The organism is Shewanella intestini (assembly GCF_018221465.1).
In the GTDB taxonomy this organism is placed as follows: Bacteria; Pseudomonadota; Gammaproteobacteria; order Enterobacterales; family Shewanellaceae; genus Shewanella; species Shewanella intestini.
This window is the reverse complement of sequence record NZ_JAAIKR010000001.1, coordinates 115,343-576,715: the sequence shown is the minus strand read 5'-3', so window position 1 is coordinate 576,715 and position 461,373 is coordinate 115,343. Positions and strand designations below refer to the sequence as shown.

General features: G+C 41.2%; 383 protein-coding genes, 8 tRNA genes, 2 pseudogenes and 1 other annotated feature (2 of these 394 only partly in view). Of the genes and pseudogenes, 151 read left to right on the top strand and 242 right to left on the bottom strand.

Annotation, left to right across the window (positions count from 1 at the left end; genetic code table 11):
* The 6 genes from mmsB to metA all read right to left on the bottom strand — a co-directional run.
* Positions 1-409, bottom strand: partial view of a 3-hydroxyisobutyrate dehydrogenase gene (mmsB, locus tag G3R48_RS02480; RefSeq protein ID WP_153660643.1) — the 5' end (the start) only. 491 nt of this gene lie to the left of the window's left edge; only the first 409 of its 900 coding nucleotides appear in the window; the start codon lies at positions 407-409; its stop codon lies beyond the left edge, outside the window.
* A gap of 12 nt (positions 410-421) precedes the next feature.
* On the bottom strand, positions 422-1,537 hold the full coding sequence (locus G3R48_RS02475) for an enoyl-CoA hydratase/isomerase family protein (RefSeq protein WP_153660645.1): 1,116 nt from the start codon (positions 1,535-1,537) through the stop codon (positions 422-424).
* A gap of 101 nt (positions 1,538-1,638) precedes the next feature.
* Complete coding sequence (locus tag G3R48_RS02470; RefSeq protein WP_153660647.1) at positions 1,639-2,796, bottom strand: acyl-CoA dehydrogenase family protein; 1,158 nt, start codon at positions 2,794-2,796, stop codon at positions 1,639-1,641.
* A gap of 172 nt (positions 2,797-2,968) precedes the next feature.
* Positions 2,969-4,462 carry a CoA-acylating methylmalonate-semialdehyde dehydrogenase gene (locus G3R48_RS02465; protein ID WP_153660649.1) on the bottom strand — a complete coding sequence of 498 codons (1,494 nt, stop codon included), beginning with the start codon at positions 4,460-4,462 and terminating at the stop codon, positions 2,969-2,971.
* 208 nt (positions 4,463-4,670) lie between these two features.
* The gene (locus G3R48_RS02460; protein ID WP_153660651.1) at positions 4,671-5,864 is read right to left on the bottom strand and encodes an acetyl-CoA C-acyltransferase; all 1,194 of its coding nucleotides are present in this window, start codon (positions 5,862-5,864) and stop codon (positions 4,671-4,673) included.
* Between the two features lie 646 nt (positions 5,865-6,510).
* The gene (metA, locus tag G3R48_RS02455; protein WP_153660653.1) at positions 6,511-7,455 is read right to left on the bottom strand and encodes a homoserine O-acetyltransferase MetA; all 945 of its coding nucleotides are present in this window, start codon (positions 7,453-7,455) and stop codon (positions 6,511-6,513) included.
* 379 nt (positions 7,456-7,834) lie between these two features.
* Here metA and G3R48_RS02450 point away from each other — a divergent pair, with 379 nt between their 5' ends.
* Positions 7,835-8,581 (top strand): SDR family NAD(P)-dependent oxidoreductase, encoded by a 747-nt coding sequence (locus G3R48_RS02450; RefSeq protein WP_153660655.1) that lies wholly within the window; start codon positions 7,835-7,837, stop codon positions 8,579-8,581.
* A gap of 184 nt (positions 8,582-8,765) precedes the next feature.
* Here the strand turns inward: G3R48_RS02450 and G3R48_RS02445 are convergent, their stop codons facing one another.
* The 6 genes from G3R48_RS02445 to phhA form a co-directional block, all read right to left on the bottom strand.
* Entirely contained in the window at positions 8,766-9,338 is a 573-nt protein-coding gene (locus tag G3R48_RS02445; protein ID WP_323741181.1) for a nucleotidyltransferase family protein, read from the bottom strand.
* 19 nt (positions 9,339-9,357) lie between these two features.
* A complete protein-coding gene (maiA, locus tag G3R48_RS02440; protein WP_153660657.1) occupies positions 9,358-10,008 on the bottom strand; it encodes a maleylacetoacetate isomerase in 651 nt (216 codons plus the stop codon).
* Positions 10,009-10,094: 86 nt separating this feature from the next.
* A complete protein-coding gene (locus tag G3R48_RS02435) occupies positions 10,095-11,081 on the bottom strand; it encodes a fumarylacetoacetate hydrolase family protein (RefSeq protein WP_153660660.1) in 987 nt (328 codons plus the stop codon).
* Between the two features lie 221 nt (positions 11,082-11,302).
* Positions 11,303-12,847 (bottom strand): transcriptional regulator TyrR, encoded by a 1,545-nt coding sequence (gene tyrR, locus G3R48_RS02430; protein WP_153660662.1) that lies wholly within the window; start codon positions 12,845-12,847, stop codon positions 11,303-11,305.
* 156 nt (positions 12,848-13,003) lie between these two features.
* Positions 13,004-13,345 (bottom strand): 4a-hydroxytetrahydrobiopterin dehydratase, encoded by a 342-nt coding sequence (locus tag G3R48_RS02425; protein ID WP_153660664.1) that lies wholly within the window; start codon positions 13,343-13,345, stop codon positions 13,004-13,006.
* A 44-nt stretch (positions 13,346-13,389) separates the two neighbouring features.
* A complete protein-coding gene (gene phhA / locus G3R48_RS02420; protein WP_153660666.1) occupies positions 13,390-14,211 on the bottom strand; it encodes a phenylalanine 4-monooxygenase in 822 nt (273 codons plus the stop codon).
* 311 nt (positions 14,212-14,522) lie between these two features.
* Here phhA and napF point away from each other — a divergent pair, with 311 nt between their 5' ends.
* Together napF and G3R48_RS02410 are read left to right on the top strand one after the other, a co-directional pair.
* The gene (gene napF, locus G3R48_RS02415) at positions 14,523-15,008 is read left to right on the top strand and encodes a ferredoxin-type protein NapF (protein ID WP_153660668.1); all 486 of its coding nucleotides are present in this window, start codon (positions 14,523-14,525) and stop codon (positions 15,006-15,008) included.
* Positions 15,009-15,210: 202 nt separating this feature from the next.
* On the top strand, positions 15,211-15,582 hold the full coding sequence (locus G3R48_RS02410; RefSeq protein ID WP_153660671.1) for a bactofilin family protein: 372 nt from the start codon (positions 15,211-15,213) through the stop codon (positions 15,580-15,582).
* A 95-nt stretch (positions 15,583-15,677) separates the two neighbouring features.
* Here G3R48_RS02410 and G3R48_RS02405 read toward each other — a convergent pair whose 3' ends face one another.
* The 6 genes and pseudogenes from G3R48_RS02405 to G3R48_RS02380 form a co-directional block, all read right to left on the bottom strand.
* The gene (locus tag G3R48_RS02405) at positions 15,678-16,370 is read right to left on the bottom strand and encodes a DUF2982 domain-containing protein (protein ID WP_153660673.1); all 693 of its coding nucleotides are present in this window, start codon (positions 16,368-16,370) and stop codon (positions 15,678-15,680) included.
* Positions 16,371-17,270, bottom strand: coding sequence for a YdcF family protein (locus tag G3R48_RS02400; protein WP_153660675.1), 900 nt, complete (start codon positions 17,268-17,270; stop codon positions 16,371-16,373).
* Positions 17,271-17,492: 222 nt separating this feature from the next.
* Positions 17,493-18,389 (bottom strand): fructokinase, encoded by an 897-nt coding sequence (mak, locus tag G3R48_RS02395; protein WP_153660677.1) that lies wholly within the window; start codon positions 18,387-18,389, stop codon positions 17,493-17,495.
* A 53-nt stretch (positions 18,390-18,442) separates the two neighbouring features.
* Positions 18,443-19,294 (bottom strand): 3'(2'),5'-bisphosphate nucleotidase CysQ, encoded by an 852-nt coding sequence (cysQ, locus tag G3R48_RS02390; protein WP_228497281.1) that lies wholly within the window; start codon positions 19,292-19,294, stop codon positions 18,443-18,445.
* Between the two features lie 430 nt (positions 19,295-19,724).
* Positions 19,725-22,262: a glycoside hydrolase family 3 protein gene (locus G3R48_RS02385; protein WP_153662029.1), complete on the bottom strand. Its 2,538-nt coding sequence runs from the start codon at positions 22,260-22,262 to the stop codon at positions 19,725-19,727.
* A 251-nt stretch (positions 22,263-22,513) separates the two neighbouring features.
* Positions 22,514-22,723 (bottom strand): annotated as a pseudogene (locus G3R48_RS02380) (glucose/galactose MFS transporter); the annotation flags it as partial.
* A 274-nt stretch (positions 22,724-22,997) separates the two neighbouring features.
* Here G3R48_RS02380 and G3R48_RS02375 point away from each other — a divergent pair.
* From G3R48_RS02375 to G3R48_RS02335, 9 genes are all read left to right on the top strand, one after another.
* The gene (locus G3R48_RS02375) at positions 22,998-24,329 is read left to right on the top strand and encodes a GH1 family beta-glucosidase (protein WP_153660679.1); all 1,332 of its coding nucleotides are present in this window, start codon (positions 22,998-23,000) and stop codon (positions 24,327-24,329) included.
* 64 nt (positions 24,330-24,393) lie between these two features.
* Positions 24,394-25,722, top strand: a complete 1,329-nt coding sequence (locus tag G3R48_RS02370; RefSeq protein ID WP_153660681.1) for a glycoside-pentoside-hexuronide (GPH):cation symporter — start codon at positions 24,394-24,396, stop codon at positions 25,720-25,722.
* 49 nt (positions 25,723-25,771) lie between these two features.
* Positions 25,772-26,773: a LacI family DNA-binding transcriptional regulator gene (locus G3R48_RS02365; RefSeq protein WP_153662031.1), complete on the top strand. Its 1,002-nt coding sequence runs from the start codon at positions 25,772-25,774 to the stop codon at positions 26,771-26,773.
* A gap of 645 nt (positions 26,774-27,418) precedes the next feature.
* Positions 27,419-30,439: a TonB-dependent receptor gene (locus G3R48_RS02360; RefSeq protein ID WP_153660683.1), complete on the top strand. Its 3,021-nt coding sequence runs from the start codon at positions 27,419-27,421 to the stop codon at positions 30,437-30,439.
* Between the two features lie 251 nt (positions 30,440-30,690).
* Positions 30,691-32,301: a tryptophan halogenase family protein gene (locus G3R48_RS02355; protein WP_153660685.1), complete on the top strand. Its 1,611-nt coding sequence runs from the start codon at positions 30,691-30,693 to the stop codon at positions 32,299-32,301.
* Between the two features lie 64 nt (positions 32,302-32,365).
* Complete coding sequence (locus G3R48_RS02350) at positions 32,366-33,097, top strand: SapC family protein (protein WP_153660687.1); 732 nt, start codon at positions 32,366-32,368, stop codon at positions 33,095-33,097.
* A 28-nt stretch (positions 33,098-33,125) separates the two neighbouring features.
* Positions 33,126-34,139 carry a cupin-like domain-containing protein gene (locus G3R48_RS02345; RefSeq protein WP_153660689.1) on the top strand — a complete coding sequence of 338 codons (1,014 nt, stop codon included), beginning with the start codon at positions 33,126-33,128 and terminating at the stop codon, positions 34,137-34,139.
* Positions 34,140-34,188: 49 nt separating this feature from the next.
* Positions 34,189-35,688, top strand: coding sequence for a tryptophan halogenase family protein (locus G3R48_RS02340; RefSeq protein WP_153660691.1), 1,500 nt, complete (start codon positions 34,189-34,191; stop codon positions 35,686-35,688).
* Between the two features lie 8 nt (positions 35,689-35,696).
* Positions 35,697-36,416 (top strand): DUF6445 family protein, encoded by a 720-nt coding sequence (locus G3R48_RS02335; RefSeq protein WP_153660693.1) that lies wholly within the window; start codon positions 35,697-35,699, stop codon positions 36,414-36,416.
* Between the two features lie 338 nt (positions 36,417-36,754).
* Here G3R48_RS02335 and G3R48_RS02330 read toward each other — a convergent pair whose 3' ends face one another.
* On the bottom strand, positions 36,755-37,570 hold the full coding sequence (locus G3R48_RS02330) for a tRNA-uridine aminocarboxypropyltransferase (RefSeq protein ID WP_212593183.1): 816 nt from the start codon (positions 37,568-37,570) through the stop codon (positions 36,755-36,757).
* Positions 37,571-38,013: 443 nt separating this feature from the next.
* Between G3R48_RS02330 and G3R48_RS02325 the strand changes: the two genes are divergently transcribed.
* The gene (locus G3R48_RS02325) at positions 38,014-38,658 is read left to right on the top strand and encodes a hypothetical protein (RefSeq protein ID WP_153660697.1); all 645 of its coding nucleotides are present in this window, start codon (positions 38,014-38,016) and stop codon (positions 38,656-38,658) included.
* 133 nt (positions 38,659-38,791) lie between these two features.
* Here G3R48_RS02325 and G3R48_RS02320 read toward each other — a convergent pair whose 3' ends face one another.
* Both G3R48_RS02320 and G3R48_RS02315 read right to left on the bottom strand, forming a co-directional pair.
* Positions 38,792-40,276: a sigma-54-dependent transcriptional regulator gene (locus tag G3R48_RS02320; RefSeq protein WP_153660699.1), complete on the bottom strand. Its 1,485-nt coding sequence runs from the start codon at positions 40,274-40,276 to the stop codon at positions 38,792-38,794.
* Positions 40,277-40,345: 69 nt separating this feature from the next.
* Positions 40,346-44,245: a PAS domain S-box protein gene (locus G3R48_RS02315; protein WP_153660701.1), complete on the bottom strand. Its 3,900-nt coding sequence runs from the start codon at positions 44,243-44,245 to the stop codon at positions 40,346-40,348.
* Positions 44,246-44,564: 319 nt separating this feature from the next.
* Here G3R48_RS02315 and G3R48_RS02310 point away from each other — a divergent pair, with 319 nt between their 5' ends.
* From G3R48_RS02310 to G3R48_RS02285, 6 genes are all read left to right on the top strand, one after another.
* Complete coding sequence (locus tag G3R48_RS02310; protein WP_153660703.1) at positions 44,565-45,767, top strand: fused response regulator/phosphatase; 1,203 nt, start codon at positions 44,565-44,567, stop codon at positions 45,765-45,767.
* Between the two features lie 57 nt (positions 45,768-45,824).
* On the top strand, positions 45,825-46,214 hold the full coding sequence (locus G3R48_RS02305; RefSeq protein ID WP_153660704.1) for an ATP-binding protein: 390 nt from the start codon (positions 45,825-45,827) through the stop codon (positions 46,212-46,214).
* A gap of 548 nt (positions 46,215-46,762) precedes the next feature.
* Positions 46,763-47,128: an STAS domain-containing protein gene (locus G3R48_RS02300; protein ID WP_228497285.1), complete on the top strand. Its 366-nt coding sequence runs from the start codon at positions 46,763-46,765 to the stop codon at positions 47,126-47,128.
* Positions 47,129-47,178: 50 nt separating this feature from the next.
* The gene (locus G3R48_RS02295; RefSeq protein ID WP_153660706.1) at positions 47,179-48,426 is read left to right on the top strand and encodes a polysaccharide biosynthesis/export family protein; all 1,248 of its coding nucleotides are present in this window, start codon (positions 47,179-47,181) and stop codon (positions 48,424-48,426) included.
* 9 nt (positions 48,427-48,435) lie between these two features.
* On the top strand, positions 48,436-50,010 hold the full coding sequence (locus G3R48_RS02290; RefSeq protein ID WP_246504582.1) for a GumC domain-containing protein: 1,575 nt from the start codon (positions 48,436-48,438) through the stop codon (positions 50,008-50,010).
* The gene (locus G3R48_RS02285; protein ID WP_153660708.1) at positions 49,950-51,224 is read left to right on the top strand and encodes an O-antigen ligase domain-containing protein; all 1,275 of its coding nucleotides are present in this window, start codon (positions 49,950-49,952) and stop codon (positions 51,222-51,224) included. The genes G3R48_RS02290 and G3R48_RS02285 overlap by 61 nt, the downstream gene beginning before the upstream one ends.
* A 68-nt stretch (positions 51,225-51,292) precedes the next feature.
* Here G3R48_RS02285 and G3R48_RS02280 read toward each other — a convergent pair whose 3' ends face one another.
* The gene (locus tag G3R48_RS02280; RefSeq protein ID WP_153660710.1) at positions 51,293-51,649 is read right to left on the bottom strand and encodes a hypothetical protein; all 357 of its coding nucleotides are present in this window, start codon (positions 51,647-51,649) and stop codon (positions 51,293-51,295) included.
* A 267-nt stretch (positions 51,650-51,916) separates the two neighbouring features.
* Here G3R48_RS02280 and G3R48_RS02275 point away from each other — a divergent pair, with 267 nt between their 5' ends.
* The 6 genes from G3R48_RS02275 (at position 51,917) to G3R48_RS02250 (ending at position 59,988) form a co-directional block, all read left to right on the top strand.
* Entirely contained in the window at positions 51,917-53,218 is a 1,302-nt protein-coding gene (locus G3R48_RS02275; protein ID WP_153660712.1) for an oligosaccharide flippase family protein, read from the top strand.
* Positions 53,215-54,258, top strand: coding sequence for a glycosyltransferase family 2 protein (locus tag G3R48_RS02270; protein WP_153660714.1), 1,044 nt, complete (start codon positions 53,215-53,217; stop codon positions 54,256-54,258). The genes G3R48_RS02275 and G3R48_RS02270 overlap by 4 nt, the downstream gene beginning before the upstream one ends.
* Positions 54,259-54,795: 537 nt before the next feature.
* Positions 54,796-56,733 carry a WecB/TagA/CpsF family glycosyltransferase gene (locus G3R48_RS02265; protein ID WP_153660716.1) on the top strand — a complete coding sequence of 646 codons (1,938 nt, stop codon included), beginning with the start codon at positions 54,796-54,798 and terminating at the stop codon, positions 56,731-56,733.
* 11 nt (positions 56,734-56,744) lie between these two features.
* A complete protein-coding gene (locus tag G3R48_RS02260; protein ID WP_153660718.1) occupies positions 56,745-58,157 on the top strand; it encodes a sugar phosphate nucleotidyltransferase in 1,413 nt (470 codons plus the stop codon).
* Positions 58,158-58,201: 44 nt separating this feature from the next.
* Entirely contained in the window at positions 58,202-58,615 is a 414-nt protein-coding gene (gene tagD, locus G3R48_RS02255; protein ID WP_153660720.1) for a glycerol-3-phosphate cytidylyltransferase, read from the top strand.
* Positions 58,616-58,713: 98 nt separating this feature from the next.
* Positions 58,714-59,988, top strand: a complete 1,275-nt coding sequence (locus tag G3R48_RS02250; RefSeq protein WP_153660722.1) for a CDP-glycerol glycerophosphotransferase family protein — start codon at positions 58,714-58,716, stop codon at positions 59,986-59,988.
* Between the two features lie 16 nt (positions 59,989-60,004).
* Here the strand turns inward: G3R48_RS02250 and G3R48_RS02245 are convergent, their stop codons facing one another.
* On the bottom strand, positions 60,005-60,952 hold the full coding sequence (locus G3R48_RS02245) for a LysR family transcriptional regulator (RefSeq protein ID WP_153660723.1): 948 nt from the start codon (positions 60,950-60,952) through the stop codon (positions 60,005-60,007).
* Between the two features lie 123 nt (positions 60,953-61,075).
* Between G3R48_RS02245 and G3R48_RS02240 the strand changes: the two genes are divergently transcribed.
* From G3R48_RS02240 to G3R48_RS02225, 4 genes are all read left to right on the top strand, one after another.
* Positions 61,076-62,248 (top strand): efflux RND transporter periplasmic adaptor subunit, encoded by a 1,173-nt coding sequence (locus G3R48_RS02240; protein ID WP_153660725.1) that lies wholly within the window; start codon positions 61,076-61,078, stop codon positions 62,246-62,248.
* A gap of 9 nt (positions 62,249-62,257) precedes the next feature.
* A complete protein-coding gene (locus G3R48_RS02235; RefSeq protein WP_153660727.1) occupies positions 62,258-65,383 on the top strand; it encodes an efflux RND transporter permease subunit in 3,126 nt (1,041 codons plus the stop codon).
* Positions 65,384-65,388: 5 nt separating this feature from the next.
* Entirely contained in the window at positions 65,389-66,801 is a 1,413-nt protein-coding gene (locus G3R48_RS02230; protein WP_153660729.1) for a TolC family protein, read from the top strand.
* Positions 66,802-66,874: 73 nt separating this feature from the next.
* Positions 66,875-67,876, top strand: coding sequence for a zinc-binding dehydrogenase (locus tag G3R48_RS02225; RefSeq protein WP_153660731.1), 1,002 nt, complete (start codon positions 66,875-66,877; stop codon positions 67,874-67,876).
* 661 nt (positions 67,877-68,537) lie between these two features.
* On the opposite strand, the gene G3R48_RS02220 is transcribed toward G3R48_RS02225, so the two are convergent.
* Complete coding sequence (locus G3R48_RS02220; protein ID WP_153660733.1) at positions 68,538-71,738, bottom strand: DEAD/DEAH box helicase; 3,201 nt, start codon at positions 71,736-71,738, stop codon at positions 68,538-68,540.
* 366 nt (positions 71,739-72,104) lie between these two features.
* Positions 72,105-74,060 (bottom strand): monovalent cation:proton antiporter family protein, encoded by a 1,956-nt coding sequence (locus tag G3R48_RS02215; RefSeq protein WP_153660740.1) that lies wholly within the window; start codon positions 74,058-74,060, stop codon positions 72,105-72,107.
* 159 nt (positions 74,061-74,219) lie between these two features.
* Here G3R48_RS02215 and dgcS point away from each other — a divergent pair, with 159 nt between their 5' ends.
* On the top strand, positions 74,220-75,101 hold the full coding sequence (gene dgcS / locus G3R48_RS02210) for a diguanylate cyclase DgcS (RefSeq protein WP_153660742.1): 882 nt from the start codon (positions 74,220-74,222) through the stop codon (positions 75,099-75,101).
* A gap of 115 nt (positions 75,102-75,216) precedes the next feature.
* Here the strand turns inward: dgcS and tilS are convergent, their stop codons facing one another.
* The 17 genes from tilS to rpsB form a co-directional block, all read right to left on the bottom strand.
* Positions 75,217-76,716: a tRNA lysidine(34) synthetase TilS gene (gene tilS, locus G3R48_RS02205; RefSeq protein WP_153660743.1), complete on the bottom strand. Its 1,500-nt coding sequence runs from the start codon at positions 76,714-76,716 to the stop codon at positions 75,217-75,219.
* 9 nt (positions 76,717-76,725) lie between these two features.
* Positions 76,726-80,202, bottom strand: a complete 3,477-nt coding sequence (gene dnaE, locus G3R48_RS02200) for a DNA polymerase III subunit alpha (protein ID WP_153660745.1) — start codon at positions 80,200-80,202, stop codon at positions 76,726-76,728.
* A 409-nt stretch (positions 80,203-80,611) separates the two neighbouring features.
* Positions 80,612-81,235 (bottom strand): ribonuclease HII, encoded by a 624-nt coding sequence (rnhB, locus tag G3R48_RS02195; RefSeq protein WP_153660747.1) that lies wholly within the window; start codon positions 81,233-81,235, stop codon positions 80,612-80,614.
* Positions 81,236-81,296: 61 nt separating this feature from the next.
* Complete coding sequence (gene lpxB, locus G3R48_RS02190) at positions 81,297-82,442, bottom strand: lipid-A-disaccharide synthase (RefSeq protein WP_153660749.1); 1,146 nt, start codon at positions 82,440-82,442, stop codon at positions 81,297-81,299.
* Between the two features lie 10 nt (positions 82,443-82,452).
* On the bottom strand, positions 82,453-83,223 hold the full coding sequence (gene lpxA / locus G3R48_RS02185; RefSeq protein ID WP_212593182.1) for an acyl-ACP--UDP-N-acetylglucosamine O-acyltransferase: 771 nt from the start codon (positions 83,221-83,223) through the stop codon (positions 82,453-82,455).
* Positions 83,220-83,681, bottom strand: a complete 462-nt coding sequence (fabZ, locus tag G3R48_RS02180; protein WP_212593181.1) for a 3-hydroxyacyl-ACP dehydratase FabZ — start codon at positions 83,679-83,681, stop codon at positions 83,220-83,222. The genes lpxA and fabZ overlap by 4 nt, the downstream gene beginning before the upstream one ends.
* 33 nt (positions 83,682-83,714) lie before the next feature.
* Positions 83,715-84,734, bottom strand: a complete 1,020-nt coding sequence (lpxD, locus tag G3R48_RS02175; protein ID WP_153660751.1) for a UDP-3-O-(3-hydroxymyristoyl)glucosamine N-acyltransferase — start codon at positions 84,732-84,734, stop codon at positions 83,715-83,717.
* Positions 84,735-84,737: 3 nt separating this feature from the next.
* Complete coding sequence (locus tag G3R48_RS02170; RefSeq protein ID WP_153662037.1) at positions 84,738-85,235, bottom strand: OmpH/Skp family outer membrane protein; 498 nt, start codon at positions 85,233-85,235, stop codon at positions 84,738-84,740.
* 63 nt (positions 85,236-85,298) lie between these two features.
* Entirely contained in the window at positions 85,299-87,782 is a 2,484-nt protein-coding gene (bamA, locus tag G3R48_RS02165; protein ID WP_153660753.1) for an outer membrane protein assembly factor BamA, read from the bottom strand.
* A 31-nt stretch (positions 87,783-87,813) separates the two neighbouring features.
* Complete coding sequence (gene rseP / locus G3R48_RS02160; protein ID WP_153660755.1) at positions 87,814-89,178, bottom strand: sigma E protease regulator RseP; 1,365 nt, start codon at positions 89,176-89,178, stop codon at positions 87,814-87,816.
* 7 nt (positions 89,179-89,185) lie between these two features.
* Positions 89,186-90,382, bottom strand: coding sequence for a 1-deoxy-D-xylulose-5-phosphate reductoisomerase (gene ispC / locus G3R48_RS02155; RefSeq protein WP_153660757.1), 1,197 nt, complete (start codon positions 90,380-90,382; stop codon positions 89,186-89,188).
* Between the two features lie 2 nt (positions 90,383-90,384).
* A complete protein-coding gene (locus tag G3R48_RS02150; RefSeq protein WP_153660759.1) occupies positions 90,385-91,245 on the bottom strand; it encodes a phosphatidate cytidylyltransferase in 861 nt (286 codons plus the stop codon).
* Positions 91,246-91,266: 21 nt separating this feature from the next.
* Positions 91,267-92,085, bottom strand: coding sequence for a polyprenyl diphosphate synthase (uppS, locus tag G3R48_RS02145; protein ID WP_153660761.1), 819 nt, complete (start codon positions 92,083-92,085; stop codon positions 91,267-91,269).
* Positions 92,086-92,167: 82 nt separating this feature from the next.
* The gene (frr, locus tag G3R48_RS02140) at positions 92,168-92,725 is read right to left on the bottom strand and encodes a ribosome recycling factor (RefSeq protein WP_212593180.1); all 558 of its coding nucleotides are present in this window, start codon (positions 92,723-92,725) and stop codon (positions 92,168-92,170) included.
* 118 nt (positions 92,726-92,843) lie between these two features.
* On the bottom strand, positions 92,844-93,581 hold the full coding sequence (gene pyrH / locus G3R48_RS02135; protein ID WP_153660763.1) for a UMP kinase: 738 nt from the start codon (positions 93,579-93,581) through the stop codon (positions 92,844-92,846).
* 67 nt (positions 93,582-93,648) lie between these two features.
* Positions 93,649-94,500, bottom strand: a complete 852-nt coding sequence (gene tsf, locus G3R48_RS02130) for a translation elongation factor Ts (protein WP_153660765.1) — start codon at positions 94,498-94,500, stop codon at positions 93,649-93,651.
* A 122-nt stretch (positions 94,501-94,622) separates the two neighbouring features.
* Positions 94,623-95,351, bottom strand: a complete 729-nt coding sequence (rpsB, locus tag G3R48_RS02125; protein WP_153660767.1) for a 30S ribosomal protein S2 — start codon at positions 95,349-95,351, stop codon at positions 94,623-94,625.
* Positions 95,352-95,692: 341 nt separating this feature from the next.
* Between rpsB and map the strand changes: the two genes are divergently transcribed.
* The 3 genes from map (at position 95,693) to dapD (ending at position 99,989) form a co-directional block, all read left to right on the top strand.
* Positions 95,693-96,505 (top strand): type I methionyl aminopeptidase, encoded by an 813-nt coding sequence (map, locus tag G3R48_RS02120; protein ID WP_153660769.1) that lies wholly within the window; start codon positions 95,693-95,695, stop codon positions 96,503-96,505.
* Positions 96,506-96,572: 67 nt separating this feature from the next.
* Positions 96,573-99,146 carry a bifunctional uridylyltransferase/uridylyl-removing protein GlnD gene (glnD, locus tag G3R48_RS02115; protein WP_153660771.1) on the top strand — a complete coding sequence of 858 codons (2,574 nt, stop codon included), beginning with the start codon at positions 96,573-96,575 and terminating at the stop codon, positions 99,144-99,146.
* A gap of 18 nt (positions 99,147-99,164) precedes the next feature.
* Positions 99,165-99,989, top strand: a complete 825-nt coding sequence (gene dapD / locus G3R48_RS02110) for a 2,3,4,5-tetrahydropyridine-2,6-dicarboxylate N-succinyltransferase (protein ID WP_153660773.1) — start codon at positions 99,165-99,167, stop codon at positions 99,987-99,989.
* 231 nt (positions 99,990-100,220) lie between these two features.
* Here the strand turns inward: dapD and purU are convergent, their stop codons facing one another.
* The 5 genes from purU to G3R48_RS02085 form a co-directional block, all read right to left on the bottom strand.
* Positions 100,221-101,066 (bottom strand): formyltetrahydrofolate deformylase, encoded by an 846-nt coding sequence (gene purU, locus G3R48_RS02105; RefSeq protein ID WP_153660775.1) that lies wholly within the window; start codon positions 101,064-101,066, stop codon positions 100,221-100,223.
* A 350-nt stretch (positions 101,067-101,416) separates the two neighbouring features.
* Entirely contained in the window at positions 101,417-102,895 is a 1,479-nt protein-coding gene (locus G3R48_RS02100) for a PTS transporter subunit EIIC (protein ID WP_153660777.1), read from the bottom strand.
* The gene (locus G3R48_RS02095; RefSeq protein WP_153660779.1) at positions 102,847-103,311 is read right to left on the bottom strand and encodes a flavodoxin; all 465 of its coding nucleotides are present in this window, start codon (positions 103,309-103,311) and stop codon (positions 102,847-102,849) included. Before G3R48_RS02095 ends, G3R48_RS02100 begins: the two co-directional genes overlap by 49 nt.
* Before the next feature lie 116 nt (positions 103,312-103,427).
* Positions 103,428-104,255, bottom strand: a complete 828-nt coding sequence (truC, locus tag G3R48_RS02090; protein WP_153662041.1) for a tRNA pseudouridine(65) synthase TruC — start codon at positions 104,253-104,255, stop codon at positions 103,428-103,430.
* Positions 104,256-104,359: 104 nt separating this feature from the next.
* A complete protein-coding gene (locus tag G3R48_RS02085; protein WP_153660781.1) occupies positions 104,360-104,674 on the bottom strand; it encodes a YqcC family protein in 315 nt (104 codons plus the stop codon).
* A 113-nt stretch (positions 104,675-104,787) separates the two neighbouring features.
* Here G3R48_RS02085 and G3R48_RS02080 point away from each other — a divergent pair, with 113 nt between their 5' ends.
* Together G3R48_RS02080 and G3R48_RS02075 are read left to right on the top strand one after the other, a co-directional pair.
* On the top strand, positions 104,788-105,801 hold the full coding sequence (locus G3R48_RS02080) for a DUF3549 family protein (protein ID WP_153660783.1): 1,014 nt from the start codon (positions 104,788-104,790) through the stop codon (positions 105,799-105,801).
* A complete protein-coding gene (locus tag G3R48_RS02075) occupies positions 105,798-106,184 on the top strand; it encodes a DUF3301 domain-containing protein (protein ID WP_153660785.1) in 387 nt (128 codons plus the stop codon). Before G3R48_RS02080 ends, G3R48_RS02075 begins: the two co-directional genes overlap by 4 nt.
* 228 nt (positions 106,185-106,412) lie before the next feature.
* On the opposite strand, the gene G3R48_RS02070 is transcribed toward G3R48_RS02075, so the two are convergent.
* Positions 106,413-108,197, bottom strand: coding sequence for a M61 family metallopeptidase (locus G3R48_RS02070; protein WP_153662043.1), 1,785 nt, complete (start codon positions 108,195-108,197; stop codon positions 106,413-106,415).
* Positions 108,198-108,371: 174 nt separating this feature from the next.
* Between G3R48_RS02070 and G3R48_RS02065 the strand changes: the two genes are divergently transcribed.
* The 4 genes from G3R48_RS02065 (at position 108,372) to G3R48_RS02050 (ending at position 114,059) form a co-directional block, all read left to right on the top strand.
* The gene (locus tag G3R48_RS02065; RefSeq protein ID WP_153660787.1) at positions 108,372-110,540 is read left to right on the top strand and encodes a tetratricopeptide repeat protein; all 2,169 of its coding nucleotides are present in this window, start codon (positions 108,372-108,374) and stop codon (positions 110,538-110,540) included.
* Between the two features lie 170 nt (positions 110,541-110,710).
* Entirely contained in the window at positions 110,711-112,267 is a 1,557-nt protein-coding gene (locus G3R48_RS02060; RefSeq protein ID WP_153660789.1) for a GGDEF domain-containing protein, read from the top strand.
* Positions 112,268-112,824: 557 nt separating this feature from the next.
* A complete protein-coding gene (xni, locus tag G3R48_RS02055; protein ID WP_153660791.1) occupies positions 112,825-113,589 on the top strand; it encodes a flap endonuclease Xni in 765 nt (254 codons plus the stop codon).
* A gap of 77 nt (positions 113,590-113,666) precedes the next feature.
* A complete protein-coding gene (locus tag G3R48_RS02050; RefSeq protein ID WP_212593179.1) occupies positions 113,667-114,059 on the top strand; it encodes a DUF3192 domain-containing protein in 393 nt (130 codons plus the stop codon).
* Between the two features lie 32 nt (positions 114,060-114,091).
* Here the strand turns inward: G3R48_RS02050 and fliJ are convergent, their stop codons facing one another.
* From fliJ to G3R48_RS01910, 28 genes are all read right to left on the bottom strand, one after another.
* The gene (fliJ, locus tag G3R48_RS02045) at positions 114,092-114,547 is read right to left on the bottom strand and encodes a flagellar export protein FliJ (protein WP_153660795.1); all 456 of its coding nucleotides are present in this window, start codon (positions 114,545-114,547) and stop codon (positions 114,092-114,094) included.
* Between the two features lie 18 nt (positions 114,548-114,565).
* The gene (fliI, locus tag G3R48_RS02040) at positions 114,566-115,909 is read right to left on the bottom strand and encodes a flagellar protein export ATPase FliI (protein ID WP_153660797.1); all 1,344 of its coding nucleotides are present in this window, start codon (positions 115,907-115,909) and stop codon (positions 114,566-114,568) included.
* A gap of 1 nt (position 115,910) precedes the next feature.
* Positions 115,911-117,101 carry a flagellar assembly protein FliH gene (fliH, locus tag G3R48_RS02035; protein WP_153660799.1) on the bottom strand — a complete coding sequence of 397 codons (1,191 nt, stop codon included), beginning with the start codon at positions 117,099-117,101 and terminating at the stop codon, positions 115,911-115,913.
* 52 nt (positions 117,102-117,153) lie between these two features.
* Positions 117,154-118,200 carry a flagellar motor switch protein FliG gene (gene fliG, locus G3R48_RS02030; protein ID WP_153660801.1) on the bottom strand — a complete coding sequence of 349 codons (1,047 nt, stop codon included), beginning with the start codon at positions 118,198-118,200 and terminating at the stop codon, positions 117,154-117,156.
* Positions 118,190-119,875 carry a flagellar basal-body MS-ring/collar protein FliF gene (gene fliF, locus G3R48_RS02025; RefSeq protein WP_153662045.1) on the bottom strand — a complete coding sequence of 562 codons (1,686 nt, stop codon included), beginning with the start codon at positions 119,873-119,875 and terminating at the stop codon, positions 118,190-118,192. Before fliF ends, fliG begins: the two co-directional genes overlap by 11 nt.
* Before the next feature lie 65 nt (positions 119,876-119,940).
* Positions 119,941-120,282 carry a flagellar hook-basal body complex protein FliE gene (gene fliE, locus G3R48_RS02020; protein WP_153660803.1) on the bottom strand — a complete coding sequence of 114 codons (342 nt, stop codon included), beginning with the start codon at positions 120,280-120,282 and terminating at the stop codon, positions 119,941-119,943.
* Between the two features lie 185 nt (positions 120,283-120,467).
* Positions 120,468-121,823 carry a sigma-54-dependent transcriptional regulator gene (locus G3R48_RS02015; protein WP_153660805.1) on the bottom strand — a complete coding sequence of 452 codons (1,356 nt, stop codon included), beginning with the start codon at positions 121,821-121,823 and terminating at the stop codon, positions 120,468-120,470.
* Positions 121,816-122,952: a sensor histidine kinase gene (locus G3R48_RS02010; RefSeq protein WP_153660807.1), complete on the bottom strand. Its 1,137-nt coding sequence runs from the start codon at positions 122,950-122,952 to the stop codon at positions 121,816-121,818. Before G3R48_RS02010 ends, G3R48_RS02015 begins: the two co-directional genes overlap by 8 nt.
* A 197-nt stretch (positions 122,953-123,149) precedes the next feature.
* Positions 123,150-124,577, bottom strand: coding sequence for a sigma-54 dependent transcriptional regulator (locus tag G3R48_RS02005; RefSeq protein WP_153660809.1), 1,428 nt, complete (start codon positions 124,575-124,577; stop codon positions 123,150-123,152).
* A gap of 414 nt (positions 124,578-124,991) precedes the next feature.
* Positions 124,992-125,402, bottom strand: a complete 411-nt coding sequence (gene fliS / locus G3R48_RS02000) for a flagellar export chaperone FliS (protein ID WP_153660811.1) — start codon at positions 125,400-125,402, stop codon at positions 124,992-124,994.
* A 7-nt stretch (positions 125,403-125,409) separates the two neighbouring features.
* The gene (locus G3R48_RS01995; protein ID WP_153660813.1) at positions 125,410-125,736 is read right to left on the bottom strand and encodes a hypothetical protein; all 327 of its coding nucleotides are present in this window, start codon (positions 125,734-125,736) and stop codon (positions 125,410-125,412) included.
* Positions 125,737-125,748: 12 nt separating this feature from the next.
* Positions 125,749-127,116: a flagellar filament capping protein FliD gene (fliD, locus tag G3R48_RS01990; RefSeq protein ID WP_153660815.1), complete on the bottom strand. Its 1,368-nt coding sequence runs from the start codon at positions 127,114-127,116 to the stop codon at positions 125,749-125,751.
* Positions 127,117-127,174: 58 nt separating this feature from the next.
* Positions 127,175-127,579 (bottom strand): flagellar protein FlaG, encoded by a 405-nt coding sequence (locus G3R48_RS01985; protein WP_228497286.1) that lies wholly within the window; start codon positions 127,577-127,579, stop codon positions 127,175-127,177.
* A gap of 119 nt (positions 127,580-127,698) precedes the next feature.
* Positions 127,699-128,517 (bottom strand): flagellin N-terminal helical domain-containing protein, encoded by an 819-nt coding sequence (locus G3R48_RS01980; RefSeq protein ID WP_153660817.1) that lies wholly within the window; start codon positions 128,515-128,517, stop codon positions 127,699-127,701.
* Positions 128,518-128,861: 344 nt separating this feature from the next.
* Complete coding sequence (locus G3R48_RS01975; protein WP_153660819.1) at positions 128,862-129,686, bottom strand: flagellin N-terminal helical domain-containing protein; 825 nt, start codon at positions 129,684-129,686, stop codon at positions 128,862-128,864.
* A 78-nt stretch (positions 129,687-129,764) separates the two neighbouring features.
* The gene (gene flgL, locus G3R48_RS01970) at positions 129,765-130,964 is read right to left on the bottom strand and encodes a flagellar hook-associated protein FlgL (RefSeq protein ID WP_153662050.1); all 1,200 of its coding nucleotides are present in this window, start codon (positions 130,962-130,964) and stop codon (positions 129,765-129,767) included.
* Between the two features lie 17 nt (positions 130,965-130,981).
* Positions 130,982-132,898 (bottom strand): flagellar hook-associated protein FlgK, encoded by a 1,917-nt coding sequence (gene flgK / locus G3R48_RS01965; RefSeq protein ID WP_153660821.1) that lies wholly within the window; start codon positions 132,896-132,898, stop codon positions 130,982-130,984.
* Entirely contained in the window at positions 132,898-134,010 is a 1,113-nt protein-coding gene (gene flgJ, locus G3R48_RS01960) for a flagellar assembly peptidoglycan hydrolase FlgJ (RefSeq protein WP_153660823.1), read from the bottom strand. The genes flgK and flgJ overlap by 1 nt, the downstream gene beginning before the upstream one ends.
* 29 nt (positions 134,011-134,039) lie before the next feature.
* Positions 134,040-135,137, bottom strand: coding sequence for a flagellar basal body P-ring protein FlgI (locus tag G3R48_RS01955; protein ID WP_153660825.1), 1,098 nt, complete (start codon positions 135,135-135,137; stop codon positions 134,040-134,042).
* A gap of 9 nt (positions 135,138-135,146) precedes the next feature.
* Positions 135,147-135,821, bottom strand: a complete 675-nt coding sequence (gene flgH / locus G3R48_RS01950; protein WP_153660827.1) for a flagellar basal body L-ring protein FlgH — start codon at positions 135,819-135,821, stop codon at positions 135,147-135,149.
* 9 nt (positions 135,822-135,830) lie between these two features.
* Positions 135,831-136,619, bottom strand: coding sequence for a flagellar basal-body rod protein FlgG (gene flgG / locus G3R48_RS01945; RefSeq protein ID WP_153660829.1), 789 nt, complete (start codon positions 136,617-136,619; stop codon positions 135,831-135,833).
* A gap of 12 nt (positions 136,620-136,631) precedes the next feature.
* Positions 136,632-137,375: a flagellar basal-body rod protein FlgF gene (flgF, locus tag G3R48_RS01940; RefSeq protein ID WP_153660831.1), complete on the bottom strand. Its 744-nt coding sequence runs from the start codon at positions 137,373-137,375 to the stop codon at positions 136,632-136,634.
* A gap of 239 nt (positions 137,376-137,614) precedes the next feature.
* Complete coding sequence (flgE, locus tag G3R48_RS01935) at positions 137,615-138,973, bottom strand: flagellar hook protein FlgE (RefSeq protein ID WP_153660833.1); 1,359 nt, start codon at positions 138,971-138,973, stop codon at positions 137,615-137,617.
* A gap of 80 nt (positions 138,974-139,053) precedes the next feature.
* Positions 139,054-139,815 carry a flagellar hook assembly protein FlgD gene (gene flgD / locus G3R48_RS01930; protein WP_153662052.1) on the bottom strand — a complete coding sequence of 254 codons (762 nt, stop codon included), beginning with the start codon at positions 139,813-139,815 and terminating at the stop codon, positions 139,054-139,056.
* A 24-nt stretch (positions 139,816-139,839) separates the two neighbouring features.
* Positions 139,840-140,274, bottom strand: coding sequence for a flagellar basal body rod protein FlgC (flgC, locus tag G3R48_RS01925; protein WP_153660835.1), 435 nt, complete (start codon positions 140,272-140,274; stop codon positions 139,840-139,842).
* A 2-nt stretch (positions 140,275-140,276) separates the two neighbouring features.
* A complete protein-coding gene (gene flgB / locus G3R48_RS01920; RefSeq protein ID WP_153660837.1) occupies positions 140,277-140,675 on the bottom strand; it encodes a flagellar basal body rod protein FlgB in 399 nt (132 codons plus the stop codon).
* A gap of 192 nt (positions 140,676-140,867) precedes the next feature.
* Complete coding sequence (locus tag G3R48_RS01915) at positions 140,868-141,701, bottom strand: CheR family methyltransferase (protein ID WP_212593178.1); 834 nt, start codon at positions 141,699-141,701, stop codon at positions 140,868-140,870.
* Positions 141,702-141,759: 58 nt separating this feature from the next.
* A complete protein-coding gene (locus tag G3R48_RS01910) occupies positions 141,760-142,680 on the bottom strand; it encodes a chemotaxis protein CheV (protein ID WP_153660839.1) in 921 nt (306 codons plus the stop codon).
* 359 nt (positions 142,681-143,039) lie between these two features.
* On the opposite strand from G3R48_RS01910, the gene flgA reads away from it, so the two are divergent.
* From flgA to G3R48_RS01895, 3 genes are all read left to right on the top strand, one after another.
* Positions 143,040-143,747, top strand: coding sequence for a flagellar basal body P-ring formation chaperone FlgA (flgA, locus tag G3R48_RS01905; protein ID WP_153660841.1), 708 nt, complete (start codon positions 143,040-143,042; stop codon positions 143,745-143,747).
* Between the two features lie 74 nt (positions 143,748-143,821).
* On the top strand, positions 143,822-144,154 hold the full coding sequence (gene flgM, locus G3R48_RS01900; protein ID WP_153660843.1) for a flagellar biosynthesis anti-sigma factor FlgM: 333 nt from the start codon (positions 143,822-143,824) through the stop codon (positions 144,152-144,154).
* A 90-nt stretch (positions 144,155-144,244) separates the two neighbouring features.
* On the top strand, positions 144,245-144,670 hold the full coding sequence (locus G3R48_RS01895; protein ID WP_153660845.1) for a flagella synthesis protein FlgN: 426 nt from the start codon (positions 144,245-144,247) through the stop codon (positions 144,668-144,670).
* A 75-nt stretch (positions 144,671-144,745) separates the two neighbouring features.
* On the opposite strand, the gene G3R48_RS01890 is transcribed toward G3R48_RS01895, so the two are convergent.
* From G3R48_RS01890 to G3R48_RS01875, 4 genes are all read right to left on the bottom strand, one after another.
* Positions 144,746-145,303 carry a chalcone isomerase family protein gene (locus tag G3R48_RS01890; RefSeq protein WP_153660847.1) on the bottom strand — a complete coding sequence of 186 codons (558 nt, stop codon included), beginning with the start codon at positions 145,301-145,303 and terminating at the stop codon, positions 144,746-144,748.
* Positions 145,304-145,356: 53 nt separating this feature from the next.
* Complete coding sequence (locus G3R48_RS01885) at positions 145,357-145,836, bottom strand: DUF2947 domain-containing protein (RefSeq protein WP_153660849.1); 480 nt, start codon at positions 145,834-145,836, stop codon at positions 145,357-145,359.
* A gap of 100 nt (positions 145,837-145,936) precedes the next feature.
* Positions 145,937-148,315 carry a motility associated factor glycosyltransferase family protein gene (locus tag G3R48_RS01880; RefSeq protein WP_212593177.1) on the bottom strand — a complete coding sequence of 793 codons (2,379 nt, stop codon included), beginning with the start codon at positions 148,313-148,315 and terminating at the stop codon, positions 145,937-145,939.
* A gap of 458 nt (positions 148,316-148,773) precedes the next feature.
* On the bottom strand, positions 148,774-149,772 hold the full coding sequence (locus G3R48_RS01875; RefSeq protein WP_153660852.1) for an NAD-dependent epimerase: 999 nt from the start codon (positions 149,770-149,772) through the stop codon (positions 148,774-148,776).
* A gap of 479 nt (positions 149,773-150,251) precedes the next feature.
* Between G3R48_RS01875 and G3R48_RS01870 the strand changes: the two genes are divergently transcribed.
* From G3R48_RS01870 to G3R48_RS01825, 10 genes are all read left to right on the top strand, one after another.
* Positions 150,252-150,674 (top strand): hypothetical protein, encoded by a 423-nt coding sequence (locus G3R48_RS01870; protein ID WP_153660854.1) that lies wholly within the window; start codon positions 150,252-150,254, stop codon positions 150,672-150,674.
* 240 nt (positions 150,675-150,914) lie between these two features.
* The gene (locus G3R48_RS01865; protein WP_153660856.1) at positions 150,915-151,778 is read left to right on the top strand and encodes an N-acetylneuraminate synthase family protein; all 864 of its coding nucleotides are present in this window, start codon (positions 150,915-150,917) and stop codon (positions 151,776-151,778) included.
* Positions 151,775-152,623: a transketolase gene (locus tag G3R48_RS01860; RefSeq protein WP_153660858.1), complete on the top strand. Its 849-nt coding sequence runs from the start codon at positions 151,775-151,777 to the stop codon at positions 152,621-152,623. The genes G3R48_RS01865 and G3R48_RS01860 overlap by 4 nt, the downstream gene beginning before the upstream one ends.
* Positions 152,616-153,593 (top strand): transketolase family protein, encoded by a 978-nt coding sequence (locus G3R48_RS01855; RefSeq protein WP_153660860.1) that lies wholly within the window; start codon positions 152,616-152,618, stop codon positions 153,591-153,593. Before G3R48_RS01860 ends, G3R48_RS01855 begins: the two co-directional genes overlap by 8 nt.
* On the top strand, positions 153,583-154,335 hold the full coding sequence (locus tag G3R48_RS01850; protein ID WP_153660862.1) for an SDR family oxidoreductase: 753 nt from the start codon (positions 153,583-153,585) through the stop codon (positions 154,333-154,335). The genes G3R48_RS01855 and G3R48_RS01850 overlap by 11 nt, the downstream gene beginning before the upstream one ends.
* Before the next feature lie 18 nt (positions 154,336-154,353).
* Entirely contained in the window at positions 154,354-155,454 is a 1,101-nt protein-coding gene (locus G3R48_RS01845; protein WP_153660865.1) for an FkbM family methyltransferase, read from the top strand.
* 1 nt (position 155,455) lies between these two features.
* Entirely contained in the window at positions 155,456-156,643 is a 1,188-nt protein-coding gene (locus tag G3R48_RS01840) for a class I SAM-dependent methyltransferase (protein ID WP_153660867.1), read from the top strand.
* A complete protein-coding gene (locus tag G3R48_RS01835; protein WP_153660869.1) occupies positions 156,643-157,869 on the top strand; it encodes an ATP-grasp domain-containing protein in 1,227 nt (408 codons plus the stop codon). Before G3R48_RS01840 ends, G3R48_RS01835 begins: the two co-directional genes overlap by 1 nt.
* A 2-nt stretch (positions 157,870-157,871) precedes the next feature.
* On the top strand, positions 157,872-159,794 hold the full coding sequence (locus G3R48_RS01830) for a glycoside hydrolase (RefSeq protein WP_153660871.1): 1,923 nt from the start codon (positions 157,872-157,874) through the stop codon (positions 159,792-159,794).
* Complete coding sequence (locus G3R48_RS01825; RefSeq protein ID WP_153660873.1) at positions 159,787-161,505, top strand: cytidylyltransferase domain-containing protein; 1,719 nt, start codon at positions 159,787-159,789, stop codon at positions 161,503-161,505. Before G3R48_RS01830 ends, G3R48_RS01825 begins: the two co-directional genes overlap by 8 nt.
* 690 nt (positions 161,506-162,195) lie before the next feature.
* Here the strand turns inward: G3R48_RS01825 and G3R48_RS01820 are convergent.
* Both G3R48_RS01820 and G3R48_RS01815 read right to left on the bottom strand, forming a co-directional pair.
* Positions 162,196-162,271 (bottom strand) — tRNA-Arg (locus tag G3R48_RS01820).
* 55 nt (positions 162,272-162,326) lie between these two features.
* A complete protein-coding gene (locus G3R48_RS01815; RefSeq protein WP_228497288.1) occupies positions 162,327-163,451 on the bottom strand; it encodes a flagellar assembly protein FlgT in 1,125 nt (374 codons plus the stop codon).
* Positions 163,452-163,810: 359 nt separating this feature from the next.
* Here G3R48_RS01815 and G3R48_RS01810 point away from each other — a divergent pair, with 359 nt between their 5' ends.
* Together G3R48_RS01810 and G3R48_RS01805 are read left to right on the top strand one after the other, a co-directional pair.
* Positions 163,811-164,530: a FlgO family outer membrane protein gene (locus G3R48_RS01810; protein ID WP_228497289.1), complete on the top strand. Its 720-nt coding sequence runs from the start codon at positions 163,811-163,813 to the stop codon at positions 164,528-164,530.
* Positions 164,531-164,535: 5 nt separating this feature from the next.
* Positions 164,536-164,979, top strand: coding sequence for an LPP20 family lipoprotein (locus tag G3R48_RS01805; protein WP_380714140.1), 444 nt, complete (start codon positions 164,536-164,538; stop codon positions 164,977-164,979).
* 238 nt (positions 164,980-165,217) lie between these two features.
* Here the strand turns inward: G3R48_RS01805 and G3R48_RS01800 are convergent, their stop codons facing one another.
* Both G3R48_RS01800 and G3R48_RS01795 read right to left on the bottom strand, forming a co-directional pair.
* Positions 165,218-166,159, bottom strand: a complete 942-nt coding sequence (locus G3R48_RS01800) for a DUF6268 family outer membrane beta-barrel protein (RefSeq protein WP_228497291.1) — start codon at positions 166,157-166,159, stop codon at positions 165,218-165,220.
* Between the two features lie 153 nt (positions 166,160-166,312).
* Positions 166,313-166,954, bottom strand: coding sequence for a TetR/AcrR family transcriptional regulator (locus tag G3R48_RS01795; protein ID WP_153660878.1), 642 nt, complete (start codon positions 166,952-166,954; stop codon positions 166,313-166,315).
* Between the two features lie 267 nt (positions 166,955-167,221).
* Between G3R48_RS01795 and G3R48_RS01790 the strand changes: the two genes are divergently transcribed.
* From G3R48_RS01790 to G3R48_RS01765, 6 genes are all read left to right on the top strand, one after another.
* Positions 167,222-168,358, top strand: coding sequence for an efflux RND transporter periplasmic adaptor subunit (locus G3R48_RS01790; protein WP_153660880.1), 1,137 nt, complete (start codon positions 167,222-167,224; stop codon positions 168,356-168,358).
* A 130-nt stretch (positions 168,359-168,488) separates the two neighbouring features.
* Positions 168,489-171,533 (top strand): efflux RND transporter permease subunit, encoded by a 3,045-nt coding sequence (locus G3R48_RS01785; RefSeq protein WP_153660882.1) that lies wholly within the window; start codon positions 168,489-168,491, stop codon positions 171,531-171,533.
* 190 nt (positions 171,534-171,723) lie between these two features.
* A complete protein-coding gene (locus tag G3R48_RS01780; RefSeq protein WP_153660884.1) occupies positions 171,724-173,727 on the top strand; it encodes a methyl-accepting chemotaxis protein in 2,004 nt (667 codons plus the stop codon).
* A 757-nt stretch (positions 173,728-174,484) separates the two neighbouring features.
* Positions 174,485-175,228: a (Fe-S)-binding protein gene (locus tag G3R48_RS01775; RefSeq protein ID WP_153660886.1), complete on the top strand. Its 744-nt coding sequence runs from the start codon at positions 174,485-174,487 to the stop codon at positions 175,226-175,228.
* Between the two features lie 9 nt (positions 175,229-175,237).
* On the top strand, positions 175,238-176,623 hold the full coding sequence (locus tag G3R48_RS01770; RefSeq protein ID WP_153660888.1) for a lactate utilization protein B: 1,386 nt from the start codon (positions 175,238-175,240) through the stop codon (positions 176,621-176,623).
* A 10-nt stretch (positions 176,624-176,633) separates the two neighbouring features.
* Positions 176,634-177,203: a LutC/YkgG family protein gene (locus G3R48_RS01765; RefSeq protein WP_153660890.1), complete on the top strand. Its 570-nt coding sequence runs from the start codon at positions 176,634-176,636 to the stop codon at positions 177,201-177,203.
* Positions 177,204-177,304: 101 nt separating this feature from the next.
* Here the strand turns inward: G3R48_RS01765 and G3R48_RS01760 are convergent, their stop codons facing one another.
* The 10 genes from G3R48_RS01760 to G3R48_RS01715 all read right to left on the bottom strand — a co-directional run bounded on the left by G3R48_RS01760 (position 177,305) and on the right by G3R48_RS01715 (position 191,548).
* Positions 177,305-178,201, bottom strand: coding sequence for a LysR family transcriptional regulator (locus G3R48_RS01760; protein ID WP_153660891.1), 897 nt, complete (start codon positions 178,199-178,201; stop codon positions 177,305-177,307).
* Between the two features lie 104 nt (positions 178,202-178,305).
* Complete coding sequence (gene cydX, locus G3R48_RS01755) at positions 178,306-178,419, bottom strand: cytochrome bd-I oxidase subunit CydX (protein WP_153660892.1); 114 nt, start codon at positions 178,417-178,419, stop codon at positions 178,306-178,308.
* Between the two features lie 14 nt (positions 178,420-178,433).
* Positions 178,434-179,573 carry a cytochrome d ubiquinol oxidase subunit II gene (cydB, locus tag G3R48_RS01750; RefSeq protein ID WP_212593176.1) on the bottom strand — a complete coding sequence of 380 codons (1,140 nt, stop codon included), beginning with the start codon at positions 179,571-179,573 and terminating at the stop codon, positions 178,434-178,436.
* 15 nt (positions 179,574-179,588) lie between these two features.
* Positions 179,589-181,145 (bottom strand): cytochrome ubiquinol oxidase subunit I, encoded by a 1,557-nt coding sequence (locus G3R48_RS01745; protein WP_153660894.1) that lies wholly within the window; start codon positions 181,143-181,145, stop codon positions 179,589-179,591.
* Positions 181,146-182,199: 1,054 nt separating this feature from the next.
* On the bottom strand, positions 182,200-183,510 hold the full coding sequence (gene nagP, locus G3R48_RS01740; protein WP_194823821.1) for an N-acetylglucosamine MFS transporter NagP: 1,311 nt from the start codon (positions 183,508-183,510) through the stop codon (positions 182,200-182,202).
* Positions 183,511-183,680: 170 nt separating this feature from the next.
* Positions 183,681-184,862 (bottom strand): transmembrane glucosamine N-acetyltransferase NagX, encoded by a 1,182-nt coding sequence (nagX, locus tag G3R48_RS01735; protein ID WP_153660896.1) that lies wholly within the window; start codon positions 184,860-184,862, stop codon positions 183,681-183,683.
* A 216-nt stretch (positions 184,863-185,078) separates the two neighbouring features.
* Entirely contained in the window at positions 185,079-186,236 is a 1,158-nt protein-coding gene (nagA, locus tag G3R48_RS01730; RefSeq protein WP_153660897.1) for an N-acetylglucosamine-6-phosphate deacetylase, read from the bottom strand.
* 151 nt (positions 186,237-186,387) lie between these two features.
* Positions 186,388-187,389, bottom strand: a complete 1,002-nt coding sequence (gene nagB-II / locus G3R48_RS01725) for a glucosamine-6-phosphate deaminase NagB-II (RefSeq protein ID WP_153660898.1) — start codon at positions 187,387-187,389, stop codon at positions 186,388-186,390.
* A 45-nt stretch (positions 187,390-187,434) separates the two neighbouring features.
* A complete protein-coding gene (nagK, locus tag G3R48_RS01720; protein ID WP_153660899.1) occupies positions 187,435-188,328 on the bottom strand; it encodes an N-acetylglucosamine kinase in 894 nt (297 codons plus the stop codon).
* A gap of 352 nt (positions 188,329-188,680) precedes the next feature.
* On the bottom strand, positions 188,681-191,548 hold the full coding sequence (locus G3R48_RS01715; RefSeq protein ID WP_153660900.1) for a family 20 glycosylhydrolase: 2,868 nt from the start codon (positions 191,546-191,548) through the stop codon (positions 188,681-188,683).
* Positions 191,549-192,057: 509 nt separating this feature from the next.
* Between G3R48_RS01715 and G3R48_RS01710 the strand changes: the two genes are divergently transcribed.
* Together G3R48_RS01710 and G3R48_RS01705 are read left to right on the top strand one after the other, a co-directional pair.
* Positions 192,058-192,918 (top strand): sulfite exporter TauE/SafE family protein, encoded by an 861-nt coding sequence (locus G3R48_RS01710; protein ID WP_153660901.1) that lies wholly within the window; start codon positions 192,058-192,060, stop codon positions 192,916-192,918.
* A gap of 288 nt (positions 192,919-193,206) precedes the next feature.
* Positions 193,207-194,271: a putative sugar O-methyltransferase gene (locus G3R48_RS01705; protein ID WP_153660902.1), complete on the top strand. Its 1,065-nt coding sequence runs from the start codon at positions 193,207-193,209 to the stop codon at positions 194,269-194,271.
* A gap of 140 nt (positions 194,272-194,411) precedes the next feature.
* Here the strand turns inward: G3R48_RS01705 and G3R48_RS01700 are convergent, their stop codons facing one another.
* The 3 genes from G3R48_RS01700 to G3R48_RS01690 all read right to left on the bottom strand — a co-directional run bounded on the left by G3R48_RS01700 (position 194,412) and on the right by G3R48_RS01690 (position 199,572).
* The gene (locus tag G3R48_RS01700; RefSeq protein ID WP_153660904.1) at positions 194,412-195,110 is read right to left on the bottom strand and encodes a SapC family protein; all 699 of its coding nucleotides are present in this window, start codon (positions 195,108-195,110) and stop codon (positions 194,412-194,414) included.
* A gap of 162 nt (positions 195,111-195,272) precedes the next feature.
* Entirely contained in the window at positions 195,273-196,862 is a 1,590-nt protein-coding gene (locus tag G3R48_RS01695; protein WP_153660905.1) for a tryptophan halogenase family protein, read from the bottom strand.
* A gap of 106 nt (positions 196,863-196,968) precedes the next feature.
* A complete protein-coding gene (locus tag G3R48_RS01690) occupies positions 196,969-199,572 on the bottom strand; it encodes a TonB-dependent receptor (RefSeq protein ID WP_153660907.1) in 2,604 nt (867 codons plus the stop codon).
* Between the two features lie 424 nt (positions 199,573-199,996).
* Between G3R48_RS01690 and G3R48_RS01685 the strand changes: the two genes are divergently transcribed.
* Positions 199,997-201,010: a LacI family DNA-binding transcriptional regulator gene (locus tag G3R48_RS01685; protein ID WP_153660909.1), complete on the top strand. Its 1,014-nt coding sequence runs from the start codon at positions 199,997-199,999 to the stop codon at positions 201,008-201,010.
* Between the two features lie 173 nt (positions 201,011-201,183).
* Here G3R48_RS01685 and G3R48_RS01680 read toward each other — a convergent pair whose 3' ends face one another.
* Positions 201,184-201,522: a P-II family nitrogen regulator gene (locus G3R48_RS01680; protein WP_153660911.1), complete on the bottom strand. Its 339-nt coding sequence runs from the start codon at positions 201,520-201,522 to the stop codon at positions 201,184-201,186.
* Between the two features lie 404 nt (positions 201,523-201,926).
* Between G3R48_RS01680 and G3R48_RS01675 the strand changes: the two genes are divergently transcribed.
* A complete protein-coding gene (locus G3R48_RS01675) occupies positions 201,927-202,445 on the top strand; it encodes a GspH/FimT family pseudopilin (RefSeq protein WP_246504581.1) in 519 nt (172 codons plus the stop codon).
* 89 nt (positions 202,446-202,534) lie between these two features.
* A complete protein-coding gene (locus G3R48_RS01670) occupies positions 202,535-203,047 on the top strand; it encodes a GspH/FimT family pseudopilin (protein WP_153662057.1) in 513 nt (170 codons plus the stop codon).
* A 50-nt stretch (positions 203,048-203,097) separates the two neighbouring features.
* On the opposite strand, the gene G3R48_RS01665 is transcribed toward G3R48_RS01670, so the two are convergent.
* The 11 genes from G3R48_RS01665 to murJ form a co-directional block, all read right to left on the bottom strand.
* On the bottom strand, positions 203,098-203,520 hold the full coding sequence (locus G3R48_RS01665) for a type IV pilin protein (RefSeq protein ID WP_153660915.1): 423 nt from the start codon (positions 203,518-203,520) through the stop codon (positions 203,098-203,100).
* 1 nt (position 203,521) lies between these two features.
* Positions 203,522-207,049 carry a pilus assembly protein gene (locus G3R48_RS01660; protein ID WP_153660917.1) on the bottom strand — a complete coding sequence of 1,176 codons (3,528 nt, stop codon included), beginning with the start codon at positions 207,047-207,049 and terminating at the stop codon, positions 203,522-203,524.
* A 2-nt stretch (positions 207,050-207,051) separates the two neighbouring features.
* Positions 207,052-207,492, bottom strand: coding sequence for a pilus assembly PilX family protein (locus tag G3R48_RS01655; RefSeq protein ID WP_212593194.1), 441 nt, complete (start codon positions 207,490-207,492; stop codon positions 207,052-207,054).
* 46 nt (positions 207,493-207,538) lie between these two features.
* Positions 207,539-208,540, bottom strand: coding sequence for a PilW family protein (locus G3R48_RS01650; protein ID WP_153660921.1), 1,002 nt, complete (start codon positions 208,538-208,540; stop codon positions 207,539-207,541).
* A 9-nt stretch (positions 208,541-208,549) separates the two neighbouring features.
* Positions 208,550-209,128 carry a type IV pilus modification protein PilV gene (pilV, locus tag G3R48_RS01645; protein WP_153660923.1) on the bottom strand — a complete coding sequence of 193 codons (579 nt, stop codon included), beginning with the start codon at positions 209,126-209,128 and terminating at the stop codon, positions 208,550-208,552.
* A 233-nt stretch (positions 209,129-209,361) separates the two neighbouring features.
* Entirely contained in the window at positions 209,362-210,321 is a 960-nt protein-coding gene (gene ispH, locus G3R48_RS01640) for a 4-hydroxy-3-methylbut-2-enyl diphosphate reductase (RefSeq protein ID WP_153660925.1), read from the bottom strand.
* 10 nt (positions 210,322-210,331) lie between these two features.
* Positions 210,332-210,760 carry an FKBP-type peptidyl-prolyl cis-trans isomerase gene (fkpB, locus tag G3R48_RS01635; protein WP_153660927.1) on the bottom strand — a complete coding sequence of 143 codons (429 nt, stop codon included), beginning with the start codon at positions 210,758-210,760 and terminating at the stop codon, positions 210,332-210,334.
* A 15-nt stretch (positions 210,761-210,775) separates the two neighbouring features.
* Positions 210,776-211,270: a signal peptidase II gene (lspA, locus tag G3R48_RS01630; protein WP_153660929.1), complete on the bottom strand. Its 495-nt coding sequence runs from the start codon at positions 211,268-211,270 to the stop codon at positions 210,776-210,778.
* A 9-nt stretch (positions 211,271-211,279) separates the two neighbouring features.
* Positions 211,280-214,099 carry an isoleucine--tRNA ligase gene (gene ileS, locus G3R48_RS01625; RefSeq protein WP_153660931.1) on the bottom strand — a complete coding sequence of 940 codons (2,820 nt, stop codon included), beginning with the start codon at positions 214,097-214,099 and terminating at the stop codon, positions 211,280-211,282.
* Between the two features lie 49 nt (positions 214,100-214,148).
* Positions 214,149-215,084: a bifunctional riboflavin kinase/FAD synthetase gene (gene ribF / locus G3R48_RS01620; RefSeq protein ID WP_153660933.1), complete on the bottom strand. Its 936-nt coding sequence runs from the start codon at positions 215,082-215,084 to the stop codon at positions 214,149-214,151.
* A gap of 75 nt (positions 215,085-215,159) precedes the next feature.
* A complete protein-coding gene (murJ, locus tag G3R48_RS01615; protein ID WP_153660935.1) occupies positions 215,160-216,719 on the bottom strand; it encodes a murein biosynthesis integral membrane protein MurJ in 1,560 nt (519 codons plus the stop codon).
* A gap of 258 nt (positions 216,720-216,977) precedes the next feature.
* On the opposite strand from murJ, the gene rpsT reads away from it, so the two are divergent.
* A complete protein-coding gene (rpsT, locus tag G3R48_RS01610; protein ID WP_153660937.1) occupies positions 216,978-217,244 on the top strand; it encodes a 30S ribosomal protein S20 in 267 nt (88 codons plus the stop codon).
* 258 nt (positions 217,245-217,502) lie between these two features.
* Here the strand turns inward: rpsT and G3R48_RS01605 are convergent, their stop codons facing one another.
* Entirely contained in the window at positions 217,503-217,799 is a 297-nt protein-coding gene (locus G3R48_RS01605) for an ArsR/SmtB family transcription factor (protein ID WP_153660938.1), read from the bottom strand.
* A gap of 134 nt (positions 217,800-217,933) precedes the next feature.
* Here G3R48_RS01605 and G3R48_RS01600 point away from each other — a divergent pair, with 134 nt between their 5' ends.
* Positions 217,934-219,376, top strand: a complete 1,443-nt coding sequence (locus G3R48_RS01600) for a M20/M25/M40 family metallo-hydrolase (RefSeq protein ID WP_153660940.1) — start codon at positions 217,934-217,936, stop codon at positions 219,374-219,376.
* Positions 219,377-219,518: 142 nt separating this feature from the next.
* Here the strand turns inward: G3R48_RS01600 and yaaA are convergent, their stop codons facing one another.
* Both yaaA and G3R48_RS01590 read right to left on the bottom strand, forming a co-directional pair.
* Positions 219,519-220,292, bottom strand: coding sequence for a peroxide stress protein YaaA (yaaA, locus tag G3R48_RS01595; protein ID WP_153660942.1), 774 nt, complete (start codon positions 220,290-220,292; stop codon positions 219,519-219,521).
* A 132-nt stretch (positions 220,293-220,424) separates the two neighbouring features.
* On the bottom strand, positions 220,425-221,861 hold the full coding sequence (locus G3R48_RS01590; RefSeq protein WP_153662059.1) for an alanine/glycine:cation symporter family protein: 1,437 nt from the start codon (positions 221,859-221,861) through the stop codon (positions 220,425-220,427).
* A 511-nt stretch (positions 221,862-222,372) separates the two neighbouring features.
* Between G3R48_RS01590 and G3R48_RS01585 the strand changes: the two genes are divergently transcribed.
* The 6 genes from G3R48_RS01585 (at position 222,373) to G3R48_RS01560 (ending at position 230,690) form a co-directional block, all read left to right on the top strand.
* Positions 222,373-224,739, top strand: a complete 2,367-nt coding sequence (locus G3R48_RS01585) for a phosphoketolase family protein (protein ID WP_153660944.1) — start codon at positions 222,373-222,375, stop codon at positions 224,737-224,739.
* Between the two features lie 312 nt (positions 224,740-225,051).
* The gene (locus G3R48_RS01580) at positions 225,052-226,164 is read left to right on the top strand and encodes an OmpA family protein (protein ID WP_194823842.1); all 1,113 of its coding nucleotides are present in this window, start codon (positions 225,052-225,054) and stop codon (positions 226,162-226,164) included.
* Positions 226,165-226,458: 294 nt separating this feature from the next.
* Positions 226,459-227,412, top strand: coding sequence for a transaldolase (gene tal / locus G3R48_RS01575; protein WP_153660948.1), 954 nt, complete (start codon positions 226,459-226,461; stop codon positions 227,410-227,412).
* Between the two features lie 15 nt (positions 227,413-227,427).
* Positions 227,428-229,065, top strand: coding sequence for a glucose-6-phosphate isomerase (gene pgi, locus G3R48_RS01570; RefSeq protein WP_153660950.1), 1,638 nt, complete (start codon positions 227,428-227,430; stop codon positions 229,063-229,065).
* A gap of 128 nt (positions 229,066-229,193) precedes the next feature.
* Positions 229,194-229,442 (top strand): transposase domain-containing protein, encoded by a 249-nt coding sequence (locus G3R48_RS17210; RefSeq protein WP_228497293.1) that lies wholly within the window; start codon positions 229,194-229,196, stop codon positions 229,440-229,442.
* Positions 229,443-230,507: 1,065 nt separating this feature from the next.
* A complete protein-coding gene (locus tag G3R48_RS01560) occupies positions 230,508-230,690 on the top strand; it encodes a DUF3545 family protein (RefSeq protein ID WP_153660952.1) in 183 nt (60 codons plus the stop codon).
* A gap of 103 nt (positions 230,691-230,793) precedes the next feature.
* Here G3R48_RS01560 and G3R48_RS01555 read toward each other — a convergent pair whose 3' ends face one another.
* From G3R48_RS01555 to thrA, 4 genes are all read right to left on the bottom strand, one after another.
* Positions 230,794-231,330, bottom strand: a complete 537-nt coding sequence (locus G3R48_RS01555; protein ID WP_153662061.1) for a hemerythrin domain-containing protein — start codon at positions 231,328-231,330, stop codon at positions 230,794-230,796.
* 249 nt (positions 231,331-231,579) lie between these two features.
* Positions 231,580-232,863, bottom strand: a complete 1,284-nt coding sequence (thrC, locus tag G3R48_RS01550; protein WP_153660953.1) for a threonine synthase — start codon at positions 232,861-232,863, stop codon at positions 231,580-231,582.
* Positions 232,864-232,908: 45 nt separating this feature from the next.
* A complete protein-coding gene (gene thrB / locus G3R48_RS01545; RefSeq protein ID WP_153662063.1) occupies positions 232,909-233,841 on the bottom strand; it encodes a homoserine kinase in 933 nt (310 codons plus the stop codon).
* 14 nt (positions 233,842-233,855) lie between these two features.
* Entirely contained in the window at positions 233,856-236,318 is a 2,463-nt protein-coding gene (thrA, locus tag G3R48_RS01540; protein ID WP_153662065.1) for a bifunctional aspartate kinase/homoserine dehydrogenase I, read from the bottom strand.
* 647 nt (positions 236,319-236,965) lie between these two features.
* Between thrA and G3R48_RS01535 the strand changes: the two genes are divergently transcribed.
* Together G3R48_RS01535 and G3R48_RS01530 are read left to right on the top strand one after the other, a co-directional pair.
* Positions 236,966-237,517, top strand: a complete 552-nt coding sequence (locus G3R48_RS01535; RefSeq protein WP_153660955.1) for an FKBP-type peptidyl-prolyl cis-trans isomerase — start codon at positions 236,966-236,968, stop codon at positions 237,515-237,517.
* A gap of 226 nt (positions 237,518-237,743) precedes the next feature.
* Positions 237,744-238,118: a hypothetical protein gene (locus G3R48_RS01530; protein WP_153660957.1), complete on the top strand. Its 375-nt coding sequence runs from the start codon at positions 237,744-237,746 to the stop codon at positions 238,116-238,118.
* A gap of 85 nt (positions 238,119-238,203) precedes the next feature.
* On the opposite strand, the gene trpR is transcribed toward G3R48_RS01530, so the two are convergent.
* Positions 238,204-238,482: a trp operon repressor gene (gene trpR / locus G3R48_RS01525; RefSeq protein ID WP_153660959.1), complete on the bottom strand. Its 279-nt coding sequence runs from the start codon at positions 238,480-238,482 to the stop codon at positions 238,204-238,206.
* Between the two features lie 255 nt (positions 238,483-238,737).
* Here trpR and G3R48_RS01520 point away from each other — a divergent pair, with 255 nt between their 5' ends.
* Positions 238,738-239,184 (top strand): c-type cytochrome, encoded by a 447-nt coding sequence (locus G3R48_RS01520; RefSeq protein ID WP_153660960.1) that lies wholly within the window; start codon positions 238,738-238,740, stop codon positions 239,182-239,184.
* An 87-nt stretch (positions 239,185-239,271) separates the two neighbouring features.
* Here the strand turns inward: G3R48_RS01520 and G3R48_RS01515 are convergent, their stop codons facing one another.
* The gene (locus G3R48_RS01515) at positions 239,272-239,934 is read right to left on the bottom strand and encodes a cytochrome b/b6 domain-containing protein (RefSeq protein WP_153660962.1); all 663 of its coding nucleotides are present in this window, start codon (positions 239,932-239,934) and stop codon (positions 239,272-239,274) included.
* 609 nt (positions 239,935-240,543) lie between these two features.
* Here G3R48_RS01515 and hpf point away from each other — a divergent pair.
* Both hpf and pheA read left to right on the top strand, forming a co-directional pair.
* Positions 240,544-240,897, top strand: a complete 354-nt coding sequence (gene hpf / locus G3R48_RS01510) for a ribosome hibernation-promoting factor, HPF/YfiA family (RefSeq protein ID WP_153660964.1) — start codon at positions 240,544-240,546, stop codon at positions 240,895-240,897.
* Positions 240,898-241,025: 128 nt separating this feature from the next.
* Positions 241,026-241,147: a sequence feature (Phe leader region), on the top strand.
* Positions 241,148-241,208: 61 nt separating this feature from the next.
* Positions 241,209-243,170 (top strand): prephenate dehydratase, encoded by a 1,962-nt coding sequence (pheA, locus tag G3R48_RS01505; protein WP_153660966.1) that lies wholly within the window; start codon positions 241,209-241,211, stop codon positions 243,168-243,170.
* Positions 243,171-243,346: 176 nt separating this feature from the next.
* On the opposite strand, the gene G3R48_RS01500 is transcribed toward pheA, so the two are convergent.
* From G3R48_RS01500 to ffh, 8 genes are all read right to left on the bottom strand, one after another.
* The gene (locus G3R48_RS01500) at positions 243,347-243,691 is read right to left on the bottom strand and encodes a hypothetical protein (protein ID WP_153660968.1); all 345 of its coding nucleotides are present in this window, start codon (positions 243,689-243,691) and stop codon (positions 243,347-243,349) included.
* A gap of 192 nt (positions 243,692-243,883) precedes the next feature.
* Positions 243,884-245,023, bottom strand: a complete 1,140-nt coding sequence (tyrA, locus tag G3R48_RS01495; protein ID WP_153660970.1) for a bifunctional chorismate mutase/prephenate dehydrogenase — start codon at positions 245,021-245,023, stop codon at positions 243,884-243,886.
* A 19-nt stretch (positions 245,024-245,042) separates the two neighbouring features.
* Positions 245,043-246,122 carry a 3-deoxy-7-phosphoheptulonate synthase gene (locus tag G3R48_RS01490; RefSeq protein WP_153660972.1) on the bottom strand — a complete coding sequence of 360 codons (1,080 nt, stop codon included), beginning with the start codon at positions 246,120-246,122 and terminating at the stop codon, positions 245,043-245,045.
* 266 nt (positions 246,123-246,388) lie between these two features.
* Positions 246,389-246,742, bottom strand: coding sequence for a 50S ribosomal protein L19 (rplS, locus tag G3R48_RS01485; RefSeq protein ID WP_153660974.1), 354 nt, complete (start codon positions 246,740-246,742; stop codon positions 246,389-246,391).
* 35 nt (positions 246,743-246,777) lie between these two features.
* The gene (gene trmD, locus G3R48_RS01480; protein WP_153660976.1) at positions 246,778-247,524 is read right to left on the bottom strand and encodes a tRNA (guanosine(37)-N1)-methyltransferase TrmD; all 747 of its coding nucleotides are present in this window, start codon (positions 247,522-247,524) and stop codon (positions 246,778-246,780) included.
* Positions 247,525-247,539: 15 nt separating this feature from the next.
* Complete coding sequence (gene rimM / locus G3R48_RS01475; RefSeq protein WP_153660978.1) at positions 247,540-248,070, bottom strand: ribosome maturation factor RimM; 531 nt, start codon at positions 248,068-248,070, stop codon at positions 247,540-247,542.
* Positions 248,071-248,092: 22 nt separating this feature from the next.
* Entirely contained in the window at positions 248,093-248,344 is a 252-nt protein-coding gene (rpsP, locus tag G3R48_RS01470) for a 30S ribosomal protein S16 (RefSeq protein ID WP_153660980.1), read from the bottom strand.
* 220 nt (positions 248,345-248,564) lie between these two features.
* The gene (ffh, locus tag G3R48_RS01465) at positions 248,565-249,938 is read right to left on the bottom strand and encodes a signal recognition particle protein (protein WP_153660982.1); all 1,374 of its coding nucleotides are present in this window, start codon (positions 249,936-249,938) and stop codon (positions 248,565-248,567) included.
* A gap of 291 nt (positions 249,939-250,229) precedes the next feature.
* On the opposite strand from ffh, the gene G3R48_RS01460 reads away from it, so the two are divergent.
* Entirely contained in the window at positions 250,230-251,018 is a 789-nt protein-coding gene (locus tag G3R48_RS01460; protein ID WP_153662067.1) for a cytochrome C assembly family protein, read from the top strand.
* A 137-nt stretch (positions 251,019-251,155) separates the two neighbouring features.
* The gene (locus G3R48_RS01455) at positions 251,156-252,436 is read left to right on the top strand and encodes an HlyC/CorC family transporter (RefSeq protein WP_153660984.1); all 1,281 of its coding nucleotides are present in this window, start codon (positions 251,156-251,158) and stop codon (positions 252,434-252,436) included.
* Positions 252,437-252,667: 231 nt separating this feature from the next.
* Here G3R48_RS01455 and G3R48_RS01450 read toward each other — a convergent pair whose 3' ends face one another.
* From G3R48_RS01450 to rpoE, 12 genes are all read right to left on the bottom strand, one after another.
* Positions 252,668-253,189: an Mpo1 family 2-hydroxy fatty acid dioxygenase gene (locus G3R48_RS01450; RefSeq protein WP_153660986.1), complete on the bottom strand. Its 522-nt coding sequence runs from the start codon at positions 253,187-253,189 to the stop codon at positions 252,668-252,670.
* Positions 253,190-253,451: 262 nt separating this feature from the next.
* A complete protein-coding gene (gene acpS / locus G3R48_RS01445; protein WP_153660988.1) occupies positions 253,452-253,832 on the bottom strand; it encodes a holo-ACP synthase in 381 nt (126 codons plus the stop codon).
* A complete protein-coding gene (gene pdxJ / locus G3R48_RS01440) occupies positions 253,832-254,569 on the bottom strand; it encodes a pyridoxine 5'-phosphate synthase (protein WP_212593175.1) in 738 nt (245 codons plus the stop codon). The genes acpS and pdxJ overlap by 1 nt, the downstream gene beginning before the upstream one ends.
* A 169-nt stretch (positions 254,570-254,738) precedes the next feature.
* Complete coding sequence (gene recO / locus G3R48_RS01435; protein WP_153662069.1) at positions 254,739-255,449, bottom strand: DNA repair protein RecO; 711 nt, start codon at positions 255,447-255,449, stop codon at positions 254,739-254,741.
* 30 nt (positions 255,450-255,479) lie between these two features.
* Positions 255,480-256,508, bottom strand: coding sequence for a GTPase Era (era, locus tag G3R48_RS01430; RefSeq protein ID WP_153660990.1), 1,029 nt, complete (start codon positions 256,506-256,508; stop codon positions 255,480-255,482).
* Positions 256,505-257,185, bottom strand: coding sequence for a ribonuclease III (gene rnc / locus G3R48_RS01425; protein ID WP_153660992.1), 681 nt, complete (start codon positions 257,183-257,185; stop codon positions 256,505-256,507). The genes era and rnc overlap by 4 nt, the downstream gene beginning before the upstream one ends.
* Positions 257,185-258,099, bottom strand: a complete 915-nt coding sequence (gene lepB, locus G3R48_RS01420; RefSeq protein WP_153660994.1) for a signal peptidase I — start codon at positions 258,097-258,099, stop codon at positions 257,185-257,187. The genes rnc and lepB overlap by 1 nt, the downstream gene beginning before the upstream one ends.
* A gap of 179 nt (positions 258,100-258,278) precedes the next feature.
* Positions 258,279-260,069, bottom strand: coding sequence for a translation elongation factor 4 (lepA, locus tag G3R48_RS01415; protein ID WP_153660996.1), 1,791 nt, complete (start codon positions 260,067-260,069; stop codon positions 258,279-258,281).
* 133 nt (positions 260,070-260,202) lie between these two features.
* Positions 260,203-260,709 (bottom strand): SoxR reducing system RseC family protein, encoded by a 507-nt coding sequence (locus G3R48_RS01410; RefSeq protein WP_380713992.1) that lies wholly within the window; start codon positions 260,707-260,709, stop codon positions 260,203-260,205.
* 31 nt (positions 260,710-260,740) lie between these two features.
* Positions 260,741-261,673 carry a MucB/RseB C-terminal domain-containing protein gene (locus G3R48_RS01405; RefSeq protein ID WP_153660998.1) on the bottom strand — a complete coding sequence of 311 codons (933 nt, stop codon included), beginning with the start codon at positions 261,671-261,673 and terminating at the stop codon, positions 260,741-260,743.
* 35 nt (positions 261,674-261,708) lie between these two features.
* Positions 261,709-262,269, bottom strand: coding sequence for a sigma-E factor negative regulatory protein (locus tag G3R48_RS01400; RefSeq protein ID WP_153661000.1), 561 nt, complete (start codon positions 262,267-262,269; stop codon positions 261,709-261,711).
* A 39-nt stretch (positions 262,270-262,308) separates the two neighbouring features.
* Positions 262,309-262,887 (bottom strand): RNA polymerase sigma factor RpoE, encoded by a 579-nt coding sequence (gene rpoE / locus G3R48_RS01395; protein ID WP_153661002.1) that lies wholly within the window; start codon positions 262,885-262,887, stop codon positions 262,309-262,311.
* A 660-nt stretch (positions 262,888-263,547) separates the two neighbouring features.
* On the opposite strand from rpoE, the gene nadB reads away from it, so the two are divergent.
* The gene (gene nadB / locus G3R48_RS01390) at positions 263,548-265,161 is read left to right on the top strand and encodes an L-aspartate oxidase (RefSeq protein ID WP_153661004.1); all 1,614 of its coding nucleotides are present in this window, start codon (positions 263,548-263,550) and stop codon (positions 265,159-265,161) included.
* Between the two features lie 105 nt (positions 265,162-265,266).
* Here nadB and G3R48_RS01385 read toward each other — a convergent pair whose 3' ends face one another.
* From G3R48_RS01385 to nhaA, 4 genes are all read right to left on the bottom strand, one after another.
* Positions 265,267-265,515, bottom strand: a complete 249-nt coding sequence (locus G3R48_RS01385; RefSeq protein WP_153661006.1) for an FAD assembly factor SdhE — start codon at positions 265,513-265,515, stop codon at positions 265,267-265,269.
* Positions 265,516-265,533: 18 nt separating this feature from the next.
* Positions 265,534-266,466, bottom strand: a complete 933-nt coding sequence (gene nhaR / locus G3R48_RS01380; RefSeq protein ID WP_153661008.1) for a transcriptional activator NhaR — start codon at positions 266,464-266,466, stop codon at positions 265,534-265,536.
* A gap of 195 nt (positions 266,467-266,661) precedes the next feature.
* Positions 266,662-267,054 carry a hypothetical protein gene (locus G3R48_RS01375; protein ID WP_153661010.1) on the bottom strand — a complete coding sequence of 131 codons (393 nt, stop codon included), beginning with the start codon at positions 267,052-267,054 and terminating at the stop codon, positions 266,662-266,664.
* A 1-nt stretch (position 267,055) separates the two neighbouring features.
* On the bottom strand, positions 267,056-268,225 hold the full coding sequence (nhaA, locus tag G3R48_RS01370; protein ID WP_153661012.1) for a Na+/H+ antiporter NhaA: 1,170 nt from the start codon (positions 268,223-268,225) through the stop codon (positions 267,056-267,058).
* A gap of 446 nt (positions 268,226-268,671) precedes the next feature.
* Here nhaA and G3R48_RS01365 point away from each other — a divergent pair, with 446 nt between their 5' ends.
* Positions 268,672-269,523 carry a thymidylate synthase gene (locus G3R48_RS01365; RefSeq protein WP_153661014.1) on the top strand — a complete coding sequence of 284 codons (852 nt, stop codon included), beginning with the start codon at positions 268,672-268,674 and terminating at the stop codon, positions 269,521-269,523.
* A 123-nt stretch (positions 269,524-269,646) separates the two neighbouring features.
* Here G3R48_RS01365 and G3R48_RS01360 read toward each other — a convergent pair whose 3' ends face one another.
* From G3R48_RS01360 to rppH, 3 genes are all read right to left on the bottom strand, one after another.
* A complete protein-coding gene (locus tag G3R48_RS01360; protein WP_212593174.1) occupies positions 269,647-270,447 on the bottom strand; it encodes a sulfite exporter TauE/SafE family protein in 801 nt (266 codons plus the stop codon).
* 69 nt (positions 270,448-270,516) lie between these two features.
* Positions 270,517-272,757, bottom strand: a complete 2,241-nt coding sequence (gene ptsP / locus G3R48_RS01355; RefSeq protein ID WP_212593173.1) for a phosphoenolpyruvate--protein phosphotransferase — start codon at positions 272,755-272,757, stop codon at positions 270,517-270,519.
* Between the two features lie 24 nt (positions 272,758-272,781).
* On the bottom strand, positions 272,782-273,300 hold the full coding sequence (gene rppH, locus G3R48_RS01350; protein WP_212593172.1) for an RNA pyrophosphohydrolase: 519 nt from the start codon (positions 273,298-273,300) through the stop codon (positions 272,782-272,784).
* Between the two features lie 730 nt (positions 273,301-274,030).
* Between rppH and mutH the strand changes: the two genes are divergently transcribed.
* Positions 274,031-274,702: a DNA mismatch repair endonuclease MutH gene (gene mutH, locus G3R48_RS01345; protein ID WP_153661016.1), complete on the top strand. Its 672-nt coding sequence runs from the start codon at positions 274,031-274,033 to the stop codon at positions 274,700-274,702.
* Between the two features lie 268 nt (positions 274,703-274,970).
* Entirely contained in the window at positions 274,971-275,978 is a 1,008-nt protein-coding gene (locus G3R48_RS01340) for an adenylate/guanylate cyclase domain-containing protein (protein ID WP_153661018.1), read from the top strand.
* Between the two features lie 242 nt (positions 275,979-276,220).
* On the opposite strand, the gene oxyR is transcribed toward G3R48_RS01340, so the two are convergent.
* The 3 genes from oxyR to mnmL all read right to left on the bottom strand — a co-directional run bounded on the left by oxyR (position 276,221) and on the right by mnmL (position 278,843).
* Positions 276,221-277,132 (bottom strand): hydrogen peroxide-inducible genes transcriptional activator OxyR, encoded by a 912-nt coding sequence (gene oxyR, locus G3R48_RS01335; RefSeq protein WP_153661020.1) that lies wholly within the window; start codon positions 277,130-277,132, stop codon positions 276,221-276,223.
* 146 nt (positions 277,133-277,278) lie between these two features.
* On the bottom strand, positions 277,279-277,644 hold the full coding sequence (locus G3R48_RS01330) for an Hpt domain-containing protein (protein ID WP_153661022.1): 366 nt from the start codon (positions 277,642-277,644) through the stop codon (positions 277,279-277,281).
* A 278-nt stretch (positions 277,645-277,922) separates the two neighbouring features.
* On the bottom strand, positions 277,923-278,843 hold the full coding sequence (gene mnmL / locus G3R48_RS01325; RefSeq protein WP_153661024.1) for a tRNA modification radical SAM protein MnmL/YtqA: 921 nt from the start codon (positions 278,841-278,843) through the stop codon (positions 277,923-277,925).
* Between the two features lie 518 nt (positions 278,844-279,361).
* Between mnmL and gltB the strand changes: the two genes are divergently transcribed.
* The 7 genes from gltB (at position 279,362) to G3R48_RS01290 (ending at position 288,852) form a co-directional block, all read left to right on the top strand.
* Positions 279,362-283,810, top strand: a complete 4,449-nt coding sequence (gene gltB, locus G3R48_RS01320) for a glutamate synthase large subunit (RefSeq protein WP_153661026.1) — start codon at positions 279,362-279,364, stop codon at positions 283,808-283,810.
* Between the two features lie 6 nt (positions 283,811-283,816).
* Entirely contained in the window at positions 283,817-285,223 is a 1,407-nt protein-coding gene (locus tag G3R48_RS01315; protein WP_153661028.1) for an FAD-dependent oxidoreductase, read from the top strand.
* 338 nt (positions 285,224-285,561) lie between these two features.
* On the top strand, positions 285,562-286,254 hold the full coding sequence (locus G3R48_RS01310; RefSeq protein ID WP_153661030.1) for a 5'-methylthioadenosine/adenosylhomocysteine nucleosidase: 693 nt from the start codon (positions 285,562-285,564) through the stop codon (positions 286,252-286,254).
* A gap of 36 nt (positions 286,255-286,290) precedes the next feature.
* Complete coding sequence (locus G3R48_RS01305; protein ID WP_153661032.1) at positions 286,291-287,283, top strand: cobalamin biosynthesis protein; 993 nt, start codon at positions 286,291-286,293, stop codon at positions 287,281-287,283.
* 90 nt (positions 287,284-287,373) lie between these two features.
* Complete coding sequence (locus G3R48_RS01300; protein ID WP_212593193.1) at positions 287,374-287,751, top strand: DUF2721 domain-containing protein; 378 nt, start codon at positions 287,374-287,376, stop codon at positions 287,749-287,751.
* On the top strand, positions 287,748-288,371 hold the full coding sequence (locus G3R48_RS01295) for a trimeric intracellular cation channel family protein (RefSeq protein ID WP_212593192.1): 624 nt from the start codon (positions 287,748-287,750) through the stop codon (positions 288,369-288,371). The genes G3R48_RS01300 and G3R48_RS01295 overlap by 4 nt, the downstream gene beginning before the upstream one ends.
* 4 nt (positions 288,372-288,375) lie before the next feature.
* Positions 288,376-288,852 (top strand): nuclear transport factor 2 family protein, encoded by a 477-nt coding sequence (locus tag G3R48_RS01290; protein WP_212593171.1) that lies wholly within the window; start codon positions 288,376-288,378, stop codon positions 288,850-288,852.
* Between the two features lie 159 nt (positions 288,853-289,011).
* Here G3R48_RS01290 and tyrS read toward each other — a convergent pair whose 3' ends face one another.
* The gene (gene tyrS, locus G3R48_RS01285) at positions 289,012-290,211 is read right to left on the bottom strand and encodes a tyrosine--tRNA ligase (RefSeq protein ID WP_153661039.1); all 1,200 of its coding nucleotides are present in this window, start codon (positions 290,209-290,211) and stop codon (positions 289,012-289,014) included.
* 126 nt (positions 290,212-290,337) lie between these two features.
* Between tyrS and G3R48_RS01280 the strand changes: the two genes are divergently transcribed.
* From G3R48_RS01280 to G3R48_RS01265, 4 genes are all read left to right on the top strand, one after another.
* Complete coding sequence (locus G3R48_RS01280; protein WP_153661041.1) at positions 290,338-291,801, top strand: peptidoglycan DD-metalloendopeptidase family protein; 1,464 nt, start codon at positions 290,338-290,340, stop codon at positions 291,799-291,801.
* A 30-nt stretch (positions 291,802-291,831) separates the two neighbouring features.
* The gene (locus G3R48_RS01275) at positions 291,832-292,941 is read left to right on the top strand and encodes an anhydro-N-acetylmuramic acid kinase (RefSeq protein WP_153662079.1); all 1,110 of its coding nucleotides are present in this window, start codon (positions 291,832-291,834) and stop codon (positions 292,939-292,941) included.
* A 105-nt stretch (positions 292,942-293,046) separates the two neighbouring features.
* Positions 293,047-293,433 carry a DUF2750 domain-containing protein gene (locus G3R48_RS01270; RefSeq protein ID WP_153661043.1) on the top strand — a complete coding sequence of 129 codons (387 nt, stop codon included), beginning with the start codon at positions 293,047-293,049 and terminating at the stop codon, positions 293,431-293,433.
* Between the two features lie 20 nt (positions 293,434-293,453).
* Positions 293,454-293,954 carry a hypothetical protein gene (locus G3R48_RS01265; RefSeq protein ID WP_194823822.1) on the top strand — a complete coding sequence of 167 codons (501 nt, stop codon included), beginning with the start codon at positions 293,454-293,456 and terminating at the stop codon, positions 293,952-293,954.
* A 98-nt stretch (positions 293,955-294,052) separates the two neighbouring features.
* Here the strand turns inward: G3R48_RS01265 and erpA are convergent, their stop codons facing one another.
* Together erpA and G3R48_RS01255 are read right to left on the bottom strand one after the other, a co-directional pair.
* Positions 294,053-294,403, bottom strand: coding sequence for an iron-sulfur cluster insertion protein ErpA (erpA, locus tag G3R48_RS01260; RefSeq protein ID WP_153661045.1), 351 nt, complete (start codon positions 294,401-294,403; stop codon positions 294,053-294,055).
* Between the two features lie 19 nt (positions 294,404-294,422).
* Positions 294,423-295,199, bottom strand: coding sequence for a DUF6776 family protein (locus tag G3R48_RS01255; RefSeq protein WP_153661047.1), 777 nt, complete (start codon positions 295,197-295,199; stop codon positions 294,423-294,425).
* Positions 295,200-295,272: 73 nt separating this feature from the next.
* Here G3R48_RS01255 and G3R48_RS01250 point away from each other — a divergent pair, with 73 nt between their 5' ends.
* From G3R48_RS01250 to hemL, 3 genes are all read left to right on the top strand, one after another.
* Positions 295,273-296,997 carry a chloride channel protein gene (locus G3R48_RS01250; RefSeq protein WP_212593170.1) on the top strand — a complete coding sequence of 575 codons (1,725 nt, stop codon included), beginning with the start codon at positions 295,273-295,275 and terminating at the stop codon, positions 296,995-296,997.
* A 211-nt stretch (positions 296,998-297,208) separates the two neighbouring features.
* Positions 297,209-298,228 carry an aspartate carbamoyltransferase gene (locus G3R48_RS01245; RefSeq protein ID WP_153661049.1) on the top strand — a complete coding sequence of 340 codons (1,020 nt, stop codon included), beginning with the start codon at positions 297,209-297,211 and terminating at the stop codon, positions 298,226-298,228.
* A gap of 27 nt (positions 298,229-298,255) precedes the next feature.
* Entirely contained in the window at positions 298,256-299,542 is a 1,287-nt protein-coding gene (hemL, locus tag G3R48_RS01240) for a glutamate-1-semialdehyde 2,1-aminomutase (protein WP_153661051.1), read from the top strand.
* 257 nt (positions 299,543-299,799) lie between these two features.
* Here hemL and G3R48_RS01235 read toward each other — a convergent pair whose 3' ends face one another.
* Together G3R48_RS01235 and G3R48_RS01230 are read right to left on the bottom strand one after the other, a co-directional pair.
* A complete protein-coding gene (locus G3R48_RS01235; RefSeq protein WP_153661053.1) occupies positions 299,800-300,945 on the bottom strand; it encodes a general secretion pathway protein GspB in 1,146 nt (381 codons plus the stop codon).
* Positions 300,945-302,567, bottom strand: coding sequence for an ExeA family protein (locus G3R48_RS01230; protein WP_153661055.1), 1,623 nt, complete (start codon positions 302,565-302,567; stop codon positions 300,945-300,947). The genes G3R48_RS01235 and G3R48_RS01230 overlap by 1 nt, the downstream gene beginning before the upstream one ends.
* A 127-nt stretch (positions 302,568-302,694) precedes the next feature.
* On the opposite strand from G3R48_RS01230, the gene G3R48_RS01225 reads away from it, so the two are divergent.
* Both G3R48_RS01225 and G3R48_RS01220 read left to right on the top strand, forming a co-directional pair.
* Complete coding sequence (locus tag G3R48_RS01225; protein WP_153661057.1) at positions 302,695-303,933, top strand: multifunctional CCA addition/repair protein; 1,239 nt, start codon at positions 302,695-302,697, stop codon at positions 303,931-303,933.
* 293 nt (positions 303,934-304,226) lie between these two features.
* Positions 304,227-304,490: an Lpp/OprI family alanine-zipper lipoprotein gene (locus tag G3R48_RS01220; protein ID WP_153661059.1), complete on the top strand. Its 264-nt coding sequence runs from the start codon at positions 304,227-304,229 to the stop codon at positions 304,488-304,490.
* Positions 304,491-304,668: 178 nt separating this feature from the next.
* Here the strand turns inward: G3R48_RS01220 and G3R48_RS01215 are convergent, their stop codons facing one another.
* The 4 genes from G3R48_RS01215 to folB all read right to left on the bottom strand — a co-directional run bounded on the left by G3R48_RS01215 (position 304,669) and on the right by folB (position 307,324).
* A complete protein-coding gene (locus G3R48_RS01215; protein ID WP_153661061.1) occupies positions 304,669-305,505 on the bottom strand; it encodes a methyltransferase domain-containing protein in 837 nt (278 codons plus the stop codon).
* A 153-nt stretch (positions 305,506-305,658) separates the two neighbouring features.
* On the bottom strand, positions 305,659-306,459 hold the full coding sequence (locus G3R48_RS01210) for an undecaprenyl-diphosphate phosphatase (protein WP_153661063.1): 801 nt from the start codon (positions 306,457-306,459) through the stop codon (positions 305,659-305,661).
* A 19-nt stretch (positions 306,460-306,478) separates the two neighbouring features.
* On the bottom strand, positions 306,479-306,970 hold the full coding sequence (gene folK / locus G3R48_RS01205; RefSeq protein WP_153661065.1) for a 2-amino-4-hydroxy-6-hydroxymethyldihydropteridine diphosphokinase: 492 nt from the start codon (positions 306,968-306,970) through the stop codon (positions 306,479-306,481).
* A complete protein-coding gene (gene folB / locus G3R48_RS01200; RefSeq protein ID WP_153661067.1) occupies positions 306,971-307,324 on the bottom strand; it encodes a dihydroneopterin aldolase in 354 nt (117 codons plus the stop codon).
* A gap of 225 nt (positions 307,325-307,549) precedes the next feature.
* Between folB and plsY the strand changes: the two genes are divergently transcribed.
* On the top strand, positions 307,550-308,140 hold the full coding sequence (gene plsY / locus G3R48_RS01195) for a glycerol-3-phosphate 1-O-acyltransferase PlsY (RefSeq protein ID WP_380714134.1): 591 nt from the start codon (positions 307,550-307,552) through the stop codon (positions 308,138-308,140).
* Positions 308,141-308,276: 136 nt separating this feature from the next.
* Here the strand turns inward: plsY and tsaD are convergent, their stop codons facing one another.
* A complete protein-coding gene (gene tsaD / locus G3R48_RS01190) occupies positions 308,277-309,290 on the bottom strand; it encodes a tRNA (adenosine(37)-N6)-threonylcarbamoyltransferase complex transferase subunit TsaD (RefSeq protein WP_153662083.1) in 1,014 nt (337 codons plus the stop codon).
* 276 nt (positions 309,291-309,566) lie between these two features.
* Between tsaD and rpsU the strand changes: the two genes are divergently transcribed.
* From rpsU to G3R48_RS01165, 5 genes are all read left to right on the top strand, one after another.
* Positions 309,567-309,782: a 30S ribosomal protein S21 gene (rpsU, locus tag G3R48_RS01185; protein ID WP_013050163.1), complete on the top strand. Its 216-nt coding sequence runs from the start codon at positions 309,567-309,569 to the stop codon at positions 309,780-309,782.
* A 9-nt stretch (positions 309,783-309,791) separates the two neighbouring features.
* Positions 309,792-310,235: a GatB/YqeY domain-containing protein gene (locus G3R48_RS01180; protein WP_153661072.1), complete on the top strand. Its 444-nt coding sequence runs from the start codon at positions 309,792-309,794 to the stop codon at positions 310,233-310,235.
* A gap of 89 nt (positions 310,236-310,324) precedes the next feature.
* Positions 310,325-312,052, top strand: coding sequence for a DNA primase (gene dnaG / locus G3R48_RS01175; RefSeq protein ID WP_153661074.1), 1,728 nt, complete (start codon positions 310,325-310,327; stop codon positions 312,050-312,052).
* A gap of 148 nt (positions 312,053-312,200) precedes the next feature.
* Positions 312,201-314,033, top strand: coding sequence for an RNA polymerase sigma factor RpoD (rpoD, locus tag G3R48_RS01170; RefSeq protein ID WP_153661076.1), 1,833 nt, complete (start codon positions 312,201-312,203; stop codon positions 314,031-314,033).
* 237 nt (positions 314,034-314,270) lie between these two features.
* Positions 314,271-314,347 (top strand) — tRNA-Ile (locus G3R48_RS01165).
* A gap of 338 nt (positions 314,348-314,685) precedes the next feature.
* On the opposite strand, the gene G3R48_RS01160 is transcribed toward G3R48_RS01165, so the two are convergent.
* Complete coding sequence (locus tag G3R48_RS01160; protein WP_153661078.1) at positions 314,686-315,021, bottom strand: PBPRA1643 family SWIM/SEC-C metal-binding motif protein; 336 nt, start codon at positions 315,019-315,021, stop codon at positions 314,686-314,688.
* An 821-nt stretch (positions 315,022-315,842) separates the two neighbouring features.
* Between G3R48_RS01160 and G3R48_RS01155 the strand changes: the two genes are divergently transcribed.
* Positions 315,843-316,898 (top strand): cysteine synthase A, encoded by a 1,056-nt coding sequence (locus G3R48_RS01155; protein ID WP_153661080.1) that lies wholly within the window; start codon positions 315,843-315,845, stop codon positions 316,896-316,898.
* A 178-nt stretch (positions 316,899-317,076) separates the two neighbouring features.
* Here G3R48_RS01155 and G3R48_RS01150 read toward each other — a convergent pair whose 3' ends face one another.
* The 6 genes from G3R48_RS01150 to G3R48_RS01125 all read right to left on the bottom strand — a co-directional run bounded on the left by G3R48_RS01150 (position 317,077) and on the right by G3R48_RS01125 (position 326,541).
* Positions 317,077-319,665 carry a glycosyl hydrolase family 18 protein gene (locus G3R48_RS01150; protein WP_153661082.1) on the bottom strand — a complete coding sequence of 863 codons (2,589 nt, stop codon included), beginning with the start codon at positions 319,663-319,665 and terminating at the stop codon, positions 317,077-317,079.
* A 578-nt stretch (positions 319,666-320,243) separates the two neighbouring features.
* On the bottom strand, positions 320,244-321,143 hold the full coding sequence (locus G3R48_RS01145; RefSeq protein ID WP_194823824.1) for a mechanosensitive ion channel family protein: 900 nt from the start codon (positions 321,141-321,143) through the stop codon (positions 320,244-320,246).
* The gene (locus G3R48_RS01140; RefSeq protein ID WP_153661084.1) at positions 321,143-323,500 is read right to left on the bottom strand and encodes an ATP-binding protein; all 2,358 of its coding nucleotides are present in this window, start codon (positions 323,498-323,500) and stop codon (positions 321,143-321,145) included. Before G3R48_RS01140 ends, G3R48_RS01145 begins: the two co-directional genes overlap by 1 nt.
* Before the next feature lie 504 nt (positions 323,501-324,004).
* Positions 324,005-324,469, bottom strand: coding sequence for a MarR family winged helix-turn-helix transcriptional regulator (locus tag G3R48_RS01135; protein WP_153661086.1), 465 nt, complete (start codon positions 324,467-324,469; stop codon positions 324,005-324,007).
* On the bottom strand, positions 324,429-325,445 hold the full coding sequence (locus G3R48_RS01130; RefSeq protein ID WP_153661088.1) for a DUF2955 domain-containing protein: 1,017 nt from the start codon (positions 325,443-325,445) through the stop codon (positions 324,429-324,431). Before G3R48_RS01130 ends, G3R48_RS01135 begins: the two co-directional genes overlap by 41 nt.
* 46 nt (positions 325,446-325,491) lie before the next feature.
* Positions 325,492-326,541 (bottom strand): HlyD family secretion protein, encoded by a 1,050-nt coding sequence (locus G3R48_RS01125; protein WP_153661090.1) that lies wholly within the window; start codon positions 326,539-326,541, stop codon positions 325,492-325,494.
* A gap of 296 nt (positions 326,542-326,837) precedes the next feature.
* Here G3R48_RS01125 and G3R48_RS01120 point away from each other — a divergent pair, with 296 nt between their 5' ends.
* Positions 326,838-326,993, top strand: coding sequence for a hypothetical protein (locus G3R48_RS01120; RefSeq protein ID WP_212593169.1), 156 nt, complete (start codon positions 326,838-326,840; stop codon positions 326,991-326,993).
* Between the two features lie 223 nt (positions 326,994-327,216).
* On the opposite strand, the gene G3R48_RS01115 is transcribed toward G3R48_RS01120, so the two are convergent.
* Positions 327,217-327,948 carry a DUF599 domain-containing protein gene (locus G3R48_RS01115; protein ID WP_153661094.1) on the bottom strand — a complete coding sequence of 244 codons (732 nt, stop codon included), beginning with the start codon at positions 327,946-327,948 and terminating at the stop codon, positions 327,217-327,219.
* A gap of 700 nt (positions 327,949-328,648) precedes the next feature.
* Here G3R48_RS01115 and G3R48_RS01110 point away from each other — a divergent pair.
* Positions 328,649-328,990 carry a DUF3634 family protein gene (locus G3R48_RS01110; protein WP_153661096.1) on the top strand — a complete coding sequence of 114 codons (342 nt, stop codon included), beginning with the start codon at positions 328,649-328,651 and terminating at the stop codon, positions 328,988-328,990.
* 137 nt (positions 328,991-329,127) lie between these two features.
* Here G3R48_RS01110 and G3R48_RS01105 read toward each other — a convergent pair whose 3' ends face one another.
* From G3R48_RS01105 to G3R48_RS01070, 8 genes are all read right to left on the bottom strand, one after another.
* Positions 329,128-329,679, bottom strand: a complete 552-nt coding sequence (locus tag G3R48_RS01105) for a DUF3833 domain-containing protein (protein ID WP_153661099.1) — start codon at positions 329,677-329,679, stop codon at positions 329,128-329,130.
* A gap of 65 nt (positions 329,680-329,744) precedes the next feature.
* Positions 329,745-330,533, bottom strand: coding sequence for a chalcone isomerase family protein (locus G3R48_RS01100; RefSeq protein WP_212593168.1), 789 nt, complete (start codon positions 330,531-330,533; stop codon positions 329,745-329,747).
* 13 nt (positions 330,534-330,546) lie between these two features.
* Complete coding sequence (locus G3R48_RS01095; protein WP_153661103.1) at positions 330,547-331,083, bottom strand: DUF2878 domain-containing protein; 537 nt, start codon at positions 331,081-331,083, stop codon at positions 330,547-330,549.
* A gap of 28 nt (positions 331,084-331,111) precedes the next feature.
* Positions 331,112-332,350 carry an SAM-dependent methyltransferase gene (locus tag G3R48_RS01090; protein WP_153661105.1) on the bottom strand — a complete coding sequence of 413 codons (1,239 nt, stop codon included), beginning with the start codon at positions 332,348-332,350 and terminating at the stop codon, positions 331,112-331,114.
* A gap of 108 nt (positions 332,351-332,458) precedes the next feature.
* Positions 332,459-333,250 carry a DUF1365 domain-containing protein gene (locus G3R48_RS01085; RefSeq protein ID WP_228497297.1) on the bottom strand — a complete coding sequence of 264 codons (792 nt, stop codon included), beginning with the start codon at positions 333,248-333,250 and terminating at the stop codon, positions 332,459-332,461.
* A 23-nt stretch (positions 333,251-333,273) separates the two neighbouring features.
* Positions 333,274-334,542 carry an NAD(P)/FAD-dependent oxidoreductase gene (locus tag G3R48_RS01080; protein WP_153661107.1) on the bottom strand — a complete coding sequence of 423 codons (1,269 nt, stop codon included), beginning with the start codon at positions 334,540-334,542 and terminating at the stop codon, positions 333,274-333,276.
* A gap of 23 nt (positions 334,543-334,565) precedes the next feature.
* Complete coding sequence (locus G3R48_RS01075) at positions 334,566-335,306, bottom strand: SDR family NAD(P)-dependent oxidoreductase (RefSeq protein WP_153661108.1); 741 nt, start codon at positions 335,304-335,306, stop codon at positions 334,566-334,568.
* The gene (locus G3R48_RS01070; RefSeq protein WP_228497298.1) at positions 335,303-335,857 is read right to left on the bottom strand and encodes a nuclear transport factor 2 family protein; all 555 of its coding nucleotides are present in this window, start codon (positions 335,855-335,857) and stop codon (positions 335,303-335,305) included. The genes G3R48_RS01075 and G3R48_RS01070 overlap by 4 nt, the downstream gene beginning before the upstream one ends.
* Positions 335,858-336,447: 590 nt before the next feature.
* On the opposite strand from G3R48_RS01070, the gene G3R48_RS01065 reads away from it, so the two are divergent.
* Positions 336,448-336,990: a YgjV family protein gene (locus G3R48_RS01065; RefSeq protein WP_153661109.1), complete on the top strand. Its 543-nt coding sequence runs from the start codon at positions 336,448-336,450 to the stop codon at positions 336,988-336,990.
* Positions 336,991-337,109: 119 nt separating this feature from the next.
* Here G3R48_RS01065 and G3R48_RS01060 read toward each other — a convergent pair whose 3' ends face one another.
* The 5 genes from G3R48_RS01060 to G3R48_RS01040 all read right to left on the bottom strand — a co-directional run bounded on the left by G3R48_RS01060 (position 337,110) and on the right by G3R48_RS01040 (position 344,092).
* A complete protein-coding gene (locus G3R48_RS01060; protein WP_153661110.1) occupies positions 337,110-338,468 on the bottom strand; it encodes an ammonia-forming cytochrome c nitrite reductase subunit c552 in 1,359 nt (452 codons plus the stop codon).
* Positions 338,469-338,484: 16 nt separating this feature from the next.
* A complete protein-coding gene (locus G3R48_RS01055) occupies positions 338,485-339,696 on the bottom strand; it encodes an NnrS family protein (protein ID WP_153661111.1) in 1,212 nt (403 codons plus the stop codon).
* 296 nt (positions 339,697-339,992) lie between these two features.
* Positions 339,993-341,597 (bottom strand): cryptochrome/photolyase family protein, encoded by a 1,605-nt coding sequence (locus G3R48_RS01050; RefSeq protein ID WP_228497300.1) that lies wholly within the window; start codon positions 341,595-341,597, stop codon positions 339,993-339,995.
* A gap of 119 nt (positions 341,598-341,716) precedes the next feature.
* Positions 341,717-342,682, bottom strand: coding sequence for a YbgA family protein (locus G3R48_RS01045; RefSeq protein WP_153661112.1), 966 nt, complete (start codon positions 342,680-342,682; stop codon positions 341,717-341,719).
* Between the two features lie 480 nt (positions 342,683-343,162).
* On the bottom strand, positions 343,163-344,092 hold the full coding sequence (locus tag G3R48_RS01040) for a polyprenyl-phosphate transporter (protein WP_153661113.1): 930 nt from the start codon (positions 344,090-344,092) through the stop codon (positions 343,163-343,165).
* A gap of 135 nt (positions 344,093-344,227) precedes the next feature.
* On the opposite strand from G3R48_RS01040, the gene G3R48_RS01035 reads away from it, so the two are divergent.
* From G3R48_RS01035 to G3R48_RS00985, 11 genes are all read left to right on the top strand, one after another.
* Positions 344,228-344,701, top strand: a complete 474-nt coding sequence (locus G3R48_RS01035; protein ID WP_153661114.1) for a hotdog fold domain-containing protein — start codon at positions 344,228-344,230, stop codon at positions 344,699-344,701.
* 48 nt (positions 344,702-344,749) lie between these two features.
* Entirely contained in the window at positions 344,750-345,397 is a 648-nt protein-coding gene (locus tag G3R48_RS01030; RefSeq protein WP_153661115.1) for a YceI family protein, read from the top strand.
* A gap of 113 nt (positions 345,398-345,510) precedes the next feature.
* Positions 345,511-345,981 carry a BamJ family beta-barrel-assembly machinery protein gene (gene bamJ, locus G3R48_RS01025; RefSeq protein WP_153661116.1) on the top strand — a complete coding sequence of 157 codons (471 nt, stop codon included), beginning with the start codon at positions 345,511-345,513 and terminating at the stop codon, positions 345,979-345,981.
* Positions 345,982-346,265: 284 nt separating this feature from the next.
* Positions 346,266-348,053, top strand: coding sequence for an aminopeptidase P family protein (locus tag G3R48_RS01020; protein ID WP_153661117.1), 1,788 nt, complete (start codon positions 346,266-346,268; stop codon positions 348,051-348,053).
* 281 nt (positions 348,054-348,334) lie between these two features.
* Positions 348,335-349,636 carry a DEAD/DEAH box helicase gene (locus G3R48_RS01015; protein ID WP_153661118.1) on the top strand — a complete coding sequence of 434 codons (1,302 nt, stop codon included), beginning with the start codon at positions 348,335-348,337 and terminating at the stop codon, positions 349,634-349,636.
* 136 nt (positions 349,637-349,772) lie between these two features.
* On the top strand, positions 349,773-350,408 hold the full coding sequence (locus G3R48_RS01010) for a peroxiredoxin-like family protein (protein ID WP_153661119.1): 636 nt from the start codon (positions 349,773-349,775) through the stop codon (positions 350,406-350,408).
* A 214-nt stretch (positions 350,409-350,622) separates the two neighbouring features.
* Positions 350,623-351,267 carry a DUF2913 family protein gene (locus G3R48_RS01005; protein WP_153661120.1) on the top strand — a complete coding sequence of 215 codons (645 nt, stop codon included), beginning with the start codon at positions 350,623-350,625 and terminating at the stop codon, positions 351,265-351,267.
* A gap of 22 nt (positions 351,268-351,289) precedes the next feature.
* Positions 351,290-351,874 carry a GNAT family N-acetyltransferase gene (locus G3R48_RS01000; protein WP_153661122.1) on the top strand — a complete coding sequence of 195 codons (585 nt, stop codon included), beginning with the start codon at positions 351,290-351,292 and terminating at the stop codon, positions 351,872-351,874.
* A 307-nt stretch (positions 351,875-352,181) separates the two neighbouring features.
* A complete protein-coding gene (locus tag G3R48_RS00995) occupies positions 352,182-353,687 on the top strand; it encodes a Na+/H+ antiporter NhaC family protein (RefSeq protein ID WP_153661123.1) in 1,506 nt (501 codons plus the stop codon).
* 142 nt (positions 353,688-353,829) lie between these two features.
* Entirely contained in the window at positions 353,830-354,087 is a 258-nt protein-coding gene (locus G3R48_RS00990; protein WP_153661125.1) for a DUF2960 domain-containing protein, read from the top strand.
* A 34-nt stretch (positions 354,088-354,121) separates the two neighbouring features.
* Positions 354,122-354,631, top strand: a complete 510-nt coding sequence (locus G3R48_RS00985) for an RDD family protein (RefSeq protein WP_153661127.1) — start codon at positions 354,122-354,124, stop codon at positions 354,629-354,631.
* Positions 354,632-355,058: 427 nt separating this feature from the next.
* Here G3R48_RS00985 and lptG read toward each other — a convergent pair whose 3' ends face one another.
* Together lptG and lptF are read right to left on the bottom strand one after the other, a co-directional pair.
* A complete protein-coding gene (lptG, locus tag G3R48_RS00980) occupies positions 355,059-356,114 on the bottom strand; it encodes an LPS export ABC transporter permease LptG (protein WP_153661129.1) in 1,056 nt (351 codons plus the stop codon).
* The gene (gene lptF, locus G3R48_RS00975; protein ID WP_212593167.1) at positions 356,114-357,229 is read right to left on the bottom strand and encodes an LPS export ABC transporter permease LptF; all 1,116 of its coding nucleotides are present in this window, start codon (positions 357,227-357,229) and stop codon (positions 356,114-356,116) included. Before lptF ends, lptG begins: the two co-directional genes overlap by 1 nt.
* A gap of 276 nt (positions 357,230-357,505) precedes the next feature.
* Between lptF and pepA the strand changes: the two genes are divergently transcribed.
* The 4 genes from pepA (at position 357,506) to G3R48_RS00955 (ending at position 364,755) form a co-directional block, all read left to right on the top strand.
* Entirely contained in the window at positions 357,506-359,014 is a 1,509-nt protein-coding gene (pepA, locus tag G3R48_RS00970; RefSeq protein WP_153661131.1) for a leucyl aminopeptidase, read from the top strand.
* 281 nt (positions 359,015-359,295) lie between these two features.
* A complete protein-coding gene (locus G3R48_RS00965) occupies positions 359,296-359,742 on the top strand; it encodes a DNA polymerase III subunit chi (RefSeq protein WP_153661133.1) in 447 nt (148 codons plus the stop codon).
* A gap of 30 nt (positions 359,743-359,772) precedes the next feature.
* Positions 359,773-362,673 carry a valine--tRNA ligase gene (locus G3R48_RS00960; protein WP_153661135.1) on the top strand — a complete coding sequence of 967 codons (2,901 nt, stop codon included), beginning with the start codon at positions 359,773-359,775 and terminating at the stop codon, positions 362,671-362,673.
* Between the two features lie 489 nt (positions 362,674-363,162).
* Positions 363,163-364,755, top strand: a complete 1,593-nt coding sequence (locus G3R48_RS00955; RefSeq protein WP_153661137.1) for a CAP domain-containing protein — start codon at positions 363,163-363,165, stop codon at positions 364,753-364,755.
* Between the two features lie 262 nt (positions 364,756-365,017).
* Here the strand turns inward: G3R48_RS00955 and G3R48_RS00950 are convergent, their stop codons facing one another.
* The gene (locus tag G3R48_RS00950; RefSeq protein ID WP_153661139.1) at positions 365,018-365,923 is read right to left on the bottom strand and encodes a LysR family transcriptional regulator; all 906 of its coding nucleotides are present in this window, start codon (positions 365,921-365,923) and stop codon (positions 365,018-365,020) included.
* Positions 365,924-366,097: 174 nt separating this feature from the next.
* On the opposite strand from G3R48_RS00950, the gene G3R48_RS00945 reads away from it, so the two are divergent.
* The 3 genes from G3R48_RS00945 (at position 366,098) to G3R48_RS00935 (ending at position 369,147) form a co-directional block, all read left to right on the top strand.
* Positions 366,098-366,532 (top strand): CidA/LrgA family protein, encoded by a 435-nt coding sequence (locus G3R48_RS00945; RefSeq protein WP_153661141.1) that lies wholly within the window; start codon positions 366,098-366,100, stop codon positions 366,530-366,532.
* Complete coding sequence (locus G3R48_RS00940; RefSeq protein WP_153661143.1) at positions 366,532-367,221, top strand: LrgB family protein; 690 nt, start codon at positions 366,532-366,534, stop codon at positions 367,219-367,221. Before G3R48_RS00945 ends, G3R48_RS00940 begins: the two co-directional genes overlap by 1 nt.
* Before the next feature lie 384 nt (positions 367,222-367,605).
* The gene (locus G3R48_RS00935) at positions 367,606-369,147 is read left to right on the top strand and encodes an MFS transporter (protein ID WP_153661145.1); all 1,542 of its coding nucleotides are present in this window, start codon (positions 367,606-367,608) and stop codon (positions 369,145-369,147) included.
* A gap of 160 nt (positions 369,148-369,307) precedes the next feature.
* Here G3R48_RS00935 and G3R48_RS00930 read toward each other — a convergent pair whose 3' ends face one another.
* The 4 genes from G3R48_RS00930 to G3R48_RS00915 form a co-directional block, all read right to left on the bottom strand.
* The gene (locus G3R48_RS00930) at positions 369,308-370,120 is read right to left on the bottom strand and encodes a hypothetical protein (RefSeq protein WP_153661147.1); all 813 of its coding nucleotides are present in this window, start codon (positions 370,118-370,120) and stop codon (positions 369,308-369,310) included.
* Positions 370,117-370,665, bottom strand: a complete 549-nt coding sequence (locus G3R48_RS00925) for a sigma-70 family RNA polymerase sigma factor (protein WP_153662091.1) — start codon at positions 370,663-370,665, stop codon at positions 370,117-370,119. Before G3R48_RS00925 ends, G3R48_RS00930 begins: the two co-directional genes overlap by 4 nt.
* A 181-nt stretch (positions 370,666-370,846) precedes the next feature.
* A complete protein-coding gene (locus tag G3R48_RS00920; protein WP_153661149.1) occupies positions 370,847-371,617 on the bottom strand; it encodes a hypothetical protein in 771 nt (256 codons plus the stop codon).
* 295 nt (positions 371,618-371,912) lie between these two features.
* Positions 371,913-372,794: a hypothetical protein gene (locus tag G3R48_RS00915; protein ID WP_153661151.1), complete on the bottom strand. Its 882-nt coding sequence runs from the start codon at positions 372,792-372,794 to the stop codon at positions 371,913-371,915.
* A gap of 320 nt (positions 372,795-373,114) precedes the next feature.
* Between G3R48_RS00915 and purE the strand changes: the two genes are divergently transcribed.
* Together purE and purK are read left to right on the top strand one after the other, a co-directional pair.
* On the top strand, positions 373,115-373,606 hold the full coding sequence (gene purE / locus G3R48_RS00910; protein ID WP_153661153.1) for a 5-(carboxyamino)imidazole ribonucleotide mutase: 492 nt from the start codon (positions 373,115-373,117) through the stop codon (positions 373,604-373,606).
* Positions 373,606-374,685, top strand: coding sequence for a 5-(carboxyamino)imidazole ribonucleotide synthase (gene purK, locus G3R48_RS00905; protein ID WP_153661155.1), 1,080 nt, complete (start codon positions 373,606-373,608; stop codon positions 374,683-374,685). Before purE ends, purK begins: the two co-directional genes overlap by 1 nt.
* Positions 374,686-374,881: 196 nt before the next feature.
* On the opposite strand, the gene G3R48_RS00900 is transcribed toward purK, so the two are convergent.
* The 5 genes from G3R48_RS00900 to G3R48_RS00880 form a co-directional block, all read right to left on the bottom strand.
* Positions 374,882-375,499 (bottom strand): transglycosylase SLT domain-containing protein, encoded by a 618-nt coding sequence (locus G3R48_RS00900; RefSeq protein ID WP_153661157.1) that lies wholly within the window; start codon positions 375,497-375,499, stop codon positions 374,882-374,884.
* Between the two features lie 103 nt (positions 375,500-375,602).
* Complete coding sequence (locus G3R48_RS00895) at positions 375,603-376,001, bottom strand: hypothetical protein (protein ID WP_323741195.1); 399 nt, start codon at positions 375,999-376,001, stop codon at positions 375,603-375,605.
* A 28-nt stretch (positions 376,002-376,029) separates the two neighbouring features.
* Entirely contained in the window at positions 376,030-377,655 is a 1,626-nt protein-coding gene (gshA, locus tag G3R48_RS00890) for a glutamate--cysteine ligase (protein WP_194823827.1), read from the bottom strand.
* 228 nt (positions 377,656-377,883) lie between these two features.
* Positions 377,884-380,715, bottom strand: a complete 2,832-nt coding sequence (locus G3R48_RS00885; RefSeq protein ID WP_212593166.1) for a M16 family metallopeptidase — start codon at positions 380,713-380,715, stop codon at positions 377,884-377,886.
* A 200-nt stretch (positions 380,716-380,915) separates the two neighbouring features.
* Positions 380,916-381,329, bottom strand: coding sequence for a YqaA family protein (locus G3R48_RS00880; protein ID WP_153661159.1), 414 nt, complete (start codon positions 381,327-381,329; stop codon positions 380,916-380,918).
* A gap of 358 nt (positions 381,330-381,687) precedes the next feature.
* Between G3R48_RS00880 and G3R48_RS00875 the strand changes: the two genes are divergently transcribed.
* The gene (locus G3R48_RS00875) at positions 381,688-382,935 is read left to right on the top strand and encodes a dicarboxylate/amino acid:cation symporter (RefSeq protein WP_153661161.1); all 1,248 of its coding nucleotides are present in this window, start codon (positions 381,688-381,690) and stop codon (positions 382,933-382,935) included.
* 386 nt (positions 382,936-383,321) lie between these two features.
* Positions 383,322-384,062 (top strand): putative quinol monooxygenase, encoded by a 741-nt coding sequence (locus tag G3R48_RS00870; protein ID WP_153661163.1) that lies wholly within the window; start codon positions 383,322-383,324, stop codon positions 384,060-384,062.
* Between the two features lie 164 nt (positions 384,063-384,226).
* On the opposite strand, the gene G3R48_RS00865 is transcribed toward G3R48_RS00870, so the two are convergent.
* The 14 genes from G3R48_RS00865 to recA all read right to left on the bottom strand — a co-directional run bounded on the left by G3R48_RS00865 (position 384,227) and on the right by recA (position 396,770).
* Positions 384,227-385,444 (bottom strand): alginate export family protein, encoded by a 1,218-nt coding sequence (locus G3R48_RS00865; RefSeq protein ID WP_380713953.1) that lies wholly within the window; start codon positions 385,442-385,444, stop codon positions 384,227-384,229.
* Positions 385,445-386,844: 1,400 nt separating this feature from the next.
* Positions 386,845-387,975 carry a sodium ion-translocating decarboxylase subunit beta gene (locus tag G3R48_RS00860; RefSeq protein WP_153661164.1) on the bottom strand — a complete coding sequence of 377 codons (1,131 nt, stop codon included), beginning with the start codon at positions 387,973-387,975 and terminating at the stop codon, positions 386,845-386,847.
* A 9-nt stretch (positions 387,976-387,984) separates the two neighbouring features.
* A complete protein-coding gene (oadA, locus tag G3R48_RS00855) occupies positions 387,985-389,790 on the bottom strand; it encodes a sodium-extruding oxaloacetate decarboxylase subunit alpha (protein ID WP_153661166.1) in 1,806 nt (601 codons plus the stop codon).
* 14 nt (positions 389,791-389,804) lie between these two features.
* On the bottom strand, positions 389,805-390,044 hold the full coding sequence (locus tag G3R48_RS00850; protein ID WP_153661168.1) for an OadG family protein: 240 nt from the start codon (positions 390,042-390,044) through the stop codon (positions 389,805-389,807).
* A gap of 547 nt (positions 390,045-390,591) precedes the next feature.
* Positions 390,592-390,668, bottom strand: a tRNA-Arg gene (locus G3R48_RS00845).
* Positions 390,669-390,732: 64 nt separating this feature from the next.
* Positions 390,733-390,824: transfer RNA gene (locus G3R48_RS00840), tRNA-Ser, on the bottom strand.
* An 8-nt stretch (positions 390,825-390,832) separates the two neighbouring features.
* A tRNA-Arg gene (locus G3R48_RS00835) sits at positions 390,833-390,909 on the bottom strand.
* A 34-nt stretch (positions 390,910-390,943) separates the two neighbouring features.
* Positions 390,944-391,020: transfer RNA gene (locus G3R48_RS00830), tRNA-Arg, on the bottom strand.
* Between the two features lie 29 nt (positions 391,021-391,049).
* A tRNA-Arg gene (locus G3R48_RS00825) sits at positions 391,050-391,126 on the bottom strand.
* Positions 391,127-391,144: 18 nt separating this feature from the next.
* Positions 391,145-391,236, bottom strand: a tRNA-Ser gene (locus G3R48_RS00820).
* A 285-nt stretch (positions 391,237-391,521) separates the two neighbouring features.
* Complete coding sequence (csrA, locus tag G3R48_RS00815) at positions 391,522-391,719, bottom strand: carbon storage regulator CsrA (RefSeq protein WP_153661170.1); 198 nt, start codon at positions 391,717-391,719, stop codon at positions 391,522-391,524.
* 423 nt (positions 391,720-392,142) lie between these two features.
* On the bottom strand, positions 392,143-394,764 hold the full coding sequence (alaS, locus tag G3R48_RS00810; protein WP_153661172.1) for an alanine--tRNA ligase: 2,622 nt from the start codon (positions 394,762-394,764) through the stop codon (positions 392,143-392,145).
* A gap of 265 nt (positions 394,765-395,029) precedes the next feature.
* Positions 395,030-395,485: a regulatory protein RecX gene (locus G3R48_RS00805; protein WP_153661174.1), complete on the bottom strand. Its 456-nt coding sequence runs from the start codon at positions 395,483-395,485 to the stop codon at positions 395,030-395,032.
* 232 nt (positions 395,486-395,717) lie between these two features.
* Positions 395,718-396,770 carry a recombinase RecA gene (gene recA, locus G3R48_RS00800; RefSeq protein WP_153661176.1) on the bottom strand — a complete coding sequence of 351 codons (1,053 nt, stop codon included), beginning with the start codon at positions 396,768-396,770 and terminating at the stop codon, positions 395,718-395,720.
* A 275-nt stretch (positions 396,771-397,045) separates the two neighbouring features.
* Between recA and mutS the strand changes: the two genes are divergently transcribed.
* Positions 397,046-399,622 (top strand): DNA mismatch repair protein MutS, encoded by a 2,577-nt coding sequence (mutS, locus tag G3R48_RS00795; protein WP_153661178.1) that lies wholly within the window; start codon positions 397,046-397,048, stop codon positions 399,620-399,622.
* A 143-nt stretch (positions 399,623-399,765) separates the two neighbouring features.
* Here mutS and rpoS read toward each other — a convergent pair whose 3' ends face one another.
* The 13 genes from rpoS to rlmD form a co-directional block, all read right to left on the bottom strand.
* A complete protein-coding gene (rpoS, locus tag G3R48_RS00790) occupies positions 399,766-400,743 on the bottom strand; it encodes an RNA polymerase sigma factor RpoS (protein WP_153661180.1) in 978 nt (325 codons plus the stop codon).
* Positions 400,744-400,820: 77 nt separating this feature from the next.
* Positions 400,821-401,744: a peptidoglycan DD-metalloendopeptidase family protein gene (locus tag G3R48_RS00785; RefSeq protein WP_153661182.1), complete on the bottom strand. Its 924-nt coding sequence runs from the start codon at positions 401,742-401,744 to the stop codon at positions 400,821-400,823.
* Positions 401,745-401,770: 26 nt separating this feature from the next.
* Positions 401,771-402,406: a protein-L-isoaspartate(D-aspartate) O-methyltransferase gene (locus G3R48_RS00780; RefSeq protein ID WP_153661184.1), complete on the bottom strand. Its 636-nt coding sequence runs from the start codon at positions 402,404-402,406 to the stop codon at positions 401,771-401,773.
* A complete protein-coding gene (gene surE / locus G3R48_RS00775) occupies positions 402,403-403,152 on the bottom strand; it encodes a 5'/3'-nucleotidase SurE (protein WP_153661186.1) in 750 nt (249 codons plus the stop codon). Before surE ends, G3R48_RS00780 begins: the two co-directional genes overlap by 4 nt.
* Positions 403,145-404,212 carry a tRNA pseudouridine(13) synthase TruD gene (truD, locus tag G3R48_RS00770; RefSeq protein WP_153661188.1) on the bottom strand — a complete coding sequence of 356 codons (1,068 nt, stop codon included), beginning with the start codon at positions 404,210-404,212 and terminating at the stop codon, positions 403,145-403,147. The genes surE and truD overlap by 8 nt, the downstream gene beginning before the upstream one ends.
* A 1-nt stretch (position 404,213) precedes the next feature.
* On the bottom strand, positions 404,214-404,702 hold the full coding sequence (gene ispF, locus G3R48_RS00765; protein WP_153661190.1) for a 2-C-methyl-D-erythritol 2,4-cyclodiphosphate synthase: 489 nt from the start codon (positions 404,700-404,702) through the stop codon (positions 404,214-404,216).
* Between the two features lie 9 nt (positions 404,703-404,711).
* Positions 404,712-405,401, bottom strand: a complete 690-nt coding sequence (ispD, locus tag G3R48_RS00760; protein WP_153661192.1) for a 2-C-methyl-D-erythritol 4-phosphate cytidylyltransferase — start codon at positions 405,399-405,401, stop codon at positions 404,712-404,714.
* Between the two features lie 5 nt (positions 405,402-405,406).
* On the bottom strand, positions 405,407-405,709 hold the full coding sequence (gene ftsB, locus G3R48_RS00755) for a cell division protein FtsB (protein WP_153661194.1): 303 nt from the start codon (positions 405,707-405,709) through the stop codon (positions 405,407-405,409).
* 92 nt (positions 405,710-405,801) lie between these two features.
* A complete protein-coding gene (eno, locus tag G3R48_RS00750; RefSeq protein WP_153661196.1) occupies positions 405,802-407,103 on the bottom strand; it encodes a phosphopyruvate hydratase in 1,302 nt (433 codons plus the stop codon).
* A 252-nt stretch (positions 407,104-407,355) separates the two neighbouring features.
* Positions 407,356-408,996, bottom strand: coding sequence for a CTP synthase (gene pyrG / locus G3R48_RS00745; protein ID WP_153661198.1), 1,641 nt, complete (start codon positions 408,994-408,996; stop codon positions 407,356-407,358).
* Between the two features lie 182 nt (positions 408,997-409,178).
* A complete protein-coding gene (mazG, locus tag G3R48_RS00740; protein WP_153661200.1) occupies positions 409,179-410,012 on the bottom strand; it encodes a nucleoside triphosphate pyrophosphohydrolase in 834 nt (277 codons plus the stop codon).
* A gap of 138 nt (positions 410,013-410,150) precedes the next feature.
* Positions 410,151-412,361: a GTP diphosphokinase gene (gene relA, locus G3R48_RS00735; RefSeq protein WP_153661202.1), complete on the bottom strand. Its 2,211-nt coding sequence runs from the start codon at positions 412,359-412,361 to the stop codon at positions 410,151-410,153.
* A gap of 169 nt (positions 412,362-412,530) precedes the next feature.
* Positions 412,531-413,895 (bottom strand): 23S rRNA (uracil(1939)-C(5))-methyltransferase RlmD, encoded by a 1,365-nt coding sequence (gene rlmD / locus G3R48_RS00730; protein WP_153661204.1) that lies wholly within the window; start codon positions 413,893-413,895, stop codon positions 412,531-412,533.
* A gap of 118 nt (positions 413,896-414,013) precedes the next feature.
* Between rlmD and barA the strand changes: the two genes are divergently transcribed.
* The 4 genes from barA to G3R48_RS00710 all read left to right on the top strand — a co-directional run bounded on the left by barA (position 414,014) and on the right by G3R48_RS00710 (position 420,493).
* Positions 414,014-416,815 (top strand): two-component sensor histidine kinase BarA, encoded by a 2,802-nt coding sequence (barA, locus tag G3R48_RS00725; RefSeq protein WP_425516747.1) that lies wholly within the window; start codon positions 414,014-414,016, stop codon positions 416,813-416,815.
* Positions 416,808-417,419 (top strand): YjaG family protein, encoded by a 612-nt coding sequence (locus G3R48_RS00720; protein WP_153661208.1) that lies wholly within the window; start codon positions 416,808-416,810, stop codon positions 417,417-417,419. Before barA ends, G3R48_RS00720 begins: the two co-directional genes overlap by 8 nt.
* A 193-nt stretch (positions 417,420-417,612) precedes the next feature.
* Entirely contained in the window at positions 417,613-419,271 is a 1,659-nt protein-coding gene (gene recN / locus G3R48_RS00715) for a DNA repair protein RecN (protein WP_153661210.1), read from the top strand.
* A 124-nt stretch (positions 419,272-419,395) separates the two neighbouring features.
* Complete coding sequence (locus G3R48_RS00710) at positions 419,396-420,493, top strand: hypothetical protein (RefSeq protein ID WP_153661212.1); 1,098 nt, start codon at positions 419,396-419,398, stop codon at positions 420,491-420,493.
* Between the two features lie 276 nt (positions 420,494-420,769).
* Here the strand turns inward: G3R48_RS00710 and G3R48_RS00705 are convergent, their stop codons facing one another.
* The 9 genes from G3R48_RS00705 to glyA form a co-directional block, all read right to left on the bottom strand.
* Entirely contained in the window at positions 420,770-421,267 is a 498-nt protein-coding gene (locus G3R48_RS00705; protein WP_153661214.1) for a phosphatidylglycerophosphatase A, read from the bottom strand.
* Positions 421,268-422,224: a thiamine-phosphate kinase gene (gene thiL, locus G3R48_RS00700; RefSeq protein WP_212593164.1), complete on the bottom strand. Its 957-nt coding sequence runs from the start codon at positions 422,222-422,224 to the stop codon at positions 421,268-421,270.
* Positions 422,225-422,338: 114 nt separating this feature from the next.
* Complete coding sequence (gene nusB / locus G3R48_RS00695) at positions 422,339-422,743, bottom strand: transcription antitermination factor NusB (protein WP_153661216.1); 405 nt, start codon at positions 422,741-422,743, stop codon at positions 422,339-422,341.
* Between the two features lie 11 nt (positions 422,744-422,754).
* A complete protein-coding gene (ribH, locus tag G3R48_RS00690) occupies positions 422,755-423,234 on the bottom strand; it encodes a 6,7-dimethyl-8-ribityllumazine synthase (RefSeq protein WP_153661218.1) in 480 nt (159 codons plus the stop codon).
* A 122-nt stretch (positions 423,235-423,356) separates the two neighbouring features.
* Complete coding sequence (gene ribBA / locus G3R48_RS00685; RefSeq protein ID WP_153661220.1) at positions 423,357-424,460, bottom strand: bifunctional 3,4-dihydroxy-2-butanone-4-phosphate synthase/GTP cyclohydrolase II; 1,104 nt, start codon at positions 424,458-424,460, stop codon at positions 423,357-423,359.
* Between the two features lie 142 nt (positions 424,461-424,602).
* Entirely contained in the window at positions 424,603-425,259 is a 657-nt protein-coding gene (locus G3R48_RS00680) for a riboflavin synthase (RefSeq protein WP_153661222.1), read from the bottom strand.
* Between the two features lie 42 nt (positions 425,260-425,301).
* Positions 425,302-426,453, bottom strand: a complete 1,152-nt coding sequence (gene ribD, locus G3R48_RS00675; protein ID WP_380714131.1) for a bifunctional diaminohydroxyphosphoribosylaminopyrimidine deaminase/5-amino-6-(5-phosphoribosylamino)uracil reductase RibD — start codon at positions 426,451-426,453, stop codon at positions 425,302-425,304.
* A 64-nt stretch (positions 426,454-426,517) separates the two neighbouring features.
* Entirely contained in the window at positions 426,518-426,967 is a 450-nt protein-coding gene (nrdR, locus tag G3R48_RS00670; protein WP_153661226.1) for a transcriptional regulator NrdR, read from the bottom strand.
* Between the two features lie 108 nt (positions 426,968-427,075).
* Complete coding sequence (gene glyA / locus G3R48_RS00665; RefSeq protein WP_153661228.1) at positions 427,076-428,329, bottom strand: serine hydroxymethyltransferase; 1,254 nt, start codon at positions 428,327-428,329, stop codon at positions 427,076-427,078.
* Positions 428,330-428,584: 255 nt separating this feature from the next.
* Between glyA and ettA the strand changes: the two genes are divergently transcribed.
* The 4 genes from ettA to G3R48_RS00645 all read left to right on the top strand — a co-directional run bounded on the left by ettA (position 428,585) and on the right by G3R48_RS00645 (position 432,955).
* Positions 428,585-430,252 carry an energy-dependent translational throttle protein EttA gene (ettA, locus tag G3R48_RS00660; RefSeq protein ID WP_153661230.1) on the top strand — a complete coding sequence of 556 codons (1,668 nt, stop codon included), beginning with the start codon at positions 428,585-428,587 and terminating at the stop codon, positions 430,250-430,252.
* Positions 430,253-430,612: 360 nt separating this feature from the next.
* Positions 430,613-431,833, top strand: coding sequence for a hypothetical protein (locus tag G3R48_RS00655; protein WP_153661232.1), 1,221 nt, complete (start codon positions 430,613-430,615; stop codon positions 431,831-431,833).
* 87 nt (positions 431,834-431,920) lie between these two features.
* Positions 431,921-432,394, top strand: a complete 474-nt coding sequence (locus G3R48_RS00650; RefSeq protein WP_153661235.1) for a LabA-like NYN domain-containing protein — start codon at positions 431,921-431,923, stop codon at positions 432,392-432,394.
* A 144-nt stretch (positions 432,395-432,538) separates the two neighbouring features.
* A complete protein-coding gene (locus tag G3R48_RS00645) occupies positions 432,539-432,955 on the top strand; it encodes a thioesterase family protein (protein WP_153661237.1) in 417 nt (138 codons plus the stop codon).
* A 144-nt stretch (positions 432,956-433,099) separates the two neighbouring features.
* On the opposite strand, the gene G3R48_RS00640 is transcribed toward G3R48_RS00645, so the two are convergent.
* Both G3R48_RS00640 and G3R48_RS00635 read right to left on the bottom strand, forming a co-directional pair.
* Positions 433,100-434,644 carry a putative bifunctional diguanylate cyclase/phosphodiesterase gene (locus G3R48_RS00640; RefSeq protein WP_153661239.1) on the bottom strand — a complete coding sequence of 515 codons (1,545 nt, stop codon included), beginning with the start codon at positions 434,642-434,644 and terminating at the stop codon, positions 433,100-433,102.
* A 50-nt stretch (positions 434,645-434,694) separates the two neighbouring features.
* Complete coding sequence (locus G3R48_RS00635) at positions 434,695-435,537, bottom strand: HDOD domain-containing protein (protein WP_153661241.1); 843 nt, start codon at positions 435,535-435,537, stop codon at positions 434,695-434,697.
* A gap of 263 nt (positions 435,538-435,800) precedes the next feature.
* On the opposite strand from G3R48_RS00635, the gene trhP reads away from it, so the two are divergent.
* Together trhP and G3R48_RS00625 are read left to right on the top strand one after the other, a co-directional pair.
* The gene (gene trhP / locus G3R48_RS00630; RefSeq protein WP_153661243.1) at positions 435,801-437,195 is read left to right on the top strand and encodes a prephenate-dependent tRNA uridine(34) hydroxylase TrhP; all 1,395 of its coding nucleotides are present in this window, start codon (positions 435,801-435,803) and stop codon (positions 437,193-437,195) included.
* Positions 437,196-437,204: 9 nt separating this feature from the next.
* A complete protein-coding gene (locus G3R48_RS00625; protein ID WP_153661245.1) occupies positions 437,205-437,456 on the top strand; it encodes a YfhL family 4Fe-4S dicluster ferredoxin in 252 nt (83 codons plus the stop codon).
* A 176-nt stretch (positions 437,457-437,632) separates the two neighbouring features.
* On the opposite strand, the gene ubiT is transcribed toward G3R48_RS00625, so the two are convergent.
* A complete protein-coding gene (ubiT, locus tag G3R48_RS00620; protein WP_153661247.1) occupies positions 437,633-438,136 on the bottom strand; it encodes a ubiquinone anaerobic biosynthesis accessory factor UbiT in 504 nt (167 codons plus the stop codon).
* 137 nt (positions 438,137-438,273) lie between these two features.
* Between ubiT and ubiU the strand changes: the two genes are divergently transcribed.
* On the top strand, positions 438,274-439,275 hold the full coding sequence (ubiU, locus tag G3R48_RS00615) for a ubiquinone anaerobic biosynthesis protein UbiU (protein WP_153661249.1): 1,002 nt from the start codon (positions 438,274-438,276) through the stop codon (positions 439,273-439,275).
* Positions 439,276-439,294: 19 nt separating this feature from the next.
* Positions 439,295-440,185, top strand: a complete 891-nt coding sequence (locus G3R48_RS00610; RefSeq protein ID WP_153661251.1) for a U32 family peptidase — start codon at positions 439,295-439,297, stop codon at positions 440,183-440,185.
* Between the two features lie 279 nt (positions 440,186-440,464).
* Here the strand turns inward: G3R48_RS00610 and G3R48_RS00605 are convergent, their stop codons facing one another.
* Positions 440,465-441,175: a hypothetical protein gene (locus G3R48_RS00605; protein WP_153661253.1), complete on the bottom strand. Its 711-nt coding sequence runs from the start codon at positions 441,173-441,175 to the stop codon at positions 440,465-440,467.
* A 410-nt stretch (positions 441,176-441,585) separates the two neighbouring features.
* Here G3R48_RS00605 and G3R48_RS00600 point away from each other — a divergent pair, with 410 nt between their 5' ends.
* From G3R48_RS00600 to G3R48_RS00580, 4 genes and pseudogenes are all read left to right on the top strand, one after another.
* Positions 441,586-442,944, top strand: a complete 1,359-nt coding sequence (locus tag G3R48_RS00600; protein ID WP_323741199.1) for a YjiH family protein — start codon at positions 441,586-441,588, stop codon at positions 442,942-442,944.
* A 287-nt stretch (positions 442,945-443,231) separates the two neighbouring features.
* Positions 443,232-443,636, top strand: coding sequence for a sensor histidine kinase (locus G3R48_RS00595; protein WP_153661260.1), 405 nt, complete (start codon positions 443,232-443,234; stop codon positions 443,634-443,636).
* Positions 443,626-443,981: pseudogene (locus G3R48_RS17400) on the top strand (ATP-binding protein). The gene G3R48_RS00595 and the pseudogene G3R48_RS17400 overlap by 11 nt, the downstream one beginning before the upstream one ends.
* Positions 443,982-444,024: 43 nt before the next feature.
* Positions 444,025-444,393 carry a PilZ domain-containing protein gene (locus tag G3R48_RS00580; RefSeq protein WP_153661262.1) on the top strand — a complete coding sequence of 123 codons (369 nt, stop codon included), beginning with the start codon at positions 444,025-444,027 and terminating at the stop codon, positions 444,391-444,393.
* 136 nt (positions 444,394-444,529) lie between these two features.
* Here G3R48_RS00580 and radA read toward each other — a convergent pair whose 3' ends face one another.
* Positions 444,530-445,894, bottom strand: coding sequence for a DNA repair protein RadA (gene radA / locus G3R48_RS00575; protein WP_153661264.1), 1,365 nt, complete (start codon positions 445,892-445,894; stop codon positions 444,530-444,532).
* A gap of 155 nt (positions 445,895-446,049) precedes the next feature.
* On the opposite strand from radA, the gene G3R48_RS00570 reads away from it, so the two are divergent.
* A complete protein-coding gene (locus G3R48_RS00570) occupies positions 446,050-448,446 on the top strand; it encodes a PilZ domain-containing protein (protein WP_153661266.1) in 2,397 nt (798 codons plus the stop codon).
* A gap of 37 nt (positions 448,447-448,483) precedes the next feature.
* Here the strand turns inward: G3R48_RS00570 and G3R48_RS00565 are convergent, their stop codons facing one another.
* The gene (locus G3R48_RS00565; RefSeq protein WP_212593163.1) at positions 448,484-449,398 is read right to left on the bottom strand and encodes an alpha/beta fold hydrolase; all 915 of its coding nucleotides are present in this window, start codon (positions 449,396-449,398) and stop codon (positions 448,484-448,486) included.
* A gap of 86 nt (positions 449,399-449,484) precedes the next feature.
* Positions 449,485-450,465 (bottom strand): phosphoserine phosphatase SerB, encoded by a 981-nt coding sequence (gene serB, locus G3R48_RS00560; RefSeq protein ID WP_153661268.1) that lies wholly within the window; start codon positions 450,463-450,465, stop codon positions 449,485-449,487.
* A gap of 175 nt (positions 450,466-450,640) precedes the next feature.
* Between serB and G3R48_RS00555 the strand changes: the two genes are divergently transcribed.
* On the top strand, positions 450,641-451,273 hold the full coding sequence (locus G3R48_RS00555) for an AhpA/YtjB family protein (protein ID WP_212593162.1): 633 nt from the start codon (positions 450,641-450,643) through the stop codon (positions 451,271-451,273).
* 100 nt (positions 451,274-451,373) lie between these two features.
* Here G3R48_RS00555 and deoD read toward each other — a convergent pair whose 3' ends face one another.
* From deoD to prfC, 8 genes are all read right to left on the bottom strand, one after another.
* Positions 451,374-452,084 carry a purine-nucleoside phosphorylase gene (deoD, locus tag G3R48_RS00550; protein WP_153661272.1) on the bottom strand — a complete coding sequence of 237 codons (711 nt, stop codon included), beginning with the start codon at positions 452,082-452,084 and terminating at the stop codon, positions 451,374-451,376.
* Between the two features lie 82 nt (positions 452,085-452,166).
* Positions 452,167-453,381, bottom strand: coding sequence for a phosphopentomutase (locus tag G3R48_RS00545; protein WP_153661274.1), 1,215 nt, complete (start codon positions 453,379-453,381; stop codon positions 452,167-452,169).
* 11 nt (positions 453,382-453,392) lie between these two features.
* Entirely contained in the window at positions 453,393-454,724 is a 1,332-nt protein-coding gene (gene deoA, locus G3R48_RS00540; RefSeq protein ID WP_153661276.1) for a thymidine phosphorylase, read from the bottom strand.
* Between the two features lie 113 nt (positions 454,725-454,837).
* A complete protein-coding gene (gene deoC / locus G3R48_RS00535) occupies positions 454,838-455,611 on the bottom strand; it encodes a deoxyribose-phosphate aldolase (protein ID WP_153661278.1) in 774 nt (257 codons plus the stop codon).
* A gap of 406 nt (positions 455,612-456,017) precedes the next feature.
* Positions 456,018-456,857 carry a nucleoside-specific channel-forming Tsx family protein gene (locus G3R48_RS00530; RefSeq protein WP_153661280.1) on the bottom strand — a complete coding sequence of 280 codons (840 nt, stop codon included), beginning with the start codon at positions 456,855-456,857 and terminating at the stop codon, positions 456,018-456,020.
* Between the two features lie 302 nt (positions 456,858-457,159).
* Positions 457,160-458,434 (bottom strand): NupC/NupG family nucleoside CNT transporter, encoded by a 1,275-nt coding sequence (locus G3R48_RS00525; RefSeq protein WP_153661282.1) that lies wholly within the window; start codon positions 458,432-458,434, stop codon positions 457,160-457,162.
* 176 nt (positions 458,435-458,610) lie between these two features.
* Positions 458,611-459,360 carry a TatD family hydrolase gene (locus tag G3R48_RS00520; protein ID WP_194823829.1) on the bottom strand — a complete coding sequence of 250 codons (750 nt, stop codon included), beginning with the start codon at positions 459,358-459,360 and terminating at the stop codon, positions 458,611-458,613.
* Positions 459,361-459,877: 517 nt separating this feature from the next.
* Positions 459,878-461,373, bottom strand: the 3' portion of a protein-coding gene (prfC, locus tag G3R48_RS00515; protein WP_153661286.1) for a peptide chain release factor 3. 88 nt of this gene lie beyond the right edge of the window; the window shows 1,496 of its 1,584 coding nt (coding positions 89-1,584); its start codon lies off the right edge, out of view — the gene reads right to left on this strand; it ends in the stop codon at positions 459,878-459,880.

The window sequence follows — 461,373 nt, the reverse complement described above, 5'->3', positions numbered from 1 at the left end:
TTAATGTGCCAGCAGCTGCGCCTGCGGTGCCGCCCGACACAGGTGCGTCCATAAACTCAATGCCCATTTGCGCCGCTTTTACACCCACTAACTGCGCGGTATCGGCGTCAATGGTTGAGCAGTCAATTAACACGCTGTTTTTAGGGACGATATCAAGCAAACCTTTACTGTTACCATGACCAAGATACAAGGCTTGAACATGCTTGCCTGCAGGCAACATAGAAATCACATAATCGGCCGATGCCGCCGCGCCGCAAGCAGTTTTTGCACTTAACGCACCTTGGGCGGTTAAGGCTTCAACCGCTGCAGGCACCAAATCAAATACCGTCACGGTCATGCCAGCTTTAATTAAGTTAGCCGCCATTGGGCCGCCCATATTACCTAAACCAATAAATGCCACTGTTGCCATAATAAATTCCTTTTACATGTCTTTTAATGGATGTTGCTGCGCAGACCAAGGTGACGTTAATAACGCCGTGACAGCTTCAGGGGTGACTTCACTTGCATGACTAAATGTCCATTGTGGTTGACGGTCTTTATCAATTAACAATGCGCGTACACCTTCACAAAAATCCCCGTGGGAACAGCAATTTACACTTATGCCTAATTCCCAACGAAAACAATCAGCTAAGGTTTTATGGTCACTTAAACTTGCTTGCGCAAAAATGATAAACCAGCTTAATGGACTGCCCGATAACGCCGTTTTTTGAGCGCGGCTTAACCACGAAAGCTCGGTTTCTAAACTTGAAAGCTGATGATGCACATCTTCAATCTCACCAGCCATGAGCAAATCAATTTGTCCTTGGTATTGCTCAAGTACACTGTCGCCAATATCAACGCTAACGTGATCTTGTTGACGATTAAGCAGTTGCGTAAGTAACGCATGGTTTTCAGGCGCGCTTTGGCTCCAATTAACCTCGGCAATGGCATCAAACAGGGGTTCTTTGTCATCATGGCCTAAAAAGTGATTACCTAAGCCGACATAAAAGCCGTCAGCTGCGTTCATGTTGTAAGCGGTTAACCCTAAAAATAACCCCATTTTACCGGGCATACGATTAAGAAAATAACTGCCACCCACATCTGGATACAAACCGATGCTCACTTCCGGCATGGCAATCCGACTGCGCTCAGTTAATACTCGATGACTGCCGCCAGCAAGTAAGCCAACGCCGCCGCCCATGACAATTCCATCGCCCCACACCATGACGGGTTTAGCAAATTGATGCAGCAGATAATCTAATTGGTATTCTTGGGTAAAAAACTCACTGGCTTCTTGGGTAATTTCATTAGGGTTTGCTATCGACGCATGATAAATCGCGCGCACATCGCCACCGGCACAAAACGCTTTGTCACCGCTTGCATCTATCACGACAAAGGCAATATTGTCATCTTGCTGCCATTGCTGTAACTGTTTGGTCATGGCCTTAACCATGTCGAGGTTTAACGCGTTCAGCGCTTTTTCAATATTTAAGGTGACAATGCCAACCGATTGCCCTGATAACGTCCCTAAGGTTTGAAAGATTACATCTTGTGTCATTGGTCATTCTCCCCGCAAAAAATATTGCTTGATAACATGATGGCGCGATTTACATCTTGGTGTAATAAACGCGTTTATGTAACAGCCTTGAAAGTGGACCACTATAAAATAGGGTGAGCGTTATCGTCCAATAAGCGCCGCGCAATGATTAAGCGCATAATTTCATTGGTGCCTTCTAAAATTTGATGAACTCTAACATCTCTAAAATGGCGCTCTAATGGGTATTCACGAATATATCCGTAGCCACCATGGAGCTGTAATGCGCTATCACACACTTGGAAACCAATGTCGGTAGCAAAGCGTTTGGCCATGGCGCAATATGCTGTGGCTTCAGGGGCTTTGGTGTCTAATTTAAATGCCGCTAAGCGCACCATTTGTCTGGCAGCGACTAACTCGGTTGCCATGTCAGCCAATTTAAATTGCAGCGCTTGAAACGCAGCAATGGGCTTACCAAATTGTTTTCTTTCATTCATGTATTGGGTTGCACGTTCTAATGCCGCTTGTGCGGTGCCTATTGAACAAGTGGCAATATTTATGCGCCCGCCATCTAATCCTTTCATCGCAAAAGTAAAGCCTTGGCCTTCTTCACCCAGTAAGTTTGCTACCGGTATGCGGACATTTTCAAAGGTGATTAATCGAGTCGGCTGCGCATTCCAACCCATTTTATGTTCTGCTTTACCGTAAATAATCCCTTGGGTGTCTGCAGGTATTGCAATGGCTGAAATGCCTTTTGCTCCTGCCTCGCCTGTACGGCACATTACCACCAATAGCTCAGTGTCACCCGCACCAGAGATAAACATTTTTGAGCCATTAATAATGTAGTCATCACCATCACGAACCGCTTTAGTTTGTAATGAAGCAGCGTCACTGCCCGCGCCAGGTTCGGTTAAACAATACGATGCCAATTGCTGACCGGTTGTTAACCCTTGTGACCATTGCTGGCGTAACGACTCACTGCCCCAGGTGGTGACCATCCATGTCGCCATATTGTGAATGGTTAACATGGCCGTAGTGGCGGTGCAGCCATGAGAAAGCTGCTCAAAAATAATCGATGAGTCTAAACGAGACAGCCCCATTCCGCCTTCTGATTCAGGTGAATACAATGAACAAAACCCAAGTTCACCGGCTTTTTGAATCACGTCTTTTGGAAAATGATGCTGTTCATCCCACTGCGCGGCAAAAGGCGCTAACTCATCTTGGGCGAATTGACGTGCCAACTCAGCAAACTGACGTTGATCTTCATTTAAATTGAAATCCATCGGATACTCCATTGTTATTTTTTATGACTCTGAGGTCATTTTTAGGCTGATTATCACAACGCTTAAACAAGCCTTTGGTGAATATCAAAGCCGTTTTGGCTTGTTATTCAAATGTGCTGATAAAAATCTTTAGCCCTAAAAAGCCATGCCCTGTAAACAGGGCAGGTTAAGTTTATTTAAGGTTAATGCTCATGTTAGGGCCGCTAACCACACTGTCGTCAAACCAACGTGAGGTGATGGTTTTGGTTTCAGTGTAAAAGCGCACCGCTTGCTTGCCATAAGCATGTTGATCACCGTAAAAACTGCCTTTCCAACCCGTGAACGAGAAAAATGGCAATGGCACTGGAATAGGTACATTAATGCCCACTTGACCCACTTCAATATGGTGTTGGTATTTACGCGCCGCCCCGCCAGATGCAGTAAAAATAGAAGTGCCATTGCCGTAAGGGCTGTTATTCACCAGTTCAATGGCCTCATCTAAATCATCGGCTTGCATACAACAAAGTACTGGACCAAAGATTTCTTCTTTATAAATGCTCATTTCTGGGGTGACATTAGCAAACATGGTCGGCCCAACCCAGTTACCTGACTCATACCCTGTAACGGTAAAGTCGCTGCCATTGAGTAAGCAATCAGCGCCCTCTTCTATCCCTTGCTCAATTAGGCTTAATACTCGAGCTTTCGCCGCAGGGCTAATAACGGGGCCGTAAGCGGCATCTTTATCATCCCAAAGCCCTGGCCGTACATTGGCTAGCGCGGCTTTAAGTTCAGGTATCCACTCTTTCGCTTTGCCGACAAACACCGCCACCGATATCGCCATGCAGCGCTGCCCTGCTGCGCCAACAGATGCACCAACGAGGTTATTAATCACTTGTTGTTTGTTGGCATCGGGCATAATCACACAATGGTTTTTTGCGCCAGCAAATGCTTGCACACGTTTAAGATTGTCAGTACCCGTTTTGTAAATGTATTGACCGACATTCACCGAACCAACAAACGAAATCGCTTTAATAGCAGGGTCTGTTAATAGCGTATCAACAGCGGTTTTATCACCATGAATTAACTGCAACACGCCTTTTGGCGCACCCGCTTCAACAAATAGTTCAACTAAACGTTGCGGCGTCATTGGGTCTTGTTCTGACGGCTTTAAAATAAACGTATTACCGCAAGCAATGGCCAGTGGGAACATCCATAACGGGATCATCGCGGGGAAATTAAAGGGGGTAATGCCCGCACAAACACCTAATGGTTGAGTGTATGAATAAGTGTCAATATTACGCGCAACATTTTCAACGGTTTCACCCATTAATAACGAGGCAACATTACAAGCATGTTCCGCGACTTCAATGCCGCGCCACACATCACCTTTAGCATCTTCAAACGTTTTGCCGGTTTCTTTGGCTAAAATAGTGGCAATTTCATCGTGATGTTCTTTTAAAAGGTGCTGATAACGCAGCATCACCCGCGCACGCTCTGAGACAGGGACTTCTTTCCAAGTGGTAAACGCCGCTTTTGCGCTGCTGATGGCTTGAGCAACTTCATCTGCAGTTGCACAATTAATTTGAGCAATCACGTCATTATTAGCTGGGTTAGTCACTTCGATAACTTGCTGGCCATTACCGGTGGTAAATTCACCGTCAATGTAATGTTTAACTTGGGTTGTCATGATATTGATATCCTTAATCTTGGTATTACAAAACCTCTTTGCAATACTGTCATATTGAGCGCCGCACTCGCGCTTTGTCGTTGGCCGATAATTATTGTTATTATTGCCACTATGACAAAACGCATGAGTGAACGTATGAAGTCTTGTTGTTATTGTTATTGTTATTGAGTATTCAGCGGTAAGTGTTAAACCGCTATGCCCTCAATCATTAAGCTAATTCAATTGCCATCGCAGTTGCTTCGCCGCCGCCAATACACAATGATGCAACGCCGCGCTTTAGCCCACGTGCTTGCAACGCATATATTAATGTCACTAACACTCGCGCCCCCGAACAACCAATAGGATGACCAAGCGCACACGCCCCGCCATTAACATTCACTTTGCTCATGTCTAATCCAAGTTCGGACACACCTAACATTGTGACCATGGCAAAGGCTTCGTTAATTTCAAATAAATCAACATCTTCTTTGCGCCAATCCACCAAGCCAAACAGTTTATTGATTGCGCCAACTGGCGCGGTGGTAAACATTGCAGGTTGTTGCGAATGCGTCGTGTGACCTTTAATAGTGGCTAACACGTCCATGCCTAAATTGGTGGCTGTTTCACGATTGGTTATCATTAACGCCGCTGCGCCATCTGAAATCGAACTTGAATTAGCCGCAGTAATAGTGCCGTCTTTGGCAAATGCTGGGCGTAAATTTGGAATTTTATCTGGGCGCGCATTACCCGGCTGTTCATCGGTATCAACAACGACATCACCGCGACGGGTTTGATAAGTGACAGGCGTAATTTCAGCATTAAATGCGCCAGACTCAATCGCTGCATTGGCTTTTTCAAGCGAATTTAGGGCAAATTCATCCATCGCTTGACGAGTTAAACCAAACTCATCTGCAGTTTTTTGGGCAAAACTGCCCATTGCGCCGCCAGTGTAAGCATCTTCTAAGCCATCAAGAAACATGTGGTCAAGCACTTTACCGTGTCCCATGCGCATGCCTGAACGGGCTTTATCGAGTAAATAAGGCGCTTGGCTCATGCTTTCCATGCCACCAGCAATCACCACTTCATTACTGCCAGCTTTAATTAAATCATGCGCTAACATGACTGTTTTCATGCCAGAACCACAGACTTTATTGACTGTCGTGGCACCTGCACTAAGCGGTAAGTCAGCAGCTAATGCAGCTTGGCGAGCAGGCGCTTGCCCAAGACCTGCTGGTAAGACACAACCCATTAGCACTTCATCAACCGCACTTGCTGACACGCCAGCTTGGGTCAATAAGCCTTTAATGGCTGTTGCTGCAAGGTTTGGTGAAGACACTTGTGCAAGCTCACCTTGAAAGCCGCCCATTGGCGTACGTTTGGCTGCAACAATAACAATATCTTGTTTAGATAGGTTGGTACTCATGACTTCTCCAAAATCCGTTTCACTAAGTAAATTAACTAACTATTGCCATCACTTTGACGTTTACGCGAACGTAAAGCAATAGTGTGACCTAGGATTACTTTGGTGAAATTTACTGCGCTTTGTCAGTCATTATTTACAGTTAGATTTAGGGCGGTTTTTTGACGTTATTTCGGCGTGTTTGAGTGGAGAAAAGCAGAAGTTAGCAAGGTTATCAATATATGATGACAGCAAACTCACTTCGAGGGGATAACAACACAAAAGCCAACCAAAAACGAACCCAGTGGTTAACTAATAAGCACTTTTAGTGCCCCCTTTAAGAGCACTTAACTAACCTTTATGTCTTGATTATGATAACTAAAGTCATGACCGTCATACTCTGAGTCATTCATCACTAGGTTCTATCAAATTGGAATGGGCTAATCATACAAGACATGCTGTTGGGGATGGTAGCCAAAATCAATAAGGTAATAATGGAGCAGTTTACAGCTGAATTAAAGTGAGAATGTGTCACGTTATTTACGTTAAAAAAACCTCCCCCCACGGTATTTATTATTAGTACAAATAGCAGAACCCGGTATAAGAAAAATAGCGATTTAAACACCTAAATGCCTAGGGCTGATGTTGTTAACATCAGCCCTAAATCACATTACATATCACTTTCCCAAGGCGTCATTGCGCTCATGTCAGATAAGTCATACGGCGTTAACTGATAAACGTAGTAGTTCAACCAATTACTTACCAATAAACTGCCATGGCTGTGCCAGCGCGCGATAGGGTCTTGTTCAGGATCGTTATTACGAAAATAATTTACTGGTATGTCTGGGGCTAAACCTTGGTCAATATCGCGCAGGTATTCGGCTTTTAAAGTGTTTTTCTGATACTCTGGATGTCCAATCACAAACAAGTTATGACTGTTTTTACTGATCACTAAGTAAGCGCCTGCTACGTCTGATTCCGCGAGTATTTCAAGGTCGGGATGGGCGCGTAATTGTTCGATATCCATTTCAGCAAAGCGTGAATGCGGCGCAAAGAACTCATCGTCAAAGCCTCGTAATAAAGGATGTGGGGTTTGAGTACGCTGGTGATTAAATACCCCTGAGCGCTTGGTGTCCATTAACTTGCGTTGTAAATCATATAAGTGGAATAACCCTGCATGAGCAGCCCAGCATAAAAACAACACCGAGGTAACGTGTTGCTGTGACCAATCGATTATCTCTTTGATATGGTCCCAGTAACTGACATCTTCAAAATCAATTTGCCCAAGCGGCGCACCCGTAATAATTAAACCATCGTAATTATTCGCTTTTACGTCATCAAAGTTTCGGTAAAACGTGTTCATGTGGTCAATAGAGGTGTGCTTTGACACTTTATCGTGAATACGTAATAAGTCGACATCGACTTGCAGTGGCGTATTGCCGAGCAAACGCAGTAGTTGGGTTTCGGTTTCAATTTTATTGGGCATCAGATTTAAAATCAGTACTCGCATAGGACGAATATCTTGATTAGCTGCGCGGCTTTCTGACATCACAAAAATATTTTCAGACTCAAGAACCCCTGCTGCAGGCAAGTTATCTGGAATTCTTACTGGCATAATTAAACCACCCTTTGAAGATAAAATAGTGCTGACGACAACTTGCTTACTCAAAAGCGCATTGAATTGATCTAACCGACATGTTGGCAATTCGTGTTGGATCACAGAATTGGCAGGTAATCAGTTGGTACGCGAGCGGTTATGGCAATGAAAATTGCTCAATATCCGCCGAAAATGCCATTTAAGTTAGCGAGTACAACTGATTGAAAGCCCCGTTGTTATTGGACTTCCCCCATTTGATGTCATCGTCATTGTTGATTTACACTTATCATACACCAAGACATCTAGAAGTCTATACATCCGTAATTGAAAAATTTTGACCTTGTTATCAATATCAGTAATTTCTATTATAAGTCACCATTTAAATATCAAACTATCTATGTCTCAGACTACTGCAATGCTTATTGGTGCCAGTTCACAACTAAGCCAAGCTCTTGCTCAAAAATTCAGTGAACAAAACGTTGAACTCATTTTGTTTGCCCAAGATCCGCAATCGATTAAACCTTTTACCGATGCCTTAACGACAACCGTTACGGTTTACCCTTTAGCGATTGAACAACCTGAAAAAATTATTGAGCAAATTAATCATGCATGGAAAGAGCATAATGGCGCACATTTAGTCCTAGTAAATACCGGACTCAATGGTTACGACCCACAATTGCCTTGGCAACTTGATCAAGACATTATTGATGTTAACGTCAAAGGCTATGCCGCCATTTGTAATGCCTCATTCAGATTGTTGTGCGAACAAGGCTATGGCCAATTAGCGTCAATTAATTCTATTGCCGGTTTACGTGGTGGGCCAAATGTGGCGTATCACGCCTCAAAAGCATTTGCACAAAGCTATCTTGAAGGGCTAAGCATGCATGCGCAGCGCTTAAAACTGCCGGTGACCATTTCTGACATTCAATTAGGCTTGTTAGATAAAGCAGCAATGCAAGGACAAAAGTTTTGGTTACCACCAATTGACAAAGTGGCGAACCAAATCATTAAAGGCTTAAAAAAAGGCAAGCGTAAATTTTATGTCACTAAGCGCTGGCGTTTAGTGGCGTGGTTGACCAAGGGCTTACCTGAGTTTATTTACAATACCCGCCATTGGAATAAAAAAGCCAAAAAGAAAAAGTAGTTTTCTGGATTTGATACTAAAGATCCCGTCGTTAAATCGAGCACGGTTCACCATCGTATTGTATGAGTTCAGGGATGAACGTTATAAGGTATTTTTTATGTTGTGTTGATGGCATGGTTTAAGCATTTTTGATGGTATTTGCTATCATTTCGCGACATTTTTATGCGGTAGTTGCCAAATGATATTAAGTGACTATCGCCAACTTAGGATAACGTTCAAGCCAGCCTTTACTGCTAATACGTTGGTCAAACAACGCCTGCGAACGTAATGGATTGGGCGTAATGGTATAGTTAAATAAGCCATTAAGGCTAAAAGCTGACTGTAAGTTAAGTTGTTTCGGGGCGATAAGCATCATTTTCACCCCAATAGCGGTTTGTTTTTCTGGCCAGTAGCGCATGGCATCTAAGCAAGAGTGATACGGAGCATCGTGATTCCGAATATGCATTCTGGCTTGATTTTTCACCGAAAACGGCAATGCGGCTTGTTGTTGTAATTGCCGTTCAATGTGTATGTCTTTAGCCACTGAGGTGTCATGAGGACAATAATAAATCACATCAATATCATTAAGGTTGTGCGCCTTAAAGCCGTGCAATTTATCCCACACAAGATTACGAACAAAGCCTGCTGCAATAAGCCAATCATCAATGCCTAATTGGGCAAAAGTGCGCATGCATAGGGTTAAGGCATCCATGCGCATTGGGTCTTGGGTTAACCATGTGATAATTTGCTGTTGTAACTGGGTTTCAGCATTTTCCACGGTTAACGTCCTTTAGTGATTAGTTGGCATCTGGTTGCATTTCAGGGCTGGCCTGTTGAAATGCTGGTAGTTGCATACACGCGTTATCAACGCGCACAATATTGGGATACGCACTTAAATCAACATTAAAACGTTTGGCATTATAAACTTGCGGCACTAAACAAAGGTCAGCTAAGCTCACATTGTCGCCAAAGCAATATTGACCAGAATGCTGTTGTAATAATGCTTCTAGCGCGGCAAAACCTTGGTGGATCCAATGATGATACCAGCGCATTTTATTGTCTTGAGTGACGTCCATCTCCCCAACTAGGTATTGTAATACCCGAAGGTTATCTAGCGGATGCACTTCACAAGCCAGTATTTGTGCCATGCTACGGACAATCGCGCGTGAATAAGCATCTTGTGGTAGCAATGGTGTGCGTGGGTATTGCTCATTTAAATACTCGATGATTGCCATAGACTGAGTAATACAGTGATGATGTTGATCATTAGCATCAATTAACGCGGGGACTAATGCTTGCGGGTTAAGTTGTTTAAAGGCCTGACGGTGTTGCTCGCCGCCATTATTGACTAAGTGGACCGAAATATGCTCAACCGCTAAATCCTTTAAATTTAGCGCAATACGCACCCGATAAGCGGCACTTGAGCGCCAATATCCATATAATTTCATTGTGTTTCCTTATGGCAGCTGCCAATAGCAAAAAAGCAATAACGTGGGCGTTATTGCTTTTGTCAGTGCTTAACGCAAATGGACAATTAACCTTGGTATTGCACCACTTTTTGATCGATAGAGCCAAAAATACTGTTGTCTTGCTCATCAAACATTTCAATACGTACAGTGTCACCAAAGTGCATGAAAGCGGTTGTTGCTTCACCATGTTCAATGGTTTCAAGCATGCGTTTTTCCGCTAAACAGCTAGAGCCTGCACTGCGATCATAATTTGAAATCGTGCCAGACCCCACAATCGCTCCTGCGGCCATGGGACGGGTTTTAGCTACGTGTGCCACTAACTGACTAAAATCAAATGTCATATCCACACCCGCATTAGGACGACCAAATAACTCACCATTAAAATGAGTCACTAATGGCAGATGCACTTTGCTGTCTAGCCATTTGTCACCGAGTTCATCTGGCGTGACAGCAACTGGCGAAAATGCACTTGAGGGTTTAGATTGAAAAAAGCCAAACCCTTTGGCGAGCTCACCTGGAATTAAATTACGTAATGACACGTCATTAACTAACATGAGTAATTTAATGTGTTGCTCGGCATCTTCAGCAGAAACGCCCATGGCGACATCATCAGTGATCACGGCAATTTCTGATTCAAAATCAATTCCAAATGCTTCACTGGCCATTTCAATATCGGCTTTAGGGCCAATGAAACAGTCTGATCCACCTTGATACACTAATGGGTCAGTCCAAAACGTGTCAGGCATTTGTGCGCCGCGTGCTTTTCGCACTAATTCAACGTGATTAACATATGCACTGCCGTCTGCCCATTGATACGCTCGTGGCAGTGGCGACAAACAACGCATTTCATCAAACGCTTGGGCATTATCGATTAAGCCAGTGTTGAGTGCTTCGTATAATTCTTGCAATTGCGGCTGTAATAACTCCCAAGTGTCTAGCAACTGTTGCATGGTATTGGCTATTGCCGGGACGGCCATCGCTTTAGTTAAGTCTTTGCTTACCAGCATTAATTGGCCGTCTCTGCGACCATTGTCATATGTTGCAAGTTTCATTATCACTCCTAATGGGTTTTTTCTTTGAAAAAACCATCTTAAATTCTGCCTTAGAAATACCTTAAAAAGCAGGCGATTAACACTGCAATAATTAAATTGTTGCAGTGGGCAGTGCTGCCATATCTGTCAATATTTTGATACAAAAAAGCACATTGCTGAACTTGAGCCCTACGCGGTATAAACAGGCTTTATTCACACTCAGTGCCACTGGCAGCTTTTCGTTACACTACCTTTTTCTTGGCAATTTTATAATCGCGTAATTTATTGGCAATAGCGGTATGTGATACCCCTAATTTTTTAGCCAATTGACGTGTGCTTGGATAGGCAGGATATAAGCGGCGCAGTAAATTGGCCTCATACTCTTTCATCGCCTTATCTAAACTGCCTTCAAATTCTTCGTCAAAGTAGCCAAAGCCTTCGGCATAAGATGGCAATTTAAGTTGCTCAATGGTGAGCTCAGTTGAACCGTCCCACATCGACACCGCTCTAAAGATGGCGTTTTTCAATTGCCTAACGTTACCCGGCCAGGCATAACTGAATAAATAGTCTCTGCAATTGGCCGAAATACGGCGCAGCGGGCTAGATAACTGTTGGCTGTAGTGTTCTAGGAACATTTCTGTTAATGGAATAATATCGACCTTACGTTCACGCAGCGACGGCATGTGGTAACTCAATACATGAATGCGATAATATAAATCCTCTCTAAACTCGCCCGCTTGGCATAGCTCGGCTAAATGTTTTTGGGTTGAGCAAATAATACGTACATCTGCACGCACTTCCTCGTCGCCGCCAATACGCCTAAAAGTGCCATCTTGAAGCAGTCGTAATAACTTAACTTGCGCGGCTTTAGACATTTCGGCTATTTCATCTAAAAATACCGTGCCACCTTTGGCTTCATCAAAAAGCCCACGCTTAATGACATCGCCATGATTAACAAAACCAAATAGTTCTTCTTCTGCCACGCTATCGGGTAACGCTGCGCAGTTAATGGTAATAAACGGTTTTTCACGGCGCATACTGGCGTCGTGACTGGCGCGTGCCATGAGTTCTTTACCTGTGCCAGTTTCACCGGTGATCAGTAGCGGTGCATCTAGCTGTGCCATGCGTTTAGCTTGATTAAGCACATCTTTCATTTTATCGCTGTTGGCTAACACATTATCAAAACCTGTGGTTTGGTTTTGCAGTGCATTAAATTGCTTGCCCACTCGCGCAGGCGATTTTAAAGACACCACCGCCCCCGCTAAAATAGTGGTGTTGTCATCATCAGGTAAATAAATAGGCAACATTTCAGCTAAGTATTCGTTGCCATTAATTTGCAAACGACTGGCTTGGGCAAGCACTGGGATTTCACTCATCCAACGGGCAAAGTTAAAGCCTTGTACCCAATGATTTAATGGTTCGTCAATCACTTCATGCTCACCCATTGCCAGTGTGAGTAACGCCGACTCATTAGCAATTCGGATACGCCCTTTTGAGTCCAATGAAAACACTGAATCAGGTAAGGTTTTAAGTAGGGTTTTTAACGCATAATGTTCTTGTTCAGAAGGCATAAATGACACGGTTCTGACATCGTGTACGCTGTCTACTTTGCGAATTTGGGGGAGTAAGGTTCTGAGGGTTTCAAATTCAATTTCGGCAAATTGTAAGTATAAAAAACCTTGGTTGCTGGCATCGATGGCAATCAAATTAATGCCATGTTGCTCTAGCACGGTAAGAATATCTTTTGCGAGGCCGACGCGATCGTTACAACTGACTTCTAAACGCATAAATACACCATTCCCTGTTATTGTATTTTGTTTTGGAAATTGAGCATACGTTAGAGGGATATTGCGCTGCTGGCAAGTGTAGTTTACAGCATTTTTGTAACACTTAAACCTATCAATGCGCCACACCATCGTAACACATTGATATCAAATGCTATCTTAGTTTTCTAGCAACTGGTCGGTCTTGGCAGCCATAATGAAGTCATTCTTATGCAGCCCTTTAATTGAGTGCGACCACCATGTCACTGTGACCTTGCCCCACTCGGTTAATATGCCCGGATGATGAAACTCAGCTTCAGCAAGTTCGGCCAATTGATTGGTAAAGGCGATGGCTAATTTAAAGTTTTTAAACTTATATACCCGCTCTAATTGCATAATGCCATCACGCACTTCTACGCCCCAATCAGGGATCATTCTAATTAGCTCAGCCAGTTCCGCTTCGGTTACTTTTGGGGCATCAGCTTGGCAAGCTTCACACTTCATTTCGTTTAATGCTGTCATTATTACTACTCCTTGTTCAATCTATTTAGGCCACTTTGCCGGCTTTATCCTGCTTGTTTGGGGCTGTCAAATAATGGTTTGAATAACCCTAATGACTGCGCTTTTGTTACCTCGCCCATGATATCCATTTTGGCAATCTCATCAAGGTAATCAATATTTTCAATGACATAATAAATGGGCTGCATAATATCAATTCTATACGGGGTTCTGAGCACCTCTTGCAGGTTAAATGGCTTATGTATCGGCCTGTTACTCAATGCATATTGGGTTTCACCGGGCGAACTCATGATGCCGCCGCCATAAATATTAAAACCATTATTTTCTGTACTGTTAGTGGTGTTATTGCTTGCTTGCATTAAACCAAACTCAACAGTAAACCAATATAATCGGGCTAAAAATACCCGCTGCTCTTTTGAGGCCGCAAGCCCTAGTTTGCCATACAGATGTGAAAAATTAGCAAAGGCAGGATTAGTCAGCAATGGACAATGGCCAAAAATTTCATGGAAAATATCTGGTTCTTGTAAGTAATCAAACTCTTCTTTAGTACGAATAAACGTGGCTACAGGAAAACGCTTATTGGCTAATAGTTCAAAAAACTTAGCAAATGAAATTAACGCTGGTACTGCAGCGGTTTCCCAGCCGGTGGTCGCTTTGAGCACTTTGTCGATGTCAGGTAATTGCGGAATACGATCAACAGACATATTCAAACTACCAATGCCATCAAGGTATTGCTGACATGCTTTGCCAGGTAAATTATTAATTTGCCTGGCGTAGAGTTGTTGCCAAATTTGATGCTCTTGTTCTGAATAGTTTATATAGCCATTGGCATCAACTTGGTGAGATGTATATTGACTTGGGTTACTCATATTTATTTCACTTTACGTAAACGTTACTGACTCCATAGTGTGTTACTGTCAGCATTTTGTTAACTATTTGTGTGTGGTTAACCTTCGCTAAATAAGCTTAAAAACGTAAACCTTGTTGTACAGTGGCAACATTGCTCATTAAAGCTCTTTTTATTTCAGTGAGATAGTCATGGCTATTTTATTTGCCATCCACGCTTAATAACAAAATTTACTTGCTCAAAAGGGAGATTTTAATAGCAATTAAATGGCAACGATTTACAATACCCACTAGTGAAACAGCACTTGGTTGTTAGCGTTTTATTTGAGGTTTTATGAGTCAAAGTATTAATCAGAATCGACGTAATCTGTTTCGTCGTAAAAAAAACAACGCATTACGCCCGCCGTGGGTGAAAGATAACATTGAATTTACTGATTTATGCACTCGATGCGATAAGTGCATCAGCGCTTGTGAAACACAAATATTGTTCAGAGGCGACGGCGGGTTTGTCGAGGTCGATTTTACCAAAGACGAATGCACCTTTTGCCAGCAATGTGTCAATGCATGTGAAGAACCAATCTTTGACACCCAGCAGGCTCAACCGTGGACACTTAAAGCGCAGGCCAATGATAACTGCTTAACCTTTGCAGGTGTCTGGTGCCAAAGCTGCAAAGATGCCTGTGACCCTCGCGCTATTCATTTTAAAATGGCCGTAGGTCAAATTCCCAAACCGATATTCGATACCGATGCCTGTACTGGTTGCGGTGCGTGTGTCGCCCCTTGCCCAAATGGGGCAATTACCTTAGCAACGGCGCAGTAAGCTCGGTTGTAACCGTAATTGGTAACGTAATTGCTTGGTGTGTAAGCCGTTATGCGCCGTGCTATCGTTGTTGATTGTTATGTTTAATGATTATTTTTGTTAACCAACAACTTTAAAACTCACGTCAATGGCTTTATATTGGCATGCTGAGTAGGCGAATCCATATTCGCATTAACTAAAACAACAATAACGAGCAAACAATATGTTTTCAGCCAAACAATCAAACCGTAATTTGAGTTTTATTGCCCAATCATGTCAGGTAACAGGAAAACTGAGCTTTTCTGGCGACATGTTAATTGCTGGTACTGTTGAAGGTGACTTAATTACCGACGGTAATATCGTGATTGAAGTTGGCGGCAGTGTAACGGGTAATATTTACGCTAAAGATGTCACGGTATCAGGCAAGGTATGTGGTGAGGCGCATTGCCATAAAATCATCATTACCCACACAGGATATTTTGAAGGTGATATACGTAGCGATAAAATGGAAGTTGCTCAAGATGGGCAGTTTTTAGGTCAGCGACATTTACCCCAAGAGAAACCTATCGAAAATGACAAAGTGGTATCACTGTAATCGCGCTTTTTATCACGGTGTCTACTCTCACTCTCACTCGGTTTCGTTTCGTTTCGTTGCACACTAAAGCAATGAGTCAAATAGGCTAATGAATTTTAGTTACAACGATTGGCGTTATTAAGCCACTGCCTTAATAACGCCACAAAATCATTGGGTTCTCTGTCTAACATATCCAGTGGAATATACAGATGATAACCTAAGTTTTCCGCTAATGTTTGGCAGCGATGACCAAACATCGCCTGCACTCCTTCATAGCGCTTATCTTGTAACACTAAGCTTGAAAACTCTGCGCCAACATAATGCTCTAGACCTTGAAGGTCTTCATCTTGGGTCGCTGCGGTCATTAATAATGGACGCTGCTCGGTAAGTAAACCGGTGGCTAAACGTGGCGACATCGTTTCAAGAATTGGCGCTAACTGCTTTATTTTAATCCCAATAAAAGGCAACTCTACCATTTGTTGATTTTGGTTAACCCGCACTAAATCGACACGTTGAATATTATCCCGCGCCACGATAATGTGACCGCGTTGATGAAATAAACTCAGCTCTGTTGTCGTTATAAGCAAACTTACCGCTGGTTGCTTGAGTTTCGCGCAGCCCAAAAGCACCCCAACAACCCCACCTGAAAACAAACATAGCGCTATGGCGAACGCACTTTGTAGTGTGATAAATAACACCAAACCAATAATGGTAGCCACAGCCCCCACTACCGTAAAGGTAATAGCATTACGCTTTGAGTAAGGCGTAATCGATAACGAAGCTGATTCGTTTTCTGGTGTTATTTGCATTTATGAATCCATAAAAGTGGCAGTGTTGAGTTTGGTGATCATATGGCTGACTTTAGCATGATGCTTTTTGTTACTTATTGCCGATAAGCCTTTAATCTTTAACCAAAGTTGTCCTACATATTCATGAATCGACTTTTGGCTATTAAGTAGATTACTGGCGCCAAGTTGCCACCAACGCCCTACATTACTGGTGTAATTACCTGGTGCAGCTTGTGGCGATAACCCTACCCCTTTAAAAATCATCATCGCACGTGGCATGTGCGAGGCTGATGTCACTAATCTAAACGGTTTTTCACCCACTAATTGATACGCATAATGCGCCTCTTCTATGGTGTCTTTGGGCAAGTCAAAACTGCTAATGTTTTGCGCTGCAACGCCAAGTTCTATTGCCGCTTGTTTCATCATTTGCGCATGTGAATGCACTAACGAGCCGCTATTCCAACCGCTGACAATCAAGTGACAATGTTGCCCAAGCTGCATCTGCTTAAGCCCCTCGGTCAATCTTGCTAAAGCTGTTGCAGATAAATTTTGAGTCGCGCTTTGATTGGGTTGCTCACGGCTCCCTGAACCTAACACCATCACCCAGCATTGACCGTTAATTGGCGCTGTATTGGGGGGATATTGTTGTTCAAGCGGGGTTAATAAGGCATTACTGACTTGAGTTTGGCTGAGCAGTACAATAACTAACAATCCGCAAAACACACTTAATTTACCGATATGTCCAAGCCCGAGTGTGCGATGCTGTGATGCTTTGGGTTGATGTGAATCGTGAGATGTTGTGGTACGAATATTACGTTGATAATAGGCCACGATGATAAACAGTAACCCGATAAGGATAAGCAGCGATGCGAAAGGGATCGGCATCATTAATTGGCTCAGTACTTTTTTAACCCAAAACATGAACAACTCACAGTTAATCTAAAATCTAAAATCTAATGCTTAAAGCTTAAATAATGCCGCAGTGCATTTGTGTTCAGCTAGTTTACGCAGTTATAAATCAAAAAACTATTTGTTTGATACTGTCACTGAGATTCAGTGCAGCAGAATAGTTGCCGCCATAAAAAACAGCGCTTAACAGCACTGTTTTTTATCGCTTGCTTCCACATTAATACATTGTGATGCTTACTTGGTCCATAACCAAGCTGCGCCGCGTACACCTGATGATGCACCAAATTTATTTTTAACCACAACCGTGTCGCATTCACGCCCGAGTACATATTTTGGCAATAACTTAGGCAGTTCTTGATAAATCGCATCAATATTAGACACTCCGCCGCCAAGAACAATGACATCAGGATCGAGCATATTGATCAGGTGAGCCAACGCTCGAGCAAGACGGTCAACGTAACGCACAAATGCTTGAGTCGCTAATGGATGGCCTTCAGACATCATTTGTGAAATTTGAATACCGCTATCGGCTTCACCACCTGCACGACGAAAATCTCTCACCCAGCCAGTACCAGAAATAAAGGTTTCAATGCAATCATGATTACCACAAAAACAAGAGGTTGAATTAAACTCATCAGGTGTCATCCATGGTAATGGGTTATGTCCCCATTCGCCACCAATGCCATTGCCGCCCCCATGTACTTTGCCGTTAACGGCCAAACCGCCACCACAACCTGTACCGATAATCACCCCAAACACCACAGATTTACCTTCTGCAGCGCCATCGGTTGCTTCTGACACTGCAAAACAGTTAGCGTCATTAGCCACTTTGACTTCTCGGTTAAGCAATTCGCTTAAGTCTTTATCTAATGGATGACCGTTTATCCATGTTGAGTTTGAGTTTTTTACTAACCCTGTTAATGGCGACACTACGCCGGGGATACCCACCCCCACAGAGCCACGCTGCTGCGTTTGCGCTTCTGCTTGGGCAACTAAACCAACAATGGCATTTAATGTATCTGGGTAATTTTTAGGTGTAGGTACCCGTTTTCGAAACAGCTCTGAGCCGTCATCAGCTAACGCAACTAATTCAATTTTGGTACCACCTAGGTCGACGCCCATGCGCATCATAGTTTGTCTCTCCATTTTGTCATTGGGTATGACAAGCAAAGCTTGCTTTTAATTCAATGATTGATTGCTGTATCTGTGTGTTGAAACCACGCCGGTGACGCTGCAATAAAGTAGGGATTTAACACGCTGTCTTGCTGATTATAGATAAGTGGTTCAAGTTGTGGGTAGATCAGTACTTGCCCACCGGCACTTTCTAACACAGCTTGCGCGGCGCCAGTATCCCATTCACTGGTTGGCCCCAGGCGCGGATATACATCAGCAAGCCCTTCAGCCACCATGCAAAACTTAAGCGAGCTGCCCACACTCTGCATACTGTGCTCCCCAATACTGGCCACATAGTTAGCCACATCAGGGCTCATATGCGAGCGACTACCAACCACAATAGGCTGGGCATTAATCTGGCGATGTTTAAGCGATAACGCTGTGCGTTTTTCGCCGATATCAGTGACTTGGCTAAGCCATGCACCTTGACCAACAATGCCGCTGTAGCATTTGTTTAATACCGGCGCAAATACCACCCCAACAACAGGTTTACCCTGATGAATTAAGGCAATATTGACAGTAAACTCACCATTGCGCTTAATAAATTCTTTGGTGCCATCAAGTGGATCAATTAGCCAATATGTTTGCCATTGACGACGTTGCTGCCAACTAATTTTAGCCGATTCCTCACTTAAAATAGGATACTGGGCAAAATGCTGTTCTAAGCCTTGAATAATGACATTATGGCTGGCAATGTCGGCTTCTGTCACCGGGCTATCGTCAAGCTTTTGGGTCACTGATAATGCCGGTTTGCCATACACGCGTAAAATCGCTGCTCCTGCTTGTTTAGCTAGCTGTTCAAGCTTGACTAACATATCTTCAGGTATATTCAGTTGCGTTGCACTCGATTCAAAAACATTCATTGTTATTGCTTACTCCTTTGGGCGGCAGTCGCTTGTCAAACACGCATGAAGCGCATTATGCCATTGTCGCTGACAATGATTTATAACTAATTCACTGACCTTAGAAATAAATCCCCTATGTGACTCTTTTAAGTAAGCTAATCGTTTTAAAATCATGTCAATTAACGTTAAATGTTATCGCCATGTAATAATGGTGACCAAATAGTAATCGATGCAGACCATGCATGAAAGTGCCTTAAACATAGCTGCATTCGTATTCACCATTTTGTCACCTAGGACATTCATGCTTAGTCGCTGCAATCATTGCGTTTACTCTCGCCCTTAATAAACGCTGTACAGGCTAAATAAATTGCAACAACATCACGATTGAAGGAGAAAGCAGCTCCTAGGCATTAACCAAGGAAGGCAGCATTAAAATATATGACTAACGTTAAGGGACTGCCGGGCAGCGAATATCTGCTTGAGCAGCGCTATTAGGTACTAATGTTACATCGCTAAAGCTAACCGTTGCCACCGCCAAAGTGCTTAAATAAAATGGCGTATTAATATTGGCGAAATTAAGCTGCTTTTGCGTAAAGCATTGTAAGTCGATACTCACAGGTTGCCAGCTATTAAGCGGCTTATCATTGAGCCAAGCACTAATGTCAATGTCGGCGCGGCAATCTCGATTGCATGCCATACCGACAGACAATGGCTTGGTTAATTTATTCGCGGTTTTAAGTGTCAGCATTAAACTGGCATCGGCATTTGAATAAGCACGTAAGTCACGCGGGAAATTACTCACCAGACCAACAAAACCCATTGCCTGGCCATTAAAGCTAACCACTCGAGCATCTTCTTGTACTTGTTTATCGAAGGTTTTAATGGTGACAACACGGTTAGATTGCACGCTACTGACAACGGCATCAACACTGTTGTCATCGCCAATCATCATTCGCCAAGGCGCTTTTACTGCCCGTTCAAATAATGGCAAAGGCAGCAACTGTGTTGTTGAAGCTAAATTATCTTCTGACAAGGCATTAGAAACTTGACTTGCCTGACCGTATTGCAGGCCATAACCATAGGCAAATAATGGTTGGTAGTTTTCATCGTTTACATTCAACTCAGACTGCAACGGTGTGTTAGGCCATGAGAAAGATAACTTACCGCTAAAGTCATGGTTAATAGTGCCATTGGCTTGGGTAAATAACACCTCAGCAACGCCCTGCCCTTCTGAGCCGGGAAGCCATGCAGCCACAAACGCATCACTGGCATTTAATTCCGGGTTAACCCACATCGGTCTGCCACTAATTAACACTGCGACAACCGGAATACCTTGCGATTGCAGTTTTTTAAGTAATGCTAAGTCGCGTTTTTCACCACGTTGATATTCTAAGTTATCAATATCGCCATTACCTTCGGCGTACGGTTCTTCGCCAAATACCACAATGGCAACATCGGGTTTATCTTTATATTCACCAGCTACATTTAACTGAGCTTGGCCACCAGCCTGAGTAACCAACTGCTCAATCCCTTGATATATAGATGTCGCGCCAGGAAAGTCACTATTTTGATTATCCGTACCTTGCCAAGTGATCGTCCAGCCGCCGGATTGTTTACCGATATTGTCAGCGCCATCACCTGCCACTAAAACAGATAATTTAGGCGATAACGGCAGTAAGTTATGATTATTTTTAAGCAGCACGAGTGACTCTCTTACTGCTTGTTTAGCCACTTCACGATGACTGCTATGCCCTATAAGCTCGGTTTTACCTGATAATGGACGCTGAGCTGGGCTTGGTTTATCAAATAAACCCGCACGCATTTTCACTCGTAAAATCCGCCTCACAGCATCATCGACTCGCGCCTGACTAATCTCACCGCTTTGCACTTGTTTGATGGTATTTTCTAACAACGGTTTCCACGCCGACGTTGGCACCATATAGATATCAAGCCCCGCATTTGCTGCCTGCGGGCAAGACTCATTAGTACAACCCGGAATTTGACCGTGACCATTCCAGTCCCCGACCACTAAACCATCAAAATCAAAACGCGCTTTTAATACATCGGTAAGAAGGTACTTATTACCGTGGTTTTTTACCCCATGCCAGCTATTAAAAGACGCCATCACAGTTTGTGCACCAGCCGCTAAACCGCCAACATAACCTTGAGCGTGAATATCAAATAACTGTTGCTCAGTAGCAATATTGTCGCCTTGGTCAATCCCTTTAATTGTGCCGCCATCACCTAAAAAGTGCTTCACGGTTGAAATAACATGTTGATCTGATAAAAAATCGCCCTTAATTGAACCTTGTAACCCTTCGACAATGGCAAAAGCGTAATCTTTTACAATACGCGGATCTTCTGAATACCCCTCATAAGCCCGTCCCCAACGATCATCGCGCACTACAGCAACCGTAGGTGCAAACACCCAATCGATACCTGTTACCATGACTTCTTTAGCCGTAATCGCCGCTATTTTTTCGATTAGTGCAGGATTATTGGCAGCGCCCAAACCAATGTTATGTGGAAATAACGTCGCACCAATAACATTGTTATGACCGTGGACGGCATCGGTTCCCCACATGGTGGGAATACTTGAGCCATCAAGGCTGTCATCCACCGAGGCTTGATACATGTCTTCTGCGAGTTTGATCCAGTCTTGTGGAGTGGCGTGTTTGTTGGCTTGCGGGTATGAACCTCCGCCATTTAAATAGGACCCAAAACCATAGCGGCGCATATCTTCAACGGTAATATCACGTATTTCCGGTTGCATCATTTGAGCAACTTTTTGCTCAAGGGTCATCGTCGCTAACAACGCGGTAATTTTTTGCTCTAAGGCGACATCTTTGGCAATTGGATTGATCAGTTGCGGCCAAATATCAATATCATGCACCGTTTGATGCTGCGCTTGCTGGGTAGGTAAATTATCAATGCCTTCACTTGATAAATTAGATGTCGATAATGGCGGCTCAGCTTGCTCGTTCATTGGACTACACGCTGCTGTACTTAGCGCGAATACTGCCACACTAATAAGTGCAGCTATCGGTCGCCGCCTTTTATTGATATGCCAATGAGTGTCATCGGCAGCAATGCTGTGTATCAGTGACTGATTTGGAGTTGTAGCCGTCATGGTGACATCCTTATTCATAATTAACTCATTGTTTCAGTTATCGTTACTTATTATTGCGCGCAGGTTTATTTGCCATCTTTCACTTGCTGTGGTGTTGAGCCAACCAGACCAAAAAAACAAAACTGCACCAACATGGCTTGGGCATAGTTAAGTTCAAATAAGTTTTTCAAGTATGGAATGAGGATATCGTTTAAACACGTTAAAAAGCCCCACATGAAAAACAGCGACGTTAATGCAATAAGCGCAAATTGATATTGCTGTTTTGAACCAGCACTAACCCCAGATACATTTGACGCAGCAATCGTGACACCAGCCATCATTTATCCTTTCTTTCAACCCATTTCCCTTGAAGGTATTGATTCACACCTTCGCCAGCAAAACATTTGTTGACCTTTTACAAATTAATCACTAACCTCAATGTAAGCGCTTTCATTTTTAACAAATCAATAACCAATGTCAACGCTTTTTAATCAGGAAATTTCAATACGGCCACTTTAGTAAATAGATAAGCACCGCCTGAAAACCTATTAGATAAGACTTTTGCTTAAATGGATTTTTAAAGCAACATTCAACAGTAAGTGAAATATTTATATGAAAATTATGTTACCAACCCAGTCACCGATGATGAGTAAGGCATTTACTTTTGGGGTCGCAACGGCATCATTTCAAATTGAGGGTGCTGCAGATACTCGACTAGCCAATATTTGGGATACATTTTGTGCCACACCTGGCAATATTCGTGATGGTTCTGATGGAAAACAAGCTTGCGAACATGTCAATTTATGGAAACAAGACATTGATTTAATTGAAAGTCTTGGCGTTGACGCTTATCGATTATCGATTTCGTGGCCACGAGTAATGAACCAAGACGGTAGTTTAAATGCCATTGGGGTAAATTTTTATATTCAGCTATTAGATGAACTAAAGCAGCGCAATATTAAAGCTTTTGTCACCCTTTATCATTGGGATTTACCCCAACACATTGAGGACAATGGCGGTTGGTTAAATCGTGAAACCGCTTATTTATTCAACGATTACGCCAATAAAATCAGCCAAGTTTTTGCTGATAGAGTGTATTCTTACGCCACGTTTAACGAACCTTTTTGTAGCGCTTATTTAGGTTACGAGCTTGGGATCCACGCGCCTGGTAAAGCCAAAGTGAAATATGGTCGCCAAGCGGCTCACCACATTTTATTAGCCCATGGCTTAGCCATGAAAACCTTGCAACAAAACAGCCCCAACTCGCTAAACGGTATTGTGCTTAACTTTACCCCTTGCTACCCCGAAACCGATAGCGAGCAAGACCACCAAGCAGCCACACTCGCCGATGAATATATGAATCAATGGTATATCAAACCATTATTTGACGGCTGCTACCCAGACAGTTTTGCGCTGTTGTCAGCCCAGGACGCACCAAAAATTGAAGCCGGCGACTTTGACATTATCCGTCAACCGTTGGATTTTCTTGGGATTAACTTTTACACCCGCGCGGTGTACCGTCATTGCCACCAAAAACACTATCAACAAGTTGATATGTCAATGAATCCCAAAACCGATATTGGTTGGGAGATTTACCCGCAAGCGTTCACCGACTTGTTAATGACATTGCATCAACAATATACATTGCCTCCTGTCTTTATCACTGAAAATGGCGCAGCCATTGCGGACAAATTAGACAATGGCCAGGTGAACGATCTAGACCGAATTAGCTACTATCAACAGCACTTAAGCGCAGTGAATAACGCCATGCTTCAAGGGGTCAATGTCGCGGGCTATTTTGCTTGGAGCTTAATGGACAATTTTGAATGGGCAGAAGGCTACTTAAAGCGTTTTGGCATTGTGTATGTTGACTACCCAAGTCAAAAACGGACGATAAAAAACAGTGGATTAGCCTATCGCGATTTGCTTAACTCGCGGTTATAGTGCCATTAACTACCCAATAAATGATTATTTAACAGACTAAAAAATAACAATAATGAGGCCAAGGATGATTACCACAAAAGAGAAAATTGCTTACGGCTTAGGAGACACTGCCAGCAATATTGTTTTCCAAACGGTGATGTTATTTTTAACGTTTTTTTATACTGACATTTTCGGTATATCGCCTGCTTTTGTCGGCACCATGTTTTTATCGGTACGGTTAATTGATGCCATTACCGACCCGTTAATGGGCGCATTAACCGATCGCACCAACACCAAATGGGGTAAGTTTCGCCCCTATTTATTATGGTTTGCCCTGCCCTTTGGCATAATTAGCGTATTGGCGTTTACCACCCCCGACTTATCTGAAAACGGTAAAATGGTTTATGCCTTTGTGACCTATACGGCGCTGATGATGGTCTATACCGCCATTAATATTCCTTATTGTGCTTTAGGCGGAGTGTTAACCGAAGACCCAAAAGAACGCGTATCGGTGCAATCATATCGGTTTGTGTTTGCTATGTTAGGCGGGTTAATGGTTTCAAGCATGACGTTGCCATTAGTGGAGTATCTTGGCCAAGGCGACCAAGCAAAGGGGTATCAGTTAACGATTACCGCGATGAGTATTTTAGGTGTAGCGATGTTTCTCGCGTGTTTTTGGGGGACAAAAGAGCGCTTACATCCTCCAGTTAATCAATCGTCAAGCTTTAGACAAGACTTTAGCTACTTACTCAAAAATGACCAATGGCGAGTGTTATCAATAGCCGCAGTGTGTTTATTGTCAGGTATGGTACTCCGTACTAGTTTGGCCATTTATTATGTAAAATATTACTTAAATCTACCTGATTCTATTACCTTATTTATTACCCTTGGCATGCTGGGTAACATTGCTGGCTGTATGCTAGCCGAACCATTAGCGAAAAGAGTGTGCAAAGTAAAAGCCTATATCGGGTTGCAGCTTATTTCAGCAGCGCTGTGTATCGCAAGTTACTTTGTCCCAAGCCACCATGTTGAACTGGCCTTTGGATTATTTATTGTTTGGGGCTTCGCCTTTAATATGGCCACACCATTGTTGTGGGCCAAAATGGCGGATGCCGTTGATTATGGCCAATATAAAACCGGCGTGAGGATCACCGGGATGATATATTCATCGATCATCTTCTTTATCAAATTGGGGGTGGCAATTGGCGGCGCGGCAGCCGGTTGGCTACTTGCCGGTTATGGATATCATGCCGATGCTCCTCAGACGACGCACACGCTTGACGGAATTTTGATATCCTTTACGATATACCCCGCTATTGGCTCATTATTGGTCGCTTTTGTTATGCGTTGGTATGTGTTAGACAACCAAAAAGTCGATGAAATACATGGACAATTAAACAGAGCCGCGCACTAGATTGTCTGGCTTGCTCAGGTAAATGACAGGGAAAGATACACATAAGAATATGGCCACTATTTACGATGTTTCAGTGCTTGCAGGGGTTTCATTGGCGACCGTTTCTCGGGTGATGAACAACAACACCAAAGTCAGCGATAAAACCAAGCAAAAAGTGTTAGATGCCATGGCCTCATTAGGTTATAAGCCCAACACCATTGCCCAGTCATTAGCATCTAATTGCTCTAACAGTGTCGGCGTATTGGTGTCGCAACTTGACGGCCCATTTTATGGCCCAATGATGACCCAAATTGAAACCTCGCTTAGGGTTGAGAACAAGCATGTCATTATTGCCGCTGGTCACAGCGATGAAGTGCAAGAAAAAGAAGGAGTCGACTTTTTAATTAGCCGAGGCTGCGACGCATTAATTTTAGATGTTGAAGCCGTGTCAGATGAATACCTGATTACATTAAGCAATGGCGACACCCCTATTGTATTAATCAACCGCTACATTGAAGCCATTAAAGAGCGCTGCGTTTATCTTGAAAACGAACAAGGCGGCTATATGGCAACCGATTATATGTTGTCTTTAGGCCATAAAAATATCGCTTACATTTCTGGGCCAATGTATAAGCTAGATGCCCGCGATAGGCTTCGCGGCCATCAACGAGCACTGGCGGAGCACAATGTACTATTTGACCCTGAATTATGGTTTGAAGGTAATTTTAGAGAGTTTGGCGGTATCGATGCCATGCAACACTTATTGACCTTAAACAAACCCATATCTGCCGTTGTGTGTGCCAGTGACCAAATGGCATCAGGAGCCATATCTGTGTGCCTTGAACATGGCATTCGCGTACCAGAAGATATCTCCTTTATTGGTTACGACAACATCCCCTTTCCTACTTATATTTCGCCCAAACTTAACACCATAAGTAACCCAATCCATGAAATGGGTAAAATGGCTGCGTTGTGGGTGTTAAAAGAAGTCTACAAAGATAAAAAAGTCTCGGTTGAAAGCTGTTTTTCACCGCAGTTGTTTATACGTGGTTCTGCTTGCCCGCCTAAATAAGCTTAATTGAGTTGGTACAATAACTCAGTATCCGCTGCGGCTCATATTCCCCTAAGGCAGCCTGCTTTAGGGTTAATCATATCGTTCATGTGTTGCTTTGTGCTTTGTGCTTTGTACTTTGTGCTTTGTGCTTTGTGCTTTGTGCTTTGTGCTTTGTGCTTTGTGCTTTGTGCTTTGTGCTTTGTGCTTTGTGCTTTGTGCTTTGTGCTTTGTGCTTTGCAGAATGTTCGCAAGGTTACTTAGCAACACAAGTCTTTCCTTAACGTAACCTCAAGTACCGCTTGTCTTCATTTAATTACCGCAACACTTATTCATGGTGATGTTGAGTCAACATCAATAACCTTATAAAACTAAAAAGAAAGCGCTTACATTTTTATTCAATTTTCCGCGTATATTTGCAATTACTTATAAAACAATAACTAACAAATACATTTGTTGCACATTACACTCTTTAAGTTAAAATTATGTAATAAAATATGGTTAACCTTGTTGACTGTGGTTAACTTTTAATCTAGTTTTTATGTAAGCGCTTACATAAAACCTCAAACCTGTTTTAAAACGCGCTGATGGAGAATTACAAATTATTTGCGTGTTAACGCAAATTAAACTTAGAAAAGTAGAATCTAGTCAATGGGGATTTCCTAGATGAAAACAAGAACATTCACCAAAACCAAATTAGCGACCAGTTTGTCGTTATTAATTGGTCTCGGTTCAGCGGCGCCAGTAATAGCAGCAGATGACGCTTCAGAAGAAAATATCGAAGTAATAAAAGTAAGCGGTATCCGTGGCAGCTTAATGAAGTCAATGGATTTAAAAAGGGGCTCTAGTGGCATTGTTGATGCGATTAACGCTGAGGACATTGGTAAGTTTCCAGACACTAACTTAGCAGAGTCATTACAACGTATCACAGGCGTCTCAATCGACCGTCAAAATGGTGAAGGTAGTCGTGTGACAGTGCGTGGCTTAGGTGCTGATCAAAACTTAGTGATGCTTAACAACCGTCAAATGCCGGTAACAACAGGCTCACGCTCGTTTGACTTCGCCAACATTGCTTCTGATGCCATTAGTGCTGTTGAGGTTGAAAAAACCAGCCAAGCTAAAAATTCCACCGGTGGCATGGGCGCAACCATTAATGTATTAACTCATCGTCCACTAAGTCATCCGGGGTTAAAAGCCACTTTTGGTGTTAAAGCCGTTGATGATAAATCTACTGATGAAGGTTCTATCACACCTGAACTTTCAGGTTTATATTCAAACACGTTTGCTGACGGTAAATTTGGTGTGGCTATTTCAGGTAGTTATCAAGAACGTGAAAGCGGTAATCAGCAAGCACAAGTGGGCACAGGCTGGAGAAGCTTCCCGGGCAGCGTTGACCAAGACTGGAGTGGCGCACCCGGTGCTAACCCTGAATGGGGCGGCGTGCCAAAAGACAGTAATCAAATTAATCGCCCTGGCGATGACGATGTCTACTCTGTTCCACAAACCACTATTTACCGTTTTGAAGAAGTGCAGCGTAAGCGTACGAATGGTCAATTAGTGTTGCAGTATGAGCCGATTGACTCAATCCGCACCACTCTTGATTACACTTACATGCGTAACGATATTGACACTCAACATCAAGATGTTTCAGCTTGGTTCAACTTTGTACCAACTCAAGAAAGCACATGGTCTGACGGCCCAGTATCTTCACCATTAGTGTATTCAGAAACCTACCCTGGTGGCGGCGCTGATTTATCAATGGCTGCGGGTATGTCAGGTACACGTGACGAAAGTGGTTCAATTGGTTTTAACATTGAATGGGATGCCAGCGACAGATTATCACTAGAGCTTGACTACCATAGCTCTTATGCTGAGCGTACCCCCAACAGCCCACATGGTAGCTCAGCAAACTTAAGTACCGCCGCGTTTATCCGCACCAGCGCAGCCACTGACTTTACTGGCGATATTCCTGTATTGGCCGTTGGCGGAGGCAATGCCGTTCAACCTGAAGACATGCGCGTTACAGGCTCTGTATTTGGTAATGCAGAAAATCGCTCTGAAATTGAACAGTTACAAATTAACGGTCAATTTGACCTTGATCATGCAGGTAGCATTGATTTTGGTATCGCGATGACCAATGTTGATAACCATTCAAAATCGGTCAATGTGCAACGTAACGATTGGGGCGGCGTTGGCCAAGCTGGCGATTTAGATGCAGCCTGGTTCCCAGCCGATACCATTCAAGATAAATTAGATGGTTCTAAAGGTGACTTTTCTGATTACCAAGGCTCTGCCAGTACCGATCCATTAGACACTATTTTCTTCTGGGATTTTGAAGCCGTAAGAGCAAGAGCGGCTGAACTGTATATTTCTAGTGAAGTCGGTGATTGTGGAAATGCATTCTGTCCTTCTACCGATTACGGCCGTGATACCGACCGTTATACCCAAGAAGAGTCAAAATCTGCTTACATTCAATATAATTATGTCGGCGAAATTAGCCATATGCCATTTGATGTGCACTTTGGCATAAGATACGAAAAAACCGATGTCGAATCGACGTCGATTGTCTCTGCTTATGACACTGCAACGTGGATAGCAGAAACCGAAGTCGCATTATCAAGTTCTGCCGCTGACAACCGTGTATTTCAAACGCAAACAGGTGATTACGATTACTTTTTGCCCAGCTTTAACTTCAATATAGAAGTGCTACACAATGTCTATGTGCGCGCCGCATACAGCAAGACAATTGGTCGTCCAGATTACACCTCTATTCAAGGTGGAACAACAGTCGGTACTTTGGCTAACCGTGGTGGCGGAAGTGGTGACACCGGTAACCCAAGTTTGTTGCCATTAGAGTCAACTAACTATGACTTGTCATCTGAGTGGTATTACGACGAAGCCAGTTATGTTTCTGTCGGTTACTTCCGTAAAAATGTTGAAAACTTTATTTACAACAACCCTATTAATTCAAATATCTATGGTATTGCAGACCCATCAAATGGGGTCTATGCCCAAGAAGCAATCGCCGCTGGTATTGTGGGTGACCAAGAACAACGGGAATGGATTTTCGCTAATTATGGCGCAACTGACCCGAACGTCTTTCTTGATGCTAACAACAATATTCAAATTGTTGGTGGTGCCAACGACCCAGACTTAAACTTTATTATTAATACGCCCTCTAATAGCGAAGAAAGCTCAGTTATTGATGGTTGGGAATTTGCAATTCAGCATTTCTTTGGTGAGACAGGTTTTGGTGTACAAGCTAACTACACCTTGGTCAATGCCGGTGATAGTTACGACAACACTAACTTAGGCCGACCTGAAGTTAGCTGGCGTCCAGCCGACCCAGGGCAAGATGTGCTAAGTAATATTAGTGATACTGCAAACATTGTCGGTATCTACGAAAACTACGGAGTATCAGCGCGTTTAGCATGGAACTGGCGTGATGAATTCTTAGATTCATTTGGTGATGGTACCGGGAGCAACCCAAGTTATACCGAAGCCTATTCACAACTTGATTTTAATATTGGTTATGATATTGCCGCCGTAGAAGGATTAACAATCTTCTTCGAAGGACTCAATATTACTGATGAAAACACCCGTAAACATGGCCGGAGTGACACTCAAGTGCTTAATTATACCCAAACAGGGGCACGTTATAGCTTAGGTGCACGTTACACATTCTAACCAATTGGCGCAGCGGCTAATAGTTAACTGGCCGCTATCACCTACTTGTTAGGTCGTTTGGGGTAAAGACAGCTTTACCCCTTTTTTTTCATTTTAGCCTTGCATTGATAAGCATTAATTAATTGAACAAATTCTAATCTAATGCTTGCAAGCGCTTACAAATTAATGAATTCTAGATAACAATAAAAACGTAATCTGTCACCGTAGCCTTTTGTCATTAAAATAATAAACTCAACGACGCAGGTTTAAATATGCAGCACTCACTCAATCACATTGTTATTGTTGGCGGCGGCTCTGCAGGGTGGATAACCGCGGGGTTATTAGCCGCCAAACATAATGTTGATCAAGGTAAAATTTCCCCAACGCCCAAGCTAAAAATTACCTTAATAGAATCACCTGACGTTGCCACCATTGGGGTTGGTGAAGGTACATGGCCATCAATGCGCTCGACGCTAGAAAAAATAGGTATCGACGAAACTACATTTTTACTCAGATGTGATGCCAGCTTTAAACAAGGTTCACAATTTTTTCACTGGGCAATAGAGCCCAATATCCGCGCTAATTTACCCTTTGATCAACGTCATTATTTTCATCCATTTAGCCTACCCGTTGGTCAACCACAGTTTAATGCCGCCCCTTTTTGGTTGCCCTTTAATGAACAAATAAATTTTGCTGATGCCGTGTGTAATCAAGCTACCATAGCCAAGCACTATTTAGCCCCTAAGCAATTAGCAACCCCACAATATAGCTTTGTCAATAATTATGGCTATCACCTTGATGCGGGTAAATTTAGCCAATTACTGACTGAGCACTGCACTGAAAATTTAGGAGTGCTGCACCTTCGAAGCCATGTTGATAAAGTGCATATTGCATCGCAAGACTCCGCCAATACTAAAGCAGGCGACATCAGCGCAATTTCTACGCGTGAGCACGGATTAATAGAGGCCGACTTATTTATCGATTGCAGCGGGGTAAAGTCCATGCTGCTGGGTGAAAGCTTAAACGTGCCATTTATTAGCCAACAACATATTTTATTCAATGACCGCGCATTAGCCGTGCAAGTGCCCTACCTTGATTCAAATGCACCCATTGAATCCAACACACTGTCAACCGCGCAAGATAATGGCTGGATTTGGGACATCGGCCTCCCAACGCGTCGTGGTATTGGCCACGTTTACTCAAGTAGCCATATTGATGACGAGCAAGCATTAACGGACTTAATAAATTATTTAACCCCAACGCTAGGTAAGCAGGCTGCGGATATCAACCCGCGTAAATTGACGATTAACCCAGGGCACCGGCAAGTATGTTGGCAACAAAATTGTATTGCGATTGGCATGTCATCAGGCTTTATTGAACCGCTTGAAGCATCAGCTTTAGCATTAGTGGAATGGCTTGCTAACGAACTTTCCAATCAACTGCCCACTAACCGTTTAGTCATGGACACCATTGCCAAACGAGTTAACCAACAGTTTACTCAGCACTGGCAACAAATTATTGAATTTTTAAAGCTGCATTATGTTGTCAGCCAGCGAAGCTCTGACTACTGGCAAGATCACCGCAGCCAAGCAAGTGCACTGCCAAGCCTGACGGAAAAGTGCCAGTTGTGGCAACACCATGTTCCTAGCCAAGATGAAATATTACACCGCAATGCTTTATTCCCCGCGGCAAGCTTTCAATATGTGTTGTACGGCATGGGCGCACTCACCCAAGCACAAATGCAGCTTAAACCATCTGACAAACAACAAGCACAGCAATTGTTCTCTCAAAATGCCCAGCGCTCAAAACAGCTTATCAATGCGCTACCAAGTAATCGGGCACTGTTAAAACAATTACGACAGCAAAGCTTTGCACCAATGTAAACTCAATATATCCAGTAAAAAACAACACGGAATTGCCTAAATAAAATCATAAAAAGGATGCCAAATGAGCCAACATGTTTTACTAAATAGCGTCGACCATAAAAACCTTAAAATTAATCTCTCTCGCAGCGCACTGCTTGGCGATAACCTGTGGTTTAGTGCGACCTTCCCGCTTGAGTTTCGCAGCGTACAAGCCCACTACCCAATATTTTTCCAAAAAGATCCCAGTTCAGGGCAATTTTTTTCCGTTGCAATGTTTGGCTTCAAGCAAAATGAAAACCTTTTTTTAACCGCTGATGGTTGGGATGCCGCTTATATTCCCCTATCGGTAAGAAGACAGCCATTTTTAATTGGTCAGCAGACGATTCGTGAAGATGGCGTTGAACAACAACAGCGGGTGATCCACATTGATATGGCAAACCCACGAATAGGACAAGAAGGCGAAGCGTTATTTTATGAGTTCGGTGGTAATACGCCCTATCTCGATGAGGTGGGTGACATGCTAGAAACCATACATCAAGGCTTACAAGATAACGCCGATTTTGTAGATAGTTTAATTAGCAATGAGTTGCTGGAGTCATTTACCTTAGATATCACCTTAGATGACGGTTCACAAAACCAAATGTTGGGCTTTTACACCATTAATGAAGACAAACTTGCCACCTTGTCAGCAGAGATTTTAGCGCAGTTACATCACAAAGGACATTTACAAGCGATTTATATGGCGCTGGCATCACATTCGAACATGCGCGATTTAATGCAGCGAAAAAATGCATTATTGCCAACAAAAGGATAAGGAAAAGGAAAAGGAAAAGGAAAAGCCTATGCCAAGCCCTGTTGCAGTCAAGCAGCTTAATGTCGACACGATTGAGCAAGCCGTTAGTGTCATCGATGATGCCACAACGCCGGTGATTTTTCGCGATTTATGTCATCAATTCCCGATTGTACAAGCGGGAAAGAATAGCACTCATGCGGCAATGGATTACTTGTTATCGAGCCAGCCTCAACATGATGTTATTGCCTATCGTATTGCACCAGAGCATCAGGGCAGAGTGTTTTACAATCAACAAATGAATGGCTTTAACTACCAAGGAGCACAGCTACCATTAGCCACGTTATTTGCACATTTAAACCATGAAGCACAGCAAACGACACCGGCCGGTTTATACATGGGTTCAACAAATGTAGAACGGCTTTTTCCAGCTTTTTTCGAACACAACAGCTTGAGTTTGGGCGATATTAAGCCACTAACGAATATTTGGTTAGGTAATAAAACCAATGTTGCCGCCCATTTTGACGTGCCACATAATTTAGCATGTAATTTAGTGGGCCAGCGCACTTTTACCCTTTTCCCTCCAGAGCAAATCCGCAATTTATATATAGGCCCAATGGAGCTTACCCCCGGCGGTCAACCCATTAGCTTGGTTGATGTGACGTCACCCGATTTTGCAACATTCCCACGTTATGCCAACGCTCTTGCCACAGCGCAAGTGGCAGAGCTTCACGCTGGTGATGTGTTATATGTCCCCAGTATGTGGTGGCATCAGGTGAGCGGTAAACAAGATTTTAATGTGTTACTCACGCACTGGTGGCGCGATACCCCCGCATTTTTAGGTAGCCCGCAAAATGCCCTTAATCACGCGCTTTTAAGCATCCATTCTTTACCCAAAGCACAGCGCCAAGCTTGGAAGGCAATATTCGATTACTACATTTTTGATAATGACGACACAAAGTTAGCTCATATACCCAAGCAAATGTTGGGCATGCTAACCACGCCATTAGATGAGTTATCCGCCAGAAAGTTGCGTGCTGACTTAACCAATAAATTAAAGCGTTAACCATCATGATGACATGGCGGCTAACACTCATCAGAACAAGGACGACAACATGACATCACCGATAAAACGCATTGTTATCGCCGGCGGCGGCACCGCGGGTTGGATGACCGCTGCGGCGATAACCAAACTCATGGGCAAAAACCTTGAAGTGGTATTAGTTGAATCAGACCAAATTGGCAGCGTAGGCGTAGGCGAAGCCACCATTCCAACTTTGCATATATTCCACCGCCTATTAGGGCTAAAAGAACAAGATGTGATGGCCGCAACGAATGCCACATTTAAGTTAGGCATTAACTTTGAAAATTGGCATGACAAAGGTAAAGATTACCTGCATTCATTTGGCTTTTTAGGTAAAGATTGTTGGGCATGTGGTTTTGGCCATTTTTGGCTTAAAGGCAAGCAACTAGGCATGGCCAAAGACATTGGCGATTACTGCACCGAGCATTTAGCCGCTCGCCAAGGTCGCTTTGCGGTATTACCCAATCAAGACGCTAACCACGCTTACCATATGGACGCCACCTTATATGCTCAGTTCTTACGTCAAATGGCGCAAAAACTTGGTTTAAAGCGCATTGAAGGCAAAATAAGTGATGTCATTCAACATGATCATAATGGCCATATTAAAGCGCTGACACTTGATAACGGTGAACATATTGAAGGTGACTTGTTTATCGATTGCACCGGTTTTAGAGCACTACTGATTGAACAAACCCTGAATACGGGTTTTGAAGATTGGAGTCATTATTTACCTTGTGACAGTGCGATTGCCGTGCAAACTAAGTCTGTTGGTGAGCAACCCGCTTATACTCGCTCGATAGCCCATGAATCGGGCTGGCAATGGCGCATTCCGTTGCAAACACGCACCGGTAATGGTTTAGTCTTTTGCAGTAAATTTCTCTCTGATGAAGATGCCAGCGCTTTATTGCTCAAAAACATTAAAGGCGAAGTGCTCAATCAACCTCGGGTGATTAAGTTTAAAACGGGTACTCGGCGACAACATTGGAATAAAAACTGTGTTGCCATTGGCCTATCAAGTGGCTTTTTAGAGCCATTAGAGTCCACCAGCATTCATTTAATTCAACGCAGTATTATTAGGCTGTTGCAACTGTTTCCTAGCAATGGCATTAAGGCCAGCGATGTTAATGAGTTTAACCAGCAAACGTTACTTGAAATGGACAATATTCGCGACTTCATTATTTTGCATTATAAAGTGACCGAACGTGAAGACAGCCGTTTTTGGCGCTATTGCAAAAATATGGAGATTCCTGCCTCACTTAAACATCGCATCGATATGTTTGGCGATTCTGGCAAGGTGTATAAATACGGCAGCGAGCTATTTGGCGAAAGCTCTTGGGTGCAAGTGATGATGGGGCAAGGAATCACCCCGAAAAGTTACCACCCTATTGTTGATATGATGCCAGAGCCTGAACTAGAAGCGTTTCTTGGCAATATTAAAACAAATGTAAAACGCAAAGTGGACTCACTACCACTCCATCTTGATTTTATTAAACATTATTGCCCATCTTCTGTTGCCATGAATAAAGAGTAATTTAACTTATGACCCAACAAGCAAGCCCAAGCATCATTGAGGTCAACACTTTTAGGCCGCAAGTAATACGCATTGGTAATCAGCAAACGCCGGTTATTATTATTGATGATTTTGCCAAAGACTTGTCGACATTACGCCAAGTCGCGGCTAACTCAACCTTTGAGCAACAAGACAGTAGTTATTATCCCGGGGTAAGAGCCCCGCTGCCGCAAAGCTACCCTATTGAAGTTATTAACCAAGTATTTCAATTAATTTATGATGTTTATGCCATCCCTAAACATTTACGCATTAAACCGCAAAACTGGGTATTTTCGTTAATTTCACAAGCACCAGCAACGTTAATGCCACTGCAGCGGTTACCGCATTTTGATACGCCAGATCCATTTCACTTTGCAATCTTGCACTACCTTAATGATGCCCCTTACGGCGCAACCGGCTTTTTTAGGCATAAATCGACCGGTTATGAGCGCATTAACCAACAAAATATTGACCATTATTTTGACTCAGCAAATGCCTTTTTAACCCAACACAAGCAAGCGACACCAAGCTACTTTACTGACAGTGATGAGCATTATGAGCTATATGAGCAAATTGCCTACAAAGCTAACCGCCTCGTCATTTATCCCGGTAGTTTATTACACTCAACCTTGGTTAATCCTGCAACGGATATTGACTCATCAGTGCACACCGGGCGCCTGACCGCCAACATCTTTTTGCAATTTAGCTAGCTTTTTCGCTGTAATGCCCATATTGGCTTGGCTTGGCTTGACTTGACTTGGCTTGGCTTGGCTTGGCTTGGCTTGGCTTGGCTTGGCTTGGCTTGGCTTGGCTTGGCAAGAGAATAAGTGCTTAATTTAGTTGCAAAGATTATTTTTAGCTTTTTTTAGTTTTAGTTTTAGTTTTAGTTTTAGTTTTAGTTTTAGTTTTAGTTTCGTCACAGGCTAATGCGCCTAAAGCATGTTTTAAATAATGGCTTTAAACATTATTTAAATTTGCATGTAAGACTTATTAGGCAACTTAAAATAATTACAACATCATATATTTATCTGTTATAGCTTGTTGTTAGTTACTGTTGTTGATTGCTTTGATTGCTTTGATTGCTTTGATTGCTTTGATTGCTTTGATTGCTTTGATTGCTTTGATTGCTTTGATTGCTTTGATTGCTTTGATTGCTTTGATTGCTTTGCATTTGTTCTAGCGCGTGCATAATTTTCTGGGCAAACTTTGGCTGCTGATAATCACTGAGTAACTGCGCCGCACATTCTGCCGTGCATAACCCATCAGCCACTTGATTACGCCTTAGTTGATAAATGGATCCCTGTGGAGCGACTAAACTTATCTGTTCAAGATGATGTAAATATTTACTTTTATTAAACATTTTACGCGCTTCTTGCCATGTACTATCCAAAATAACCACTGCTTGATAATGTGGTTTGATTGGCATGACTTGATCACCGCTAGCGTTAACCAACTCAGCTTGAGTACCTAAAAGTTTTGCGTTATTACCTTCAAGCGATAGTGCTGGTGATGAAGTTGAAGTTGAAGTTGAAGTTGAAGTTGAAGTTGGAGTTAATAATGATGCTGACAACGGCGCAGCAGATTGAATACGACTTTGTTCTTGAGCAATGTTTGGCGACATCATTTGTCGATCATTTTTATCTAAAGATGATTGTATTTTATCTTGAGTTAAAGCAATGTCGCGGTCATCTCGATACACTAACGCCACCTTTTGACAGGCAAGCTGAGCCAACAATTGCGGGTCAGGCTTCACCCTATCCCACACAACGACGCGACTATAAGGGTATGCTTGTATGACTAACTTCCCCGTGTTACTCAAACGATTCAGTTCTTTTTGATGCGTTAATAAAATAATTTCTAGCATAAACAATCAACGACCTTAACGGATTTTAATTGCACCGACCTCAGGCTAAATAAGCGAAGGCTTGTCAGTAAAAATAAACCCTATGTGCCAAATATGGTTGCAACTTACGGCGTCAGATAATAATGCAAATAACCGCATAAATCATTAACACGGTGAAAAACAAGAATCCATTAACCGCTGCTCATCCTACTTAATACTGATTAATGGAATAAAAACAACCAGTCAGTTTGCGCAATAAGTACACAATAACAACCAAGGTTTTAAGTAATATTAATAATAGTTAATCCTAATATGTGTAAATGTTAATCATATTAACATTGCCGATCATTGACGAGGTTGAGATGTTAATGATGAGTAATGTTTAAACAATATATTGGTTTAAAATTAACCTGATGGATGGCTTTCGTTAAAGTGAGAACTCACTTTAATGGAGAGACAACATAATGACTTCAACACTTAATAGTTACACTCAACACACTGTTGCTCAGTCTTATTTATCACTTCATAAAACCAATAGACGTAATGAAAACGTTCAGTCTATTAATGAAATCAAGCAATTAGACTCAACCTCAAACCATAAGCAAGCTTATAATTCTGCGCCGCACAAAGACCAAGTACAACAGCACAATAATAATGCTCAGTCCGACTTAGTGAAGATAAGTGAACAGGGACGCCAACGCTTAGCTGTTGAGTTAAATTTGACACCTGAGCAACAATTCCCCTCTGTCGCACAATCAATAACCAAACAAGTCATTGAGAAAACGCCGCTGCAACGCATAGACAATGAACAAGTAGCCCCAAGCTCAGCTAATAGGGCGCTAACATCAATACAGCCCCATCCGATATACCATGACAAACTCAATGATTTTATTGCTTTTAAAAAGGGGCTATTAAAATTTCAAGCCTATACAGGTTTAGCAAACATGGCCTTAGGTGCTCGGCCAACATTAACTGTGCCTAGCGCGTTATATTTATCCCAAAATGACGACGCAAGACATACTGCAGTGAATACGATGCATAAAAATATGCAATTATCGACCATGCAAACTTACTATGAAACGAGCCAAGCTATTAACACTCGTGCTTAAACTCATGTTGACTAACTTATGCGCTTGACACCTTTGGCTTTATTGCACAAGTTGCTTTAGTTACTCAACTATCTTAATGGCGCTACTTATATTGATTATTTTGCTTAGCTCAACAGGCTTAACACCGCACAAATTACGTTTGTGGCTCCATGTCATCCCACGACTGTTTTTTACGATAAATAGTTGAAGGACTAATATCTAACATCGCCGCAGCTTTAGGGATATTGCCTTCGCACATATCAATGGCATGTTCTATAGTGCGCTTCTCTGTTTTCCATAACGCTTCAATAGGCCCGTCATCGACAGCAACAGGCGATGCGTCCTCAAATTGCGCTTGTTGAGGCACATTGTCAGCTTGGGATGGTAAATGCGTCATTATATCAGCAGTATTAAGTTGATTGATTTCTGCCCCCGTTTTACTGCTTTGGGTATTAACTGATGGCAATGCTTTTAACACTTGCACTGGCAACATGTCATATTCCACTAATTGGGCATCATTTAGCACAACAATTTGGCGAATTACGTTTTGTAACTGCCTCACATTACCTGGCCAATTATATTGCTGCAGTGCATTTTCTGCTTGTTTAGAGAAGCCTTTAAATGACTTGCTCTCTTCTTTGGTATATTGAATAAGTAATTTTTTTGCAATCAATTGCACGTCTTTACCGCGTTCACGAAGCGGAGGCAGTTCAACAGGGATAACATGCAAGCGATAATATAAGTCTTCACGAAACTCACCTTTAACGACTTGCTCCCATGGATCTTTATTGGTTGCACTAACAAAGCGCACATCAACCTTTTCGTCTCGCGAACCACCCACTCGGCGAAAGACACCGGTTTGAATAAAACGCAGTAATTTACTTTGCAACTCGAGTTCCATTTCGCAAAGCTCATCAAGAAACAAGGTGCCACCATCAGCTTGTGTGGCCGCACCATCACGTTGATTTACCGCGCCAGTAAATGCGCCTTTGGTATGGCCGAAAATTTGGCTTTCAATTAAGTCTTTTGGAATAGAGGCGCAGTTTAAGGCTATAAACGGTTTTTGATTTCGTGGCCCTGCTTGGTGAATGGCTTGAGCACATACCTCTTTACCAGTACCGCTTTCACCACTAATAAACACTGAAGCTTTACTATTGGCGACACAATCAATGGTCTTATAAACCGTTTGCATTGCTAATGATTCACCAATAAAACCTTGATAATTAGTTTTTGGGAGACTTTTTTCATAGCTATCAACTAATTTAACTAATTGACGTTGTTTAAGCGCATTTCTTACGGTAATGGCAAGCCGTTTACTATCAAAGGGCTTCATTAAAAAATCAAATGCCCCTGAGCGCATAGCATCAACGGCAATATCAACGGTGCCATGTGCCGTCACCATAATAACGGTAATATCGGGATGCGTTTTTTGAACTTGGGCGAGAATATCCATCCCCGACATGTCAGGGAGTTTAATATCTAACACTAATAAGTCTGGTGGTTGACGGTTTATTTCATTTAGCGCGTCTTCTCCTAAATGGACTAAAGTCACGTCGCCGCCTTCACTGCACAAATATTCGCTATACAGTGCGCCTAAAGACAAGCTGTCTTCAACCAAAATAACACTAAATTCTGCCATGAAATTACATTCCCTTATGGTTCATCATTACAACGTCCCGTTGCCATCAATAACATCTTGACTCAAGCATCAACTAAACAAGGCTTTCATACTGTTAATACTCTCTTTTGCACTTGCTACACACAATTTAAACGTTTGTGGATTGACTTGTTTTTGTCTGGCCTCAAACTCCAACAGTTTTGCCTGTTCAAATAAGGTTTTAGCCCCAAAACTACCGGCACTGGATTTAATGGTATGCGCTTCTGCTTCAATTTTTTCAACATCACCTTTAGCGCCGAGGTACTCTAACACACCCACTCGCATTAAAGTTTCATCACAAAATACCGTCAACATATGACACAAACTATCGCGTCCAAGGGCATCCTCAAGCTGCTTAATAATTTCAAAATCAAGTAACTGATGATTAATATTTAATCCCCGGTTGTCTATCTGCTCGGTTTGCTGCAGATTATCTTGCTGAGGTTGCATCGCCTCATCGCCAGCCTCACTTAGTAGCGCTCCATCACTGTGTTCTTCGTTTTCATCAATGATATTTGATGAGGTTGTTTGGCTTGTCGCTTGCAAACTTGTCTCATCTTGCGGCTTTTTATCTGAGTGATAAATAAAATTATCATCTTTAAACACAATGCCTTTGGAAAAACGACCGTGCTCAGCTGACGAGACCAGCACTTGCTGGTCAGTTGATTGTGCCTGCCCCGACTCGCTATCGACAAGAGAGTGATAATCGGTTTGAGCCACTTGATGATCGGTTGACGCAGCAGATGAATTCATCGCACCTAGCTCATCAATGGATTTTTTATCACTAATATGAGGTTGTTTATCCATTGACGAGGTTGTAGGCGCTTGTTCGTGCTGCGCATCTATCTTTATTGCTTTAGCATCAAGCGTTGTGTGCGGCCTTGTGGGTTCAATGGGCGTAAGTTTGGCTTTGGCTTCAGGGGTTAATAAGGCCATTGCGGCAGACATATTAATGTCAGTAACAGGTTTAGGACTAGCCCAACGTGCCACACTCGAAATTAAGTCATCACGCGTGACTGGTTTACCAATAAAATCTTTCATTCCCGCGGCGGTGCAGGCTTCAAACTCTTCTTTAAATACGTTGGCTGTCATGGCCAAAATTAACTGTTGTGGTTTTTGAGCTAAGATACGACGGCACGCTTCAAGGCCGTCCATTTCAGGCATTCTGATATCCATTAGGATAATGTCGTAATCTTTGGTTAATGCCATATCAACAGCTTCTACGCCATTATTCGCGTATTCCATCTTCGCTCCATATTTACTGAGCATTGTTCCGGCAACTAACTGGTTTGCAGGACTGTCTTCTGCCAATAAAATGCTCAAGCCTTCTGGCAAAGACAGTGTTTTATTGTTGGTGTCATTAATTTGATTAGGTTGAGTTGCACCACTGACTAAACTCAATAGCATCGAGCGGCTCAATGGCTTATTGACCACTTGTTCTATGCCCATTTGAGCCAACATGGAAGACATTTCTGTATTCACCCCTGCGCTAAGAACCGTTAATAAGCCCTTATCAAATAAGAAGTCATGGCGCAGTGCGTTAACGGTCTTTTCATCAATACTCATTAAGCTCGAATCATCGACAAAAATGACATCAAAGCGACCCTTAACTTTCGACAATTTGAAAATATCTTGTACATCACGAATATAAACCGTTTGCACCCCATACTGAATGTATTGTTTTTTAACCAATTTGCACAAGGTATTGTCGGGGTGAATCAACAGTACCCGGCTATGTTCAGGTAGGCGCATATAATGAGTTTGGCTATCAGAGCTCTCATCTAGGGTGACATGTAATTTAAACCGACTACCGCCGCCTAAAGAACTTTCAACATCGATATCACCGCCCATCATCCGCACCAATTCAGCACAAATGGCTAATCCTAAACCAGTACCTTTATAACTGGTGGTATGGGTATCATGTACTTGGGAGAATTCATTAAATAATTTGTTTTGAGCATCAGTGGAAATACCTATTCCTTGGTCTGTAATAGCACAACATAACTCGACACGGTCTTGGTGGTTATTAGGGATCCACATTTCAACAGAAATACACCCAGAGGTAGAAAATTTAATCGCATTATCAACCAAGTTATGGATGACCTGTCTTAAACGCTGGGGATCACCTACCAGTGAATGAGGCACATTACGATTAATAAAGCTGGCTAAATGCACCCCTTTTTCGGCCGCTTTATTGGCCAAAATTTGCAGTACTTGAGCCACCAACTTATCCGGTTCAAATTCATGTGATTCGAGCACCATCTGCCCGGCTTCAATTTTTGAGAAATCTAAAATATCATTGATGGTATTTAATAACGCGTCACCAGCTTCTTTGGCGGTATGAGCATAAATACGTTGTTCTTGTTTCAGCTCTGAATCTAACAGTAAATCAACACTACCGAGAACGGCATTAAGTGGCGAGCGGATCTCATGGCTCATGGTCGCAAGAAAACGTGACTTCGCTTTACTGCCTGCTTCAGCTTGCTCTTTAGCTTGTTTGAGTTCTTGCTCACGCGATTTTTGCTCTGAAATGTTACGCAAAAAGGCGGTAAATAATAATTCATCCCCGAGTTGAATAGGGATAACACGTAATTCGACCGGAAACTCTTTGCCATCTTTGGTCAACGCCGGAACTTCAATGCGCTTATTTAACACCGCACCTTCACCGGTTTTACGGTGATGGTCCATGCCTTTACGATGGGGATCTCTAAATCCTGCAGGAATAATTAAATCTTCTAATGGTTTGCCAAGCGCCTCTTCGCGCTCATAACCAAATAACTCAACGGCGGCAAGGTTAAACTCTTGTACAAGGCCTGCAATATCAATCGTAATCAGTGCATCTTGGCTGGCCTCAAGTGTTGCCAGTAAAATAGACTCAGAGCGCGCGGCTTCCGCTTCATTGATTTTAATTTCAGATAAGTCTTTAACAAAGCCTAAAAAGAAGGTTTCGCCATCAATTTTCATCCGCGAAACAGACAGTTCTATTGGAAACTCATCACCGTCTTTATCTTCAGCAACAACTTCTCTGCGCGTACTAATCACTCGCTCTTGACCACTTTCTAAAAAGCGATTGATATAGCCATCATGAAGATGACGCTCAGCTTTTGGTGTCAACAATGACACATTAGCACCAATTAATTCTTCTTTTTCATAACCAAAAATCAATGAGACAGCGCGGTTAGACTCAGTAATAATGCCATCGATATTAATAATAATAAAACCATCAATGGCCGACTCTAAAATAGTATTTAGACGCACATTTGCTGCACCTAATGCTTGATTTCTGGCATCAATATTTTTAACCATCTGGTTAAATGCTTGCGATGTTTGTGCAATTTCATCCTTACCAATAATGGGAATTTGCACGCCCGTTTCCCCCTCTAAAATCCGCTTAGAGGCACCTTTTAATAATGATAAATTTTTGGTGAGATAAATTCCGAGCAACCAAGAAAATAATGCCACTAACACCATTTCTAAGGCGGCAATAGATAAAAACCGCGTTGAAGCTTGTTGTAAAAAAGAGTCAAATTGAGAGCGATCAAAGCCGATTTCTATTTTGCCAATAACTTCACCATCAATGGTGACCGGTTTAGAAATATCTACCACATCATCGCCTTCAATCGCGATACCAATTGTTTGAGTATCCCAAACGGGTTGCTGTAATTCTTTATGCATGCCAACCAATAAATTGCCATGGTGATAGACATTAATGTAATTAATTTCGGATTGATGGCTGAGGGTTTCAGATAAGATGGTTAATCGCGTTTGATCATCATTTCGAACCGCATCTTTTACGGCATGAGAAAAAATATCAGCAACATGCTGAGCACGCTTTTGGAGCTCGTCTTGGTTAGCCTGCTTTAAGTAATGAATACTGGTGTATACCAATACTAAAAGTAGAATCCCTTCAATTATTGCAATACCAATAATGGTTTTAAATCTAAAGGACAAATCCCTTCTCCTTTATTTGAAAACTTGAAATTAATTCAAATAATCAACTGCGTTTTTAGCACGATGTTTATCAAACTTTCGTTTATTCGTTCTGACTAACTTCACTATGAATCAGGTCTTTGCAATTTGCAATTAAACTTGAATAGAAGATGCAATATGTAAATAAGCAACTACAAAACAAAAAATCAACACATTGATTTTATTACAAATAAAATATTAGGCACGTCCTTTGCTATTTATTGTAAGTGCAGAAAAAATGTTGCATATCGCAAAAAATTATCATGAACATTTAATTTAGTACAAATAAAAGGTGAAAAGCATGCCCGAACCAAGAATGTTTCGTATTTTGGTCGTTGAAGACAGTCATAGTGAACGGTTATTTATCTCTTCGGTCATTAAAGCGATTCAGTTTGAAGGCGCGACAATGGACGTGATGGACTGCAATGACGGCCAAAAAGCATTAGATTTATGTCAGCATCAAACCTTTGATCTGATTTTAAGTGATTGGCGAATGCCTAATCTTTCAGGGATTGAGTTATGTATTGCCGTCAAAAAGCACGCTAGCCCTCCTTATATTTTATTGTTAACAGGTAACAGCCAAGATGAAGATTTAATTTTCGCTATGTCATCAGGCGCAGACGATTACCTTGCAAAACCATTTGCTCCTAAAGTATTGCAAATACGCGTTGTGGCGGCCTTACGCCTTGTCAGTGCGCAACATGTTATGCACGCCCAGCAACAAGAATTAACTCAAGCATTAGCGCTTAATCAAGCACAATTAAATGACAAGCAAACAGAATTACAACAAGCTGCGTTATTGCAACAAGCCTTATTACCCGATGCAGAATTTAGCCAAAATCATTGGCAAGCCAACCATTGTTTTATTGCTGCAAGTGAACTCGCTGGAGACATGATGCAATGCTTCGCCATTGATAATGACACCATTGGGTTCTTTTTAGTTGATATCACCGGTCACGGCGCAGGCCCAGCGATGCTGAGCTTCACCTTGACGCAATTATTAAACCCTAACCAAGTGGACTGGCAATTAACCCCTGCTGAATTAATGTGTCATTTAAATCAACACTTTATTGACCCTTGTGACCAAGGCACATTCGCCACTGTACTCATTGGTAAATTCAATACGCTCAGTGGTGAGCTCATACTCAGTAATGCAGGTCATCCACGACCTGTGATTATGGGTCCCCAAAATGCCAGTGAAATAAACATGCCCTCTCATTTGCCAGTTGGGATAAGTAAGGACACCCAATACACTAATTGGCAGTCAATTTTGCAACCCAACGATAGATTGATGATTTACTCAGATGGCGCTTATGAAGGGCATCACGATACTCACGGCATGTTTGGCATGCAAAGGTTGCTCAATATTTGTAAAAACACTGTTTCACTTGGCCCAAGTGCACTATTGGCGCATTTACAACATTGCTTATCTTTGTGGCAACAAGGTCAGCAACAAGATGATATTTCAGTACTTTTACTCAGTCATGACGCTATTGAGAAATAACCTAAACATGCCCTAATAACCATTTATCAGCAACAGATTAACCGTTAAGGAATGACCATGAACACCCTGCAAATTAACTTAAGCCAAAACATCATTGAAGATAACCATTTATGCGAAGAGCTTGAACAATTTATGCTGTTAAATAATGTCACTGAAGCACAGCGCTTTAAATTGATTACCTGCACGATGGAAGGGGTAAATAATGCATTACAACACGGCGGCAGCCATGCTAATGAAATCATCATTATGCTACATTGCAATGATCAAAAAATCATGGTTGATGTGCTTGATAAAGCCAATTTTAGTCCGTTACCCGATGTGAATGAATGCCCTAATATTGAACAAGAAAATGGTCGTGGCTTGTGGATCATGGATAATTGGATGGATCAAGTGGTATTAAAGCCGTCGGTATTAGGCACCCACTTGCGTTTAAGTTTGTTGCGTTAACTTTTTTATAAATAAGATAAAACATGCTTAAGTTGTGATTTCATCATCAAATATCCATGCTGCGACTGTACTCGCGTCAGCTTACTTGTGCCTGTAAGCCTGTAAGCCTGTAAGCCTGTAAGCCTGTAAGCCTGTAAGCCTGTAAGCCTGTAAGCCTGTAAGCCTGTAAGCCTGTAAGCCTGTAAGCCTGTAAGCCACAATAGCGAAATAAACAAATATCCAACAAAACAATGCCCATTTGATAAATCCCTCTGCTCATTGAAATTCGCGCTAGATAACCGCCTTTCTTTTTCGCGCTATCGCTTCACTTCCAAGCATGCCCTGTTGACGCCTGAATATTCACCTTGTTTGCATAAAGACCTAAGCGACTGTTTTACAAAAATAAAAATTGATTCTCATTTTGCATTCTCATCTTGCAAAAAATCCCTTTTAACTAAATACAATCGTACCAGACCTACTGTAAAAACTTGATTAATAACAACTTTAACTATTGGCACGACATGTGCTTTATAAGGTTATCCCCAGATGAATTAATAAGAGAGTCATTTATGATGAAATTTGAAGCGAAACCCGACATGCATGCCAGTATCGTCCATTTGCCAGAAAAAATGGTCATGGCGCAAACCCCTACTTTTAGGGCCGCCATTATTGATTATATTGACCGTGGTAACACCCGCTTAGTATTTGACCTGCAAGCACTACAATATATTGACTCAAGCGGGTTATCTGTACTTATCTCTGCTCGCAATCAAGTCAAAAAATACTCGGGTGAAGTGGTATTGCTTAACCCTACGCCAAGTGTACTGGCACTCATTGAATTGACTCGATTACATCTGATTATGGAAATCTACGAAACAGAAGAACAAGCCTTAATTGCTTTACGTTTTGACCAAAACGAAAAGCAAGCGGTGTAGCCCTTAAAAAACATCTTTCATTTATCTGTTTGTGTGACAAGGAGCCTGTTATGCATATTTTCAAATCTGCAATGCTATTGTTGCTATCACTCAGTCTAACGGGCTGCGTCACCCCAATGAAACCTAAAAGTGAAGATGTTTGTCATGAAGACAGCAACCAAGTTGACATTAATGGTTGTCATTATTTTAGCCAAACTACCCCTTATCTACGCACCATTAGTGCGATAAATGGCCACCCATTTCCGCCATACCATGCACAAGGCTTTGACCCTAGACACGCCAAATTGCCAATTATCATTACCAAAGACAATATTCACCACTTTAATCGCCCGCTCGCGCTTTCTGTCGGTGACAAAATAGATATTCATATTCTCAATGGCGACGACTTTAGCCGCGCGGTAGAAGTGGATGCGGATGGTAATATTTACCTGCCTTACTTACCAGCAATTAAAGCCAGTAACTTAACCCTTGAGCAGTTAAACCAACGCATTAAACACACGCTGATTGAATTAAATATGATGCATGAACATGCCATTAGAATAAGCATTGTCCCTATTAGTTGGGCTGCCATTAATATCATTAGTTCTGGGGCTATTTTTGAGCCAGGCCAGCATATGATTAATAAAAAGAAACCAGTGGAAAACATCGATGATGGTAGCAATTACAGTGGCGATCAAGCCAGTGATCGTTCGATAACAACTGCGATTAAATCTTCAGGAGGCATCCGCCCAGATGCTGATATCACCCGTGTAACAGTTACTCGCAACGATTATGTCTACCAACTGGATCTAACAAGTATTTTTACTGGTCGTGAACTGCAACAATTTACCCTAATGAGTGGTGATAGAGTCCATGTTCCCACGACCCACACGTTTAATGACGACTTAGTTAGGCCATCTCAAATTACCCCGCCAGGAATTAGGGTGTTTATGTCAAACCTTACCCAACCTGCGAGCTCCAATAGCCAGTCGGCAGTAGACCGCGAAGCCACTCGCTTTCCTTATGGAACAAGATTACTCAATGGTGCAATTGCAGCTAACTGTGTTGGCGGCGCGCAATCAACCAATGCCTCGCGGTACGTGATTTTAGTCACCAAGAACCCACTTTCTAGCAAAATTGATGTAGTTGAACGTGCGATTGACGATCTCATTCGCCAAGCATGGAAACCCAATATGAATCCGGTGTTATTACCCGGTGACGGCATTGCGTGTTATGACTCCCGGGTCACTAACGCCCGTGAGATTGTTCGTAGTATCACAGAAGTCGTTATTCCATCGAGTCTAATGGGTTATTTCTAGGAGGCATTAATGACAAAAAAATCAGACTCTAATGCGAATAGAAAACGTAGTTCTTCAACTGAGGCAACTGAGGCAACTGAGGCAACTGAGGCAACTGAGGCAACTGAGGCAACTGAGGCAACTGAGCAGCATTACCATATTAATAACAATGAGCAAGAGCAAAGTATTTCTGAACTTGCCTACTTATTTTGGCTTAAACGTGCAGCCGTTGAAGGTAGTCAACTTACTCATGCGTCACGCAAACGTTTATATTTAAAAACGGGTTTCGCAGCCATACTGACCATTTGGATAATTGCAGGCATTTTAATGCTACTTGCGCCAACCCGTTATGAGTCTAAATGGTCAGTTATTTTGCCCGGTAACGGCGCTGGAGCATTAGTAAACTTAGAAAGTTTAGGCCAAGCAACCTCTTCTTCTAGTTCGCCTTATTCAAGCTCAGCTATTGACCCAAGAGAGAATTATAAAGCAATTGCTAACAGCGAGTTATTGCTCATCAGAGCGGCACAAATGGCTAAAATGCCTGCTGGCACCATAGGAAAGCCGAAGCTTAAATTACCCAATCAAACTGGATTAATGCTATTTAGCATTAATGCTAACGACCCTAAAATTGCTCAAGCCAAAGCATGGGCGTTATATCGCACTCTACAAGTGATGCTTGATGAACTGCGTAGTGATGAAGTGAAAATGCGTGAAAATGGCATTAGACGAGGATTAAGCGGCTTTTCAAACAAAGTGAATTCAACCCAAAAAGCGATTTTAGGATTTCAATCTGAACGCGGCTTGGTCTCTTTGGATCAATTCAAAGAATTGGCGATTACGATAGAAAGGTTGCGTCACAACCGAGTGACGTTAGTGTCAAAAGTTAACGGTTTAAGTGCAAAAGAAACCGCATTAATACGTCACTTAGATACCAGCCCTAAACTGGCAGCAGACCTACTAAAACTACATAACGACAAGTTAATCCAAGAAATGGTCGCATCCTTGAATACCACCAAAGCACAACTACATGAAATGTCAGCGCATTATGGAACAAATCATCCACAAATAACGACAATGAAAGCGCAAAAAAACAAACTTTATCAAGCATTAAATCATCATATTTCGTCATTACTTGGAAGAAATAGTCAAAAAATCTTAGCCTTACTCACTATCGATGATATTGATGGCCGTTCACAATTATTTGAACAACTGATTGCCGTACGTGCTGAACGCGAAGGATTAGAACATGAATTATTTCGCTTAGATCATGAAATACTTGCTTGGGAAGACCGTCTAGAGTCCAGTAATGATGATGCCGCGCTATTGGAAGACCTACACCGCGAACATCAACTGGCTACAGCGATTTTAACCTCAGCGATTGCCAAAATGGATGTCAGCAAAGCCGATATTTATACCGCTTATCCATTGCTCCAATTATTGTCGCCACCAACACTGCCAACAACATCAAATAAATTAACCATCATTTTATTAATGGTGGCTGCACTGAGCGCCTCGTTTATGTCAATCACAGGACTTTGCATTTTATGGATACGAAAACCATTACTGCGCAAAATTTTGACGAAAAACTCATCTACGGAGCAATAGTTTTTAGTCATGTCTTTTGGGTGTTTGGGGCTTTGTACGTCGTCGCTCCGGTTTTGGCTTGGGTACTATTTGTAAAAATGGTAATCAAAAAAATGTATCGCCAACCTTTAAAACCACTGACTTTTTTACACTATTTATGGTTTTTAGGTATGTGGTTAATGCTGATGGCCTTAATTGCAGGCCACCTTGAACAAGCACTGGGACTACCTAAGTTAATAAAGTCATCAATTGGTTGGGCCAAAGGCTGGGCGTTACTTGCAGTATTCCCAGCGTTAAGCTGCCTTAATGTCAGAGCAGAGATTATCTACCGCGCTAGCTGTAAAGTGTGTAAATACACCGTAATGCTATTACCACTGTTCATTCTTGCTTGGTTAATTGGCCTACCCAAAACCCTCTATGTCTCACCGCTAAGTATTATTGGCGGCCCTGGCCCTGAATTTTTCTCAGTTAGCCTATATGAAATAGACCCTGGTAGTGGCCTGCCTCGCTGGCGACTGTTCACCCCTTGGGCCCCCGCGCTAGGTATGCTAGGTAATTTATATTTTATTTTTGCTAATCAAGAAAAAGATTTACGGTGGCGATTTTGGGGGGTGGCTGGCAGCTTGTTAATGGTATTAATGTCTCAATCAAGATTAGGAATTGTCTGTTATATCATGTTGTTTGGCTATTTCAGTTGTTTGCAATGGGTACGCTCACCGATACTGTATTTTTTCCTTAGTCCAATAATGTTAGTGGCCGGCGCTGTGGGCGATAAAATCATTTACGGCATATCAACCACCATCAGCACCATTAAATCAGCTAGAGCAGACTCGACCCGTGTGCGGGAAGCATTGGCCGATATTGCCCTGCAGCGGTGGTGGAATGAAGCCATTGTATTTGGTCACGGTATTGTCGAGCGCGGGCCACACATGGTGGAATACATGCCTATTGGTTCTCACCATACTTGGTATGGGTTGTTATTTGTAAAAGGTATTGTGGGAGCATTTGCACTGGCTGTGCCGATGTTTGTGAGTTTTATTGTACTGCTATTTAAAATATTCGATTATGCCATTGCTAAGACAGGCTTAGCCATTTTAATGCTACTTACCTTATATACGTTTGGTGAAAACTTAGAAATTTTGGCTTATTTATTTTGGCCAGGGTTAATCATTCTAGGGCTGGCATTTCATAGAGCACCTAAAAAGCCTGCCGCTAAAAAAACCGCCAATCGATGACAGGTATCAATTAACAAACGCCATAACAGGTTATTTGAATCGTAAACAGATACATAAGCGACATGGCATTAGTCGAGTTGGTGTATTTTTTTAGCAAACATTTGCTGATAAATAAAATCGCACCAATCGCTACTGGTGTGCGAGGGTAAAGTGGGGTTTCCCGTTAACCCTAGTTTGAATTCAATTACCGCTTGCCATTCTTGCGACCCAATATCAGGACCATGGCCTAGCTCGTCGCTACTCATTAACTCTTTTTCAAATAAATTAAACACATCTTGGCTGCAACTGAGCTTTTCAGCATTCGCTAGCAAACTTGAATCATGATTGACCTTCGAGTAATCAAAGCAACCAGCAAATAAAACACTGCTTAACAGTAACCCTCGCCCAAGCGGTTTACGAACGGTATCTGCGCTAAAAAAACTCACTATACAATCCCTTTTGTTATTATTTTTAGCCCCCTAATTTGCAAATGCATTATGCAAATTAAAGTATTTTCTCCTGAGCTATTTTATTGGATATTTAAAATAATGAAAGTAAATAGTTAAATTAAACAACCGCTTGAAGATTAAAAAAAACAGCAACCGCACATTGGCACAGTTAGTGTAATTCCCTTATAAGCCCAGTAGTTACTCAGTCATCGAGCAGGTAAATGCGTTGCAATGTGCAAATCATGCCATCGATAAGGAATATCAATGCTGCTAACCCGATTACATCACATGCTTAAAGCTATTCATCAAGGCTTTAGTGCCATTGGTAGAAGTATGTTATGGCTGGGGTCGGCGCAATTTAGCGGCCGAATTGTGCGCTTGATTTCCAGTATTTTATTAGCCCGATTGCTCACCCCAGAAATATTTGGCCAAGTTGCCATTATTTTAACGATGTTTGAACTCATCTGTACAGGAACACGTCGTATCACTTCAGCCGCGCTCATTCGCATGGAGCAAGAACAGTTTAATGCCTACCTACCTAGCGCCAATATGATTAACTTTATTAGTTGTATTATCGCGATGGGATTAATGCTGTTAATGGCAAAAGTGCTTAGCTGGCATTATCAAACCGACGTATTCACGCTCCCCATTGTCGTGATGTCCACCAGCTTTCTTATTTTGCCTTGGGGTATGCAATACGCAACCTTACACCTTCGCAATAATCAAATGCGCATTGTTGGCCGCGCTAACTTGTGGCAAACCATCATTGATGGCTTGCTCACTGCATTATTAGCCTTACTTGGTTTTGGCATTTGGGCAATTATTTTGCCTAAAGTGTTGGTTATTTTTGTTTGGCTAGCGATACATCGTTATCACAACCCTTTACCTGCACCAACATTACAACAACCCGTGTCACTTACCAAAGTGACCTATTTACTACGCTTTGGTTTCCCCGTTATCTGCAGCGACATCACTATCGCCTTACGCCAACACATTGATTATTTATTAATTGGCTACTTTATGGGCGTAGAAGCATTAGGTCTCTATTTCTTTGCTTACAACATTAGTTTGGGGGTGAGTTTAGGCATTATCAGTAGTTTTGGCACTGTATTTTACAGCCATATCTGTCATGACGAACAAGCCAACCAGCGCAGTAAATTTATTAATAGCACTGCGGCCATTATGACAGTAACCGTGCCAGTCATTGCAATTCAAACCCTATTCGCCCCTTGGTATGTGCCTCTGGTTTACGGTGAGCAATGGCTCAACACCGATGCTGTCGCACTGTTTACTTTTTTATGTTTAAGCGGATTGACTCGTCCGTTAGCGGAAGCTGCCAGTCAATTATTGTTAGCTAATGGTTTAAGTAAACTCAATTTACAGTTCAATATCACATTAACCTTAATTTTAGGCTTGGTCATTGCAGTCAGTAGTCAAATCTCATTAATTGCCATTGCTCAAGGTGTCATGGCCTGTTGTTTAATTTTTATGCCGCTATTTTGTTTTTTGAGTTATCAAAAAGTCTATAAATCAGCGCGACCTATTTCTGTTGGAGAAACATTATGAATACGAAAATGTCAGTTATCATGCCTGTTTACAACGTGGAAAAATTTGTCAAACAAGCCATTGAATCAGTATTAAGCCAAACACTAGAAAATTTTGAGTTGCTCATTGTTAACGATTGTGCGACAGACAATAGCTTATCGATTTGCCAAAGTTTTAATGACAATCGAATTCGAATCATCAATCACCCAGTAAATCGAGGCTTAGCCGCTGCCAGAAATACCGGCATTCGTCATGCTATTGGACGTTATGTGGCATTTATTGACAGCGATGATATTTGGCATCCCAGCAAACTAGAGCTGCATACGAAGCATTTAAATGAAAACCCCAACATAGGCTTAAGCTTCTCTCGCTCAAGCTTTATCAGCTTTGAAGGCCAACCGTTAGATTTTTATCAAATGCCAAAATTAACTGATATTGACGGCGGCCACTTATTGTGTCGAAATCCAGTGGGAAATGGCTCTGCGCCAGTATTACGTCGCAGTGCCCTTAACGATATCCGCTTTGCACACCCAACCCGAAAAGAAGCTTATAGTTGCTATTTTGATGAAGAATTTAGACAGTCTGAAGATATTGAATGTTGGTTCAGATTAATCACCACCACCCAGTGGACGATGGAAGGTTTACCACAACCACTGACCTATTACCGCCTTAATCATGGTGGATTATCCGCTAATTTAATGAAGCAATTAGCGTCTTGGGAGCAAATGGTTAGCCGAGCAAGAACTTATGCGCCACAGGTACTTAAAAAACATGAGAAAACAGCCAGAGCGTATCAATTACGCTACTTGTCTCGTCAAGCGATTAGGATAGGTGATGGTAAAATGGCGGTTAAGTTAGTCACCCAAGCATTAATGACTTCACCGCGGATTCTATTAGATGAAACCAGTCGCACGATCACCACTCTATCTGCTGCCTATTTGCAATGGATATTACCTAAATTTTGCTACCAGTATTGTGAATACCTTGGGCAAAAGGTTATTGGTCAAATCCAGAAATATAAAATTGCTCGAGATGGGGTTAAAACTGCCAATTTATCATAATGATGAGCTTATCGCGGTTGCCACTTAGCGGGCAATGTTGCAGCCAATTTTTGCATCATTGCCTAAATAGGATGAGCAATAAAACATTGCTGTTCGCCCTTTATGGATAAACCACAATTTATCACTCAATGTTTATAAGCCCTGTTTACCAAAAGGCTCTATTTACCAAAAAATCCATCGCCCCTGCTTCTCCGATTCAATCTCGGTATGGTTAATCTCTGATAATGCAGCTGTATCGACTGCAGCAATATTGACGATGCTTTCGTGCTTCCTTTTCGCTTTTTATGCCTCTTAACTACATTTTTGCAAACTGCAATCAAATCACTTCAAATTGCAAAACGCATCAACATTTGATTTTTTATATTTATAAACACACAAAAAAACACACCTATTCATTATAAAACAACAACTTAAATAATTGGCATGCTACCCGCATAGACAATATAACATATTGAATTGCCCCATAAGATGCCACAGTCATTTTGCAATTCATTACGGACTTCATATCGCCCCACATGACATTTAAACGAGGTATTTATGCTGACACCTATCACCAAAACCTCTTTCTCAATTAGATTGTTTGAGGTGTTAATTAGCCTACTTTTACTTGGACTACTTAGCCCAATTCTGGTAGTTAAATGCCTTTATTTATGGGTAAAACCTGAACCTATTTTTGAAAGAATTAGCTTTCATGGTCTAAATAAGCCATTTACCTTTATCGCCTTTCAAAGCGGGATATTCGCAAAGTCATTAGGGTTACTCAATGTCATAAAAGGCCAATTAGGCATAGTAGGCAGTCAAGCGCAATATGCGGTAGTTGAGTACCAGCCTTATCGTCTCCGTCCGGGGTTAATGTCTTTTGAACACATGCACCGTCGTATGGGGATATCATATGACGAGCACATTGACGACCTTAAGCTTAACACCCACTTATTTCATTACCTTGCTGCTTGTCTACGTTGTTTAGTCGGTTACAGTTTATCGACCCAATACATAGGAACAATTAGCCAGTGCGTCAGTATCTTTAGAGTGAAGATTGACAATTTAACCATGTCTGAGGCTGTTAATGGTCTTATTCATCAAACAAAAAATGGCCATGCCTGCGCTCATTATGCCTTTGTAAACACCGATTGCTTGAACATTGCTTACAACAACAAAACCTATCGAGAAACCCTCAACCATTGCCAACAAGTTTTTGCCGATGGCAGTGGTATTCGTTTGGCTAGCAAACTATTGCAATTTACCTTAAAAGATAATGTTAACGGCACTGATATGTTGCCACTATTGTGCGAACAAGCGGCAAAAGAGCAATTGGGAATTTATCTGCTTGGTGCAAAACCGCAAGTTGCTGAACAAGCAGCAAATAATTTACAAAAGCGTTTTCAAGGGCTCACCATAAGTGGCACTCATGATGGCTATTTTGACCCTAGCCATTCAGAGCAATTAATGACTCAAATAAATGATTCAGGTGCACACATTTTATTAGTGGCCTTAGGTGCTCCATTGCAAGAAGCATGGATTGCTAAGCATCAAGCTCAATTGAAGGTTAAAGTTGCTGTCGGTGTTGGTGGTTTATTCGACTTTTATGCCAACAAAGTCAGCCGAGCGCCATTGGCTGTGCGTCAAATGGGAATGGAATGGACTTGGCGATTGATGCAAGAACCCATGCGCATGTGGCGTCGTTACCTTATTGGCAATCCCGTGTTTACGTTTAGAGTTATCATCGGCCGCTTATTTAACAACCATTTACACGATAGTTTGGCTTTAACCCAAGACACTAAACCCAGTGAAGAAAGTTTAGATGTTTTAAGCTCAGCGGCTTACTTAGGTCAGTCAGACCTTCGTAAGCAGCAATACTTCTTTAAATTAATGCTTGCCCGTGTCAGTAAACGCACCTTTGATATTGTTGCCGCCAGCATCTTAATGTTGCTACTCAGCCCATTACTCATGTTCACCGCATTGTGTATTTATTTCGAGTCTCGCGGCGCAGTGCTGTTTACCCAAACCCGTGTGGGGCTAAACAACCAACCTTTTGTCATGTGGAAGTTTCGCTCCATGTTTATTGATGCCGAGGCAAGGCTTGCAAAATTAACCCAAGAAAATGAAATGCAAGGCGGGGTGTTATTTAAGTTGAAGTCTGACCCTAGGATCACCCGTGTGGGTAAGTTTATTCGTAAAGCATCGATTGATGAATTACCTCAACTATGGAATGTCCTCAAAGGCGATATGTCACTTGTTGGCCCAAGACCTGCATTACCTAGTGAAGTGAGTCAATACCAACCGTCTGATCACCGTCGTTTATTAACTAAACCTGGGATCACTTGTATTTGGCAAGTGTCTGGTCGATCGGATATCCCGTTTGAACGACAAGTAGAGCTAGATGTAGATTATCTTTATAAACAATCATTTAAACAAGATTTTGCTTTATTACTAAAAACAATCCCCGCAGTATTATTTGCTCGCGGCGCTTATTAGGAGACACCATTATGCAAGCAATCATTTTTGCAAATCGCAACGGTCATGAAATAACGCCATTAGACAAACATTACTGCCCAGCTTTATTACCTATTGCCAATAAAGCCGTTATTGAATACACCTTAGACAGCCTCAAGCAAAGCGGCATTCGTCACGCCAAAATCGTTGTCGCCAATGATGCAGGTAAAATTCAACAACACCTACAACAAGGTCAACGCTGGGGGGTGAAGCTAGATTACTTTCTCAGTAAACCACAAGAATCGGTTGAATCGGTATTACGTCGCATGCAATGTCAGCTTGACGAGCCATTGCTCATTATCCGCGGAGACATGTTACGCACCGCGACATTAACTCAATATATTGAACTGTGTGAACACATGCCACAAACCTATATTGGCGCGAGGATGAACGGCATGAATCCAGGCTTACTTATGCTTCCCGCCGGCATAAATCATACCCAACAATTAGACTGGCCATTAGTCAACGAACCCGTGTCGGTAAAAAGCGGTGTTAGCCAACTACTGCATGGCGAATGCTTTCATTTGCTTGATTTTGAAAACATCATTAAAGCAAATCAATATGTAATGACCCATCCACTTAACTTTGCATTAAGTGGACGCCAAATTAATCCACATAAAAACCAATGGTTTGAACATCAAGTGAATAATGAGTCGGTGCAACACTTTAATGGCAGTGTGGGTGCATTTAGCCATATTGATGCTTTAGCTACCTTAACCGAAACCGTTGTCATAGGTGAACATTGTTATATTGGCGCTTCAACGCTTTCAAACACCGTGGTGTTACCCAATACCTCAGTGGGCTCAGGGCTTAATATGCACAATATGATTGTGGCAGGCGATACCTTAATCAATGCCTTAACTAATCAAGTAACGGTAATCGACGACCCTTCAATTATTAGTGTCAGTGGCTTACAGCAATCAAGTACTGCCAATACAACCCCATTGCACCAACCCTCTATGCTTGGCCAGCAAGTACTAGCCGTCGCTTTAATGATCGTCAGTTTACCCATTATTCTAATGAGTTTTTTAAGTGCTTTTTTTTCCGGTAAAAATATCTTTGGGCGTCGATTAACCGTTAAAGCCAATGATCAATGCGCCATCGAATTAGTCGAGCTCAATACCAACCATGCGCTGATAAACCGCTTACCGCAATTAAGCCATGTAATAAGCGGTAAATTACACCTGCTTGGCGCAGCCCCCATTGAAATAAAGCCTAGGTTAAACCTTGTCAATGAGACACAACAAGACACTTCAGCCAACGCTATTGATAAAAAATTTGGAGTATTTGGGCCTGTACAACTATTTTTAAATTCAGCGCCTCAAGAAGAAATAACCTTGATAGAAATGGAATATTCACTGCTTTCTCAATGGGATTATGCTCGCCGCCTACTGACATTAAAGTAGGCCTACCCCCTCGATATTATGACTGTTAAAACAAGGACAAGATGATGAAAACAATTTTAACCTACGGCACATTTGACTTGTTTCATGTTGGCCATATTCGATTATTCAAACGTCTCAGTCAGTTGGGCGATCAACTTATTGTCGGTGTGTCGACCGATGAATTTAACACCTTAAAAAATAAATCAGCCTATTTTTGCTACCAAGAACGCAGAGAAATTGTCGAAAGCTGTAAATATGTTGATATGGTTATTCCTGAAAGTAATTGGCAACAAAAGCGTGGCGACATCATCCGCTTGCAGGCTGATATTTTTGCTATCGGCGATGATTGGTTAGGCAAATTTGATGATTTGAGTGATATTTGTAAGGTCATGTATTTAAAACGTACCAAAGAAATATCTACCACAGATATAAAGAAGTCTTTAGCCGTCGCGAGTCGGCCTCAGTGCCTAAGCGCATAGGCCGTAGAGCAATAGATGAATAAATAGCACTAAGCCATACAGAGAAATATTGTTGAGTCAATGACCAATAAGTGGCAGTTCCATACAAGGAGTAGGCAATGCTAAGGACCAGCAAAACGAGCATATTAAAAGCGAGTGTCAAGATAGTCATTGTGGCGATATTATCATTTATTGCAGCCAAGGTTACTCGGCAACAAAAGGCGGTGTGTGGCTCTTATCGCAATCAATTTTCTGATAATGCCAAGTATCTATTTTTACACTGGCACCAAAGCCAAACCATGAATGCTATTTGGATTAGCGGTGACAAATTATTAGTAAAAAGGTTAACAGAACAAGGACTTATGGCATTTTACCGTTGGTCTGCAATGGGGATTTATCATGCATTAACCGCTAAATATTATGTCTACAACAGCTATATAGGCGATGTAAATCAATACTTTGCTAATGGTGCTATCAAAATAAATTTATGGCATGGTTCGCCATTAAAACGAATTGAATTTGATATTAATAACGGCCCAATGCAGCACATTTTTCACCCGCAAACACAACTGGAAAAGCTGATTGCTAAAGGTTTATATCATCAACAATTAACCCGTGCAGACTTGATGCTAGCACCCAGTGAATTAGTTGCTACCCTCTTTAGCAGCGCATTTAAATTACCTAAAGCAAGTCTATTAAAATGTGGTAACCCTCGAACAGATTATTATCAACGCTATTCAGGGCAAGACATCGCTACCCTTCATGCTTTACTCAACTTATCAGCACAACAAATTAAGCAAACTAACATCATTTTATATGCACCATCTTGGCGTGACTCCGCTTTAGCAACAGGTCAAAACCCATACACTCAAGCAATTGACTTTGAGATATTAAATAATCACTTGATGACCAATAATCAAATCATGTTGTTACGTTTTCATCCCAATGAAGCGCACTTTTCAACTGCGCTTAACCAATATCGTCATATTGTAGACATTACCGATTGGGAAGATATTTATGGTATTTTATCGGTCATCGACGTGTTAATTTCTGACTATTCATCGATCTATATTGACGCCCTACCTAACCACTGTGATATTGCCTTTTATAAATTTGATAAAGACCATTATCAAACCCAATGCCGCCGGCAATACCCTTTTACAGAAGAACTCCCCAGCATTGGCCCTACTTTGACTCATTTTGAAGAGTTAATGAACTACCTCACAATGCATTCTTACAATGCCCCCGACGCCCCTGATTTAGCCAGAAACTCAACCATCGACTTATTTTGGGAGTATGCAACTAACAGTAGTTTTGACTGTATTGACCATTGGGTTGCCCAACAACAATCAAAGTCCATATATCCAATCACACCTTCTCAGCAGCGTCTATAATGACTAAAAAATAAACTTATTTACCTTGGTACATGCCAGAAAAGCCGGGAATATTAAGCTCCCATCGGGGAGTAACATCACCAATGTAATGGCGAGCTGCATCTAAAAATAGCCGTGTTCGTACAGGCAAATCCCGATGTGGATAAACCGCATACATGGCTTTGTAATCTGGTAACTGAATATGAGTAAGCATCGGAACCAATTTGTCACCATGAATATGATTAGCAAATAAGAAGCTTGGCGCAATAAAAAAGGCGGTGTGCGATAACGCTTTAGCCAGCAACGCTTCGACATCATTAGAGCGAAAAACCGGATTAATGACTTGTTGCTGAGCAGCGCCATTAGCATCAATAAAATCAATGGTATTAAAGCGAATGTGGGAACTACTGTACATGGCCGCAGGCAATTGAGCTAAATCAGTCATGTCTTTAGGCTCACCAAATGTATCAATAAATGTTTGGGTTGCCAAAATCATCATTCGGTTACGCGCAAGTTTACGCGCAATTAATGACGAGTCTTTAGGTTCGCCGACTCTAAACGTTAAATCAAAGCCTTCTGAAATAATATCAATGACACGGTCTTCTAAACGCAGCTCTATCGTAACTTGAGGAAAACGTTTTTGAAAATCGTTAATTACCGGCATTAAATAATATTTACCGATGTAACCTGATGAGGTAATCCGTAATAAGCCGCGAGGCTCTTGATGGTAGTTTTCAGCTAATTGCACCGTGTCTTGCAGCATTAACCGCAACTCTTTAGCTTTTTTTACCATCTCAGCACCGGCGGCGGTAAGCGAAAAAGAGCGTGTGGTTCGGTTAAGCAACCTAACCCCAAGTCGTTCTTCTAGCTTGGTAATTTGTTTGGAAATAACAGAGCGGTCAATGTTGCGCATTTCTGCAGCTTTAGAAAAAGATCCCTGCTCAACTACTTCCAATAACATGATCAATCGACTTGTTGTATCCATTAACTCAACCTTAATGAGTTTATCATTGGTGCTATTTTGGCACTAATGAATTAAAAAAAACACTATATATGTCATCAACTGAAATCCGTAGAATCGCTCGCCTCAACTTTTTTGGAGAATGTCATGAAAAATATCAGCTACACATTAAGTGCCATCATCTTGGCCGTGTTGCTTAGCGGTTGTAATCAATCAAATGCTCAACAAGGGCAACAGCCCCCACCATTAACGATTGATGTTGCCGATGTTCAAATTAAATCAATACAGTCATGGCACACATTTACCACTCGTTTAGAAGCGCCTCATCACGTCTCACTTAAACCTCGAGTGTCAGGTCAAATTGAGAAAGTGTTATTTCAAGAAGGCCAACAAGTCACCAAAGGTCAGGTACTTTTTAGCATTGACCCAAGACAATTTAATACTGAAGTCAAAAGCCTTCAGGCGCAGTTAGTCAGTGCAGAAGCTGGGCTTGAACAAGCAGAACATGAAGCGCGCCGAGCCAAACATTTAGCGGCCCAAAAAGCGATGTCAACCGAACAAGCCGACCAACGTCAGTCAACACTTCGCCAAGCTATCGCAGGGCGTGATGCCATTGAAGCGCAATTAGAGTCAGCTAAATTAAACCTAGAATTTAGCCAAGTTAAAGCCCCTATCTCGGGAATTATTTCACGTGCTATGGCCACTGAAGGTAACTTCGTTAGCGCTGGTCAAACTGTATTAACAACGTTAGTGTCTGACGACAAATTATATGCCTATTTTGATATTGATGAGCGCACTTGGGAGCAAAAATTCTCTAATGTTAAAGCCTCTGATCATATTAAAGTCATGATGCAACGCCTTAACGGTCAAGCTGATATCAGTGGTTATATTGATTTCATTGATAACCGTATCAACCCAACAACCGGTACATTACGCGTTCGCGGTGTATTTGACGCTAAGCCGTACCATTTAAAACCCGGCGCTTTTGCTCGCTTATCATTGGCAGCAGACGATGCGACCCCTACGGCAATTGTGCCAGAACGCGCCATCGGTACCGACCTTAAAAACCGATTTGTATTAGTTGTTGATGAACATAACACCTTGCAATATCGCCCTGTTGTTTTAGGTAACCGTTATGGTCAATTACGTGCAATTACTTCTGGGTTAACCCAAGGCGATCGCGTTGCAGCTAATGGACCAGCCCGTGTAGGCCCAGGCATGCCGATAACCCCGAATATGGTCAAACTCGATTTCAGCAACATTCAACTGGTGTTAGAGCAAGCTGGTGACACTCAAACATTATCAAATGATGCAAAGTAAGAGAATCTTATGAACTTTTCACATTTTTTTATTCGCAGACCCATATTTGCGATCATGCTTTCACTGGTGTTTGTTATAGCGGGTTTGCTTGCACTAACCCAGCTTCCTGTCAGTGAATACCCTGAAGTTGTGCCACCCACTGTTGTGGTCAGTGCCAACTATCCTGGTGCTAACCCTAAAGTTATCGCTCAAACGGTAGCCGCACCGTTAGAACAAGAAATGAATGGTTTAGAGAACATGCTTTACTATTCATCGCAATCAACCAGTGACGGACATTTAAGCTTAACCGTGACCTTTGCACTTGGAACCGATTTAGACCAAGCCCAAGTTCAAGTTCAAAATAGAGTCAACAATGCCTTGCCACGTTTACCACAAGATGTGCAACGTTTAGGGGTTTCTGCTGAAAAGAAATCGCCGAACTTAGCATTAGTGGTGCACTTGTACTCTCCTGATAATTCAAGAGACAGTGCTTACATGGCTAACTATGCCGATCTTTATATACAAGATGAATTAAAACGCCTGCCTGGTGTGGGTGATATTTTGTTATTTGGTGGAGCTAAATACGCTATGCGCGTTTGGTTAAACCCAGATGCACTTGCACAGCACAACTTAACCGCCACAGATGTGATGGCTGCACTGCGCGCTCAAAACCAACAAGTAGCCGCGGGCTCACTTGGCGCGCAACCCACGTCGTCTGATAACCAATTTCAAGTATTACTTAACGTCAAAGGCCGTTTAGAAAGCATTGATGAATTTAAAAAGGTGGTTTTACACGTAGGTAAAAATGGTGAAATCACTCGATTAAATGACGTCGCAAAGATAGAACTCGGGCAAGAAAACTACGCCCTACGCGCCATGTTAAACAACAAAACAGCTCTAGCGATCCCAGTATTCCAACGTCCAGGGTCAAATGCGATTCAGTTGTCTGACGATGTGCGCAGTACCATGGACCGTTTGTCAGCATCTTTCCCTCAAGGCATGACATATGACATCGCATACGACCCAACCGTGTTTGTGCGCGGCTCTATTGAAGCGGTTATTCACACGTTAATTGAAGCCATTTTGTTAGTTGTGATTGTTGTGATTGTGTTCTTACAAACATGGCGCGCATCGATTATTCCACTTATTGCAGTGCCAGTATCGCTAATTGGTACTTTTGCAATGATGCAAATACTGGGCGTTTCCATTAACACCTTGTCGCTATTTGGACTGGTGTTAGCCATCGGTATTGTGGTCGATGATGCCATTGTGGTGGTTGAAAACGTTGAGCGTAATATTGCCGCTGGACATAGTCCGTTTGAGGCAACCAAAATTGCCATGAGTGAAGTCACCGGCCCCATTATTGCCATTGCTTTTGTGTTATGTGCGGTATTTATTCCAACGGCATTTATTTCAGGTTTATCGGGCCAGTTTTATAAACAATTTGCGTTAACCATTACTATTTCAACCCTCATATCGGCATTTAACTCATTAACGCTTTCACCTGCGTTAGCTGCGCTGTTACTAAAAGCACACGATGCACCTGAAGATAAGTTAACCAATGTGCTTAACAAGTTATTTGGTAACTGGTTATTTAAACCCTTTAATCGCATTTTTGATAAAGGCAGTAACGGTTATCAAGCATTGGTGAAAAAGCTAATTCGCTTTAGCGTAGTCGTTGGGGTGATATATATTGGATTAGTTGGCTCAACCGTTGGTTTATTCCACAGCGTGCCAGGTGGCTTTATCCCACAACAAGATAAACAATACCTCGTTGCTATTGCGCAATTACCTGATGCGGCCAGTTTAGACCGAACCTCTGATGTGATTAAACATATGCAAGCCATTGCTTTGAAAGTACCAGGTGTTGCCAATACTGTTGCCTTCCCTGGTTTGTCGGTTAATGGCTTCACCAACAGTACCAATAGCGGCATTGTGTTTGTCACCTTAGATGACTTTAGCCAACGTAAAGCGGCTAATATGTCAGCCAACGCCATTGCAATGCAGTTAAATCAGCAATTTAGTGCTATTGATGAAGCATTTGTTGCGGTATTCCCGCCACCACCAATATTAGGTTTAGGCACAACAGGTGGCTTTAAATTACAACTTGAAGACCGAGGCAATAAAGGTTTTGCCGCGCTGTTTGATGCATTGCAAGCCACGATTGGCCAAGCGCAAAAGAATCCCGCTTTAACGGGGTTATTCTCAAGCTATCGTATTCAAGTGCCACAAATGGACATTAATATTGATCGTGAACAAGCCCTGATCCAAGGGATTCGATTGGATGACGTGTTCAGTACTTTGCAAGTGTACTTAGGCTCCGCTTATGTCAATGACTTCAACATGTTTGGCCGAACATATCAGGTAAAAGCACAAGCAGAGGCCAAATACCGTAGCAAGCGTGAACAAATTTTAAACTTAAAAATACGTAACGCTGCAGGTGACATGTTGCCACTTGGTTCGGTTGTCACTGTTACGCCAACGATTGGTCCAGACCGTGTGCAACGCTATAACGGCTATATAACTGCAGAGTTAAATGGTAGCCCAGCACCGGGATATAGCTCAGACCAAGCCAAAGAAGCCATTGAACAGGTCATGATAACCTCACTGCCTGAAGGCATTACTTATGAGTGGACCGAGGTGACTTACCAGCAAATATTAGCCGGTAACACTATGGTGTATGTCTTCCCATTAGTGGTGTTGTTAGTCTTTATGGTACTCGCTGCGCAATACGAGAGCTTACGCTTACCTTTAGCGATTATTTTAATTGTGCCAATGACCATATTCTCAGCACTTGCTGGTGTCTATGCACTGGGTGGTGATAACAATATGTTCACTCAAATTGCGCTAATTGTACTGGTGGCGCTGGCATCCAAAAACGCCATTTTAATGGTGGAGTTTGCCCGAGATCAGCACTTAAAAGGCGCAAATCATTTAGATGCAATTGTCGAAGCATGCCGACTACGTTTACGTCCTATTTTAATGACCTCTATTGCCTTCACTGCTGGGGTTATCCCGTTAGTGTTTGCCAGTGGCGCCGGCGCTGAAATGCGTCAAGCTATGGGCGATGCGGTATTCTTTGGCATGATAGGCGTAACCTTCTTTGGTCTGTTATTTACCCCTGTTTTCTATCGTTTAGTCACGCCTAAGGATTAGTAGTAATGAAAGCAATCACATTGGCGTTAACGTCATTGAGTATTGCTGTACTGGCGGGGTGCACCAGCGCCCCACTAGCGCAACAACAAGCTCAAACAACCGCCGTATTTACCAAACAAGTAAGTCAAGATGCCATGTTGCAAGGGCTTACTGAGCAATCTGAACTCGCTTGGTGGCAACAACTCGATAGCCCACAGCTAAATACATTGGTTAATCAAACATTATCTGGTAACCAAGACCTCAAAGCCGCAGCAGCAAGACTACAAGCGGCAATTGCGAGATTAAGTGCACAAAACAAAACGTTATGGCCCCAAGGTGATGTTCAAGCCAATGGCATTCGCGGCAATACCTCAAGTACCAGCAACCCAAATGGTCAAGTACAAGCGTCAACATCTGCTGGTGGACGTTTATCTTGGCAACCTGATTTATCGGGTAGATTAAGCGCCTTAAGCGCAGCAGCACAAGCGGGAGCGAATGATCAACAAGGTCAATATCAAACAATGGTCAATGCCCTTGTCAGCGCCACAGTACACGGGTATCTGCAATGGCAAAATTTACATTTACGCGAACAAATAACCCAAAGTCGACTAAAAAATTTAGAAGATTCAATGGCTATTTTACAAGTACAAATAAAAGAAGGCATGGCGACTGAATTAGCCTTTGATCGTACTCAAGCCCAATATTTTGAATTTAAACAACAGCTTCCGCTTATTGCAATTAAGCGTGCTCAAGTTGAACAAACCTTGGCCGTATTACTTAATAAGCAAGCCAATCAATTGAACTTAACTGCATTAACTATGACGCAATACAATGCGCTGAGTTTACATGTTGCAGTTAAATCACCGCAAATTGCCGTAATGCAGCGCGGCGATGTGCAATCGGCTATGCAGCAACTAACCCAACAAAGCCAAATAGCTAACAGTGCCGCGCGCGCGTTATATCCAGATATCAGCTTGTCAGCCTTTGCAGGGATAATAAGTGCCCCGGGGCTTAACTTTGACCATAGCCAATCAAACTGGCAAATAACCCCAACTATTAGTTGGTCGTTATTTAGTTACCCGCAACTGCTTGCTCAATTAGACAATCAAACAGCCTTAACTGAGGCCAGTTATCACCACTACAAACAAGTGTTAACAGAGGTATTGTCTACAACAGAGCTGTCTTTGCGCACATTAGAGCGAACAAAACAGCAATTAGATTACGCCAACAAACGAGTTAATGCCGCCGAAAACGCGCTAATTCAAGCACAAGATAGTTACCAAGAAGGACAACAGTCTTATTTTGAACTGTTAAATGCACAACAAGATGTATTAATTGCGGAGCAGTCACAGATGATAATTCATGATCAATGGTTAAATGCAGGGGTGAATGTTTACAGTGAACTCAGCGGCAAATGGGCAAGTGAATTATTGCGTTAAGTGATTAATCGATAAATAATATCTGCCTCAAAATAGGTTGTTATCGGCATTAATTAATCGGCACAGGGGAAACATGTTAACCATACCTAGCAACATGAATACCATTGAGTTACATCAACGTGATTGTGGTTTTGAATTACAAATGGCAACGCAAGCTGTGCCGCAAATAAGCGGAACACAACTGCTCGTTAAAATTGAATATGTAGCCTTAAATCAATGTGACGCCCGATTATCAAAGCAAGGCTTTAAGCATTGGCAATATCCACATATTTTAGGCTTTGATGCCGTAGGAACGGTAGTTCAAGCGGAAAAAGGCATCTTTCCCATCGTTGGCTCTAAGGTGTTATTTAATGCCAGCCAAGCTGAGCAAGGTATGTTAAAAGAGTATACCGCGATTCCTAATTATGCAGTGACAGTCGTGCCTGAAGGGATAACTAATGATCTAGCAGTGGTATTACCGACGTCGGGTATGGCAGCGTTATTGGCGATTGAAAAGCTGCAATTACAACAAGGCGACGCCATTGCTATTAGCAACGCTCAAGATGGAGTTGGCCATTTTGCCATTCAATACGCCAAACAAAAAGGGGCTCAGGTTTTTGCTTTAGCTCCCAAAGCGCACCATAAGCGCTTACGTAAACTCGGTGCTGATTTCACCATTAATTGCCAGTCACAGAAAATAGGTGAACAAATTAAGCATGAGCTTGGTCAACCAGGCTTTGATTGTATTATCAACAACCAAGGTGGTGATAGCTTTATTGAAGACTTAAACCGTTTACGATTTGGTGGCCGTATTGCCTGTTTAAACGGCTTTAATCAACCCGACCCTGACACCTTATTCGAAAAGTCACCTAATATTCATGTTATTTCAGTTGGCGGTGCTTGGTTATCGAATAGTTTATGTGCCCAACAACATTTAGGTTTTATGGGGGAAAAGTTATTAAATGATATCGGTAATGGTGACATTATTGCCCCACAAATTGAACATATTGAATTTAATGTTGCGGCAATCGATGATGCCCTTGAAAAGATACGGTCAAACACCTTGGCAACTCGGCCTACGGTTAAGATTTGTTAATATAAAGTAGCTCAAACAAGCAGCTGTTTACTATTTAACCGCTCGAAGGTTAACTACATAAGCCTTTGAATAAAATAATATTTATTCTTTAACACAGCAATAATCTGATCAAATTCATGCCTTGTACCAGTATCATTGTTGCGGTTTTCGTTTAAATCCCGACCTAATGGATAAAAAATAAACTGTGATCTTGATCATTAAAATTACCTTGAGATTGCGTTAGCTTTAACTTAAGTACACAGCAAAGCAAATAAGTTAAGGTAACATTATGGATTTCATTCGACATCTCCCAGCAGTATTTTCATTTCTATTTTCGATTGTTTCGATTGAATTCATTGTGGTAGCAATTGGACTCAGCGGCAACAAAATCAAAAAACTGTTTAGCAAAGACTAAAGCTTTTGTATTAGATAACGCTAGCGGTCTCATTCTTGAGCCAATGAAGTGATTGTTTCTTATGAATACTGAAAAGTATCTTTTTTGCAGTATGTAACAGTGAGGCAAAAAGTTTATCGATATTGAAAATGCTCACACAGTACTAGGTGACATTACAGCGTCGGAGATAGACAGCGTTTTAATACAACATAAAAAAACGAGCCAATCATCATTGAATGGCTCGTTTTTTATTATTCGCGATTATCTAACATCATCGTGACGAACAACCTAACTTAATAACGCTAATAAATCGTCTGCATTACCTTTCCATGGACCTTGAGTCGTATCAGATAAAATACGATCTGCCAGTCCTTGCTTATGCACCTGCATTTCTTGAATTTTTTCCTCTACGGTACCTTGTGCAATGAGTTTGTACACAAATACAGGGTTTTGTTGCCCAATGCGATGCGCTCTATCAGTTGCTTGACGCTCGGCTGCCGGATTCCACCATGGATCAAAATGAATCACGGTATCAGCAGTGGTAAGATTTAACCCCGTACCACCTGCTTTTAAGCTAATTAAAAATACCGACTTATCACCGTCTTGAAAGGCATCAATTTGCTCTTGGCGATGACGCGTTTGCCCCGTCAACTTACTGTATGGCACCTCTAGCGTTTGCAGCTCTTGTTCGATAAACGCCAGCATGCCAGTAAATTGGCTAAAGATGAGTATTTTACGCCCTTCTTCTAACATGTCTGGCAAGGTTTGCTTAAGCCAAGCTAATTTCGCGTTATCTTGTACCAATTGCGCTTGCTCAAGTTTAACCAACCTTGGGTCACAACAGGCTTGACGCAGTTTTAATAACGCATCAAGAAACTCAATTTGACTGCTCGACACGCCTTTTTTAGCAAACAATTCTCGCAGTTTTTTCTCCATCACTAACCGAATTGATTCATACAAATTGCGTTGATCTTTTTCAAGTGTCAGCGATTGCACGATTACGGTTTTTTCAGGTAATTCAGACACCACTTCTTTCTTGGTTCGCCGTAGCATAAATGGTGCGACACGCTGGCTTAGTATTTTACCTTGCTCAACATCACCTTGTTTTTCTATCGGGCCTCTAAAATGCTTTTGGAAAAAGGTATGTTGGCCTAATAAACCCGGTAAACAGAAGTCCATTAATGACTTTAGCTCGCCCAAATGATTTTCAAGCGGCGTACCTGATAAACACAAACGGAAATGACCACGCAAGGTTTTAATCACTTGAGTCACTTTCGCTTGATCGTTTTTGATCAGCTGCGCTTCATCTAAAATAATGTGCTCAAACACACAATCGGCATAAACATCATGATCACGTAAAATTAGCGGGTAAGTGGTAATGACAATATCGTAATCATTAATATTATCGAGGTACTGTTGTCGCTTACTACCATGAATAACCACCACCTTTAAAGACGGGGTAAACTTATTTGTTTCTTTTAACCAGTTGCCGACAAGGCTTGTTGGGCAAACGATTAAACTGGGTTTTATTGATTGATTTGCTTGTTTATCTCCAAGCAAAAAAGCCAAGGTTTGAATGGTTTTCCCTAATCCCATATCATCGGCCAAAATACCACCGAGTTGATATTTCTTTAGAAAACACAGCCAGTTATATCCTTGTTTTTGATAATCACGCAGCGTAGCGTGCAAATTTCTCGGCAATGGAATATCTTCAACACCGTTAAATTGCTCAAGCTGTTTAGCTAGTTTTCGTACCCGTTCACCATTAAGCAGCCGCACTTCGTTTTCAGAAAGCTCATTTAACAAATGAGCACGACTTCGCGGCACTTGAAGCACTTCTTCTTGGTTGCGATTAAACAGCTCTTGAATAATAGACACCAACGGTTTGATGGTTTTGGCTTTTACCTTAATAAATTGACCATTAGGCCCTGGTAACAGTAAAGACTGTTCGTCATCTGGCTCACCATTTTGTTGTAACCAGCGCGCCACAAGTGCCAATAAAGGCACGTTTTGACCTTCAATGTCAGCATTCAGCGACAGCGAAAACCAACCGGATTCATCTTCGTCAACTAAATCAACATCCAGCTTCACATCAATAATGTTTAAGTCGTAACTGTCATCAATAATGACTTTGATACCTAAGGACTCAAACCAAGCAATGCTTTGCTGTGCTGACAGTTCTGACCACGACAATATCCATTCAGGAATATAGCCGGGAGTGAAATACATCCGCACACTTTGAGTAGCATAAAACTGTTTATCAATTGGCCGTAGTGACTTTTGGGTGAATTGTTCAAGTAAGCTTGATTCGGCCTCAACATTACGATGAATTTGATATTGAACATGGCCTTTTTTAACCAAACTAATACGTTCAGGCTGCTCTCGAGCTGGGACAATGACATCACCATATTGAAACGCCAACTCAATTACAGGTTGAACATGTGGATCGTTATTAAGCTCCAGCATCGTGAAAGTCACTATCGCTTGCATTGGCTCGTCTATTTCGTAAAACTCAATGTCACTAGGCACAGGGATTGTTTTCGGTGAAAAGTGGCGCAACATGGTATGGCTAATGGTATCAATTTTTTCTAGCGGTACCGGCGGCATATGCTGTAACAGCTTGAGCTTTTCAACACTGAGATCGGTATTAATATGCCCCATTTTGAAATAATCTAACTCAACAAACATCGCTGGCTGAGTAGCCACAAATTCCCAGTTGTCGAGCCCAGGCATGCTCATTTGCATTTGAGTGTGTTTTTTGTCAATTTCACACCACACAAAAGCCGGTTCAATGGGTTCTCGCCAGCGAATTGGAGTACGACTTTCTTCCCAAAAGCCTAACCCTTGGGCCAAAATTTTACCCAGTGCAAGGTGAGCAAACTCCCCTTCTAGATACACTTTTGTCCCCTGATTAACTGACAGTAATAAATGGACAATTTGCTTATCACCAGCTAATACCCAACTTGGAATATGTTGTCGTAAATCAACCAGTTGTAACTTACTGCCTTTATTAAATTGGCCTTTTTTATTTAAGCGGCTACGTTTAAATTCTACATAAACACCGTGAGGATCACTTGAAAAGGTATAAATAACTCGATCGATTTCAGCGCCATCTAATTGCGGTGGCTGCACGTCATCTAACTGCTTAAGCCATTGATTTAAACGCTGCTCTTCAACCGGTTTTTTGTCGACCAACGACAACATCGCCGCGGCAACGTGTTTACAGTTACCCCGAACCGGGCACGTACAATGAGAACGCATCACGACTTTATGATTGACATTAACGAGGGTGATTTCTTGACGATACGGCTCTTCTGCAGAACCTTCCACATATGACTCAATGTCATGATTATCTTTACTGGCAGTCACTTCTAATACTCGACCTTGGATCAAGTAGTTTTGTGCTTTTTGAATTTGGGTTGCACTAAATAACTTTGCCACTAATTCACGGGAAAGTTTGATAGGAAGGTTAAACAGTTTTGCCGACATCTACACACCAAGACAAATGACGCTAAATTGCCGCGTCTAAAAAAGTTAACTATCCATTCTATGGAAGAAGTAATCTGATTGCTACTGCATTTAGCCCAAACTGCACACCTATTTAGGATTTAAGCGCTAACAATACGCTATTTATCAATTTGAATTGTCATTTGTCTGCACTGATTAAACTCAATAGCCACTCAGAAAATTGATACATGGTATTGCTCATTACAACTTGATAGTCATTAAAGTTAAATCTATGTCTAACAGTATCATTGGGGGCACGATTACAACGGGTCATCACTCTGTTGCTGGCTGATAATTTAGTGGCTGAACGTGCGCGTTAAACCACCAAATTATAGTTAATATGAGCGACTAACCTTGCAACAAATACTCTTCCGCTTTTTCAATGCTTCTTGGTTTACCAACAAGCATTAAAATATCATTTGGCTCAAATACCCAATCTGCTGCTGGGGAATCAATTTCTTCACCTTTGCGCCTAATTGATCGCAGTTCGACGCCTAACGTACGCCAAGGAATATCGGCTAATTGGCTCCCCACTGCGGTTGCACCGGTCACTAAGGGTACTGCGTGCATTAAATCAAGGGTAAAGTCAGTTTCTGCCCCAGTAAAAAAACCATGTAAGTATTGGTAATGATTGCGCCTTTCTGACTCAATTCGCTTAATAATCCGTGCTAATGGCACGCCGCATTTATACAAGACTTGTGAGACCAACATTAAGCTTCCCTCAAGTGACTCAGGGATAACTTGGGTTGCACCGGCTTGTTTTAACTCATCTAAATTTTCATCATCTTTAGTACGTACTAAAATTTTGGTTTGTGGAGCCAACTTACGACACAATGATAATGCTTCTTCTGACTGCCTTAGCTCACAAAATGTCACCACAACTAAATTAGCCTGTCGAATACCGGCTTGTTTTAAAATACTCATTTTACAAGCATCACCAAAGTAGACTGGCTCGCCCGCCGCTCGTGCTTCTGATACGCGAGTCGGGTCTAAATCGAGCACTAAAAATGGCACACCTTCAGTTTTCAAAAAGCGGGTAATGGTTTGTCCTACTCGGCCGTACCCCAGCACGATGACTAAATCGCGATGTGTTTCAATCGGTGGGAACTCAACTTGCTCTAATGATTTCTTTTGCTTGGAAACACTGCCAAGCACTCTGCCTGCAATATCAACACTGTTGCGAACTAACCAAGGGGCAAGCGACATAGATAACACGGCAACTGCCACCAGCACGGTACTGACTTGGGGGGCTAGCAATTGATAATTCACGGCCAGCGCTAACACAACAAAACTAAACTCGCCCACTTGCCCTAAGCTTAATGCAGAACTTAATGACACCTTGGCACTTTCTCCGGCTAACCTTAATAAACCAAATACCACCGCAATTTTTATCACTAACACCATCACTAAGGTTAATAATATTTGCCACCAAAATTGAAATACCAACTCAAAATTAAGCAACATGCCGATTGAGATGAAAAACAGTCCCATTAATAAGTCCCGAAACGGGCGGATATCGGCTTCTAACTGGCGACGATATTGGCTTTCGCCTAAAAGCATACCTGCAATAAATGCCCCCAAAGCCATCGACAAACCTAACCATTGGGTAAAAGCGCCGGTGACTAATGCCACAACCAACGTGGATAACACAAACAACTCATTGGTACGCGAGCGAGCAACCTCATCAAATATTCGCGGCAAAATCCATTTACCAAATGACATTAAGCCTAAGAAGGCCAATATGCCGGTAAACAGTCCCCATGCTAGTTCTTGGTAACTTATTTGCGCGCCATCATTGGCTAAAAGCGGTAACAGGATGAGCAGCGGGATAACGGCAAGATCTTGAAATAATAAAACACTGATCGACAACTCACCGTGACGACGACGCAACCAACCTTGTTCATTTAGCAGCTTTAACACAATGGCTGTTGACGATAAGGCAATCGTAGCGCCAATAACAATGGCCGCTACAGTCCCTTGCCCGACCATTAACGCCATACAGCCTGCAATAAAGGCAGTCGCGGTCATTTGCCCAAAACCTAAGCCAAACACGGTTCGGCGCATCGCCCACAATTTAGGCACAGAGAATTCTAACCCGAGGGTGAACATCAATAACACCACACCAAGCTCTGCCACCGAATGCATTTGATATTGAGTGAACCAATGAAAACCACTCGGGCCACTTAACACACCGGTTAATAAGTAGGCAAGTATGGGCGGTAAGCCAAGGCGGCGAAGAATAGCAATGGCAACAATAGCAATAACTAGCATGGCCAAAATGTGAATAAGCAACCAATGTTCCATTTGATTTTGTACTCCGTCAAAAACCTGCCACGACAGTGGATAGTTGATTAATATCAACAATGCTAATAAATAGCAAACCATTAAAATATAAGACAAAAAAATTAATGGCACAAATAATGCTAAATAATATACGTAAATCTTTATTTTTGGAGCTCACTTATGAACACCGCTATTGCCACAGAACTGTACCCTGATGATTTTTGGTTCAATGCGAACGTTTATGAGTCATCTAGCGCTGAAATTGACTTAGTCAGCATTATGCAGTTATTTCATGCCAGCCTTGATCCCAAGACAGTATTTGCCTGCTTTGGAAAAATTGTCGGCCAGTATTTGCCGCTAACTGGTGTTCAACTCACCTGTGGAAAGAATCAGTTCGCTTGGGGTCGTCGTCGCGGGATTGAGTTTCGTCAAACAATTAAAGGTACCAATCATACATTTCATTTGGTTTACCAATTGAAAACTGCGCTTAGTACAAAAGAGGTGAAAAAACTTAATCAACTTGAGTCAATTTTGACCCAACCATTAAGTAACGCAATCAAGTATCAAGCGATGTCTAATCAAGCTATGTTTGATGAGCTCACCAATTTAGGTAATCGTTATTATTACCATCAGTCTATCAAACACGCTATAGCACGATATGAACGTAAACTTGATAATATTTCATTAATTGTGGCAGACCTAGACAAATTTAAACAGCTTAATGACACTTACGGCCACCAAATGGGCGACAATATGTTGCGTAATTTTGCGGCATTAGTACAAAATGCAATTCGCAACACTGATCAAGCATTTCGTATTGGTGGTGATGAATTTGTCATTATTACTCAAGGTGATACCGCTGCTGCACAAATGGTATGCGAGCGTATTTTACGTGCCGTTGCTGCTGATTATGAAATGGATAAATTTGATGTTAAATGCAGTTTAGGTATTGCACAAGCAGGTGCTGAGCTAGATGCCGACCAACTTTACTTTCATGCAGATAAAGCCATGTATCAAGCGAAAGCAGAAGGAAGAAACAGCTTTAAGGTCGCGCAGGTTTAATTATCGAGTGCGATAAAAGACTTCAACAACTAAGATGTGGCTGAAGTCAAGTTGCAGTTGTAACCTGTCTGAATCACCGACTCGATATTAGTGACTTAGATTACAGCAACTTTAATTACAGCAACGTAAAGCTAAGCCCAAGATCATCTTGCTGCGCTAGAAAATCCTTTTCAATCCATAATCCCAGCATTGCCACTAAGTTATCATTGTAATAAATTGCAGCAATATTGCGCCTGCGCCATGGCGGAATATGACACTCTTGCCATAACTTTTTAAGCTCGCGTGGTTTATTGCGTGCATTGGTTGCAAAAACAGGGCGGCATTTAGTTTTACCACTAGGGGCAAAAACAATTGATACCTGTTCACCTTGTTGGGGCAATCGTAATCGTGGTCCCGTCTGAGCGAACTGCCACGCTAACCAATGCTGGCCAAATTTGTACTCACCTTGAGCGTTTCCAGCAAAGTCAGCCGTTACAGTAGATGTTGGTGTGACATTAGCATTGTGACGTAAAGCCGAAATTAACCCCTGCTCATGTGCAAGATGTCGATTAATAACTTGTTTTTCATCTGCGCCATTAACCACAAACATGTGTTGTTCAAATCGTTTGATATGTTTATCAGCAATCACAATATCAATATTGGCGTCATTCTTAGCTCGCGCAAATTGACTAATCAATTGAGTCAGATGCACTTGGCTGGGTAAATTCACTTGATGCATAATCAAAAAAGCACGCAATAAATGCGCTTGCCAGCAGGCGTCTTGAGCGAAGAAACTATCTAACTTTAACCCAGTAGATTCGGTGCGGTAGTGTATCGCATCTGCAGTGCTAGTTAACATTGGTGGTAAGCGATGACTGACTTCATCATCAATTAACAACTGACTGTCATGACATAATGCTGCGCTTCGTGCAGCGGTCGCGGCAATACTCGGCCAACGTTGTTTTAATTGTGGGATAATTTGATTACGTAAAAAATTACGGTCGAATTGATCGTCTGCGTTACTTTCATCTTCAATATGAATTAAGCCATTTTGCTCAGCTAACTGTTCAATTTGCAGACGGCTTAAACCTAACATGGGTCTTGCGTGCCACAACAGCTGCTTATGCTTAGGCATAAAAGGCTGCAACTCACCCATTGCCGCTAACCCTTTAGGTCCTTGCCCACGTTTTAGCGCCAATAAAATGGTTTCAAGTTGGTCATCTTGATGATGTGCAGTCAGTAACACATCGCCTTGATTAAGATGCTTAGCAATGGCTTGATAACGTCCATCTCGGGCAATCGCTTCTAGACTTTGGCGAGGCATTTTAGTCAACTCAAGATGCTCAACCACAATGGGAAGTTGGTATAACGCAGCCCGATTTTGACAATGCTCCCCCCACACATCTGCGTTTGCACTCAAACCATGATGAACATGTACTAATAAAATCGGTAGTGACGGCAACTGCTGACTATGTTGCTTAGATAACCGGTACTGGCTTAATGCATAAGCTAATACTTCAGAATCAACGCCGCCACTGTAAGCCAGCACTAACTTATTGCTGTCGCTCATCGTTAACTGTTGACGAACATTTTCAATTTGGTCCATGATAAGTTTAATTGGCGCTGACATGCTCATAAGTCACCGTTAATTAAAGCTAATTTTGACATTGGCTGAACCCAAAAGCGTCTCTAATGCTAACATTAATTCGTCAGACGGATTGACTCGCCATTGCTCACCCAGTTGTAATTGACCTTGCGCTCCTTGTTGGGTGTAAGTGATCACTACCGGCACAGCGCCATTACGCCAAGGCTGTAAAGTGGCTTCAAAGTTTTCAAGCCATTGCGGGGTGATATCTTCAGCTTGCAAATTAATTTCAACTGCCTTGGCAAAGTGACTACGTGCTTCACCAATTTCGATAATATTACGACCATTCATGCGGTTACCGCCTGAAAAATCATCAAAGCTGACATCACCTTCGCAAATTAAAATTTTATCTTTTTCTAACAAATGGCCAAACTTTTCAAATGGCTCAGTAAATAGCATCACTTCAAGACGAGCACTTTTATCATCGAGTGTCACTAACCCCATTTTAGAACCCCGTTTGGTGATCATGACTCTTGTGGCAACCACAAGCCCTGCCGCCTTGACCGTTTTACCACGCTCGGTGGGATGGATATCTTTTAATCGCCCTGAGGTGTATTGTTTTAGCTCTTTCAAATATTGATTAATAGGATGACCGGTTAGATATAACCCTAATGAATCACGCTCCCCTTCTAACCAGACCTTATCGGGCCACGGAGTACATTGTACAAATTGCTGCTTAACATCTTCAGGTTCACTATTTAGCAAACCAAACATGTCATGTTGACCGGTGGATTCTGCTTTAGCATGTTGTGCAGCAGCTTTAATTGCCTCTGGCAGGGTTGCGGTCATTGCCGCACGGTGTGGCCCTAGGTTATCTAACGCGCCTGCGGCAATGAGCTTCTCAATCACGCGTTTATTGAGCTTTTTAAGGTCAATACGCGCACAAAAATCAAACAAGTCAATAAATGGTCCGTCTTTACGCGCTTCAAGAATCGAGTCAACAGGGCCTTCACCCACCCCTTTAATCGCGCCAATACCGTAAACAATATTAAGCTCGTCATCGACGGTGAATTTAAACAAGCCTTTGTTCACATCGGGGGGAATAAGTGGCAACCCCATGCGTTCACATTCATCAACCAAGGTGACAATTTTGTCAGTATTATCCATATCGGCAGACATTACCGCAGCCATAAATTCAGCCGGGTAATGGGTTTTCAGCCATAGAGTTTGATAAGAAACTAATGCATAAGCGGCAGAGTGAGATTTATTAAAACCATAACCGGCGAACTTTTCAACCAAGTCGAAAATCTTCATTGACAATGGGCCATCGACACCGTTTTTAATTGCCCCTTCTTCAAAGGTGCCACGTTGTTTGGCCATTTCTTCTGGCTTTTTCTTACCCATTGCACGGCGAAGCATATCTGCGCCACCAAGGGTATAGCCCGCAAGCACCTGTGCGATTTGCATCACTTGTTCTTGATACAAAATAATGCCGTAAGTTGGCGATAATAGCTCTTTTAATGACTCATGTTGGTATTCAGCGTCGGGGTAAGATACTTCTTCACGGCCGTGTTTACGTTCAATGAAGTTATCTACCATGCCTGATTGCAGCGGCCCTGGACGGAATAATGCCACCAGTGCAATCATGTCTTCAAAGCAGTCTGGTTGTAGACGTTTAATGAGGTCTTTCATCCCGCGGGATTCTAGCTGGAAAACCGCGGTAGTTTCGTATTTTTGCAGTAATCTAAAAGATTTAGGATCCGTTAAACTAATTGATTCAATTCTGACTTCTTCTTTACCCTCTTTTACTAATCGAGGGTTTATCATCTGCAAAGCCCAATCGATGATCGTCAAGGTACGCAAACCTAAGAAGTCAAACTTCACTAATCCGGCGGTTTCAACGTCATTTTTATCAAACTGAGTAACGGGGTTTAAGCCTTCCGCGTCGCAATATAAAGGCGAAAAGTCGGTGATTTTAGTGGGAGCAATCACCACACCACCAGCATGTTTACCTGCGTTACGTGTCACGCCCTCTAAGCGGCGACACATATCGATAAGCTCTTTTACATCTTCATCAGCCGCATAAGCTTCTGGCAGTGAAGGTTCAACATCAAAAGCTTTCGTCAAGGTCATGCCCGGCTCTGCTGGGATCATTTTAGTTAAGCGGTCAACAAACCCGTATGGATGGCCAAGTACCCGCCCTACGTCTCGTACCACCGCTTTTGCTGCCATGGTACCAAAGGTAATAATTTGTGATACCGCTTCGCGGCCATAAAGCTCCGCTACGTGATCAATAACTTCATCACGGCGGTCCATACAAAAGTCGACGTCAAAGTCGGGCATCGATACCCGCTCAGGGTTTAAGAAACGTTCAAAAAGTAAGTCATATTCTAATGGATCAAGGTCAGTAATTTTAAGCGCATAAGCCACTAATGAACCAGCCCCAGAACCACGACCAGGCCCAACAGGGATTAAGTTATCTTTACCCCATTGGATAAATTCCATCACAATAAGGAAGTAACCTGGGAACCCCATTTCGTTAATCACTTTCAATTCAATTTTTAGGCGTTCATCGTATTCAGGTCGTTTTTCTATTCGCTCATTTTCATCGGGAAATAAAAAAGCAAGTCGCTCCTCTAAACCTTTCTCTGATATATCGACTAAGAAGTCTTCAATCGATAAATCCCCTGTTGGAAAGTTAGGTAAAAAGTATTCATGCAAACGTACGGTGACATTACAGCGTTTTGCAATTTCAACGGTGTTAGTAATCGCTGATGGAATATCATCAAACAAGGCACACATTTCATCTGCGGTGCGAAGATACTGCTGTTCGCTGTATTTTTTAGGTCGGCGCGGATCAGCAAGCGTAAAACCATCGTGAATTGCCACGCGGATTTCATGAGAGTCGAAATCATCGGCTTTTAAAAATACCACTTGGTTGGTAGCAACAACGGGGATTTCAGTTCGTGAAGCCAGTTCAACCGCCATTTGAATATAGCGTTCTTCATCTGGGCGGCCAGTACGAATTAATTCTAAAAAGTAACGTCCAGAAAAGTGTTGTTGGTAAAAACTGACTAATTCATCAACTTGAGCGTCATTGCCTTTTAATAATGCTTTGCCAAGATCGCCTTCACGCGCACCAGAGAGGATCAAAATACCTTTGTTATATTTAACCAACCACTGTTGGTCTATGGCGACTTTGTTATTAACATGACCGCGTAAATAAGCTTCACTAATCAGCTCAGTTAAACTTGAATAACCGTCGTTATCCATAGCGATAATCGTTAGTGCACAAAACTCTTTTTCAAATCCTGGCACTTGCATCCAAAAATCGGCACCAATAATGGGCTTTATACCCGCATTATGACAACCTTCATAAAACTTAACTAAGCCACATAGATTGTTTTGATCGGTTAAGGCTATCGCAGCCATTTGCTGCTCTTCGGCCATACCAAGGATGGGTTTTACCTTCGCAACACCGTCTGTCATGGAGAAGTCACTGTGAACGCGTAAATGGATAAAACGAGGATCTGTCATAAGGGATTCTTGAAATGGTTATTATTGTTGATTAAAAGTGTTGGCTTGCTAGTGCGTCATCGTGTTTGCTTATTCGTCATGGCTTTTTAGCAGCTTGGTGTTCGGTGCTGTCATCGGCAAATCAAAAGAGTCGCCGCGGTATTAAAAGCCGTAAATATCGACACCTTATACTGAGACAGGGAAACTAATGATATTTCGTTTTATCTACTACTTTAATCATTAACAAACCTAAATCCTGGCGAGCAGTTAAATATTTGTAAAGCGTGTTACTACCGCGATTAATTATCAGCGCTAGGTACAAATAAATAAACAACGCCCAGCTAATACACTTTAAGTAAACTAATAGAATGATACCAATAAAGCCACAATAATATGTGGCTTTATTGGTTTAACTCGCGCATTTTGTATATTAACGCTGCAAGCGCTCGGCAACAGGGCGAAAGCTTTTTCGATGCTCATCTAACACGCCAAATTCTTCAAGGGCTTCAAAATGAGCTTTGGTCGGGTAGCCTTTATGCTTAGCGAAACCGTATTGTGGGAAACGAGCATCAAGTTGCAGCATTTCTTGATCTCGAGTCACTTTGGCAATAATAGACGCGGCACTAATGGCATCAACTAATCCATCCCCTTTTACAATGGCAAAACTGGGGATACCAAAGTCAGGGCTCCGGTTGCCATCGACCAATATTCGCTGCGGCGTAAATGCTAAACCTGTGACGGCACGCTGCATGGCTTTCATCGTTGCATGCAAGATATTTAATTGGTCAATTTCAGCGGGTGAACACCGCCCGACACTAATACATAATGCTTTATCGCAAATCTGTTGATACAAGGCATTACGCTTTTTCTCGCTAAGCTTTTTTGAGTCATTTAAGCCTTCGATAGGATTGTGAGGGTCTAAAATCACCGCAGCAGTAACCACATCGCCAACCAAAGGGCCTCGCCCTACTTCATCAACACCAGCAACAAGTACATTGGTTAATACCGCAACTTGCTCTGGGGTGATAGCTTTTATCACAGCAGGAAAGTCCATATCGTTCACACCTAAAAGGGGACTGGTTTAGTTGATTTAACTAACCTGTCAGATTAATCGACTAAGCGCCAATCACATCAATAACCGCTTGCGCAGCGCGCTCGCTGGCATTTTGACGTAATTGATGATGTATTTGCTCAAATTGAGTTTTAAGTGGAGTAAAATCCACATTCATTTGATTAATAACGGCAGCAGCAATGTTGTCATCAGTGCAATCATCTTGGATTAGCTCAGGAACAATGGTCTTGCCCGCAAGTAAATTTGGCAATGAATAATTACTCACCTGCATCAATCGCTTGGCTATTTTGTAAGTCAATGGACTCACTCTATATGCCACAACCATCGGTCTTTTAACCAGCATGGCTTCTAGGGTAGCCGTACCAGACGCTAGTAAGATGTAATCACTGGCAGCCATCACTTCACGCGATTGGCCTTCTATTAGCTTAATTTCTAAATCTGGCGCAAATTGCTCTAACGCATCAAGGTACTGTTTACGCCTAGCATCATTCACCAATGGGGTGATAATTTTAAGATCGGGAAATTGTTGTTTAACTTGCTTCGCCGCTTTTACAAAAGGTTCGGCTAATTGTTTTAGCTCACCGCCTCTGGAGCCTGGCAATACCGCTAGATATTCAGCGTTATCATCAAGGCCAAGCAGTTTACGGGCAGCACTTTTATCACTGACTAAGTCGATATCATCTGCAAGCGTATGCCCCACAAAGGTACAAGGCACATGATGTTTATCATAAAATGCTTTTTCAAAAGGTAACAAAGACAACACCATGTTCGTGGCTTTGGCTATTTTGAAAATACGTTTTGGTCGCCACGCCCATACCGATGGACTGACATAATGAACAGTTTTGATGCCTTTATTTTTAAGTTTTAGCTCTAAGCCAATATTAAAATCAGGGGCATCAATACCAATAAAGCAATCGGGTTTAGCCGCGACAATTTGCTCAATTAAGCTAGCACGAACTTTTAATAACCGTGGTAAGCGCGACAACACCTCTACAATGCCCATCACCGCTAACTCTTCAATTGAAAAGTAAGACTTAAATCCTAAAGCTTGCATGCGAGGGCCACCAATACCGACAAATTTGGCATCTGGGTAGCGTTGTTGTAATGATTTGATTAATCCTGCACCTAAAATATCGCCGGAGATTTCTCCGGCGACTAAGGCAAAGACTTTTTGAGATGAAGAAGTCATCGGTACCTATTTAGCGGATAATGCCACGTGAAGAATTTAAGACAAAATCAATCATGCCTTGAACATATTCATCATTTTCTGCATCGACTTTCATCTGCGCAATGGCTTCTTCTACAGTAAGGTTTTTACGGTATAAAGCCTTATACGCACGGCGTATGGCATGTTGCGTTTCTTTAGTGAAACCGCGACGCTTTAGGCCTTCAACATTTAATCCGCGTGGAATAGCCGGCGTACCTGCAGCCATAACAAATGGTGGAACATCTTGGAAAATCGTTGACGAACCGGCACTAAATGCATGATCACCTATATGAACAAACTGATGAACACCTGTCATACCACCAAGAATAACCGAATTACCTACATGTACATGACCAGCTATTGATGCATTGTTTGCCATAATTACGTTGTCGCCAACCACACAGTCATGTGCAATATGCACATAAGCCATAAATAGGTTGTTTGAACCAATACGGGTTTCACTGTTATCTTGAACGGTGCCACGGTGAATAGTGACAGATTCACGCACAATGTTGTTATCGCCCATAATTAAACGGGTAGGCTCACCAGCATACTTCAAGTCTTGGCATTCTTCACCAACAGAAGCAAACTGAAAGATTCGATTACCTTTACCAATAACACTTGGGCCTTTCACTACAACATGCGAGCTAATCCAAGTGTCATCACCAATTTCAACATCTGCACCAATATATGACCAAGGGCCAATCGTGACATTGTTGCCGATTTTTGCTTGAGGGTGTACAAACGCAAGTTTATCTATCACTTTTCAATCTCTCTACGGGCGCACATAATCTCGGCAGAACAAACCACCTCTCCATCGACAAGTGCTTCTCCAGCAAAGACGCCAATCCCGCGGCGTTCCTTAATCATTTTCACCTTAAAGTGAATTTGGTCTCCAGGCTCAACTACCCGTTTAAAACGTGCTTTGTCGATACCAGCAAAGTAATAAAGTACATCTGGTGAAGGCTCGGTGCTCATGGTTTTAAACGCCAGTAGCCCGGTGGCTTGTGCCATCGCCTCTAAAATAAGTACACCCGGCATCACCGGTTGAACAGGAAAATGTCCTTGGAAAAAAGGTTCATTAATCGTGACATTTTTTATTGCATGCAGTTCTTCACCAACGGTAAAGTCCAATACGCGATCGATTAATAAAAAAGGGTATCTATGAGGAAGATATTTAAGAATCTCTTTGATATCCATGGTGTTTAATTCGTTTGCCACACGCTTTCCTTTATTAAGCCTAAGCTTAATTGTTTATTCTTTTATCGTTTTTTCTATCGTTTTTACACGAGTAAATAAATCATCTAATTGACGCAATCTAACCGTATTTCGACGCCAAAGTTTATTCTCTGTAGCTATTGTAGCAGATGAGTAAACGCCTTTTTTACGGATCACATTGGTAATGTTGGTGCTACCAGAAACAAACACGCCATCAGTAATACTAATGTGTCCAGCAATGCAGCACCCACCACCAATCACACAATATTGGCCAATCGTTGCGCTACCTGCAACCACTGTTGCGCCCGCTATTGCCGTGTTTTTGCCAATAATGACATTATGGGCAATTTGCACTTGATTATCTAAAATGACACCGTCATGAATTTCAGTATGCGATAACGCACCACGGTCAATACTGGCACATGCACCAATTTCTACATTGTCTCCAATACGAACGCCGCCAATTTGTGGAATTTTAACCCATTGACCTTTGTCGTTAGCATAACCAAAACCATCAGAACCAATCACAGTACCTGACTGCACTAAACAATGGCTGCCAAGGTGAACATCATGATAGATCGTGACATTTGCCCACAGACGACTATTGGAACCAATAATGGTGTCTTTACCAATCACGCAGCCTGCACCTAACTGAACGTTTTCACCAATAATAACATTAGCACCAATAACAACATTTGCTGCAATGGCTACCCCTTCGCCAATTTGAGCAGAAGCATCAATTTGTGCGGAAGGATGAATCCCTACTTGTTCTTGTGGCGTAGTATCTAATAACTGAGTGACCCTTGCGAATGTAACATAAGGGTCTTTTGCGATTAGCGCCGTGCCAGAGTAGTTCTCAGCGTCGGCCTCAGTTAATAACACCGCGCTAGCTTGAGTTTCCTCAAGCTGAGTGCGGTACTTACTATTGGCTAGAAAAGAGATTTGCCCAGACGCGGCATCAGCTAATGTTGCAACAGAATGCACAACAATCGCGTCATCACCTTTTACGGTAACGTCAAAGCGCTCGGCAAGCTCTTTTAAAGTCACTTGTTGCATAAATTACTGACCTTTAGTTAGCGCTTCAGCAACCATTTTGCTGATATCAGCTTCTGGTTTAACATAAACAACTGCACCACGTTGAAGCACCATATCGTATTGCTCTTTTTCAGCAATTTTATTGATAACGTTTTGCACTTTAACTAACAGTTTGTTTTGCTCTTCACCTTGACGACGACGCATGTCTTCATCTAATGCTTTTGCTTTTAATTTGTAATCAGATTGTAAGCTTTCAAGTTTACGTTGTAGTTCAGTTTTTTGAACATCTGACATTAACGCGCCATCACGCTGGCCTTTTTCAGCAAGTGTACGCATCTCTTCTTGCATTTTTTTCACGTCAGCAACACGGTCACCAAATTCAGCTTGTAACGACTTAGCAATTTGTTCGCGCTGAGGCAGTTGCTCAAATACTTGCCCCATATCGACAACGGCAATTTTTTCTGCGTGTGCCATCATAGGTGCGGCAAGAAATGCCAATGTAATTAATGCGCGATTTACCATCTTATTCAAAATAAACTCCTTTGATTTATAATTTTTCAGCTAAACGTGCTGAGTGTATTGGTTTTAGAATGTTTTGCCAATATTGAAAGAGAAGATCTCTGTTTCATCATCTGCGTATTCTTTAATTGGCCAAGCTAAGCTAAACACCATAGGTCCCATTGGAGAAAGCCATTGAATGCTCATTCCCCATGATGCACGAATACGCGCTGGATCACTGTAATCTTCTAGCTGTGCAAATTGCTCAGCGGGTAAGAATTTGTATGAATCATAATCAAACTCTGAATCCCAAACGTTACCGGCATCGACGAAGAAGCTAGTACGAACCGAATTAGTGTACGCTTCATCAAGAAATGGCGTTGGTACGATCATTTCAGCACTTAACGTTGCAATAGCGTTACCACCAATGGAGTTACCATTGTTGACGTTAATGCGGTTTGGATCGCCTGGGATACTACAACTAGTTCCAGATGGATCGGGTGAGCAAGGCTCACTGCCTCTAAACAAGTAGAAGGAACGAGGTCCGACTGAGTTTGACTTAAAGCCACGTAATGAGCTGCTACCACCTGAGTAATAGTTTTCCCAAAACGGGAGAATTTGATCATTGTCATTAAACTTGCCGTAACCGTTTGCATAACCTAGACGTGCTCGAGTTAAGAACACAAAGTTATGGTTGCGGGTAAGTGGAAAGTAAAAACTGGTGTCAAAATCTGTTTTAAAGTACTGTAAATCTGAACCTGGCACCGTCACTTTTGCCGTTAGACGTTGTGATGAACCCGATGTAGGGAACGTACCACGGTTTAAATTGCTTCGCGACCAACCAGCTGTGAGTTCAAAGTTATCAAAACTTAAATCTTGGTTAGGGTCGTTTGAGTCACGGTAGATATTATAAAAACGCACCGCTTGTTCATAAGATGAAATTTCAGAAATTGTATTATGACGATAGCCAATACCCCCATTTAAACGGTTGTATTCATTCAGCGGAAAACCTGAGTTAACTGCAAAGCCATATGACTTATTCTTATAACGTTCAAGGTTAGCTTCTTGTGCATCAAACTCATTCCAGAAGATACTACCACCGAGGCTAACACCGTCTTTAGTGAAATAAGGATCAGTGTATGAAATATTCATGCTCTTAGAATATTTATTGGTATTAATATTAATACCGGCCTGATTCCCTGTCCCTAAGAAGTTACTTTGCTGCACCCCGAACTGTAAACTCAGTCCAGATTCTGTACCAAAACCCACACCTGCGTTAAATGAACCTGATGGTTGTTCTTTTACTTTAACATCAACATCAACGAGGTCGTCGCTACCTGGTACTTGCACTGTTTCTGTATCAACGGTTTCAAAATAACCTAAACGGTTAAGATTTGACTTAGACAATTCAACTTGCGCAGAGTTTAACCACGCACCTTCCATTTGACGTAGCTGGCGACGCATAACTTCATCTTTGGTGACTGTATTACCAGTAAAGTTAATTGAGCGTACATAAACACGTTTACCCGGATCGATATTAATATTTAATGTCACTTCTTTGGTGTCATCATCAATCTCAGGGAAGGTTTTTACTTCAGGATAAGCATAACCAAAGCGGCCAAGGTATTTACTGTACATACCTTCGGCAAAAGTCACCTCGCCACCGTTATAGGTACTGCCTTCTTTGATTGGCAAAATGGACTTAAGTAACTTTTCACGCCCCATTAAGTCACCCGTTAAGTTAACCTCTTTAACTTTATACTTTTCACCTTCATCAACGTTAATGGTGATGTATAAGCCTTTACGATCAGGTGTCATCGCCACCTGCGTCGAGGTAACTTTAAAACGAATATACCCTTCATTTTGGTAATGAGTGGTAATGGTTTCTAAGTCTGCTTGTAGTTTTTGTTTTTGGTAGCGGCGTTCACCAAATAAATCCCACCATGCTACGTAGTCTTTTAACTCTAGCATGCTGATAATTTCTGAATCGCTATATACGGTATTACCAACGACGTTTATTTGGCGGATTTCAGCCGCTAAACCTTCGGTAAAATTAAACCGTAATTCAACTCGGTTACGAGGTAAGTTGATAATTTGCGCTTCTACTTTAGCGCCATATTTACCCACACCATAATAAAAATCTTGTAAGCCCTTTTCGATGCCAGAAAGCATAGTGCGGTCTAATGACTCACCCACTTTCACACCTGAACCATCAAGACTTTCTTGTAGTTGTTCGTCTTTAATGTCCTTGTTACCTTCAAAGGTAACCGAGCTGATGGTAGGTCGCTCTTGTACTTTTACGTACAACACGCCATTTTCATGGCTAACATTGATTTTTTCAAAGTTAGTTGAACCATACAAACTCTTAATGGCTTGTTGTAACTTTACTTGATCAACCGTGTCCCCAACCTTAATGGGAATATTAAGCAGCGCAGCACCTAATGCAACTCGTTGCAAACCTTCTACCTGAATATCCTTTACTTCAAATGGTTGAAACGTTTGCGCGATTGTATTTGCTGAAAACGTGGCTCCGACGAATAACATCGAGGCAAAAATTTTATTAAATCTCATAGAGCTCTTCTAATTATTTGTCTGTCCTTGCTCAAAGCCGGGAAAAATCGTTGAATAGCGACACACTCATCAACATTAGCAGTAAAACTGCTCCAACTTTGAATCCTACTTCCTGTACTTTTTCAGGTACAGGCCTTCCCGAAATCACTTCAATAAAGTAATACATCAAATGCCCACCGTCTAACACGGGTAAAGGCATCAAGTTAATAATGCCTAAATTGACACTGATTAACGCAACAAAACCGAGAAAAAATGCTAAGCCAATAGTCGCACTCGCACCTGCTCCTTGTGCAATTGAAATAGGGCCACTTAAACTTTTTACAGATACATCACCAGTAAAGAGCTTTCCTATCATTTTCAACGTCAACGTGGTGATATCCCATGTTGAGTTAAATGCAGCAGGGATTGATTCAAACAAATCATACTGCATATCAAATTGCATTGCTTGAGGCCATTGACCCGCTGTAGGCGAAATCCCGATCATGGCAACTAATTGCCCCGAAGCATCTTGTTTTGTTTGTGGGTAAACATCAAGTAATAATTGTTGCCCTTGACGGTTAATCTTCATAACAACTTTTTGATCAATGGCCTGCTGAACTTGCGTGACAAAGCTTGACCATGAAGTATAAGGTTGCGCATTAATTGACACAATCTCATCACCAACTTGCAGCCCAGCTAACTCGGCTGCACTATCTTTGGCAACATTTGCGATAATTGGTTCAATTTGAGGGCGAAATATCCCTAACCCTAATGCACTGATAGGGGATTGCTTATCTGGATCGAATTTCCATTGGCTAATATCTAACTGATACTGACGTCCAATCGTGGTGCTATCAGCATCAACAGGACCAACAGTAAAATCAATGCTGTCATCACCAATATGTCCAACTATGGCAAGGTTAACATCGCTCCATGTCTTGACAGGCTTACCAGAAACCGCCATGACTCGTTGTAATCCATCAACTTTTATTATCGCGGCAGGAGAACCGGCTTGAGTACTGTCAATGACCGGAATTAACGATGGCACGCCAATGAGGAATTTTAAATAAAGCGCAAAAAAGGCAAAAATAAAGTTGGCAATAGGACCGGCTGCAACAATAGCAATGCGTTGCCAAACGGTTTTACGGTTAAAGGCTTGATGCTTTAACTCATCGGGTACGTCTTCTACCCGTTCATCGAGCATTTTTACATAACCACCTAACGGAATAGCTGCAACAACATACTCGGTGCCGTCTTTACCAACTCGACGCCAAAGTGCTTTACCAAACCCAATAGAAAAACGCTCGACTTTCACGCCACAACGACGTGCAACCCAAAAATGACCATATTCATGAACGGTAATAAGTACGCCTAAAGCAACAATAAATGAACCTAGGTTCCAAATAAAATCAAACATGTCACTCCTAGGTGTTTATCATCGATTGAATTGATTGACGTGCGGCAACGCGAGTTCGGCTATCGAGTTCTAAAATAGCCTCAATACTGGTTAATGCACTGGCGCTCACCTGAGTTAAACATTGCTGATTTACAACAGCGATGTCAGTAAACGCAATTTCATTAGCTAAAAATGCGGCTACCGCCACTTCATTAGCAGCGTTAAGTACGGTAGTCGCTTCTTGGCCTTGAGCACAGGCATCAATGGCTAATTTTAAACATGGGAAACGTGTGAAATCGGGCTCGCAAAAATTAAGTTGCCCAAGTTTAAAGAAGTCGAGTGGCTCAACACCAGAAGAGATACGTTGTGGGTAACTCATACAATGGGCAATGGGCGTGCGCATGTCAGGGTTACCTAACTCGGCGATAACCGACCCATCATTATATTGCACCATTGAGTGAATAACGCTTTGAGGGTGAATAACGACTTTTAATTGATCAACATTGGTATTGAATAACCATTTAGCTTCAATATACTCCAAGCCTTTGTTCATCATTGTGGCTGAATCGACCGAAATCTTAGGTCCCATAGACCAATTTGGGTGATTACATGCCTGGGCAGGTGTCATAGTAGCCAGCGCATTTAAGTCGCTGGTTAAAAATGGTCCGCCAGAACCGGTCAATAAAATATGCTTAATTCCTGCAGCGTTTAAATCGCAAAAACCAAGATTTGATTGCACGCTTTGTGGCATCGATTGAAAAATCGCATTGTGTTCGCTGTCAACGGGCAAAATAGTTGCACCAGATTGACGAGCCGTATCCATAAACAGTTGCCCAGACATCACCAACGCTTCTTTGTTGGCCAACAAGATTCGTTTACCCGCCTTTACAGCATCAAACGTTGGCACTAAGCCTGCGGCGCCAACAATTGCAGCCATCACGGTATCAACATCTTCATGTGTAACAAGCTGCTTTAATTGCTCAGCACCAGTGGTTACCAAGGTAGCACTGTTTTTGGGTAATTGTGCGGCTAATTCCTTCGCGGCGTCGCTATCAACCATATGGGCGATAATAGGTTGATGGGTTTGGCATAATGTCAGCATTTTATCGACATTGGTATTGGCCACTAATGCATAAGTGCTGAACTGCTGCGGATTACGCGCAATCACGTCTAACGTGTTGGTGCCAATAGACCCGGTTGCACCAAGAATTACCATCTTTTGCATATTTATGACATCCACATTGAAACATAAATAAATGCAAACACAGGAAGTGCTGCAGTTAAGCTATCAATTCTATCTAAAATGCCGCCATGACCTGGCAAAATAGTACCTGAATCTTTAATATTGGCGGCACGTTTAAACATGCTTTCTGATAAATCACCAAATGCTGAAGCTAGCGCAGTGACCAAGGTAACGACAACAACTAAACCGAGCTCTTGTTCTGGTGAGTAATACATCACGCCAGCAACAATTAGCATTGTCGCGACAAGCCCACCAAGTAAACCTTCTAATGTTTTCGCTGGGCTAACATTTGGCATCAGTTTACGTTTACCAAATTGCCTTCCTGCAAAATAAGCACCGGTATCCGTAGTCCAAACCACGAGCATGACTAAGAACACCAATGTACCGCCAAAGTATGGGTCAGCTTGTGCACTAATCGCATTAAGGGCAATTAAAGCGGCAAAACAAGGCAATAAAGTTAGCTGGCCAAACATCGACTTCATCATATGGCTTTTTTGCCACAGTTTGCCACTTTTAGGATAGGTAGAGACTAATACAGAGCTAATAATCCACCAAAATATCCCGATGGTAATGATGGCCATATAAATGGGATGAAGTTGACTGTTAAACCAAATGTGTTCAACTGGCACTAATATATTGAGTGCCACCATTAACACACCAATCGTAACGGTAAACGTCCATTGAGTGGCGTTGCATGTTGAGTCAATTAACCGTCCCCACTCTTTGCCTGCAATCAAGAAAATAGGCACTAACGCCCAAGCAAAGTAATCCGCTGGCAACAAAAATATGCCTCCCAGAACAATTGGGATTAATAAAAGTGCGGTAATAATTCGTTGTTTTAGCAAAGCTAACCTCTTTTTTAATTTTTATACTGAACGAATTTCGTCAATCTGACAGCCAGTCAGCCCAAATCGTCTTTGACGACTGGCAAATGTTGCAATCGCATCTTTAAAAATGCTTTCATCAAAATCTGGCCATAATGTTTCAAGAAAGACTAATTCAGCGTATGCGGCTTGCCAGAGGATGAAGTTACTAATGCGAAAGTCACCGCCGGTACGGATCATTAAATCCACCTCGGGTTGATCTGCCATGCTCATATTAACGGTCATGGACTCTTCCGTTATATCATCGGGACTTATTTCGCCACGAGCGACTTTTTCAGACATCACTCTAGCCGCTTGCATAATATCCCAACGTCCACCGTAATTAGCGGCAACGTTTAAAATCAACCCGGTATTATTTTTTGTTGTTTCTTGGGCTTGGATAATCTGTTTTTGCAATCGTTGTGAAAATCGAGAAATATCGCCAATAATATTGAGGCGCACAGAATTTTTATCCAGCAGTTTAATTTCTCGTTGTAATACTTTGAAAAATAACCCCATCAACAAACTGACTTCTTTATCAGGACGACGCCAGTTTTCACTTGAAAAAGCAAATAATGTTAATGAATGAATACCTAATTGGCTTGCCGTGCTCACCGCTCTTCTAACCGCTTTGACCCCAGCTTTATGCCCTGAAACGCGTGCTTTACCCTGCTGCTGAGCCCAACGGCCATTACCATCCATGATAATTGCAATGTGTTTGGGGAGAGATTGTTTGACTGCATCGGACAGTTCATTAGGCAAGGCGATGACCTTATCTAATGATTCCACTGGAGCTTGAACAAACGCGGAGGGTGTTGACATCCAATTACTACCTTAAAATAAACAAACGCCGTGTAGTATACCCTTACACGGCGTGTTAACTCTAGCTTTAGAATCTAAGAGATTAGACTTCCATCAACTCTTTTTCTTTAGCGGCTAAAACTTCATCAATCATTTTGATGCTAGAGTCTGTATACTTTTGAATTTCGTCTTCGCTGCGACGAACATCATCTTCAGTACACTCTTTTGCTTTTTCAAGTTTCTTCACTTCACTGATACCGTCACGGCGTACGTTACGCACGGCAATACGGCCATTTTCAGCTTCGTTACGTACCACTTTGATGAAGTCTTTACGACGTTCTTCAGTCAACGCTGGAAGTGGAATACGCATAATGTTGCCTGCAGTCATAGGGTTAAGACCAAGGTCAGAACTCATTATGGCTTTTTCAACAGCCTGAACCATTGAAGGGTCAAACACTGATACGGTTAAAGTACGCGCATCTTCAATGTTGATATTCGCCACTTGCTTAAGCGGAGACATCGAACCGTAACAAGACACTTGAATAGAGTCTAATAAACTCGGGTGAGCACGACCTGTACGTACTTTTGCCATTTGGTTCTTAGTTGAATCTACACATTTACCCATGCGCTCTTGCGCATCTAACATAATTTCATCAATCACAATAATATCCTTTGGTCACATATTCTGAGTGCTTGCGCTATAAATAAAGGATGACATAAGCCGTAATTCAGCTCAAACACTTAATGCCATTAACAGTCACTTTGTTTCAAAAAATTGATTAGTCCGCTGTTTTATTACTAATGACAGTACCTTCTTTCTCACCCATGATCACGCGGCGCAGTGCACCTGGTTGATTCATGTTGAAAACAAGTAAAGGCATTTGATGATCGCGCGCCATGGTAAAGGCAGCTAAATCCATCACTTTTAATTCTGAATCTAACACGTCTGAATACGTTAGCGTGTCATATTTGACTGCATCAGGATCCTTCATCGGATCAGCAGAGTAAACACCGTCGACTTTGGTGCCTTTTAACACCACTTCAGCTTCAATCTCAATTCCGCGCAGACACGCAGCAGAATCAGTTGTGCAAAATGGATTGCCTGTACCCGCAGCAAAAATAACTACGCGTCCTGACTTTAATAAACTAATTGCTTCAGCCCAATTATAATCATCACACACACCTTTTAAAGGGATAGCTGACATTAGGCGAGCATTTACATACGCTCTGTGCAATGCATCACGCATCGCTAAGCCATTCATGACTGTGGCTAACATTCCCATGTGGTCACCGACAACGCGATTCATACCCGCACTTGCAAGGCCTTCACCACGGAATAAATTACCACCACCAATTACCACACCAACTTGAATACCTAACTCAACAAGCTCTTTTACTTCTTGGGCCATACGGTCTAACACTTTAGGGTCAATACCGAAGCCTTCGTCACCCATTAATGCTTCGCCGCTTAATTTAAGCAGAATACGTCTATATGCTGGTTTTGGATTGGTGCTCATAATTTTATCCTGATCATAATAAAACCGCAGCGGATGCTGCGGCTTTAGGGGGCTTAGAAATTATCAATTAAGCGTTTTTGGTTGCTGCGATTTGAGCGGCAACTTCAGCTGCGAAATCTTCTTCTTTCTTCTCGATACCTTCACCAACTTCTAAACGAATGAAGTTAGAGATAGTTGCGCCTTTCTCTTTAAGGATAGCGCCAACAGTTTTCTTAGGTTCCATGATGTAAGCTTGACCAGTAAGAGAGATCTCACCAGTAAACTTCTTCATGCGACCGATAACCATTTTTTCAGCGATTTCTTGAGGCTTACCTTCATTCATCGCGATTTCTACTTGAAGTGCTTGCTCTTTAGCAACAACATCAGCAGGAACGTCTGTTGGGTCAACAAATTCAGGCTTAGAAGCCGCAACATGCATAGCAATGTGTTTTAAAGTTTCAGCATCAGCTTCACCAGTAACAACAACACCGATACGGTCGCCATGACGGTAAGAAGCATTCGTTGCGCCATCGATGTATTCAACGCGACGAACGTTGATGTTTTCACCGATTTTAGCCACTAGAGCAACACGAGTTTCTTCAAATTGCGCTTTCAATTCTTCGATAGTCACTTTCGAAGCAGCTGCAACAGCAAGTACTTCATTAGCAAATGCTAGGAAGTTACCGTCTTTTGCAACGAAGTCTGTTTGGCAGTTAACTTCTAGAAGCGCAGAATAACCTTCGCCTTCTTTAATAAGAATTGTGCCTTCAGCAGCAATGTTACCTGCTTTTTTAGCAGCTTTAGCAGCACCGCTCTTACGCATGTTATCGATAGCTAGCTCGATATCACCGTTAGTTTCGGTTAATGCTTTTTTACAATCCATCATGCCAGCGCCAGTGCGGTCACGAAGTTCTTTAACTTGGGCAGCAGTAATTGCCATTGTTAAATCCTCTATTTAAATTCGTCTATTAATGCATTTATAAAACAGGGGCCAACTAGGCCCCTGTTTACCAATGTTTACATTGGAAAATAAGGGTAATGATTAATCATCACACCTTATTATTAAACAGCTTCTACGAAACCGTCTTGCTCAGCTTGTACAGCTAAATCTTGACCACGGCCAGCGTTAGCAGCAGCAGCAACAGAAGAAGTGTATAAACGGATAGCACGCATCGCGTCATCGTTACCAGGAACGATGTAGTTAACACCGTCTGGTGCAGAGTTGGTATCAACTACTGCAACAACTGGGATACCTAGGTTGTTAGCTTCTTTAATAGCAATATGCTCATGGTCAGCACCGATAACGAATAATACGTCAGGTAAACCGCCCATGTTTTTGATACCGCCTAAAGATTTTTCAAGCTTATCAAGTTCGCGTGAACGCATTAGCGCTTCTTTCTTAGTTAGCTTGTCGAAAGTACCGTCTACAGACTGGCTTTCTAGCTCTTTAAGACGCTTGATAGATTGACGAACAGTTTTCCAGTTAGTCAACATACCGCCTAACCAGCGGTGGTCAACGTAGAACTGGTCACAAGAAAGTGCAGATTCTTTGATTGCTTCGCCAGCAGCACGTTTAGTACCAACGAATAAGATTTTGCCTTTCTTAGAAGCAATGTTGCTAATGAAAGCTAACGCTTCATTGAACATTGGCACAGTATGCTCAAGGTTGATGATGTGAACACCGTTACGAGCACCGAAAATGAATGGCTTCATTTTTGGATTCCAGTAACGAGTTTGGTGACCGAAGTGAACACCAGCTTGTAGCATATCGCGCATTGAAACAGTAGTCATGATTTTTACCTTAGTTAAGGGGTTAGACCTCCACGCATCCCATTGTTTCGACTTCCAAATAAGGAAGCACCCCGAAAAATGTGTCGATACGTGTGTGATTTAGTATTTAAGTTAATTGCCATGTATAATAGCCGCCATATTTTACGCTTTAGTGCCATTTTAGTGAAGACCAAGCAAACAGATTTGCTGATAACAAACTAAAGCCACATCTAAACCGAATGAACAAACTTACACATAACGGCGCGCTTTATACCATATTGAGCCTTTAAACACAAATTTTATGGTGTAAACTAGCTGCTAAATTACATCCATTTTTGATACCCAAACACGAAGAGAAACCCATGAGTATTGTCATTAAGACCGCAGAAGAAATTGAAAAAATGCGTGCAGCAGGAAAGCTCGCTGCGCAAGTATTAGAAATGATTGCACCACATGTCAAAGCGGGCGTGACCACTGACGAGCTCAATGACATTTGTGCCAAATTTACTGAAGAAAACGGTGCTATTTCGGCACCATTGAATTATCACGGTTTCCCAAAGTCAATTTGTACATCTATTAACGAAGTCATTTGTCATGGCATTCCTAGTGCGCGTAAATTAATTGATGGTGATATTATTAATATCGATATAACCGTAATTTTAGACGGCTACCACGGCGATACATCACAAATGTTTTATATCGGCGAGGTCAGCGCAGCAGATAAGCATTTAGCAACGATTACTCAAGAATCTCTATATGAAGCAATTCGTATGGTAAAACCGGGGGTGAAAGTGTGTGACATCGGTGAGACGATAGAAAAGTTCATCAAACTTAAAAACAAAAACCGTCCTAATAAATACAGTATTGTGACTGATTTTTGTGGTCATGGTATTGGCTCAGGTTTTCATGAAGAACCACAAGTGATGCATTACAAAGAAAAGTTTGGCACGCCTGACAAACGTGTTTTGCGCCCAGGTATGTGTTTTACTATTGAACCAATGATTAACGCTGGTAAAAAACATTGTTATGTTTCTACAGAAGACAATTGGACGGCTTATACAAAAGATGGTAAAAATTCAGCTCAATGGGAACACACGTTATTAGTGACCGAAACGGGTGTTGAAGTGCTTACCCTTCGCAATGATGAAACATTGCCACGGGTCATTAACCACTAACTTTTATTTATCAGCGCGCTTTCCCCTTAAAGCGTGCTTTGCGCTCAATGCAGCATAAGGGTACTCAATGAACAAAGCGCTGGAAGCCAAGCAACAACTTATTCAGATAAACCAGCACTTAGTGGAGCAATATCAACATAATACCCCCATCGCTACCCTCATTACTCAACGCACAGTAAAAATTGACGCGTTATTAATTGATACTTGGTATCAATTTGGTCTTGAACAACACCCACTGGCATTAGTTGCTGTTGGCGGTTATGGTCGTAAAGAGTTACACCCACAGTCTGATATCGACTTACTGATCATCACACCACCTAGCGTCAGCACAGATGCTAAACAGCTAATCGGCCAATTTATTACCTTTTTATGGGATGCCGGCCTCGCCATAGGCCACAGTGTTCGATCTGTTAAGCAAACCCTTGAGCAAGCTCTCGCTGATATCACCATTGCCACAAACTTAATTGAAGCTCGCTTAATAAGCGGTCAAGCTGATGCTTTTAATCAACTTTATCAATGTATACGTGAAAAAAATTTTTGGCCTTCATCTGAGTTTTACCTCGCAAAAACCCAAGAACAAACAGACCGTCACGCCAAAGCAAATGCTTTCGATTTAGAGCCAAATTTAAAAAACTGCCCGGGTGGCTTACGTGACATTCAAACCATAGCTTGGGTTGCCATTCACCACTTTGATGCGGTTAATTTACAAGAATTAGTCGCCTATGAATATTTAGACACAACCGAGCTAAATGAGCTAATTGAATGTCGCGATTTTTTATGGGAGTTACGCTTTGCTCTGCATAGCATTGCTAACCGAGATGAAAACCGATTACTATTTGATTTACAAAGACAAGTTGCCGACTTTTTAGGATATGAAGACCAAACTCAATTAGCCGTAGAACAGTTAATGAAGAAATACTATCGCACGGTTCGCCGTGTGATGGAGTTAAATCAAATGCTGTTACAGCTGTTTAAAAGCGCCACGCTTGGCCATACACAAACCTTACCTGTACAGTCAATTAACGCCCAATTTCAACGTCGGGGCAGTTATATAGAGTTACTGCAACCGGGGCTATTCAAACAACAAACCGCCTGTATTTTAACCCTGTTTTTGCATGTCGCAAAAAACTCAAATATCCAAGCTATTTACGCATCAACATTACGTGAGTTACGAAATGCCCGCCGAAGCCTAACTGCACCACTACAAGATGACCCACAGTGTCGTAAAGTGTTTATGGATATACTTAAGCACCCTCGTGGTATTACCGCCTTATCATTGATGCATAAACATGGCATTTTATCGTCTTATTTGCCAGCGTGGCGAAGCATTGAAGGACAAATGCAGTTTGATTTATTTCATGCCTATACTGTCGATGAACATACTCACCGCCTATTACAAAATATTGACCGTTTTTCACAACCCGATCAAAAAGATGAATTCCCATTAGGTGGTATCCTCATGAGCCAATTGCCGAAAAAAGGCTTATTGGTACTTGGGGCCATTTTCCATGATATTGGCAAAGGCCGCGGCGGCGACCATAGCAAACTCGGCGCGGTTGATGCATTAAAATTTTGTAAGCTACACGGTTTGAATGACCATGACGGACGCTTAGTGGCTTGGCTGGTTGAACATCACCTAATTATGTCGGTTACCGCTCAACGCCGCGATATTTCTGATCCTGATGTTGTGTCGTTATTTGCCGAAAAAGTACGTGACACAGTGCATTTAAGCTACTTGTATTGCCTCACTGTTGCTGATATTTGTGCCACCAATAATAAAGCATGGAATAACTGGAAAGGCTCGTTGTTACGTGAGCTCTATTTCTCAACTCAACGGGTACTTGCTCGTGGCAAAGAAACCCCTGTAGATGCAGAGGCGCGAATTAGTGAGTCACAAGCAAAAGCCAAAAAAGAATTGTTACGCCGTGGGGTACGCGATAAAGGCCTAGACCCATTATGGGCACGTTTTAAGCCAAAGTATTTTTTACAGCATCAACCCAATCAAATAGCGTGGCATGCAGAAGCCATTATTAAACATCAAAATGACAATGAACCGATTGTATTAATGTCTAAACACACCACTCGCGGCGGCACTGAATTATTTATTTACAGTAAAGACAAGCCAAAACTGTTTGCGACTGTGATGACCGTGCTAGATAATAAAAATATCAATGTGCATGATGCTAATATCATGGCCACTCGAGACGGTTATGTTTTAGATACCTTTGTTATTCTTGAGCAAGACGGTGAACCTCTTACTCAATTATCTCGCATACAAAGTATCAAAAAAGCATTAGTTAAAGCGATTGCAACAGAAAACCCTAAGCTGCCTAAGTTCCGCAAGCTTGCTAGGATCATGAAACCTTTTAACGTTGCCACTCATGTGAGTTTCTTACCTAGCGTTAAGCATGGTACAAGTATGATGGAGCTCCATACGCTAGATTCTCCAGGATTATTAGCTAAAGTCGGTGACACGTTATATCGCTGTGAAGTTAGACTGTTGTCAGCCAAAATTACCACGATTGGTGAACGAGCAGAAGACTTCTTTATATTACAAACAAGAGATGGCCAAGCGCTAGGTGAGTCTAAAAAACAACAGCTTATCGAAGCGATGCACTTGACCCTAAAACAAATTAATTAACTAGACCAGGAGTATCAAATGCAGGCATTACGCCAACGAATTGAAGCAGCTTTTGAAGCACGCCAAGAGATCACCCCAACGACTGTAGATGCAAGCATTCGCGCCGATGTTGAAAAGGCCATTGATATGCTTGATAAAGGTGAAGCACGCGTTGCAGAAAAAATCGATGGCGAGTGGCACGTTAACCAGTGGCTAAAAAAAGCCGTATTACTGTCTTTTCGTATTTTTGATAATGCCGTCATTGATGGTGGCGACACTAAATACTACGACAAAGTGGCGCAAAAATTTGCTGACTATGATGAAGCGCGCTTCAAAAAAGAAGCCATTCGAGTAGTACCACCTGCAGCAGTGCGTAAAGGTTCTTTCATTGCTAAAAACACCGTGCTTATGCCTTCATACGTTAACTTAGGTGCATTTGTTGACGAAGGTACAATGGTTGACACATGGGCGACCGTAGGTTCATGTGCACAAATTGGTAAAAACGTTCACCTTTCTGGTGGCGTAGGCATTGGTGGGGTATTAGAGCCATTACAAGCAGGCCCAACCATCATTGAAGATAACTGTTTTATTGGCGCTCGCAGTGAAATTGTTGAAGGCGTTATTGTTGAAGAAGGCAGTGTGATTTCAATGGGTGTTTACATTGGCCAAAGCACACGTATTTTTGACCGTGAAACAGGTGAAGTTCATTACGGACGTGTGCCTGCGGGTTCTGTCGTGGTTTCAGGCAACTTACCTTCAAAGTGTGGCACTTACAGCTTATATGCAGCGATTATCGTTAAAAAAGTAGACGCGAAAACTCGCAGTAAAGTCGGTATTAATGAATTACTGCGCATTGTTGACTAATTAGGGTCAAGTAATAAAGTAAATGACTTAACCCCAAAAAAAAGGCGCCTAAAAGGCGCCTTTTTAATACCGAGGATAAAGCAATAATTTAAAAGCTGAAGTCACTTGGCTCTCATATTCATTTTCAAACTATTGTCTTGTCTTGTCTTGTCTTGTCTTGTCTTGTCTTGTCTTGTCTTGTCTTGTCTTGTCTTGTCTTGTCTTGTCTTGTCTTGTCTTGTCTTGCAGAAATTAAAACACAATGGTTTTGTTGCCATAAACCAAAACTTGTTCATTTAAGACCAATTGCAACGCTTTACTTAATACGCTTTTCTCGACATCGCGACCTTGATGGGCAAGCTCTTGTGCACTGTAACTGTGATCAACTGAAATAACATTTTGTTTGATAATGGGCCCTTCATCTAGACAGTTATTGACAAAATGCGCTGTTGCGCCGATGATTTTCACCCCGCGTTCCCAAGCTTGCTGATATGGTGATGCCCCAATAAATGCCGGTAAAAAAGAGTGATGGATATTAATAATGCGGTTTTCAAACTGACTAACAAAATGTGGCGTTAATACCCGCATGTACTTTGCTAGTACCACATAGTGTGCTTGGTAAGGTAAAATCACATCAAGCATGGCTTGCTCATGGGCTGCACGCGTTAAACCTTGATGGCTGATAAAATGATACGGCACATCAAACTTTTCAACCAACGCAGCTAATTCAGGGTAATTACCTACAACAGCGGCTATTTCAACATCTAAACCACCATAATATGCCTTCATTAAAATATCACCCACACAATGGGCTTCTTTGGTTACCATAATCACAATGCGTTTTTTGCTGTTGTCGACTAATTTAACGTGATGCTGTTGTGGTAAGACTTGCGCGAATTGCTGCAGTAACACTTCATCGTTAAACACGCCTTCAAGCTCAGTGCGCATATAAAAACGCTTATTGTGGCTATCAACAAACTCTTTATTGTTAATAATATTAAGATCATGCTTTGCACACACCTGTGTCACCTGAGCAATTAGCCCCCGGGCATCGGCGCAATCAGTTATTAACACTTTTTGTTGCACTGTTTTTGTCATGATGGCGTAGCTCCTTAACTTGAGTTTTTATCAGTGTGTCATGAAATAAGGGAGGTTTTAATCTTATCGATATGAAAATAATGATAGCAGAGCAAAAAACGAGGTTATTTAAACGCTTAATAGTACTGGTAAATTGTAAAGAGGGATAAAGCGAACGTTTAAATATCAATCAAGACTACATACATATGGGTCATATTAGCGGGACTTGTGCCGGTGAATTGACAGCAGAAACCCAGCGTGAAGCTCTCACTATCAATAACAAAGCTAAACAATTGCTTTATTGGTATATGGCTGGCGAAAAACGAAGGGTTAATGCCATTAACGACTGATAAGCGTAAGTTCGATTTACCTTATCGACGCCGAGACTCTAAATAACGTTGTAATAGTTTACGTAAGGTTTCAGCTTTTGTGCCATATACCACTTGCACGCCTTGACCAACAATCACCACTCCTTTTGCGCCTAATCGCACTAAACGACCTTTATCAATTAATCCTGATTGCTTAACACTGATCCTTAATCGAGTTAAACAAGCATTAATTTCGACGATATTGTCTTTGCCACCTAAGGCGCTCACCATTGCAGTCAGGGTTTCTTTTTGTTGGATGTTAGCATCATTGGTCACTCTACCAGGGGTTTTAATGTCAAATACCACAATAGAAAAGCGAAATAACCAATAATATATGATGGCGGTAAGCGGCCCTAACAACCATAACCATTGGATATTTGTCGACAATGGCAGTAGTAACAGGAAATCAACCAAGCCATGTGAGAATACTATGCTGTGATTAATATCGAGCCAAATACACACGCTATAAGCCACACCTGTTAATAGTGCATGTACAAAAAATAACAGTGGCGCCACAAACATAAATGCAAATTCCAGTGGTTCTGTCACCCCAGTTAACCAACTTGCCACTCCGGCAGATAACATAATGCCCGCCACTCGATTACGCTCACGTTTATCTGCACATTTCCAAATAGCAAAGCCTGCGGCTGGCAACCCCCACATTTTAATTAAATAGCCACCAGCAAGATTACCAGCAGACGGGTCGCCATCTAAAAAGCGCGCTATTTCACCGCGAACTAAATTATCGCCATCAACAAACTGACCCACTTCAAAATAAAAAGGGGCATTCCAAATATGATGCAAACCTAAGGGGATCAGTAGCCGCTCTATCGTGCCGTAAATACCAAATGCTAAGGTAGGATCTTGATAAACTACCCAATTTGAAAGACCTTGTATAAATTCAAACATCGGCGGCCACACATTTGCCGCTAAAAAACCTAACATCATTGAAATTGGAATATTAATTAATGGGGCACTGCGCCGGCCTTCAAAAAATGAAAATATCACCGGCAATTTAACTCGCTGACTTAAATACACAGCTAAACAGGTAGAGCCACCAATTAACATGCCGCCAGCAATACCGGTATCAATAGTCGCAATCCCCCATATTTCCCGTGAAGGTAATTGATAAAGCTCAGTTAGTGCGCCCATTGTCGAGGTAAAAACACCAAAGCCAAACACCGCAGAAAATGCTGCTAGTCCCTGATCTTTACAAAAACCAATGGCAATAGACACGCTAAACAACAACGGCATCATGGTAAAAACAAGATGACCGACAGCAGAGAAAATAAGGTTAACTTCTTGCGGAATAAACGGTAAGGGGTTGACGGTTAACCCCAGCATAATACCGGCAGCAGGTAAGATAGCTACCGGAATCAGTAAGGCGTGGCTTAGGCGCTGAGCAAACCTAAACCAATGTTGATTAATATAGTTTAGGCCTCGGCGAGTAACTGAGCGGCGCCATGCCAAGTTGAGATCCATTGTTTTGCTTCTTGTTGTGGGTCCATGGTTTCACAAGCATCAATCTTAAGCGTTTGGGTTAACGGTTGCGCCCCAAGTTCTTGCAATAAAGCATCGACTTTTTCTGCCGCACCGCAAAACATTTCATAACTAGAATCTCCAAGCCCTATCACACTATATTTCAGTTCTGGTGAATAAGGCGCCAACTCTTTTAAATGTTGAAACCACGGCTCAATATTATCAGGTAAATCACCATTACCGGTGGTAGAAGTCACCACGATAAGCCATTGTTCAGCGCTGGGAGTATAAGCTGTTAATTCAGCGGGCAACAAAATTTGGCTCGCATAACCTAATGCCGTAATCGCTTGATTGACGGTTTCAGCCGTTTTTTCAGCATCGCCGTAGACCGTGCCAAAAACGATATTCACTTTTTGCATGACAACTTCTCCATAAGTTATTCAAAAATTGCACAGTTTGTTCGCTTTATGCTTCTAATGTAAGCAGCAATGAGTTGTCATGCAACCTCATTTACAGTTTATTGGATTGTTTCTTTTCAACTACTTGCGAGTAATTGCCCGTCATCTTGCTCTAGCTGCGTCTCAAGCCCGAGTAACTCAAACACCGTTAACCATTCTGGTTCTAGCTCAGTTTCGATATGTACACGAACTTGAGTAACAGGGTGGGTAAAAGTCAGGCTTTTAGCAATTAACCACAATCGGTTAATGTTGCTATATTCACGAAAGAAACGATTTTGCTTACCATCGCCATGGGTGGTGTCGCCCACTATCGGATGGCGTAAATGCGCCATATGACGACGTAATTGATGTTTGCGCCCAGTTTGTGGCATTAACTTAACTAGACCAAAGCGAGATGTTGGGTAGCGACCAGAACTAAATGGAATTTCAGCATTAAGCAAAGGTTGATAATCGGTCTCGGCATCTTGCGCAGGTTTATTTTTATTGGCAAATTTATCACCGACATCGTCAGCCTCATATTTTAATGCATAATCGAGTGTCCCACTTTCATGCATATTGCCGCGCACTAATGCTAAATAACACTTTTCAATGGTATGTTGCTCAAACTGTTCACAAAGTGCTTTGGCTACTTCACTGCTTTTAGCAAATAATAAGACCCCAGATGTGGGCCTATCCAGTCGATGAACGGGAAAGACATGGCATCCCACTTTATCGCGAGTAAGCTGCATGGCAAAAAAACGTTCTTTTCGGGCTAAATAACTACGATGAACCAATAATCCTGCAGGTTTATGAATAGCAACAAGGTGCTCATCTTCAAAAATGACCTCAATTTCAGGTGCAACTTCTTCATTCTCATCAATTGCGTCATCAACTAAAGGGCTTGCTTCGATAACCTTATCAGCCATGGTTTGCTCAAGGATTTCGGCTTGCGATGGTGTATCTATTGATGTATCAGCAGCCAAAATCGGCATGGGTTGTGGAGTCATATTTTTAGGCATAAAAAGTAAACTTACTGGTTAACAAGCGCATCTAAAACGCGCAATAATTCAATAATAGAATGACGTTCTGGCATCGACTGCCATACATGCTCAGCCATTGGCGCAATGGCCATATTGGTTGGCAAGGGCATTTTAGCAGCCATTAATTGCTGCATTTTAGGAATAAAGATAAATTGCAGCCATTGCTCAAATGTCATGGTGTCACAAGCAAATGGCGCTGTACTTGCTAGTGCTTGTGCTGAAATAGCTTGTGCTGACCACAACTGTAATAGCTTGAGCTGTTTCTCTAGCTCAACTAATTGGTTTTTTAGCTCTACATACATCATAAATTCACGTCATAACCGCTAACAACAGTTGAATATGATACCATTTAGCCCCATTAATACCCATATAAGCTCGACTCTCAACATTACTTTTACAGCCAATACTGCGAATCAATATGACCGACATAAATACCTTGAGCCAATTTTTAACCACCGCAAACACCCAGTTTCAAGTTTATGACTTAGGGCGACGCGTTCAAAGCATTGACATGATGGCATTTCATCAAATTGAAGAACTGGCCGCTCCCTACCCTTACCCAACCCAAGGGCATGCACATTTTGCTATCGTATTTTGGCAGCAAGCTGAAACACCTTATATTTGGTTTTTAAAATTACCGCTTGATGAACGAGGGTTATTGTCACCCGCTCAGCGCAGTCATTTTTTGAAAATGGTACTTGAAGCACTTGGACGCGACCCCACTCAGCCTATTAGCGATGAGCAACAAGAAACGCTATCAAACCATCCCTTTACCTTTAAACCCAGCCAAGAAAAATTAGCCGTTTTTAATGCGTTAGTGAGGCAACAACTGGGCCAGCAAGCGTCATCACAATATGAGTTTGCTGTCGAGTATTTGTCTGGTCAAATCCATCCTGACAACTGGCAGCAAATCGGCTTACAAGGTATTGCCGATGTTTGTATTCGCGCTGAAAAAAATGGCCACACACAAGATTTAATTAATAGTTTTGATTTTGCACCGACAGAGGTTCAAGCAGCCATTTGTCAGTGTTTAGAGCACGTTTATATCGCACCTGAATTAGCCCAACGTATTGCCCGCAGCTTGAACTTGGTACCAAGCTCCCATAAAACCACTTATATAAGAGCGTTAGCGTCACAACCTAAGCTTGTACAGAGTGTCATTAAGCAACTTGATGAGCAAAATAAATTAAATGATGAAATGCTGATCACCATCGCCGCAAGAAACTGGCATGTATTATCTGATGATGCAGTTCGCAAAATTTACCTTGAAGCATTAGCTAAGCAGCCGCAACACTTCTTCAATCAGGTATTTGCTGATATTGTGGCGATTCCAAGTTTACGACATGCACTATTAACTGAGTTGCGAAACCCAGAACGCAGCCCGCAGCTTTCCACCGCTATCGGCGGATTATTTAAGGCATTAAGCCAATGATGAGTGATTTTTTAATTATTGTCGCGGTGGTGGTCATCGCCGCGTTCTTTTGGCAATTACGCCAAATGGCTGAACTGAGCAAAATGTTTGCAGAGCAATCTTGTGCTAAGCAACGGGTGCAGTTTTTATCGATTGCCATGGTGAATGCAAAACCCACAATTGGCGGTCATACCGGTCTTTGTTGGCATACCCGTTTTATGTTTGAATTTAGCACAAACGGTGAAAATTTATACCAAGCGCATATTCACATGAAAGGCAAAACCATCCTAAAAGTGGATTGGCCTATTTTCCCTGAGCCTGACTGGCAAAATGCTCCAATGGCAAAAGGTAAATTTGGTGGTTGTGGTTCTGGTGGTGGTTGTAATTCAGGTAAGTGCCGTTAACGCTATTGATATGACAGCCACTCTAATACCTAGCGTGTTAAGTCTAGGTTAGCTCAGCCTTTATTCACTTTTGAATAAGTGCAATAAACATAGGCATTATTAGCTCATACAAAAAAAGGGCTACAGTAAGGTTTACATTGAACCTGACTGTAGCCTTTATTTTTGTCTAACGGCTTACAAATATGTCATCGCAGCCTTTTTAACCATTATAACGTGCAATCACTTTAGTTAATCGTCTTCTTTGTTGATGAACTTGCCCTTGTCATCAAACGGCCAGTCAATCCCTAACCATGCTTTTAAGAACGCTTTTTGCTCCGCACTTGGTTTATCAACAGCGGTAATAGTAAGCTTACCTTTGGGCACACTTTGCACTTCAACTTCTATTGGCGTTAATTGATCGTTTTTAAATACGGTTAGGCTAATTTTATCGCCAGAGTTAAAATCTTCTAAACGTTTTGTAAAGCCTGGCGCGGTGACTTTCAAGCCATTAACAGCAACAACTTCATCCCCCGCGACAATACCCGCATTCCATGCAGGACTTCCTTTGCGAACATGATTAATGCTTAAATCATGATGAGCGCTTGATAATGTAATTCCCACATCAATGGTTTGTTTGTCATCCGCATAATGGGTTTTCAGCCCCGCTTGAGCTAATAAACCATCAAAATCATGGCTTTTTGGCGTATCCACATTTTCTTGCCACCATTTTTGATAATCTCGCCCAGTTAAGCCCGCTAAAATGCCTTTAACATCATCAACGGTAAAACCAATTGGGAGTTTAAAATCTTGATAAAGTTTACGATGAACATCTCGATAAGAATGCGCTAATTTGGTGTCATTTAATAACTGTAAATCAAGCGCCATAGAGGTGATATAACCTTCAGAGTAAATACTGACACTGTGGTTAATAGCATAATCACCAAAGGTATTGGTCCACTGGCCTAAACTTGACTCAGCAATTGACTGAACTTCACGACCTGGAGTATGCAAATTTCGCGCAACTCGCTTGGCTAAATCCGCCAAATATTCTTTGGCTGTTATCACACCAGCACGCAGCAATAATTGGTTCTGAAAATAACTGGTTGAGCCTTCTGAAATCCACAACAACGAGGTCATATTTTCAGATTGATAATCATAAGGAACTAACCCTTGTGGGCGATAAGCTTTGACGTTCCAAGTGTGAATGAATTCATGCGATGCAGTACTAATAAAACGCAAATAATCATCACGTTCACGGAACATAAATCGCGGTAATTGAATAATTGTTGAGTTAAGGTGCTCAGTTGCGCCGCTCGCCCCGCTGGTAGCATGCACCATATAAACATAGCGCTCAAAAGGGTAATCGTCCCAAATGACATGAGCTTGGCCACTGATTTTCTTCAAATCTTCAACAATTTGACTGGTGTCGTAATTACCTTCCCCCCAAAAAACGACTTCATAATCGCGGCCATCAGCTTTAAAACTAAAGTGCTGATTAATACCGGTTTCAATTGGTGAGTCAACTAACACATCATAATTAGCTGCTTTAAAAGAGTGGGGGTGTTTGCCACTTTCCATACCTGAAAAACTGCGCCAACTTTTCGGCACATCCATCGCTACGGTAATGTCATCTTGCCTAAATTCGGGGCTATACATAAACACCCCGCTGGCATCTAAAAAAGCATGAGAGGCATCAATATGACGTAAGCGCACACCGAGTTCATTCGCATGAAGACGATAACTCACATTCACCTGCGTTGGTTTAGATAAATTAACCGTCCACTCACCGCTGGCACTACGCGTCCAAGGAAGCTCGCGCCCTTTGCTGTCGGTTGCACGAAATGCACGAACACCATCTGCAGTTGGCAAAATATCGTACTTGCCAGTACGCCAAACAGGTAAATTAACCACAAGTTGATTGTTCTTTGTCTCAGGGAATGCCACTGAAACAGATGCACTGTGATGTTCAGGTGTAGTTAGATCAATATGATAATTAACTTGCGCCATAGCAGGACTTATCCAAGCACTTCCCATTAACACACAACTCACGAAAATAGCTGTTGAGTTTAGTTTCACTCGTGTATTCCTTCTTATTATGATTTTTTTGTTTTTATTTAATGGTAAAGTATAACAATTTTGACCATAGCTCTCAGCAACTAACTATATTAGGTTACATCTTTTGAGTTTAAACAAGGAAATAGTTTTATCATGCGGGTGTTTTTATGTTGTTTTATTTTGCTTAGTATTGCTTTCTCAGCAACGAGTGTTGCTGTCGATTTGCAGCAACGAGAAATTACCTTTAGAGAGCATCCTCAAGCGCTATACGACACCTTATTAAATAATACACGTTATCCTTTAGTTATTAATAATATTGATGATTTCAAACAAGCCGCTAAACAAATTAACACTTCAGAGGAAGCACTAAAACAGGACTTGATTTCCCTTGCAAGGCTCACCTTAGAAGCCAATGTTACGCACCCTGAAAAATACCAACAAGCGCAAACATTAATCACGCAATTGCAAAGTATTGCGGTGACAAATGTCGATAACGCAATGATTATCATGCTCAACGCACGTTATAACGCGCGAAAAAATCAACAATACAAACAAGCAATTATTGATTTTAATACGGCATTAAAGCGAATTTCGGCAGAAACATTAACACAAGCGGTGTTATTGAAATTTATCTTGCATGAGCAACTCAGCAGTTTGAATCAAATGGTTTACAGACCAATACCTGCGCTGTCTAACCTAAACCGATATCGAGAAATTGCTTACCAAATTCGTAATGATTACTTCATTTCATTGTCAGAGTCAGCGCTAGGAAAGTATTACGGTAAAAACAATGACAGGGCTAAATCCTTACAACATTACAGCGAAGCATTCCGTATTGCTAACCGCTTAAAATATTCAGGTTTAAAAGCCCATGCACAGTTAAACCTCGCCCGCACTTACCGAGACTTAGAGCAATGGAAAGATGCGCTCCACCATGGTCACAACGCGCTTGAAAACTTTCAAAAGTTGGGGTATTTACCTTATGTTGCACAAGCATTAACGGCAATTGCCATTACTTATAAAGGCCAAAACCAATGGAATAAAGCCATTGATTATTATTTAAATGCTGAACAAGTTAATCAGCAACTCGGTAATGAAATTGCCTTAGGAATTAATTTCCATAACTTAGGTGAAGCTTATTCACAAATTGGCGATGTCCAAGCCGCGATTATCTCGCTACAAAAAGCCAATGACGTTTTTAGAGCAAAGCAATTAAATCATTACTTGGTTTATAACGAACTGCTGTTTGCAAAAGTCACTTTAAACGAACGCATGTGGTCAGTTGCTGTGCAACATGCTGAAAAAGCGCTTCAACTGGCAAATGAACAATCGCTTCATCAACAAAAAATTGAAGCATTAGAATATCTGGCACAAGCATTTAAACACCTTGGCGATTTAGAAAACGCCCTTTCGGTCTATGAACAAATGAAAAATTTTGAGGAGCAAAACCAATCATTTGACAATAACAATGATACCTCCGCCAATTTAACCGTACAGAAAATGAAGTTTGAATTAGGTTTGATTAAAAATCAGTTGGATGTCGAAACGTCACTCAATAACAAAAACCAGATCCGCTTAGTGGTGCTATCAATTACCACCGTCTTGTTTTTTCTGGCATTCATCATGGTATTAAAACAGCAAAGAAAACAACAACGGCGATTACACAAAGTAGAAACCAGGCATTTATTAGACCCCACGACAGGAATTAATGGCTACTTTGGGCTGCTAGAAGAGTTAAAAGATGAGAGTAAACAATTAACTCAACGCACGCTTGCCCTCGTGAGCATTAATGATTCAAGTAATGATGACATCAACTTAGGTGCGACAGAGTCGAATAAAAGAGGGGCTTTTATCATCGATAAACTGAATCATTTATTGCCAATGTCTTCTTTTGTCATCAGACCAGGGGTTATTGCTTGCTACTTTGATACTTGTCATCATCCTGATCAAATCCTCGCCGCCACTGAACAAGCCCTAGCGAGTGTCACCGAGCATGTAGCCATTCCGCGCTTTCATGAACCCTTAACTCAAAGCAATATCTCAATTGGCCATATAAATTTACCGTTATTAAATAACCCGGACATCTTAATTTCACCACAACTGCAATTTGAAACGGTGCAATTTGCCTTAGCCGCAGCAAACTCGATTGCCCTGCCAAATAGTTATGTGTCGCTAAAAACACTAAACTTTGCCCCCGCAGCCATTTTTAGCGCGCCGTTATATTTAAACCTTAAACAAGCCCTCAGCCGAGGTATCATTCGCGCTGAATCGAACCAAAATTTAGAAAAAATTTGTTGGCCTATGGCAAAAGTGAGTAACTAATCACCAAATATTAGGCAGTTATATCTTTTTTTGTCCAAAATGCCTTATTGTAGGTACATTAAAGTCAATAACATCACTATAATGATGCTTATAATTACAATGACTTGAAAGCCAAGTTATTTATACTTTTCAACTTTGCAAATTCTCTCGAGTGCAGTAAAAGGCTATACATGAATGACTCTAACAACACTGTTTCTCAAATCGCGTTATTAAAGCAAAAACTAGGTTCAGCAAAAATCGCTTTAGAGGGCATAAATAATGAGCATAATGGCAAGTTGGAGCAACTTATCCACTTTATTGGGCAGCTGAGTCTTGCATGCAAAGGGCAGAATTTAGAGTTAGATAACAAACTTGCCAAGTTACGTCATCGCCTGCACAACTTCGACTCGATTGACGAAGCACTGCCTGAACTACTTAGTATCGAGAAACTGTTACAATCGCAATATCGCCAAACCATGACTCAACTAGAAGAGAGTCGAGGAAGTTTATCAACACTCATTGGTCAAATTCAGCGTATAAATTCTGCACCCGAAAAACTCAAGAAAGAAATCAATTACTTCAAGCAAGAGCTAACCAAGCCATTCCATACCGTTTGGGACTACATTCCAAAAATGGAAGCGATGATTCGCTTTTATGAGCAAATATTGCATGATGAATTGCTGCAATCGGATCATTACGAAATCCTACCTCATCACGTACAACTTGCCCGAGAGTTAGCAACAGAAATATCTGAAATTGAATTTCGTAAAGATCAACGTGACCAAGTTTTAGTGTTAAAAGAGGTGTTACAAGGTGACATTTCACTAGATATATTGCTTGAATCATATCATACGGTTTTAAGTTTATTACTTGAGAACATAGCCCACGAAAAATCGGCTTCTCAAGATTTTTTATACGCGTTAAATGATGCATTAACCGTCGTTAGAGATGTCGTTAATAGTTCTCATAACAACAATCAACGCAGCAACCAAATCAAGCAACAATTAAATAAGGAAATTAACTTAAGGGTCAATAACGCTGATTGTATTCTTGTCGATGTCAACAATAGTACCGAGTTAAAAGTACAGTTAACTAGCCAACTAAGTGCATTAAAAGAAGCGTTATCTCGTAAAGAAGCATTAGAACAACGCGAGCAAAACATCTTAAAGAAATCTATTGATTCAATGCGTAAAGAGCTCAACAACATTACTCAAGAAGCCAATAGCTACAAAGAGAAACTATTTGAGCACCAAAAACTAAACCTGCTTGACCCATTAACTCAATTAGCAAACCGAACAGCACTTGAAGACCGTATGGAGCAAGAATATCGCAATCATATTCGCTTTAAGACCCCATTATGGATAGCCATTACCGATATCGATCATTTCAAATCAGTCAATGATAGTTTTGGCCACACCACTGGCGATAAAACGCTACAAGTGATTGCCATGGCACTTAAAAATTCATTGCGCGAAAGTGAGTTTGTCGCCCGTTATGGTGGTGAAGAGTTTGTATTGCTATTGCCTGATGTAAATGAAGAGCATATTTCGCAATTACTTAACCGTGTTCGAGAAAAAATTAAGAACATTCCTTTTAGATTCAAAAACCAACGGATCACGGTGACATTATCAATTGGCGCTGCGCAAGTCATGGATCACGAGTCTATTGAAGACACCTTTGAAAGAGCTGATGCCGCATTATACCGTGCGAAAAGTAACGGCCGCGACAGAATAGTTATCGATCTATAGCCCACCGTAACAACAACAGTAAGCCTACATAATGAAATAAAGCAGCAATAAAAATACTTTAACATTTACTTAGAGTTTATTGCTGTTTTTCATATTCGCGGCCGTCAATTTAACTGGATCACTTCAATGCAGAATTCGCTCTAATGTCTTAATCGATTAATTGTCCAAATCTCACATGAATAACATTACCTACCTTCTTTTATATCGCTAATGACCCACCTCAGCGCATATATTAATTCAGTTACATTTATCATTGAGCACTTAAGCTACTTAGGTACTTAGGTACTTAGGTACTTAGGTAACAATGCATAAATTATTAATGAATACATAGCACTTAAATGCCAAACGACTCAAACTCTCATTGGTCAAATCTACACTCCATAACGCTAAAATCCTTATGATTATTTGATTTAATCTCAATGAAAAAAATGAAACAATAGAGTCAATTGAGCCGGTTAGTATCGTCCCCTAATTGGCTCATATAACACTTTACGATTAACGAAGCACTTATAATTGATGATATAAACGTGCTAAAACTCTGCGATAAGAAAAAGACAATGAATAAACTGCTTATACTTGATGGATTAAACTTAGTCAGACGTATTCATGCTGCCTTACCCGATGAAAATGACATCGAGACAGTAACAGCCAAGACAATTTCTGCCTCAAATAAGCTGATGGCGATACATAAGCCCAGTCACGTTGTCATTGTATGGGATGGCGATGAAGTGTCTTGGCGCAAGAAGCTCTATCCCGATTACAAGAAAGGCCGTAACCCCATGCCTTCAGCACTGGCCAATGGGATGGCAAACATAAAATCCGCTTTAGCCTCGCAGCACATTCATTCGTTAGATGCAGCATCAGAAGCCGATGATGTCATAGCAACTTTAGCTCTTAAGGTCACCCCAAAAGGCCAAGCTATTATTGTTTCAACGGATAAAGGTTTTAGCCAATTACCGCAAAAAAACTTACTGTTATGGGACTACTTCAAACAGGCCGAATTTGACATGACTGCACATGAGAAAAAGTTAGGGGTGCAACAAAATCAATTATTAGACTTTATTGCTTTAGCTGGCGATAGCGGTAACAAAATACCGGGCATCGCAGGCATCGGCCCTAAATCGGCATCTGATTTATTAAATAAATTCCGTAACCTAGCAAATCTTTATCATTCACTTGAAAACCTTGGGGAAAAACAAGCTGCAAAATTAGCTCAAGGAAAAGACATGGCGAGACTCAGTTATAAACTGGCGCAGTTGCAAGTAAACATACCGCTAAATATCAATTTGAAACAATTTAGAGCGAATATTCACACCAATTAGATTGCAACAATTTTACTACAAATGTAATTTAACAGTTTAGACTTCTGATTTGACGAAGTGACACAATGGGATCTGTCGTGAATAATAAAGCCCCAATTGTTATTGGTAGTGTATTTGTTGGTTATTTAATTTTTGTCGCCATTACGATGACATTGCATACACCCACGCCAGACGATCAAGGTTGGGAAGATAGACAGCAATATAATCAACAAAAAATAGCTGAACTTACGTTAGGGTTATCACTTAAGCAAGTATCAACCTTACTAGGAAGCGCAGACTTTGTTGAAGCGAAAAACACGGCAACAGGCGCGTTTCAGCTGCGCTACTACCGTACTCACCATATAGCGTCTGACAATAAAACCACCAAAGACGAATGCACACCTTTATTGTTCAACAATCAAAAACTGATTGCTTGGGGTGAGCAAACTATTGAACAGTTTTTACAAACACCTTTAGTTAGTGCGCTTTAATGATAAAGATCGATGGGCAACTCAATTAACACTTATGAGTTATTCTTTTGACGGTTTCTAAAATATTGTTGAATAGCAAATTCATCTGACATTTTTTGTTCACGTTTAGCTTCTGCAACTTCTGCTGCCAAGCGCTTTTTCTCTAACAGCATTTCAACCGCTTTGCGCTTTTGCTGCTTTTCTTGCCAATGAATTTGTCGATAACCTACCTGTTTTTCTGTTTCTTTTACCGCCGTTACCTGTTGGGTAATAGCATCATCAATTTGTTTAATAAAGCGGTGAAATTGATGATAATGACTGGCAGACAGCGCATGACCTTGTTGAGCGCCAATTTGCTTCATGTAATCTAAGCGATAATTATTAAGTGCATCTAGCTGCGTTTGCATTTTTTGCTTTTCAAACTGTGCAGCTTTTAATTGCAATGCCGCCTGCTCTTCTGCTTCCGAAGCCAACTTTAACACTGTGATTAAAGGATCCGTTTTCGCCATTTTAAGCCTCTAACATTGCTATTTCTGACATTGAGCAGCAATCTGACTCATCATTAAATGGCTGTTTTCAAAGTTAATCGCATCTCTAAAACTTTGCTGTAAAAAAGCATTCATTGCCGGTTGCAACCGAATAGCATTATCAATGCGTGGATCGCTACCTTGCGAGTAGGCCCCAATTGAGATTAAGTCTTTATTTTGTTGATACAGTGAATACATTTGTTTCACTTTACGCATGCTTTCAAGGTGTTCATCGCTAATCACCATAGGCGCTACACGACTAATAGAGGCTTCAACGTCAATGGCGGGGTAATGGCCTGAGTCAGCTAATTGACGCGACAACACCACGTGACCATCTAAAATAGCACGAGAGGCATCTGCAATGGGATCTTGTAAATCATCGCCTTCAGTTAACACGGTATAAAACGCGGTAATTGAGCCTTGACCAGGACCGCCATTACCCGCTCGTTCAACCAAGCGTGGCAGCTTTGCAAATACTGAAGGCGGATAACCTTTAGTGGCAGGTGGTTCACCAACAGCAAGAGCAACCTCACGCTGTGCTTGTGCATAACGAGTTAAACTATCCATCAATAACAACACGTTATAGCCTAAATCTCGAAAGTATTCAGCAATACGGGTTGAGGTTTCACATGCACGAAGGCGCATTAATGGTGAGGTATCAGCTGGTGCTGCAACAACAACTGAGCGCGCACGCCCTTCTTCACCTAAGGTTTCTTCGATAAACTCTTTGACTTCTCGGCCACGCTCACCAACTAACCCAACCACAATAATGTCAGCATTAGTGCCGCGAGTCATCATGCCAAGTAGCACGCTTTTACCAACACCAGAGCCAGCAAATAAGCCCATTCGCTGCCCCATGCCCACTGTTAGCATCGAGTTAATGGCTCTTACGCCCACATCAAGCGGTTCAGTAATCGCTCGACGTGCTAAAGGATTGATATAAGGGCCGTGGCGAGCCGCTTTTTGGTCGGTATTTAGTGGACCTAAACCATCTAAAGGTGATCCACTACCATCTAGTACTCGACCTAAAAGTGACAAGCCAACATTGAGGCCAGATTGCTCACCAAGCGGTTTCACCCTTGCGCCGGGTAACACGCCTCTTAGCTCTTCAATGGGCATTAAATATAATAATTTATCGTCAAAACCTATCACTTCAGCGACTAACTCTCCGTTAGTCGTTTCAATGCCACACAAACTGCCGACAGGTGCACGACAACCGGTAGCCTCAAGGGTTAACCCCACTACGCGCACAAGCTGACCACTTGCCACCGGTGTGATTGGAGCAATTTTTTGACTAAATGCTTTTATATTATCAAGCAGTTGATGTTGACGGTTTTGGGTCATATCAACCCTCTTTTGGGTTAGTTGAAACAGAGTCGTTTATCTGAGAGTTGTCGTTAGTCGCCTTTTCCTCTACCTGATGCTGACTTGGTTGTTGCGTGCTTTGCTCATTGCCAGTATCCACGGCTTGTGACTCATTAATAGTTTGGGCTGTGTTTGTCTGCGTTTGCGACTCAAGCTGAGCTTTTTGTGAGGATTGCGACTGAGCATCTGCTGTTATTGATTGAGGCTCCATGACAAGGTTTGACTCAGATGAACTGGTGTTTACTGAACTTGTGATGCCAGTAGGTTCAAGTGACTGAGCATCTATATTGCTATCACTGGTTGCCACATTAACGTTATCAACATGATGAGTCGGTTGAACAACAGGATCTATTTGAGCGCTCGCATTCACACTGCCAGTATCTAACGTACGGTAATTAGAGGCCGACTTCTGCTCATGATTAAGATGAATATTTTGACCTAAATTAGCTTCTAATTCGATAAAGGCCTGTCTCATACGTTGTTCTAACGATAAGTCTACCGTTGAACGAAGACTTTCAATAATACAGTCTCCTTGACCTAAGGTTGGGTCTATATCAATTTGCCAGTTATTTTTTTCAATTTGATTCTCGCTGTACATTGTTGTTATCAACTCTGCATTGGCAGCATTAACCAGTATTTTAACTTGTTGTTCTTTAATCGGTAACGCTGAAATACCTTGACGTAAAACGGATAGGATATGCTGAGGATTAGTTTGAATTTCTTGGGTGATTACCGCTTTCGCAAGCCCCATCGCGATGGTGAGTAGTTCATGTTCAACTTCTGTATCGAGAATTTTTAACGGTTGTTCAAAGTGTGAAACTAGCTGATTTAATTGAGCAAGAACTTCATTTGCCCGAACTTGACCGGCCTCAAAGCCCTGCTGTTCACCTTGAGTAAATCCTTCCATGTGTCCTTGTTCAAGTCCTTCAAGGCGACCCGTTTCTACCCCTTGAGCAAATCCCTCTTTCTTGCCAATTTCAAAGCCTTCTTTTTCTGCCGCTAGCCCCATTTCTTCAAGCTCAGCTAAGGTTGGCGGCACAATATTTTCGTCTTCGCTTACATCGCCAACATGTGGTTCATTGGGGCGACCAAAAAGATTGGAAATACTTGTATCTTGTTCTTCAGTTACATCTGGTAATTTCCAGTGACTAAAATCTTGGTCATCGGTCATGCTGACACCTTTGCAGAGAATTAAATGTGGCGAATGGAGTCACCTTATTTGATTATAAGAATTCTTCTCCACCGCCGCCACCAAGCATTATCTCACCACTGTCACTTAAACGACGAGCAATAGATAAGATTTCTTTTTGTGCCACTTCAACTTCGCTAATTCTAATTGGTCCCATGGCTTCTAAATCATCACTGAGTAGTTCAGCGGCACGTTTAGACATATTGGCCAATATTTTTTCTTTAAGCGCATCATCTGCACCTTTAAGTGATTTCATTAATACATCTTGCTGTACTTCACGAAGTAGTGCTTGGATACCACGGTCATCAACATCAATAAGGTTGTCAAATACAAACATCAAGTCTTGAATTTGCTGCGCCATTTCTTCGTCAGATTCGCGCATGGTTTCCATAATCATGCTTTCAACGCCCGTATCAAGGAAGTTCATAATATTAGCAGCCGCTTTAAGTCCACCCATTTTGGCAGCTTGAGCGCCACCTTGGCCAGCAAACTGTTTCTCCATAATGTCATTTAATTCTTGCAGAGCCGCCGGCTGAACTTCTTCTAAGTTTGCAATACGCATCATTAAATCTAAGCGGGTATTTTCAGGGAACTGATTGAAAATTTCTGCCGCTTGATCAGGTTCTAAATAAGACAACACAATGGTTTGAATTTGTGGATGTTCATTTTGAATAATGGTGGCAACTTGACGAGCGTCCATCCATTTAAGCGAATCAAGGCCTTTCGCTCCGCTCCCCATGATAATTTGTTCAATTAAATTACCCGCTTTGTCTTCACCTAATGCTGCCGTTAACGCATTACGTACGAATTCTTCACTATTAAAACCAATCGAAGAGAACTTTTGAATATCGTCTAAAAAGAGTTGATGAACACCAATGACCTTTTCTTGACCAAACTCGGCCATAGCAGCCATTGCCATGCCCACTTTTTGCACTTGTTTAGGCTCAAGGTGCTTTAGAATAGAGGCGGCATCGGCTTCACTTAGGCTCAGTAATAATATGGCCGTTTTTTCAATGCCTGTAACCGAATCTGGGTCAAATTTCGCTGCCGCTACAGCATTATTTTCAGTATCATTGCTCATCTTGTAATAACCAGTTCTTAACTACTTGGGTGGACAATTCAGGTTCATTGGCAACAAGTGCACGTATTGCCTTAATCATATCATCTTCTTTACGTAGATTCGGTATTTGAATCGAGCCATCATCGGCATAACTATACTCTGCCTCGTTACTATTGAGCATACCTAATGTATCGGCTGCGTATTGATCTTCAATTTCGGCCAATTCATTGCCTAAACGCGTGTCATCAGGCATATCAACCCCTGCTGGATTAAGCAATTTTGACATCATCGGCCTTACCACTAAAAAGCCTAATAACAACATGCCGACAAACCCTAGCGCAAACTTAACTGCACGCCAAAACCAAGGTTGCTCCCACAGTTTAGGTTCGGGTAAATCTTCAAGCAATTGATCCATAAACGGTACAGTCACGACTTCCAATACATCGCCGCGTTGACTAGTAAAACCAACAGCGCCTTCAAGTAAGCGACGAATGTTGGTTAATTCCTCTTCTGTGCGTGGAACACGTGTCACTTTACCGTCTTCACCTGCTGCACCAGATTTAAAATCAACCGCAACGGATACACTGACTTTTCTAACCACGCCAACTTGTTGACGAGTGTGACTAATCGTGGTGTCCAGTTCAAAGTTGCGCGTAGCTTCGCGCACAGAGTTACCTTGTGCAGATGAAGTCGTCGCAGTGGCATTATTTGCTTGCTCTGGAATATTTGATTCCATTGGAGGCTGATTACTCAACGCGCCTGGAATGCCACCGGTGCCGCCACTTGAAGAATTACGCTCAACCGTACTTTCACTTCTTATTGCAGGTAAGTCAGGTGAATAACGTTTTGCCGTTTGTTCAACCGCCGTGAAGTCCATATTGACATCCACTTGCGAGGTGAAATTCTCTGGGCCAAGGATAGGCATTAAAATGGTTTCAATCTTTTTGCGGTATTCTGCTTCTTTTTGTTGTACTAATTCAGTTTCACGACGCGCTCTTGCCGACACCCCTGCTTGGCTGCCAGAATTAAGCAAGCGACCATTTGAGTCAGTCACTGTAACACGTGAAGGTTCCATGCCCTGCACTGCTGAGCCAACGATATCAACAATTGAGTCGACTTCTTCTTGCCCTAAACCGCCGCGGCGAACATTTACAATCACAGTAGCACTTGGCTTTGACGCATTGCGTGCAAATACATTTTCTTTTGGCAGCGCTAAAATAACTTTAGCGCGACTTACACTTTTTAACTCTTCAATCGCACGAGCAAGATTCGACTCTTGACTGTATTTCAGCCTTGCTTGCTCCATACGCTGACTGACACCAAAACCACTGTCTTTATTAAGGTAATCATCTTTTTTAGTACTATCTTCAATGCCTTCACGGCTAAGCATTAATTTGACATCTTGATACTTGTCTTCTGGCACACTGAGCACATCAACGTTAATTTTGTATTTGATTTGGTTTTTATCCAGCACATCCAAAACTTGGATCATCTGTGATGTTTCCATTTTTCCTAATGGACGATAATCAGGCTCTTGCACCCAAATCATGATAATGACGGCCACAGCCAAACAGATGGCTAAACCCAGGATCATGATCACTTGGCGCATAATATCAACGCCACCAAGACCACCTAATAAGCCCGGTTTATTTTCTTGTTGGACGCCTGAGTCAAGTGCAGGGTCCGTTCCAACCATTACGTCTGTGCTCACAATTAATACCTATTTATCAAAGTGCTGAGGAGTGTTAATCACACGACCAGTTAAACTGGCATACTCATTATTTCTTTATATGCTTCAACAAGTTTATTACGCACCTGAACAGTGGCTTCAAATGCAACGCCAGCTTTTTCACGCGCAATAACGGTATCAGACAAAGTGACGGTACTATCCCCCATGTCTAAGCGTGAGGCAAGGCTAGATGATTGTTTTTGTAACCCGCTCACACCACCGACGGCATCTGATAATAACTGAGCAAAATCTGTCCCACTGGTATTGTTAACCTGTTGGGTAATACCTGGGCTAATAGACGAGTTAATTGAAGGGGCAATTTCACCACGCAATGATTGCATTTCTTGTAACAGCGGGTTGGTATTGATTTGCATTGGTCACTCCTTCGTCGAATATTTGACGGTGCTAATTCACATATATAATGAATAAGCAAATAGAGTGCCAACATCGTATTATTGATGTTTTTTAGGTTATAAATAACTGCACCTAGGCTGTCGACAACAACCTAGGCGGGAATAAATTGAATTAAAAAATATGGAAGGATAAATTTAAGCCTTTGTTATGCTGGTATTTGTATCCCCATATCACGCATTTTGGCCATTTTATAACGCAACGTCCGTGCACTAATACCCAGTTTTTCAGCTACGTCTTTACGGCTGCCATTACACTGGTTTAAGGTTTCCAAAATAATGACATGCTCTTGGGCTTTCAGTTCAGAGCCAAGCGGTTCTAATGACGCTGAGCCACTGGCATGTGTTGTTGGCGACAAATCTGGTGTGAGCGCGCCATCGCAAGCGTCAATAATAATATCATTTACTGTAATGTCATCACCAACACGTAATATTAATGCACGTTGAATGACATTATCTAATTCACGAACATTTCCTGGCCAACGATGCGTTAACAATCGGCGCGAGGCGGCATCATTTAATGTAGGCACCGGGGTAATGTTCAATTGTTTTGCGTGTTTTGCCAGTAAGTGACTCGATAATGGGATAATATCGGCAGGTCGCTGGTGCAGTGCCGGCCAAGTTAATGGGAACACATTAATTCGATAATACAAATCTTCTCGAAATTCACCGGTGGCGGCCATGCTTTTTAAATCACGATTGGAGGTTGCCAATACTCGCACATCCAATTTTATGGTTTTACGGCCACCTAAACGTTCCACTTCACGCTCTTGTAGTACGCGAAGTAATTTTGCTTGTAATCCCAGTTCCATTTCTGAAATTTCATCAAGCAATAACGTGCCGCCCTGTGCTTGTTCAAACTTACCAGGGCAGGCTTGGTATGCTCCGGTAAATGCGCCTTTTTCATAACCAAATAAGGTGGCTTCTAACATGTTTTCCGGGATAGCGGCACAGTTTATGGCAACAAAAGGTTGCTCACTGCGAGGGCTGTTGTTATGTATATAACGCGCCATCACCTCTTTACCTGACCCACTTGGCCCCATGATCATAACAGAGGCTTCTGAAACGGCCACGCGTTTAGCTAAGTTCAATAGTGCGATACTTTTGTCGTCAGCCACAACCGGTTGACCGCTGTTGTCGGCTAAAGGCAAATAACGCGACACTTGATTTAACAACACCTCTGGTGCAAATGGTTTTGCAAGGTAATCAACCGCACCTTGTTTTATCGCCTCTACTGCACTGTCAATGGTGGCAAATGCTGTCATCATTAACATAGGGGTTTTAGGGTGATGCTGTTGCAGGTATTGCAATAATCCAATACCGCCAATACCCGGCATTTGCACATCACTAATCACCATATCAAAAGGCTCAGACTTTAACGCCATGATAGCTTCTTCTGCACAAGCCACATCTACACAAGTAAACTGTGCCAACATCAATGTATCTAACAAGGCCTCGCGCAATGAAGCATCATCTTCAACTAACAGTAATTTAGCTTCAGACATGTTGTTCTCCTTGATTTGAGGTGATCTTTTTAAATGACAACCTAACCTGGCAGCCTTCGCCCATTTTGCTATGCAGCTGTATGTCTCCTTGATGATTACGGACAACCGACTGCACAACTGCTAAACCTAATCCAGTCCCTTGACCTTTGGTTGTAAAGAAAGGTTCAAGTAAATGCTGCTTGGTTGCTGGATCAAAGCCACGGCCATTATCGATAACATCTAAATATAATTGTTGCTCAGATTCTGAGCTAATTAACTGAATATTGTTTGCACCAGCTTCAATACTGTTCATCACTAAGTTATTAATCGCAGAGCCGAGTGCGTTTGTATTCGCCTTCATCAAACTTTGAGCTGAATTATCCATGGTTAATTGACATTGATGTTTTGCTGCAATGGGTTCGCAGTTAGCCATAACGTTATCGACAACTTGCGCAATGGTGGTATCTTCACCAAGCTCATCTTGCTTGCCCTTTGCCATTAACAGCATGTCATTTACTTGGCGTTCTAATTCATTTAAACGGTCAACTAAGCGCGTTTGGAAACGATTACGAGCATCGGTAGTGATCTTAGGGTTTTTTAGGTTTGATGCATATAACAACGCTGCAGATAGTGGCGTTCTAACTTGATGTGCAAGCGATGCGACCATTTTTCCTAATGCTGAAAGACGTTGTAAATGTGATAAATTTTTCTGTAATAAGCGGGTTTCAGTTAAATCAGTTAACACAATTAACTGGCCCTGCTCTGGCGTCAAAGGTGTAATGGCGATTTTAACTCGCCGACCATTTTTCAATGACACTTCATGGCCGTCATCCTCTTGAGGGGCAAAAGCACGATTGATAATATCAATCCATTTAGCACCTTGCAGTGGACGCCCCAATAACTCAGTAGCAACAGGGTTAGCCAGTGTCACCAAACCATTGCCATCTAAAATAACCACCCCTGAGGGCATTGCTTGCAGAATATGCACCATTTGATTTGACATATTTGCAGCCTCTTTACGCGTAGGGATAATCGCTGGAGCATCTTTTTCAAGCGAGCGCACCTTATCGCCACGATGAGGGCGATATGACTTAAAGTCGTGATCGGGTTGTGAATGCTGATACTCAGAAACCGCTTGTGCTGAATACATAGATACTCCGTCAAAAGATTTACGTTTGTTTTATCTATGCAGTTGGCGTGCCAAATTTAAAGTTAATATGTAATCAATAACGAACTTTATTACTTTGCCACATGACTAATTAGCCAGACAGGTTGTTTTCCCATAAAAAAACCTGTGCAAGTACACAGGTTTTATTGGAAATAAAATACCACTTGGATAATAAAGGTTTACTCTTTACCCATCCCGTATTTACGCATTTTCTCAACCAAGGTGGTACGACGAATACCTAGCATCTCAGCCGCTCGGGCAACAACACTGTCTTGTTGCTCCAGCGCTTGGCGGATCATGTCAATTTCTAATTCCGCCAATAAATCTTTAAGATTTACCCCTTCAGGAGGCAGCTCTGTTGGAAAACGTGTTTCAGGCAGTTCAACGGGTTCATCGTCACTAAAAATAGATGCTAGCGCATCACGCTCTAATTGCTCTTCACTGATATCAACTGAGTACTCTGGCACTTCAATATAACGATACTTTCTAGGCAAATCGTTAACATCAACTAAGCCACCAGGATAAAGAATCGTGAGCCGTTCGACCAAGTTAGAGAGTTCACGAACATTGCCCGACCAAGTATGTTCTTTTAATGATTCAATCGTACGTTGAGTAAAACGAACTTTACCTCGACCTTCATTAAATACGCGGCTAACAAGCTCTTGTAGCAATAGAGGAACGTCTTCACTGCGCTCACTCAATGATGGCATTTCAATAGGGAAGACATTTAAACGGTAATAGAGATCTTCACGAAACTCATTCTCTTCAATCATGGTTTCTAAGTCACGGTGAGTTGCAGCGACAACGCGCACATTGGTTGAAATAGTTTTACTACCACCCACTCGCTCAAAGACCCTTTCTTGTAATACCCTTAGCAATTTCACTTGCATTTGTAAGGGCATATCACCAATTTCATCAAGAAATAATGTGCCGCCTTCCGCTAATTCAAAGCGACCTTTTCGTGCAGAAATAGCACCAGTAAATGACCCCTTTTCATGGCCAAACAGCTCACTCTCAAGTAACTCTGGAGGGATAGCACCACAGTTTACAGGGATAAAAGGCCCATTACGTCGCTCAGACATGTAATGAATATTACGAGCAACCACTTCTTTACCCGTTCCTGATTGCCCAAGGATCAGCACGGTGGCTTCCGAGCCTGCAACTTGGCTTATCAGGTGTCTTACATTAGCAATGCCTTCACTGCGGCCGACTAAGCTGCGAAACAATTTAGTTTGATTGCCACTTGTGGGGACTTGTTCTTTTTTGACTTGACCAAAAACTTGGCAAAAATGAAGTAGCTCAGTCAATTGAGGATAGTTAAACGGTTCTTCAATCACCCCGAGAATATTAGAGAGAGTTAATGAGGCTTTTCCAAGCAATAATATGGGTTGCCATGGTGCTATTGTTGAAATATTTTTAATCGAATCGACCGTTGTTTGATCTGTAATCACTAAAGCTCGGTAACGAGCGGACTCAACTAACTCAATTAAATTATCTGCAGATACAATTTCACACTGTTCACCTAGAAACTCGAAAATGCAGTATAAGCTGGTAACGCGCTCTGATGGAGTACCGACAATTAAAATTTTTTGTTCTATTTGCATCATTCAGAATGGCCAAATTTCTATTATAAATAGGGGCTAATCGACTAATATTACTCGATAATTGACAAAACCGTAGTCAATTGAAGTCACATTTTGTGACAAGAGATAAAGAAAAAACACAATCGAACTTGATACAAACATTTCATCCACATTTAATATCAAAATTGCCGTTTATTCTACTTGTCTATCACAGTATGAATAAACCATTGGTATAGCTTGGTATTCATGCACCGTATACCAAATAGTGTATTAACCGAAAGTTTTAAGCAAGTGTTGGCTAAATTAAATCAAACACATGGCTGATTTTAGCTCATGATTGCTCACTTTATCTGCTTTTTTAACGATTTAAGAAAAAATTTACTTTCTTTAAGTACAAAAAAAGACGCCTAAGGCGTCTTTTTTTGAATAACATTAACATTAGTAAGTCGACGTCTCAGAACTAATATTATGTTTATCTTTTGGGATAGCATCCCAACCTTCTTTAATTGTGCGCAAGATATCCGATACATCATCAATAGCTTGTACATCATTTTGCATATTTGCTTCAGATAATCGCACTAACATAAAGTCATATAGACGACTCAAGTTCAACGGGATATCGCCGCCTTCATCCATGTTTAAACTGTTGTTTAAGCCATTAATAAGGCCAATTGCCTTACCAATGAGCATGCCTTTATTTTGAAGGTCGTTACGCTCAATTGCCGAACGAGACTGAGCTAAGCGCTCCAGCGTTCCATTGAGCATTAATTGAATGACTCTATGAGGAGATGCAACTGCAATCTCGCTTTCAAGTGACACTTTACGATAAGATCGTAATGAACCTCTCATCTCACACCTACCTGTTAGAATTTATACTTTGATAGACATTAATTTGTCGCTTGTTAGATCTGCCTTTTGAAAGAAGATCTTGGCGATGTTGTAATGCGACTTTAACTTGTTCCGTGTATTTTTTCGTCAAAGCGAGTTGTTTCTGAAGGGTATCAGCACCTATATCATCACTGGATATAAATTGAGCTACAAAACTTTGACGCTTACCAACAAGTTCAAGCAAAGACTGTACCAACTCATCTGACTTTTCATCTTCAGCAGGAATATCTGCAATATTTTTTAAAGTTGCTTCAATATTTTGATTAAGTTGGTCAATATTTTTAATATTTTGCAAACTGTTCACCAATTATTGTTTGATCACACCAGGTAAAGAGTTAATTCGATCCATTAGTCCAGAGCTTTGTTGGTTCAAATTAGCAACCACTAAATCCATGGCGTTGTATTGTTTGGTCAATCGAGACTCTAATTGTTCCATTCTTAAAGCAAAAGTTTCACGTTGGTCTTCTAAGCGCGATGTTTCGCGAGTATAAGTATTTTCCCTGCCAGCAATCACCCCACCAGTTTTAACATAAGTGTTGGCTAAGTCGTCAAGTCGAACAGCGACACCGGTTTTATCGGATGAAAACAATGACTCAACATGTCCCATGTCATTAGCAATGGTTTTATCTAACTTGTCATCATCAATACTCAACTTACCATAGCGGTCAGTTTTTATCCCAATGTCATATAATGCACTTGATGAGCCATCGTCATTGTCAACACGAGTACTAATAATACCCCTCAATTGGCCTTCAAGTGAACGAATAATGGAATCACCTTGCAAAGCTGCTGATTCATTTTTATCCGCATCATATGATGACAATTTTTTCATTGAATCCATCAATGTATTATAAGAGTCAACGAAGCCTTGCACATTCTCTTTTACGCCTTCTTCATCTAACGTAATAGACAATGTTGAACTTTCATTTATATCGGCTTTAGTGAGATCAAGTGTTACTCCTGTAATCGCACCAGAAACCGTATTAGTTTGAGAGGTAACTTTTTGACCATCAATATGAACAATAGAGTTTTGCGCAGCTTGAATTTCGGTCAAGTTGCCACCATTAAACATATCAGATAGACCCGTACCGGCACTATCGGTCGCATTAATGCTGATTTGGCTATCTGTCCCAGTCGTGTCAGAACTGAACACTAAGCGGCTACCACTGTCACTAGTAATAACCGTAGCGGTAACACCTGGGTTATCAGTGGAATCATTGACCTTTTTAGCAATGGCATCAAGACTATCTGTTGCATCAATGTCAACACCAAAGCTTTCACTGCCTACATTCAGGTCGATACGACCACCGCCAACGGTTTGTGAGCCATCGCTAGTAAAAGTACCACCGACTTTATGAGGCTTAGCTAATTGTTCAACTTCTATATTATAGGTACCACTTTGAGCATCTTTTGAAGCGGTTGCTGAAACGTATTCACTGTCACCAGTAGAGACGGTACGTTGGTTCAAAGAAGCGCCATCTTTGAGCTTCTCTAACGCATCTTGAAATGAAGACAGATTACTTTTTAATGTGCCTATTGCTGATACTTTTGCTTTTATCGTCGATTCAGTTTGATTAAACCGTGCTTCTTTTGGCGTTTTTTCGGAATCAACAAGGACCTTAACAATATTTGTAATATCAAGTCCTGAACCAATACCTGTTGATGTTAATGCCATAATCGACTCCTAAATAACTTTAACCTGAATGATGAAGCGAAACATTAAATGTTTACAACTACACTTCAATTTTCATGAGTATACCAGAGACCTCACTCAGTTTTTCCGCAAGCTTTAATGCTTCCTCGCTTGGGATTTGTCTGATGACATCTCCAGATTGAACGTCTTGTACTTTAATCACTTGCTCACCAGAATCTTCATCTACAGAAAACTTAAGCCCTTTTTGCATCATCGAAACCATATTAGTTAAGTTTTCAGCTACATCACTGAGTTTATCATCTTCTGGTTTACTTTTTTGTAAGCTTAACGCTGTTGGCTCATCTTGTGCATTAACGCCTGACACATGATGAAGCGTTTTGTCAGCATCCATTGCTGGCGGTGTTAATCTATCTTGATTAACGACTTTCTTGCTCGATTCAGCGAGTGTTTTAAAGCTTGCTGTTGAGTTGTGTTGGATCTCCATGGTTCACCTCACTAAATCAGTAATACTGATTTTTGACTCAAATTTATTCACTTTAACGTCAAAAGGAGATCCGTCTCCAAATCTCCTTATCGCAAACTAATTTTAACTTACATTACCGATTAAAGTAATGATAGCGCTACCTGAGGTAACTGGTTAGCTTGAGCTAACATTGCTGAACCGGTTTGTTGCAATACTTGGTTCTTAGTCATCGCTGAAGTTTCTTTTGCGAAATCAACATCTACAATACGTGATTTTGCATCGGCAACGTTCGCTTGAGTGTTAGCACTGTTTGAGATGTTGTGAGACAAACGGTTTTGAATCGCACCTAAACCTGCACGTTGACCATCAATGTTTTTGATTGCAGCATCAATTTTATCAATTGCAGCATCGCGACCCGCAGACGTTGTGATATCCAATGCAGCTACAGATAAAGTAGTAGCATTTGTTGTGCCAACAGTTACGCTAATATCTTCACCTTCTTGGTGACCAACTTGGAAGGTTTTACCCGCAGAGAAATTACCCGTCATTAACTTAGTGTCACCAAATGCGGTGGTATCACCAATAGATGTAATTTCTGTTGCTAACTGATCCATCTCATCTTTAATTGAGGTTAAATCGTCTGCACTGTTTGCACCGTTTTCTGCTTGAATTGATAAGTCACGCATACGTTGCAACATGTTTGTTTGTTCTTGCATTGCACCTTCAGAAATCTGTGCAATTGAAATCGCGTCATTCGCGTTACGCATACCAACTTCAAGACCACTTACTTGAGAGTTTAGGCGGTCAGAAATCGCTAGGCCGGCAGCATCGTCTTTTGCGCTGTTAATACGAAGACCAGAAGATAAACGTTCCATAGAAGTGGCTAAAGCACTACCTGAAGCGTTCAAGTTTTTCTGAGCTTTCATTGATGTTACGTTGGTGTTTACTGTAATAGCCATGAATTCTTTCCTCTATAAAATTTGCCTGACTTAATGATTAAGCCTGTTTGCTTTTAGGTTAAGCAAGTCAGGCATGTCTAACTGGTTACAGTATATTTAACGGCCTGTTCATATTTTGCTTTAGGAAAAAATTTAAAAAAATGCCATTTTTTTGTTTAAAATAAAAATAAGCCTTATATATCTATGACTTACAACAAGCTTTATTTTTGACTATGGACATAAAAAATCAATAACTATGGCTATTACGGTATAATTTTCGTCCTTATATACAAGAAAACCTTCTTACAATCATTGCAAAAAGGTTCTCAACAGTCTTTAGCTGACAGACAGCCTTACTGAAACAACTAGCTACCTAATAGTGACAGCGCCACTTGTGGTAATTGGTTTGCTTGGGCAAGCATAGCTGAACCGGTTTGTTGCAATACTTGGTTCTTAGTCATCGCTGAAGTTTCTTTTGCGAAATCGACATCAACAATACGAGATTTAGCATCCGCTACGTTAGCTTGTGTATTGGCACTATTTGCAATGTTATGGGATAAACGGTTTTGTACCGCACCCAAGTCTGCACGCTGGGTATCAATTGATTTAATTGCAGCATCAATTTTATCAATAGCAGCATCTCGACCAGCAGACGTTGTCACATCTAATTTGGAAACAGATAATGAGTCAGAGTTAGTGGTACCCACTTTAACAGTAATATCTTCACCATCTTGGTGCCCAACTTGGAATAATTTACCCGCAGAAAAACCACCCGTCATTAATTTAGTATTACCAAATGCGGTGGTATCACCAACAGAAGAAATTTCGGTTGAAAGCTGATCCATCTCAGCTTTGATAGACGCTAGGTCATCAGTACTATTTGCACCGTTTTCTGCTTGGATAGATAGGTCACGCATACGTTGCAACATGTTTGTTTGCTCTTGCATTGCACCTTCGGCAATTTGTGCAATTGAAATTGCATCATTAGCATTACGCATCCCGACTTCAAGACCGCGAACCTGAGAGTTCAAGCGATTAGAAATAGCTAAACCTGCGGCATCATCTTTTGCACTGTTAATGCGTAAGCCGCTTGATAAGCGCTCCATGGAAGTCGCCAGTGAAGAACCCGAAGCATTTAAATTCTTTTGGGCTTTCATTGATGTTACGTTTGTATTAACTGTAATAGCCATACGTCATTCCTCATTCTTAGTTTGTTGCCAAGACTTTGGAGCTTGGCTAAATCGTAAAAAGTAACAATCTAGGTTTATTTAGATGTAATTAAATAAAGACATGTTGCCAACTTTGGAAAAAGCGCTAGATACTGCATCAAGAGCTAATTCATGTTGTTTATAGTCGGTCACGGCTTTTGAGTAATCTAAATCTTCTAATAAAGACAGTGCACTACTATTAATCACTTTTTCGTCTTCATGAGTCGATGTCAGATTTTCTAAGCTTTTCAAACTATTTCCCGCCGTACTTCTTGCGGTACTGACTTGATTTTGACCACTATCAATATTATTCAATAGTTGTGCCAACTTTGATTTATTCTGTGGTGTTGATACTGCGTCGGGATCTTCTAAGAAGGCGATAGCGTCATTCATGCTATCTAAAATGCTCACAGTTTCTTGTGGTTCTAACGTGATACTATCGCCTGCAACTGGCTTACCATCTAGCTTTACCTCTAATCCATTAACTGTAACAGGTGTGGAAGGATCGTAATTAGCAAAGGTTGTTGTCGTACCTGTAGGGTCAACAACTTGAAGATCTGTTACCCCTGCATTATCAACAAAGTTAAAGGTATATTGACCGCTGACATGGGTAGCAGTGTTAGAAATTTTGGCGCTTTCAACGGTAAAGTCACCTTGTTGTGAGGGTAAATAATTGACGCCATAGTCTCCTAAGGGGTTTGGAGCGTTCATAAAGACAGAGTCGCCAGGTGCGTTAGCTGCAATTAGCACATCGGAACTGACAACACTATTACGTACTCCACTGTCACCACTATAGACAGCGCTACCATTAGCATCAAAAGCAAAAGGTATAGTGTTAACTTGAGTTCCGCCAAATAGATAGTGCCCAGATTCATCTTGTGAGTTAGCTATCGACATGAGCTCGTTTAAGCTGTTTTTCATGTCTTCGGCAACCATTTGCCGCTCGTTAGTCGCCAAACTGCCGTTTGCTCCCCGCTGTAAATCTTCACGCATCGAGTTAAGCAATGATTCAGTGCTACTGATTTTCCCTTCAGTAACACCTAAGCGGTTTTTGGTATATTCAATATTCTTAACGTATTGATCAACCAAAGCATTACGTTGGTTCAAATTATCAATACCAATTGAAGCAACAGGGTCATCACCTGAAGTGTTCACTCTTTTACCTGTCATCAATTGATCGAGCACCTTGTTAGTTTCACTTTGCTTTTGCAAGATGTTGCTCGCTGTTTGGTTATAAATCTGTCCAGTAGAAACTCGCATACTCATCTTTTTTACCTCTATCGCACTGAACTAATTAGGGAGTCGAAAATTGCCTGCGCTGTCGACATAATTTTGGCGGAGGCTAAATACGATTGTTGAAAACGAATCAAGTTAGATGCTTCTTCATCTAAATTAACACCTGATTCTGACTGCACCCGGCTATTGGCTTGCTGGTATATAGAATTTGCCGACTCCACTCTTACTTCAGAAGCTTTGGTTTTACTGCCAATATCTAATTTAGTGTTTTCGTAAACCCCTACCAGTGTCGACTTGCCACCATTCATGATATTTTTGTTTGCCAGCTGCGCCATTGAAACTGCGTTATTGTTATTGCCTTCAGCAAAGGTTAAATCAAAAGTAAAACGTTCAGCTGTTGCGCCAGTGGTGTTATTTACATCAAAATTCATGCCAAATGCATTAACTTGCGGTGGCGAATAAGTGCCAGTCCCTAAAGTTGCCCCTGTGTCATCAAACGCAGTATAAGTATTGGTGGCGGTATTAAGTTGAAAGGTTATTGCAGAATCAACACCTGGAAAACCCGTAGCCGTTGGGTCCATACCATTTAAACTAACGGTTGCTTTTGAAGTATTCGCTGCGTCGGCAGTGATTGTTGGGCCGGCAATGGCAAGTTTTTTAGGATCAACCATGGCGACTTCAACCCCAGAAGCCGCGCCTGCTGTCGGGCGTATTTCAAATCGGTCTCCATCGGCCATTGCCCCCGTATCAATATTAATGGTAAACCCACTTCCACCAGCTAATTCACCTGGCGCATTTAAGGTTAGTGGGGTGACATCACCTGTCGTGTTGTCGGTCAGTTCATAGGTGCCTGGCGCGGTAAAATTTAACTCATAACTGGCACCTGTTAATCCACTTACATCATCAATATTGACTGACAAGTTCGCGGTTCCAGTATTATTGCTGTAACCACCAACACGTCCGACTGACATTTGCGGATCGTTAATATCACGATACAAATCCCCCCCCACTTCACCGTTAAGATCGAAACCTTGGGTTTGAGCTGTGTTAAAGCTATCTGCCACACCTAATGCAAACTGCCCGAGTTCGTTACTAGCAGGAATTAAGGTTTCATCTCTAAAATCAAATAAAGCACCAAGCTGACCGCCGAGTTTTGATGGATCAACAATTAATGATTTATCACCTGTGTTTGCCGTCAATCTAGGTTCATTTGGAAATGGATCGCCTGTGACGGTTCCCATTTCCATAGACACTTCACCAGACACTAACATCACAGAGCCACCAAGCATGATTGACTTTGCTCCAGTTTCAAGTGGAATAACATTGACTTGGGAGTATTGGCTTAACTCATTAATCAACGCGTCTTGCTTGTCTAATAGTTGTGGGTCTTGCGTTTGATCTTTCATCAATTCAGAGTTAATACTGCCAAGCTCTTTACCAATTTCATTAACACGTTTAGTGGTTGATTCAATTTGTAGATTTGTTTGTTTGATATTGCTATCCACTTGGGTTTGCATACCATTAATACTTCTAGCAAGCTGTGATGCGTTATCAATGACATTATCTCGCAAACCAATATCTGTCGGGATACCAGCCACACTGTTGATACTTTCAAATAAGCTATTAAGTCCTTGCGGCAGAGTTTTACCCACGTTTGAAAAAACTTGGTCTAATTCATCCATTTTGGCATACGTGGTCGTTGCCTCACTCATTGAGGTTTGGCTAATACGTAATTCTCGGGATGCAAATTCGTTGTAAATTCGTTTGACATCATTAACATACGAACCAGTACCCAAGTAGTTACCTTGCAGGCGCTGTGACTCTAAGGCTTCTTGTGAAGCAACTTGGCGGTGATAACCACTGGTATTTACATTGGCAATATTATTACTGGTAACAGACAGTTGAGATTGTGCTGCTAATACACCTGTGCGCGAAATATTAAGTAAGTCGACCGACATTAGTTATTCTCCTTAGGCATAATAGATTTCACACTTTGCGTGACCGACTGCATCACTTTAATGACCTTGTTTGCATATTGTGGGTCTGTGGCATAACCCGCTTTTTGTAAGGCATGAATAAACTGTTCTGGTTGGGCGGCCACTTTTTTGGCATTTTGATAACGGTCACTGTTGCCAATAAAATTGACGAAATCGTTAAAGCTTTGCTCAATGCTGTCATAGACACGAAAATCTGATTGCTGTTTAACCGCTTTGCCTTGTTCGTACTCTAAAGTGTTAACGGAGGTTTTATCCCCAGCCCAACGGTTATCAGCTTTAATATTAAATAAGTTATTACTAAGCTCACCTTTGTCATCTTTAATCACTTTTTGACCCCAACCTGTTTCTAATGCCGATTGAGCGATCAATACCTCTGGTGTTGTCCCAAGTGATTTAGCTGCTTTTTGGGCATGAGGGTAAAGCGTTGTAATAAAGTCTTGCGGTGTATCAAAACCAGATTGACGTTTATCAACATGATTAACGTTGTGTATTGGGTGCTGCATCGGCAATACATTGCCGCTATTTTGCTGGGTACTTTTGCCCGCCAACAAATGTGAAATATCATCGCGACCATGTTGGGTCATTACCGGAGAGGCTGAATGAGGTTGCATGTTCATATCATGAGACACTGCAACTGCATCCGTTGGCAAGACTTGCGCGATGTCATCATCTGGCCCCATTGGTAGGACATGATTATGCTCAATGCTTTGCTGCGCCTTAGCATCAAAGTCATGGCGTAACATTGATGCTGGTTTTACGTCGCTTGAGTTCGGGTCAAGTTGTTGAACCATCAAATCGGCAATCCCCAGCATACCTTTGTCTGATAATTCAACAGACATTTGTTGGTCGCGCATTTTTTCAAAAAATTCAGTTGTCTGGCTATTTAGCGGACTATCGGATTTGAATGCAGCATTTGCATCTCGCATGCTTTTCATCAACATTTGTATAAAAATGCCTTCAAATTGCTTTGCTGCTTCTTTAAGTGTGCCTTTTTCATCTTTCTGGGCTTTTACGCGCAGTGAATCTAATCCACCAATGTCCAGAAATTGCGAAGAGTTTGACAACTTTTCCATAGTGCTACCATTTGCCTAAGTGACAATTTTTAGATGACGATAAGTTCACCATGCAAAGCGCCTGCCATTTTTAACGCTTCGAGAATAGCAAGTACATCAGAAGGTGCTGCACCGACTAAGTTAACCGCCCTAACCAACTCATCTAATGAGGTGCCAGGATCAAACTTAAACATCCGGTTATCACTTTTATCGACATCAATTGTGCTGTCTGTGGTAACCGCGGTTTGGCCGCCAGCTAAAGGATTAGGCTGTGAAACTTGTGTTGCTTCAGCAATCGTGACGGTTAACCCGCCATGGGTCACAGCAGCGGGAAGCAGTTTGACATTTTTGCCAACAACAATCGTGCCGGTGCGTGAGTTAACAATCACTTTTGCTGATTCATCAGCAGGTTCTACTTGAATGTTTTCTAAGGTAGCTAAAAATGACACGCGATCAGATGCATCTCTTGGCGCACTAACTTGTATTGAGCTACCATCAATGGCATGAGCCATTCCTGGGCCTAATAAGTTATTAATGGCATCAGCGGTTCTTTTAGCCGTTGAAAAATCAGCACGGCGTAAGTTAAAGGTAAGGTGGTCGCCTGTCGCAAAAGGAGACACGACGCTGCGTTCAACAATCGCACCACTTGGAATACGCCCAACCGTCGGCGTGTTCTGAATCACTTTTGAACCATCTAAACCTTGGGCACTGAAACCTGATACCACCAGTGAACCTTGCGCAATAGCATAAACATTGCCATCAACCCCTTTCAAAAAAGTCTGCAGCAGTGCACCACCACGTAGACTCTTAGCTTCACCGACACTTGACACGGTAACGTCAATGTTTTGACCCGGTTTAATAAACGGCGGCATTTCTGCATGTACGGCCACAACGGCAACGTTTTTGACTTTCGGGCGCACTGAATCGGGTAAGTTAATACCAAAGTTTTTCAACATGGTTTTAAAGGTTTGTTCGGTATAACGGGTTTTCTCCCCTGTACCAGGTAAACCGACAACTAAACCGTAACCAACAAGTTGATTTGACCGCACACCTTGTATGTTGGCTAAGTCTTTAATTCTGTCGGCATAAGACAGTGAGCTAAAACAGGTCATTGCAACAAACAACGACAACATCAGTTTATATTTCATTGGTTACTCCTAAAAAGGCCACCATTCGCCTAAGAAAAACTGACTTAACCAGCCCACTTTTTGTGATTCAGCAAACGTTCCTGTGCCGCTATATTGAATTCTTGCATTCGCGACACGAGTTGATTCAATGGTATTGTTGGGGGTGATATCTTCACTTCTGACAATGCCTGTTACGCGGATAAACTCATCCCCATTATTTATTGAAATCCATTTTTCACCGCGAATAACTAAATTACCGTTACCAAGCACCTGCATCACATTGGCTGAAATATTGCCATCTAAACTATTAGATTGATCAGCATCAGCTTCGCGTTTGGTGTTCATGTTGTCACCGTAACGAAAATCAAGCGGTATACCATTTATCGTGGCGTTTTTACCGCCAACATGGAGTGGATCGATACCAATATTGCTGTCTTTTGATAGCTCATTGTTGGCGCTTTTAGAGGCCTGGGTTGACTCACGAAGCATCACTGTAATGATGTCGCCAACCTTGTGAGCGCGAATATCAGAATACAAACTTGCCGCTTGAGAAGCCGAATAAATAGAGCCTGTCGTTTGTACCTGTGTCACTGGAGCATCAGGATAAACAGGCGCATAAAACGGGTCATCTGGGATCGGTTTATTTTGAGTAGAGCTGCACCCTGCTAACATCATTGCCGATACCAATAACAGATACTTACTCATAACCTACCCCTAAAGATTTTGGTTAACATAAGACAACATTTGATCCACTGCTGAAATAACTTTTGAGTTCATTTCATAGATACGCTGACTTTGAATTAAGTTAACAAGTTCTTCGGTGACGTTAACGTTCGATGTTTCTAACGCACCTTGACGAATGGCGCCAAGTCCATTTTCAGATGGTGTACCTTGGATAGGAGCACCACTTGCACCTGTTTCTGAATATAAATTTTGTCCCAATGGGTCAAGACCTGCTGGGTTGATAAAATCAGAAATGGCCAACTGCCCTACGACTTGGTTAGCCGCACCGCCAGCCAATTTGACAGAAACTTCCCCTTGAGATGAAACCGTAATACTGGTGGCATCTTCAGGAATCGTGATAGCTGGTTGTACAACATAACCAGAACCTGGGGTAACAATTTGCCCAGAGTCATCAAGACTAAATTGACCATTACGTGTATAAGCAGTTGTGCCATCAGGCATTTCAACTTCAAAAAATCCTGAACCCTCAACCATAAGATCAAGAGAGTTATCTGTGGTTAACATGTTTCCTTGGGTGAACATTTTTTGCGTGGCAACAACTTTTGTCCCTGCCCCCATGTTCAAACCATTAGGAAGTTTGCTGTTATCAGCACTGACACCACCTGCTTGGTTAACGGTTTGATAAAGCAAGTCTTCGAATACCGCACGGCTTTTTTTATAACCGACGGTACTGGCATTGGCGACGTTGTTAGAAATAACCGCAATATTAGATTGCTGAGCATCTAAACCGGTTTTACTTATCCACAAAGCTGGTTGCATAATTTATTACTCCTAACTCACTCTTAATAAAGAAGATGACGCTTGATCAATCTCTTCTGCGTTTTTCATCATCTTGACTTGCATTTCGTATTGGCGCTGAATGTTGATCATCTCAACCATTTCATGAACAGCGTTGACATTACTGCCCTCTACTGCGCCACTTTCAACATGTACACTTGGGTCTTTTGCTGCTACTTCACCTGACTTAAGGCGAAATAAGCCATCTTCACCGCGCATCATTTCACTATTGCCAGGATTAACTAATTTAATCCGAGCCACTTCTTCGATCACATCAGCGGTTGCACCTTGTGGACGAACAGAAATAATCCCGTCAGATGAGATATGAACCTTATCAATAGGCAACGGTAATACAATTGGGCCGGCGTCTCCCATAACGGCACGGTTACTGCTATTAACAAGTAATCCTGTACTGTCAAATTTCAAGCTGCCTGCACGTGTGTATGCTTCTGAGCCATCTGCGGCTTGAACAGCTAACCAACCGTCACCTTTTACCGCGACATCAAGTTCACGCCCTGTTGTTTGAATTGGACCATTTTTAAAGTTGGCACTTGGGCTTTCAATCATAGAGAAAACCCGGGAAGGCATGCCTTCCCCAAATGCTTGCATCGATCGAGCTTGAGCCATTTCAGATTTGAAACCGTCAGTATTGGCGTTAGCAAGGTTGTTAGCCCTTACAGCTAATTCATTCATTCCTTGCTTTGCACCTGTCATGGCGATATATAAGAATTTATCCATTCAAACTCCGTCAAACTTTCTGCTTTAAACGATATTAATGAATAAATTGCAAGGTACATGCCAACATTAAGGTATCGAGGTAACTGTATTTAACGTGTTGATATGTAGTGCGATAATAAAATGCGAAGGACGATTAAAGTGAGATAAAGGTGGGGTCAAAATTTTATCAATGTGTTGCTGAGTTAATTTATGTAACCGCAGGAAAAGTGTTGCCGCTGGCACGGCAACACTATCTTAGACTATCGGATCTGTAATACTGTTTGGTTCAACGTATTATTGACTTCAAGTGTCCGCGAGTTAGCCTGGAAGTTACGCTGAGCAGAAATCAAATCCACAAGTTCAGTGGTCAAGTCAACGTTCGATTGCTCTAACGCAGAAGAACGAATATTACCAAATGTTCCACTATTTGCTTCACCAGCTAATGCCGGGCCCGAGTCTAAACTGGCTTTCCAAGCCGTATTACCAACTTGTGTTAAACCTTGCTCGTTAGCAAAACGAACCAGCGCAACACGAGATAAAGGAACATTGGAACCATTACTGTAACTCGCACTAATTAAACCGTCTGCACCAATAGACACATTGGTAAGACGTCCAACAGTCGTCCCATCTTGATTTAATGATGTCACTTCAAATGCTGATGCATATTGCGTTGGGTTATCAAAATTGATATCAACAGTTTGTGAACCGTCAGTACCTGCGCCTAACACATCGGCACCATTAACCCCAAGTTGCTCAGTAGTCAATGTGGCAGGGTTAGTGCCAGTGTAGGCACCAACATCATTAAACTTAACAACAGAACCAGTCCAACCACCAGCCGTTTGTGCAGTTTTTGTGGTGTCAGGCACCCCATTACCCGTAGTATCTTGCTGATATTGACCGGCTGTCGACATATTGACGGGTTTTCCATCTATCGCAGTATATGATACCCAGTTACTCTCACCCGTATAAGCACCACCTTCAGGTTTAATAAAGTAATGGGTCATAATATGAGAGTCACCCAGTGAGTCATAAATAGTCACCGAAGTAGAATTATTAAATGTGTCCGGATCATTAGGGTCAAAGTTAGCTGGGTCTAATTCTTTTTCACCCACATTTAGATTCAACTCTAAGCCAACATTTGAAGTCATCACGGGACTCCCTGCAGTATCAGGGATTTGAATTGGTTGAGTTGTCGTTAAACTCACTGATGTTGAATTACCTGATTCATCAACAGGAAAACCTTGCAAGAAGTTACCTGTAGAATCAACCATATAATTGTTTGAATCCACTTTAAAAGCACCAGCACGAGTAAATGACTGATCTTGAGTACCAATCTCAGACGAGGTGACAAAAAAACCACCGCCACTGATTGCCATATCTAACGAGTTACTGGTGAACTCTAAACTTCCTTGGTGGAATTGCTGGGCAACTTGCGTTGTTGTTACCCCTCCACCGACAGCCGTTTTGCTGTTTGAGAAGATGGAGTTTGCATAAACATCGGCAAATTCTGCACGCGACTCTTTAAAGCCTGTGGTGTTTGAGTTTGCAATGTTGTTCGCTGTGGTATTTAAGTCTTTTTGCGAAGCTGAGATACCGCTCAATGCAATATTAAATGACATAATTAACCTCTATAAATTCTGTTGAATGATCAATTAGCGGTTCAATACGCTAAATAACTCATGCGTTAAGCATGTACACATTAAGTTTCAGATACCGCTAAGACATCAGATAATTTAATGCCACCAATACCACGTAAGTTCAATACCGCACCTGTTGCAGACGTTCCTAACGATACACTCGTTACATGCGCATAGGTTGATACGGCAAGGCTTTGAGATTCGCCATTTACACTACCTGTTGCACTCATGGTGTAATTACCCGCAGGAGCAGGATCACCATTTTTATCAAGTCCATCCCATGTCACGTCAACATTACCGCCACCACTGCCATCAACATCAAATGACTTAATTAACTGGCCAGCGTCATCTTCAACCCGCATAGTAATTGTTTTGATCTTGTCTTGAGCACTAACGACACCTTTTAGTTCAGGATTTTCAGCTGACACATATCCAGAACCTGAAGGCACTAATACTTTTCTACCAACCAAACCTGATGCTTGTAATGCCTGACTAGAGCTCATTACACCATTAAGGTTGACAATTTCTTTGTTGAGGTTAGAAATACCATCAACAGTAGAAAACGATGCCATTTGGGCAATCATTTGGTCATTATCAACTGGCTTAGAAGGATCCTGCATTGATAATTGCTGACTGAGTAAAGCAAAGAAATCTTCCTGCTTTAACATCTGTCCATTGGTGTTCTCTTTTACTTGAGTATCTTCTAGACGCGAACCGTCTAAAATAGACCCACCCGTTTGTATCGTACTTGACGCACCCGAGCTTGCATTCGAACTGGTCGATACTTGTGGCAGAGACTGACTATAAGGACTAATGAGGCTCATCATTTACCTCCTAAAATATTCATGCTATTTACCCATCCTAAGTGTTTGTTGCAACATACTTTTTGTTGCATCAGCCACTTGAACATTCATCTGATATGCACGTGATGCTGAAATCATATCAGCCATTTCTTCCATCACATTCACATTCGGTTTATAGATATATCCATCGCTATCAGCCATTGGATGATCTGGCGAAAATTCTTTTATTAACGGCTTATCACTTTCGACAATACCGGCCACTTTTACACTTTGTCCTTGGCCACTGTGACCACCACCGGCTTGCATATCATTAGCCTTAGCTAACTCGGCTTCAAAAACCGGGTGTCTTGCTCGGTAAGTTTTATCAATGCTACTCGAAACAGAATCGGCATTGGCAATGTTACTTGCAGTAGTATTTAACCTAACAGACTGAGCTGACATGCCTGAACCAGACACATTAAATATATTAAATAGACCCATAATTATTGACCTGTTAATGCTTTACGCATGCCAGTAAACTTACCTTCAAGAAAACCTAAAGACATTTGATACTCTAGTGTGTTTTGCATGAATGCGGATTGTTCTTGCTGCATATCAACGGTGTTACCGTCACCCGTGTCAGGTTGATTTGGAACTCGATACTGAATGTGTTCACGACTTAATGCAGCTAAATCGAAATGCTTTTCATTGGTATGTGCCATGCTAATTCCCTTCTGGTGGGACGTTGCCGCCTTCATTGCCGCATTAAAATCGAGATCTTGGGCTTTATAATGTGGCGTGTCAGCATTGGCAATATTGCTTGATAACACTTCAGCCCGTTGTGCACGAATGCCCAATGAGTACTGATGTACACCTAACGCTTTGTCAAAATTGATCGCCATAAAAATGCCTCCTTCCACAGATGCATTAAATAAAGCAAAGCTTATGCCAATTTATATTAAGTGTTGAAGTTTTTGGCTGAAAAGAAATGAAAAAACGCTAAACCCTTGTGGGGTTAGCGTCTCTTTAAAAAGCAGATATTAATTAAAACCAATAATATTAAAAACTTACACAGTTAAAAATGATTAAATTAGTTACACTTTCTTTTGATAGTAAATACCAGGATTACAACGAACCATATCAAATTCGTCTGTCAAACCTGCAATAGATTCTGACGCTCCCAAAAATAAAATGCCTTTGGGGTTTAAAGCGGCAGCAAATTGCCGCAATATTTTGGCTTTTGCTTCAGGGGCAAAGTAAATCAATACATTTCGACAAAATATAATGTCGTATTTACCCAATAAGCTATAGCTCTCAAGTAAATTATGCGCTCTAAAGTTGACTAAACGCTTAACGTTATCTTTTACTTTCATATTACCTGTAGGCAAAGCATCAAAAAACTGACGCTTACGTTCTTCAGATAACCCTCGAGCCAACGCTAAACTGTCATATTCAGCCTCTTTGCAGCGTTCAAGCATCGATGGAGAAAGGTCAGTCGCTTGAATTGACGCTCCACCAGGTAAAGTGCCTGGCTTGCGTTGCTGATATTCAAGCACGGTCATTGCTAACGAATAAGGCTCTTGCCCAGAAGAACAAGCTGCAGACCATATCTTTAATGGGCGACCTAATTTTCCATAATTGGGAAGTAACGTGTTATGAAGTAAATCGAATGGATAACGGTCACGAAACCATAACGTTTCATTCGTTGTCATCGCATCAATAACTTCTGCACGCAATTGTCTTTCTGTTGGTTTCATCGAACGTTTAACCACTTCAGATAATGAAGGAAGGTTATATTTCCCCATTAAAGGTGCAAGGCGGCTTCGGACTAAATAAAGTTTATTTTCACCCAAAACAATACCGCTGTGTTGTTCAAGAAACTGTCTAAATTGATTGTACTCAGACTCAGCAAGTGATTTATTGGTCACATTAACTTCCTAAAAAAAGAGCTTTCCATGCTCAGCTGTTAAAATTAGCCTAAATAAATTATAGGCTTAAATGCTTATTCACGGCTTCAGCTAGTTCATCCGGATTAAATTTGGCGATAAAGTCATTCGCACCGACTTTTTCAACCATTGCTTGGTTAAAGACCCCACTAAGAGAGGTATGTAGAACAACTTTAATATTTTTTAACTTAGGATCATCTCTTATTTCAGCTGTTAGGGTATAACCATCCATTTCAGGCATTTCAATATCTGAGATAATCAGTGGTATTTCCGTTGAAACATCAGTCATTTCTTCTGCAATAGTTTTCAGTTTTTGCAGCGCTTCTTTACCGTCTTTTGCCGTATCAATTTGTAAGTTGAGTGATTCTAAAGAACGAATAATTTGTTTGCGTGCGACTGCTGAATCATCAATCACCATAATGTGGTAGTTTTGCTCTCTATCAAGTGTCAACGTCTCATTGACTTCTTCACTTATTGAAGTTTTAACAGGTGAAATTTCATCTAGAATTTTTTCAACATCCAAAATTTCAACCAATTCACCTTCAATTTCAGTCACAGCAGTTAAATATGAATAACGACCGGCACCTTGTGGCGGTGGCATTATCGATTCCCAATTCATATTAATAATTCGCTCAACGGAGCTCACTAAGAAACCTTGAACACTACGGTTATATTCTGAAATGATAATAAAACAGTTTTCAATCGACTCAATTGGACGCCCCCCTGTTGCAGCGCTTAAGTCTATCACTGAAATCGTTGCCCCACGAATATGGGCGATACCTTTAATAAAAGGACTTAATCTTGGCAAACTCGTCAAAGGAGGACACTGCAACACTTCTTTGACTTTAAAAACGTTAATACCAAACCGCTGACGACCATTTAATTGAAACAATAGCAGTTCTAATCTATTTTGACCGACGAGTTGCGTACGTTTATTTACTGACTCAAGAATACTAGACATATCGCTGCCTTGTTAGTAGTTAAATGTATTTCTAGATAACGATTACTGTCATCTATGGCTAAGACTTCTTAGCTAAATTGGCACTCATTCATGGGCAACCAATTTGATATATAAAGTCAAGATAATGAAGTGTTTGGGCACACTAGTTGCATACTTAACATCAAGTCAAATACTTGACCTTCAATTGAGATATTATTCCATAATACATATCGTAATGTATGGATATATCAACACTCAACTGAATAAAAACACATTAATAAATCAAATTTATCGACATTTGCTATTTTTTCAGCCAACGTCATTAGATAACATTAGGAAAGTATAGGTGTAATCTTGCAAAAATCGCTAGTATCTTCATTATGATAGTGAAACTTTTATCATTTATTATCTTATTATTAACAATCTCGCCTACATTTGCAGACGAGCATATCGTAATACCTAACTTATCGACCATAAGTGAACTTGCTAAAGAGGTGGTTGCAAAAAAAATTACTGCTGACGCTACTGCAAAAATCATTATCACTCCGCAAAACCTTGAAGGAAGACAATCTCCTCCTAGATGCTATGAGCCCATTGATGTGAGTTTAGCTTCAGAGCGTGAAATATCTCGTACCAATACAGTCAAAGTCTCCTGTGACAGTCCAGACCTTGCTTACCCTTGGCAAATTTACTTATCGGTTAGAGTGTCAATTGAATATCCGGTTGTCGTGGCAAAAGATGTCTTAGCTCACAACAAGGTTTTATCTGCAAACGACTTAGCGGTTGCTTATGTTGACCAATACAGCCTACGAGGGGATTTTTTTGCCAACAAGCGACAACTGCTTGGTACACGAGTAAAAAGAAAAGTATCAAAAGGCTCACCTTTATTAAAACGTAATTTGTGCTTTGTTTGTAAAGGAGACCCTGTTTCTATTTGGGCCAAGACGGCTAGCTTTGAAATAAAAACCACGGGGGAAGCGATGAAGGATGGTAATGTTGGTGACATGATAAAGGTAAAAAATACCAACTCCAACAAACTATTAGATGCTCAGGTAATTGGTATTGGCGAAGTTGAAGTTAGAATGTAAAATATTCCTAAAGTTATTTTACTCTTAGCCGATAGCTTATTTGGGAAACCTCATTACTTACGTTGGAGCCTATTATGGCAATTAACATTAACAAACTAAAAACGGCGACCAGTACGCCGGTGCATACAGCCCGTCAAGCTAAAGAAAACCATGAGGCTGGAAATGCCAAAGCACAAGGAACAAGTACACCAGTAAAAACGGATTCGGTAAGTATTACGTCTCAAGCGCATGGCTTACAGAGTGCACAGAGTAAAATGGCCTCTCTGCCTGATGTCAACCAAGCGAAGATAGATGAAATCAAGCAAGCGATTTCTGATGGTAAATATAAAGTCGATCCTGAAAAATTAGCAGCAAATATCGCTAACTTTGAATCTGAATTGAATGGTTTATCTGTTAATAAAGAGTAATGTGTTGTCGTTACTCTTCTAAATGTATAGCATGCAAAACGTTATCTGCTAACAGGTTAACGGTTTTATGTGAATAGTTGCGAGTAACTTATGAATGACATTGCCCAAATATTATCCCAACAGCACGCTAATTTAGCGGCGCTGAAAAAAATTATATCTGCAGAAAAAGATGCATTAGTGAGTCAAGATGCTGATGAACTAATCAAGCTTGCTGAACAAAAGCAAAATTATCTGAGTCAGGTTGAAACAAATGATAAAACGTTAGCCTCTCACCCCAACAAAGCGTTGCTAAGTTCAGAACCAACATTAGTTGAAAAGGTAATACAGGCCAAAAATTTACTTAATGAGTGTAAACAATTAAACAGCCAAAATGCCAAATTAATAGAATTGAGCATGGCTAGCCTTAACCGATTCACACAAGCATTACATGCCAGCAGAAGTGCCTCTAGTTTAACGTATACTGATAAAGGCAAAACCTCGAGTATTGCCACCTTAGGCAATAGCTTTAAAGCCTAAGCGATTAACTCGTCTACGAAATCAGCTTTTGCTCACCTCGTAGACGAGTCACTCAGTGAGTCATCAAAAAAGTTGTTATTGATCCAGCATCGCTTTGCGCAAACTTTTTTGCGCAGGCTCATCACCTAACCAAATTTTTAATAATGCTTGCCTAAAGCTCTCCCCTTTAATCACTCCCAATTCTTGCCCATTTTTAAATGTCATGACACCCATCGTGGTTGACGTCACAAAAGTGAACTGATCACCCTTCTTAATCTCTTGTACAAAAAAGGCCATAAACGCATTAACTTGCTGTTCAATTGAAACCGCATTATCGTCTGTCGCGAGTTCAAATCCTTCAGTGATAGCATCAGTCATTTTTTCTGATGTGATCATGCCAGAGGTAATATTTAATCGCACTACGGCTTGTGGTTGTTGTAAAACCTGAGTCAATTGAGTTTGCTTATTTTGCAAATAAAGCGAACCTACATACAAATCCATAAAAAATTTACTACGAACACCGGCACCATTTAGGTGTAACGATGTGCCAGATATGACCAAGGTTTCAGCGACATCGACACCGGCTACCTCTTTAGCTTGAACAGGAGAGATAACAGACAACACAACGGCTCCAAGAGGAATTAATTTTTTCATCATTCTCACATTTATATTAATTATTATTTTATGAACTTTATCATCAATGAGCGTTAGCCACGGGTACCGAGTTTAAACTGCCCCGTTTGCTCAAACATAATAGTTTGCTTTTTACCCGGTGCCATAAGAATTGGTCCATCGTCAAAAAATAAAAAACTCTTCCAATTTCGTACAAAAACCCCCCATGTTGTTTCAATGACTTGATACTTTTCATAACAAAAATAAACACAGGTATCTTCTTCCCAATCAATATGCTCCCCAACAACATCTGGCATCGCATTTTCATTAGCGTCCCAAGCGGCTTGCCAATGTTCAGTAACCGTCCAAGCTGACTCTTTAGCTGCCCAATCACCTTTAGTAAATAACTCTGCTCTACTGCTTTTATTGCTTATCCATTTATTCCAAACTTCCATCGCGCTTTTGTCTGATAAAGGTTTAATGGCTTGCTTATCTTGGTCAGTAACAGGCAAATCTTTATGATTAAAAATCCACTTGCGTTTATATTGGTCAAGCAAAATATAACTATGGTTCAAAACAACTCCTATCTCATGTTTTGTCACAATCTTAACATTGACGCTGATTGTAACGTTTTAATGATCTAATACGAAATTATTCATACCACTATCATCTATTTTAAGCTGACTGTATGATATTTTTGTATCCTAATGCTGTTGCATTTGCTTGATCTAACATCAAGACTTGTTCGACATACTGCAAAGCATAACCACCCTCGCCAAGTTGCATCAAAAACTGGCTAATTTCTAACAGCACTGGAATATCTTTAGGATGTAAGTCCAAATAATCTAGATAAGCAGATAAAGCTGGTTGATACTGCTTCATTAAAGACATTATTTTCGCGTATTTAGGCATATATTCATCACTAAACTCACAAAGCTTTTTCAAATTTACACTTGCTTCATCAAATTGTTTTAATTGAATTTGTAATTTAACTAACTGTTTAAGTTCCACCTCTAAACGCTGCTCTTTAGGGATCGATAATATTGCATCAAGTGAATGATTAACTTCCCCTTGTAGCAATAGTAAGTAACTCTTAGCCAGATAATGTAACCGCAGAACATCGATATTGGTGTCGACAAAAGACTCGGTGTAATCAACCATTTTAGTTAAACCAAGTTCATGGCGACTATAATTAAGCAAATGTAATTTATGAAATGCATTTACCAGAATAGGTTCAGTTTGCGGCTTACTTGCTTGGGAAGTCGTCTTAAAAAAAGCTAAGAATTCCCGTTCACATTCTGCTAAAGCTAATTTTAATGATTCCGGAAGCATGTTATAACGCTCTGGAAATTCTTGTTGCCAAAGAATGCTTCTTCCAAGTTCTTCATTTTCACGCCAGCGTTCAATTATGTAATGAAGATCTTCGGTCTCATCTCCTTCATCAAGACGCAGTTGTATGTTGTTTTTAGATATGGAAATAAGCGCTTTTAATTTTTCTACTGTTTTACTAAATGCGCAGTAATACTTTTCAATGCTATGCAGCACATCATCTTTAGAACGAGTTTCTATATCTTTTGATGAAAAGAAACCGCTAAATTGTTCGTATCCATACAATTTCGACAATGTTGATAACATGTTATATTTTGTGCTTATTATTTCATCAATAGCATCCAGTTTACCAAACAAACTCGCTAGTTTAGCATCACTTGCTTCAGTTGATTTCTTTATCAAAACTAAAGCTTTATTTAACTGAGTGTTCAAACCTTCCAATTTATTTTCAGTTGCAATAACATCAGATAAGCACTGTACTAAAATGCTCTTTTTTTCCTTAAAATCAAGCTTATAGTTGGATGAATCCAAAAGTTGACGCAACTTATCATCGATAGCATTAAGTTTGATATTTTTAATATCTCGATACTCGACACCTTCCACCTTTGCAGCTTCAATTGCGATATTAATATAGGTGCAATTGGGGTAGGCACCAATACTCTCCTTAAGAGAAGTAATTGCATGCATTAACTGAATGGGAGTTTCTGCCATTTTCCCTGAATAAGTTTCTACCCATTCGTACATAGTACCAAGTTGTGGCCCAAGCTGAGTTCCGTAGGTATCTTTTGTATGGGTTTCACCACTTTGGGAATGGCAGAAATCAACCCCCAGCAGCAATATTTGTTCAAATCCCATACTTGAGGCAACTTCTATAGCACTATTAGTAACTGTAGGGCCAATTGATTCAATATTGCTTTTATTATGCCCTGATAACCAAGGAAAACGATCCCCGGTATATAATGCTCCGCCCCTCCATTGGCTCAATATTCGATGTTCAATATGAAACGAATGTATCAATAATGATTTATGTTCTAATAACATGAGTTCGTCATTGACTTCATAGCTGATTGGTTGAGGGTCAACTGAAACGACAATATCTGGGATTATCCCATATTTGGTTAATTTACCAGCGACACGTGAGGCTACAATAATTATCAATTTTGTTTGATGATTTTTGAGCCATTGAATATGCAAATCAAGTGAGGGGCCGCCGCCGATAATAATGGCAGTTTCTTTGTTGAATTTTCCTTTTAAAATTGAAGCAGGTAATAAGTTATCAGCTAAGTTTTTGAATTGTAATGCAATGAATGATTTTTGGTTAAAACTTAATCTTTGTTCAAAATATTGATGTTCAAGACACTTTTGCACCCTAGTGCTCAATAAAGAATAACTGCGTAAATAATTACCTCGTACCGCCATTGAAAAGTGAGTTTTAAAGCTATTTCTGGCGAAAAACACATCATAAAGACCATCTGCAACACATGACTCAAATTCGTCAATATTAACAATCGAGATAATATCTTTGACTTCTTTAGGTAAATCTATGTTTAAAAGCGATAGTACGCCCTCTAACTCAACCACAACGAAGCGGCTACCTGATGCTAGAGATAATGATAATAAGTAGTTAACAAGTAGACCGGAATCCATTCCAATGATGACATTCAACGTATTCTCTGCGACGAATTCACCACCTAGTTCACTTTCATAGAGAGATCTAGAATCCATTCGTTCAAAGGTTTTCCTATTAATACTGGTAAGATACACCTCGTTATACTGAGTTATCGCAAATTCATTAGTTATTTCCGAATGTTCGATCAACATGCTTACTTGTACCTTTATTAGATTTTTAACGCCAAAGATTTGTTTTACTTACCGACATAGCTGCTCAAAATGAAAACAGACGATAAAACCGTCATATACTTATTCAACAGTAACTCATTTATGCTTTCATCATAGTTTTTATAATGTATCGCCATAAGCAACTACTTTATATAACAAAGGTTAATTTTAGAGAGATTAACCTTCAACTTATCCTGTTGACGATTAATAACAAAAAATATCCATCGATGCTTGTTAAGGTTGTAGATTATTCCTTGTGAGCAAACCAGATTATCTTCTAAGCGTAGCCGTTTTCTGGCAGCTTAAATTTCCGCAGACCTCAATGCTAATCTGCTATTTATTATCTACACTTGATAATATTCGCGGTACCAAGCAACAAACTGCTTCACTCCTTGAGTTATCGAAGTCTTAGCTTTGTAGCCCGTAACTTGATAGAGAGCCTCTGTTGAAGCCCAAGTTGAGGTAACATCACCTGGCTGCTGCGCCATTAGATTTTTGGACGCTTCAATACCAAATTCTTTCTCTAAACAACCAATAAAGTCCATCAATTTTACTGGCGAACCATTGCCAATATTATATATCGCATAAGGCGCTGAGCTTCTATTGGGTAAATTGGCCGTATCTTGGGTTCTCGTCGGTATAACGGTGCGTACTCCCATAATGCCGTCAACGATGTCATCAATAAACGTAAAATCTCTAGACATATCGCCAAAATTATAGATATCGATTGTTTCACCTGCGATTATTGCTTTTGCAAACTTATATGGCGCCATATCAGGTCTGCCCCAAGGACCGTAAACAGTGAAGAACCTCAAACCCGTTGTTGGCAAATCATATAAATGTGAATAGGTGTGTGAGATTAATTCATTGGCCCGTTTAGATGCCGCATATAACGAAATAGGATGATCAGCAGCATCGCTTTCTTGAAAAGGTTGTTTTTCATTTAGCCCATAAACAGAACTGCTCGATGCATAAACCAAATGTTTTACCTGATTATTCCGGCATCCTTCTAGAATATTGATGTGACCAATAAGATTGGTATCGGCGTAGGTATGCGGGTTATCAATGGAATATCTGACACCGGCCTGGGCCCCTAAATGAATTACATAATCAAATTTTTCTGTCTCAAACAACTTAGCGATTTCATCGCGATGAAAAATATCTTGTTTGAGAAAGCGAAAATTACTATGGGATTCAATAAGTTTAACTCGATCTAGTTTTAACGAAACATCGTAATAATCATTAAGGTTGTCAATACCAACAACATCAAACCCTTGCTCACATAAACGCAAGCATACTGCACTACCAATAAAACCAGCTGCCCCAGTCACTAAATATTTCATACTTACCTTTATTTATCCCAATTTTGAGTGCGTAGGCTACAAGATGCGACCTCACCTATCAATCTTACAAATCACCACTGATTAATTCACCAGCACCTAACTATTTCAATATTAAATAAAAAAATAAAAATTTAACCGCTCAGAATTTGGCTTTCAACATATTTATTGCTCATGTATATTGGCTGATATCATACTGGCGCTGTACCGTGCTTTATAGAAAGACTAAATGACTGATATTTTTTTGATTTAAATTTGCCCATCATCGATAAGCGTTGGCCACCGTTAACCGCAACCCTCAGAGAGACCAGCTTTGCTCATCTCCCCCAAATGTTGTTAAAGGCAAAACTCAAACCATCAGTGTCGATAATATCCAATTATGTCGCCGCCCAAATAGACTACTTGAAGCTAAACTTCTGTTAAGCCAATATCCTTGCAATGCGGCCAAACTTTTTATCTATGGTTTCAGTACGAGAGATAGTATGAGAGATGTGCCGAACCTTTTAATCGATATAGCTCAAATTAGCGCAATTACGACCGCCTCATTGAATCCTGCTTTGCTATCACTGCTGATATCATACATCGACCAGAACAAATGGTTATCTAATCCGAAAATGACGCTAATAGAATATGGTCCAGCACAACATAAATTAGCCACTCCCCATGCAGTATTAACATCAGAACTTATTTTAGCAGACAAGCAACATGCCCCATTACATGACAGTTTCAGCTACGATATTAATGGTCATTTTGCTAATGATAATCATAAGGCAAATTCTAATTTCTCAGCTCCTATTGAATCGAGCAAATCACTGCTGGCAAGGAATGCTAATTCAGTCGTTTTAATTGCAGCTACACATCACTACCGTTTAGCTCAAGAATCTTACCGCGCGAGAAAACATTAGCAATGTCTATCCATTATTGAACAACTAAATGAACATTCCAGCTTCACACTGATAATAAAAGTGATGCCCAAAATAATAACAGCCAATGAAAATCATGATTAGCTTAGACTCGCGGATATATTGGCGTTTGAACTGGTGGCATGTATTATTCACAATGCTAACTAAGCGTAAAAATTAATTAGTTCAGTTTTTTCTATTCTGCCCGATAGTTAAAGTAAACTTAGATCTTCAAAGGTTATTATGAATTCAGAACCGCTATTTATTGCTGAAGTTTCAAGCAATCACCACCGCGAACTAAAAAGGTGCATTCAGTTTATTGAAACCGCAGCAAAAATTGGTTGCCAAGCAGTCAAATTTCAGTTGTTTAAAATCGATCAACTATTTGCACCACAAATTCTAGAAAAAAGCGAAGATCACAGAAAACGCAAAGACTGGGAACTGCCAACAGAGTTACTACCAGAACTGAAAGCGGCATGTGATAAACATAATATTCAATTTGCCTGCACCCCTTTTTATCTCGACGCTGTTACTGAGCTAGCGCCTTTTATCAGCTTCTTCAAAATCGCATCTTACGAGCTACTTTGGGATGACCTTCTCATCTCTTGTGCAAAGACCGCAAAACCGGTTGTAATTTCTAGCGGAATGGCGACAATCGAAGAAATTGATCATGCTATCGCAGTTTTGAAGCAAGCTAATTGTATCGATATCACACTGTTACACTGCGTATCAGCCTACCCTACACCAACTAATGAATGTAATTTGGCGGTACTTGAGACTTTTCGCCAACGTTATGGCGTTAAGGTCGGTTGGTCAGATCATAGCGTTTCACCCGCAGTATTAAATCGGGCGATACATAAATGGCAAGCCGATTGCATAGAATTCCACATCGATTTAGACGAAACCGGTGCTGAGTATGCATCTGGACACTGTTGGCTGCCAGCACAAATCGCACCGATAATTTCTGATAGCAAATTAAGTCGTATTATTGACGGTGAATCTCACAAACAATTTGTGCCAAGTGAAGCTCCAGATAGAGATTGGCGCGCCGATCCTATTGATGGCCTAAGGCCACTAAAAAATATAAGAGAAGGATTTAAATCATGAGTCACCAACTCGACACTTTAGCGAGTCAAATTCGCAAAGATGCCATTTGGTCAATCTACCACGCCAAATCAGGTCACCCCGGCGGTGTACTGTCATGCGTCGATATACTTACCGTACTGTTTCATGACGTACTCGCTCCGGTAGAGAAACGACTTGGCAGTTACAGTGATGACTTTTTCATTTTATCTAAAGGCCACGCTGCGCCAGCATTGTACGCTGTTGCTGCAAGCAAAGGTTTGTGTGAACGTGCGCAACTTAAGGGGCTAAGAAAAATAGAATCTAGTTTTCAAGGCCACCCGGATGTGACCCACTTGCCTTGGGTTGAGGTCAGCACGGGTTCACTTGGGCAAGGTATTTCAGTCGCGACAGGTATAGCAAAGTCTCAGAAATTACTAAACAGCGCGCAACACGTATTCGCACTACTTGGTGACGGTGAAATGCAAGAAGGCCAAGTATGGGAAGCTGCGATGTTTGCCGCTCATCATAAATTAAACAACTTAACTGCAATTGTAGATTACAACAAATTGCAAAGTGATGCGTCCAACGATGACATCTGCGCTTTAGAGCCATTAGCTGATAAATGGCGAGCATTTGGCTGGCAAGTCGTTGAAGTTGATGGCCATGACATTGATGCCCTACAGCAGCATTTGCACGCAAGTAAACACAATAAAGCTCAATCTCCTATGGTCATTATTGCCCATACAATCAAAGGAAAAGGCGTTGATTTTATGGAAGACATTCCGCTGTGGCACGGCAGTGTTACCTTAACTGATAAACAGTACGAAGATGCCATGCTCGCACTTGGTTGTTCTGCACAAGAGATTAAGGAATATGAAAATGTCTAATACTCCTACACTTGTCGGACAACAATCAGACTCATTACGCGAAGCATTCGGTATTGCTATAGCAAAGGTTGCCGATAACGATCCACAAATTATCGTACTTGATGCCGATGTTGCTGGCGGCACCGGCGCACATAACTTTAGAAGTAGCCATCCAGATAGATTTGTTCAATGCGGTATCGCCGAGCAAAACATGGTGAGCGTGGCAGCCGGAATGGCTCATAGCGGCTTTAAACCCTTTGTCACTACCTTTGCCGTATTCATGCTACGCGGACTTGAACAAATTAGACTATCTGTCGCCTATTCGAATAAAAATGTAAAGCTCATCGCAAGCCACCCAGGCTTAGACGTTGGACCTGACGGTGCATCCGCCCAGTGTCTAGAAGATATTGCCTGTATGCGTTCTTTACCCGGCATGGTGGTACTGTCTCCTTGTGATGCATTAGAAGTTGAAGCCGCCACCAAAGCATTAGCAAATTATGATGGCCCCGCATATATGCGCACAGGTAGAAGCCCTTGTCCAAGCGTATATGTGTCAGAACCTGAGTTTGTGATTGGTAAGGGCAAAGTCCTTAATTCAGGCGATGACATCACCCTGATTTCTTGCGGCGTGACGACTCATCGTGCTCTATATGCGGCCAAAGCACTTGAAGAAATTGGTATATCTACACGCGTTATACACATGCCCAGCATTAAGCCAATTGATAAAGAACTAATATGGCAAGCCTCTGTGGAAACAAAAGCCATTATTAGCTGCGAAGACCATAACATTTATGGCGGTTTAGGCAGTGCTGTTGCGGAGGTATTAAGTGAGCGCCCGAATGCACCGCTGACTCGATTAGGGGTTAACGATGTCATAGGTTGCTCTGGTGAGCCTGATGAATTAGCCGCAAAGTATGGCATTGATGCCGATGGGATATTCAAGTCCGCAAAATCAGTTTATGAGGAGTTACTGAGCCACAATGATAAATAATAATAAGCTCGTTTTGATAACCGGAGCCTCTGGTGGCGTCGGCTCGGCAACAGCAAAACATTTAGCAGCACTTGGCTACGAAGTGGGTATTGGCTATTGCAGTAATGAACACAAAGCTAAAACTGTACAAACAGAGATTGGAAATGCCGGTGGCAAGTCAATCACCGTCAAGCTCGACTATCAAGATCGTAAGCAAATACGTAGCGCGATCGATGAACTCACTCGCCATTTCAATAAACCTATTTCTATTCTCATCAACAACGGTGCTATCGCCCAAGAAAAACCATTTAATACAATTACTGATGATGATTGGCAACAGATGATGGCGATTAACTTACAAGGCCCTTTTATTGCCGCCCAAGAAGTTTTGGACCCTATGCGAGAAAACCACTGGGGAAGAATAATCAATATCACTTCTATTGGCGGTCAATGGGGGGGCTTTAACCAAGTGCATTATGCCGCTTCTAAAGCAGCACTAATCAACCTGACCCAATCGTTAGCAAAAATATATTCTAAAGACGGTGTTGTGACAACAGCCGTTGCTATCGGTTTGGTCGCCACTGACATGTCTGCCAATGAATTGCAAACTGAAGCAGGAAAAGAGAAGCTAAAGAACATCCCAGCACAACGATTGGCCACAACAAGTGAAATAGCTGAGACTATCGAGTTTTTATGCTCAGAGAAATCAGCTTATCTCACAGGCCAAACGTTAAATGTAAACGGTGGCATGTATTTCGGCTAAATAACTCAAGGAAGCACTATGAATCTTTTGCTAGAAAAAATAGTACAAGCTGACAGCTGGCCAAATGCTGATGAGTTGTTGAACTCATTTGATGAAGTGGTTGTGTTTGGTGCCAGTCAAGCAGCGCTTAATGTGACTGAAATCTTGCGGCAATTTAACGTCAATGTGCTTTACTATGTTGACAACGATCCAGCAAAAAATGGCACTCAATTTTCGGGTAAGCCGGTCTATTCTGCAGAAAAAATTTATCAGGATAAGCATACGGTATTAATCGCTAGCTATTGGGCGCGAGATATTGCTAAGCAGCTAAAGGCACAAAACCTACAATACTTTGATTTTAGTTTTTGCGTTGACTATCCCCGCTGGAAGAATCATTTCGACCATAAACATTTTGATGTCCAAGCTGCATTAAATTATGGCAAGCAACATCTTTCGGGTGACGATTTAATTGCCTACCTAGGCTGTATTAGATATCGACAAACGTTCGATCCTCTGGTTCTAAGCCAACCAAAACATGATCACTATTTATGCCCACAAGCCCTACCAACAAAGGAAGAAGTTTATATCGACGGCGGTGCTTGGCATGGTGACACCTTGCTAGAATTAAAGCAGATATTTGGCGATCAAATTCAAGTGCATAGTTTCGAGCCAGATGCGAACAACTACGACAAACTCAATCAAGCCATTATCGAGAACAAAGTTTCTAATGTATTCACCGAAAAGCTAGCACTATGGAATAAAAAGCAAACTCTTGAATTCCTTTGCTCTAACGATGCTGTACACACCATGCAATCGAGAGTCAGTGATGACATCATCGAAGCTGAACAGTCAATCAAGGTCGATGCGATTGACTTAGATAGCTACAGTAAAAAAATGAATATCACTCCAACATTCATCAAATTGGATGTTGAAGGGGCCGAACTTCAAGTTATTGAAGGTGCAAAAAATATACTCAAAGAACATAGGCCTAAGTTAGCATTTAGCGCATATCACGAACCTAATCATATTTGGGAAATTTTTGCTTCAGTGAGTGCAATCAATCCTAATTATCAGTTTTATTTTACCCACCATTCACAACATTTATTTGAATCTGTGATTTATGCCAGTGTGGAGTCCTAATATGATTCGTAACTGTTTTTTATGTAACACAGCTAATATTGAGCCTGTATTCACAACTACATGGGTACTACCAGGGCTCGAACCGAGAAAGATAGGTTTTTCGGTTTGTCCCAACTGTGGTTCAGTGTGCCAAAGTCCTACCGTCAATTTCGATGAGATGATGATGTTTTACGGCTCTATGGCTGTTTATACAAACCCCGGACGCCAAGAACTTCCGTCGGAAGCAAAAATACGCGATCTAGACGAGCAGATTCAATTCATTAAACGAGGAATAGGTCAACTACCTGAATCAGTACTACAAATTGGTAGTTCAGATGGCTATACCCTCTCTCGCTTTCGTGATGCAGGTGTAAACCGTGTTATTGGTATTGAGCCTGGCACCGCATCCGTTGAAATTGCAAAGCGAGTGTATAATATTGATTGTATTCATAGCAGTGCTGAAGAGTTTCAAGTAAATGAAACCTATGAGCTCATCTTGCTAACCCATGTATTAGAACACTTATATCAACCACAACAAACACTAGCGAAGTGCAGAGCGTTACACAATGAGACTGATGAAGGGTTTATTTATGTAGAAGTGCCATTAATGGCTAATGCGAATAGTCTCTGCCCGGGTTTTTTCTCGTTTGAGCATATCAATTATTATACCAAAGAGAACCTGCTACGAAGTTTAACTGAAGCGGGTTACAGCCCTATTTCTGTCATTGAACACTTTAATAGTAACCTCTCTCCTGTCATTGGAGTACTTGCAAGCACCAAAGCCCAGCACCACTATGACTGTTTTGTCCCTGAAATTGAGAAAAATACAAATATTCTGACCCATTATCGTAGTAAAGAGGTTCAGTACTGGCAAGGATGTCTAGATAGTATTTCATCTGAGTTAAACCTCAGCCAACGTATATTCTTATGGGGTGCCGGCATTCATACATGCCAATTAGTAGCTAATACTAATTTACTGCAGCAATTTGACATCGAAGGTCTCACAGATACTTCTTCCTTAAAGTGGGGATTACGCCAAGGCGACTGGATCTGCAAAGCTCCTGATACCATTGAATGGCAGGATGGAGACACTGTCATCATCTCTTCTTATGCTTCAGAAAAAGAGATCTACGATGCCCTCCAATGGCTTAGAGACAAGGGAGTAACAACCCTTAGACTACACAATGTTGACGATACCAAGGCCCACTAATGCCCTACAATAAAAACCTATTAATCATTGGTGCTGGCATAGAAGCTTGTGAAGGTATAAAAACAGCTCAGGAAATGGGGTTAAAACTGATTATTGCTGACGGTAATCCTCAAGCTCCAGGGCTAGAAATGGCTGATTGGCAGATCATAGCCAGCACCTATGACGGTAATGCCATTCTTGAGCAGGCCACGGCTTTAATAAAGCAAGGTGTTGCAATACATGGTGTCATTGCAATGTGCGCAGATGTCCCTATGAGTGTCGCAACGATCACCGATGCGCTAGGATTGCCAGGGTTATCCCTTGAATCTGCATTTTGGGTATCAGATAAGCTTGCTATGAAGGACAGACTCAAAGCTAAAGGAGTGCCGATCCCGAATTATGCTGACGTATCTGACCCTAGTTTATTGCAAGTTCGAGCTGAAAAAATTGGTTTCCCATTGATTATCAAGCCAGTGGACAGCCGAGGAGCTAGAGGCGTACAGCTTATTGAGAGTCATAACATGCTAAATGCAGCTTGGGAATTAGCAGTTCAAGAGTCACCAACCGCTCGAGTCATGTTAGAAGAATACCTTGATGGGCCTCAATTTAGTACCGAGACGCTAATCGATAACGGTAAGTGTCACACCTTAGGTTTCGCCGACCGCAATTATGAATGGCTCTCCCGTAGCAAACCATTCATTATAGAGAACGGCGGAGATTCACCCACAAGAGCTAGCGATAGAGCAAAAGCAGAAGTCATTACAATTGTTGAGGGTGCAGCCAAGGCTTTAGAGATAACACAAGGCATAGTTAAAGGCGACATGGTATACACCAACGATGGTGCCAAGGTAATTGAAGTTGCTGGACGTTTGTCTGGTGGTTTTTTCTCCACGACGCAAATTCCACTTGCAACGGGTGTCAATTTTATCGAAAAAGCCATTAAATTAGCAATGGGTGATCCGTTAACACTTCAAGAGGTCACCCCGAATAAAGCTCGCGCAGTTGCTATCCGATATTTAGACTTACCTCCAGGGAAAGTCCGCGCGATACACGGTGTTGAACAAGCTAGTCAATCCGAGGGCGTAGCCATGTTTAAGATGTTTATCGATGTAGGTGATGTAATCCCCCCCCTATCTAATCACACTCAAAGAGCAGGTTTTGCTATAGCCAGTTCTTCAAACAGGCAAGAAGCAATTAATTATGCCTTATTAGCCCTCGCTAACATTGAAATAGAATACGAAGCATAAAAATGGCTACCAATATTTATACTGTTTTTCACCTAAACTTAGCTTTTTCTTCAATCGAAGAAAAACAACATATTGACGTCATCAAACATTGTTATTGGCCACTTTTAAAATTAGCACAACAGGGCATACCTGTTGGGCTAGAAATGACAGCCTATACCCTTGAGTCAATTGCACGAGTCGATATGGAATGGGTAACGCTGTTTCGTTTGCTTCTACAAGAAAATAAATGTGAACTCATCGCAAGTGGTGATAGCCAAATAATCGGACCGCTCATCCCCGCTGACGTCAACCAAGCTAACCTAAGATTAGGTCAGCTTGGCTATGCTAAACTGCTAGGCATCATGCCTAAAATTGCCTATATCAATGAACAAGTCGTATCAGCTGGGCTTCTTGACGTTTATATTGATGCAGGTTTTGAGGCTGTTGTCGTCGAATGGGATAATCCTTATTCCCATAATCCCAATTGGAACGCTGCAACACTCGAGCGACCACAGTCATTGCTTGCAGCTAGTGGTCGTGACATTAAGGTTATATGGAATCATGCGATCGCTTTTCAAAAATTCCAACGCTATGTCCATGGTGAATTAACTTTAGCGGATTATGTCGATTATCTCACTACTATATGTCATCCAGAAATGGTGGCGTTTCCTATTTATGGCAGCGATGCAGAGGTATTTGATTTCCGGCCTGGGAGGTATCAAACTGAAGCAGAAACAATCCAAGGTGAATGGCAAAGAATTACCAAATTATTCAGCTTTTTAGCGAAAGAATCTCACTTCAATTGGCAGTGTCCATCTGAAATACTCACGCACTGGAACAATAGTCACCCTTTAGCATTAACAAATGCTGAACACCCTGTAACTGTCAAGAAGCAGGCTAAATACAATATAACTCGCTGGGCACTTAGCGGTCGTAATGACCTTTTGTTAAACACCCTCTGTTACAAGCAGTGGCAGCAATTGAAACAAAGTAACGGTGATGATTCTATGTGGCGAGCACTATGTAGGATGTGGAGCAGTGATCTGCGTACACACCTAACACAGTCGAGATACCAACAACTTGAGTTACCTGTAATACGCAAACCCGTCCCAGACTTTGAGCCATGGCAGAGCGACCAGCAACCTAAAAACTGCGTCCATGATATAAACTACGATTCAGAGCGACGCCGACTACATGTACGCACGCCATACCTACAAGTGAGTTTTAACGCAAACCGAGGACTCGCGATTGATAGCCTTAACTTTGCTTCCCAGCAATTTCAGCCAGTATTAGGCACGTTATCTCACGGCTACTTCGACCATATCCGTTATGGTGCAGATTTTTACAGTAACCATTTGTTGTTAGAACGTTTTCGCGACAGAGATAGAGTCTCAGATCTTAATAAAGTGGAGTATCAACTCGGTCAAAAAGATGGTTGTCTATTGATTTTCTGTCGACAACAACTCAAAAGTGGTGCGGTGATAAAGTGGTATCAGCTACAAAAAGAATCATTACGCTGCGGATTTCACTTCGAAAATATTGAACGCCCAGAGGCCGCCATTCGTCTAGGATATATCACTTTACTAGATTGCTCACAGCGAGCATGGTATGCCAGCCACCTAGGTGGCTACCAAAGAGAATATTTTCAGCTTGCTGCAGATATAGACCAAGGTGCCCCCGTATCCTCTATCGTATCAGCAAACAGCGCCATAGGTGCCACCAATGGAGAACTGCTTTTGGGGACGGACAATAATGGAATTAAAATAAGTTGGGATCCGGCGCTCTGCGCAGCCCTACCAATGATTTCAAGCCAAAAGATAAACAATCAATATCTCAATAGATTGTGGTTTTCACTGGCTGAAGCCGATGAAACGCTTAAGCAAGGTGGTGATTTATTAGATTTTGAATACTGTATTACTCCTACAACTCGGAGGCCGCATGCCTAAAACGCTTGCTATTGTGGGTGCAAGGTTAAATTCGAGTCGACTGCCTAATAAGCACCTCCTTGAGTTAGCCGGTAAGCCAATGATTGAACAAATTTGGCGGCGACTAAATCAATGTAGCGAGCTGGACTTAATAGAACTGGCAACTACAGCAGATAAGTTTAATCAGCCCCTGATAAATTGGGCTACTAGCCAAAACGTTAATTGCACACCTTTTGAAGGTAATGTGAATGACCTCATGGCAAGGCTTGATTTCATTATCAAAAAACATCAGCCAACTCATATTGTTTACATCTGTGGAGATTGTCCCTTAGTTGATCCAGACTTTATCGACCATGCAGTAAAGGCCTTAAAGCATGCACAATATAAAGACTCGATTAAGTTAGACAGCGCCATAGAAAGCATACATGAAGGAATGGCATTTTATACACTAGCGGGCTGGAATAAACTTATGCGCGCTAGCCAATGCGAGATGTCACGTGAACATGTTGGCTACGCAGACAGTTTGTCGCCTGTGCTAAACAAACTCATCATAAAAGATAGTGAAGATTTCTCCATCATAAAACATAGAATATCGGTCGACACACAAGCTGATTACCGATTTATGTCAGAGGTTTATCACCGATGGTTCGAAGAAGAACACAACGAAGACATTGTGAGTCTTTTATGGGTTACACAACAACTGTTCAAGGATGAAAAGCTAGCGTCCATCAATGATCACGTAAATCAGAAAGCACCTGAACGTCAGTACCCTATAGTCTCACTTTATTGTCAGGTTAGCTCTTTAGTCGGTCTCGGTCACCTAAAAAGGTGCTCACTAATTGCAGAGTCGTTACAAGAACGATTAAGCGTTTCAACAGAGATCATCATACTAGGTGAAGCTTCTCAACTTCCATGGTTAAAAACCAAAGCCGTCTGGCTAAATGAACCAGCGCAATTTTTGACGCATATCGAAAAAGATCTCAATAAATTGTTCCTCATTGACCTTCATCCAGAGCATTTCCCATTAGAAGAGTTGAAAAGAGTTTGCCAGCAAAAACAAAGTCAAGGAACGCCTATTGTTGCATTAGACAAGATGTCAGCGCTAATGCCTTACTCTGATTTACTTTTTATCCCTAGTTTTTATAGCGAAATAACAGGGCCTAAAGTTCACTTTGGATGGGAAAATTACTTATTGCCATCCATTTCAGAGACTGAGAAGGAAAATATTGTACTGATCCTCACTGGCGGCAGTGATGCGCTTAACTATGGTGCAGAACTACCCGATTTGCTGTTACCAGCATTACTTCCAGACTGGCGATATATCTGGGTTCAAGGCCCTATGTCTGCCCCTCCAAATCTTGCTGAGGATGCAAGAATTGAGTGTCTTAAAAACCCGATGAATTTACCTGAGCTAATCGCAAAGGCGAAAATTGTCATCACCTGTTATGGATTGTCCCTGTTTGAGTCTTTAGCACAAGGCGCTGCTGTGATCTTATTACCAACTAAACACTTATGCAGTGAAAACGAACTCAAGGAATTGGACCACCAGCGAGTATGTGAAATAGTCGAAACTATTGATGATATTGGCACTTTACTCCTACAAGTCCAAAATAATCCACAGCATTATTCTAAGCTTATTGAAAAAAGTCGTTCGCTTTTCACCGATAAAAGTGGATTAACAATCTTGGCCGAACATGTAGGCACATTGTTAAATAAAAACTCTAAAAGATAAGGAAATACGATGTTTATTCTTGTGACAACCCCGGTAGGCAGAACCGAACTTGGTAAACAAATAGATTATTAACCAAGCCGATGGAGTGGCTGCTCAGGTCAATATAAAGTCACATCATTTTATCCATTTAATCTTGCCAACCTCACTTTGTAACTCTTAAAATCAGAATGTTTTATATAGCATTTTGTAATGGTTTAATCATACAAGCCAATAAGATAAGTAGGGTCAGAGTAAACTTTAATCCAAAAAACAAAAAAGCGAACCAATCGGTTCGCTTTTTCAATTAAAAGTAACTAAACCTCAACAAAAGCCTGCTACTCATAATGGCGTTACTGTCGATGATAAGGCAAGGAAGTTTGAGGTTTTCTTGAGCGTCTCAGGACTTACCAATAATGGGGTTGATGATAGAAGAAAGAAGAAAGAAGAAAGAAGAAAGAAGAAAGGCAAAATCATCAGTACTTATGAAAGAATTGAATAAATCTCTCATTGGCTCGCTTTGCTTTTTTAATATAGGAAAACTATTAGAAATAGGACGAAAAGTCCATAATTGAAGTAAATGCTTTAAAACTGGAGTTATTCGAAATAGTTATAATAAGAAGTGGTAAAAACCTTTTCCCGTGGTGACGCAGGGAGATACAAGATTGTACGTAAGCAGATAATGTTTTGATTAGTATAATAAAAAAGGTGATATGGTCTCCCCACAAGGACTCGAACCCTGATCGATCGCTTAGGAGGCGACTGCTCTATCCTGTTGAGCTATAGGGAGACGAGGCTGATTATACTCGAAATCAGCCTAATGAAAACCGTTATATTTTAAGTGCTTAATTCTTAATCGCAATGTCATTAATTTGAATATTATCGGCACTATCAACACCAGTAACAATTGCCGTAGCGGTGCTTTCTGTCACTTGATCAATAACCACATTAGCACGCGTTTTACTGGCCACGGCGCGCATCATGTTAATTCGGTCGGGAATATTGCGCTGTAATATAATTTGGAATTTGTCTCCCAATTTAACACCGTTATTACGCCCTAAATTAATAATAATTCTGTCGCCTTGGCGGGCAATAATTTGCCCCAATAATGGCCGACAACTTAATTGGCTATCTAATTCAAATACGCTTTTTTCAAATAAATTTAAAATTTTGAAGCCATAGCTTGATTGCCAAAATTGAGCAGTATTCGTCGCGACAGCTTGATTCTTCTCAAACTCCCATGGGGCTGAACTTTCAAATGTTTGTGACCACACCACTTCACCACTTATTCCATGATACAAACTTAACTTAAATCGAATTTGTCGCTCTGGAGTGTAGTTAATCAAACCAAACATGCTACTTTTATAGTCAGCAAGCGAGATGTCGAGTATTTCAGGTTGCAGCACATAATGGCTATCGGTAATCTCGCTCAACCAACTCGGTAATAAATTACCACGGTAGTTCACTAACCGGTTCTTGTTATCAAGCTTCTCATCAGCATAAATACGTGCAAAACTGTACTTAGAATGCGTATTTAAAAACTCGCCTAACTTAAGAGAGAAATCTTCTTCAAAGTTGTTCAGTTGCCCATATGAAAGTTGGCTTCGATCTTTTATACGTGACTTAGGCAACATAATGGCCGCTTTTAAAGTCTGACTGCTGCATTGCTCATTGGCCTCTTGCTCAACAACATCCATGCGTAAAATGACCGTCATGATATCGTCATCAATACTTTCGCTAACTAATTGCACATCATTGGCTGCGCCCATTCGTTTCATGTTAAATGAATCGTGGGTGAGTTTGCCTTGGGTTATTTGTTGATCACTTGAAAAATTAACGCCCGCTTTTAAACTGGCGTAATTCATCGCTTGGCTAATTGCATCCTCACGCGCTTTATCGATATTACCATCAACAATTTTAGCCTTACCAGTCACTTCAACTTGATCCGCAACAGCATGACTTGCCAGCATGAGCCCACACACAAGGAGGACCAAAAGAGATAGCATGCTTTTGATTATTGGATATGACATTAATTTCATTTTCAGTACCTAAACAACTCGTGTCAGTTTTCTGTCTTGTTCATCGATAAAGACAAGCCTTACAATTTTAAAGCAAAAATTATGCCGTTAAAGTTAAGCCGATAGTTTATTTTCAACAATTGTATCTACATTTAACAAAATACATTTTATTTCAAGCGATTAAGACTTTTTAAACAAACCTCAGTTCACATTTAATCGTAATTTTTTGTAAAGTTATTACGTCATGAGTCGATAAAGAATTACACCAACACATTTTGGCTTTTAGGCCGCTCGAATTAAGGATGCTATTAATGGGGATTCCGCGCGTAATCACAGCAATGACCCTAACGTTATTCGCCGTTAGCGGTTGTGCCACACATTCAGCTCCAACGGCGTCACCTGCTAGCCAGCCTTTGTCATTTCAAAATGACCTACAAATGGTAACCGCTGATGATAACCGTCAGGCGATGGTATTAGACTATGACATCAACGCCTCTGGTATTGCCCCGAAGGGACAAATTAATACTTGGGCTGAAAAGCTAGTCAACGAACTGGTTTTACAAAACGATGGCTTGCAATCTACACAGCCATTAGTGGTTGCGACTCCGGTAATGACCGAAGATTATGACCAAACCAACACCTTAGGTATGCAATTGCAACAAGGGTTAATGACCGCATTTCATGCCCATGAATTTAATGTCGTCGACCTTAATGTCGCTAATGCTATTAGGGTAACTCATCACGGCGAGTTTTTACTGAGTCGCGATTGGAAAAAACTGCCAGGCGATCTCCCTGTTGCACATGTATTAGTCTCAACGATGTCTTTAACGCCAGAAGGCATTTTGTTTAATGGCCGTATTGTTAATATTACCAATAACCGTGTGGTGTCCTCAGTGCAATCTTTTGTTAATGGCCAAAGCTTATCGGGTTATTTACAAGCACCTCAACGAATAGAAACACGTGATGGATTATTGTATCGCCATGAAACCGCACAAAATGGACGATACACCATTTTAGGAGACAAACAATGAAAACGATGTTCCTCAATTTAGCCTTAATCGTTTTGATTTCAGGTTGTGCTTCACAAAACAAATATGTGCAATGGGAAACGGAAGCGCCAGCTAGCTTCCCAACAATTAATGCCGTTGGTTATGCGCCTCTAGATTTACAGCCAAGTAAAAATCATTCGCAAAAGGTATTAATGGCAATGCAAGCGTCAAAAATTGCCGCTTATCGAGAATTAGCTGAACAAGTTTATGGCCAAAAAATCAGTGCAAATAGTAATGTCAGTGACTGGTTACTCAGTGATGATCATGTCAAAGCGAGTGTCAGTGGTATTATCCGCGGAGCAAAAGTGGTTAAAACCTATCCATCAGGTGAGTTTTATGTCACTGAATTATCATTAGACTTCAAGCAAGTTTGGAATTTATATCAACAGCAAAACCGCCCAAGAAAAATTAAAGATGTGACTTATTTTTAATACCTAAATCTTATCTGCGTTAGTTGTTTGCTAAAGACAAAAGTAGAAATCAAGCTAAGAACTGGCCGATAAGTTTAATGACTTTACCCAATAAAAAACCGCTGTGATTCAGCGGTTTTTTTATGCATATTGATATGTCCTATGCTCTATGCTCTATGCTCTATGCTCTATGCTCTATGCTCTATGCTCTATGCTCTATGCTCTATGCTCAGCAATAAAGGTTCGCATAAGCGTAAAGTTAAAACTTCACTTCAAATGCAATCGCACCAGCCATTTGGTTTTCAATATCTTGGCTAACATCTGGTTCACTTAATTGCATTTCACCAGCAAAGTAGTAGCCACCATAAATATGGATTAAGGCACTGTTACTGACTTTCCACCCTGCCCGTAAAAAGCTGACCCATTCTTCAATTTCAATTGTTGTGTCGTCGTTTTCAACTAAAAACCGTTCAGTACGGCGTGATGAACCGATCCCAAAGTCCCAATTATCATTGTATTGATATTGCAACTCTAGCCCAGCAGGACCACTAAAACCGGCTTGAAAAGGGTTGGTTAACACTAACTTGTCATTAATTTGCCACTTTACTGCTAAATAAGGCACCGTTCGGACTTCAGAGATATCATTAAGGTAAGCCACACCTAAGCCCAGCATATTGCCAGAGTCAAAGCGGTACATGCCCATTCCTACAGCGCCATAACTAAGGGCATTACTTGATGATGCCGTATTGGCATAAGCATATTGCACCTTTGGAGAAACCATAAACATCCACTGATTATTAGGGCGATAATTAACCGACATCCCCACAGAATAACGATTAATTGATGTCCAAGGCACACTTGCGTTAATCAATTGATTGTTTTGATTAACTTTCCAACCATAATCTAAATTGTCATAACCTAAGTTAACGCCCACTGACCATTGACGACTGACAGGCATGGCTGCAGATAACTTCAGTCGCCAAACATCACGAGTAAACTCGTTACCATTATCGCCCACCTCAGCACTTGGTGCCGAGGTACGAGACACGGATAATTTAAACGGTGAATAGTCATAGGCGGCATGGGCACTATTTGCAGCTAACGCAAGCGCGACACCGGCGCATAATGGTAACCACTTTTTATCGTTTTTTTGATTGTGAAGCATTGGAGTTTTTTGATTGCACGAAGTTGCTTGGGTCATATTGAAATCCATTCAAAAGTTAGCACCATGTTTATAGGCGTCAATCTAAAGTCATCACTAGAGTAACCAAACTAATATACGCTTAATGCTATAAATATGTTCACATTTTATGATTTTTTACACCGTTTTTTACTCAAAGCCGTGCTATGAAACTTAAGACTTCGCTTCATAAGCCCTTAAAAACATGCTGACAGTATCGTGTAAATATCGCGTTCGGTCTTCAGCGCTAAAAGGAACGTCAATGCCCAACTCTAACGCAATTCTCTGCTCGCCAAATAACATTAAACACAAACGAACAGCACAATGACGAGGTTGTGAAAAATAATATTGCCCAAGTTTTGAAACCGCCTTGAAGTAATCTTCAAGCAATGAAAACACATGTAAAGGGCCAGCATTAAAATACAATTGTGATGTTTGTGGATGGGTATCCGCTTGGGCAACACATGCTTGATAAACAGTGATGGCATCTGCTGATACAATCATCTCTCCAAAATGTTTGGCAAAGAACATCAATGTAGTTTCAGGCTCAGCGGGCACATCAAGCAAAATATCGCTCAATTGATGTTCTATACATTTCGACTCAATAGCCGCTGCAAACAACACATCTTTACACCCAAAATGAGAATAAACCGTTTGTTTTGACACATCCGCTAGTTTTGCTACCTCATCCATACTGGTATTGTGAAACCCATTACTACAAAACAAATTAATAGCCGAAGTCAAAATTTGTTCGCGCTTGTGGCTACTGCGACTAACAGCAGTGACAACGGTTGTTAGCGGTTGTTTTTCAATCATATTTCAAATACCCATGACCATTTAAAACGCGCTGGAGTCAGTATTACACCGTCCTTACACGCAAACTAGACTAGACAGTCTAGTTTCGTTAAATTAGACTTGCCAGTCTAGATGTAACAAAATCGCAACTTAAACACCACAAAAACACCATATTTAAATAAGCCAATTGCTTTTAGTAAGATGACAATATGAATGACATCAAGCAGGGAAAGCCTGCGGCTAGAGGTAAGGTATGGCGTTGTCGATTGTCATTAAAAGGATGTTGTCATGCTTTATTTCTCTAACCCCAATCGAATATTAACCCCGTCATTTAAGCATCTCATATTGATTTTTTTTACCTGCATTGGGATAAGCGGCTGCGATAACGATCCAGCGGCGTCACCAGTATTACCTCGATTACAAACGGTGAACACCCTAACGTTAACTCCGGCATCTGAATATCAACAACAGCAAACTTATACCGGGGTAATTCGCGCAGCAAACACCACCGCTCTTGGGTTTGAACTAGCAGGAAAACTTAATAGCATCGCCGTTGATAGTGGCGATAACGTCAAGCAAGGTCAAATATTAGCGCAGCTCGACACCAGCTTATTGCTTGCAGAACAAAAACAATTACAAGCAAGCCTCCTTCAAACTCAAGCCGATATCGACTTAGCAAAAAGCAATTTAAAACGTGTCACCCAGTTATCATCTGAACGCTATGTCTCGGCGCAGCAGCTCGATGAAAACCAGCAACAAGTGCAAAGTTTATTAGCCAATAAGCAAAGACTTGAAGCAAGTTTAGAGGCCACTCAATTAAAAATTAACAAATCAACCCTAACCGCTCCTTTTGCAGGCGTAATTAGTAAACGCCAACAAAATAAAGGTGCTGTTATCAATGTTGCCACTCCCATTTTTACTTTGGTGGGGCAATCCACCCAACTGGCTTACATCGGTGTACCAATCCATGTTGCTCAGCAACTTGCTCCAGCTAAGCCTGTGGATATTGTGGTAGGCAGTAATCAATTAACAGGCATCATTGCTGGCATTAGCGCTGAAGTGGACAGCGTAACTCGCACTGTACAAGTGAGAGTTGCCCTTGATTCAAAAGCCAATGTCATTAATGGTGAAATGGCCTATTTCAGCCACCAACAAACTATTGCCCAAAATGGCTTTTGGGTGCCTATTTCAACATTAACCGACGGTATTCGCGGTCTCTGGAATGTGCTTTTAGTCAGCACAGACAATACCGGCAAACAGTTTATTGAACGTCGTGATGTAGAAATAATTTATACCAATAATGCCCAAGCTTACATAACCGGCGCAATTGCCGCGCAAGACACATTGGTTGTAGCAGGGCTGCACAAATTAGTCGTCGGCCAACAAGTGCTCACACAAACGCCCAAGCGTTTGGAGGCATTATAGTCATGCCATTGATGAACTCTTCAAATAAAAAGCAGCCATCTCAACAATTAACAGGCCAAGCTGCAACCCGCTGCCAAGACATAAAAACGCCCCTATCAACACGTCATCAATCTGCTTGTCAGGAGGCGTTATGATTAAAGCATTTGTCGAAAATGGTAGGTTAACCAGCTTATTTATTGCGCTGTTAATTGTCGCAGGCTTAGGTGCTATTTCTAGCTTACCTCGTACAGAAGACCCACATATCACCAATCGCTTTGCTTCTGTTATCACCCAATACCCTGGCGCATCAGCTGAGCGCGTCGAAGCATTAGTGACAGAGGTACTCGAAAACCAATTACGCCGCTTAGATGAACTGAAATTAGTACAATCAACTTCTCGCCCTGGCATATCCGTTATTCAGTTGGAATTAAAAGACGCCATTACTGACACCGATCCGGTTTGGTCTCGGGCGCGCAATTTAATAGCAGATGCCCAAACTGCCCTGCCGCAAAGTGCCCGCAATGGTATTCTTGATGATCAAGTCGGCTACGCTAACACCGCTATTTTAGGATTAACTTGGTCAGACACCTCCCCTGTACGGGCTGACATGCTTAACCGCTACGCTAAAGAGTTACAAAGTAAACTGCGGATTTTAAATGGTACAGATTTTGTCAAATTATACGGCTCACCCGAAGAAGAAATATTAGTTGAACTCAATGCTCATAAGATAAGCCAACTTAACCTCACCCCTGCCCTCATCGCTAGCATTTTGAATAATGCTGACACAAAAATTGCAGCAGGCGAGCTAGATAATCTGCAATTTAGGGCGCTTATCGAAGTGTCTGGCGAATTTGACTCTCAAAGCCGCATACGCCAAGTACCATTAAAGGTTGATACTCATGGTCAAATTATTCGCCTTGGGGATGTCGCAACGATCACCCGCCAAGCTAAATCGCCAGCAAATAGCATTGCACTAATCAATAGCCAACAAGGCATCCTGGTTGCAGCAAGAATGATTGACGATAATCGGGTCGATATTTGGCAAGCCAAAATCAATCAACTTATTAAACAATTTGAAGTTAACTTACCCAGCAATATCAAAGTGCAATGGCTATTTGATCAACAAGCCTATACCAGTGTGCGTTTAGGTGATTTGATGATCAACTTGCTGCAAGGTTTCGTCATTATCTTACTGGTATTACTGCTCACTCTTGGGCTGCGCAACGCATTGATTGTCGCGCTGTCTTTGCCGTTGACAGCATTATTTACCCTCGCATGCATGAAATACACCGGCTTACCCATTCACCAAATGTCAGTCACCGGACTGGTGGTTGCACTCGGTATTATGGTTGATAACGCGATTGTGATTGTCGATGCCATTGCCCAAAAGCGCCGCCAAGGCTTATCTAAACTTCAAGCTGTACAGCAAACCATTCATCATTTATGGATCCCGCTTGCAGGTTCCACAATTACAACCATGCTGGCTTTTGCCCCAATAATGCTAATGCCTGGGGCTGCGGGCGAGTTTGTTGGCGGCATCGCGATTTCAGTCATGTTTGCACTTTTAGGCTCGTATATTATTTCTCACACCATTATTGCCGGTCTTGCGGGGCGGTTTTCACAACAGCAGGCACCAACTGCTTGGTATCAACAAGGTATGGCCTTTCCTCGCCTAAGTAAGGCTTTTACCCGTAGTTTACACATTGCCTTAAAAAAACCTGTTTTAACGGCCATTATCATCGGCTTACTGCCTATAAGTGGTTTTTATGCGGCCAGTAAAATGACCGAACAATTCTTTCCACCATCAGACCGAGACATGTTCCAAATTGAAATGTATCTGGCAGCGCATGTCAGTATTGCTAACACCTTAAAACAGGTGCAATCTATTGATAAACATTTGCAAGCAATCAGCGACATTAGCGAGGTTACGTGGGTAGTTGGTGGCAATACACCTTCATTTTATTACAATTTAACTCAGCGCCAACAAGGGGCAAAAAACTACGCTCAAGCCATGGTGAAAGTCACCGACTTTAACGCTGCAAACCGCTTGATATTACAACTACAAACCCAGCTAGATACGGCTTTCCCACAAGCACAAATTTTGGTAAGAAAACTAGAGCAAGGCCCACCGTTTAATGCCCCTGTCGAATTACGCATATATGGTCCATCACTTGATACCTTAAAAGTGATTGGTGAGGACGTCAGAAAACAATTATCGCAAACCGCAGATGTACTTCATACCCGCGCAACACTTAGCCCAAGTACCCCAAAGGTGTGGCTACAAGTTAATGAAGATGCCAGTTTAATGAGTGGCTTAAGTCTCAGTGAGATTGCCAATCAAGTCCAAATGGCAACCACGGGCGTAACGGGTGGCAGCATTATTGAAAACACCGAATTATTACCTATTCGCGTTAGACTCAATGATGAAAACAGACAGCAAACCAGCCAACTTGATGGCCTAACGCTGGTCTCTTCAATTGGCTCAGGTATTCCGTTGTCGGCTTTGGCGACTAGCCAAGTTAATGTCAGTCGCAGCGCAATTCCAAGGCGCAATGGTGAGCGGGTAAACACCATTGAAGCTTATATCACCAGCGGTGTTCTACCGGCCAAAGTCCTTAGCGATGTGCAGCAACACATTAATACCATGGTTATGCCAGCTGGCTATCATATTGAAGTTGGGGGAGAAAATGCAAAACGCAATGAGGCCGTCGGCAACCTAATGTCTAACTTGGTTCTCGTTGTTACCTTGCTACTGGCAACCGTGGTGTTATCGTTCAATTCATTTAGATTAACCGCCATTATTTTACTTAGTGCGATTCAATCTGCCGGGCTTGGATTATTAGCGGTATTTGTATTTGGCTATCCATTTGGCTTCACCGTTATCATCGGTTTATTGGGGTTAATGGGATTAGCCATTAATGCCGCAATTGTCATTTTAGCTGAACTTGAAGCCTTTCCCACAGCCAAACAAAGCGACTTGGATGGCGTAGTTAATATTGTTAACCGTTGCGGCAGACACATTGGCTCAACGACCATTACCACCATCGGAGGTTTTTTACCGTTAATCATCGCCGGCGGAGGATTTTGGCCTCCCTTTGCTATTGCGATTGCTGGCGGTACGTTGTTAACCACTTTGTTGTCACTTATTTGGGTTCCTACGCTATACATTCTACTCTTAAGTAACAAGCACAATTAAAAATACACATTTAAAACCAATTTAAATACATAGCTACAAAAATAAGAAACGTAAACAGCGAAGGTCAACAACACAAATGAGTAATCGATACACATATATTAGAAAATATTAATTTTCTGTGAATTGCATCACCTATGGGGCAGATATTTTTGACTACATTACTCACATAATTAACTTTAGGAAGATGACAATGAACTACACAAAATGGCCGCTGTCAAAGCAAATTAGCTCATTAGCATTACTGCTTTGTATTATTGTTTTAAGCTTAATGTCAGCTGGTTCGTATTTAATGTCTAGCCAAGCATTAACAGAAAAAGCGACTCATGCACTCGAAACGCAAATGCACAGTAGTGGTAAGCTCATTGAACTGCACTACAACAGTATGCTTGAACTCGCTCATCGAAATGCCAATATTCTCGGCCTAATGTACCCAAACCAATTCCATATCGCAGACAAGATGGTTAAAGTTTTAGGTGTATCTTCACCCGCTCTTTTTCATGAACATGAAGAAGTTAACGGTCAAGTAAGTAAAGTTGATCGCTTCTCTAAATTAACCCACGGTTCAGCCACCATTTTTGTTCGTGAAGGCGATGATTTCGTTCGTATCTCTACTTCATTAAGAAAACCCAATGGTCAACGCGCTATTGGGACCAAGTTAGGTACATCGCATCCGGCTTATCAAAAAATAATCAATGGTCAAGAATATGAAGGCTATGCCAAATTATTTGGTAAAGATTACATGAGTGTTTATCGCCCTATTTTTAATAGCAATAAACGCGTTATTGGTATTATGTTTATCGGCTTTGATATATCACTGACTATTGAGCAAATTCAACAAACAGTAAAAGAGCTAACCATTGAAAAAACCGGTTACTACGCATTAATCAAAAATAGTGACCGCACAATTATTGCTCACCCTCAATTAAACGCAGATACGGCCTTTAGCACTAATTACACTGACGGGCTCTCTGCAAAACAAGTATTTACTACTGATACGCTCAAGCACTTCACTGGCTCTGACGGTCAAAAAATGGTGTCATATACTGTCCACATTCCAAAGTGGGACTGGACGTTAGTTAGCTTTACCAAGCTCAATGAATTAACCAGTGGTAGTGCCGCCTTACTCAAAACTATATTAATTATTGCCGCTATTGGGTTAGTCGTTATCTCTGTATTACTTTATTTAGTGATAACCAAAGCAACTAAGCCACTTACAATCTTACAAGAAAAAATAACTAAGTTAGGTGAAGGCGATTTATCTCAACAATTTGATTTAGTTAACCCTAATTCGAATAACGAAATCGCGCTCATTACTAACAGCACACATTATATGGCAGACAACTTAAGTGCACTTATTCAGTCATTGCAAACGTCTGTTGAATCACTGGAACATCAATCTGAGCAAGGCCAAGAAATTGCTCAAATCAATGGTAAAGAGGCTGATAGCTTATTGGCGCAAACCGAATTGGTCGCAACGGCCATCGAACAAATGTCAGCGTCGATTCGAGAAGTGGCAAACAACGCATCCCAAGGCGCAATGCAAAGCCAACAAGTTGACGTCTCATCACGCGAAGGTCACCAACAACTTGCCCACGTAGTGTCATCGCTTGACAACTTAAGTGAACAATTAAACCAATCACAAGCCAACATTGAGCAAGTCACCGTTGAAAGTGAGGCTATTAGTAAAGTAACTGAAGTCATTAACGGTATTGCTGAGCAAACTAACTTATTGGCACTTAACGCTGCAATTGAAGCGGCTCGAGCGGGCGAACAAGGTCGTGGGTTTGCCGTAGTGGCAGATGAAGTCCGTTCTTTAGCACAGCGCACTCAACAATCAATTAGTGAAATTTCAACCACCATTACCCGTCTACAAGAGCAAGTTAAACTGACTGCGGATCAAATGCAGCAATGCCAGCACCTTGGTCAAGAATCAGCAAAACAAGGTATGTCTGTAAATGAGAATTTAAGTCAAATTAATGCCAGCATTGAAGAGCTTGCCTTATTTACTACCACGATTGCTAGCGCCACAGAAGAGCAAAGCGCCGTTGCTCATGATGTGTCTAATAACTTACATTCAATTTCAACCTCAGCAAGCGACAGTCAGCATCGCTCGGCAATGGGTGTTGAAGCGGCCAATGAACTGGCCAATATGTCGCGAGAAATAAAACGCCAAATTGGTATTTTTAAAGTATAAATACCACTAAAACGGCAAGCGAAAACCCGCTTGCCGTTTTCATTTTCAGCCTGCTTTTGTGCTTCAATTCCGCTTTTTTTTTCCCTCTTGTTATCTCTTCCCTCATTGACCTTACGCATGTAAACATCGTATGCCAAATCCTGTTAGGTTTATGGTTCAACATCAAGGTGATAACTCAATTAGACAGTTAACTATTTACTGTGCTTATTGCTGAATACGCTTACGTTATTGCCCCATGTGTTTTCGTCATTAACATTGATTTATTATGGCGTTTGGGTTTACCTGAGGTAGTAATTTATTAACTGCAATGTCTTATTATTTTGCTAAAAATGTCGCGTCTTCGTTTGTTATTGAGGGGGGATTGATTAAGGTTTTTGAGTCTGTTTTTTTTGAATAATGGCTTGGATTTCAATAGCAAAGCATGTAAATAACGAAGAGGAAATCAAAACACAGACTCGATATTAAGACGGATAGTTGAGCACCTTTCTGCTGACTCACCTTTATTTATTCCCTTATGATCAATTTTTAATGACAACATCGCTATTCTTATTCGTTGCCTCTGTGTCTTATTGCCTTATCACACCGATAACACCCCCTTTTTTGCATTAATGAAAAAGTAGCTCAGTATATTTGTTTTTTTACTGATGTTTTTTGCAAAATTAAAGCTATACATTAGGTCACCCCCAAACAGGTTATTCATCAAACAACAATAAAAACACCTCAGCCTGCAAATATCTTTTATTAAGAGAACAGAGCCATGAAAATTGCGTTATTTATTCCCTGCCTTGTTAATCAAATGATGCCCGACGTCGGCATTGCCACCCTTGAAGTGCTAGAAAAACTCGGTCACCAAGTTATTTTGCCGGAAGGACAAACCTGTTGCGGTCAACCCATGACTAACTCAGGCTGTTTTGATGAAGCGAAAAACACCACTTTAAAACTGCTCAATGCTTTTAAACATGTTGAGTGTGACGCCATTGTTTGCCCTGCAGCATCTTGTTTAGTGGCTGCAAAAGAGAATTTTCATAAATTTGATAATAGCCCAAGTGCCCAAATCGTTATTGACAAACTCTATGAGCTAACTGAATTCTTGCACGACATAGCCCCTATTAAACAGTTTAACCATCCGGTGCCAAGTAAGGTGAGTTTACAAATGAGCTGTCACGGTATTCGCATGCTTAGTCTTGCCACACCAAGTGAAAGCATGGGACGACAATTTAATAAAGTAGAAGCGGTGTTAAGTGCAATTGATGCGCTTGAGATTGTCTACCCAGATCCGCGAGATGAATGCTGCGGTTTTGGTGGCACATTTGCTGTCGATGAAGGGGCAGTATCAGCCAAAATGGGTAAAGACAAAGCCCAAGCACATGCTGCCACAGGGGCTGAATATGTCGTCGGTTTTGACCCCTCTTGCCTACTGCATTTAGATGGCATGATCCGCCGTCAACAATTGCCTATCACCACCCGCCATATTGCTCAAATTCTCAACAGCGCACTATAAGGAGCTATGATGTCATCTGCCCAAACTAAGCCAGCAACACATGCTCATAAAGCCGAAATTTTTTGTCGTGACGAACAGCGTGTTAATTGGCACTCAAAAGCGTTATGGACATTAAGAGAAAAGCGCGATCGCGCAGCAAGTCAAGTGCCTGAATGGGAAACACTGCGTAAACTGGGTTCTCACATAAAACAACACTCGCTAAGTCATTTAGCCGATTATCTGACCGAATTTGAAAGCAACTGTATTGCAAATGGTATTCAAGTTCATTGGGCTAAAGACGCGCAAGAACACAACCAAATTACCCACAATATTTTAGCCAAACATCAGGTTAAAAAATTAGTGAAATCAAAATCGATGCTCACAGAAGAGTGCCACTTAAACCCCTATCTTGAACAAAGAGGTATCGAGGTTATTGATACCGATTTAGGTGAACGCATCATTCAATTAGCTGGGCAAGCACCTTCGCACATTGTGGTGCCTGCCATCCATTTAAAAAAACAAGAAGTGGGTGATTTATTCCATGAAAAAATAGGCACACAAGCTGGTGCCAGTGACCCAACATATTTAACCCGAGCAGCCAGAGCGCACTTGCGAGAACAGTTTTTATCTGCAGATGCTGCCATGACCGGGGTAAATATGGCCATTGCTGACCAAGGCGGCATAATTGTTTGCACCAATGAAGGCAATGCTGATATGGGCGTGAACTTACCTAGTTTACAGCTACATTCCATGGGCATAGACAAAGTAATCCCCAATATGGACAGCGCCGCCGTACTGCTGCGCACTTTAGCCAGAAATGCGACTGGTCAGCTTATCACCACTTATTCATCTTGCTATAAAGCACCGAAACCTGGCGGCGAAATGCATGTGATTATTGTTGATAATGGCCGCAGTGAAATGCTGAAAGATAAAATATTGGCTAAATCATTAAAGTGTATCCGCTGCGGTGGTTGCTTAAACACTTGCCCTGTTTACCGCCGCTCTGGTGGTCATAGTTATAACTATACCATTCCCGGCCCAATTGGTATTGCCGTTGGTGCCCAGCATGATGAAACCCATTCAAGCGCTTGGGCATGTACATTATGTGGCAGCTGCAGCTTTGTGTGCCCAACAAAAGTGCCGTTAGATAAAATCATCGCCCATCAGCGGTACTTAAAAGCTCAAGCGCAAACCTTACCTTATGGCAAGCGACACTACATGCCATTAGTTGGCAAACTAATGGCCAATAAAACCGCTACTAATTGTGCGATGACTGTGGCGAGGACTTCACTAAATATATTACCACACCGTTTACTTAAGCCGTTTTCAGGCGCATGGGGACAACATAGAGAATTACCACAAGCCCCGAAAGCCAGTTTCGATACTTGGTTTAAACATAATAGAGGCCAGAAATAAGATGACTAACATGACCAGTAAAGACGCCATTTTATCTGCGCTTCAAAACAGTGCGGCAAAAGTAAAAGCCATGCCTGAGATTAATATCCCCGTCATTAATGAACCATTAATCCCACGCTTTGAACAAAGCCTTGCCACCGTAACAGCAACCTTGATTAAAGAAGATGGCCTTAATGCCTTAAATCAACATGTCGCTGAGTTATTGGCGCAAAAAAACCAAGTCATGTCATTTGTAGATGGGGTTCAAGGGAACCGAGAAAACCCTGAACTGCCACATCAAATGCAAGATATCGACTACAGTGTGCTACCAGGTAAACTTGGGGTAGCGGAAAATGGGGCGATTTGGGTTGAGCTTCCACAAGCTCATCGTGTGACGGCGTTTATTTGTGAAAATCTCATCATCACTTTGTCCCGTGAAAAAATCGTCGCCAATATGCACCAAGCCATGAAACAACTTGATTTTAGTCAAACCCAGTTTGGCACGTTTATTTCAGGCCCATCTAAAACCGCCGATATTGAGCAAGCCCTCGTAGTTGGCGCACATGGCGCTTGCAGCTTACGAGTGTACCTTATTGATTAAGCACGCACGCTAAGCCGTTTTGCTGCCTAAAATTAAAAAAGCCATTCGTTTGAATGGCTTTTTTAATGGCTTATCACAGCAAAACAAGTTAACAATGCAGCTTAACGCCCGAAAATTTGCGGCGCTTTCGATAACACAAAATCTAAAAATAACTGCACTTTTAATGGTTGATGACTGCGTTGATGATAAAGCAGAGATATTCTTCTACGCTCACCACGCCAATGCGGTAACACTTGAATTAATTCACCTTTAGCCAGTTCATTTTCCACAAACCGCCCTGGCCCATACATAATGCCTGCGCCCACTTTCGTCGCATTCACCGCGCCATGAATATCGCTTAAGGTCAATTTAGCAGGGCCTTCATAATAAAACTCTCCGTGTACTTTATGGGTGAGAGTCCAATTGTATAACGGCCACACTTTTACAAGATTATGCTCAACTAATTGGCTTGGATGCTCAATGGTCGCTGCGCTATCTAAATATTCAGGGCTGGCATAAAGCCCATATTGCAACACCCCAAACAATTTAGACACCCAAGACGAGTCCAATTGCGCGCCACCAACAATAGCAATATCAACCCCACCATCAATTAAATCAATGGTTTGATTATTCTGGCTAATGTGTAATTGAATGTCAGGATAGGCAATTGAAAACTCAGTCAACACTTCCATCAATACCATCGAAGTGATTGAAACCGGTGTGGCTAAACGCAATGTGCCTTCAGGCTTACGCCGCGAGGGATGGCTCAACGAATCTAGCTGTGAAATCACACTTTGGTAGCGTTCAAACAGTGCTCCGCCCTCTTCGGTTAATCGAATCCGTCGAGTACTGCGCATAATTAACTGCGTATCGAGCTGCGCTTCTAGCTTGGCAATTTTACGGCTAACGGTCGCAACAGGAATACTCAATTCATTGGCCACTTGCGTAAAGCTACCGGCATTGACTAAATGTACATATAAATGAACTAGGCCAATGTCACAACCAGATTGTCTGCTCATTAAAAACACCTTTTACAAAACGTACTGGCAGTGTAATAAAAAATCCCCTCAGCACCTAACAGTGTTGAGGGGATTGTTAACAAGGTCATGGTTCAAGACAAATATTAATCTTCGTCTTTTGTACGATCCATGTTCTCAGTGTGTTCAAGCCACAAAGCATTAATAATGCCGAATGAACAAGCAAGAAGCACACCTAATATCCAAGAAAAATACCACATAGTTTGCTCCTTGATTAATAGAGAGACGTTTTGTTCTTTTCAATGAACTCACGGCTTAAACGACCGAACATTTTCAAGTATGTCCACACGGTATAACTTAACACTAGCGGAACAAAAATAATGGCTGCAACCGTCATCACTTGCAAGGTCATTTGACTCGCTGTCGCATCCCACATCGTTAAGCTGATGTTCGGGTCAAGTGATGATGGCATCACAAATGGGAACATTGCTGCACCACAAGTTAAAATCACACACGCTACGGCGATTGAACTAAAGAAGAAAGCAAACCCACTGCGATTTAAACGACTAGCCAATACCACTAATAATGGCATGATAATACCAATGATAGGGAACAGCATAGTGAGTGGATACTTGTCATAGTTTGCTAACCAAGCGCCAGCTTCAATTGCCACGGTTTTAACCGCAGGGTTAGAAGGGCCACTAGTATCAAGTGCAGAAGTAATCACATAACCGTCAATACCATTTGCTAACCAAACACCTGCTGCAACAAACAATACGGCTAATGCCGCGCCGCACACTTGCGCAGCTTTTGCACTGCGTACTCTTAATTCGCCTTCCGTCTTCATTTGTAACCATGAAGCACCTTGCATCATGATCATTGCCACACTGACTAAGCCACATAACAATCCAAACGGATTTAATAACCCAAATAGACCGCCGTGATAAGTTGCACGTAAATACTCGTCAAAGGTAAAGGGGACACCTTGTAATAAGTTACCAAACGCAACACCAATAATCAGTGGCGGCACAAAGCCACCAAGGAAGAGTGCCCAATCCCAAGACTTGCGCCATTTCGGATCTTCAATTTTCGAACGATAATCAAAACCTACTGGACGCAAGAACAAGGCAAATAGCACTAACATCATCGCGACATAAAAGCCCGAGAATGAAACAGCATATACCATAGGCCATGCAGCAAATAACGCGCCACCCGCAGTGATAAGCCAAACCTGGTTACCATCCCAATGCGGCGCAATTGAGTTAATCATAATACGGCGCTCAGTGTCGTCTTTACCTACAATAGGTAATAACGCACCAACCCCCATATCAAACCCGTCAGTAACCGCAAAACCGATAAATAACACTCCGATCAGCGCCCACCAGATAAATCTTAATACTTCATAATCAAACATAGTTAGTCCCTCTGATTATGCATCTTGGTTTTCAAAATGATAACGTCCCGTTTTTAAGCAGCTAGGGCCTAAACGTGCAAACTTGAACATCAAGAACATTTCAATAACCAATAGAATTGAGTAGAACACGGTAATAGAGATGATACTGAACCAAAGGTCTGATACCGACAGCGATGACGCCGACATAAAGGTAGGTAGTACCTCAGAAATCGTCCACGGTTGACGACCATACTCAGCAACAAACCAACCACACTCAATCGCAATCCAAGGAAGCGGTAATGAATACAGCGCAGCTTTTAGTACCCACTTTTTCTCTGCAATACGATGACGTGTGCTTTGCCAGAATGCAGCAGCAAACACGAGCAACATAATCACACCCGCACCCACCATAATTCGGAAACTCCAGAACATAGGGGCAACATTAGGAATCGAATCAAGAGCCGCAGCTTTAATTTGTTCCTCAGTGGCATCAACAACGTTGTCGGTATAACGCTTAAGTAATAAGCCGTAACCTAAGTCATTTTTTACTTGGTCAAAATCTTTACGCAGCTGTGGTGACTCATTACCCGCCTTAAGCTGTTCAAGCATTGAGTAAGCAATCATCCCGTTACGAATACGAATTTCGTGTTGGTCAACCAAGTCAACAATACCGGTCACTTCTTCATCAAGTGAACGCGTGGCAATAATACCCATTGCGTAAGGGATTTTAATCGCTAAATCAGTTTCCATTTTTTCTTGATTAGGGAAACCAACGGCAGTAAATGCAGCAGGAGCAGGCTCAGTGTGCCACTCAGCTTCAATTGCAGCTAATTTAACTTTTTGTACCGCACCAACTTTATAACCAGATTCATCACCAAGCACGATAACAGATAAGATAGCGGCCATACCGAAACTTGCCGCAATCGCAAATGAGCGACGAGCGAAAGGTAGATCACGACCTTTTAAGATAAAGTATGAACTGATCGCCAAGACAAACATTGCGCCAGCAACATAACCTGAAGCCACAGTATGAACGAACTTAACCTGTGCAACTGGGTTAAAGACCACTTCAGCAAAACTGGTCATTTCCATGCGCATGGTTTCGTAATTAAATACCGAACCTACAGGGTTTTGCATCCAACCATTTGCAATCAAAATCCATAACGCGGACATATTTGACGCAATTGCCACTAACCAAGTAATGGCTAAATGTTGGCGTTTGCTAAATCTATCCCAGCCAAAGAAGAACATACCGACAAGGGTAGACTCTAAGAAGAAGGCCATTAAACCTTCAATGGCAAGCGGCGCACCAAAGATATCGCCGACGTAGTGAGAAAAATATGCCCAGTTGGTTCCAAACTGGAACTCCATAGCAAGACCGGTAGTGACACCCAGTGCAAAGTTAATCCCGAATAGTTTTCCCCAGTACTTGGTCATATCCTTGTATATTTTGTTATCAGTCATCACATAAAGTGATTCCATGATTGCCAAAATAAAGGCTAAACCCAATGTCAATGGAACAAAAATAAAGTGATACATGGCTGTCAGCGCAAATTGCAAACGCGATAGCTCTACGACCTCTTCAATAATCATTGGCGACTCCTTACTTCAGTACGGCCAAATTCAATGACGATGTTCTAATTTGAGTCATCCCAAATTAGATACTTTAAAACGGTGTTGCCCATTATGTTGTGCTAACAACAACTCAAAACGACTTATCTTAACTTGCGTTAAAATTGTTAAATTTCCGTTTCTAAGCTCAACTTCTTCCACTCGTGTTTTTTATATAATACCCAATCAGCGCTTTTATCTTACGGCAAGACAGTATCTTGACGATAAATAGCTGAAAAAACGAACAACTTGTTATATCGATGTATTTTTAACTTTAATTTCAATCAGTTAATTAAACACAGTGATATATTAAGCCCTCATTTTATACCATTGCAATTTGATTCAAATCAATCAAATAACCAGCTTTAAATGGGTTTTGAGCGAGGGCGCAAACTACAACTACCGGCATATTGACTTAACAAGAAAATGGTGCTAGGAATTTTTTAGCATAATAACAACATATTCATTTTTTCATCAATCTAATACCGCAATCAGCTAAAGTAAGCTGTTTTAAAAAATTAACAAAAAATAACATAAAATCAAATAATGATAATAATCAAAAAAACACAACAACCAATAACAATAAATCATTAAAAACAGATACTTAAATAAAAGGATGATTTCAAATTAATTAATATTCAAATATTTGGATTAGTTTAACTAATGGCAATATAGCAAATCTTCTCGTTTGTTAACCGTCATTACCTTTCGTACAATAGCAACAAGTTAAGAAAACGAATTGTAAGATCTACCAGGGAATCGTTTGCTTAATGAAGCCAGCATATCTAACGCATCTGGAGAGAAACCATGACAAACTTTTTCAATCATTTAGCAAAATTGTACAAACGCTCTTTTGCTGAAATGTACAAAGCAGGCACTTTGTAAGCAAAGAACGTGCTACAGGTCGCCAATGAACACCTTGACAACCTTGCTTAAAAACAAAAAAAGAGAGCCATAAAGGCTCTCTTTTTTTTGGATACTCAAAGCTAATTAAGTATTTTTTAATCAATAACGTTATCTTGCCAGCAAACGTTGGTTATGTTTTTTGTAACCACGAGGTCATTTTGTAACCTTTAATCGCATAGAACAAAATGAACATATAACAAGGTAACATCACAATATAACCGCCTTGCATACCTAATGACGGCACATGACTTGCCATTCCCCAAAACAACGGCCCAAACGCCCCACCAGCAATGCCCATAATAAGTAACGCCGAGCCCGTACTGGTTAACGCACCTAAACCTGATAACGCTAATGGCCAAACCGCCGGCCATACAATGGCATTCGCTAAACCAAGTACTGCAATTAAAATTAACGTATCAGGAAGCTGAGTACCGCCAAATGGCACAATCAGCATATTGGCAATCTGATATGACTCGTTATCACCCATCACAATCGCTAAGGTTAAAACAATGCCAAGAATCGCGCTAAGCATTAATGCTTTTGGCTGAGAGATAAACCGAGGAATACAAATAATCCCTAAGGTATAACCGAACACCATAAACATCATGGTATACGAGGTCATCACCCCATAACTTTCAACACCAAGCGACAATGCAAATGTGCCAATGGTGTCACCCGCAATCACTTCAACAGCAACATAGACAAATAATGCCACGACACCTAAAGCTAAACTTGGGTGCGCTAATGCCGCTTTCATTTGTCCTGATGACTGCTCTTGTGGTTCATCTTGTTCTAACTCTGGTAGTGGCGATTTTTTCACTGCAATAGCCAAAATTCCGATAAAGATAGACATACCTAAGTACGGTAAAATTAAGCTGTTCGCCATTTCAGTAATGTGCTCTTGCGTGAGTGTCATGCCAACGCGGTCTCTAAAGCTATCAAGAATTAATGCCGAAAAAACCAAAGGCGCAATCACACCTGCACCTTTGTTTAAAATGCCCATGACACTGACACGTGCTGCAGCAGATTCTTCAGGGCCAATACGCACCACATATGGATTTACTGCAGTTTGTAATAAGGTTTGTCCTGTTCCCATCACTAACTGCGCAAACAAAAACAACGCAAAGGTTTGGGTTTGTGCCGCGGGGATAAATAGCAACCCAGCCAGCATCATCACCCCCATACCCAGCGCCATGCCATTTTTGTAACCGACTTTACGAATAACCCAAGCCGAAGGCAGGGCGGTAAAGGTCACTGCAATATAAAACGAGAATAAAATAAGTGACGCTTGAAAAGGAGTAAGTTGCAGAATCTGCTTTAAATACGGCATTAATGAGCCATTTAACCACGTGGCAAAGCCGAGAATAAAAAACAGTATCGCAACAATGGCCATCGGCACTAAGCTGCTTTGTTTCGATTGAGATGTTGCTGTCATTTCCATATTCCCGCTCTCTTGTCATTATCATTATTATCGACAGTCGCTACCCACTTCAATTAAGTAAAAATTACAACCTCCGCTTTTACTTTAAGATAGCGCTGTCATTTAGGGTACATCGATTTACATCACGTTTAAACTTCGCGGCTCTCCAAACAGAATCGCTTGTTAATGTGCTAGATTTTAATAAAAATTTGTCGTTTATATAGCCAATACAACACCAGCCATTGCACCGTTAATAAGGCAAACATTGCAGCCAATGGTTGTGCGGTTTCGGGTAAGGCTGCAATGAAACCACCCGCCAAACTTGCCGCTAAATAATGCCAGTTAACTAAACTGCTGGCCAAATAAATTGCAATGGCATTGGTGCCAATGACCGTCAATATAAATGCCCAGTTGCGCCATTTTAAAACGTCAACCACACCATAAAAAACCGCAAATAAGATAACGCTCCAACCACAACTGACCAATACAAAGCTGCTAGTCCATAAGGTTTTATTAATCGGTACTAAAGCTGAAACGAATTGACCTAAAGCAATCGCTGCCACCCCCGAACAAATTAAGATTGTCACTTTAGCCCACTCACCTTTTGAATGTGGTTTAACAATAAAGCGGCCAACAAAACTGCCTATAATGGCATTGGCTATCGCAGGCAACGTTGATAACACCCCTTCAGGGTCTACTGGCAATTGTTGATAATGCATGCCCGGTAACAAAGCTGCATCAACCATCGCATTAATGCTGCCTTCAAGAGTAAAATCAGCTACTTGACCATGACCACCAACAACGAATAAATGCAAAGCCCCGTAGCCAACAATGATTGTCACTACCGTTAATATCTGGGTGAACACACTGGTATGCCCAATTAACATCGCGGCAAAAAACCAAGCAAAAGCAATTCGAGCTAAAACACTGGCATAACGCACTTGTTCGGCATCGGCTGGCAGCCCTGCACCCCAACCATGGTTATAAATAATCCCAGCAGCAATTAATAGCCCCAATCTTTTTACTGCGTGAATATAGCGCGCTTTACGTTGTTCAAACGCCAACTTATCTACTCGAGTGACAGATAAACCTAACGCCACCCCAGATAAGAAAATAAACAGCGGGAAAATTAAGTCATAAAAAGTAAAACCGTGCCACTGACTATGGTGCATCTGTTGATCAAACCATGTCCAACCTACCCAACCAGTAAACGCAAACAAGGCTGCAAACAATTTCTCGCCACCTAAAATCCACATCATATCGAAACCGCGCAGCGCATCTAACGACTGCAACCGTTGCCGCTTGGTTGATGTCATCGTGCTATTGTCACTTTGTTGTGACTGCGACGTTGATGATGTAGTTGACAGCGCCATGGTGATTAGTCGCTCCTGTACTTGCTTGTTAGGTACATTACCTTAATCCACCCTTGCCGATAAGTTGCTCGCCGCAGCCAATATGATTGAATTTCTTACTAAATATTTAATAACACCAATATTGCTGTTCACTGATGCTTGTTAGTCGTCATCATTTAGCAAGCAACAGTTAACGGCTCAATTTCATATGCTCAATGAGCCAAATCTAAAAATGGATTAAACCAACACTTGCCCATGAATATAAGTGCTCACAACTTGGCTGTGCTCGTTAAGCAACACCATATTTGCTGTCTGCCCTACTTTAATCGCACCGTGAGTTTGACTAATACCAAGAAAATCTGCCGGGTATTGCGACGCCATTCGCAATGCTTCATCGCGGCTCACGCCCAGTAATTTAACGCTATTATTCACCGCACCATTCATATCAAGTACGCAGCCAGCCAGTTCGCCTGTTGGTGTATTCAACCTGTCGCCTTGACGAATGACTTGGGTGCCAAATAATTCAAAGCTGGCATCATTACTCTGCCCAACAGGTGGCATTGCATCTGTCACCAACATAATTTTGCCTTGCGGTTTACTGCGCAAAGCCACTTTAGCCGCGGCGTAATGAACATGATGTCCATCGACAATCAAGCCACACCACGTGTTATCGTCTTCAAGTGCCGCCCCGACCATACCGGGCTCGCGCGAATTTAATGCTGACATGGCATTAAACAAATGGGTAAAACCCACCGCTCCAGCATTGATGGCATTAACAACGGTTTGATAATCTGCATTTGAATGGCCTAAACACACCTTCACTCCCGCTTTAACCAGTTGAGTGATGACCTCTGGCGCCACATTTTCAGGCGCAAGGGTCACGACTTTGTGCCCTAAGTCTTGGCGAGTGAATAAAGCAAGCTCTGCGGCTGAAACCTCACGCACATAATGCGCTGGGTGCACCCCTTTTTTAGGCACGCTTAAGTGCGGCCCTTCAAAATGTATTCCTAAGACTCCTGGCGTTTTCTCGCTCATCGCTAGCGCGACCGCATCGGCCGCTTGTTGCATAACCGTAATATCATCGGTTATCACGGTAGGAAGAAACGCCGTTGTACCAAAAGCGGCATGTGCTTTGGCAATCGTTTTGATACACGCTAATGACGGTTGAGCATTAAACAATGCACCGCCGCCGCCATTAACTTGTATATCAATAAACCCCGGCACAATCATGCCCTTTAAAGTAATTAGCTGGCAGTCATGCGCTAAAGATAACGTGCTAGCCTCAGTCACATTGGCGACAATCTGAGTAATGATACCGTTTTCAGTCATAATGGCGGCATTGTCGATATACGACTGACCGTCAAATAGCTGTTGTACAAGGAACGTTTGTTTCATGCGATACGTCCAGTTAGTCCGTAATTAAATAGATTAATTAACTAATAAAATTCGCTTATTTGCTTAAAAGCTTCAGTGCCGTAGTCAAATAAAAAGCCAATCAATGCGATTAAGCCCTCTGGATAGTCGCAATGCGTCATCTCGGCTGTGATTACAAAGTTTGAGTGACTTTTTTCAGCCCAGCAGGTTGATCTGGGTCAATGCCTCTGGCAACGGCTACTGCGGCAATATCAATATAAAAACGTTGCAGCACCGCTAATGGCGCAACCCGAGGATGAATAGCTTTATTACACTGGTGAATATGCGCTAATTGTGCACCTCGTTGGCGTACATTTTCAATTTGCTCTAGATGACTTTGCAAGGTTTCATCCTCCACCGTGACATCAACAATTGATAACTGCTGCTCAACTAAAGTCACTGGCCCATGCAGGAATTCAGCGCTACTAAATGATTCTGCATGAATTGAGCACACTTCTTTCATTTTAAGTGCAATCTCTTTGGTCACGGCATAACCTAAGCCACGACCCAGCACCACTAAATTGTTAACCCCATCCAGTAGTTGCGGCGTAAGTTGTGGTGGTGCATCAACAGCACCTTGTAAGGCGTTTTCCATTGAATCAACCGCTTTCGCTAACTCGGCGGATTGTGACCATTTAGCCGCAATTTGGATTAAGGCTGACAAGGTTGCCAAATAACTTTTTGTGGCTGCAACCGCTTTTTCTTCGCCTGCGCGTAACGGCACAACAACATCGACAATATCTTTAATGGGTGCGGTTTCATCATTCACTAATGCCACGCAAAACGCGCCTGCATTTTTTGCCATTCTGGCTTGGGCAAGAATGTCAGGGCTACGACCCGATTGCGAAATAACAATCACTAAGCCACCGCTTAGCTGCAACTGTTTGCCATATACACTCGCAACAGATGGTGCAGCAGCAAATGTAGGAATACCCAGCTCAACTTCAAATAAATATTTGGCGAATACACCAGCATGATCTGATGAACCACGACCAACAATCATGATAAATTTCGGCGCAAAGTCACGTAATACCATGCCTAATGAATCAGTGAGATTGTCGTTGTCTTTGAGTTGCGCAGCTATTTTTTGCGGTGCGGTACGTGCTTCTTGTTCCATGATGGTATTCGTTGACATAAAAAACCTTTAAACCCTATATATTTATTGAGTAAACGACAGACACTATTGTTGATGTTGCTGCTGTGCAAAGTACACTGCGCCAATTTCTGGTGGCGCGATAGATTGCGCCAACTTGCTTGATACATCGCTATCTAACCACGGCATTAATGGTTCAGCTAAACCACCAATCATTGAAAAGCGCTGAGGATGCAAACTAAATAATTTTCTAGCCATGGCGCTAATATACTCTGCGCCCTCTTTGACAATGCCAATGGCAACGCTATCGCCTTGGTTAGCACACGCTAATACAACCCGCGCTAATTTAGCGTATTCGCTAGATGATTTACCCGCGAGTAGCTCAACAATGCCGGTGGCGTTATCTGTCTCTAAGTGATCTAACATCGCTGCTTGCAAGGCACTGGCGTCACTAAAACCATCAAGCGTTAATAACACATGTTCAACCGCTTTTTGCCCAAGCCAAGCGCCGCTGCCTTTGTCACCAAGGCCAAAACCATGCCCACCCACTAACAAACTTTGCTCCCCAACATGTACGTAGCCACAAGAACCCGTGCCGGTGATAATCACCGCACCATCATCGCCATTGTGAGCGCCAATACATGCAGTATGTAGATCGGTGGTGAGGTACATTGCTTGAAAAGGATGTTGCCATTGATTGATTTGATTAAATAAATGCGGAACATTAACACCAGCAAGGCCAACACCAGCAATTAACTGGCCAATGAGTTGACGACTGAGCCCTGCATCATCTAAAGCTAAGTGGGTTGAGACCGTAATAGAGTGCAATGTGTGGTCAATACCGTGTAATGGATTAGCTCGTCCAGCAACCCCAGTACCTAACACGCCTTGGTGTTGTGAATAGATAATCGCCCGACACTTACTGCCACCGCCATCGACGCCCAAATATAATGGCATGCTGATGTTTTGGTTTGTTGCCATGACTTCCCTCTTCGATATTTTTATATGTTAGTGGTGAGTACAAACAGACATGACCGTTTACGGTTAATGAGTCACCCTAAAAACGTTAAAAACATGTTACACCCAAAATGACAGCGTTGTCATTTGTTTTTTAATAAAATGTTAAATACGCTTCAGTCGTAATAATCTTCATTGATACTCACTGAGTGATAAGCACAAAATAGATTTTTAACTTTATGTTTTAATAGCATTTTTTAAATAAAATTGCGTCAACCCTCGCATAACAATCATTATAATAAGCCCTACTATATTTCTAATAAAAGCAGCTTTACGGTGCTTTTGGGGTAAAAAAGGGCTTAAGGTAACGCAATAGTTAATTCACTTTGACACTGCGACCTTTACGAATACCATCTGGCGCCGACGTTCTCACCTCAAGGGGTAATGTCACTTCAACAGGTGCTTTATACGTCGTCCATTGACCCTTATCTTGCTTGTATTCAAGCGTTAATCCAGTAAAAGCACTGTTCATGCTCAATTGGTTATTAACCACTTTTACACCGGGGATAGGCAAACGATAGTGAATGGCAAACTTATCTAATTTGGCAAATTCTTTCGCGCCTAAATGGTTTGAAATACGCTGCCATTGCATTGTTTGTTGCTGGCGTTTATCAGCGGTGAAGTAACCGCTATGTTGATTGTAAACCACACCTTGGTATTGATATGGCACTTCCCAGCGAGGTCTATGCCACGCTCGCTCGGCAAGCATTAACAGTCTTGGGTAAATCATGTATTCAAGTTGCGTCTGCGAACGAATGGTTTCACTCCATAATTGCCCTTGAATACCACTGGCTCGTTTACCTTTTGCTAAAGGCCCTGATAATCGTTGGCCGTTATCATCTTTTACTACTCGGTCATCAGCTTCAAAAGGCAAATTTTCAATATCGCGCCACTGCTCAGCATTAGCGGGTAAATTACCTGACATAAAACTAAACAGCTTGTATGAGCTTAATGCTCTGGTTGCCCAGTAATAACCGTGCTCTTTCGGGTCAGCTTGGTAAGGGAAGTCAAAGTACAACACCTCTGGATGACTCAGTATTGATGTCCAGCCTTGGTTAATTTGCTTGTGGGCATTTTTATAGCCACCGTGAGAAATGACATCCCAAATATTGCTTTGGCTGTTCTTTGGCATGTTGTTAACTTGCGTGTGGCTCATGCCATCACTCCAACCTGCGTTTTGAATGCCTTTTTTGTGCAACATGTTAGACACGCGCTCAATAAAGTAAGGCCCTAATTGCTCAGCAGAGTTAATGTCACTGTTATTGGCAATCAGCGTTTGGCATAACGGCGAGTCTTTCCACGCGCCAGCAGTTTCATCGGCGCCAATATGGTAAGTCGTTAACGGCTGTCCTGCCTGTTGGTGCATTGCAGCTATTTCGGTAATCACTTTATCAATAAAGTGATACGTTGAGGGCATGCAAACATTTAAGGTGTTGTCATCGTAATACTGCACTGATGAATATTGAGTGCTATCAAGTGGGTCATACAATAAATATTCATTCGCCAGCGCAACTTGGCCTGCTTGCATATAGTGTTGATAACGTGCCTGCATTGATATTATTGCCGCACGTGAATGCCCTGGCATGTCCATTGAGGGGATGACTTGAATCTGTCTGGCATCGGCAAACTGAATGATTTCGATGTAATCGTTAATCGAGTAAAAACCGTTAACGGGTGAGTCGGCAAATGGGCCGCTACCCAGTTGTGGCAATAAACAACGTGTTTCAGTTAAGTCATGACAACGCTTGGATCCAATGTCGGTGAGTTCAGGCAAACCATCGATTTCAAGTCGCCAACCTTCGTCATCCCCCATGTGTAAATGCAGCTTGTTTAGCTTGTAAGTCGCCATTTGTTCGATGAGTTTAAAAATGGCCGCCTTTGAGTGGAAGTTGCGCGACACATCTATGTGCATCCCGCGAAAGTCATAACGAGGTGCATCGATAACCTTCATGGCTGGTATGACTAAAGATTGAGGGTTAATTAACGATTGAATAGAGGCAAAAGCATAAGAAAAGCCACTGGCATCATTGGCATAAATCATAATACCGTTATCGGCAATATCTAGCTGATAATGCCCTTGCCTGTATTTATCTTGGGTTAATCGGGCCTCTTGTAGCGGCAATAATTGCACCGTAAGTGCAGATAACTTCGATGGTGCTTCCTGACTTGGGTCTAAGGATAATGATTGGCTTTCGGGTGATGTTGATTGCGTATCTCGTGCTGATGTAACAGGTGATGAAGTCAGCGGCTGCGAGCGAGTGATGTGTTTGTGTTCATCAGGTAAATTATCATTTGAAATACGGCTGCTAACGCCAATCGTTTCAAGGCGAAGTAGCGCGGCTTGAATATCACTGGGTTTAATATTGGCCTTTGCAAAACTTTGACTTTCAATCAATAAACCCTGTGAAAAATCGACCAGCGGCTTGTCATCAAAAACTTGTTGCGATAACGGCGTAGGGATAATTGACGATGCTAATAAAGTCGGTGAATTTGGTTGTAAGTTGCCTGTTAGGTTGGCATTTTTCACGTAAATATCGGCAGGTTGCTGCCACTTCAGTTTATCGGTCGCTGAGCGGCGGTATTGTTTTACAGGGTCAGTAAAAGGCACGACATACGGACGCTGCTCTAGTTTAGTCACAGGGTCAATAATCAACTCAGTACTGCTGATAACCGCAGGCAATAACTGTTCGTTATCGGTGGCCACAATATAATAATTGGGCATAGCATCGGTTTCAGACAACTGCCAATGCTGTGCACGAAAGCGTAATGTTTTAGCTTGCTTTGCCTTAAATCCATTAAACTTTTCTGTAGGGGTTATCCGGTGTAAATCACCTTTAATATGAGTAAGGGTAAATTCATCACTTAGCACGTCTATCACAGGGCGCATTTGGCTGTAATAGATTTCCCAATTGTGGTGAGTAAAGTCATTTTGGCTAACAAATTCAATTTCAGCGATAAAACAATGAGCTTGTTTATCAGCCTCTTTCGCACAGGCTTGCTCTGGCACATTGGTGATAACATCATAGGAAACCGCCAGTTGCTGGGCAAATGTGTCGAGCGTGTGTTGTGTCAAAGGCGTGTCGGTAGATGATGATATCTTGTCTGATGTCGACGGGGAAATATCGACACAAGCACTTAAACTCAGCATGATACACAGCGTCGATGCCGCAGCAATAACGTTCATAATATCCTCTTCCTTGTGTGAAATGATTAACGCACAATACGCGTATTCGCTACACCAAAAAAATATAGCTGGGGCAAATGCACCCAGCTCATACTTACATCTGGGGAGAGAATAAAAGTATTAAAATATCGACAACATTACCGATATGTACTTGGTAATAAAAGGACCTAAACTTCTATTACCAACTAGACAACACCAGCATAAAGGCGCATTTATCAACCACGTCACCGTTGGACAGATTGCATCAACTCCAAGAGTTACCGATGGCAATAATGACGGGTTAACAAACAAATGACAGCGTTGTCATACATTCTAATCTACTAACTTTCCCCACCAATATCCACACTTATTTGACAAAATGTTATCAAATACGCCACATTTGCAGTAAGTCCTTATTTGCATATGCCTAGATTGATTTATTGCTATCCTCAAAGGGCTGTCTCCATTAACTATAAAAAATAATAAAGGAATGGATTAAGGTGCGATTAGCTTTATTGCAAAGTAGCAACATGAAGGTTTGGCTGGCAGCGATGATCTTTATCTTGTGCTGGGCCACTTGGCTAAGTTTTTTTACCCCGGTCATTGATACCATTTTAAACTCAGGGTTGTTTGTGTTAGTGGGGATAATCGGTGCTATTTTTGCTAATTCAACAGGTGCTGGCGGCGGGGTCATATTTGTACCGGTTTTTTCCGCGGTTGGCTTTTCTACCGAGCAGATGATATCAACCTCTTTTGCAATACAGTGTTTTGGTATGACTGCTGGCAGTTTGAGTTGGATTTTTCATTATCGACGCCATCATCGCCTTGACCCTACATGGATAGCATTTGGGCGCTTTTGTGGATTATCTGCATTGGCCTCAATCAGTGGTTTGTGGTTTAGCACCTTAGTTCAGCTCCCGCCACCGGTATCGATACACATCAGTTTCAGTTTATTTTCAATCGCTCTGGGATTGATTATTTTAACTCACAGCCGCAAATCCACAGCGCAACTAACTAATCACCATAAGCAACACCTTGATATTATTGCATTGGTAATCATTAGTTTTATTGGGGGCATAGTGACATCTTGGTTATCAGTGGGAGTAGGTGAAATGCTGGTTATTTATTTAATGCTGCGCGGGTACTGCACTAAACTAGCGATTGCAACAGGTGTCGTGGTTAGCGCAATCACGGTTTGGTCAACCGCGCCGATCACCTTTTCAGCGGATAGCGCGGCCCATTTTGAAACCTTATTATTTGCAGGCCCAGCAGCAATAATAGGCGGATTATTAGCAAAACGAATTGCATTATATTTTTCGATCCAAAAGCTTAAGCAGTTTTTCTCAGTTTGGATAATACTCACTGGTACCGTGATGCTAGGACTACATTAATAAATGCACGAGCAACAAATATGGCAATAATGAAACGTAAAAAATGATAATAAATCGAGCCCAAAATAGGAGTTAATACACTGATTCAATCCATGCTAAACATTGTGTAACAGCCTCTTCACGCGTCGAAAACTGACAAAAAGTATGTGATATTTATCTCCATTTTTGCTGTTAAAATAATGACTTGTAGACACCACTAATCTCCAAGTAGTATAACGTCGCTATCATCGACAAAGTCACTGAACTAAACATTGAAATGTACTTGTTCAACACGTTTAAAGGAAGCCCATGTTATCTCATCAAATTGCAACCATTAGCGAAGACATGAAACAGGTAGATTCTAAATATTTGCCAACCAACTTTTGGCAATTTGGCGCAAAAGGCTTGCAACAAGATCTTGCCACTCATGGTATAGAAAACTTTCGTCGCCTTCCTAGCGCCTTATCGTACTTTGTTCCAACCTACCGCTTTAACGGTTGGATAAACCAAACAGAAAAATACCAAACCTTACTTGATAGCTGCCTTGCACATATGCAGCAAGATAACAAAGCGGCATTATCAATTAACGATTCGCTTTCAGGTGAAATGCATGCGCGCAGTGACTACCGCGTATTTAAAGCTAGCGAATCTTTAAAAGCCCCCTTTACGGATAAATTCACTGAGTCTGATATTGGCTCACCTATTGAGCATTTTGAATTTGAAGGCAATAAATTTAGCCGTTCCAGTTTAAATTATCTGTTAGGGCTCAACTTTCTTAAGCAACAACTTCACAATGTACCGGTCAACACGGTATTAGAGATTGGCGGCGGATTTGGCACTTTAGGGGAAATTTTGTTAAGTGATCCTCGTAATAACAGTTTTTACATGAACGTTGATATCGCCCCGACCTGTTTATTCTCAACTTATTATTTGCAAACCCGTTTTGGGCAACAACATATCGCTGATTATCAAACGGTAAAAAGCATGTCTGATAAGTCACTCAAGCAACTTTCATCTCAATTTAATGGCGCGGTTTTATGCCCTTGGCAGTTGCCAGAGGTGACTGGTGAGCTTGATTTATTTGTCAATTTCATTTCATTTCAAGAAATGGAACCTGATATCGTTGCTAATTACCTTGAACATGTCACCCGTCTTAATTGCAAATATGTGCTGCTACGTAATTTACGAGAAGGTAAAAAATTAGCGATAGACGACAGTCACTTGGGGGTGAAAAAACAGATTAAAGCTGAAGATTACGATGCTTTTTTAACGGCGTATGATTTATTATCAACCAATGTTCATCCGTTTGGCTTTGAAACCATTGATGGATTCCATTCTGAATTACGTTTATATCAGCGCAAAGATTTAAACTAAGTCGCGGCAATGCCTCTATGAGCTGCACATAGTGCGCGCATGACCGGTATAGGCATTAAAAAAGCACTTACTTCAGTAAGTGCTTTTTTATTACCAAATGGGCTGTATAATCCGCTTTTTATAAACAGCTTAAGAACTCATTAACCTTGGGTTTCAGCACGTGCTAAACGGTTAATTTGGTTCATTGAAGCTAAATGCGCAAAGATAGGCGCTAATAAGCCACGTTGGCGTAATGCTAAATAGTCTTCATCTGATAAGCCATTAAGCTTTTCTTCATCAACAATATATAGGCCATTAATGTTACGTTTTTCACCGGCGATTTCGACCGTGATTGACTGGCTTTTTAATAGCTCTTTTTCAGCTAAGAAGCCAAGAATACTGCGAGTGGCTTGATCTTGCTCGAAATGTTCAATTAACGCTTTTTTACGCCCATCTAAAAATGGGGTTTCTTTTTCACCATCAAATAATGCAGCGCCTTCTTCCTTTGACACTTCTTTGGCTTCTTCACGAATACCAATCCACACTTTATCTTTTATTTCAGGGTTTAACACTAAACCGAGTGGGTAATCACGTACCACTGCCGGCACATACAGCCCTTGCCAATTTCCATCTTTCACACTGAGGTTTTGGCCTGGTTTTAGCCCTAACATCACCACTGATTGAAACTCACCTGATTCGGCATTTTTAACAAATACCACAGGGTACTCAGTCACTGCACGGGCAATTTCATGCAAAGAAATCGGCACAATATGTTGCTCTGCAACATGAGCGAAATCAGTTGAAGTAATTTTTAAGTCGCCATGTTTAGCATGATCTAATAGTGTGATTTGGTTAGCCATTTTAACTCCTGTAATCGCACTCTTTCAAAGTTGCAGAGTACGTGTTTTTATTATGTTTATCTTAAATGATTACCTGAAACTACCAACTTAACAGTGAATTTCAAGCATATTTATCATTAAGCGTCGACTAAGGACGATTTCGTCTAAAAAACCAGCAAATATTTATATTTTCTGTAATCCGTACTGGGATATTTTTTCAATTAATGCACGATGATCAGGTAGGTCACTGATCATTTGTTGGCTCAGGGTATTGATGCGATTCACAAATTCATCTTGCTGAGTGTTAAGGGCTTTTTGTTTGTCCGTTGCCGTTGATGTTTGCGCTTGTGGTTGAGCTAACGACGCCTTAGGAACAGGAAATTTCATGCCGTGTAATACGTACAAATAATTGTCTAAATTGAACACTTCAAATCGAGAAAAAAAATCATCCGTTATCGGCGCGGTGGTTTGCCATAAATTTAATTTCTGCTGCAAGCTTGATGGAATGCTGTCGCGGCGGCGATTATCGACCCAAAACGGGCTGTCAATTCGATCGGACAAGCAGTAGTGTAATTTGGCAAAATCGACCACTCTTTCCCATGCATATGTCATGGTGCGATTAAAACGCGTCGCTAACATAGGGATGTCATCTTGATGCTTAGGGAAACGTTTCGCTAAATAGTCAGCGGCAAAGTCAGTTAATAAAATAGAGGTGGCTTCGATGGGTTCTAAAAAACCTTGTGCTAACCCTAATGCGACACAGTTTTTATTCCAACACTCTTTTCTGTAACCTACTTGCATTGGAATGTGTCTTAGCGTGATATCACCAAGCGATTGCCCTTGGGCAGTACGCTCTAAATAACGCATCATTTTTTGAGTCGCCGCCTCAGTTGACATGTATTTGTCGCAATACACCAATCCCACGCCACGCCGCTCAGGTAAGGCAATATCCCAAATCCATCCGGCTTGATGCGCAGTAGCCAATGTAAACGGGGGGATTGTGCGCAGCTTATCGGTCGGCACTTGCGCAACAATAGCTTGGTTAACAAACAGTTGATGTGATTTATCTACAAACTCACTGTGCAATTTTTTAGCATGCAATACCGACTCAAAGCCGCTGCAATCAATGTAAAAGTCGAATGTTTGTTCACCTTTATTATCGAGATACAACGAGGCAATGGCCCCATCTTGGGTTAATGTTGCATCAAGTACATTCGCTTTAATGTGCTTAACATTAAATTTGTCTTTGGCATTGTTAGCCAGTAACAAGGCGAATTTAGCGGCGTTGAGGTGATAGGCATAACCACAAACAGATTCGTATTCAGCTGTCGTAATGGTTTTAGGCGCTTTAAACGACTCACAAGCGGCAAATTGCGGTGCAACCGTTTGTGCATAAGGAGCACATTCAGACGTTGATGCATATTGTTGCCAACGCGCGGTTGCCTGTTCATCAAAACGGTTGGGAGCATCAAATAAGTGATGATAAAAATTTTCCTCACCATGACGGCTTTTATCTAACCAGTTTTGGAATTTAATCGATTGTTTAAAGGTGGCATCACATTGACGAAAAAGTGCAGTTTCGCTAATACCAAAGCGTTGTAATGTTTGCCTAATAGCCGGTACAGTGCCTTCTCCGACGCCAATAATAGGAATATTTGGCGACTCAATTAAAGTAATGTTAACGGGGCTGTCTGTTAATGCTAAGCCTAAATGGTTAGCCGCTAACCACCCTGCTGTGCCGCCACCTATGATTGCTACGTTGGTTATTTTCATCGACATTTGCCTCAGTTTTTATTATCGCAATCGTTGCTTTATATAACAAAAAAGCCAGCTAAATAAATAGCTGACTTTTTTATTCTACATCATTAAGTGTCTGAAATTAGAAACGTAATGTAATACCTGCGGTGTAACGAGCTTCACCTTCAAAACTCCACGCTGGGTAGCTATCTTTAAGCTCAGGTTTTACTTCTGCATCAGCTGTTGCAACCCCTTTTTGGATACTGTCTTCTTCAAGTAAGTTCATCACTTCAAACGTTACTGCTAAATAATCAGTAATGTTGTAGTTAGCACTTAAATCTAATGTGCCGTAGGCGTCATGTTCACGGTTACCGTAGAAGAAGGGTAATTCACGGATCATGTACTCGCTGCGCCAGTTATATGCGATACGTGCAGAGAAGTCATCCATCTCATAAAAGCCCACTAAGTTCACTGTGTGCTTAGAAGAATCAGAGAAAACATTAACTAAATCTGGGTAGTTTTCTGCAGGTGCATCAGACTCAGCAAAGGTGTAGTTAGCGGCATAACCTAAACCATTATCAAATGCGTCTTGAAGCTGTAATTCAACCCCTTTGATAATACCACCTGTACCATTAGTACGTGTTGACACAGTCCAGCTGTCTTCACCAGAATCTGGGTCAACAATGCCGATGCCTTGGTCAAGGATTTGATCGGTTGTAACAAATGAGCTGATGTCTTTAATAAAGTAAGTTGCACCGAATAAGCCATCATTACTAAAGTACCATTCTACGCCTAAATCAGCTTGTGATGCTTTATAAGGAAGTAGTCCAACATTACCGGTATTTAGCACTTCATTACCTGCTGTACCATCGGCATAACCCACAAGAGAAGAAGATGAGAACATATCAGCATAGTTAGGGCGAGAAATCACTTGCGATGCAGATGCGCGCACGATGACATCTTGAGTAATATCAAACGCAATGTTGATGCTTGGTAATACATCGTTATAACTTGCTTTGTCAGTACTTAGGTTATCGCCATATGAACCGTCTGCTTGCAAGGCAAAATAATCTGACTCTGCGTCGGTTGAAATGTAACGTAAGCCAAAGTTACCGCGGATACCTTCAAGATCAAAATTAGCCATTGCATACAGCGCTAAGTTTTTCTCGTTAATCGTTCCGTAACCTGATTTATACACCGCCCCATCTGATGAAAAGCCATCAACTGCAGCGTAAGCATCTGCAAGCATCGCGTCTAAGTCTGGCTTAGGTAAGGTATAACCTGCACCTGATGACACTTGACCAGAGTAATAAGCAGATGCATCTTTTGCGGTAATGTTAGCTGCAAGTTCTGCTGGGAATGTCTCTTGTTTTACGTCATGGTCGGTATAACGTACACCGGTTTTAATCGACGTAATTGCGCCAAAATCAACGGGAACGGTGATATCAAATTGGGCGTATGTTTCTTCGTCTGAATTAGGCTGTTTCTTCAATGACCAACCTGCTGGTGATAATTGACCGCCAAAGTCATCTGAAGTGAAGTTTTTATTCGCAACATCAATATGAATCACATCGCCAGTTGCATCATAAGTGCCAGCATAGTCTTCAGGTGAACCTAACCAAAAACCATAGTTCGCAGTTAAGTCTGTACCACCTTCTGATTTAGTGTTGCCAACACGTGCTTCGATGGTGAAGTTATCACCTTCATATTCAATATCAAAATCAACGGTTTTAGAGTCCATACTCGCTTGACGCGCCCATGTTTGTGCCCACCCTGGGTTTTGACCTTGGCCATCACGACGATAGAAAGTACAAGTACCAGAGGCATTACGTTGCTCACATGCCGCATCTTTATCATCAGGGAACATGACGAATAACGAGGTATTAGCGTTATTCGCTTCCATATCTAATGACATTAAATTTAATCCCATGCTGAGGTTATCAGTTGGGCTATATTGGAAAACAGCGTTAACGGCTGTGCGCTCACGTTCTTGCTCAAAGGTAGTGGGAACAATGTCACCCCAACCCAATAATGATTCAATACCATTACGTTGATAATTTGTTTTTGAGCCTGCAGCTGAAACTAAGAAACCAAAGTTTTGTTCTTCATTCGCCCAGCTATATAAACCCGATAATTCAGGATCGGTTTCTTCAGAAATTGAACCGTAATCGGCTTTAGCACTTAAAAATAAGGTATTAGGATCTAAATCAAGTGGTTTTCTTGTTTCAACAATAACCGTACCGCCCACACCACCTTCAGGCATATCAGCCGTTGATGATTTATGAACAATAATACCGCCAACCATTTCAGGTGGCAGTAAGCTGTAGTTAAAGCTACGGTCAATTTCTTGTTGGTCATACCAACCAGTCGAAGCCACTGAGTGACCATTTAATAAAGTGCGAGTCAGTCGACTTGACGCTCCACGAATAGAAACTTGTGAACCTTGACCGAACTGACGGTTAACCGATACACCAGGGATACGCCCTAAAGATTCACCAATATCGCCATCTGGAAATTTACCGATATCTTCGGCGGTAACAGCATCAACGACTGAATTTGAAAAGCGTTTTTCATTTACTGACGCTTTCAATGAAGCACGCATGCCACGTACTTCAATTTTCTCTATATTATCAACATTTTCATCTTGGCTTGGCTCAGCTGCATAAACACTACCCGCAAACGCACCACTTAAAAGTAATGCGATATTGGTCGCTAAAAGGTTTTTCTTAAAATTAGATGGTCGCATCTTCGTTTCCCTATTCATAACTTATTATCGTTTTATGTCCATAACCATTTCCGAAGAAATGACAACGCTGTCATGTGTAGGTTAAACATTACACAATAATCAACACCCACGCCACAATTAAATAACAATAAATAGTTAACCTTCTGCTTGATTGAAAATAATACCAAAACGCAAAATACAATTAAGTTCAGTAATAACAATTGCTTGCAGATAAATCACAATGAAAAACTTTATCTTTATTTTGAGTAGGATTTTCACAAAATTATCTTTATGAAAAAAACATTCATTGCTAATTCGAGCAAAAAATCGCACTATACTTTTCAAAATGATGGACCTTTAGCCTGTACAATATTTTTGGTTGTGCTTAGTTGTTTATTTAGGTTTTCAATCAACTGTCTTTGAATATGCTACTAGAGTTTTATTTATGAAAGTAACCATTAACGATGTTGCAAAACATGCTGGCGTCTCGATTAAAACCGTATCAAGAGTCACCAATAAAGAACCTTCAGTTAGACAAGTTACCATTGATAAAGTGACTGCTGCCATTAATGAACTCAATTACCAACCCAATGTTGCCGCAAGAAATTTAGCCAGTACCAGCGCTTATGTAATTGGCTTTATTTATGATAATTCAAATGCTTATTACGTTATCGATATGCAGAATGGTATTTTGTCATCGTGTAAGGATAAAGGCTTTGAACTGCTTATTAACCCTTGCGATTCTCGCTGTGAAAATATCTGTGAACAATTAACCTCAATGGTCAAACAAGCTCGGTTAGCAGGGTTAGTGCTAACCCCCCCCTTGTCTGAAGACCCAAAAATTCTTGCTGCGTTAGATGCCATTAGCGCTAATTACGTTCGCATTGTCGCTGGTGAAGAAAATGATGGAAATGAAACGCTTACCGTATTAGTTAACGATAAAGTCGGTGCAATTTCCATTACTCAGCATTTAATAGAATTGGGTCATCGACATATTGGCTTTATTAGTGGTGATGAAGATCATGAATCAACTAAAGCTCGCTTTAATGGTTTTAAAGATGCATTAAGCGAACATAAAATGACATTAAATGAAGATTGGGTTATTCAAGGCCAATATTCATTTGAGTCAGGTGTGCGTTGTGCTAACAGCTTATTAGCTTTAGAAAATAAGCCTACGGCTATTGTTGCTTGTAACGATGAAATTGCAGCTGGCGCGTTATTTGCGGCGCGACTTGCCGGCTTAGATATTCCCAAAGATCTCTCCATAGTAGGCTTTGAGGACAGTCCGTTTTCTCGTCAAACTTGGCCTAAATTAACCACGGTACATCAACCGAATATTGAAATTGCAAAGGTGGCAACTGACTTATTAATTGAGAAACACCGTAAAGTATTAACCCAATCAACCAAAATATTTACCCCAAGTCCGGTTATTCGTGATTCAACTTACTCACCAACTTAATGCTTAATTACGCCAAGGTTTGCACGTTTAAAACTTGTTTTGAGGTTAAGCCGCGAATAACGGAATGAAGAAATGGGCGCAGAAGTTATTTGACGATGATGTAAACATAAAACACGAAAATAAGTGATAAAAAAAACCTCATAAAGAGGCTTTTTTATCATATTGTTCAACGCTTAAACCGCGTCTTCGTTTTCTTCACCAGTACGAATACGGATCACACGTTCAACTTCAGTGACAAAAATTTTACCGTCGCCAATCTTACCTGTACGAGCAGTATCAACAATCACATCAAGTGCTTGTTCAAGCACTTCATCTTGGATAACTAATTCAATTTTTACTTTTGGTAAAAAGTCGACCATGTATTCAGCACCACGATATAACTCAGTATGGCCTTTTTGACGCCCGAAACCTTTAACTTCTGAAACAGTCATCCCCGTAATACCAATATCCGCCAATGATTCCCGTACGTCGTCTAACTTAAACGGTTTTATGATGGCTTCTACCTTTTTCATTCATTTGCTCCTTTGGATACGAGAATTTAGTTAAACCTATTGATATTTTGTTGGCTAGGTTGTGCCATTAAAACTGCCAAGATTTTCGTTACAGCCTTGCTTAGCATGACTTGTGTCAAACAGATAAACTTGCATTTAAACAATGAAAAGTCGCCAACAGGGTGCGCTAAATGAAAGCAATGGTAAACAGATGGCGCAATACCACAGGACTTTTACACTAGACATTTGAATTAAAATGACAATTTTGATCAAAATTTTATCGCCCCTAGTCTACTGTAAAAGAATACAACTTTCTTAATAATTTCGAATTGAATCTAAAAAAGTCATTTCTTAAAAACTCCTTTTATTGCCTATACTGTTAAAACCCTTGCAGGACGCAAAGGCTTTTTATTCACAAGGATGACATGATGAACCGATATTATTTTGGCTTTAGCCTAATTGAGTTAATGGCAACACTTTTTATTAGTACCGCACTAACGTTAACCGCACTCCCAAGTTTATTAGCCATAAAACACCAATATCGTAGCTTAATGGCCGCTCATAGTATCCTACAATTCATTCAGTTCAGCCGTAACCATGCTTTAAGTTATGGCCGCAATGTTACGGTCTGTCCTTTAAGCAATAATCAATGTGACAATAACTGGCAGGCTGGCATGAGCGCATTTTTTGATTCGGGAACAAGAAACAAATTAGATGGAGATGATCAATTAATCTCTATTTTGCCTGCTTTTAACAGCCAAGATATTGCTTACTACAACCGCAAAGCCATTCGATTCCAAATCGATGGTTTTGCGTCAGGCACCAATGGGACTTTTCGCTACTGCCCACAAAGCACATCGAACAGATATTCAAGAGCAGTGATTGTCAATCAGGCTGGGCGTATTCGTTTTTCAACAAACCAAAACATCACATGTACTAAATAACCTCAACTTGTTCTCATTCATAAGTTTTACAAAGCTGAAATTAACCACACAATCCCTTATAATAATTCTCCATTCAAAAGGGATATGACATGAAACAGCAAAATGGATTCACCTTAGTCGAGCTCATGGTCACATTAGTGGTGGCTGGAATTTTAGTTGCGGTTGCTGTTCCATCACTGACAAACACTTATTACAACACCCGTAGTAAGTCTGCCATTAGCGGTATTGAGTCTTCAATTACCTTTGCGCGTAACCAAGCGGTGAGTTATGGCCGAAATATTAGTGTATGTGCAGGGACCGGAACTGGCTGTAGTGGTGATTGGATAGAGGGGTATCATATATTTATTGATGATGATCGCGATGGGAAACCTGACACCAACACTGAAGTTCTAAAATACTACAGCGGCTTTAACAATAAAGACCACATTTCAGTTTCAATCTCATCACCAATATCGTTTAATGCTGATGGACTGCTCAATAACACGTCAAAAATAGATATATTGTACTGCCCTGCAGATAAAAGCAGTAAATACGCTAAAGCCATCACGATTAATATTTCAGGAAAAACCAGCATGGTAACCACAACCGTGACATGCAGTTAAGCCAGCTCAAATGAACTGGCTTAATGGTAAAACTCGCTAAAAGGGCAAAATTAATTTGCCCAACAGGTCGTCGGCGTTTTTTGACCTTCTGAAGTAATTTCTATCTGTAAACAATCTTTGTCTCTTGCAGCTTGAACTCCAATAGCTTGTGCTCTTAGCACAAAGTTACTGCTTGTTGCCGTTGGTGCACTCACCTGATAATAACCATTTTCTAGTTCATAAACAGTGTTAGTCGTCGCCGCATTCAATCCTAAACGCTGCATATTATTGGTGTAGGTTTTATGGTCTAAATAGTATTGCTCTTGACGATTAGCGGTATCCATCAACACTGATAGCGCATCAGAGCGAGCGCCTTTTGCCACGAAGTGCGTATATGATGGATAAGCAATTGAAGCTAAAATACCAACAATAACAACAGTTATCATCACTTCAATTAAGGTAAAACCAAGGTGTTTTTTATACTTCAATGTCATGCTAAATCTCGTGTAAATGATAATAAATTTGATTAACGCCTAGGCCACCACCGACACAACTGTTATCTCCAGCAGGACAGCCGTCATCAATAACTGACTCTTCTTTTTTCATTTGGTTTGCAGCATCACCAATACCAATTAGATACATGTAGCTATCATCATCACCGTTCTTAGGAATAATAAGCGTTGGCGTATCAGGTACTTGTTCACCAATGTCAAAATAGTCTTCACTATGTGAATATGCCCTAATCCCTTTGTGTAAGTCAAAACCATATAGCCGACCTTGTCCAGGAATTAAGCAAGCATTTGCGGTTGCACCAATTTCAGGCACATAAGAGGTAAAAAACACCCTTCCTTGTACGATAGTGGCTGCTGACAAGGATTTTTCGCCTTCATCAGCAAAATTGTAATACCAGCCTCTCTTTTCACCAAAAGCAAGTAACTCCGCTTCAGTTGTCGGCGATTCACTGGTTACATTATATAAATCACTAATGGTTAATAAACTCGGTGTGGTGTTACCTGAAGCAGAGCTATACGACTTAGAAACGATGTTTCGGTCTTGGAACACAAAGAACTGATCATTTCGTGCTTTGTTTAAAGGATGCGGTCGGTGGCCACTCCCCACAACGACAGCATCATAAGGAATATTCTGATATTGACTACTGGTATGTGAAACACCACTCGCGTCGGTATAGGTGTGTTCAGTGACATTACTAAACGCAGTTTGAGCAATAACAGGCTCGGAGAAAAAGCGAATATCAGACGCTGTAGTATTACCACCTAAACTAGCAAACTTATAGGCGCTCCATGGGTTACTGGTATCTGTGGGTAGCCCGGGCAAGTCTATACGCCAAATATTTGCCCCAGTATCGGTAGCATATATTCTGTCGGTTAATTGGTTGTTATTACTATCTAATACTGCAACTTTATTTGGAATACTATCAGTCAAACCTGGCATAACGGTATTTGCGCCTAATGCCGATTGACCAAATTGATGAATTAACTGACCAGAACTGGCTGCAAGAATAACGACACCAGCACCATGCGTATCATCAGCACCAACACTTGCACCGTCTTTAGTTGTGGCGTTATAACCAGCACCGATAACTAAAACAGGTTCTGCATCACTTGCCGTTAACGCCCCTGCAGGCCAACCGGCGATTTTAGTAATTACAGGCTCAGCCCAACTTTCACCCAATACTGCGTAGTTGTCGTTACTTTTAATCCATTTCAATTTTGGTGAGTCTGGTACACTGACATCAAGCGCATAATATGAACTCCCACCACGGCGCATACCAAAATACACCCATGCCTTACTCACCTTACCGTTCGAGTCTCTTTCAAGGTATGAAACTGGAGAGCTATCGATACCATAAATAGAATGCACACCAGTGCTTGGGTTATCACGTAATCCTTTTAGGTTGCCAAGTAATTCAGATGGCATAAATGCCCACGACTCTTCCACCGAACCCGTGCCATCTTTTTCAGTATCTTTGAACATGTGCATAAAACCATGATTAGTCCCCATTAAAATACGCACATCGGGCTCAGTCTCATTACCAAAGTTAATCACTAAAGGTCTGGAATGTAATGGATCGCCAATAATATCTTGTCTTAAATACGGCGGGGTAGCATTCGCATCGTCACTATATGGCTCTGCGTCAACATTTACGCCTCTTACCCAGTCAAGAGTTGAATCAATGGCATCAACAGTGACGCCCATAAAGTCAGATAATTTTTCATCTGTATTTAAATTACTAATTTGTTGAATATTGGTTTTGTTAAAGGTAACAAGATTCCCTGAGCTGCTAGTATTAACAAGCACCTTACGGTTAGCGACTGAGGTTTTATACTTATCTCGCAATATTTGCGCGACACCACCATCACTAACATTATAACCAGCATAATCTAAGCCAGAACAATCAACAGTCCATAAAGGGCAAGCTTCTTTTGCAATACTGCCACTGGTATCAATTGCATCCTTATCGTTTTTATCAATGACAGCACCGTCAGCTGCAACTTTAAACTTCTTTAAATTGCCCGACCAACGAGGGCCTTTACCTGGTAAAAACATAGCAAAGTACGCGGCATCACCCGTTTGAGTTTTATCCAGAACAACTGAGGGAGCGGAAAAGCTGGCATCTTTGCTGTTAATTTCAGCCAACACATTCAATAACGAGGCTTTAAGCTCTTGTGCAGAATTAGCAGGGTAATACTTTCCTCCGGCGTTATCCGCAGTAGCTTGTAAAATTTCAGCAGCATCCGCAGCGCCTGAACTAAAGCCAATGGTGTGAGTAGTAACAGACTGAACACCCGGAATGTTTGAATTAACATCATTGGTGTACATCCATTTCGCGATAGAAGGCAATAAGTTTGTGGTTGTTTTATTATCCCATTTAACGTCAACACCTACCGTTAAATCAATACCAGGTAATGCCTTAATATTTGTATCGGCGCTGGTATCTTTATTGGGAATGCCATCTGTGACATAAATGATAGAAGCCTTTGATTGGCAATACTTGTTAACAAACGGGCTGATATAAGTATTACCCGCCGAGTTTTCAATACTAGTGTCGTAACTGGGATTGTCATTGGACCCAGAAGTTTTATGCCCAAATTTAACAGGTTGACCATATAAGTAACTATAAGCTTCATACAATGTTTCGCATAATGGCGTGTAGTTACCACTAATGGACTTAGAGTCATCAATACTTTTAATCATGCTCTTTTTATTAGCAATACTATTAGCACTAATACCTGAAATAATTCGACCACCATCTTGGGATGTTTTAGAGTTTTTATTAAAAATAGCTAAACCAAAATCAACACCTGGGGAGTTGACAATAATCTCTTCAAGTACCCGCTTAGCCACATCCATTCGAGTGTAAGAATCGCCATTTGCCCAACCATTGGGTTTGTTATTTTGATGAAACCAATCGATGTATTCTTTGGTAAACAAATAAACGGGGTCACCTAAGCCAAATTCTGTTAATTCAGCTTTAGTAATATCATTATCATAAGGAGATGCTAGCTCATCAACAGGATAGCCTGTAACGCCACCAGTATTGGTAGTGACTTTTTCAGCAATGTCCTCATAACAATCAACGGTGTTAATTACGGAACCATCATTTAATGGGTACTTTACCCACTTGCTGCCATCATAATGGCGAAAATAACCAGTATAGGTTCCGTAAGTACCTAAAAAATCTTTAGATACATGACAACCATTTTTATCATACGTAAAATATTGATTACTGCTGGCGGTCGGAACAAGCCTAGCATCATGGGAGAAAAAGATTTTAGTTGAGTTAGTGAGCGCCTGCTGAGAATGGAATGTTGGAGCGGTAAAATCAGTATCCATACTGCCCGAGGTATCTAAAATAATTAGCACTTGAGGATTATCGTTACTACGTACTGACGATTCAAGTACATATAGTTCGGTATCATCAGCCATCACTGGCGCAATCGTTGCTGCAACACTGCCTAAAGTAACAAATACACCAGTATAAAATATTTGTTTTAAAAACATGCTTAACTCCCTTTGAGCACTTCTTGCTCAATCCCTGACGTTACAGTTAACTCACCATAACCACCACGTCCAAATTCCACGGTACTATTAATTTCAATACGCCGGCATCCAATTAAATTTGATGCACTGGCATTTTCAGTCCTTTGACAACTCACTTCAATGCCTGGGTCATCTGCAGGCATTAACGATATTTGCTGTGAACCATTGAGTTCTGTTGTATTTTGAACTGCAACATTAGTGGTACTGAACTCATAAAAATCACTTTTATCAATAACAGTATTCAAGCCACCTTGGGCTTTCATTGTTGCTGCAACCCTTTCGCTCCCTGCACCAGACATCCTGAGTGATTGGGTTGAATGAACTGCAAGAGCCACGCCGATAATGGTCATCAAAATTAATACCACTAACGAAAAAAATAGCACAACACCTTGTTGGCGTTTGATAGAGTCCTTCATCAAATTCACCTTTGTAGTTTTTATTTGTTTGTTATTAGCTTCTAATTAAAACTGGGTTTTCCAATACAACAGTTGTAGACATTACACGACGACGATAATGATCATAATCAGGATCAGAATTGGTACTACTGCTTGCACCGCTAATTTGTTTATCACCTAAAGTATAGGTGACATCATTGGTATACGACCTATCAGGCTGGATAGACCGCACTAATACAAAAATTTTCACCGCAACTAAGCGCTGAAAACCTTGGTTATCCCACATAAAATTTGATACATCTTCTGCAGGCATAAAAGCATCGGGGGTTGAATCACCGTCATTATCAAATCCATACAAGACTCTAACGTTCTCAATACCTTCAACTAATTGTTCCTCGTTACTCATCCCTTTTGAGATATTCAATGAACGACGCTTAAGCACAGGAATACGATTGTCAGTTTCAACAAAATACACATGATGTTGATATTCCCAAATTCGGCTATTTAATGTCGTTGGTGGCGTATCACTGCCATTAAAAAAGTGAATTTCATTAGCGGTGACAGAAGCATAGTAGCGGTTACTCTCTAAAGGAGGCGTTGAAGCAGGGCCCATCAAGCGTTTAATTTGTAATACATCCGTGCCTTTATCCGGTGTTAACGCCGATGTACATTGCATATCTACCGTTGTTTTATACTCAAAGCCCCAAAGGCGCCTAAAGTGAGCAGGAACATCGACAGGAAAGGTTTCGTTATTAATCCCTGCCCCAACACAATCTGATGTAACATTCGTTGCGGTATTGGTGGTATTCACATTTACCAACATTTCAGTGCCAGTTAAATCACCGAAAAAACCAAGTTGGTTGATATCCCGCTCCATTAATGTCAGCGCAATACGACCATTTTCTTGTAGTTGATTAAATTGACTTGTGGTTGTCACATTTGATGATGACATGCTGAACATTGAAAAAAGCCCAGCAGTGAGAAATAAACTAATGAACATTGCCACCATTAGTTCAACTAATGACATACCTCGTTGTAGAGAATGCAGTAATTTCATAATGTGCACCTAGAAAATTGCAGTTTCAATTTCGTAAATCCTTTTCTTGTCGTATGTGCCACCACAAGCTTTAACATTGCCAGATTGCGCTTGATCTGAGCTACTCATTTTACGCACGCTTTGCCATGTCATCACTACAGACACATTATTACCATCAACAAAAATACACGCGATAGGCACTGGTAACCCTCCGACACTGTCACCTTGGGAAACTTCTGCATCACCTATGAAAGATTTTTGCCAATCATATAAATCCCATTGACGCATTTCAGCTGCATTGCACACGGCACCATTGATGCAAAGTTTTCCTGGAACAATTAACGACTTACCGTTGTAGCTTGTGCCAGTACTTGAGCCGTAATTAGCAAGCTCGCTCACATTTAAGCGCATTCTATTTAGGATATCGTTGGCATAATACGAAGCTTGAGTTTGTTGAAATGACTCAAAGCTGCCCTGTTTAGATACAATATGCAGGTTAAAAACCCCAATTAATCCCACCACAAGGATGACAAGGGAAACAAGTACCTCAATTAATGAAAATCCGTTCTGCTTAATTGACTTCAACGTCAACCCTCCATAAATTGCCATATTTACGCATTGGCAATGTACGATAATCTTTTAAAATCTTAAACTTACACTACGATGATTAATTATCCATCATAACCGACTTACATCGACTCATCTAGTATCAAATACATATATTAACTAGCACTTATATATTCATCCTAAAGACTTATTGTAAAAGTTGTTAAATTACTGTGCCTTAGAAACAATAAAACCTAAAGCATTGCTTTAGGTTTTATTGTTTCTAAGGTTAATTTTTACCTTAACTCGGCAGGAACAGCAAAAACAGTATCCTCTTTTCGCCCTTCTACCTCAGTCACAGCGCTTGGCGCTAATGCCGCAATGGCCTCTACGACCTGTTGCACTAAAACCTCAGGCGCTGACGCCCCCGCGGTGACGGCAACACGATTTACACCATCAAACCAATTAGCTTCTACGTCCACGGCAGTATCAACTAAATAAGCTTGAATTTTTTGTTTTTCAGCAAGCTCACGCAATCGATTTGAATTTGAGCTGTTTTTCGACCCCACGACAATCATTAAATCGACATCACTAGATAAGCTTCTTACCGCATCTTGTCGATTTTGAGTCGCATAACAAATATCGTCTTTTCTCGGCCCTTCTATTGATGGGAATCGCGCTTGCAATGCTGAAATAATATCTAACGTGTCATCAACTGACAGCGTTGTTTGAGTAACAAAGCATAAATTTTCAGGGTTTTTAACTTGCAGCGACACAACATCTTCAGGGGACTCGATTAAATACACGCCACCTTTACGGTTGTCGTATTGCCCCATTGTACCTTCAACTTCAGGATGACCAGCATGACCAATCAAAATGCACTCAATACCTTTACGACTTGCTCGGGTTACTTGCAAATGTACTTTTGTCACTAAAGGACACGTCGCATCGAACACCTTTAAGCCGCGAGCTTTTGCTTTTTGACGAACAGCCTGTGAAACACCATGAGCACTAAAAATAACAATGCTTTGATCCGGTACTTGCTCTAACTCATCTACAAAAATTGCGCCACGTTGCTTTAAGTTTTCAACCACATAGCGGTTATGTACCACTTCATGGCGCACATAAATAGGTGGCTCAAATAACTCTAACGCACGCTCAACAATACTAATGGCTCTGTCTACCCCAGCGCAAAAACCACGAGGGTTAGCCAGCAGAATATTTAACTCTGGTGAGGTTGGGTCCACTTTTAACATAATCGGTATCCTATTGAGTTAGAACGTCAACAACATCTAATTCAAACGTAATCGCATGTCCTGCTAACGGATGATTTAAATCCACGGTGACAGAGTCGCCCGCAACATTGCGAATAATCCCTGCAATTTCACTGTCATGAGGTCCAGCAAAGCTAACAATGACACCTTCTTCAAGTGTCATATCAGCAGGAAAGCGCGTCTTATCAAGATAATGAATTGAATCGGGGTTTGACTCACCAAAGGCATCAACCGCCTCTAAAGTGAATGTGTGTTTTTCACCGACATTAAGTTGTTTAATTTCAGCCTCAAACGCAGGGCTTAAACTTTGATCGCCAAGAATTAACTTAGCAGGTTTACCTGAAGCTTGAGTACTGTCAGCAGTAGAGCCATCTTCTAACTTAATATTCATATGGCAAACAATAGCATTCACTTGTGTCATGCGGTCACAGAGTCCTTATTGTGATGGTTTATTATCTTGTGTAAAAGATTCCCAGATGATTAATACAGCACCAATAAATATGGCTGAGTCAGCGATATTGAATGCTGGAAAATGAGCCGTTTTCCAATAAAAATCTAGAAAATCAACCACAAAGCCATGCTGCAAACGATCAACAAGATTACCTAATGCTCCACCAATAATTAAGGTGTAAGCCAAATTTGCACGCCACATACTTGCTGGTTGTTTACGTAACCAGTAAGTTAAAATGACACTAAAACCAACCGCGATGGTTGAAAAAAACCAAATTTGCCACCCACCTGCATCACTCAAAAAACTGAATGCTGCACCCGGGTTTTGAACATAAGTAAAATTAAAAAAAGGCAGTAAATTAACTGATTCATACAATTTGAAATGACTTAACACCCATTGCTTAGATAGCTGATCAGCAATAAATGCCAATACAGCTACCCAATACCAACGAATGCCACTTTCTTTTAACGTAAGAGGCATTATTTGTCCTTAAGCAAATTCACGTTGTTCGCCGTCACCTTCAATATTGGTAACGCAACGATGACAAAGTGTAGGGTGAGAATCGATAGTGCCAACCTCTTCACGGTAATGCCAACAGCGTTCACATTTTTGCGCTTCACTTTTCACTACCGATAATTTTAATGTTGCCAGCTCTGTATCAACCGCATCATCACCCGCTTGGGCAATATCAGCAACCGTTACTTTCGATGTGAGCAATACAAAGCGAAGTTCATCACCTACTTTGGTTAATTCAGCGACCAAATCACTCGCCGCGTATAAAGTAACATTTGCCTCTAAAGAACCACCGATACGTTTATCACGACGAGCTTGTTCAAGTACTTTGTTCACTTCATTACGCACGGCCAATAGCTGAGCCCAATACTCATCACTTAAGTCAGACTCAAGAGTAACGGCGTTAAGGCCTTGATACCACTCTTCAGTGAACACATACTCACTACGCTCACCAGGTAATAACTGCCAAATTTCATCTGCAGTAAAGCTTAAAATAGGTGTCATCCAACGCACCATGGCTTCTGAAATTTGATATAAGGCAGATTGACAGCTACGACGAGCATGACCTTCTTGCTTAGCAGTATATTGACGATCTTTAATGATATCTAAGTAGAACGAACCTAATTCTACAGAGCAGAACTGCATTAATTTTTGCGTAACCTGATGGAAGTTATATTGGTCGTAAGCGGCAATAATTTCTTCTTGCAGTGCTGCTGCGCGGCGAACAACCCAACGGTCAAGAGCAACCATGTCTTCAGAAGCCACCATATCGGTTTCTGGGTTGAAGCCATTTAAGTTAGCTAATAAGAAACGGGCTGTGTTACGAATACGGCGATAAGCATCTGCGCTACGATTTAAGATTTCATCAGAAACGGTCATTTCACCGCTGTAATCGGTTGCTGCCACCCATAAACGCAGAATGTCAGCGCCTAATTTATTGGTTACTTGCAATGGTGTAATCACATTACCAATAGACTTAGACATTTTTCTGCCTTTACCATCAACAGTGAAACCATGAGTCAGCACCTGTTTGTATGGCGCTTTACCGTTCATAGCAGTTGAAATCATTAACGATGACATAAACCAACCACGATGTTGATCACTGCCTTCTAAATATAAGTCGACACCGTGGCCATTAAATTCAGGGCGAGAATCAACAACTGTTGAGAACGTTGAACCGGAGTCATACCAAACATCTAATGTGTCGGTTACTTTACGATACTGCTCAGCTTCATCACCGAGTAACTCGCTTGCATCAAGATCCCACCACGCTTGAATACCTTGTTGTTCAATTTTATGAGCAACACGTTCCATTAATGACACGCTATCAGGGTGTAACTCTTCAGTTTCACGGTGAACAAATAACGTGATAGGCACCCCCCACGTACGTTGACGTGAAATACACCAGTCAGGACGGTTTTCAACCATTTTTTCAATACGGTTTTGTCCCCAATCAGGCAACCACTGGGTTTGTGCAATTTCTGATAAGGCTTGCTTGCGCAGACCATTATTGTCCATTGAAATAAACCACTGCGGTGTTGCACGGAAAATAATTGGGGTTTTATGACGCCAGCAATGAGGGTAACTGTGGCGATAAGCAACATGGCTCAACAACACGCCTTTTTCTTCAAGCAGCGCAACGACATTATCATTCGCTTTAAACACATGTTGACCGGCAAATATTTCGGTATCGGCTTTATAAACACCGTTGTCACCAACAGGGTTAGCCACTTCAAGGTTATATTTTTGACCTACTACAAAGTCATCTTGACCGTGACCAGGAGCGGTATGAACAATACCTGTACCGGCATCAGTTGTAACGTGGTCACCTAAAATAGCCGGCACATCAAAGGCATAAAAAGGATGATTAAAGCGCATAAGTTCTAACTGCGCCCCTTTGACTTCCGCTAAAACTTTGTGACTTTGCGCGCCAAAACGCTCAACACAAGACTCAATCAATACTTGCGCTAAAATAACCGTTTGAGTGTTGTCATCTTTCGTTAATTCAACCAATGAATAATCTAATTCAGGGCTAATTGACAATGCACGGTTAGCAGGTAATGTCCAAGGTGTGGTTGTCCAAATAACCATGGCGATATCGCCGGTGACTTCGACACCAAATTTAGCCGCGACGGCTTGGCTATCAACAGCATTAAATGCCACGTCAATTGCAGGTGATGTTTTATCTTCATATTCCACTTCAGCTTCAGCTAATGCAGAACCACAATCAGTACACCAATGAACAGGTTTCACCCCTTTGTGTAAATGACCGCTTTTAATCACTTTAGACAAAGAACGAACAATATTAGCTTCAGTCGCAAAATCCATGGTTAGGTAAGGATTATTCCAATCACCTAATACACCTAGACGAATAAAGTCATCACGCTGGCCTTCTACCTGCGTTTTAGCGTACTTACGACATTCTTCACGGAACTCAGCACTGGTGACTTTTTTGCCTGGTTTACCTACTTTCTGCTCAACTTTAAGCTCAATCGGTAGACCATGACAATCCCAACCAGGAATGTAAGGTGCATCAAAACCAGACATGGTTTTAGCTTTAACAATAATGTCTTTTAGAATTTTGTTAACTGAGTGACCAATATGAATACTACCATTAGCATAAGGCGGACCATCATGAAGAATAAATGGGTCACGACCACTTCGGCTGTCGCGGATCTTTTGATAAAGCCCCTCTTCTGTCCAACGAGATAACATTTTTGGCTCACGATTAGCCAAATTGCCGCGCATCGGAAACTCTGTTTCCGGTAAGTTTAGAGTAGATTTATAGTCGGTCATTGATCCCACACCGTTTATTTAAACTGTATTGTTCTGTCAGTTGAATTGCTCAACTAGCATCATTACTAAATAAAGCTTTTGCTTCATTTGCATCATTTATAATTTGTTTCTTTAACGCATCCAAGGAACTAAAAGGTTGCTCATCTCGGATTTTAGCGACTAATTCTACTTTGACGCGTTTACCATAAAGATCGCCATCAAAATCAAATAAGTGTACTTCTAACTGGCATGTTTGCCCTTGTACTGTTGGTCGGTAACCAATGTTAGCAACGCCTTCATAAAGATGACTCCCTTGCCAACTTAACCTGACAGCAAACACGCCTTTAACAGGTACTACATGTCTTTTTAAAGCCACATTTGCCGTTGGAAAACCAATAGTACGCCCCAATTTTTGACCATGAGCAACGCGGCCATTTAATAATACGGGGTGTCCTAATAAACGTCTTGCTTGCTCTAAATGCCCTAACGCTAATTGTTCACGTACTGCAGTTGAACTGACGCGTTGCGAGCCAACGATAAAACTTTGAGTACTGACAACAGTAAACCCATGCTTTACCCCTGCTTTTAGTAACATATTAAAATTGCCTTCACGACCTTTACCGAAGCAAAAATCATCACCGACAACAAGGTATTTAACACCCAGTTTTTTAACGAGCAAGTCTTCAATAAAAGCATCTGCCGGTTGTTTGGCAAAAGCAGGTGTAAAGTTAATACAAATTAGTTTCTCAATGCCAAGTTCATCAAGTAACTGCATTTTATCTCTCAATAAACTAATTCTCGCGGGCGCTTTATCGCCTAAAAACAGTTCTCGAGGTTGAGGCTCAAAGGTCATTAGCATCGCAGGCAATTGAAAATGGTGAGCTTTATCGACCAAATTCTTTATCACCTGAGCATGACCACGATGCACGCCATCGAAATTACCGATAGTGAGAACGCAGCCATGATGAGCAGGTGAAATATTATGTATTCCGCGAATTAATTCCATTACACCTAGATTCTAATATTAATAAATCGGCAGATTATATACCCAAACAACCCTTCACATAAAGTCACACACGCATTAAACCGTTGCCTTCAAATGTCGAGGTCTAACGCCAAGCAAAGCCAAGCTCAATAAATAAGCAACCGCACCACCAAAAATTAACACGGATAACATCCAAGCGCGTTGTGTGAATGCCCAATCTAACCACTGAGCTTGACTCGGTAAATTAAATAAAATTACCGCCACCATTATTGCTGCAGCAAACACCACTTGTACAGCAAAGATAATCGTTGAACGAGTAACCCGATATACACCCAACTTATGCAATCCACGATACAATAATGTCGCATTCAACAATGCCGACATTGATGTAGCAATAGCTAAACCAACATAACCGAACGGAATGGCCAAAATTAAATTGAATACCATATTACTGACCATAGCAATAATGCCATATTTTACCGGCGTTTTTGTGTCTTGGCGCGAGTAATAACCTGGCGCTAAAACTTTAATGATCATAAAACTAAATAAACCACTTCCATAAGCAATTAAACTATACGATGCCATCTCTACATCGGTGATACCAAATGCACCACGCATAAAAAGCACCATTAACATAGGCTGAGCCAATACGATAAGTCCCATCATTGCAGGCACGCCAAGTAACATAATAGACTTGACCCCCCAATCCATGGTCAACCCAAAATCTTTCGCTTCATTATTAATATGCTTTTTAGATAACGCAGGTAAAATCACTGTCGCAATGGCAATCCCAAATAACCCTAATGGAAACTCAAGCAGACGGTCAGAGTAATATAGCCAACTAATAGAACCTGTCATTAAAAAAGAGGCGATGAACGTGTCAAATAACAGGTTGATTTGAGATACCGACACCCCAAATAATGCTGGGATCATTAACGTTCTTATTTTCACAACGCCAGGATGCTGCCATCCCCAAGAAGGTTTAACCAACGCATTCTCTTTTAATAAGAATGGAATTTGAAATAAAAACTGAACTAAGCCACCAACAAAAACCCCCCAAGCCAAACCGATTTCAGGACTAGGAAGCGTTGGTGCATACCATAGTGCAAATGCAATAATGGAAATATTCAAAAATACAGGCGTAAAAGCAGAAACCGCAAATCGTCCTCGGGTGTTTAAGATAGAGCCTGCCAGTGCGGTAAAGGTAATAAACCACAAATAGGGAAAGGTAATTTTCAGCATCAACTGTGCTTGTTCAAATTTAGCTGCATCAGGGCCATCATTAAGCCACTGTATAAACCAGCCACCACCAAATAATGCCGCTAATATTGGCGAGCCAATCACACCAATTAGGGTCACGATGGATACCAAGCCACCTAACGTACCCGCAACTTTACTAAGTAACACTCGAGTTTCTTCTTCAGTGTGTTTTTCCTGATACTCAGTTAAAACAGGAACAAATGCTTGGGCAAAGGCTCCTTCAGCAAATAATCTACGTAAGAAGTTAGGGATCTTATTGGCAAATATAAAAACGTCGGCGTTACTTCCTGCGCCCATTAAGTTGGCAATAACAACATCTCTCACCAAACCTAATACGCGGGATATCAATGTCATGAAACTAACTATCATCCCAGACTTAAACAGCTTTTTGCTCAAATGGCCTCCAAAACTTCACCATGACTCCAAAAAATAATCATTTTTATGACAAATATTCTATTACAGCTCTGTCACAGATGAATAAGAGCTGATAGAATTGCGCCACATTTTACACGAGTTGGGTTGAAGATAAGCATGCTCGTTTGATTAATTTGTTTAAATGACGATTATTCAAACATAATTATTGACAAAATGATTAAAAGCAGGCATATTCCTCGGCCTTTAAAAGTATCAAATCCAGTTTTTAGGAGTTGCACCTTGGCTAATAGCAAGTCTGCAAAGAAGCGCGCGCTTCAATCTGAGAAGCGTCGCCAGCATAACGCAAGCCGTCGCTCAATGTTACGCACTTACGTGAAAAAAGTTATCGCTGCTATTCAGAGCGGTGACCACAAAGCGGCTACAGAAGCGTTCGCAGTTGCACAACCGATCGTTGACCGTATGGCGACTAAAGGTCTTATTCATAAGAATAAAGCCGCTCGTCAAAAAGCGCGTCTAAATGCAAAAATTAAAGCACTTGTTGCTTAATTTTTTCATTGAATACCAAAAACCGGCTTAGGCCGGTTTTTTTTTGCTTAACATTCGTTATCAATAAAATCACTCACATATTCTGGTTATTGATTAATGACCTTAATTGAATATTAATCTCCCATCAAATCGCTTTTCATCGCGAGTAAAATGACGGGGCTCAAAAATACCATCCATAAAAAAACGCCCCAATATTCATAGTGATGATATTAAGGCGTCAATATTAGGTTAGTTTCTATTTATTAATTTAATATAAAATTAATGACAATACATGTTATCCAGAACTTGGATTAACTCGCGAACCTCTAAACTCTTTAGGGAATAAAATACGGTTTGAGCCTCTTTTCGAGTACAAACTAAATTGTCTTTACGTAACCACGCAAGATGTTGAGATAATGCCGATTGACTAAGACCAAGTTTCTTGTTCATTTCGCCAACACACATCTCCCCTTCATTTAACAAATGACACAAAATAAACAGTCGGCGCTCGTTAGCTAATGCTTTTAACAACACTACTGCATGATCTGCTTGCTGCTGCATTTTTTCTATGTTCATGACTTCCTTCTATCTCCTCAACTAACCCAAGACTAATATAGCGTTACCTTAAAAATAGAGTCGGGACATGAAGCACACTTTTTGTTAGATTGTAAAAAAAAGTGAGACTTAGATAATAAAATGAAAGGAAAATCATGAAACAAAAAGCTTTTGTAGTCCTATGGGCACTATCTGTTGGACTTATCAGTGGTTGCCAACAACTTGACAACAACTCACCCCAAAATGCAACCACCCCAACCATTGAAGCCAACGCGACTATCAACCGTCAATTAGCAAAACAGGCTCTGAACTCTACCTTAGCCTATGACATTGTCGAGTCATTAACCGTAGAAGTTGGCCCAAGGCTTGCTGGCACCGAGCAAGATCTAATTGCAGTAGATTGGGCAGTAAAAAAGCTCACGCACCTTGGGTTTGATAAAGTTTATAAAGAACCTGTACAAGTACCTGTTTGGCTTCGTGGTTATGCATCGGCCAGTATTACCGCACCTTATCCACAACCATTGGTTATTACCGCGCTCGGTGGCAGTGTTGCTACACCTAAAGAAGGTATAACGGCCCCAATTATCCGCTTTGACGATTTACAGTCTCTAATCGAAGCTAACGCCGCTGACGTAAAAGGTAAAATTGTTTTTATCGATCATAAAACGGAGCGCCATCGTACAGCTAAAGGCTATGTGATGACTGTCGGCGGCCGCTCAAAAGGCGCAGTAGAAGCTGCGAAGAAAGGCGCGGTTGCGGTTGTTATTCGCTCAATTGGTACTGATCACGACCGTATGGCACATACTGGCATGATGCGTTATCAAAATGACGTAGTTAAAATTCCTGCGGCAGCAATGTCAAACCCAGATGCAGACTTAATTAACGCCATGCTAAAGCGTCAGCAACCCATCACATTATCACTAAACCTATCCTCTCAAAACCGCGGAGTTGCCACCTCTTATAACGTTATTGCTGAGGTGACCGGCAGTACTAAACCTGAAGAAGTTGTTCTTATTAGCGCGCATTTAGACTCATGGGATGAAGGTACAGGTGCAATTGATGATGGTGCAGGTGTCGCCATTGTGGCGGCTGCAGGTAAGTTAATACAAGATTTACCACAAAAACCAGCTAGAACCATAAGAGTCGTACTATATGCAGCTGAAGAACTGGGACTTGTGGGAGGTAAAGCCTATGCCAAAGCACATGCTCAGGAAATGGCAAAACATTACATCGCTACAGAGTCAGATTTTGGTGCAGGAAGAATTTATCAATTAGATGTCAAGGTGAACCCTGAGGTAGTCGATAAAGTGTTACAAGAACATGCATTGCTTAGCGAAGTGGGTGTTGCGCCAGGAAATAACAATGCTTACGGCGGCCCAGACGTATCTATGCTACCCAAGTTAGGTGTGCCAGTTGCATCATTAAGACAAGATGGTACTGATTACTTTGATTACCACCACACACCAAATGACACATTAGATAAAATTGACCCAGAGGCATTAGCACAAAACGTGGCTGTTTATGCGCAATTTGCTTACACTATGGCCCAATCGACAATTGATTTACGCCCATTGGTACAGCCAAAAGCAAATCAATAAAGCCTAAGTGCGCTACTTGTAATCAAACTAAGAAAACCGGCGGTATGGTAAAGCTCAGAGCACTTGCGGTTTACCATACACGTTACAACATATTGTAAGCATCCTACTGTTAGCCTACTAACCTAACCTACTGGCCGAAATGTTAACGCTCCTCACGTAAAAACACCGGTTCATTTAACGTCGACTCAGTTTCACTGTAATAATACCCCTCAAGGTCAAATTTGATTAGTTGATCTACCTGTGAAATTTCATTATCAATGATAAACCTTGCCATCAATCCCCGGGCTTTCTTGACATAAAAACTGATCACTTTATATTGACCTTTTTTAGCATCTTTAAATATTGGGGTAATAAGTTGACCATTGAGCTGTTGAGGTTTAACGGCTTTAAAATACTCGTTAGAAGCTAAATTAACAATCACATCATCTTGTTGCTGTGCTACAGCTTGGTTAATTTCGTCCGTGATTATCTCACCCCAAAATGCATAGAGGTTTTTACCGCGACTATTTTCGAGTCGATTCCCCATTTCTAAGCGGTATGGCATCATTAAATCAAGTGGTTTTAATAACCCATACAGTCCCGACAAAATCCTTAAGCGTTGCTGAGCGGATTTTTGCTGCTGTTCAGTTAACGTATCGGCATCAAAGCCACTGTAAACATCTCCTCTAAATGCAAAAATAGCTTGTTTAGCATTATCGGGAGAAAAATCAGGTTGCCATTGGCCAAAACGCGCTACATTTAACATCGCAATTTTATCGCTGACCTTCATCAATGATGCAATTTCCGCTGGAGATAATTTTTCACAAACCTTAATCAACTCTTGGCTATGAGTAAGTAATGTTGGTTGAGAGTAGTGTTTCGTGATCGGTGGATTTTCAAAATCCAATGTTTTTGCTGGGGAAACCAAAACCAACATAGTAAAACTCCATTTCATTTATTTATATCAAATCATACTGATTTGATATAAAAAAACCATGCAATCGGTGCATGGTTTTTTCGATTAAGTTAACTAATTAATCAAGTTAACCTCGTCATATCGCTTTAGACACTACTTTGAAGGCTTATTTTCCATCTTAGCCCAAACATTGTTAGTATCGCCATCTTTGAGCTCAGGAAAATTGTTGATATCAAAGTAAGGTTCTTTCCCTTGAGCAACTTGCGCGCGGTAATCATTTATCACACGAATCGCTAAGCCAGATAACAAGACTAAAGCCACAATATTGACAACTGCCATCAGTCCCATTGAAACGTCAGCTAAGTCCCACACAAGACTGATTTTAGCCACAGCACCAAACATCACCATCGCTAATACAACTAACCTAAAAATAGGGAGTGCTTTTTTACTGTTACCAGACAAAAACATCACATTGGTTTCAGCATAAGAATAATTAGCAATAATAGAAGTAAAACAGAACAGTAAAATCGCAAAGGCAATAAATGCTCCGCCCCAATCACCAACATGGCTAGTTAACGCCGTAATTGTTTTAGCAATACCATCCCCACTTGAGGTGGCGTCACCAGATAACAAAATAATCGCTGCTGTGGCAGTACAAATAACGATTGTGTCAAAAAAGACGCCCATCATTTGCACGTAACCTTGTGAAGCAGGATGATTAGGATTAGGAGAAGCACTTGCGGCTACATTTGCAGCACTCCCCATACCGGCTTCGTTTGAGAACAAACCACGAGCAATACCCGACTGCATCGCTTGAGCAATGCTATATGCAATCCCCCCAGCAGCGGCTTCTTGCCAACCAAATGCACTTTTTATAACCAACATGAATACGTCAGGCAGTTTTTCAAGGTTCATCAACACCACAACCAACGCAATGCCAATGTAAATAAGTGCCATAAAAGGAACAACTAGTTCAGAGACTTTGGCAACACTTTTTAACCCACCAGTAATCACAAATGCACTACAAATAACAATAAAAATACCGACATAAGTAGGATCTAAATCGAATACTTGAGTCATTGCTCCAGTGATAGTGTTGGCTTGTACCGCATTAAACACTAGCCCGAAAGCTAAAATTAAAAAGACCGAGAACAATACCCCCATCCAGCGTTGCCCTAAGCCTTTTTCCATATAATACGCTGGGCCGCCACGGTATTGACCATCAACATCTTTGACTTTATAAACTTGCGCCAATGTTGACTCAATCATCGCCGTAGCCATACCAAGTACAGCGATAGCCCACATCCAAAACACGGCGCCGGGGCCACCAGCACTAATTGCAACAGCTACGCCCGCCATATTACCGGCTCCAACACGTGCTGCCATACTGGTACAAAAAACCTGGAAAGAAGATAAGCCATGCTTACCAGAACTGCGGCTAATTGACAGAATTTTCAAGCCATGCCCAAATTGAGTCAACTGAATAAACCCCAAGCGAATAGTAAAGTACAAACCTGCACCAACTAACCCATAAACTAACAACTTGCCCCATAGCAAGCCATTTAAAAAATTGATTGCTGTTTCTAACATCGCCATATGATTTGATTATTCCTTCACATAATTTGTCAATGCTACCCAAAAGAGCTTTAAGCAGCATAAACACATTATTTTATTATTTTTTTATTACCAACTTCAGACATGAAACAGAACATCAATATTTATGCCTTGAAATTGAACTTATTTATTTTAGCTTATATTAAATTAGCGATTCAAACTGAGATCAATAAATTATCTCTATTGACTAAAAATTAAACCTGATTAACAACTGATTAAACTATTCGCGCAAGAAACTACCATAAATTGAAAAGAAATTAAGGTGACCAGTATCTCATTTAACACTTTATTAATCATCGAGTAATTATGAGCACACATGTTTGCTAACCAATTAACACAAGGCGTTAACGAATCATAGCCGTGTCACATTCATTTATTAGCTAATATTGTATTAAACAAAAATTGATCTAGAACACATCTTTTACTTCAAAATGAAAATACAGTGTTCGTAAATACAGTTAAATACAAAGACCCCATTGAGGCAATTATGACAGCTAATCAAGAGATTTTGGCGTTAAAAAAATTCGTTAGGGCCACCAATTTCCTATCGACATCGCAGATATATTTAAAACAAAATGTCCTCTTTAAAAGGAACTTAACACACGATGACATTAAGCCTAGATTACTTGGCCATTGGGGCACTTGCCCGGGAATAAACTTTGTCTACGCCAATGTTAACCGCTTAATTGTAAAACATAAGCGTGATTTTATTTACCTTGTCGGCCCAGGCCATGGGTTTCCAGCAGTGCAAGCTAATTTGTTTGTTGAAGGCTCTTTAAGCCACTTTTACCCACAAACAATTCCTTACAATGAAGCGGGTATTAAAGATATTTGCACCAAATTCTCAGCCGCATACGGTTACCCTTCTCATGCAAACCCTGAAGCGCCAGGACAAATTCTTGAAGGTGGTGAATTAGGCTATTCATTATCTGTAGCTTGGGGCTCAGTACTTGATAACCCAAGTTTAATTGCTGCTTGTTTAGTTGGTGATGGCGAATCAGAAACAGGACCATTAGCGGCATCTTGGTATGCAAACCGCTTAGTTGACCCAGCCACCAATGGCGCTGTACTGCCTATCGTGCACATTAATGGCTACAAAATTTCTGGTCCTACTCGAATGGGGCGCATGAGCCATGAAGAGTTAGATTTAGAATTTAGAGGCTTAGGCTATCATCCAATTATTGTCGACGATCAACTTGAAGAAGATGTTTTTGTTCAAATGACCAATGCTATGGACTTATCGTATGACATGATAACCGCTATCCAAACTCGTGCCCGTAGCGGAGAAGATGTCGTTAAGCCACGTTGGCCTGTCATTTTAATGCGCACAGCAAAAGGTTGGACTGGCACCGAAGAATATAATGGTAAAAAACTTGCTGGCAACTGTGAATCTCACCAAGTTATTGTAAACAAATGTGCCACAGATGCAGGACATTTGACGGCACTGAATGAGTGGTTAGCCAGCTATAAGTTTGATGAACTTTGTCAAATTAATGACCAAGGAGAATTAACATTTGATGCCGATATTCAATCATTAATTCCACCTAAACATTTATGTTGTGGACGTCAACATTTAAGTTATGGTGGTGAAGTGGTTCGTGCACTTACTAAACCAGACTTGAAAAAACTCAGCTATGGCCCAGAAACCCCAAGAGGCACTCGCGGTGTGTCTATGTACAAAATGGGGCAATGGATGCGTGATGCATTTAAACTCAACCGAGATCAACGCAATCTACGGATTTTCAGCCCTGACGAAACTTACTCTAATCAATTACAAGCCGTCTTTGAAGAAACAAGCCGAGCATGGCAGTGGCCAATAGAATCTTGGGATCAAGACATGGCACGTGATGGCCGTGTCATTGAACTTCTCTCTGAAAATTTATTATTTGGTATGATGCATGGCTACACCGTCACCGGACGTCACGCAATGTTCCCGACATACGAAGCTTTCTCGCAAGTGGTTTCGTCAATGGCCGACCAATATTGTAAATACGTTTATGCTAGCCAAGGCGTGCACTTTCGCAAACCAGTGCCATCGTGCAATGTGGTGCTGTCTTCACTACTTGAGCGACAAGATCACAATGGTTATTCTCACCAAAACCCGTCATTTCTTGGCGCCATGCTAGAAAAACACCCTGATATCATCTCGGCTTACTTACCCGCTGATGGTAACTCAACGCTCACCTATACTGAACGCGCTTATGATGACCGCGATAAACTCAATATTTTAGTGGCCGGTAAAAAAGATTTACCACAGTGGTTATCGCTTGATGAGGCGCGTAAGCAAACGAAAGACGGGGTAATGACTTGGGATTTTGCATCCGATGAAAACCCTGACGTGGTACTGGCTGGCTGTGGTGATTATGTCACTCAAGAGTGTCTTGCATCATTAGTGTTAATCAGAGAGTTACTACCAAGAGTTAGAATCCGCTTTGTTAGTGTTACTGAGCTCAATAGTAACGGCTTAGGCAGTCGGAAATTCCAACAAAAACCATGGTTAATGGACGAAATCTTCACTGAAGATAAAGGGGTGGTATTTAACTATCACGGATACCCGAATACCATTAAAAAACTTATCTTTGATTATAAAGGAAGTCGTCGATTCCGCATTAAAGGCTACGAGGAAGAAGGCTCGACAACGACACCGTTTGATATGGGCGTTCGCAACGGTACTTCACGTTATCATTTGGTTATTGATATGGCATATAAACTATTCCAACAAGGTGTGATTGACGAAACCCAACACGTCGCCATCACCACCGATATGTTGCAACGTTTAGTTGAGCACCGTAACTACATTAAAGAGAACGGTGTTGACCCTAAAGATATTGAAAACTGGGTGTGGACGCGTTAACCAACACGCATCAATACTAATTTAAAGCGCCTTCGGGCGCTTTTTTTATCTCTCATTTCACCTATTACGCCATACTTTTGAAATGCCACATTATCATCCAAACCAATTTCAACTCTCACAAATATCACAAAACTCCATTTGATAATAAAACGTTAAAATAATGTGCAAACTATGGAAAAGCATCGCGTTAACGCTCATAATTGCCCGGTCAGCTAAAACATAAAGGATCACCACATTAAGCGCTGATAATACATAAAAACAATCAGGTTTCGAATGTATGTTGGTGAAGTTGGATCACAAGGACTTATTATGATGAAGACAAACCTATTAAAAGTAGCACTACTGACCTCTTTCCTTCCCTTTGCAGCACATAGCGCCGAGAAATTATCACCTTGGTACATAGGCGCAGGCTTAGGAGTGAATAACTACGAACCCAATTGCGACCAAAAAACCATGAAAGAATGTGGTGAAGATTCACCTTATGCCTGGGATGTATTTGGTGGGTACATGTTTGGAGACTACTTTGGTGCAGAGCTCGGTTATCGTGATCTTGGCCTAGCCGATTGGGTTGATTACAACAACAAGCCTAACGACGTTGGAGCCCGTGGTTTAACACTAGGTCTAGTCGCTCAAGTGCCTTTTGCAGAACGCTGGATTGCAACTGCAGAAGCCGGTGCCATGAACTACTTATTACGTAATAAAAAGAACTACAATTCAGAATATTATAGCGATAGTGGTATCGCCCCTTATATTGGTGTTGGTCTAGGTTACTTAATTACTGATAACCTCACCTTACAAGCCCAATATCGTCGCTACGAAAACCTCGATGACGATAAGTACAGTACATTAGAAATGGAAAGTAACTATTGGGGTATAGAGTTAAGCTACCGTTTTGGTCAAAAAGCGAAACCCGCGCCAGTTGTTGCTGCAGCCCCAATCGTTGTTGCTCCACTGGATTCCGATAAAGACGGCGTGTTAGATAAAGACGATAAGTGTGCTAATACCCCAATTACCCATAAAGTCGACGCCAATGGTTGTAGCATTTATGAGCAAACGACTGAAGATCGTCAATTGGCCGGTATTTTATTTGATAATAATTCATCAGTCATTAAGCCTTCTTCTTATGCCGATATTGAAAATCTTGCTGATTATCTTAAAAGTAATCCTGGTCACACGGTATTAATTGAAGGCCATGCTTCAAATGTAGGTAGTCCTGCTTATAACATGACACTATCTGATAAACGTGCTAATGCTGTTGCACAAGCGTTATCAGAAAAATACGGTATCGATGCCAATCTAGTTCAAGCAAAAGGCTTTGGTGTGACTCGCCCAGTAATGGAAGGGAGCTCAGCAGAGGCAAATCGTTTAAATCGTCGAATTGAAGCAATTGTGACAAGTATAGATAAACGCCCAGTATTAAAATAATTTAACAGCTTTAAAATACACAAAAATAACAAGCCGCCTAAATTTAGGCGGCTTTTTATTTAGCGAACAATTAAGCTATAACTAACCTTATGTTTCATCAATCAAAAACCTATTCATCCATTTTAATTAAACGTAAACCAAATAACGCTTTTGATTATTTAACTACAATATAACTTCGTTTTAATCCTATTGAACATTAAATCTCGTAATATTTTTACTATTTTTAGTTGGCATCATCAGTAAAATAACTTCTAATGAAGGCATTGTTGATATTTATCTCTTTGAGGAATTTCCATGGACAACTCTTTAGCACAATTAAAACCTTTGACAACCATAGTGGCAGACACCGGTGATATTGAAGCGATTAAACGTTACCAGCCACAAGACGCCACCACGAATCCTTCTTTAATTTTAAAAGCATCTCAAATTCCTGAATATGCATCTTTAATTGACGATGCAATTAATTGGGCTAAATCTCAAAGCACTGACTTAAATCAACAAATTGCAGATGCTAGCGACAAATTAGCCGTAAATATTGGGGTAGAAATACTTAAAATTATTCCAGGACGCATTTCAACAGAAGTCGATGCTCGCTTATCATTTGATCAACAACGTTCAATAGAAAAAGCCCATAAGTTAATCAAACTTTATCAAGATGCAGGGATTGATAAGTCACGAATATTAATTAAATTGGCTTCAACTTGGGAAGGTATTTGCGCAGCAAAACAACTTGAGCAAGAAGGTATTAACTGTAATTTGACCCTATTATTTAGTTTTGCTCAAGCGCGTGCTTGTGCTGAAGCTGGAGTATTTTTAATTTCGCCATTTGTTGGTCGAATTTTAGATTGGTACAAAAAAAATCGTGATGAAACTTATACCGCCCAAACAGACCCCGGCGTAGTTTCAGTTACCGAAATATACAATTATTACAAGCAACACCAATATAACACTGTCGTTATGGGCGCAAGCTTTAGAAATACAGGCGAAATCATTGAGCTAGCGGGTTGCGACCGCCTAACAATTGGCCCGGCTTTATTAGAAGAGCTTGCCAACTCAAATACGCTTGTGTCTCAAAAACTTAAACCAACCAGCACCATATCGCCAAAGCCAACGCCATTAACTGAACCTCAGTTCCGGTGGGCATTTAATGAAGATCCAATGGCTGTAGATAAATTAGCAGAAGGAATTAGAAACTTCGCCATTGATCAAAACAAACTTGAAGAGATGTTAAAACAAAGATTAAGCTAAATAAGGATTGTGCTCATGCCCCATTTAACGACAAGTGACACATGGCAACAACTTAAACAGCATACCCGTACCCTGCCACACATGCGAACCTTGTTTGAACAAAACCCTCAACGTTTTGAGCAAATGAGCTTATCTAGTTGTGGCCTATTACTTGATTACTCAAAAAATCGTGTTAATGATGAAACATTAGCTTTGTTATTTAAATTAGCTAAAGAAACTAATTTAGAACAAAAAATTGCCAGCATGTTTCAAGGCGACATTATCAATAATACTGAGCAACGTGCGGTATTGCATACGGCTTTAAGAGCAAAGCCAAACGAGGAAGTATGGGTTAATGGCGTTAATATCGTTAGCGAGGTTCAACAAACACTGACAAAAATGGCTAAATTTGTTGCACAAGTCCAATCAGGTGATTGGCTTGGTTATAGTGATAAACCTATCACTGATATTGTCAGTATTGGCATTGGTGGGTCGTTTTTAGGGCCCAAAATAGTGTCACAAGCATTACGTCCCTATTGGCATAAAGGCATTAATTGCCACTTTGTTGCCAATGTTGATGCAAGTTCTATCTGCGAAAAGCTTAAAGGACTTAATGCTGAAACAACTTTATTTGTAATGTCATCGAAGTCTTTTGGCACTCAAGAAACATTAACCAATACCTTAAGTGCTAAACAGTGGTTTTTAGCTCAAGGTGGTAGTCAACAGGATGTCGCTAAACATTTTGTTGCTGTGACCTCAAATGTGGCTAAAGCAACTGAGTTTGGCATGGATGCAAATAACATCTTTCCAATGTGGGATTGGGTAGGTGGTCGTTACTCTCTTTGGTCAGCAATCGGATTGCCTATTGCGCTACTTATTGGTATGGACAACTTCAAATTATTACTTGAAGGTGCTCAGGCAATGGATGAGCACTTTGCTCATTCACCATTAGAGCAAAATATACCAACCGTGATGGCATTATTATCAGTCCTTTATGGTAATTTTTATGGAGCTCAATCACATGTTATTTTAACCTATGATCACTACCTACGCGGTCTACCGGCCTATTTTCAACAACTCGATATGGAAAGTAATGGTAAATCGGTCACCATGGCGGGGACAGAAGTCGATTTTAATACCGGGCCAGTTATTTGGGGTGGCGAAGGCACAAACGGTCAGCATGCTTACCATCAATTGTTGCATCAAGGTACCGGACTTATTCCTGCTGATTTCATTTTGCCATTACAAAGTCACAATCCATTAGGGGAGCATCACCAACAGTTAGCCTCAAATTGTTTTGGGCAAACCCAAGCATTAATGCAAGGACGAACCTACTCAGAGGCACTTGCTGAGCTATCTACCGCTGACATAACTGATGCACAAAAACAACTAATAGCCAAACATAAAGTCATGCCTGGTAATAAGCCAAGCAACACCTTATTAATGGATAAACTAACCCCAACCACATTAGGTTCTTTAATCGCCTTATATGAACACCGTACGTTTGTACAAGGCGTTATTTGGGATATCAACTCATTTGACCAATGGGGAGTAGAGTTAGGCAAAGTTCTAGGCAATGATGTATTGGATAAATTAGGTGCACAACATGACAGCACAACACTTGATGCTTCCAGCAATGCGTTAATTAATATTTTTAGAAGACAAAAGCTATAAATTGAGTGTGATTAACTAAAAAGCCGGCTTAAGCTTAACGCCGATCAGTTAAGAACATTCATGGATCATTTGACCAGTCTTTAAAAGGCTTCAAAATCCGATATTAGATTTCTAATATCGGATTTTTTATGACTTTCATTTCTGCTTTCGAAGATATGCCGTCATTTCTTGATGACATTAATACATTAGACAAACTCAAGGCTATTCTAGACCCCAATATTCTTAAGCAAGCCTTTGAGTATGCTGGTGTTGCAACGGTTCGTCGCAGGCGACTCCCACTTGAAGCTGTTATGTGGTCAGTCATTGGAATGAGTCTATTTCGTAATCAAGCAGTCTGGGATATTGCTAATCGACTCGATATTTCACTGCTAGGTTAAATAAGTTAGTTGCCCCAAGTGCTTTGGTACAAAGCCGACAGAGATTAGGTTTTGAAGCTGTCCAAAAGTCATTCCAACTATTGGCGAGTAAGACCTTTGCTACTTAAGCATTCGAGCACTGGTGGGCTAAATTTGTTGGCAGTCGATGGCGTCAGTTTCCGAACTCAAGATAATAAAGAGAACCGTGCTGAATTTGGTAGCAATAGTAACCAATTTTGGGAACTAGCTATCCACAAGTCAGGATGTACAGTCTAATGGAAGTATCAAGTTCAGTTTCAACTCGGTGAGCGTGACCATATCGTCACACTTTCAACGAGTCCTCAAGCCAAAAGAAGTTCGTGAACCTTCCCGAAAAATTAACAGTAAGATTAACGAGTTATAAAGTTAATGGAAAGCGCTATCGCGTACTGAGTTCACTCGTTGACCCAATGCGATTTCCATATGATGAGTTAACCGAAGTGTATAACCAACGTTAGGAAATAGAATTAGGCTTTAGGGAAATGAAACAAAGTCTGCATCAATCTAAACATGTATTACGCAGTAAAAATCCAGACAGGGTACGCCAAGAATTGTGGGGCTTACTGCTTGCCTATAATTTAATTCGAATTGCTATGATTGATGCGCTTAAAGACGACGAGAGCACGATACCAATCCAGTTAAGCTTCAGCCAAAGTATGCGACAAGTTGGAGCATTCTTAATGTTCATACCGATACGTAGCCCAAGTAAACTGCCAAACCATTATGAGGAGCTACTTGCAACTCTCAGGATGTTCGTCCTACCACAGAAAGTTTCCGATAGAGCATATCCACGGGTTGTCAGAAGAAAACCAAGCAAAGATCCATACAAAAAATGCCAGTCAGTTCTTAACTGACTGGCATTAGGCTTAAGCTGGTTTTTTTATAGATAAAATATCTTTTAGGCAGCTAATTTCCCCATAGCATGAATCCAACCTTCATCAAAAAGACTTAAAATATTAACAAAAATGAAACATTTTTATTGCAAGCTGTATGTGAAATATGATACTTATTTGCATAGAGACATCATAATAAAAAAGGGAGGTTACCATGGATCGTTTAGATTATGGTGGTGCGCTAGAAGAAGTAGTAGAGAAGCCAACCCGTACAAGAAGTTCAAGTAAAAAGCGTAAATGGCGTGAGATTGAAGCAATCAAGGATAAGCAGCGATTATTAAAAGAGTTACAAGATATTGATAATTCTTTTGAGTTAGATGCTAACATGCTGATGTAAAATTACTTTTTACAGTATGTGTATATTGAATAATTATGCAATATACACAGATTAATAAAGGCGCTGTTAAGCGCCTTTATTAATTAACATACTCACAACAAAATCATTCAGAAACTTGAATGTACTGCTTTAACTCTTCAAAGCTTGTAAGAGCATTACCGCTAAATAACGGATCGTCTACCAAACGTTGCTGAGACTGCGAAGTAATGCTATCCCAATCGGCTGAGGTTAATACCGTTTCAAATAATGGAAACACCTCACGCTCTTCATACTCCATATGACATCGCTGCAGTTCAATATAATCCTTAAAATCAGTAATCAATTTGTCGTTAGCAATGACAACATCACTTAAAATCATATTCAAACTGTACATTAATGCCCCAGATGACTCAGCTAATCGAGTATGTTCGTCATGTAGCTGAGAGTGATAACCCTTTCCCATTTTTTTCAAATAAAAGTCAAAAGTAATATCTTCTAATGGATGATGGCTATATTCTGCATAACTTTGCATATATTCCACAATATCTCTTACTAAGCTAAAGTTAATCGCTTCTCCATCAGCTAACTTGGTCTGCTTTTTTGCCAAAATATCTAACAAAATAGCGATATGCTTATGGTCACGTAACAAACGCTCTAGCATGGTTTTGTCGCTCATTTAGCCTCTCTTGAAATATTGACATGATGTTTCTCCTATAGTTACAAAATTCACTTTAAAAGTGCTTGATTGAGATCATGAACGATACATTTTTACAACACCATTTTGCTCGTACCATAAAAAAGCACCCGCAAAGGGTGCTTAAACATGCCAGATAAAAAACGTTATTGGCTATGACTACAAACTACAAACTACAAACTACAAACTACAAACTACAAAGCCATGTTTTGTGTTTTAAGATAACTTTTCAAATAAATAACGCTTTAATACTGCAAAGTCGGCATTCAGCGTGTCAGATAGAACCGTTTTATTTGCCACCGCTTCAAGCTCTTTAGGTAATGGCAAATCAACTGATAGCTCACGATCAACCACATCTTTAAACTTAGCTGGGTGTGCCGTCCCCAAAAAGACGCCAAATTCACCTGCGGTTAACTGTTGCTCTAGGCCATAGGCTGCAATTGCCGCATGGGGCTCAGATTGATAACCTTGCTGCTTTAAGCTCTTTAGCATTTCAGAGGTCGCCTGCTCTGTCACTTTCATCCCAGAAATCAAACTGAGATCCCAGCCCATTTTTTGACAAATTATTTCTGCTCTTGGCCAGTTACTTGGTTCAGAAACATCCATCGCATTTGACATGGTGGCCACTGTATTATTTGGTGACCATTGGCCATTATCTAAATAACGCGGCACAGTATCATTGCTGTTTGTTGCCGCGATAAAGCGTTTAATCGGTAAACCCATCGCTTTTGCAAATAACCCAGCAGTCAAATTGCCAAAGTTACCGCTTGGCACTGACACAACGATATCATTGTCAGTTAGTTTTCTTGCTTGGGCTACAGCTTCAAAGTAATAACAAATTTGCGCTAATAAGCGGCTGATATTAATAGAGTTAGCAGAATTTAGCGCTAAGCCATCTCGCACTTCATTATCATCAAATGACTGTTTAACAAGGGTTTGACAAGCATCAAAATCCGACTCAACTGCCACTGTATGGATATTATTACCCAATGTGGTAAACATTTTCTCTTGCAGTTCACTGATTTTTCCTTTGGGGTACATCACCACAACTTGTACTTTTTCTAACCCGTAAAAAGCATCTGCTACAGCAGCGCCAGTATCACCAGAAGTTGCAGTTAAAATAGTTAAGCCTTTGTCGCCTGCAAGTAAGTTAACGCACTGCGCCATAAAGCGAGCACCAAAGTCTTTGAATGCTAAAGTTGGACCATGGAACAATTCAAGACAGGCTTTTTTGCTATCGACTGCCGTTAATGGCACTTCAAAAGTAAATGCAGCATCAACGAGTTGATCAACCTTATCTTGACCGAGTTCATCCGCTAACCAAGCACCAAGAATTTTTCTGCTACGTGCAGCAAATGGAAGCTCAAGTAATTGCTCGACGTTAGTTAATGTTGGAATTTGGCTAGGGAAAAATAGCCCTCTGTCTTTTCCTAACCCTAACTGTACTGCTTGACTGAAGTTAACTACCTGTTCAGGGTGTTTGAGATTATATAATTCCATTCCAATTTGACCTATTTGATTTTTAATATCCGTTGCTAAGGTAATTTATACCTCACGTGTTCCCAGCGCATCGATCTGGCAAATATGGGTAAATGCTCCGTCTTGATTAGCATAATGTTCACTTAACCACTGCTGCGCTTGTTGTGCTTTTGCTAACGAGTCAGTAATAGTAAATAGTGTTGGTCCGCTACCCGAAATACCTGAAGTAAGCATACCCATTTGGGCTAATGCCGCACTTGCTTGCACAAAACCTGGGATAGCTTGCGCCCGATAAGGCTCGGCTAACACATCATCTAGCACTTCTATTGCTAACGATGGATTATTTGAATGGCTGGCATGAACAAATGCACTTAATCTACGCCCAAAATCAATCGCAACCGCTTTATCGTATTGCTCAGGTAATAGCTGACGCATTTGTGCCGTAGATAAAGAAATGCCTGGATAGGACACCACCCAATACCACTCTTTAAAATGCGGAATGGCATCACATACGGTTTCAGGGGTATCAAGCATTAACTGCATGCCGCCTAAATAACTCGGGGCAACATTATCATAATGCACACTGCCCGATATCTGACCTTCAAACTCTCCCATTAATGCAAGTAATGCTTGCGGCTCATAAGGGCTGTCAAAAAAAGCATTAAGCGCATATAACGCAGCAACCACTGAGCTTGCAGATGAGCCGAGTCCGCTGCCAACCGGTAGGTTTTTCTCGAGTGTTAACTTAACACCGTGAGTTAGCCCCAGTTTTTGTAAAAAGAACACTCCGCATTGAGGCACAATATTATCGTCAGCGTTTACAGGAAGTTTATGCGCCCAAGGGCCGGTTTGCTCAAACTCTATCCCCTGTTCAGCAAAAGCAATGGTGACTTTATCACCTAGCAATTCTCCTGATATAGGTGCTAATGCAGCGCCTAACAAATCAAAACCCACTCCCACATTCCCCATCGAAGCAGGGGCATAAACCGTTAATGGCAACTTGAATGACTCCATTATACAACCTCTCTTGACCAGTTAAGTGTACGCAATACATCGGCAAAAACACCGGCGGCTGTTACTTCAGTGCCAGCACCATAACCTCTTAATACAAAAGGAATTGGCTGATAATACAAACTATAAAAAGCCAGTGCATTCTCACCTCCTTTCACACTATAAAGCGGATCATTATTATCTACCTCAATAATGCGAACATAACACTTACCCTCATCAATCTGACCAACATATCGCAGCACTTTGCCCTCACTTTTTGCATTAGCAACCCGTTGTGATACTTGCTCATCAACTTTAACTAGATTTGCCATAAAAGTGTCGACATCGCCGCTATCATCAAATTCTTGAGGTAACACCGAGTCAATTTGAATATCTTCAAGCTCCAAATCTAACCCGACTTCTCTCGCCAAAATAAGTACTTTGCGCGCAACATCCATACCCGACAAGTCATCACGTGGGTCGGGTTCAGTAAAGCATTTATCACGGGCAATTGCCGTCGCCTGCGACAATGTCATACCTTCGTCGAGCTTGCCAAAAATATAGGACAACGAACCAGACAAAATACCATTAAATTTTTGTAATTTATCGCCAGCGCATAACAGCTTTTTCAAGTTATCGATAACAGGTAGCCCTGCACCAACGGTGGCTTCATATAAAAATTGGCGACGATTTTGAAGCGCGGCTTTTCTTAATTGTTTATAGAAGGTGATATCGCGGGTGTTAGACTTTTTATTCGGCGTCACGACGTGAAAACCTGCGTTTATCACATCAAGGTATGCATCTGATACCGCTTCATGCGAAGTACAATCCACAAACACTGGGTTAAGTAACTGCTGCTCTCGCCCCCACGTTAAGAGTGTCGACAAGTCATATTCTTGTTCGCTTTGAGCCAGTAATTGCGGCCACTGCTGAAGATCAATACCCAATGGTGAGAGCAGCATTTTCCGTGAATTTGCCACACCGCACACGCGAATACTGATGTGTTGTTTTTTCAAAATAGCGTGCTGCTGATGAATTTGTTCAAGTAATCCAGAACCAACATTGCCAGCCCCAACAAGGAACACATCTAAATATTGTTGAACGTCAAAAAAGGCTTGATGACAAGCACTAATAGCATGTTTAATCTTGCTTTGACGCACAACCGTTGAGATTGAGCGTTCAGATGAACCTTGCGCAATGGCCACAATATTAACGCTGGCTTGTGCTAAGGCACTGAAAAACTTAGCAGCGGCACCTTTATGGGTTTTCATGCCATCACCAATTAATGACACAATGGCTAATCCAGCACGCAGCTCAATGGGTTCAAGTAAGTCGCTTTTTATCTCAAGTTCAAACTCTTGTTCTAATGCCCACTTAGCCTTATTAGCATCAGCCGTTGCCACACAAAAGCTGATACTGTATTCCGAAGAGCTTTGCGTAATTAATGACACCGAAATGCCGCTACGAGAAATGGCTTCTAGTACCCGACTTGCCATGCCCACCATGCCTTTCATTCCCGGACCTGACACATTAAACATGGTTTGATCATCAAGGTTAGAAATAGCTTTAACCTGTAAACCCGTTTGATCTTCTTTATTTGACACTAACGTACCAGGTGCACTTGGGTTAAAACTGTTGCGGATATAACAAGGAATTTGATATTGAGCGATTGGCGCAATGGTTTTCGGATGAAGCACCTTAGCGCCAAAATAAGATAACTCCATTGCCTCAGCGTAGCTAAGTTGGCTTAATAATTTTGCATCAGCGACAACTCTTGGGTCCGTATTGTACACCCCGTCAACATCGGTCCATATTTCACAGCAATCAGCATCAACACATGCAGCTAAAACAGCCGCTGAATAATCAGAACCATTACGCCCTAACGTGACAACTTTTTCATGCACATCTGCTGCAGTAAAGCCCGGCATAACCCACACAGTATTAGCCGCTAAATTAAGTTTACTAAAACGCGGCTTACTGATTGCAATATCAACACTGGACTCTAAAGGTTGTCCATTGGCTAGAAATAGTGCTTTGGGGTCAAGCTTACCGGCAGTTAAGCCTTTAGCTCGCATCAATTCAACCATTAAAGCTGTTGATAGCTGTTCACCTGAGGTGACGATTTCAGCTCTTACGTAATCAGGGCACTCTCCTAATAAGCTGATGCCATGTAACTTGTCTTGCCACAGCAATTTTTTTTGTTGTAAGTGTTGAAACAAACTTTGTTGCTGTTCAGCTAAAAGGACTGCTTGTGCGCCATTAAATAACTGGGTAAATACCGACTCAATATGAGTAATCACTTGTGAATAATCTTGTTGATTAACGGCTAAGTCAGCCATTTCAAGTAATGCATTGGTTACCGTAGCCGGAGCAGATAATACCGTTGCAACTTGCGATGTTTGGGTAGATGCAATGATAATATCCGCAGCCATTGAAAATCGTGACCAATTAGCTAGCGAGGTTCCACCAAACTTCATTACTTTCATATTCATCTCCCGACATCCTTCACTAAAAATTAAACTACTAAAAATAAAAAACCCGCTTGTTGGTAAACGAAGCGGGCTGTTGTCTTATCTTGATTTTGGGGTGAAATCAGCCCGCCCCCATTATTGTAATGGTGGTGGTCGTAATAATAATGTTCACCTGAAAATGTTGTGGCATTTAAAATCCTAAAAAGACACGATATGTTTGGTTGCTTAAAACCGAAGTAACAGAATTGCTTTTTAACCTATTATTGTCAACCCTTAATTACAGATCGGTAACATTTTTATTCAAAGTACGTATTGACAAAATTTTAAACCACTACTCTATCTATTAATCTTTTTAAATCGCTGTCTGGCGATCACAATTTAGCTGCTAACCAACAACACTTAACAACTACAACATTGTTAAGTATTGTTTTTGGGTTGACGATTACTTTAATCGTTTATCAGCATTGCTGTCTTATTTTTTAATGCTGTTAAACGTGAGGGCTAAAAAGCTAAGATCAACTTTGCTTATTTATGCCATCAACATAATAAAATAGACATTAACGCCACCAAGGTGTGATTAGATAAGCAAAAACTGTTATTGACCATCGCAGTCATTGTCAATTAACGCTATTATCTGCGCCACTAAATGAGTTGGAGTTGATATGAAAATCGCAAAACAAACTGCTGTCACTATTCATTACAAATTATCAAATGCCCAAGGTGAGCAAATTGAAAGCTCTTTTGGTGCAGAACCTATGCTGTATTTACACGGCGCTGAAAATATTATCCCTGGCCTAGAGTCTGCTCTAGAAGGTAAAGAAGTCGGTGATAAGCTTGAAGTGGAAGTTGAAGCTGAGCAAGGTTATGGCGAATACCATGACGGACTAAAACAAGAAGTTCCGCTTTCTGCATTTGGTGACATTGAAGACATCGTTCCTGGCATGCGCTTTATTGCTGAAACTGAAATGGGTCAACGTCCTGTTCAGGTAACTCAAGTTAATGACGAAACAGTTACCGTTGATGGAAACCACCCATTAGCAGGTCAAAGCTTACATTTTAGTGTTGAAATCATGACAGTGCGTGAAGCAACTGATGAAGAAATGGCTCACGGCCACATTCACGCTGAAGGTGGTAGTTGTGGACATGACCATGATGAAGCATGTAACGATGAAAAACCGGGTTGCGATGGCAATGGTGGTTGCGGTTGTCACTAATCCTTTGGGATTAGCACCAAAGACTGCAAATTAACCATTTGCGTCAATAAAAAGTACCAAATCAAATAATGTCATTCGCTAGATAATAGCCAGTGACATTTTTTTTGATATAATTTTCTTGTCATTTACAAGGAAACGACATAAACAGATAACCTCAGGGATGTTTCCCATCGAGTTATCTAGATTGCAGGAAGCAACATTCAAACTTACATTGCAAGGAGTGCATATGTTAGCGAAACCCTTATACGAGATTTTACCCTTAACTTATCTATCAGTCGGCAGTATTGGCATTATTTCAGCCCAGCCCATTTATGCGTTATTTTCAGCTGTGACAGTATTTTTATATGGTGCTTATATTTATAACCAACGCTCAATTAACCGTCGTACCGATCCTAAACGTAAGCGTAAAAAAGGTTTTATTCCTGAGTTTTTATATGGACAGCTGCCTTTTTTGTTTATCTTAAGTGCGGGGTTATTAAATCGCCTTTATCCAAAAGACTCAAGCATCCTCTTTGGCATTTTTTTATTCACGTTTGGGCTATATTTACTATTGCGCCGTTCAAGTTTTAGACAGCATAAATACCCTATTTCATCTTATTAACCAGACACAATCTAGCCTATATCAATCGGGCATAAAAAGCGTCGCTAATTGCGACGTTTTTTATGCCCGAAAAACACATAACGATTTATGACAATATGAGCATTTTGACTTTTTGCCTTTGTTCATCAGTCATATTCTTCAAGTAATTTGAACAACGTGTAATGGTTGCAATACTCACTTGATATTCTGCAGCAATTTGCCTTTGACTTAACTGACCATCAAGTAAAGTTTGAAACACTTTTAGTCGTCCTGAAATCGCACTGCGCTCTTCTTCAGTCATTAGCAGTTGAAACAATACTGCTAAATCAGCGTCATTTGAGTGAGATAACACTTTCTCTACAACCAAGCTCCAATCTGCGCGCATAAGCCCCTTCTATTAACTGCAATGACGTAACAGTACGAAGTGTAACAAAGCTAAGGTAAATTTTGAATATGCTATGAAAGTAAGTATAAGAATTGACTTAATAACTTCGTTAAAATTTTGAAACAAACTATTGCACACATGTCGCTTTTTTTATGTAGAATGTGAACAACCTCACCCTTGGTGCGGGTATATTTTACTACATTCACCTACTAGCCGTGTATCCATACTGCTAGTCAGTATTGACGAGATAGAAAAATGAAAAAAATAATTCTTGCCCTAAGCGTAGCGATGATCATTCCAAGTGCCGCGGCACAACACTTTAAAAAGCCAGCTGACGCAATTGAATATCGCCAGTCAGCATTTAGTTTAATCGCCTATAACTTTGGCGATATGGGCGCAATGTTAAAAGGTAAAAAGCCATTTGAACAAAGCGTTTTCAACCAACGCGCAGCAAATGTTGCTGCATTAGCTCAAATACCTCATGAAGGATTTATTGAAGGTACATCAACGGGCAAGACAGAAGCACTAGCAAAAGTCTGGACCAATAAGGCAGATTTTGATGAGCGTATGCAGTCGTTCCAAGACAATGCAAATAAACTGGCTCAAGTGGCTTCATCAGGTGATAAAAAAGCAATAAAACAAGCATTCGGACAAGTAGGGAAAAGCTGTAAAGGTTGTCACGACAACTATAAAAAAGATTAATCTCACTAACCGAAAGTCGTGACGCCAGTTGAATAAAAGGCATCGCAACAAAAAGTCCGCTGTATGCGGACTTTTTATTATGGCAATTTATAAATACTGATAAATAGGCCAGATAAGGTAATAACCAATAATGACACTTAATCCTAAAAATAACCCCGCTGCCCACCAAGAAGGCTTCATTTCGGGTGTTTTAAGCTTTTCGTTTTGCGGTTTATTTCCACTAAACATAGCTTGTATTAAACGCTCACCTTTTAGTTGATGTACCACTACCGCCAAAATATGGCAAACCACTAACACCTGCAATAAAGTGAAATTAGTCTTATGTAACCAATTAAGCCAACGGCTTTGTTCACTAGAGGCTAAATAATATAACGGCCCTTCGGTCATAATGTCATCGGTGGCAAATAAGCCGGTTACTAACTGCACTAATAACACCAGCAACATCATCACGACCATATAACCACCTGCAGGATTATGCCCTAAGGTATTTGGTGTTAATGAGCCTCTTAAATAATTGATAGCCGCCTTAGGTGAACGAACAAAGTCACTAAACCTTGCGGTGTCGCTGCCTACAAATCCCCAAATTATCCTGACAACAAGCAATACCAACAAACAATATGCAAAGATCTGATGCAACTCCATTTCCCCAGCATCCGCGCTCCACCATAGCCCCCCTAGCAAGCCAACTAAAGACCAATGAAATACTCTTATTGGGATATCCCATATTTTCACGGTAATTTTTACGGTCATAATGTTCTCTTTTTAGACATAAAAGTGAAGTGAATCAATAAAAAGTATCATGGTAACAATGCTGCGTGAATTAAATATTAGGCGCAGCGCCAACCTCAATATTCTTGCTTTTTAGACAGGGAGGGAATGTCATACTTACTGTTAAGCCTTGAGGTTCTCATTACATATAATGTGTATTTTTAATGAGTGGCATAAGTCATCATATAAAATTTCAACAGTGATAAAACAAAAAGCGGGTAAGTTATGGAGAAATAACGCACAATTTCAGTAATAAATGGTGCATTTAAGTATAGCGGCATCTACTTATCAAGGTTGGCAGTTATCACAAATGTTTATCGGCCAAATTAAATAAAGCATTGTGATGCGGCACTCGGTGTAAATGTTAAAACCAATCACCGTATCAACGATTTCCATCCCTGTTATCCATTCCAATATGACGGCAAAAAACATACAGTACAAGTACTTTTAAGCAATAATTTTACATATTTGTTTAACTGAATATTTTTTACTCAAACACGTTTTTTTCTCCCGTATTTTGTGATAAAAATCACATAAAACACGATAAATATTGGTAGTCTGGAGTTAAGCAAACAACAGAAGGTTCGAAATATGCTGAAAATTACTAGCAAGCAACTTGAAGTCACTGCACCAATCCGTGAACGTATTGAAGGCCGCCTTTCAAAACTTAGCCGTTATGACGTACAACTTATTAACCCTCACGTTATTATCACTCAAGAAAAGCAACAGTTTAAAATAGAAGCATCTGTTGGCTTACCAAGCGGCGAGTTATTTGCCCAAGCCAAAAGTGATAACCTTTATGCTGCTATCACAGCAATGGGGCAAAAGCTCGAAAAACAACTCAATCGCTTAACCCATAAGCCACACGCACAGCGTAATACCGCAATGGTAACTGAACCAGCATCTGAATTCGAATACGATTACAAAGAAGATACTGCGGCTTAATACTGCAAAAATAATCATCAACATGCGCACCTGTAGGTGCGCTTTTGTTTACCGGTTTTGTTGTCACCATTTAATATGAATAATTTTAGATTGACACCAGCTAACCACCGCTTTAGTTTGAGGGATATGAAACTCAATATACCGATGTTTTTTATTTTCTTTTTTATTCATTCTGATCTCGGGAGCGGATTTTCTGTGTAAAAACGAAAATGAAAATTCAATAGCCTCCCACTTGGGGGGCTTTTTTGTTTTCACTCAAACAAACTTTGAAGTCAGCATCAATATGCGACATAAATAATTTAGGTTAAGTTATGCAAAAACCGCCAACGTTAGACCACACAAGACAACAGATCACCCATTTAGATAAAGAACTATTAGGCTTACTTGCCAAAAGACGAGCATTAAGCTTAGATGTCGCTCGCAGTAAAGAAGTCGATATTAGACCAATAAGAGACACCCAAAGAGAAAAAGAACTATTAGAACGATTAGTACAGCAAGGACGTGAACAAGGGCTTGATGCGCATTATGTTATTTCGCTCTACCAAAGCATCATTGAAGACTCAGTACTCAATCAGCAAGCGTATTTACAAACCAAAGCCAATATACATACCCAGCAAGCGCAATACTCAGTAGCATATCTGGGCGCAAGAGGGTCTTATTCTTATCTAGCAGCCAACCGTTATTGTGACCGCCGCCAAGTCGAAATGGTCGACTTTGGTTGCCAAAGTTTTAATGACATTATTCACGCCGTTGAGTCTGGTCATGCTGATTATGGTTTTTTACCAATAGAAAACACCTCTTCTGGTTCAATCAATGAAGTCTACGATGTATTACAACATACCTCGCTATCTATTGTGGGCGAAACCACTATCGAAGTGGGGCATTGCTTACTTGCTGCTGCAGGAAGTGACATTAATAAAATAACCAAAATTTATGCTCACCCGCAGCCCATCAGTCAATGCAGCCGTTACCTAAGCCAGCACTCTGATATTAAACTTGAGTATTGCTCAAGCAGTGCCGAAGCCATGGATAAAGTGCTAAACAGCAAGAGCCAAGCCGTCGCGGCAATTGGAAGTGCTGAAGGCGGCGCACTGTATAACCTCACCGCGATTGATAATGACTTAGCTAATCAAAAGATTAATCAAAGTCGTTTTATTGTGGTCGCCCGTAAAGCTGTTGAAGTGCCGTCACAGTTACCCGCAAAAACGACATTAATCATGGCAACGGGGCACAAACCTGGCGCCTTAGTTGAGGCATTGTTAGTACTAAAAACCCATAATGTGAATATGTCAAAACTGGAGTCACGCCCTATTGCTGGCACACCTTGGGAAGAAATGTTCTATTTAGATATTGACGGCAATCTCGCTAATGAAAATGTTCAAAAAGCCATTAATGAGTTAGAAAAGCAGACTCGTTTTATTAAGGTGCTTGGTTGCTACCCTTGTGAAACAGTGAAGCCGACGCAGTTATCGCAATCTCAATTATTCATTGAACCAGACAGCTCAAAAGCAGTTGATAGCCCAAGCCTAGTGACTCAAACGCCATCACAGTCAAGCCAACACGCAAAGCACCGCCGTGAATTTAAAGCACAAAACTCAATCATGCACCTACACAATATGACCATGGGTGGGCAAGCATTTAATGCTATTAAACAAGTCGCATTAACTGATTCAGTGACAGAGATTGCGGCCATTGCTAAACATGCCAAAGAATCTGGATTTGAAGCATTGGTACTCACTAATAGCAATTTACTCATCAACGAGCAATTAGTGAAAGAGGCTGTTAAAGCAATCAATGCAGCAGGACTCGGAAGTTGCTTAACCGTAGAGCATATAATCGAGCTTAATATCGCAGCAAAGCTTGCCGATGGGTTGATTATCAATGGCAGCGCGATGTTTGACGATAATTTATTGCATCAAGCTGGCGGTTTAAGCCTGCCTGTTTTAATTGAACGGCATGTCAATGCTACCACGGAGCAATGGATGGCAGCCGCTGAAACTATCCTTAGCACGGGCAATCAGCAAGTTGGACTTATCGATGCGGGTATTAAAAGTTTAAATGAAGGTCAACAATTATCATTAGACATCGCTGGGTTAATTGATGTAAAGCAGCGTTGTCATTTACCTGTTATCGTTAACTTAACTCGAACAGCAACCGAGACTTCACTGCCACAGCAAGCAATAGTGATTAAGCAGCTCGCTCTTAGTGGGATAATTATTGATACTCAAGAAGAAACTCAAACCGATATATTGCAAAGGGTGCTGTTTCAATAATAATCTATATAAAAATGAAAAAACCGAGGCAATTATCCTCGGTTTTTATTATTAACTTACCATCAACACACAACAATTTTGTCTACAAATCCAATCACAGCGCCGTTAACGCAAGTGTCGCGCTTTTATGGTAAACATTGAAAGTCATCCATAAAAAGCATCAACAAAACAGGTGTTCATACTTTAAAGCCATCATGTAAACTCAACCACCCCTTAAAAATCCGATAACTAAACCACACCATTCCCAATAAATAACAAGGCACACTAAACCAAAATCCTGTCGATAAATAACCAACTAAAAAAGCACTAGCTAAACCAATTATACTCACTTTCTGCCAACGTAAGTGATTAAACAATAATGAATCATTTGGGATATTACGCTGAATAATATTGAGCCATAAGCTCATCAATACCGGAATAAAAAATAATGGAAATGCACTCATTAAGCCATATAGCAAATGCCCTAAAGACTTATCTTGAACTTGAGAATGACTATCCAGAGGTGGGGTAACAATTGACATAAGAGGTGCTCCATTAACGTAAGTGGCCTCTTTTATGTCAAAGTTGCAAATAGCTTTCACAGTCTATTTACTTAATCCGTTTATTTGACATAAAACGGTAAAATGAGGGAGCATAACATCACTGTATGCCTTGCCCGCTCACCTAAACATAATCGCAAAAACATCATTTAGCAACGCCAATTACAGTGAAAATCAATCGTGCTTCATATCGTTTACTGATTGCAACATTGCTCGACTTTCACTTTGAAATTGTGGTGCAAAATCACCAAACCATTCTGATACTTGGCTAAACTGTTCAATAAAGGCTTGACGGTCACCCGCTTTTAGTAAGCTTAACGCTGATTGATAATTATCAATATAATCACTTATTGCGTTAAGGCTCCCCTCTTGAGCAAAAATAATATCAGCATATAAATTAGGGTCTTGGGCAAATAGTCGCCCAACCATCGCTAACTCTAAACGATATATTGGCGAGCTAAATTGTAATAGATTATCTAAATCAGCTTGTTCTTTGCATAAATTTAGCCCGTATACAAAGGTTGAGAAATGACGCATGGCTTGCACCAGTTGCATGGCATTATCATGTTTTTGCGCTTTAGCTTCAACAATACGAGCACCCCAAATTTTAATTTGCTCTAACAACCATTCATAGCGGTGGCTATCACGCCCATGACAAACCACCACAACCTGTTTAGCTAAACTACCAACATCAGGGCCAAACATAGGATGCAGACCAACCACAGGGCCTTTATGAGCCTCAAGCATGGCTAAAAGCGGTTTTTCCTTAATGGAAGTCAAATCCGCCAAAATACACGTTTGCGGTAATTGATTGAGCTGAGTACGAATAACCTCACAAGTGACATTAATCGGGATTGTCACTAACACCATGCCGGCATTTTTAAATAATGATGGTGCGATTTGCCAGTCATCTTTATCGACAATCTTGACTTGATAACCAGACAACGTCAGCATTTGCGTAAATAGCTGACCTAACTGGCCTTGTCCGCCCACGATAACAATGTCACCTAAATCAGTTTTAACCTGTTTAAATCCAACATCTTTCTCATTCAAATATGACTCACGCATCAATCGACGTAACACGTCTTCAATTAACTGCGGAGAAATATTCATATTTACCGCTTCTTGGCGACGTTTGGCTAACATTGCAGCCTCACGTTGCGGCGCATAAATTGGTACACCCGCAGCATGCTTTACCGCGCCCACTTGAGCAACAAGATCTAAGCGTTTTCTAAACAAATGTAAAAGCTGTTGATCAACGCCGTCAATTAAATCACGCAAATTCTCAAGTTCGCCAGTGGTTTTCTCATTCATATGTGTACCCATAAACCATTTAAAGCTGTTGGTCAGTAAAGCGTGTTGGCAATATTGGTGATAATTGCTTAGCACCTTTACGTAAAATTGATTCTGTACTTTCCCAGTCAATACAAGCATCGGTAACCGACACACCATACTTTAATCCATTTGGATCATCCGTACCTTGATTGCCTTCGTTTAAGTGACTTTCTAACATGATACCAATAATTGACTTATTACCTACTGCAATTTGATTGAATACATCTTCACTTACTATTTTTTGACGAGTATGATCTTTTGAAGAGTTACCGTGGCTACAATCAATCACTAAACGTGCATTTAATTTTGCATCGTGAATCTGCTTTTCACAGGCTTGCACACTTTGGCTATCATAATTTGGTGCTTTACCGCCACGCAAAATAACATGACCGTGAGGGTTACCTGCCGTTTGCAATAAACTGACTTGCCCTTGCTGATTAATCCCCATAAAACGATGGCGACTTGCCGCAGACTTCAGCGCATTAATTGCCACATCTAGCTTACCGTCGGTACCATTTTTAAAGCCTACTGGCATTGATAAACCCGATGCCATTTCACGATGAGTTTGTGACTCAGTCGTTCTGGCACCAATTGCCGACCATGTAACAAGTTCAGAAATATACTGTGGACTAATTGGATCAAGCGCTTCTGTCGCTACCGGAAGTTCCAGTTCAGCGAGCCAAATCATCAATTGGCGTGCTAAACGTAACCCTTTTTCAACATCAAATGATTCATCCATATCAGGATCGTTAATCAACCCTTTCCAACCCACTGTCGTACGTGGCTTTTCAAAATAAACACGCATGAGGATATATAAATCGTCTTTTAATTCGTCGTGGAGTTTTTTTAATTTAAGTGCATATTCTTTTGCTTCTTCAATATTATGAATTGAGCAAGGGCCAGTGACGACCAGTACGCGGTTATCACGTTTGTGAACAATATCAGCTACCGTTTTGCGTGCATCAAGAATGTACTGTTGCGCTTTGGCACTTAACGGTAATTCTTGTTTTAATTGTGCTGGCGTTGACAGCACTTGCTCAGCACGAATATGAATATTGTTAATAGTATCTTGTTGCATGTTTGCCTCGGCTAAAATAATATTTTTTCAACAATAATGAAGACTTAAAAACCTGAATGAGTCAACAATTCACCTTACACTCAATCATTTAATTGACGCTTAAAATGTAGCGCTGTAACGCTACACCATTACAATATTGGTGTAACTATGCCTTTTGCGGTAAACGAAAGCAAGTGTAAATCTAAAAACTTTTCTCCCAGAAACAAAAACCCGCCTTACGGCGGGTTGTTGTGCGAACACTGCATCTTATTTGTTTTTGGAAACTATTACTTAGTTGCCAATTTCTCACGGATACGTGCAGATTTACCTGAACGTTCACGCAAGTAGTACAATTTAGCGCGACGAACGCGACCGCGACGTTTCACTTCGATGCTTGCGATTAGTGGGCTGTGCGTTTGGAAAGCACGCTCAACACCTTCACCATTAGAGATTTTGCGTACTGTGAATGCTGAATGCAAACCACGGTTACGCTTTGCGATTACAACGCCTTCAAAAGCCTGTAAACGCTCTTTGTTACCTTCAGTAACACGAACCTTAACTACTACTGTATCACCAGCACCAAATTCAGGTACGTCTGTTTTCATTTGCTCATCGTTGAGCATTTTAATGATGTTGTTCATAACTTACTCCGTTCTAGAATAAACTGAAGCGATGACTATTCGGACTCGTCCGTATTTTGTACGAACTGCGCTAATAAAGTCGATTGTTCGTCAGTCAGAGCTAGATTTTCAAATATTTCTGGTCGTCGCAAAAAAGTTCTTTTCAGACTTTGTTGTAACCGCCAGATTCTAATTTTTTCGTGATCACCGCTTAATAGCACTGCAGGTACGTCCATACCATCTAAGTTTTCAGGGCGCGTATAATGAGGACAATCCAAAATGCCGTTAGAGAAAGAATCTTGCTCTGCCGACGCTTGCTTTCCTAATACACCAGGTACTAGTCTTGCAACTGAATCGATTAACGTCATTGCTGGTAATTCTCCGCCCGAAAGCACGTAATCACCAATTGACCATTCTTCATCTACTTCAGCTTGAATAATGCGTTCATCAATACCTTCGTAACGACCACACACTAATATCAAACTGTCTGATTTAGCTAACTCAGAAACACCACGCTGATCCAGCTTGCGTCCCTGAGGTGATAGATAAATCACTTTCGCTCTGTCACCCGATGCAGCTTTAGCTGCATGAATGGCATCTCGCAAAGGTTGCACCATCATTAACATCCCAGGTCCACCGCCGTAAGGTCGGTCATCAACCGTGTGATGTTTATCATGGGTGAAATCACGAGGATTCCACGTTTGCACCTCAAGCAGGCCGTTTTTCACGGCTCGACCCGTCACTCCAAAGTCTGTCACAGCACGAAACATCTCTGGAAACAGGGTAATAACCCCTAACCACATATGCTGTACCTCGACTTAAAAGTCAGGATCCCAATCCACGATTATCTGTTTGCCTTGCAAATCCACCTGTTTGATGAACTGCTCGGTGACAAAGGGGATCATTCGTTCCACTTTGCCAAATGCATCTTTCACGTTAGCTTTAATCAGTAAAACGTCGTTCGATCCTGTTTCCACAATCTGATCGACTTTTCCCATGTTATAGCCATTAGTGTTAGTCACTTCGCAGCCAATAAGGTCACGCCAATAAAATTCATCATCAGCTAACTTTTGCATCTGCTCAGGCATAATTGCGATTTCACAATTAGTAAGCATCTGTGCCTGCTCGCGATTAGATACGCCTTCTAGCTCAGCGATTACCGCCTTACCTTGGGGTTTCCATTGCTTGACTTTCACTTCGCGCCATTCGCCTTGTTCTTTAATCAACCAAGGTGAATAGTTAAAAATACCATCAACAGAATCGGTATAGGCAGTGATTTTTAGCCAACCTTTAATGCCATGACTAGAGCCTAATTTACCCAGTACAATTGGCTGTTGGATATCACTCATCTATCTATACCTTCTAACACGATTAAGCAGCAGCTTTACGTGCGTCTTTGATTAACTTAGCAACACGCTCAGATGTTGCAGCACCAGTAGCAACCCAGTGCTCAATACGCTCTAAATCAATACGTAAAGTTTCTTCTTGGCCGCGAGCCATTGGGTTGAAGAAACCTACACGCTCGATGAAACGACCGTCACGAGCATTGCGGCTATCAGCCACTACGATATTGTAAAATGGACGCTTTTTAGCGCCGCCACGAGCTAAACGAATGGTAACCATGCGTTTTATTCCTCTAATGATTTGCAAGAAGCAAAAATAAAAACTGGAACCCGTGTTCGCAGAGGTCCCAGAAGAAAGCTGGCAGATTTTACCTGACTTGAGAACTATTGCAACAAAAACTGTTCATATAACAGTAATCAATGCCTGTCTGTGGGTCGAAATCTCTGCCGATGTGATTGAATTTAATATTGATGAGCAATGCGCATCAGTAATAAAGTGGTTATTTACCTGGGAACTTCATTCCCGGAGGCATCATTCCCCCCATACTGCGCATCATTTTCTTCATGCCGCCTTTTGACGACATCTTTTTCATCATTTTTTGCATTTGACTAAATTGCTTTAATAAGCGATTTACGTCTTGAATTTGGGTACCTGAACCATTGGCTATCCGGCGTTTACGTGAACCTTTGATTAAATCAGGGTTTTTACGTTCTTTGGCCGTCATCGAATTAATAATGGCTTCCATTTGTCCGGTCATTTTACCTTCTTGCACTTGGGCAAGCGCTTCAGGAGGTAATTGTCCTACACCTGGCATTTTTTCGATCATGTTCATCATTCCGCCCATGTTCTTCATTTGCTGAAGTTGTTCACGGAAATCTTCTAAATCAAAGCTGCCACCTTTCTTCACTTTTGAAGCAAGTTTCATGGCTTTGTCTTTATCAACGCCACGTTCTACTTCTTCAATTAATGAAAGGACATCACCCATGCCCAAAATGCGTGAAGCAATTCGGTCTGGGTGGAAAGGTTCAAGTGCATCCGTTTTTTCACCGACACCTAAGAATTTAATTGGCTTACCGGTAATATTACGAATCGATAACGCCGCACCACCACGAGCATCACCATCAACCTTGGTTAACACCACCCCAGTTAATGGTAAGGCTTCATTAAAAGCTTTTGCTGTATTGGCAGCATCTTGACCTGTCATAGCATCAACCACAAACAAGGTTTCAACAGGCGTTACCGCAGCATGTAAGTCTTTAATTTCATCCATCATGGCTTCATCGACATGCAGACGACCTGCGGTATCGACAATAACAACATCAATGAACTTTAATTTCGCATGAGCGATTGCAGCATTAGCGATATCAACGGGTTTTTGGCTGACATCAGATGGGAAGAACTCAACTTCCACTTCTTGGGCTAATGTTTCTAACTGCTTAATCGCTGCTGGGCGATAAACATCAGCGCTCACTACCAATACTGATTTTTTATGGCGAGTACGTAAAAGCTTACTGAGTTTGGCAACAGATGTTGTTTTACCCGCACCTTGTAAACCCGCCATCATAATGACTGCTGGTGGCGTTGCGGCTAAATCTAATGCTTCATTTGATTCACCCATTGCCCGTTCAAGTTCAGCTTGAACGATTTTAATAAATGCTTGCCCAGGACTTAAACTTTTTGAGACTTCTTGACCAACGGCGCGCTCTTTGACGCTGTTGACAAATTCGCGCACAACAGGAAGCGCAACATCCGCCTCCAACAAGGCCATGCGCACTTCACGTAATGTTTCTTTTATATTGTCTTCGGTGAGCCGACCACGACCGCTAATATTCTTTAGGGTGCGGGATAATCTGTCAGATAAATTCTCAAACATGGTTAGCGTTATACCTATAGCCACTCGATAATGGCGGCTATTATACCCAAACCAGTATTAGATGCGAGTGTTGCACATAGCAATATGTGACCGTTTAAAACCTTTAATGAATAAATTTATGAAAATGATGTCGATACAGTCAAATTATGCGCATTAAGTCACTGCCATAATGTAAGACAATCGTGTTATTCTAAGATTAATTATCGTTTGATGAGAATTACGTTTTCATTAAGCTCTAACATTATTAAAAGGTTGAACCAAATGGTTAATTTTTCAACTGAACCTGCGTTGATGGTTGTTTTTTCAACAGCGGCCATGCTGTTGTACTGTATTTCGTTATTATTAGTATCTAGCCGTTTATTTCATGCCGACGGACCTAACCGTCAATTAGTGATGGGAGTTTCGGCCATCGCTGTAGGGTTGCATGGATTAGCTTTATATTGTGTTGTTTTTACTCCGCAAGGACTCAATTATAGTCTCACAAATGTGATCTCAATTATTAACTGGATAATTGCACTGTCTTTCACGCTCGTTATCACTCGCTTAAAAGTAATTGTTGTTGTACCTGTTGTTTATGCCTGTTCAATCATTTCAGTTGCATTGCTTTGGCTACCAGAGCAAAACGCCATTGAACCACTGGCTTCTCACCCCAGTGTTTTGGTTCATATTGTGTTATCACTTATCGGCTACAGCGCATTAATGATTGCCGCACTTTATGCCATTCAAATGTATTTAATCCAAAAGAAATTAAAAGAAAAGACATTAATCATGAGCCCATCAATGCCGCCATTAATGACGGTAGAGAAGCAGCTTTATCATTTAGTGTTAATTGGGTTTATATTTTTAACCTTATCTCTTATAAGTGGTTTTATATTCTTAGATGATATGTTTCAAGATGGCAAAGGCCATAAAACCGTATTATCTCTTATTGCTTGGTGTGTGTATGGCACAATGTTATGGCAACAACGTACTATCGGTTGTCGCACGCGCACGGCGGTTATTTACTGTTTATCTGGCGGATTCCTGCTTTCGCTTGGTTACTTTGGCGCCCGCGTTGTCAAAGAACTCATTCTTAACTAATCCTTCCTCAAGGTTGATTTCTAATACAAGAAATCAACCTTAAGCCTTGACTCTTCGATACAGTAATTAATAATGGTCGATTGGGACTAAGGCTTTGCATTTCGCATGTCTGTTAGCAATCACATTGGAGCACTTTCTTGGACGATATATCGACCAGTTCGTTATTGATTTTTTTATTTGTATTAATTCTAATTTCGGCTTATTTCTCAGGTTCAGAAACCGCGATGATGTCATTAAACCGATATCGTTTACGCCACTTGGCATCTAAAGGGCATAGCGGTGCAAAACGCGCCATGTCAATGCTTGATAGACCCGATAGATTAATTGGCCTTATCCTTATCGGCAATAACTTGGTCAACATTCTGGCTTCTTCTATAGCAACCATCATTGGTATGCGTGTATTAAGCCAGTACCAAATTGATGAAGCTGCCAGTATTGCGATTACGACAGGAGTATTAACGGTCGTTATTTTAATTTTTGCAGAAGTTACCCCCAAAACATACGCGGCGATTCATCCAGAACGCATCGCTTTTCCTTCGAGTTTTATTTTAAAGTGGTTATCGCTACTACTGTCACCGTTTGTAAAAACGCTCAATTACATTACCGGAACGTTCTTAAAGTTACTGGGAATTAAAGATCTTAAAAATAATGATGCATTAAGCCAAGAGGAGCTTCGTACCGTAGTACATGAAGCGGGTGCGTTGATCCCCCAACGCCACCAAGAAATGTTGCTGTCTATCCTTAATCTTGAAAAGGTCACCGTAGAAGACGTCATGATTGCTCGCTCAGACATCTACGCAATTAACGTTAATGACGACTTCAAACAAATTAACAAGCAAGTGATTCAGAGCCCACATACTCGCGTTTTAGTTTATCGTGACAATATCGATGATGCCGTTGGCTTTATTCACTTGCGTGATGCATTACGACTGCAGTCAAAAGAAGATTTTAGTAAATCAACACTATTACGTGCTGTAAAAGAATTGTATTTCATACCTGAAGGCACTCCACTTAATGTTCAATTAGCAAACTTCCAGCAAAACAAAGCCCGAATTGGCTTGGTGGTTGATGAGTATGGTGATATTCAAGGTTTAGTGACGCTTGAAGATATCTTAGAAGAGATTGTTGGCGACTTTACTACCTCAATGTTGCCAGATCCAAGTGATGAAATTAATGTACAAGTGGATGGCAGTTACTTAATCGATGGCACGATTAATATTCGCGAATTGAATAAAGAAATGAATTGGCGCTTTCCCACCGATGGCCCTAAAACCCTTAACGGGTTAATTATTGAGTTTCTTGAAGATATTCCAGCAGCCAATACTTGTTTAGAAATAGCCGGGTACCCGCTAGAGGTGATAACAGTGGCTGATAACATGGTAAAAACAGTTAAAGTCACTCCAGCAAAGATAAGTTAATAATATAACGAAGCACTCATAGCTGACATTAGCCAAAGCCAATAAAAGCCTTGTAATCAGATGAGGGTTGGCTATAAAAAGAAACAAATGATGCGAATCAATTAGCGCTCAAGCTCAAGCTCAACAAAAATTGCCATTGATAGTCTCATTCACTTGCTAATAAAAAGTCGCCATATGGCGACTTTTTTACTTCTCTAACATGAGCAATAAAGCAACATAACAAAGCAGTGCTTAGCGCAATTTAGCTTCTAATGCGCGGCGTTTATCACGTGCTAATGGCGTGATGTCTTGCTCTAATTGTTGTTGCCAACCCAGTAAAAAATAAACCTCTGCCATTAAAAAAAACGGCCCAATTAATAGCTGATTTAAGTCATCGATAAAGGCAGGTTTGGCTTTTTCATATTTATGTCCAATAAACTGAATGCCCCAACCAATAACAAAAACCGAAATGGCGATTAATAGCGGATGAGAAGTTTCCACTGCCACATAGTTTGAACTCAATAACACTGGAATAATAAATACCATTAACCCCAATGCAAGCTTGGCATGCAAGATAAAATAATAACCAAGTACTAACAACATAAACACCATCGCTGCGCTAAATTCAATTGTCGACAGTTGAAATCGTAGGCAACCTAATAGGGTGAAAATAGACCAAATAATCATAGGTACGCCAACAAAGTGAGTGCGGATGTTTTTAGGGTTTAAATGGACGCTTTTATAGGTAGAAAGTTGTTCTATTGCCGATTTCATAATGTTGCCCACCGAATGTTATTTTTTTGTTAATCTAACCTATTCATTCGACATTTAAAACCCTAAACGCTCACCTTGCATAATAAGCAGGTGCTTTAATTGATAAAAACCAAGCGCTAAAATCAAACAGCATAAAAACCCAACCAAAGCTAATATGGGATTATCCATTGTGACAATAAATCATTAATGATGTGCAGACGAAAATGGTTTGAGGGAAAAGAAAAAGGCGCAAATGCGCCTTTTATTTAAAGTAAAACAATTTTTACGACTCTAAAATAACGGTTGCTGTTGCATAGCGTTGTTCATCAGCAATTGATATATGAGCATGTCGGCCACCTAAACGGTGTAATCTTGCCAACGCGCCGTCGGTAAAACTTACAAGTGGCGCACCATCGTCATTATTACTAATGTGAATATGCTGAAACGATACTCCACGGCCAATACCTGTCCCTAATGCTTTTGCTGCCGCTTCTTTCGCTGCAAAACGTTTAGCGAGATAACGCCCAGGTTGACTAGATTCAGTAAAAATCGTTAATTCAGCATCGGTAAGAATACGTTGAGCTAACCTAAGTGGGTTACGCTCAACTTGCGCAGTGATCCTAGCTATCTCAACAATATCAGTGCCTAAACCCACAATTGCCATTATTCGCCTCTGCGGCCTTCTAGCATGAGTTGCTTCATATCTCTGACAGCTGTATCTAAACCATCAATGGCGGCGCGTGCAATAACCGCATGACCAATATTTAACTCATACAATTCAGGGATCGCGGCAATTGCTTTAACATTATGATAATGCAGCCCATGGCCAGCATTAACGATTAACCCTTTTGAATGGGCATACTTTGCCATTTCAACAATACGTGACAACTCTAACGCTTGCTCGGCATCATTTTCAGCATCAGCATAACAACCTGTATGAAGTTCAATATAAGGCGCGCCAGAAGCAACTGCTGCGTCAATTTGCGCTTTATCTGCATCAATAAATAACGACACTTTAATGTCGTGCTGAGCCAACTTTTGCACAGCAGATGTTATTTTATCCAGCTGACCAGCAACATCTAAGCCACCTTCAGTGGTTAACTCTTCACGCTTTTCAGGTACCAAACAGGCATAAGCAGGTTTAACTTCACAAGCAATGTCAATCATCTCTTGCGTCACAGCAAACTCGAAATTCATTCTCGTTTTAAGTGTTTTTGCCAGTAAATATACATCTCGGTCTTGAATATGGCGACGGTCTTCACGTAAATGAATGGTTATCCCGTCTGCACCAGCATGTTCAGCAACGGCAGCGCCATGAATTGGGTCAGGATACTCAGTACCACGAGCTTGTCTTAGCGTTGCGATGTGGTCAATGTTTATTCCTAATAAAATAGCACTCACACATTGCTCCTTAATTTGATTTCAATATCGATGAATTGCTCGCCATGATCATATTTGTCGACCCGATTATCCTGCACATTGACCGTTTGGGACATGTGAGATAAGCATGAGACGTTACCGGCTAGCAAATAAAATTTGTAGTTATTCTAGCGTTTTTCGATTGCAATTATTAGCGTTCACGTCGAAATAATTTCCTACTTAATAAGGGTTTATTCCCTAATAAAGGCGCTAATAAATTTCTCATTAATCCTTTAGCTTGATTTATATGCGCTGGTAATAATTCATGCTGAGAAAGTGCGAGTAACATGGCGCCAGATAACGTGCCTTTTGCGTGATTCATGGCTTGATTATTGCCGCGGTAAACCACTTGAAATCCAGACTCAGCAATTAATAAATAAGATGAATCTGCTTCAATTTTTTCACCTAACGTATCGTATTCAAGCTGCGGTAATGCACCCAGCTCTTGCAATAATTGCTTTTCAAAATAACGTAATAAATTAGGATGGAATTCGCCAGCTAACTTCAGCAGCGTTTGGTGATAGGCAACAAATAATGATTCAGCTTGATGTTCAACTTTCACCAAACGGACTAATAATTCATTTAAGTACATCCCCGAATATAGACTATCGCCTTGTAATGGCAGTGCAACTGAAGCGGGTTCGATTTGCGACAAGGTTTGAAGCCCTGAAGCAGATGATTTAGGTTGGTATCGAAACTGAACAAGTAGTGGTTGAAAGGGCTGTAAAATGCTTTTGATTGAGCGTTTTCCATTACCGACACGAGTAATCGCATCCACTCGTCCTACCCCGTCGACAAGCAAGTTAACAATGACACTGGACTCACGAAAAGGTCGATGATGCAAAACATAAGCACGCTGCATCATCAACTTATAACCTTATTATTAAAGTGCTTAGTCTTCACCGTAACCTAAGCTTCTTAGTGCTCGTTCATCATCAGCCCAACCGGATTTTACTTTAACCCAAACTTCTAAGAAAACCTTGTTATCAAATAAAGTTTCCATATCTAAACGTGCTTGAGTCGCGATGGTGCGAATGCGTTCACCTTTATTACCAATCACCATCCGCTTTTGGCCTTTACGCTCAACGAGAATAAGTGCGTTAATCTGATAAACACCGTTATCCATCATCTTAAACTGTTCTATTTCAACGGTCGCATCATAAGGTAGCTCATCACCTAAAAAGCGCATTAATTTTTCACGCACGATTTCAGATGCCATAAAACGTTGTGAACGATCGGTGACATAATCTTCTGGGAAATAAAATGGCGCGTCAGGTAATGAGCTCTGAGCAAGATCAAGTAAGCGTTGCACATTTGTACCTTTGCTAGCTGAAATAGGTAATATTTCATCAAAATCTAACTTCGTAGATAATGTTTCTAAGTGCGGAAATAATGCTTCTTTATCTTTGATTTCATCAACTTTGTTGATGGCTAATACAATTTTACGGTCGCCATTACGATGACTTAACTTTTTGAGTACCATCTCATCATCTTCAGTCCATGTCATGCCATCAACGACAAATACTACCATTGATACATCAGCCAACGAGCTTGCTGCTGCGCGGTTCATTAAACGGTTAATCGCACGTTTTTCTTCAATATGAAGACCGGGGGTATCAATAAATACGATTTGTTTTGCACCATCGGTATGGATCCCCATGATCCGATGACGTGTGGTTTGTGGCTTTTTAGAGGTAATACTGACTTTTTGGCCTAAAAGCTTATTTAGCAGTGTCGACTTGCCCACATTAGGACGTCCAACAATGGCGACCATACCGCATTGAGTTTGTTCATATTGACTGCCCGCAACAGGCGATGCTTGATTCATCTGCGCCAGCATTTCATCCAAGCTTGGCTCATTACTTGTTTCTATGGATGCGTCAAGATGGTTGTCGCTATTATTGTCTGAATGCTTACTCATGGTTTGATTTTCTCCAATACCTTAGCGGCAGCAAGTTGCTCAGCTTTACGACGAGAACTGGCAATACCAGTAACGGCTTGGTCAAGTTCATGTACGCGGCATTCAACTGTAAAGGTTTGATTATGTGCTTCACCTTGAACATTCACCACTTGATATTCAGGCAATGGTTTTTTAAAACCTTGTAAGTGTTCCTGCAGTAATGTTTTAGGGTCTTTCTGGTTAATGCCGGGTTTGATTTCAGCTAAGCGCTGTTGATACCAAGTGAGTAACAATTTACGGCAAACTTCTAAATCAGCATCTAGGTAAATCGCACCAATAATCGCTTCAACGGCATCGGCAAGAATCGATTCGCGTCTAAAACCGCCACTTTTTAACTCTCCTGGGCCTAAGAATAAATAGTCACCTAGTTTAAACTCTTGACCAATAACCGTTAGGGTTTCACCTTTTACTAAGGTTGAACGCATACGGCTTAAGTCACCTTCTGTCACTTTTGGGAATTGATGATATAAAGCATCAGAAATAACCACTGACAAAATTGAATCACCAAGAAACTCTAGTCGTTCATTGTGTTTGTTCGCAGCACTTCGGTGTGTTAACGCTTGCTTTAATAATTCAATGTTATTAAATTCATAGCCTAATGTGCGACACAGTCTTGGTAAATTTTTAATTGGTTCCATTAAACAATGCCACCTGTTCTTTCAAAGCGTACACCAGTTGGCACCCATGTTGGTAGCCAACTATCAGGCGTTCTATCAAATTCAAAACTGATCCAAATTGCGACCGCTTTACCGACTAAGTTTGCTTCAGGAACAAATCCCCAGTAGCGGCTATCAGTACTATTATCTCGGTTATCACCCATTGCAAAATATTGTCCTTCTGGGACAAAAAATTCCGTAGCAGGTAAGCCCGGTTGTTGGTAATACAACTGCGTTGGGTCGGTTCTACTTGGGTTAATTAGTACATCATGAGTTACATCACCTAATTGTTCCGTAAGACGTTTTAATGGCGTACCATTTAAGGTGAACTCTCCTTGATTAACTTGTTTTTGATCAATTTTAATTGTTTTCGGGCAATTTTCACCGCTGTGACATGCAGGTTTAATCCATAACTGCTTATTACGGTAAATAATCTTGTCGCCCGGTAAACCAACAACACGTTTAATATAGTCAATATTCGGATTTTCTGGATATTTGAACACAAACACATCACCGCGTTCAGGCTCGCCAGTTTCAATGAGTTTTTTACGCCATACCGGATCACGTAAACCATAACTAAACTTTTCAACCAAAATGAAATCCCCAACCAGTAACGTTGGTTTCATTGACCCAGATGGTATTTGAAATGGTTCATAAATAAATGAACGCAAAATCATCACAATCGCAATCACAGGGAAAATAGAGTGCGCGGTTTCAACAAGAACCGGCTCACGAATAATTTTATCCATATCTTCGTCAGATAAGGTCACACCGTTTGCTTGGGCAATTTCTAAACTTTCGCGGCGTTTAGGGGCGAAGAAGACAACGTCAACAAGCCAAATCAAACCACTTATTAGCGTGACAAGAACAAGTATTACAGAAAAATGGGCTGCCATTGCAGGTTAACTCCAAGAATGATGTTGTTCAAAAAACCAATGATCAATTCAGTATGCGCGGCATACGCTTAAGATACAGTTTAATGAATGTAACAAGGTATATTATTAGGAATACATTAATAACGATAACGCCGCAATACGCGGCGTTATAACTCTATAAAATAAACAATTAATTTGTATTAATCATTTAGTTTTAATACCGCAAGGAAGGCTTCTTGCGGCACTTCAACATTACCCACTGACTTCATGCGTTTTTTACCTTCTTTTTGTTTATTTAACAGTTTCTTCTTACGTGAAACATCACCACCATAACATTTTGCGGTAACATCTTTACGTAATGCTTTAATGGTTGAACGCGCAATAATTTGACTGCCCACTGCTGCTTGCACTGCAATATCAAACATCTGTCTTGGGATAAGTTCTTTCATTTTATCCACTAACGCCAAACCACGATGACGAATGTTATTGCGGTGAATGATCATCGCTAAAGCATCAACGCGATCACCATTAATCAAGATATCAAGACGTACCATGTCGGCAGCTTCAAAGTGAATAAAGTTATATTCAAGTGATGCATAGCCACGACTTGTGGATTTTAAGCGGTCAAAAAAGTCCATAACCACTTCAGCCATCGGCATATGATAAGTCACCGCAACTTGGTTACCGTGATATACCATATTAGTTTGAATACCACGTTTATCTACACATAATGTAATAACGTTACCTAAGTATTCTTTAGGTACTAAGATATTGGCTTCAACAATTGGCTCACGAATTTCTTCAATATTGTTTAGTGCAGGTAAGTCTGATGGGTTATCGACATAAACAGTTTCACCGTTAGTCAAAATAACTTCATAAACAACCGTTGGTGCAGTGGTAATTAAATCAAGATTGTATTCACGCTCTAAACGCTCTTGAATAATCTCCATGTGCAGCAAACCAAGGTAACCAATACGGAAACCGAAGCCAAGCGCACCTGACGTTTCAGGTTCAAAGAACAAAGACGCATCATTTAAACTCAGTTTATTTAACGCATCACGGAAACTTTCATACTCATCAGTAGAAATGGGGAATACACCCGCGTAAACCTGTGGCTTAACACGTTGAAAACCCGGTAATGCTTCTTCTGCACCGTGTTTAGCATGGGTTAATGTATCACCGACAGGTGCACCATGAATTTCTTTAATACCTGAAATAACAAAGCCTACTTCGCCGGCTTTTAACTCAGCAGTATCAGTTTGTTTCGGTGTAAAAATACCAACTCGGTCAGCATTGTAGTTTTGTCCAGTAGACATCACTTTAAACTTGTCACCCTTTTTCAAGGTGCCGTGTTTAATACGCACTAATGATACAACCCCTAGATAGGAGTCAAACCATGAGTCAATAATAAGGGCTTGCAATTGACCGTTAACATCACCTTCTGGCGGTGGAATTTTAGCAATGATGTCCTCTAACACATCCTCAACACCAATACCTGTTTTGGCTGAGCAGCGTACCGCATCCATTGCATCAATACCGACAATATCTTCAATCTCTTCAGCCACCCGTTCAGGCTCAGCTTGAGGTAAATCGATTTTATTTAAGACGGGAACAACATCTAAGTCCATCTCAAGTGCGGTATAACAGTTAGCCAACGTTTGCGCTTCTACACCTTGGCCCGCATCAACAACAAGTAAAGCACCTTCACATGCGGCAAGCGAACGAGAAACTTCATAAGAGAAGTCAACGTGACCAGGAGTGTCAATGAAGTTTAATTGATAAGTTTCACCGTCTTTGGCTTTGTAGTCTAATGTGACGCTTTGGGCTTTAATAGTAATGCCGCGTTCGCGCTCAATATCCATTGAGTCAAGGACTTGTGCATCCATTTCACGGTCTGTTAAGCCTCCACACACCTGAATGAGACGATCGGATAAGGTAGATTTGCCATGGTCGATATGGGCAATAATCGAAAAGTTTCTAATGTGTTTCATTATGCTGCTGTGATGACTACTTATTGTTATTAATAGAAAGGTGGCAAATTGTACCTGATCACGGGGTGAATACCAATGAGATTAATGCTAAAGCGGTCATTCTTAGGAGGTAAATTGTTGCAATGAAGGTGGTTTACTGTGGAAGTTGTTGCCCTAGATATTGAATGATGACAGGTTCTGCTTGTCTTTCTAACTTTTTAGCTAAACGCTTAGCAACCATCCAACCCAATACGCCGCCAACGGCCCCAAACAACATAGCAAAAGCATTGGGATTTAAACTTAGAACAGTGCCTAATAATTGCCCTACTGCTGCTGCACAAAATAATCCCAATAAAGGCATAAGATAAACTAATGCCGCTGACTTAATAATAACGCTTTCAGCAAGGCCTATTTTTAAAATGTCGCCACGCGAGCAAGGTTTAGCTGAAGGGATTGAAAACTGTTGAGTTTTAACAGAGAAAGCTTTGGCAACGGTAGCTGTGCCACAATTATCACTGTTTTTGCAATGATTACAGGCACTTTTCAATTCAACCTCAACTCTTGCCCAGCCATCTTGATAATCGATGACATGCGCAAGCTCTTCCAACAAGCTAATTGGTTCAAATTGAGGTGAATAAGGTTTATGTTGTGTGTCAGCCATAATTACCAAATACGTGTTATTGAGTCTGTGCTTATTTTAACACTAAACTCGATGCAATTTTTTGTAATGTTTCGGTAGGCATTTTACCTACGGCAACCACTTCGGCATTTCCCACAATTTCGGTGACCATAGACAAGCCATTACGGGTAATAAGCTTATCTGGCATAGGGCTGTGTTTTGCAAAAGCAACATAAACAGATACGTTAGTCAGCCCATCACTTAGTGCAATATACTCAACGGGTTCTTGGCTACCAATAAGGCGATGGTTATCTTTAACTACAATATCAAACCCTTGTGGTAACCAATTAAATTGCCAATTTTGCGCTTCATTTCTTTGAGCTGAATTCATCACAGGTGGCCATTCTTGTTTTTTAGCTTCAACTAAAATATTAGCAGGCTCATCCAATTCAACTAATTCAACAACCATTGTTTGTTCAAGTAATTGTTTGTCGCGATTAATCAAATCAAAACGCAGTGGCAGGTAGGTATCCATGTCAACCCAAACCTGAGCATCATAACGATAATCATCTTTGGCTATAAAACGGATCATTTGCCCAGGACGACCAGCAATGCGGCTGCGACCACCTATGACAAATTCATAACCTTGTGCTAGATGAGTAATATCACCAGCAAGAGAAGATGGCCAAATACCTTGTATTCTCGCAGAAGTAACACTGTAAGGTGGTTGGTCATGCTCAATAAAGGTGACGGTATTATCTATCCTAACGATATTTTTAGGCGGACCATTGAGGTATTCTAAAAATGCAACCGGAGATTTATCAACAATGCCATGAATGTAGATTAATGGACGAATATGATTTGATTGCAATTGAATAATAGACGCTTTGTATTGTCTATCTTTAAGCGCATGACTCATGTTATCAAGCCATGCTTTTGCTGAAAGTTCTTCGTTGGCAAGCGAAGGAAAAGATAAAACTAAAAGTGCTAGCAGGAAGACGCGCAAGCTAACTCCTTAACAAAATGATGAAATGGCAGCTATTATTGCTTATCTGCTGGCTGATTGACAACACTTGGATTAAGACGTTGCTGTAACATATGGTCTTGAATATAAGTATTTACACGTCGGCGCTGTTCAATTAGGTTCTCATTATTTTGCTCTTGTGCGGCACCGGTTTGATAGCTCACAGGTGAAACACTACCAACTAGTGGGCGAGTATTAAGAACCGGTAATGGCGACTCATCTTCAGACGGAGTTTGGTAAACACTAAGAATTGCAACTAACGCGACTGAAGCCGCAATCGCATATTGGCCAAATTGTTTAAAAAATGGTACCACATTGCTTTTTTGTTCAGGCAGTTCAATCGCTGGCGATGCTTTCGGTGCGATAACCGTAGGCTCAAGATCAATTGCAGCAGCAATACTTGCGGTTAAATCTAAATCGATTTTTTCTGGTAGCTCACCGCGCATAGCATCGCCAATCAAATGATAACGTTGCCACTGCTCATGTGTGCTAGTGTCCGAAGCCATCGCCGAAACAGCATTTGCATCGGCTTCGCCATCTACAACTTCAGAAATCCACTCTTGATTTGTCTTAAGCATTTTTCACCCATTTTGGTTTAAAGCTGTTACTTTCCAATTTTACTTTTCAAGTAAAGGTTGGAGTTGTTTATCAATAGCTTCTCGTGCCCTAAAAATTCTAGAACGAACGGTCCCGACAGGACATTCCATTACATTAGCGATATCCTCATAACTCATACCATCAAGTTCACGAAGTGATATCGCCATTTTTAATTCTTCTGGCAAAGATTCTAAAGTACTAAAAATGACATGACTCATTTCATCTTTAAGTAACATTCTTTCTGGTGACGCAAATTCTTTAAGTGCGTCGTTACCATCATAAAATTCTGCATCTTCAACATCGACATCGTTTGCCGGTGCTTTCCTTCCTTGAGAAGTAAGATGATTCTTAGCCGTATTAACGGCTATTCGGTAAAGCCAAGTGTAAAAAGCACTGTCGCCTCTAAAGTTTGCTAAAGCTCTGTACGCTTTGATGAAAGCCTCTTGCGTTACATCCGCTACGTCGGCTTGATTTCTTACATATCTAGAAATCAGGCTCATCACTTTGTTTTGATACTTAAGTACTAATAGGTTAAATGCGTTTTTATCGCCTTGTTGTACCTTTTCAACTAATTGTTGATCGCTGTCTTGTCCACTCATCCGAGCCGACTACTCCTAAATCTGATAACTGATTTCTTTGTCGCTCGAATCTCGCTCTTATTAAGTAGACTCAGTGATATGAAAAAAGTTCTAAATATTATTAAAAAAAATTTATTCTATGCTATCTCATCTTACTTTAGCGCTTAATTAAGAAAGCAAAAACATCATTTAATAATGCATTTATGGGGCAACCCTTTGTCCTAAGTCTTATAAAATAAGGGTTATATAAATTTTTATTGTTTTCAACATCGGCATTATAAGGAAGTTACATGCACGAGTGAAATGTTGTAAAGACAATCTTTTTCATCGTGGCAACCACAAGTAATGACGTTCTCTGTTTTTCTGGGTCATTTTATTGATTTTTCAATATTTTACAAAGCAATCGTAGAACTATTTTACCCTGTTCCACAACGTCATGATACTCAATAGCCTTCCTATGACTTGCTGATATACAAATTGTTAAACTCAAAAGACATTCCATCGTCTACAGAAATAAGTGACATATGCCTCCCCATTGACATATTCACTTGCCATATAAATATCGTAACGTCACCAAAGCAAAATAATTCAATGAAAAAAACACAATATGACTTGTTTCAGTACCCATGAATGGTGAATTGTTTTACCATATCGAAACGTCTTATCCATCCATGATACCCGATGAAACAAGTTGTTGAACACCAATCTGATATTTTAGTCATAGGCAGTGGTGCTGCTGGGTTAACTCTTGCACTTCACTTAGCGGCTAAACACCAAGTCATTTTAATTTCAAAAGGCCCTCTTGCTGAAGGCTCAACGTTTTATGCTCAAGGCGGTATTGCTTCAGTGTTTGATGAAAGTGATACCATTGAGTCCCATGTCGATGACACGTTAATAGCTGGCGCGGGCCTATGTGATAAACAAGTTGTCACTTATACCGCAGAGAATGCCAAAGATGCCATGAAGTGGCTGATTAATTGCGGCGTGGCATTTGATAAAGAAGAAGTCAATGACGGAGATGAATCGTCAGCGCCTTATCACTTAACCCGAGAAGGCGGTCATAGCCACCGCCGAATTTTACATTCGGCAGATGCCACCGGTAAAGCGGTTCAAGTCACATTGCAAGATCAAGCACTAAATCATCCTAATATCAAAGTATTAGAGCGCTATAATGCCATTGATTTAATCACGACACGTAAGTTAAATCGTCCTGGTAATAGGGTTTTAGGTGCTTATGTTTGGAATAGAGATAAAGAACATGTTGAATCAGTTTCGGCTAAATTTGTGGCGTTAGCGACTGGCGGCAGTTCAAAAGTTTATCAGTACACATCAAACCCCGATATCGCCAGCGGTGATGGTATCGCTATGGCTTGGCGCGCGGGTTGCCGCGTGGCAAATATGGAGTTCAATCAATTTCATCCTACTTGCCTATATCACGCCGACGCTAAAAACTTTCTTTTAACCGAAGCTTTACGTGGTGAAGGCGCTTTTCTACGCCGCCCTGATGGCAGCAGGTTTATGCCCGACTTTGACGAAAGAGCAGAGTTAGCACCACGCGATGTGGTGGCAAGAGCTATCGATTATGAAATGAAACGCCTTGGGTCAGATTGCGTTTATTTAGATATCACCCATAAATCGGCTGAATTCATAATCAAGCATTTCCCAACCATTTATGAACGCTGCCTTAGTATTGGTATCGATATCACTAAAACCCCTATTCCGGTTGTACCTGCCGCGCATTATACTTGCGGCGGCGTGATGACCGACCTTCACGGCCAAACTGATATCAATGGATTATATGCCATTGGCGAAGTCGCTTACACAGGCCTTCACGGGGCTAACCGTCTTGCAAGTAATTCACTGCTAGAGTGTTTAGTCTTTGCTCGCGCGGCATCTCAAGATATCGAATCTCAATTGCATAAACATACCACATACCCCACGATTCCATCTTGGGATGAAAGCCAGGTTGGTAACTCAGATGAAGAAGTCGTTATTGCTCATAATTGGCATGAATTACGTTTATTTATGTGGGATTATGTCGGTATTGTAAGAACGGATAAACGCCTTGAGCGAGCCTTGCGTCGCTGCTTAATGCTGCAACAAGAAATTCAAGAGTATTACTCTAATTTCCGAGTGAGTAATAATTTACTTGAGCTGCGCAATTTGGTGCAAGTGGCTGAGCTTATTATTCGCAGTGCAATGGAGCGTAAAGAAAGCCGTGGCTTACATTACAATCTTGATTACCCACAGCAGCTTGAAAATCCACAGCCCACAGTATTAAAGCCTGACAATTAACCTTAATGGCTGAATGACGTTAGTAACACCACTGACCTTTGGCTAAAATCAGTGTTATGAACAGCATATAAGCACCATCAGCGGTGCTTATATAAGTTGTTCGAATTAAGCTATTGCGCGCCCGCGCACTTTTATCACCATATCTGCAAGGGTAGGATCTGGACACACTTCATGTCCCATAAACCAAGCAAATAACTCTGGGTCTTCACATTCTAACAGGCGGATAAAAGTGTGTTTATCTGTCTCCGTTAACTCTTGATATTGAGCTTCGACAAAAGGCTGAAATAAAACATCTAACTCCAACATACCACGACGGCAAGCCCATCGAACTCTGGCAATATTCATCAACTCCAACTGTCTCTCCTTAAACGGCTAATTACTTTGTTTATTCCTATGTTCGAATGCTCGGACTTGCTGATCATTACCTGAAAATAAATCAGAAAAATCAGTTTCTAATAGTCTTTTTACCGCTGGATGCTGGATCATTCGTTCAGCAAACATGACGTGATACTCTTCACGTACATCCATGGTTTCACCCAGCAAATACATCCCTTGCGCGAGTATATCATGGCGATAAATCGACGGCGCAATAAAAATCCCGCGCCGGAAATAGCCAAATGCTTTCATCATTGCAGCGTCATCAAACTCACCTAAGATACTGACATTTAAGTTTTTATCAGAAAACCAGCGATGTAATTGCTGCCCTAACGAAGTGCGTTTACTCGGAATTAATAGCTTTTCATGCTCTAAGCAAGTTGGAAACTCAATATCAATCGGCTCTGAGCTGAAAAAGCTAATACCACATTCACCGAGCTTTTTAGATAAAATATCGGGATACTTTAAAGACTGACCAGCACAATCAGATAAAATCATATCTAACTTATGCTCTCGCAACCGCTGCATTAAACTGCTATGAGTGGCTTCATAACATGCTAAATGCATTGAACTATCGGTAGGAATAACACTTAATAACACTCGACTAGCGAGTGCCTTTGAAAGCGCATCAGCAATTCCCACTTCAAACAAAATAGACTCGTCTTTTTGGTAATTTAAAACATCAAGCATTTCATAGCTTAAGTTAAACATTTTATCAGCATAGCGAAAGACTAACTCCCCTAGCTCAGTCGCTTCTAAACTGCGCCCGACTCGTTTAAATAAGGTACCTTTTAGACGTTCTTCTAATGCTCGAATTTGCCCTGTTATTGTTTGCGGAGCAAGACAAAGTGCCTCTGCAGCTTTTGTCACTGACCCTTTTCGTTTAACCATCCAAAAATAATAAAGGTGATTGTAATTTAAATGCTGCATACACTCCTCAATAACAAGCGATTAAGTGCATCAACATACCACATTATCAAATGAAATCAGCGCCTTTGAGCTAAGCAAGTCGATAAAATCACTCAAATCAACTCGTCGTTGTATTTAGATAATGTCTTTATTGAATTTTTAACGAAAAAAAACGCACAAAATGTGCGTTTTTTAATATCAAATATACCATCTAATTTATTTAACGTTACGACAATCCATCAAGCTATTTATGACCAGTTCAAGTTCATTTATATTGGTCACATTTTTAAATCCAATTTGCTCAGTTAGCGCCGAAATAATTTCAGTTTCATTTGCTATATGACTATCACAATATTGTTGGCTTGCCGTTTTATAGCGTTTACCTGCACGGTACTTTAGTGCCCGAGTTTCATAACTAGTTGCTTCAATGTTTTTCGCTGCTGAGGCATCGTTTCGATACATCAATGCCCCATCAACAACACCGGCTAAATATGACTGACACAGTGTACCTTGCTCATTTTGTTGGCATTGTTCAAATGCCTTAGTGGCTGCTTGAGTTGGCATTATTGCTAACGCCCCCATAAGAACAATGAATTTAACTAGCTGCATTTTACTCTCCTTTTTTAGGTAAGACTTTGTCTAACCAGAAGTAGCCTATTAACGCTGCTAACAACGAACCGGTTAAAATACCAAGTCTAGCATAATCTCCATAAGCGTCAGGGGCACCATCAAATGCCAGTGATGAAATAAACACCGACATTGTAAAACCGATACCACACATAGCTGCTACAGGAGCAATTTGTAACCACGATACATTTTGCGGTAATTCAGCCCACTTCATTTTCACAGCAAACCAGCTAAACAACAGCACACCTAATGGTTTACCAACAAGCAGACCTAAGATAATCCCTATCGTAATTGGCTCCATGAATGACGCCATGGTCATGCCAGCCAATGATAAACCAGCATTTGCAAAAGCAAACACAGGAAGGATTAAGAACGTACTCCATGGGTGCAAACTATGCTCTAAATGCTCTGACGGTGATGAACCATCTTTGGCACGTAAAGGAATACAGAATGCAATAATAACACCCGCTAAAGTAGCATGAACGCCGGACTTTAGTACCGCCACCCATAAAATAACGCCTAACAAACCATATGGGATTAATGATGACACCCCTTTACGGTTGATGATCACCATCAGTGCAATAGACATCGCAGCAACAATCAAGCTAATCATCGATAATTCAGCACTATAAAACAGTGCAATAATGACAATAACACCTAAGTCATCCATGATCGCCAATGCCAGTAAGAATACCTTTAACGCAACAGGTACCCGATTACCTAGCAAGGCCATGATTCCGAGGGCAAATGCAATATCAGTGGCAGCAGGAATTGCCCAGCCGACTTGAGTTTCAGGGTTTGAGTAGTTAAATGCTAAATAAAACAATGCAGGAAAGACCATCCCGCCGATAGCTGCAAAGGTCGGTAATGACGCCTTTGATATACTCGATAACGCACCTTCTAAAAGTTCACGCTTAACTTCCAGACCAATCAATAAAAAGAATAACGCCATTAATCCATCGTTAATCCACAATAAAAGTGGTTTGTCGATATCTAATGCACCTATTCGTAACTGAACCTCAGTATCTAAAAAACCTTGGTATAAACCTGATACGGGCGAGTTAGCAAAAATCATCGCCAACACAACTGCACCCATTAATAAAATACCGCCAGCCGACTCTTGGCTGAGAAAATTTCTAATTGCCTTTTCCATAAATCACTCCAATAACATTATGTGACTAAGCATATACAAGCAATTAACACCAATATAATCGAATCTTTCTGCCTATTAACTCGGAAAAACCGAAGTGTCATTATTTAAATAAAAATAATTATGCATTTTTTTCAATATATTCAATAACAAAGCGCACAAAAAAACGTGCTAAACCATAGTGTTACTTCGGCATGAATGTTACAAGTGATACAAAACAAATTGGCTTATTTTGCGGGCTAGCGCACATTCCTGATACAGCTTACTCATAAAATGTTACATTTGAACGCGACTATTTCTTTAAAAACACTCACATAAAAGCTCAATAAATAATCACAATCAAGTTCGCCCCCCCAAAATTATCAATTTGCTAATCTACTCATGCATTCAATATGTCCATTGGGTATAATCAGCCGATATTTTACAATCTCAAATTAGGTTATCAGCGGATGAAACAATACTTAGATTTATGCCAACGAATTGTCGATAAAGGTGAGTGGGTTAATAACGAACGAACCAATAAACGTTGTTTGACCGTCATCAATGCTGACTTAACTTATGATGTTGCTAATAATCAATTTCCGCTTGTCACAACTCGTAAAAGCTTTTGGAAATCCGCCATCGCTGAAATATTAGGCTATTTACGCGGATATCAAAATGCCGCAGACTTTAGAGCGTTAGGGACAAAAACATGGGATGCCAACGCCAACGAAAATCAAGCTTGGTTAGATAACCCTAACCGCAAAGGCCACGACGATATGGGGCTGATTTATGGTGCTTTAGGACGTGCATTTCCCAAACCAACAGGCGGTAGTGTCGATTTATTAAAAAACATCGTCAATGACTTATCCAATGGTGTCGATAATCGCGGTGAAATTCTTACTTTTTTACACCCAGGGGCATTTGAACTGGGTTGTTTACGTCCTTGCATGTATGAACACCATTTTTCATTACTCGGTGACACCTTATATTTAAACAGCACCCAACGCAGCTGTGACGTTCCGTTAGGGTTAAATTTCAATATGGTCCAAGTCTACGTACTACTGGCGCTAATGGCACAGATCACAGGTAAGAAGCCAGGTCAGGCATATCACAAAATTGTAAACGCGCATATTTATGAAGATCAGTTAGCCCCAATGCGTGATATTCAATTAACTCGCAGCCCATTTGCGGCGCCTAAGTTAATTATCAACCCCAAAATTAAGTCACTTGAAGATATCGAAACGTGGGTAACCCTAGATGACTTTGATGTTGAAGGTTATGAGCACCATGAGGCAATTAAATACCCGTTTGCGGTATAGCAATAATAAAAAAGGCCTAACAATGTTAGGCCTTTTTTAATTTGTCTGTGTCCCGTCCTGAGATAAGTCGGCGCTTTCACAGACTGTCCAAACCATCGTTCTCAACATAAATTGATGTCCACCTTAAAAGAACATCAACTTCACCCCAACGACCATCAATAATAATGCAAAAATGCGTTTCAATACTTTTGTTGGCCAAGTGCTGGCTGCTTTGACACCAATAGGGGCAACGAGCATTGAGCTAATGACAATCCCTAATAATGCAGGAAGATAAATGTAACCGAGTGTCGCTTCGGGTAAATCATGCACTTTCAATCCGGCTAATACATAGCCGGTTGTCCCCGCTATTGCGATTAAAAAACCCGTTGCTGAAGAAAGTCCAACAGCTTGTTTCATTTGCAAACCACAATAGCTTAGAAATGGCACTAAAATCACTCCTCCGCCAATGCCCATTAGCCCAGCAAGTAATGCAATCACAATAGAAGCACTGAACATCATTGCAAAAGAAGGCATAACTTCGCTTTGCCTTGGTTTAAATTGAAATGCCATCTGCAACGCCATTAACACCACAAAAATAGCAAATGCTTGGCGTAAGTTATCTGAGGGAATTTGCTCTGAAATGAAAGCTGAACAAAGGGCACCAACCACAACCCCAGGAAGGATTGATTTAAAAAGCGGCCAGGGAATATTCCCTCTTTTATGGTGTGAACGAGCAGATGAAAGTGACGTTAAAATAATCGTCGCTAATGACGTTGCAATCGCAACATGAGTGAGTTGTTCCGATTCAAACCCAGCCCAAGGCAATAGATAAATTAATGCCGGTACAATAAGTAAACCACCGCCAATACCTAATAAACCCGCAAAAAAACCAACAATGGCCCCTAATGCTAAACACATCAAAAAGATAAGCATTAAACTATCCACTTTTACTTCCTTAGTTTTACTTAAATTATGGCCAACCAATAGTCACATTGTTACTGTAAACCTCAGTTATTAATGAATTATATCGGCCAGCTGTCGCTGCTCAATAAAACTCAACACCGTGGACTTAACTTGGGTTGCATTAGACAGTTTTAATACCTGAGACAATAAGCCCACCAGTTCATGCTTATGCACTCGGCGTAATAGATAGTTAACTCTCGCTAGGCTGGCTTGGTTCATACTCAACTTGTTATAACCCATTGCCACTAAAAGTAATGCACCTAAAGGTTCGCCTGCTAACTCACCACAGATGCTAATATCTAACTTATAAAGATGGCAATCATCAACGGCCTTTTTTAGCGCTCTTAGCACGCCGGGATGAAAACTATCAAACAAGTTACCTACACTCGGATTATTCCGGTCAACCGCTAATAAGTATTGCGTTAAATCATTACTGCCTACTGACACAAAATCGACTCTTTGAGCCACTTCAGCTAGCTGATATAACAATGCAGGGACTTCAATCATTATCCCGACTAACGGCTTGCCAATAGTAATTTTTTGCTCAAGGTTTAAGTCAGTATAAGCTTGATGCAAATAAGCTAATGCACTGTCAATTTCATCTAGATTACTGACCATTGGCAGTAATATATGTAATTGTTCGCATTTTTGTGCCGCTTGCAGCATCGCGCGTAATTGCACTAAAAACAATTCAGGGTGATCAAGTGATAAACGAATTCCGCGCCAACCTAAAAAAGGATTATCTTCATTTATTGGAAAATACGGTAAAGGTTTATCGCCACCGATATCAAGAGTACGCATCACCACGGTTTTTCCCGCCGCTGCGGCTAATACCTTTCTATATACTGTTATTTGCTCTAATTCACTAGGGAAGCGCTGCTGCAACATAAAAGGCACTTCAGTTCGATATAAACCAATACCATCGGCACCTTCACTAAGTTGCGACTCAACCCCGCTGATTAATCCGGCATTGATAAACAGTTCAATTCGCTGAGCATCACGAGTCTCAGTAGGTAGGGATAATTCAGATAAAAATTGTTGCTGTTTTTTAATATCCGCATCAAGTAATAATCGATACTCATCTACCACTGCCGTTGTCGGTGACAATAACACTTCACCGCGGTTGGCATTTAACACCATGAGTTGGTTATCGGATACGGCAGAGAAAATCTGTTCGACAGCAACAATCGCGGGGATCCCAAGCGCTCGTGCTAATATTGCCGTGTGAGCATTGACTCCGCCAAATTCAGTCACGATACCTGCAAGTTTTGCCCGCGGAAACTCAGCTAATAATGTGGTGTCGATGTCTTTGGCAATTAATATCACCGGATCATCGTAATCAAAACGTAGTCGCCCAGGTTCAATTAACTGTTTTAATACTTTATGACCTAACTCTCGAACATCACTTGCACGTTCTTTTAAATAAGAGTCATCCATTTGTTGAAATTGAATGATGTAACGTAGCGATACTCGGCTAACAGCCGATTCCGCCTGCCAACCGCCTCTAATTTCATCGATATATTCGCCCGCTAAACTTTGTTCGCTTAACAGAGATTTAAATGCACTAAAGATAGAGGCGACATCCGCTGCGTTTTCATTTTCAAAACGCTGGATCAGTGTCGATAACACCTCGTCACACCCATTAATCGCTACGTTTAGCCTCGTAATCTCGGCTTCAATTAATTCATCAGCAATCGCAATCTGTGGTTGATTAATGTTGATTTCACCGCCAAAAACAACGCCCTTAGCAATAGCGATACCTTTAGAAGCCGATACCCCTCTAAACACAACTTGATGGTGTTTGTTTATTGCCTCTGCTTTATTTTTAAGTGCACGCAATACCACGGCCAATTGCGCCGCTAAAGTCATTAAAAAAGCTTCTTCACCTTCGTCAAACTGCCTTGCTCTGGGTTGCTGAACCACAATGACGCCCACGACAGATTTTTGGTAAATAATCGGCGCAGCAAGAAAAGCCTTGTAAGCTTCTTCAGCGATACCTGGAAAAAGTTTAAAACGCGGATGTAAAGGAGCATCAGCAAGGTTTAGTAATTCCTCTCGCTGGGCAACAAGCCCCACTAAGCCTTCTGTTATAGGAATAACAACTTGGCCGATGGCCGAAGGAGATAAACCTTCGGTGGCCGATAACACCAACTGCTGTTGCTCTAGAATATACACAGAGCAACATTGGGCTTTCATTGCAACCTTAGTTTGCGCCACTAAGGATTTCAAAGCTAAATCAAAACTTGCGGCACTGGCCACGGCTTGAGTGATATCCCGAAGGGTTTTTATCACAGGTTAAATCCTCTTAGCGGTCAGTTAACTGCGGTGACGACCTCTTTTTTTGTAAAACTCTTTTGTTTGCAACGCCAACGTTGTCGGTGCAAACTCTTTCATCACTTTCCGATAAACATCTCTTTTAAAAGAAACAACTTGCCTCACTGGATACCAATAACTAACCCAGCGCCAATCATCAAATTCAGGGTGACCTGAAGAGTTAAGATTAATTGCATTATCGTGACTTTTAAGTTGCAGTAAATACCATTTCTGTTTTTGGCCAATACAAACAGGTTTGCTGTCCTGACGAACTAAGCGTTTAGGTAAACGGTAACGAAGCCAAGAACGCGATGTGGATAAAATTTTGACATGTTCAGGTCGTAAACCGACTTCTTCATACAATTCTCGATACATTGCTTGTTCTGGCGTTTCGCCGTCATCCACACCACCTTGCGGAAATTGCCATGAATGTTGCCCAAAACGTCTAGCCCACATTACTTGGCCAAACTTGTTACAGATAATGATGCCCACATTGGCGCGAAAACCGTCGCTGTCAATCACATGGACTCCGTAATCATACTTATAGTTAATACATCTGATTGTTTCATAAAGAACCTTTCTCAGCAAACCCCCATTTACTCCCAATTATGGGATAACCCGAGTAATTTGACGACTTTATCAACAGACACACCCATTGCCATAATAAATTATCCACAAAATCTGTGGATATCTCTGTTCGAAACTTTGGTAAATCTGTGTTTTAAATTAAAAGTTCATTTTGACGTTCTAAAACCCAAAGAGAGAAAATCAATAAAAACCAATAAAATCAATATTATACAAACATGATATTTTTATTTATAAAAATATCGTAGTGAAGGTCAAAAAACAACCAACAAAAAATTAAATAAGTTTAGAGATTTTATCTTTTATAGTTATTCACAAAACACAACTGAAAAATTTCAATAAAATGCGCATATTGTTGTTTCAATGCGTTGACCTTGGTTGTTTTATTCGCTATAGCAACTAGGTTAATTGAGTTATCCAAACAATCTGTGGATAACTATGTTAGAAAGTTAAGGGAAAACTCGAATAGTTGCCCCAAAAGCTGTTTTATAAAGAAATAATCGCAATCAAAATAACTTTAAAAACAGTATGATAATGGCTTTTTTATGGTTACTTTTATCTCCACCTCTTTTGTTGGTGTTTTTTTAGGCGATCGAGTTTATTTGCCTTATACCCCGTTGCCACATTCTGCTAAGCTCACAAAAACACAATCAATTGATAAGTTCTCATGCCAAACCCGTCACCAACCAGTATCGATGAATTAATGCAGCGTGCGCACAATATGGCGGGCCTTCGCCTAGGCGATATTGCATTTGAACATGCGATGCGTGTTCCTGAAAATCTTAAAAGAGAGAAAGGCTGGGTAGGACAATTAATAGAAGCTGAACTTGGAGCACTTGCTGGCTCTAAACCTGAACCGGACTTTGCCCATTTAGGTATTGAGCTCAAAACCATTCCAATTGATGCTAATGGCAAACCGTTAGAAACAACTTACATCACTGTTGCACCTTTAACAGATATAGGCGGCTTAACATGGGAACAAAGCGTGGTATGCCATAAACTTCAATCTATTTTGTGGATCCCAGTCCAGGGTGAGCGTCATATTCCGGTATGCGAACGCCGTATCGGCACTCCCGTGTTATGGACTCCCTCAGCAAAACAAATGGCATTATTAAAACAAGATTGGGAAGAGATAATGGAATTGATTGCACTTGGTAAGGTTGACCAAGTGACGGCCAAGCATGGCGAAGTACTGCAGTTAAGACCAAAAGCGGCCCATAGCCGAATTAGAACCGAAAGTATTAATGAACAAGGCCAAACAACCTTATCAAACCCGCGAGGATTCTATTTAAAAATAGCCTTCACTCAACAAATTTTACTACAAGCATTTTATCGTTAAACCAATGCCATCTAAGTAAATATCACTTTAAATAAGCTTTTAAATGGCAATCAATTGTTATCTTCGATACATTTTTCAGCAATTAAGTTAAACAAGAAGTTAATTTCTCCCGCCTAATTGATTTGGATCACACTTTCCACTAACGCTCAACGACAATTTTCTATAAACTAGCCCCCTGATTTTATCTGCTAAAGTACCCATTTTTATTGTGAAAGCGAGCCGACAAACAAAAAAATTACTCTTTGCCATCCTGGCTTGGTTTGTCGCGATGGCTGCATTTGTATTTTTTCGCTATGCCCAAGCACCGGAACTGCCTCAATGGGCTGTTGGTGCGAGCGATCTCGCCACTTTAGCACTGTTAATGGGCTTTGTTTTTGGTAGTTTGCATTGGCTGTCAAATGTCATCGCAGATGTCAGTGCGATCAGCCGCCTTCCCTATATTTTCTCAGTTATCTTTAAAGGGTTATTTTTACTGCTTGGTGCAATGACGCTGGCATATGTGACCCAATTTTTAAACATGTGGGCAATTGAAAACCATATGATTTCACTGCGGCAAATGCTTACCGCACATATTCTTTATACTCCGGCATTCCAGTCATTGGTGTTATACCTTGTTGCGGTGCGAGTTAGCTTGGCATTTATCGAACAAATGGCTTTATTGGTCGGCCCACGCGTCTTATTAAACATTGGTATGGGAAAGTATCACCAACCAAGATATGAGCAACGATTATTCTTATTCATTGATATGACCTCATCAACGGCTCACGCAGAAACATTAGGGGATTACCGCTTTAGCCGCTTGATCCAAGACAGTTTTAGTATGCTTGCAGACACCGTTACTAATAACGAAGCCGAAATATACCGTTATATGGGCGATGCAGTGTTAATCCACTGGCCGTTAGAAGAAGGTGTAAAAGATGACCGCTGCATGAATATTTACTATGAATTTTGTCAACAGCTCAACTGGCAAAGAAATTATTTTGAAGAACAATATGGATTTGTGCCCAAATTTAAAGCTGCAGCTCACTGCGGACAAGTTGTTGCTGCGGTGGTTGGGGTGCATAAACAAGAAATTAGCTTCTTTAGTGATGTACTTAATACCCTTGCTCGCTTGCAAGACCAGTGTAACCCATTAGGCCAACGTATGCTTATTTCAGGTGACTTACTTCAGTTACTTGAAAACGATAACACACAATATAATGTTGATAGTCTTGGGCCGATTGTATTAAAGGGTAAGCAATATCCAACGGAAGTTTACGGCGTGACCCCAAGATAATCTCTTAATGACAAATCGCTCACTCCAATGAGCGATAATCTCGCTTTAAATACCCCGCTCTTACAATGACCTCCCTATAGAAAGTAATTGAAAGACTTTACACTTAACAGAAATCTTGCTTTTACCAACTTGGTTTTTATCGTGTGCGAATAATTACCATCACTAACAACCAAAGCCTCTATGATGCATGACTTAGGAAACACATTAGCACAAGAGGGCTTAAGTAATGGCATCGATAGCGGTTAATCAGGCTGCTGCAGCAATTGCTCACGAATAGCTAAACCTAATGTTCTAAAGGTACTGATACGGCTAGTCGTTTGACGCCAAACTAAGCCAATATCTCGATAAGGAGACTCTCCCGGCGGGGTCATTATTTTCAATTCTGTATCATGTAAAATGCCTGCATCAATAGCCATTTGCGGCAAAAATGTGGTTCCTAATTTACTGTTTACCATTTGCACTAACGTATGCAAACTGGTCGCAGCAAAAGGGTTTATCTTCGCGCTATTGCCCAGCTGACAAGCGGTGATTGCATGGCCAGTAATGCAATGTTCATTTTGTAGTAAAAAAATACTTTCATCAGGCATTTCTTGGTAATTAATCGGTTGAGCTACATCCATTGAGAGCTCTTTGTGGATAACCATTTTAAAGGGATCAATCCCCACTTTCATGCTATGAAAACCGCTGGTGTCGACAGGTAGCGCAAGAATTAATAAGTCTAACTCCCCTTTACCAAGTGCATCTAATAATCGTTCTGTGGTGTCTTCTTTAAGCAATAGGCTCATTTCGGGATAATCTTTTTGGCACAATTTTACCACTCGACTTAATAGAAAAGGCGCGATCGTTGGAATACAACCTAACCGAATTTCCCCAGTCATTGGCTCGCCTTGGCTTCTCACCAATTCAACCAAGTCTTCCACATTCGTTAAAATACCACGCGCCCTTTCAACGACTTCTTCTCCCGTTGCGGTAAACATAAACGACTTATGATCACGCTCAATCAGTTGAAATCCAAGCTGTTCTTCTAGGTTTTGAATACCACTAGATAAGGTAGACTGGCTCACGAAGCACTTTTTAGCCGCACGATTAAAGTTTTGCTCTTGATGCAGATTAATCAAATAGTAAAGATTTTTTAAGCTGGGAAGGTTTTTCATTAAATCGATTGCCAATTAATATTTAATGGAAATAATGAATTGAAAAGGCAATTGAAACAAGTTAATAGATCACAAATGTCATTAACAAGGTATAAAAAAAGCCCCTAACAGGAGCTTTCTATTTAAATAAACAACTAGCGCTGTATTTAAGACTTCGCTTCTAAAAAAAGCTTTAGTTGCTGTAAATCACCTTCAGCATGCTCAACAATTGTGGATAACCAGCTTTGATGTTCTTGTTCCCAAGACGCTTCTTCGCCGTGTTGGAGGTGTTGAGCTAATTGTTGAATACGTTTAAGACCAACAGAACCTGCAGCACCTTTAAACTTATGTGCTTCTGCACATAATGTGTCTTTGTCACTAGCTTCACTTGCTTTGACTAAGCTACCAACATACTCGGGCATGAGTTGTTCAAACAACACCACACTTTTTAAAAGCGTTCCAGCACCAATGGCACTAATGTATTGCTCTAGTGTGTTGAGATCTAATACAGTATCTAATTGCGTCATGGCCATTATGGGCACCTCTAATTACAAGTGTAAATTTTGATATAGCAATATCATACTCACTAAATATGCCTATGCAACCACTGTAAGAGTCACATAGATAAATAGCCCATAAGAAATCACAAATCATTAACACTGATGAAAACAGTTGATTACCAGCGTTCAAAAAACATTCAAATAATACGCCCTTTGAACATCTAGTAACATTTGACCCTTTGATTTTACAGATAAAAATTACAGCCTAATAAACATGCATTTTATTTATATGTTTATTTTGAGTTAAAAACTTAATTTAAATCACTCCCTTGTCCGCCTTTAAGTCTTAACTCATCAACAATCGCCACTAACCCTTCCCATCGAAACGCACACCAATCTGGTGCTAATAACATCGGCTTCTTAGCATATGCCGTCACACGATGAAAAATAATCTCTTTGGGCGTTTGCCTAATTAAGGCTGCAACACTTCGGGCATAATCTTGTTTACTGATCGTTTCTAAAGAGCCATAGCGCCACTGCTTAGCCATGGTACTCCCTTGCACAATATGTAAAGGGTGGATTTTTAATCCTTCAACGCCAACCGCTAGTACCTGTTGTAAGCTATCGGTATAATCAGCATGAGTTTCACCCGGCAAACCTAAAATTAAATGAGTACATACTTTGAGCCCACGAAGATGTGCCCGTTCAACAGTATCTTTATATTGAGCAAAATTATGACCACGGTTAATACGCTTCAACGTTTGGTCGTTAGCGGTTTGTAGGCCGAGTTCAAGCCACACATCAATGCCACGTTGTTGGTATTCAACCAACAACTCTAATACCTCATCTGGCACACAATCTGGTCTAGTACCAATATGTAACCCAACGACATTGGCATCAGCTAAGGCTTCATCATACCGTTGCTTTAATAACGCATATTCATCATAAGTGCTGGTATAGGCTTGGAAGTAGGCAATATATTGACTATTTGACTGACGAGCACTTGGCAATAAATTTTGTTTCCCTTGCTGTAATTGCACAGCAATACTTTGCCCTTGACCTTGTTGTTCATTAAAAGAGGTGACATTACAAAAGGTACACCCTCCCTTACCTAGCGAACCATCTCGGTTAGGACAAGTAAATGCCGCATCAATGGTCAGTTTTTTAATCCGACCGCCATATCGACGTTTACATTCTGCACCGAATGTATTTACGTAATCATCTAAGCCCATTGGTTTCCACAAACAACAAAAAAGAGCGCAATTTTAGAGAATACTTAAACAACAAACATGGCTCTATATCAAAAAAATTGTTGTTTTATCCCACAATGCGTACTTTTATTTTGATAAACGATCATTGTTTTAAACAAAAACAGTTATCCGCACGCAGTAAAAATGAATACTTATACATTTTTTTTAAATTTAATCACAAAAACTGTACTTGAAATAAAATTCACTATTCCTATTTTAAAATCAATTCAACTGAAAATTTATAACCGGATCACACTTTTACGCTTTATTTACAAAAATTCTTTCTATTCATAATGTTATATGAACAATGTGACAGTTTACGTTAACGTAAGAATGATGTTAATTTGTCTGTGATATGTAATAAATTTTCATTTACTTCCATTTTTATGGTTTGACCTTTGCACGTTCTCGGTTTAATTTTAGAGGTTCGGGTGCATATATATGGAATATTTCTCATTTACCCCGTTGTCGTATATTTATTGAGATTTTAGGGGGTTTGTATGGGCTTATATCATCCCAGTTTCGAAAGAGACAATTGTGGGTTTGGGTTAATTGCACAAATGGATGGTGAAGCGAGTCACCGCATAATACGCACTGCAATTCATGGCTTAGATCGCATGAAACACCGTGGCGGTATTGCGTCAGACGGGCGTACAGGTGACGGCTGTGGCTTGCTAATGCAAATGCCAAAAGATTTTTTTAAGGCTGTTGCTGTCGAAAACGACTGGCACCTTAGCCGTAACTTTGCTGTCGGAATGGTATTTTTAAGCCAAGACCAACAAAAAGCAGAACAAGCGAAATTCATTTTAGAAAAAGAACTACAACGTGAAACGCTCGGTGTCGCTGGTTGGAGAAAAGTACCGATTAACCCTGATGTATTAGGTGAGATTGGCCGCGAAAGTTTACCGCAAATTTATCAAGTGCTCATTAATGCACCTGTCGGTTGGCGCGAAAAAGACTTAGAACGTCGTCTTTATATGGCCCGTCGTCGCTTAGAGCAACAAATAACCAATGAAAAAGATTGTTATATCGCCAGTTTATCTGGGCAGGTAATTGTCTATAAAGGGCTATTAATGCCTGCTGACTTACCTTCCTTTTATACTGACTTAGCTGACTTACGCTTAAAAAGTGCCATTTGTTTATTCCACCAGCGCTTTTCTACCAATACTTCACCTAAGTGGCCACTTGCGCAGCCGTTTAGATACCTTGCCCATAATGGTGAAATCAACACCATTACTGGTAATCGTCAATGGGCTCGCGCCCGTGCATACAAATTTAGCTCACCATTACTGCCGGATTTACAACAAGCTGCGCCGTTTGTTAACGAAAAAGGTTCAGATTCTTCATCACTCGATAATATGCTCGAAATGCTGTTATCTGGTGGGATGGATTTATATCGTGCGATGCGTTTGCTTATTCCACCTGCATGGCAATCAAATCCTGAAATGGACGATGAGTTAAAAGCTTTCTATGACTTTAACTCTATGCACATGGAACCGTGGGATGGCCCTGCCGGTATTGTGATGACCAATGGTCGTCATGCAGCCTGTGCTGTTGACCGTAATGGTTTACGCCCATCACGCTATGTGATCACCAAAGACCGTATTTTAACCTTAGCTTCAGAAGTGGGTATTTGGGATTACGCCGCTGATGAGGTTATTGAAAAAGGTCGAGTTGGACCCGGTGAGTTATTAGTATTAGATACCTTAAACGGCAAGCTTTATCCGTCATTTGAAATAGATAATGACTTAAAACGCCGTCACCCATACAAAGAGTGGATGGCAAAAAACAGCCGTACCCTAACCCCTGCTGAAGATATTGATCAAACTCAACAAGGTGCAAGCCGCTTTGATGAAAAAACCTTGCTGCAATATCAAAAACAATTTGGCTATAGCCGCGAAGAACTTGAACAAGTTATTTGGGTACTAGCCAGTAAAGGCGAGGAAGCGACGGGTTCTATGGGCGATGACACCCCAATGGCTGTGTTGTCGAAAAAATCCCGTTCACTGTATGACTATTTCCGCCAAAAGTTTGCCCAAGTAACAAACCCACCTATTGACCCATTACGTGAAAAACACGTGATGTCATTAGCTACCTGTGTTGGACGTGAACAAAACCTATTTTGCGAAACCACCGGCAATGCCTATCGGGTGATGTTTAACTCACCTATTTTATTATTTAGTGATTTCAACCAACTGCTTGGACTTGATAGCAATTACTATCGCGCCAATACCATTGATTTAAATTACGATGACAGCGAAAGTCTAGAACAAGCAATTAATCGCATTACCGATGAAGCAGAACGTCTTGCTCGTAGTGGTACGACGTTGCTAATTTTATCGGATCGCGCGGTAGGCAAAAAAGTGCAAGTCATTCCTGCCGCGATGGCGGTTGGGTCTGTGCAAAGACGCTTAGTTGACCAAAGTCTGCGTTGTGACACCAACATCATCGTTGAAACCGCGTCAGCCCGAGACCCACACCACTTTGCCGTGCTACTTGGCTTTGGTGCTACGGCCATTTATCCATATCTTGCTTATGAATCAATTTCAGCGTTAGCGAAACAACATGATGTCGAGCAAACCTCAAACTTAATGCTTAACTTCCGTTACGGTATTGAAAAAGGCTTGCGCAAAATCATGTCTAAAATGGGGATCAGCACCGTTGGTTCTTATCGTTGCAGTCAGCAATTTGAAGCTGTCGGCCTATCAAGTGAGGTCATAGAGCTATGCTTTAAAGGCGTTATCAGCCGGATTGAAGGCGTGAGTTTTGAACATATTGCCACCGATCAACGTACACTGCACAAAAATGCATTTAGGGCCCATGCACCGCTTCCACAAGGTGGATTACTCAAATATGTTGAAGGTGGTGAGTATCACAGCTTTAACCCTGACGTAGTTAATACGCTTCAGACATCATTAAAAAATCAAGACTTTGCCACATACAAGCAATTTGCCAAGCTGGTCGATGAACGTCCAGTGGCGACATTGCGTGACTTAATCGGCATCAAGCAAGACAAACAAGCAGTCAGTGTTGATAGCGTAGAAGCGGCCTCCAACTTATTCCCTCGCTTTGACAGTGCAGCAATGAGTATTGGTGCACTAAGTCCTGAAGCTCATGAAGCTCTGGCTATTGCGATGAATCGTTTAGGCGGTCGTTCAAATTCAGGTGAAGGCGGAGAAGATCCTGCGCGCTTTAATTCAGAACGAAACTCAGCCATCAAGCAAATTGCTTCTGGTCGATTTGGCGTCACCGCGCATTACCTTGTAAATGCTGAAGTGTTGCAAATTAAAGTGGCGCAAGGGGCAAAACCGGGTGAAGGCGGACAACTACCGGGCCATAAAGTGAGCGTAGAGATTGCAGGTTTACGTCATGCACGTCCTGGCGTGACATTAATTTCACCGCCGCCGCATCACGACATTTATTCAATTGAAGATTTAGCCCAATTAATTTTCGATTTAAAACAAATCAACCCAACAGCATTAGTGTCAGTCAAACTGGTTTCAGAGCCTGGTGTCGGCACCATTGCCACCGGTGTGGCAAAAGCCTACGCCGACATGATAACCGTATCAGGTTATGACGGCGGTACAGGGGCAAGTCCTATCACCTCAGTCAAATACGCAGGCTCACCTTGGGAACTTGGCTTAGCAGAAGTCCATCAATCACTGGTAGCAAATGGCTTACGTCATAAAATTCGTTTGCAAGTAGATGGTGGCTTAAAAACCGGTAACGATGTCATTAAAGCGGCCATGTTAGGCGCCGAAAGCTTTGGCTTTGGCACAGTACCTATGATTGCTTTAGGCTGTAAGTACCTACGTATTTGTCACTTAAATAACTGTGCAACCGGCGTCGCAACCCAAGACAAGAATTTACGTGAAAACCATTATCACGGTTTACCTGAGCGCGTTGTCACCTACTTTGAATTTGTAGCCCGTGAAGTTCGAGAAGGCATGGCGGCACTGGGCGTCACTGAATTTGAACAATTGGTGGGACGCAGTGATTGGTTAGAAGCGCTTGAAGGCACAACACAGAAACAGCTTGGTTTAAATTTAGCCCCCATTTTGTATCAACCACAAGTGCCACAAGGCAGTGCTATCACTTGGAAAGAAACTAACCCGCCATCAGACCCTGGCAAGTTAAACCAAGTGCTAGTGACAGATTGCCAACACGCAGTTGATAACGCAGAAGCTTTTTCGTCTCAATATAGCATCAACAACACCGACCGCTCAGTAGGGGCAGGTTTGTCAGGCTATATCGCGAGTAAATGCGGCGTTAACGGCGCGGCACAAACCTTATCGCTTAGCTTTAACGGCAGTGCGGGTCAAAGCTTCGGGGTATGGAATAGTCCAGGCTTAGATCTCAAGTTATGTGGTGACGCTAACGATTATGTCGGCAAAGGTATGTCTGGCGGTAAAATTGTCATTCATCCCCCCATTGGTAGCCCATTTAAAAGTGAACGCAGTGCCATTATGGGTAACACCTGTTTGTATGGCGCAACGGGTGGACACTTATTTGCTGCGGGTAAAGCGGGTGAACGCTTTGGCGTACGTAACTCAGGCGCAATTGCGGTAATCGAAGGTTTAGGTGACAACGGTTGTGAATACATGACTGGCGGCATTGTTGTGGTACTTGGTAAAACAGGGGTGAACTTTGGTGCGGGTATGACAGGTGGCTTTGCCTATGTCTTTGACCAACACCGCCGCTTCCATCGCCGAGTGAACACTGAACTTGTTGATACACAAAAAGTGGATACGCCAATACAACGTAACCATTTAAAAGGGCTTATCCAAACACACTTGCAAGAAACTGGCAGTGAACATGCCAACATGATTTTAAGCGACTTTGAAAACTGGATTGACTGCTTTGTACTGGTTAAACCTAAAAACATTGCCGTTGCCGACTTGCTTAAAATTGCGCATAAAGATCCAGAATTAGTCGTTAAGGCGGGGTAAAACAAAATGAATAATAACTTTCAATTTGTCGAAGTGGGCCGCGTTGATCCAACGAAGCATGAAGCTAAAAAGCGCTCGACTCAATTTATCGAAATTTATCAGCCGTTTTTGCAGCCACAGGTAGCTGAACAAGCTGACCGCTGCTTAGATTGTGGTAACCCGTATTGTGAATGGAAATGCCCACTGCATAACTATATTCCAAACTGGTTAAGCCTTGCTAAGCAAGGCCGCATTTTAGAAGCCGCTGATTTAGTACATGAAACCAACACCTTACCTGAAATTTGTGGTCGTGTTTGCCCGCAAGACAGGTTGTGTGAAGGTGCTTGTACCTTAAATGAAGACTTTGGTTCGGTCACCATTGGTAATGTTGAGAAATACATTACTGATACCGCGATTGCTCAAGGTTGGCGACCAGACATGAGCAAGGTAACACCACGTAAAGAACGTGTGGCGATTATTGGCGCAGGCCCTGCGGGCTTAGGTTGTGCAGATATTTTGGCGCGTAATGGCGTACAAGCGGTGGTGTATGATAAATATCCTCAAATTGGTGGTTTGCTAACTTATGGTATCCCATCGTTCAAGTTAGATAAGTCAGTCATGGCCACTCGTCGTTCAGTGCTTGAAGGCATGGGCATTGAGTTTAAAATGGGCGTTACCGTAGGAAAAGACATTAGCTTCCAAAGTCTACTTGACCAATATGACTCAGTATTTTTGGGCATGGGAACTTACACCGCAATGCAAGCGCGTCTGCCAAATGAAGATGCACAAGGTGTTATTCAAGCCTTGCCTTACCTCATTGGTAATGCCCATCACCTAATGGGAACTCAAGACAGCGCCACTCCTTATCTAAGCCTTGAGGGTAAAGACGTTGTTGTCCTCGGTGGTGGTGATACAGCAATGGATTGTGTGAGAACCGCAGTGCGCCAAGGGGCAAAAAGCGTCACTTGTGCTTATCGTCGAGACGAAGACAATATGCCAGGTTCGGTGCGTGAAGTGCAAAACGCGAAAGAAGAAGGCATCACCTTCTTATTTAATCGTCAACCTATTGCCATTAAAACTCAAGATGGCCAGGTCGTTGGTATTGAATGCGTAGAAACACAAATGGGTGAAGCCGATGCAAGTGGCCGCCAACGTGCAGAGGCCATTGCAAACAGTGAACAGGTACTAAATGCCGATGCCATTATTATTGCATTTGGTTTCCAAGCAAGTCCTGCTGATTGGTTTAGCGAATTTGGAATTGAAACAAATGAATGGGGATTAGTAAAAGCCAGTAAGCTTGATGACAACCCTTTTCAAACCACTAACCCAAAAGTCTTTGCTGGCGGAGACATGGTGCGCGGCTCAGACCTTGTCGTCACAGCGATTGCAGAAGGTCGAGATGCTGCGTTAGGTATTTTAAATTACCTCGATTAAGTAATTACCTGTAATGAAGAAACGTCGCTAAATGCGGCGTTTTTTATTGGCGGATTTTGCTGTTAACAGGTCAGTTTTACTGAAAAACATTGCTTTGAGCACGTCACTTTTTAACGGATTATCATCACAGCATTCGAGCAGATGCTAAAGCCAACATGGCGCAGATAACATTAAAAAGAGACGTGTGAATAAAACCAATATGTGCCTTTGTTCGCAATTTAATTGAAAACATACCCAACAAGCTCATCATAACATCAAAGCAAGCTGTGCAATTTTCCTATCCGTTTATCAGCGTGATATATTAGCGCCATATTTCAACAGACATGTAAGGCAATTTTATGACTATCGCTATTATCGGCGCAATGGAACCAGAAGTGGTTCACCTAATGCAAGCAATTGTAAGTCCAGTGCACACCACCATTGCAGGTATTGAATTTGTGAGTGGACAAATTGCCGGTAAAGACGTGGTGGTCACTCGCTCTGGCATTGGTAAAGTGGCAGCCAGTATTGCAACAACCTTAGTTATCGAAAAGTTTGCCGCCACCAGCGTCATCAACACCGGTTCTGCTGGCGGGTTTGTAAAAGACTTAGCCATTGGCGACATAGTGATTTCCTCACAAGTGCGTCATCACGACGTTGACGTGACCGCATTTGGTTATGAAATCGGCCAAATGGCCTCTCAACCTGCCGCTTTTATTCCTGATACCGCCTTGGTAAATGCGGCCAAAAAAGCCGTAGCCGAACTTGGTGAAGTAAAAGCAATTGAAGGACTTATTTGTACCGGTGATAGCTTTATCTGCGACCCTGAGCGCACTAAAGTGATGTTAGCTAACTTTCCAACAATGGCCGCCTGTGAAATGGAAGCGGCTGCTATTGCACAAGTTTGTCACCAATTTGGCACGCCGTTTGTGGTTATCCGCTCATTGTCTGACAACGCCAACGATGATTCAGCCGTTGACTTTGACACCTATATTGTTAAAGCAGGACATCACTCAGCATTAATGGTTATCGCACTCCTGCAACAACTATAATGTAGTTATTCTAAACACCTTAAAGCAGCAAATAAGATGAACAACCTCGCCACTCTCATTGCTCAAGACGGCAGTTTACTGCAAGATTGTGTCATCTTATTTTTTGCCTTAATTTGTGCACGCTACGCCCCGCTTGCCGCGCAGTATCAACCGCTAAAACTCGTTCAACGAATAGCTGATTTACTTGCCGGCAAAGTAAATCGTTCCAACAGACCGAACAATCAACGCCAAATTGCGGGTATTTTAGCCACGTTAATTCTGATTATCCCAATTGTATTGGTGTGTCATTTATTCATCTCTATTGCCGCTTTCCCTTGGTTTTTTAAGTTCATAGTTTTATACCTTTGCTTACCCGAATTAAGCTTCAGTCAAACCGCCAGAATCATTCAACGCTACTTACACCAAGGTAATAAAACCAAAGCCCGTGAAAAGCTCGCCATTCATGCCAATTACCGAACGGATGCACTCTCTGAAGTTGGCATAAGCAAAGCTACCATTGAGCTTCAATTAACCAGTCCGTTATATGGTTTTATGAGTGTCATATTGTTTTTTCTTATCGGTGGACTCCCCTTAGTTGTTGCGGCCAAATTATTACGCCAATTGGAATTAAGTTGGCCAAGTTATCATCCTCAATTCACAACCTTTGGTGCGTTGGTATTTAGCCTTAATCGGTTATTATTCTTTATTCCAAAGTGCTTATGGCTAATCACATTAGCTTTACCGCTCGGGCGCTCCCCTTTTAAAGCCCTAAAAATAGAACTACAAAGCCAGCAACCAAACAATGATGTTGCCTGTCATAGCTTAGGGGCACAATTATTAAACATTGAGCTTGGCGGCCCACAGCAGTTTATTCATCAAGACAACATAACCCGAGTTGCACGAAATAAACTTGCCGGTACACACCTGCCCAATAGCAGTGCTATTTTATTGGCTGAAAAATTGATTTCACCGGCATTTTATTTTTGGTTAATTCTGACAATGTTATTACCATTAATCTGGTTTGCACTAAAATGGTTACAGCACATGTAATTTTGTTAAAAACAGGGTATTATCTGCGCCCTATTTTTGTTGGTTTTGCTTATTCAATTAGTGTTAAAAGGTATTCTTTTGTTCGATAATATTCATGTGTCGTTAACGACTCCCGCATTATTATTTCCGGCTATATCATTGCTGTTATTAGCTTATACCAATCGGTTTTTCTCCTTAGCGGCACTTATTCGTAAGTTGAGCCAAGATAAAACGCCACTGCATAGCGATCAGCTAAAAAACTTAAGTCGACGAATTACCATCATTAAACGCATGCAAGAAGCTGGCGTGACCAGTTTTGCATTATGTGTCGTGTGCATGATTTTTATTTATATCGGCTTTAATAAAACCGGTTCATTAGTATTTGGTTTTAGCTTGTTATTTCTATTGTATTCACTGATTTTATCGGTGATTGAAATCCATATTTCGGTTGATGCATTAAATATTCATCTTAAAGAAATGAGCAAATAATGGATTGGATTTACTTTTTTGATTTGTGCGGCACGGCGGTTTTTGCGCTTTCAGGCGCTTTAGCTGCAGGGAAACATAGAATGGACCCTTTTGGGGTAATTGTCCTTGCCGCAGTCACCGCGGTCGGTGGCGGTACAATACGCGACGCCATTACCGGTGCTACACCGGTATTTTGGATAACCGATCCTAATTATGTGACGGTGACATTAATCACCGTGTTAGCGTGTTTGATTTTTATCCGCAAGCCTTATCGTTTGTCTAACCTTGTATTACCCACAGCAGATGCCTTTGGTCTGGCTCTGTTCACTGTGATTGGTGCAGAAAAAGCTCTATCTCTTGGATTATCAGGCATGTCTGCAGTTATTATGGGATTGATCACGGGAGTCGGAGGGGGCATTATTCGAGACTTACTTTGCCGCCAAGTACCAATGATTTTAAGAACCGAAGTTTACGCAACGGCATCTATTGTCGGTGGCATTTGCTTTACCCTATGTTTACACACGGGCATTGAATCTATCACGGCAATGCTATTAGCCATGCTAAGCACGTTAATCATTCGACTCAGTGCAATTCGTTGGCAACTGTCTTTACCCGCTTTCGATTTAAAAACCAAGAGATAATATTGTGCGTTTACTTTGTTTGCTTGTTTTATTTTTATCTATTCCAGTCAAAGCCAACAATTTTGGTGACATGCCGGTAGCGCAGCAATATGCCATGCAATACATTCATGCGCTTACCCATCAAGATTATAAAATTTTACGTACATTTTATTCTCGTGACAGCTTGTTTTATGACAAAACAGCCAATGTAAAATACAAAGGTGCTCGCCACATTTTAGCGTTTTTTACCCGAGCTCATAGCGGCGTTTTAGAATACCGATTTGACGTTGACCACATGTTTAATAATGGTTCTTTAGTGGTGTTAATTGGCTCATACCGGTTACGCGGCCCAGGTGAGCAATACGGTAAACCCGGGAAAGTGATTGATATTGCAGTGCCTGGTGTCACGACATTGAAATTTGATATGGATAAAAAACGTATTGTTGAGCATATCGATTTAATGGATTATCAAACCATGTCAGATCAACTTGCCTCACAGTAATTAACTTTTCAAAGTAAGCACCTTTATTACTGTAACGATGGTCTTTAAACGTATTTGCAGCACTCACAAAAAAACCAGTCAATTGACTGGTTTTTTTAATCGTAATATTACTGCATCAGTTAAATCAAATCTGAAGCAGTCATCAATACTATGACGATGTTAGCTTAGGGTCACTTTAGCAAATTTGCGTTTCCCAACTTGGAATACCGCGCTAAAGCCAGCTTCAAAGCGTTGACGGGTATCCGTTGCTTTTTCACCGTCAATTTTTACAGCGCCTTGCTTAATCATTCGCATACCATCAGAGGTCGAGCCAACTAAACCAGCATCTTTAAGTAAGTTAGCAATTGCTAACCCATCTTCAGAGGCTGTTAAGGTCAGTTCTTGAAGGTCTTCTGGCAATGCGCCTTTTTGGAAGCGGTTAATAAACTCGTCATGTGCGCCTTGTGCTTGTGCTTCGTCATGGAAGCGGGCAATGATTTCTTTTGCCAAAGCAATTTTTACATCACGCGGGTTAGTACCGTTAGCCACATCAGCTTTAAACTGTGCAATTTCTTCTAATGGACGGAATGACAATAGTTCAAAGTAACTCCACATAAGATCATCAGAAATCGACATGATCTTACCAAACATGTCATTTGCAGGCTCACTCACACCAATGTAGTTGTGCGCCGACTTAGACATTTTCTTCACACCATCTAACCCCACTAGTAGTGGCATGGTGATCACGGTTTGCGGTTTTTGACCTTCTGCTTTTTGCAATTCACGGCCCATCAATAAATTGAACTTTTGGTCAGTTCCGCCTAATTCAACATCGGCGTTTAACGCAACTGAATCATAGCCTTGAAGTAATGGGTACATGAATTCATGAATGGCAATAGGTGTGCCTGAACCATAACGCTTTTTAAAGTCATCACGTTCCATCATGCGCGCAACCGTTTGTTTTGATGCAAGACGGATCATGCCCGCAGCACCTAAGCTTTCTAACCAGCTAGAGTTGAACTCAATGCGAGTTTTTGCGGGATCAAGAATTTTATAAACTTGTTCTTTATAGGTCTCAGCATTTGCTAAAACATCTTCGCGGGTTAACGGTGGGCGCGTAGTATTTTTACCACTTGGATCGCCGACCATACCCGTGAAGTCACCAATAAGGAAAATAACTTCATGGCCTAACTTTTGAAAAGCGCGTAATTTATTCAAAATAACCGTATGGCCAAGGTGAATATCTGGCGCGGTCGGGTCTGCACCTAACTTAATGCGCAGTGGACGCCCTTCTTTTAATTTCTCAACCAGATCCGCTTCCAGTAATATTTCATCTGTACCACGTTTAATCTCTGCCAATACTTGATCTAACTCAGCCATCTGCGCTGCAACTCCCAGAGCCTATACTAAAAAATAAAGAGGTCTATGTTACTTGTTAGCCACAGCAATTGAAAGAGTGTACACTGAGGAGATCATAACTAAAAAAGAGAATTGGTACTTGAGTCAATGGCAAAGCTAATCACTTTATTTAAATTGCTGCCAAAAGCGCACCAACTAGCACTCACTTTCCTTGCCGTTTTTAGCCTCATTATTTTGATGTTGCCCTCTGAAGACGCACAAGCATCAAGACAGACAGGTAAAATAAACGCGCCGACGTCATTATCTGAATCTAATGCACAATTCCAAGTGCCTTTATCACAACGTAGGCCCACACCGCCGTCTCAAGCATCACAACAAAATAGTGTTTCAGACCAAACTGATAGCACATTATCAGCGGCAAATAATACTCATCCCACTGTATCTGAAATTGCCCAACAACCATTAATCAATCAAACCGTTGAACCGGTCGTCAGTAATCATAAAACCAAATTCTACCAAGTGGTAAAAGGCGATACCTTAGGCGGCTTATTTAAACGCGCAGGTTTAACACCAAAAGATGTTTATGACATCACTCAGTTACCGCTGGCAAAAAAGAACTTACTTAAAATTATGCCTGGCGAAGAAATTGAAATCACCAAAACTCACGATGATCAGTTTATTGAGTTAAGTTACCAAATGGATAAAATATCTACACTAACGATTCAAAAATCTGACGGTAAATATCAAGAAAACATCACTAAAAAACAGCTCGAAGTGCGCCACGCATTTACGCAAGCCAATATAAGCAGTAACTTTTGGAACGCTGCTGCCAGTGCAGGATTGTCGGCTAACCATATTATGCAATTGGCCAACATTTTTGGTTGGGATGTCGATTTTGCGTTAGATATCCGTAAAGGTGATCGTTTTGCGTTAATCTTTGAGCAGCAATATGCCGACGGCCAGTTTATGCGCGACGGCAATATTTTAGCCGCGGAATTTTATAACCAAGGTGACCGTTATACGGCTATACGTTATACCGATGGTGAATACTATTCAGAAAGTGGTCGCAGTATGCGTAAAGCCTTTTTGCGCTCACCCGTTGATTTTAAATATGTCAGTTCTAACTTTAACCCTAAGCGTTTACATCCAGTGACAGGACAAGTAAGAGCCCACCGCGGCGTTGATTATGTTGCCGCAGTCGGCACGCCAATTAAGGCCGCTGGTAACGGACGAGTGATTAAATCAAGCTACAATCAATACAATGGTAATTATGTCTTTATTAAACATAATGACACTTACACCACCAAGTATTTGCACTTAAACAAACGTAACGTCAAACAAGGTCAATCGGTTAAGCAAGGGCAAATTATTGGAACGCTGGGCCGCACTGGTCGCGTCACTGGCGCGCATTTACATTATGAATTTATCGTTAACGGGGTTCACCGCAACCCTAGAACCGTTAAATTACCGAAATCACAAGCGATTGCCAGTGCTGAAAAAGCCAACTTCACTTTATTAAGTACCCAATTGATGGCGCAATTACAAACGCAACAGCAACAACAGCTTGCAGCACAACCCAGTGACACTGACGATGATGTTAGCGAGCTTTAATCCACATAATTTAAAGTAGAATTAAACATGTTGAAACCTGACTATTATATTGGCCTCATGTCTGGTACTAGCATGGATGGTGTTGACGCGGTATTAGTTAATTTTGCGAGCGGATCTCCGGTTTTTGAGTGTGCATATACAGAGCCTATTCCCGCGCATATTTTATCTGGCTTACAACGCTTGTGTGCACCAAGTAATAACGAAATAAATCCCCTTGGTCAGCTTGACCGTCACGTAGGCAAACTGTTTGCTCGCGCGGTAAACCAACTGCTTATTAAAGCCAAATTAACCCCTGAGCAAATTACTGCTATTGGTTCACACGGGCAAACGGTGCGCCATATGCCAGACTTAGACCCAAGTTTTACATTGCAAATTGGCGACCCCAACACCATTGCCGCCGAAACCGGCATTAATGTTATTGCTGATTTTCGCAGTAAAGATATTGCCCTAGGTGGCCAAGGTGCACCACTTGTGCCGGCATTTCATCAGCAAGTATTTACCAAGCCAGATATCGACAGAGTCATTTTAAATATTGGCGGCATTGCCAATATTACTTATTTAAGCGCCAACGCTGAACAGGTAATTGGTTTTGATACCGGTCCAGGTAACACCTTAATGGATACCTTTATTCAACAAGAGCGCCAACAAGCCTATGATAACAATGGCCAATGGGCAGCATCGGGTACCGTCAATAAAGCCTTATTATCACAGCTGTTATCACACTCTTATTTTGCAATGAGTTACCCTAAAAGCACTGGTCGAGAGTTATTTAATCGCAAATGGTTAGCCCAACAACTGGCTAACTTTACTGCCATTGCCCCAGAAGATATTCAAGCTACGCTGTTAGATTTTACCTGTTACTCCATTGCTAACGACATCCGCCGCTTAACCACCAACGGAGAAATCCTGGTTTGCGGTGGGGGGGCACGCAATAGCACATTAATGGCACGTTTAGCTGAAATCTTAGCGCATCACACATTAACCACAACCGCCAGTGCTGGCATAGACCCCCAATGGGTAGAAGGTATTGCATTTGCTTGGTTAGCCATGCGTTTTGTGCATCGTTTACCCGGCAATTTACCTGCGGTAACTGGCGCTAGCCGCGCAGCTATTTTAGGTGGGTTGTTTGTTGCAGATTAACCTTCACCCAATACAATGGTATGATCACCGCCACAACGTTTTCATCCATACGTCCTTTTTACACACATCGATTAGGCTGGCAATAAGCAAGCAAAAGAGAAAATTATGACCGCTAAAACTAAACCTGTTTCAGAATTACTTAACCTGACACCAGAAGCTCGTTACGACTATCTGGTTGAACAAGTGAAAGCGACCAAGCAAATTTGGAGCTTACAAGACCAAGACGGCTGCGTGATGCTAACGACTGAAGAAGAAGATTGTATTCCGATGTGGCCAGATGAAGAAACGGCTAACTTATGGGCTGTTGACGAATGGAAAGAGTGTGAAGCATTAATGATCCCACTCGATGAGTTTCAAAGTCGTTGGGTAAGTGGTATGGAAGAAGATGATTTATTCATTGCCGTATTCCCAGTCCAAGACGATTTAGGCGTAGTATTGCCACCTTATGAAGTGGATCAACGCCTTACTCCTCGCGCTAAAATTAATCACTAATAACCTATATGGGATAAGCAATGACCCAACATACGCCAACACAAACGGCTGCAGTCGACACAAATAATATCGTGGATACTGAACACCACGACCAACCCCCTGAAGTTAAATTAGCATCTTTTCCCAAACGACTGATTATCTTAATGTTGGTTTATATATTGGCGTCAGTCAGTGGGTTAATTACCGATGCGGTAAATAAAGAATCGGCATTATTTTGTGTGTTAACTTTGATGATGGTTGTGGCGGTTTTTGGTCGTCAAAAAGCAGCACTTTATTTGCTGCGCGCATATGCAGTGGTGCAATTGCTTTTATATTGTGCGCTACCTGTCATCATGTACGACCCTGACAATTTAGTTGCAGGACCGACATTATTCCAAGTGGGTAAATACTATGTAGAAGTTGCCGACTGGGTGATATACACAGTGCTTATCGCTTTAGGTTTGTGGCAGTTATGGGTAGGGTTTAGTCCAAGGGTAAAACGGTGTTTTGTCCGAAAAGTGAATATGAACCTGATTAATTAGGCCAGTAATCAACACTTTTGTTTTGCTATCACTAAAAGCTAATAATAAAAAAGCCGTCTAAGACGGCTTTTTTTGTGCAACTAAGTTTACCTTAACAGTTAAACCGAGAAGCTAGCACCACAACCACATGTAGTTGTTGCATTTGGGTTTTTAACGAAAAAACGAGAACCTTCAAGCCCTGAAGTGTAGTCAACTTCGCCACCAACAAGATATTGTAAACTCATTGGGTCGACCACTAATTGCACCCCTTGCTTTTCAATGGTCAAGTCACCTTCATTCACTTTTTCATCGAAAGTAAATCCATACTGAAAACCAGAACAACCACCACCGGTGACATAAACACGTAATTTTAGCTCAGGATTTTGTTCTTCTTCCAACAAGCCTTTGACCTTGATCGCCGCAGCATCGGTAAATTGAATTGGCATTGCTGCATCAGTTTGTTCAGTCATTGTTACCTCTATACTTCTGTTAGCTGTCGGAATTATCTATTACCTGACTATTTTGTTCAAGTATTACCCGCAGTTCTTTTTCACCTTGTAAAAGCTCAGGAACATGGAAAAGCTCGACGGTTTGTCCACCTTTCACACCTTGACGTGATTTAACCTGCACTTTAACTTCAATGCGCTGTAAGTTAAATCCATCAGGGACGGTGAATTCAGCATCTGCAATTTGAAAATAGGTAAAGTTAAACATTAAGTCATTGTCTGTTAAATCGGTCAATGCAATGGTTTGTGCTTCACCCTCTTTCACTCCAATGAGGTTAATCTCAGCCTGCGCTTTTGATAATGTTTTTCGTTTTTGCAATTGAGTCAAAATTAGCCGCAATTGATATTGCTGCGCCAACATGCCGTGTGACAACTCCAACGTGTGGATACCAATACCTTCTACAGTGGCGTCTGGTACCATTAAGCTACGATAAAAAGCCAACTCAGTTTCAAGTTGCTGGCGTTCATCAAGCTGCTTGTTAAAGATGCCTCGCATTGCAACGTTGGCTTCTTGTTCAATTTTTAACGTCAATCTTAGTGTAGCTAGATCACGCGATACCTTGCGTAATTCATCTTCAAGCGCCACTTTTTGTTTATCAACAACCGGCGCTTGCTTAGGCGCATAAGACAACACGATATTGTAAACGCTGATACCAAGTAAAAATGCTACACACATCATACTCAATAAATAAAAGCCAGATGTACGACTTTTATGCTCAAATACTTGCAGTCGGTGTAACCAACGGTGATAATTTAGCATTAAGCAACAAACCTTTATTAGAATTATAATTGATTTTTAATGTCATTTAGCCAACCCGCTACCGAGCAAACTTGTGCAAAACATCATAAATAAAGCCGCTATTATTAACGCCAAACGTGCAACACGCAAATATCTACGTAACGAATTTAGAGATAAACTCTCTCAAGCGAAGATCAGTGCCCAGTTGTGTACGTTAGCGTTATTGTTTGCCGTATTTGCTTCAGCCATTATTATTTTATTTAGGGTGTTATTGGATTGGGCTGCGCAATACACCGCCCCGCAAGCCACTCAATTTACCGAAGCATTAGTTAGCTGGCGTACCTATTTACCTTTCATGGGCGCATTAACCATTTGGGTGCTATATCGCATTGGCTCAAAACGTTATCGGCGAATGGGCATTGCCTATGTGTTACATCGAGTAAAAATACATTATGGTAAAGTGCCACTACCTTCAGCTATGGGACAATTCTTTCAAGCATTAGCCGCGTTAATTTCGAACTTCTCTGTTGGTAAAGAAGGCCCTGCAATTCATTTAGGCGCGGTAACTGCCAGTGTGCTAGCTGAAAAATTTCAACTACCTGACAACAGTGTACGCATTATGTGTGCCAGTGGGATTGCCGCAGGGATTGCTGCCACCTTTAACGCACCGTTAGCTGCAGTATTATTTGTATTTGAAGTGATTGTTCGTGAATACAAAATTCATTACTTCTTTCCCATTATGCTATCGGCTATTTGTGGGGCGCTATCGAGCCAGTTAGCCTTTGGTAATGTTCACGAATATGACTTAATTAATGTCATCCACATCCCTTTAGACCATTACCCCATTTTATTACTGGGCGGCGTAGCATTAGGAGTTGCCGCGGCCACCTTTAATTTTTCACTATTAAAAGTCACCGCCAAAAGTCAAAAGTGGCCATTGTATCAACGCCTGCTTTTAGCCGGCATGATTACAACCCTAGTTGGATTATTTATCCCTCAGGCCTTAGGTTCTGGCGATTTAGCAATTCATGAAGCTATTAGTGAAAACCCTAGCGTGTGGTTTTTAATTATGTTGCTTGGCGCAAAAACCATCGCAACTATTGCAGCGATAGGCTTAGGTATTCCTGGCGGACTGATTGGCCCACTATATGGTATTGGGGCAGTTTTAGGTGCTATTTTGGCATTAATAATGATGACCCTATTTCCTGAGGTTGAGCCTTTTATCGGTTTATATACTGTTATTGGTATGACAGCAATGATGGGGGTGTGTTTAAGTGCGCCCTTGGCCGCATTAGTTGCACTGCTTGAGCTAACCAATGACGCCTCAATTATTCTACCCGCCATGTTTGTGACGATTCCGGCCTACTTGATTGCCTATCAAGCACTGCGAGCGCAATCGGTGTTTTTAAAACAGCTTGACATTATGGGCTTGGGTTACAAGGTACCGCCTTTGAATCAAGGATTACAGAAAAAAGGTGTCCGCACCTTAATGGACAGCCGCTTTGTGATTGTAAAAGATGACAACGAGCTGTTATTAGAGGTGTTAAAACGCGCCGATGGTCGCCCTGTTTTGGTTAAAAACGCAGATGACGAAATAGAAATGTTGCGTCTTGAAATGCAATCTTTTGAACAAAACACCACCTTAACACGTCATAAAATAGAAGGGCTTAGTGACAATAAAACCCTGGATGAAGCCTATGAATTATTAGCACCCAAGCGCACCGGACAGGTGTATATATATCAAGGTAGCACTCAAAATGTGGTCGGAGTGATCAGTTGGAGTCATTTACAAAAAGAAATTCGCAGTGGTGAGCTATAACCTCATTAATAGTCATTAGCGTATTCAGTTTTCGCGTCACTGAATAAGTGTTGTAGCCCATTGCGATCTAAGCCTAAATTCCCCATAAATAGCCTCTAGATGAAGTAGCTTAGGCTTATATTGTTTGCTACAATTTCGCCTCAGCCACCCTACACAACATTGGCACATCTTAATGCATTAAGATAACGCCTCCCAACTTGGAAATAGGCTGATGACTCAGTTTGAAGGTTCACACATCCTTTCAGTAAACCAGTTAAGTCTGGACTCGCTAAACACCATTTTTAACGTTGCTCATAAAATGACGCCTTACGCACTAAGAGAAAAGCGTACTAAGGTCTTAGATGGGGCCATTTTAGGTAACTTATTCTTTGAGCCAAGTACCCGTACTCGTGTTAGTTTTGGCTGTGCATTTAATTTACTTGGCGGTAATGTGCGTGAAACCGTTGGTATGGCGGCCTCTTCACTATCAAAAGGGGAGTCGCTTTACGACACGGCACGCGTGTTATCAACCTACTCAGATGTTATCGCTATGCGCCACCCTGAATCTTACTCAGTTGAAGAGTTTGCTAAGGGTAGCCGCGTACCGGTCATTAATGGCGGTGACGGCGCTAACGAACACCCAACTCAAGCATTATTAGACTTATTTACCATCCAAAAAGAGTTGGTGCATTCAGGTCGGAGCATTGATGGTGCACATATTGCTTTAGTCGGTGACCTTAAATATGGCCGCACCGTGCACTCGTTATCACGCTTGCTATGTATGTATAAAGATATCCACTTCACATTGATATCACCAAGTGAATTAGCAATGCCTGAATATGTGATCGCCGACATTGAAAACGCTGGCCATAAGATCACAATAAGCCATCAGTTAGAAGGCAACCTAAATCAAGCCGACATTCTGTATTTAACCCGTATTCAAGAAGAGCGCTTTCCCTCACAAGAAGAAGCCAATAAGTACCGAGGAAAGTTTCGCTTAAACCATTCAATTTACACTCAACACTGTAAATCGAACACGGTGATTATGCACCCTTTGCCACGCGACTCGCGCGCTCAAGCAAATGAACTCGACAATGATTTAAATAGTCATCCTAGTTTGGCCATTTTCAGGCAAGCTGATAATGGCTTACTTATTCGTATGGCACTTTTTGCTTTAACTCTTGGGGTTGAAAATCAACTCGAGAAGTATGAGTGTCCAGTAAATTGGTATTCACGTAAGGCCGATAGATAATCGGTTGAAAAATAGTAAGGAACACAAATGACTCGCTCAGCAGCTTTGTTCGAACAAGCTAAACAAACCATTCCAGGTGGCGTTAACTCACCAGTACGTGCTTTTAATGGCGTTGGTGGTCACCCACTTTTTATTGAAAAAGCTGACGGCGCGTATATTTTTGACGCTGACGGTAAAAAATACATTGATTATGTTGGCTCTTGGGGACCAATGATTTTAGGTCATAATCACCCTAAAATTCGTCAAGCCGTATTAGATGCCGTTGAAAATGGCTTATCATTTGGCGCACCAACTGAACTTGAAGTTCAAATGGCTGAAAAAGTGATTGAAATGGTGCCTTCAATGGAACAAGTCCGTATGGTGAGCTCAGGTACTGAAGCGACCATGAGTGCTATCCGCCTTGCTCGTGGTTTCACCTCTCGTGATAAAATCCTAAAGTTTGAAGGTTGTTATCATGGGCATGCCGACTGCTTATTAGTTAAGGCAGGCTCTGGTGCATTAACACTTGGACAACCGAGCTCACCGGGTATTCCAGAAGATTTTGCTAAGCACACGCTAACAGCAACATACAACGATCTTGATTCGGTTCGTGCATTGTTTGAACAACACCCAGAAGATATCTCTTGTATCATCCTTGAACCTGTTGCTGGCAACATGAACTGCATTCCACCTGTTGAAGGTTTCCTAGCAGGTTTACGTGCAATTTGTGATGAGTTTGGCGCATTGATGATTATTGATGAAGTCATGACCGGTTTCCGCGTATCAAAAAGCGGCGCACAAGGTTATTACGGCGTGAAACCTGACCTAACTACATTAGGTAAAGTCATTGGCGGCGGTATGCCAGTGGGTGCATTTGGTGGTCGTAAAGATGTCATGCAGTTTATTGCGCCGACAGGTCCGGTTTATCAAGCAGGTACGCTTTCAGGCAACCCTATTGCAATGACTGCAGGTCTTGCTCAAATGGAAGCGTTATGTGAGCCTGGCGTTTATGAAGCACTCGCTGAAAAAACTCAGCGTATTGCTCAAGGCTTTAAAGCTGCGGCTGACAAGCACGGTATTCCATTAAACGTTAATTTTGTTGGCGGCATGTTTGGTATTTTCTTCACAGAAGATAGCGCACCAATGACTTCATTTGATCAGGTCACTCAATGCAATGGCGAACATTTCCGTCAGTTCTACCATGGCATGCTAGATGAAGGCATTTACCTAGCCCCTTCTGCTTATGAAGCGGGTTTCTTATCTTTAGCACACGGCGAAGAAGAGTTAACTAAAACTCTTGAAGCTGTTGACCGCGTGTTTGCTTCAATGAAGTAATCATGCCTATTTGCCAAAGCAAATAGCAGCGAATAAAAAAAGGCTAATCATTTGATTAGCCTTTTTTAATATCTAAAACACTCGATAAAGACAACGATTTCAATCACTATTTAAGTTATTGTCAATAAATTCAATTTAAAGCCAAGCTAAAAACTGGACGCAAAACGAATAAACCCTAGCATTACATTACCACTTGAAACCTTAAGCTAAAGCAGTAAATTACAACTCCAATATGCCAAAGTGATATCAACTGCGAGTTAAATAGCCGGCACTTTAAACTCGGTGCCATCGATATCAAGAATTACGTCTCGAGGACGGATCTCTATAATCGTCATTTTGTCATCAATCTTATCGCCTTGCTGTAACTCAGCCCCATCAACATTCAACCAACGTTGAGTCGGGTCGGTTGAATAAACATGAGCAACAATATTAAATTCAGGCACATTTAATTGCACACTTGCAGGCAAATCACCATAGCTTGGAATTAACTTATCCGATGTTTTAGGGAACGGAGCTAAATCGCCTTTTGACATCGGTTTTGCCGTTGCGTGTTCATATTCAACATCTTGCAAAGCCGCCTTAAACGCATGCATTAATTTATTATGCTCCACTTCCTCAGCTTGTGTGTCACCGTACTTAACGTCTTCAGCAGCGTTATCAACCTCATACTGTAAGGCTGCAATTTGTTCTTGCTCACGACGATTAGCATCTTTGCCCAGCATAATGGGTTGAGTGACATCTTTATCTTTGGTGCTTTGCACAACAGGTATTTGAGGAACTTTAGCTTGGGAATCATTCAGCGAATTTTGCTTATCGTACTCGGCGCTTAACGCTTGTAAATGCGCCAAGGTAATACCAGAATCTGTTGATGTTGATGTTGATGTTGGTGTTGGTGTTGGTGTTAATGCAGGAATTGAGGTTGATGTGACAGTGGTTTGAGTATGCTTACTCTGAACTGATGCAAGCGGTTTTGAAGCCCTGCCAACATGCTGTGACTGATTTCCCGTATACACCTTTGCTATAGGCAATGCGACCTTGCCAGCTAATCGAACCTCACTCGCAGTGTTAGCTACATTCACCGTTGAAAAATCAGCAGAACCATTCATATTCTCTGCGCCAATAATATGCTCTTGCGCCGTATCCGTTTGCACCATTGCGGCTTTAAACTGATTAGACTGTGACACAGTTAACTCAGCGCGCGTAGGTTGTAATAGCTCATTCATTAACCATGCTCCCCCTACACCCACAGCAACCGTGCCAACGAGCACAGCGCTTTGCTTCAACCAACGTGCAATACTGGTCTTTGGTGATGGCGACGCTAATGGCGCAACTTGGGTAACTAAATCAATCGGTGTTTGATTTTGGCGTTTCTCTTTTGTTACCGCATCGAGCAAAATTGACATTAACGATACCCTTTATCGTGACTTAATTTAGGCCCTGTTTGGCTGAGCAATAAATTAATTCTCACCAAGGTTTGACTACCAGCAATACCATCTGCTTTTAGACCATTTTGCCGCTGAAACTCCATCACATGTTGTGATAAAGCAGAGTCAAACTGAGTTAATAACCGTGTTTGACGCTTTTGAATCGCCGCTAGACTGTTTTCAAGCCATTGAGCTTGAGTCACATTAGCAGTCGGGCCAATTTCTCGTAAATTAGTGTTATCGCCAGACCATAAAATTTCAAATGTGCCACTAAAGTGGCGCTCAAACCAGGCTTTATCCACCCAAAACTGTTGTTCATTCAGTTGCAGTAATATTTGCTCGCCATCACGCTGCACGACCACCCCGTAAAACATTTTTCCTTGCTGGTTATATAGATAAACCACCGCGGGATAATTAAGCTGCATAACACTATGCCAATTACCTTGCTGCTGATAACAAGCTAAACCTTGTTGCACCGCTGCTTGGCAAAAAGTTAAACCGATGATCGGTTGTTTTTGCCATAACCCCAGTAACCCGGCATATGCAGTATCAATTTGCAGGCTGGTATTAATGGCACTGCGAAGTACTTGTTGGCTAATCGAGGGTTTTTCAACATTAACAGGTGGTGTTAGCGTCGTCTGAGTCGCGTCATTGGATTGATGACTCAACGCAGGTTGTTTAAGCTGCTCGGGAGCATCGCTATCAAGTTGCTGAAACACATAAAATGCAGCAATAAAAGCCACGATTAAGCTAAACGCTAATATCATTGGCCAACGTTTATTTTCTGGCACGTCATCTTCACCGAGCACTTCTTTAGCAGCCTGGCGGATCATCTTATGATCAATGGGGACTTTTGATTGGCCGTAACCGGCCATTAAGGCACGTTCGCATAATAAATTGGTTAAGCGCGGAATACCGCCACTAAACTTATGCAGCACTTTAATTGATTTAGCGGTAAATAACGGTTCATGACGCCCCGCCACTTGCAGGCGATGGATAACATAAAAGCCAAGCTCTTCAACAGACAAAGGCAGTAAGTGATAACGCGCGGTAATCCGCTGAGCTAATTGGCGTAAATCTTGGCGCTTTAACAACTGTTGTAATTCAGGCTGACCAATTAAAATAACTTGCAACAGCTTTTTGGTGTCAGTTTCAAGATTAGTTAATAGGCGTAACTGCTCTAACACTTCAGAACGAAGATGTTGCGCCTCATCAATAATTAATACCGTATTACGTTTTTGCTGGTGATTAGCCAATAGAAACTGGCTAAGTAAATCAGTCAACTGTTTTAAGCTTGGATTCTCACCGTATTTGATCCTGAGTTCATCACACAAGCTGGCCAGTAATTCTAACTCAGTTAATGAAGGATTTAGAATAAACGCAGTGTCAGTATTTTCTGGTAACTGCTTTAATAAACAACGAGATACAGTAGTTTTACCCGTGCCAACTTCCCCGGTTAATAACACAAAACCGCCCGTTTCACCTAAACCATACGTTAAGTGCGCTAACGCCTCTTTATGACGTTCACTTAAAAATAAATAATGTGGATTAGGGGCAATAGAAAACGGATTATCGTTTAATCCATAGAAGGCTTTATACATCCGCGGTAAATCCTCTTTAATCAGTACCGAGCCACGTTAATACCTGCGTCCGTTGATGTCAAAAGTTAGCCGTAAAAATGTATCTCTGGTAAGCTATTTCACTATAAATTCTTAGCACAAAGTAGCAATGAACGTTTATCTCGTTGGCGGCGCGGTCCGCGATAACTTATTAGCACTACCAGTAAAAGACAAAGACTTTGTCGTTGTCGGCTCCAGTGTGCAAACAATGCTAGACAACGGCTTTACTCAAGTAGGTAAAGACTTCCCTGTTTTTTTGCACCCTAAAACCCAACAAGAGTATGCATTAGCCCGTACAGAGCGAAAAACAGGTCCTGGTTATCAAGGCTTTAGTTGCCATGCCAATGAAAACGTGACCTTAGAACAAGATTTACTTCGTCGAGACTTAACAATCAATGCCATCGCCCAGGGTGATGATGGCCAACTAGTCGACCCCTATGGCGGCGTCGATGATCTCAATAATCGAATTTTACGCCATGTTTCAAGCGCATTTTCTGAGGATCCATTACGCGTATTACGTGTAGCGCGTTTTGCCGCACGTTTTCACCCCCAAGGCTTTACTATTGCCACCGACACCTTACGACTGATGCAACACATGGTTGCATCTGGCGAGCTTTGCGCGTTAACGCCAGAACGTGTATGGCAGGAAATAGATAAAGTGCTTGATTGCCAAACGCCACAAGTTTTTTTTGAGGTATTACGCCAATGTGGGGCACTTAAAGTGATATTACCTGAATTAGATGCGCTATTTGGTGTGCCGCAACCTGAAAAGTGGCACCCAGAAATAGACACCGGTATCCACACTTTAATGGTATTAGCACAAGCATGTTTATTAACTGATGATAAAGCCATTCGTTTTGCTGCGCTAACACATGACTTAGGTAAAGCCTTAACACCAGCAGAGCAATGGCCAAAGCATCACGGACATGGACAAAAAGGAGTCAAACCCATTAAGCAACTGTGTAAGCGATTGCGCGTACCCAACGAGGCCCGAGATTTAGCGATATTACTAAGCGAGCAACACCAAAATATTCATAATGCTTTTGAACTGCGTCCAGAAACCGTATTAAACATATTTGATAAAGCAGATTTTTGGCGAAAACCACAGCATCTTGAAGGCTTGTTGATTGGTTGTCACGCTGATACCAGAGGCCGTACTGGCTTTGAACAGCAAAACTACCCTCAAGCTGCGTATTTAAAAGCGTGTTTTACCGCGGCAAATAACATTAAAGTAAAACCGATTATTGAAGCCGGTTTTAGCGGCGCGCAAATAAAACAACAACTCGCCCTTCAACGCATAGAAGCAATTAGTCAGCTTAAAGAAGCTACACTTAACCATGACATTTAATTGAAGTTTCATAATACACAGATAAACTAAAACAAGTGATGACATTATTAAACGTCATTCAAGCAAGTAAGAAATTAGACAAACTAAAGTGCTAAACATTGGAATTAAGGTTAAAAAATACCTAGAAACAAGGGTTTTTATGCGTCTAGCTTGCATTTTTGCTTGAATTCGTTCTTTTAAAGCAATATCTTATATCTACCAATAGTATATAAAATATTGTGTGTCGTAATGACAATGGTGCAGAAATGTATTCTGCATTATCTACAACCTAATATTGATTAAGGGATTTACCCATGAACAAAAAAATGATGATTGCTGGTGTTGCTTTAACTGCGCTTTTAGGTGGCTGTGCTAACACTACTGCTTTAGAAGAAAGCGTTGCTAACCTAGGTAACAAAGTTGATCAGTTGTCTGCTGAAGTGGGTGCGTTAAAATCTGAGCAAGGCCAACTTTCTTCTGACGTTAAAGGCGCAAAAGCAGCTTCTATGGACGCTCAAGCTGAAGCTAAACGTGCAAATGACCGTTTAGACAACATGGCGACTTCATACAAGAAGTAATAGTCATAAAAAATTAGCTTATTTAATAGGTTGATTATTAAGGCTTGATACTAAAGAAACTGATAACAGTTTCTTTAGTATCAAGCCTTAATTGTTTATGTCATCTGCTTTTAATCACCTTCGCTTTTAACCACAATCCGTTTTTACAGCAGTTTGGATGATGACATTAGGCTTTTACTTACTCAGCACGCTTTAACACCAATACACACCAATCAAAGTCCACTTCCATATCACTAATATTAGCAACCGTCCGCGCTGTTGATTTATTGGTGCGCCAGCCGAAGTTAGATTGCGCAATTAACGCCTCTCCCTGCTGCGCAGTGACCGCTTGTGTTAATGCAACTTGGGTTTGAGTTGCAATGGTTAAGGTTTTAGGTAGATTTAGCGCTAATGGTTTTTCTACCAAATCAGGTTGGATAATTTTCCTTAACTGCCATAAATGCCGACTATTTGGTAATACTAAAACCAGTCGTCCATCTTGCTTTAGCACTCGTTGACATTCTTGGCCTTTCAATTGGCTATCTAGCACGGTTACTACATCAACACTGTTGTCATTAAACGGTAGGCGTTTCGTTGAGCTCAATAACAAGGTTGCTGGTGTGTGGAATTTATTGGCGGCAAATAATGCATTTTCAGCATCACTGACTCCCCATGTATGCAATTGTTCATGGGCAAGTGGCTCATGTAACTGGCGAATGAAAAAGCCATCGCCACATTGATAATCAAGCCAATGTTTAGGCGTTGAGTCCGCATTGTTGCTTAATAATGTCTGCAGTAGCTCAGTTAATTTGGCCGTTAACGGCGCATACAAACCTGACGATAATAAAAATTGTTTTGCGCGCATTTGCTGGCGAGAGAGCGTTTGCAATTTATGCTTGCTGCCCAATAAGCACGAATAAAACCCTTGCGTATTTTTGTCTAATCGGTGTTTTTCGTCACAATAAAAACCTTGTGATGACGCATGTAAATGAAGTGGTAATTGACAAAATGGACAAGCTAACGGTGTGGTATTCATAACAAGCTCACAATGGGTTATCAAAGGTGCATACTCGGCAATGTTATGCGGCGTTTTTGCTCACTAAACGCAACCGTATTGATATAAGATAACCTGAAAAAGATTAAAAAATCGGGCCGTAGCCCGATAGTTAAATAACAATATTATGCAAAGTTATAGAAATATAAATCCACATAAAATGAGACCTAATGCCAAACGGTACATAACAAAGGGTGTCATTCCCATTTTAGCAATAATTTTCAAAAAGTAATGAATACAAACATACGCGGCAAGGAACGAAATCACCATGCCTAAACCAAGTGCATTGTAGTCAATAGGTTCACCACTTGAAATTAAATCTTTCGTCACTAAAATTGCTGCGCCTAAGCTAACAGGCACTGACATTAAAAATGAAAAACGCGCAGCAGCTTCACGGCTTAATCCAAGCATTAATGCGGCGGTAATGGTTGCCCCAGAACGAGATGTCCCCGGAATTAATGCCATAGCTTGGGCAACACCAATAATTAATGCTTTTTTCCAGCCCACTTGAAATTCATTTATCCCTTTACTTTGTAATCTATCTGCCCACCATAGCAATAAACCAAAAACGATGGTCGTTGCCGCAATCACTTCAATATTACGCAGGTGGGTTTCGATAAAGTCTTTCGCAGTAAAGCCAACAATAACCGCAGGAATAGTGGCTAAAATAATCCACCATGCCAGTTTACTTTCTTCATTTTGTTCACGGCTGACAATGCTGCCAGTCCACGCCTTGAACATAGAAACTAATTCTTTACGAAAATACATCACTACCGCAAAAAATGAACCGGTATTAACCGCAACATCAAAAGATAAACCTTGATCAGGCCAACTCAATAATTGAGCTGGTAGTATTAAATGCGCAGAGCTTGAGATAGGTAAAAATTCGGTGAGCCCTTGAATGAGCGCTAATACAATAACCTGAAAAGTATCCATGAGTATCCTTTTTTAAGTGTTAAGCAGACCAATCGAAATCAATCGGCCAAAGTTTTTGTAACGATTTGTCATAGTTTTCCCATAAGGATTGATATGACTGTTCCACCACAGGGTGGCATTGGTGTGGTATGAGTTCTGCCAATGGCCACAATACAAATGCGTTATAAAGCACTTCTGCGCGCGGTAACTCAATGGGCTTGTCACAAACAATGTCATCGTAAAGCAGTAGATCAAGGTCTAAGGTTCTTGCAGCAAATTTCTTCGCGCCGACCACTCTGCCATGATCTTGTTCAATTTGTTTAAATGTGGCGACAACGGCCTCAATCGGCAATTCAGTTTCTGCGCGGATAACCATATTCAGAAAATTAGTGCCTTTAAAACCAACCGCTTCACTTTCGTAAACGCGTGACAACACTAATGAGTCAAAATGCAGATTTAAATCAACTACGGCGGCTTTTAAATAACGCACCGGATCAATGTTGCTACCAAGACTAATGTAAATTGTGGCCATTTACGCTTGACCTCGTTCAATCTCAACACCCACCGCTTGTGCCATTGGCACCGCACCGGGTTTCATTACTTTGACTTTTAACCAAGTAACGTTAAATTCAGTCATGACACAATTCGCAATCATTTCTGCGACAGTTTCAATTAACTCAATCGGGCGCTCACTGATAAGCGCAATAATTCGTTTTGAGACAGTTTCGTAACACAACGCATGTTGGTAGTCGTCAGAGGCCGCAGGCTTTTGATTATCCCAAGCCATATCGAGATCCACGAGCAATGTTTGTTGAATGACTTTTTCCCACTCATAAACACCAATAACGGTTTCAATTTTTAACTCACGGATAAGCACTTTATCCATAATGACACTCCCAACCACAATTTCAGACGCAAAATGTCTTTTTTCAAAGAAGTAAGTTGGTTTATTGACTGAATTTCATCAATAAACCTTTTTCATTCCCACTGAAAGCAGTAGGATAACCTGATTGAAAAAATATCCATCGCTTAGACTGATTATTTAATGGCGGGATAATACCCTAAGACGCGTAAGGAAACCAATTTGAACGACTTCACCTTGACCATTTTGATGATATTAGCCGCATATACCGCAGGCTCGATCTCAAGTGCGATATTGGTGTGTAAAATTCGTAGGCTTCCCGACCCAAGAACGCAAGGTTCTGGCAACCCCGGCGCAACAAACGTGTTACGCATTGGCGGAGTCAGTTCGGCTGCATTGGTGCTATTTTTTGACATGTTAAAAGGGGCGTTACCCTCATACATTGGTTATAAAATGGGCTTAGATGCCGCCTCATTGGGCTTTATTGCAGTTAGCGCTTGTCTTGGGCATATATTTCCCATGTTCTTTGGTTTTAAAGGCGGTAAAGGTGTTGCCACCGCCTTTGGTGCAATGGCACCTATTGGTGATGACTTATCAGTTACCCTGATGATTTCATGGGTTATCTTAGTTATCGTCACTCGTTACTCCTCTGTTGCAGCAATGGCAACGGCAGTACTGGCACCAGTTTACACCTGGTATTTTGATGAGCGTTTTGTACTACCTGTAGCCATGTTATCGACACTTATTTTAATTCGTCACAAAGACAATATTGAACGGTTACGGGTGGGGGAAGAGTCAAAAGTGTCGCGTAAAAAGAAACCACCACTGACCAATGAATAATGGCAGCGATTGAACTATCTGCGCCACATAAAAAAGCCTGCATAAATGCAGGCTTTTTTATTGCGTTAATTTACCCAAGCGCGGATTGTCAGCAACGCAGATAAACTAACACTTTAAAGGCTTATCAATGATAACCTTACACCGCAGGTAGTGAATCTAAAGGCCAGCGCGGCTGCCCTTTTACTGCTAAATCTTCTATTTGGTTCGCGCGCAAACGTTGTAAGCCTGCATAAGCAATCATCGCACCATTATCGGTACAAAATTCACCGCGCGGATAATACACTTTTCCACCAAGTTTGATCATCATGTCAGCCAATGATGAGCGAAGGCGTGCATTAGCACTAACTCCGCCGGCAATCACTAAACGTTGATAACCAGTTTGCTTTAAAGCACGTTTACATTTAATTGATAAGGTATCAACCACTGCATCTTCAAAAGCGCGCGCAATGTTTGCCCGAGTTTGTGCGTCATCAGGTTCGGCATTAATCGTATTGGCAGTAAAAGTTTTAAGCCCTGAAAAACTAAAATCTAATCCTGGACGATCGGTCATTGGGCGTGGGAAACGATACGCACCGCTTTCACCCTGCTCTGCTAATTTGGCTAAACGAGGGCCACCGGGGTAATCAAGTCCCATTAGTTTGGCTGTCTTATCAAATGCTTCACCTGCAGCATCATCTACCGATTCACCTAATACTTGATATTGTCCAATACCTTCAACTTGTACCAACATGGTGTGCCCGCCAGATACGAGCAATGCAATAAACGGAAACTCTGGTGCATCGTCTTCGAGCATCGGCGCTAATAAATGCCCTTCCATATGATGCACACCAATAGCAGGTTTACCCCATGAATAAGCTAATGAACGACCAACACATGCCCCAACGAGTAACGCACCAATTAATCCAGGGCCCTTGGTATATGCCACACCATCAATATCATCAAGCGTAGAATCGGCTTTAGCTAATGCTTGTTTAATTAACGGCACAATTTTACGAACATGATCGCGCGAGGCCAGCTCAGGTACAACACCGCCATAATCAGCATGCAGCTTAACTTGGCTGTAAAGCATGTGAGACAGCAATCCCAGCTTGTCATCATAAATCGCAATGCCGGTTTCATCACAGGATGTTTCAATTCCAATTACGCGCATAAATAAGTCATCTTGTTCGGAAATTTGGGCACTAATTCTACCTATATCAGCCAACTAACGCCACTGATACCCAATTTGAAACCCAAATTGGTTTATAACTCCCCTATTTACAGAGGGATATCGTTTATTAAAGCTTGAATTTGATTCAAGGGGTTTACAAGTTATGTTTAGTCGGTGTAAAATTCCGCACCATTTTAATTAGCCTTTGGCCTATTTGAATGTCATAAATTTGAGATTCAAGGGTCAACAATAACTACACCTAAGGGGTGATGGCGTATGCCAATTATTAAAGTACGTGAAAACGAACCATTCGACGTAGCTCTACGTCGTTTCAAGCGCTCTTGTGAAAAAGCTGGTATTTTAGCTGACGTGCGTGCTCGTGAATATTACGAGAAGCCAACTACTGCACGTAAACGCGCTAAAGCGGCTGCAGTTAAACGTCTAGCTAAAAAGCTTTCTCGCGAAAACGCACGTCGCGTACGTTTATACTAATATCTCATTATGAACCTAACAGACCAGCTTAAAGACCAAATGAAAGTTGCTATGCGTGCCAAAGATAAAGTGCGCTTAGGAACAATTCGTATGGCACTAGCCGCCATCAAACAGATTGAAGTGGATACCCGCGAAACTCTAACTGATGAACAAGCTATAGCGGTTTTAACCAAAATGGTGAAACAACGCCGTGATTCAATTAGCCAATATGAAGCGGCTAATCGTCCGGAGTTAGCTCAAGCTGAGGCCGAAGAAGTTAAAGTTATTGAAACTTTTTTGCCTAAGCCATTAACTGACGATGAAATTGCAGCAATTATTGATGCAACCATCGAACAAGTTGGCGCAGCGTCCATGGCGGATATGGGTAAAGTAATGGGAGCATTAAAATCTAAAGTTCAAGGCCGTGCAGACATGGGTGCCATTGGTACGTTAATCCGCGCAAAATTGAAGTAATACGTTTTTAATGTTGAATAAGCCGTGCACCTGCACGGCTTGTTTGTTTTATTCAATTGATAAAGTAAATTCGAGAAACACAGCAATTCATGGCGATACCTCGTGATTTTATCAATGAGCTTATAGCTCGAACAGACATAGTCGATCTTATTGATCGAAAAGTGCCGTTGAAAAAAGCCGGCAAAAACCACTCGGCTTGTTGTCCTTTTCATAGTGAAAAATCGCCTTCTTTTACCGTCAGTCAAGATAAACAGTTCTACCACTGCTTTGGATGTGGAGCCCATGGAAATGCCATTGATTTTATCATGGAGTATGACCGTCTTGAATTTGTTGACGCCATAGAAGAATTAGCAGGACAGCTCGGACTCGACGTGCCAAGAGAAAAAGGCACAGGTAAACGTGTTGATCAAGGTTTAAGCCGCGACTTATACCAACTGATGGATGAGGCAAACCTTTTCTACCAAAATCAGTTAAGGCAGCACACCGATAAGCAGAAAGTGATTGATTATTTAGCTTTTCGAGATTTAAGCGATGACGTGGTTGAAAAGTTTGGCATTGGTTTTGCGCCTGACAGCTGGGATGGTTTATTAAGTCGCTACCGTCAAAATCAAGATGCCCAAGACAAGCTTTTAACCGCTGGTATGCTAATTGCCAATGATAGCGACAAACGATACGACCGATTCCGCGACAGATTAATGTTCCCAATTCGTGACCGTCGAGGCCGCGTAGTGGGATTTGGAGGCCGAGTTTTAGGTGATGGTACACCTAAATACTTGAATTCTCCAGAAACGCCCATATTTCATAAAGGTAATGAATTATATGGCCTTTATGAGTTAAAACAGCAACACCGAGATCCACAACATGTATTAATTGTTGAAGGATATATGGATGTTGTTGCCTTAGCCCAATTTGGAGTTGATTACGCCGTTGCTTCCCTTGGAACTGCAACGACCGCTGAGCAATTTCAATTATTAGTACGTAGTGCCAAAGAAGTTGTCTGCTGCTACGACGGTGATAACGCCGGACGAGAAGCGGCATGGCGCGCACTAGAAACCGCATTGCCATTATTAAAACCGGGCGACTTGGTTAAGTTTATGTTTTTACCCCAAGGTGAAGACCCAGACACCATGGTCAGACAAACAGGTAAAGACGCTTTCGAGCAACTGATTGCACAAGCAATGGGATTACCTGAATTTTTGTTTGAAACACTAAGTCGCAACCATGGCAGCGATAAAGGCGCACTGGCAAAACAAGCCATTACGCTGATACAAAAAGTTCAAGACACCGTACTGCAAAATTTATTGCTAGAAAACCTAGCCCATAAGTTAGGCATGAACAGCGCAGATGACTTGAAGAAAAAACTCGGTTTTGTTGAACAAAAAGCAAAACCACTTAATGCCAAGGGCTTACAGGGTAGAGGAACGCCATTAAGGCTAGCAATAGCATTACTAATACAAGCCCCACAATTGGGCTATGGCTTACCCAAGCAACCAGCATTATACAAAGTACAACTGACCGGCATTGAGTTACTCATTAGCCTGTTAGACATAACTCGAGACAAACAACTTAACAGCGCACAACTACTTGAATTGTATAGAGAGCATCAACAAAAATCGATGCTCATCAAATTATCCCACTGGGATCATCAAGTGGCGGATGTTAATTTGGCCTCGGAGTTTAAACGCACCTTGATATGGCTAAACGATCGATATATTGAACAACGATATCAAGAGCTCAGCCTAAAACAATCATTATCAAAAGCAGAAAAAGTACAATTACTTAAACTGATCACAATAATGAAAGGCAGCAATAAATAACGCAGAAAGATGTAAATATCTGCATAACAACATGGCGATGCACTAGCTAACAAAGCAGCGCAAAGCTATAATCGACGATTCGCGTAAACTTAACGACAGTTAAGTAAAGTAATCGTTTTTTTCAGTTACCCAAACTTGGATGATATCTATGGATCACACTCCGCAGTCGCAACTTAAATTGTTGCTCGCTAAAGGTAAAGAGCAAGGTTACTTAACCTATGCAGAAGTGAATGACCACTTACCTGCCGACATGGTCGACTCTGACCAGATTGAAGATATTATCCAGATGATAAATGACATGGGTATTCGTGTGTTTGAAGAAGCACCCGATGCCGATGACATGATGATGTCGGAAGACAGCACAGACGAAGATGCAGCAGAAGAAGCCGCTGCCGCCCTAGCAACAGTAGAAAGCGAATTAGGTCGCACTACAGACCCAGTACGTATGTATATGCGTGAAATGGGTACCGTAGAACTACTGACTCGTGAAGGCGAGATTGTCATTGCAAAGCGCATTGAAGAAGGGATTAACACCGTTCAAAGCTCAGTGAGTGAATACCCACAAGCAATTTCAATGATCTTAGAGCAATTTGATAAGTATGAAGCTGAAGAAATTCGCTTGTCTGATATTATCTCTGGATTTGTCAACCCTGACGAAGATGACGTTGCCCCAACCGCAACTCACGTTGGTTCTGAATTATCAGATGAAGAACTTGACGATGAAGATGACGAAGAGGATGACGACGAAGAAGAGGAAGAAGGTCCAAAAGGTCCTGATCCTGAAGAAGCAAAAGAGAAATTCACTCAACTACGTGAAGCCTATGAAAAAAGCTTAGCCATTATTGCCAAGAAAGGTCGCGACCACCCAGAAGCGATTGGTTCTTTGTTTGTTATTGGTGAGCTATTCAAAGAATTCAGACTTATCCCTAAACAGTTCGACCGTTTAGTGAAAAGCATGCGTAGCATGATGGATCGTGTTCGAGTACAAGAACGTTTAATCCTTAAGTTATGTGTTGAACAAGCTAAAATGCCGAAGAAAAACTTCGTTAAAGCATTTACCAGCAACGAAACCAACCTTGAATGGTTTGAAGCTGAAAAGAACAGTTCAAAACCATACGCAGAAGGTCTACGCATGGTTGAGTTTGATGTTGAGCGTTGTGTTAACAAGTTAGCCGCCATCGAACAAGAAACTGACTTAACCATTGCTGGCATTAAAGACATCAACCGTCGCATGTCAATCGGTGAAGCAAAAGCGCGCCGTGCGAAAAAAGAAATGGTTGAAGCGAACTTACGTCTAGTTATTTCAATCGCTAAAAAATACACCAACCGTGGCTTACAATTCTTGGACTTAATTCAAGAAGGTAACATCGGTCTGATGAAAGCGGTTGATAAATTTGAATACCGTCGTGGTTACAAGTTCTCGACTTATGCGACATGGTGGATCCGTCAGGCAATCACTCGTTCAATTGCTGACCAAGCACGTACCATTCGTATTCCAGTACATATGATTGAGACAATCAACAAGCTAAACCGTATTTCTCGTCAAATGCTACAAGAAATGGGCCGCGAACCTTCACCAGAAGAATTAGCAGAGCGCATGATGATGCCTGAGGATAAAATCCGTAAGGTACTTAAAATTGCCAAAGAACCTATTTCAATGGAAACCCCAATTGGTGACGATGAAGATTCGCACTTAGGCGATTTCATTGAAGATACCACCTTAGAGCTGCCATTAGACTCAGCCACAGGTGAAAGTTTACGTAACGCAACTCACGAAGTATTAGCAGGGCTAACAGCTCGTGAAGCGAAAGTATTACGTATGCGTTTTGGTATCGACATGAACACCGACCACACGCTTGAAGAAGTTGGTAAACAGTTTGACGTAACACGTGAACGTATTCGTCAAATTGAAGCAAAAGCATTACGTAAATTGCGCCACCCTTCTCGCTCAGAAATCTTAAAATCTTTCTTAGACGAATAAAGATTTTAACGCCATTAAGTCAGTTGATTTAACCTGACAATAAAAACCTGCTTCGGCAGGTTTTTTTATGCTATAAAGCCAACTCCCCCTTTTAATTGGTTCAATTTAATCTGTTGATTGTTCAACAGATAACCAAATGAATCCAAAATGCAAAAATCAATGCAAAACACAGGTGACAAGCCAGTTTAAACTTCGTATACTTCTTCCCGCTTTAGATAGTGACGACTATCTTAAGTCGGCCCCTTAGCTCAGTTGGTTAGAGCATACGACTCATAATCGTCAGGTCCACAGTTCAAGTCTGTGAGGGGCCACCAATTTTGATAAGCCGTAGCAGGTTAGTACCTACTACGGCTTTTTCATGTCTATTACTTTTAATGTCATTTGCTACCCATCCCCTTTAGCAACTAACTTATCGCGCGCGATATGCTTATCGTTATTTTACGCTTGTAGCCAACCGACTGCCCATATCAAACCAGCCTATTACGCATATAACCACCATCGACAACATTGTGCATGGTCAGAGTAATACTCCCTTATCGTTAGATACACTATTTGAACTAAAGCAAACAAAAGTCAAATTGCAGATAAAATTGTTTCACAAAAAAGCGAGCTAAATGCTCGCTTATAAATGATGCGTTATTTGCTTATCAGCTTAGCCGCAACACTTTTTATATTTTTTACCGCTACCACAAATACAAGGGGCGTTACGGTTAATTTTCGCTTCTGCAGTTACCGCTTTAGGCTTGTTGAGTATCCCTTCTAACTGCAGGATGTTTTCGGCCACATCGGCATTAATGGTTATATTGGCCACTAACTTATGCTGCGCAACAATCTGTTGAACTTCTTGCTCGCGCGCCTCATTTTGAACACTCAAAATAAGGGGGTTCGTTGCTGTGCCCACTTTTGCTTGTCGCTTAGTGTTGTAACCACTTTCGCCATAGGCAGGTTTTGGCGTTTGACGACCTTTAAAGAAAAATTTGTCTGACATAATCGTGTCTGCCTATCATTGTAAATTAACCGTATAAAACTACGCTAATAACAGCATAGATTGATACCGTTATTAAAAATAGCACTAGAGGTGTGGCTTATACAGCAATTAACCACATTTGACCAATCAATAATGGTTAACGTTGATAATATTGTTAGGTTTAACAATTGTGCAGTTAAGTTGAACTCAAACCAATGCAGTGTGAGTTAATTTCGACAGTGTTTAATAAGATAGTTTATGTTGCGTTACTAACCGCAAAACCGGTTGGGTGCTCCATTAACTGGCCAAACAATACATTAAAATAGTAAATGGCAATTGACAGTCATTAAGCCGTTTGTAGAGTCAGTACTTGCTCTTTGTTTGTTGCGTTGACCATTAAGCTAAATCGTCATGCCACAGCAAGAAGCACTAACATAACCCCAATGACATAAAGCATTGATTATCTACGGCCCCTAAAAAGACAATATTTTTTATCATCGCACTGATTGCACACAATGCATGTTAAGCGCAAGGTGCATCAATCGCAATACAGGCAGACAAGTCATAATGATGATAGTCGTCATCTCTTAGTATGGCGGTTTGCCATCATAACCCTGCACCTTATTCTATTACGTTACCTCTATCTATATTTATACTTATTAACACGCTACATTTATGTAAGTAGTTATCAACTTTTGATGAAAAATGGCCCACATAACCCCAATTTCAATCATGTTTTCATTGATGACTGGTATGATTAGCCCAATTGACATTGCAAGCATAGTCGTAATGTCATGACACGTATTACCTATCTAGCCCACTACATTTAAGGTTCATAAAATATGCAATACCCTCATGTAGCAAAAAACGTCACCGAACTCATTGGCCACACAGACTTATTAAGGGTAAATAGTTTATCTGACCTCAGTGGCTGTGAAATATTATTAAAGTGTGAGCAACAAAACCCAGGTGGTTCAATTAAAGACCGCGCCGCATTGCAGTTAGTGTTAGATGCAATTGAAGCGGGAAAATTAACCCCCGGTATGACCATTGTTGAAGGCACGGCAGGCAACACTGGAATTGGTCTGGCGATGGTAGCTCAAGCATTAGGTTTCAACATGCTAGTTGTCATGCCAAAAGGACAAGCGCCTGAAAAAGAGCAAATGGTGAAACTGTACGGGGCACAACTATTACTCGTTGATGCATGTCCGTTTTCGAACCCTGACCACTTTTACCACACAGCCAAACGTTTAGGCGAAGCGAATGCTAACTATTGGTGGGCAGACCAATTTGAAAACACCAGCAATAGCAAAGCCCATTACGCAAATACTGGCCCTGAAATTTGGCAGCAAACCCAAGGTAATATTGATGCATTAGTTTCAGTTGCAGGCACAGGTGGCACCATTGCAGGGAACTCGCGCTATTTAAGTGAAATGAATCCACAACTGCAAACTTGGCTTGTCGACCCTGACGGCTCAGGCGTGTATGCCTACCTTAAAGAGGGTCAATATCAATCTCATGGCAGTTCATTTACCGAGGGCATTGGTATCATGCGTTTGGTTGAAAACTTCAAACAAGCCAAAATTGATAAAGCCATTAACCTGCCAGATAAAGATCTCATTGCTATTGCAAGGCATGTACAAGTATTGGACGGTATTGTCCTTGGCAGCAGTGCGGCGCTTAATTTAGCTGGTGCGCTTTATGCTGCGGCAAAAATGGGCGCAAATAAAACCATTGTGACCTTTTATTGCGACTTAGCAGAGCGGTCTTCTTCAAAACTTTATAATAAAACGTTTCTTGCTGACAAAGGCTATCACGATGAAATTGAGCCATTACCTGAGCTGTTTGCTCGTTACCAAGCCCAACCTGAATCGGCGATAGTTAACGTTAAACGTTAAGTTTTCATCTAATAAAAAAGCCTCAAAATAAGGTGTGATACACCACTATTTTGAGGCTTTTAAATGCGCCGCACTAATTCACTTAAACAAGTAACTTAAACAAGTAACTTAGGCAGCTAGCATGTTTATGATTATATTTAAGATGACCAGCATAATTATAATCATCGTTTAATGTGGCTTAATTAGCAGCGCCGATATCGACCCAAACACTTGCCACACCTGGCTCTTCATCTTTAGTCCACCATTTGGCTTGCCACTGACGACCAGCATGAGTAGTGGTATCGCCACCGTTATAAGCAACGCCTAACATCCAGCCAAGTTCTACATTACTTTGCAGCGCCCATTGATCTGCTGTGGGTGTGGGTTCATTTGACTGTGTCCAGTATTTTGCTTTCCATACTAGGCAATTATGGCTAACGGTCGCACCGGTGTTATAAATCGCATTTTGCTCCCATGCACTGTGGTTTGTTGCATCTGGGTCGCTATTTTCACAACCTTCAACCACCACAGGCGCAATGACTGTAAGGTTGACTTGTGCTTGAGCATCATACGCACCGTCAGATACCACTACAGTTAACGTGTATTGGGTATCAACACTGACATTAGGTGCACTGACTAATACACTATCGGTATCGGCCCCTGTTGCACTAATCCCAGTAGGCAATGACCAGTTATACACTAAGCTGTCACCGTCAGGGTCGCTAGCCGTTGCTGCAATAACAATGTTTTGCCCCGCATTAACCGAAGCGGTACTCACGACACTCACACTCGGCGCACGGTTATCTTGCGGTGCAAGGTTAGTGACCGTTGTTGTTGCGCTGTCGGTTAACCCTTCTGGATCTGTCACAGTTAAAGTAAAGCGATATTGGGTATCCGTTGTTGCGGCGTCTACGTTGAAACTAGCTTGTACAAGCGTTGCATCAACAAGTGATACACTTGGGCCAGATGTTTGCTGCCAAAGGTAAGTGAGTGCCAACCCTTCTGGATCACGCGATAAACCACCATTTAACGTCACTGTAGCAGGGCCGTTTACGTCTTGATCCGCACCAACTTGTGCAATAGGTGCTTTGTTAATCGGTGCCGTCGTTCCCTCGCCATGTCCAAGACCTTCATGCATGGCATTTAAAATATCGCCGTTATCTGCATCAATCTCCCACGAGAATAATCCGCCGAGTTGGTTAGCTAATACATACGCGCCCTTGGCTTTAACAGAACGTGGATCGTCATAAGTAATTAAGTCACCAGTAGTTGGATTAAACAGGTACGGCGCTTGAGCAATTTCATCATACGAATATTGCCAATCACCTGACATATGCGCGTCTGCAATATGACGGTAATCCAATACGCCGTCTTCCCACGTCCCTTTAATTTTACCCGTTGCTGTACCAGTAAACGGATTATTATTTTCATAACCACTGACACCAGACCAACCACGGCCATACATGGCTGCGCCTACAACAATTTTCTCAGGGTCAACACCTTGGGCAAGCAAGTAACTTACGCCGTTATGCGTGGTGTTTTCTGTTTCAGGTTTCCAGCTAGCACCATATAACGCAGCCTGGTGATTGAGTTCAGTGTATGACCATGCACCGTAAAAGTCGTAGCTCATCAAGAAGATGTTATCCATGTATTGCTGAGCTTGTTGATAATCAACTTGGGCAACTTTTGCTTCAGAGGCACCAATCGCTGACGTTAACTGATACTCACGGCCTGTTTCTGCAGATAACTCATTAAGCATTGCACGTAAATCTTTCATGAGCAAAACATAAGTATCGCCATCAGTATCTTGATTACCTAATGCAGCATTAGCACCAAGTCCACCTGGATATTCCCAGTCAATATCAACACCATCAAAGAATTTCCATGTTTGCAAATACTCTTTTACCGAGGCCACAAAACGGTCACGCTTCACCTTGTCATCAAAAAAATAGAATGGGTCTGATAATGTCCACCCCCCAATTGACGGCAAAATTTTCAAGTCTGGATAAGCTTGTTTTAACGCCATCAACTGGCCAAAATTGCCTTTGTACGGATCTGAATAATTCGCTACGCCTTCTTGGGGCATTTGTACTGCCGCCCATGGGTCGTGAATGGCTACTTTAAAATCTTCTCGGCCAGCACAGGCTCGTTGTAGCGCTTCAAAGCTACCATCGATTTCTTTTAAACTGTCATTAATGCCGTCACCTCCACAAATTGGGGTAAAGCCATAAAGAATATGAGTGAGGTTTTGCGCAGGCATTTTATCAACAGAAAAGTCACGGCCATAAACACCCCATTCAACAAAATAGGTGCCCACAACTTTACCGGTCTTATTGGCATAGGCTTGGTTGTTTTCAAGTAAGCGTGTTGTCAGTGGCGCTAAATGGCTACCGTCGGTGTCAGCAACCACAATCTCTTTGGTGTCACTGAGGGTGCAACCTGAGTCGTTACATAAGCCAACCTGCATTTGATAACGGCCACCAGTGCTGATATCAAATGTTGCAGTGCCAGAAGTTGCACTCGGGCCTGACCAAACTTCTACACCGTCAAATAACACTTGGGCGGTGTCACCTGCATCGCCGCTCCATAAACTCCAGTCAACAGAAACGGTTGCAGCGTCTTTTATCGTGACAAGATCATTGTAAGCACTTGCCATATGGTTCACTTCAATCAAGGAGAAGTTAGTTTCGCCCCACTCAATTGTGGGTTTTCCAGGGGCTTGTGCGAGTGCATTACCTGCACTAACAGCAGCAATTAATGCTGAGGTCTTAAGTGTCGTTTTAAACATAGTGTCCCTTATTTTATTATCATTATGAATAAGGCAAAACATCTACAGAATACTGCTTAATCCCTACTACCATGGAGCGCCCAGCGCATTTAATGTCACTGTAACCCTTACTCACACGAAGAAACTTCTGACCTCTCCTACTCAATAGCCATTAGGAGACGTGCCACTAACACAACGGTTAGCTTGCCTTACTTTCAAAAGCTAAAAGCAAATGACAACGCTGTCATCTACTGACTTATTAACCTAACGCAATATCAGTAAAACACAAGCTTAATGTTAAATTTATGATCGACTTCTAGCGCTATTAAGAGATATAACCGCTACAAATTAGAATGCTTAATTAGGCCATAACACGCATACTTTGCGCTTGACTGGTTTAGGAACAGCTAAATAATTGCTGTTAAAAAACAGCCATTAAACAACAGAAAACACCATAGAAGCCCGCAGTAAAAAACAACAATATTTCAAGCCACATTTAAATCGCCCAAGCCCAACTTGAATTTAATTAATGTAAAAAAATAGCCTGACAAGTCAGGCTATTTGTATCCACATTTATCTATTTACTGATGTTAGCGATATTATGAGCGAGAAATTCGCGTGCTTTGCATAATGGTTGGCGGGTTAATATCCTGCTTTTTAAACTCTTGCATCACACGTAAGGTAATATCGGTTTCAAAGAGTTTTTCATACTTAATATCAAGCACATAGGCTTTCAATGTGAGTTTAATGGCAAAGTAGCTGTCGCTAATGTCTTGCTTAACCAATACCACCACAGGTTTAGGTAAATGAATATAGCGGCTTGAAGCAGCAGCTTCTCTAATAATATCAGTAGCTAATGATAAGTCTTGATCCAACGCAACATAAAATGGGATCACCACCTGCATATCAAGTGCACCATAATTACCGCTCACCACCACGTCGCTTAAAAACTTACTGTTAGGGATAGTAATGATATCGTCGGTTAAGGTACACATTCTTACCGAGCGTAAGCCAATGGCAATAATGTCGCCATAATGGCCTTCAAATGTCACCCGGTCGCCCACCTGAAAAGGCCTGTCTATCATCACAGTTAAACCTGCAATAAACGATGCTGCGAGATCTTTCATCGCAAAGCCAACCGAAACGGCCAATGTGCCACCAATTAAAGTTAATACACGGTCATCAACCCGAAAACTGAGCATAAACACAGTAATACCTGCGCTCATATACACAAAGAATTGAAAAAACGAGTGCAGTTTTTGCACCAGCATCCGCCGCTGAGCAAACTGATTACCAATCGATTCAACAATGTTTTGAGTAAACTTGAGCATGCCCCACGCCACAATAATGACGATAAGTGACATAAATACGCCACTCCAACGAATCAGGCTAGCAAATTCGGTCAAACTGTCTAAGTTAGGTGCAAGCTCTTCGGCGCTGACTTGAGCGCTCAACATTAACGCAACTAACGCAAAATAAGTTATCCATCGAGTATTCATTACTTCACCAATAAGTGTTGATTATGCAGAGTATTGGTTATGTATCTAAACCAATGAGATGAAATTTTAGCTTTGTCGTCAATCAGCTCAATAAAGCCTCGGTTTTGAAAATAACGTAACGTATTAAGTACTTCGGCAAACCCTAGTTGGGTACAATCTGACAGCTCTTCAGCAGAGGCCACTTCAAGCTGTACAATCGCCCTAAGCACAGCCAACATCGGTTTTGGCATGTTTTCTAATTCTTTAGCATCGGGTGCTTTAAAGATACGCACAAACACTTCTTCAGTTTGTTTATCTTGATGCAATGACTGTCTAAAAAATCGTAGTGCGACACTGGGATTGCCATCTGAGTAGTCCCATAAAATACGATAAAACCCTTGCTCAGCACGTTCTGTATCACTGAGCTTATGCTCATCCCATTGTTTAGGGAGTTTTAAGCCTTTAAAGCTAAGGGCGTATTCACCTTCTGTTTCAATCCGGCTGCTCAGCAACGAGGCTATTTGATCTTCGTTCCAGCGTGGCATGGCAATCACTTTATCAAACAATAAGCGCTCGCCTCTGGCGCGATCAACAAAACGCCAAGCTGACACCTCAATGCCTAATACCACCCCATGATTATTACGGCCACGACGGAGCAGTTTCGACAGCCGCATTAAGTCATGTAACCCGTTTACTTTCGGGCTAATAATCCGCTGGCAATTATCAATACAAAACACAATTCGCTGTTCACTGGCGCGCAGGTATTTAATTAATGTGACTTCTTGTGCATCCTCTTGTAAGTCTAAGCTGGCACACAGTTGTTGTACTAAGGCGTTATACCCGCCGTGAGGACAATTAATATAAATAGCATGTTGAGATTTCGCGCGATAAATAACTCGTTTTAATAAGGTCGTTAACCCCAAGCCTCTTTCTCCGTAAAGCACCGCCATCGCAGGGATAGGAGCCAGTACATAACGTGAAATTTCATTGAGTTCATCACTGGCATAATGGTTAATTAACTCACTTTGCTCATGGCCGGGCTTAACATAATTAAACGTGGCCTCGCCTTTAATGCGCGCCATGTTTGCATTGTCTTTATCCGCTTTACTTTGTTTAGCCACTTCAATGCGAAAGAAATACGCAATGGCATGTTTGAAACTTTGGTACTGAGATAGGCTATTAAATAACTCTTGAAATAAACGCTGGGTAAATAATCTTATAATGCCAAGTAAAGTGGCAATTGGCGCAATAAAGCGATTATCTTTACGCTTAATCGCCCATTGAATATAATTAGGTTGTTCTTCATTGCGTTCAAGTTGGACAAAAATAACATTGCGCCAGTCTCGTAAGGTTTTAATCAATAACAAGGTAACAATGATTAATATCAGGGTGTTAACCCACGCATAAATGGTTCCTTGATACACGCTCATTGTGGTAGCTTTGATGATAATCCCTGCCACCATTAGCGTCCACACCCAACGCTTTAACGTGCGCACTCGCAATGCCACCACATCAGATTGATTGTTGTGATAACTATGATAAGCAGTAAATTCCATTAATAAACGAATAATAATGGCGGCCGAAAAGCTCCAATTAATGATCACGCTTAAATAATTTAGGCTTTCAAGTCCGGGTAGATTAACCAACACTTGCAGCAATAAACTCATGGCAATAAACCAAGCCACAGGCACTTGGATGATATTAAAGTAACGCCAAAAGGTATGGCTGGACATTTGGTTGTTTTGCAGTTTTAACTGGGTTTCATCTAATTGACGAACAATGATTGCAGGGCCAGCTTTTAGCCACCACGACAAGGCAAAATAAATCACCAACAACTTAAATATCAGTACTAACACTGGCACTGGTGAAATTTTTAAATCATTAATAAATTTAATAAAGCTGCGGTACTGCGACACAACTTGATAATTAACGATAGACTCAGTCACACTGACTTCAAGCAATAATTGTCTTACCCCATCAGGCCCAAAACCGGTAAACCTTTCATTCACGCTGTCGGTTACATAATTAAGTAGCTTCGACTTATCTTGGCTTAGGCTGTCTAACGAATATTTAGTTTTCTCAACCAATGCCCATTGCTTCGCGCTGTGTTGGTTGCGAAACACCGTTAATGCTTGATTGAGTTTTTTCGCATGAGCTTGTTGTTCAGTAAACGTGGCAATGAGCATCTTTGCTGCTTGGTTTTTATCATGGTGATTTGCCATATGCAGTTCAGGTAATGCATTCACTTGTTGATGTATGTGCTCACTTGATTCGGTGAGTTTAGGCGCGTCATAGGCGCGCCAGTCGGCACTCATGCTTGGCATGGAACATAAAATTGCGCCTAAAGTCAGTAAAGCTGTGATAAATTTGGGCAACATATTGGGGCGTAAACTCCATTGGCAAACAGCGAAGATATCAAGTATGAAAATAGCATAAGAGATAAATTTTGCTGTCAATATAGGTTGTTAAGACAAGAATACAGATGGGGTATCGCTAGTTTATCATCGTCATATTACGTATCGGTAATATACCGAGTTTGCCAAGATTACCGCCTTTGTCGACAAAAAGGTGCGAGCTAAAGCAATGTTCTTATAAAAATAGCGCAAAATGTATCATTTAATATCAAAGCGCGCATTTATCAAAAGAGATTAGTTTTCAAATCATTTTTATTAGGCATTTATCTTCACACGAAGGAAGGTAAGCCAAAGGGTTACCGGCTTTGAAACAAGAGTAAATGTCTTTAGAACGCTAACCTTATTGCTTTAGAAAAATTAAGATAAAAACCATTAACGAGTAAAAAATAACTCATTAAACAAAAAAAACCGCAGCAGTATAACACTGTCTGCGGTTGATAATATTTGCAGCTTATCAATGAGGAAACGTTAATCGACAGCGTGCTCGACGTTAATCAGTTTTGAAAGCAACAACTTTAATTGCTTGGTTTCTGACACACAAAGCTTGTCCTGGAAGAGTTGGCTAATGTCATTGACAATTGGCATACATTGAGTCGCCATTTGTAGCCCAATATCCGTTAATGTCAGTAACTTAATTTTTTTATTGGTAGCACTTTTACTGGCGTTAATTAAGCCCAACTTAATGCCGTTATCAACTAAACGCTTGGTTACTGAGCGATTTCTAAGTAAGTAATCAGCAAGTTGCTGCTGGGTAATTTCACCGTGTTCCCCCAACACTCTCAACGCACCGTACATTTCTAGCGTAATATTTAATTGCCCCATTTCTGCAGCCACATTTGAACGAAATTGCTTATAGACCAACCCCATTAAAAACATTGGATTGGAGTCCAAATTATGAATGCCGGTTATCGTTATTGGTACTTGCTGTTCCATAAATAACTCCTTGGCAGATAACTAATATCACTAAGACTGTCAACATCAGTTCTCCCCTAAAATAAATATTGTGTAACCCTAAATCAGATGCCGAGACATATAACTGTAGTGGCAACATAGTGCCTAACATCGCTTCGCTGTGTAGCCCACGCGTCCCGCCTCTACTGCCACTGATCCACATGGCGATTAATGTCACTAATCCACCCAAACTAAGGATGTAAATTAAGTTATGGGCATGCTGGCCTGCCAATAACCCCATAAATATCAATGCTAATGCACACCCCCCAACATGGGCGTAAAGGACGTTCTTAATCACCATTTGATAGTTTTGCTGACGGCTTTGGGCAGCCGCGACAATCACAGGCATCATACAAAACGTGGCTGACACCAAATTTACCATCATTAAAAAGCCTAAACCTGTGCCAAGCATCGCCACAAAAATAAACCGTTGCCGATAGCTCACTGGCGCACTTGGCATTGCTGGTGGTGCCATGGCTTTAGGTGGGGTTAAAAACAAACTTACAAACCGCACTACTACCATGGTCGTCAACATGCTAATAGCCATATCACGTATCCAGCCCGTCATTTCAAAATGACTTTGTTGAGCGAAAATTGTCACCAAAAACCAGTTAAGTAACGGGATTAAAATAAACCCGACTTTCGCTGGTGTATCAGCCCAACGCCGAGCACGATCAAACACCCAAATACTGACACACCATACAACTGCCGGATGCGTGGCAAAAACCTGATTGACCAATAATGCGACGCAAGCCACTAAAATAATAGGGGAAAATGCTTTTAGCATGCCTAAGAGTGAATAGTTACTAATCTTGGTTGCCGCCATAACAGGGAACAACGCTAAGTAAGCCGCAATGCCCAGTTGCAACCATATTTGCGCCAACATGCCTAATGACACAATTGACGAAATCCACATAACTTCAGACCAATTAATTGGACCTCTTGTCGTGTTATCCATCGTTAGCTCCTCAAAATCGAATCAATATTCAACATCTAAAGTGCAATTACACTAAATAACGAATAACAGACAATAATTCCATCCATGCACTACCTAACGCGCTCCAAACAGTCGATGGAGACTTCACCATCACACTGACTTTAGAACCTGAAAACAGATCGGGATCAAGCCCAGACACCACAATTTGGGTACGTACTTTTTGTTTATCACGGATCCAGCGTTCATCATTTTCAACGTGAGCTAGGCCGTTGTTGTCACTGCTGGCATCGTGAATGGCTAACTCATGACCTTGGACACTGCCTTCAAACACTTGCCCTGGTAGGGCGTCGAACACTAATCTCACTTGCGCACCTGTACTTAAATGACGCATGCCTTTTTCATTAAAGTCGGCATTTATCCAAGCTCGTTGACGGTCAACCATAAATAAAATAGGGCTACCAGCGCCAACATAAGTCCCTTTATTTAGATTTAAGTTACTTATTACACCATCAACTGGCGCAACAATGGTCGTTTTAGCTAAATTCAATTCGGCTACAGCGACCTTGGCTCGTGCCCCGGCAAGAGCACCAGTGTCACTACTTTGAAGTAACTGCGCTTGTATTTGAGCAATTTGCGCTTGCGCAGCTGTAACCGCTTGTTGACGGACAACCGCATCTGCAAGGGTGTCATCTAGCACTTCTTGGCTGACAATCTTCTTTTGTGCAAGTTGCTTATTGCGAGTTAATTTACGTTGCGCATTTTCAGACTCTTTTTGACGCTGTAATAACGCAGCTTGTGCACCAATTAACTGCTGTTTTTTAGCTTGGTAATTTTGCTCTGCTTGCACAAGTGCCGCTTTAGCTTGGCTAAGTGCCAATTGGTAACGAATTGGGTCCAGTTTCACCAACACATCACCTTTTTGCACTGCTTGTTCGTTTTTTACCAATAACTCAACTACTGGCGCGGATACTTCAGCAGCAATACGGCTAGTTGGAATATGTAATTGAGCCTGTGTGGTAAAAGGCGCAAGGTTATCACTCGCAACCAAAAAAACCGCAAAAACCACACTACCACCAAGGATAAAAGATAAAATCCATTGATATATTTTACTCATCATAATGTTTCACCTGCAACAATTTATTAAGCCAAGTATAGCCCTTATTGTTGTATATGCAACAATATTATTGAGTTTTTTACTTTGATAAAGATGAATGCGGCGGAGGGAGTGTTGTTTTATTATTAAAATTCAACACCATAAATAAATAACTACAAAGGAAAATTTTTTACTTTAATGCCGGTATTAGCATTTCAAAACCAATATTCTGCCTAATGAAGCGTAGTCCACCCACAAGGATTTAAGGTAATATCGATAAACTGTCAGTATAAAGCGCCTCTAAGTCACTTACCGATTCCTTGCTAATATCACTTCCACCAATACCCAGCAGCCAATACCCAGCAGCCAAGCAGCCAAGCAGCCAAGCAGCCAAGCAGCCAAGCAGCCAAGCAGCCAAGCAGCCAAGCAGCCAAGCAGCCAAGCAGCCAAGCAGCCAAGCAGCCAAAATAAATTAATTAACCCAATTGAAGGGTGCAAATAGGAATGTTAGCCACAAAAAAGCCCATCAATTGATGGGCTAAAAGGCAGAACTAACTGCAAGTATTAAATGTAACGGCCAAAACCTTATCATTATGCTTACTAGATTTTGGCTGTTTTTTAACTGTACGTGTTATTTACTTTCAATGTCATAGCCACTTTTATGGTCATTTAAAATCAATAGATAACAGCATTAATTAATCACTTAATAAAATCAATGCCGCGCGATTTAGCCTCACTTTCTAAGTGTTTTTGCGCCAAGGTAATGGCTTTTACTGCCCGCGACTTAAATTCACGACGATACAAGGTATACACCACCAATAAACTAGCAATAATTAATGCAAATGGATTCCAAAACCAACATAGCGCAGCCATTGAGAAGTAATAAGAGCGTAATCCATAATTATAAGAATGGGCCGCTTGGTCGCTAACCGTTGCCATTTGTCTTCCATAAGCAAATAGGTGTTCATTTTTTTCGGTAGAGCCAAATGGGGCGGCTCCGAGCATGACATTTAAAAAACCATATTGGCGCATTGCCCAAGTAAAGTGGAAGAATGCCATCACAAATATACCAACAACCACACCAAGTTTAACTTGGATAAGAGCATCAGTTGCTCCAGTGGCATAAGGGACAGAAGCAATGACCTCTTCTAAACGGCTGACTTGAGCAAATAAGGTCAATATCCCTGCAAGCACTAATAAAGTGGATGAAGCAAAAAAAGCGTTATTACGCTCAACATTTGCCATTAACGCAGCATCAGCAATCCGCACTTGCCGATTAATCACTGAGTTCATCCAATGAATACGGTGCATATGTAAACAACGAGAAATACAGTCTGTTGACTTGGCTTTATGTTTAGCAAAATAGGTGTACCCAACCCAACTAAAAATAAAACAACCAAGCGCAACAACGTCTAACAAAGAGAAAAACATAATGATTCAACAAAGCTAATATAGTGGAATTAATAGTATGCATCAGAAAAATAACAACACAACAATCCAAGGCGGACTGAAATTAACGGTCAATTGACCTATCAGGTTGGTTTAACTAGGCATGAGTGTAGTGAAACTAAGCTTGAGTGTGGGGTAACTAAGCAGTTTAACAAATTATATTTTATAGGGTTTAGCGAAAAAATTAGTGATGAACGCCATATATTTCATGAACGTTCATCCTAAGGTAGGTTTAACGTGCTCAATCAGTAAAATTTTCATTGCTCAGTGATGATAGTTTGGTTCAGAAAGCTTCGCTGACGAACAGTTTGGAATGTTATCGCTCTCTACTTGATGTTTGAAACGATCCCAATCTGAAGTTAATGATGTTAATTGTTTTTTTCGTTGTGGAAATCGTCTTGACATCTTAGTCAAGATCTCATGCTGAATATCACAAATTTCAGTCCACCGTTGCATATTTGAAACGCTCATAGCTTGTTCCTTCTCATCTGTTGATTCAAAATCATCATAACAAGCTAATTTCGTTAAAAATGTTGCTTCAACGACATAAACTATCTCTAGCCTAACTTATTTCCAAAGAATCGATTTAGCTCACAATTTACCTTCATTATCCATTGCATAACGCACTAAGGCGTGTATTTTATTACATAATTAACAATAACAACCCATAGAGGTATCGCCAATGGATACAGCTTTAAAAATATTCTTTTTAGTTGTGGCATGCTTTTTAGCTTACAAGCTAATATTTAGCAAAAACAAAGGGTTAACCTTATTTGAAATGCACTATAAAGATGGCAGGCTTGTTAAGCACAAAGGTAAAATCCCAGAAAAGTTTCAACGTGAGAGCAGAGTTATCGCCAAAAAGCACAAATTAACTTGTGCGATCAGAGCCCAAAAGCAGGGCGATATTAGGCTCAATATTTCAGCCAATGTCAGTGATGAGCTTACTCAACAACTGCGAAATGTGTTCCCTTTTGAATATTATGAACGTAAGCAAAAAGACAACTCTAAACTTACGGGTTAATGCTTAGAGCTTAGAGCCTAGTGCTACGTGCTACGTGCTACGTGCTACGTGCTACGGTAAATAATAAAAAACCACCTGCGAATAAGGTGGTTTTTTTGCTTTTCAGATTATTAATGATTCACTCTCAAACCTTACGGTTAATCTTTCTTTTGAATCACCAACGTCACCTTTCCCACCGTTACGCCAAACTTGATAATGTCGCTTTTATTAATCAAAGTATTGGCGTCAACTAAGTACATCCAGTCGTCAAAATGCACTTGATAAGTCTTATCATCTACCGCTAAGGCCATATCATAACGCCACCTTAAGGCGCTGCCTTTTGCTTGTCCTAACGCCACACCTAAAATGTCATTAGCCCTACCAGAATATTTACCTTGACCTAAGTCGGTAATATGCCAAATACGCAACTGTTTTTCGCCATCATCAAAGGTAAACCACTCCTTTAATTCGCATTTATCACCTTGCCATTGCGCTGTCATTTCAACTGTGAATTTACGGGTGACCTTACCAGAAAAATCCTCTACAACCCCTGCTGCATATAAGTTACCTTCAAAAAACTGGCGTAAGTCTAACCTTGGTTCTGAATCCAGGTAATCATCAATGCTTACCGATGAACACGATGACAATCCAAGCAGTAATGCTAAACACAACAATACACGCCCGATAACAGGTAAAGAAAAGCGTTTCATTGACGACTCCATTTAGTCAATTTGACGTTATATAAATTTAATTTAGTCGAATTAATTGAGTCCAATTAATTGAGTCCAATTAATTGCGCCCGTAGTTCTGGTTCGCTGGTCTGTTCAGAAAGCCAAATAGATAAAAATGCTTGACTAAAGTCAACATCACGAGCTTGATAAAATACATGGTCGTTATACCAAAACACGCCATAACCTTGAGCATCAACTTTAAAACTAATGCGATCGCCCTCTTTAACATCAGGCCATGCTTCATTTAACCGCGTTGAATATGTATCGATGTGTTGTTGAGAAAGACCAAGGTGCTGCCATTGATCAATCGTGGCAGAAACCAAGTCATCAGCATCGATGTCTCGATAGTATTCAATCTCTAATGCTACTGGTAACTGTTGATTAAGATACTGACCTGTGGCTGTTAATAGGGTGGCACGGTAAATATCAATCCACATAAATGCCATCTCACCGGTCCCGACTTCACGCCACGACGTGTCAGGTTTACGAGAAGCTGCGTTGCTAGTTATATTGCTGCTTAGATGACTTGATACGCTTGAATTAAATGAGTTGTTAGCGCTGCTGGAATGATTATTGATGCCAGAAGTGTACGTTGTCGAATTAACGTTTTTAATGTTGACGCTATTAGCCTTGACAAGCGCTGCATCAATTTGATGGTCATCAGTGTTCGGGGCGGCTTGAGTGGTCATGGTGAGACGGCTTTGCAGAGCACTCTGCGCAGCATGTACGTGAGACATCATCGCCATACAGCCAAAAGTGACCAACAAGCTCTTCTTGATTACCACATTAGTGTCTATAAAGGGCAAACCATTAAACACTAACGGCATGTTCATTGACCCTCTTTGTTTAGCTGTTTCCTTGCTCAAAAGCCATTTTTGCATGGTGTCCTCGAAGGTGCGGCATTAAGTGGATTGTTATAAAGACCAATACGGGCAACAATAACGACCAGATCACCACCAATAAAATCGTTGACGTTACGAAGCCATAGCCTAAATCAACTGCCAATAATTTAGCTCCTGCAAGATAACTCATCGCACCAGACACCCCGCCTGCTAGCGCCTGATATCCAACTGGAATACGAGTTAAAAATGCCAAACTATAAGGCAAGCTTAAGGCAAACATCATCCATAATAGACCGAGCCAATAAGGCGTTACATTAAATATAAATACCCCAGAAAGAGTGAGCAAGCTATCAATCACCATCCCTGTTATGGCAACAATAGCCATTAACTTCGCGTCTTTTAGTTTTTGCGATGACAACAAGAAATGAATGGCAATAATGCTAAGTGATATCGCCACAAATTGATTATGGTATAACACGCCTAACCACCAGATAGTTTGAAATCCGCCAACATTAAATAACAACAAGGATGTTTTGCTCATTTCAAACTTCTCGCGAGGTTAGCCCATATTAATTGATACGATAAAGTGGCTTATTGGCTACTAGATGCACCGCACTGGTTGAGCGCTCTAAAAAGCCGCCTTCACAATAACTTAGGTAAAACTTCCACATACGTATAAAGTCTTCACCGTAACCTAAGTCGTTAATTTTTTGTTCCGCGTCATCAAAACGCTGATGCCAATCAGCTAACGTTTTGGCGTAATCATGACCAATATCATTAATTGACCACGGCACGAGGTCAGTTTTCTGGCTCAAATGACGGGTCATTTCACTGATAGACGGTAAGCACCCACCGGGGAAAATATAACGCTGAATAAAGTCAACGCTGCTGCGGTAGCTATCATAGCGTTGATCAGCAATGGTAATAGCTTGAATTAACAATCGGCCATTTGGCAGGAGTAACTGGTTAAGCTTGCTAAAAAATCCACCTAAATATTCATGCCCTACAGCTTCAATCATTTCAATAGAGACTACTCGGTCATATTGCCCGGTTAACAAACGATAATCACTTTTTAGCAAGGTCACTTTATCTTGTAAGCCAAGTTGATTTATACGCTCGGCGGCGTAGTCGTGTTGAGCATCTGAAATCGTGGTTGTGGTCACATGCACATCGTAATGCGTGGCCGCATAAATGGCTAATGCGCCCCACCCTGTTCCCACTTCCAACAATGTTTGCCCTGCACGCAAATCTAAACGCTGACAAATTAATTGCATTTTGTGTAATTGAGCTTGTTCAAGCGTGGCGTCAGGTGTTGGATAAATGGCACTAGAATACAGCATTTCAGGGTCTAAAAACTGCTGGTACATATCATTGCCAAGGTCGTAATGGGCTAAGATATTGCGCTTTGATCCCGCTTGAGAATTGCGATTAAACACATGTTTCAGTCGACTAGCGATATGAGTCACCCATGAAAAGTAACTTTCTACCTTGTCGAGTAGGCTCATATTTTTGGCAAATATCTGCACGACTTTGGTCAAGTCAGGGCTTGCCCAGTGACCTTGAATATATGCCTCGCCCGCACCAATTGATCCGCTAAACATGACTTGTCGGTAAAAGCTAACATGCTTGATTTGAATGGTGGCATGTAGCGGATCGCTTTCCTTACCAAATACAAACGACTGATTCCCTTCAATAATCGTTAAATAGCCTTGTTCTAGGCCATTGAGGGCTTTTAATAAAATTTTTTTTGCAAAACTATCGCTTAAGCCTGCTTGAGAAATTTCCTGTTGAGTAACCGTATTTTCCATGTTCATCTCCGTGACGCTTTAGCTTTACAATTAACCTGTTTGTAAACCAATACGCTGAATCAATAAATTTAGTTTATAAATGCAATAAAAACCTTATTGTTAATGCTCTTACGCATCTTTAATGATTGATTTTCCGATAAAAGGTATCCGCTTCATCCATATTTTCAATGCTTGGTAATAAATGCCCAGTACGATGCTGAGCGTCATAAATGGAAACTGAATGAGAAACCGTTGAATACTTTGTTTGGAATATACTTGCTTGCGAAGTTGTAATTTCGCATCAAATAAACGTTGTGATTGAGGATCAATATTACGAATTGCCACCCGCAAATGCTCTAGCGGCTCAGTGACTTGCCATTTATATTGCATCTGCAAGTCCATAAAGGGGGACACAGGGAACACCTTGTCAGTACTTTGCGGCTGCTGCGTATTCACTAAATAGCAGTGACGCTCATTCCAAGGCGTATTACTCACCTCCGCTAGCATATAAACTAACGTACCTTGATGATAACAAAAGTAAAAATTAACCGGACTAAAATACAAACCAAAGTGGCGAACTTGACCGGCAAATAGCACTTTATCAATATCAGTTTTTCCGCCTAGATGCGCCACAGTTTTTAACACTCGAGACTTCAGCGCCGCTGCGCTACAGTGATTATCAGCATTGCTTAACACAACGTTATCACCAAATTGATGCGTTAATTGGTTCAAATAATCGCTACACTTAAAACGCAACAACGCTGAGCGCTTGCTTGAAAAGATTCGGCTGATTGACACAAGTTGCTCAACTTGGTCTAAGTCAATAACCATCATGGCCATCGAGTATTCAAACTGATGTATTTTAGGCTGATAACGCTTGTGCATCACTTTGCCGCTATAAATACCGCCATTAAATCTCATTGGCGCTCCCGTTAAGTTGGTCATCAAAGGCAAATACCAAACAAGTTACAAATATCAACTGCGCTTCTTACACCATCTTCATGAAAACCGTTATACCAATACGCACCGGCAAAATAGGTGTTACGTTTTCCATTGATCACATGTCGCTGTGCTTGGGCTTGTGTGCTGGCTTGGTTAAACACTGGATGAGCATAGCTGAACTTACGCAGTATTTTGCTTTCATCAATCTGGTCAGTTTGATTTAAAGTGACACAAAAAGTCGGTGCGCTTTTAGGTAAACGCTGCAAAATATTCATGTTATAGGTTACGCTGGCAGGACGAGACAACATGTCCTGGGTATTTTGACCATCAAGTCGATAATTCCAACTTGCCCACGCCGCTTTGCGTTTAGGTAAAATACTGCAGTCTGTATGCAATACCACATCGTTTAACTGATAAGCCATTTGACTTAAAATACGTGACTCATCTTGGGTCGGGTCGCCTAACAAGGCTAAAGCCTGATCGCTATGACAAGCAAAAATCACCTCATCAAACACTTGTTCATCTTGCGATTCAAATTCCAAATGTACGCCATCGGCTTGACGAGTGACTTTGTTAACAGCCGTGTTTAAATGAATATTGTTAGCGTAAGGCGCTGTTAAAGCAGGAATATAACTACGAGAACCACCAGCTATCACATACCACTGCGGACGGTCAGTTACATTTAACAAACCGTGGTGTTGGAAAAAACCAATAAAAAACCGCAACGAAAATTCGCGCATATCTTTGATACTCGATGACCAAATTGCCGCGCCCATCGGTAAAATATAATGCTGACTAAAAAACTCACTAAAACCTTCTTTATCTAAAAAGTGCCCTAATGATTGATAAGGGTAGTCGTTAGCTTCAAAGCATTGTTTACAACGGCGGTTAAAACGCACAATTTCATTTAAAAACAGATAAAATTGTGGTTTTAAAAGATTTCGTCTTTGGGCAAACATACTCCATAACGTGTGGCCGTTGTACTCTAATCCCGTTAGCGCATTGTGGACACTAAAGCTCATTTGTGTGGGTAAAGATTCAACCCCAATTTGCCTCATTAGCTTTTGAAAACGCGGATAAGTGCGATCATTAAACACAATAAAACCAGTGTCGATGGCATATTGGCGTCCCGCAACCTCAATATCAACCGTTGCGGTATGCCCACCAATATAGTCATTAGCTTCAAATACCGTAACATCATGTTCACGGCTTAATAAATAAGCTGATGTTAATCCTGAAATCCCACTACCAATGACAGCTATTTTTTTCATTATTCTTTCCTTGAGATGGATTTTTATCGGGCTTTAGGTGCCAACAACGTCACTAATAATCGTGACGGTAAAGAAGCAACCAACTTAAGTAACCAAGTAAAGCGTTTAGGAAAATGAATGTCATATTTTGCAGCATTCATACCTTGGTAAATGTAATTGGCCGCTTTTTCTGCGCTAATTTTCATCGGCATAGAAAAATCATTTTTATCGGTTAAAGGCGTACTAACAAAACCAGGGTGAATAACACTCACGCCAATGTCATGTTTAACTAAATCGACTCGCAAACTTTCAGCAAGATAGGTAACAGCAGTCTTTGACGCGCCATAAGCTTGTGCCCGAGGGAATGGCAAATAAGTTGCACTTGAACTCATGAGCCCAAGTTGTGCTGATGCGCTTAATAACGGCATAAACGCAGCTAAACAATGACCTACTGCGATGACATTGGTATTGATAACACGCTCAAACAGATCACCGTCAAAGTGCTTTACATCATCAATATATTCACAAGTGCCCGCATTCAAAATGACTTGTTTTAGGGTTAAATTTTTCGAATCGATAATCGTTGATAGTTGATTTGCCGCTAATTTAACGGCCTGCTTGTCAGTAATATCAAACACCAAAGCAATAGCACCATTAATGGCCTCTAAATGTTGTTGATTACGTCCACAGGCAATCACTTGCCAACCTTGGGATAAATAATGATTAGCCACAGCAAAGCCAATGCCAGAACTGGCGCCAGTGATCAATAACGTATTGGTATTCATGATATGGCTATCCTGTTTTTTACGTAACGAATGACGCGGCCAAACAGCGGTAACTGTTCATACAACATCGCGCCAGCATCAAAATAGTCTCGATGTCGATAAATTTTGTCGGTGTAAAACAACTGACTCATACCGTCAACGCTAATGACCTGACCTTCATTCAATTTGGGGTGTTGATAATGCATCGTCCAAAAAACATGTGCTTGTTGCGCATTAGGTGGTAAGTGCTTGTCTGCGCCCTGTTCTTCTTTGTTATGGTAGCGATGGTCAATCACAGCAATCTGCGCAATGGTAAAATTAATCGAAATAATATTGGCGTACATGCCAGCGAAATATTGGGTTAAATCATTAATCCCGTTAATTTGATGCAAGGGATCTATAAAGCAAATGTCGTCACGATAAAGAGAACCCAGCAGGTGTAGGTTGTCACTATTTAAGTGTTGATACAGCTCGCTAAACCTTTGAAGTACTTGAGGTAACCCCTGTTCCCCTTCAGATGTTTTACTTGGCGAGACTGAAGCTAAGGATGATAAATTAACCGACGACTGCATGGCATTCTCCATTGGTATTCCATTACGGCAATTGTTATTACGTGATGACTGGTGACCAGTCATATAACTGGCTTACAAGTTTAATTTATCCCTCATGGCTCACGTTTAACTTACCTGTATAAGCTCGCTAAATTAGCTTCGTTAACAGTGTCATTTCACTTTAGAATAAGCCATTGGTTTTCAATGTAAAACCGCCTATCTTTTTGTTGCATTAAAAAACATTGTTATAGCGCTAATTACGAAGTGACAAAATAGAAGGATCACTACAACATTAAAAAATATTGTTAAATAAAAGCTAAAAATAACTATTTGATATTAAAGCGTTTAAATTTAAAGTAGCTTACTTTTCTTTCAATCAAGAATATAAGAACCGTGACAGTCAATACCGGGCAGTTTACTTTTTAACCAAAATAACACCCATACGCCGTAACAAATTGATAAACATTAATATGCAATTTGACCACATTAAATTAGTTTTTCTCTATTTATCACGCCTCAAATCACTTTCTTCATATATATGCCAGTGAGATCACAGAAGTTACGAACAAAAAACATACAATGCGCAGCCATTTTCCCACTGGAGTGATAGGTTGTTTGTTGTAAATTCTCACACTGTATTTGCTGCACAATTTATTGGTTTTGTAGCGATGTTTGTCGGTTGGCAAGCATGTTCAGCTAAAAGCACACAATGTTTTCTTGCCAAAAATATGTTTGCAGCAGGTTTAACGGCCGTGCATTTAGGCCTGATGGGCAGCCCTGCTGGAATGGCGAATCAATTGCTTAATGTGGCTCGGTTTTCAAGCGGTCAACTTCGGGTCAGTAAGCGCGGTTATATGCCCCACATTCTGGCAATCGGCTTTAGTTTATTAGCATTAATTCAAGGGATTATGTGGGCAAACCATTGGAGTGAATGGTGCGCAATTGCCTCTGCAGTGGTCATGAGTTTTAGCATCATTTTTTTACATGGCAACCAATTAAAGGCGACATTTATTGTCACCAACATGCTTAACTTAAGTTTATCAATTCATCTGATGTCTTGGTCTGGCATGCTTTACCAAGTCATCACTATCACCTTGTTAGTTAAAGCGATCGTGTACCAACCTTGTGAAACCACTGTTAAAGCAAGTGCTTAAGTGTTTGCTTAATAAATAAGCAAACGCAACACACCTTGAAAGTAACCAATAAAAAAAGCAGCTAACAAGCTGCTTTTTTTCGTGAGTTCAAACCACCAACAGGTTAAACCTAAAACACATTAGTAACCCGTAGTTGCCACTGGATGCCAATGTTTATCAATTTCTTCTTTAATAAACGCTTGCTTGGCTTTAACTGCAGCGGGTTCATCATAGCCAATCGCCGCTTGAGCTTTAGCTTTGGTGCTAATGTCTGGATAAACTGGCTTAGCAGCACCAACTTGACTCGACACTTGTTTAAACACGTCTCGGGCGGCACTAACTTGCTCAATAGCCTTGTTTAACAGTGCTAAACCTTCTTTAGGGTTATGGGCATACATGCCATGTGAGGCAGTAGCAAAATCCCAACGCCACTGCGCATGGCGAATTCCCATAATACCCTCATTCATCATTGGCCATGTTGCACCGCCATCCCAAGCTGCTTTTGCTTCATAATGCGCTTTCACCAATAAGTTTTGCACTTGGCGACTTTTAGCATCAACCTCAGCCTTATTGCGCTCTAATGTAGCCGTTAACTGCGCTTTGCTTTTATGACAGCCTGCACACACTTGGTCAAAATGAATCAATGCACCAGACACTTTATGGTCAGTATAATCGTTGCCATTTTTGTCGGTGACTGTTGGCATATGGCAAGTAATACAGGTGACATTCATATCAGCATGTTTACTGCGACTCCACTGCTCAAAATCGGGGTGCCTAGCTTTAAGCATTGGGGTTTTAGAAATAGGATGAATCCACTCATAAAAGCGGCGAGTATCATAGTATTTTTCAATGGCATCGGCTGTGTTGCCAAATATCCATGGCATATTGACCTTGTTATTATTTTCTGGCTGAAAATAATAAGTAACATGGCATTGACCACAAGTTTGCGCCCCTTGCATTGAGATGTTTTGTTCATCAAATGGTAAACCAATTTTTGCCATCGCATTTTGTGCATGAGGCCGTGGCAAAGCAAGTTTCGCAGTGCCATCTACATGACAATCACTGCAATAAATAACCGATTTAATTTCAGGGCCAAGGTCAACAAAGTTTGAACCTGAAAACCCCTCCTCCCCCATTTCTTTTATTAAGCGTGGCGCATCCGGGGTTTTACATGTCCAACAACTGGCTGACTTACCGTTACCACCTGGTGGAATGGCAACCCCAGTACGTAAAGAATGAGAGGCATCAGCCACGGCAAATTTATGTCCTCTTGGGCTGTTATATTGGTGAGAAAAGGTTGAACCTGCCCACAAAATAACACTGGCAGGGTATGTCGCCAACATATCTTCTGACTCAGTCTGCTCAATTGTTGCCGCCCAACCAGCATACTGCTTACTGAACTTGGTTTGATTAATATCTTTTGTTTCAGCTTGAGCAAGCATTGGAGCCAATATTAATATCGCCCCTATGACATAACTAAAATGATGATTTTTTTGCATCATAGCTTCCTTGTTTTTATCCTGGACGACCATCTATTCGTGGTTTAGTTAATACCGGAGCATAAAACCAAACGAACATCCCAAAACCAATAAACCAACAGGCCCCTGCCATCCACAACCATACTTGTGTATGAACAGGCATTAATAACGGCATAATGGCACGAAACACCCCCGCGGCGGGAATACATGCAAAGGCCAATGCCATACTAGGACCTTCATAAATATTACGACTTGTATGACCTAATGACACGCGGCTCATCATCGACAAACAAAGCGATGCCAAACCACTTATTGCAAACAAATGTAATAACGTTTTATAAGCATATACATTGTCAATTTGCCATGCCATTGCGAGTAACGTCACTGGCAATGCCAAGTATGATAAATGCATTGACCACAATAGTGGCTCTTGTAAAGTTTTATGCCCTTGCCAGCGACTTAAGCGTGCTAATTGTAATATGCCCGTTACCGCCAACAAAATTTGTTCAATATTCGTGCTCATCCAATGGGTCAGCGCCTGTGTAAATAACAACATCATTAATATGATGATAAGGCCATCTAATTGTTTAATCGGTTCAGGTTTTGGCTGCTTAATTCTAATGGCTGTGAAAAATGGAATGACTCGACCGCCAACAATGGTAATCACCACCGCTACCCACCAAATCATGGCTTGCCAAATGTGGGTCGATAATGAAAAGTCACGTTGATAAAGCGCATAATAACTTAATAAATTAACTAACATGGCAAGCATTAGCATTAATGGGAAGCCAATATTGCGCCATTGTTTTACCCGATAAATGCAGCGCCACAACACTGCAGCACTCAACCCTAAAAAGGCTGTATCGAATATAGCTGGGAGCACTAAAGGGATATTAAAGGGCAATAGTAGTAACAATCTCGCCAGTAACCAGCAACTAAAAATCACCGCTAAATAAGCGCCTTTTACCGTTTTTTGGTGTGTCCAGGTTTGTACGGCTGTTAATAAAAAACCACACACGATAGCCATTGCAAAGCCAAATAACATCTCATGTGGATGCCACCATAATGGAATCACATTGGCCCAAAACTCACCATTAAAAAGGCTATATCGAGGAGTAAACCACCCCATTAACCAAAGTGGAATATAAAGTGCGGCGATAAAAGCCCCGCCAAGAAAGAAAGGTCGAAAACCTAAACGAAAAATTGCAGGGGTTGTTTCAACCTCTTTAGGATCATCAATATTGAGCATCAAATTTACTCTAATTAGTTAATATCTCGACAATATAACACAAACATGCATTTTATATACACGTTTAGTTTGTAGTAAATGTAAATTGAATATCAAACTCGCAGAGAAGGCTTAATGATTCGCTAAATCTAATTCAATTGATGAATAAAACGGCAATTGATATTGCCATTTAGCAAAATGACTTCCCTCCACTGACTGCAGTGCCTTCACAATATTCTGTTTAATATTTAACTCGACATAGTAACCGTCACTATTGTGATTATAGACGCATAAACCCAGTTAAGCTATTGAGAGTATTAACGACTGCGTTTTAGTACACTAAGACGATCAATTGCCCTTAACCTCGCATATTGATGATCAACTATCGGCGCAGGGTAATGGTCACTTAAGACACCTTGATGATTATCTGCAAGGGAAGTAGTAGCGCAATGAGGTGAATTAGAGGTAAGTGCAAACATGCCTTGATTTAACATTGCACTGGGTTGATGAATTGATTTAAGCGGCCAGTCACTAATTTCAGGAATGTAACTTAATATAAATCCCGCTTTTGCATCGAAACGTTGACTTTGCAGGCTAGGGTTAAAGACGCGAAAATACGGCTGTGCATCACATCCTGTTCCCGCCGACCACTGCCAGCCACCATTGTTAGCAGCAAGATCACCGTCAATCAAATGCTGGCGAAAGTACTTTTCTCCCCAGCGCCAGTCAATCAATAAATGTTTAGTTAAAAAACTCGCCACGACCATCCGAAGTCGATTATGCATCCAACCTGTTTTATTCAATTGGCGCATGGCAGCATCCACAATAGGATAACCCGTTCGCCCTTCACACCAAGCAAGAAACTCATCACGGTCATTACGCCACACCACGTTATCAGCTTGTACGTTAAAGTTTTGCCCTCGCGAAAGGCGAGGAAAGGCAACCAATAAATGCCGATAAAATTCTCGCCAAATAATTTCGTTTATCCAGCTTGTTGCTGGGCTAGCGTCGTTATGTAGCACATCAGGAAAATAGCTCAACGTGGCGGCAATGCATTGAGTTGGGCTAATGACGCCTAATGCTAAGTACGCCGACAAACCGCTAGTGCCTGTTAGCGCAGGAAAGTCTCGTTGTTGTGAATACTGGGCAATATTGTGGTTAAGAAAGGCATGCAAAGTGACACTAGCCGCTTGCTCCCCCGCAGGCCACTGTTCACTGCTGGGTAACTCTGGATAGTCATCGCTTAGATTGAACTGGCAGTTAGCCTGACTAAAATGGGTATGCAAACTGGCGTGTTGATTACGGCGCGGCAAATCAGTTAATAGCAATGCTTGCGGTGTAAATGCAAGCGATTGCGCTAGCAATTTCCAGCGTTTACTAAACGGAGTAAACACTTTATACATTTCACCGTTTTGATTAAGCACAATGCCTGGTTTTATTGCACAATGTTGCTCAAACAAGGTTAAAGCAACACCTGCGTTGATTAACCGTTTATCGCGCTGAACTTCGTTCCATTCAGGCTCTGTACTGGCATACACTTGGTCAATATCATGTTGTTGAATATAATTGATTAATGCGTTATCAACATCATCAAAACTCGCAACGGTAATCACATCGAGCTCAACCCCTAATCGCGCAAGTTGTTGCCCCAAACATAAGACATTTTTTTGAATAAAATCAATTTGTATTGGCGCAACGTCATGTAACAACCATTGACGGGGAGTCACAAAAAAGATGGCTCTAACCAATCCATTATTTGTGAATTTTTGAGTTGAATCGTGAGAAGCACTCCCCTGATTACATTTTGAGTTTTCAACATCAGATAAAGCATCAGAGTCAGCACAAGCATCTGCGCAAGCTTGGTGCATTGCAAGGTTATCAGTTAAGCGTAAATCCTGTCGAAACCACATTAAGGTATTCATTTACCCACCTACACGAAATAAATATCACAAAAGGGGCTTTGATTCCCCTAGCAAAAAACATCGAGGGCTTAATAACAACGAACTATCACATTGTCGGCCTATTTTTTGTCAACATAACACTAATAGGCATAGCGCAACTTTAATGCCTCAGGGTGCGGCGTTAAGTACACTTGCTCCTCAATATAAGGGGTTGGGAATTGGGCTAGATAGTTGTTAATGAGCGTGATTGGCACTAATAGCGGCACCAAACCTTCACGGTATTTCATGATATTTTGGGTTAACTCATGTTTTTGGGTCGTATTTAGATGTTTCTTAAAATATCCCTGAATATGCTGCAAAGTACTGGTGTGATTTTTACGAGTGGCTTTAATTTTAAGCGCGGTCATAAAGCCATCAAAATATTGCGCGGCAGTTTGCTCAACATCTTCAATATTTGCCAGCAATGGCCCTAAATCTCGATACCACACAGGACTGTGCGCCATCAGTAAATATTTATAACGCGAATGGAATTTGATTAATTTATGCTTAGTCACCCCTGATTTCATCATCTCATGCCAATCATTGTGGGCATAAACGCGGGTGAAGAAGTTCTCTCGCAATACCAAATCATGCAATCGCCCCGACTCTTCAATAGGTAAATGGGGGTAGGCTTGCATCATTCTTTTAGCAAATACACCAATGCCGTCTTTGCTGCCGTTATTGGTGCCAATTTTGTATTCGGTTACCCTTTCCATGCCACACGTTGGTGACTTAGCGCAAAAAATATAACCGTCCAAGTGAGCTAATGCAGGAACCTTTTTATCACTAAATGCCTCAAGTTTGTCAGTGACATCGATACTGCCGTCCATGCTGCGGACATATATTTTGTCGCCATCTCTGACTTGTCTAATACTTTTGCGCGGTGCACCCATCCCAATCGCCATTTCTGGGCACACTGGCACATAATTGAAAAAATCGGCTATTTCTTTTTTACAGTACATTGATTGCTTATGGCCGCCATCAAAGCGTACTTTTTCGCCTAATAGGCAACTGCTAATACCAATATTAATCTGCGCGGTATGATCACTACCTTGTTGTGTTGTCATAACATCCTCATTAATTCATCGCGTCTTGCTCAATACTAGTATTAAACACTAATCAACTAATCAACTAATCAACTAATCAACTAAGTATTGAGCATCAAAACCTGTCGGTTTAAGGTATTTGTTATTATTGAATCACTCTGATAATTCACCATAAAAACAGGTATTTATCAGGTTATCTTTTTATTAGCTATACGGTTAAGTTTGTAAAATAGTTCAATTAAATCAAATTCCGTCCTTTAAAATTAAGATGTAAAGTGGCTGATTAAGGTCACGAGTCATTGCGACTTGTCATCCTTATTTACTGCAAACAAGTGTAAGCATGACTTATTCAAGTTATTTGGCCATGTAATTGACTAAAAACCCAGTTAAAGCAGCTTGTTTTCAAATGTGCATTGTTAATATTAAGGCACAAAAAAACAGAGCAAGCGCTCTGTTTTTTTATTCAAATGTTAAAAGGACAAACTCAACAGTGCATTTTTGCTATTTTTCGTCAGCATTTGAATATTGAGAAAAGCGCTCTAAGCCCCACACAATCCCGATACCAAGTAAACAACAAATAATGGCAACCGTCACTTGCGACGGCTCAGAGGTAGTTGTTTCAAATTGCATCGGCGATAAGTTCATTTCAGTTAAAGGCACTTGCAACCCTTTTGAGTTTTCACGCCAAGTCAGCACTTCTTTCCAGGGCCAAATTTTACCTAACGTACCTAACATTAACCCAGTTAAGAACATCAATGTCGCATCGTGGAAACGACGTAACATGGCTGATAACACATGACTAAAGCTGAGTAACCCAACGCCACAACCACAAGCAAATATGGTTAATGAAATCACATCAAAGCCTTTTGCTGCGGCTAAAACTGCAGGGTATAAACCTAACAGCAATAAAATAAAACTGCCTGAAATGCCCGGTAAAATCATGGCGCAAATGGCAATTGCACCACCAATAAAGAAGGTAAAGTAATTAGCCTCTAGCTCAATAGGGTGTAACACCGTAATCACCCAAGCAAACGCGACCCCAGCCACAAACAGCCCAATACGAGGTAAACTAAAACCTTTAACTTGTTTGAGCATATGCACAACAGAGTACAAAATTAAGCCAAAGAAAAATGACCAAATGGGAATAGGATGGGTGTCTAATAACCAAGAAATTAACTTAGCTAGAGAAAAAATACTCGTCAAAATACCAGCGAATACACACACTAAAAATGGACCATTAATGTGCATAAAGGCCGCTTTAATACCTTGTTGTTTAATGATCTTAAGTAGCGACAAGTTTATCTTGCGGATCCCCTCTAAAAGCGGGTCTAAAATCCCAGTAATAAATGCAATTGTTCCACCAGAAACGCCGGGGACGACATCGCAGGCGCCCATCGCCATGCCTTTTAAGTAAGTGAGAAAATAGTTCAAAACATGCCCTTAATCTTTCAGAAGAATCAGGATTATACCGAGGTTTGTTAATAGTTGAAGCAGAATAATTATTTCAATATTGTTAACAACAATGTTAATCTCATCCGACCAGATAAGTTTGTGAATGGAAACACAATGACAACTAAAATCAATAAAGTCATGGGCCTTTATCAAAAAGTCACCCGCTACCCTTTTGGCCACCATATTTTTTCAAAAATGGTGTCACGAATGGCGCCTTATTTCGGCACAGTTAATCCCTATATTCAAACCCTCAAACCTAACCGCTGTGAGGTGTTAATTAAAAAACATAAAAAAGTACAAAACCACATTGGCACAATGCATGTGATTGCAATTTGTAATGGTTTAGAAATGGCCATGGGCACAATGGCTGAAGCTTCCATTGCGAAGCATTTACGTTGGATTCCAAAAGGGATGTCGCTTGACTACACCGCTAAAGCAGGTTCAGATATTGTTTGTGTGGCACAAGTCCACCCAGATCAATGGCAAACAGGTGATATGTTCGTTGACGTAAAAGCTTACGACAGCAATGGTGTTGTCGTTGTTAAAGGTCATATCAAGTTATGGATATCAGAAAAACCCATTAAATAACCCTAACGTATTAATGGAAAGTTGATAATCAACATCAAGGACGTTGTGATGAAAAAAGCCGTTTTGCTTAAACGAACAGTTAAAATTGGGCTGCTCAGCGTCTTATTGCTGACACAAGGTTGTATAAGCTGGGTAACACCTAAGGTGCAATCATCATTAATCGAACTCGAGCAAGGCGAATATCAACTCGACACTAACCACGCTGCGGTATTATTTAAAGTCGGTCACTTAGGGTTATCTACTTATGTCGGCCGCTTTAATCAATTTGATGCACAGCTGTCATTTTCACCGCAAGACATGAGCCAAGCCTCGCTCAGCGCTACCGTCAACATCGACTCTTTAGATATCAATAATGATGACTTAACCGACACATTAATGGGCAGCAGTTGGTTTGACCAAAAACAATTTCCTCAAGCGGTGTTTACTTCGCAATCTGTGATCCCTATTTCTGATACCGAGTTTCAGTTTTATGGCACATTAACATTACGCGGCATTAGTAAACCTGTAAGCTTTAACGCCATATTCCATGGCGGCGCAGATAATTGGATGACCGGCAAATACACCTTAGGGTTTAGTGCAACGAGCACTTTTAAACGTTCTGACTTTGATATGGGCAGCTACATTCCGTTAATTGGTGATGACATTGACATTGAAATCTATGCCGAGTTTTTAAAACAGTCATCGCCAACAAACTAATATTAAGCTGTTATTACCATCTAATTTCATGTACTCATCGTGGTTTCAGGATAAGTTGATATGTTATAAACTCACTTTAACTTGTTAATCCATATCAAAAATAGAGAACGTTCATGAAAATTATATTGGCAGTTTTTGTCATTGCGGCAGTCATTTTTTACTTTTTCACTCAATCGAATAACCAAAAAGCCGCACAAGAGAATATCGAAAAAGGCCAAGCGTTTCTTGCTGAAAACGCTAAAAATCCAGACGTAGTACAAACAGCATCAGGCTTGCAATATCAAGTGATTACCCGCAGTGACAACACCGAGCACCCTAGCGCTAAAGATAAAGTCACCGTGCATTATCACGGCACCTTAATTGATGGCAGCGTGTTTGACAGCTCAGTCGAACGCGGCGAAAAAATTTCATTCCCACTAAACAGAGTCATTAAAGGTTGGACTGAAGGACTACAGCTGATGACCGTTGGCGACAAGTTCCGTTTCTTTATTCCAAGCGAGTTAGCTTACGGCAATCGCGCCGCAGGTAAAATTGAAGGCGGCTCAGTGTTAATTTTTGACGTTGAATTATTCAAAATTAACTAAATATTCCCCTTGAACGTGTCATGCCAAACGCCACATTTTGTGGCGTTTTTTTTTGGTGATGCATCCTTTTGCTTAACTCTATTTTCCGCGTGTTAACCTCAAACGAAAAAAACACCGCAACGAGTCATCGGCTTAACATTACCCTTGCCTTTTTTACATCGTTTTCAGACACAAATAATCTTCACAGCTATTGCGCCCACAAAGCCACAATTGTCATAATGTCGGCTCTTTAATATTGCCCTTTTTAATTAGACTGGTTTTTCCAGCCTTTCACTGGAGTCTTTATGTCTGCGTCAATCGCTCAACGTGTCGGCCTTATTCGCGAATCGCTTAAACAACATCAAATAGATGCCTTTATTATCCCACGAGCAGATGAGTATTTAGGGGAATATGTCCCAGAAAAGAACGAACGCTTACTTTGGGCAACAGGCTTTACTGGCTCCGCTGGTATGGCGATTATTTTACAAAATAGCGCGGCTATCTTTACTGATGGGCGTTACACAGTGCAAGTGCGTCAACAGGTCAGTGGCGATATATTCCAATATTTAGGTTTAGCAGAAGATCCACAAATTGAATGGCTCATTGAGACTTTACCTGCAGGCAGCAAAGTCGGTATCGACACCCGTTTGCACACTTTAGCTTGGGTTGAACAAGCAAAAGCCAAACTCAATAAAGCTGAACTTACATTAGTTGAAATAGCCAATAATCCAATCGACCAACACTGGCATGACCGCCCAGCAGCGGCAACAACACCTGTGATGTTATTTTCCCATCAAGGCGCGGGTAGAAACAGCGTAGAAAAACGCCAGCAAATTGCCGACATAGTAAAAAAGCAAGGCGCTGATGCCGCATTAATTACCGCTTTAGATTCATTTTGCTGGTTACTTAACCTGCGCGGCGGTGACGTACCAAGATTACCGGTATTACTGGGCACAGCACTGTTATTTACTAATGGTGAAGTGATTTTATTTACTGACATTAACAAGTTACCACAAGGCACAATGGAACATGTCGGTGCTGGGGTTAGCTTTAAAACTGAAGCCGAGCTTGAGCAAACCTTATTAGCTCTTGGCAATATTAAGCTGCTAGCTGACCCATTTACAGCGAATGCATGGTCACAACTCACAGCGATTAAAGGTGGCTGTCAGTTAATTGCTGGCGCAGATCCAATTGCATTACCAAAAGCACAAAAAAATAGTGCAGAACTAGCTGGCATGTATGCATGTCATATTCGAGATGGCGCTGCTGTTACTCGCTTTTTAGCATGGTTAGATGCTCAAGTTGCTCAAGGTAACATGCATGATGAAGCCGTACTTGCTGACCAACTTGAAAGTTACCGCTTAATGGACCCGTTATACAAAGAGCCAAGCTTTGACACCATTTCAGCAACAGGTGCTAATGCTGCTATGTGCCATTACAACCACAACAATGGCACTCCAAGCACGATGACAAAAAACAGCCTTTATTTAGTGGACTCGGGCGCACAGTATCTTGACGGCACCACCGACGTCACCCGTACGATTGCCATTGGCGATGTCAGTGCTCAGCATAAAAAAATGGTCACATTAGTGCTAAAAGGGCATATTGCCTTAGATTTGGCCCGCTTCCCTAAAGGCACTACTGGCCAGCAATTAGATAGCTTTGCGCGTCAATACTTATGGCAACACGGCTTTGACTTTGACCATGGTACAGGCCATGGCGTCGGACACTTCTTAAGTGTGCATGAAGGCCCACAACGTATTGGTAAAAATGCCAACAACGTGGCATTAGTTGCAGGTATGGTGTTGTCTAACGAACCCGGTTATTACCGCGAAGACGCCTTTGGTATTCGTATTGAAAATCTTGTTGCAGTGCAAAAGTGCCAAGCACTTGCCGGCGCTGAGCGTGAAATGTATGAGTTTGACGCATTAACCTTAATTCCTATCGACAAACGTTTAATCGATACTCAGCTATTAACCACCGCTGAAATTAACTGGGTGAATCAATATCATCAGAAAGTGGCACAGACTTTAAGCCCACTGTTAGAAGGTGATGACAAAGCCTGGTTAACCCAAGCAACTCAAGCTATCTAGCATTAAGTAACTAAGTTATCACCAAGGGCAGAAATTGATTCAGCCCTTTTTTATTGCAAAAAAGTCAAAAAACAACCCGATAGTATTCAAGCAATCACTAAAAATTTGTTATACTCCGCGACCGCAAAATCGTTGTCAGCTTGTATCAACCTAGCTTTACTAAACCAAAAGTAAACCTAGCGATTAAGATAAAAGATAAGCTAGCACCTAAGTTAAGCGTTAAATTAAAGGTTAAAGGCTGTCGACGTCGTCAGTTTTACTAGATGAACAGGATAAATAGTATGAAATTTGAATCATATAGCTTCGCTCCCGAGATCCTCAGTGCGATAGCTGACTGTGGGTACACTGAAATGACCCCAGTACAAAAGCAAGCTATTCCTGCTATTCGTCGTGGTGAAGACGTACTGGCAAGTGCGCAAACAGGCACCGGTAAAACCGCTGCATTTGCGTTACCGATTTTGCAGCGCATTGTTGAACAACCAAAAGCGTTACAACCATCAAATACCCGCGCGCTAATTTTAACCCCAACCCGTGAGCTTGCCGCTCAAGTCGCTGACAACATCAGTGAATACGGTAAGCATATCGATTTAACGGTTCTCACCATTTATGGTGGGGTTAAACTCGACACTCAAGCGCAAAAGCTTAAACAAGGCGCGGATGTAATTGTTGCCACACCGGGTCGGTTACTTGAGCATATTGTGGCTTGTAATGTCAGTTTATCGAATGTTGAATTTTTAGTATTAGATGAAGCCGACCGCATGCTAGATATGGGCTTTAGTGCTGATATTCAAAAAATCTTCCAAGCAGTCAATAAGTCGCGTCAAAACTTGTTGTTTTCAGCTACATTTTCAAGCGCAGTAAAACAACTGGCTAATGACATGCTCAACAAGCCAAAGTTGATTAATGCCGACAAACAAAACACCACTGCAGAAACCGTTAGCCAAGTGGTATACCCTGTTGAACAGCGCCGTAAGCGCGAGTTGCTGTCAGAGTTAATTGGTAGCAAAAACTGGCACCGAGTATTGGTATTTACTGCCACTCGCGATGCCGCTGATGTGTTGGTCAAAGAGCTTAACTTAGACGGCATTAACTCGGTTGTGGTTCACGGTGAAAAAGCCCAAGGCAGTCGTCGCCGCGCCCTACGTGAATTTACCGAAGGTAAAGCTCGCGTAATGGTCGCCACAGAAGTGGCTGCGCGTGGATTGGATATTCAAGACTTAGAATACGTTGTGAACTACGACCTGCCGTTTTTAGCCGAAGATTATGTTCACCGTATTGGTCGTACAGGCCGAGCGGGCAAAACAGGTGTCGCTATTTCATTTGTCAGTCGTGAAGAAGAACGCACCTTATCTGACATTCAAAAGCTTATTGGTCAAAAAATTCGCCGCATTGCCGTGCCAGGTTATGAAGTCAGCAGCCGAGAACTATTGTTAAAGCAAATTCAAAAGCGTCGTAGTTTCTCTAAAAAGCAACAACGCCAAGATAATGCCGGTGAACAAATGATTGGTGAGAAAAACCTTCAAAGCCGCCATGTTAAGGTGGGCAAAAAACCATCAAACGTGCAGTACAAAAAATTAAAATAAACGCTTGAATCCCTATGGGTAACAGCAAATTCAATCAAAGGCACTTAAGGTGCCTTTTTTATTGAAATTTTTTCGTGAAAAAGCAGGTCTTAGTCAATCTCAAAATAGCATTTATTATCTAACAAAAGGATTTACCATGTTAAAACCGCTACTGATGACCATTGCATTAACTCTGGTGAGTGTCACAGCCACTGCAAAACCCATTGCTGCAGACGAAAATAATATCTCCCCATTGCTTAATGGTCACTCTATTCCCGATGTCACCTTATCAGATGTTAACGGTAAGCCAGTTAACTTACTCAAACTGGTAGAGTCTAAACCGACAATTTTCTTCTTTTATCGTGGCGGATGGTGCCCATTTTGTAATATCCAAATGGGTCAGTTAAAAGCGATTGAACCAAAACTTATTGAAATGGGCGTGCAACTGGTGGGCATTTCACCTGACTCACCAGCAAAGCTGCAAGCGTCAATGAATGACAACAAATTAGATTACGTTTTATTGTCTGACGAACACTTAAATGCCGCTAAAGCATTTGGATTAGCCTTTTATACCAGTCAAAAAGTGACTGACATGTATCAAGCTAAATTAGCGGTAAAAAATCCACTCAATACTACCCCAAGTGGTGAAAAACGTTTAGTGTTACCCGTTCCGGCAATATACATCAGTGACAAACAAGGGTTAATCCACTTTCAATATGCCAATCCAAACTACAAGGTTCGCCCTGCTTCTGAGTTAATTATGACAGCAGCAAAATTGGTCGTTAACCAATAAGCTCCGCTGTTTTTTACCAAATTTTAAAGTGACTCTAGGCGCTGCAATATATTGCAGCGCCTTTTTTACGTTAGCCATTTCCCCCCGCCTTGTGCCAAATACCTTAAAGGCGGATAAACCTCATGATCACACCATCTTAGTTAGCGGTTATTCGCTAAAATAGATTATGATGGCGACTGCATTTTTAAATGACTTTTGTGGATAAGCAGCATCAATGACAGCCCCAACATACAATCAAGCCATTCTTGAGTTAGCTCAAGCAGGATTAAACGCACTCAACCAATGGTCAGCACAATTTCAATCACCACGCACACCAGCGCAGCAAAGCCATTACCTGTGCAGTTGGATGGTTGAGTCATTAAAACTAAAACGCTTTGATAAGTTAGTGGCTGACAATTTAAATGAATGGATCCGCAACGCTCGCAGCCAAGGTGCTGGCGCGCAATTGCCACAATTATTAAGCTCCATTGTTCATCACTACACCATTGCCAAGCAATATCCAGATGCGCTTGGGGATAAATTACAACAGTTACTCACCGCCCTTGATGAGTTAGATTGGTTGGTAGTAGATGACGCCAGTATTAATGCCAAACTCAAATTGGCAAGCAATGGCGCTGCAAGTATTGTGGTGTCAGTTGATGAACTTGAGGCAAATATTCAAGCTGGAGAGTTAATCAGCCCCATCACCTTGTATGCCCGAGGCAATGAAACACAGTTAGGCCAGCAAGCATTACAACACGGCATTATTTTAACGCCCGGCAATAAAAAAGCGTCGTTGATTAAACATCATAAAGCCTATCAAATAGGTGTTGCCAATCAGCTCACACAATTATGTTTGCTCACCCCTTTTGACGCATAAAATAGCGACCACAGGTCAACAAATGGATATCCGCCCAATAACAACAACTGACTGGCCAAATATTATGACCATTCAAGCCAGTTGTTATGGGAAAGGGACTATAGAGTCACAGCAGGTTTTACAGGCTAAGGTTCAATTGAGTCCGCAAACCTGCTTAGTTGTCGTCATTAATCAGCAAATTGCCGCCTATGTTTTAGCGCATCCACGGCCATTATTTACTGCACCTAAATTGCATGTAGAGCAAATAACTCAAGCCACTCAAGCCACTCAAGCCACTCAAGCCACTCAAGCAGGATTACAAACAAAATCACGCGCAACACCATTGCATAATAACCCTCAAGCGAAAAAAGAGTCTTGCTTGTATATTCACGACCTTGCCGTTAACCGTGCCTTTCAACATCAAGGGTTGGCTAAGCAGTTATTTTCACACTTAACTGTTCAGCCTCAGGCGTTATCACATGCTGCCATCGCATTAATATCGTTACCCACTGCGCAGGCTTTTTGGCAAAAACAGGGCTTTATTCTTGCTAAGAATAATCCTGATACATTACAACAATCACTAGAAAGTTACCCTGCTAATAGCCAGTATATGATTAAAGCTAACTGACGCATTTAGGCTAACGAAATCGATATAAAGCCTGATTATCCTAGTAAAAAAATTAACTGAAAGGCTGCACTACACACTGCGACATCAAACTCAATCATTACCTTTGATTCATATTCCTTATAACATATTTCTCATACTATATTTCGGCCCCAGCATAGCGAGTATTGCTTAACTCACATTATCACCAAGCTCATACAGAAACTTAAGCGACATTGTGCTTAAGAAAGAATATGATGTTTAGCCTTAACGGCTTAGCTCTATTGTTCGATGAGTTAGCAAGGTTTTTCAAAAAAGAGTCATGTTATTGATGCTTGAGCATATTTTAATTTTACTGCCACTATTACTGACATTAACCTTAGCGTTAATCGTAAGACACACGCTACTTGCCCTGAGTGTGGGCATTTTATCTGGCAGTATTATCGTCAACCAGTTTCATCTAATTGATAGCGGCAAATACCTTGTTAGCGCCATCACTGAACAGTTTTACGCCCAAGGACAATGGCAAGCGTGGCATTTAAATATTCTCGCGGCAATGATTTTACTGGGAGTGATGACCCAGTTACTTACCCGCGGCGGTGCAGTCAAAGCCTTCGCTGATTGGCTTTATCTTCGAATAAAAAGCGATAGGCAAGCCCGATTAGGTGTTGTGGTATTGGGTTGGATTGTGTTTATCGACGGTATTTTTAGCTGCTTAACCGTTGGCCATGTTTGTCAGCCATTAAGTGAGCGTTATCAACTAACTAAAGCGCAAATTGCTTACCTTGTTGACTCTAATGCCTCGCCGTTATGTGCATTACTGCCCTTTTCCAGTTGGGGGCCTTATGTTATGGCTATTTTAGCCACCATCACCTTTTTACCGACATCGCCACTGGAAGCCTTTATCCAAATTGCGACGTTAAACTTTTATTCCATTACGGTGTTATTTTTATCGTTACTAGTAGCATGGTTTGGCATTGGTTTTAGCGCTAAACCCACTCGAAAACAAGCCATTAAACCTAACAAGCAACCTGTGACTAAAACTGATGTTGCAACGGGTAACCCGTGGTTATTGGGTATACCGATGCTCAGCCTACTTATCGGTTCAATTGGCTTTACCTTATACTCAGGAATCACTCAATCACACAGTATGCAAATCAGCCAATGGCTTGGTGCCGCAGATATTGGCAATGCAATGAAAAACGCCTGTTTGCTAGCCACAATTATCACTATTTTAATGCTCAAATATGGCGGTCGCAGCAGTATTGCACTGCTAAAAGACATGAAAAGCGGCGTTCAGGTAATTAGCTTTGCGGTTATGATTTTACTGTGCACTTGGTTAATTGGTGCGGTGATAAACGACCTCGGTGTGGGTAAATTACTCGCCAGTTGGGCAACGCTGTTTTTATCACAAAATATGTTAGTCGCAGGGGCCTTTTTATTGTGCGCATTAATGGCATTTACGACCGGTTCAAGTTGGGGCACCTTTGCGATAATGATCCCGCTTGGGGCTCAAATAGCCTCGGCAGTAGACATTAATTTATTATTACCAGTATTAAGTGCGGTGATGTCTGGCTCGGTGTTTGGCGACCATTGCTCGCCAATATCAGACACCAGCGTCCTTAGTGCGACGAGTTCGGGTTGTGCACCCCATGAACATGTCATTACTCAGCTACCTTTTGCGTTAATCGCCGCAACAAGCACCCTCGTCGGATTTCAAATGATTAACCTTCACCTTCCGCCTATTGTGGCATTAATCAGCACGTTAATATTGGCAGGCGGATTAATGGCTTTATTACAAAAAAGGCACCTTTTAAGTACCAAGACACTCAGTTAATCTTCAATTAAATGTGCGCATATAAGATAAGCCAACTGATGACGAAAAGAGATTGGTCAAATGCTTGGATCATGGGACAATTAACACACCCGTTATTTCAGTAGTGGCAGCGACCTTTACTGAACCCAAACTAGGAACATTCATGGCACGCCAAGTCATTTACACATTTAAAGGCCAAACCAAAACCATTGCATTTAGTTATGATATACATCATGACTTGTACGAAGCTGCGGCAGAGGCCGAAGGCATTGATCTGACTCGTTTCTTACAAATGGAAGCGCAAATTGCCATGACCTCTAAAAAAGGCGCTAAAGCAGAAAAAGACTTTCGTCGTTCTGAGTTTGCCCGTTTTGGTTTCTCAAGTATTAAATTTGTCCGCGAGGACGACGAACAACCCTAATCTATCGCTAGCACTGACCTGTTGAGATATAATAATGATAAATACAGAACACGCTAACTTTCCTCGTGCCAGCTTTGTAAGAAGATTAGGCGCGATGGTTTATGACCTTTTCCTTGCTGTCGCGGTGTATGTTTGTGCCGGTGCTATCGGTTTTGGTATTTTCTATGCGTTATTTACTGCCAACCTCGTATCGTTAAACGGTTTTGAACACATTTCTGACTCTCTAAATAACACCCCGCTTTACGCTGGCATATATAAGTTTTGGTTGGTTAGCTGTGTTGGCGGCTTTTACGCATTGTTTTGGAGTCGTGGTGGGCAAACTTTAGGCATGCGCGCTTGGCGTCTTAAAGTCCAGCACCCTAATGGACAAAACCTCAGTTTTATTACCGCTAGTGCTAGAGTTGTTTGGTCATTATTAGGGCTCAGTAACCTTTATATTTTACTCAATAGTGAAAAGTTAGGCTTGCAAGATAAGCTCACTCGTACTGAAGTTGTCGTACTATCAGTGGAAGCTAACCAAATGCGTAATTGGCATGGTGCATAATTAACACGCTATGTTAAGCAATCAATTGTCGCCAAGATCAACACATACTCCTCGTCAGCTAGGCACAAAGACAGAAAATGGCTAGCTAACTATCTAAGTGGCTAAACGAGCAAGCAAGCCAACATTAAGTTGATGAAATAAGCCATTAACGCTTTGGTGCAATAAATGCCGAACACAAAAAAGAACGCCGACAGGCGTTCTTTTTTTGTGGTTACAATCCTATGATATTAAGAGGATTAATCGCTTCTGCCACGCTTTTATCGTCAACATAATCGACGATTTAGTTCCATCTGACGCTGCTATTTCACCCGTAAATCAAGTGACTCAATCAAAATAACTAAACCCAAATACTGAGCCAAACCATTCGCTGATTTTATCGCTATAGCCAAACACGATGTGCATTGTTTACGATGTCATCGATGTGATGCTATTTACGAATAAAGTAAATCGCAATCGCCGTAAACAAGATGCTTGGCGCAACGGCCCCCACAAACGCAGGTAATTGATACACAATGCTCATAGGGCCAAATATCTGGCTACTAATATAAAAGCTAAATCCGGCAACCACACCCAATAATATTCTTGCGCCCATGGTCACGGTTCTTAACGGCCCGAACACAAAAGACAAAGCCACTAACATCATTACCGCCACCGTCACGGGCTGCATAATCTTACGCCATAACGCTAATTCATAACGGCTGGCATCTTGGTTATTAATTTTTAAATAATCTAAGTAGCCTAATAACCCTTGAATAGATAATCCTTCAGGCTTAACAGAAACCACACTTAACTTGTCTGGGGTTAAGGTTGAATGCCACATGTCAGAATCTTTAAAAGATGGAGTAATTTTATCTTTACCGACTTTGGTTGATTGCACTTGAGACAATTTCCAACCATCGCCAGTATATTGTGCACTAGCGGCATGACTCATACGAATAAGCGCAAGATCATCATCAAACTGGTAAAAAGTAATATTGTTTAATTTACTGGTGTCTTGTACTTCACCAATATTGACGAACATATCACCGTCTCTTGCCCATACCCCGCGGTGCGAGGCAATTAAATTACCACCAGAGATCTTAGTTGCCTGCATTTCTTTGGCAACCCGCTCAGACACTGGCGCGCCCCACTCACCTAAGACCATCACCATGATCATCAATGGAATAGCGGTTTTCATCGCCGACTGAGTGATTTGTAATCGTGACATGCCAGAGGCTTGCATAACCACTAATTCAGAGTTTGAGGCCAGCATGCCCATACCAATTAACGCACCAAGCAGCACCGCCATTGGGAAGAACATCTCAATATCACGAGGAATTAAAAACAGCACATAGACACCAGCATCAAGCATGGTGTAAGCGCCGCGGCCAACCAATCGTAACTGGTCAACCCATTTAATGATCCCAGACAACCCCGTTAAAATCAGCAATGTGAGTGCTGAGGTACTCATAATGATACGCGCAATATAAAAATCAATAATCATTACGCATTCACCTGCTTCTTACGTTTAAAGCCATTGAAAAGTCGTCCCGCTATTGGGCGCTCTTTACTTAACAGTATTATCCCTAACACTAAGGCGCTCAAATGTATCCACCACATACCTAAGAAAGCGGGGAGCACCTCATCTTCGAGGGCTTTGCGTCCGGCAACCATTAAACCAAAATAACCAAGGTACAATAAAATAGCCGGAAAAATTTTGGCAAACTTGCCTTGTCGAACGTTCACGCGCGCCAGAGGGACAGCGATTAACGTCAATAACGGTATCGCAATGGGAATCGCGATACGCCAATGGAACTCCGCTACGGCTTCAGGGCCTTTGGTTTTAATCAGTTCATTAAGAGGCAAAGCAGATAAACGACGACGACGCTCATCGACTTCTTGCTCTTTAATTTCCATTTGATAACCACCAAACTCAATCACCTGATAGTCTGGGGTTTTAGGGCTACCTTGATAACGAATCCCCTTATTCAGTTGTAACGACTGGCTTCCAAATTCATCTTCAATCACTTGGCCACTTTTAGCGACCACGACATTGGTGACACCGGTATCAGCATCAGGGTCTGGTAGCTGCGCCACAAACACTTTATTTAATTTGTTGTCTTTATCAATTTTCTCAACAAACAATACCGCTCGACCATTAGGACTGGTTTGGAATCGACCTTGCACTAAGGCTGCAAGTCCCGCTTCAGACTGCGCTTTTTCAAGCACTTGGTTTTGATGTTCCTCTGCCCAAGGGCTCACCTGTAAAGCAAGGAATGCGGTAAACACAAAATTAGCAATCCCGAGTAACAAGGTCACACGGGTAACGTACCACTCGGACACCCCAACTCCGTGTAAAACCACCATTTCATTTTCAGCATACATGCGACCATGCGCGAGCAAAATACCAAGAAAAAAGCTCAGAGGCAGGACTAAAACAGTCAACTTAGGCAGGTTTAGTGCTAACAACGTTAACACCAATGAAGCAGGAAAAGCGCCATTAGACGCATCTGCTAAGACTCGGACAAACTGCTGGCTAATAAAAATAGTTAACAACACTATTAATACGGCAAATTGCGCCTTTAAAACTTCACCAATTAAATATCTAAATACAATCACAAGTAGGATCCGGGAGCTAAACTTATCTTTTTACTGGTAACAGACTATCTTTCATGTAAACTGACTACTTTTAACAGTTTTGATAATTTTATAACCAATTAGGAAGGTGATTAAAATCATTCATTTGAGACGCGCGATAACCATAACAAAACGCGTTTTACTCATAATGAATAACAGAAGTTTATCACCTTTACGTTATTCTTGACGGCGAAATCGCCCAATTGAAACATTATCTTATAAATATAAAAGTTTGTCTTTAATAATCTAGGAGTGCTCATGGAGTTTAGCGTAAAGAGTGGCAGCCCTGAAAAACAACGTTCAGCATGTATCGTTGTAGGTGTATACGAACCTCGCCGTTTATCAGGGATAGCAGAGCAATTAGATAAAATCAGTGAAGGCTATATCAGTAACTTACTTCGTCGTGGTGATTTAGAAGGAAAACCAGGGCAAATGTTGTTGCTTCACCATGTTCCAAATGTATTAAGTGAACGTGTATTGTTAGTGGGTTGCGGCAAAGAACGAGAACTAGATGAACGCCAATACAAACAAATTATCACAAAAACCATTAATACGTTAAATGAAACAGGTTCAATGGAAGCCGTTTGTTTTTTAACTGAATTACACGTTAAAGGTCGTGATACGTACTGGAAAGTGCGTCAAGCGATAGAAAGCACTCAAAATACCCTTTATACCTTTAATGCACTTAAAAGCCGTAAAGACGAAACTCGTCGTCCGCTGCGCAAAATGGTATTCAATGTACCTACTCGCCGCGAGCTTACTATTGGTGAACGCGCCATTGAACATGGTTTTGCAGTATCACAAGGCATGAACTTATGTCGTGATGTTGCCAATATGCCACCTAATATCTGTAACCCAGCTTATTTAGCCTCTCAAGCTCGTCAAATGGGTGAAGTGCACGAAAACCTAACGGTGACTACCGTAGGTGAAGAGCAAATGGCTAAGTTGGGAATGAATTCCTACCTTGCTGTAGGTCGTGCCAGCAGCAATGAATCCATCATGACTATCATGAACTATCAAGGTGCGGTGGATAGCACTGAAAAACCACTTGTTATTGTGGGTAAAGGGTTAACCTTTGATTCAGGCGGTATTTCGTTAAAACCGGGCGAAGCCATGGATGAAATGAAATACGACATGGGCGGTGCAGCTGGTGTTATTGGCACAATGAAAGCACTATGTGCCATGAACTTACCCATTAATGTCATTGGTGTATTAGCGGGTTGCGAAAACATGCCATCAGGTAATGCTTATCGTCCAGGAGATATACTGACAACCATGTCAGGCCAAACGGTAGAAGTATTAAATACCGACGCTGAAGGCCGCTTAGTATTATGTGATGTACTGACTTACGTTGAGCGTTTTGATCCCGAACTTGTTATCGACACCGCAACGTTAACCGGTGCCTGTGTGATTGCTTTAGGTAAACACGCTTCAGGTTTATTTAGCTCGCACAACCCACTAGCACATGAGTTACTTAATGCTGGCGAGCAAAGTGGTGATCGCGCATGGCGTATGCCTTTATGGGACGAGTACCAAGACATGCTTGATAGCCCTTTTGCTGACATGACCAATTTAGGTGGCCGTCCAGCAGGCTCAATTACTGCAGCTTGTTTCTTATCTCGCTTTGCTAAAAAGTACAACTGGGCCCACATTGATGTAGCAGGTACGGCTTGGAATAGTGGTGCCAATAAAGGCTCGACTGGTCGTCCAGTACCATTATTAACTCAGTTTATGATTAATAAATCAGGTGTAGAAACCAGCGAGTAAGCGCACGCTAACGTTACGCTATTTACCGAGACTATCGTTAACGCATTGGTAAATAGTTAGCAAATCCATTTGCAACAAACACATTAAAAAGGTGAAGCCGCGGCTTCACCTTTTTTGTTGCTCAAACATAACCAAACCCGCAAATTAAAAGCCAGTTAACCGTTAATGGCAGCGATTAGCAGATTTATTTATGCTTTGTGCTATCGCAACCTGACACTGACTAGCGTCAATGACCCGTTTTAGTATAAAATTCGACTTCAATTAATTACCTTTGTCTTTCAATGCCTCAAGCCCAGTTTTTTCTCATGCCTGAATCAATACAATCATCAGCAATAGATGACTTGTATTTGGCTGCCTGTCAGCTGGCTGAGCAGCATTACCGTCAACAACAATGGGTTTATATTCATTGCAAAGACAAACAACAGGCTCATGCAATTGATGAACTGTTATGGCAATTTGAGCCCAGCAGTTTTGTCCCGCATAACCTAAAAGGTGAAGGTTTATATACCGGTTCTCCAGTAGAAATTGGTTTTGATCCTGTTGGCCCGAATAAAAGTCGTCAACTACTGATTAATCTTGCAGACCAAGTGCCCCAATTTGCGGTAAACTTGCCTCATATTATTGATTTTGTCGCGCAAGACCATGCACTCAAGCAACACGCTCGCCAACGTTATCGCCAATACCAACAACTTGGCATGCAAGTGAGTACGCAGCCTCTTGCCGTTTAACCCATTTTTTGATTAAGAAAATACGCTCCCATGGAAAAAACATACAATCCTAAGTCGATAGAACAAGCTCTGTACCAAAATTGGGAAGAGCAAGGTTATTTCAAGCCGCACGGTGATCAATCTAAAGGCAATTACAGCCTTATGATCCCACCACCTAATGTGACAGGTAGCCTGCACATGGGTCATGCATTCCAAGACACCATTATGGATGCCCTTACGCGTTACCAGCGCATGAAAGGAAAAAACACGTTATGGCAAGTCGGTACCGACCACGCAGGTATTGCTACCCAAATGTTGGTTGAACGCAAGCTTGAGGCCGAAGAAGGCAAAACTCGTCACGACTTAGGCCGCGACAAGTTCATTGACAAAATCTGGGATTGGAAAGCACAATCTGGTGGCACTATCACCAAACAGCTTCGTCGCATGGGCGCATCAGTCGATTGGGATCGTGAGCGTTTCACCATGGACGAAGGCTTATCAAAAGCCGTTCAAGAAGTGTTTGTGCGCCTTTATGAAGACGACCTCATTTACCGTGGTAAACGCCTCGTAAACTGGGACTGTAAATTACAAACCGCTATCTCTGATCTTGAAGTTGAGAACAAAGAAAAGCAAGGCAGCATGTGGCACTTCCGCTTCCCATTAGCTGAAGGCGCATTAACTGCAGACGGTAAAGACTACTTAGAAATTGCCACCACGCGTCCTGAAACCATGTTAGGTGACAGCGCCGTAGCCGTTCACCCTGATGACGAGCGCTACCAATCATTAGTTGGCAAACATGTGTTATTGCCTATTGTTAATCGCCTAATTCCAATTGTGGCCGACGATTATGTCGACATGGAATTTGGTACAGGTTGTGTAAAAATCACCCCCGCACATGACTTTAACGACTATGAAGTGGGTAAACGTCACGCCTTGCCAATGTATAATATCTTCACTCTTGAAGCGGCAGTTCGCGCATTCGTTGAAGTGATTAACACCGATGGCACACCAAATAAAGATATCGAAATCGCCTTACCAGAACGTTATGTCGGTTTAGATCGCTTTAAAGCCAGAACCGCGATTGTCGAAGAATTTGAAACATTAGGTTTACTTGAAAAAATCGTCCCACACGGCTTAAAAGTTCCTTATGGCGATCGCAGTGGTGTGGTAATTGAACCACTGTTGACAGATCAATGGTATGTTGCTGTTGCTCCGATGGCGAAAACCGCTTTAGAAGCCGTTGAAAATGGCGAAATTAAATTTGTCCCACAACAATACGAAAACATGTACTACTCGTGGATGCGTGACATCAACGACTGGTGTATTTCGCGCCAACTTTGGTGGGGACATCGTATTCCAGCATGGTATGACCAAAACGGTAAAGTTTACGTTGGTCGTAACGAAGCGGAAGTACGCAGCAAGCATCAGTTAGATGACAGCATTGTATTACGTCAAGATGACGACGTATTGGACACTTGGTTTAGCTCGGCTTTATGGACATTCTCAACATTAGGTTGGCCAGATAACTTAGAAGATTTAAAAACATTCCATCCTACTGATGTATTAGTGACGGGTTTTGACATCATCTTCTTCTGGGTTGCGCGCATGATCATGATGACCATGCACTTCATTAAAGATGAAGACGGCAAACCACAAGTGCCATTTAAAACCGTGTACGTTACCGGCCTTATCCGTGATGAAGCGGGTAATAAGATGTCAAAATCTAAAGGTAACGTGCTTGATCCTCTCGATATGATTGATGGTATCGACCTTGAGTCATTAGTTGAAAAACGCACTGGTAATATGATGCAGCCTAAAATGGCCGCAAAAATTGAAAAAAGCACTCGTAAAGAATTTAGCGATGGCATTGAAGCCCATGGCACCGATGCACTGCGCTTTACGCTAGCTGCAATGGCATCAACAGGGCGCGATATCAATTGGGACATGAAGCGTCTAGACGGTTACCGCAGCTTCTGTAACAAGTTATGGAATGCTTCACGTTATGTGCTAATGAACACCGAAAAACAAGTGGAAGGTGCGGCAGATGACGCTGTAGGCGAAGCATTAGATTGCGGCCAAAATGGCGGCGAAATGCAGTTATCGTTAGCTGACCGTTGGATCATTGGATTATTTAACCAAACCGTTAAAACATTCGATGATCATATGCAAGCATACCGTTTTGACCTTGCAGCCAATACCTTATACGAATTCACATGGAACCAATTCTGTGACTGGTATTTAGAGCTCACCAAACCGGTATTACAAAACGGCACGCAAGCGCAGCAGCGCGGCACTCGTCATACCTTAGTAACGGTACTTGAGAAGATGCAGCGTTTAATGCACCCAATCATGCCATACATTACTGAAACCATTTGGCAGCGTGTGAAACCACTTGCAGGTGTTGAAGGTGAAACCTTAATGCTGGCCGCATTCCCAACTTATGACGTTGAGCTTGTCGATACACAAGCGATGGCCGACCTTGAGTGGGTGAAGCAAGTCATTACTGCGGTTCGTAATATTCGCGCCGAGCTAAATATTGCACCATCTAAACCACTTAATGCGCTGCTTCGCGGCGTAAGCACACAAGATAAAGCCCGTATTGAAGCTAACCAAACGTTCTTTAAAACATTAGCAAAGCTTGAGTCTATGACGATTCTGGCTGAAGATGACAACGCCCCAATGTCTACCACCCAAATTATTGGTGACATGGAGCTATTAATTCCAATGGCTGGATTAATTGACGTTGCAGCTGAAATGGCGCGTATCGATAAACAACTTGAAAAGCTGCTTAACGAAACACGTCGCATTGAAGGCAAACTGTCTAATCAAGGCTTTGTGGCTAAAGCGCCAGCAGCTGTCATCGACAAAGAGCGCGCTAAACAAGCTGAGTTCCAACGTGACATTGACAAGCTTACTGAACAAAAAGCTGAGTTAGCAAAACTAGAGGCTTAAATTAAGTAACCGTGATTCGCTGAAGTTAGTCTAACCACAGGCGATATGAGGTCACTAAAACACAAAAATAAAGGCAACTATAGCGGTTGCCTTTATTGTTTTTATAGAAATAACAAAGCCGATCTAGATCACATTTTATTTGCTAAATACGCTTGTTAGATTAATTTTATTTAAGCTGTTCAAGTTAACTTTTATTTTACATTTACCCAAGCAATAGCTGCCACCCCAAAATACCCAACAATTACACCAACAAAATACAACCAGCAACCAACATAGTAATAACGCAAACCCACAATTAACTCAAAAAAAACATACAATAGCACAGTAAAATCAACACAGATCGCGTCTTTTTTTTAAGCGGGTTAATTTCACTTTATCAAGTCATTACGTTAACAAATTTCACAGCACAATAGCCTGCTTACAACCCCGCCACTCGCGCTGTGAAAATAGTTTGTTATATTGCAGGCATATTCATGAAAGGTAATAACGATGATGAAAAATGCAAATGTGTTGAAATTGCTTAGTGTAAAAGCGCCGAGTTTAAAGCTTGCCGCCGTTACCTTAGCGTTAGGTAGCACCGTGTTATTAAGTGGCTGTGGTAGTACTGATAGTGATATAGATAAAGCGATTGAATCAGTTAAAGTTGACCATAAAGATCTTGCTAAACAATTAGCGCCATTAGAAAAGCCTGCAGAAGTAAAACAAATTACCGGAAAATATGGTAAAGGCATCAACGGTCAACAACTACCTCCAAAGACAGATAAAACAATCACCGGACATTATGGCAAAAGTATTAGTGGCCAAAAACTGCCACCAGTAAAATCAGTAACGGGTAAATACGGCAAAAGCATCAGCGGTCAGCAATTACCTCCGGCTGTCACACAATCCCCATCGACAACCATCGCTGATCTCACTTATGCCGATCGCTTAATGCATGTGTTAAAAACATTTAAATCTGTCGCTAACGGTAAAACAATTAACTCAGGTGGCCAAAACAATATGCCACTGACTCCTGATTCATTAGCACCGACATCTGGCAATGACTTTAATGGTATCGTTAACTTTGACCAAAGCAGCATTGTGTTTTTAAATGGCGCAGGGTTAGTTGATAACTGGCATTGTTATAAAACAGCAACTAACGGCGTGACACTGACTCGCAATAGTGCCGGCTTAACAGCTGACGGGACAATTACTGAATATAAATACCTTTTCCCACAAAACCAGTGTTCCACACAAGTCATTGCTAGCTTTAGCTTCCACAATATGGCCATTAATGACCAACTTGGCATTGCCCAAGGTGATGTCACCGTATCTGCGCCAAATACCGCTGACACTACATTTGATAGTAGTGAGTTATTAGTTGCCAATAAACTTGCCGACCTAGGTAAACACTTCGGTGCTGCATGGGCAAAAATGCAAGCTGATACTATTCAAAAAGCGGCGAAAGCAAACCCAAGTTTATTAACCCTAAATAAGCAAACCCAACAAGCTGAGTTTAATTTTGCAGGGGTACAAAGCGAGTTAATTGAATACAAAAGCTTAGATCAAAGCAGTTTATTAGCAGGTACTGTTTTTGGTGGTGTGCCAGGTGCGTCAACACCTGCAAGCGTGAAGTGGTGTAACATTGTCAACATTCCAACTGATGGCAGCACCGCGACCATTCAAGCACAATCAGTCATTGCCATGAACTGTGCCCGTTCAGTTGCACGTTACTGTGATGGCCATGATGGATTCCAAGCTGGTGTCTTTGCTCCTGTTGCGCCACTTGCTTGGAACAATGAGGTTGCTACAGCAGCAATGGATAATGTACTACTACAAAAAGCGAAAGGCCAAGGTCATTGGGAAACCCATAACATGGCACAAAATGCATTTGTAATTGGTACCACTTCCGCCATTACGCCTATCTTTGGTTATACCAGCCCTCGCACTGACGGAAAAGTGAATAACGCAGGTCAAAACAGCTGGGCTGGACACCCTGGACATTGCCAAAATGTTATGGGTAAAAATTATAATGAATTTGGTGTTGCATGGTTACTCGATACTGAAAACAAACTTGATTACTGGACAGAAAACCTACGTTAATCTTGTCGTGAATGAAGATGTATCTAGCTGATTCGTAACGATATCAATATCTTATAAGTTGAAGCTATCAAGCTCATAGGCACGGTTAAGGATGATAGGTTTTAAATTAACCACTTCAGTTTTCTGATGGTTGATGTTGACACATTAGGCTTTGAACTTTGAACTTTGAACTTTGAACTTTGAACTTTGAACTTTGAACTTTGAACTTTGAACTTTGAACGATGCTAACAAAAAAGGGTTGCCAATTGGCAACCCTTTTTTATCAACTCACCTTTAAAGGTTCGCTAAATAAATGTTCGTTGATTAAACTTGCCATGGCTTTAGCAGCAAACGATAACGGTTTATTTTTATTCCAAAATAATGACAACTCCCACACTAAATCATCTGTTGATAACGGCACATTGACGACAGCGTCAACCCGATATCGCTCAGCAATAATTTGCGGCAAGATCATAATCCCAGTCCCCGCAGCGACTAAAGCAATACCAAAATCGGCATGACTCACACGGGTAATTTCTGTTGGCCCAACACCGGCTTTTTCACAGGCATCTAATACCATTTCATACAAGGTATATTCCCGTTCAAACATCACCTGAGCTTGCGGTTTGATGTCATACAAATGCAGTTCATTTTTAGTCGACAATGGATGCGTTTTAGGCAATACCACGACCATAGGTTCTTCACGGACTCTTAAGCCATCAAACTCATCATTAAAATCAATAATCCCAGTGGCCAGTTCAATTTCATCTTTTTGTAACGCCAACGTTTGCTCTACACCACCGCGTACTAATAACTGTAGTTCAACCTTGGGGTGCATTTGCCTGAATTTAGCAATGGCAGGTGCGAATAACTCCGCACTGCCAAGTGGAGCTAAACCAAGGCGCAATGTGCCACTGTCGAGATTACGTAACGAGTCTAGCTCGCGCAGCATTTGTTTTCGGCCACTAAGCAAAGATTGCGCATAACGATATACAATTTCGCCTGCGGCGGTCATTTTCACTTGCGTGCCACGCTTACCACGTTCTAATAACACCATTTCAAGTTCGCCCTCCAACAAGCTTATCGACTTTGATAACGCCGGTTGGGTTAAAAATGCTACCTTGCTTGCTTTGGCAAACCCCCCCGCATCAACGACATGAATAAAGTGGTGAAGTGCTTTAAGATTCATTTGAATAACCAAAAGTTATAGATTGAATTAATAATATTCATTTTTTTTATCTAATATGCAAGTGTAAACTGACTTCATTGAAACAAAAGCGCAGTAACCGTGACAACAAGACCTATGCATCACCGCAGTCTATCCGCGTATCTGAACACCGCATTAAGTAATTTTAGGAAGAATATGACAACCACATTAACCAAGCCAACCCCAAGCGTTAGAATTAAAAACTCAACCATTAAATTTACCCAAGTATGTTTATTTTGTATTTTTTCATGGGCATGTCATATCGTTGCAATCAAGCTTAACTCGCCTATTCCCGGAAGTGTCATCGGGTTAGCAGTATTACTAATCTTACTATCAATGAAGTTAGTCCCTGAAAAAATGGTTAATAACGGCGCTACTTGGTTAATTAGCGACTTATTACTATTCTTTATTCCTCCAGTTGTTTCGGTCATTAAATACCAAGACATTCTTGAGCATTTTGGCACAGTGTTATTAAGTTCAATGCTCATTGCCAGCACCATTGTATTACTGGGCACCGCCTTTACCGTTGACCGGTTATTCAAGTTTGAGCATCAATACCGAGCTAAGAAACAACTTCAAGGAGCCATATAATGAATATTTCTGGGTTGGGGATCTTTTGTTTATTATTAACCTTAGCAGGGTATTACAGCAGTAAAATACTTTATCGACGTCACCGCAAAGTCTGGTTTGCGCCTATTATTGCCGCCCCCGTGGTCATATTAGCCGTTGTCGCCTCACTGCATATTCCATTGGCTGGCTACTTCACTTACACCCATTGGTTAGCGGCATTATTAGCCCCTGCCACCATTGCGTTTGCCGTCCCTATTTACCGAGAACGCAACCTCATTAAGCAATACCCTATCACCTTAACTGTGGGTGTGGTGGTTGGGCTTTTACTGGGATTAGGCTCATCTTGGTTAGTCACTTATTTCACCGCCATGCCTGCGGAATTATCTAACAGTTTAATGGTACGTTCAGTTTCAACACCTTTTGCCATTGAAGCCACTCCCGCTTTTGGCGGTGTACCGGGACTCACTGCAATGCTAGTGCTATTAACAGGTGTGATGGGAATGCTCATTTGTGAACCGTTATTTAAAGTGGCTAAAATTAAAAGCTCAGTAGCTAAAGGAATGGCGCTCGGTGCTTCAGCCCACGGTGCAGGTGCGGCAAAAGCCACCGAAATAGGCCGCCAAGAAGGCGTTATCGCTAGCTTAACTATGATATTTACTGGCGTTGCAATGGTCATTTTAGCCCCCACATTTGCCGCCCTTATTCATTAATGTGACTTGGCGATGTCATCGCCCCTTCCTTAATCATTAGCTCCATGGCGTTTTCACATAATTCACCCCAGTCAATCCCTCATGACTCATCGCGAGGGTGAATTATTCCCCCTCTTTTGTTTCAGCGTTAATTGATCGTCCTTTCGTTTGTACTCTTTTCCCCCAATATACCGACATACTTAGTTACCAATAATCGTCCCTATTACATTTGAATATCGCCAAAGTGCGACCCGCGCATTGGTGTTTATTGATAATTTAGGTAAAGTGTCGGCTGCTGCAACATATTGGTAGCGTTTCGTTGACGATTTACCTGCAAAATCATCGCATTTACACCAATTACACACGCATACATATAAAAATATAAACAAACTTGGAAGGAAACACATGAGCGAGTCAAACATCACTCACGCCAAAAATGATTTGCGTGAGGTCAAACAGCTGGGGATGTGGGCCTCCATTACCAGCTTAGGCTATATTTTCTGGTTAGTAGGCGGTATGGAACTGGTTGAGCGTATTGCTTATTATGGCGTAAAAGCCAGTGCCGGTTTATATGCCAATACGCCTGCATCTGAAGGTGGTCTTGGTATTAATTTACATGATTACGGTATTATTCTTGCTGTATGGGCAATGTTACAAACCTTTATTCCAGTATTCACCGGTGGTGTTTCCGACCGTGTGGGTTATAAAGAAACCATTTTTGCATCAACCATTATTAAGATAATAGGCTATCTAACCATGGCGTTATTCCCAAGTTTTTGGGGATTCTTAATTGGTGCGATGTTCCTTGCCGCAGGTACTGGTATCTTTAAACCCGGTATTCAAGGCACGTTAGTACTCTCAACTCGTCGAGAAAACACCTCTATGGCTTGGGGGATCTTCTATCAAGTGGTTAATATTGGTGGATTCTTAGGGCCATTAGTGGCTGTGCATATGCGTCAGCTTTCTTGGGATAACGTTTTTTATGCCTGCGCCGCGATTATCTCGTTAAATTTCTTATTCTTACTTGCCTATAAGGAACCAGGCAAAGAAGCACGTATTGAGCGAAATCGTAAAATTAAAAATGGGGAAATTCATCAACAAGCGTTATGGAAAGATGCGTTAACTGAACTTAAAAAGCCGGTGGTCATTTACTATATGTTGGTATTTGCAGGCTTTTGGTTCTTATTCAACTCACTGTTTGATGTATTGCCTATCCACATTGCAGAGTGGGTAGACACCAGTATTATTGTCACCACCTTATTTGGTCCAGAAGGCACCAGTAGTGGTATTTTACAATTCTGGCTAGGATTAAATAATGAAGGAACCAAGGTTATGCCTGAGGGCATGTTAAACCTAAACGCGGGAATGATTATGACCACGTGTTTCTTAGTCGCGGCATTTACGGCTAAATATCGCATTACGACTGCAATGTTAGTGGGCTGTATTTTAAGTATTGCCGCTATTATGTTGGTTGGTTTTTTTAATGCCGCATGGATGATTGTATTGGCTATTGCGATGTTCTCTTTAGGTGAAATGATGATCAGCCCTAAAAAGAATGAGTTTATGGGTAACATTGCCCCTGAAGGCAAAAAAGCCATGTATCTTGGCTTTGTAATGCTGCCACAAGGGATTGGTTGGACTTTAGAAGGCTACTTTGCACCAAAGCTTTACCAAATGTACGCCTCAAAAGAAGTGATTTCACGTAATGAGTTATTAACTAACGGCTTAACTCAGGCGCAAGTTGATGCGATACCACAAGGTGAAGCATTTACCCACTTAGTTGAAGTAACAGGAATGGAAGCACAACAGTTGACACACATGCTTTATCAAGCCAACGATATTGGCATGGCTTGGTATATCATCGGCGCAATTGGAATTATTTCTGCTGTGGGTATCTACATTTACGGCAAATGGTTACTGCGTATGCAGCGTCAAGCACTAGCATAATATCAATATGGTTTAGGCTGCAGTGAAACTGACATCGCAGCCTAAACCTTTATCACTAATACACTCAAACTCCATCTCACAACCAGATTCATAGTACGAAGTGGTTTTAAGTCGAATCTCAAGCCTATCTTCCCCTACTAAAACCTATCCGTCCCTACGCTTATTGACTAGTTAACTGCTGTTTTAGCTGGATAAATTTCTCATACAACGGATGCTTGGTGTTATTTAACTCTGGAAAACGTTGTTCAATCTCTTTAAGCAACAACCTTGCTTGAGGCAACTGCCCTTTTTCCAGGTGCTCAGTTAATTTCACCACTGCATTTTCGGCTGTATCAAGCTCAACCGTTTTGGGCCGTTTATTAATAATATCACTGGACGCGGACAATTGGGCTCGACTGCCTCGCTGAGAGTGAGCGTTGATAGCTAGCGGATCATTGCTGGTATCGTTTAATGAAGAATCTGCGTTTAACTCATTGGCGTGTTCAGGTTGCAACTGTGCTGTGTGCTTGGATGCTGTCGCAGTACTCGCCATACGGCTTATCCCTATTTCAGTTGCCGTCGATGAACGACTGAGCGCGGTCGTGTCGATAGTATTAACGCTAGAGTCAGCATCTGTAAGTACATTATCGGCGCTTGATTGCGCCAATTTTTCAGCGGAAGTTGAATCGCTTAAGCTTAACTGCAAAGCGGATTTATGGGGCTGTATTTGATGCAATAATTCTGGTGAAAAATATAGTAATCCAGCAACAAGGGTAATCGATGCTGCGCTAGCTATCGCCAATTGATGTTGCTTCCAGGCGCTAAGCGTTGGCTGCTTTGTTTGGCAAGTATGGCGCTGTTTCGCCAACGCTAATATCGCTTTATCAATTGCTTCTGGTGGTTGTTCTATTGCTTGCTGGCGATATTGTTCACGCAGTTCAGCTTGCAATTTTTCAAAAGCTTCGTCATCTATTGGGGGGTGTTGCTGACTCATGAACCCGTCTCCTGCCATTTAATTGCAATACATGCCTTAATGTTTTGATAGGCATAACGGATCCGGCTCTTGGTGGCTTCAAGGGTCACGCCAGCAATTTCGCTGATGTTAGCTGCGGTTAAGCCTAATTCAATATTCAATAACAACGCTTCTTTTTGCACTGCGGGTAATTTGGCAATACAACGCTGCATGTCTTGTTGCTGTTGCTGCTGTTGCATCAACTGCTCTGGTGCACGTTGAAAAGGCGCAGCAACGTTCACAAGTTCAGTTTCATTATCGGATTTTGCGGCTAAATCCAGTGGTTTCACCGCCCGCACATGGTCAATGATAAGGTTATGGGCAATCTTATATAACCACGTAGTAAACTTGGCTTTAACTTGATATTGCGCCGTCGCTTTAATCACCTTACTCCAAGTATCTTGATATAAATCTTGCGCTAATTGTTGGTCACTTAATTGACGAACAAAAAAACGATACAATGGCGCTTTATGTTTTTGGTAAAGCTGCTCAAAAGCCATTATGTTCCCAGCTTGATACGCTAGCATCAAACCTTCATCTGAGGTGGCTAATATTGATTCATCTTCTGGTTGCGACACGGCATGTCCTCATTAAACTCACCTTCTACCAAGTTTGCGCAAAACAAGCGCAGTCATCAAACTAAAGCGCTAACCAAGTCATTGATTAGCACCTTGAACTAATTATTAACGCTATAAAGCAATAAAGGTGTTATTGATTGAAGATTTTTTTAATTTTATCTCCAACTAAGCGTTTTTCATCATCACTAAAGAAGCTTTTATGCATTTCGATGTAACTCACTAAAAATTGGGGTTGGCTCATAATATGGTTAATACGTTGAATTAACTGTTTTCCTTGGGGTGTTTTCGAACACACAATGTAACCAAGATCGACTTTTTCAACCCCTTTAATAGGCAACGTTGTTAGCTCAACTTCACGGTTATGTCGGGCAAGATATGCGTTAACTTCTTCAGAATATTCAATTAAACCGCTAATCCGTTCTTTAGCCAACATATCAATCAGCGTTTCCGACGAGTCCATGCCACCTCGGATATAAAATAACTCTGGAAAACGATTTATTTTGTCATTGATATAACCGCCATAAGAACGATTATGCGCCACGCCAATACTTTTGCGCCCCATCCGCTTAGGTTGTGATAAATCAACTGGCGACATAAAGTGAGTTGTGGTTTGTTTTAATGTAATCAGTCTTAATGGTGGGTAAACACTAATAGGATGCTGACTGAAATATCCCTTCTTTTTTCGCTCTGGTGTTTTGAATTTATTGTACATACAAGCATTTTGTGCTCGTTGTAATTCTACCCAACCACGGGTCAAACTCACTTGTTGTTGAGTAAACTCCAACCCGCCTTGAGCATGGTTAAGCAAGAGGCTAAACATCTCCATTGGCCTTTGTTCCAGTAAGTTAAAATCATCAATGGATGTTTCGGCAAACACCACACCTTGTAATGGGGTACTCATCGCCTCAGCTTTGGGCAGCAGACTCGTAGCTAACAGAGTACATAGACAAATTAGTGGTAACGTTTTCATTGGCATCAATGGGTTAATCCAATTATTATTTTTGGGGATTATCATCATTACTCAACCTAGGTTAATCCCTGCTAAATGTATATTTTTATTCAATTTTTTTAGGGTAGTTATGTCAATCTAAATACGCTGTCGGTTTGCTATTGACGCAATAGTGATAATTGTCTTTAATGCTGGCACTTTATTCATCGTTCACTGTATTTGCTCAGCAAATACCTCAAACCACTCGCTAATTAAAGTGACGGTTTATTGCTTGGATCAGCAATTGTTTATCATCAACAGAAACAAAGCGGTGATGTAACTGTACAAACTGTTGCTGGAACGCTTTTGTCGACATCGCCTCATTCACTGAGGTGATCAATTTTAAACCATAGTCGGTTTTCGAACAGGCTAGATACCCCACAGCAGCTTGATTGGCTTGCTTAATAGGGACACTTACTAACGTGTGTTCAGACGCTTTAAAAAAATTATGTGCGACATCAGAGTACTCAAAAATAGCACTGATTCGCTCTAGTTTGAGCATTTCAATTAATTTAGCGTTAGCGTCAATACCGCGGTGAATAAAATAATTATCTTGATTTTGTGCAACATGTTTATCAATAGCCTCACCATAAGTCCGTGACAAAGACACACCAATAAGCGAATTAACTGCTGGCGAAGTATTTTTAAAATCAAGGCGTTCAAGATCGACTTCATCAGCAAATAAATCACGGTTTTTATTCAATACAATTAACCGAATTGGTGGATATAACATAATCGGATAATGGCTAAAATAAGCCACTTTTTCACGTTCTGGTGTTTTAAGCTTATTAAACAAGCAGGCATTAGGTTGCTTCATTAACTCAACCCAACTGCGGTTCTTACTCATTTCAGCAAAAGAAAAATTCAGCACGCCATGACTATGTTGATGTAGCATGTCAATAACTTGCCTTGGCTGAATAACAGAGGCATCGAGTAATTGCTGTGTGTACCCCCCCATTAATACACCTTTAAGTGGTGTGAGTTGAGAAAGTGTGACTTGATTGCCGTCTACCGTATGGGCATTAAGCATTGAGGGAAATGCCACCAACCATACGCTAAATATTGACAACAATAATTGAAGAAGTTTCATAATAATAAGCGCTGCTTAGTTAATATTATATTTTACTCACTCAAGAAGCATCGCTTGGTGAATATGTTGTCATTAATCTTACTGCAACCCCTGTTGTTAGCCAATAACATATCACTTACAATCTCAACAAAAATGTTGAGAGAATATTCTAAATTCTAAACTGAGTGTTAGCCGCAAAAAACACTGAATAGCAGCCAAAAAAAGGCCAACGTGCTATTATCTAGCCCTTTTTTATCACTCAGATATTACGCTATTTTAAAGGCTTAATTTTTGAGCGTGATTCAAGCAAAATTAATCTATTTGTACACTTAGGAGTATACATGCAAGCACTCGTTGCCGTTGTGATGGGATCAAAAAGTGATTGGCCAACTATGGAAGGCGCTGCCCAAATCATGGATGCGTTAAACGTCCCTTACCATGTTGAAGTTGTGTCTGCTCACCGCACTCCAGATAAACTGATGGATTTTGCCAGTACCGCAGCGGATAAAGGCTATAAAGTCATTATTGGTGGTGCCGGCGGCGCAGCACATTTACCTGGCATGATTGCATCTAAAACACCATTACCCGTATTAGGTGTGCCAGTGCAAAGCAAAGCCCTTTCAGGAATGGACAGCTTATTGTCAATTGTACAAATGCCAAAAGGCATTGCTGTAGGCACATTGGCTATTGGCACCGCGGGTGCATTTAATGCGGGGTTACTTGCTAGCCAAATTCTTGCTACCCAAGACAGTGAATTAATGGCGCGATTAGTTGAATTTAGAACCCAGCAAACTGACAGCATTTTAGATAACCCAGATCCGAGAGAAGCATAATGACAACACAAAAGGTTTGGGTTTTAGGTAATGGCCAATTAGGCGCTATGTTAGCGCATGCTGGACAACCTTTAGGGCTAGATGTTCGACCTGTGGATATCATGAATCCAACAGACGACACGCTTGGTCTGGCTGAGCAAGATGTGATCACCGCAGAACGAGAACAATGGCCAGAGTCAGCCACCAGCTTACAGCTGAGTGAGCATCCTAACTTCATTAATGGTCCAATATTTGCGCGATTAGCAGATCGGTTCACTCAAAAGAGTTTATTAGACGAACTAAACGTAGCAACAGCACCGTGGGAGTTAGTTGATAACCAGACTCAAGAGTCACAACTGCATCAGTCTTATGGTGAACGCGTATTATTAAAACGCCGCACAGGTGGATATGACGGAAAGGGCCAGCATTGGTTAAAACAAGCTGAAACTACGACTATCCCTACCGATTGGCGCAACGAGGCGATTGCTGAGCAAGCGATTAACTTTGACGAAGAAGTATCTTTAGTTGGGGTTCGTACTCAAGATGGACGCTGTGTTTTTTATCCGTTAGCGTTAAATTTACATCAAGATGGCATTTTAATGGCATCAATTGCACCGCTTAGTCGCCTTGACCCGTTACAAGCTGAAGCCGAAGCCATGTTAAGTACCATTATGAATGGGCTTGAGTATGTTGGTGTGATGGCAATGGAATGCTTTAGAGTTGGTGATAAGTTATTGGTAAATGAGTTAGCACCTCGGGTACATAACTCAGGTCATTGGACCCAAGCGGGCTGTCATATTAGTCAGTTTGAACTGCATTTACGTGCATTATGTAATTTACCAATTCACACCCCACAAGTTAATTATCCTTGCGTCATGATTAACTTAATAGGCGTCGATAAAGACAACCGCTGGATAAGCCTGCCAAATGGTCAATTGTATTGGTACAACAAAGAAGTCCGTGTTGGCCGTAAGGTTGGGCATTTAAACTTATCTGCTCACACTCAGGCCTTGGTACAAGAGAGCATTAGCCAGTTACAACAATGGATGCCTGAGCAATACCAAGCTCCATTAGCGTGGGTGTTGAACGAATATAGTTAAGCTTTATCGCTTCGTACTTCGATAAAAAAAGGAGCCGTGGCTCCTTTTTTGTGAGGTAATGAAACCGATTAAAAGCAGGGTTTAGCTCACCAATAACAAGCCATGCTACAGTCCGCAGATATTGGATCTCGATATTCGCAGCGACCTTCTCTGTCAATAAATTCCTGCTACTCGCAGCAAGGGGAACACGTTATTGTTAGCCAAAGAAAAGACGCCATAACCAAGAGGAGTCTAAATCTGCCTTACATTGCTTATACTGACCAGCATAAGTATGAGCACGGCGCTCAACTTTTTTAGAGACCTGCACTAGCCATTTCTTTTTCCAATAAGACCCACGCTTATACCCCCCCCAACCTTCATGATAATTGAGGTATTGGTTTTTCGCATCCCATTTGGAAACGCCATTTATCTTATGGGTTTTACTAATAAACCACCCCATAAAATCCATTGCATCATCAAAATTACTGCGACTAGACCATGAGTTACCTGTTTCTTTAACGTAGTCATCCCACGTCATGGTTTTAGCTTGGGCATAACCATAAGCATCACTGGCTCTGCCAATAGGAATAAAACCCCAAAAATACTGCATCGGCGGTGCAGCATTATGTTTAAACGAACTTTCTTGGTACATCATTGCCAATGGCACATGCACTGGCACCCCCCATTTATCACGCGCATCCACTGCGGCGTCATACCATGAACGGTTCTCTTTAAAAATAGAGCAAAGGTTATCGGGATTTTTAGGCGGAGCAGTAGCACAACCACCTAAAGCAAGCATGAGTATGCCAGTAATGAGTCCAAACAAGGGCTTCATAGCGTAAACCATTTAAAACATTAACGAATGGGAGTAAGTGTCACATCTTGCGAGAGGCATTGCAATCGGCATGCAGTAACACAATGCACTAAATCACAACCAACTACAGAGCGCTGTTATGTTGTAATTCACAGGTATGCGGTGTTTGTTGCAAAATGATCGGCTGCCAATAATCTGGGTTATTGCCGACATAGGTTTTATCCGTTTTAAATTTAGCTGCTAAATGATATCTCACATCTTGCTCAACATTGACCATTATTTTTTTAGTACCACGAACCGATAGCGCCACTTTTAAGTCAGGCGACGAAATAAGCTCGGCAAGCGTAAATTCATAACGCCCAACAGGTAAGGTGTAATTGGGCCGTGAAATGACCGGTTTACCATTTAAATGAGTAACTACGACACGATAGACATCATTCTCCCCTTGCGGGTCGACATAAGCTGACACCGTGCCACAAGCGGTTAAGTTTGATTGACTGGCACAGCCTGATAACAGCAACACAAGGGTTACTGTTATCAGCTTAATGATGTTATTGAGAAACAACATCTTTAAAATAATCGACAAGGAAGGTATCAAAGTCGACGCTTGGTTCAGCTTCGATTGCTTGCTGCTTAGCAATTGAGTCACGAGCTTCGTCTTGATATTGCTGCAAGGTTTGCTCAGATAATGGATAGGTTGATAATTGCTGATGATAAGCACTCATTAATGACTTAACCCAGTCACCATGATCTTTTCCTTTAACAACCACATCATCTAACACTCTGCCAGAAAGGGTTTTACTCGGGTCTTCTACCGCTTCACGCCATTCACTTAGCGCAACTTGATAGCGATTGGCGTCTTGAGTGCCATTTTGCTCGTTTTCTTGTTTATCAAGCATTAAGGCTAATATATTTAACTCATCAAACAGTGCCACCAACCAAGCTTTAATCGTGATTGTTTCACCATTACGTTGTAGGGTTTGTCCCGGTTTTCTGCCGTTTAAAATCACGGTGTTTAAGTTCGCAGATATTTCCGCTTCACCGCTGTCATCTGTATATGATGATGAAGACAATAAACAATGCAGCAAGAATAAGTCTAAAAAGCGCACTTGCGAGGCATCAATACCAATTGGGCTGTAAGGGTTAACATCTAAAGCCCTTACTTCAATATATTCCACCCCAGCACGACTTAATGCTTCTGAAGGTTTTTCATTAGCTTGAGTTACTCGTTTCGCGCGAATAGGAGAGTAAAATTCATTTTCTATTTGTAAAATATTGCTGTTTAGCTGGCGATATTGGCCATCAACTTTGACACCAATTTCAGCAAAGGTTTGTGACGGCTTACAAATGGCAGCTTCAACCCCTGATAAATATTCAGGCAAAGAGTTATAACTGATATTTAGGGTGTCTTGTTCTTTATTGGTATAGCCTAAGTCACTCATTCTTAATGAGGTGGCATAAGGCAGGTAAAGTGTGCCTTTGCCAGTTTTTTCAAAGTCAAAATCAACCGTTTGGTCTTTCACAAATGAACTACATAAAGAAGGAGATGAACCAAATAAGTAAGGCATAACCCAAACTAAACGGCGGTAATTGCGAATAAGTCCAAAGTAAGACTCTGAAATAAATGCTTGTTTTGAACATTCGGTATTATCAACCGTAGGTGAGTTAGCCAATTTTAAGGCAAACAGTTGATCCCACAGCTGCGTAGAAACTGAAAAGTTGAAATGCACCCCTGCAATAATCTGCATTAATGCGCCATATCGGTGAGTCAGCCCTTGGCGATAAAGGGTTTTCATTTTTCCGACATTAGAGCTGCCATACTTAGCAATGGCAATATCAGCTTCGTCGCCGACATAACAAGGCATACTTACTGGCCACAAGCGTTGACCATACATGTTTTGCACACTGTAAGCATGGGTTTGAGTCAAACCTTCAAGTAGCACTTCAATGTTTTGGTTAACCGGGGTGATGAACTCAAGTAACGACTCGCTGTAATCAGTAGTGATCCGAGAATGAGTTAATGCAGAACCGAGTGCTTTGGGGTGCGCATCATTGGCTAAATGCCCTTGTTCATCAATTCGCAAGGCTTCACGCTCAATACCGCGCTGCATACCAAGTAAAGATTGACGCCCTGCACTTGTATCCAAATGCTTAATAACTTCATTGAATGATTTCAATATTCATTTCTCTTGTTTCATATCACTGGGATAACAATAACCTAGTCGATGATTAATTCTTACATCAGCATTGTAATGACAAATGCATTAATTATTGCTGACAGTGATTCACTATGGTTTTCACCAAAACAAGAAACGGTAACGTTGCTAGTTACCGTCTCAGTATAATGTACTTTTTAATGACAGCTCTAATATGTGGTCATCTCAAACAAAAGCAAGGGCTTAGGGTTAATTAACTATCCGTACAGGATACCCTAATGTTTCAAGCTGTTGTTTAACTAGCTTTTTATCACCTACAACAAAAATAATCATCTTATCGATGTCTAGCCACTTTTTAGCAAGTTGATTTAATTGCGCTAAGGTAATGTTATCAATAATATCTTGTTGAGTATCAATAAAGTTATCGGTTAACTGGTGGCGTTGCAATAAACGTAAAAAACCAGCCTTTTGATAAGGGGTTTCATAATCAAGTGCATGCGCTTGTGAAATAGAATTACGCATAAAGTCCAACTCTTTTTCGGTCATCCCATGCGACTGAAACTGTTGTAACTCTTTCATAAATTCTTTCACTGATGCACCGGTGACATCGGTCCGTACACTGGCTCTTGCAGTGTAGCGACCCACTTCATCGCCACCTGAAAAACCACTGCGAGCACCATAGGTATAACCTTTATCTTCTCGTAGATTCAAATTAATACGGCTATTAAATGCGCCGCCTAAAGGGTAATTCATTAAATCAGCTTTAAAATATTCCCCATCGGCATCAAAAGGCAGTGCTTTTCGACCAATTGAAATCACCGATTGTGCCGCACCTGGTTTGTCATAAAGGTAAATCACTTTTGATGGCGCACTTTTACTCGCCATTAATGGCGTAATAGCATTAGCGTCACCTTGCCACTTAGTTAAACCGTCCAGCGCAGTTGTTATTTGCGTTTGAGTTAAATCTGACACGGCGACAATTTGAGCGCTGCCCGCACGATATTGACGTTGATAAAAGTCTTTGACATCTTTTAACGTTAACGCAGATACGGTTTCAAGCGTGCCAGATGATGGCACACCGTAAGGTGATGCATCACCATATAACAATTGGCTAAATTTAGTACTCGCAATATAGTTTGGGTCAGATGCACTTTGCTGTAGGCTTTGCAACTGTTGCTGCTTTAAGCGATTAAAATCTTGCTCATTGAAAGCGGGAGTAAACAGCTGCTCATTTAAAATGGCTAGCGTTTGAGTTAAGTTTGCACTCAAACTAGACACTTGAATGTAGCTTTGACTGCCTTGTGAGCCAAAATTAATTGATGACCCTAGCATTTCCAACGCGTTAGCGATGGCTTCACTGCTGCGAGTTTGGCTAGACTCATGCAGCATTGCCGCAGTTAAATTAGCTAACCCAGATTGTGAAACACTTTCTAAACGATGGCCGCCATTAAGGTAAATCACTAACTCAACGGTTGGGGTTTCTTTACTTTGAGTACCAATAACCTTAATACCATTGCTTAGGGTTGTGCGCCATAACTGCGGTACTTTAACCACAGGTGTCGCTCCTGCTTTTGGCATAATCGTACGGTCAAAGCTAGAGGTGGTTTGCTTTGATGACACTTCCATATCCACAGCATGCTCGGCAACCTTTGGCTTAGGCGCGACAAAGTTATCAACTTTAGCTATCAGCTGTTTTTGCCCTTCAGGCACAACGCTCATGACCACCATCGGTTTATCTTTAATATAAGTATTAAAGACTCGCATCACATCAGCTTTAGTCACGCTGTCATATTGAGCTAAATTTTTCACCGTTTGATTGGGATTATTATAAAACGTTTGATTCGCTGCCAAGGTTGATACTTTGCCTTTAACACTTTGCATGCCATAAATCGTGTTGGCTTTAAATTGTACTTTGGCTTTTTGTAAATCTTCATCTGTCACACCGCGTTGTTCAAACTCTGCAACCGATTGATTAATTTTGGTTTCTAACTTACCAAGTTGACCACCTTGGCTTGGATTCGCCAGTGCATATAAGGTAAATTGACACGCGAGTTCCTGACAGGGGTGACTGACAGATGCTTGAACTGCCACGCCCTCTTTTACCATGTTTTTATAAAACAATGAGGTTTTACCACCGCCAATAATTTCGGCTAATAAATCAAGCGGTGCTTCGTCAGGGTGCCCCGCATAAACAGTCGGATACCCCATGTAAATTAACGGTAAGTGAATTTTATCTTCCATGGATAAATAGCGAGTTTTATCTAAAGTCACAGGTACTTTAGGAGTGGCACTGACTTTAGGTCCAGCTGGAATTTCGCCAAAATACTGATTAACCCAAGCTAAAGCTTGCGCCTCATCGAAGTCTCCCCCGATGGTTAAAGTGGCGTTATTGGGACCATACCAACGCTGGAAGAAATGTTTAACATCAGCAAGCGTTGCGCGTTCAAGATCATCAGGCCAACCAATAACTGGCCATGAATACGGATGACCTTGCGGATATAACGCTTGATTAAAGCGTTCATTTAAACGGCCATAAGGACGGTTATCAATGCGCTGAGCACGTTCATTTTTGACGGTGGCTCGTTGGACTTCAAACTTCTCTTGGGTTAATGCCGGTAAAAAGAAACCCATTCTATCTGACTCTAACCAAAGCATTTTTTCAAGTTGATTACTTGGCACAGTTTCAAAATAATTAGTCCGATCGGTATTAGTGGTACCATTTAACGTCCCACCCGCTTCGGTGATCACTTTAAAGTGTTGTTCATCTGCCACATGCTGCGAACCTTGGAACATCATATGTTCAAACAAATGGGCAAAACCGCTGCGTCCAGCAAACTCTCGAGATGAGCCCACATGATAAGTGACATCAACATGGACTAATGGATCTGAGTGGTCGGTATGCAGGATAACCGTCAACCCATTGGCTAATTGGTATTTTTTATAAGGAATATTAGCTTGTTGTTGCTTAACGTTTTCGAGCAATACCATGCCAGTAGGTAAATTGCTGTTAGCGCGTTGAGGAGAACTAGTACAACCAATTAATGTGACTGTAATAGCAACGCTTAATACCCATTTTTTCACGGTCGACTCCTAAAAATTAATCCACGATGAGATAAGATTGCCCCATTTGAGCAACACAATTAATATCAGTCAGGCTTTCAGATACCTGTATAAATTCAACCACATTGATTGAAATAACACTTTATAAGCAAAAACAGAAGTCAAATTCAGCGTCAACAAATATGCTTTATCTTTCGACTGCCTACACAAGCAACTAAATACTAGATTACAGCCCAAACTATTAGGCCATAACGCAGCGTTTTACCAACTAAAATAAGCAATGTAGATGATATTATCGGTAGTTTTAACCAGCCTGCCAATAAACACAATACATCGCCCATTAAAGGCAACCAAGACAATAACAAACACCAACGACCGTGTTTTTCCATCCAATTGAGTGCATGTCGGTAACGCTTTGATTGAAAGTCTTGAGGGGTTTTGGCAAAACGACCGACATAACCCAAGTAATAACTCGTTAATGCACCTAATGTATTACCTACACTCGCTGCAATCAATAATGCTAACCACGTGTGTGGTTGCTGAGCCAGCAAACCAACAAGTAACACTTCTGAGCCACCGGGTAATAATGTCGCGGCAAGAAAAGCGCCGCTAAACATTAACCAAACATCAAACATATTATTAACCATTGATAATATTGAATTTATTATACAAAAAAAACCATTTCAAATGTATAAGTCAGCTATAAAATGAAGAAAGTAATAACACTTACCTTTTATATGGACATAAGTTATAACAAAATGACGTTGTTTGTCTTTCTTTGGCTACTTACAATATACTCAATTGATCAATTTTATAAAAAGACGACACAGTCAATCATCTTTACCTGAGCTTTCCTTTGTTTTCCCGCTATTAATAGCTGAGTGTTCAGCTCACTCATTAGCCCGATATAAAGTAATGCTAACGCTATAAAAATTTTACAAAAATAATAATACATAGCCGACATCTGGTTATATAACTAAATTGGAATATTTAATGTTATCAATATTTAGTCGCATCCCTTTTTGGCAAAAGGTACTAGCAGGCTTTGCCTTAGGCGCAATGATTGGGGTTATTTTCGGTGAACAGGCTATTATTTTAAAACCGTTAGGTGACCTGTTTATTGGTGCCATTAAAATGCTTGTCGCCCCGTTGGTACTTTGTGCCATTGTCGTTAGCATTACATCTTTAGATTCGCAATCTAATCTTAAACGCTTAAGTTTTAAAACTTTAGCCATGTTTATGTTCACAGGCACGATGGCTTCTCTTATAGGACTAAGTATTGGCTCTGTTATCGACATGGGCGGCTCTTTAGAACTTGCAACCGCTGAAGTACGTGAACGTAATATTCCCGGCTTCACACAAGTGTTGTTAAACATGATCCCTGTAAATCCATTTGCTTCCCTTGCTGAGGGTAAAATTTTACAAATCATTGTGTTTGCAGCTTTAATTGGTGTTGCGATTAACAGTGTCGGAGAGAAAGCGCTGCCGTTAAAGCGCACCTTTGAAGCTGGCGCACAGGTGATGTTTCAATTAACCCAAATGGTATTAAAACTCACCCCAATCGGTGTGTTTGGCTTAATGGCTTGGGTTGTGGGCCAGTATGGCTTAACCACATTATTACCGCTAGGTAAGTTTATTATTGCTATCTATATCGCCGCGTTAATTCATATTATTTTTGTTTATGGTGGCTTAATCAAATTTGTTGCTAAAGTCAGTCCAATTAAGTTTTTCAATAAAGCAATGCCCGCCCAATTGGTCGCATTTACGACGGCATCAAGCTTTGGCACCTTGCCTGCTAGCTCAAAGTGCACCGCTTCAATGGGGGTATCTAAACGCTACAGTGCATTTGTCTTACCCTTAGGTGCAACGATGAATATGGATGGCTGCGGCGGTATTTACCCAGCAATTGCAGCCATCTTTATTGCCCAAATTTATGGCATTCCACTGGATATAAATGACTATGTATTAATTGCAGTGACGGCTACGGTTGCCTCCATTGGTACTGCTGGTGTTCCTGGCAGTGCCATGGTTATGTTAACGGTGACATTAGGCGTTGTAGGCCTACCACTTGAAGGCATTGCCTTTATTGCTGCGATAGACCGCGTCATCGATATGATCCGCACCGCGACCAATGTCACCGGCGATATGATGACTGCAGTAGTCATAGGAAAAAGTGAGCAGCAATTTGATGAAGCGCAATTTTATCGCGATGAAGCTCAATCTCAACAACAAGCGGCCTAACCACTAACGTAGTAAAACCACAAGATTCCTCCAGAGAACCTGAGTAACATCGGGTGTATTTGGGGGGAGACTTCTTCGCATGTCATTTCCCCTTACACTGTAGCGTAAGTATTTACCCCCCGTAAATAGGCCAACGCCCCATAATATAAACAACTAAATGCCATTAAACGCCGGCATTATCAACGAAAAACAGAAACTATTTATAGTCAGATCTATATTGTTGCTGGCAGTGTTCACGATTAAATTGTCTGTCATTGACGAGGTGATATCGACTTTGGGTAATTTAATTGTTGCCGGTTCAGTCAAAAAAACTGAGCAACTTTCACAACAAGTTGAGCACCGTAAATACATGACACAGTGCTATGTAATAAGATTTGGAGATAATGATGTTTGTAAATAATGGCTGGATAGTTGAAGCAAAATTAAACCAAGGTGAACTTGAGAATTTCAAAGCGGTAATGAATTCGCAAATCAAGCGTGCACTGGCCGAAAAAGGCACCTTAAATTATCAATATTACTTATCAGACGCTGGCGATATCATGGTATATGAACGTTTTGCCGATCCTGATTCATCACATGAACATATTGAAAATTGGGATGCTCACGCCAAGCGGTGGATGGCTGCAGCAGCACTCACTCGTATGCTTCATTTAGGTGATTTACCAGAAGATGTACGTGAACGTCATGCCGCACTTTCACCAACGTGGCTAAAACCATTGGGTGGCTTTGCCCGCGAAAATGCTCAAGGGAGTTTAATTGACAACAATGGCGATACCACATTTGAAAATTTTGGGTGGATAGTGGAAGCAAAACTTAATGATGGCCAACTCGCAAACTTTAAAGCGGTGATGAATTCTCAAATTGAACGCGCTAAAACAGAAGAAGGTACTTTAAATTATCAATATTATATGTCTGATGAAGGCGATATTTTAGTTTATGAGCGCTTTAAAGATCTAGCAGCATCATTCACACATATTGAAAATTGGGACGCACACGCTGAGCGTTGGATTGCTGCTGCCACCCCAACTCGTATGGTGCATTTAGGCGACTTGCCACAAGAGTTACGTGAAAAACATGCCGCCCTTGCGCCATTACTATTAAAGCCATTTGGCGGTTTTGCTCGATAAATAAAATCGGTAACTACATATTGCCAGCAAGCACAGTCGTACAACCATTAGTTGCTAAGACGCATTAAATAATCGTGAACGAGCGACACAAAAAAACGAGCATGCGTTTAGCATGCTCGTTTTATATTTGGTCTTTTTTCTAAAAAAAATTAGCTAACCAAAGCTTAGAATTTAGCGTTAGCCCATAGCCATACTTTATCAGTATCTACTTTACCCGCAGTTGAATCACCTGCTGAGTATTTAGCGTATTTAACACCAACTAAGTAGTTTTTGTTAATAGGCATAACCACTGATGCATCAATTTCAGAACCTAAATCATCAACAGTCGCACTTGCTTTATCTGCATCAAATTTATGATAAGCCAAAGTCCATTTAGCGGACATTAAGCTGCCACCAACCGAAGCGTAAATATCAACTAAACCTTCTTTTGGCGTACCAAGGAATTGGTCAGACCAACCATTAAATTTATGCAACGTAGCTAGTGGTGTACTAAAACCGTACATGCCATCATCTGAACCAAGTTTTTCATAACCTGCTTTAACGGTGTAACCCATAATGCCAGCACCGGCTTCCAAGGCTAGGTAATCAGCATCATATTTCGCTGCTGCTGAGGTCGATTCTTGACTCGCATATTCTGCTTTATACAGAATTTTAGCGTCAGCAACCTTGGTTGAACCTTCAAAGTTAATACCGTAAGTGTCGATACCATTCTTTTCAGCTTTGTCTTCTTCAAGTAAGTAACCGTAACCCGTCACTTTACCAAAGCCTAATTTATATGAAGCATTAAAGATATGATCTTTCGCATCAACATCTTTCGCTTCTGCGAAAATACGATTACGTTTCGTTAAATAACCATAATCAACTTCAAAAGCATCATTAAAGGCATATTGCATTGTTAAACCATCAAATGTTTGACGGTCTTGACGCCAGCCTACGTGACCAACAAAACGTTGATTACCCAGTGCAATCATTTGACGACCAACACGGGCTTTGAAACCACTGCGTTGATATTGTAAAAAAGCTTGGTCAAGTTCAGTGGTATTTGGGTCAGCAATAACAGAATAATCAGGATTATTACCATTGGTATCGTTATAGTCGTTCACCCCAGCAACATTTCGAGAATCTTCAAATTCTACCAATGCAGATAAACCATTGTATTGCGCAGTCGCTAGCGTTAAGCGAGTACGTAAGGTTAAAGCATCGGCATCTTTTGATGCATTATCTTGTTGAACACCTTCATAACGTAGGTTTAAGTCAACTTTAGTTGTACCTTGAGTAATGGCATCAGCAATGTTATCTACTTTTGCTGGCGCAGCTTGCGCAGTCCCCATTGCCATTAATACTGCACTTGTTAGTGCTGACATGACTAGTTTCTTATTCATCATCTATCCCTATATCTCTTTATATGGCATTTATTTTTTTGCCAAACGCTTAGCATTCACGAAGTGAAATCCCAAGCCACCCACACGCACCATAACAACCCAGACGTTACTTTTCTGTGACAGAATTAGCATTTTATTACCTTATAGGTATTTAAATACTCTTTTTTAAGTTGGTTATTGGTGATGTATCGCAATATGTAATAAAAATGACTTAGATATTTATCCCCCTCCTCACCGGGTAATAATAAAATCAATTACCCCTGCTTACATAGCGTTATTGAGTTCACAATCAAATGATAATTAATAAATCAGAGTGTAGACTCAATGACTCGAATAGCCCAATTTAAAAGTAGAATGTCATTATTTAATGTCCAAAAAACAGCTTTAAAAAACGGTAAAAGATCCCCCCCTCCTTTTTCTTTTAGTCATAACACAACAACAGAGCATTAAGCACAAAAAACAAGCAAAAGGAACAAAATCAGATAGTTAAATACCAAGAAAGTCAGCAGGTCATAATAATTCCAGCTGTTAACCCTGCCATAAATTACAATATAAAAAACTAAATAATTGCTATTTTTACAAACTAACCAAACTAGAACCCAAGCAATTCAATAGTCGATAAATAAAAAGGATAATTACCCGGATCAATATAAAAATAGCAATACATATTTAATCAAAACCATCATATTTACTATTTTTGAAACATGGCAAGAATATGGCAAATAGATAAATACCCCTAAATGAGTATAAAGTTTATTTTCATAAAGCAATTAAACAGCCACTTTAACCATACCAGTAAACAAGCCACAACAAGAAACATTCTCACAACATACCATGATAGAAATCGGGTAAAAATAAGCTAAAAACAGCTGAAAACCCCTCCAAAACAACACCGCCTAACAACTCAATAACATAAGTATCAAACTCTTCAGCAACGTAAATAGTGCCCCCAGACAGCAGTAAAAATTACCGACAAAAAACACCTACACCTAAAGAGGTATTTTGGTATATTGAAATATTGAACATGATTTAACTCTTGCTGCTGGTGTTGCAAAACAGCGTGCTGCATAAATGTATTTCAATATGTGGTAACTGGGGATATACGTTCACTTCGGTATCTAGCAACAAAAGTTTATGCTGCCATGCAAACACTCTAGACATTAGTTTACGAGCTTGGATGCCAGCAACTTAACGCGTACACAAATGATAAAAATAAACCGTGAGAAATTGGTAATATGTCGGGGTTATTCATTTCAAACGTAAATTGAACTTATTGATAATAAAGGTTAAAGCGTCAAGTTAAGCTCGCAAAAAAAGGCACACTATTTAAGTGTGCCTTTTTGTTCAATCTAGGATGCTAAGTTTTTTGCTGTATCAGCAAACTGATCAGCGCCAGACGGTTAACCTAATACCGCTAATAACACCCCAGCAGCAACCGCGCTTCCCAAAACCCCAGCAACATTTGGCCCCATTGCGTGCATTAATAAAAAGTTTTGATGATTGGCTTCTAAGCCAACTTTATTTACCACCCTTGCAGCCATCGGCACTGCAGACACTCCAGCGGCACCAATCAGCGGGTTAATCTTACCGCCAGTGAGTTTGCACATCAGCTTTGCCATTAATACACCTGAAGCTGTACCGATACTAAATGCCACTGCACCAAGAATTAGAATTCCGAGAGTCTGAATGGTTAAGAACTGATCAGCCGATAACTTAGAACCAACTGCTAAACCAAGGAAAATAGTCACAATGTTAATTAACTCATTTTGCGCCGTACTCGACAGTCGGTCAACGACACCAGATTCACGCATTAGGTTACCCAGACAAAACATACCGATTAGTGGCGTTGCTGCAGGTAAAAATAAAATGGTTAACCCTAATACCATCAACGGGAAGATGATTTTTTCCTTTTTGCTGACTTCACGCAGCTGCTCCATTTTTATCTCGCGTTCAGCTTGCGTGGTAAATAAACGCATAATCGGCGGCTGAATTAATGGAACCAAGGCCATATATGAATATGCAGCAACAGCAATTGCGCCAAGCAGTTCAGGTGCCAACTTTGACGCTAAAAAGATTGCCGTCGGCCCGTCAGCACCACCGATAATGGCGATAGCCGCAGCATCTGTCATTGAAAACTCAAAACCAGGCACTAAATTCAAGCCAATTGCCCCGAGTAATGTGGCAAAAATACCAAATTGTGCAGACGCCCCCAGTAATAAAGTGCGTGGATTAGCAATCAAAGCACCAAAGTCGGTCAGCGCACCGACCCCCATAAATATTAATAATGGGAATATCCCCGTTTCTATACCAATATAATAAACATAATAAAGCAGGCCACCTTCTTCAGTGAATCCAGCGTTAGGGATATTGGCTAAAATAGCACCAAAGCCAATAGGCAATAATAGCAAAGGCTCAAAACCTTTAGAGATAGCAAGAAACAATAATAATAATCCAACCGCAATCATCATTAGTTGGCCGCCATTAAAGTTAGCGATACCGGTTTCATTCCAAAATGCAATTAATCCTTCCATGTGCCCCTCTTATGCAATTGCTAACAATGGTGAGCCAACAGATACGCTATCACCTTGTTTAACCACTAGCTGTGTTACGACACCCGCGTGTTGAGCACGAACCTCAGTCTCCATTTTCATGGCCTCTAAAATCAATACCACCTCACCTTTTTGCACCGATTGCCCATCATTAACCAATACTTTAAAAATATTACCTGATAGTGGCGCACTCATGGTTGATTTCACCTCGCCAGTGTTTGGCACTGCGGCTAATTGTGCTGGAGAAACTGGTGCGAGGGCAGAAGCTGAGCTTTGCGGAACAGGGAGTATTTGGCTAATATCACCACCTTGCGCCACCTCAACAACAAACTGTTGCCCTTGTACATTGACCGTATACGTTTCAGGTTTGTCACTGCTGGGTTTATCAGCAGCAATAATAAGGTCCTCTGCACTTGGTGCAGGCTCAAATGCATCAGAATCACCTCGGTTTTCAATAAACTGTAAGCCTATTTGATTAAACAGTGCGTATGTCATGACATCGTCATCAACCTCTGATGCAAGCAACAAACCTTTTTCAGCTGCTTGGTGCTGTAGCTCTGTGCGCAACTTATCTAACTCAGGCGCAATTAAGTCAGCTGGGCGACAGGTAATTGCTTGTTCACCGCCTAATACTCGCGCTTGAAGCTGCTTATCCACTGGAGCTGGCGTTGCACCATACTCGCCTTTTAATACCCCTTCAGTCTCTTTGGTTAACGCTTTATAACGCTCGCCCATTAAAACGTTGATAACTGACTGTGAACCAACGATTTGTGATGTTGGCGTAACGAGAGGTAAATAACCTAAGTCTTGACGTACACGCGGAATTTCCTCTAACACAGCATCCATTTTATCTGCGGCGCCCTGCTCTTTGAGTTGATTTTCCATATTGGTTAACATGCCACCTGGCACTTGCGCTCGAAGAATTCGGGAATCGATTCCCTTTAATGCACCTTCAAAACGAACATACTTTTTACGAACTTCTCTAAAATAGGCGGCAATTTCTTCCATTATCGCCATATCATAAGTTGTTTCTCTATCAGTTCCTTCAACCATAGCAACCAAGGTTTCACTGGCGCTATGACCATAGGTTTGGCTCATTGAAGAAATAGCGGTATCAAGTACATCAACGCCTGCTTCAATGGCTTTTTGATAGGTAGCAGTACTTAACCCTGTGGTTGCATGGCAATGCATCGACACCATTAGGTCGGTTTGCGATTTTAAGCGGCTGATAAGCTCATAGGCTTCCATAGGCTTTAAAAGTCCTGCCATGTCTTTAATACACAACGAGTCTGCCCCCATGTCTTCAAGGCGTTTGGCCATATCAATCCAAGTGTCTAAGGTGTGCACAGGGCTTGTGGTATATGAAATGGTACCTTGGGCATGCCCACCGACTTGTTTAACACTCCTCACTGCCGTTTCTAAATTACGAACATCGTTCATAGCATCAAAAATACGAAATACATCAACCCCATTAATATGTGCGCGCTCAACAAATCGAGTAACAACATCATCGGCATAATGACGGTAACCTAATAGGTTTTGCCCGCGTAAAAGCATTTGTTGCGGCGTATTTGGCATGGCTTTTTTCAATTCACGGATACGATCCCACGGATCTTCACCTAAATAGCGTATACAAGCATCAAAAGTTGCGCCGCCCCATGACTCCATTGACCAATAGCCTACTTTATCTAGCAATGGGGCTATCGGTAACATGTCGTCAATTCTAAGGCGGGTTGCCAATATTGATTGATGAGCATCGCGCAGTGCAACTTCGGTTAATAATAATGGCTTTTTCATAATGTCTCCCATGGCTAGCGTACCTGTTTACGGTATTGGTGAACTGCTGAGGTAATAGCAGCAACGAGAACTGGATCAATTTCTGTTGTGGTAGTTGGCTGAAGTGGCTGCGGTATAGCGACAGGGACCACAGGAAATAGCTTTGCGACAAGGTTAATCCCAATGATAAGTAAACTTAAAAAAACAAAAACAAGTCCCATCCCCATTATCATAATGCTCAAAGCATTTGATAATTGTTCAGTCAATGACACCATAGTGTTTCCTCTTATAGACAGTTTTTTAGGTCATAACCTAATCCTACTGTCCAATAAAATGATTAAAAACGGCTTACACCGTCGACTGAAGCATATTTATTCAAAATAAATAGTAAGGTATTTACCTTACACCTCATCTAAATTAGTCAAATAGCTACTTTTTGATAATAAAATACAAACATTTTATACCAGAACTACTACACCTTTGTAAAATGGTCATACCATAAGTAGTGCTAACAATACCAACATAATGATGATTGTTTAGCAAAATAGCCTTTAAAATGAGATATCTATAAATATTTTATCAGTGCAATAATAATGTCATTAAAAAAGGGCGTTGAACGCTTATGAAAAAGATAAGTTGACATACCCTGGGAGTATTTGAATAGAAAATGAATAACTTTTTCGGAGGGGAAAGCAGGTATCTTGAAAGAAAACAGTAACAACGTTAGTGAACTTATCGGCTGTATTATTTACGCTCTGGAAGAACTGCCTATAATATAGGCAAATAAAAAAGCCCTGCTGAATTAGCAGGGCTTATCTATAATGGTGCGCGTGGGAGGATTCGAACCTCCGACCGCCTGGTTCGTAGCCAGGTACTCTATCCAGCTGAGCTACACGCGCAAAAATTTTACTTCCTATAGCATAGACTAAGACAAATAATTTACCTTAACCTAAAGCCAAAGAATGGCGGAGAAGGAGGGATTCGAACCCTCGATGGGAGTTAAAGCCCATACTCCCTTAGCAGGGGAGCGCCTTCGGCCACTCGGCCACCTCTCCACACAAAATGGTGCGCGTGGGAGGATTCGAACCTCCGACCGCCTGGTTCGTAGCCAGGTACTCTATCCAGCTGAGCTACACGCGCAAAAATTTGGGGGTATTACAAAGTCATAATAAAATGGTGCGCGTGGGAGGATTCGAACCTCCGACCGCCTGGTTCGTAGCCAGGTACTCTATCCAGCTGAGCTACACGCGCATCTTATATTTCATTAACACTGCCTTGAATGGTGCGCGTGGGAGGATTCGAACCTCCGACCGCCTGGTTCGTAGCCAGGTACTCTATCCAGCTGAGCTACACGCGCATCGTATCAAGTAAGAAATGGCGGAGAAGGAGGGATTCGAACCCTCGATGGGAGTTAAAGCCCATACTCCCTTAGCAGGGGAGCGCCTTCGGCCACTCGGCCACCTCTCCGTTTCTTGGCGCACATATTACTGTTTGATGAAAATAAGTCAAACCCTTTTTAGGAAACATATATTCATTTGAGGTGTTTTTAATCACATTGCTGACATTCACGGCAAATATTCATAAAAACACTATTTTTAAAGCAAAATAATACCAATTAACTAAAAGCAATCGTTATAAAATAAATAAACAAATAACTTAGAAAGTAGCTAATGTCAGTATCGATAACCGAGCTGTGCCCAAAAACAAAAAAGCCAGCATAATGCTGACTTCATATAACACGTGTACTTCTAATTAAAAATTGCCATCTTCAGACGATGAACCCGATTTCTCAGATTGAATGCGCTGATAAATCTCTTCACGATGAACAGAGACTTCTTTTGGTGCATTAACACCAATACGTACCTGATTACCTTTCACACCCAGTACAGTTACAGTGACTTCATCACCAATCATTAATGTTTCGCCAACACGGCGAGTCAAAATCAGCATTCGATTGCTCCTTTAGTTCAATCTGCATAACAGTTTGTCCGTAATATGCACTCATTATAAGGTTAGCCTTAGATAAAATCATAGTATCTATTACTAAATACATTGGATAAATAAGATTTTTTTATGCAAATAACACATTTAGACGAATAATAACCTTTAAACATGACAATATTTAAAGTACCAGCAACATTTGCAATACATGTTACTGTAATCAGTCAAAACCTACAGCACAAATAAACCACATTTGAGAGTTTTCTCTCAATTTTAGGTCATTTTAGACTTAAGACCGCATCCAAGTTTTAGTTTGCCTTCTCATAACATCCACTATGCCAAAACTGATTCTGACACTCAAGTCAAATACAACTAAATCAATTAGGTACAAAAAAGGCCTATTGATAATAGGCCTTTTATTCAATCGATTAATTACAGCTTTTCAGTTAACCATGGCAATACACTAGCCAATGCGCTGTCGAGATTCTCTGGTTGGCTACCACCGGCTTGAGCCATATCAGGGCGCCCGCCCCCTTTACCGCCAACTTGCTGAGCAACCATTGAGACGAGCTCTCCCGCTTTAACTTGTTTGGTTAAGTCGTTACTGACACCAACAATCAAGTTCACCTTCGCATCACCTGGAATACCTAACACGATAACTGCAGATTTTAGTTTTTGCTTAAGCTCATCTTGCAGGCCACGTAAAGACTTAGGATCAGCACCCTCTAGTTTTTTCACCAGCACTTTAACACCGTTGACGTCAACTGCATCGCCGGCTAAATCGGCACTGGCAGCCGCAGCAAGTTTATCTTTTAATTGCGACATGTCTTTTTCAAGCTGCTTTACTTTGTCTAATTGGGCTTTAAGTTTCGAAACAACAGAAGCAGAGTCAGATTTTAATAATTGAGCCGCTAATTCTAGTTGTGATTGTTGCTGAGCAACATATTCCATTGCAGAAGCACCAGTTACGGCTTCAATACGACGGACACCTGCAGCAATACCGCCTTCAGAAGTGATTTTAAATAAACCAATATCTCCTGTGCGTCCTACGTGAGTACCACCACAAAGTTCGATAGAGAAATCACCCATGGTGACAACACGCACTTTATCGTCATACTTCTCACCAAATAGTGCCATTGCACCTTTTTCTTTAGCTTCATCAATCGCCATTTCTTCAGTCGCTAGAGCATGGTTTCGGCGAATTTGAGTATTTACCATTTCTTCAATGGTTTTTAGCTCTTGCGCGGTGACACCTTCAAAATGAGAAAAGTCAAAACGCAAACGCTCTGGGTTCACTAATGACCCTTTTTGAGTAACATGTGTGCCAAGTACTTCACGCAGCGCAGCATGCAGTAAATGCGTTACAGAGTGATTCAACTCAGTGCGATGACGGCGCTTTTTATCAACTTGAGCCGTTAAGCTTTGGCCAAGGGTAATTTCACCTGCAACAAGTTCACCTTGATGACCTGTGGCTGAGCCAAACTTTTGTGTATCAGCAACATTAAATATCACGTTTTCATCAGTTAGCTGGCCTTTATCGCCAACTTGCCCACCTGACTCTGCGTAGAATGGTGTGTTATCAACCACTACAATAGCTTGTTGACCCGCTACAAGTTTTTCAACCGCTTGGCCATCAACATATAAACCACTCACAACCGCTTCACCCGTTAAGTGGCTATAACCACAAAATTGTGTATCGGTGTCAATGATCAAGCTGGCATTGTAATCAGTACCAAAATTGCCAGCAGCTTGTGCGCGGCTTCGCTGTGCTGCCATAGCGACGTCAAAACCCGCTTCGTCGACATTAATGTCACGTTCACGGCAAACGTCAGCTGTTAAATCAACTGGGAAGCCATAGGTATCGTAAAGTTTAAATACGGTTTCGCCATCAAGGGTGTCAGTTTTTAAGTCATTTAGCGCTGCATCTAAAATTTGTAAACCACGTTCTAATGTCCGTGCAAACTGTTCTTCTTCTGCTTTAAGCGACTTTTCAACAATGTCTTGCATTACCACAAGGCCTTTAGCAGCATCGCCCATAACATCAATTAATGTCGGCACCAATTTATAGAAGAATGAATCGGTTGCACCTAATTTGTTACCGTGACGAACTGCACGACGAATAATCCGGCGTAGCACATAACCGCGGCCTTCGTTAGACGGCATGACGCCATCAGCAATTAAAAATGCACAAGAACGGATATGATCAGCAATAACACGTAATGATTTATTCTCTAAATCCGAAACATTAATAATTTCAGCCGTTTTAGCAATTAGCTTTTGGAAGATATCAATTTCATAATTTGAATGAACACCTTGCATAATTGCTGCAATACGCTCAATACCCATACCAGTATCAACTGATGGTTTAGGTAGTGGTTTCATTTCACCGTCGGCTTGACGGTTATATTGCATAAAGACAATGTTCCAAATTTCAATGAATCTGTCACCATCTTCTTCGGGAGTACCTGGTCGCCCCCCCCATATGTGTTCACCGTGATCATAAAAGATTTCAGAACATGGACCGCAAGGGCCTGTATCGCCCATTTGCCAGAAATTATCTGACGCATAAGCTGCGCCTTTGTTGTCGCCAATACGAATAATGTTTTCAGCGGCAACACCAATTTTTTTATTCCAAATATCAAAGGCTTCATCGTCAGTTTCATAAATGGTGACGCATAACTTTTCTGTTGGTAGCTTTAATGTTTGGGTTAAGAAGTTCCAAGCAAAAGTAATCGCTTCTTCTTTAAAGTAATCACCGAAACTAAAATTGCCGAGCATTTCAAAAAAAGTGTGATGACGAGCGGTATAACCCACATTGTCCAAGTCATTATGTTTACCACCAGCACGGACACAACGTTGAGATGTCGTCGCTCGACTGTAGTTACGTTTTTCCATTCCTAGGAACGTTTCTTTAAATTGGTTCATACCCGCATTGGTGAACAATAGAGTTGGGTCGTTATGTGGCACAAGAGAGCTACTATCGACAACTTGGTGTCCGTTATTTTCAAAGTACTTTAAAAAAGCACTTCTTAATTCTGCCGTGGTCTGAAACATGAATGAGTCCTGATTTGAATAATGACGAATAAATCTAATGGTGCGGTTAAACAAGATGAATAACGCACTGGAAATGCCAGTATTATATACTTAATCAAGGGTGAGATGCGAGAAGCCAAAAACGATTAAGCTAGTTAGAAAAACCAATGAAATTGGCATGCATTTCACAATAGAGGAATTTGATAACCCTTGACGGATTAAAACTGGCTTTCAGAACACAAAGGAAATTTTCGCTGCGCAATTAAAGTGAGTAGTAAAGTATTACCTATTCATAGTCTTTATCTGGATCATAATCTAATGCATAGGCTATTTGATCAAAACTGAATCCTTGACCAACCAAGTACCTCACCCGCTTAGCTTTTTCTTTATGATCTTTTGTATGAGGTGTACGATATTTTTTTATCGCCTTCATTTTAGCTAGCTCAAACCAATCACAATCACTGGAATTAAAAGCCTGTTCAATACATTCCTTATGCAACCCTTTTTGTATCATCACTTGTTTAATGCGCATATTACCGTGGCCTTTACTGATATGACTTCTCAGTAATAGACCTGCGTAACGGGTATCATCTAGAAAACCTTGCGCTTCGCATTCGTCTAATGCTTGTTCAATTTCCATATTCTCGAAGTCTTTGGCAATTAGCTTATTTTTGACCTCGACTCGAGAATAATCACGACGAGCAAGAATACTTATTGCGACAAACTTAGCACTATTGGACAAGGTGATACTCCTTTATATGGAAACATTTGGTAAATAAATCGTGCGCAACGAAATACTTAATACAGACAAGCGCAGTTAGCAGTTAGCAGTTAGCAGTTAGCAGTTAATGATAAACAAGGTAGGTACTACTACCATTAATTAGCCAATAATCTATTGGCAAAAAAATAGCGACTAATGGAATTAGCCGCTATTTCGTTGTTAAACTGTCTTACATACCTTCAATACGGTTTAGTTAAAAAACTTCACCAGTTTCAAGGTCAATGTTTTCTTCTGGCTCAACCGCATCTGTTTTAGGCTTTAATAGTAAACCGCGTAACGTTGCTTCTATCTCAGATGCAATCTCTGGGTTTTCAATTAAATGACGGCCAGCATTTGCACGACCTTGTCCGATTTTACTGCCTTTATAACTATACCAAGCACCCGCTTTCTCAACGATTTTATTAGCTACGCCTAAGTCAACTAACTCACCGGTACTATTAATACCTTTACCATAAAGAATTTGGAACTCAGCTTGTTTAAATGGCGCTGCAATTTTATTTTTAACCACTTTAACGCGCGTTTCATTACCCACAACTTCATCACCTTCTTTAATCGCACCAGTACGGCGAATATCAAGACGAACAGAAGCGTAGAATTTAAGCGCATTACCACCCGTTGTGGTTTCTGGGTTACCAAACATAACCCCAATTTTCATACGAATTTGGTTAATGAAGATAAGTAAGGTATTAGACTGCTTTAGGTTACCGGCAAGCTTACGCATTGCTTGACTCATCATACGAGCGGCAAGACCCATATGTGAATCACCAATTTCACCTTCAATTTCAGCTTTTGGTGTTAACGCAGCAACAGAGTCGACAATAATGACATCAACGGCACCACTGCGAGTTAACGCATCACAAATTTCTAATGCTTGCTCACCAGTATCAGGCTGTGAACATAAAAGATTATCAATATCAACACCAAGGTTTTTAGCGTAAATAGGGTCAAGTGCATGTTCAGCATCGATAAACGCACATGTTTTACCTTGGCGTTGAGCTGCTGCAATCACTTCTAGTGTTAATGTTGTTTTACCTGATGATTCTGGGCCGTAAATTTCAACAATACGTCCCATTGGTAAACCACCGGCACCTAACGCGGCATCAAGTGAAAGTGAACCGGTAGAGATAGTTTCAACATCCATGGTACGATCTTGGCCAAGTTTCATTATAGAACCTTTACCAAATTGCTTTTCAATTTGACCAAGCACTGCGTTAAGTGCTTTCTCTTTATTCGGATCAACCTTCATTGTAAAACCCTCTTAAGGTATTCAATATTAAACTAAATATGATATTAATTATGATGATGCAGTAACAAGGTCACAGCTCAATATGTTGATCAGTATACTGTATAATCATACAGTATCAAGTGCTGGTGATAATTTTTTTAATTGTACTAATAATATTGTTTTTGATTCAATAAATTAGCGAGTTCACTCGCAGAACAGAATTCTACTTTATAACTAAACTTGGTAAGATACCCAGCTTATAGCCAATCCCTGCGACAAAAGAGCTGACATAAAGCATGACGAAGATTGATACCTCAAATTTAGATAACCACACCCCAATGATGCGCCAGTACTTAACCTTAAAAGCAGCTCATGCTGATATGTTACTTTTTTATCGAATGGGGGATTTTTATGAGTTATTTTATGACGATGCTAAAAAAGCATCTGAACTATTAGGTATTTCATTAACTGCACGGGGTAAAAGTGGTGGTAATGCTATCCCTATGGCGGGTATCCCTTATCATTCTGTCGAAAACTACTTAGGCAAATTAGTGCAAATTGGTGAATCGGTGGCTATTTGCGAACAAATAGGCGATCCCGCGACATCAAAAGGCCCTGTTGAAAGGCAAGTTGTTAGAATTGTTACCCCAGGAACCCTCACTGATGAGGCCTTATTACAAGAAAAACAAGACAACTTATTAGCAGCCGTTTATCAAGCCAAAGTAGGTTATGGTTATGCCACATTAGATGTGTCATCGGGTCGATTTGTTGTCGCGGAACTTCCAAATGACGAAGCATTAGAAGCAGAGTTACAGCGCACGAGCCCTGTTGAGCTACTTTATAATGAAGCGTTCTCAAATACTCTATTGATCACTCAGTTTAAAGGGACACGTCGTCGCCCAGAATGGGAGTTCGATTACGATACCAGTGTAACTCTTCTATTAGGTCAATTTGGTACTAAGGATTTACGCGGCTTTGGTATCACTGATGCTCGCAGCGCATTACAGGCTGCTGGGTGTTTAATGCAATATGTCAAAGACACTCAAAAAACAGCCCTACCCCATATTAACTCGATTGTGCGTTTTAATCCGTCTGACTCAATCGTGCTAGACGCTGCAACACGTAGAAATTTAGAATTAACCACTAATTTATCTGGTGGTGTTGATAATACCTTAGCTGCTGTGCTTGATAACACTGCCACGCCAATGGGCAGTAGGATGCTACAACGTTGGATCCACCAACCGTTACGTAATCATCAAATTATCAGTGCAAGACATCAAGCCATTGCTGAATTAATTGAACTTAATCTGTACGACACCCTACATGAGCAGTTAAAAGCCTTAGGTGATGTTGAACGTATCATGGCAAGACTGGCATTACGCAGTGCACGCCCTCGAGATCTCGCCCGCTTAAAGCAAGCATTAGCATTATTACCTGACATTCAGCAAACATTAGCTCAATGCCAACAGCCACAGTTAAAATCGTTAGCGAAACAAATCAGTGAATTCCCTCAAGAGCATGCGTTATTAAACAAGGCAATAATTGACAATCCACCTGTATTAATCCGCGATGGCGGAGTAATACGCTCGGGTTATGATGCTAAATTAGATGAATGGCGCAGTTTAAGCGATGGTGCAAATGACTATTTAGTCGAACTTGAACATCGTGAAAAAGAACAAACTGGCATTAACACTTTGAAAGTCGGCTATAACCGCGTCCACGGTTACTTTATTGAAGTCAGTCGTTTGCAATCAGATAAAGTGCCATTAAGTTATCAGCGTAGACAAACACTCAAAAGCACTGAGCGTTATATCACTCCCGAACTTAAAGAGTACGAAGAAAAGGTACTGTCTAGTCAAGGAAAGGCTTTAGCACTAGAAAAACAACTGTGGGAGCAGTTATTCGATTTATTACTTCCAAAACTCAGTGAACTACAAGATTTTGCCACCGCCGCGTCACAGCTAGATGTACTCACAAACTTTGCTGAGCGCGCAGAAACATTAGATTACCATTGCCCTGAAATGCAATCAGGTATTGGTATTCAAATTGAAGCAGGGCGTCATCCTGTTGTTGAGCAAGTTAATCAACACGCCTTTATTGCCAATCCGGTCAATTTATCTTCAACACGCAAAATGCTTGTAGTTACAGGGCCTAATATGGGCGGGAAATCAACCTATATGCGCCAAGTCGCCCTCATTACTTTAATGGCGCATATTGGTTGCTATGTCCCTGCAGAACTGGCAAAAATTGGCGAAGTAGATAGAATTTTCACCCGAATTGGCGCTTCAGATGATCTCGCATCTGGGCGTTCTACTTTCATGGTTGAAATGACTGAAACGGCAAATATTTTACATAATGCGACACCAAATAGTTTAGTGTTGATGGATGAAATTGGTCGAGGCACATCTACTTATGATGGGCTGTCACTTGCATGGTCAGCAGCTGAGTATTTAGCATTAAAAGTCAGTTCAATGACTTTATTTGCAACTCATTATTTTGAATTAACCCAGCTGCCAGACATGATCCCTGCAGTGGCAAACGTCCATTTAGACGCAATTGAACATGATGATACCATTGCCTTTATGCACGCAGTTCAAGAAGGCGCTGCCAGTAAAAGCTATGGCTTGCAAGTTGCTGCTCTAGCAGGTGTTCCTGCCAATGTAATTAAGTCTGCTAAACACAAATTAGCCCAATTAGAAACCCGCGGTGGGCCACTTGAGGCAGCGACACCGACACAAGCTAGTTTATCGCTAACAGCTTATGACCCAGAGCCCAGTGAAATTGAAACAACACTACTTGCAATTAATCCAGACAATCTCACGCCCAAGCAAGCGCTTGATGCGCTTTATCAACTTAAACAATTGTTGAAATAATCCAAGCAAATTAATGTTGAGATAGTGCTATAAACGAATACTTAAAAGCCCCACAATAAAAATGAGCACAATATGTGCTCATTTTTATTTACTTATTGGTGAATGACCCAGAAAAGCTCCCTAGTCGTTGCAAATAACGCCAATTATTCTCTAAATAACGCCTCAACGGATAATCCTTGCGCAGCTAATAAATCTTTTAAACGCTTCAGAGCTTCAACTTGAATCTGGCGTACACGTTCACGTGTTAAACCAATTTCAGCACCGACGTTTTCAAGCGTTGAAGGTTCATAGCCTAACAAACCAAATCGGCGAGCGAGCACTTCACGCTGCTTTGTATTTAATTCATTTAGCCAGCTGACAATTGATTTAGACAAATCTTCATCTTGTACCCGATAATCTGGGCCTACTTTATCGTCATCAGCAATGACATCTAACAAAGCTTTATCATTGTCTTCACCGCCCAATGGAGTATCAACAGACGTAATGCGCTCATTAAGTTTGAGCATACGACTCACATCTCCCGTAGACACATCTAATGTCTCAGCAATTTCTTCAGCTGTAGGTTCGTGGTCGAGTTTTTGTGCCAGTTGGCGCGCTGTACGTAAATAAACATTTAGCTCTTTAACAACATGAATAGGTAATCTAATGGTGCGAGTTTGATTCATAATGGCACGTTCAATTGTTTGACGGATCCACCATGTTGCGTATGTAGAAAACCGAAAACCACGCTCGGGATCAAACTTCTCAACAGCACGAATAAGGCCTAAATTTCCCTCTTCAATCAGGTCCAATAACGCTAATCCACGATTATTGTATCGACGGGCAATTTTTACCACGAGTCTAAGATTACTTTCGATCATACGATTGCGAGATTTTGCGCAACCTTTGAGGGATTTACGTGAAAAGAAAACTTCTTCTTCCGCTGTTAGCAACGGAGAAAAGCCAATTTCACCTAAATAAAGTTGAGTGGCATCGAGGTTTTTTTGTAAGTCATCTTGGACTTTTTCCTCAATATCAAGTTGTTGAACAAGACCGCTACCTGTTGTAGCAACTTCAGTCTGTGGTTCTTTAGCTAAATCGATAAGATGTTCTGCTGTCGCAGCGTTATTTTTTCGGCTCATAGTGCTCTCCCAAACCTAGTTTGTGATATTTAATCTACCGCACGTTCTTATCCTCCAATATTTTTGTTGCTAAACGATTACTGTTTAGGTAGATATTTTAATGGGTTGACTGATTTGCCATGAAAGCGTATTTCAAAATGAAGCATCACTTTATTGGCGCCTGTACTGCCCATTAATGCAACTGTTTGACCTGCATTAACATATTGCTTTTCTTTAACCATTATTTTGTCTGCATGAGCATAAGCACTTAAATAATCATCATTATGTTTAATGATCACTAAGTTACCGTACCCTCGCAAGGCATTCCCTGCATATACCACTCGACCATCTGCTGCGGCTTTTATGATATCTCCACGCTTACCAGCAATCTTAATCCCCTGATTGCCTTGTTCATTAGCAGAAAATCGTCCAATGACTCTGCCTTTGACTGGCCACAACCACTTTGCAACATTATTAGGCAAAGTTGAAATTGGTTGCCCTACAGTTTGGTTAACTTTTTGTTGGGTAGTTGTTACAGAGTACGCAGACTTTACATTGTTATCAAGTTCTTTTTTTGTACGATTATTTGCTGTAACGGATGATTGATTTTTTACTTTTACCGGTTGTTTTGTAAAGTTTTTATCGATTTTATTTGTCGTATAGGTTGGCTTGCCAGCCTTTGCCGTTACTACATTGTTTGTTTTTTTAGTACTGGTAGGAGCTGTCTTACGAGGGGTTAAACCGAGAATTTGACCAGGATAAATAGTGTACGGTTCACGCAGATTATTACGTTTGGCAAGGTAGATAAAATCTTTTCCTGCTCCCCAAGAAATCGAATAGAGTGTGTCACCTTTTTTCACTCGATACCAGTCACTCGTTAGCGAGCCTTTATCATAACGAGGTTGCGATTCTTGATTGGCAATACTGACAACTGGAGCCGCTTGATACGATTGAAAACTGCAACCAGCAATCACTAAGCTACATAATAAAGTTGCTCCACAGCCAATAGCGTATTTAAACATTTATTCCTTCCAGTTAGGCTCAAAAATTAAGCTAAATCACCATTAACAAGTGGTACAAATTTAACGGCTTCAACCTTTTGCGAATGATACTTATCACCTTGACGAGTGATTTTTAATAATTGTTGATTCGCTTCACCGACAGGGATAATCAGCACGCCACCGTCAGACAGTTGTTCTAGCAACGCTTGGGGAATTGTTTCTGCCGCCGCTGTCACCATAATGCCATCAAACGGTGCGCGATTGCTCCAACCTTTCCAACCATCACCGTATTTAAAAGATACATTATGAAGATCGAGCCTCTTTAATCGTTGCCGAGCTTGTATTTGCAATGATTTAATTCGTTCGATGGTACATAACGTGGGAAATAATTGCGCTAAGATAGCCGCTTGATAACCAGAGCCAGTACCAATTTCAAGTACTGTTTTAGGGGCTGACTGTTTCAGTAACTCAGTCATTTTTGCCACAATATACGGCTGTGAAATGGTTTGCCCTTGACCGATGGGTAAGGCGGTATTCTCGTAAGCTTTATGAGTTAAAGCGCCATCAAGGAATAACTCTCGCGGAGTATTAGTAACTGCGCTTAACACTTCAGTATCTGTTATGCCCGTTGCAGCTAATTTTTTAGCTAAATTAGCTGCACATGTTGAAGCGGCTAACATCATAAATTTGTTACCCAATTAGCTAAATGGTCAATCTGCTTATAGGCAGTAAAATCAACGGTAAGGGGCGTAATTGAAATATAGCCTTCTGATATTGCACAAAAATCTGTACCGGGGCCGCAGTCTTGCTCTGCCCCAACAGGACCAAGCCAATAAATGTCACGCCCGGCGGGATCTTGCGTTTTAATCATATCTTCCGCTTTATGTCGTGAACCTAAACGTGTCACCTGAATTCCTTTTATGCTGTCAATAGGTAAATCGGGTACATTGACATTCAATATTTGGTCTTTACTAATCGGGTTTTTCAATAAACCTTTTACAATTTTACAGGCAAAATGAGCTGCACTTTGATAATGAAGACACTCTTTACCCACCAATGAAATTGCAATGGCTGGTAACCCTAAAAAGCGTCCTTCCATTGCCGCTGCAATCGTGCCTGAATACAAGGTGTCATCTCCCATATTCGCACCAGCATTAATCCCTGAAACAACAATCTCAGGTTCAGCGTGGCATAACTCTCTAATCGCTAGGTGGACACAATCGGTTGGCGTACCATTAACTGCAATAAAACCATTATCTAAGCTATTAATTCTTAATGGGTTAGTCAAGGTTAAAGAGTTACTAGCTCCTGAGCAGTTACGATCAGGAGCAACAGTGGTAACCTGAGCAAATTCACTTAAAGCTTGAGTCAGCGCAATAATGCCGGGCGCATATACGCCATCATCATTACTAATCAGTATATTAATCAACGCGGTTCTCCTGCTGCTCAGCCACCATTTGCTGCCACTTCACTAATTGAACATCTTGATAATCAACTAATTCGCGTAAAATTGAGGTAGCGTAGCTGCCCGCGGGTAAGATAAATTCAAGTACTAAGGTATTATTGTCGGCTTGCCACTTTAAGCCTTGCGGTTCTAACAATAATGTCCGACGTTCTTGATTTAATCCTGCTTGTTCCAGCCCATTTAAGTCTTGTTCGCATCCTTGTAACGCTTCAAGTTCAACTTCTGCCGCCTTAGCTTTCGCAAGTGCTTCACCTCGCCCCCATAATGGTGCTGAAAGTTGAATGTCTTTTGTAGTTAGCCGTGTTGTTGCCGTTTCATCCCATTGTTCAACTACAAAGAAACTTTTACTGCCGGCCAGCATCACGCAATCACCTGCAAGCATTTGTGTTGAGTATTGTGCAAGACGATGCGATGTCACTAGGTTGAACACATTAGAACGAACTGCAGACAAGAACAAACTGCGTTTTTTACGGTCCTTAACCTTACGGCCACCGCTTAACATATTACGTCCAAGAGTTAAATTTTTACCTTGATGGCCAAAACGTTGCTCGCCAAAATAGTTAGGCACGCCACTCTTAGCAATTAAAGCCAAACGTTGCTCTAGTTCTGCAATATCAGATACATTACGCAAGGTTAATTGGAACCGATTCCCTAATAAAGCGCCAATTCTGAGCTTTTTACTGTGCCGACTGCTTTGCAGTACTGTTAAATTGTCTTGATTGAGCTTTTCCCACTTCGGCGTGTCTTTACCAGGAATACGAATTCCAAACCATTGTTCTGTTAAGGCATTTTTATCTTTTTGGCCTGCATAAGTCACCTCTTTAGGATGTACATTGGCAAATTTAGCCAACATATCGACGACTTGGTTAGTATTTAAACCCGATTTTTGAATCTGCACCAAGTGATGCTCACCTTCACCGCTGGGTGAAAAAGGCAGAATTTCTTGAACAATAAAATCACTGTTTTCAGTGCGGATATCGGCTGTGGATGTTGGCTTTTGGTGAAGATAATGCAGTGTTGTCATATTAATTTTTGCCTTGAGACGAAAGTAATACCACCGCTTCAACAGCGATCCCTTCTTTACGTCCAGTAAATCCTAATTTTTCAGTCGTGGTCGCTTTTACATTAACGTTATTTATCTCTGTCGCTAAGTCTTCAGCAATGCATGCTCGCATCGCTTGTATATGAGGCAGCATTTTAGGCGCTTGAGCGATAATGGTGACATCAAGATTGCCAATAGCAAAACCTTGTTGCTGCACGAGTCCAAAACAATGGCGTAATAACACCCGGCTATCTGCACCTGAAAATTGAGGGTCCGTGTCAGGGAAATGCTTACCAATATCCCCCAAAGCCATTGCTCCTAATACGGCGTCAGAGACGGCATGGAGCACAACGTCACCATCTGAATGAGCAAGTAAGCCACTAGAGTACGGCACAATAACGCCACCAAGAATTAACGGTTTATCACCGCCAAATTTGTGAACGTCAAACCCATGACCAATACGAATGTTCATCCATTTTCCTTATTTATCAATTGAATGAGATAAAAATAATGCAGCAAGCGCCAAATCATCTGGGTGAGTAACTTTAATATTGTCAGCACGGCCATTAATCAAACCAGGGGTGACACCTGCCCACTCCATTGCACTGGCTTCATCGGTAATCACCACGCCCTGTGCAATAGCTTGTTCGATATTATTTTTTAGTTCATCAGCGCGAAACAATTGCGGCGTGAGTGCATGCCAAAGCAGCTCTCGTTCAACCGTTGCGAGGATATTGCCGTGCTTATCGCTGCGCTTCATGGTGTCACGAACCGGCATGGCTAAAATAGCCCCTTGTGGATGTTGTATTTGCGAAGCAATTAACGCGTCGATATCTTGATGGGTTAAACAGGGCCTTGCCGCATCATGTACTAGCGCCCATTGGTTGCCAGATATCAGTTTAAGCCCTGCTAATACTGAATCAGCGCGTTCATCACCGCCGTTAACTTGCAATAACTTCGGGTGTTTGGCTTGCTTAAGTTGGCTAAAGTAATCATCTTTGAGGTGCAAAGCCACAATCACTTTTTGAATCTTTGGGTGAGTTAATAAGCAATCAAGTGTGTGGGCAATAATGGGTTGATTACCCAGCATTAAATATTGCTTAGGCTTATCTGCTTTCATGCGTGAACCAATGCCCGCTGCAGGCACAATGGCGATGATATCTTGCTTCATAATGTTTACTGTCCGAAATGATTACTTTGGCGGATATCATTTCCGACCACGCGATAAAAGGTTTCCCCTTTTTTAACCATGCCTAATTCGTTACGGGCACGTTCCTCAATGGCTTCAGTACCACTTTTTAAATCAATGATTTCTTGCTTGAGGATTTGATTGCGCGCAATGAGTTTTTCATTACTTTGCTGCTGTTCTGCAATATGTGTTTCTAACACCATATATTGAGAAAGGTTGTTTTCGCCTAACCATAAGCGGTATTGGAGAACCGCTAGCAGACCAAGAAGTATGGCAAATATCCGTTTCATAATGATGAAGAAAGTGGCTGATGATAAAGGTAGGAATATAGTACAACAAAAAAGGCCACCGTATGGTGGCCTTTTTAAGCTTTAGCAAAAAATTATGCTTGGCCTTTTACTTCTTTTAATCCGTTATATGGTGCTTTCTCACCTAATGCTTCTTCAATACGAAGAAGTTGGTTGTACTTCGCAACACGGTCACTGCGGCTTAAAGAACCCGTTTTGATTTGGCCAGCAGCAGTACCAACGGCTAAATCAGCAATAGTTGCATCTTCAGTTTCGCCAGAGCGGTGAGAGATAACGACTGTAAAGCCCGCGTCTTTCGCCATTTTAATCGCCGCTAACGTTTCAGTTAGTGAACCAATTTGATTGAACTTGATTAAGATTGAGTTAGCAATACCGTTATCAATACCGCGTTTCAAAATTTTAGTGTTAGTTACGAATAAATCATCACCAACTAACTGAATTTGGTCACCCATCAATTTAGTTTGATGTGCAAAGCCTTCCCAATCTGACTCGTCAAGACCATCTTCGATAGAAACGATGGGGTATTGTTTAGTAAGGTCTTGTAAGAAGTAGTTAAACTCTTCAGAAGTGAACTGCTTACCTTCACCTTTAAGATCATAGATGTTGGCTTCTTTATCAAAGAATTCAGAAGCAGCACAATCCATCGCTAAAGTGATGTCTTTACCAAGTTCGTAGCCTGCATTGGCTACCGCCGTTTTAATTGCAGCTAATGCTGAAGCATTTGATGGTAAGTTTGGTGCGAAACCACCTTCATCACCCACTGCTGTAGAGTGACCGTCAGCTTTTAATACTTTTGCAAGGCTATGGAACACTTCAGCGCCCATACGTAAACCTTCGCGGAAATTAGCTGCACCAACAGGTTGGATCATAAATTCTTGGATATCAACGCTGTTATCAGCATGCTCACCACCATTGATGATATTCATCATTGGAAGAGGCATTGAATAAACACCAGGCGTACCATTTAAGTCAGCAATGTGTGCGTATAAAGGGACTTTTTTAGATGCCGCCGCCGCTTTTGCTGCTGCAAGTGAAACAGCTAAAATAGCATTTGCGCCAAATTTAGCTTTGTTTTCAGTTCCATCTAAATCAATCATGATTTGGTCAAGTTCTGCTTGAGCTAATACATCTTTACCAACAAGCGCCGCTGCAATTGGGCCATTTACTGCTTCAACCGCTTTTAACACACCTTTACCTAAGTAACGAGCTTTGTCACCGTCGCGTAATTCTAATGCTTCACGAGAACCGGTTGATGCACCTGATGGTGCTGCTGCCATACCAAAAGAACCATCTGCTAAATGAACTTCAGCTTCAACTGTTGGGTTACCACGTGAATCCATGATCTCGCGACCAATGATTTTAACGATGTTAGTCATAATTTCCTCTTACTTACTCAGTAATATTGAAAGTTAAATACAAAATAAAAAATCAATACTAATTTACTCGCTTAATCATGCGTATCCAGCAAGATAATTAGTATTTAACTTTCAATTCTGTAATAAAAAACCATGCGATTAGAATAAAACTAATTGTCACAAGCTTCAACTAACTTTTAACAAACAATATTGTTTAAGTTCAAAAAAAAACAATAAAAAAGGCCGTGATATGTCATCACGGCCTTGATGTTTTTACGCGACTACGTCGCGTTTTTGATACGTTGCTGCGGCAGCAACAAACCCTTCAAATAACGGGTGCCCATCACGTGGAGTAGACGTAAACTCTGGGTGGAACTGACCAGCAATGAACCATGGGTGCGTTGGGATTTCAATCATCTCAACTAATTTACGATCAGATGACAAGCCACTGAATTTAAGGCCGGCTTTTTCTAAACGGTCAATGTAGTTATTGTTCACTTCAAAACGATGACGATGACGTTCAACACAGGTTGCGCTGCCATAAGCTTCTGCAGCTCTTGAGCCTTCCACTAAGTGACAAAGCTGTGCGCCTAAACGCATAGTGCCACCTAAGTCTGACGCTTCATGGCGTTTTTCAACATCACCTTCTTCGTTAATCCACTCAGTAATTAACCCGATCACAGGATGTGCTGTTTGTGGGTTAAATTCTGACGAATGCGCACCGTCAAGACCTGCAACGTTACGTGCATATTCAATAAGCGCAACTTGCATACCTAAACAAATGCCGAAGTAAGGTAAGTTGTTTTCACGAGCATATTTTGCAGCAAAGATTTTGCCTTCAACACCACGTTCACCGAAACCACCAGGAACTAAGATACCATCAAGCCCTTGGAGGACTTCTTCACCTTTTGCTTCAACTGTTTGTGAATCAATGTATTGAATATTCACCGTCAGGCGGTTTTTAAGGCCAGCATGTTTTAACGCTTCGTTAACTGATTTATAAGCATCTGGAAGCTCAATGTATTTACCAACCATACCAATGGTAACTTCACCTGTTGGATTTGCTTCTTGGTAAATCACGTTTTCCCACTCTGATAAATCAGCATCGTTACATTCTAAATGGAAGCGTTTAATAACGAGTTCATCAAGACCTTGTGAGCGTAAAAGCGCAGGAATTTTGTAGATGCTATCGACATCTTTAAGTGAGATAACCGCTTTTTCTTCGACATTACAAAATAGCGAGATTTTCGCTTTTTCGTTTGCTGGAATAGCGCGGTCTCCACGACAAACCAATACATCGGGCGCAATACCAATTGAACGTAACTCTTTAACTGAGTGTTGAGTTGGTTTGGTTTTGATTTCACCAGCAGCACCTAAAAACGGCACTAAGGTTAAATGCATAAATAAGGTTCTTTCACGTCCTAGCTCAGCACCTAATTGACGAATTGATTCTAAGAAAGGCAATGATTCGATATCGCCGACTGTTCCGCCAATTTCTACAATTGCAACGTCATGGCCTTCACCACCTTCAATGACTTTCTCTTTGATCGCTGAAGTAATGTGTGGAATAACCTGAATAGTTGCGCCAAGGTAGTCACCACGGCGCTCTTTACGAAGCACTTCTTCATAAATACGGCCAGTAGTAAAGTTATTGCGACGATTCATTTTGGTACGAATAAAACGTTCGTAGTGACCTAAATCTAAGTCAGTTTCAGCGCCATCTTCTGTAACAAACACTTCACCGTGTTGAGTTGGGCTCATTGTGCCTGGATCAACGTTGATGTAAGGGTCGAGTTTCATGATAGTTACATTAAGGCCGCGAGCCTCTAAAATTGCTGCTAATGATGCTGCTGCAATGCCTTTACCTAGTGATGAAACTACACCACCAGTAACGAAGATATACCTTGTAGTCATGCTGAACCTGAGAAATTATGTTGGAAAATACGTGCTTGTAAGAAAGCACTAGGACGGGGCGACATTCTACCAAATGACAGCTTAGACAACAATTAGAAAACACATAAAATTTGACCGACTAAAGGTAATTAAATATCCCTATGGTGATTTAATTGCCCTTCAGTCGCCTTGAAAGCTTGATTTTATTGGCGTTGCTGCTTTTTTACTTGATCCCAATATTGGTCAAGCTCTGCCAATGTATGATCTTGCATTGCCACGCCGCTTTGCTGCGCCAATTGTTCCACACCTTTAAAGCGTGTTTCAAATTTTTGGTTAGCTTGTCTAAGCGCTTGCTCAGGATCCACGCCTAAATGTCTAGCCATGTTAGCAACTGCAAATAACAAGTCCCCCATTTCATCAAGCACTTTAGGCTGATATATCTCTGGTTCGGCTTGTAAAAATTGTGCTTCTGCTAATACTTCATCGATCTCCTCATGAACTTTAGCAACCACTGGGCCAAGCTCAGGCCAATCAAAACCGACTTTTGCTACCCGTTTTTGAATCTTGATAGCACGATTAAGTGCTGGCAACACTTGAGGGATATCATCAAGTAACGACAATTGCTGTTTTTGTTGCCGCTCAGATTGTTTAATTTCATCCCATGTTTGTTTAACTGATGTGGCGGTATGAAGCGCATTGGCCTCAGTTACTTTTTCGCCAAACACATGCGGATGACGACGAGTTAATTTATTACAAATCCGCGTGACCACATCAGCAAAGTCAAACATGCCTTGCTCTTTACCTAACTGACAATAAAACACAACCTGAAACAATAAGTCGCCTAACTCATCAGGCAAAGCAGTAAAATCAGCTTGCTCAATGGCATCGGCGACTTCGTAGGCTTCTTCTAATGTAAAAGGCACAATAGATGCAAAATCTTGTTGCTTGTCCCATGGGCAACCCGTTTGTGGGTCGCGTAATTTTTCCATGATATTCAGTAATGGTGCAATGACATTGCTCTCAGCGTTGTTTGGCATAATATTGGCTCTTTAAATAATCACATAACAATGGCGTAAAACAACCAGTAGAAATGGGCATGTTAACTAATCAACAAATAAAAAGGTGGTAAACCTTAACGGTTACCACCTTGATAATAATAGAAAACGCTTATGCAATTAAGTGCGCCTTGCTTTCACTACCCCTTCAATTTGCATCAACTTAGCCAATATGCGCGATAAACCATCAAGGTTATACAGCTCTAATTCAAGGCTCACTGTTGCGGTTTGCGTTTTTACATCTGAGGTTGAACTCATTGCCATCACATTAGACTTCTCAGCAGCTAACACTGTAGTGACATCGCGCAATAGACCGCTGCGATCATGTGCTTCAACAACCACTTTAATCCGATAACCACCAGAGTAGTTCTCCCCCCAAACCACATCAACGCTGCGTTCAGGATGAGCACGCATTAACTCTTTCACTTGCTCACAATCACTGCGGTGCACAGATATGCCGCGTCCCATGGTGATGTAACCAAAAATTTCATCGCCAGGCACTGGATGACAACAGTTAGCTATGTGGCTCATTAAATTACCAACACCGTTGACTTCTACTTGGCCAGAACCTGTTTTTTTCGGTTTGGCTGAAGGTTTTTTTATGATCTCTTCAAGCAATCCGTCATCGTTTTCAGGCTCACGACGTATTTGAGTCTCGGTATAATTCACCACTTGATTCAAACGTAAATCGCCACCACCAATAGCCGCTAACATATCGTCCATGGTCATTAAATTGAAGCGCTCAACGGCAATTAATGCATCTTTGCTTTTTAAGCCAATACGAGATAACTCGGCATCTAGCATCTCTTTACCCGCGGCAATATTCTTGTCTCGGTCTTGTTGTTTAAACCAATGTTGTATTTTCGAACGCGAGCGCGATGACTTTATGTAACCCAAGTTAGGATTGAGCCAATCACGTTTAGGATTTGGGTGCTTAGAGGTAATAATCTCAATACGCTCACCCGTTTCAACTTGATAAGTAAACGGCACAATACGTCCGTCCACTTTTGCACCAATACATTTATGCCCAACATGGGAGTGAATATAATAAGCAAAATCGAGCACGGTTGAGCCTTGGGGTAAATCGACCACTTCACCATTTGGGGTAAAGACATACACACGATCTTCAAATACTTGGCTGCGAACTTCATCGACAAGGTTACCGCTTTCAGCTACATCTTCTTGCCATTGTAAAATTTTACGCAGCCAGTTAATTTTCTCTTCGTAGCCACTTTGCTTGGCTGTGTTAGTGCCTTCTTTGTATTTCCAATGCGCTGCCACGCCTAGCTCAGCATCTTGATGCATGGCTTCTGTGCGAATTTGAATTTCAACGGTTTTGCCTTCAGGCCCGACTACAACTGTGTGGATAGACTGGTAACCGTTAGGCTTGGGGTTAGCAACGTAGTCGTCAAATTCGCGCGGAATATGATGCCAAAGAGTATGCACAACACCAAGTGCACCATAGCAGTCTTGCAGGCGGTCAGTAACGATTCTTACCGCACGCACATCAAAAAGTTCATCAAACTTTAGATCTTTACCTTTCATTTTTCGCCAAATTGAGTAGATGTGCTTTGGTCTACCATAAACTTTGGCTAAGATACCGTCGTGATCTAAACGCGCTTGTAAGTCTGAAACAAATTTGTCGATGTACACTTCTCTGTCTAAGCGTTTGCCATCAAGCTGTTTGGCAATATCTTTATAAACTTTAGGGTGCAGATAACGAAAGGAGATATCTTCAAGTTCCCACTTTAATTGACCGATACCTAAGCGATTAGCTAACGGCGCATAAATATCTGCAATTTCTCTTGCTAATAACACTCGTGTTTCTTCGTCGGCATTTTTTACTAAACGAAGTAAACAAACGCGCTCTGCTAGCTTAATGACTACTGCGCGAACATCTTCAACCATTGCCAGCAGCATTTTACGAATATTGTCAACCTGCGACTCACCCGTGCGGGCAGAATGGCCATTGACTTTTAATGCGCCGATGGCATCCATGGTCACTACGCTAGAAACTAATTTAGCTAACGGTGCACCATAGTTTTCTGCTATTTTCTCTAGACTAATGATATCGGCATCTAGCACCACAAATAAAATTGCAGCTTGTAGCGTTTCAATATCCATATTAAGTGGAGCAAGAATTTCTATCATTTCCCGAGCGCGAAGCAATAGCTGCTGATGAGCCGTTTTATCTGCAACGGGTAATGACTCTAATTCGTTAATAAGACGCAGCAAACTTTGCGCTTCGTCTTTATCTTCAATATAACGAGCCACCCACTCATCTATTTGGAAGGGCAGTGTATTAAAGTGCGCTTCGCGAACCGATACCATTTAAATTTCCTTACTTCTTCTGGTCAAATCGAAAGTCAAATTCTTGCTAAACTCATTTGCTTCCAACAAGCAAACTTGTGAGAAAACATTGTAATCTTATTCCATTAAATACTAAACAAAGCAACGGTTATGAAACCACTAATGTGACAAAATATTACTTTTGTCACCTTTAACGTTCAAATAATGCCATCGCCTCAATATGGTGAGTTTGTGGAAACATATCGATAGCAGCTAAATGCACTAACCGATAACCTTGCTCAATTAGCACTTTTGCGTCTCTGGCTAAACTGGCTGGATTACACGAAACATACACCACTTTTTTAGGCTGTAAATCATCTAGCCATTGCAAACATTCAAACGCTCCCGCCCTTGCCGGATCAAGTAGCAATTTATCAATCTTCCCTAACCAGGCTTTTTCAGCCAAGTTAGCACTAAGATCTGCGTGATAAAATTCAATATTGTTTAATTGGTTATCCAACGCATTTTGTTTAGCTTGGGTGACCATTTCTTTTACACCCTCTACCCCAATCACTTGCGCGCCCTTAAGTGCCAGTGGCAAACTAAAATTACCTACCCCACAAAATAAATCAAGAATACGCTCGTTGGTCTGCGGGCTTAACCATTCAATGGCCTGCTCAACCATACGTTGATTAATATCGCCGTTCACCTGCACAAAATTTCCCGGTGTGAACTGGCAATTAATTCGGCCCTTAGCAAGTGGGTAGCTTGGCAAGCTAACCTGTTGGCTGTCATTAACATCAAGCAATGGAAATAATTGTGTTAACTGCCCATCATCATTTTGCAGTAATAAGGTAATGTCATGCTTACTCGCAAATTCGGTTAACCATTTAATGTCTGAATTTGGTAATACCTTCGTGACCCGTATAACGGCAAAAATAGCATTTTGGGCTTGAGTTAGCTCAAGGTGGCCTAAACTGGCTTTGGCCTTAAGCTGATTTAAATTAATTGAAAATGGCTCAATTAATGCTGACAAGTTAGGTGCCAGCACTAAGCAAGATTGAATCGGTACGATGCGATTACTGCTTGTGGCACGAAACCCTAGTTGTAGCCGATTGCGATTTTTATCAAACAAAGTGGCTAACCGTGCACGGCGACGATAATGCAACGCTGTACTGGCAATATCGTCTTTGAGCATTTCAGCAGTGATCTGGCTTACTCCAGACATTTTTTGCATCAAACTGACCAATGAATCACGTTTATGTTGGCGCTGCGCATCGTGCGTTAAATGTTGTAAGTCACAGCCTCCACATTCATTGTAATGTTGACACGCAGGCTTCACCCGTTGTGCACTTGGTTGTTCAACCTTAATGAGCTTGGCTTTCGCAAAGCTTTTTTTCTGCTCCGTTAATTGTACGGTGACCGTTTCTGTGGGTAACGCCCCTGGCACAAAGACGACTTTACCTTGGTGCTGAGCGATGCCTGCACCAAGATGGTCAAGCGCAGTCACTTGTAATGACATTTTGCTAGATAATTGTTTAGATTTATTGGCTTTGGGTTTATAAAATTGCGCCATGTCGGCCTCAGATCGGGAATAAAAAACTGGTAAACGATGTGTAACATCTGGCAGTCTAGAATGTAATAAAATTATATCACTCGGAATACCTTCAGATAACATGAAAAGTGCTAACAACATGACCAAGTTTAGTCTGCGAGCATGGGTCCTTGTCCTTGCGTTAGCCCCTACCATTGTGGTCGGTATTTTACTTGGCAGTTATTTTACCATAAACCGCTTCTATGAATTAGAAGATTCATTAATAGAAAAAGGCTTAAGCATTGCTGAACCCTTAGCCATTGCCAGTGAGTTTGGTATTGTCACGAAAGATCGTGAATCAACTAAACGATTATTAGCCGCCTCACAAATTAATCACGCCTCATTAATTCATTCTATCGCTGTTTTTGACACGCAAAATCAATTATTTGTGACATCTCACTACCATAAAGACTTTGAAAATATGCGCTATAAAAGCGGTTTACAAAACCTGCTAGATAGCGAATATGAAACCATTGGGGATGCCATGGTGATCCGTGTGCCCATTGTCGCGCACACTGGGCTGAAACCTTATACTCAATCCACTTTCGATAATAGCTTGCCTGTTGCCAATGTATTTAATCGCCAAAATGAGCGTTTACTCGGCTACATTGCCATTTTACTAAACAAAGAAAATGCCCTGCTTGAACAACATCGAGCAGCCATTGCCGCCTTTATCATTGTGTTAATTGGCGTGCAATTTAATTTGTTTTTCACCTTCAGGTTAGTGAAATTTGTTAACCACCCTATTACAGAAACGGTGCGCGTGGTCGCTAAAATTCGTGAAGGTAAACTTGATACCCGTTTAGAAGGTAATTTAATTGGTGAGTTAGATTTGCTCAAACGCGGCATTAATGCCATGGCAAGTTCGTTATCTGAATACCACGATGAGATGCAACAAAACATCGATCAAGCGACTTCAGATTTACGTGAAACCCTAGAGCAAATTGAGATTCAAAACGTGGAACTCGACCTTGCCAAAAAACGCGCCTTAGAAGCCAGTCAAATTAAATCAGAGTTCTTGGCAAACATGTCTCACGAATTACGCACACCACTCAATGGCGTAATAGGTTTTGCAAGGCAGTTAATCAAAACACCGCTGCACTCAAGCCAACTCGATTACATTCAAACAATTGAGCGCAGTGCCAGTAACCTACTAGGTATCATCAACGATATTTTAGACTTCTCAAAACTTGAAGCAGGTAAAATGGTACTCGAAAAAATGCCATTTGCCTTGCGTGAAACAATTGCTGAAACGTTAACGATTATCGCCGCTGGCGCGCAACAAAAAGGATTAGAGTTTGTCGTTGACATTGATGCCAATGTGCCAGAAAGCGTTAGCGGTGATGCCATGCGTATCAGTCAAATTATTACTAACTTAGTCGGCAATGCCATTAAATTTACTGACAAAGGTAGCGTTAACATTAAGATCCATTTAATTACATTGGCAGATGAGACCCTGACCCTACGTTGTGAAATTATTGATACCGGTATTGGTATTGATGAAAGCCAACAAGACTATTTATTCCAAGCATTTGGCCAAGCAGATTCCTCTATTTCACGCCGTTTTGGTGGAACAGGTTTAGGGCTTGTGATAACCAAGCGCCTTATTAACCAAATGGGTGGTCAAATCGGCTTTACGTCAGTGCCTAAACAAGGGTCAAATTTCTGGTTTATTTTGCCATTAGGGATCAGTCAATTCCAAATAGGTGAAGTACTGCCAATGGAATTTTTACAACAAAAAAATGTTTTACTGTTTGAGCCAAGAGAATTAACTCGCGATACCCTAAACCGTCGCTTTGAATCATGGCAAATGTCGCTAACCAGTGTGGGTCAATTAGATCATTTTGAAGCAACCTTAGATAACCCTAACGTATTCTACGATTACATCGTATTAAGTTGTAAATGCTTTATAGACGCAACAGAAAGCGAGCATTACCTAAAACAAGCTAAGCAACATACAAATTGCTTACTCCTACTACATGAAACAGGCGAGCAAGATTTAATTGAGCATGTGTATATGCCTCAGTGCGATATTTTACTCAAAACACCGGTCAGTGATTACACCTTAGCAAGGAGAATGATCTACCCACCAACACCAACTGAACAGTATTTATTAACCGACACTCCCGCAACGGCTGTTGCCGACAAGCGTAATGTAAAAGTGCTTGCTGTTGATGACAATCTGGCAAATCTTAAGCTGATTGACACATTATTGAATGAAATCGTTACCGACGTCACCACCGTTAAAAATGGTGAAGATGCTGTCAATCAAGCCAGAACCAAAGTATTTGATATTATCTTTATGGATATTCAAATGCCGGGGGTGGACGGTTTGACCGCCTCAACCTTAATTCGTGAAAAGTCGTTAAATCATAATACCCCTATCATTGCTGTGACTGCGCACGCCATTGCCGAAGAGCGCGACAATATTTTACAAAGTGGTATGGACGGTTTTCTACCCAAACCCATTGATGAATCGTCACTTAAAAAAGTCATTAATAAATGGGTGACCACACCGCAATTTACCCACTTCGACGTCCACACCCTAAATTGGGAACTGTGTTTATCTCAGGCAAACCATAAACCAGACTTAGCCTTCGATATGCTAAAAATGTTGTTAGAGTCATTACCTGAAACCATGCAAAACATTGAACAATCGTTTACTGAACATCAAACGCAGATATTACTTCAAACGGTACATAAACTTCATGGTGCAAGTTGCTATTGCGGCGTCCCACGTACGCTCAAGTTATGCCAAGAAATCGAATCAGCACTAAAGAAAAAAACACCCATCAATGACATAGAACCAGAAATACTTGAGTTACTTGATGAATTAACTAAGGTAGAATCAGCGGCTCAGCAAGTGATCAATCAATTGTCAGTGGAAATGCCTAATGAATAACAAGACCGGTTTCTTTAAACGTCTTAAAGCACTCTCTATCCCTCAAAAGCAGATTTTTGCAACTGCCTTATGTCAACGTATGTTGCCAAATTACCAATTATTCAGCGAAGTGTGTGAATTTGGTAATCCACAAGTACTCAGCACAGCATTAGAGTTGTTATGGCAAAGCCAATATGACAAAAAACTCAAATTCAATATAGATGTCCACGTACAACGCCTTGAGGACAACACCCCAGAACCAACAGAATTTGACGCGTATGGTGCATACCCAGCCATGGACGCTGTTGTTGCCATTTCTACCTTATTAAGTGCCATTAGCTCTCAAGCTGAGGATGATATTGTTAACATCAGCAAGTTATCATCCAGCACCGTAGCACATTATGTTGAAGCCTTATGCGGTGAGGAATGTGATGACAATATCACTGAAGCCCAACTTGATGATTTTATCTTTGCTCATCCAGTGATGATTGAAGAAAAAAACATGCAATCTATGTTACTTGACGTGATTGAACAAGAACCAAAGCCCAGCACTGAAATGATAAAAGCATTGCGCAAAGAAATTATTGACGCAGACGTATCCAATATTGGTATTAGCTTGAACTAGCAAAACACGTTGCTCACAAATCAATAAAAAAGCCCGAATTTATTCGGGCTTTTTTATTTTATAATCATCAAGTTAAGTTAACAACGGTCCTCAAAAGGTAATTTTTTAACCATTGAACCTTTACTGTATATAAAATCAGTATATACTGTTTATCAATACAGTGGTTGAATAAAAAAACAACAGGACTGAACCTATGCTTTGCCAACTCAGCATTAATAATTTTGCTATCGTACGTTTTCTAGAATTAGACTTTAAAGTCGGCATGACCAGTATTACCGGTGAAACAGGCGCTGGCAAGTCGATTGCGATTGATGCGCTTGGGCTTTGTTTAGGCAACCGCATTGACGCTAACTCAGTCCGCCCAGGGGCAACCAAGGCTGAAGTTAGTGCTCGTTTTGTTTTAGACGATGTTCCGCTGGCAAAACGTTGGTTAGAAGACAACGACCTAGAAATGGAAGACGATTGTATTTTGCGCCGTACTATTAGTGCTGAAGGTCGCTCTCGAGCTTACATTAATGGCAATCCAGTCCCTGTTGCTCAACTTAAATCTTTAGGGCAATTACTTGTTGGAATTCATGGCCAGCATGCACATCATGCCATGTTAAAAAGTGAACACCAACTGACATTATTAGACGCTTACGCCAACCATAAAATGCTGCTCGACGGTGTCAGTAAAAGTTATCAGCGCACCAAAGATATAGAGCACAACTTACAGCAGCTTGAGCAGGCTCAGCACGAGCGCTTAGCGAGAAAACAACTGTTGCAATATCAAGTTGAAGAACTCAATGAATTTAATTTAGCTGAAAATGAGTTTACTGAAATAGAGCAAGAACATAAACGTCTAGCTAATGGCAGTGAGCTAATAGAGCGTTGCCAACAAACCTTATCATTGCTCAATGATAACGACGACGGTAACGTAGGCAGCTTATTGTATCAAAGCATCAGTATTGCCGAAGGATTAGTTGATGTTGACCCACAACTCAGCTCAATTTCTGACATGCTAAATCAAGCACTTATTCAGGTTCAAGAAAGCACCTCAGAAATTGAATCTTACGTAAGTAATATTGAACTAGACCCACAACACTTTGAATATTTAGATACCCGGCTATCTCAAGCCATGCAATTAGCGCGTAAACACCATGTATCACCACAAACGCTCAGTGCTCACCATCTTGCATTAAAAACCGAATTAGCCGATTTAAGCGGCGATGAAACCAAACTCGATGAAATTCGTATGCAGTTGGAACAAAGTAAAGCAGCCTATGCCAAACACGCTCTCAAGCTCAGTCAAAGCCGTGCACGCTATGCAAAAGAGCTCAATAAATTAGTTACCCAGTCTATACATGAGCTGAATATGCCAAAGGGGCAATTTATCATTGATGTGGCTTATCAAGCTGAACATATCTCTGTTAACGGCTCTGATAAAATTGAATTTTTAGTTACCACTAACCCAGGTCAACCATTACAACCTATTGTTAAAGTTGCATCGGGCGGTGAGTTATCTCGTATAGGATTAGGCATTCAAGTCATCACCGCCAAAAAAGTATCAACACCAACGTTAATATTTGATGAAGTTGATGTCGGTATTTCAGGCCCAACCGCTGCCGTTGTAGGGAAAATGCTTCGAAGTCTAGGGGAGTCAACGCAAGTGTTTTGTGTAACCCATTTGCCTCAAGTAGCGGGTAATGGACACCAACACATGTATGTAAATAAATTCAATAAAGGTGGCCAAACAGAAACACTGATGACACCACTTTCAAAAGAACAGCGAGTCAATGAATTAGCAAGACTACTTGGTGGTGATAGTATTACTGAAAATACCTTGGCAAATGCCAAAGAGTTACTGCATTAAAACTAAATATAAATTAATTAAATACCACCATTAATGATTAAAAATCGTGATGATATTGCCATGAAATCTAAATCGATTTCTGCTAAATTAGACAGCTATTTTCGGTGTCATTAACGGGACGTTCATGAAAGAAGTGTTTAAGGTTATTATTGGTTTTTTTACGTTGATTTTTGCTACTTTAGGGCTATTAACCCTATATGTTTTTGCAATTAATGCATTCGACGCCTCCCCATCAGATACCAACCTAACCATGCAAAAATGGCTTGAGCAACCTCAAGTTAGTGCTGAAACAAATGCATTTGAACAGTTGTTATTACTGGCTGGTGAAAAAAGCACCTCCAAATTGTCATTAACCGATGCACAACACCGCTTACTCAATCAGTACACCAAAGCCTGCGGTGATAACTTACAAGGAGAATGTCAGCAGTTTATCACTGATAACCTTGATGCCTTTAATGCGCTCAATCAACAGAATCAATCTTTAATCACTCAATATTATGCCATTCAACAACTTACTCATTGGCAAGAAGATCACAGCGTCGATCATAATAGAAGAGAGCTTAACCAAGTTGATTTGAGCAAAATTCGTAATTTGGCAGAATTAAATGTGCTTATGCAAGCCAAAACACAACCAAACAAGTTAATCCAGTATTTAGGCAATGAATATAAACTTCAATTATTGGCTTATAAAAACGCTCAGTATTTGGATAGCCATATTATGGCACGCAATCAATTAAGTCATAATATTACTGTAACTAAACAGTGGTTTAAGCAACACTCTCTCACCCGGACGCAACGTAAATACTGGCAAGCGTCTCCACAACTATCCGTGAGTAACATTAAACGCATATTGGCTGGTGAATGGGTATTTGCCCATCATTTAATTAGTGAGCTCAAAGACAAGCCATTTCACGTCACTCAATTAAGTAGTTATCAAAATGCACTGTTTAGTTACTTTTTCCAGCAAACCGATAGTGACAATATGAATGCTGACTATTACGTTGCAATTAGCCATTTTATCGATGGCAGTAGTGAAAATATTAATAATGTGTCTCAGGCTTACTGTGTTGCAGGTCCAATGGACAAGTTAAAAGCAATGCGGTTTAACCCAATCGGCAAAGCATTAAACTGCTCAAACAAGCATAACTACTTAACCAGCTTACTTGATGCGAGCCATTCGCTTGAAAAAACCAGAGCCGCAATGTTTAACCCCGTCAACTAGCGGGGTTAACGGTCATGATGACATTACCAATGCAAGTAACGGCAATGCTATTGTCGCTCAGCCAATACAAACGTTGAGTTCGTCACGTAAGCTCTGAAACAGCAAATAATGCGCATGAAAAAGCCAGTTGTATAACACAACTGGCTTTATTACATCACCAACCAATTCAAGCTATCGGCTATGTATTTAATGAAACGGCCTGCACGGTTTAAAAATAACAATCAACTCACGTTAAAATTCGCAATATTTTAAACTAAATGAGCTAATTGCTAACGATTAAAATTGAATAAAATACGCCAATCCTTGCACACAGATTAATGCAAAAATTCCTGCGACAACATCATCAATCATAATCCCAAAGCCACCTTCAACTTTGGCATCTAACCATTTAATAGGCCAAGGTTTAATAATGTCAAAGAATCGAAACAATACAAAACCAATAACTAGCCATTGCCAACCTGCTGGTAGAGCAATTAACGTTATCAATAACCCTGCAACTTCATCCCATACAATTGCACCATGATCATGCACTTGCATATCTTTAGCCGCTTTATCACAGATGTAAAAGCCTATAAGTACCGATATTAATGTCGCCAACAAATAAACGGGTAAGCTTAATTGCGCCAATAATAAATAAACAGGAATAGCAGCTAGAGTGCCAAATGTGCCCGGCGCTTTAGCCGCTAAACCGCTACCAAAACCTAAGGCTAAAAAGTGAATGGGGTTTGATAGCGATAAACGTTTTAACGCTGGGTCTTGAGAAAGTAGTTTCATTTAAAAATGTTCAAATCCTGCAAAGCCTGGTTGAAATGGTACACCATTTTGAATAAATTTTAGTTTTTCGCCAGCACATACTTGGCCGACTTTAACAAACTTAACCCCTGCATGAAGTAATGCGGTATCAATGGCGCCGCGTTGTGATTCCGGCACAGTAAAGAGTAACTCATAATCTTCACCGCCCGCTAAGGCATAATTAATGGCTTGTTCTTTTGAAACGGTTTCCAATAGGGCATTGGATAAAGGCAGCTTATCAACATCTATCAACGCACCAAGTGATGAAGCATTAAGGATGTGCTGTAAGTCAGAAGCTAAGCCATCAGATAAATCGATGGCGCTGGTTGCTAGCGTGCGCAGCGCTTGACCGGCTAATACTCTTGGGGTTGGCGAATAATGACGCCCAATAAGATAACTTTTGTGTTTTTCACTGGCTTGTTGTTTACCAAGCAAAATATCTAAACCTAATGCCGAGTCACCTAGCGTACCAGTAACATATATCCAATCACCATTATTGGCACCTGCACGGGTTAACGCTTTACCTTGAGGTACTTGGCCGTGAATAGTGATAGTCATCGCTAACGGCCCTCGAGTGGTATCACCACCAACAAGTGAAACACCATAGTATTCTGCAGCTTCAAATAATCCTTGGCTAAACTCTGTAAGCCACTGTTTATCAACTCTTGGCATTGTTAATGCCAGCGTCATCCATGCGGGCTCAGCCCCCATTGACGCTAAATCAGATAGGTTAACAGCTAGTGCTTTATAACCTAAAGCGCTGGCTGGCATGTCAGGGAGAAAGTGGATGTTTTCGACGAGGGTGTCGCAAGAGATGGCCAATGATTTATTTTCAGCGGGATTCACTAATGCACAATCGTCACCAATTCCCAGCTCAACATCTCGACGCTTTAACCCATGGTCACGAAAAAAGTGTTCTATAAGTTGGAATTCTTTCACAGTCTTATTTTAACGATTTCTCGTTAACCTATTTTGGAATATTACAGATAAGCACAATGAGCCATTAAGTAATTACACAAAAAAAACGGTACCCGAGGATACCGTTTTCGTGTATTACTTTTGCTTCACAAGCTTATCTAATAAGCCATTCACAAATTTATGGCTATCGTCAGCACCAAATGCTTTTGCTAACTCAATGCCTTCATTGATGGCCACCTTATATGGCACATCGGTACGGAAAGTTAGCTCGTAAGTGGCTAAGCGGACAATGGCCTTTTCAACAGGAGACACATCTTCAAAGTCACGATCTAAATGCGGCTTTAAACGCTCATCAATTTGCGACGTCTTTGATGCAACACCGGCAAGTAGTTCGCGAAAATAAGCGATATCTACTCCATCGGTTTTTTGTTCAGTTAAAAACTCATGCTCTACATCAGCAACATTGTTCTGGCTAAGCTGCCATGAATAAATAGCTTGAACAGCTAAACGACGTGCCTTACGGCGCTCTGAAGGCTTCATTAATTTTCCTACTATACCAACTGGTGTTCTAATTCTTGCAGTACATTAACCATTTCAAGTAAACCCAAGGCTGCTTCACCACCTTTATTACCTGCTTTAGTACCAGCACGTTCAATCGCTTGCTCAATACTGTCTGTGGTTAAGACCCCAAATGAAACAGGAATATCATACTCTAGAGCAACTTGAGCTAAGCCTTTGTTACATTCACCGGCAACCATATCAAAGTGAGGCGTCCCACCTCGAATAACTGCACCTAAAGAGATAATCCCATCAAACTTACCGCTCGCGGCAACACGACGTGCAGCAAGAGGTAATTCAACGGCACCTGGAACACGTACAATAGTGATATTATCATCTTGTACCTGACCAAATCGTTTTAAAGTGTCTAAAGCACCTTCAAGCAGACTTTCAACAACAAAACTATTGAAACGCGATATAACAATCGCAACTTTAGCATTTTTCGCTTCGATATTACCTTGAACTATGTTCATTCTTATCTTACCTAATTTAGCAAAAGCACCCAGCTTTGGGCGAAAGAGGCCGTATGATACCATAGGCACCCTTGTTGAGCGCAATGTATTAATGAAATTGTTTAATTGTCTTTATTAGAGCATTATTTTGAAACGTATTCGGTGACATCTAAGCCAAAACCAGACAATGAATGGTATTGTTTAGGCGAACTTAACAAGCGCATGGTGCTCACACCTACGCTTGAGAGAATTTGTGAACCAACACCGACTCGGCGTGACGTGCCTTGCCATTGCGCAGCTACGGGTGACACGCCATTATCTTCGGCTTCAAACGACTTCACTTTCGCCAATAATTCACTGGTATGTTCTTGATTACCCAATATAACCAATACCCCACCTTCATCAGCAATTCTTGCCATAGCTTTTTCCAGTGGCCAACTGCGTTTTTGATCTCGCTCTGAGTGTAAAATATCATTAAACGTATTTTGCAAATGTACACGCACAAGCGTATTAGTGGTAACTTCACCTTTGATTAATGCGTAATGTAATTGGTTGTCAATGGTGTCACGAAAGGTCACCATTTCAAAATCGCCAAAGCGAGTAGGCAGTTTACAACTTGCTTCACGAACAACGGTGGTTTCTTTGTTGTTACGGTATTCAATTAAATCAGCAATGGTGCCCATTTTAATATCATGTTTTTGACTAAACACTTCTAAATCAGGGCAGCGCGCCATCGTGCCGTCTTCATTTAAAATTTCCACAATCACCCCTGAAGCTTCAAAGCCTGCTAGGCGAGCTAAATCACAACCAGCTTCAGTATGGCCGGCGCGGATTAACACCCCACCTTCTTGTGCCATTAGTGGGAAAATATGCCCTGGTTGAACTAAATCAACAGGTTTGGCATCTCTAGCAACGGCGGCTTGTACTGTCATCGCTCTATCGTGAGCAGAAATTCCCGTTGTTACTCCTTCAGCAGCTTCAATAGACACGGTGAAGTTAGTGGTAAATTGGGCGTTATTATTAGTCACCATTAATGGCAAGTTTAATTGTTTACAACGCGCTTGAGTCAAGGTTTGGCATATTAAGCCACGGCCATATGTCGCCATAAAATTAATCGCAGCAGGTGTGACGCATTCAGCGGCCATAATCAGGTCGCCTTCATTTTCCCTATCTTCGTCATCCATCAAAATAACCATTTTACCTTGACGAATATCTTCAATGATTTCTTCTATGCTGTGTAATGCCATAATGGGGCCTTTTGCTCGTCGTTTAATGAGGGTTGTTGTTTTTATTGTTATCGAAAAACTATCACGCTTTAACGTATCATTGTCTAACCGCGCTAATCAGAATATTTATTCCCCATGTTTCGTTCGTATAGGGAGGGTAAATCTATCGTAGAAATCCCGATTGTGCGAGTAACGCCATCGTGACACCGCTGGGTTTCGACTCTTGTGCACTTGGGTCCATTAATCGCTCTAGATATCGGGCGACCAAATCAACTTCTATATTCACTTTATCGCCATTTTTCAGGCTGGTTAAGGTCGTTTCTGATGCCGTATGCGGCACAATCGTTAATCTAAATTGTTGTTGATTAACTTCATTAACCGTTAAGCTTACGCCATCTATGGTAATCGAGCCTTTATGCGCAATGTATCTTGCAAGTGCTATTGGCGCTGTAAGCCAGAACTCAATGGCTTGCCCGCGCATTTCTCGCTTATCTACCGTTGCAACACCATCAACATGGCCACTAACCATATGACCGCCAAGACGGGTATTAGCAGTAACGGCTTTTTCAAGATTCACTTTTTGACCTGCTTGGTAATCAGCAAAACCTGTTAAAGCAACCGTTTCAGCAGAAACATCTGCTACGTAACCATGACTTAAACATTCTACAACGGTTAAACACACCCCGTTAGTTGCAATACTGTCGCCGAGCTTTACATCTGATAAATCTAACTTACCGCTGTCTACGGTTAAGCGAATATCGTCACTTTGGCGCTCTATTTTGGTTAATGTACCAAGGGCTTCGATGATCCCTGTAAACATATCAACTCACTTTATTTATTAACTAAAAAAACGGGGCGCAGCTTATTGAGTCGCTGCAATGTGTATGGTGTAACGCGTATCTTTACCGACTTTTCGCTCATCGACTAACTGGCTATTAGGCAATGAATCCATGATTGAGTAATCAGGTAATTTAAGCATATTTCGCGCTTCGCTGCCCAGTATCTTAGGTGCTTGATACAGGATAAGCTCATCAGCTAACCCTTGTTCTAACACACTGCCGCAAAGCGTTGCCCCCGCTTCAACTAACACACTATTACACTGCTGACCTAAATGTATCAAAACAGCATTGAGGTTAATGCGTCCGCTATCATTCAAATCCGTTGTGAAATATGAAACATGCGCTGGCATTTGGGCTTTTATCACATCGGAATATGGCGTATGACTGACTAATAGTATTGGGCTTTGAACCGCAAAAATTTGAAAATTAGGTGTAAGTTTCGCGTGCGTATCTAACACGACGCGCAAAGGTTGATGCACCTCTTTCTCAGTCAAGGCTTGTTGTAACGAACCAAGCTGTGAGTAACGCACATTTAAACTTGGGTCATCCATTTCAACCGTATTCACGCCAGTAATAAGTGCACAACTTTGTGCCCGTAAGCGCTGCACGTCTTGACGAGCTTGGGGAGTGGTAATCCATTTTGAAACACCATTTGCCAATGCTGTTTTGCCATCTAAACTAGCGGCCACTTTCAGCGTAACCCAAGGTAAACCTTGTTTCATTCGCTTCATAAAACCGCGATTAATTTTATAAGCTTGTTGCTCATACAAGCCAACATCTACCTCAATGCCAGCATGTCGCAGCATATTAATGCCTCTACCTGCCACTTGAGGATTAGGGTCGAGTACAGCAACTACTACACGGGAAACATTGGCATTAATTAAACCTTCTGCGCAAGGTGGCGTGCGGCCATAATGACTACAAGGTTCTAGTGTGACATAAGCCGTCGCACCTTTAGCACTAATTCCACGCTCAGCGAGATCCTTTAAGGCATTCGCTTCAGCATGCCCTTGTCCTGCTACTCGATGATATCCCTGAGATAATATTGTTTTCCCAAGAGTAATGACACAGCCAACACAAGGATTAGGTCTGGTGGTATAACGCCCACGCTCAGCTAGTTGCAGTGCAAGCGTCATCATTTGTGAATCAAATTTAGACCAATTTGACATGGATATTCCCAGCATAAGTTAGGCGCTTAACAAACCTAGCCTAACAATTTAAATAATGAAGCGACTTAGATTATTTTTGTAACTTAGCAATAGCTTCACCAAATTGCGACACATCTTCAAATGCGCGGTAGACAGAAGCAAAACGAATATAAGCCACTTTATCCATCGCCATCAGTTGCTCCATCATAAAGTTGCCAATCATTTCTGATTTCACTTCTCGTTCGCCAGTAGCCCGTAATAACGATTTGATTTTACTTAAAGCTTGTTCAATTTCATCCATTGAAACGGGTCGTTTTTCTACCGCTCTGAGCATGCCACCGCGTAGTTTTTCTTCATCAAACGGTTGACGAGTTCCATCTTGTTTTATCACTCGAGGCATCACTAATTCTGCACCTTCAAATGTGGTAAAACGTTCATGACACTCCATACATTCACGACGGCGACGAACTTGGTGTCCATCTGCGACAAGTCGAGAATCAATTACTTTGGTATCGGTCGCGCTACAAAAAGGGCAATGCATTGTGCCTCCGCAAAAACAAATGGCCGCTATTATTAGCGGCCATTAAAGTTTATCTCATTTATTAGAATAGGTTAACCCATAGAGCCAAAAACCTATTGCTAACACATGTTATGCATAAACTGGGAACTTAGCACAAAGCGCAAGCACGTCCGTTTTAACGCGGTCAATCACTTGTTGATTTTCAGCGTCATCTAGAATGTCACAAATCCAAGATGTTAATAACTCACACTCCGCTTCTTTAAAGCCGCGACGCGTGATTGCTGGCGAGCCAATTCGAATTCCTGAAGTCACAAAAGGCGAACGAGGATCATTTGGTACAGAGTTTTTATTGACTGTAATGTTAGCACTACCAAGTGCTGCGTCAGCCTCTTTACCCGTTAAATCGCGGCCGATAAGGTCAACTAACATTAAGTGGTTTTCTGTACCGCCAGACACAATTTTATAACCACGCTCTAAAAATACTTTCACCATCGCTTTTGCATTAACAACAACTTGTTGTTGATACACTTTAAATTCTGGCTCTAATGCTTCTTTAAATGCCACGGCTTTACCCGCAATCACGTGCATTAGAGGGCCACCTTGGCCACCTGGGAATACTGCTGAATTAAGCTTTTTATACAGAGCTTCATCGTCTGCTGCTGAAATGATAATACCGCCACGAGGGCCTGCAAGAGTTTTATGGGTTGTCGACGTAACAACATGTGCATGCGGCACAGGTGATGGGTAAACACCAGCAGCAATAAGGCCTGCAACATGCGCCATATCAACAAAGAAGTAAGCCCCAATTTTATCAGCAATTTCACGCATTCTAGCCCAGTCAACAATACCTGAGTACGCAGAAAAACCACCAATCATCATTTTAGGCTTATGCTCTACAGCTAAACGCTCCATTTCGTCATAATCAATTTTACCTGACTCATCAATGCCGTAAGGAATGATGTTGTATAACTTACCAGAGAAGTTAACTGGAGAACCGTGTGTTAAATGGCCGCCATGAGCCAAGTTCATACCTAAAACAGTATCACCTGGTTGAAGCAACGCCATAAATACCGCACTATTTGCTTGCGAACCTGAGTGAGGCTGAACGTTTGCATAAGTTGCACCAAATAAGGTTTTAACACGCTCAATAGCAAGTGTTTCAACTGTGTCGACATATTCACAACCGCCGTAATAGCGCTTACCAGGATAACCTTCAGCATATTTATTGGTCAGTTGTGAGCCTTGTGCTTCCATCACGCGTGGACTGGTATAGTTTTCAGACGCAATTAACTCGATATGTTCTTCTTGGCGACAAGTCTCGTCTTCAATAGCTTTGAGTAACTGGGGATCGTAATCGGCAATGTTCATCGCTTTGTTCAGCATAGTGACTCCAACACAGGTTCTTATAGTAAGGTAGCGCGTAATTCTACTACCCAAAGCTATTGATTTACAGTTTAATTAACATGAAATTCACTGTGTTCTTATTACAAAACGATTCATGTTATTACTACAAGAACACACCATAATTACACCGCGATAAATTCCCATGATTTACCACATTTGCTCAGGTTAATAGTTGAGTTAAGCCACTGTTCGCGTAAAATTAGGCCATCATAATTGAAAGGAAGATCAGATCTTATGGCGCAATTCGTTTATAGCATGCTTAGAGTTGGAAAAATTGTTCCGCCGAAAAAGCAAATCCTCAAAGACATTTCATTAAGCTTTTTTCCTGGTGCAAAAATTGGGGTGTTAGGACTAAATGGTTCGGGTAAATCAACCCTACTTAAAATTATGGCAGGTTTAGACACCGAAATCGAAGGTGAAGCACGCCCAATGCCGGGGCTTAAAATTGGTTATTTACCACAAGAACCCAAACTAGATGAGTCTCAAACTGTCCGTCAAGCCATTGAAGAAGCCGTTAGCGAAGCCAAAAATGCCTTAACGCGCTTAGATGAAGTGTACATGTTATATGCTGAACCTGACGCTGACTTTGATGCATTAGCAAAAGAGCAAGGTGAATTAGAAGCGATTATCCAAGCCACTGATGCCCATAACTTAGAAACCGTCTTAGATAGAGCTGCAAACGCATTGCGCTTACCCGATTGGGACGAAAAAATTGCTGTACTATCAGGTGGTGAACGCCGCCGAGTCGCATTATGTCGTTTATTGCTCGAAAAACCTGAAATGCTGCTTCTAGATGAACCAACCAACCATTTAGATGCTGAATCAGTTGCATGGCTTGAACATTTCTTACAAGAATATAGCGGCACAGTGGTTGCAATTACCCATGACCGTTATTTTCTTGATAACGCTGCAGGTTGGATTCTTGAACTGGACCGTGGTGAAGGTATCCCATGGGAAGGAAACTACTCTTCTTGGTTAGAACAAAAAGATAACCGCCTAAAACAAGAAGCCGCCACAGAAAGCGCCAAACAAAAAACCATCGCTAAAGAATTAGAATGGGTAAGACAAGGCAGTAAAGGCCGCCAGTCAAAAGGCAAAGCTCGAATGGCTCGCTTTGAAGAGCTAAACACCAATGATTATCAAAAACGCAATGAAACTAATGAGCTCTTCATTCCACCGGGGCCACGCTTAGGTGACAAAGTGATTGAGGTCAACAACCTCACTAAATCCTATGGCGACCGCGTATTAATTGAAGACTTATCGTTTACTGTCCCTAAAGGTGCAATTGTCGGTATTATTGGTGCCAACGGCGCGGGTAAATCCACCCTATTTAAAATGATCAGTGGTGATGAGCAACCCGATTCAGGCTCTATTGAAGTCGGCGAGTCAGTCAAAATAGCTTCAGTTGACCAATTCCGTGACGAAATGGACGATAGTAAAACAGTTTGGCAAGAGATTTCAGATGGCCAAGATATTATGCGTATCAACAACACTGAAATTCCAAGTCGCGCTTACGTTGGTCGTTTTAACTTCCGCGGCGGCGATCAACAAAAAATCATTGGTTCGCTATCAGGTGGTGAACGTAACCGTGTCCATCTAGCAAAATTATTACAAGCGGGTGGTAACGTATTATTACTCGATGAACCTACCAATGATTTAGACGTAGAAACCTTACGAGCATTAGAAGAAGCGCTACTTGAGTTCCCAGGTTGTGCAATGGTTATTTCCCATGACCGTTGGTTCCTCGACCGTATCGCAACCCATATCCTTGATTATCGTGATGAAGGTAAAGTGAACTTCTATGAAGGTAACTACACTGAATACTCTACATGGATGAAACAAACTTATGGTTCAGATGTTGTAGAGCCACATCGATTAAAATATAAGCGCATGATTAAATAGCATTAATTAAAATAATAAAGAGGCCACTACGGCCTCTTTATTATTTATACACACTTATAACATTAAATATCACCTATCGGTTATTAAACCAACAAAACACCCCATATAACAACCACATTGATTGTAGTTAATTAAATAAACAAATATTTTAATCGCTTAAATAACAACCACTTTAGCGTCAAATTATTTTCTCGACCTGCGTCAATAATTTGTTATTTAATTGCCCTTATTTTATACAATCTGTTTGTAAAGCCAAAACAACTTAAGTATCATGCGCTTTTGATGGATTAATATACCCTTAACTGTGTAATTTCAGCCCACAAGTTAAGCGGTAACGGTTCCAACCTGCAAAGAAATTCAATGGAGAAATCAGTGAGATACGGTTTAATCCCCCTCGCCTTATTGTGCTTATATGCAAGTAACTCATTTGCTGCACTAGAAGTGATCACTAGTTCAGAAGAAAACACCCTAAGTGAGATAGAAAGCCAATATGACATAGACCCGATGCTCATTGCGGTTAACGATAAGTTCTCTCGCCATAACAAAAAAGCTTATGATATTGAAGAGTTGCAAGATTCTATTGCCTCTGAAAAAGACCATTACCAAAGCTTGCTAAGCCAGTTACAGGCAAAAATTCTATCGCAATCAACAATGGCACCTTTTTATCACCAAGTTGAAACCGTGGTAAAAAACATTGATTCGCTTGAGAAGCGCTCACAGACAGAAACAGCGGCCTTAAAAAAGGAGATCATGGATATTCACTCAGAATATGATGCGATTAACCAACAGCGGGCCGATAAAAGTCAAAAGCTATTTAAACTTAAAACCAGTATCACCGACCGCTTAATTGCCGACCTGTCAAAACCATCAAGTCAATTACCCATTACAATTGATGGTTCAACTGAGTGTTCTAAATATCAGTCTATCAGCGATTGTTTAAAAGAATCAAAAAACTTTATTTTGACCAACACTCGCAATGATTCCCCTTTTTTAAACAATAAATCAGTTTTATTGTCTTACGAGGTTGTGGATGCCAGCATGAACATGCACGGTAATTTACACTATAAGGTGGCGATGAATTTCAAGCCGTCATATAACAAAAAAATCGATGCTATATTGGCTGAAAAGCTGGGGTTAAAATCAGCCATGATCACTTTAGTCAGTAATGTTGCCGCAGACTGGTATATTAACGGCACTAAAATTGGCACGGGGAAAAAGTTATTCCACGAAATCCCATTAGGCAAACATGGTATTTTGGCCTCTTATCAATCAAAAGATAAGTCAAGTGTAGAAACGATTGAGGGTAATGGTGTATTTAACTATAACTTTAATGTTCCTGTCGCCTCAAAAAACAGCGTTGAGTTATTGCCTGAAACGACAAAAAACACCAACAAAACCAGCAGTTCAACAGCAATAAAGCCTAAAGCAAAGTACACGTTGTTTTCAGACCAAACCTCAACAAAAACCACTCAAGCTGTCAATAAAACAAAAAATAACAGTGGTTATGAATACTTTATGGGTGTAAAACCTGAGACCAAAAAGCAGCAAGTTCAATTTAGCCATAAACCCGCTACAAATTGAGCTTTAGCCACTGCTTAAATGAACAAAGCCATGTAATATTACATGGCTTTGTTGCTTCTAATCACCGTGTCGTCCTTAGGATTAACCATGAATACACTTGCTGTTTTTGTTGATGTACAAAATATCTACTACACCTGTAGGCAGGCTTACGGTAAAAGCTTTAATTACCGCCAGTTACTGAAAAACTTACAACAAAAATACACTATAAGCAGTATTACCGCCTACGCCATAGCACCTAAAGATGACGGCCAAACTAAATTTCAAGATGCCTTAAAACACATGGGCTTCAACGTTAAAACAAAACCATATATACAGCGTAGCGACGGCAGTGCCAAAGGTGACTGGGACGTTGGTATCACTATCGACATTCTTGAATTAGCACCTGATGTTGATGCTATTTTATTATTATCAGGCGATGGGGATTTTGATTTATTAATGCAAAAAATTAATCAAAAAACGCACTGCGAAACCCATGTGCTGAGTGTCATTGATTTAACGGCTAAATCGTTAATTGACAGCTGCCACCAGCATCAAGCGATTGACTCATCATTGCTTTTTTAAACGTGATGTTCTCAACAACTGACCTGTATTAAACCGTGCATTTTACAGCATCCCAATTGCATCTGTAACTTAGCATATCTATCCTATAATCAGGTCTTACCTAGATTAAACGCTGTAAATTTACTATTTTGAGCACCCATTTTTATGACTGCAACACTTAGCAAAACATTTCATTTCCCAGTGCAAATTTATTATGAAGACACCGACTTTTCAGGCGTGGTTTATCATCCTAACTTTTTAAAGTATTTTGAACGCGCAAGAGAACATGTCATTGGTGCTAATGTGCTTAATCAGCTGTGGCAGCATCAACAGCTTGGCTTTGCGGTTTATCGTACTGATATGCTCTGTCATGACGGTGTGGAGTTCGCTGATATTATCGATGTACGAACTCAATTCTATTTTGAAAGTAAATATCGTACAGTTTGGAAACAAGAAATTTGGCGTCCAAATGCCAGCAAGCCAGCTGTTACCGCCACCATTGAAATGGTATGTATGAATAAAAAGCGTCAATTAGCCCCAATGCCTATTGATTTAATTAATACCTTGCAGCAACAAGCTTGAAATAATGCTGATAGATAATTTAGTTGATAAATAGCTGTGTGAAAGAAAGTAACGGGAGAGATGAAAAGATAAAGGATATCAGTTGGTAGCTTGATAGCTCTAATTAACAGCACCAAGTATCAAAGCTGAAACGATTGTGCTTATTTAACTCACTTGCTTAGCACTGGCAAACGGATATTTGATATCGCAATGGGTTGGTGTTGATAGTGATAACACATGTTGGCTTTCAACTTCATCGGGTAACAATGGCTTGGCTATATATAACCCTTGTAAATAATCAACCTGATGCCCTTGTAAATAATCTGCCACTTTTTGTGTTTCAATGCCCTCAACAGTCACTGACAAACCTAATTGATGCGTCAACTTAATTGTCGTTTTAACAATTTGTTTGGCAATATCATCTTGATCAAAATCGCTAATAAATGCCCTATCTACTTTCACTTCATCAACCGGCAAATGACGTAAATAGGCTAATGATGATTGCCCTGTACCAAAGTCATCAATGGCTAAACTCACCCCGAGTTCCCGCAATAAATTTAATACCCGAATAGACTTAGATAAAGACGCCATCATCGCGCTTTCAGTCACTTCGATGACTAATTTATTAGGATTAACTTGATAATGTTCAAGCGTTGCTCGAATAACGCTAATAAGTTGTGGGTTTTCAAGGTCTGAAGCCGACAAGTTTATTGCTACTTTTATATCAATCCCTTTGGCTTGCCACGTTGCCACTTGGGCAATCACTCGCTCAATAACCCACAAGCTTAATGGTTTCATCATGCCACACCGCTCGGCTAAATGAATAAACTCGTTTGGGTAAATAATCCCAAGTTGAGGATGTTGCCAACGCAATAACGCTTCTAACTGATCAATGGCCCCTTTTTGACAATTAAACTTAGGTTGATAAACCATAAAGAAATCATTATTAGCAACCGCTTTAGCTAAGCCATTGCTTAAGGTTAATTGACGATGATGTTGGCAGTCTTCACCCTCTTCATAATGAGAAAAACCATGATGCAAACGTTTGGCTTTTTGTAATGCCAAATCAAGCCGGCGCAAGGTCATACTCATATCGGTTTGATGCGCTGAAAGATCTAACACCCCGGCCCGCATCGTTAATTCAATTGTTTGTTCATATAATCGATACGGATATTCAACAGTGGTCATGATATCTTGAATATTGTTATCGTTAATTTTGCTATGAAAGTACAACAAAAATTCGTTACCATTCATACGCGCAATCAGGTTTGGTTTAAGGTTAAGTTGGGTTAATCGATTAGCTAACAACATTAAGATATTGTCGCCAACATTAAATCCCCATAAATCATTAATAAACCGAAATTTTCGAATATCAATCAGCATTAATGTGCCCACATTTAGTGGCAACCTTTCAGATAACGCCCGCTTTATACCCACTCGATTAATTAACCCTGTGAGTTTATCCCGCTCAAGCGTGGCTTGTTCTGACAAATGATATTGCTTAATTAAGGCGACTAGCGGCTGAAGTAGACGGGGAATAGGCGGTAAGATTAATGATTGATGAGGCGTATCAAAATTGGCGCATAAATAACGCAAAAGGCGCGTTTGCTTATAAATATATCCGACGCAAACAGCCAACAAAAACACCAATAAACACAATAAGATTATCGTTGAATATTGCACAAAAAAGGCAAAAAATGATGTCAGCAAATTCCCCCTCCTTGTGCACTTTCAATTAAGCTATGATGGCAAGTATAGCTTTATTCATAACTTTGTTTAATTGAATGATAAGTATCTAAAAATTCTTCACTAGCCAGGTCTTCTGGCGTGACAGGCAGACCACGTTCAGCAAGTACAGATAAGCGATCTTCTAAGTCACCACCAGCACGTAACTCCCCGGTGTAAAAAGCTGCGCTGCGAATAAAGTCTAAGTATGTCACCTGATCAGATACATAATGTAAATCAGCCCAGCGCTCTACAACCTCGGTGACTTCAGGAGCAAAATCCCAGCTCTTTAAAACGGCTCTACCAATTGGGCTTTGCATTTTTCTCACTAAGCCGCGTAATTGATCAATACTGGTAAACATCTCTGGATGAGTCTCTGCTTCAGAAAGCACTGGAAGCGCACCAATATTATGTATTAACCCTGCTAAAGTTAGGGTTTCTCTGTCAAGCTTTTGCATTGGGTTGCGCTTGTTATACATTTCCAAAATCGCCGAAGCCGCTGCGGTCACTTCAATTGACGTTTTCCACACTTCATCCATGACTTCCCACACCATTTCATTGGTTGAAATGAACAACTGCTCCATAGCAACAGAAGTGGTAATGGATTTAATTTGCACTAAGCCAATTCGATTAACTGCAGCGCTAATGTTTTCAGCCTTTGCTCCACGGCAATACAACACACTATTTGCCACTTTAATAATACGAGCCGAAATTGCTGCGTCTTGACCAATGACATCACCCACTTGTTTTAAACTTGTATTAGGGCTAGCCACCACTTCTTGAACACGCATTGCAACCTCAGGTAATGTCGGCAATACCAGTGCATCATTTTTAAGCTTCTTTAATAATCCGACTAATAACTGATGCTCAGTAGACATATAAGTCTTCCACGATTAACAATATGAATCGTCGATTATATACTATTTGTTTTAATGTCAGCATCATCTGAAATAGATAAATTGATTAAAATTTATTACATTCAAGTAAATACGACTTTAGTTACCTCCCTTTACACCTTCATTGACAATTTAAGTTGTTACACTCAGTCCGATAATCGCTGTTGATATTTGCATCTACTACTATCCTTACAGTAAAATCTCGCTCCCGCTATCAGCGATTTTCCAGTCAATTGAGAGAAGTTATGTTTAAACCCGAGTTATTGTCCCCTGCTGGCACTTTAAAAAATATGCGTTATGCCTTTGCTTACGGTGCAGACGCGGTTTATGCGGGCCAACCCCGTTACAGTCTTCGCGTTAGAAATAACGACTTTAAAATGGAAAATCTAGCGACAGGCATAAACGAAGCGCACGCCTTAGGCAAAAAATTATATGTGGTCAGTAATATTGCACCGCATAATGCCAAGCTAAAGACCTACATTCGCGATATGGCGCCCGTTGTTGACATGAAACCAGACGCGTTAATCATGTCAGATCCTGGGCTGATTATGATGGTTCGTGAAGCCTTTCCTGACCAAGTTGTGCATTTGTCGGTACAAGCTAACGCCATTAACTGGGCTTCGGTTAAGTTTTGGCAGCAACAAGGCATTAAACGAGTCATTTTATCTCGTGAATTATCGCTAGATGAAATAGAAGAGATTCGCCAACAATGTCCAGATATTGAACTTGAAGTATTTGTTCACGGCGCATTGTGTATGGCTTACTCAGGCCGCTGCCTATTATCTGGCTACATTAATAAACGCGATCCAAACCAAGGCACTTGCACCAACGCTTGCCGTTGGAAGTATGATGTCCATGAAGCCAAAGAAACCATGGAAGGCGACATTATTGCCGTTAATCCACAAGGTATTGTTGACCAACACGGTGTGCAAATTGAGTCACCAACAACCCTAGGTGCAGGTAAACCCTCTGATGAAATCGTATTGCTACAAGAGCCGGGTCGTCCAGGTGAGTACATGCCTGCATTTGAAGATGAACACGGCACTTACATTATGAATTCAAAAGATTTACGTGCTATTCAACATGTTGACCGACTCACTAAAATGGGCGTTGATTCATTAAAAATTGAAGGGCGTACAAAATCATTTTATTACGTTGCGCGCACGGCCCAGCTTTACCGCCAAGCTATTGAGGACGCGGCATCAGGTAAAGACTTTGACCGCACATTAATGCACAACCTAGAAGGGCTAGCACACCGAGGTTACACTGAAGGCTTCTTACGTCGCCATGTGCATGATGAATACCAGAACTACGAATACGGCTACTCAATCAGCGATACCCAGCAATTTGTTGGTGAATTTACCGGAAAACGTAACGAGGCAGGTTTAGTTGAGATTGATGTTAAAAATAAGTTTAGCGTCGGTGATAGCGTTGAGGTAATGACCCCGCAAGGCAATATCAACTTGACCATTGAAAAATTGATTAATCGCAAAGGCGAATCAGTTGAGGCAGGGTTAGGTTCAGGGCATTTTGTTTTTCTTGATATTCCAAAAGATATCGAAGTAGAAAAGGCCATATTAATGCGCAATTTACCGCAAGGGCAAGATACTCGTAATCCACACCAAGAAGCAAAAGCTTAGGTCGTTACCATGGCATTAATTATCGACGATAGCTGTATTAATTGCGACATGTGTGAGCCAGAGTGTCCCAACTCAGCCATTAGCATGGGTGAAGAAATCTATGAAATTGAACCAGACTTATGTACTGAGTGTGTCGGCCATTACGACAAACCAACTTGTATATCTGTTTGCCCAATAGATTGTATTGACCCAGACCCAGCTCATAAAGAGTCACAAGATGAGCTATTAGTTAAATACGCCATCCTTACTGGTAAAGTATAAAGACAACGCCTTGATAATACCATCAAGGCGTTTTTTTATGCTCGCAAGCCTTTATTCTCACAAACATATTTTGTCATTAAACTCTTTCTCGTCACTCACTTTTATACCAAACGCCCTGTCGTTTGTCATTTATGGACGAATAACAAATCCTTCATATTTACGCTTTAGCGGTGTTTTTAACCCATTTGCTTTTGCAACGTTTGAATGGTTATCGCAAGCTTTTCAATAGCGACCTGCACCGGTTTTGGCAAACCATCTAACTCAATACCTAATAATAGATTTTTCACTTCCAATCCTAACTCTGTATCACCTTCAATCAGCAATTTTCGTTGGAAAAACAACGTATCAGGGTCTTCTTTACCCGCAGCTACCAGCACTAATTCAGGCACATTAGCGGTAAAGACCACATCAGGCTGAACCATGGTGCTGATTTGCAGTTTACCTGCCCGTATCGACACATCAAAACTAAGCTTGATGTCATCGACAATAATCCCCACATGCTTGTTTTCAAGGAAAGCTAACTCTTGCATTTTAATTTGTTCAGCCAGTAATAAATTCAGCAACTGGCTGAGTAGCTCAAACTTTAATTTATCTGGCACCAACGCCAAAGTTTGGCGACTTATCTTAGGCGTCACACTAAAAATATTTTGCGCCAATTTTTCTGAGAATTTTTGAGCCATAATGGTTCCGTTGTAACAATAAGTTAAGTTTCCACTATTTTACTGTTAATTTATCTGTACAAACATGTCTTAAATCAATTCATTGACAGCCATTCACTCTTACACTCCTGTTCTACATAACAATAAGAGCAAAAAATATGGAACTACTTTGCCCTGCTGGCAACCTGGCATCGATGAAAGCGGCATTTAATGCGGGTGCTGACGCGGTCTATCTTGGTTTAAAAAATGACACCAACGCCCGTTCTTTTGCGGGATTAAACTTTAATAGTGCACAATTAAAGCAAGCTAAAAAATTAGCCCAACAACAAAAACGTAAACTATTTCTAACCTTAAACACCTTTCCAAAACCCGGTGAGGAATCTAGATGGTTTGAGGCTGTTGATATTGCTGCCGACTTAGGACTCGACGCCCTCATTGTCGCCGACGTATCCTTATTAGAATATGCCAGTACCCGTCATCCTCATTTACCGCTGCATTTATCGGTACAAGCAAGCGCGACCAATCTCGCGGCATTATCTTTTTATAAACAAAGCTTCGATATTGAGCGCGCAGTATTACCAAGGGTGCTATCGATCAAACAAGTTAAAGACTTAGCCAAAGTCAGCCCCGTCGACTTAGAAGTGTTTGCTTTTGGAAGCCTGTGTATTATGGCTGAGGGACGATGTCACTTATCATCATATGTCACAGGGCAATCACCTAATACTGGCGGCTCTTGCTCACCAGCAAAACATGTTCGCTGGCAAGATGATGGCAATGATAAGCTGACGCGTCTTAACGATGTGCTACTTGAGCGTTCATCTCAAGAGCAACAACTGGGTTACCCTGTTGTTTGTAAAGGGCGCTACATAAGCGAAACCAACAACACACCAGAATACCTACTGGAATCACCAACCAGTTTAAATACCTTAAGTTTATTGCCTGAACTGGCTAAAGCCGGGGTTTGTTCTTTAAAGATAGAAGGCCGACAACGCAGCCCAGCTTATGTAGGCCAAGTCGCCAGTGTGTGGCGTCAAGCCATTGATACTTACCAAGCAAATCCTCAAGCCTTTGTAGAATCGCAACACTGGAATGAAGCCCTAGCAAAAGTATCTGAAGGGCAAATCACCACACTAGGTGCTTACGCCCGTCAATGGCAATAATCTAACAAGGAATCGATAAATGAAAATTAGCTTAGCGCCATTGCATTATTGTTGGTCGAAACAGGACGTGATGCAGTTTTATGAAAAAGTAGCCACAACCAATATTGACACCATTTACCTTGGCGAAACCGTATGCAGTCGTCGTAGAGAATTAAAACTGGCAGATTATATCAACATTGCCAAAATGCTCACTGCAGCAGATAAGCAGGTTGTCTTATCAACCATGGCTCTGATTGAAGCGCAATCAGAATTAACGGAGTTAAAACGCTATATAGATAACGGTGAATGGTTAATTGAAGCCAATGACATTGGCGCTGTGCAATTAGCGCATCAAGCCAACTTGCCATTTGTGTGCGGCCCAACCATTAATAACTATAACCGTGCATCATTAGATTTTTTACATAAAAAAGGCATGATGCGCTTTGTCATGCCTTATGAATTATCAAAAGCTTGGTTAGAAAAAGTCATCACTGCAAAGCCTGCCTATGAAGTTGAAGTGTTTGGTTTTGGTCATATACCGCTGGCCCATTCAGCTCGTTGCTTTACCGCCAAGCATTTAAATCTACACAAAGATAACTGTCAAACTATTTGCCAACAATACCCAAAAGGATTGTTAGTGCAAACACAAGAGAATCAACCGCTATTGCGTTTAAATGGCATTCAAACACAATCTGCCGCATGCATTAACTTAAGCGCAAACCTGCATGAAATGCAGCAAATGGGCATTGATTATTGGCGCTTATCTGCGCGTAGTATTGATGATTTAACCATTGCTGATGCATTAGCAAACAACCTAAACCAACAAACCTTATCAACAAGTTCAGTCATACCATCAATTAAACAAATTCAAGACTGTAATGGTTATTGGTATGGAGAAGCAGGTATGAAGCAACATCAACCACACGCCTAAAGACCAAAGGTTCATCTGCAAAACGATTGAAGTGTAAATATTCACGCGCCACACAATACACTAGAGGTTAATGTAGAGATAGGCTGTAGGGTTGAGTGGGTGGGAGCACTCAGTAACAGCCCATTATATTATGTGCTGCGCTCTTCGCTGCAATCTAGTTCATCAAGCAGCTATTGAATGTATAAGGGGGCAAAGAAAAATGTTTGAGCTAAGGTTGAATGCTTTGAGCTCAAGGTTGAATCGTAAACGTGATGTTTTGCTTTGAGTCAAACCTTGAACCTAAGATGCCACTGATTGCTCAGCTGACTGATGAGGTTGAGTATATAACATCATTAACGCTAGCCCCATCTGCAAAATCAAGCACAGCCAAAATCCCCAAGCTTGCCACCACATTGAAGGACGAGGTGAAACTGACGTCATTCGCTCTGCCACCACAAAAAAATTAACTAGCGGCTCACCTTGTGACCATTCCATATATTGTGGAATAACCAACAAACAACCGTGAATGACTAATAATCCAACGGCAATAATCCGGCCCATCACTTTTACTTTAATCGATAAGTTGCCACTGACAAGAATAAAACAGCCGGCAACAAACACCCCTAAAGTAACGTACGTTAAAAGCGCATTAATGTGCAGATGGTATACATTCATTGGGAATAACCCCATCGCAGCCAACGACACAAATTGCACAGCAATACATAACCAAAATAAACGCACAGCAAAACCGTTAGACGCTTGCAATGCAAAAACACACCCTAAGCTTGCGGTTAAGCTGCCAAAAAATAACCCCCCATTAAGAATGACCGCGGAAGGTGAACGAGAATAAGTGCCTAGTTGGCTCACACTGTTATAAACGCAGTAAGAAAAGAAATCAGCCAGACTCGTCACTTCCAAGGCAATGGCAATTAACATTCCCATTGTCACGCCAGTCATTCCTAGCATGCCAAATTTAAATGCTAAATTTGAAATTTTGTTCTGCTTAATCATTTTTGCTCACAATGCAATGGAATAAAGAGCCTACCTTGGTTAAGGTAAAGAAAAACCATTGTATATGATGGATTGGTTATTATTCGAGAATTAATCCTAAACATTAGGACTTAACTAAATTCTCATGCCTCACATTCTATAATAGATAAGAGAAAACAAACAACCAAACAACATAAATAAAACACAAACAAAGCAAACGCAAAACAATAACTTAACTTATTGTTTTTAAAATATTTAATCTCATATTAAATCTAATAAAATAACTACTCACTTCTAGTAAATAAGTATTCACAACATGAATAGATTTACTTCATAAACTATTGAAGGTAATCTTCCATCCTTAGTGATTCCATCACAAAAATATCGGTTAAAGCGGTGTCATAGCTGCAAAGATTAAAGGCCTAATACTCGTGACTATAGAAAAACAAAAACACAGTTTGAAAACAATTCTGACGTTTGTCATCCCCTCGCTCATCGGGTTATTACTATTTATGACACCAATCAGTCATAACGATGCCATCACAATCCCAATTGCCGTGTTATCTAAAGGTGTTCAAGCTTATTTTGGTGAGATTATCCCAGCCATTACCACAGCAATAGTGGTGTTAATGGCCCTTATCACTACATTTGTAAAATTAGTGAAACCCGCTTTTATCTTACAAAATCACTTCCTAAATGGTTTATTGAATGTGTCTGCATTTTGGGCTGTGGTACGTCTACTGGGCGCTATTTTTATTGTACTGGTTCAATTTCAAATAGGCCCAGATGCGATTACATCAGGTGATACCGGCGGCTTAGTTCTCAATGACTTGATTCCAGTGCTATTTTCTGTATTTATTTTTGCAGGAATGCTACTACCACTACTACTTAACTTTGGTCTGTTAGAGTTCTTTGGTACTTTATTGACCAAAATTATGCGTCCCGTATTTAATTTACCCGGTCGCAGTGCGATTGACTGTATGGCATCGTGGCTTGGTGATGGCAGTGTTGGTATCTTGATGACCAACAAGCAATACGAAACTAACTTCTACACTCAAAGAGAAGCTGCCGTTATTGGTACCACCTTTTCTGCGGTATCAATTACATTCAGTTTGGTTGTTATTTCACAAGTAAAACTAGAACATCTATTTGTGCCTTTTTATCTAACCGTATGTTTAGCCGGTGTGATTGCCGCTATTATTGTGCCTAAATTACCGCCATTATCACGTAAGAAAGACCGCTATATTAATAACACTGAACGCAAAGGTAATGATGAACTTGTACCTGAAGGGAAAGGCGTTATTGCTTGGGGATGGCACCTTGCTTTAACGCGTGCAGAAAATGCTGGTGGCGTAAAACGCTTATTATCTGAAGGGATTAAAAATGCTGTCGACATGGTTTTCGGCGTTATTCCTGTCGTCATGGCAATTGGTACCGTAGCATTAATGTTAGCTGAACATACACCTATCTTTACCTACCTTGGTATGCCATTCATTCCATTGCTTGAATTACTGCAAATACCAGAAGCTAGCGCGGCATCGCAAACTATCGTCGTTGGCTTTGCAGATATGTTTATACCGTCTATTTTAGCAAGCTCAATCGAGTCAGACCTTACCCGATTTGTCATTGCCGCGCTGTCTGTCACTCAGCTAATTTATATGAGTGAGGTGGGTGCACTATTAATTGGCAGTAAAATTCCAGTCAACTTTCTTGAGTTATTTGTCATCTTCATTTTACGTACCCTAGTGACCTTACCTGTTATTGCATTAATGGCACATATTTTAGTTTAATCCTCGATAAACTAATCACGATAAGAAGGCATGCTTAGCATGCCTTCTCTTTTTGAATGACGCGCATTAATGGTAAAACCCTCTACACTTATTTCAGCAGCATTATTAATACAATTGAAATAGGAACTGACACGATTAAAAACATCCAATCAATAAAAGAAGCTGAAGCACAATTAACCGCATTAAATATCGCGCTTGAAGATAGAGTCAAATCACCAACTCAATAATTACAACTCACACGTGCTGAGCTAATCGATAAAGAAAAAATGGCGGCATTAGGTGGGTTAATGGCAAGTATCACCCATGAAATTAACACTCCTATTGGCATCTGCGTGACAGCCGCGTCCCATTTGTCCCAAAGCGTCAGTTTATTCAATCAAAAATATCAAAATGATGATGTTTCTCATGAAGAGTTTGAAGCATACCAAGATGAAGTGAGCCAATGTACTCGCTTAATGTTAAGTAATTTAACTCGGGCACCGATATTAATCCCAAGCTCTAAAAAAGTATCTGTAGATCAATCTCATGAAGATTTGCGCGACGTTAACCTTAAACTGTATGTCGAAGAAATAATGGTATCCATTAGACCATTAGACCATTACTCTCACGAACTGAATATCATTTCAAATATGACTGTCCTGATAACATTATGCTTTACAGCCACCCCAGTGCTTTTACCAAATCATCAATAATTTAATTAATAACTCCATTACTCATGCTTATAACGAAGGACAAGTCGCTCATTTACGCTTCGATATTACTGCCCATAAAAATGATTTACAGCTAATTTATCAAGATGACGGTAACGGTATGGACACTCTGGTGCAAAAGAAGATTTCGCTCCCTTTTTAACGACTAAACGCGGTAAAGGAGGCAGCGGTTTAGCGATCAATATTGTTTTTAATTTAGTATCACAGCGATTAAATGGGCAAGTAAAATTAGTTTCAACACCGGATAGAGGGGCTAAGTTCATCATTGAGTTACCTCAAAAATTTACAGTAGCAATGAACAATAAATACCCTATTGCACTTTTTTGACGTATTATCATTAACAGATCTTGTTAAATATTAAGGGTAAAACATGGATGAAAGACGAAAGTTTTCACGTATTTTATTTGGTGCAAATGCATACATTGCATTAGCTGAACAAACATGGAAAACCACCATATTAGATCTCAGCTTAAACGGCGCACTTATAAAGCGTCCTAATAATTTTGTTGGTAAGCTCAACACCCTATTAAAACTAGAGTTTGTATTACCAGACTCTGAAGTTCAACTGGTTATTGATGCGATGTTAATCCATAAAACACCAGAACATTTGGGGTTAAAATGTGTGCATATCGATGTTGAGAGCATTAGTCATTTACGACGTATTATTGAACTAAATATCGGTGATGCTGAATTATTAAATCGTGAAATAGAAATGCTCGCGGCGCTAAACGAAACTTAATGCCTCATATGAAGGCCATCCCCCATTATAACTGACTTATATCATTGATCTATTTTATACAATAGCCACACAGCAACACATAAAAAAAGAGACCTAAACTATTATTTTGGTCTCTTTTTTATTTAAGCTTATTAGGTTAAAGCGCTTCTAAGGCTTGCGATAACTTGGTCACACCAACAACCTCCATGCCTTTAGGCGGAACTTTAGGCATATTCGCTTTAGGGACAATTGCGCGTTTAAAACCATGTTTTGCCGCTTCGACTAAACGTTCTTGTCCATTAGGAACAGGCCGGATTTCACCAGACAAGCCCACTTCACCAAAAACAACTAAATCAGGCGATAAAATATCCCCTCTAAAGCTAGACACCATGGCTAATAGCAAGGTTAAATCGGCACTGGTTTCAGAGACTTTTACCCCACCAACTATGTTAACAAATACGTCTTGATCTGACATTTGTAAGCCGCCATGACGATGCATCACAGCCAATAGCATTGCCAATCGATTACTGTCTAACCCAACCGCGACCCGCCGAGGGTTAGCCATAGCAGAGTTATCAACTAATACCTGTAACTCAACCAACAAGGGTCGAGTTCCTTCCCAAACAACCATCACAACAGAACCTGAGCTTGCTTCATCACCGCGTGATAAAAATATAGCGGAAGGGTTTGCAACCTCCTTTAATCCTCGTTCAGTCATCGCAAAAACGCCAAGCTCATTAATCGCACCAAAACGATTTTTATGCGAGCGTAATGTGCGATAACGGCTGTCACTGTCACCTTCAAACATCACCGAACAGTCAATACAATGCTCAAGAACTTTAGGACCGGCGAGACTGCCATCTTTAGTCACATGACCAACCATGATCACCGCTATCCCTTGTTGTTTGGCAAAACGAGTTAAATACGATGCTGACTCACGCACTTGTGATACGCTGCCAGGAGATGATTGAATATCAGCCATATGCATGACTTGAATAGAGTCAATCACCATCACTTTAGGTTGCTCTTTTAACGCAATATCGCAAATGGTTTCCACAGAGGTTTCAGACAGCATCCGTAGCTTTTGCGTTGGCAATGCTAAACGATGTGCCCGCATCGCCACTTGTTGCAGCGATTCTTCACCAGTGATATAAAAGGTGGGCATGTTAAGTGAAAGCTGGCATAACGTTTGTAGAAGCAATGTACTTTTACCTGCCCCCGGATGACCACCAATAAGAATGGCGCTGCCCGGCACAATACCGCCACCTAGCACCCGATCAAACTCAGTAAAACTACTGTTAATACGCGGCATTTCAGCTAAGTCAATTTTATCCAGCGTTTGCACTTCATTGGTAGCTTGACCGGCATAACCTGAAAACTGATGCGTACGGGTGGCACTTGAACTACCGAGTCTCACTTCAGTAATGGTGTTCCATTCTTGGCAAGCTGAACATTGACCTTGCCAACGAGGAAAATCTTGGCCACATTCGTTACAAACATAAGCGGTTTTATTTTTTGCCATAAGTCACTATCTTCAATTAATCTTGGCTGTGATACTATTACTAATTTGATATTATTGAACTAAGATAATTTCATCAAAATCAAGAAAGATACAGCTTAATAAGCCGATAAGACTAACAGTCGCACGCCGATTAATCATTAAAAAACGACACCAGAATGACTTTAGAAATCCATAGTGCCTTAATTGAACAATTAAAACCCTTAATGATGGAGCCCGATTTTGCTGATTTATTTGAGCAGCTTACTACCGGTGAAAGTAATTCGACCCGTTTTTTAATTAAAATGGAGCTCAAGCGGATCACTGCAGCCTCGACACGTATTATTGATTTACGTGACAAGTCTGAACTACCCTGTGCAGAAGTGAATATTGCCAATCAAGTGCACTTTCTTGATGAACCCGCTAGAGAAGCATTAAATAGCGCGCTGCCGCTTTATCACAATAAATATACTCTGGGCGTCTATGAACATGTCATGAATGCCCACAAAGCGCGTCGCTTAAAAGCCCGAGAATTTCCAAGCGAACCATTAAGTCCTAAAAACCAATTTGTGCTTCCCGCGGTTGTTCTTGGCAGTTATTTTAGCCGCAGCGAAGAACGCATGAATTACAGCATTAAGATTGAAGCGTTTCAAGATGGAGGCGAAGTCACCTCAGGGGTTTCATTAGACTTATCGGTTGGTGGCACCCGTGTTAAATTACCGAAAAAATATAAATTCAAAACTGATAAGCCGATTAATATCAAACTTTTAGAAGTCAGTGAAGAGTTTTATTTCGAAGATTTACAAAGAGGGGTCGAGTACCAAATTGTCGATGTAGAAAACAAAGAAGAACACGTTATCCTCAGACTTAAGCGAATTGGTGGCGGTGAACAGTTAGATAAGTTACTCGGCCAATTAATTCGTGGTTATAAATTCCGGTATAAAGTAGACATTAATAATGTCGAAGTCACTGCACGCGGCTTAGGCCATGAACGTTTTTATCTCCCACAGCAAACTCATTTGTCTTTATTCGTATCAGCGATAAACGGCCGCCCAGAAATTACACATGAGCTTTCTTCGCGTGGTAATCAGGCATTACGACATTACTTTCTTGATGAAAACAATATCAATCAAATTCGTGGTTTATTAACCTTAAAAAGATTAGTGAATGTCGTTAAGCAGCATAATAACCCAGACCATAACTTGTTGTTTTGCTTCACTCATAACGCCAACGGTCGCGTCATGTTTTACTCAGCATCATTAGCAGAACTCAAAGCCAGCAATTGCCTGCCACTATTTTTAGGATTTAGTTCAACCAAAGCCAGTTGGCGCATTTTAAGAGTCAGCGTGCAAAAGGTCGATCACAGCAAAAACTATAAAACATCAACACTACCAGGTGACGAACAACACTATTCACCTTTAGTTGAAAAGCAGTTATCAAGCTTTTCTCATGTATTACAGTTAGTTGACCTTACTAACGAAGACATTAAACCTGCGTATAAAAAGTGGTTTAATAATGAAGCCGTTAATAATTTAAAAACGTTTGCGCAAAATAAGATAAATCAAACCACCATAAAAAATGTGTCAATGCCTTTTAGTGAGCGCAGAAAAGAAGCACGGTTTGCTTTTAAAACCTTGGTTCATGTTCACCAACAAGGGAAAAAGTTTGACGGTATCACTCAAGACATTTCATGTCGTGGCTTGCAAGTGCTTTTAGATGAGCCAGAGCAATTAACCTACCCTGCTGAAGTGCACTTAAGTTTTCCCCGCTTACAAACCATGGCCGGCAAAACGGATTTATCGAATCAGCCTTATCAACTTCTGCGCGCAAGACAAAATGGTCAAACACTGCATTTAAGTGCCAATATTCGTCACTGCGCTCATAATGGCGTGACGTTTTTAAATAAACTGATTCAACATAATAAAGAAAAACTAGCACAATTATCTGAAGCCAGTAGTGAGCAAAAAGAGCTTGCTGATGGAATGAAAAACTTAATCATGCGAAAGCTTGCAGGTATGCCTTACTTTATTGAGAAAACCGTAAAATCAGCTCAAATGGCTTGCATCGGTATCGGTACTCGCCCCGATCCTGTCAGTCATTTATTCTCCCAAAAAGTTGATAATATTTTAGAGTATAACCTGACTCCCCTACTCGCTAACGGAGTATTAAAAGAACATATTATTGACCCTATCAAAGCCATGAAGCCCAATCATGAAATGGACTTCTTTGAAGTCTTTATTGAATTAACACGCCAAGCTCGCGGTAAAATCACCTTAAACTGTAAACTGCTAACTGAATTAGCTAGCGAAGAAGAACAAACAGCATTTATTCATCATTGTAAGGAACAAGGCCGTTTCATTGCCTTAAGAGTGTACCGCGGAGCGACAGGTAAACCGGATATGAAATACATTCGTCGTGAGCTTGACTATATCAACCTTCATGCACCACATAGGGCGAAAAATCTTGAAGAACAACTATGGCGAATCATTGGTACTGGTGAAATGATAGATATCACCTCAGAAGTAGAGCTGCGCTACCCTGCGCTGTATATTATTGAGCAGCAAGCTGCAAAGTAAGCTTTTACAAAAGTCATAGCATAACAGTAAATAGCAGCTATTCACTTAGCTCTAGATACCATTGCTTTATTTGCTTGAAATGATCATCCACCGCCTGTGGATGAGTCAACATCGATGCGTGGTTATAGTCAGTAAAAAAACCATTGGCTTTAGATAGTAAGGTATACCTTGCCTCTGCTAAGCCGCACTCAGTTATCATATCTTTAACATCAGCTGGGTTACCTAATACATGGTCATTTTTTGCTGCTATAAACCATGTTTTTGGCCACTTCATTACAGTTGCAGCACGCGCATAATCAAAGCCATCATCCACATCTATCCAGTCGCCACTTACCCAGTCAATGGTATTATTTAAAGAGGCACGCGTTTCATTATCCATACCAATTCTCAACTTTTTTGCATTTAAAAAACCCGTTTTACTAGCATAAGCTGGGGCAAATTTATTCCAAACAACATCCACTAAAAACCATTTTTTTAGCGTATTAACCTTAATTGTCCGTTTCGTACCAAAAGTCAGTAATGAGCCAACATGCTGCGCTAATTGAGGATAACGTACCATGGAACTGGCCATTAACACCCCGCCCCATGAGTGTGCACACCAATGCACGTGAGCAACTAAAGGGTGACGTTGCTGAATAAAATCATGCACTAATGGCAATTGCTCTTTAATTACTTCACTCTGACCTAAGTTGAACTCGGGGCTAATTACTGGCTCACTCTCTCCACGCCCTGCGGTATCAAGCACATAAACGTGAAAACCTGCATTAGCAAGATAACAACCCAAGCCTTTGCCGCGATCACTATAAAATACTTTGCCATTAGACATTGCCCCATGGAGCATCAAGATTGGTGGGTATTGGTTAGCCGCTTCCACAGGAGCGAGATGACGGACATGTAATTGTCCGTCTCGATAAGGTAAATACAACGAATGTTGAGTAATAGTATTGAGCACACGACCTAGCCAGTAATAAGAGTTATCACGCTAAAATATAACCAACAGTTAACAAGTTCAATGATTAGAGCAAAAATTCGAGTACCTTAACCTTGTAAACAAAAAACCAGTGCCCGCATATCAAGTTGATTAATGGCAATATCAGCGTGTTCGATTAATTTAGGTTTTGCATGAAAAGCCAAGCCCAATGAAGCGGTTAGTATCATCGGAATATCATTAGCACCATCACCAATAGCCACCGTTTGATTTTGTGTTATTTGCCACTGTTTAGCACAATGTTTAATGACATCCGCCTTATATTGCGCATCCACCACGTCACCACACACTTCCCCTTTTAGGGTGTTTTGTTCTATCACAAGTTCATTTGCGAAAGCTGCATCTAAAGACAGTTTTTGTTTTAAATCATTTACAAATGGAGTAAAACCGCCAGATGCGACGACAAGTTTCCATTGGTATTGTTGTAGTTGGGCGAGTGCTTCAGCCAACCCTGGCATAATCGGTAATTGATCACATAATTGAGTAATGATATTCGCGTTTGCCCCTTTAAGCTTTGCAACTCGTGCACGTAAACTTTGTTCAAAATCAAGCTCACCACGCATCGCTTTAGCGGTAATGCCTGCGACTGCATCGCCCACACCAGCCATAGCAGCCAATTCATCAATGCATTCAATTTCAATGGCTGTTGAGTCCATATCCATCACTAACAATCCCGGCATATGTAAACTTGCCAGTTCAGTGGTGACCCAAAAATATTCTGCAAAAATTGTGCTAGGAAATGTATCGAATATTGTTTCGTTTGACGTTGCTAATACCAGCTCAAGACCAAGATAATCATTACTTCTTGTCAATGCACAAATATAAATATCGCCAGAGAGCTTTGCCAACCATGAATCGACCTCAGTCTGCGCACAAGGGGCAAACACCACACGTAAACGCTGTGCGAGCTCATCTTGAACATAAGCTTGGTAATCTGATTCGTGATAACGAATGAATTGTCCGTTGGCGTGAGGCTGCACAGCAGAAGTTCCAGCCGATAACCAATTAACTATCGCAACAGGGTTTAACATGACGTTCTCTTCTCCCAAAATAACAACATAAAAATGATAAAAATATTATTAATATAATAAGTAACATATGCTTAGAACCACAAACTCAATGCTAAACTGTTAGACTCATGTTACGGCAATTTTATCTCACTTTTTTATAAGCCAACATTAAATACAAAAATACCTGAGGATTAAAGTGATATTTGTTAAAGGTCTCAAGAAAAGACAGCAATTTAGTCGACTACTCCAAGTGGCTCTCGCCATTGCTCTGATTTGGGGATTAAGCCATTTATGGCAAACTAACCTTAAAAATGGTCAACAACTCATTCAGTCACAAACGGAAATAATGGCCAGATTACTCGCACAACAAGTTTCAACCAGTGCAGCCCCTGCCATGTATTTACAAAACGATGAACAGCTACAATGGCTAGCCAACACACTGACTCAAGATCCTAAAGTGGTCTCAATTCATATATACAGCTCACAAGGTGTTCGGCTTGCTTTTGCACAAAACCTGACCAATGAAGAATACGCACCTGATTCAGACGAAATGAAGCAACTGTTATTACCTTATCCTCCGTTAATTGAAAATGTCATCCAAAAAAACAGTAATTTAGGCTACGTTGAAATAAGGCTCAACTTGAGCCACTTTTTTGAAGAGATTAAAGTTCTGCACGAAAAAAGTATGAACATGCAACAGATGATGTTGATTGTGGCTGGGGTGATTGGGTTTATTTTGTCAAGGGCGTTGTCGTTTAAACGCGCCTACTTTGTAATGCGCCGAACAAAAGCTAAGAAGAGAAAGACTTTGAGCCAAAAAAGTAAATAACCACAATTAAGAATAAAGTGGTAGCGGGTTAAACAGTAGATAAAACTTCGACAAAAAAGGGCTCAAGGAGCCCTTTTTATGGTTAACACCGTATTAATGACTACAGTGTTAACGCAGCATCAAGCGTCATAACGATCATGTCGTTAAAGGTGGTTTGACGTTCATCTGATGTTGTTTGTTCACCAGTACGAATATGGTCAGACACTGTAACAACACACAATGCTTTAGCACCTAATTCGTGTGCAACGCCGTACAAACCTGCGGCTTCCATTTCAACACCAAGTACCCCCATTTTTTCCATCACATCAAACATGTCAGGATCAGGTGTGTAGAATAAGTCGGCAGAAAAAACATTTCCCACTTGCACTTTAATATCGTGTTGCTTTGCAGAATCAACCACTGCGCTTAATAAGCCGTAATCAGCAATAGCGGCAAAGTCTTGGCCTTTAAAACGTAAACGGTTTGCTTGAGAGTCAGTACATGCTCCCATACCAATAATCACGTCACGCACTTTAACATCGGTACTAATCGCACCACATGAGCCGACACGGATCAGGTTTTTAACACCGTATTCTTTGATTAATTCATAAGCATAAATAGAGCATGAAGGAATGCCCATGCCACTGCCCATTACCGAAATACGTTTGCCTTTGTATGTACCGGTATAACCGAACATATTACGGACATCAGTCACCAATTTTGCATCTTCTAAAAACGTTTCAGCAATGTATTTTGCGCGCAGTGGATCACCTGGGAAAAGCACTGTCTCGCCAAATGCACCCTCAACAGCATTAATATGTGGTGTTGCCATGTAAATAACCCCTATTCTTGTGTGTAAGTATTTAGGTTCTTGTTTATGACTAACAAGTAACCAAAATTTGTTTCGTTATTGTTTAAATAAATGACTCGCCATACTCCATTGCAGGCAAACCAAAGTAACTGGCAATGGATTGACCGATATCAGCAAATGAATTTCTGCGCCCTAATGAGCCTGCTTTTAAGCCTGCGCCCAGTGCTAAAACAGGTACATGTTCACGAGTATGATCCGTCCCCCCCCAAGTTGGATCACAACCGTGATCGGCGGTGAAAATCACTAAATCATCATCAGACAGAATTTCAAACAACTCTGGTAATCGAGAATCAAAGTACTCTAATGCACTTGCATAGCCAGCTATATCACGACGATGACCGTAATGCGAATCAAAATCAACAAAGTTGGTGAACACAATCGTGTTATCTTTAGCGCGGTTAATTTGGGTTAACGTTTCATTAAACAAAGCCTCTAAACCATTGGCTTTGAATTTTTGGGTAATGCCGCAATGGGCATAAATATCGGATATTTTACCAATACTCACCACTTCGCCACCGGCTTGTTGATGCTTATCTAATACAGTAGGTGCTGGCGGTTTTACCGCGTAATCATGACGATTACCGGTACGTGCAAAATCACTCGCATTGGAGCCTAAAAATGGACGCGCAATTACCCGGCCGATGTTATAAGGAGCAAGTTCTTCACGGGCGATTTCGCATAAGCGCAACAAGTTATCTAAGCCAAACGTTTCTTCATGACATGCAATCTGGAATACTGAGTCAGCAGAGGTATAGAAAATCGGTTTACCGGTTTTCATGTGTTCTTCACCCAACTTATCAAGGATGACAGTACCTGATGAATGACAGTTACCTAAAAAGCCATCTAAGCCTGCTCTAGCAAGAATTTTATCGGTAAGCTCTGTCGGAAAAGAGTTATCGACATCTTTAAAATATCCCCACTCGTACAGTACAGGCACACCTGCCATTTCCCAGTGACCGCTTGGGGTATCTTTACCAGAACTGAGTTCTTTAGCATGGCCATAAGCCCCAATAACATCAATATTTGCATCAAAGCCTGCTGCAAATTGTCCTGTCGATTCAAACCCTGCATGTCCTAAGCCTAATTTGGCTAAATTAGGCAGTTTCAATGGTCCTTTGCGACCAATATCAGCTTTGCCCTCAGCACACGCTTTTGCAATGTGGCCAAAGGTGTCTGAGCCTACATCACCAAAATCAATGGCATCTTCAGCAGCGCCTACACCAAATGAGTCGAGCATTAAAATGAATGTACGTTTCATCGTTCTACCTCTTATAAATCTGTCGCACGAATATAGCGGTAAATATCAGGTGTTGCTTCAGGTTGAGTGTCGGCTAATTTTATTGAGCTGCGAACAGCATTAGCCGCTTCTTCAAAGGCTGATTCCGTTTGAGCATGAATCATTGCTAATGGTACATCTTGATTAATGTGTGTACCTAATGCGCAAACATTTGAGAGCCCAACACTGTAGTCAAGCGCATCACCAGGTTTACGTCGACCACCGCCTAAGGTGACAACGGATAAACCTAATTCGCGCGTGTCCATACGGTAAGCAAAACCACTGTGATTAGCATAAACAGGACGAATAATTGAAGCCTTAGGCAAATAATTGTCATAGGCTTCTACAAAATCTGTCGGGCCACCAAGCCCCGACACCATTTTGGCAAACTTTTCAGCGGCTAAACCGTTATCTAACACCTGATTCAATTTAGCACGTGCTTGGGTTTCATTGGCCGCTAATCCACCTAATTGAAGCATTTCGGCACACAAGCCCATTGTGACTTCATATAAACGTGGATTTCGATATTCACCGGTTAAAAATTGAATCGCTTCTTTAACTTCTAATGCATTACCCGCACAAGATGCCAGCACTTGATTCATGTCTGTCAGCAAGGCCGTGGTTTTGGTGCCGGCACCATTCGCCACAGCAGTAATGCTGCGAGCTAATTCTTCTGATGCTTCATAAGTAGGCATAAATGCCCCAGAACCAACTTTGACATCCATCGCCAACGCATCTAAACCAGCAGCGAGTTTCTTCGATAAAATTGACGCTGTAATTAACGAAATAGACTCCACTGTCGCCGTGTTATCTCTTATAGAGTAAAAACGCTTATCGGCAGGCACTAAGTCGCCTGTTTGACCAATAATGGCCACCCCAGCATCTTTAACTACTTTGCGAAATAAAGCACTGTCAGGTTCAGTTTGATAACCAACAATGGCATCAAATTTATCTAATGTGCCACCTGTGTGACCAAGGCCACGACCAGAAATCATCGGCACAAAACCACCACAAGCAGCAGCCATAGGACCCAGCATCAAGCTAATCACATCGCCAACACCGCCTGTACTATGCTTATCAATGATTGGCCCGTTTAGTCCTAGCGAATCCCAATTTAAAACAGTACCAGAGTCGCGCATCGCCGTTGTTAAGGCAATGCGTTCATCCATATTCATGTCATTAAAATATACCGCCATACCTAATGCAGCAATTTGACCTTCTGAAACCGTTTGTTGGGTTATCCCATTAACAAAAAATTGAATTTCTTGAGTCGTTAGCGCATCGCCATTGCGTTTTTTACGAATAATCTCTTGTGCTAGAAACATACACTGCTCCTTTATCATTGATGCTCTATTGAATGCTTGCTCAACATATCGCATCGATATTTGGCCTTAGCGCAACAGGCTAAGCCCATCACTTATTTAGCATCAGTTAACGCTTAGTAACCTTGGTTAGGTTGTGGAGCATCAGCTAAATCAAGAGTATGTAATAAACTGTTTAATAAGCTTGAAGCACCAAAACGGAAGGTATTTGAATTCACCCAGTCATCACCTAGGATGCGCTGTGCGGTCGCCAAAAACTCAGCCGTTTTAGCCGCATCTTTCACGCCACCAGCAGGCTTAAAGCCGACTTTCGTGTTCTTTTCGCTGATCACCGTTAACATGATTTCAGCCGCTTCAATTGTGGCATTAACCGGTACTTTACCAGTTGATGTCTTGATGAAATCGGCACCCGCATCAATAGAAAGTTCTGATGCTTTGCGAATAAGTGCCGCGTCTTTTAGTTCGCCAGTTTCGATGATAACTTTCAAAATAGCGTCTTCACCGCAAGCTTCTTTACAGGCTTTAACTAACTCATAGCCAACGGTTTCATTACCGCCAATTAAAGCTCTGTATGGGAATACAACATCGACTTCGTCCGCACCATAAGCAACTGCTGCACGAGTTTCTAATACTGCAATGGCAATATCATCATTCCCATGTGGAAAGTTAGTCACGGTTGCAATTTTGATATCTTCACAATTCAATTCATTTAACGTTTTACGCGCGATAGGGATAAAACGAGGATAAATACAAACTGCAGCGGTATGGCCCGCAGGCGTGCTCGCTTTATGACATAAATCGATCACTTTTTGATCCGTGTCATCATCATTTAGCGTTGTCAAATCCATCAACTGGATACCCATTTGTGCAGCTTTTTTTAAGTCAGTCATGTTTGATCTCCGAAACATATTTAAAAATAAACGTGAGTGGACAATACTGATGAGTAGGCAGGTCGATATTGTTATTTTTATGGCCGGGCCTTCAGGCATTGCCAGATGGTCATAAACCATCGAAATTAGTATTCAATCTGATAACGAGTACCACGACTTGAATCCATGAAGACCGGAAGAGATAAACAAAATTTGTCACATCCATTCCGCGAAAAATCCATTTTAGCGCGTAAAACTATCTAAAAATTATAGAGTGTTATTGTTAATCCATTGCAATTTTAACAATGTTAACGTTAATACTTACTTAAATAGCCAAGATGAAAAAGCGGCTTACTTAAATAAAGACTAACACAAGCTTAATTAAATTGGAGCCACAACCATGTGGCTCCAAAATAGATAACTTAGCTTAGAACTTATAAGTCGCTGTTAAGTAATGAGCGAAGCCTGTGGTATCTAATCCTACAATACCTGCACCATCTTCAAGCAAGTACACATCTTTATAAGCTTTCAAGCCATAGCCAAGTGCATAGTTGTCTGAGTGCCAGTGAATACCAAAGTAAGCCGCACCACCGTTAGAAGTCATAGGCACATATTCATTGCCATAATCATCGTCAGCACCAAATTGATAGTCAACGTAACCTTGGAAAGACAAAAATGAACCATTGTCAAAGTTCATAAATGGTTTAAACCAGTTCATCGAAAATTGGTAACCATTCCAATCTTTACCATTCATGTCATAGTGAGCATAAAGGTTCATGCCAGTTTTACCTAGCCATGGCACCATTACATCAGCACCTAAACCCCAGAAAGAAGCATTAACATCACCGCTTCCATCTTTGTTAAATGCGCCACCACCCCAGTTAAATAATGTAGAGAAGTATACTTCTTTAATGGGACCAACAGACAGATCCATCCCCGTGATAGCGTCAAGAGAGAAACGAGGCGCAAACTTCATGAACATTTTGCTGTCGCCATCGGTTTTATCACCTGAATCTTTATTTAACAAGTTAAAGACATCAACATACCCGTATAAGTCAACAACACCCGCGCGACCACCAAATTCCATTTCTAAATAATCATGACCACTACCATCACCATCAGATGGTAATTCGTCAAATGCATACATCGCATTAAATTGCATCCAAGAGTAATCACCCGCACGTAAATCTGTACGATCTGCTGCCATAGCAGAAGTAGACATGACAGCCATTGTAGTAGCTAAAGCTAACGTTTTAACGTTTTTCATCATCAACCCCATTTAACATTTTATTTTTAGTTACCTTATGGGTAACTTAGTTTTTAATCGCGTTTTATTGCTAATAATCGTAATTATCACTACCAACAAGTAACAACGCAGGATACAAAGTTTTATTTTTGAACCGTGCCACAAGATGTAATTCAACCCATTACATGTACTTGTACAGTCATTGCAGCAACACAATCTGGAAAAGGTGATTCAACTAAACTTTTGTATAAGGTTAAATACTTTGCATCCTTGTTCAATATTCAACCAACAACAAAAGGGAGCCATTAAGGCTCCCAATTGATTTATATTGCTAGGAAAAGACCCGCAAGTGTGGCGCTCATTAAGTTAGCTAAAGATGCGGCAATCACAGCTCTAATTCCTAACTTAGCAAGGTCATGGCGTCGAGATGGTGCCATGGCACCTAGACCACCAAGTAAAATTGCAATAGATGACAAGTTAGCAAAACCACAAAGCGCAAATGAGATAATTGCTTTTGTGCGATCGCTCATCACTTGACCTGTTGCTTCAACCAAAATACCGCCGTCAGCCACATCTTTTAAATATGGAGCAAAGTTAAGGTAAGCAACAAATTCATTGACCACAATCTTCTGACCAATAAATGAACCAGCAACCATCGCTTCGTTCCAAGGCACACCAATTAAGAATGCCAAAGGCATAAAGATGTAACCCAGGATCAACTCAAGTGAAAGCTGTTCAAAACCAAACCATCCACCAATACCACCTAACATACCGTTGAGCATGGCAATCAAACCAACGAATGCTAATAGCATTGCACCTACGTTAAGTGCTAAATGCATACCTGATGCAGCCCCTGCAGCAGCAGCATCAATAACATTAGCAGGCTTATCAGTATCTTCTGGTAAGTCTGTCATTTCGTTATTGGTTTCTTCCGTTTCAGGATGCATTAGCTTAGCCATCATTAAGCCACCAGGTGCTGCCATAAATGACGCCGCAACTAAGTACTCAATTTTTACACCCATACCAGCATAACCTGCTAATACCGCCCCAGCGATAGAAGCCAAGCCACCTACCATAATGGCGAACAACTCAGAGTTCGTCATTGTAGGGATAAATGGACGCACAACTAATGGTGCTTCAGTTTGGCCAACAAAAATATTTGCTGTTGCTGACATTGATTCAGTACGGCTTGTACCCAATGCTTTTTGTAGACCACCGCCGATAAACTTAATCACCATTTGCATAATGCCAAGGTAATAAAGAACTGCGATTAAAGAAGAGAAGAAAATAATGACAGGTAGTACACGCACGGCAAATACAAAGCCAACACCGTTGCTAAACATAGCATTGGTACCTAATCCACCAAATAGGAAGTCAATACCTGCTTGTGAATAACCAATAACATCGGCAACACCTTGTGAAACGCCACCTAAAATATCCTTACCAAATGGTACATATAATACAAAAAAAGCAAAGAATGCTTGAATTGCCAATGCGCCACCAACAGTACGAACATTAATTGCTTTTCTGTTTGTCGATAGTAAAAAACCTATCGCAAGTAAGGTAACCACCCCTACTAAACTCATTACGATATCCATTAAACATCACCCTTTTGTTAACAGTTTCTTTAAATGTTGTTAACTCACCTAATTCCGTGGGTGATTATAACTGAGCATTGACAGAAAAGTGTCGTTTTGATCAACTTTTTAGAGTTTAATTTCAGGAAGTTAGCGAAATAAGAACAATAAAACCACACTTGTTCAAAAAAAAAGAATTAAAGGTCATATAGTTGCAAAGCATTCATATCCAGCTGTTTTGCTGCTAAAACAGTTGAAATATTTTGCAATTGGGCAATATTTTTGACGATAGAATGTAATTTTTCGCCATTATTTATATCATCATGGGGTAATTGGGCAGTATCGGTTTCAACTAATAGTGTCTCAAGAGGTAACGTTTCGACGGTTTGTTTAAGCTTATGCGCATTATGATTAAGCAATAAATCACCAATCCCTAATTTATATCCTAGTTTCACATACCTTAAAGCTAATGCTGGCGCACCATAAAAACCATGCACAACACCTTTGCGATTTAATTGAGCTGATTGCAGCGCCTTAAGTAATAGATCATGAGATTTTACACAGTGCAAAATAACCGGCAAATCATATTTTTGAGCTAACTGAAGTTGACCAACTAACAATGCTTGTTGTTCCGCAAAATTAGGACGTAATTTATCTAAACCACACTCTCCTATTGCAACAAAATTAGGCTGAGTTAATTGCTGTTTTATCACGTGTTCCAGTTGACATAACGCTTTTGGGATATCATCTGGGACATTCCATGGGTGGATACCTAAGCCAAATCCACAATCAAATTGCTTTGCAACCTGTAACTGTCTATCTATTTGATTAATGTCAGTGCCGGGTAAAATAACCTTATTGATCCCCTGCCGCTTAAGCTCGGCAAAGATGGCATCACGGATGTCATCAAATACAGGTAAATCATAGTGAGCATGGCTATCTAACATGATGGGCATCTATTGTTAAGTGGCAAGAAACGAAGCGCAGTGTGATAACGTTAAAATTGCATTGACAATTTATTTTACAATACGAGAAACAAAGTAAAAGCAAAAGCAAAAGCAGGTATTGACGGTTAAATAGATACTACCGTCAACATCAACAGCCCATTCATAATGAGCTAACAGCCACTTTCAGTCTTACAACTGAATATGAAAAGAGACCCAAACATGATACTTAAATGGCGTGTCTGTTAAATGGTACTAAATAAACCAACACTTAGTGTCTTAGTATCTTAGTATCTTAGTGTCTTAGTGTCTTAGTGTCTTAGTGTCTTAGTGTCTTAGTGTCTTAGTGTCTTAGTGTCTTAGTGTCTTAGTGTCTTAGTGTCTTAGTGTCTTAGTGTCTGCAAGTATCATCGACAAAGTAACCCCAACATAAAAGGCTCATTATGCCTTATTAAAAATGAGCCCTTTAGCAACAAAAAAGGTGACATTATGTCACCTTATTATCCGCAAAAAACACTAATTAATTTTCGCGAGTTTTAGCAAATTCCACGTCTGGATAACGCTCCATAGATAAATTTAAATTAACCATGGTAGGGGCAATATAAGTTAAGTTATCCCCCCCATCTAATGCGAGATTAGGGCTGCATTTACGACGAAACTCTTCTAACTTACGTTCGTCTGTACAGTAAACCCAACGCGCTGTGCTGACGCTAATACCTTCGTAAATTGCTTCAACGTTATATTCACTTTTTAAGCGCCCAACAACCACTTCAAACTGAAGTACACCAACCGCTCCCACAATTAGGTCATTACTATCAAGCGGTCTAAAGACTTGAACGGCACCTTCTTCAGCTAATTGAACGAGGCCTTTAAGCAATTGTTTTTGCTTTAACGGATCCTTCAAGCGAATACGACGGAACATTTCTGGTGCAAAGTTAGGAATACCGGTAAATTTAATTTTCTCACCTTGTGAGAATGTATCACCAATTTGAATGGTGCCATGATTATGCAGACCAATGATGTCACCAGGATAAGCATCTTCAACTTGTTCTCGGTCACCGGCAACAAAGGTTAACGCATCAGAAATACGCACGTCTTTACCCACACGCACATGCCGCATTTTCATGCCTTTTTCATACTTACCTGACACGATACGCATAAATGCAACGCGATCACGATGCTTAGGGTCCATGTTGGCTTGAATTTTAAATACAAAGCCACTAAAACCGTCATCGGTAGCGGTAATTTCACGCACTTCTGTATGACGAGGTTGTGGTTTAGGAGCCCATTGCGTTAGACCATCTAGCATGTGGTCAACACCAAAGTTACCTAATGCAGTACCAAAAAACACGGGTGATAATTCACCACTTAAGAAAGCTGCTTGGTCAAATTCGTGTGAGGCACCAATCACAAGTTCGAGTTCTTCACGTAACTGCTCAGCAAGTTCACTACCAATTTCATTGTCAAGATCAGGGTTATCTAACCCTTTAACAATGCGCACTTCTTGAATCGTGTGACCTTGGCCGGTTTGATAAAGGATCGTTTCATCACGATGTATATGATAAACCCCTTTAAACGACTTACCACAGCCAATGGGCCAAGTAATAGGTGCACAAGCAATATTTAGCTCAGTTTCTACTTCATCGAGCACTTCCATTGGGTCACGAATATCACGGTCACATTTGTTCATGAATGTGATAATTGGGGTGTCGCGTAAACGGGTCACTTCCATTAACTTGCGCGTCCGGTCTTCAACACCTTTTGCTGAGTCAATCACCATTAAACAAGAGTCAACGGCCGTCAAAGTTCGATAGGTATCTTCTGAGAAGTCTTCATGGCCTGGAGTATCAAGTAAGTTAACTAAACAGTCTGCATAAGGAAATTGCATGACTGACGTGGTAATCGAAATACCACGGTCTTTCTCCATTTCCATCCAGTCTGATTTAGCGTGTTGCTTTGACCCACGCCCTTTTACAGTCCCTGCAGTTTGGATCGCTTGACCGAACAGTAACACTT

What these genes read in the sequence shown, in the direction of transcription:
- G3R48_RS02475 (WP_153660645.1), bottom strand. Translation starts at nt 1,537, where the DNA reads ATGACACAAGATGTAATCTTTCAAACCTTAGGGACGTTATCAGGGCAA.
- G3R48_RS02470 (WP_153660647.1), bottom strand. Translation starts at nt 2,796, where the DNA reads ATGGATTTCAATTTAAATGAAGATCAACGTCAGTTTGCTGAGTTGGCA.
- G3R48_RS02465 (WP_153660649.1), bottom strand. Translation starts at nt 4,462, where the DNA reads ATGACAACCCAAGTTAAACATTACATTGACGGTGAATTTACCACCGGT.
- G3R48_RS02460 (WP_153660651.1), bottom strand. Translation starts at nt 5,864, where the DNA reads ATGAGTACCAACCTATCTAAACAAGATATTGTTATTGTTGCAGCCAAA.
- metA (WP_153660653.1), bottom strand. Translation starts at nt 7,455, where the DNA reads ATGCCAGTAAGAATTCCAGATAACTTGCCTGCAGCAGGGGTTCTTGAG.
- G3R48_RS02450 (WP_153660655.1), top strand. Translation starts at nt 7,835, where the DNA reads ATGTCTCAGACTACTGCAATGCTTATTGGTGCCAGTTCACAACTAAGC.
- maiA (WP_153660657.1), bottom strand. Translation starts at nt 10,008, where the DNA reads ATGAAATTATATGGATATTGGCGCTCAAGTGCCGCTTATCGGGTGCGT.
- G3R48_RS02435 (WP_153660660.1), bottom strand. Translation starts at nt 11,081, where the DNA reads ATGAAACTTGCAACATATGACAATGGTCGCAGAGACGGCCAATTAATG.
- tyrR (WP_153660662.1), bottom strand. Translation starts at nt 12,847, where the DNA reads ATGCGTTTAGAAGTCAGTTGTAACGATCGCGTCGGCCTCGCAAAAGAT.
- G3R48_RS02425 (WP_153660664.1), bottom strand. Translation starts at nt 13,345, where the DNA reads ATGACAGCATTAAACGAAATGAAGTGTGAAGCTTGCCAAGCTGATGCC.
- phhA (WP_153660666.1), bottom strand. Translation starts at nt 14,211, where the DNA reads ATGAGTAACCCAAGTCAATATACATCTCACCAAGTTGATGCCAATGGC.
- napF (WP_153660668.1), top strand. Translation starts at nt 14,523, where the DNA reads ATGAGTCAAAGTATTAATCAGAATCGACGTAATCTGTTTCGTCGTAAA.
- G3R48_RS02410 (WP_153660671.1), top strand. Translation starts at nt 15,211, where the DNA reads ATGTTTTCAGCCAAACAATCAAACCGTAATTTGAGTTTTATTGCCCAA.
- G3R48_RS02405 (WP_153660673.1), bottom strand. Translation starts at nt 16,370, where the DNA reads ATGCAAATAACACCAGAAAACGAATCAGCTTCGTTATCGATTACGCCT.
- G3R48_RS02400 (WP_153660675.1), bottom strand. Translation starts at nt 17,270, where the DNA reads ATGTTTTGGGTTAAAAAAGTACTGAGCCAATTAATGATGCCGATCCCT.
- mak (WP_153660677.1), bottom strand. Translation starts at nt 18,389, where the DNA reads ATGATGCGCATGGGCGTCGACCTAGGTGGTACCAAAATTGAATTAGTT.
- cysQ (WP_228497281.1), bottom strand. Translation starts at nt 19,294, where the DNA reads ATGAATGTTTTTGAATCGAGTGCAACGCAACTGAATATACCTGAAGAT.
- G3R48_RS02385 (WP_153662029.1), bottom strand. Translation starts at nt 22,262, where the DNA reads ATGAACGAGCAAGCTGAGCCGCCATTATCGACATCTAATTTATCAAGT.
- G3R48_RS02375 (WP_153660679.1), top strand. Translation starts at nt 22,998, where the DNA reads ATGAAAATTATGTTACCAACCCAGTCACCGATGATGAGTAAGGCATTT.
- G3R48_RS02370 (WP_153660681.1), top strand. Translation starts at nt 24,394, where the DNA reads ATGATTACCACAAAAGAGAAAATTGCTTACGGCTTAGGAGACACTGCC.
- G3R48_RS02365 (WP_153662031.1), top strand. Translation starts at nt 25,772, where the DNA reads ATGGCCACTATTTACGATGTTTCAGTGCTTGCAGGGGTTTCATTGGCG.
- G3R48_RS02360 (WP_153660683.1), top strand. Translation starts at nt 27,419, where the DNA reads ATGAAAACAAGAACATTCACCAAAACCAAATTAGCGACCAGTTTGTCG.
- G3R48_RS02355 (WP_153660685.1), top strand. Translation starts at nt 30,691, where the DNA reads ATGCAGCACTCACTCAATCACATTGTTATTGTTGGCGGCGGCTCTGCA.
- G3R48_RS02350 (WP_153660687.1), top strand. Translation starts at nt 32,366, where the DNA reads ATGAGCCAACATGTTTTACTAAATAGCGTCGACCATAAAAACCTTAAA.
- G3R48_RS02345 (WP_153660689.1), top strand. Translation starts at nt 33,126, where the DNA reads ATGCCAAGCCCTGTTGCAGTCAAGCAGCTTAATGTCGACACGATTGAG.
- G3R48_RS02340 (WP_153660691.1), top strand. Translation starts at nt 34,189, where the DNA reads ATGACATCACCGATAAAACGCATTGTTATCGCCGGCGGCGGCACCGCG.
- G3R48_RS02335 (WP_153660693.1), top strand. Translation starts at nt 35,697, where the DNA reads ATGACCCAACAAGCAAGCCCAAGCATCATTGAGGTCAACACTTTTAGG.
- G3R48_RS02330 (WP_212593183.1), bottom strand. Translation starts at nt 37,570, where the DNA reads ATGCTAGAAATTATTTTATTAACGCATCAAAAAGAACTGAATCGTTTG.
- G3R48_RS02325 (WP_153660697.1), top strand. Translation starts at nt 38,014, where the DNA reads ATGACTTCAACACTTAATAGTTACACTCAACACACTGTTGCTCAGTCT.
- G3R48_RS02320 (WP_153660699.1), bottom strand. Translation starts at nt 40,276, where the DNA reads ATGGCAGAATTTAGTGTTATTTTGGTTGAAGACAGCTTGTCTTTAGGC.
- G3R48_RS02310 (WP_153660703.1), top strand. Translation starts at nt 44,565, where the DNA reads ATGCCCGAACCAAGAATGTTTCGTATTTTGGTCGTTGAAGACAGTCAT.
- G3R48_RS02305 (WP_153660704.1), top strand. Translation starts at nt 45,825, where the DNA reads ATGAACACCCTGCAAATTAACTTAAGCCAAAACATCATTGAAGATAAC.
- G3R48_RS02300 (WP_228497285.1), top strand. Translation starts at nt 46,763, where the DNA reads ATGATGAAATTTGAAGCGAAACCCGACATGCATGCCAGTATCGTCCAT.
- G3R48_RS02295 (WP_153660706.1), top strand. Translation starts at nt 47,179, where the DNA reads ATGCATATTTTCAAATCTGCAATGCTATTGTTGCTATCACTCAGTCTA.
- G3R48_RS02290 (WP_246504582.1), top strand. Translation starts at nt 48,436, where the DNA reads ATGACAAAAAAATCAGACTCTAATGCGAATAGAAAACGTAGTTCTTCA.
- G3R48_RS02285 (WP_153660708.1), top strand. Translation starts at nt 49,950, where the DNA reads ATGGATACGAAAACCATTACTGCGCAAAATTTTGACGAAAAACTCATC.
- G3R48_RS02275 (WP_153660712.1), top strand. Translation starts at nt 51,917, where the DNA reads ATGCTGCTAACCCGATTACATCACATGCTTAAAGCTATTCATCAAGGC.
- G3R48_RS02270 (WP_153660714.1), top strand. Translation starts at nt 53,215, where the DNA reads ATGAATACGAAAATGTCAGTTATCATGCCTGTTTACAACGTGGAAAAA.
- G3R48_RS02265 (WP_153660716.1), top strand. Translation starts at nt 54,796, where the DNA reads ATGCTGACACCTATCACCAAAACCTCTTTCTCAATTAGATTGTTTGAG.
- G3R48_RS02260 (WP_153660718.1), top strand. Translation starts at nt 56,745, where the DNA reads ATGCAAGCAATCATTTTTGCAAATCGCAACGGTCATGAAATAACGCCA.
- tagD (WP_153660720.1), top strand. Translation starts at nt 58,202, where the DNA reads ATGAAAACAATTTTAACCTACGGCACATTTGACTTGTTTCATGTTGGC.
- G3R48_RS02250 (WP_153660722.1), top strand. Translation starts at nt 58,714, where the DNA reads ATGCTAAGGACCAGCAAAACGAGCATATTAAAAGCGAGTGTCAAGATA.
- G3R48_RS02245 (WP_153660723.1), bottom strand. Translation starts at nt 60,952, where the DNA reads ATGGATACAACAAGTCGATTGATCATGTTATTGGAAGTAGTTGAGCAG.
- G3R48_RS02240 (WP_153660725.1), top strand. Translation starts at nt 61,076, where the DNA reads ATGAAAAATATCAGCTACACATTAAGTGCCATCATCTTGGCCGTGTTG.
- G3R48_RS02235 (WP_153660727.1), top strand. Translation starts at nt 62,258, where the DNA reads ATGAACTTTTCACATTTTTTTATTCGCAGACCCATATTTGCGATCATG.
- G3R48_RS02230 (WP_153660729.1), top strand. Translation starts at nt 65,389, where the DNA reads ATGAAAGCAATCACATTGGCGTTAACGTCATTGAGTATTGCTGTACTG.
- G3R48_RS02225 (WP_153660731.1), top strand. Translation starts at nt 66,875, where the DNA reads ATGTTAACCATACCTAGCAACATGAATACCATTGAGTTACATCAACGT.
- G3R48_RS02220 (WP_153660733.1), bottom strand. Translation starts at nt 71,738, where the DNA reads ATGTCGGCAAAACTGTTTAACCTTCCTATCAAACTTTCCCGTGAATTA.
- G3R48_RS02215 (WP_153660740.1), bottom strand. Translation starts at nt 74,060, where the DNA reads ATGGAACATTGGTTGCTTATTCACATTTTGGCCATGCTAGTTATTGCT.
- dgcS (WP_153660742.1), top strand. Translation starts at nt 74,220, where the DNA reads ATGAACACCGCTATTGCCACAGAACTGTACCCTGATGATTTTTGGTTC.
- tilS (WP_153660743.1), bottom strand. Translation starts at nt 76,716, where the DNA reads ATGAGCATGTCAGCGCCAATTAAACTTATCATGGACCAAATTGAAAAT.
- dnaE (WP_153660745.1), bottom strand. Translation starts at nt 80,202, where the DNA reads ATGACAGATCCTCGTTTTATCCATTTACGCGTTCACAGTGACTTCTCC.
- rnhB (WP_153660747.1), bottom strand. Translation starts at nt 81,235, where the DNA reads ATGGACTTTCCTGCTGTGATAAAAGCTATCACCCCAGAGCAAGTTGCG.
- lpxB (WP_153660749.1), bottom strand. Translation starts at nt 82,442, where the DNA reads ATGACTTCTTCATCTCAAAAAGTCTTTGCCTTAGTCGCCGGAGAAATC.
- lpxD (WP_153660751.1), bottom strand. Translation starts at nt 84,734, where the DNA reads ATGCAACAAGTGACTTTAAAAGAGCTTGCCGAGCGCTTTGACGTTACC.
- G3R48_RS02170 (WP_153662037.1), bottom strand. Translation starts at nt 85,235, where the DNA reads ATGGTAAATCGCGCATTAATTACATTGGCATTTCTTGCCGCACCTATG.
- bamA (WP_153660753.1), bottom strand. Translation starts at nt 87,782, where the DNA reads ATGAGATTTAATAAAATTTTTGCCTCGATGTTATTCGTCGGAGCCACG.
- rseP (WP_153660755.1), bottom strand. Translation starts at nt 89,178, where the DNA reads ATGTTTGATTTTATTTGGAACCTAGGTTCATTTATTGTTGCTTTAGGC.
- ispC (WP_153660757.1), bottom strand. Translation starts at nt 90,382, where the DNA reads ATGCAAAAGATGGTAATTCTTGGTGCAACCGGGTCTATTGGCACCAAC.
- uppS (WP_153660761.1), bottom strand. Translation starts at nt 92,085, where the DNA reads ATGTCAACACCCTCCGCGTTTGTTCAAGCTCCAGTGGAATCATTAGAT.
- pyrH (WP_153660763.1), bottom strand. Translation starts at nt 93,581, where the DNA reads ATGAGCACCAATCCAAAACCAGCATATAGACGTATTCTGCTTAAATTA.
- tsf (WP_153660765.1), bottom strand. Translation starts at nt 94,500, where the DNA reads ATGGCAATTACTGCTGCCCAAGTTAAAGAACTTCGTGACCGCACTGGC.
- rpsB (WP_153660767.1), bottom strand. Translation starts at nt 95,351, where the DNA reads ATGACTACTGTTTCAATGCGCGATATGCTACAAGCTGGTGTTCACTTC.
- map (WP_153660769.1), top strand. Translation starts at nt 95,693, where the DNA reads ATGAGTATTGTCATTAAGACCGCAGAAGAAATTGAAAAAATGCGTGCA.
- glnD (WP_153660771.1), top strand. Translation starts at nt 96,573, where the DNA reads ATGAACAAAGCGCTGGAAGCCAAGCAACAACTTATTCAGATAAACCAG.
- dapD (WP_153660773.1), top strand. Translation starts at nt 99,165, where the DNA reads ATGCAGGCATTACGCCAACGAATTGAAGCAGCTTTTGAAGCACGCCAA.
- purU (WP_153660775.1), bottom strand. Translation starts at nt 101,066, where the DNA reads ATGACAAAAACAGTGCAACAAAAAGTGTTAATAACTGATTGCGCCGAT.
- G3R48_RS02100 (WP_153660777.1), bottom strand. Translation starts at nt 102,895, where the DNA reads ATGGATCTCAACTTGGCATGGCGCCGCTCAGTTACTCGCCGAGGCCTA.
- G3R48_RS02095 (WP_153660779.1), bottom strand. Translation starts at nt 103,311, where the DNA reads ATGCAAAAAGTGAATATCGTTTTTGGCACGGTCTACGGCGATGCTGAA.
- truC (WP_153662041.1), bottom strand. Translation starts at nt 104,255, where the DNA reads ATGGCTGATAAGGTTATCGAAGCAAGCCCTTTAGTTGATGACGCAATT.
- G3R48_RS02085 (WP_153660781.1), bottom strand. Translation starts at nt 104,674, where the DNA reads ATGATGTATGTAGAGCTAAAAAACCAATTAGTTGAGCTAGAGAAACAG.
- G3R48_RS02080 (WP_153660783.1), top strand. Translation starts at nt 104,788, where the DNA reads ATGACCGACATAAATACCTTGAGCCAATTTTTAACCACCGCAAACACC.
- G3R48_RS02075 (WP_153660785.1), top strand. Translation starts at nt 105,798, where the DNA reads ATGATGAGTGATTTTTTAATTATTGTCGCGGTGGTGGTCATCGCCGCG.
- G3R48_RS02070 (WP_153662043.1), bottom strand. Translation starts at nt 108,197, where the DNA reads ATGGGAAGTGCTTGGATAAGTCCTGCTATGGCGCAAGTTAATTATCAT.
- G3R48_RS02065 (WP_153660787.1), top strand. Translation starts at nt 108,372, where the DNA reads ATGCGGGTGTTTTTATGTTGTTTTATTTTGCTTAGTATTGCTTTCTCA.
- G3R48_RS02060 (WP_153660789.1), top strand. Translation starts at nt 110,711, where the DNA reads ATGAATGACTCTAACAACACTGTTTCTCAAATCGCGTTATTAAAGCAA.
- xni (WP_153660791.1), top strand. Translation starts at nt 112,825, where the DNA reads ATGAATAAACTGCTTATACTTGATGGATTAAACTTAGTCAGACGTATT.
- fliJ (WP_153660795.1), bottom strand. Translation starts at nt 114,547, where the DNA reads ATGGCGAAAACGGATCCTTTAATCACAGTGTTAAAGTTGGCTTCGGAA.
- fliI (WP_153660797.1), bottom strand. Translation starts at nt 115,909, where the DNA reads ATGACCCAAAACCGTCAACATCAACTGCTTGATAATATAAAAGCATTT.
- fliH (WP_153660799.1), bottom strand. Translation starts at nt 117,101, where the DNA reads ATGACCGATGACCAAGATTTTAGTCACTGGAAATTACCAGATGTAACT.
- fliG (WP_153660801.1), bottom strand. Translation starts at nt 118,200, where the DNA reads ATGAGCAATGATACTGAAAATAATGCTGTAGCGGCAGCGAAATTTGAC.
- fliF (WP_153662045.1), bottom strand. Translation starts at nt 119,875, where the DNA reads ATGGTTGGAACGGACCCTGCACTTGACTCAGGCGTCCAACAAGAAAAT.
- fliE (WP_153660803.1), bottom strand. Translation starts at nt 120,282, where the DNA reads ATGCAAATCAATACCAACCCGCTGTTACAAGAAATGCAATCATTGCGT.
- G3R48_RS02015 (WP_153660805.1), bottom strand. Translation starts at nt 121,823, where the DNA reads ATGTCTGAAGCTAAATTACTGTTAGTTGAAGATGATGCTTCATTGCGC.
- G3R48_RS02010 (WP_153660807.1), bottom strand. Translation starts at nt 122,952, where the DNA reads ATGTATTCAGCACAAGCGGTTTCTGAGTATCAGCATTCACAACCCGAT.
- G3R48_RS02005 (WP_153660809.1), bottom strand. Translation starts at nt 124,577, where the DNA reads ATGATGCAAATAGAACAAAAAATTTTAATTGTCGGTACTCCATCAGAG.
- fliS (WP_153660811.1), bottom strand. Translation starts at nt 125,402, where the DNA reads ATGAGAGGTTCATTACGATCTTATCGTAAAGTGTCACTTGAAAGCGAG.
- fliD (WP_153660815.1), bottom strand. Translation starts at nt 127,116, where the DNA reads ATGGCATTAACATCAACAGGTATTGGTTCAGGACTTGATATTACAAAT.
- G3R48_RS01985 (WP_228497286.1), bottom strand. Translation starts at nt 127,579, where the DNA reads ATGGAGATCCAACACAACTCAACAGCAAGCTTTAAAACACTCGCTGAA.
- G3R48_RS01980 (WP_153660817.1), bottom strand. Translation starts at nt 128,517, where the DNA reads ATGGCTATTACAGTAAACACCAACGTAACATCAATGAAAGCTCAGAAA.
- G3R48_RS01975 (WP_153660819.1), bottom strand. Translation starts at nt 129,686, where the DNA reads ATGGCTATTACAGTTAATACAAACGTAACATCAATGAAAGCCCAAAAG.
- flgL (WP_153662050.1), bottom strand. Translation starts at nt 130,964, where the DNA reads ATGCGAGTTTCTACTGGACAGATTTATAACCAAACAGCGAGCAACATC.
- flgK (WP_153660821.1), bottom strand. Translation starts at nt 132,898, where the DNA reads ATGTCGGTCGACTTACTTAATATTTCGCGCACAGGTGTATTAGCAGCA.
- flgJ (WP_153660823.1), bottom strand. Translation starts at nt 134,010, where the DNA reads ATGGAAAAGTTGTCAAACTCTTCGCAATTTCTGGACATTGGTGGATTA.
- G3R48_RS01955 (WP_153660825.1), bottom strand. Translation starts at nt 135,137, where the DNA reads ATGAAATATAAACTGATGTTGTCGTTGTTTGTTGCAATGACCTGTTTT.
- flgH (WP_153660827.1), bottom strand. Translation starts at nt 135,821, where the DNA reads ATGAGTAAGTATCTGTTATTGGTATCGGCAATGATGTTAGCAGGGTGC.
- flgG (WP_153660829.1), bottom strand. Translation starts at nt 136,619, where the DNA reads ATGCAACCAGCTTTGTGGATAAGTAAAACCGGTTTAGATGCTCAGCAA.
- flgF (WP_153660831.1), bottom strand. Translation starts at nt 137,375, where the DNA reads ATGGATAAATTCTTATATATCGCCATGACAGGTGCAAAGCAAGGAATG.
- flgE (WP_153660833.1), bottom strand. Translation starts at nt 138,973, where the DNA reads ATGTCATTTAATATTGCATTGAGCGGTATCTCAGCTTCGCAAAAAGAC.
- flgD (WP_153662052.1), bottom strand. Translation starts at nt 139,815, where the DNA reads ATGAGCCTCATTAGTCCTTATAGTCAGTCTCTGCCACAAGTATCGACC.
- flgC (WP_153660835.1), bottom strand. Translation starts at nt 140,274, where the DNA reads ATGGGTCTATTTAATATATTTAATGTGTCTGGTTCAGGCATGTCAGCT.
- flgB (WP_153660837.1), bottom strand. Translation starts at nt 140,675, where the DNA reads ATGGCGATCAATTTTGACAAAGCGTTAGGTGTACATCAGTACTCATTG.
- G3R48_RS01910 (WP_153660839.1), bottom strand. Translation starts at nt 142,680, where the DNA reads ATGTCTAGTATTCTTGAGTCAGTAAATAAACGTACGCAACTCGTCGGT.
- flgA (WP_153660841.1), top strand. Translation starts at nt 143,040, where the DNA reads ATGATAGTGAAACTTTTATCATTTATTATCTTATTATTAACAATCTCG.
- flgM (WP_153660843.1), top strand. Translation starts at nt 143,822, where the DNA reads ATGGCAATTAACATTAACAAACTAAAAACGGCGACCAGTACGCCGGTG.
- G3R48_RS01895 (WP_153660845.1), top strand. Translation starts at nt 144,245, where the DNA reads ATGAATGACATTGCCCAAATATTATCCCAACAGCACGCTAATTTAGCG.
- G3R48_RS01890 (WP_153660847.1), bottom strand. Translation starts at nt 145,303, where the DNA reads ATGAAAAAATTAATTCCTCTTGGAGCCGTTGTGTTGTCTGTTATCTCT.
- G3R48_RS01880 (WP_212593177.1), bottom strand. Translation starts at nt 148,315, where the DNA reads ATGGATTCTAGATCTCTCTATGAAAGTGAACTAGGTGGTGAATTCGTC.
- G3R48_RS01875 (WP_153660852.1), bottom strand. Translation starts at nt 149,772, where the DNA reads ATGAAATATTTAGTGACTGGGGCAGCTGGTTTTATTGGTAGTGCAGTA.
- G3R48_RS01870 (WP_153660854.1), top strand. Translation starts at nt 150,252, where the DNA reads ATGAGAGATGTGCCGAACCTTTTAATCGATATAGCTCAAATTAGCGCA.
- G3R48_RS01865 (WP_153660856.1), top strand. Translation starts at nt 150,915, where the DNA reads ATGAATTCAGAACCGCTATTTATTGCTGAAGTTTCAAGCAATCACCAC.
- G3R48_RS01860 (WP_153660858.1), top strand. Translation starts at nt 151,775, where the DNA reads ATGAGTCACCAACTCGACACTTTAGCGAGTCAAATTCGCAAAGATGCC.
- G3R48_RS01855 (WP_153660860.1), top strand. Translation starts at nt 152,616, where the DNA reads ATGTCTAATACTCCTACACTTGTCGGACAACAATCAGACTCATTACGC.
- G3R48_RS01850 (WP_153660862.1), top strand. Translation starts at nt 153,583, where the DNA reads ATGATAAATAATAATAAGCTCGTTTTGATAACCGGAGCCTCTGGTGGC.
- G3R48_RS01845 (WP_153660865.1), top strand. Translation starts at nt 154,354, where the DNA reads ATGAATCTTTTGCTAGAAAAAATAGTACAAGCTGACAGCTGGCCAAAT.
- G3R48_RS01840 (WP_153660867.1), top strand. Translation starts at nt 155,456, where the DNA reads ATGATTCGTAACTGTTTTTTATGTAACACAGCTAATATTGAGCCTGTA.
- G3R48_RS01835 (WP_153660869.1), top strand. Translation starts at nt 156,643, where the DNA reads ATGCCCTACAATAAAAACCTATTAATCATTGGTGCTGGCATAGAAGCT.
- G3R48_RS01830 (WP_153660871.1), top strand. Translation starts at nt 157,872, where the DNA reads ATGGCTACCAATATTTATACTGTTTTTCACCTAAACTTAGCTTTTTCT.
- G3R48_RS01825 (WP_153660873.1), top strand. Translation starts at nt 159,787, where the DNA reads ATGCCTAAAACGCTTGCTATTGTGGGTGCAAGGTTAAATTCGAGTCGA.
- G3R48_RS01815 (WP_228497288.1), bottom strand. Translation starts at nt 163,451, where the DNA reads ATGCTGGCAAGTCATGCTGTTGCGGATCAAGTTGAAGTGACTGGTAAG.
- G3R48_RS01810 (WP_228497289.1), top strand. Translation starts at nt 163,811, where the DNA reads ATGGGGATTCCGCGCGTAATCACAGCAATGACCCTAACGTTATTCGCC.
- G3R48_RS01805 (WP_380714140.1), top strand. Translation starts at nt 164,536, where the DNA reads ATGTTCCTCAATTTAGCCTTAATCGTTTTGATTTCAGGTTGTGCTTCA.
- G3R48_RS01800 (WP_228497291.1), bottom strand. Translation starts at nt 166,159, where the DNA reads ATGACCCAAGCAACTTCGTGCAATCAAAAAACTCCAATGCTTCACAAT.
- G3R48_RS01795 (WP_153660878.1), bottom strand. Translation starts at nt 166,954, where the DNA reads ATGATTGAAAAACAACCGCTAACAACCGTTGTCACTGCTGTTAGTCGC.
- G3R48_RS01790 (WP_153660880.1), top strand. Translation starts at nt 167,222, where the DNA reads ATGCTTTATTTCTCTAACCCCAATCGAATATTAACCCCGTCATTTAAG.
- G3R48_RS01785 (WP_153660882.1), top strand. Translation starts at nt 168,489, where the DNA reads ATGATTAAAGCATTTGTCGAAAATGGTAGGTTAACCAGCTTATTTATT.
- G3R48_RS01780 (WP_153660884.1), top strand. Translation starts at nt 171,724, where the DNA reads ATGAACTACACAAAATGGCCGCTGTCAAAGCAAATTAGCTCATTAGCA.
- G3R48_RS01775 (WP_153660886.1), top strand. Translation starts at nt 174,485, where the DNA reads ATGAAAATTGCGTTATTTATTCCCTGCCTTGTTAATCAAATGATGCCC.
- G3R48_RS01770 (WP_153660888.1), top strand. Translation starts at nt 175,238, where the DNA reads ATGTCATCTGCCCAAACTAAGCCAGCAACACATGCTCATAAAGCCGAA.
- G3R48_RS01765 (WP_153660890.1), top strand. Translation starts at nt 176,634, where the DNA reads ATGACCAGTAAAGACGCCATTTTATCTGCGCTTCAAAACAGTGCGGCA.
- G3R48_RS01760 (WP_153660891.1), bottom strand. Translation starts at nt 178,201, where the DNA reads ATGAGCAGACAATCTGGTTGTGACATTGGCCTAGTTCATTTATATGTA.
- cydX (WP_153660892.1), bottom strand. Translation starts at nt 178,419, where the DNA reads ATGTGGTATTTTTCTTGGATATTAGGTGTGCTTCTTGCTTGTTCATTC.
- cydB (WP_212593176.1), bottom strand. Translation starts at nt 179,573, where the DNA reads ATGTTTGATTATGAAGTATTAAGATTTATCTGGTGGGCGCTGATCGGA.
- G3R48_RS01745 (WP_153660894.1), bottom strand. Translation starts at nt 181,145, where the DNA reads ATGATTATTGAAGAGGTCGTAGAGCTATCGCGTTTGCAATTTGCGCTG.
- nagP (WP_194823821.1), bottom strand. Translation starts at nt 183,510, where the DNA reads ATGGAAATGACAGCAACATCTCAATCGAAACAAAGCAGCTTAGTGCCG.
- nagX (WP_153660896.1), bottom strand. Translation starts at nt 184,862, where the DNA reads ATGGCGCTGTCAACTACATCATCAACGTCGCAGTCACAACAAAGTGAC.
- nagA (WP_153660897.1), bottom strand. Translation starts at nt 186,236, where the DNA reads ATGAAACAAACGTTCCTTGTACAACAGCTATTTGACGGTCAGTCGTAT.
- nagB-II (WP_153660898.1), bottom strand. Translation starts at nt 187,389, where the DNA reads ATGTCAACGAATACCATCATGGAACAAGAAGCACGTACCGCACCGCAA.
- nagK (WP_153660899.1), bottom strand. Translation starts at nt 188,328, where the DNA reads ATGGCAACAAACCAAAACATCAGCATGCCATTATATTTGGGCGTCGAT.
- G3R48_RS01715 (WP_153660900.1), bottom strand. Translation starts at nt 191,548, where the DNA reads ATGAACGTTATTGCTGCGGCATCGACGCTGTGTATCATGCTGAGTTTA.
- G3R48_RS01710 (WP_153660901.1), top strand. Translation starts at nt 192,058, where the DNA reads ATGAAGGTTTGGCTGGCAGCGATGATCTTTATCTTGTGCTGGGCCACT.
- G3R48_RS01705 (WP_153660902.1), top strand. Translation starts at nt 193,207, where the DNA reads ATGTTATCTCATCAAATTGCAACCATTAGCGAAGACATGAAACAGGTA.
- G3R48_RS01700 (WP_153660904.1), bottom strand. Translation starts at nt 195,110, where the DNA reads ATGGCTAACCAAATCACACTATTAGATCATGCTAAACATGGCGACTTA.
- G3R48_RS01695 (WP_153660905.1), bottom strand. Translation starts at nt 196,862, where the DNA reads ATGAAAATAACCAACGTAGCAATCATAGGTGGCGGCACAGCAGGGTGG.
- G3R48_RS01690 (WP_153660907.1), bottom strand. Translation starts at nt 199,572, where the DNA reads ATGCGACCATCTAATTTTAAGAAAAACCTTTTAGCGACCAATATCGCA.
- G3R48_RS01685 (WP_153660909.1), top strand. Translation starts at nt 199,997, where the DNA reads ATGAAAGTAACCATTAACGATGTTGCAAAACATGCTGGCGTCTCGATT.
- G3R48_RS01680 (WP_153660911.1), bottom strand. Translation starts at nt 201,522, where the DNA reads ATGAAAAAGGTAGAAGCCATCATAAAACCGTTTAAGTTAGACGACGTA.
- G3R48_RS01675 (WP_246504581.1), top strand. Translation starts at nt 201,927, where the DNA reads ATGATGAACCGATATTATTTTGGCTTTAGCCTAATTGAGTTAATGGCA.
- G3R48_RS01670 (WP_153662057.1), top strand. Translation starts at nt 202,535, where the DNA reads ATGAAACAGCAAAATGGATTCACCTTAGTCGAGCTCATGGTCACATTA.
- G3R48_RS01665 (WP_153660915.1), bottom strand. Translation starts at nt 203,520, where the DNA reads ATGACATTGAAGTATAAAAAACACCTTGGTTTTACCTTAATTGAAGTG.
- G3R48_RS01660 (WP_153660917.1), bottom strand. Translation starts at nt 207,049, where the DNA reads ATGTTTTTAAAACAAATATTTTATACTGGTGTATTTGTTACTTTAGGC.
- G3R48_RS01650 (WP_153660921.1), bottom strand. Translation starts at nt 208,540, where the DNA reads ATGAAATTACTGCATTCTCTACAACGAGGTATGTCATTAGTTGAACTA.
- pilV (WP_153660923.1), bottom strand. Translation starts at nt 209,128, where the DNA reads ATGGCAATTTATGGAGGGTTGACGTTGAAGTCAATTAAGCAGAACGGA.
- ispH (WP_153660925.1), bottom strand. Translation starts at nt 210,321, where the DNA reads ATGTTAAAAGTGGACCCAACCTCACCAGAGTTAAATATTCTGCTGGCT.
- fkpB (WP_153660927.1), bottom strand. Translation starts at nt 210,760, where the DNA reads ATGACACAAGTGAATGCTATTGTTTGCCATATGAATATTAAGTTAGAA.
- lspA (WP_153660929.1), bottom strand. Translation starts at nt 211,270, where the DNA reads ATGCCTCTTACGTTAAAAGAAAGTGGCATTCGTTGGTATTGGGTAGCT.
- ileS (WP_153660931.1), bottom strand. Translation starts at nt 214,099, where the DNA reads ATGACCGACTATAAATCTACTCTAAACTTACCGGAAACAGAGTTTCCG.
- ribF (WP_153660933.1), bottom strand. Translation starts at nt 215,084, where the DNA reads ATGGAATTAATTCGCGGAATACATAATATTTCACCTGCTCATCATGGC.
- G3R48_RS01605 (WP_153660938.1), bottom strand. Translation starts at nt 217,799, where the DNA reads ATGAACATAGAAAAAATGCAGCAGCAAGCAGATCATGCAGTAGTGTTG.
- G3R48_RS01600 (WP_153660940.1), top strand. Translation starts at nt 217,934, where the DNA reads ATGAAACAAAAAGCTTTTGTAGTCCTATGGGCACTATCTGTTGGACTT.
- yaaA (WP_153660942.1), bottom strand. Translation starts at nt 220,292, where the DNA reads ATGTTGGTTTTGGTTTCCCCAGCAAAAACATTGGATTTTGAAAATCCA.
- G3R48_RS01590 (WP_153662059.1), bottom strand. Translation starts at nt 221,861, where the DNA reads ATGTTAGAAACAGCAATCAATTTTTTAAATGGCTTGCTATGGGGCAAG.
- G3R48_RS01585 (WP_153660944.1), top strand. Translation starts at nt 222,373, where the DNA reads ATGACAGCTAATCAAGAGATTTTGGCGTTAAAAAAATTCGTTAGGGCC.
- G3R48_RS01580 (WP_194823842.1), top strand. Translation starts at nt 225,052, where the DNA reads ATGAAGACAAACCTATTAAAAGTAGCACTACTGACCTCTTTCCTTCCC.
- tal (WP_153660948.1), top strand. Translation starts at nt 226,459, where the DNA reads ATGGACAACTCTTTAGCACAATTAAAACCTTTGACAACCATAGTGGCA.
- pgi (WP_153660950.1), top strand. Translation starts at nt 227,428, where the DNA reads ATGCCCCATTTAACGACAAGTGACACATGGCAACAACTTAAACAGCAT.
- G3R48_RS17210 (WP_228497293.1), top strand. Translation starts at nt 229,194, where the DNA reads ATGACTTTCATTTCTGCTTTCGAAGATATGCCGTCATTTCTTGATGAC.
- G3R48_RS01560 (WP_153660952.1), top strand. Translation starts at nt 230,508, where the DNA reads ATGGATCGTTTAGATTATGGTGGTGCGCTAGAAGAAGTAGTAGAGAAG.
- G3R48_RS01555 (WP_153662061.1), bottom strand. Translation starts at nt 231,330, where the DNA reads ATGCTAGAGCGTTTGTTACGTGACCATAAGCATATCGCTATTTTGTTA.
- thrC (WP_153660953.1), bottom strand. Translation starts at nt 232,863, where the DNA reads ATGGAATTATATAATCTCAAACACCCTGAACAGGTAGTTAACTTCAGT.
- thrA (WP_153662065.1), bottom strand. Translation starts at nt 236,318, where the DNA reads ATGAAAGTAATGAAGTTTGGTGGAACCTCGCTAGCTAATTGGTCACGA.
- G3R48_RS01535 (WP_153660955.1), top strand. Translation starts at nt 236,966, where the DNA reads ATGAAAATCGCAAAACAAACTGCTGTCACTATTCATTACAAATTATCA.
- G3R48_RS01530 (WP_153660957.1), top strand. Translation starts at nt 237,744, where the DNA reads ATGTTAGCGAAACCCTTATACGAGATTTTACCCTTAACTTATCTATCA.
- trpR (WP_153660959.1), bottom strand. Translation starts at nt 238,482, where the DNA reads ATGCGCGCAGATTGGAGCTTGGTTGTAGAGAAAGTGTTATCTCACTCA.
- G3R48_RS01520 (WP_153660960.1), top strand. Translation starts at nt 238,738, where the DNA reads ATGAAAAAAATAATTCTTGCCCTAAGCGTAGCGATGATCATTCCAAGT.
- G3R48_RS01515 (WP_153660962.1), bottom strand. Translation starts at nt 239,934, where the DNA reads ATGACCGTAAAAATTACCGTGAAAATATGGGATATCCCAATAAGAGTA.
- hpf (WP_153660964.1), top strand. Translation starts at nt 240,544, where the DNA reads ATGCTGAAAATTACTAGCAAGCAACTTGAAGTCACTGCACCAATCCGT.
- pheA (WP_153660966.1), top strand. Translation starts at nt 241,209, where the DNA reads ATGCAAAAACCGCCAACGTTAGACCACACAAGACAACAGATCACCCAT.
- G3R48_RS01500 (WP_153660968.1), bottom strand. Translation starts at nt 243,691, where the DNA reads ATGTCAATTGTTACCCCACCTCTGGATAGTCATTCTCAAGTTCAAGAT.
- tyrA (WP_153660970.1), bottom strand. Translation starts at nt 245,023, where the DNA reads ATGAATGAGAAAACCACTGGCGAACTTGAGAATTTGCGTGATTTAATT.
- G3R48_RS01490 (WP_153660972.1), bottom strand. Translation starts at nt 246,122, where the DNA reads ATGCAACAAGATACTATTAACAATATTCATATTCGTGCTGAGCAAGTG.
- rplS (WP_153660974.1), bottom strand. Translation starts at nt 246,742, where the DNA reads ATGAACAACATCATTAAAATGCTCAACGATGAGCAAATGAAAACAGAC.
- trmD (WP_153660976.1), bottom strand. Translation starts at nt 247,524, where the DNA reads ATGTGGTTAGGGGTTATTACCCTGTTTCCAGAGATGTTTCGTGCTGTG.
- rimM (WP_153660978.1), bottom strand. Translation starts at nt 248,070, where the DNA reads ATGAGTGATATCCAACAGCCAATTGTACTGGGTAAATTAGGCTCTAGT.
- rpsP (WP_153660980.1), bottom strand. Translation starts at nt 248,344, where the DNA reads ATGGTTACCATTCGTTTAGCTCGTGGCGGCGCTAAAAAGCGTCCATTT.
- ffh (WP_153660982.1), bottom strand. Translation starts at nt 249,938, where the DNA reads ATGTTTGAGAATTTATCTGACAGATTATCCCGCACCCTAAAGAATATT.
- G3R48_RS01460 (WP_153662067.1), top strand. Translation starts at nt 250,230, where the DNA reads ATGGTTGTTTTTTCAACAGCGGCCATGCTGTTGTACTGTATTTCGTTA.
- G3R48_RS01450 (WP_153660986.1), bottom strand. Translation starts at nt 253,189, where the DNA reads ATGAAATCGGCAATAGAACAACTTTCTACCTATAAAAGCGTCCATTTA.
- acpS (WP_153660988.1), bottom strand. Translation starts at nt 253,832, where the DNA reads ATGGCAATTGTGGGTTTAGGCACTGATATTGTTGAGATAGCTAGGATC.
- recO (WP_153662069.1), bottom strand. Translation starts at nt 255,449, where the DNA reads ATGCAGCGTGCTTATGTTTTGCATCATCGACCTTTTCGTGAGTCCAGT.
- era (WP_153660990.1), bottom strand. Translation starts at nt 256,508, where the DNA reads ATGAGTAAGCATTCAGACAATAATAGCGACAACCATCTTGACGCATCC.
- rnc (WP_153660992.1), bottom strand. Translation starts at nt 257,185, where the DNA reads ATGGAACCAATTAAAAATTTACCAAGACTGTGTCGCACATTAGGCTAT.
- lepB (WP_153660994.1), bottom strand. Translation starts at nt 258,099, where the DNA reads ATGGCAGCCCATTTTTCTGTAATACTTGTTCTTGTCACGCTAATAAGT.
- lepA (WP_153660996.1), bottom strand. Translation starts at nt 260,069, where the DNA reads ATGAAACACATTAGAAACTTTTCGATTATTGCCCATATCGACCATGGC.
- G3R48_RS01410 (WP_380713992.1), bottom strand. Translation starts at nt 260,709, where the DNA reads ATGGCTGACACACAACATAAACCTTATTCACCTCAATTTGAACCAATT.
- G3R48_RS01400 (WP_153661000.1), bottom strand. Translation starts at nt 262,269, where the DNA reads ATGCTTAAGACAAATCAAGAGTGGATTTCTGAAGTTGTAGATGGCGAA.
- rpoE (WP_153661002.1), bottom strand. Translation starts at nt 262,887, where the DNA reads ATGAGTGGACAAGACAGCGATCAACAATTAGTTGAAAAGGTACAACAA.
- nadB (WP_153661004.1), top strand. Translation starts at nt 263,548, where the DNA reads ATGAAACAAGTTGTTGAACACCAATCTGATATTTTAGTCATAGGCAGT.
- nhaR (WP_153661008.1), bottom strand. Translation starts at nt 266,466, where the DNA reads ATGCAGCATTTAAATTACAATCACCTTTATTATTTTTGGATGGTTAAA.
- G3R48_RS01375 (WP_153661010.1), bottom strand. Translation starts at nt 267,054, where the DNA reads ATGCAGCTAGTTAAATTCATTGTTCTTATGGGGGCGTTAGCAATAATG.
- nhaA (WP_153661012.1), bottom strand. Translation starts at nt 268,225, where the DNA reads ATGGAAAAGGCAATTAGAAATTTTCTCAGCCAAGAGTCGGCTGGCGGT.
- G3R48_RS01365 (WP_153661014.1), top strand. Translation starts at nt 268,672, where the DNA reads ATGAAACAATACTTAGATTTATGCCAACGAATTGTCGATAAAGGTGAG.
- mutH (WP_153661016.1), top strand. Translation starts at nt 274,031, where the DNA reads ATGCCAAACCCGTCACCAACCAGTATCGATGAATTAATGCAGCGTGCG.
- G3R48_RS01340 (WP_153661018.1), top strand. Translation starts at nt 274,971, where the DNA reads ATGGCTGCATTTGTATTTTTTCGCTATGCCCAAGCACCGGAACTGCCT.
- oxyR (WP_153661020.1), bottom strand. Translation starts at nt 277,132, where the DNA reads ATGAAAAACCTTCCCAGCTTAAAAAATCTTTACTATTTGATTAATCTG.
- G3R48_RS01330 (WP_153661022.1), bottom strand. Translation starts at nt 277,644, where the DNA reads ATGGCCATGACGCAATTAGATACTGTATTAGATCTCAACACACTAGAG.
- mnmL (WP_153661024.1), bottom strand. Translation starts at nt 278,843, where the DNA reads ATGGGCTTAGATGATTACGTAAATACATTCGGTGCAGAATGTAAACGT.
- gltB (WP_153661026.1), top strand. Translation starts at nt 279,362, where the DNA reads ATGGGCTTATATCATCCCAGTTTCGAAAGAGACAATTGTGGGTTTGGG.
- G3R48_RS01315 (WP_153661028.1), top strand. Translation starts at nt 283,817, where the DNA reads ATGAATAATAACTTTCAATTTGTCGAAGTGGGCCGCGTTGATCCAACG.
- G3R48_RS01310 (WP_153661030.1), top strand. Translation starts at nt 285,562, where the DNA reads ATGACTATCGCTATTATCGGCGCAATGGAACCAGAAGTGGTTCACCTA.
- G3R48_RS01305 (WP_153661032.1), top strand. Translation starts at nt 286,291, where the DNA reads ATGAACAACCTCGCCACTCTCATTGCTCAAGACGGCAGTTTACTGCAA.
- tyrS (WP_153661039.1), bottom strand. Translation starts at nt 290,211, where the DNA reads ATGGCTGAGTTAGATCAAGTATTGGCAGAGATTAAACGTGGTACAGAT.
- G3R48_RS01280 (WP_153661041.1), top strand. Translation starts at nt 290,338, where the DNA reads ATGGCAAAGCTAATCACTTTATTTAAATTGCTGCCAAAAGCGCACCAA.
- G3R48_RS01270 (WP_153661043.1), top strand. Translation starts at nt 293,047, where the DNA reads ATGACCGCTAAAACTAAACCTGTTTCAGAATTACTTAACCTGACACCA.
- G3R48_RS01265 (WP_194823822.1), top strand. Translation starts at nt 293,454, where the DNA reads ATGACCCAACATACGCCAACACAAACGGCTGCAGTCGACACAAATAAT.
- erpA (WP_153661045.1), bottom strand. Translation starts at nt 294,403, where the DNA reads ATGACTGAACAAACTGATGCAGCAATGCCAATTCAATTTACCGATGCT.
- G3R48_RS01255 (WP_153661047.1), bottom strand. Translation starts at nt 295,199, where the DNA reads ATGCTAAATTATCACCGTTGGTTACACCGACTGCAAGTATTTGAGCAT.
- G3R48_RS01245 (WP_153661049.1), top strand. Translation starts at nt 297,209, where the DNA reads ATGACTCAGTTTGAAGGTTCACACATCCTTTCAGTAAACCAGTTAAGT.
- hemL (WP_153661051.1), top strand. Translation starts at nt 298,256, where the DNA reads ATGACTCGCTCAGCAGCTTTGTTCGAACAAGCTAAACAAACCATTCCA.
- G3R48_RS01235 (WP_153661053.1), bottom strand. Translation starts at nt 300,945, where the DNA reads ATGTCAATTTTGCTCGATGCGGTAACAAAAGAGAAACGCCAAAATCAA.
- G3R48_RS01230 (WP_153661055.1), bottom strand. Translation starts at nt 302,567, where the DNA reads ATGTATAAAGCCTTCTATGGATTAAACGATAATCCGTTTTCTATTGCC.
- G3R48_RS01225 (WP_153661057.1), top strand. Translation starts at nt 302,695, where the DNA reads ATGAACGTTTATCTCGTTGGCGGCGCGGTCCGCGATAACTTATTAGCA.
- G3R48_RS01220 (WP_153661059.1), top strand. Translation starts at nt 304,227, where the DNA reads ATGAACAAAAAAATGATGATTGCTGGTGTTGCTTTAACTGCGCTTTTA.
- G3R48_RS01215 (WP_153661061.1), bottom strand. Translation starts at nt 305,505, where the DNA reads ATGAATACCACACCGTTAGCTTGTCCATTTTGTCAATTACCACTTCAT.
- G3R48_RS01210 (WP_153661063.1), bottom strand. Translation starts at nt 306,459, where the DNA reads ATGGATACTTTTCAGGTTATTGTATTAGCGCTCATTCAAGGGCTCACC.
- folK (WP_153661065.1), bottom strand. Translation starts at nt 306,970, where the DNA reads ATGGCCACAATTTACATTAGTCTTGGTAGCAACATTGATCCGGTGCGT.
- folB (WP_153661067.1), bottom strand. Translation starts at nt 307,324, where the DNA reads ATGGATAAAGTGCTTATCCGTGAGTTAAAAATTGAAACCGTTATTGGT.
- plsY (WP_380714134.1), top strand. Translation starts at nt 307,550, where the DNA reads ATGATATTAGCCGCATATACCGCAGGCTCGATCTCAAGTGCGATATTG.
- tsaD (WP_153662083.1), bottom strand. Translation starts at nt 309,290, where the DNA reads ATGCGCGTAATTGGAATTGAAACATCCTGTGATGAAACCGGCATTGCG.
- rpsU (WP_013050163.1), top strand. Translation starts at nt 309,567, where the DNA reads ATGCCAATTATTAAAGTACGTGAAAACGAACCATTCGACGTAGCTCTA.
- G3R48_RS01180 (WP_153661072.1), top strand. Translation starts at nt 309,792, where the DNA reads ATGAACCTAACAGACCAGCTTAAAGACCAAATGAAAGTTGCTATGCGT.
- dnaG (WP_153661074.1), top strand. Translation starts at nt 310,325, where the DNA reads ATGGCGATACCTCGTGATTTTATCAATGAGCTTATAGCTCGAACAGAC.
- rpoD (WP_153661076.1), top strand. Translation starts at nt 312,201, where the DNA reads ATGGATCACACTCCGCAGTCGCAACTTAAATTGTTGCTCGCTAAAGGT.
- G3R48_RS01160 (WP_153661078.1), bottom strand. Translation starts at nt 315,021, where the DNA reads ATGTCAGACAAATTTTTCTTTAAAGGTCGTCAAACGCCAAAACCTGCC.
- G3R48_RS01155 (WP_153661080.1), top strand. Translation starts at nt 315,843, where the DNA reads ATGCAATACCCTCATGTAGCAAAAAACGTCACCGAACTCATTGGCCAC.
- G3R48_RS01150 (WP_153661082.1), bottom strand. Translation starts at nt 319,665, where the DNA reads ATGTTTAAAACGACACTTAAGACCTCAGCATTAATTGCTGCTGTTAGT.
- G3R48_RS01145 (WP_194823824.1), bottom strand. Translation starts at nt 321,143, where the DNA reads ATGAATACTCGATGGATAACTTATTTTGCGTTAGTTGCGTTAATGTTG.
- G3R48_RS01140 (WP_153661084.1), bottom strand. Translation starts at nt 323,500, where the DNA reads ATGTTGCCCAAATTTATCACAGCTTTACTGACTTTAGGCGCAATTTTA.
- G3R48_RS01135 (WP_153661086.1), bottom strand. Translation starts at nt 324,469, where the DNA reads ATGGAACAGCAAGTACCAATAACGATAACCGGCATTCATAATTTGGAC.
- G3R48_RS01130 (WP_153661088.1), bottom strand. Translation starts at nt 325,445, where the DNA reads ATGGATAACACGACAAGAGGTCCAATTAATTGGTCTGAAGTTATGTGG.
- G3R48_RS01125 (WP_153661090.1), bottom strand. Translation starts at nt 326,541, where the DNA reads ATGATGAGTAAAATATATCAATGGATTTTATCTTTTATCCTTGGTGGT.
- G3R48_RS01115 (WP_153661094.1), bottom strand. Translation starts at nt 327,948, where the DNA reads ATGTTTTTCTCTTTGTTAGACGTTGTTGCGCTTGGTTGTTTTATTTTT.
- G3R48_RS01110 (WP_153661096.1), top strand. Translation starts at nt 328,649, where the DNA reads ATGGATACAGCTTTAAAAATATTCTTTTTAGTTGTGGCATGCTTTTTA.
- G3R48_RS01105 (WP_153661099.1), bottom strand. Translation starts at nt 329,679, where the DNA reads ATGAAACGCTTTTCTTTACCTGTTATCGGGCGTGTATTGTTGTGTTTA.
- G3R48_RS01100 (WP_212593168.1), bottom strand. Translation starts at nt 330,533, where the DNA reads ATGAACATGCCGTTAGTGTTTAATGGTTTGCCCTTTATAGACACTAAT.
- G3R48_RS01095 (WP_153661103.1), bottom strand. Translation starts at nt 331,083, where the DNA reads ATGAGCAAAACATCCTTGTTGTTATTTAATGTTGGCGGATTTCAAACT.
- G3R48_RS01090 (WP_153661105.1), bottom strand. Translation starts at nt 332,350, where the DNA reads ATGGAAAATACGGTTACTCAACAGGAAATTTCTCAAGCAGGCTTAAGC.
- G3R48_RS01085 (WP_228497297.1), bottom strand. Translation starts at nt 333,250, where the DNA reads ATGAGATTTAATGGCGGTATTTATAGCGGCAAAGTGATGCACAAGCGT.
- G3R48_RS01080 (WP_153661107.1), bottom strand. Translation starts at nt 334,542, where the DNA reads ATGAAAAAAATAGCTGTCATTGGTAGTGGGATTTCAGGATTAACATCA.
- G3R48_RS01075 (WP_153661108.1), bottom strand. Translation starts at nt 335,306, where the DNA reads ATGAATACCAATACGTTATTGATCACTGGCGCCAGTTCTGGCATTGGC.
- G3R48_RS01070 (WP_228497298.1), bottom strand. Translation starts at nt 335,857, where the DNA reads ATGCAGTCGTCGGTTAATTTATCATCCTTAGCTTCAGTCTCGCCAAGT.
- G3R48_RS01060 (WP_153661110.1), bottom strand. Translation starts at nt 338,468, where the DNA reads ATGCAAAAAAATCATCATTTTAGTTATGTCATAGGGGCGATATTAATA.
- G3R48_RS01055 (WP_153661111.1), bottom strand. Translation starts at nt 339,696, where the DNA reads ATGCTCAATATTGATGATCCTAAAGAGGTTGAAACAACCCCTGCAATT.
- G3R48_RS01050 (WP_228497300.1), bottom strand. Translation starts at nt 341,597, where the DNA reads ATGAATACCTTAATGTGGTTTCGACAGGATTTACGCTTAACTGATAAC.
- G3R48_RS01045 (WP_153661112.1), bottom strand. Translation starts at nt 342,682, where the DNA reads ATGACAACACAACAAGGTAGTGATCATACCGCGCAGATTAATATTGGT.
- G3R48_RS01035 (WP_153661114.1), top strand. Translation starts at nt 344,228, where the DNA reads ATGACAACTAAAATCAATAAAGTCATGGGCCTTTATCAAAAAGTCACC.
- G3R48_RS01030 (WP_153661115.1), top strand. Translation starts at nt 344,750, where the DNA reads ATGAAAAAAGCCGTTTTGCTTAAACGAACAGTTAAAATTGGGCTGCTC.
- bamJ (WP_153661116.1), top strand. Translation starts at nt 345,511, where the DNA reads ATGAAAATTATATTGGCAGTTTTTGTCATTGCGGCAGTCATTTTTTAC.
- G3R48_RS01020 (WP_153661117.1), top strand. Translation starts at nt 346,266, where the DNA reads ATGTCTGCGTCAATCGCTCAACGTGTCGGCCTTATTCGCGAATCGCTT.
- G3R48_RS01015 (WP_153661118.1), top strand. Translation starts at nt 348,335, where the DNA reads ATGAAATTTGAATCATATAGCTTCGCTCCCGAGATCCTCAGTGCGATA.
- G3R48_RS01010 (WP_153661119.1), top strand. Translation starts at nt 349,773, where the DNA reads ATGTTAAAACCGCTACTGATGACCATTGCATTAACTCTGGTGAGTGTC.
- G3R48_RS01005 (WP_153661120.1), top strand. Translation starts at nt 350,623, where the DNA reads ATGACAGCCCCAACATACAATCAAGCCATTCTTGAGTTAGCTCAAGCA.
- G3R48_RS01000 (WP_153661122.1), top strand. Translation starts at nt 351,290, where the DNA reads ATGGATATCCGCCCAATAACAACAACTGACTGGCCAAATATTATGACC.
- G3R48_RS00995 (WP_153661123.1), top strand. Translation starts at nt 352,182, where the DNA reads ATGCTTGAGCATATTTTAATTTTACTGCCACTATTACTGACATTAACC.
- G3R48_RS00990 (WP_153661125.1), top strand. Translation starts at nt 353,830, where the DNA reads ATGGCACGCCAAGTCATTTACACATTTAAAGGCCAAACCAAAACCATT.
- G3R48_RS00985 (WP_153661127.1), top strand. Translation starts at nt 354,122, where the DNA reads ATGATAAATACAGAACACGCTAACTTTCCTCGTGCCAGCTTTGTAAGA.
- lptG (WP_153661129.1), bottom strand. Translation starts at nt 356,114, where the DNA reads ATGATTATTGATTTTTATATTGCGCGTATCATTATGAGTACCTCAGCA.
- pepA (WP_153661131.1), top strand. Translation starts at nt 357,506, where the DNA reads ATGGAGTTTAGCGTAAAGAGTGGCAGCCCTGAAAAACAACGTTCAGCA.
- G3R48_RS00965 (WP_153661133.1), top strand. Translation starts at nt 359,296, where the DNA reads ATGCCTCAAGCCCAGTTTTTTCTCATGCCTGAATCAATACAATCATCA.
- G3R48_RS00960 (WP_153661135.1), top strand. Translation starts at nt 359,773, where the DNA reads ATGGAAAAAACATACAATCCTAAGTCGATAGAACAAGCTCTGTACCAA.
- G3R48_RS00955 (WP_153661137.1), top strand. Translation starts at nt 363,163, where the DNA reads ATGATGAAAAATGCAAATGTGTTGAAATTGCTTAGTGTAAAAGCGCCG.
- G3R48_RS00950 (WP_153661139.1), bottom strand. Translation starts at nt 365,923, where the DNA reads ATGAATCTTAAAGCACTTCACCACTTTATTCATGTCGTTGATGCGGGG.
- G3R48_RS00945 (WP_153661141.1), top strand. Translation starts at nt 366,098, where the DNA reads ATGACAACCACATTAACCAAGCCAACCCCAAGCGTTAGAATTAAAAAC.
- G3R48_RS00940 (WP_153661143.1), top strand. Translation starts at nt 366,532, where the DNA reads ATGAATATTTCTGGGTTGGGGATCTTTTGTTTATTATTAACCTTAGCA.
- G3R48_RS00935 (WP_153661145.1), top strand. Translation starts at nt 367,606, where the DNA reads ATGAGCGAGTCAAACATCACTCACGCCAAAAATGATTTGCGTGAGGTC.
- G3R48_RS00930 (WP_153661147.1), bottom strand. Translation starts at nt 370,120, where the DNA reads ATGAGTCAGCAACACCCCCCAATAGATGACGAAGCTTTTGAAAAATTG.
- G3R48_RS00925 (WP_153662091.1), bottom strand. Translation starts at nt 370,665, where the DNA reads ATGCTAGCGTATCAAGCTGGGAACATAATGGCTTTTGAGCAGCTTTAC.
- G3R48_RS00920 (WP_153661149.1), bottom strand. Translation starts at nt 371,617, where the DNA reads ATGAGTACCCCATTACAAGGTGTGGTGTTTGCCGAAACATCCATTGAT.
- G3R48_RS00915 (WP_153661151.1), bottom strand. Translation starts at nt 372,794, where the DNA reads ATGAAACTTCTTCAATTATTGTTGTCAATATTTAGCGTATGGTTGGTG.
- purE (WP_153661153.1), top strand. Translation starts at nt 373,115, where the DNA reads ATGCAAGCACTCGTTGCCGTTGTGATGGGATCAAAAAGTGATTGGCCA.
- purK (WP_153661155.1), top strand. Translation starts at nt 373,606, where the DNA reads ATGACAACACAAAAGGTTTGGGTTTTAGGTAATGGCCAATTAGGCGCT.
- G3R48_RS00900 (WP_153661157.1), bottom strand. Translation starts at nt 375,499, where the DNA reads ATGAAGCCCTTGTTTGGACTCATTACTGGCATACTCATGCTTGCTTTA.
- G3R48_RS00880 (WP_153661159.1), bottom strand. Translation starts at nt 381,329, where the DNA reads ATGTTTGATGTTTGGTTAATGTTTAGCGGCGCTTTTCTTGCCGCGACA.
- G3R48_RS00875 (WP_153661161.1), top strand. Translation starts at nt 381,688, where the DNA reads ATGTTATCAATATTTAGTCGCATCCCTTTTTGGCAAAAGGTACTAGCA.
- G3R48_RS00870 (WP_153661163.1), top strand. Translation starts at nt 383,322, where the DNA reads ATGTTTGTAAATAATGGCTGGATAGTTGAAGCAAAATTAAACCAAGGT.
- G3R48_RS00865 (WP_380713953.1), bottom strand. Translation starts at nt 385,444, where the DNA reads ATGAATAAGAAACTAGTCATGTCAGCACTAACAAGTGCAGTATTAATG.
- G3R48_RS00860 (WP_153661164.1), bottom strand. Translation starts at nt 387,975, where the DNA reads ATGGAAGGATTAATTGCATTTTGGAATGAAACCGGTATCGCTAACTTT.
- oadA (WP_153661166.1), bottom strand. Translation starts at nt 389,790, where the DNA reads ATGAAAAAGCCATTATTATTAACCGAAGTTGCACTGCGCGATGCTCAT.
- G3R48_RS00850 (WP_153661168.1), bottom strand. Translation starts at nt 390,044, where the DNA reads ATGGTGTCATTGACTGAACAATTATCAAATGCTTTGAGCATTATGATA.
- csrA (WP_153661170.1), bottom strand. Translation starts at nt 391,719, where the DNA reads ATGCTGATTTTGACTCGCCGTGTTGGCGAAACATTAATGATTGGTGAT.
- alaS (WP_153661172.1), bottom strand. Translation starts at nt 394,764, where the DNA reads ATGTTTCAGACCACGGCAGAATTAAGAAGTGCTTTTTTAAAGTACTTT.
- recA (WP_153661176.1), bottom strand. Translation starts at nt 396,770, where the DNA reads ATGAAGGTTGATCCGAATAAAGAGAAAGCACTTAACGCAGTGCTTGGT.
- mutS (WP_153661178.1), top strand. Translation starts at nt 397,046, where the DNA reads ATGACGAAGATTGATACCTCAAATTTAGATAACCACACCCCAATGATG.
- rpoS (WP_153661180.1), bottom strand. Translation starts at nt 400,743, where the DNA reads ATGAGCCGAAAAAATAACGCTGCGACAGCAGAACATCTTATCGATTTA.
- G3R48_RS00785 (WP_153661182.1), bottom strand. Translation starts at nt 401,744, where the DNA reads ATGTTTAAATACGCTATTGGCTGTGGAGCAACTTTATTATGTAGCTTA.
- G3R48_RS00780 (WP_153661184.1), bottom strand. Translation starts at nt 402,406, where the DNA reads ATGATGTTAGCCGCTTCAACATGTGCAGCTAATTTAGCTAAAAAATTA.
- truD (WP_153661188.1), bottom strand. Translation starts at nt 404,212, where the DNA reads ATGACAACACTGCATTATCTTCACCAAAAGCCAACATCCACAGCCGAT.
- ispF (WP_153661190.1), bottom strand. Translation starts at nt 404,702, where the DNA reads ATGAACATTCGTATTGGTCATGGGTTTGACGTTCACAAATTTGGCGGT.
- ispD (WP_153661192.1), bottom strand. Translation starts at nt 405,401, where the DNA reads ATGAAGCAAGATATCATCGCCATTGTGCCTGCAGCGGGCATTGGTTCA.
- ftsB (WP_153661194.1), bottom strand. Translation starts at nt 405,709, where the DNA reads ATGAAACGGATATTTGCCATACTTCTTGGTCTGCTAGCGGTTCTCCAA.
- eno (WP_153661196.1), bottom strand. Translation starts at nt 407,103, where the DNA reads ATGACTAACATCGTTAAAATCATTGGTCGCGAGATCATGGATTCACGT.
- pyrG (WP_153661198.1), bottom strand. Translation starts at nt 408,996, where the DNA reads ATGACTACAAGGTATATCTTCGTTACTGGTGGTGTAGTTTCATCACTA.
- mazG (WP_153661200.1), bottom strand. Translation starts at nt 410,012, where the DNA reads ATGCCAAACAACGCTGAGAGCAATGTCATTGCACCATTACTGAATATC.
- relA (WP_153661202.1), bottom strand. Translation starts at nt 412,361, where the DNA reads ATGGTATCGGTTCGCGAAGCGCACTTTAATACACTGCCCTTCCAAATA.
- rlmD (WP_153661204.1), bottom strand. Translation starts at nt 413,895, where the DNA reads ATGGCGCAATTTTATAAACCCAAAGCCAATAAATCTAAACAATTATCT.
- barA (WP_425516747.1), top strand. Translation starts at nt 414,014, where the DNA reads ATGACCAAGTTTAGTCTGCGAGCATGGGTCCTTGTCCTTGCGTTAGCC.
- G3R48_RS00720 (WP_153661208.1), top strand. Translation starts at nt 416,808, where the DNA reads ATGAATAACAAGACCGGTTTCTTTAAACGTCTTAAAGCACTCTCTATC.
- recN (WP_153661210.1), top strand. Translation starts at nt 417,613, where the DNA reads ATGCTTTGCCAACTCAGCATTAATAATTTTGCTATCGTACGTTTTCTA.
- G3R48_RS00710 (WP_153661212.1), top strand. Translation starts at nt 419,396, where the DNA reads ATGAAAGAAGTGTTTAAGGTTATTATTGGTTTTTTTACGTTGATTTTT.
- G3R48_RS00705 (WP_153661214.1), bottom strand. Translation starts at nt 421,267, where the DNA reads ATGAAACTACTTTCTCAAGACCCAGCGTTAAAACGTTTATCGCTATCA.
- nusB (WP_153661216.1), bottom strand. Translation starts at nt 422,743, where the DNA reads ATGAAGCCTTCAGAGCGCCGTAAGGCACGTCGTTTAGCTGTTCAAGCT.
- ribH (WP_153661218.1), bottom strand. Translation starts at nt 423,234, where the DNA reads ATGAACATAGTTCAAGGTAATATCGAAGCGAAAAATGCTAAAGTTGCG.
- ribBA (WP_153661220.1), bottom strand. Translation starts at nt 424,460, where the DNA reads ATGGCATTACACAGCATAGAAGAAATCATTGAAGATATTCGTCAAGGT.
- G3R48_RS00680 (WP_153661222.1), bottom strand. Translation starts at nt 425,259, where the DNA reads ATGTTTACAGGGATCATCGAAGCCCTTGGTACATTAACCAAAATAGAG.
- nrdR (WP_153661226.1), bottom strand. Translation starts at nt 426,967, where the DNA reads ATGCATTGCCCTTTTTGTAGCGCGACCGATACCAAAGTAATTGATTCT.
- glyA (WP_153661228.1), bottom strand. Translation starts at nt 428,329, where the DNA reads ATGCTGAACAAAGCGATGAACATTGCCGATTACGATCCCCAGTTACTC.
- ettA (WP_153661230.1), top strand. Translation starts at nt 428,585, where the DNA reads ATGGCGCAATTCGTTTATAGCATGCTTAGAGTTGGAAAAATTGTTCCG.
- G3R48_RS00655 (WP_153661232.1), top strand. Translation starts at nt 430,613, where the DNA reads ATGGAGAAATCAGTGAGATACGGTTTAATCCCCCTCGCCTTATTGTGC.
- G3R48_RS00650 (WP_153661235.1), top strand. Translation starts at nt 431,921, where the DNA reads ATGAATACACTTGCTGTTTTTGTTGATGTACAAAATATCTACTACACC.
- G3R48_RS00645 (WP_153661237.1), top strand. Translation starts at nt 432,539, where the DNA reads ATGACTGCAACACTTAGCAAAACATTTCATTTCCCAGTGCAAATTTAT.
- G3R48_RS00635 (WP_153661241.1), bottom strand. Translation starts at nt 435,537, where the DNA reads ATGTCTACTGAGCATCAGTTATTAGTCGGATTATTAAAGAAGCTTAAA.
- trhP (WP_153661243.1), top strand. Translation starts at nt 435,801, where the DNA reads ATGTTTAAACCCGAGTTATTGTCCCCTGCTGGCACTTTAAAAAATATG.
- G3R48_RS00625 (WP_153661245.1), top strand. Translation starts at nt 437,205, where the DNA reads ATGGCATTAATTATCGACGATAGCTGTATTAATTGCGACATGTGTGAG.
- ubiT (WP_153661247.1), bottom strand. Translation starts at nt 438,136, where the DNA reads ATGGCTCAAAAATTCTCAGAAAAATTGGCGCAAAATATTTTTAGTGTG.
- ubiU (WP_153661249.1), top strand. Translation starts at nt 438,274, where the DNA reads ATGGAACTACTTTGCCCTGCTGGCAACCTGGCATCGATGAAAGCGGCA.
- G3R48_RS00610 (WP_153661251.1), top strand. Translation starts at nt 439,295, where the DNA reads ATGAAAATTAGCTTAGCGCCATTGCATTATTGTTGGTCGAAACAGGAC.
- G3R48_RS00605 (WP_153661253.1), bottom strand. Translation starts at nt 441,175, where the DNA reads ATGATTAAGCAGAACAAAATTTCAAATTTAGCATTTAAATTTGGCATG.
- G3R48_RS00595 (WP_153661260.1), top strand. Translation starts at nt 443,232, where the DNA reads ATGGCAAGTATCACCCATGAAATTAACACTCCTATTGGCATCTGCGTG.
- G3R48_RS00580 (WP_153661262.1), top strand. Translation starts at nt 444,025, where the DNA reads ATGGATGAAAGACGAAAGTTTTCACGTATTTTATTTGGTGCAAATGCA.
- radA (WP_153661264.1), bottom strand. Translation starts at nt 445,894, where the DNA reads ATGGCAAAAAATAAAACCGCTTATGTTTGTAACGAATGTGGCCAAGAT.
- G3R48_RS00570 (WP_153661266.1), top strand. Translation starts at nt 446,050, where the DNA reads ATGACTTTAGAAATCCATAGTGCCTTAATTGAACAATTAAAACCCTTA.
- serB (WP_153661268.1), bottom strand. Translation starts at nt 450,465, where the DNA reads ATGTTAAACCCTGTTGCGATAGTTAATTGGTTATCGGCTGGAACTTCT.
- deoD (WP_153661272.1), bottom strand. Translation starts at nt 452,084, where the DNA reads ATGGCAACACCACATATTAATGCTGTTGAGGGTGCATTTGGCGAGACA.
- G3R48_RS00545 (WP_153661274.1), bottom strand. Translation starts at nt 453,381, where the DNA reads ATGAAACGTACATTCATTTTAATGCTCGACTCATTTGGTGTAGGCGCT.
- deoA (WP_153661276.1), bottom strand. Translation starts at nt 454,724, where the DNA reads ATGTTTCTAGCACAAGAGATTATTCGTAAAAAACGCAATGGCGATGCG.
- deoC (WP_153661278.1), bottom strand. Translation starts at nt 455,611, where the DNA reads ATGACTGACTTAAAAAAAGCTGCACAAATGGGTATCCAGTTGATGGAT.
- G3R48_RS00530 (WP_153661280.1), bottom strand. Translation starts at nt 456,857, where the DNA reads ATGAAAAACGTTAAAACGTTAGCTTTAGCTACTACAATGGCTGTCATG.
- G3R48_RS00525 (WP_153661282.1), bottom strand. Translation starts at nt 458,434, where the DNA reads ATGGATATCGTAATGAGTTTAGTAGGGGTGGTTACCTTACTTGCGATA.
- G3R48_RS00520 (WP_194823829.1), bottom strand. Translation starts at nt 459,360, where the DNA reads ATGTTAGATAGCCATGCTCACTATGATTTACCTGTATTTGATGACATC.